This window comes from Schleiferilactobacillus harbinensis (assembly GCF_008694105.1).
In the GTDB taxonomy this organism is placed as follows: domain Bacteria; phylum Bacillota; class Bacilli; order Lactobacillales; family Lactobacillaceae; genus Schleiferilactobacillus; species Schleiferilactobacillus harbinensis.
In genome coordinates this window covers 855705-1317077 of the sequence record NZ_CP041364.1, presented here as the reverse complement: position 1 = coordinate 1317077, position 461373 = coordinate 855705, and the positions used below count along the sequence as shown (strand labels likewise).

The window sequence follows — 461373 nt, the reverse complement described above, 5'->3', positions numbered from 1 at the left end:
GAAAACGATATATGAAAACACCGATTTGTAAGGCTTTTTTCCAAGTTACTCCCGGCATATGCAAAATGCGAACGGTTACTTAGAAGACATAGTGGGACAACCAGCGGCCTATCACAATCGTGTTGTTGGTCATTCTACAACTTTTCTGGAACCATTGTCCCGCACCACGGGTTATGGTATTCTTATCGTAAATAAAGCAAAACGTTGAGGCGCCTATTAGGACTGTTCCAGAGACGTGACGGCAGGTGCAAGTCACGACAGTCAATTTCCAGCGCTGAGTTGTCGGCGAATAACCGACCGGATACTGCCCGATACCGCAGCCACGAGTGCACGCGAAAGCGTGAAGTTGGGTGGTACCGCGAAAGACCGATTTCGTCCCTAAGTTTTTAGGACGAAGTCGGTCTTTTTCTTTTGCTTCATTAACTACGAGGAGGAAACTTACATGCTGGATATGAAATTGATCCGGGAGAAGCCGGATTGGATCAAGGAACGCCTAGGCACCCGGGGCATCAAACCGGAAGAAATTGACGATCTCTTGAAGCTGGACAAGCAGCGGCGGGAGAAGATCACGGCGACTGAAGAACTCAAGGCCAAACGCAACAAGGTTTCTGATGAAATTGCTGCGACGAAGCGGGCCAAGGGCGATGCAAGTGCTGAAATTAAGGCCATGCGGGAAGTAGGCGGCCAGATCAAGCAGCTGGACAAAGAACTGGCCGATTTGGAAGACAAAGTAACCTATATTCTGGTGCGGCTGCCAAACATCCCGAAAGAAGACGTGCCGATTGGTCCCAATGAGGACTATAACAAAGAAGTCCGCAAGTGGGGCGCACTGCCCACCTGGGACTTTACGCCCAAAGCCCACTGGGATATCGGGGAAGACCTTGGTATTCTGGACTTTGATCGTGCTGCCAAGGTTACCGGCGCACGTTTTGTCTACTATAAAGGATTGGGATCTCGGCTGGAACGCGCCATTTACAACTTCATGCTGGACGAACACCAAAAGGAAGGGTACCAAGAAATCATTCCGCCGTACCTGGTCAACAAAGAGTCCATGTTCGGCACTGGCCAATTTCCTAAGTTCACCCAGGACGTGTACACGATCATTGATGAAGACGAACCGTTGACCTTGATCCCGACCGCCGAAGTACCGCTGGCCAACTACTATCGCAGCGAGATCCTGGACGAGAAGCAATTACCCGTTTACTTCACCGCGCTGACGCCGTGCTTTCGGTCCGAGGCCGGCTCTGCCGGCCGGGACACCCGGGGATTGATCCGGATGCACCAGTTCAACAAGGTAGAAATGGTCAAGTACGTGAAGCCGGAAGAATCTTGGAACGAGTTGGAGAAGCTGACCAACGATGCCGAAGAAATTCTGCAAAAATTGAAACTGCCGTACCATGTTGTTGCACTATCCACGGGTGATGCCAGTTTCACCTCTGCGAAGACTTACGATTTGGAAGTTTGGATTCCTGCTCAGGATACGTATCGGGAGATTTCCAGCTGCTCCAACTGTACAGACTTCCAGGCACGCCGTGCCCAAATCCGGTATCGGGATACGGCCGGCAAAGTACATCTGGTTAACACCCTGAACGGTTCCGGTTTGGCCGTTGGTCGGACTGTTGCTGCCATTTTGGAAAACTACCAGAACGAAGACGGCAGCGTCACTATTCCTGATGTGCTGGTTCCTTACATGCACGGGATCACCAAGATCACTAAAGAAAATGCATCCGGCTTAAATTAATGTGTTTTTCGGTTATTTCCGAATGATTGACGCCGTATTAGTCAAAACGAGTTGCTTGTTTACAGAATAAGTAACTCTTTTTTACATTCTGTTCGGGTATGAGTTCGGGAAAATCAGCGTATAATTCATTGAAAACAGCATAGGGACGCCATTTTGGCCGTTGACACTGCGGAACCAGCCTGCTATATTATTAAGTGCGCTACGGTGCGTGATCAACAGTGAGTCAAGCAATTGAAATTCAATGTTGACACGGGCTTGAGCGTATGATATATTATCAAAGTTGCGTTTTTACGAAAGCAACAGCAACGCAGGCCTTTGAAAACTGAACAAAGTTTTGACGAACGGATCACATATCTTCCTTCGGGAAGATAAGCAATCCCGCAAATGTATCGGTACTCAGCTTCGGCTGAGGCAACATTTGCGAATGTCAATTTCGCAAGCAAGTAAATTTATTGAGCCGCAAACTTTTAAATGAGAGTTTGATCCTGGCTCAGGACGAACGCTGGCGGCGTGCCTAATACATGCAAGTCGAACGAGGTTTGGTCAGTTTGCGGTGGTGCTTGCATCACCAATTACCGATCAAACCGAGTGGCGGACGGGTGAGTAACACGTGGGTAACCTGCCCTTCAGCAGGGGATAACATTTGGAAACAGATGCTAATACCGTATAACCACGGAGACCGCATGGTCTCCGGGTAAAAGATGGCGCAAGCTATCACTGAAGGATGGACCCGCGGCGTATTAGCCAGTTGGTGGGGTAACGGCCTACCAAAGCGATGATACGTAGCCGACCTGAGAGGGTAATCGGCCACATTGGGACTGAGACACGGCCCAAACTCCTACGGGAGGCAGCAGTAGGGAATCTTCCACAATGGACGCAAGTCTGATGGAGCAACGCCGCGTGAGTGAAGAAGGCTTTCGGGTCGTAAAACTCTGTTATTGAAGAAGAACGTGTGTGACAGTAACTGGTCATGCAGTGACGGTATTCAATCAGAAAGTCACGGCTAACTACGTGCCAGCAGCCGCGGTAATACGTAGGTGGCAAGCGTTGTCCGGATTTATTGGGCGTAAAGCGAGTGCAGGCGGTCTTTTAAGTCTGATGTGAAAGCCTTCGGCTTAACCGAAGAAGGGCATCGGAAACTGGGAGACTTGAGTGCAGAAGAGGAGAGTGGAACTCCATGTGTAGCGGTGAAATGCGTAGATATATGGAAGAACACCAGTGGCGAAGGCGGCTCTCTGGTCTGTAACTGACGCTGAGGCTCGAAAGCGTGGGTAGCAAACAGGATTAGATACCCTGGTAGTCCACGCCGTAAACGATGAATACTAAGTGTTGGAGGGTTTCCGCCCTTCAGTGCTGCAGCTAACGCATTAAGTATTCCGCCTGGGGAGTACGACCGCAAGGTTGAAACTCAAAGGAATTGACGGGGGCCCGCACAAGCGGTGGAGCATGTGGTTTAATTCGAAGCAACGCGAAGAACCTTACCAGGTCTTGACATCTTCTGCCAGGCTGAGAGATCAGCTGTTCCCTTCGGGGACAGAATGACAGGTGGTGCATGGTTGTCGTCAGCTCGTGTCGTGAGATGTTGGGTTAAGTCCCACAACGAGCGCAACCCTTATGATCAGTTGCCAGCATTCAGTTGGGCACTCTGGTCAGACTGCCGGTGACAAACCGGAGGAAGGCGGGGATGACGTCAAATCATCATGCCCCTTATGACCTGGGCTACACACGTGCTACAATGGGTGGTACAACGAGCAGCGAGACCGCGAGGTCAAGCGAATCTCTAAAAACCATCCTCAGTTCGGATTGCAGGCTGCAACTCGCCTGCATGAAGCTGGAATCGCTAGTAATCGCGGATCAGCACGCCGCGGTGAATACGTTCCCGGGCCTTGTACACACCGCCCGTCACACCATGAGAGTTTGTAACACCCAAAGCCGGTGAGACAACCGCAAGGAGTCAGCCGTCTAAGGTGGGACAAATGATTAGGGTGAAGTCGTAACAAGGTAGCCGTAGGAGAACCTGCGGCTGGATCACCTCCTTTCTAAGGAAAAAGTCCTGTGACCCCCCGGTCACAGGCAACGGAAACCGATACAGTCAAAACTTTGTTCAGTTTTGAGAGGCCTGCCTCTCAAACAGTCAGTGCACGCAGAGGATCATTTTAATTGATGATTCGGCGCACTATCGGGGGTTTAGCTCAGATGGGAGAGCGCCTGCTTTGCACGCAGGAGGTCATCGGTTCGATCCCGTTAACCTCCATTGGCCGTCAGGCCAATGATTGACTAAATTTGTTCTTTGAAAACTGGATATCATGAAGTGAAGGCCAGCTCGTCAGAGCTGGCCACACCGAGAAACACCACTGTGATTTTTTTGAGTTCAGGCGGACTAAGTCCGTCGAATCAAGCGCTGTTTACAGCGTTTCACTTAGGTTAAGTGAAGAAGGGCGCACGGCGGATGCCTTGGCACTAGGAGCCGATGAAGGACGGGACAAACACCGATATGCTTCGGGGAGCTGCACGTAAGCTTTGATCCGAAGATTTCCGAATGGGGGAACTCAGCCATCTGAGAAGGTGGTTGATCAGTCGTGAATACATAGCGGCTGATCGGCAGACGTGGTGAACTGAAACATCTCAGTAGCCACAGGAAGAGAAAGAAATTTCGATTTCCCAAGTAGCGGCGAGCGAACAGGAAAGAGCCCAAACCAGCGTGCTTGCATGCTGGGGTTGTAGGACCGATGTAGTGAGTGATAAAAGAAGGAATTAGGCGAACGGCCTGGGAAGGCCGGCCAGAGCGGGTGACAGCCCCGTAGCCGAAAGTTGCTTCTCTCCAATCGGGATCCTGAGTACGGCGGAACACGTGAAATTCCGTCGGAATCTGGGAGGACCATCTCCCAAGGCTAAATACTCCCTAGTGACCGATAGCGAACCAGTACCGTGAGGGAAAGGTGAAAAGCACCCCGGAAGGGGAGTGAAACAGTACCTGAAACCGTGTGCCTACAAGTAGTCAAAGCCCGTTAATGGGTAATGGCGTGCCTTTTGTAGAATGAACCGGCGAGTTACGTTAGCTAGCGAGGTTAAGGCAGAAAAGCCGGAGCCGGAGCGAAAGCGAGTCTGAATAGGGCGAGTGAGTTAGCTGATGTAGACCCGAAACCAAGTGACCTACCCATGACCAGGTTGAAGGTGCGGTAAAACGCACTGGAGGACCGAACCCACTTATGTTGAAAAATGAGGGGATGAGTTGTGGGTAGCGGTGAAATTCCAATCGAACTTGGAGATAGCTGGTTCTCTCCGAAATAGCTTTAGGGCTAGCCTCGGAAAAGCGGATACTGGAGGTAGAGCACTGTTTGGATGATGGTCCCGTCTCGGGATACTGAATGCAGATAAACTCCGAATGCCAGATATTTGTTTCCGGGAGTCAGACTGCGAGTGATAAGATCCGTAGTCGAAAGGGGAACAGCCCAGATCACCAGTTAAGGTCCCTAAATCCATGCTAAGTGGAAAAGGATGTGAAGTTGCACAGACAACTAGGATGTTGGCTCAGAAGCAGCCACCATTTAAAGAGTGCGTAATAGCTCACTAGTCGAGTGACTCTGCGCCGAAAATGTACCGGGGCTAAGCATGGTACCGAAACTGTGGGTGCGACCGCAAGGTCGTGCGATAGGAGAGCGTTCTAAGGGCGGTGAAGGCAGACTGTGAAGACTGCTGGAGCGCTTAGAAGTGAGAATGCCGGCATGAGTAACGAAAAGGCAGGTGAGAATCCTGCCCGCCGCAAGACTAAGGTTTCCTGGGGAAGGTTCGTCCGCCCAGGGTTAGTCGGGACCTAAGATGAGGCCGAAAGGCGTAATCGATGGCCAACAGGTGGAGATTCCTGTACCGATCTATTATGTTTGAGCGAAGGAAGGACGCAGGAGGCTAAGGTGAGCACGCAGCTGGAAAAGTGTGTCCAAGCACTGAGTCTGGGAGCGAGTCAAATGCTTGTTCCTAAGGACAAGGTGTGATGGGGAGCGAAATTAAGTAGCGAAGCACCTGATGTCACACTGCCGAGAAAAGTTTCTAGTGAGTAACAGATCGCCCGTACCGCAAACCGACACAGGTAGTCGAGGAGAGTATCCTCAGGCGCGCGAGAGAACCCTCGTTAAGGAACTCGGCAAAATAACCCCGTAACTTCGGAAGAAGGGGTGCTGACCGGAAGGTCAGCCGCAGTGAATAGGCCCAAACAACTGTTTATCAAAAACACAGGTCTCTGCTAAATCGAAAGATGACGTATAGGGGCTGACACCTGCCCGGTGCTGGAAGGTTAAGAGGATCTGTTAGCGTAAGCGAAGCAGAGAATTGAAGCCCCAGTAAACGGCGGCCGTAACTATAACGGTCCTAAGGTAGCGAAATTCCTTGTCGGGTAAGTTCCGACCCGCACGAAAGGTGTAATGATTTGGGCACTGTCTCAACGAGGGACTCGGTGAAATTATATTACCCGTGAAGATGCGGGTTACCCGCGACAGGACGGAAAGACCCCATGGAGCTTTACTGTAGCTTGATATTGAGTGTCTGTACCGCATGTACAGGATAGGTAGGAGCCGTAGAAACCGGGACGCTAGTCTCGGTGGAGGCATTGGTGGGATACTACCCTTGCAGTGCGGCCACTCTAACCCGCGCCACTCAGCGTGGCGGGAGACAGTGTCAGGCAGGCAGTTTGACTGGGGCGGTCGCCTCCTAAAGTGTAACGGAGGCGCCCAAAGGTTCCCTCAGAATGGTTGGAAATCATTCACAGAGTGTAAAGGCATAAGGGAGCTTGACTGCGAGACAGACAGGTCGAGCAGGGACGAAAGTCGGGCTTAGTGATCCGGTGGTTCTGTATGGAAAGGCCATCGCTCAACGGACAAAAGCTACCCTGGGGATAACAGGCTTATCTCCCCCAAGAGTCCACATCGACGGGGAGGTTTGGCACCTCGATGTCGGCTCATCGCATCCTGGGGCTGAAGTTGGTCCCAAGGGTTGGGCTGTTCGCCCATTAAAGCGGTACGCGAGCTGGGTTCAGAACGTCGTGAGACAGTTCGGTCCCTATCCGTCGCGGGCGTAGGAAATTTGAGAAGAGCTGCCCTTAGTACGAGAGGACCGGGGTGGACATACCGCTGGTGTACCAGTTGTGCCGCCAGGCGCAGAGCTGGGTAGCTATGTATGGCAGGGATAAGCGCTGAAAGCATCTAAGTGTGAAGCCCCCTTCGAGATGAGATTTCCCATTCCTTTAAGGAAGTAAGACCCCTGAGAGATGATCAGGTAGATAGGCTGGGAGTAGTAGCCCCGTGAGGGGTGGAGCGGACCAGTACTAATCGGTCGAGGACTTAACCAAGAGCGTACCGGAAGGTACGCACCTCAAAGAGTCACATTGGTGATTCGAAGAAAGAACTTCATGATATCCAGTTTTGAGAGAACAAACTCTCAAATTTAAGTACAGTGGCGATAGCGAGAAGGAACTACCTGTTCCCATGCCGAACACAGAAGTCAAGCTTCTCAGCGCCGATAGTAGTTGGTGGGAAACTGCCTGCGAGGGTAGGACGCTGCTGTTCTTATTTTTTTATTCCGGTTTAGCTCAGTTGGTAGAGCGCTTGACTGTTAATCAAGATGTCGTCAGTTCGAGTCTGACAACCGGAGTTTTCGGAGCTAAGCCCACAAAACTTCATTGTCGGCCCGTTGGTCAAGTGGTTAAGACACCGCCCTTTCACGGCGGTAACATGGGTTCAAATCCCGTACGGGTCATTGTCCGCAGTGTGTGTTGGACAGTTTGCCGACTTAGCTCAGCTGGTAGAGCATCGGTATCGTAAACCGAGGGTCAGGTGTTCGAATCACCTAGTCGGCACTCGTCAGCGTCTCATCAGAAGTCTTTCTTCTGATGAGACGCTTTTTTTGTTGAGTCAGACCATTCCAATTTTTGTCAGTGATGGCCGTCATTGTGAGATTTTCAGGGGTACTCACGGGCAGACCGATGTGCTACACTGGCGATGTAGTATATTTTTGAAAGGTAGATGTCTCGTGTCTGAACAATCGAGTGCGCCGAGGGATCCGAAAGCAAAAAGTGACGATTTAGCCTTCCTGACTCCTGGCGAAGTCTTTGATCGCGTAGACTCCAAACCACAAGGCTTAACTTCAGCAGAAGCAGCCAAGCGGCAGGAGAAATACGGAAAGAATCAAATTGAAACAAAGGAAGGCGAGCCGATCTGGCTGAAGTTCATCAAGAACTTTGTCAGTACCATGGCGATTTTGCTGTGGTTCGGCGGCGCCGTGGCGTTCTTCTCAGGTACGCCGCAGTTGGGGATTGCCATCTGGCTCGTCAACGTGATTAACGGCCTATTCAGCTTCTTCCAGGAGAGTAAGGCCAGCAAAGCGACCGATGCCTTAAAGAAGATGCTGCCGACGTATTCCCGGGTCATCCGGGATGGGACGGAACAGCAGATCAACGCTGTGGACCTGGTCCCTGGCGATATCATGCTCGTCGAAGAAGGGGATAAGATCTCGGCGGATGCGCGCCTGCTGGAAATGACCGATCTACAGGTCAATCAGTCGGCACTAACCGGTGAATCCAATCCGGTGCGGAAGAGTCCTGATCAAATCGTCGATCATGATTTGTCCCGTTTTGAGTTGAAAAACATGATTTTTGCCGGCACCACGGTATCCAGTGGTAATGGTAAAGCAGTAGTTTCAGCCATTGCCATGCAGACTGAGTTCGGTAAAATCGCCGACTTGACCCAAGGGATGAAGGAGGAGAAGAGTCCGCTGGAGAAAGAGCTGGATAAGCTCACCCAGCAGATTTCTTTTATCGCGATTGGGATTGGACTGGCGTTCTTCGCTGGCGCGCTGTTTTTTGTGCAGCAGCCCTTTGCGCAAGCCTTTATTTTCTCTCTGGGTATAATCGTCGCCTTCATTCCAGAAGGCCTGCTGCCGACTGTGACGCTGTCTTTGGCGGTGGCGGTCCAACGAATGGCCAAGGAACATGCGCTGATGAAGTCGCTGAACTCAGTGGAAACACTGGGTTCGACCTCCGTCATTTGTTCGGATAAAACCGGGACGCTGACTCAGAACGAGATGACCGTCAACCACGTGTGGCTGCCGGGCGGCGAGTATCTGGTCAATGGTCAGGGTTATTCACCCGATGGGGACGTCACCCTCAACGGGAAAACCGTGACTTTCCGGGATTCTAGTGATTTGGAATTAACCTTGTCCGGGGCAACACTGTGCTCTAACGCACGAATTTTGCCGCCGGATGATGAACATCCGCGATATACCGTCTTAGGTGATCCCACCGAAGCCTGTTTAGGGGTGGCGGCGGAAAAAGCCAAGATTGATATCAAGCAATTATTACAAGATAATCCCCGTTTACGGGAGCTGCCTTTTGATTCCAACCGGAAGCGGATGACAACGGTCAATAGCCTGCAGCGACCAATTGACGGAAACAAACGGATCGCTTTTGTTAAGGGCGCGCCGAAGGAAACGTCCGAGTTATGTACGACGACTCGGGAAAATGGCAAGATTCGGCCGTTGACAGACGATGATCGGCAGAAGATCATGGCGGCTAATGACCAGTATGCCCGCAATGGTTTACGGGTACTGGCGGTGGCTTATCGGCCGCTGGATCATGATGACAGTATTCCTAAGTCCATGACGAAGTACACCCCGGAGATCATTGAAAAAGACATGGTCTTCCTAGGGTTGGTTGTTATGGCTGACCCGCCGCGGGTGGAAGTCGCGGCCGCTGTGGAAAAATGTTACGAAGCCAATATCCGGATCATCATGATCACGGGGGATTATGGCCTGACCGCTGAGAGTATTGCAAAGCGGATCGGAATTGTTCGCGGTGACCATCCCCGGGTCGTTACCGGGTTTGAATTGGGCAAGATGTCCGACGATGACCTGAAGACTGCTTTAAAGGATGAAATTATCTTCGCCCGGGTAGCTCCAGAACAGAAGTACCGGGTCGTTACCAATTTACAAGAGATGGGTAAAGTCGTAGCTGTGACCGGCGATGGCGTTAATGATGCGCCGGCATTGAAGAAAGCCGACATCGGGGTCGCTATGGGGATCACGGGGACTGACGTGGCCAAGGAAGCCGCCGATATGATTTTGACCGACGATAACTTTGCCTCCATTGTTCATGCCGTTGAAGAAGGCCGGGCGGTCTTTGACAACATTCGGAAGTTCTTGACGTACATTTTCAGCTCCAATATGGCAGAAGCCGTACCATCGGCTTTCTTCCTGTTCTCCAGAGGGTTGATTGCGCTGCCGTTGACTGTCATGCAGATCCTATCCATCGATTTAGGGACAGATATGATGCCGGCCTTGGGTTTAGGGACTGAATTGCCTGAGCCGGGGATCATGCAGCGGCCGCCGCGAAAACACGGCGAGAGTTTGCTGACTAGAGGGATCGTCGTTAAGGCTTTCTTCTGGTATGGCGCGCTGGAAGCTATTTTAGCGATGATCGCGTATTTCTATGCCAACTGGAACCATACGGGCTTCATGGGCCCACTCGCCAGTTCTGGTATGATCTACAAGCAAGCAACCACCATGACGCTGGGTGCGATCAACTTCAGTCAGATTGGGAATGCCTTGAACTGCCGGACCAATCGGGAATCAGTCTTTAAGGTCGGGTTATTCAAGAATAAGCTGGTCAACATCGGGATTATTTTCGAGATCTGCTTGTTCGCCGTTCTTTCTTATACGCCGTTCCTGCAAGGGCTGTTCCATACCGCGCCGCTGGCGCCGACGGACTGGATTTTCCTGATTTGCTGCCCATTCATCATTGTTGGGATCGAAGAGGCACGGAAGGCTTGGTTACGGCACCGGGATAATCGTTCTAAAGGCACCTTAGAGGGGGAGAAAGCATGAAAATCATTATTGTAGGATGCGGCCGCCTGGGTTCAGGGTTGGCCACAACGTTGGCTGATGATGGCAACACCATCACGGTCATCTGTGACGACGAGAAGAAATTCAAGCGGCTGCCGCCGGACTTCAAGGGCACAAAGATCCTCGGTGTTGAGTTCGACAAGGGTAATTTGGAAAAAGCCGGTATCGAGCGGGCGGATAGTTTGATTTCCTGTACCGAGAGTGACGATATTAACGCCTTGGTAGCCCGAATCGCGCGGAATTATTACCGGGTGCCGCGGGTGATTGCTCGGTTGTACGATCAGCGGAAAGTGGATCTGTACAATGCCTTGGGCATTCAGATCATCGCGACCACGCGCTGGGGCATTGCTCGGGCCAAGGAGCTGCTGACGTTCTCTCATCTGGAAAATGTCATGAGCATCGGGAACACGCCGGTGGAAATTGTGCGGATCACGGTGTCTGGCATGATGGCCGGCAATTCGATTCGGGATCTGTTCCCGGTCACCGATGTCCAGCCGATTGCAATCTCCCGGGGCAACCAGTCGTTCATTCCCACGCGCACCACGACTCTGGAGGCCGGCGACATTCTCTATTTGTCGGCCCTGGATGATACGCTGCAGCAAGTGAAACGGACACTGGACCTGTAAGGAGGGAGCGAGACTATGCGTACAATTATTGTTGGCGGCGGCCAAGTCGGTTCTTACGTCGCCCGGATCTTGATCGATGCCGGCCGGGACGTCCGGGTCGTGGAGTATCGGGAAAAGCCTTTGGCGGGGTTAAAGAATGAATTGCCGCCGGAAGTCATCGTTAATGGCGACGGCGCGGATCCCAAGGTATTGGAGCAAGCTGGGATCAACGATGCCGACGTCGTGGCCGCGGTTACTGGGGCGGACGAGATCAATCTGGTGACGGCGACGATCGCCAAGTTCGAGTTTGGCGTTGACAAAGTCATCGCCCGGATCAACAACCCAAAGAATACCTGGCTCTTCACCGAAGAAATGGGAGTCGATGTCCGGGTTTCCCAGGCTTACTTGATTGCCAATGTCATCACGGATCAAATCGACTTCCGCAACTTGACGACGTTAATGCGGCTGAATCGCGGCAACAATGCCATTGTCCAAGTCACGGTGGGCGATGGTGCCCAAGCAGATGGCAAGCCTTTGCGGGAAATCAAGTTCCCAGAAGGCACAGTCGTCATCAATGTCCGCCGCGGCGAGGCCAATCTGGTCGCTGGGGCTGATACGGTGATTACCAAGGGTGATTCAGTCCTGGTGTATACCCGGACCGTGAATGAAGAAGAAATCAACACCATCTTCCGGTAAACAAGAAAGCGGGTGGTCCCCATGCGGGTCGCATTCAGTACGGATCTGCATTTTGATGTGAACCATCTCACGGCGAGCGACTACTTTCAAGCCCAGAAGGATTATCTCGAACAGCAGAATATCAGCGTTTATGTGCTGGGCGGGGATACGTTCAACGATTTTCAGGCAACGGTCCGTTACGTGGATGCCCTGCAGGCGTTTTTAGGGAACACGGTTCAATTGTATTTTCTTGCCGGCAACCACGATATGGTGAAGGGTGTGACGTATGCTGAATTGGAGTTTTTTGACCATCCGGCGTATCTGCACCACCGGGTGGTGTCCCTTCCCGGTACGGACTATGCTCTGGTGGGAAATAACGGGTGGTACGACTACACGCTGGCGCCCGCCGGGCAGGGTAAGACTGCCGAGGATTATTTTCGTTGGAAGAAAGCCTTCTGGATCGATTCCGCAATTGACTCGCCTCTGAGTGACACGGAGCGGATGGACCGGGTGTTAAAGCAGGTGCAAGCGGATTTGGCGACTGTCGCTGCGCAGCGGCAGCGCGCTTTGTTTGTTACCCATTTTGTCCCGCGCCAGGACTTTCTGATCTATGCGGGTGACCGGCCCTATTGGAACATGGCGACTGCGCTGATGGGCAGCAGCCGGCTAGGCGGCTTGCTGGCGGCATCGCCGGTGGTGGATACGGTGGTTTTTGGCCATCTGCATCACCGGGACGCACCGCTGCTGGCCGCTGGGCAAGTGTATCTGCATACGCCTTTGGGTTACGGTTTGAAGCGGGCCTGGGAGTGGCAAAGTACTGATTTTATGACGGAATGGCGCAACACACTGATGATTCGGGAAATTCCGGAGAAATAGCGTTGTTCCCCTTGCATCGAGTTTCATTTTTCGGTATTATATTTATCGTTGATTGTGCGTGAGCGCGTCAACGGTATGGAGGAGTAGCGAAGAGGCTAAACGCGGCGGACTGTAAATCCGCTCCTTCGGGTTCAAAGGTTCGAATCCTTTCTCCTCCATTTCATTGGGATATAGCCAAGCGGTAAGGCAACGGGTTTTGATCCCGTCATGCGCTGGTTCGAATCCAGCTATCCCAATAGAAAGCAGAGAGCGCAGGCTAGTGGTTAATACCCCTGGGCTAATCAATACCAGCTGATAAATCCTGTACTTAGGATTTATCAGCTGGTATTTTTAGATCACGGGGGTTTGCCAGCCGGAGCTCGTTTAATAGCGAGGGACTCTCGTTGACTCCTTACCAGTTGGCGGTATACTGACCACAAATACAGAGAGAAGGCAGCACAATGCCAACGAAACAACGATTTGTGGTCACCGCCCTGATCTGTTTTGGTATGGCCACCATCATGAGTTTGATCGGTAACCTGCTGGCGACTGGCTGGCGAGCGGTCACTTTCCAGAATTGGCTGATTTGGTGGCTGCCGACGGTCTTGGCGGCTTTTCTCTATAATTGGTTCGTGGCCTATCGCATCACTGAATATTTTATTCGCCGGGCCACGCGCCGCTTGACCGATCCGGCAGCGATCGCCGCGCGCACGCTTGGGGTCCGGGGACGGGTGATGCTGGTGGTTATGTGTCTGAGCATGTCAACTTACGGCCTTTTCATTGGCGGGGCATTTCTGCATATTGATTGGGAAATCCTCTTGTGGGTCTGGGTGCGCAGTCTGATCATTGCATTCATCATTCGTGGTCTGATTGTAAAACCAGCAGCCTTTTTCCTCACCCGCAAGATTCTCTCGACTGTTTGATCGGAACGCTCGCCTTCACTGGCGGGCGTTTTTTTCGGTCAACCTGGACCAATAATGATAGAATGGAAACATATCAGAGAAATGGAGTGGTGCATGTGGCTGAACCTGTTCAAACAAAAGACTTATTTGCCATCAAGACCCTATCCCAACCGAGTATGGCGGGCCAGACGGTTTTCTTCCTGGAAAATCGGGTGGATGAAGAGACCAATACGTATATTGCCGAATTGAAGGGGCTGGATCTGCGGACCCGGCGGCAGGTGCGGTATGGGTTGCCGAATCAAAGTATCCGCCAGTATGCCCTGGCGCCGGATGGCAGTGCGTTGTTGTACTTAGCGCAGGATGCTAAGAAGCACGTTCAGATCTATATTCAGCCGCTTACCGGTGGGTCGCCGTATGCTTTGACGGCGTTGCCTGACGGTGTAGATAGTGCCCAGTGGCGTGCAGATAGTGCAGGCGTGTATTTCACGAACACGAGTTATCCGCAAAAGAAGGCGACCAAGCTGCCCCAGCCGAAGGTAATTACCCGGCTGCCGTTCCAAATGAATGGTGAGGGTGTGCTGCGGGAAGACGGCACCCATCATTTGCAATATTTGGCGATCACCGGCAAGATGCCTAAAGAATTGTTGAGCCGGCCGGATGATTTCGGTTTGGATGCCGTGGATCCGTCTGGCCGTTTCCTGGCCTTGAGCGCTAGCCCAGATCCATTCAACCCGAAGGATTTCCGCACGGGAACCTATTTATTCGAAATTGCGACCCGGAATTTGACCTGGATCACTGAATCTCAGGAACATGGTGAATTTATCGGTGCCGCGTTCAGTGAAGATGGCACCGGCTTGCTGCTGTGGGGTACGGACAACCATGCACCCAATGTGGCGGAACACCATATTTGGTACTACGACATTGAGGAGCAAAAGCTCACTGATACCGCAGTGAACCATCACTTGGAAGAGGGGCCGGGCGAAATTGTGGCGGATACCCAGCAAAAATTATCCGAGCGCATGGCCCAATATATCACCGCTGATTACTTCTTAACGCCTGGCTTCAGCCATGGGCGGATCGCATTGTATGAAGCGTCCACGGATGGTGAACTGCGGGAAGCTGTTGGCGGTGACCGGCATGTGACGGATTACTTTGTCGGGCCGGACCAGCATACGGTCGTTTTTACTTATTCAGATATTGAAACGCCCAGTGTTTTGGCGGTTTATGACTTAATTAGCGAGGACGAAAAAGATCTGTACAACCCGAATACCAGTTGGGAAAATCACCATACGATCAGCGGCGCGGAGGCTTTTACCTTTAAGTCTGACGATGATCTAACTGTTGAAGGCTGGTACATGAAGCCGGTAGGGCAGGCGGCCGAAAAGAAGCACCCGGCGATCCTTTACATCCATGGCGGCCCTTTAGCGGCCTTTGGCTACACCTTCTTCCATGAGATGCAAGTCTTGACCAGTGCCGGCTATGGCGTCATTTTAATCAATCCCCGGGGCAGTCTCAGCTATGGCGAAGACTTCGCAGCCGGTGTTATCGGCGCTTATGGCCAGGGCGATTACGCTGACTTGATGAATGGTTTGGATGATGTCTTGAAACGGGACAAACAGATCGATCCCAAGAAGCTGTATGTTTGCGGCGGCAGTTACGGCGGGTTCATGACTAACTGGGTCGAGACCCATACTGACCGCTTCGCTGCGGCGGTGACGATGCGTTCCATCGCCAACTGGGTGAGCATGTACGGCAACAGCGATATTGGCTACTTCTTCAACGCTTGGGAATTGCAGGGCGAATGGAATGCGCCGATTGACCCGAAGAAGTACTGGGCTTTCTCCCCGTTGGCTTATGTCGACAAGGCTAAGACACCGATCCTGATCCTGCACAGTGAAGAAGATCATCGCTGCCCAATCGGTCAGGGTGAAGAATTTTACACTAGCCTCAAACTGCACGATGTGGAGACGGAATTCGTGCGCTATCCGGGATCGAATCATGAACTCTCCCGGTCCGGCTTCCCCAATCTGCGGATCGACCGGATGACACGAATCATGGATTGGTTTGGCAAGCATTAATTAGAAAGTGGGAAATTCAGTGGTAAAAATTGGTTTCATCGGCAGTGGCCATATGGCAACTGCTGAAATTGCCGGGACATTGCACGCAGGGGCTGCGGCAAGCGACCTGTATGTCACTAGTCACAACGCCGCCCATTATGAGCAGGTCGCTCAGCAGTACGGCATTCAGGGTGTCGCCACCAACGACGCGGTGGTGCAGGCAGCGGATATCGTCGTGCTGGCCACGCCGCCGGCCACGGCGAAACCCATCCTCAACAGTTTGGCCGGGCATTGGCGGGCCGGCCAGATTCTGGTCTCTGTCGTGGGCAGTGTCACAGTTGCCGAGTTGGTGGACGCCGCCCAGACGCCGACGCTGCCCATTGTTCGGCTGTTGCCCAACGTGAACGTGGCTACCGGCAGCGGGATGACTGCCTACGCGGTGAGCGACTCGGTGGGCCAAGCCGATCTGACAGCGGTCTTAGCTTGGCAAAAGGGACTCGGTGAGATGATGCTGCTGGCCGAAAATCTGTTTGGCGCGTTCGTCGGCCTAGCGGGGTCATCACCGGCCTTCATCTTTGTGGCCATTGACATGATGGCCCGGCTGGGAGTGCAGTATGGCATCCCCATGACCGACGCACGCAAGATTGCCGCCCAGGCTTTTAAGGGCAGCGCGGATCAGGTCCTGACAACAGGGGCTAACCCCTGGGATCTGGCGGACAGTGTTTCTTCTCCTGGCGGCAGCACCGTCCGCGGCATGGTGGCCTTACAGTCCAGCGGCTTTTTCGCCGGCTTCACCGATGCCGTGACCGCCACGATCGAGAAAGACAGCAAGAAAGACTAGTGTGTTTGCTTGTCTTTTTGGTCTATACCAGTTAAGATGAGAAAGAACGACAAACCACCATTATTAATCCATAAAAGGGGAAATTCTTGATGTCTGCAAAAGTTTTGAAACATGCTGTGATCTACACGGGCGACGAGGTCATTCCAGACGGCTACGTTCGTTTCGACGACCATATCCTGGCGGTCGGCCCCGTTGACGACTACCATGCCCAAGCAGGGGATGAGCTCGAAGACGTTGCCGGCCAGACCTTGGTGCCCGGCTTCATTGACGTCCACAGCCATGGCGGCTATGGTTTCGATGCCATGGATGGTGACCCGGACCAAATCAGCACGATGGCGACTAAGATGATGCGGAATGAAGGCGTCACCACCTTGTTTGCCACAACGATGACCCAATCCACAGCTAACATTGACCATGCCATGCAAGGCGTGGCCCAAGCGGCCGAGAAGAATCCAATCATTCAGGGTGTTCACTTGGAAGGCCCATTCATTTCACCCACCTTCAAGGGCGCCCAGCCTGAGCAGTACATCAAAGATCCGGATGTTAAGCTGCTCGCCCAATGGAACGAATTATCCGGCAACCGGGTTAAGCTGATCACTTACGCACCGGAAGATCCGGGGTCCCAGGCATTTGAAGATTATTGCCTGAGCCATGGCATCGTCCCCTCCGTCGGCCATAGTAATGCGACCCGGGAACAGATGCTGCACAGCAAGGCGACCCATGTGACCCATTTGTATAATGCCCAGCGGGAATTCAAGCACCGCGAACCCGGGGTTACCGGCCATGCCATGCTGGAAGACAACATGTACGCGGAATTGATCTGCGATGGTTTCCACATCGTCCCGGACATGATTCGGCTGGCAGTGGAACAAAAGGGCGTCCACCGCATCGAATTGGTAACTGATTCTATGCGGGCTAAAGGGATGCCTGAGGGCGAAAGCGAACTGGGCGGTCAAAAAGTCTTTGTTAAAGACAAACAAGCGAGACTTAGCGACGGCACTTTGGCCGGGAGCGTGTTACAATTTAAAGATGCATTTGTCAATATCATGAAGTTCACGGGCGTCTCCCTGGCCGATGCGGTCCAGATGGCGAGTGTCAATCAGGCAACTGAATTTGGTCTCGACAGCAAAGGAACGATCACCCCGGGCAAGGATGCCGATATGAACTTATTTGACCGGACATTAACATTACAAAAAACATTTAGCTACGGCCGTGAATTCGCGCCGGAGAATAGTTAAGTAGGGGAGATCAACATATGGAATCACCGGTTTATATTCAGATCCACAATCAACTGAAACGGGACGTCGAAGCAGGCAAGTGGAAGGTCGGCGACCGGATTCCCGCTGAACGGGAATTGGCGTTGCAGTTTGACGTCAGCCGGATGACGCTGCGTCAGGCCATCCAGACTTTGGTTGATGAGGGGATCCTTGAGCGGCGCGTGGGCTCTGGCACATACGTCGCCAACCAGAAAGTCCAGGAAGTGGCTTCTGGTGTGACCAGTTTCACCGATATCATGAAACGGCAAGGCAAGAAGCCGTCCAGCAAAACGATTTCTTACCACTTTGCGACCCCGTCCCTGAGTGAGATTGAGAAATTGCACTTGGCGGGCGATGCTCCGGAAGTGTTGCGGATGGAACGGATTCGGTATGCCGATGGTGTGCCGATCAGTTTCGAAGTCGCGTCGATTCCGGCTGACATTGTTCAAGGATTAACCAAAGCGGAGGTCACCGATTCGTTCTATCACGCCCTGGAGACCAAGGGCGGGTATGAATTGGGCGGCGCCCAGCAGACGGTTTCTGCTGAGACGGCGTCTGAGCGGATTTCCGAGTACTTGGACATCAAGCGCGGCGAGGCCATCCTGAAGATGCGCCAGATCACCTTCCTGCAAGACGGCCGGCCGTTTGAATATGTCCGGACGCAGTATGCGGGTGAACGGTTCGAGTTCTATTTGGAACGATAAGCTTAAGATTGAAGGACTGGCTGTGGGCTGGTCCTTTTTAATTTGACGGCGGCCAGCGTTGTTTGCTACCATTAACAGTGTAGAAACCGATTGCATTGTGTCGAATCCTTTAGGAGGAGATTTTAATGACTGGACAAGATAAGGGTGACCCTGCCCCGCCGCCGACCCGCTATCAACGGTGGCTGACGGTGTGCATTATCGCCGGCGTCCTGATTGGTCTGTCCATGGGTATCGTCTTGCACGATGTGTTCATGGGCTTGCTGATTGGGGCTACGGTGGGCTGCGGCGGCGGCATGGCCGTTGCCGAGTGTGTCCGGGCCAAGCCCAAACGTCACCAGGCTTAATTAGAAACGCGCCGCAGATAGATGTCTGCGGCGCGTTTGTGTCTGCATGTGGTAGAATAATACCATTATTGGATTAAGAGAGGGCGAGCACTATGACGACCGTAATTACCTACGGCACGTTCGATCTGTTGCACTGGGGCCACATCCGGCTGTTGGAGCGGGCGGCGGCCTTCGGCGATCAACTGATCGTGGGATTATCCACCGATGAGTTCAACGCTGTGAAGCATAAGGAAGCCTACCACAGCTATGAGCACCGGAAGTACATTCTGGAGGCGATCCGTTACGTGGACAAAGTGATTCCCGAGACGGATTGGGATCAAAAGATTCGTGACGTCCAGAAATACCATGCTGACGTCTTCGTCATGGGGGATGACTGGGCGGGCAAGTTTGATTTTCTGAAACCTTACTGCAAAGTGATCTACTTGCCTCGGACCAAGGGTATTTCCACCACAAAGATCAAGACCGATCTGAGTGAAGAAGAACAGGAAGCTATTGTAAAAAACGAGAATGAGGACTAATTAATTTGGATACCATGTATCATTACCCCGATGACAGTTTGGCTCTGCACACCGACCTGTACGAGATCAACATGATGTTGACGTACTGGGAAAAGGGCATTGACCAGCGTCACGCCATCTTTGAGTTGTATTATCGCAAGAACCCGTTTGGCAGCGGCTATGCCGTGTTTGCCGGGTTGGAACGCAGTGTCAATTACTTGAACGCGCTGCATTTCAGCGACAGCGATATTGCCTATCTGCGGAAAGTCGAAGACTATCCGGAGGCATTTTTGACGTACTTGCAGCAGATGGATTTAAAACTGACGATTCGGGCGCCCCGGGAAGGGGAAGTTGTCTTTGCGGACGAACCGCTGTTCCAAGTCGAAGGTCCTTTGGCCCAATGTCAGTTGGTGGAAACAGCGCTGCTGAATATTGTCAATTACCAGACGCTGGTCGCTACGAAAGCCTCTCGGATCAGGTCGGCGGTGGGCGATGACCCGTTACTGGAGTTCGGCTCCCGCCGGGCGCAGGAACTGGATGCGGCCATTTGGGGCGCCCGGGCGGCATATGTCGCCGGATTCGACGCCACCAGCAATGTCCGGGCGGGCAAGCTGTTTGATATTCCCATTAGCGGCACCCATGCCCATTCGCTGGTCCAGACGTACCGTAATGATTACCAAGCGTTCAAGGCGTATGCTGAGACCCACCGGGACTGCGTCTTCTTAGTGGATACCTACGATACGCTGCGCAGCGGTGTTCCCAGTGCGATTCGGGTGGCCCAGGAAATGGGCGACAAGATCAATTTTCAAGGCGTACGGATCGATTCGGGGGACATGGCTTACATTTCTAAACGGGTGCGTCAGCAACTGGACGATGCCGGCTTTCCCAACGCCAAAATTTATGCCAGCAACGATTTAGATGAGTATACGATCCTTAACTTGAAAATGCAGGACGCCAAGATCGACGTCTGGGGTGTGGGCACCAAACTGATCACAGCGTATGATCAACCCGCGCTGGGCGCCGTGTACAAACTGGTGTCGATTCAGGATGCCGCTGGGGTGATGCAGGATACGATCAAGCTGTCCAGTAATGCTGAGAAAGTGTCCACGCCGGGCAAGAAGCAGGTCTGGCGGATCACCAATGATGATAAAGATGCGAAGTCGGAGGGGGATTATATTACCTTGTTCCAAGAGGATCCCCGTCAACTCGATCAGCTCTACATGTTCCATCCGCAGTATACTTATATCAATAAGACGGTGAAAAATTTCACCGCCCGGCCGCTGCTCCACGAGATCTACCACGCCGGCAATCAAGTGTACCAGCTGCCGCCGTTGAATGAAGTGCGGTCCTATGCGACTAAGCAGTTGGCGGCGCTGTGGCCGGAATACCGGCGACATTTGAACCCCCAGCAGTATCCGGTGGATCTGTCGCAGCGGCTGTGGGATCACAAGATGAATTACATCCACGCCGTCCGTGACGCGGTGAAGAATATGGCTAACCAAGAGGAGTGATGTGTCATGCGTCCATTACAAAAAGAAATTATTGCTTATGAACATACCCTGCCGACAATTGATCCGGAAAAAGAAATTCGCCGGTCGGTGGACTTTCTGAAAACTTACTTAAAGCGCAACCCTGGCTTAAAGACGTATGTACTGGGCATTTCCGGCGGGCAAGATTCCACCTTGGCCGGGACGTTGACTGAGATGGCGGTGCGCGAGCTGCGGGCGGAAACCAAGGACGACAGCTACCAGTTTATCGCGGTGCGGCTGCCCTACGGTGAACAGGCTGATGAACAGGATGCCATGGCGGCGATCCAGTTTATGCAGGCTGATGAGACGGTCCGGGTGAATATTAAGCCAGCGGTGGACGCGTTAACGGCCGCGGTCGCGCAAAACGATCTGACTATTTCGGACTTCAACAAGGGCAATATTAAAGCCCGGGTGCGAATGACCGCCCAATACGCCATTGCCGGTGCGCGCCAAGGCATCGTCGTGGGTACGGACCATGCCGCGGAAAACATCACCGGCTTCTATACCAAATATGGTGATGGGGCGGCGGATGTGACCCCGCTGTTCCGGCTGGATAAGCGGCAGGGCAAGCAATTACTGGAAGCCTTGGGAGCACCTGCTCACCTGTATACAAAGGCCCCGACAGCCGATCTGGAAGACAACAAACCGGGGCTCCCGGATGAGAAGGCCCTGGGCGTGCGGTATAGCGACATTGACGACTATTTGGAAGGCCGCGATGTGTCTGACAGAGCCGCTGAACGGATCGAGAATTGGTGGCGCAAGACGGAACACAAGCGCCGCCTCCCATACACTGTGTTTGATTTTACAAACTAATGGTTGCCACAGTGGGACGGTTTCGGTATACTGAATTTAGCAATAAGGGAGTAACAAACGGCCAAGCCGCCGTGACATGATCGTCAGCAAGATATTAATCCGGTCATGTCTGAAACTGTGAGACTTATGTGCGAGGAATTCCCGCGCGTAAGTCTCTCTTTTTTTCAGCGCGGGTGGCAAACAAATTGAGGAGGAATATAGTCCATGGCAGAACCTGAAGCAAAGAAACAGCAGCTTCAAGAACAGTTTTATAACCAGTCCATCGACACGGTCCGCGAAGAGCTGGATACGTCGCTGGATGGGTTGACCCCCCAGGATGCGGACAAGCGGTTCGCGGAATACGGGGCCAACGCTCTGGCCGAGGGCAAGCGTAAATCGAACCTGATGCGGTTTATTGACCAATTCAAAGATTTCATGATCATTGTCCTGCTGGTCGCCGCGCTGGTGTCCGGGTTCGTCGGTCACGAATGGGCCGATGCGGCCATTATTCTGGCCGTGGTCCTGATCAACGCCATTATGGGGGTCATCCAGGAGTCGAAGGCCGAAGAAGCCATTGATGCGTTGCGGGAAATGTCTACGCCGGACGCCCATGTGCGCCGGGGCGGCCAAGTGCTGACGATTAAATCGGAGCAATTGGTGCCCGGCGACGTGGTCTTGCTGGAGGCTGGGGATATTGTCCCGGCGGATCTGCGGCTGACCGATAGTGCTTCCTTGAAAATCGAAGAATCCGCGCTGACCGGGGAATCTGTCCCGGTCGACAAGGACGTCGCGACCCTTGAAGGTGACGACATCGGCATTGGCGATCGGACCAACATGGCCTTCATGAACGCCAACGTGACCTATGGCCGCGGCGAGGGGATCGTCGTCGGCACCGGGATGAACACTGAAGTCGGCCGGATCGCCGGCATGATCAACAGTGCCGAAGAAACGACGACCCCGCTGCAAACCAACCTGAACCAACTCGGGAAGATTTTGACGGTCTTGATTTTGGTCATTGCCGCCGTGATGTTCCTGGTCGGCTACTTCCTCCATGGTGAGGCCCCGCTGGATATGCTGCTGATATCCATTTCCTTGGCTGTAGCGGCGATTCCGGAAGGGCTGCCAGCCATCGTGACGATCATTTTGGCCTTGGGGACTCAGAAGATGGCCAAGCGGAATGCATTGGTGCGTAAACTGCCGGCCGTGGAAACCTTAGGCAGTACCGATATTATCGCCTCTGATAAAACCGGGACGCTGACCCAAAACAAGATGACCGTGGAACAAATGTATTACTGGGGCAAGCTGCACCCGGCCAGTGAAGACATTCCGCTGGATGATGACGCCTTGCTGATGATGAATCTGGCAAACGATACGAAGATTCAGGGCGACGGCAAGATGTTGGGCGATCCCACTGAAACAGCGCTGGTGCAGTTTGGTCTGGATAAAGGCTTCGATGTCCGCGAGCAGCTTAAGCGCTGGCCTCGGGTGGGTGAAGTGCCGTTTGATTCCGACCGGAAACTGATGTCCACCGTGCATCAGCTGCCCGATGGCCGTTTCCTCGTGGCCGTCAAAGGCGCCCCAGACCAATTGCTGGAACGGGCGACTCAAGTGGAATTGGGTAAAGATGACATTCAACCGCTGGATGACACCCGCAAGCAAGCTATTTTGGATCAAAATATGGATTTGGCCAAACAAGCCATGCGGGTCTTGGGAATGGCTTATAAGTTCGTGGATGCGCTGCCCGATCCCTTAGATTCCGATACCGTCGAAAACGATCTGATCTTTGCCGGGTTAGTCGGTATGATCGATCCGGAACGGCCGGAAGCGGCGCAGGCTGTTGCCGAAGCGAAGAGTGCCGGCATTCGGCCAATCATGATCACTGGGGATCACCAGGTGACCGCTGAAGCTATTGCCGGTCGGCTGGGGATCATTACCCCCGGCGACGACGCGGCCGTGCTCACCGGTGCCCAATTGGACGACATGAGCGATCAGGATTTTGAAAAGAACGTGAGCAAGTATTCTGTTTATGCCCGGGTATCGCCGGAACATAAAGTGCGCATCGTGAAAGCTTGGCAAAAGAAGGGCAAAGTCGTCGCCATGACCGGCGACGGTGTCAACGATGCGCCAGCGCTGAAGTCCGCGGATATCGGGATCGGTATGGGAATCACTGGGACGGAAGTCTCAAAAGGGGCCTCCGATATGGTCTTGGCCGATGATAACTTTGCGACGATCGTGGTCGCTGTCGAAGAAGGCCGGAAGGTCTTTGCCAATATTCAAAAGGCGATCCAGTACCTGCTGTCTGCCAACTTGGGCGAGGTCTTGACGTTGTTCATCATGACCATGATGGGCTGGGACGTCCTGAAACCCGTCCAGCTTCTGTGGATCAACTTGGTTACCGATACTTTCCCGGCGATCGCGTTGGGCGTTGAACCGACGGAACCAGGCATCATGAAGCGCAAACCCCGGGGCCGAAACTCCAATTTCTTCTCCGGCGGTGTCGCCAGTTCCGTGATTTACCAAGGGATCCTGGAAGGGGCATTGACCTTAGGGGTATACCTCTTCGGTATTCTGCACCCCGTGCACACCAGCCAGGGCGACATCCATGCCGATGCCTTGACCATGGCTTACGCGACATTGGCGCTGATTCAACTGTTCCACGCCTTCAACGTGAAGTCGATTCACCAGTCCCTGTTCACGGTCGGATTTTTCCGCAACAAGGCCTTCAACTGGGCTATCTTGGTCTCCACTCTGCTGGTCGGGGTGACGATCGTCGTGCCCGGCTTCAACGGCTTGTTCCACGTCCGCGAACTGGATCTCTATCAATGGTTGACAGTTCTCTCTGCGGGTGTTCTGATGTTAGTGATCGTTGAAATCATTAAGTTCGTGCAACGCCGCATGGGCAAGGAATAACGAAGGAGTGCGACACTTTGGTTAAAGCACAGCAAAAGTACCTGTATTACGCAAAGACCATCAATGATGTGATGGATGGCATCACATCGATCCAAGAAAAGATGGATCCGGATTATCAATTGGTGAGAAATGCAATCGATGAGAACGCCGTCGACAAAATCGCCGAGGAGAAGTATTTCAGCATCATCGAGAACTTCACCAAAGGGACTAACGGCTATCGCGACCTGCAGGCGCAGTTAGAAAAGAGTGCGGTCCCGGCGCGGCTGATGGGCAACCATCACCTGCTGCTGGGCGCGTTCAAGGCCTTTGTCGCCGGCTGCCAAGCAATGATCGACAGCATGCATGACGACCGGACAGTGGACGTGGCGGCTTTTCGCGCTGCTGAAGCCGCCCAGGATAAGGCCACGGACGACATCGGCAAGTACCTTGGCCGAGTGGATCAGCTGGTCTAAAAAAAGTTAATCAGTATGCTTGACTTAGACGTTTCGCCATGGCATACTCAGAAACATAAGAAAACGGAAAGAGAGTGGCCCGCATGATTAATGCCCACGTTCAACAATTCGTAAGTCAATCTTGGCAAAGCCAGCATTGATAGGACGCACGCACTGATACGTCCTGTCGGAGATACAGGACGTATCTATGCTGGGCTGCTTTCTGATGCCGCATGGATGCGCAACACACATCGATGCGGCTTTTTATTTTCTCCGGGGACCCTTAAACGGCGAAGTCGCATCCACGCGGCTTCGCCGTTTTATATTGAGGAGGATTGTTATGAAACGCATGATTGCCATGATCAGTGCGCTGATCGTATTTCTTGGGGCGGCTTTCTTCATGACCCAGAAACCGACGGTGAGCAAAGCAAAGATTCCCACCGTGGGGATTCTGCAGCTGATGAGCCATCCAGCTCTGGACCAAATTCATAAAGGTATTATTGCCGGGTTGAAGGATGAGGGCTACATCCAGGGGAAAAACCTGAAGGTGGTCTTCCGCAACGCGGAGAACGACCAAAGCAACTTGAAGACGATGAGCCAGACCTTGGTGGAACGGGCCAACAGCGACGTCGTGGTCGGCATCGCCACCCCCAGTGCCCAGGCGCTAGCGAATACCACGACGAAGACGCCGATCGTGCTGGGCGCCGTCACCGATCCGGTGGGGTCGAAGCTGGTGAAAAGCGAGACCCATCCCGGGGGCAACATTACCGGTGTGTCGGACCCCGCGCCGGTGGCCAAGCAGTTGGCCTTGATCCATCAACTGATGCCGGAGTTGAAATCGATTGGGGTCATTTCGACTCTCAGCGACGATTCCGCTCAGGCGGATGTCCGCCGCTTCGACCAAGCCGTGAAGCCGTTCGTTAAAAAATACGGCTGGTCGGTGAAGAAATACAACGTCAGCTCCACCAATGATGTGAACCAGGTGGCACAAACAATGGCCAATAATGTCCAGGCCGTGTGGGTCCCGACGGATAACACACTGGCCAGCGCGATGCAGACGCTGGTGAATGTCACGAACACCAAGAATATCCCGATTTTCCCCACCGTGGACACCATGGTTAAGGATGGCGGGGTGGCGACGATGTCGCTGAGCCAATTCGACTTAGGCGAACGGGCGGGCAAGATGGCCGGCAAGCTGCTCAAAGGCGAGATCAAGACGGCCACGACGCCGATTGATTCCCACCCCCGGAGCGACTTGGTGATCAATGTTAAACAGGCTGAGAAAATCGGCTTGAAGATTCCGGATAAGCTTTTACAGCAGGCAGAAAAGCAAGGGGAGGTCATTAAATGAGTATCATCGTATCGGCCATTGGCCAAGGGTTGTTATGGGGCATTCTCGGCATCGGGTTGTTTCTGACTTTCCGAGTGCTGGACTTCCCGGATATGACCGTCGAAGGCAGTTTCCCGCTGGGGGCGGCGGTGAGCGTGGCTGCCATCACCCACGGGGTAAGTCCCCTGTTGAGTTTGGTGCTGGCCTTTGGTGCCGGCATGCTGGCCGGATTAGCCACCGGCTCGCTGTATACGAAGGGGAAGGTGCCGGTGCTGTTGGCGGGAATTTTAGTGATGACCGCTCTGTATTCCATCAACCAGCACATTCTGGGACGGGCGAACTTGTCGCTGCTGAATCAGCCGAATTTGTTCAAAAATAAATTTTTGGCCTCCCTGCCGCCGTATTTTGACAGTATCTTCGTTGGTATCGGGGCAATCATCATCATCGCGATTCTGCTGATGTGGTTCCTGCAAACCAACCTCGGTCAGGCATTCATTGCCACCGGTGATAACGAGATCATGGCCCAGTCTTTAGGTGTCCATACTGACGCCATGAAGAACATGGGCTTGATGGTGGCCAACGGGCTGGTCGGCCTGAGCGGCGCGTTGATTGCCCAGAACAACGGTTATGCCGATGTGAACCAGGGCATTGGGGTCATCGTCATCGGCTTGGCAGCAATCATCATTGGCGAAGTTGTTTTTGGCGAATTGACCCTGAATCAGCGGCTGGTGGCAACGGCCTTGGGCTCCATCCTGTACCGCTTCGTCCTGCTGATCGTGCTGGGCTTGGGCTTTGGTGATGAGGACTTGAAGCTGATCTCTGCAGTCGTGCTGGCCGTTATGCTGATGGTCCCGACGGTGGAAAGCCGCTTCCGCTTGAAGCGGGCGCTGCGCAAGGGGATTGAGAGTCAACCGGCAAAGGAGGCGGATGGCCATGAGTGACGCAGCAGTTGTACTAAAAGATGTGAGTGTAACGGTGCACCAGCAGAATCAAACCAAGACGATCCTGGATGATGTGGATTTAACCATTGCCCCAGGGGATTTCGTCACCGTGCTGGGCACGAATGGGGCGGGCAAGTCGACGCTGTTCAACGCGATTGCCGGCAACCTAGCCGCCAGCGGTCAAGTGACATTGGCGGGGCAAAACGTGACCAGTTTGAACGCGATTCAGCGGGCCAAATATATTGCCCGGGTCTTCCAGGATCCTAAACTCGGCACCGCCGGTCGGATGACGGTGGCGGAGAATCTGGTCCTGGCCCAGCATCGCGGGGAACGGCGGACACTGCGCGGCCGCCGGTTGGAAGCCGCCCGCCCGCAGTTGCAAGCCGAAGCGGCGCAATTCAGCAATGGGTTGGACCAGCTGCTTGATTCGCCCACGGAGACATTATCCGGCGGTCAGCGCCAGTCCTTGAGTCTGTTGATGGCGGTGCAAAAAGATCCAGCCCTGCTTTTGCTGGATGAACATACGGCAGCCCTGGATCCTCATACGAGCGCGCAACTAATGGCGCTGACGGACCGGGTGATCAAGGAACGGCACTTGACGGCGTTGATGATCACCCACCGGATGGACGACGCGCTGAAGTATGGCAATCGGCTGATCGTGTTGGAGAACGGCCGGTTGAAAGCGGACTATAATGTCGCCGCTAAGGCCAAGCTGAAGCGGGAAGACTTGTTAGAGTTCTTTGATTAGCGCGAGCACATCAGTATTTCCTGGGAAATAAAAGGAGACAGCCCCGTTTGTACAGGGACTGCCTCTTTGCATGGGCCGTGCTGATCATTCGTAACGCAGCGCTTCGATCGGATTGAGTTTGGCCGCTTTTCTGGCTGGATAGAGACCAAAGAAGACGCCGACGGCACTGGCAAAAAGAAGGACCAGGAGGATGGCTTGCCAAGTGATCCGGGCGGTGATGCCCAGGACGTTGGCGACAATTTCAGCCACCGCGATACCGAGGGTGAGGCCAATCAGGCCGCCAATCAAAGACAGAATGACGGCTTCCAGCAGGAACTGAATGAGAATGTCCCGGGTCGTCGCCCCCAGCGCTTTGCGGGTCCCAATCTCCCGAGTTCGTTCGGTGACGGAAACGAGCATGATATTCATGACCCCGATCCCGCCGACGATCAAAGCAATGGCGGCCACTGCCGCGATGAAGTTCACGAACAGACCGAGCACACTGTCCACCTGATCCAGGGCGGATAGGAAGTTCCGCGCGGTGTACAACTGCTCACCGACGACGTCGTGGCGGGTTTCTAATAAGCGCACCGTGCTTTGGGACACACTCGTGATGTCGTTGCGGGAACGGACTTTCATTGTGACATCAGTGATGCCGCCGGCGTTGATGCTCAGCAGCTTCATCGTTGAATAGGGAATCGCGACATAGACCGGAAAACTGCTCCGGCGAACAGCGCCTTGGTACTTATCTACCGTTCTCTGGGTCTCCCCGATGAGGCGCACGCTGATGCTGGTTGTGCGGCTGCGCAGCGTAATGGTTTGACCGACTACGTTGCGCTGATTCGGAAAGAGCTGCGCCGCACCGTCAGCAGAAATCACGGCCACTGGCGCTGATTCGGCATAGTCCGCCTGGGTGAAATACCGGCCGGCGGTGATCGTGCTGTCCATCATCGTGCTGGTGTATTGCAGATCCGGGGTTCCGCCAAAGATGATGGCCTGTTGGTCTTGCGTATTCGTCGCCGCAAAACCGGATAGCGTATAGTTAGGCGACACTGCAGTGACTCGGTCATCGGCCTGCTTGATGGCTTGCAGATCGGCGGCAGTGAGTTGAGCGTCGTTGCCGGCCTTGTTTGACACGCTGAGAGAGATCGTCGTCGCGCCTAAGTCGTTGAAGGTGCCGGTGATCTTCGTGGTCGCGCCGTTGCCGATCGCGAGAATCGCAATGACCGCAGCAATGCCGATGATGATGCCGAGCATCGTCAGAAAGGACCGCATTTTGTTGGCTGTAATGGCTTCAATGGCCATTTTGAAACTCTCAATCACTGTCATTCCGCAACACCTGCCTTGTGCGGCTGATCCAGGACTTGGTCAGTTTGAATGATGCCGTCTCGGAACGAAATGATTCGTTTCGTGTACTGGGCGATGTCCGGTTCATGGGTCACCATGACCACCGTGGTGCCCGCGGCATTCAGTTCTTGAAAGATGCGAATGATTTCCACACTGGTCTTGCTGTCCAGATTGCCCGTCGGTTCGTCGGCCATGATCACCGCGGGCCGGTTGACAATGGCCCGGGCGATGGCGACCCGCTGCATTTGGCCGCCGGAGATCTCGTTGGGCTGGTGATCCAGCCGATCCCCCAAGCCGACCTGGGTGAGGGCAGCGGCGGCCCGGTCCTGTCGTTCCCGCCGGCCAATGCCAGCGTAGACCATGGGCAGAGCAACATTTTCTAACAGCGTCATCCGCGGCATCAGATTGAAGGATTGGAAGACAAAGCCGATTTCTTTATTCCGGACATGGGCGCGCTCATTGTCGCTGAGGTGTGTCACATCGGTATCCCGCAATTGATACAGGCCGCTATCGAAGGTATCCAGCAGTCCCATAATGTTCATCATGGTCGACTTGCCGGAGCCGGACGGCCCCATGATGGCGAGAAATTCTCCGGCCTCGACCGTGAGATTGACGTCTTTCAGTACCACCAGATGCTCATCGCCCATGGTGTAGCTCTTAACGACGTGCTGCATCGTGATAAAACTCATTGGGTGGTCACCGCGCTTCCGTCGTGAAGCTGATTGCTGGGGGATAGGACCGCAGTTTCGCCAGGGTGCAAGCCCTTCGTGACCGCGATGCGGGTGGCCGATTGCAGACCGGTGGTGACGGCTGTGCGGCGCGCTTTACCTTTGACGATCCGATACACCAGCGGTTGGTTATTCCGATCATAGGTGATGGCCTCCTGAGGAATTGTGACGGCATTGTTGGCCTGATCCACGGTGATCGTCACGTCAATATCGAAGCCAGGGACGAGTCCTTGCGGTTGCCGGTCGAAAGCGACCTGAGCCCCGAGGGTCGGCGTGGACGCCCCCGTCGCACTGGTGGTGGTCGTCGCGGTGGGGTCCACTTCGGCAACATCTCCGGTATAGGTGTGATTCAGGTACGTCAGGTGCACCGCCTGCTGGACTTTAACTTGGGCCGCCTCCGATTTAGTCAGGTTGAGCTGGACCCGCAGATCGCTTAAGTCCGCTACTGTAATCGCGGCTTTGCCGGTGGCCTGAGCAGTATCGGCTTGACCGCTGGCAATGTTCACGGCGGTGACTGTCCCGCCAAAGGGCGCGGTGAGGTTCGTTGTCTGATTATACGTGGCCAAAATTTGCCCCGCGGAGACCTTATCGCCCACTTTAACATTGACTGCAGTGACCAAACCGCTGCCGGCGAGATTCGCTGTGCGGGTCGCTGTCACGGTGCCGGTAGTCGTGATCGTCGCCGTGATGTTTTGCTGTGTCACCCTGGCGGCCGTGACTTTCTGGGTGTTGTTCTGCCGGCCAGCCGCGATGACGCTCCAACCAATGAAGCCGACGATTGCCAAGAGGATGAGCCCAATAATAATGCGGTTCCATTTTTTCATAGGACCAAGCCTTCCTTCAGAGAACTTATTATCTCCAGTCTAAGCCAAGTCAGCGCAGTTGGCGACCGAAGTGCTTTCCATTGTCGTCTGAGCGGATATTTGGTACAATGAGCGTCAGTTTTTCAGAAAGCAGGCGACAATGTGGCCAGATTACCCCAGACAGATGCAGAATTGACAGCGCTGGTACGTTCCGTATCGACGGAGACCTTCCACCGGCCCTTTACGCATCAGGCGCTGTACAATCGGCGCTTACGGACGACCGGCGGCCGCTATCGGCTGCGGGACCACAACATCGAGATCAACCCCCAACTATTGCAATACTATGGCTTACCTGAATTGCTCGGCGTGATCAAACACGAGCTGTGCCATTACCATCTGCATTTGCTGCACGGCGGCTATCAGCACAAGGATGCCGACTTTAAGAAATTACTGGCGGCCACTGGCGGCAGCCGCTTCGCGCCGCCCATGCCGCCCCGGGAAGATAGGACAGTCAACTATCTTTACATCTGTCCCCAGTGCCAGGCCAAGTATCCCCGCCAACGCCGCATCGACACCCGCCGGTTCGTGTGCGGTCGCTGCCATCACCGCTTGGAATTAGTCGGCTTGGATGTGAAAATGAGCCAAATCAGCGCCTAACCGGCAAATAGGGCTTGAAACCGGCTTTACATCCATGCTAATATATTCAAGTAGGTTTTTGCGGGCGTGGCGGAATGGCAGACGCGCAAGATTAAGGATCTTGTGATCAATTTGATCATGGAAGTTCGAGTCTTCTCGCCCGCATCGTTTTCACAGGATTTCCAACAAATTGCACCCCGTTACATCGGTTGAATTACCGGTGTGGCGAGGTGTTTTTTTTGTTGTGTTATTGAGTTGTGGGCTAGTGTGCAGCAGTGGCGCCATGGAATATTAGAGAGTTCCATATTTGCGCTTCAAGCTTTTCGTCCTGTTAGATCAAACTACTTAAAATCCGGGACGCACACCGTAACGCTTTCCGCCGCGAGTTAAATACTCATAGATATTGGAGCGTTGCATCAGTTAGTGGTTGATAGTATACTCCATAAACTTATCCAGCGCTTCAGACAGTCCTTGGATATCGGAAAACGGTGTTGCATCCAGTGAATAGGCATATGACTCGATATCCCCTGTGTCCTCATGATGTTTATAGACATGTAAATCATTGACACCGACAACAGTACCGTCCAAATTGTGATGGCGTGATCCGTTGATGCATAAACGAATCAGGTGGAGATGGGTCTCACTGAATCGGAGATGAATACTGTACTTGGAGGCTCTCCGTCCTCGATAAGAATACAGGATATATTGAGCACCATTCAGCCTATCTTCAACATTTTCCTCGTTCTTGTATCGCCCGAGGATTGGAATCGCGAAATCAGGATTTTGGAGAAATTCCTTGATAGCTTGAATAAGGGCTGCCACATCCCGGTCGGATAATGATGTGAAAATCATGCACGTCTTCCCTCTGTTGATGGTGTTGTTCAGAATCTCTGGACATCGGACTAATCAGGAACCGATGCACGTTACTGTGTCGATGAAATAATTTTAACGGATGGGAGATCCTCGAACAAACGTTTTTGGCTAATAATCCATTTCAGTTTTCGCCTCATCTCGTTGGACTTGTGATAAATGTGGTCTTTTTGAAAACTGAGGAGTAGAAATAACAACTCAGAAAGCCTGATGTACTGGGAATCTTTGATCGGCCATTGACTAGTTTTGAAAATGCAACATCAGTTTTGCACCCGTTGCTGACGTATTGCCAGTCCCCCTTTCAGCCCGATATGCTGTTGTGTAGGGATACACATGCATTTCAGAAAGGAGGCCCACCATGAAGACCAGAAGAACGGCACTACTTAGTTGTTGGACAATTCTGCTGCTTCTTTTGGGCGGATTTTGGCAGGCCGGAACCGTCAAGGCGGAGGATCCCAGCCAGTGGCACCAATATACTTATGGCCCTCCCTTTTTTTCCAGCCCCTTTGTATCGGCAGATCGGATGAAACAAGTCGGCGATGAAGCCAACATCTTCTTATACAACGTCGTCCTCTCCGGTAACCACAGCGCCGATTCAGCAGATACCGAAGGCGCTTTGGCGATTCAAGGCAACAGTACGATTCCCGCCCTTGACCGCAACGGCGGGACGAGCAGTTTCAATTATGGCGGCTTCTTCGATGGCGGGGACCATGGTAATGGCGACGCCAATAGCCACCCGCTTACCGACCGTCATCGCATCACGCTCCTGCTTGGCGGTGAAATCCGCAAGTATTATCCCGCCGGGGCAGTGAATCCCGGACAGGCTCTGGTGAGCGGGCAGGGCACGAATAACAATAATTCAGGTTATTTCGTTGTCCGCAAGGAAGCCGTACAAGACAAGAATTCCTGGCTCCAAGACGCCAGCAATCCAGTGTACGCAAACGGCCGCGTGTACCATACGGATGATTTCACCAGCGGTAAGAACACGGTCAAGATGGATGACGTCTTTGCTCAAATTTTTGCCAGTCAGCGCCATGTGCAAAAGGAGCTGACGCAACTGGTTGGAGAAGAAAAGGGTGATCGATACTACGTAGATGGTGAGCCTTACACCGTCAGTTCCTATTGGGGCTGGCAGGCAAATGAATCCATTGACGTACCGGTTTATCACTCAAAAGAAGATGCCAGTACTTTAATCATCGAGATCCCAGCCAGACCAGGAACCGATACGGCCTACCTGCCGGGATTAAAAAATACGGCGCCGCCGATTCTAGATGCCAAAGTCAAACGAATCATTTTTACCACGAAACAGCCAAAAGTCATTGCAAACGATACGTCGTGCGGCGATAAAAGTCGCGAAGTCGCTAAAAAGTCAATCTATTGGTTGCCCGATGCCACCCAAGTGACCAATTACGGGAATCAGGACTGGAGCGCGCCAGACGTGCCGGAAATTAACAATGGTCCTGAAAACCGCTTTGATCAAGCTTATTTTAAAGATAAAAAGTGCTTTTCCACGGCATTGTCCGGCTCGCTGATTGCACCAATAGCGAAAGTGGTTTGGTCTGGTGCCCACATCAACGGGTATCTTTGGGCGAAAGACTTCCAACAAAGCGGTGGGGCAGAGGCACATAATTTCTACACACCGCCGCTGGAAGAATTAGTAGACTTCATGATCGGTGTCAACAAGCATAACGCCGATGATCATATTCCAGTGGCGAATGCGGAGTTCATTTTGTACCGGACTGCCGCCGGCAAGACCGAGTATTTGACCAAGGCCAGTCCGGAAACATGGTCCACTGAACGAGATCAAGCGATTAAGCTAACGACGAACAGCGATGGACAGATTCGGGTGCATCTTAAAGAACAAAAAGAAACCCAATATCGGTACTATTTTCACGAAACAAAGGCGCCGCCAGGCTTTCAACCGCCACCCGCGGATAACGCCCATGAAGTGTCACCCAATCAAGGCCAGACGATCGGTAACATTAGCGAAGTACCCAATATTCCGGTTCTGGAGCAGGAAGTGGGCTTCGACAAGACCAATCAATTTGGTTCGATATTGCCGGACATCAAGTTTACCCTGACGGCTGCCGATGGCAAAACATTTGAAGCGATGAGCGATAAAACCGGCTACGTTGAATTCAACGGCGTCACTCCAGGAGAATACAAACTCAAGGAGGAAACGAAGAATGCCATCGGTCCCATCGAATGGGCTGTGACCATCGTGATCGTAGACGGTAAGGCCGAGTTGCGGTTCAAGGATGGCGACAAAATTGACACTATTGTGAACCAGAAGCGGCTATCGTTAAGGCTCACCAAGGTGGATGAGAATGGTCAGATCTTACGCGGCGCTAAATTCAGGTTGCAAGGGCCTAATGGGTACGGTCAAACCCGACCGGAGGATGAGCAAGAAATTGGTATATTCCTGTGCAACGGCCTGGGACCGGGGGAATACACATTAACCGAGGTCGAAGCACCTGAAGGGTATGACAAGTTGGAGAAGCCCATCAAAATCGTCGTTTCAGACGATATGAAGACGATTACGGCTGATGGTAAGCTGCTCGGTCGCAACGGCTTGGTGTTCGGCGACAAAGTGCAGAACAAACCGGTCGGCGTATTACCGGCTACCGGTGGCTGGGGCATGCTGCCGTGGTACCTCACTGCGGGGACCATCGGCTTTGCCGCCATCAATGTGGGTGCCGGTTACTACGGCAAACAACGAAAGGGGGCGAGAGAAATGAGTAAGCAACGTTGGCTGCGTGCCGGGCTGCTTGGCCTGCTTTCGCTCATCATGTTGCTGATTGCCGGCGGAATGGTTCAGGCAGAAAGCTTGGATACGGAGATCGTGCTGCATAAACGGGTTTACCGAGATGTCCGGTCACCGGAGGACGTGTGGTATCCCAACGACGGGGTACTGATTGAAGATCCGAATCATAAATTACTGAGCAAGACTTCCGGACTGAACGGCGCGAATTTCTACGTCTATGATCTCTCTGCGGAATACCAGCGAATGAAGAAGGAATGGACACCCTCCGCCCACGGGGGGCAGACGTTCACTGATCAAGTCTTCATCGACTTGTATCGAGACAAGCCGCGCCGAGAAGCATTGACTTGGGCTGAACAGAACTTGAAACGGGTCGCCACCATTAAAACCCGGACTGATGATGCCCTGAATGAAGACGGCATCGCTCGGTTCACAGTACCCCGGCGTACGCCAGAAGGAAATAAAGCAGTATATCTGATTCTGGAAGACAAACTTGATCCGGCGATGGGTCTAAACATCGACATGACCAAAAAGACATCACCCATTGTGGTTATTCTGCCGATGATGCATCCCGTGGATGAAACCAAGCTGAATCCGATTCACCTCTATCCTAAAAACTCAGCTTACGTCCGGGACCCGTATTTCTTCAAGTTCGGCAAACAGGCGAATTGGTGGGGAAGTACGACTGGCGGGCGCAAAATTCGTCATGTACCAGCTGATCAATAATCAGAAACGTTATCTGCAATTGGAGGAAGAGAACGATTTAGGCAACAAATGGCTGACTAGTTCTGACCCGTTGCGGGATGACCGGGTAGATAAATTCACGTCAGACAAGGACGGACTCGTTAATATGGGTCAGCGCTTCCTGTCGGCGGGAACGTATTACTTTGAAGAAGTAGCGACTATCGACGGGTATGAACTTGATGCGTCTGCTAAGGGCATCAAAGTGGAGGTGCCCGAAGAATGGCGGGATGAGCAAGGCAATTTCTTGCCAGTTATGGTCAACGGTCAGCCACTTATGGAATTGGTTTCTGGTAAAGTACCGGAGGCTGCAATGCAACAAGCAACTCCCCGAGTGTACAACAATCAGACCGCAACACCGCCAACGACACCAGAAAAGCCCACGCCAGTGAGCACCACGCCGCCTAAGCAGGGCGGCTGGCTGCCGCAAACCGGGACGGTCAAAACCTTAATGGGCATATTCGGGTTCTTGCTGATTGCGGTCGTGGTGATTATCGGTTGGCGAACGCGCAAAACACCGGCCAAGTAATTTGTATCAATAATCAGGTCTTCCCACCGGAATACTGATAAATTGGCCGATTGAACAATTCAAATCAATGACCCGGTCCATGAAATTCCTGTTGTAACAGGCATTGTGAGGCTACACAGAATCGTCATTGAAAATAATTGGTGGGACTTTCATAAGTTGCTGGTCCCTGAAGCAACCCGCTACACTCAATATGTAGAGTAAATGAAGAAAAATACAAGGAGGCGTCAACAATGATACAACGACGATGGTTACGCTTGGTGATGATGATCGCGCTTGTTTTGCCCTTGCTGGGCGCAGCAGTCGGCGGTCTCAGCAAGGTTGCTTATGGGGCGGCAGAAGATACGAAAGTAGACTTCATTTTGCACAAGAAGGCATTCGACAAAATGCCTGAACTCATCGAAAATACTGGGGAAGAGATGCCTGAATTTGAACAGGCGACGCCACTGGATGGTGTTGAATTCACCGCTTATAACATTACAGACTGAAACTTGAAAGCCCGAAAGTGCACTGATGCCTTGGTAATTGTGAGATGGCGGCGGGAATGATCTTGTTTTTGTCAGATTCCCAATAGGTTGACAAGATTCTTCGGAAGAAAACTGACAAAATGGTCAACGATGTTATTTATTACTTCCTCTGCCGTGCCCACTAAAGTGGCTCCCAGTGTGGATAGTGCCTTCAGAAGCCATGCCAGTGCTTGCGTTACTGCAATGTCTGGCATGACTTCATTCATCTCGTAAAACAGATCGCCAAGTGTGCGTTCATCCTCGTTTAACCGCTGTTGCCACGCCAACAGGTCATACGTCATCATCACGACGGCCAAATGACCGCAAAGACCGTCATAGCTTTGAACCTGGGACTTGTCCAAACGTAGATACTGCTTGGCTACTTTGAAATAGCCTTCAATCTGCCACCGACGACCGTACATCTGGATAATTTCTTCAGGACGCAAATTAGTTTGGGTCGTAGCTAATACCAGATAACTACTGGCATTCTTCCGGTTAGTCACAAATACCAGCTTCAGTGGGTACGCTACTTGCGTCCCATCATCCAAGTTCACATAAGCTGTGACGATGGGGCTGTACTGATAATTGGTGTGCGTTTGCCGGCGTGAAGCGCAGAACCGTTCGTAGAGATCCTTGACGGAGTAAAGTCGGCCACGATAGCGGTAGTAGATCTTCTTCGTGCGCTTGATCATCCCGATACCGGCTAACCCCATTGTTTTCAAGGTATAGAACATCCGCGGTGAACTGAACCAACTGTCGAAAAGTACGTAGTGAGCCGGAATATGATTTGCCAGAGCCTGCGTTAGCAGTTCTACCGAGACGTCATTCATTTTGCCTTGGGCTTGAACACGGCGTTGACCAGCAATTGACCGGCCACTGGTAGTTTTAGCTGGGCTCCCCAGTCGCTGGGCAGCACTCTTAGAGGACATCAGCGCATAATCCACTGGTAACAGGGTGTTACCATCGCTCCAAGCCAAAGTGAGTGCCCGGAATCCGCGTTGATAGACATGATCGTCGTGGTTAAACACACGGGCAAGCAGTTCTGTCTTGGTGGAATAATCCCGTGCAAAAAGGGTATCATCCAGAATAAACGCGAATCGTCGGCGGGCATCAATGTATGGTCGTAGATGTTTAATAATCGCGGCCCCAACCAGACAAGTCAGTCGTTGCCAATTGATACGGCCATCGTTCAGATCATTACGGACCGTCCGAATCGTACAATCCGGATCGGGCATCGCTCGGTAAAGGGAACGGCCCAAAAACTTGGTTTGGATCAGCCATGCCAGCACCTTGGTCAGTGAAATTGATGAGCGTCTTCTAAAATTCGCCTTTTTTGTCAGCTTGCTCAAGCCCACGAGTGACGAAAAACGAAGAATGATGTTCTTAAGTCCCAATTCAGTCCGTGTATGTTCTATAATATTCATGGCGCGTCTCTCCTCTGTATCAGATTTTTGGTCGAATCAAGTATACAACGCAGGAGAGTCTGCGCTTATTTTTGTGCCAAAAAAGCCAGGAACCACGCATGTTTAACGTGATTTCCAGCTTTCAAGTTTCAGTTACAGACAAATTCCGTGAATTGCTGGTGGGCGGGCCCAATGAAGGCGAAACGATGAAGGCGTTCATCCAGCGGCAAATGGCAGCGTTTGTTGCTGCCAACCCGAACGATAGCAAGCTGACCAATCCGGTTGGCAAACAAACCACTGCGAATGGTGGTTTGGCGAAATTCGATGGATTACCGGCCTATCAAAACGGCAAGCACCAGGTGTATGTTTTCTATGAAACACAGAGTCCTGCCAACGTTAACGAGAAAGCAGCACCAATGGTTGTCGTGCTGCCAATCATGAAAGGCGAAACACCGCTCTCTCAGATCTATCTGTATCCCAAGAACGAAATTGGTGATTCTGGGTTCGACAAAGAAATGATTGACAGTGAAGGCAACCCGATTACTAATGGGCAAGATGTCGAGGTCGGTAAACAGGTTCAGTACTACTTGGAATTCACGATGCCGTACGATATCGGCGGGGTTTATGATATCGATGCCGGTAAGCGGACGACGTATGAAGCTTTCCGGTTTGCCGATAAGGTGAACAAGCCTGGTTTATCGTTCGTCAGTCTGGATAAAATTGTTGTTGATGATAAAGACCTGAAGGACAGCCTGGCAGACCACTACACATTTACTCCCCACAACGAATTGGGCAAGGAAACGACTGATGGCCTGGCCGGATTCGATCTCAATTTCAACTTCAGCAACACCGTCAACGATTTCAAGAGTCAAGCAGTTGCAACTGCGTTAAATCCGTATGCCAATAAGAAGGTTCGCATCTACTACACTCTACAAGTGAATCAGTACGCAACACCGGATATTGCTATGAAAAACGAGGCGGTCTGGACCTGGAACCGCAAAGGTAAGGAAAATTCTAAGACAGATGATGCGCCGCAATTGATCACTGGTGGTAAGAAGTTCCTGAAAACCAACGGTGCGACTGATGAAGCGTTGAAAAACGCTGAGTTCGTTATTACCAAGGGTACCGGAGATGACTTGCGTTATGCTCAATTCATGACAGGTACCGAGGCAGCCGATGTTCAAAGCACATACAATCCCGTCACCGCTAAGTACATCAAGTGGGTGACTGACAAAGAAACCGCCACTAAATTCGTTTCCAACGACGAAGGCAAAATCGAAGTCCACGGACTTGAATACGGCGACTACGAACTAGTGGAAACCAAGGCACCTGATGGCTTCATCTTGCCGACCAAGGGCGTGTCATTCAAGGTAGCTCTGAACACTTGGACCGCAACTGATCAGCTTACCACCATCAAGAACATCCCCGAAGGCGGTCTCCCGTCCACGGGCGGCCCCGGGATCATCTTATTCCTGCTGGCTGGGTTCCTGGTAATGAGCGGCGGCGCGGTCTGGTACAAGTTCGGCAAACGCGTGCCTGCATAATCAAATTGTAAATGACACTGGACAGGGACGATCTGCGGATCGCCCCTGATCGTTGTATTTCGGAGTGAAGGGAGAGAGACGCCATGCGGCGGCAAAAGAAGAAAAGTCACGGCTATACCGTGAGTATGCTGATTCTGGGATTAATGTTGCTGATGGCATCGGTTCTGTATCTTCCTCACTTGCGGCAAGTCCTTGGCGCTGGCACTCCAGATATCGCTCGTCCAGCCCAGAAAAATCAGGTCATCTTTCCCAAACTGAAATTGACCTTACCGTTATTTGACGCTATCACGGAGCAGACCCTGGCCAAGGGTGCAACCTTATGGCAGGGCCAATTTGACCAGCGGCCAGTAATCACTGCCCATAGTGGCATCACCAACCATCCAGGTTTTGATCGACTGGACACGTTGAAAAAGGGCGACCGTTTCGTTGTGTTTCACAATAGCACCCAATACACGTATACGGTGACGCAAAAGAAAACGGTTCGGCCGGCGGCAGTGGATAGTGTTAAACCAATAGCCGGCCAGTCACTGGCGACGCTGGTCACCTGCACGCCATACATGGTCAATAGCCATCGCCTGCTGGTCACCGGTCGGCGGGTGAAGTCTGCCACCAGTACTATGAGCGCGACCATCACCCAGATTCAGCGCCGGCAGGAGCAGCAGATTTGGAAAATGGCCTTGCTCGGCATCAGCGGTCTGCTTCTGTTTGCCGGATTCGCTGTCGGATTGACTTGGTACCACAAGCGAAGGACGGTGTGGGCATGAAGAAACAGCCGAAAAAATCTCGACGCGGGTTCGCCATTCTATTCCTAGTGATTGGTCTGCTGATTTTCACGTATCCGTTTTACGTCAATGCCTTGAACGGTTTCTTGGATCACTACCAGCAGGAACAGTATGTGCGAGAGGCTCAGGCTAACCAGAAACAGCAAGAGGCTGCAATGCGCCAGCACAACGCTAAAATTGCCAAAGAGGGCCTGCGGACCGGCGTAGATCCGTTTCGCGGCGAAGCCACGGATGAAAAGACCCGGGGGTATTTGGCTAAGCACTTCCTGGGCACAGTAACGATTCCCAAACTCAAGGTCTCAGTCAATCTGTTTGACCGGACTTCGGGCTGGCTGCTGGAGCGGGGCGCCAGTGTTGTCCCCGGGACGTCCCTGCCTAGCGGACAAAAAAATACCCATAGTATGATCTCGGCCCACAGCGGTCTGCCAGAGTGCAAATTGTTTACTGGCTTAGACCGGCTCAAGCGGGGCGATACGTTTCTTTTGACTATCGGCGGCCAAAAACGGGCATATCGGATCACTGGTCGGCAGGTCGTATTGCCCAACAAGCAGAATACCATTGCGTTGTCACCGAAAGAAGAGCGGGTGACGCTGATGACTTGTACCCCGTACATGGTGAATTCCCATCGGTTGTTGCTGACTGGGAGGCGGGTACCGCTCACGCCAGCCTTAAAAAAGGCGGCTACGGATGCTACCCAGTGGCAGTGGCTGGTGTGGGGCGGCTGGTTTGATTTTCTGCTCACGGTTGCCGCTGTTGCTTTAGCCGCCTGGCGCTGGCCGCGGCGCCGCAAGTTACGGACCAAGCAAGTTCCCACCCGTTGGCGGGGTAATTATGCTAAAGTAGAACCATCAAATGTTGCCGGAGGGTAAACGCCATGCGTAAATTTTCAACGTTCCAAATCACGTTGATGAGTCTGCTGATTGCGTTGTTAATTATTCAAACTTATGTGCCAATTACGATCTTTCCTGGAGCACCGACGATTACGGTGGGCCATATCATCGTGGCGATTGGGGCTATCCTGTTAGGTCCGGGCGGTGGGCTGCTGCTGGGCACTGTCTGGGGCGGGTTATCATTCATTCGTGCGCTGACCATGCCGCCATCACCGCTCTCGGTATTGCTCTTTACGAATCCGGTCATCGCATTCATTCCCCGGATGGTCGTGGGATGGACCGTTGGCTGGCTGTTTAAGCACTTGCGTCAGAAAATCAAGACGACCAGCCTCTTGGCAGGGGCAGTCGCTTTTGTCGGCACCTTCCTGAATACTGGGCTGGTGGTGCTTTTCACCTATCTCTTATTTGTGCGAGACCCGGCCGCGCTTTTGAAGGCGTTTGGTCAGGCCAGCAGTACCACAGGCTTGTTCTGGCTCATTGCCATCATGCTGGGAGCCAACTTCGTCACTGAGGCAATCACAGCAGTGATCATTACGCCGCTGGTGACCACGCCGACGCTGCACATCATTGATCGCCGGCACAGATAAACAAAGAGAGAATCCAGTGACTGAAGTGCCCCATAATTGTTAGACAGATACTCTAACGATTGTGGGGCATTTTTATGACCAAATATTCAAGTGAGTTCAAGGTACAGGTTGTCCAAGAGTATCTTTCTGGACGGGTTTCCTATCCAACCCTTTGCGCTAAATACAGTATCCCGTCAATGACCCCAATCCGGAGGTGGGTTAAGCAGGCTCAAGCTAATGGACTGGAGTCGCTTCAACGTAAACGTACCAAAGTCGCTTATTCATTGGAACAGAAACTGTCTGTGGTAGACTATTACCAAACTAGTGGTGAAGGTGTGGCATCGGTGGCTGCTCACTTTGGGATCAATGCCTCGCAGGTGGCTGTCTGGGCGAAGATCTTCAAGACTGAGGGAGTAGCGGGGTTACGTCCCAAACCGCGAGGAAGGCGGTCTACAGTGAAACACAAGAAACCTAAGCAAGCGAAGAAGCTGGAACTCAGTGAGAAGGAAGCCTACCAGCAAGAGATATTAAAACTGCGCGGTGAACTATACCATACAAGAATGGAACGTGACTTCTTAAAAAAATTAGGGGCCGTATCGAAGAACAATCTGCCGCCAAAAAAGCAGCAGTAGTTGACGCGTTACGGCACGACTATCCGCTCAAAGAATTATTGTTATTAACCCAATTACCCCGGGCTACCTTCTATGACCGCTTGCAGCGCAAGAATAAGCCAGATAAATATGCGGCCTTAAAGGCATTCATCAAGAAAACATTCCGTGACTCGTATGAAACCTACGGTTATCGCCGTATTCATATCATGGCCCGCAAGGCTGGTTTCAAGTGCTCCCCCAACACGGTGCTCCGGTTGATGGGGCAGCTCGGTCTCAGTGTGACGTTGTATTCACGCCATACCAGCAGTTATCACTCATACAAGGGGAAAGTAGGTACGGTGAATGATAATCTGCTGCACCAACGATTCGATGCTCAGGAACCATTCACGGTGCTGCATACTGATGTGACGCAAGTCAAACTGGTCGATCACAGTTGGGGGTATATTTCAGCGGTAATTGATGAAGCCAGTCGCGAAGTCATTACGATTATTGTGAGTAACTCTGCGAATAAAGGGCAGCTTCACTTGACCTTAGACGATCTGGCTAAGAAGCTGCCTGCCAATGTCACGCCAATCATGCACTCCGATCAAGGCTGGCAATACCAGACCCGTGAATACCAGTCTCGGGTACATGCTATGGGGATCGTTCCCAGCATGTCTCGTAAGGGTAACTGTCACGATAATGCGCCAATGGAAAGTTTCTTCAATCTGCTCAAGCGTGAACGGATCAATCGGCAACCCATCAAAGATCTTTCAGAGCTGAAACAAGTCGTGACTCACTACGTCACGTGGTTTAATCATGATCGCATCTCACTCAACAAAAACGGCCTGACTCCGATCGAATACCGGACTCAGGCCGTAGCGTAATTATTTTTCAAACTGTCTAACTTTTTTGTTGCACTTCAGACCTGAATTGGTCAATGGATTCTCTCTTTCTTTCACTCTAGTGTCATTTGCGAATTATCGCTGCTGCTCTTGGCAAGTGGCGTTCCGTTTGCGGCCTTGATCACGACAGGCGGCACAGCGACGCCGTATTGTTTGGCTACCCGCTGAACTTCAGTTAACGCTGATTCAGCATAGCTTGTTTTGTCCTGTGTATTTTGATCAGCAATAGCACTGCTGACGGTAATGATGACCTGCGCCACGCTGCCGTCTGCGCTTGCTGGGAAATCCATCGCGGTCACAGTACCGCCGGAAAGGGCGACCGCACGATGCAATGTATTGGCAAATTCTGCGCTGCCCCGCTTAAAGTCGGCGTGGCCGCTGGTTGCCTGCTGCTTGCCGCAGCCTGCGAAGACGATGCAGCTGACGACGAAGAAGAAGATGACGACGGGGCGCTCGACGACGAGGATGGGAAAGACGATGATGACGAACTGGACGGCGGCAAACTGTTGCCTGATTTACTGGCGGACGAGCGCGAATCGCGGTCGTTTTTAGACTCTGATTTAGCCCGCGAACAGGCATCCCGTCTGGCCCGGCTTAAGGCCAATGTTGAGGTGGTTTGGGCCGCTGAATCGCCAGCGGCCGTCATGATCACCCCAAGCAAGGCCAGCACCACAAACGAGCTGGCGAGGACGGTCGCCCCTTGGCACCAATGGATACGGCGCCGCAGCTGCTTTTGCCGGCGGCTCCAGCTGGCATCAATTCGCCGACTCGGTCGCCGCCGTTGCCGGGCGGTCACGATCCAAATCGTGACGATGGCCAATAGGGCAACTAATCCCCCAATAAAACAAATTAAAGCAATGAGTTTCAATTTGCTGCTCCCCCCTAGGCGAACAAATTTCTTATTTCAGTTCCTGCAGCAACTCGCGGCTTTGCTGCCGCGCCGTGGTGAGATTGGCCTGCATGATTTCCATTTGCTGGTACAGGGCACCGTAATATTGACTCAGGCGGCCCATTACAGTATCCAGCTCTTTTTCATCGGTCATATCTGCGGTATCTGCGTAGAATTTCTGCTCCGCCTTGGTAAATTCATCCATGAATTGGGTGAATGTATCATGGTCCAGGCCAATGATTTTTAGGCTTTGCACGAGATCTTGAATCTTTTCCGTCGGCAGGTTGGGCGATTTGGATTTGGCAAAGCTGCTCAAGGTGTTCTCGGCGTCGCTCAATTTCTTGTAGTCAGCTGTCAGTGTGGTCATGGCCGTGGTGCGCTTGGCAAAGTTGGCATACACGTCGCTTTGCTTATTTTGCAGTAAATTTTCGTTGGGCTTTTCCTTGTGCTCGGTGACATAGAGTGATTGGCTCTTTTCCAAACTATTGGTAATTGCTGTCAGCTCTTTGCCCTGATCCTGAATCGTGTTGGTCACTGTGGTGGCTGACGCCTGGATCTGTGCTTTATCTGTCAGCGGGCGCCGCTCGCACGCGCTGATCCCGCCAATGAGCAGAAGCAGCATACCAATTAACCCAATTCTTCCCAAATTCACATGGCGCATACGTGACCCTTCCTTCAATTCCCGTGTTACGTATATAATACCATATATGGTAGGAAGGACGATGGTCACAATGACAGAGGAACAACGCTCATGAGAATAGGAATGCGGACGATCAAAACGGCACTGACGGCTGGAATCGCGATGGCCATTGCCGCCGCGCTGCATTTGGATTATTGGTCCCTGGCCGGAATCGTCAGCATGCTGATGATTGCCACCACGACCCGGGCCACTGTGCGGCTGGCGCTTTTCCAAACCGTGGCGACGGTAGTCGGGTTGGTGCTGGCCTGGGGGCTTTTCACATGGATTCCCTACGCACCGCTGGCATTTGCCGTTTGGCTGCTCCTGTATATTGCCCTGTCGAACTTGGTCGACTTGCAGGATACCATGATTGGCAGTGCGGTATTTGTTTTACCGCTGCTAGTGGTCAAACCGATCACGGTGGCGATTTTGCTGAATCAATTATCCGTTTTGGTGATTGCCGCGTTGACCGGGCTTTTCTTCAATCTGTTCATGCCGAATTTGACCGATCAGATTTCTTTCCATGTTGAAGGGGTCGAAAAGGAGCTGATCACCGTGCTGCGGCTGCAAGGCACGCTGCTGATATCTGGAGAAACCAGCGTGGAAGCGCAGCATACTTTGTGGGGGCATTTGAGCAGCTTGAAGCAGGCCATCAATGAGGGGACCGCTTGGACAGCCCGGCATCAGGCCAATCAGCTTTTTGACGATAACGAGTACTATGCGGCATATTTTGAAATGCGCAACAATCAGTATGAGTTGTTGCGTCAAATGCAGTTGCTGTTGGATACGCGGTTGGCTGAAATGCCTCAGCACCAGCAAATGGGGCGGCTGCTGGTGGATTTGACCAAACGGGATCGCAAGAACAACCCGATTCCGCCGGTGCTGGCGGCAATCGAACGGCTGCAAGATGATCTGGCCGCGATGAGTTTGCCAGAAACGCGCAAGCAGTTTGCCCAACAAGCAGCCGCGACATCGTATTTGATTTTTTTGCGGCAAATGCTCCGCTTGAAAGACGCCTTCGATAAGATCGTGGCAAGCCAGAACAAATAAGACTTGGCAGCGCTATTTTTCATTACGATTTTGAGCGTTCTGACTTTACTTTCTCGCGCGGTGCATGGTATTATTATGATGTACTTTTTGAATGGTTACGGTTCGAATGTTTTCAAAAGACTTTCTTCCAGTACCAAACAAAAGATGCACAATTTTTTACCAATCAAGGAGGAAGTTCTCATGGAACATGGAACTGTCAAATGGTTTAACGCTGAAAAAGGTTATGGCTTTATCACTCGCGAAGATGGTAGCGATGTATTCGTTCACTTCTCCGCAATTCAAGGCGATGGCTACAAGACCCTCGAAGAGGGCCAAGGCGTAACTTTCGATGTTGAACAAAGCGACCGTGGACCTCAAGCTGTCAACGTTGTAAAAGACTAATTTTTGACACATGCTCAAAGAACGGAGGCGCTTCGGCGCCTCTTTTTTCGTGGAAAGGAAGCAGATCATGGGACTGGAGCGGATGACTGGCGATTGGCACCAGTACAAGGACTTGTTTTTGTTAGCTGATGAAGATGAGGCAATGCTGGCGCGCTATATTGAGCAAACAGAACGCTGGCTGTGGACGGTGGCCAATACAACCGTCGGCGCGGCCGCCGTACGGGTCGTGAATCCTTACGAGGGGGAGCTGATGGCGATCGCTGTCGCCCCGGCGTACCAACAGCAGGGGACGGGCAGTGCCTTTTTGCAGGCCCTCATCGCCGCTTATGCCCGCCGCGGCTGGTGGACACTGACCGTGGGCACTGGCGATACAGGACCGGCGCAGCTTCGTTTCTATCTTAAGAACGGCTTTCGCCCAGATCATATCCGCCCTTTTTTCTTCAGCCAATATGCAGCGCCAATCGAGGATCAATGGGGACCATTGCAGAACATGATCGTCTTTAAGCGGTTATTGAAGCCTTTGCCGCACTGGGTTGTGCCCACAACTGCCGCTATTTGGCAACCGCTGGCGGTCACTCAGCCGCTGGCGCCCTGGCCGGTGGCAACGGGTGATGGCACGATGGGGTGGTCGCTCGCGCCGGTGAAGCAGGCCCAAACATTGACGTTCGTCGGCGCGGCCTTTGATTTTGCGCTCAACCAATGGGCGGCCCTCTTGAATCCTCAGCCGCTGGCGGCGGATACTGATTTAGCTGCGCTTTGGCGGTATTGGCGCCGCGCCTATCCGGTGTATGTGGTACCGGCCAATTATTTCCGGGGAAATAAATAGCCCGTTATCAGCGAGACTGGCAACGAGCAGTCGTTATCCGGCTGACTATTTCAAGTCAGCCTTTTTGATTTTCGGCATCATCCAGGCCAGCACCAGGACTGCCAATACGGCTACCACCACAGCAATACCAAAGGCGGTGTGCAAGGCACTGAGGAAGACGCTGTCCTGACCAGCGGGATAAGTGGTGACCCGCTTTCCCAAATGGGCAGACATCACCCCGAAGAGGATACTGGTGGACGCAGCAGTGCCGGTCACCATGCCCAGGTTTCGCGCCAGCACATTGAAGCTCCCGGTGATTCCTAAATCTGTTTTCGGCACCACTGACATGACGATATCGCCCAATGGTGACTGGAACAATCCGGTTCCCATGCCCAGCAGCACGGTAGCCACCCCATAAAGTACGATGCCGCCGCTTAGCGGCAGGAAAAGATACAGGACGTCGGCCAAACCGATCAACGCAGCACCAATCAAACCGACCAGTGCAATGTTCATCCGGTCGGCCAGATAACCGCCCAAAGGCGCGAAGAACACCATGGTCAATGGATACAGTGTCAGCAGCGCGCCGGCCATGCCCGCGGGCAAACGCAGGGTATCTTCAAGATAGAAGGGCATTAAGACGGTCATGAAGAATTGGACGACAAACACCAAGTAGACCGCGCCAACGCCGCCGGAGAACAGGGCGTTTTTGAAGATCCGCAGCGGCAGGAGCGGTTAGTGCACGCGATTTTCAACGATAAAGAAGCCGATCAGCGCAACGATGGCAATCCCGAGCAAGCCCCAAATCAGCGGAGTGAAGCCCATTTGCTGGCTCATATTCAAGCCCCAGAAACCCGCGCCGATCGCTACGGCTTGGGTCAGGAAGCCGCCCCAGTCCACGCCGCCTTTCACCGGTGCCGGGCCGGCATGCATGAGACGCAAGGCGAAAATCAGGGCAATCACGCCAATTGGAATATTGATCCAGAAAATATACGGCCAGCTGCTCACGGCGAGAATCAAACCGCCTAGGCCGGGACCGGCGACGGCGCCCAGGGCGACAAATGTCCCAACGGTACCCATCGCCCGGCCTCGTTCCTTGATGGGAAATTCAGCGGTGACGATGCCGTAAGTGTTCGCCAAGGTCATGGCCCCGCCGACTGCTTGGACGAACCGGCCCAATAGCAGGAAATTAAAGCCTAGCGGCGTTCCGGACATGGCGGAGCCCAAAACAAAGACGAACGTCCCGAGTTTGAAGATCTTCTCCTTGCCCCACAGATCGCCCAGCTTGCCGAACAGCAGAAGCAGGGCACTCAATACAATGAGGTAGAGGGAGACGATCCATTCCATTTGACTCGCTGGTACATGCAGGTCCCGGGTCATGACGGGGATGGCAATATTGACGATCGATGAGTCCAAGTTCGACATGAACGCGAAGATTCCTAAGATAATGATCACTGCCCAGCGGTGCGGGTCCACCGTGGACTGAGTTGTCGTTTGCTGCATGAGAAATCATCCCCCCTGTAAATTGCCATCATCATGGACCGGAAATTCAGAAAAAGCATGCAAGTTGCTTACCGGCCGCCATGCAAAAAAGCCAGACCACAGTCTGACTTTTGGCGGTGCCAGGACATTCAATTATTGTTGAAACGCAGAATTATCGTAAGCGGTCGTTGAAATAGGTGTGAAGACAAAAATGGTGCAATCCTCTATCATGAAGATTGCACCATTGCTTTACCCGCTGTTATTCGTGACAGAACGCCTGCACCTTCGGCGCCCACGGCAAATAGTCCTGCAAGGCGACCATGTCGCCGGGAGCCGGCAAATTAGGCACTGTGTCGAATAGATAGTTGAAATATTTACTCGGATCGAGGTGATTAGCCCGTGCTGTCGTGAGCAGACTAAGAATGACCCCCGCAGCCGTCGCGCCGCGTTTGCTCTGCGAAAACAGCCAATTTTTACGACCGATGACCAGTTCTTTGACGGCGCGTTCGGCCCGGTTGTTCGATAGTTCAAGTCGGCCGTCCAACAGGACTGCCCGCAAGCCAGCCTCATGCTTCAACGCATAGGTGATGGCTTTGCCCACCTTGGATTTTGGCAGATAGCTGCCGTCCAACGAGACCAGCCAAGCGAAGAACGCATCCATGACAGGTTTGAGTCGTTGTTCGCGCTGGGTTTGACGTTCATCAGCCGACAAGTCTTGCCATTTCTTTTCCCATTGGAAGAGATCATTGCAATACTGGCGGCCCGTTGGGGCCAGCCCCTTGTCTCCGGCGGTCACGGCTTCGTCAAACTTACGACGCACGTGAGCCCAGCAGAAGACATTGGTGACCCCAAGCAAATTAGGGTAAACGGCGTAGGCATCACTTTGCAGGTAGCCTTCGTAGCCGGCCAGGAACCGGGCAGCTTCCTCGTAACCGCGGCTATTACCGTGCTCATACATGACGATCTGGTGGGCGCTGTGCTTGCTGGACGTGTAGACCCAGTAATAGGTCTGCGCCTTCTTTAGATCCAACACCCGGTAGGGCGTTTCGTCCGCATGGATAACGTCTTGAGTCAGCAGATCTCGGTGCATCAGCTTGTATAGGGACTCCAGGTAGCCTTCTGACGCCTTGATGTGCCAGTTGGCAATTGATTGCCGGGTGAAATCGACCCCGCGACTGTGCCACAAGCGTTCTTGCCGGTTGTCCGGAATCTTGTAGGCAAACTTAGCCATGATGGATTCGGTCAAGACGCTTGAAGAAGCTGGACTATGCGGTATGGCTGGGCGAGGCACATCGGACTTCTTAAGGAACTGGTTGCCGCGCTGATTCAAGCAGCCGTTAGGACACGCGTAGGTGTGCCGATAGACGATTGTGTGCAGGAGCTGTGCCGGAATCAAGGTTGCTTCTTCGCGTACTTTCGACCGGCCGATATCCTGCATCTCTTCACCACAGACCGGGCACTTGCGCTCCTCACCTTCGAGCAGGCAATCCTGCTCGTCCAGCGGCAGCTTGTTCAAGTCGGTGCTCTTGGTCCGTGTCGCTTTCTTGAGCTTCTTCTTGGCGACCTTGCGGTCATCACCGGTGAGCTTGTCGATGATGCTTTGTTCTTCACCGGTGATGATGTGCTCATTGAACAGGTTCGTCTGGCCATGCGGCAGGTTATCGCTTGATTCCCGGCGCCGACCGAACAACATGCGCTTCAAGACGGCGATCTGTTCCCGGAGGTCCTGATTTTCATTTATCGAATTCTGCAGTGCGGTGCGTAATTGTTCTGGCGAAGCGTCCACCAATCGCACTGCATCTTTTGTGTCTACCAATCGGTGTTCCTCCAATAAATATAATAAATGGATTATATCATGTTTTATACGGCGAAGGAAAGAGGAGATGCCAATAAATCATGGCTTCTCCTCCTCAATTAGTTGGTATATCCTGGCTTGAAATCATGAATGGTACTCCGTTCTTGAATACTTAGACCAGTAATCAATCGCTTCAGCTGGTAATGACTGAGATGCTGCACCTCAGAGCGCGTTCGCGGCCACTGCAGGTGGCCGTTCTCGTACCGTTTGTAGTAAAGAACAAACCCACTGCGGTCCCAGTACAGAGCCTTGAACCGATCGCGCTGACTGCCGCAGAATAAGAACAGCGAGTGATCATAAGGCACTTCGTCTTCGCCGTACAGCTCCCGCAAGGAAGCGGCCAAACCGTCGATTCCTTTGCGCAGGTCCGTTTTTCCGCAAATGATATAGATGTTAAGCTCTTGGATATTGGGGAACATTGCCTGTCAACTCCTGGAGCACCACGTGCAGAATTGCCCGGTCAACACCGGTGTAAAACACGACCTCGGCGTCCTTGAGCTTCACTCGTGCCGCAACCTGCGGTTTGACCAGCGGCTTCGGCGACCGGTCGGTCACCTGGATCGGCACGATATCTTTGATTTGAACCATGAAAGGCCTCCTTGTTTACTTGATAAACCAAGTTTACAAGGAGGCCTGCACCGGGTCACGATACCTATGTCAACGACCGCTTACGAATTATCTTCAAATGGATACAGATAGCCCCATGACCGGCGCATCACGGTCATCGCGTCCATGACTTCCGTCGTCCATCGCCAATCATCCCGGTGGGCGCTGGGGTTTTGGCAGGCCTCCGCGAAATCGGCTAATTCATAGGCCATTGCCTTGTTAGTTTCCCCAGCGGTGATCGTAGTGGCTTTTCGGTTGATATCTGTGAACACGGCTGCCTGGGCCCGGGGATAATCCATGATCGTCAGCATGCCCTTGGTGGTGGCCACACTGATTTGCTTAGGCAGGCGGCCGTAGAAACTCAAGGATACGTTGGTCAGAATACCGTAATTATTGGTGAAGCTGGCCACAGACCGATCATCAACGCTGGTTGGGCCCATTTTCATGGTGGTATTCAACAGCTGAGGAGCGTCCGGCTGGAACATCCGCGCTGCACTTAGCGCATAGACGCCGATATCGAGTAAGGCCCCGCCGGCCAATTGCGGATCCAATAGCCGGGAATTGGGATCGGTATTCGAGTTATTGGAGCCAAACATCACATCGATCACCCGGATATCGCCAAAGACGTCGGCCTGTTGCATCGCCCGCAACTGGGCATACAGCGGCATGTGGTAAATCGTTTGGGCTTCCATCACAACTTTATTCTGTTTCTTAGCCAGGGCCGATACTTGGCGCAACTCGTGACTGCTCATCACGATCGCTTTTTCGGACAGAACATGTTTGCCGGCACGCAGCGCCGCCATGATTTCTGAAAAATGGAAGCGGTGGGGCGTCGCGATGTAGACAGCATCCACATCCGCATCGGCAATGGCGTCTTCGTAGCTGCCATAAGCATGCGGGATGTGATACTGATCAGCGAATTCCTGGGCTTTGGGCAGTGCGCGCGAAGCGGCCCCGTACAGGGTCGTTCCGGCCACATTAGCAGCATCCTGGGCAAAGGCATGGGCGATTCCGCCGAGCCCGAGGATCGCCACATTCAAATTGTTTGTCATTAATTTGCTCTCCTTTAAAGAAAATGCAATATTCTTCGGGTACACTGATACCTGTCCCTATCGTAACAAAAGCATCGGCCAAGGGAAACACATTCAAGGTGATCCTTGGTACAATTAAAGCAGTCAGGAAAGCGAGGTATTCAATTGGCCAAAGGCAGACGGCGCAAAAGTTATGGGCACCACAATACGGTTTCAGCGATCATCGTTTATACGTTACTCGCCCTGCTGCTCGTGGGCGGGGTGACCGTTGGCGGCGCGATGTGGTATGTACACCATACTGATGAAGAGCAGGCTGCCCAGGCCTCCGCGGCGAAGGCTGCTGAGGCGCGGCGCAAACAGGCCTTCATTGCGAAAGTGGCGCCCACTGCGCAGTCACTTTACAGTCAATATAAGATTTTTCCAAGCATTACGATTGCTCAAGCCATCCTTGAATCAGACTGGGGTGAAAGTTCGCTTTCTGCCGAATATAACAATCTTTTTGGCGTCAAAGGCACCAATCCCGCCAACACCAAGGAAATGACGACACAGGAGTACGTCAACGGTGAATGGCAGACGATCAAGGCGCGCTTTCGGGTCTATGCATCCTATGCCCAGTCGATCACCGATCATGCCCAGCTGTTTACCCGGGGCACGACCTGGAATGCGCAGCAGTACCAACGGGTCCTGGCTGCTCAGGATTACAAGACTCAGGCCAAGGCGCTGCAGGCAGACGGGTATGCCACTGATCCAGATTATGCCAGTAAGCTGATTGAAATCATTGCCACTTATGGGTTGACCAAATATGATCCGGCGGCGGCCGGTCAAACCAGTCAGGCGGGCGCTAGCAGCCGCTGACCGGTGGTATTTATAGGGCACTTTGTGGTAATGTATAAGTTAATTTAAAACACTATTTTTCAATAATTGTTCGCTTTTGCGGCATAATCACTGAATGGAGGATACAATATAATGAAGTTGTTGGAACAAAGGATTCGCGAAGATGGTCAGGTACTCCCTGGCGATGTACTGAAAGTCGACAGTTTTTTAAACCATCAGGTGGATCCAGAATTGATGGCTGAGGTTGGCAAAGAATTTCAGCGCCATTTCGCCGACCAGCCAGTCACCAAGATTCTCACCGTGGAATCCTCAGGGATCGCCCCGGCGGTATTCACCGGTTATGCCTTCAAGGTTCCAGTGGTTTTTGCCCGCAAGCATAAGTCGGTGACACTCAAGGAAGATATGTTCACGTCGGTCGTGTATTCTTACACGAAAAAGGTGAGCAACCATATCGCCATTGCCCGCAAATTTTTGAGCGCTGATGATAAGGTCTTGATCATTGATGATTTCTTAGCGAATGGTCAGGCTGTGGAAGGGTTGATCGATATCATTAACCAAGCCGGCGCGCAGCTGCTCGGCGTGGGCATTGTCATTGAAAAGACGTTCCAAAAGGGCCGCCAGTTGTTGGATAAGCGGGACATTCCAGTTTATTCACTCGCCCGGATCAAAGAATTCAAGGACGGTCAAGTGGTCTTCACAGAAGAACAGGAGAATCCCGATGGCGCAGAAGCCTAACGACATCGTTGAAGTATCTCAACCCCAAGCCGCTGTGCTTGGCATCCAGCATTTGTTGGCGATGTATTCCGGCTCAGTTCTCGTTCCGTTACTGATCGGCTCGGCCATGGGCTTTTCGGCCAAGCAGATGACCTATTTGGTCTCAATCGATATCTTCATGTGCGGCGTGGCAACGCTGCTGCAAGTGCATGCCAACCGCTTTTTCGGTATTGGTCTGCCGGTCATTCTCGGCTGTGCCATTCAGGCGGTGGAACCGTTGAAACTGATTGGCCAGCGCTTCACCATCGGGACTATGTACGGCTCAATAATTGCCGCCGGCTTGTTCGTGTTTTTGATTGCCGGGGCATTTGCCAAACTCAAGCGCCTGTTCCCGCCACTGGTCACAGGAACCGTGATTACCGTTATCGGTTTGTCTCTGATTCCCGTGGCCTTCCAAAACCTGGGCGGCGGTGATCTCAGTGCCAAGACCTTTGGTGACGCGAAAAACCTTACCCTGGGCTTTCTCACGGCCTTGATCATTCTGGCGATCAACGTCTGGGCCAAGGGCTTTCTGCACAGCATTGCGGTGCTGGTTGGGCTCGTCGTGGGCACCTTGGTGGCCGGTGCGCTGGGCATGGTGTCGTTGACGCCAGTGCTCACTGCGGACTGGTTCCATTTCCCGCAATTCAATTACTTTGAAACACCGCATTTTGAGTGGTCGTCCATCCTGACGATGATCCTGGTGTCGTTAGTCTCCATGGTGGAATCCACCGGCGTATACTTTGCACTGGGGGACATTACGGAACGTAAGATTCAAGCTGATGACTTGAAGAAGGGATACCGGGCCGAGGGTTTGGCCATTATTCTCGGTGGTTTGTTCAACACCTTCCCGTATACCGCCTTTTCTCAAAACGTTGGCCTGGTTCAGCTGTCGGGGATTAAGACCAAACGGCCGATCTATTGGGCGGCCGGTTTCCTGATCCTGCTGGGACTGCTGCCTAAGGTTGGCGCTCTGGCGACAATTATTCCCGCGCCGGTCCTGGGCGGCGCGATGATCGTCATGTTTGGGATGGTGGCCATGCAGGGGGTTCGAATGCTGCAGCAGGTTGATTTTACCCAAGATCACAACTTGCTGGTCGCCGCTGTTTCCATCGGATTAGGCCTGGGTGTGACCGTTACACCGACAATTTTCCAAGCGCTGCCGAAGACGTTACAATTACTCTTAGGCAATGGGATCGTCATCGCGACGATTTCGTCCGTTCTTCTGAACACGATTTTTCAGCATCAACGACATCCTGAACTGGCGGAGACCGCCGGCTTAAATGAAGATGCGGATGATGGGAAAGGACATGGAAACGCATGAGCTTTATTGCGCCAAACCAAACCATTGGCATCATTGGGGGCGGCATTGACAGTTACACCTTGACGCTGGCAGCGCGGCAGATGGGGCTGCACCCCGCAGTGCTCACCGCCACCGCGAACGATCCGGCCTTGGCCGCGGCTGACTTTGCACTATTTGGCGATTTGTCTAATCCGCTGCCTTTTTCCGACTTGGCCGATATGAGTCAGGTGATCGTTTATGCAGATGAAAACATCAACACTGATCTGCTCAAAGGGATCAGCGATCATGATCGCCTGCCTCAGGGCATTGATATTCTCAGCATTACCCAGGATCGCTATATGGAGAAGGTTTTCTTTGAAGATCAGAATCTGAATACCGCCCCTTACGCAATGGTGGTCAATTTGGATGATGTTCGGCGGGAAATTGAATCCATCGGGTACCCGGCGGTGTTGAAGCCGACCCAAAAGGGTTTGGGTCCTAAGAAACAGCGTATTCTGTACAACGAGAATGATTTGGAGGCGGCGGCCGATTACTTTGATGGTGCCACCGCGATCCTAGAATCTTGGGTACCCAAAGCCCGGGAATTATCCGTGTTGGCGGTCAAAACTGCAGACGGTGCAGTGACTGTGTATCCGACGATTGAAAACATGTACAGCCCTGCCCATCAATTGCAGGCTTCCATTATGCCAGCCCGCATCGATGCGGCGACCAACCACGAGATTCGTCGAATTGCCCGCTTGCTGGGGGACAAAGTACATTACGTGGGCGTCTTTGGCGTGACCTATTTTCTCACCGCGGCGGGCGTGCTCTATGTCGCCCGCTTATTTCCAGGTCCCCGGGGCAGCGCCAATGTTTTGGAATATACGACAGGATATTCGCCCTATGAATTGCATTTACGGGCGGTCTGCGACTGGTCGATCCCAGAACCCAAGTTGGATCGGGCCGGTGTCACGGTGACCATATCGCCCAACACCTTGGCGAAGGCCATTGAATTGATCCGTACGCAGCCAAACACGCACTTCAGCTTTTATCCCCAGCGCGGTGATCTGGCGCCGGATGCCCCGGTGGGCTTCGCGTCCTTTACCGCCTGGGAGTTGGAAAATGTAATTGCCCGAGTGGAAGCTTTGGGCATCTGGCACATTCAAGATAAGGAGAAGCCGACTACTGATGATTGATCGTTACGTACGCCCCGAAATGGGTCAAATCTGGACCGAAGATAACAAGTATGCCGCCTGGTTGAAAGTGGAGATTCTGGCCGTGCAGGCGTGGGCCAAGCTGGGCGAAATTCCCCAGGCAGAGGCTGATGCAGTGGCCAAGAATGCCCGAGTTGACGCCAAAGAAGTTGCCCGCTTAGAAGAAATCACCCGGCACGACGTGGTGGCCTTCACGCGCACAGTGTCCGAAAGCCTTGGCCCGGAAAAGAAATGGGTCCACTATGGCCTAACCTCTACGGATGTCGTGGACACGGCTTATGGCTATCTGATGAAACAGGCTAACGAGATCATTAAGGCCGACCTGCGTCATTTGCGGGATGTCGTGGCGGCTAAAGCCAAAGAATATAAGTATACCGTCATGATTGGCCGGACCCATGGGGTACACGCCGAACCCACGACGTTCGGTCTGGTACTAGCCAACTGGTACGCCGAAATCCAGCGGGATATCGAGCGTTTCGACCATGCCGCGGCAGGGGTCGAGGCTGGTAAGATCTCCGGTGCAGTCGGCACCTTTGCTAATACGCCGCCGGCGGTGGAGGAATACGTTACGAAGAATCTCGGCTTGCGTGCGCAGGACATTTCCACCCAAGTCCTGCCCCGGGATCTGCACGCCGAATACGTTGGCGTGATGGCGATTATTGCCACGTCCATCGAGCGGTTTGCCTTGGAAATCCGCCACTTGCAGCGGACTGAAGTGCGCGAGGTTGAAGAATTCTTCGCCGCGGGACAGAAGGGGTCTTCAGCCATGCCCCACAAGCGCAATCCCATTGGTTCTGAAAATGTCACTGGGCTGGCTCGGGTTATTCGCGGCCATGCACTGACCGCCCTAGAGGATGTGCCGTTATGGCATGAGCGGGATATTTCCCACTCTTCCGCTGAACGAATTATTTTACCGGATACCACCGAAGCGTTGGACTATATTCTTCACCGCTTTGCCAAGATCACGGAGACTTTGACCGTCTTCCCGGAAAAGATGAAAGCCGACATGAGTATTACCCACGGGCTGATCTATTCCCAACGTGTTCTGCTGGCCTTGATCGAAACCGGCATGAGCCGCGAGGCCGCTTACGACCTCGTCCAACCCAAGACTGCCCAAGCTTGGGACGAGCAGCGCTCCTTCCGCGGCTTGCTGGAAGCCGATCCGAAGATCACCGAACGGCTCAGCAAGAAAGATCTGGATGCCGCCTTTGATTACCACTGGCACCTGCGCCATGTGGACGACATCTTTGCCCGGTTGGGTTTGGACGATTGATTTAGCTGACGTATAATTGACATTTAAGATTGGCTGGGCTGGGACAAAAGTCAGAATTCTCGTATACTGTCGTGCCAATGCTCCGCAATCTCCGGCTGATTGGGGCTGGCGACACGCAGTTAGTGCGTCAGCTAGTGGTGACGGCGCTTTGAGCCCGCAAAAACCGCGGTCTCAAAGCCGCCGTGTGGTTTCCACCACTGAGCCCCATCAACCTCCGATTGCTGCGCATTGGCACTCGGTACGCTAGAATGACTTTTGGGCCCAGCCTTCGTTAACTCATCGACACAAACTTAGAAACAGACACGCAGAATAGGAGACTTAAATTTCATGGCCCAAGATTTACTGGCAAAATTAAATGACAAACAAACAGAGGCCGTGCAGCTCACGGAAGGACCTGTACTGATCATGGCCGGGGCCGGCTCTGGCAAGACCCGGGTCCTCACCCACCGGGTGGCCTACCTGATCAAAAATAAGGATGTCAAACCGTGGCATATTCTGGCCATCACGTTTACCAATAAAGCAGCCAAAGAAATGAAAGAACGGATTGCCCGCCTCCTGGGCGAAGAAGAAAATTCGGTGTGGGTTTCGACCTTCCACGCCCTGTGTGTCCGTATCCTCCGCCGGGAAGCCGATGCCATCGGCTATTCTCGTTCCTTCACCATCGCTGACAGCGGGGAACAGCTGACGATGGTCAAACGACTATTGCGGGAAGCTAATATCGACCCCAAGCAATACGACCCCAAGGCCCTGCTTGGGGCGATTTCGAATGCCAAAAACAATCTGGTCAATCCCCAAGATTATGAAAAGAGTGCGGTATCGCCTTTTGAAAAGGTCGCCGCACGGATCTATAAAAACTATCAGCAGCAGCTCCACCTCAATCAGGCCATGGATTTTGATGATCTGATCATGCAGACGATTCGGCTGTTCAAACTGAATCCGAATGTACTTGCCTATTACCAGGATAAATTCCAATATATCCACGTGGATGAATACCAGGATACTAACGAAGCCCAGTATCAGCTGGTGGCTTTGCTGGCTGCCAAATACCGCAACCTATGTGTTGTCGGCGATGCCGATCAGAGTATTTATGGCTGGCGGGGCGCCAACATGGAGAATATCCTAGATTTCGAGAAAGACTATCCCGATGCCAAAACGATCCTCCTGGAACAGAATTATCGGTCCACGAAGACCATTTTGCAGGCAGCCAACGCGGTCATCGGCAATAATACGAATCGCCGGCCCAAGGAATTGTGGACTGAAAACAACACCGGCGAACCAATCGAGTATTATCGCGGCCAAAGCGAAAAAGACGAGGCCTACTTTGTCATTCGAAAGATTCAGGAACTGATGGACTCTAGCCACTATCACTATGGCGATTTTGCTGTGCTCTACCGGACCAACGCCCAATCCCGGGTGCTGGAAGAAACCTTGCTGCAATCCAACATTCCCTATAAGATCGTGGGCGGCAATCGGTTCTATGACCGGAAAGAAATCCGGAATGTCCTGGCCTATATCCGCTTACTCGTGAATCCGGCAGATGATATGAGTTTGACGCGGATCATTAACGTGCCCAAGCGCGGCGTGGGTGCTGGTTCAGTGGATAAGTTGCGCCAATTTGCCGACGAACATGATATGACGATGCTGGAAGCGGCCCACTCGGTACAGTTGACGCCGATTGGCGGCCGGGCAGTGCATGGCATCGAACAGTTCACGCAATTTATGGATAAACTGGCAGCCATGAAGGGCGAGGCGACGGTGACTCAGATCGCCCAAGGCATTTTGGACGATTCCGGGTATACTAAAGAATTGGAAGCAGGGCACACCGATGAGGCCCAGAGTCGACTGGAAAACTTGCAGGAATTTATTTCCGTCACCAGCGAGTTCGACAATAATTATCAACCGGAGTCTGAGGATAGTGATATGCTGACGGACTTCGCGGCCAACGTGGCGCTGCTGTCAGATCAAGACGATATTGCGGAAGAAGAGACCCAGGTTACCTTGATGACGCTGCACGCGGCGAAGGGGTTGGAATTTCCGGTAGTTTTCATGATCGGTATGGAAGAAAATCTTTTCCCGCTGAGCCGAGCGGCCATGGATGAGAATGAGCTGGAAGAGGAACGGCGGCTTGCTTACGTGGGAATCACCCGCGCCCAGAAGCAGTTGTATTTGACCAATGCCTATTCTCGGATGCTTTATGGCCGAACCAGCAGCAATCCGCCGTCTCGGTTTATCACCGAGATTCCGGCGGAACTGATCAAGAGCGACAACATTTTGCAGGAAAGCCCGGCGCCCAAGAGCGACACCGAGCTGCCCTTTGCCCGGCGCCGGGATGAACGCGCTCAGGCGGCGACCTATGGTGCCTCGTCCTACACTTATAGCGGCCATCGGGACAAGGGCCAATTCAAGGTCACGAAAGTCGCCAGCCAGCAGCAGACCCCTGCCGCTCAAGTGCGCAATTGGGCAGTGGGCGACAAGGTCAGTCATAAGGCCTGGGGTATCGGCACCATAGTCGCTGTCGCTGGCAAGCAGGATGATTTAACATTAACTATTGCCTTCCCGGATGTCGGGATCAAGAAATTACTGGTGGCCTTTGCCCCCATTCAAAAAGTAGAAAAAGACTGATCGGAGAGGAGTATCGTCGATGACTTTACCTAAACCGTTAGACCAATATGATGAAACTAGTGCGGCGGCGGCATTGAAGAAACTGCGGGCCCAAGTCAATCAGTACCGGGAAGCTTATTACACCAAGGATCAGCCCTTGGTGGAAGACTACGTGTACGATACGGCATACAACGATTTGCAGGCTTTAGAGAAAAAGTTTCCTCAGCTGATCACGCCGGATTCTCCCACCCAATTGGTGGGAGATGAAACACTGCCCGGTTTTACCAAGGTCCGCCACGATATTCCCATGCTGTCCATGGGCGACGTCTTTTCTGTCGACGAACTCAAGACTTTCGATGATCGCCTGCAGGGCAGCGTCGGGTCAGCCGTGACCTATAATGCAGAATTAAAGATCGACGGGCTCGCTCTTTCCTTGGTGTATCAGGGCGGCAAACTGACCCAAGCGTCGACGCGCGGCGATGGGATCATCGGCGAAGATGTGACCGCTAATATCAAGACGATCAAGGCCGTACCGCGGACGCTGCCCCGGCCGATTGATGTAGAAGTCCGGGGCGAATGTTACATGCCCGTGTCGTCTTTTGCTAAGCTCAATGAAGACCGGGAACAGCGGGGCGAGGCAGTTTTTGCCAACCCCCGCAACGCTGCAGCAGGCTCTTTGCGTCAGCTCAATCCTCGGATCACCCGCGAGCGGGATTTATCCGTCTGGCTGTACACCATCGTTAATGCCCAGGACTATGGCATTACCACCCAGGCAGACGCGCTGCGGACTCTGAGCGAGTGGGGGTTCCCGGTGAATCCTAACAGTCGGGTCTGTCGTACCTTGACCGATGTGGACCATTACATCACGGATATGACGCCGCAGCGCCAGACATTGGATTACGGCATTGACGGGATCGTTTTGAAGGTGAATGATCTTGACTTGCAAGCACAACTGGGTAATACGGTGAAGGTCCCCCGGTGGGAAATTGCCTATAAGTTCCCACCAGAGATGGCCCGAACTATCGTGCGGGAGATCACTTGGACGGTGGGCCGTACCGGCGTGGTAACGCCCACTGCCGTGATGGATCCGGTGCAGCTGGCCGGGACCACGGTCAGCCGGGCGACGCTGCATAATGTGGATATGCTGAAAGAAAAGGATATCCGAATTGGGGATACCGTTGAGCTGTTCAAGGCTGGCGATATCATCCCCGAAGTCTCGCGCGTGGTGACCGAAAAACGGCCCGCGGACGCGGCGCCGTACCAGCCGCCGACGGCCTGTCCATCCTGCGGCCAGCCGCTGGTCCATTTAATGGATGAAGTGGCACTGCGCTGTGTGAATCCGAAATGTCCGGCCCAAATTACGGAGGGGCTGACCCACTTTGCCTCCCGAGATGCCATGGATATCACGGGGCTTGGGCCTAAAGTGGTGGCGCTGCTGTATTCTCACAAATTAGTCAGTGACATTGCTGATTTGTACCGGTTAACAGCAGCCGATCTGGCTGATCTGCCCGGTTTTAAGGAAAAGTCCATTAGCAATTTGTTAAATGCCATCGCTGGGAGTCGACAGAACTCTCTGGAACGGTTATTGTTTGGGTTAGGGATCGACCATGTGGGTGCCAAAGCCGCTCAGCTGATTGCCCAGGCCTTTGGTACCATGGATAAAATCATGGCGGCCAGTGCCGATGAGATTACGGCCATTAAAACAATTGGCCCGACGATCGGGCAAAGCATCACCGCTTTCGTCAGTAATCCGGGGGCGCAAAGCTTGATCAACGAGCTGGCAGCCGTCGGCGTGAATATGACTTATACCGGTCCGGCCGCTGAAGCGGAGGCTGCCGCCGACTCGCCGTTTAACGGTCAGACGGTGGTGATTACCGGTAAGTTCGCTGATTTCTCCCGCAAGGGCTTAACGGATCAGCTGACTGCTTTAGGCGCTCATGTGACCGGTTCGGTATCAAAGAAGACCACGATGGTCGTGGCCGGGGAGGACCCCGGCAGCAAAGCAGACAAGGCCCAGCAGTTAGGGGTCCAAATCATTGACGCCGATCAATTAGCAGCAATGTTAAAGGAAAGTCAAACAGAATAACGGAGTTGAAGGAAACTGATGTGGAAACGCATTCTGGCGCTGATCGCCATGGCTTTGTTACTGGTTCTTGGGGGATGCGGCAAACTTGCCTCCAGTTCAAGTACCAGTACCACGAGCACGACCAGCAATCGCAAAGTACAAACCACCGGCAACTATAGCAGTACCGAGTACAATAGTATCGTGACTGAGGGTCATTATAAGACGAGTGCCGCCCGCGGCGTCGCAGCCGATTATGCCAATAACAGCTTGGATGTAAAAGGCATGGAAACCGGTTTGCTGCAATTGTCCGAAGGAGTATTCTCACCAGATAAATATTCCTTCCAGGAGGGTCAATACTTGACCAGCAGCAATGTTCAAAACTGGCTGGGCCGGCAGTCCAAGAGCAACAGTACCGGGTTGAATCCGGCCAGCAACGGCTCGACGGATCCGGATAAACGGACTCCGGAATATTTGGGCACGATGTTGGAGCAGGACTTCGTCACCGGTTCAGGGTCGAAGACTACCCTGGGCGGGATCAGTATCGCCCTGGGGATGAATGCTGTTGATTATTATCAAAAAGAACAGTATGGCGCTACTTACCAGACAAAAATCAGCGCCGATCAGCAGGAGACCCAAGGCAAGAAGATTGCCCAGGAAGTTGTGACCCGCTTGCGGGCCAAAGAGGGCGTCGGCGATGTGCCCATCTTTGTGGCACTCTATTCCTTAGCTGAAAAGGACAGACTGGTCTCCGGATCGTTTTTTGCAAAAGCCACGGCGACGGGCAAGACCCTCGATAAGTGGGACAAGGTAAATCAACAATCCGGCGTACTGCCGACGGTAAATAACGCTAAAGCAATCAATAGCAATGATGCCACCGCCTTTTCCAATTTTCAGACGCAGGTTCAGAATTTCTTCCCGAATTTAGCTGGCGTTACCGCCACGGTCCATTATACCGACGGCAGTTTGACCCAGATGACGGTCAATATTCAGACGCAGTTTTATAGCCAAACGGAAATCATGAGTTTTACCAACTATGTTGCCTCCGTGGCCAACAAACTGCTCCCCAGCAACGCGCCAATTCAGATCATTGTTGCCAGCGTCAACACCACTCAGGCCATCATCAGCCGCAGTGCCAGCGACAAAGAATTTTCAATCAATATTTTGCAGAACTACTAACAGTACCGCCAAGGGCCATCCGCACGGGTTTGAAACAACTCACGCGATGGCTCTTTTCTGTGAAAAACCATTTGGCGTTATATGGTAGAATGAAACGTGAGAATTTGTAAAAGGGCTCTAGCGAAAACTTGAGTTTCAGTGTACCTAGGGCCAATGCGCAGCAAGCGGAGGCTGAGGGGGCTCAGCCATGGAAACAACACGGCGGCTTTGAGACCGCGGAGCGGGCTCAAAGCGCCGTCATGGCGTTCCAGCCCCCTCAGCCGGAGCTTGCGGAGCTTTGGCCCGGCCTACAGAGCGCAGTTTTCCCATCCCCAACAGAAAGGAATGACTGGCATGATCGATCGTGACCAAGTTGCGCACGTGGCAGGCCTTGCCAAGCTGCAGTTTACCGACGACCAATTGACCGCTTTCACCAAACAGATGGAAGACATCATCGCGATGGCGGACCAATTGGATGAGGTCGACGTGGGCGACACCACGCCCATGTACCAAGTAACCAATTTGAGCAATGTATTCCGGGAAGACAAACCGGAACACTGGCAGACCCGGGCCCAATTATTGCAAAACGTGCCCGAGAAGGAAGCCGGCTTAATCAAGGTACCGTCTATTTTAGATAACGGGGAGGGCGAAGCGTGAGTACGAATTACTTCGAAGAGGACATCACATCATTGCATGATGCCCTGGTCAATCAAAAGACCACTGCAGCCCAATTGACTGCCGATACGCTGGATCAGATCCAGACCAAAGATAAGCAAACGAAGGCGTTCATCACGGTTGCTGCGGATGAAGCCAAAAAACAGGCGGCCGCGGCTGATACCCAAGGGATCACGGCGGACCGTCAACTGGCTGGCATTCCTATCGCCATCAAGGACAATATCATTACCGACGGCATTTTGACCACTGCTGCCAGCAAGATCCTGACCGGTTTTATTCCCGTTTATGACGCCACCGTCACCAGCCGCTTGAAAGAGGCTGGTGCAGTCTTAGTGGGTAAAACCAACATGGATGAATTTGCCATGGGCTCCTCCACTGAAAATTCTTATTATGGCCCGACCCACAATGCCTGGGACTTAGATCGGGTACCCGGCGGGTCATCCGGCGGTTCAGCCGCGGCTGTCGCTGCTGGCGAAGTCGTTGCCGCTTTAGGTTCTGATACTGGCGGCTCCATTCGTCAGCCGGCCGCCTTCAACGGTATTTTCGGGATCAAGCCAACCTATGGCCGTGTTTCCCGCTGGGGGTTGATCGCCTTTGGCTCGTCTTTAGACCAAATCGGTGTGCTCAGCCGACGGGTCAAGGATTCCGCCATCGTGCTTCAGCAGATTGCTGGCCAGGATGAGAACGATGATACCAGCCTGCCAGCCCCCGTACCTGATTATTTGGCCGCCATGGACGGTAATATCAAGGGCTCGCGGATCGCGATTCCGGAAGAATACTTAGGCGAAGGCGTGGCCCAGGGGGTGCGCGACGCGATTGAAAAAGCGGTGGATACGCTGAAAAAGCTTGGCGCTACCGTGGATACGGTCAGCCTGCCCCACACGAAGTACGCTGTTCCCACGTATTATTTGATTGCTTCCTCCGAAGCCAGCTCCAACCTGCAACGGTTTGACGGCATTCGCTACGGCTTCCGGGCGAAAGATGTCAAGAATTTGGAAGACGTGTACGTGCGTACCCGCTCTGAAGGCTTTGGCGACGAAGTGAAGCGGCGGATCATGCTGGGGACTTTCTCCTTGTCCGCTGGGTTCTACGATGCGTACTTCAATAAGGCTGCGAAGGTTCGCCACTTGATTCAGGATGACTTCACTAAGGTCTTTGCGGATTATGATTTGATCGTCGGACCGACGACCCCGACGCCGGCATTCAAGATTGGCGAAAAGGTCAACGATCCGGTCACCATGTACATGAACGATATTTTGACGATCCCGGCGAACTTAGCTGGGATTCCGGCGGCCTCCGTACCCGCCGGCTTGGTTGACGGCATGCCGGTCGGCCTGCAATTGATGGCCAAGCCCATGGCGGAAGCCACCATCTTTAAAGTGGCAGACGCCTTTGAAGCGGCCACTCAGTTTTACACCCAGGTACCCACTGCGATGAAAGGGGAGAAGTAAGGATGAATTTTAAAACCACGATTGGTTTGGAAGTCCACGTTGAACTGAAGACAAAGACGAAGATGTTCTCCCCGTCCCCAGTGACTTACGGTGAGGCCCCCAACACGGCGGCTAACGTGATCGACTTCGGGTTCCCTGGCGTTTTGCCCCGGGTGAATAAGAATGCTTACCGCTTAGGTATCATGGTCGCGCTGGCTCTGCATGCCAAGGTGACCAACGAGACCCACTTTGATCGAAAGAACTATTTCTATCCCGATAACCCCAAGGCTTACCAGATCACCCAGCAGGAACGACCGCTGGGTACGAACGGCTGGGTGGAGATTGAGGTCAAGGGCAAGAAAAAGAAGATCGGCATCCACGAACTCCACGTGGAAGAAGATGCCGGGAAGAATACTCACGGTGCGTCCGGCTATTCTTACGTTGATTTGAACCGGCAGGGCACCCCGCTGGTGGAAATCGTCTCGGAACCGGATATTGCCTCGCCAGATGAAGCTTATGCTTACTTGGAACAATTGCGGCAAATCATTCTGTTCACCGGTGCCTCCGATGTGAAGATGGAGGAAGGGTCCATGCGGGTGGATACCAACATTTCTATTGCCCCGATTGGTTCCGACACGCTGGGCACCAAGGCCGAGCTGAAGAACTTGAACTCCTTTGCCCATGTACGGGACGGTTTGGCCTTTGAAGAAAAGCGTCAAGCCGAGGTACTCATGGCTGGCGGCGAAATTCGCCAGGAGACCCGCCGGTTCGATGAGCCCACCGGGACGACGATCTTGATGCGGGTCAAGGAAGGTTCCGACGACTATCGCTACTTCCCTGAACCGGATATTCCGCCGTTCCATATCAGTCAGGAATGGATCGACGAAATCGGCAGCGAAATTCCTGAGATGCCGAACAAACGGCGGGAGCGGTACGTCAACGACTACGGTTTGCCGGAATACGATGCCGGTGTTTTGACGGCGACCAAAGAAATGTCTGATTTCTTTGATGCGACGGTAAAAGCCGGTGCGCCCGCGAAACAAGCGGCCAACTGGCTGATGGGCAATGTGAATGCTTACTTGAACGAGCAGCAGGTGGATTTGTCAGCCACCAAGCTGACTCCTGACCACTTGGCCGGCATGATCAAGCTGGTCAGCGAAGGCACGATCAGTTCCAAGATTGCAAAGAAGGTCTTCCAAGAGATCATCACCAGTGATACGGATCCCCGCGCTTGGGTTGAGCAAAAAGGCTTGATCCAGCAATCTGACCCGGCAGTACTGACACCGATCATTGATAGTATTCTGGACAATAATGGTCAATCGATCGAAGACTTCAAGAACGGCAAGGACCGGGCGGTTGGCTTCTTAGTGGGGCAGATCATGAAGCAGACCCACGGTAAGGCCAATCCCCAGGTTGTGAACCAGATTCTCATGGCGGAATTGAAGAAACGGTAAGACAAATGGTTTTGGAAAAGGATTGAAGACGAATGGTAAAACGGGCACGGCTCCTCTATAACCCGGTTTCCGGGCATGAAATCATGGAACGCAATGTAGCCGGCGTCCTGGCTGTGCTGGAGGACGCGGGCTATGAAAGCAGCACCTTTCGCACCCGGCCGGAAGAGGGTTCCACGCAGGCTGAGGCCAAGCGGGCCGCGTTAGCCGGCTTCGATCTGCTGGTGGCCGCCGGCGGTGATGGCACGATCAATGAAGTGGTCAACGGTATTGCTGGACTGAAACACCGGCCGATGCTGGGAATCATTCCGGTGGGCACCACCAACGATTACGCCCGGGCGTTGAAGATTCCCCGGGAAGATCCGGTGGGGGCGGCTAAGATCATTGCCAAGGGCCAGCATATCGGTGTGGACATTGGCAAAGCCAACGACCAGTATTTCGTCAATATCGCCGGCGGCGGTAATATGATGGACCTGACCTATGAGGTACAGTCCGACGTCAAGTCGGCCTTGGGCTATTTGGCCTACCTGTTGAAAGGGGCCGAGATGCTCCCGCGGATGCGGCCGATTCAGATGCACTTAGCTTACGATGAGGGGACTTACGACGGGGAGGCGTCCATGTTCTTCCTCAGTCTGACCAACTCGGTCGGCGGGCTGGAACAAATTGCGCCGGACGCGGTCTTGGGCGACGGTCAATTTACGCTGATCATTGTCAAGACGGCCAACCTGGTGGAAATCGTCCAATTGCTGACGATGGTGCTGACCGGCGGCCGGCATGTGAATGATGATCGAATCATTTACACGCAGACTAAGCGCTTGGACGTGGCGGCTAAACACGGTGAGCAGTTGAAAGTTAATCTGGATGGCGAATACGGCGGCGATGCGCCGATGCATTTCGTCAACTTGAAGCAGCATATTCAGGCCTTTGCCAACGTGGCTGCGATTCCAGACGACGCCATCGCGGATCAAGATGAGGTCGTGAAGGGCAAACTGATTGCATCGGTTCATGCCCTCCACGATGCGCACCGGAATGATAGCGAGGACACAGCACATTAATTGATTTTAGTAGACAAGGCTAGGGTCCCAGGGGCTTTAGCCTTGTCGTGTCTATTGAAGAAAGGAACCAGTATGGCAAAATTCACAGTACCAGTACGCCAAGGCCAGGAACTGACGACCACCGTGCAGGATTTAACTTATGAAGGGATGGGGGTCGTTAAGGTCGATAATTACCCGTTGTTTGTCGACAATGCATTGCCCGGTGAGGAGGTGATCGTATTGGTTACCCGCACAAATAAACAATACGGCTTTGCTCGGGTGACCAAGCGGCTGACCACTAGTCCCAATCGGGTTGCCGGTGAATTCGCAGATTATTTGCAAACCGGCATTGCGCCGCTGGCCCACTTGAAATACTCTGCGCAGCTGCAATTCAAGCAAGATCAGGTCAAACACCTCTTTGCTGCCCAGCATCTCGATATTCCGGTGCTGCCTACACTCCCCAGTCCCCAGCAAACCGGATACCGGAACAAAGCCCAGATTCCGGTGCAAATGATCAACGGTACGCTGACGACCGGCTTTTTCCGCAAACGAAGCCATCATTTGGTCCCGTTGACAGATTTCTTCATTCAAGATCCGCGGATCGATGAGATCATCGTCACAGTTCGGGATATTCTTCGAGATCTGGACGTTACGGCGTATGATGAGCGCACTCGGCGCGGGCTGCTGCGGCATATTATGGTGCGGCGGGGGCATACGACCGGGGAAGTAATGATCGTCTTGGTGGTGACTCGGATCGTACCGATGTTGAAGCAAGCGGCGCAATTGATTGAAAAGGCCGTACCGGATCTGACTACGCTGGTGTGGAATGTGAATGCAGCCAATACCAATGTGATTTTGAGCGGCGACAATCAGATTATCAGCGGTCCCGGCTATATTGAAGATACCATTGGCGAACGGCGTTTCAAGATTTCGCCCCAGTCATTTTTCCAGATCAACGCTGCTCAAACGCCGCGGTTGTATGCAATTGCCCAAAAACTGGCGGAATTTACTGGGCACGAGACGGTGATCGATGCCTATGCCGGGATCGGGACCATTGGCCTAACGATTACCCCGCAAGTTGATCACGTGTACGGGATGGAAGTGGTCCCGGAGGCGGTGGCCGATGCGGAGGCCAACAAGGCACTGAATCGCATTGATAATGCCGACTATGTGGTGGGCACGGCGGAAGACGTCCTCCCCCGCTGGCAGCAGCAGGGGATCACCGCCGATGTGCTGATCGTGGACCCGCCCCGCAAAGGGTTGGCAGAATCCTTTATTGCGACGGTGGGTGCGATGAAGATTCCTCGGGTGATCTATGTCAGTTGCAATCCGGCAACGCTGGCTCGGGATTTGGTCCGCTTCCAAGCCTTAGGCTACCAAGCGACGAGTCCCACCCAGGTCGTCGATATGTTTCCCCAGACACCCCACATTGAGAGTGTCACCCGATTAGATTTGAGGTGAGTCCGTGCGTCGCCCTGATGCAATTTATACCAATACGTTTCGCCGGCATTGGGTCTGGTGGCTATTGCTGCTGGTCGCGGTGATCATCGCTGGGGTTTTGGCCTGGCGGTATTTTGCTCCCGTAGACCTGACCCGCGGCGAGTATCCCGTTAATGGGACTTTGGTCAGTCAAGAAGACGGAACGATTGATTTTCCGTCATTGAAAAAGGCTGGAGCCCGTTTTGCTTATATTCATGCCGCCCAGGGGGCCAGCTATCAAGACGACCGGGTCGGCGAGAATTTGGCCAGTGCCCAGGGCGCCCAGCTTGCCGTCGGGGTGGAGCATGCCTTAAGTTTTGACACGACGCCAGCAGCCCAAATGGCGAATTTGACCAAGGCTGTGGCGGGCAACTGGGGCAATCTGCCGGTGGCGGTCACTCTGAGTTTGTACGGTACTTATGAAAGTACGCCGCCAGACAGGGCGCGGGTCACCGCACTGCTGAACTCAATGCAGAGTTTGCTGCAAAAAAACGGACGATCCATGATCGTCCGTACCACAACTGAGTTAGCTGATCGTTACGCCCTGACTGGTCATTACGCACTCTGGTACAGCGACGCCCAAACCGCCGCGAAGACTGTGCTTTTTGTCCAGCGGGGCAAATTCCCCCATAATACTGCCTTACCCCTGGTGACTTTCAACGGTGATCGGACCCGCTGGCAACAACAATTCCATGTTACGCTGACGGCGCTGGCCCTTGCGGGTGCGCGGCCGTGATTGGATAATTCAGGTTGCTGGATTCGTCATAGACGGAAACCGGGCCGTGCTCGTTCGTATGCACGACCAATTGATAACCGAAATGATCGACAAAGGTCAGAGCGCTGCCATCTAAACCGGTAATATGGCCGGGCAGTTCTTGACCATCGATTTGAATGACGAGATCCGGGGTGATCTTCAGCAGGTGATTATGGTGGGTCTTGGTGTCCAAAAACGACCAGGTGCCGACAAAACGCTGTGAAAAGTCGGGTGCGGGTGCCTGCACTGTTTTAGCTTTCGGAACGATATGACGAGCAAAATGTTTAATGTTCGCCAATAAATGTAAAGACCGCATCATTCATCCTCCTTTGATTCACAATTATCATACCATGGATATGTTGCAGACGGCTTACATTTGTGTTAGCAGTCAAAAAAGAAAGGAATCGGATACAATGTTGAGAATCGCAACAATTGGTACGAGTATGATTACCAACGAATTTATTGCCGCTGTGAAAGAAAATCCCCAAACCGAAGTCGGCGCCATTTATTCGCGGAATGCGGATCGCGGGGCAGCGTTTGCGACGACCAATGGCCTGCCCAACGTGCCGGTTTATGATGATTTGGATACGCTGCTGGCCGATCCAACCATTGATTTAGTCTACATTGCTTCCCCTAACAACCTGCATTTTGATCAAACCAAAGCGGTGCTCTTGGCTGGTAAACACGTGATCACAGAAAAGCCGGCCTTTACCAACCCGGACCAGTTCGCTGTGATCGCCCGCTTATTGAATGCCCGCAATCACCAGTATTATTTTGAAGCAGCGCGGCATATTCATACGCCGAACTTCATTAAAATGCAGCATGCGCTGGCCGGACACACCGTGACCGGTGCGCTGCTCAGCTACGCGAAGTATTCCAGCCGCTATGATCAGGTCCTGGCCGGTGAAGAACCCAATATATTCAGTCCCCGCTTTGCTGGCGGCGCTCTCCAAGATTTAGGGGTGTATTTGGTCTACGCTGCAATTGCCTTGTTCGGCAAACCGCTGGCGGCCCATTATGAACCGCACATGCTGACCACTGGTGTCGATGGCGGCGGGGTGGGCACCTTGACCTATCCCAACTTCACCGTTGTGCTGCGTCCGGATAAGACTGTCCAAAGCCGAGTGCCGTCAGAGATCTATTTAGGCAAAGATACGGTATGGACCGACAATATTGCGGAATTGCAACAATTACGTTACTACCACGGCAGCGGGGAGCAGTTTGACGATCTTGCCACGACTCAGCCGGCCAATGGGATGAGCAGTGAATTAGCCCGATTCGTCGATATTATCCAGCAAAATGATCGGGCCGCCTTCGCGGAACTATTCCAGTTGTCTGCCCGGGTAAACGAAATCTTGTATGCACTGCGCCAGGATGCGGGCCTGCACTTTCCGGTCACGGTGGAGGCGGCAGCTGATGACGAATGAAGAAAAAGCGGCCCAACTGTGGCAGCAGACGGGCTTTGCCCAGCAGACGGTGATCCAGACCGCGGTGGCCGCACCGTTGCTGGCCGGTCAGTCCGTCGCTGGCGTGGCGCCGACTGGTTCCGGGAAGACTCTGGCCTATGGGATCCCGACACTGAGCCGGCTCACACCGGGGGCTGGGTTGCAGTTGGTGATCATTGTGCCCGCCCAGGAGCTGGCGATCCAGATTCGAGATGTGTTGACGCCTTTGGCTAAAACACTAGGCCTTGGGTTCCAAGGCTTGATTGGCAGTGCCAACCGGGAGCGGCAAATCAAACGTCTGCGCGAAAAGCCCGAAGCGGTGGTCGCCACCGTTGGCCGCTTCATCGATTTGCTGGAAGAGGGCAAACTGCGGCTGGATACCGTCAAAACCCTGATCGTCGATGAGTTCGATTCGTTTGAACCGGATGCGTTGGCGGATATTCTCAGCATTCGCCGGGGCGGTCTGCCGCAAACGGCGAATCTGGGTTTGTTCTCGGCTACTGACAGTCAGGCAATTTTAGGCGAATTCAAGGCAGCGTGGCCAGAGTTGACCTTAGTCGACGAAACCAAGACGGACAAGAGCCGAGGGCCGGTCAAACATTTACTGCTGGATCGGCAGATGACCGGCAAAATTCAAGTGTTGGAGCGCTTAGCCCGGGAAAAGCACCAGCGGATCTTTGTCTTTTTCAACCATAAGCACGTCCTGCAAAAAGTGGCTAGTCAGCTGCGCTACCAGCATGTGCCGGCCAGTATGCTGATCACCGATGGCCGGCAAGTCCAGCGGGCTGAAGCCTTGCAGGACTTCCGCAGCGGTAAAGTACCATTACTGCTGACCACCGATGTGGCCGCCCGGGGGTTGGATGTGGCTGATGTGACGGCAGTGGTCAATTTTGAGCTGCCGGATACCTTGACGACCTACATTCACCGCACTGGCCGTACCGGCCGGCAGGGGGCCCCAGGGACGATTTATAACCTGGGAAATGACCATGATCTGCGGGATCTGCGCCATTTGGTGGGGGACCGCATTGCCCTAGAAACTGAACCTGGGGAAACTAAGCCGACGGCAAAGCATCAGCCGGCAAATTCCGCAACAACCAGTGAGCCCCCCGCACCCTCTGCGCGCAAACCGCGAAAGAAGGCGCTCACCAGTGCTGAAGAGGAGGAAGCCAGTGCCAAAAAGCGGAAGAAGCGCAAGGAACGCTGGCGGAACAAAAAGAACGTGGGCAAGCACTGGTAATTGTTATTTTAAAAATAACAGCCCCCGGCTTCTCCAAAATCCCGGTCTGAACGCGTTTGCAGAGATGCAGACGCGTTTTTTACCGATAATTATGAATTCGTTTCCAAAAGGGCCCAAATAACTGTTATTATTGTTGCTGGACGTTTTTTCAATGTGTTATGCTAAAAACGTGGGAAACAGCATAGCACCAAAAATCATTTAAGAAAGCAGGTGGACACATTGGCAGATGAAGATAACGACAACATGGAAGCTGTCATGGGTCTTATTATTAACGGCGGCAACGCCAAGAGCAGCGCCATGGAGGCCATTATGGCTGCAAAGAAGAACGACTTTGAAACGGCGGATCAGAAGCTGAAGGATGCGGATAACGCGCTGACGGATGCACACAACGCCCAAACGGGGATGCTGACGCAGGAAGCGCAAGGCAACCACGTCAAGGTCACACTTTTGATGGTCCATGCCCAAGACCACATCATGAATGCCATTACTTTCCGGGACTTAGCCGGGGAAATCGTTGATTTGTACAAACGGTTAGCTAAGGAAGGCAAGTAAACACCGACCACCTGTGCCGGTCACCGGGCGGTGGCCGGCCTTGCTGTCCTCGGAACCGGGGTGAGGGCAGGTGGGTGAAAAATCGAGAGGAGAAACTTCATGAACGGATTAATACGCTGGTTGGAGAAGTACATCGTGCCAGTGGCGACCAAGATCGGCTCAATTCGCTGGCTGGTTGCTCTGCGGGATGCTTTTATCGCCACAATGCCGGCCACCATGGCCGGCTCCATCGCATTAATTTTAAACACGTTTGTGCGGGATATTCCGACACAAATGGGTTGGACCAAATTTGCTGAGTCCATGCAATGGCTGATCGGGATCAACGGCCAAGTTTGGACCGGTACCATCGCCGTGATCGGCTTGATCTTTGCGGCCACCTTCGGCTATCATATGGCCAAGCAGTACAACGTTGAGCCGCTGTCCGGCGGGATCGTGACCCTGGGTGCCTTCCTGATGGCCTTGACCCAAGCAGCTAATGTGACGACGGCATTACCGCGCGCCATCACGGGCGCGGCGGCTAAGACTTTGACGGAAGCCGGCGCGACGCTGACCACCGTTAAGGATGCCGCTACCGGCAAAATGGTGCATCATTTAGGCACCAGCGGCTGGGGTTTCTTCAATTTCAACGGCCAATTCGGTTCCCAAGGGCTGTTCACCGCCATGATCATTGGCGGCGTTGCCATTGCCATCTACATCTTCCTGATGAAGAAGAACATCACCATCAAGATGCCCGACGGTGTGCCGCCCGCGGTCACGCAAGCCTTCGCCGCGATCATTCCGGCGTCCGCGGCGTTCTATGTCGTCGGTATCTTCACTTGGGGCTTCACCAAGCTGACTAACCAAGCTTTCGTGGATTGGGTGGCCAAAGTGATTCAAGAACCGTTGCTGCATGCGTCTCAGGGGTATGGGATGGTTCTGCTGCTGACGGTTCTAGTCCAGATCTTTTGGTTCTTTGGAATCCACGGGACCAACGTGTTGGGCCCAATCCTGGATGCCATTTGGCTGACTGCCCAGTATCAGAACATCAATACCGCAGCGGCTAATCCAGGCGCTAAACTGCCGTTCCTTTGGACCCGGACATCCTTTGACCTGTATGCTTGGATGGGCGGTGCCGGCAGTACACTGATTCTTCTTATTGCGATTTTCATTTTCTCCAAACGGCCGGATGAACGCGCGGTGGCGAACTTGGCCATTGCCCCGGGGATCTTCAACATTAATGAACCGGTTATGTTCGGTCTGCCCATCGTGCTGAATGCCATCTACTTCATTCCGTTCGTGTTGGCCCCAACCGTCATGGTCTCCATCGCCTACTTCGCGGTGACCCACGGGTTGGTCGCCCCGATCAAGAACCAAGTGGTGTGGAATATTCCGCCGTTCTTCAACTCGTTCCTGGCCACGGCCGATTGGCGTGCGCCGGTATTGCAACTGATTAACTTCGCCGTGGGCTTCCTGATTTGGGCACCATTTGTTATCGCGTCCAATCGGATCAAGCCAGACGAGATTTCGTAAAGGAGTAATCAATTAATGATTTTCTTGAATGCACCGATCCAACAGGATAAGATTATTGCCTTGCTGGATGATCAAACTGTGAATGGGGTCCACTACAAGCTCACCAGTCACAATGGTATGAAACTGGTCTTCCAGACGGATGCTGACGACTTAGAGGCGGCGGCAGCCAATGCGAAGAAGGCAATCAAGGCCCAGCAGTGGGGCAGCGTGCTGTTCTTCCAGGCAGGCGTCGAGAAGTAATGCGCAAGCGCAGTCTGTTCGTCATGAGCTTGGGCTTGTTGATGATGGTGTTTAGTCCCTTCTACGGGAGTGCCACCCATCTCAATTATTGGTGGCTGGGCGGCGGGGCCTTCGTGCTCCTGATTGGGATCTATGACGCTGTCATGGGTTATCGCTTAGCCGCCAAGGGAAAGGAGCATTCGCAGAAACATGGAGATTAAACAAACACTGAATGTGCCGGCGAAGTATCTCTGGCACAAAATCATCGAGTCCGTTTTGTATGATGCCCGGCGACAGACTGGGAAACCGCTTCAGGAGACCCAATTGTCCGGTCTGAAGTACACTAAAACGTTCGCCAATCACCAGCAGGCCACGTTGCAGATCCTGACCCTGGAACCGAACCAGGAGTATGCTTACACGACCACCACGTCCCGTAATGCGTACACGGTACGCTACGCGCTCACAGCGGTGGATGCAGAGCACACAACTCTGGTCTATACTGAAAAGATCGATTCCAAGGGCGGTCTGCAACGGGCCAACGATATCTTGACCAGTTTCCTGCTGGGTTGGGGCCGTAAGCGCAACTTCAAGAAGATGCTGGCGAAAATGACCGAAGAGTACCATCAAGACGGTCAGGCCGCCAGCTGATCACACTTTACAACCTGCGTGTCGTTCTATATCATAGACTGAGTATGTGCTCTTAGCTCAGTCGGATAGAGCGGCGGTCTCCTAAACCGCAGGTCGAGAGTTCGAATCCCTCAGGGCACATTGAGATCAGGCCACCCGCGTTGGGTGGTCTTTTTTGTTGCCAACGGAACAGAGTGTTTTCTGCAAATTATCTGGCAGGCTGCACGATGTGACAGGAAATGGCCGTTGTTTGGGTTCTTTGAAAATGAAAACCAGTGTGTGATCATGGCTTTGATTGACTGATATTTCAATATTCTGCGGTTTCTTTTGTAATTATGTTATAGAAACAATAAGATATTACGTTGACGATTGATTTCCCACTATGGCAAGATATGGTTATCAACACAAACCATAGGAGGAACTCCAATGAAAAAGATCAAAATCGGCGATAATATCCACTGCCCGGCGACCGGCAACATGGAATGGCCTTTCACTGCGAAGGTGCTGAAACGGTACGAAAACAGCTATCTGGTGGCGATTATTGCCTTTGATCCCCGGGACCGCTGGAACGTTCAGGAATTGGTGGGCAAAACAGTGATTGCCAAGAAGGCCTGCAAGCGGTTAGAATATGATGCGGGCGCGCCTAAACAATATCTGTCGACAGGGTATTGAACTCCCCTGGAAAACATGATATAACATTGTCTTGTTGTCATTGTTAATGAAATCATAAAGCAGGTACCTAAGCATTGGGTGACTGCGGCTATTCGTACATAGGTCGAGAGATCGGCTAAGTGCTCTGGCTCGCCAGAGCGATGTTTCTTACAATTCTACTCGGGTGCCTTGCACCCATTAAGGGGGATCATCGTGATGTTGTTTGCTGGTCGCGTCCAAGATTACCAGGTAACGGGTTTGTTCCGTGATGGTGAGGGGCGTTCTGTCTGCGAAGAGCGGATTTGTCACAACATGTCCAAGAAGGAAGCCAAGATGGATATGCAGATGTACATTCTGCGAGCTTATTCGAATTCAATCGACCTGGATTGGCCGATCAAAATCAATTGCTCGCCAGTGACGAAAAGTCGCGTCGCGGAGTACTAAGCAAGTTTCCCGCTACCGCCAATCCGTTGCGCGGTGTTAGAATATAAATGCAGCGAAAAGGGGGTTGTTTAGCGAGATGGCCACAGTCGATGAAGTAGCCGTAGGCGATAAAGTGACTGTTCGAAAGAGTGCTGACGTACCAATGAGTTTCAAAGGGACCGTCATGAAGGTGTACACCAACTCAGCATTGGTGAGCATCGACTCTTATCAGGAAACGGATCAAAATATCGTTAGTGATTTGAAGGATAAGACGATTATCAACTTCAAGCACATTCGGGTCACCAAAGCGGCGGCTAAAGCCGCCAAGAAGCCAGCGGCAAAAGAGTCCGATGCCGCAGCAAAGAAGAACAGCAAGTAAGTTGAAAACATTTCTGAGCCGGATTTAAAATTGAAGTGCAACACCGATTGAGTTAGACCAATCGACCGGGTTGATTTAACAAAATAGGCCATGAAGACCTATCCTTGAAGCGACTAAACTACCAAGAAAGGTGACCTTCATGACCCACAATCAGTCTAACAGTCTCGGCTCGTACACTCAACTCACAGAGGGCGAGCGCGGAATAATTGATGCGCTTTGGCACTCCCATGAATATTCCATTCGCGATATTGCACACATCATCCATCATTCCCCTAGTACGGTAAGCCGTGAGCTTAAGCGCGGCCGAGTCCAGCAACGGGATTCGAATTATCATTACTACAAGGATTACTTCTTTGATGCTGCCCAACGACAACACGAAGAACGACAGACCCATTCCCACGCCAAGAGCATGTTGGAGAAGTGTACCTACTTCTTTAACTGGCTGACCGCTCAGATCAAGAAGCATGCGTATCGTGAACAAAGTATTGATGGGTACGTGCATCAGTTCCAGCAACTCTGGCCTAATCGTTCGTGTCCCTCAACGCCGACCGTGTATCGCTACATTGATGCCGGACTGTTGTCAGTGACCAACATGGATCTGCCTGAGAAGTTGCGGCGTCGCGAGAAAAGGCCAGGCCGTAGTCATGCGCGTAAGAATAAACGCATCGCTGGAACGTCCATCGACAAGCGGCCCAAACAAATCAATAACCGCTGGTTTGTTGGTGACTGGGAAGGCGACCTGGTGAAGGGGAAGCGTTCTGCCGACCAACCAGCATTACTCACCCTGACAGAACGTGTCACACGTTATGAGCTGATCTACAAGATCCCAAACTATCACGCCCGGACTTGCTTAGAGGCCATGCAATACGTTCTGAACACACATGATCCTTATCTATTCCACTCCATCACCTTCGACAACGGTTCTGAGTTCGCCCTCTTGGACCAACTCAGAGGAACAAAGATCTACTACTGCCATCCCTATACACCCAGTGAACGTGGCAGTAACGAGAATGCCAACGGCTTGATTCGAGAATTCATTCCAAAGGGTCAATCACTATGGGAAGTCTCTAAGGAGAAGATTCGTAAGATCCAAGATGTCTTAAACCACCGGTTAAGGAAGTGCCTTGGATACCGCAGCGCAATCGCGGCGCTCCAGGCCTCCCCCCTGGGCCTGGAGGAATCCCTGCCCACTACCTAAACCAATTCACATGGATGAGTCTTCACTGTTGCACTTAATTTGACAATTCGGGAAAACATTTCTGATCCGCTGATCAGAAATGAGGCCTTGACCTAGCGGCAGCGCCGCGGGTCAAGGCTTTTCTATTTTCCGAAAACGCGCTACACTAATTGTCATGGGGTGAAAAACACATGACAGTTTTTTTTCATAGTTTATCCGGTGTGATCGTTATTTTGGCCATGATCGTTCTGGCTTGGGCCTTGACTCGCAAGGGCTGGTTTAATGATGATTATGCCAAAGTAACTGCTCGGCTGGTCACGCAGGTGGCGCTGCCGGCGTATATGATCGTGACGATTTCCGGTCAATTTCATAAGCAGGAATTGCTGAATCTGCTCCCGGATTTGCGTTTCCCACTCATTTCCATGTTTATTTTGTTTGGCTTAAGCTTTCCGCTGGCTCACGTCTTTCGCGTGCAACCCCAGCACCATGGGCTGTGGCGGTCAATGTTTTTCAACTCCAACACGGTATTCATTGGATTGCCGATCAATATGGCGTTGTTCGGCAGCCGCTCGCTGCCAGAGGTGCTGGTGTACTACATGGCCAACACGTTTCTCTTCTGGACACTGGGCGTGTACTTGATCAAACGGGACGGCCTGGGCGGTGATGCCCACTTCTCCTTATGGGGCGCGCTGAAGAAGCTTTTCTCCCCGCCACTCTTAGGGTTCATTATTGGGGTCATTCTGGTGCTGCTGGAGTGGCATTTACCCCAATGGCTGATGAGCGACTTGAATTATGTTGGCGGGTTGACGATTCCATTGTCCATGTTCTTTATTGGCATGGCGTTGGGCCACTTCCACTTGTCCCAATTCCGCTTTACGTGGGATATGGTGGGCATCTTGGCCGGCCGCTTCATCTTTGCGCCGGCGCTGATGTTTGCGCTCTTGTGGCCAGTGAATGCACCGCTGCTGCTGAAGCAGGTGTTCGTTTTGCAATCGGCGATGCCGGTGATGACTAATGCCCCGGTGGTAGCGAAGCTCTATGGCGCAGATTCTGATTATGCTGCACTGATGGTGACGATGAGCACGCTGCTCAGTATGATCGTCATTCCGGTCTTAATGGTAATTGTTCAGCTGATGCACTGATTCCGAAATGGAGAGGAAGAAAACAATGGTCAAGTTAGTCCTGCTGCGCCATGGTCAAAGTGTGGCCAATCAACAGAACACGTATACGGGGTGGACCGATGTACCTTTGACTGCTAAGGGGCGGCGTCAAGCCGCCGAAGCAGGGAACAAATTGGCGGCATTGCATATTCCGTACACGGACGTGCACACTTCCATCCTGCAACGGGCCATTGTGACGGCTGATATTGTTATGGAAGAGATCGACCAGCTCTGGCTGCCCCTGCACAAGTCCTGGCGGCTCAATGAGCGCCATTATGGGGCTCTCCGAGGGATGAACAAGGATTACTCCCGGGAGCTGTTCGGCAAGGTCCAGGTGGCCAAATGGCGGCGGGGATACACGGATATTCCGCCGTTATTGACCAAGACCGAGAGCGACCGCCGTTATGCCCAGCTGCCAGCGAGTATCTTGACTCGCGGCGAGTCATTGGCGATGGCCTGGCAGCGAGTGGCGCCTTACTATGAAGACCAAGTCGTACCGCACTTGCGCCGGGGAGAAAACCAGCTCATCGTCGCCCATGGCAGCACGCTGCGGGCACTGATCAAGTATTTGGATCATATTAGTGACGCTGACGTCGACAAGGTTGAAGTGGGTAATGGCGTGCCAATCGTCTATACGCTGGATGATCAGCTGCATGTCGTGACGAAAAAAATGCTTTAATGTTTAATCGGACTGGGTTGCAGCCAGTCTTTTTTTAGTTGACTTGAAAGGGATTCCAAATGTGTCTGCTAACCAGTATACTGAAGCTATTAGAATGGAGGAGATAGCCATGATGTATACAGATATTTTATTTTTTATCAGCCTATTCGGCGGATTGATTCTGGCGGTTGCGGCGATTTTGGCTGTTATCCTGCTGCTGGTCTGGGTCTACCGTATTCTGGCTACCCTGAAGGATATTCGGCGTTTGCTGGCCGCGTCCCAGACCGATCAGCTCGCTGAACACCGCCAGGAATAGGGGAGTATACGCAAAAAAACACGTGCAGTAAGCTGGTTGGGGCGGTGCCCCGTCAAGTGGACAGCTCAAATATTAAAAGGTCGTTCTCGTGTTGTTCCCCAATTAGGGGCGAATTAGTTACTGATTTTGGCAGTCCGCAGGGGCTGCCATTTTTGATCCAAGAACTTTCCTAATCAAATGGTCCTTCTGGAATAGTTGGATACCGATTTAGTGCCATCTCATACGTTCCCATAGAGATGCGCTTGGCCTTGGCTATCACATTTTCTGTGTAGATTTGGAACCTTGTGCGGGTCGGCGTTACAACAAATACAAGGTCGACAATCGAATCGCTTTCTTCGTCGTAAAGAAGTGAATGATCGTAGACCTGGAAAACATCACCCGCGTCGAAAATAATCTCTTCTCGCGGTTCATCACGATAAATATCAAAACCAGTAATTTGGTCCCAGGCCTGGTAAAATTGTCCTTCTCGAATCATGGTTCTCCTCCTTATGCGTCCCTCAATACACGATCAAGCCGCTGTCTTAACGGCATGATTCCGGTATTCCACGGGGGTCATGCCATCGAGTGTTTCTTGGCGCCGATTGCAGTTGTACCACAACGCGTATTCTTCAATGAGCCGCATCATTTCTTCGTATGTGTTGGCGTGGAAGAAGGCAAAATACTCAGCCTTCGCATGACTCCAGAGACTCTCCATCGGGCCGTTGTCGCCAGGCGTTCCTGGCCGTGACATGCTATGAATGACGCCGGACCCGGCTAATTCCGTGTTGTAAAGCCGGGAAGTGTAACTGGAGCCCTGATCACTGTGCAGAAGCTTAGGCAGTACTTCTTCGGCTTCTACTGCCGCCCTGAACGTGTCGGTGACCAGCGTGGCAGTCTCAGTCGGTTCAACCTCCCAGGCTACGATACTATGGTCGTAGAGGTCCTTGATCGCGCTCAGACGCAAGCGGCACTCTGAATTGAAACCGTACGTCAACTCGCTGCAGTCCGTGACCCAAACCTCGTTTGGCCGGGTAGGATGAAAGGCATGACTGCCGTCTTGGTTAAGCAATTTATTGCCAAGAATGAATTCTTTCTTCTCCGCTACTCGATCATGCTTCTTCTGACGAATCGAACACTGGATACCGTTATCCCGCATCAATCGCCGGACCCGTTTAGGGTTCACGTGATGTTGCGTTTCCCGATTGATAATCATCGTTAATCGGCGCACGCCATAAATATAATGGTTGTCCGCTTCCTGTTCCTTGATAAGACGGACCAGCTCGTCGTTTACGATGTCTTGCTTCGTCGGTTTCCGGCGCAACCACTTGTAGTAAGCAGAGCGTGGAATATCGAATATTTGGCAACACACCGATACCGAGTGGTATCGCTTGGTGACCTGGTTTACTTCTTGGGTGAGTTCGTGAATGGCAATATATTGGTGCTGTCGGTGTCGTTGCCGGCACTCCTTCTCTCTACATCCTGCAATTTTTTTAATAGTGCGATTTTCGTCTCCAGATAATCAATCCGAGCCTTGCTCTCCTTGTTCTCGAGTTTTAAACGTTCATTCTCATCAAGGATACTTTCAGGCTTACGCTGGCCGCGACGATCAGTGAGACCCTCCTCGCCGCTCTCGCGGAACTTCTTTACCCATGAATAAACTTGGCCATACGAAACACCAAAGTGCTTAATGGCCCCTTGGTAGTCCATGTCATGTGCAATGGTCCACTGTGCAATTTCAATTCTCTCAACGTAAGTCGTTTTCCTGCCCTTGGTCATGAGTGCACTCCCTCTAGTGGTCTGTAGTAGTTGACCACTATTATACAGAGAAACCCATTGGTAAACGACTGCTGGATTGGAGATGTCGTACTTAGCACACAGCTTATAGTAGGACGTCCCACCCGCTAGGTATTCCTGAACAATCTGAAACTTGAGCTCGCTGGAATACGTCGTGCGCTTACGCTGTTGGCGTCGCGGTGCTCGTTCCTTAGGGACGAGTCCGGCTGCTCCCCATTGTTTATACTTCTGTACCCATTGACTCAATGCTTCCTTGCGCGGCCCTCCGGATCGCTGAACATCCATGAGTGACTGGCCAGACAGTACTCGATTAACGAACTCAATCTTGTCTTCCAAAGAGTAACGGATTCCCTTCCGCCGCATAAAAAAACTCCCTTCTGGGAGAACAGACCTTTGATTATTTGGTCTGTCCACCCTGAAGGGAGTGTACCCGGTTAGCCCGCCGCTCGTGTTTTTGTGTACCGGTTAATTCTCAGTTTCGTTATCCTCGATCTCATCGGAAGGCGCCGGTTTATGCCGCCGGCTTAGTTTCAACATCGAGTAGGAGATCTTCCCCAGAATCAACGGGACGTGCTCAGTCACGACGTCTGCGTACTCTAACCCGAACCAGCTCGCCGGGGTCACAGTGATTCGCTGAATCGCTAGACGGGCTTGGATGATCATCCGCTCCCAGTTCGGGATCTGGGTTTCCGGCGACATATCTTCCTGGATCAAAACGAAGGAGAAGTCACCCACGTTTCGATCCGGGATCGTCGTGTAGCGTTGCGGCTGGCGGGGCAGTTCTCCCCGGGCCATCATCTCATTGATGATTTGCCGCAGGAAGACGTTGACCCGTTGGGACATGCGGAAGCCTAAATACAGCTGCACGTTGACCATGAAGTCGGTCCCATACGTATCGGTCGTATATTCCGTGGTGTACGGTTCGTCGGTGACGTTCACCGTCACAAACCAGTAAACTTGCGCCCGTTTGGGCCGTTTATCCAGGATTGAGTAAAGAATATCCTTATTGACTCGATTGCCATCCTGCACCTTGGTCATGTACACCAGATTGGTGGTGAAGGAGGGGAAATTGTTGTCGTCCCGCAGACTGGCCAATTGGTTCTTATAGGCCAAAAGCGAAACGGTGTCTGACCGGAACGTATCCTGGTTCTTGATCTGATCGCCCCAGTACCAGATGAACATGATCGCCAGGAGAATGGCCGCGATCAGTGCGGTTACATACCCGCCATGGGCGAACTTCACAGCGCTGGAGATGAAGAAGATCACTTCGATACTGCCAAAGAATAAAAGCATCAATCCGGCCAGCCCCGCGTTGACCTTCCGGCTGCGCAGCCAAGTGAAAAGCAGGATCGTGGTCATCAGCATGGTGATCGTGATTGCTAGACCATAAGCCGCTTCCATGTGAGCCGATGTTTGGAAGTAGAAAACGATGGCAATACACACCGCCCACAGAGCCCAGTTGACGACTGGGATGTACAGCTGCCCCTTTTGGTTGGTCGGGTACGTGATATTCAACCGGGGCATGATCTTCAGCTTAATGGCCTCTGATACCAGCGTGTAACTACCGGAAATTAACGCCTGGGAGGCGATGATTGCGGCCATCGTGGCAATGAGAATACCGAAGAGCCGCAAGGAATCCGGCATCATTTCAAAGAAAGGGTTGAAGTCCGCCATTTTCTGGAAGACCTCCGACTGGTTGTGCTGATCGATCCAGACGGCCTGCCCCATGTAGTTCAAGACCAAGCAGAGATTGACGTAAGGCCAGGAGCCGTACACATTGCGCCGGCCGACATGGCCCATATCGGAGTACAAAGCTTCCGCCCCAGTGGTCGCCAGGAAGATACTGCCCAGGATGAAGATCCCGTTTTTGTTTTCCGGCGACACCAGCAGGTGAATCGCGTAGTAGGGATTTAAGGCCCGCAGAATGCTCAGGTCCTGCAAGGTGGCCAGCAGCCCCAGAACACCAATAAAGGTAAACCAGACGAACATGATCGGCCCGAAGGCTTTCCCAATCATCTGCGTCCCGAAACGTTGAATAATGAACAGGACGGACAAGATGATGATCGTAGTCAAAATGACCTGCCGCTGGTTGGAAATCCAGACCGTCGGACCGACGGCGATACCTTTGAGCCCTTCAATCGCGGTGGTCACGGTCACTGCTGGCGTCAGCATCCCATCAGCCAGCAGGGTGGCGCCGCCAACCATCGCCGGAATGATCAGCCACTTGGCCCGCCGGCGGACCAGCGTGTAGAGGGCGAAGATCCCGCCTTCACCATTGTTATCTGCACGCAAAGCAATGAGCACGTACTTCACGGTGGTGATCAAAAACAGGGTCCAGAAGACCAGCGACACACTGCCTACCACGAAGTCATCGGAGACATGCATGATGCCCCCGTTGCCTTCGATGATGGACTTCATGACATACAGCGGGGACGTCCCAATATCGCCGTAGACGACCCCTAAGGTGACCAGAAGCCCAGCCACGGATAGTCGGGTCAGGGACTTCTTATCTTTGACGCCGGCCAATTGTTTATTCACGATTGCACACCCCAATACTTTTTAAAGTTTCATTGAAGTCATTCTAACATAGCCAGCCAGTGGACAACAGTATTGAAAAAGGCGTCCTGCCGTGGCAGGACGCCTTATTACAGGATCAAATTAAAGAGCCAACGCACCCATCGGATCCCACGGTGCGAGAACCTTAGGCTGGTCAAACTCGGACTCGAAGGCTTGCTTCAGGTCAGCTGGCAGGAACTTCTTGTTGATGACAACTTGGTAAACGAATTGATCAAACCACTTGTCGCTCATCACGAAGTAGCCCTTTGTCCCAACCTTGTCGCCCCAAGAGTTTTCAACCTTCCACTTGGTCGGCTTGCCGTCCACCAGATCAACCCCGGTGAGGACCATGGCGTGGGTCATCAAGGACTCGCCGTAATCCAGGCGTTCCGCCTTGGTCATGGTCAGATCAACGTCGAAGAGGTCATCGACATGATAGAAGTCGGTGTCCATGATCCCCTTTTGCCGTTCAGAACTCTTGCCGACATCAGAACCGAACCAGACGGTCTCGCCGGCTTGCAATTGCTTGACGGCTAATTGCTTGAAGGTGTCGATGTCCAAGTTCAAGTGGCGTACTTGCCGGCCGCCCACGACGTTGCCCAGGAACTCAACGGTGTAGACGTGCTTGTACGGCTTATCGTCCGTCGGGGAGTTGATGATCGAAATGTAATCCGGCGTATTCCAACCGACATATTTGCGGAAGAAAGTTTGCGGGGTCAAATCGCGATCCCGGGTATAGTCCCCATCGTCGTTCTTGTATTCCCAGTCAAACTTTGTCGGCGGGTTGCCCAGGCTATAGACCAGAATGCGGTAAACTTCGGATAACATCTTGTCCTTAGCTTCACCGATCTGGGTATCATCGGCACCTTCCTTAACCAGCGTGCGCAGTTTAACAGCATCAGCCCGCAGCTTCAGGTTCAAGGTAGCGTTCAGCTCGTTAGACTTGGAGGAGTTGTATGTTTCAGGCATAACGCTTTGAGGTACGACGCCGTACTTCTCGATCAAGGCCATCAGCATATCCCATTGGCCGCCATCTTGTTGCGGCGTCGCCAACAGGAAGTCAACTTTCCGATCGCCCAAGGGCAGACCAGCGGTGTCAATAATGTTTTCGTAGAACCAGTTAGACTTTTCGAACTTATCCCAGAAGTTAGTGTAGTTTTGGGATAATTCGAAGCCCTTCAGTTTGTATTGGGCTTGAATCGGGTGACGCATCGTGTTCAAAGCCGCGAACATCCAGCAGCGGCCGGATTGTTTCTGGTTGGCAACAGAGCCGGTGTCGATTTCAACGGAGAAAACCGGATCCATTGCGACCTGGCTGGCCATATTTTCACTGGACGCCAGGATGCCGTTCTTCATAACGGTGTTTTGCAAAGCACTGGATTTCGGTGTCTTTGCGGTCGTTTCTTTGTACCCAGCGATGTCCTGGGCAGTAATTTCTTTTGCCAAAAAGGTGACCTCCTATAAACAAATATCGAATGTTCGCTGATGGGTTTCTCAGTTAATGAAGAAACCCGTCACGCTTGTTTCCATCTTACCCTGAAAGACAGGGCAGTACAACGGGTTAATCTAAGGCATCCCAGGCGGGTAATACATGCGCCTCGCCGTGCCACGCTTCGGTCTCGGCGGCGGTCATATATTTAGTGGGAATAACTGCCTCGTAGACGTAAGCATCGAACCAAGCGTCATCCATGGTAAAATAGCCTTTGTGACCGTTCTTATCGCCCCATGAATTTTCCACTTTCCACTTAGTCGGCTGACCACCAACGAGGTCAACGCCGGTCAGGGTCATGGCATGGGACACCATGCCTTGACCGGTATCCAGCCGCAGCGCCTTATCCCGGTTGACCTGAATGCCGAACAAGTTGTCCGTATCATACAGGTTGCCGTAAAGGGTGCCGGCGACGCGATCCATGTTCTCTGTCACGTCGCAGCCGAACCAAATTGGGGTATTGTCCTGGAGCAGCTGGACGCAGAGGGCCTTCAAGCGGTCTGGTGCCACGTTCAACAGGCGCATCGGCGTCCCACCGACTACGTTGCCCTGGGTATCCACGGTATACAACGTGTTGTAGCTTTTGTCGCTTTGGGGATCGCTGGCAAAGCAGACGTAATCGCCCAAATCCTGCTTGAATTCGTTTTTTAAGAATTCTTGCGGTGTGGTATGAATCGTGTGAAATTCCTGCTTGTCGTCCCGATATTGATATGTGAACTCTTTCGGCGGTTCACCGAAGGCGTAAGCGGTGATCCGGTAAACCTCAGCAAGAAATTCCTGCTTTTTGGCGTCCACGGCCGCAGCCTCAGCGTTCTCATGAATCATTTGGCGCAGGGCAATCGCGTCTTTACGCAGTTTGGTGTTCAAGACATTGGAATACTGTGTCGTTGCTTCGGAGCTGGTCGTTTCCGGCATGACGCTCTTGGGTACGACCCCGTATTTCTGGGTCAAAGCCACGGCATAAGACCATTGACCGCCATCATCGTCTGGTGCGGCCAAAAGCTTAGCGACTTTTCGGTCAGTCTTCGGCAGATCCGCGCTGGCAATGATTTGCTCATAGAACCAGTTGGCCTTTTCTAATCGATCGTAGAATGAGTCATAGTTCTGGGACAGTTCAAAGTCCTTGACCTGATGGGTCTTGGCGAACTCGTGGCGCAGCATGTTCAAAGCGGCGAATAGCCAGCAGCGGCCGGAATGATTCTGGTTGCTGACGGCACCGGTATCCACTTCGACGGAAAAGGTGGGATCCAGGGCCGATGTACTGGTATGATTATAGCTGGCAGCATAGATGCCATTTTTCTGCACCGCGCCGGCTAGGACGGCCGCCGCGGGCTGTGCCTGAGTTTCTTGGGCATAAGCAGCAATTTGCGCGGCGGTAATTACTTTCGACATTTAATCAGCTCCTCACACTAATAGAATTAGCTTAGTACAAACGAACAGGCGATGCAAGATACCGCCGGCAGAAAGAAGGATGAGCGTGGCAACTTTAGGGGATGTAGCCGCAAAAGCTCACGTGTCAAAAATGACCGTGTCCCGAGTGATCAATCACCCGGAAAAGGTAACCAAAGAGTTGCGGGATCTGGTTTACGCAGCGATGAGCGAATTGAATTATCAACCGAACTTCGCGGCTAAGGCGCTGGCCAATAATCGGACCCAGATCGTGAAACTCTTTATCTTAGAAAGAATGGACACCGTGGAACCGTACTATATGAATTTACTGGCGGGTTTAGCGGATGCTTTAGATGAAAAAAATTACGCGCTGCAATTGGTGACAACAAATAGTTTGGATGTCGGCAACTGTGACGGTTACGTTGTCACCGGCATGCGCAACAAGGATTACGGCTGGTTGGAAACTGTGGAGAAGCCCATCGTGCTATATGGGGAAAATCAAATGGGCTTCGATTATGTGGACACCGACAACATCTTGGGGACGCGCACCAGTACGAATTATGCATTTGCCTGCGGTTACACCACTGTGGTTTTCGTGGGCATCAATTTGCCTGATTCATTCGCCGAGTCTCGAGAAAAAGGGTATACCCTGGCGATGGCGGCCCATCATGCGCCGCCGAAAGTTTTTCGGATGGACAACCGCTCGCATATTTCAGACCAGGTGATCACTAAACACTTTGCCGAGTTTCCTCAAAACACTTGCTTTGTCTGCGCTTCTGATCGGTTGGCGATTGGTGTGGAGCGGGCTGTCCAGCGCCAGGGCGGGCAGATTCCGGACGATTATGGGGTGATCGGTTTTGATGGCGTCTTTTTAGACCGCATCGGCTCACCGCAGCTCACCACGATTCGCCAACCAGTTCAAAAGATGGGGTACGAAACCGGCCGGATGGTGCTCCATAAAATAGAAGAAAGCGGTGCCCCCCAGGGCCATGAGGTATTTGTCCCAACCTTAGTGCCCCGGGGTACGACTCGGCCGCCCCAGGAAGGGCAGCCGAAGTAGGCCGCAGCAGATTGAGACTTGGAGAAAGCGCCAAGTCTTTTTTTGTACCGTTGTCTTGTGTTACCGATAACATGTCCAGATACAATTGCCTTTGCATACGCTTTCGCTTAAGGTGAATGCAGTGAGTTGAGAGAGGAGCAAAAAGCTAATGGCAGCATGGTACGATAACGCGATCGTCTATCAAGTGTATCCAAAGAGTTTCAAGGACAGCAACGGCGATGGGATTGGTGATTTAGCGGGGATCACTCAGAAACTAGATTATTTCACCCAACTGGGTGTCAATACGCTTTGGTTGAATCCAATTTTTCAATCCCCCCAAGTCGATAACGGCTACGATGTGTCTGATTTTTATGCCATTGATCCGCAACTGGGGACGCTGGCGGATTTCAAAGCCTTGGTTGCCGCCGCCCACGCCCGCGGGTTGCGGATCGTGCTGGACATGGTCTTGAACCATACATCTGACCAGCACCCTTGGTTTCAAGGCGCATTGCAAGGTCCGGACAACCCCTATTACGATTACTACATCTGGGCGGATGGGCATGACGGTCAGAAACCCAACAATTGGGGTTCCTTTTTTGGCGGCAGTGTCTGGACACAGCACCCCACTGTCGCTGATCGCTATTATTTCCACTTATTTGAACGGCGGATGCCGGATCTGAATTGGCGCAATCCCCAGGTGCGGGCGGAAATGATCAAAGTAGCCAAATATTGGGCTGATCTGGGTATCGACGGCTTGCGCCTGGACGCTTTTATCCATTTGGCCAAAGCCGATCTGCATCAGAATTATCCCACTGACGGAGCGGCACCAGTGGTGGCAGAAGGCATGTTTGCCAATTTGCCGGCGGTGCAGCCCTACTTAGGGGAATTTGTTGCTGGGGTCAAAGCCGACCATCCCGACCTCTTCATTCTGGGGGAGGCAGCCAGCGCTACGGTGAATCTGGCGGCAGATTATACTCGGCCGAATGCCAACATGGCGGATGCGGTGATCTCGTTCCGCTATTTCCCCACGAAACCGCGATCGAAAAGGGATAAAGTGCCCATGGATTATCAGCCCCAGAGCTTAGATTGGCTGAGTTTTAAGCAAGTGATGACTGATTGGCAGCAAACCTTGCTGCCGCCGCGGCGCCTAACACTGTATTGGGGCAACCACGACATGGCCCGGCTGGCAACCCGGGTGGGCAGCCATCGCTATCCCCAGCGGTCGGCCAAATCGCTGGCCACCTTGATGTACTTACAGCGCGGGCTGCCAGTGCTGTATTACGGCGATGAACTGGGGTTGAGCAACGGCACGCTGGCCAGCTTGGCCGCGTTCGGCGACCCCACGGTGACGGCGTTTGCCGATGCGGCCAAGGCGGCGGGCTGGTCAGCGGAACGGATTTTAGAAAACGTGAATGCCACGCACAAATTGACGGCACGGGCCCCTTTGCCCTGGTCCGATGGGGTAGGGCACGGCTTTTCTACCGTTGCTCCGTGGCTGGCAGTGAATCAAAACGGTACGCCAGTCAGTCAGCAGATGGCGGATCCGGACAGCGTCTGGCATCACTATCAGCAGCTCTTTGCCTTGAAGCAGCAACCGCTGTTCACCAGCGGCGCTTGGCAATTGCAGAACTGGGCGCCGTGGCTGTACGCCTATACCCGCACCCTGGCCAACGAGACGGCATTGGTGCTGGTCAACACCACGGATACCAAACATACGGTGACCCTGCCCAGTGCTTGGGCCGGTGAGCCCAAACAGCAATTGACTGTTGGGACCGTTCAGCAGGCGGCCGATCAGCTGACACTGAGTCCCTGGAGCAGCACAATTTTGACGATCAAGCAGAAGGAGAACTAACTAATTATGGAAAAAGCAGCAATTTATCATCGCCCCGAGAGCGAATACGCCAGCCTGTACACCCCTGACGAACTGCGGCTGCGGCTGCGCACCAAGCGCGGTGACATCGCAGCAGTCGATTGCATCTGGGGGGATTCCTATGACCAGGTAGAACGAGATGGTGACTATGCGTGGTCCTATGACCGCACCCCGATGCGCATCATTGCCCAAACGGACGTATACGATTATTGGGGCGTCACCGTCAGCATTGCCACTAAACGAGTGCAATACGGGTTTGAATTGACTGATACCGCGAAAGAGCCGACCACGATCGGTTACGGCGATCGGGGTTTCTTCCCCGCCACCCCGGTGGGCATCAAACATGCGGCGATGTTCCGCCTGCCGTATTTCCACGACATTGACCGGATCAAAGTGCCGGAATGGGTCACCCACACCGTGTGGTATCAGATCTTCCCGGAACGCTTTGCCAACGGCGATCCCGGCAATGATCCGGCGGGGACGCTGCCTTGGGCCAGCAAGGAGCACCCAGGCCGTACGGACTACTATGGCGGCGACTTGCAGGGCGTCATCGATCACCTGGATTACTTAAAAGACCTGGGTATCAACGGCATTTATTTCTGCCCGATCTTCCGGGCCCACTCGAACCATAAGTACGACACGATCGATTATTTAGAAATTGATCCGGACTTTGGCGATAAAAATTTGTTCCGCGAGCTGGTCGATGAAGCCCACAAGCGGGGAATCAAAGTTATGCTGGATGCGGTGTTTAACCATATTGGCGACCAGTCTTACCAGTGGCAGGATGTCCTGTCCAAGGGTAAAAAATCCCGCTTCGCCAATTGGTTCCACGTTCATTCCTTCCCGGCCCGCTATGAAGCGACCGGCGATTTTGAAGAAGCCAAGAACATTACCTATGATACATTTGCCAATACGCCCCACATGCCGAAGCTGAACACCGCCAACCCAGAAGTGCAGGAGTATCTGCTCACCGTGGCCAAGTACTGGATCGAAAACTTCGATATTGATGCTTGGCGGTTGGATGTGGCCAACGAAGTGGATCATCATTTCTGGCGGAAATTTGCCGAGGTCTGCCACGCTGCTAAGCCGGACTTCTACATTCTTGGGGAGGTCTGGCATTCATCCCAGCCGTGGCTCCAGGGCGATCAATTTTCTGCTGTCATGAATTACGCGTACACCGCCCTGATCGAAGACGGGGTGGTAAAAAAAGATATTACGCCGACGACGATGGCCGACCTGTTGAATCAGCAGCAGATGCTTTACGCTGATCAGACCAGTGAAGTGATGTTCAATGTCTTGGATTCCCACGACACACCGCGGCTGCTCACTGTCTGCAAGGATGATGCTGATTTGATGCGGCAAACCGAAGCGTTTACCTATTTGCAAAAGGGGTCGCCCTGTGTTTACTACGGCGATGAAGTTGGGATTGACGGGCATGATGATCCGGACTGCCGCAAGTGCATGGTCTGGGATCCCACGAAGCAGGATCAAGAGATGCTGCACTTTTTCCAAAAGCTGATTGCCCTGCGTCAGAAATACGCGGACGTGATCAGCAAGGGGGACACTGACTGGCGGACAGTAGACGATATCACCGGTTTAGTGCACCTGGTACGCAAATACCATGGCACCCATGTCCACGGAGTGTTTAATTTGGGCGAGAAACCGGTCGCATTGAGACACACGCATAAGGATGAAATTGCGCTGAAGCAAGGGCTGGCCGACAAGCAATTAACCCCCAACGGTTTCCTGATTTATGTGAAAAAATAAGTAACTAGGGAGTGTCTGAAAATCCCGAAATCCTGTATACTTCTTGTTAAAAACAAAACGGAGTGTGTAGGATGGTTATACCCAAACGTTATGAAGTAACCGACGAACAGTGGGAACGGATCGCTGATCTGTTTCCAAAGCGGTCAACGCGCGGCCGACCGCCTAAGGTCGACAATCGTACTGCTTTTAACGCCACATTATGGCTTATTCGCAGCGGTGCAGCTTGGCGGGATTTGCCCGAGCGTTACGGCCCCTGGAAGACAATCTACAGTCGGTTCCGGTTGTGGGTTGACGCGGGCGTGTTTGAGCAGATCTTCAAAGCTGTATCTGCCGATGCGGACATGGAAAACGTGAGCTTAGACTCAACCAGCATCCGCGTTCATCAGAAAGCCAGCGGTGCGAAAAAAACGCGGTAAATGCCGATGTGAATCAGTACATTGGCCGGAGTCGCGGCGGCTTGACCACTAAGATTCACGCCATCGTCGATGGCCTTGGCAATCCTCTGAGCTTCTGCCTGAGCGGCGGCGAGGTACACGATAGTACAGTGGCTGCACCGTTGCTCGGTACTATTCCATTGAAGAGCGTCAATGTCCTGGCGGACAAGCGTACGGGACGCAGGCGCTACGAGACTTCATCACGTCTCAGGAGGGATACTACACAATCCCACCCAAAAGCAATGCAGTGAACCCCTGGCCGTGCGACTTCTATCTTTACAAGGAGCGACATCTAATCGAAGGCTTCTTCAACCAGATGAAGGAGTTCAGGCGTATAGCCACACGCTATGATAAGCTCGCGCATGTCTTTCTGGGCGCGGTTTACGTTGCAGCAATATGGGTATGGCTTAAGTAATTTTCAGACACACCCTAATATGTTAGCACTCGATTCAACCTTGATTGGCTGAGTCGGGTGCTTTTGTGATATATCTGGCCCGTTACTGCCATGGCGCCGTTCACGGCGTCCTTGAAGTGGGCCATCTTGTTACCGGTATCATTGGTAAACCGCTTGCAAGTGACCCGGCTGCTTGTGATAATAGATTCGTAATCAAGAAATGATTCAGTGTTTCAGAACTTCTGTTTTGCTAACCGCAGTATTGACCCAGTAAATGAAACTGCTTTCCGTACTGCGGTCCGCAAAGCACAAGATATTTTGGGCGACCGGCATTAGCCGGTCCCACAGGAGGAATTATCATGAAGTTATGGAAGAAAGTTGCAGTCGTCGGTACGACATTACTGGCAACCGTTGCTCTGGCTGCGTGTTCCGGTGGTTCCAATTCATCCAATACAGCATCCAGCAAATCCAGTGCAGATACAGTGAAGGGCAGTGTCAGTCTTTGGGTTGATACCACTCAGGTACCTTTTTATAAGACAATCGTTAAGAATTTCAACAAGAAGTATCCTGATGTCAAAGTTAAATTGACCCAAAGCCCTAACGGCTCGGCCAATGCCAAGACCGATGTCGGCAAGGATCCGGCCAAGGCCGCTGATGTCTTCGAAGTACCGAATGATCAGTTGGGCCAGTTGGCTGAATCCGGCTACATCAATCCGCTGTCTCCCGATGCTGTGAAGACAGTCAAAGCCAACAACACCGAAGTTTCTGTCACTGGTGTTACTTGGAAAGATAAAATGTATGCCTTCCCGTTCGCTGAACAAGCGCAGACAATTTATTACAACAAGTCCAAGTTAACTGCTGAAGATGTAAAGTCTTGGGATACACTGACTTCTAAAGGTGTGTTAGCCACCGACTTCTCTAACTCGTACAACTTCTATCCAATCATGTTCTCTGCGGGTACTGAATTGTTCGGTAAGGACGGCGAAACCTTGAAGGGCACCACCGCTAATACTGAACAAGGGGTCAATGCTTTGAAGTGGCTGGCTGCTCAAAAGAATAACAAAGGCGTTATGCAGACGTCTAATGCGTTGAACCAGCTTAAGTCCGGTCATGCCCAGGCCATTCTCGATGGCCCGTGGGATGCGGCTAATCTGAAGAAGATCCTGGGTGACAACTTTGCTGTTGCTCCGTATCCGACGGTCAAGATTGGCGGGGAAGAGAAGCAGATGCAAGCATTCCTGGGTATTGAAGCCTTCGCAGTGAACTCTCACACGGATGCTAAGAACCAGAAGGCTGCCGCTGCTTTGGCTGAATTCATTACAAATAAGGAATCACAACTGATTGTCTATGAAGAATCCGGTCAGATTCCGACAGACAAAGCGACTCAGGCCAGTGAAAAAGTAGCTAGCGATCCAGTTGCTAAGGCGGTCATGGTTATGTCTAAGCCTGGTTACTCCACGTTAATGCCGAAAATGCCGCAAATGGCTACCTTCTGGGATGCCGCGACACCGCTGATCAATGGTGCATACAACGGCTCCCTCAAGGAAAGCCAATACACGGCCAAGCTTGATGCGTTTGTCACACGGATTTCTAAAGCCAACTAATTTCGTTCTGAAAAAGGGGTGGGCAAGTGCCTCACCCTTTTTGTTTAAGCGTTATAAAAAGCCGATTGGCCATGATGGACTAAGCGGTGAAAGAAGGGGAAGCCTATGTTTAAGCGTAAAGATAGAAAACCGCCGAAAGCGACTTACCGAGAGGTCTGGAGCAAAGGCGGCTGGGCATCGAAGCTCTCGTTTTTCCTCATGGGAATCAGCAGCTTCAAAAATGGTCAGTGGGTCCGCGGGATTGCCTACTTAGGCATTCAAATTGCATTCTTTGGTTGGTTGATTTCTCAAGGGATCTCCGCCCTCAGCATGCTGAGCAATCTTGGGGCGATCAAGACCAAGCAGGTCGTTTTCGACAAACAGGAAGGCGTTTATATTACTAAACTGCCGGACAATTCAGTTACAATTCTGCTTTTCGGCGTATTAGCTGTCTTGCTTTTGGTGGGAATTATCTTCCTGTATGTCACCAATTTACGGGCAACGAAGAAGCTGTACATCGATAACCGTGATGGTGAGCACATTGAAACGAACATGGAGCAGTTGAAGTCCTTGTTTGATTCACGTTTGCATATCACGTTAATGACGATTCCAATTATTGGAATCTTGGCCTTCACGGTCTTACCGACGTTGTACATGATCTCCATGGCCTTCACCAACTATGATTCGAAACACTCGATCGGATTTTCCTGGACTGGCTTTGCCGCATTCAAGAATGTGTTGAGCGGCGATTTGGCCGGCACTTTCTTCCCGGTCTTAGGCTGGACCTTGATTTGGGCGATCTGTGCCACCGCCACTACCTTCTTCTTTGGAGTGCTGCTGGCGATGCTGATCGAATCTAAGGGGATTAAATTCAAAGGCGTTTGGCGCACGATCTTCGTTATTGTGTATGCCGTGCCGCAATTTGTTTCTTTGCTGTTGATGGCCCAGTTCTTGGATCCTCAGGGCCCGTTGAACAACATTTTGCTGAATTGGGGCTTGATCGCTCATCCCATCAACTTTATCGGGGCATCGGCCAATCCGCTGGTCGCTCGAATTACCGTTATCGTGGTCAACATGTGGATTGGGATTCCTGTCTCGATGCTGGTTTCGACAGCTATTATTCAGAACTTGCCGCAGGATCAGATTGAAGCGGCGCGAATTGATGGGGCTAATGCGTTTCAGGTATTCCGCTCCATCACGTTCCCGCAAATTTTGTTCGTTATGGCGCCATCCTTGATCCAGCAGTTTATCGGCAATATCAACAACTTCAACGTCATCTATCTGTTGACGGGCGGGTATCCGATGAACAACAACTACGTCGGGGCCGGCGATACGGACTTGCTGGTGACCTGGTTATACAACCTGGTCTTCGGGCAAACCCAACGGTACAATGCATCAGCAGTTTTGGGCATTTTGATCTTCATCTTAAGTGCTGTCTTCTCGCTGATCGCTTACCGGCGGACGAATGCATTTAAGGAGGGCTGATCACTATGAAATCATATAAATTACAACGGCGCCTATCCTTGACGTTCCGGTATCTCCTGTTGGTCTTTTTAGCCATCATTTGGCTCGTACCGATCGTTTGGATCATTCTCGCCAGTTTCTCGTATAACGACACCGGCTTTGTGTCGACCTTCTGGCCGGAACAATTCACCATGCAGAACTACATCGGTATTTTGAACAGTCAGCAATTCCCGTTCCTGGATTGGATGCGCAACACGTTTATCGTGGCGGTAATCTCCATGGTGCTGTCCACATTCGTCACGATTTCTGTGGCTTATGCGCTGTCTCGTCTGCGCTTCCGGTTCCGTAAGCCATTCTTGCAGATTGCTCTGGTCCTCGGCATGTTCCCAGGCTTCATGTCCATGATTGCTCTGTACTATATCTTGAAGAGCTTCAATATGTTAAATCTGGGCGGTTTGGTCTTGGTCTATGTCGGCGGTGCCGGTCTTGGGTTCTATATCGCCAAGGGGTTCTTCGATACGATCCCCCGGTCCATGGATGAAGCAGCCATCATTGATGGTGCCACTCGCTGGCAGGTCTTTATCCATATTGGCTTACCGATGTCTCGGCCGATGATCGTTTACACGGCGTTGATGGCGTTTATCGGACCGTGGATCGATTTCATCTTCTCCGGTATCATCCTGTCATCTTCCGGGAATGCTCGGACATATACGATTGCCTATGGGCTGTACAACATGCTCCACAGTACCAAGGGATCATCGACCACGTACTTCACCCAGTTTATCGCCGGGTGTGTAATCATCGCGATCCCGATTACGATCCTCTTTGTCATCATGCAGAAGTTCTACGTCAATGGGATCACTGCAGGGGCGGACAAAGGCTAACGAATTACTGCTTCACATCCAGGCTGCCTTTTGGTAAGACAAAGGGTAAAGACTGGATTATGAGGAGGATGTTCCCACGGATTTGCGCAACAGATTTCCGTTCAATTATTGGCTGACAAGTGTTCGGCCCAAGCAGATGTTTATTCACCGTCATGATCTCGGCTGGTGGAAAATGATTCTCACCTGGATCATTTTACTGGCGCTGATGATCATCCCGGTGCCTGTCTATTACGGGCGGCAGACTCAGGTCAATATGGATATTTTGTTGCCGAAAACCACGGAAGCCGTCAAGAAGCAGGCTGTGGATCAGGCTTTGACGATTGCTTTTGCGAATAAAACGACGACTCGGCGCGTGCTTTATCAGGATAGTCAAGTTATCATTGGGCAAAACCTGAGCAAAGTCCAGGCAAAATCGCGACCGGTCAGTATTACGGTGCAGCCCAAGAGCTTTTCACTGCTGGAGGACAAAGCGGCCTTTCAGGTACCGCGGCGAGCCAGTATTCCGTTCCAGTCGGCGAAACAGTACTTTAATCGCCGCGGAGAATAAGAATTTGGTGACCATGTACTTTGTCACTTTGTTCGGGGGCATCGCCTTTGTCACGGCCTTGCTATTGTGGCTCGGCCTTGCCTTCTTCATCTGGCTCACCCGGTTCAACCGGTCGACCAGTATCCAAAAATACAAAGAGAGCTTAAATCTCGTTTTGAACGCCATGGGCGGCGGTGCCGTGTTGGCCTGCCTCGTGGGGTTTGTGCATTTTGAATTCGGTTCTTTACTGGTGATTTTGTCTTTCTGGACGGTCATCATGATCAGTATTATGTTTTGGCAAACCCGTCTGAATGACGGTTATGTTGCCACGGGAAGGATGCAAACGTATGACTAAACGATTATTCGACATCGATCCCTGGCTGATTCGTACCCACAAGTTAGCCACGGACGATATGCGGCTTCAGGAAAGCTTGACCGCCATCGGCAATGGCTACATGGGGTTACGCGGTAACTTCGAGGAGGGTTACTCCGGCGACAGCCTGCGGGGGACGTATTACGGTGGGGTCTGGTTCCCAGACAAGACCCGGGTCGGCTGGTGGAAAATTGGGTACCCTGAGTATTTCGGCAAGGCCATCAATGGTCCTGATTTCATCAGTATGCCGCTGACGATCAACAACGTGCCGATTGATCTGGCGCAGACACCTTGTCACGATTTTTACTTGAGCCTGGATATGCACAACGCGGTACTGCACCGTGAGTTCGTGGTGGATCTGCCGGACACTCAAGTCCAGTTGAGTTTTGACCGGTTCATGAGCAACGACGTGAAGCAGGCGGCCGTCATCCGCATGACGGCGACGACCCTTCAGGGCAATGCTGATATCCGCGTGGAATCGCAGTTGAACAGCAATGTCCACAATGAAGACAGTAATTATGAAGAGATGTTCTGGGAAGAGCTGGACCGCCATGCGGACAGCAACGGGACCAGCCATCTGATGGTGATCACCAAACCTAACCCATACGATGTACCCCGTTTCAGTCTGACGCTGAGTATGACCAATGTGCTGACCAGTCCGGCCTCAGCCACGCGCACAGCCGAGGACAGCAGTCTGCTCGTGCAGGAAGACTTGGCGTGGCATTTAGCCGAAGGGGAGAGCAGTACCCTGACAAAGTATGTCACCGTGGTGACTTCCCGGGATGTGCCCACCGACCGGCAAGTTGCCGCCGGTGAGGAACTGATGCAGCAAGTGGTTAAAAAAGGCTACGATGCGTTGCTGGATGCTCAAAATAAGATTTGGCAAGAGCGCTGGAACATGGCCGACGTGGTCATTGCCGGTGACGATGTCGCCCAGCAGGGGATTCGGTTCAACCTGGTTCAATTATTCATGACCTATTACGGCGATGATGCCCGGTTGAACATCGGACCCAAGGGCTTCACTGGTGAAAAGTACGGCGGTGCGACGTATTGGGACACGGAAGCGTATATCGTGCCGATGTATCTGTCGGTGACACCGCCTAAGGTCGTGCGTCAACTGCTGGAGTATCGGTACAATCAGCTTTCAGGCGCTTATCACAATGCCCAGCAGCAGGGGCTCAAGGGCGCGTTGTTCCCAATGGTTACTTTCAACGGTATCGAATCTCACAATGAGTGGGAAATCACCTTTGAAGAAATTCACCGTAACGGGGCCATTGCCCATGCCATTGCGCAATACACAGAGTACACCGGGGATCACAGTTATGTGGATGACCACGGCATTGAAGTGCTGGTTGGGATCGCCCGGTTCTGGGCGGATCGGGTGCATTTCTCCAAGCGTCAGGGCAAGTACATGATCCATGGCGTAACGGGACCAAATGAATACGAGAACAACGTCAATAACAATTGGTATACCAATACGATGGCCACCTGGACGCTGCGTTACACGCTGAAGATGCTGCCGGAGGCTAAGACATCTCAATTGGCCAAGCTGCAAGTGAGCGACGAAGAAAAGGCACATTGGCAGGATATCATCGACCGGATGTATTATCCGGAGGATGCGAAACTGGGGATCTTTGTCCAGAATGATACATTCCTGGATAAGGACGTCCGTCCAGCGAGCAGCATTCCAGCGGATCAGCGGCCGATCAATCAGCACTGGTCCTGGGACCGGATCCTGCGCAGTCCGTTCATTAAGCAGGCGGATGTGTTGCAGGGTATCTACTTCCTGAACGATGAATTTACGATGCAGCAAAAGGAGCGTAACTTTGATTTCTATGAGCCGCTGACGGTTCACGAATCTTCTCTGTCGCCGAGTATCCACGCTATTTTGGCCGCGGAACTGGGCAAGGAGGATAAGGCCGTGGAATTGTATCAGCGGACGGCCCGGCTGGATCTGGACAATTACAACAACGATACCGACGACGGTTTGCATATCACGTCCATGAGCGGCAGCTGGCTGGCTATTGTTCAAGGTTTCGCCGGTATGCGCCAACACGCGGACAAGCTGTCATTCAAGCCTTTCTTACCCAAAAATTGGGAGAAGTACGCCTTCGCCATCAATTATCGGGACCGGATCATTCGGGTCAGCGTGAATGCCGCTGGCTGCACGCTGCAATTGCTGAAGGGTGCGCCGCTGACGGTATGGTTGTATGACAAGCCCACCGAACTATCGGCCACAGTCCATGAGTGATGCGGTACAATAGATAGAAAGCAGTAGTAAGAAAGGGACGTGACTTGATGATTAAAGGGTTTGTATTTGATTTGGACGGCGTGATTACGGATACCGCGAAGTACCATTATGCGGCTTGGAAACAAGTGGCCCACGATGAACTGGGGATTGATATCAATCCCACAGTGAATGAAGGACTGAAGGGTGTTTCCCGGATGGATTCCTTGAACGTGATTCTGAAGTTCGGCGGCAAGGAAAATGCTTATACCGATACAGAGAAGCTGGAATATGCCACTGAGAAGAATGACTTATATAAGTCATTGATCAAACAGATGACGCCAGCAGATATTCTGCCGGGCATCAGCAACTTCTTAAAGGCAATCACCAAGGCGGGCTATCCGATGTCATTGGCGTCGGCGTCCCGGAATGCCCCGTATATCATTGATCGCTTGGGTTTGGCCGAATATTTTTCAGCCATTGTTGATCCGGCGACCCTGACCAAGGGCAAGCCGGATCCAGAGATCTTTGAAAAAGCGGCTGATTTGATCCATACCCCGTATGCCAATACGGTTGGCTTGGAAGATGCTGTCGCTGGGATCGAAGGTATTCAGGCCGCTGGTATGTTTGCCGTTGGTGTGGGCAAACCAGAGGTTCTGGGCAAAGCAGATTTGCTCTTCCCGGATACCGCCCACTTGGATTTGGCAAAGATTGAGGCCGCCTTTACGAGTCAGCGCGGCTGATTTGTAGAAACGTTTACAGCTTGACTACTTAGAGCAGACTGATATATCGGTCTGCTTTTTTCTTTAGGCCCTTTAAACTGCCGGACCAATGATGTAGGATTGTGTAATTATAACGTAAAAGGGGTAGACGGCAGCATGCATGATTTGACCCGGGGACCAATTCTCAAACAGATTATCTGGTTCACGATTCCCTTGTTGATTGGGAATGTTTTTCAACAAATGTATACGGTGATCGATACGCTGATCGTGGGCCGGACAATTGGTGTGCAAGCTTTGGCGGCTGTGGGGTCCACCGGGAGTTTGTTCATGCTGATCATTGGCTTTGCCCAGTCCAACACGGCCGGGTTGGCCATCGTTACGGCGCAGCGTTATGGTTCACGGGATTTGCAAGGTGTGAAGAAATCCTTTGCGGCCAGTATTGTGATTTCTCTCGTGATCTCCGCTGTGTTGACCGCGCTGAGTTTGACTTTCACGATGCCGCTGCTGCGGCTGATGCAGACGCCGGAAGACATTATTCACGATGCAGCCAGTTTTATCTCAGTCCTGTTTGGCGGGATTGTAATCGCTGTATTTTACAATTTGTTTGCCAATATGCTGCGCGCGCTGGGCGATTCCCGGACGCCGCTGATTTTCCTGATTCTAGCCTGTATCGTGAACATTGGCTTGGATTTTTGGTTCATCCTCGGGTTCCACATGGGGGTCGCCGGGGCGGGGTACGCGTCTTTGACCGCTCAGGGGTTATCGGCGGTCTTAAGCGGCCTCTATATTTGGCGGCGGGTACCGGTCCTTGTCTTGCGGCGTAAGGATTTTCGCGGTCTGACCAAACAAATTTTTCCGCATATTCGTATTGGTTTGCCCATGGGTTTCCAGGCATCGATCATCTCGATTGGTTCCCTGATCATCCAGATCATGCTGAATACGCTGGGGTCCCAGTCCGTGGCGGCGTACACTGCAGCGGCCCGGATCGATGGTCTGGCGACCATGCCGGCGATGTCCTTTGGCATCACAATGGCGACCTTTGCCGCTCAGAATTTAGGGGCTCGGCACTATGATCGGATTCGCCAGGGTGTGAAGAAGGCGTTGATCACTTCGGTGACAGTCTCCATTGTTTTAGGGACCAGTATCATTTTGCTTGGCCGTCCCTTGGTGAATATGTTTGTGGGTAATCATCAGCCGCATATCACTAGCATGGCGCAAATTTATTTCCATTTTAATGCCAGTATGTACTTTCTTTTAGCGATTCTCTTCATCGTACGGTATACCTTGCAGGGCTTGGGCCAAAGCATGGTGCCGACGATTGCTGGGGTGATGGAGCTCGTGATGCGGACCTTTGCCGGCTTGATTCTTGTCCATCTTTTTGGATTTGCTGGTGCCTCCGCGGCGAATCCGCTGGCCTGGCTCGGATCGTTGATCGTGCTGATCAGTTCCTACGTGCAGACGATGCGCAAACTGAAAAGTTTGGCCATCAATCAGCCGGTGGCCGAGACGCCGCTGCCCTTGGGCCGTGGCCAGCACCCCTTAGAACAGCATCATCAGTCATAAATTGGGCTGATGCGATCCTTCGAGTAATTTTTTTACTCGGAGGATTTTTTTTCGCATTTTTTCGCTGGTTCACGTACTTAATAGGTGCAGGGGGGTGGACACATAATGGATGTAACCAAGCAGCTCATGGCGCCTGCCATTACGGCTCGCGTGTCGGACATCTATTTACGACCGGACCGCAACGGCTATGCCGTGATCTGGCGGCGGGTCAGTGGTCTGGAGACGGTCGCGGCATTGTCGTTGGCAGAAGGCCAGCAGGTAATCAATGCACTGAAGTATTTGGCACAGTTGGATGTCAGTGAGACCCGCCGGCCCCAATCAGGGATGTGGCGTTACGGCCCACAGCTCAATGTCCGCGTGGCGACGGTGGGAGATTATCTGGAACGGGAAAGCAGTGTGCTGCGGATTCTTTATCCGCTGACCAAAGAACCGCATTTGTTTTTTCCGAACCAGTTTGCCCTGCTCTGTGATTTAGCTCGGCAGCGAGGCTTGATCGCGTTTGCCGGGCCGATGGGTTCGGGAAAAACAACCTTGATGTACCAGGTGGCGGCGCAACTTGCCCGGCAGCAAGTCGTAATGGCAATTGAAGATCCAGTGGAAATTGCCCATCCCGGGATCAAACAGGTGCAGGTGAACGATACGGCGGGTATGACCTATCCCGTGTTGTTGAAGGCTGCCCTGCGCGAACGGCCGGATGTGCTGATCATCGGCGAAGTCCGGGACGCGCCCACTGCAAAACTGGCCTTCGAAGCCGCTCTCAGCGGCCATTCGGTCTTTACGACGATCCACGCGCGGACCACTGGCGGGATCATTGGGCGCATGCTGCAAATGGGTCTGCCGGCCGAGGTGCTGCGCAACAGTCTGACCGGGTTAGTGTATCAGCGCCTGCTGCCAGGGCAGAATGGGCCGACGCAGTTATTGTGCGACACGGCGTCCCAAACAGCCCTGGCTCAACTGATCGAACAGCCCCAGCAATGTTTCATTGCCTGGCAGCAGGCTCTGCGGACCCTCTACGGAGACGGGCAAATCTCGCGGGAAACGGCGGTGCAGTTTCAATATGGGTAAACAACCGGCGAAGATCAAGTATCAGGAAGAAACGTTCTTCATCGTCCAGGTAGGTAAAATGCTACAGCACGGTCTGTCCCTACCGGTGGCCATCGATTATATCGCCCGCACCCGGCCGACCTTGCGTACCGCCGCTCGCCGGTTGGGTCATTTGCTGCAGTCTGGCTGCAGTCTGGCTGCAGGCATGCGTCAGGTGGGCTTCTCGGCGCCGTTATGCGATCAGGTCGCCATGGCCCAGGCCCATGGCCGGCTGAGCCATTTCTTGATGCGGGTGGGCCGCTTCCAGCAAGGCCAGCGCCAACGGATGCAAAAGCTGCAAAAGGCCTGTGTCTACCCCATGTTTCTGCTGGGCTTTGTAGGCGTGATTCTCTTACTGGTCCGCCTGGTGATTCGGCCGCAATTTGCAGCGCTGGGGATGACCGGGGAAACTGGCTTTAGCCGCTGGCTGACGACTGGTTTTGGGGTGCTGGTGCTAGTTGGCTGTCTGCTCGGGTGGTCCGGCTATCGTTGCTGGCACGCGCCGATGACTGGTCAGCGAGTTGCCCGCATTTTCCACTGGCCCGTGGTCGGCAGCACGCTGCGCTGCTATATTTATCACACGCTGCTCTATGACTTGAGTATGCTGCTGGGCAACGGTTGGACGATGAAGGAAATCATTGCGCTGCAGAGTGCCTTCGGTGAAGGCTCGCTGGTTGCTGCGCTGCTCAAAGATATGGAGACGGAGTTTCGTACCGGTACGGGCTTTGTGACCATTGTCGACCGCCTGGTTTATTTTCCCAGCGAAGTCGCCAGCCTCCTGGCCCAGGGCAGCAGTGCCCAAGAACTAGCGGGGGAGCTGGAGGTTTTGGCCGACCAGTACTACGAGCAGATGCTGACCCGCATTGATAAGCTGATTACGCGGATTCAACCAGCCTGCTTTTTGCTGGTGGCGTTGTCGGTGCTGTGCATTTACGGTGAGCTGCTGCTGCCGATTTATGGGTAGATGCAGATTTTGAATTAATTAAACGAAGAAAATGGAGGAATTATCATGATGACATTGGTTAAGAAGCAATGGATGGCGAAGCGGAAGGAACGGAAGGGTTTCACGCTTTTGGAAATGCTTTTGGTGGTTTTCATTATTGCAGCGTTGTTGCTTTTGGTGCTGCCGAACCTGATCAATCAGCAGGACAAGGTGACGGCACAGACGGATCAGGCATTTATCACGACTGTTCAGAATCAGGTAACGTTGTACAGCTCTGATAACAACGGAAAAAAACCGCAAAGTTTCTCTGATCTTGAGGGGAAAAACGGAGCAGTAGGCTACCTGTCAACGGAGCAGCTAGATAAAGCAAAACAAAAGCTTATTCTGAAAGATGGTATCGTTTCAATGCAATCGAGTGGGACAGGGGATGGAAAGGGATAGGAAGGCGTTTACGCTTGCCGAGTCACTGATTGTTGTCGGTTGTATCTGTCTCCTTGCCCTAATGGCAGTTCCGCAACTGACAATATTAGGCAATCAAATGACGACCCGCGCAGTTCTTGACCGTTTCAAAGCAATGTACGAGAAATACGAGAACCGGGCGCGGTTAACTCGGCAAGCATACAGGATTGTCAGAAAAGAGAATACAGATGGCAGTGTCTCCTTGTGTGAGTCAAATGATTGCATGATGTTGCCAAAAACAATGACAGTGTCAGTGAATGGCGGTATACCGTGGATTACAGAAAAAAACATTGTACCGTGTACTTGGACATTTATCGACAAAACTGCCAAGGAAGAGTACAGCGTGACAGTCCAATTGGGATGGGGGCGATTATTTGAGAAAAAGGAAAAGTGGGTTTCTCCTCGCTGAGCGATAACGGCACTCTTCGTGTTGACAGCAGTGGTCATCTTGTATATGACAACCACGACCCATATCAACAGTCAGTTGCACCACGACAGCCAGCAAGCAGCACTAAATGCAGCGCTGCTCGCCGCCATTCGGCACGGAGGACACGAGCCCGTGACTTTGCGCCAGGACGGTCAAATTTTTTAGCTCAGCTCGAACCGACTGGGGTGACCGGCAAAGGTCCAGATATCCGGGGCCACTGGTCATGGTGAGGCGGCAGGGGTTTACCTTAATGGAAACACTCGTCAGCCTACTGATTGTTTTGGCCTTTTGCGAGTTGGCAACACTGGTAGTGCACCACACGTTGACCAGCAAAGATACCTAGGGATTGGGCGCTGATCAGTTCAGTTGGTATCTCGCTACCTCGCAATTGACTGAGTACCTATACGACAAAACAGTCATCTCCGTGACGGATCACACTGCCTATCTCGCAACGAAGAACCAGACTCAGCCTACAGCACTGTTGGAGTTTTACCAACCAGAAAAGCCGGTCAATCAGCCGTTTATGATTTGGATGCGGCGGCTCAATGGTCAGGGTTCAGGAGGTCATGCCCCAATTATTACGGGTATCCTGAGCAAAGGCACTTTCTCATTAATTAATGATCGCATTCTGCGGTTGACGGTGCGGTTGCGGTCCCGGACAGAGAAGAAAGGAGTCATCTATGAAGTTGACCTGCCGATTGCTGGTCCAGCGCCGCCAAGCCATGATCCTCCCGACCGCGTTGGTTCTCACCGCACTGTTGCTGAGCCTGTTTGCAATGACTGTCAGCCAGGGGTTGAACCGCGCCCAAGCGTGGCATGAGCTGATTCAAAAGCAGCAGTTGGAATCGGCATTTCTCATTGCTAAAAGAAATGTGGCTAACGGCGTATACGATGGGATGATTTCTTTTGGTCGTGGACAGCGGGCCGAGTGGTTTTGGCGGCATGATCAGCCAGAAAAGCAACGGCAAATTACCGTGACGTTATATCCTAGTGGTGTTAAGCAGCATCACACCTTGGATAAAATCTATTGATTACCGTTTCCATTCCCAATAAGCCGGCATCTCACAAGTAAAATACCAGTTGGTCAAATGCATGGATAATGTTACAATTATTCGTGTATTTTTGTTTTTTGGAAGGAGATCAAATTGGCAGAGGCAGACACAGTACAACAGGTTTTTGCACCTTTGGACGAGGCGATCACGACCCTCAGCGATGACTTGCGGGTCTCTTATTGGGCGGCGCTGCCAGAAGAGTTGGCGAACCTTAATAATAACGAGATTCACGTGGAAAATGGGGCGCCGACTGCAGCCGCCATTGCCCAATTAACTGCACTGGGGGACCGGTTCAAGGCAGCTAAAGCAGCAGTGGGGTTGACGGCAACGCAAACAGCGATCCAATTAACGATCGTCAAGGGAATGCGGGAAGCAAAGATTGACGCCAATTTGATGATTACACCAGAGGCGATCGGCACTCTGGTGGCGACCGTTGCGGACGTGATTTTGGCTGGTGCGCCCAGCACCACGATCTTGGACCCCAGTGTCGGCACCGGCAATCTGCTGCTCACCGTAATGCGGCAGCTGCCGCTGGCCGGGGACGCCCACCGGCACGGCTATGGGGTGGACAACAATGAAGACTTGCTGGCCGTGGCCGATGCCTTTGCGCGGCAATTGAACGAGTCAGTGGAATGGTTCCACCAAGATGGTATTGCGCCATTAGTCGTTCCGCCGGTCGACATGGTCGTCAACGAGCCGCCAGTGGGTTATTATCCATTGGACGACGTCGCAAAAGACTTTGCCACCCGAGCTGAAGAGGGCCATTCCTTTGCCCACCACTTGTTTATCGAACAAGGCATGCATTACGTTCAGGATGGCGGTTTCGGTTTCTTCATTATTCCCACGGCGCTATTTAATTCGAAGGAAGCCAGGGGCTTGACCGCTTGGATGGCCCAGCAGACGTACATTCAAGCGCTGCTGGAATTACCCAAGGGCTTGTTCCAGGATGAGAACGTGGCAAAATCGATCCTTGTGCTGCAAAAACACGGCGGCGCCGCTCAGCAGGCAAAACAGATCCTGCTGGCAGGGATCCCTAATCCGGACGACCACCGGGGCATTGCGGAATTCTTCCAAAACGTACGCGATTGGCGCAAAGATAACATCAAGACCAATCATTAATCTTACCCAAGTAAGCGATTTTAGCGTATGCTGGAATCAGCTCATGACGAAAGCAGGTTAAACATCAATGAAAATTTTGGCGGTGAACACGGGCAGCTCAACTTTAAAGTGGAAGCTGTATGATATGCCCGCAGAGCATGTGATTGCGGAAGGTATGCTGGACCGGATGGGTCTGGGCGACTCGGTTTTTACAGTAAAATTCAATGGCGAAAAAACCAAAGAAGTGGGCGACATCAAGAACGCTGAAGAGGCGGTCAAAAAATTGATGGCTACGCTGATCGATCGCAAAATTATCGGCAGCTTTGACGAAATTCAAGGCATCGGTCATCGGATCGTTGCTGGGGGCGAAACATTTGAGCATTCGGCGCTGATGACACCGGAGAATATCCAAAAGGTCAAGGATTTGGCGGATTTTGCGCCGCTGCATAACCCGGCTGAAGCCGGCGGCATTGAGGCGTTTGCCAAGCTGCTGCCGAATGTGCCCCAGGTGGGCGTGTTTGACACGGCGTTCCATTCCACCATGCCCCAGGAGAATTACCTGTATAGTATTCCCATGGAATACTACCGCAAATACGGTGCCCGCAAGTATGGCGCCCACGGGACCAGTCATCGGTACGTTTCTGCGCGGGCAGCTGAACTGCTCCATGCAGATTTGAAGTCGCTGAAGATGATCACGCTGCACATGGGCAGCGGGGTTTCGGTCACCGCCATTAAAGATGGTAAGTCTCTGGATACGTCCATGGGCTTCACGCCGCTGGCCGGGGTAACGATGTCCACTCGCTCGGGCGATATTGATGCGTCCCTGGTCGCTTATCTGATGGGCAAATTGAATATCACGGATCCTAACCAGATGGTGGATATTTTGAACACGAAGTCTGGTATTCTCGGGCTTTCTGAACTGTCTCCGGATATGCGCCAACTGGAACAAACCATCGATACCCGGCCGCAATCCAAGCTGGCCATTGATATCTTTGTCAACCGAATCATTAAGTACATCGGGTCTTACACCGCCATCATGGGCGGCCTGGATGTTCTGGTCTTCACCGCCGGCATTGGCGAAGGCGATATCAAGATGCGGGCGCGGATCGTCAACAAGCTCAATTATATGGGTGCGAAGATTGATCCGAAACGTAATGACGTCATAGCCAAGGAACGCTTGATTTCCACTGATGATTCCAAGGTCAAGGTCATGCTGGTCCCGACCAACGAAGAATTAATGATTGCCCGGGATACTGTCCGCGTGGCCCACTTGGATTAATTGCTCAAACCCTTTTGGAACCCTGAGAAGAAGGCATCTAAGCCTTTTTCGAAGGGTTTCTGTTTTAGAAAGCGAGGTGCCGCCATGACTTTGTTATATTGTGTGATCGTGGTCGCTTTGACCATCGTGGTCGTCATCGAACGACGGGCTCTGCGCATTAAAGCAAAACACCGCTGGTGGTTTACAATACTCTTGTGGGTGGTGGCCTTGGTCATGCTGGTGGTGCCGTTTTGGCAGCATACCAGTCAGGAATATCTGATCAGCGGATTGTTTGTCGCCGCCGTGCTGATTCTTTTGACCCTCTGGCGCCAGGGCTTGGCCGACTTTGCCGTGATCAACGGTATGCTGGCGACCCGGGCTTATAGCGGACTGACCGGTTATCTGCTGGTACCGGAAAAAGACACGGTCGCTGCAACGTTTTACGGCGGCAGCGTGCGGGTCACTACATTGCATTTGCTGGCAACCGCTGACCAAATCACAGCGCTGCTCAGCACCCAGGCACCGCAAATCAAACGGTTGACTAAAGCACCGGAAAACCAGTGACTTGCAGCAAACCCACGTTCTCTATACAATAGTAAGTGACTACTTTAGATAGAGGTGATGCGTGATGGCAAGACATCGCCGGCGATTACAGCATGTGGGCCAGATCGTATCCGCTGATCGCATGCGCCAGTACGTGGCCCATGCGCAGTTGGAAGATCTGCAGTTTGTCCAGCAGCTGATCGATGAACGGACGGAAGAAATTTTGGCTGAGCAGGGCGCGGGTGAATTCCCCGCCTTTGCCCGGCTGGCCCAGAAGCGGCAGGACCAACTGGTCGTGCTGCAGCGGCTCATTGATCACGAGCAGGGGCGGGGCTATTACCAAAAACATGCCACAGCCCCCAGCTTTTTCCACGATTACTTACGGGATTATCCCACTGATGCGATTTTTGATGCGACCCATGAGTTGTGGGATATTGACGACGCCCTGCGCCGGATGCAGGCGGCTATCGGCCCCATCATTCAATGGCAGCGGCGGATCCGCAAGGCCGGGTTCACCATTAACCAAACACGCCATTCCCAGCGCAGCCTGAGCGTGTATCTCTATTTGCCGATCCATCAGGCCGAGGCATTTGCGATTGTTTTTGGGCAAAACTTCGATGTTCCACGGTTTCTGGACATGGTGGCGCATCGGCCGACGGATCCAGAGTTCAGCGTGCGGCTGTCAGACCACGTGACCGGCTTGTACTATAATCAAAGAGAAGGGGCTCAGCGGCGATACCGCGAGGCCGATATCAATCTATACGTATAGATAGAAAAAGAGGTTGAACATGACTGAAAAACGGGCATTATTCATCATTTTTGGCGGGTCAGGCGACTTGGCCCAGCGTAAGCTTTATCCAGCGCTGTACGGTCTGTATTATCAGGGCCGGCTGGCTAAGCATTTCGCCGTGATCGGTACCGCGCGGCGCCCCTGGACCGACGACCATTACCACGACATCATTAAGCAGTCGCTGGTGGGAGCGCCGGGGTCAGCGCATCAAAAGACTGAATTTGCGGAGCATTTCTACTATCAGTCCCACGATGTGACCGACGCTGCCCATTATGTCACGTTGCGGGATTTGGCGGAAAAGCTGGACAAGCAATATGCCTTAGACGGTAATCGGGTCTTTTACATGGCGATGGCCCCGCGGTTCTTCGCGACCATTGCGGAACATGTCAAATCCGAGCAGCTGCTGTCTGCCAAAGGGTTCAATCGCTTGATCGTGGAGAAGCCTTTCGGTCGGGACTTTGCAACCGCCAAGCAATTGAACGATGATATTTCCCAAGCTTTTTCCGAGGAACAAATTTATCGGATCGATCACTACTTGGGTAAAGAAATGGTGCAGGACATCATGCCGTTGCGCTTTGCCAATCCACTGCTGGGCCATGCTTGGTCCAAGGACTTCATCGATAATATTCAAATCACTTTGGCCGAAGATATTGGTGTCGAAGAGCGTGCCGGGTATTATGAGACCGCCGGTGCCCTGCGGGATATGGTCCAGAACCATATTTTCCAAATCATTGCCATGCTGACGATGGAGAAACCGGCGAGATATGATGCGGCATCGATTCACGCAGCGAAGCGCGCGGTATTGTCTGCCATCAAACCGTATACGCCGACCCAAGTGCACGACGAATTTGTCCGCGGCCAATATCTTGGCGGGGATGATATCGGGCTGTCATACCGGGAAGAAGACAATATCGCGTCCGATTCCACAGTGGAGACTTACGTGGCCGGCCGGGTGGATATTGACAATGACCGTTGGCGCGGAGTGCCAATTTATATCCGCACCGGCAAGCGGCTGAAGGCCAAGCAATCGCGGATCGACATTGTTTTTAAGCCGACCAGCGACAATATTTTGCCGACAGTCAATGATACTCATGTCGCGCCGAACGTTTTGACGCTGATCATTGAACCGGAGACCGGGATGCACCTGACTTTGAACGGTAAAGAGATCGGCACCAGCGATGCCGTGAGTCCGTTCACCCTGGACCATGCGTTGGATCAGGACGAATTAGCCAAAGCACCGGAAGCCTATCAGCGGTTAATGTTGAACATCCTGGACGGCAATAAGCTCACCTTCACCCACTGGGCGGAATTGGCGGCCAGCTGGCACTTCATTGATGCCATTCGGACTGTTTGGGACAATGACAAAGCAGACGGCTTAGCCTTTTACAACAGCGGGACCATGGGGCCGCAACAAGCAGATGATCTGCTGGCCCGGGATCACCGACAGTGGATCTGGCAGGGCGACACGACGAAATAGGATCAAAACGCGAGGTGCACTCCACGGGGTGGCCCCGCGTTTTTTCCGCTGCTAGCGAGAAAGGAGAGCAGCCATGCTAGGCCGATTACCGATTATTCAACACAACGACCGCCGCATCATTCACCTCGACATGGATGCCTTCTATGCTTCGGTGGAGGAACGGGAGCATCCTGAATTTGTCGGCCGGCCGCTGGTGATCGCGCGCAACCCCAGGGAAACCCACGGCAAGGGAGTGGTCACCACCGCCAACTATGTCGCCCGGTCTTTCGGCGTTCACTCGGCGATGCCGGCCAATCAGGCGGCTCAGCTCCTAGCCGGGGAGCCGGTCATTTGGCAGCCGCCTAATTTTCCGTTATACCGCAGTGTGTCTGCTCAGGTGCACCAAATCATGCATCGGGTCACCCCCTTCATCGAACCCTTGGCCTTGGATGAGGCGTATTTGGACGTGGGCGCCCGGTTCCCGGAATGGTCACAGACGGTGCGAGCGGCGGCCTATCTGCAACGCACGATTCGCCAGGAGACTCGGCTGACCTGTTCGGTGGGAATTTCGTATAATAAGTATTTGGCCAAACTGGCGTCAGACTTTAATAAGCCTTTCGGCCGTACGATCATCACGCCGGCGGCGGCTCCGGTATTTCTGGACCGCCTGCCGATTCGCAAGTTTCAGGGGGTCGGGGAGAAGACGGCACCGCGTTTGTTGGCGATGGGCATTGCCACCGGAGCGGAGCTGCGCCAGCTGACGCTGACCCAACTCACCGATGCTTTTGGTAAATTCGGTTATATGTTGTATCGCCGCATTCGCGGTGTTGACGACCGGCCGGTGGCCTATGCCCGGGAACGCAAGTCGATTGGCAAGGAGCGCACCTTTGCACCTTTTCTGACCTCGGATGAAGCCAGCACGCGCCGGATCACGACGTTGGCTCAGGAAGTGGCGGCATTGCTGCAAAGCAAGCAGCGCAAGGGCAGCACGGTGACGTTAAAGATGCGGGACGGGGAGTTTAATACAGAAACCAAGCGGGTGACGCTGAAGGAACCGACCCAGGATGCCCAGCTGATTACCAGCGTTGCCCTGCAACTCTGGCAAAAATATGGCGCTGCCATCCTGGCTAATGGTGTTCGCTTGCTGGGCGTCACGGTCTCCAGTCTCGTGCCGGTGACCATGGAGAACCTCACCCTGCCCGTGTTTGACTAGCACCTATGGTATACTGATTCTCAGAAATGGATGGGGTGGCAGTGGCAACAAAACACGAAAAAATTATCCAATATATCGCGGATACTGATATTGGCCAAAAAATATCGGTACGCAGCGTGGCTCGCCAGATGGGGGTCTCCGAGGGAACGGCTTACCGGGCAATCAAGTCAGCAGAAACCGAGGGGCTGGTCGCGACGGTGCCCCGAGTCGGGACGATTCGCGTGGAAAAAACCATTCGCGGGGACATCAAGAACCTGACCTTCGGCGATATTTTGCGGATCATTGACGGCACGCTGTTTGGCGGGGAAACTGGGCTGCAGCATCGGCTGGACCGCTTCGTGATTGGGGCAATGACCACCGATGCGATGCGCGATTATATCACCCCAGGGGCGATGCTCATCGTCGGTAACCGAGAGGACGCGCAGCTGATGGCCCTGGGCAACGGGGCCGGGGTCTTGATCACTGGCGGGTTCACCGCCAGTCCGGCGGTGGTCGCCGCCGCTGACAAGGCGGCGCTGCCCTTGATCGGCTCAAACTACGACAGTTTCACAGTGGCCACGATCATCAATCGGGCGATTTCTGATCAGCAAATTAAGAAAGAAATCGTCACGGTGGCCGATGCCTATGTGCCCATCGCCCAGACTGCTTATCTCCGGCAAGACGAGACGGTGTCCCGCTATCGCCAGCTGGCCAAGGCCGTGAAGCATTCCCGCTTCCCGGTGGTTGCTCGCGACATGCGGGTGGTCGGGGTGATTACCGCGAAAGATCTGCTCACGGCGTCGGCGGAAACCACGCTGGACCGAGTGATGACTAAGAATCCGGTCACGGTGCGCAAAGAAATGAGCGTTGCTTCGGTTTCCCACTTGATGGCCTGGAACAGCATTGAAATGATTCCTGTGGTAGACGCGGAGTTTCGACTCTTGGGGATTGTCACCCGGACGGATGTCATGCGCAATCTGCCCACCCCGGGTCACCAGAGCGAGGGCAGCGACACGTTTTTTGATGCGATCCACACGAGTTTGCGGACCAACGAAGACAATCGCCGCTGGCAGACGATCGTTACTCCCCAGATGACCAACTCACTGGGGACCATCGCGGTTGGCGTCTTGTCCGAAATGATCACGGATGTCGCCCAGGATTTCTTAAAACATAATTATCAAAAACGATCGCTGATCGAACAGATCACGGTCAATTATTTAAAATTGATTCAATTGGAACATCGCGTCCAAATCGTGCCGGAATTACTGGATCTGGGCCGGCGCTCGGCCAAGCTGGAAATTACTGTGAGCGCGGAACACGTGCTCAGTGCCAAGGCGTTCGTGGTGTGTCAAATACTGGAGGAAGAATAAATGGCTGTTAATGAAGCAAGATTGACGGAAATTATCAAGACGATCCAAGCGTACGATACGATCATCATCCATCGCCACGAGCATCCGGACCCCGACGCGATCGGGTCCCAGGGCGGTCTGGCGGAGATGCTGAAGCTGTCCTTCCCAGAAAAAAAAGTCTATGCCGTGGGTGCGGATATTGGCAATCTGGGCTGGCTGAACACGATGGATACGGTGGCCGACGACGTGTATCAAAACGCTCTGGTGATCGTGACTGACACTGCTAATACCCCCCGAATCTGCGATCAGCGCTTCAGCACTGGGAAAGCCTTGATTAAGATCGATCACCATCCCAATGATGATCCTTACGGGGATATCACTTATGTGGACGTTGATGCGTCCAGCTGTTCGGAAATCATTGTGGATTTGTTCCACGCCGGCCACGGTCAGCTCAAGTTGAACGGCGCCGCTGCCCGGCTGCTCTACGCCGGTATCGTCGGCGATACCGGCCGCTTCTTATATCCGGCAACCACGAGCAAGACATTCCGAGCGGTCAGTGAACTCGTGACCTATGACTTTTCCCCGGCAGATGTTTCCCAGCGGATGAACGAAATTAATTTAGGCCAGGCCAGACTGCAGAGCTATGTGTTCAACCATTTGCAGGTGGATGACCACGGGGCGGCCTGGGTGATCATTCCCCAGGCGGCGTTAAAGGAATTGGGTATCAGCAATGATGATGCCTCGGCCGCCGTCTCCACCCCTGGCCGCCTGCGGGACGTCAAGGCGTGGTTGGAGTTCGTGGAAAACCCCGCTGGACCCTATCGCGTACATTTGCGTTCTAAAGGACCGGTGATCAATGAATTGGCTAAAGCCCACGACGGCGGCGGCCATCCGCTGGCCAGCGGGGCCAAGGCCAAAGACCAGGCAGAAATCGACACCATGATTCAGCAGTTGCAGACCCTCGTGGCCGCTTGGCACGACTAAGCGCTCGAGTCTGGAGAGGAGTTTTCACTAGATGAGCACATTCGCTCAATATAATTTCCCTGATTTCTTAAATCAGGCACTGACCGCGATTCACTTCACCACGCCGACGGAAGCCCAAGAGGCACTTTTACCGCCCATCCTGGCGGGCAAGGATGTCGTGGGTCAAGCAGAGACCGGCAGCGGCAAGACCCATGCTTTCCTGTTACCGATTCTGGCTGGTATTCAAACGGCGGAACACACCGTTCAGGCGGTCATCACCGCCCCGAGTCGGGAATTGGCGGAGCAGTTGAAGGACGCAGCGGAACAACTCGTCAGCCGCCAGGAGCCCCAAACCCGAATTTTGCTCGCTGTGGGCGGTACCGATAAGGAGCGGCTGGTGGAGAAAATCGAACACCGCCAGCCCCAGCTGGTTATCGGGACCCCCGGCCGGTTGGCGGATCTCGTGACCAGTCATGTGCTGCAGGTGCAGACCACGCGGTATTTTGTTGTCGATGAGGCCGACATGTCTCTGGACATGGGCTTTTTGACCGATGTCGACCATATCGCCTCGGCGATGCCGACCAAATTACAGATGCTGGTTTTCTCGGCGACGATCCCAGAAAAGCTGCAGCCGTTTTTGCGCAAGTACATGCACAGTCCGGAAATGGTGCGGGTGGCTTTAAAGTCAGTGATTTCCCCAACCATCAAGAATATCCTGCTGGCCACCAAGGGCCGGGATCACAACCGGATCATCAATACCTTATTGCACATCGGCCAACCGTTTTTGGCGCTGGTTTTTGCCAACACGAAAGAGCGGGTCGATGAACTCTATGATTATCTGCAAAAACAGGGATTGAAAGTCGCTAAGATCCATGGGGATATTCCCCCGCGGGAACGACGGCGGACAATGAAGGAAGTCCGCGACTTGCAGTATCAGTATGTTGTCGCCACTGATTTGGCGGCCCGGGGAATCGATGTTCCGGGCGTATCGCTGGTGATCAACGATGACTTCCCCAAGGACCCGGAATTCTTTATCCATCGCGTGGGCCGGACCGGCCGAAACGGCTTGGCCGGTACCGCCATTTCTCTTTATGATCCGGAGCAGGAACAGCAAGTGGCCCAAATCGAAGGCTTAGGCATCAGTTTTGTACCGGAAGAATTGAAAGACGGCGAACTGGTGGCGGCTAATGACCGCAACCGCCGCCGGGATCGGCAGGGTGTTGCCCAGGCCATTGACCCCAGTATCAAGGGCATGGTGGCCAAGGAAAAGAAGAAGCGCATGCCCGGATATAAGAATAAGATCCGCAAGGCAATCAAAGTGGATGCCCGGCGGAAACGGAAGATCGCACGAAGGGAGCAGCGGCGCAAATGATGAATCCTCAGCAGTTGAATCGGCCGACCTGGGAGCAGTTAACGGGGGAACAACAGCATTTGCTGTTTACTCAAATCCTGCGGTACTTCGTCAATCCGCTGCTGCCCACGACTGAAATAGCGCCGGTGCGCATCACCGTTCAGGGGAAAAACTTTGCCTCCCAAACGGTGATGATTGCCGGCCAGCGTTACATCTTTGTGCCTGGTCAGCTCCAGGCTCAGCTAGGCTATCAGGTGACCGGTCGAGAAGTGCTGACGCCCCAGCTATGGGATGACGGCAATGCAGTCTTGGAACATCCGGATTTACCGGCCATGGCGTTGACCACCAATGGCCAGCGGGAGCGGTATTTGACTGATTTTACCACCGCTCCGCGGACAGCGGACATTCCGCCGCTGCTCGTGGCTCAGCAGCCTTTGCCCATTGATCAGCGCAGTGTCGGGCTTTACACGCCTGGGACTGATGATTTTTCAGGGGATGTCGTGACGTTTAAGAAGATCCGCCAAACTGTGGGCAGCCAGTTGCGCCAAGCACCCCGGGCGATCGTCACCCCGGAAATGAGTATTTATTTCGTGCCCACCGCCGTGCTGGGTGAATATCAGCTGCGCGTCGCGGAGGCACTGCCGCCCATGGTTTTGACCCAGACCTTGGCGCGTCAGGGATTTTCTGTCTTGGCCCCAGATGAGTACGAATACGTGGTCAGCGGCGGTCAAACAACGCTGTTCCCATGGGGCGCTCAGGGGCTGACCGACCTGCCGCCGGTGATTCCCAACCGCTTCGGCATTCGCTTCAGTGCACGTCAATACACAGCGGAGATGACCACGGATCCGCTGACCTGGCGAGGCGGTTGGCCAGTCTCTGGCGGGCAGAAAAAAGTGGAAGCACAACTGCCGTTTTCGGCCTTCTATGACAGCGGCCGGCTGCCCGGTTTTGGCGATCTGCCTTTGCCCCAGCAAGTCTATCATCAGGTGATCCGGGTCTCGTTTGACGACGATGACCGGTAGCTTTACCACTTTTTTACAAAAATCAGTCGTCAACGTGACAAAAAAGGAGTATCGTACTCTGTGAAATCGAAGGTTGCTGATTTTTCAAGGCTATGGTCATTTCTAAGAGGAGTTATTTCTTTATGCAAACATTGATTTTTGGTCACCGCGGTTATCCCGCCCGCTTCGCAGAAAACAGTCTTCAGGGCTTCCAGTATGTCTGTGCCCACCACATTGACGGTATTGAAACCGATGTACAGCGGACTAGTGACGGCCATTTAGTCATTATCCATGATGAAACTATCGATCGCACGACCGATGGCAGCGGCTATGTGAAAGACATGACCTTGGCTGAGCTGCAGTCGTGGCATCAAGCTAACGGGGAATCGATTCCTACCTTGGCTCAGTTTCTGGATGCGCTGGGCAATTGGCACGGCCAAATCAACATTGAATTTAAGACCGGCAAAGTTCGCTACCCGGGCATTGAAGCCGAGACTCAGCGGGCAGTCGCGGCAGCTGGGCGGACCGACGAGGTCGTCTACTCGTCGTTTAACCCGGATAGTTTAGTCGCGCTGCACGAAATCGCCCCTGAACAACCTGTGGCACTGCTGGCCAAAGAAGCGACCCCGGAGAAAGTCGCACCGGTTCAAAATATTTTATCGGCCTTGCATTTGGAAAAGATGGAAACGCCCAGCCAGCTGCCGGAACGGATCTGGACTGTCAACGATCCGTGGCAGATGCGGGCGCTGTTCCGGGCGCCAAAAGTCGTCGCCATCATCACCGATAAGTTTGAGGAAGCGCAAGACGTCCGCCAGCTGCAAACCAGCAAGCAGACGGCATAACGGCGTTGCACGGGGCTTTTTCTCGTGGTATACTCAAATTTGTTTGGGACATGCAGACCGTGTCCCGCTGCTGCAGAGAAGCCCCGGCTGGTGCGAGGGGTGCCGCGGAACGGTCTGTGCTACCCGCTGATCGTCACCGATCACTAATTTAATCAATCAAAGTGGTAATGATAAACATCATTGCAATCAAGGTGGTACCGCGTGCAAGCGCCCTTGAATGCGATGATGTTTTTTTACCGGCAAGAAAGAGGCAGTCAACTGATGAAAGAAATGAGCAGTGCCCAAGTACGGCAAACGTTCCTGGACTTTTGGCAATCCAAGGGGCACGACGTAGAGCCCTCTGCGTCGCTGATCCCGAAGGACGACCCGACGCTATTATGGATCAATTCCGGGGTCGCCACGTTGAAGAAGTATTTCGACGGGACCGTGATCCCGAAGAATCCGCGAATTACCAACGCCCAGAAGAGTATCCGCACGAATGATATTGAGAATGTTGGGAAAACCGCCCGGCACCAGACATTCTTTGAAATGCTGGGAAACTTCTCCGTCGGCGATTATTTCAAAAAAGAAGTCATTCCCTGGGCTTGGGAACTGCTGACGGATCCGAAATGGTTTGGCTTTGAACCGGACCGGCTGTACATGACGGTGTACCCGAAGGACACAGAAACTTACAAATTATGGCAGGAGGCCGGCGTCAAGAAAGATCATTTGGTTTTGGCCGAAGATAACTTCTGGGATATCGGCGGCGGCCCCAGCGGTCCGGACTCCGAGATTTTCTACGATCGCGGTCAGCACTACAACAATGTCGCGGAAGACGATCCAGAAAATTATCCCGGTGGTGAGAACGAACGCTATTTGGAGATTTGGAACATTGTCTTTTCTGAATTCAACCATCTGCCCGATGGCCGCTATGTTGAACAGCCCCATAAAAACATCGATACCGGCATGGGTCTGGAACGGGTCGTATCGATTTTCCAGGATGCGCCGACAAACTTCGAGACGGATCTGTTCATGCCGATGATCCGTGAGGCGGAAACGCTCAGCGGTAAAAAGTACGGCGTGGACAACAAACACGACGTCAGCTTCAAAATCATCGCGGATCACGCCCGGGCAGTCACCTTTGCCATCGGCGATGGCGCGATGCCATCCAATGAAGGCCGCGGCTATGTATTGCGCCGGTTGATTCGCCGGGCTGTCTTGAACGGCAAGAAACTGGGCATCGACAAGCCGTTCCTGTACCAGCTGGTGCCGGTCGTGGGCGAGATCATGAAGAGCTACTATCCGGAGCCTCTGGCCCAAAAGGACTTCATCGCCCACATCATCAAGGGTGAAGAGGAGCGGTTCCAGGCGACGCTGAATGACGGCTTAGATATTCTGGACGGCCGCATTGCGGACCTGCAAAAGGCTGGTGAAAAAGTCTTCCCCGGCGCCGATGCCTTCAAGCTGTTTGATACCTATGGCTTCCCAGTGGAACTGACTGTGGAGTCCGCGGCGGATGAAGGCCTGTCCGTGGACATGAAAGGCTTTAAGGCCGCCATGCAGGCCCAGAAGGATCGGGCTCGCTCGGCGCGGAAAGACGTTAATTCCATGGGTTCCCAGAACAAGCTCTTGATGGATATTAAGGACGAGAGCAAGTTCACCGGGTACGATGAATTGACGACCACTGGCGCCACACTGACTCACCTGATTGTCAAGACGACTGATGGCGATCAGTCAATCGACAAGGAAGTCGACGCCGTCACCAGCGGCAAAGCCGAACTGTTATTCGATAAGACCCCGTTCTACGCCGAAATGGGCGGCCAAGTGGCCGATCACGGGACCATTGAAGACACGGATGGCAACGCAGTGGCCAAGGTCACTGATGTACAGCACGCGCCGAATGGTCAAAACATTCACTTCGTTGACGTTTTGGGCAATCTTGAAGCACACCAGACGTATACGCTGAAAGTAAATCGGACGTTCCGCTTGGCGGTGCGCAAGAACCATACGGCGACCCATTTGCTGGACCAAGCGTTGCGGGAAGTTCTGGGGGCCCACACGCATCAAGCAGGATCCCTAGTGGAACCCGATTACCTGCGCTTTGATTTCAATCATCAAGGCCAAGTCACCCCGGCAGAATTGCAGCAGCTGGAAGATACAGTGAACGCCAAGATTTATGCTGAAATTCCGGTCAAGACGACAGTCACGGACCTGGCCACTGCCCAGAAGATGGGCGCCATTGCGCTGTTCACCGATAAATACGGTGACCGGGTACGGGTCGTGAATATCGGCGACTGGTCGATTGAATTGTGCGGCGGCACGCATGTCAAGAATACTGCCGAGATCGGCTTGTTCAAGATCACGTCTGAATCTGCAATTGGGGCCGGTGTACGGCGGATCGAAGCAGTCACGTCGAAAGCCGCCGTGGCTTACGTCGATCAGCAGATGCAGCTCCTGAATCAGACGGCTCAAATCGTCAAGGCCAATCAAGTCCAGGATACCCCGGAACGGGTTAGTCAGTTGCAAAAGGACTTGAAGCGCACCGACAAAGAGCTGACGGCGCTCCAGGCGAAGATGGCAGCAGCGCAGGCCAATTCTGTCTTCGACAATGCCGAAACCATCAATGGTCTGCAAGTGATTACGGCCCAAGTGAAGGTTGACGGCATGAATGCGCTGCGGCAAATGGTGGATCAGTGGAAGAGCAAGGATGCGTCCGATGTTCTGGTCCTGGCGACCGCTGCGAACGGCAAAGCCAACTTGATTGCCGCCGCCAATGACAAAGCCCAAAAGCAGGGCGTTAAAGCTGGCAATTTGATCAAAGCCATTGCGCCGATCGTTGGCGGTGGCGGCGGTGGCCGATCGGACATGGCCCAAGCCGGCGGCAAACAACCAGAAAAAATTAATGAGGCGTTAACCGCTGTCAAAGCGGCATTAGGCCAGGCTTGATGATTTAGGCCAGTGCCTGAAGGTTGTGTTTTCATGCTCAATTCGTTAGAATAGTTGGTGATTTATGATTGGGTTTAGCCCGGTCTAGGTTTTCGAAAAGAGGGGTGCCTTATGAGTTCACTCGATAAAACAATGCATTTTAGTTTCGCGGAGGATCAAAGCAAGAATGTCCGGGAAACCTTGCAAACCGTTTACAAAGCGCTGGAAGAAAAGGGATACAACCCGATCAATCAGATCGTGGGTTATTTACTTTCCGGCGACCCGGCGTACATTCCCCGTTATAACGATGCACGGACGCTCATTGGCAAACATGAGCGCGACGAAATCATCGAAGAACTGGTACGCACGTATCTCCATCAAGAGCTGAAGTAATGCGCTTGATGGGTTTAGACGTGGGATCAAAGACTGTCGGCGTCGCCGTCAGCGATCCCTTGGGCTGGACGGCTCAGGGAGTCGAAATTATTCCCATTGACGAGCATCAGCATCAGTTCGGGCTGGACCGGGTGGCCGAACTGGTCGATCAGTACGAAGTCACCGGGTTTGTTCTGGGCTTTCCGAAAAACATGAACAATTCCATCGGTGAACGGGCCAAGAAGTCCAAAGCATATGGCCAGTATTTGACCGATCGGTTTCATTTGCCCGTCGATTTTATTGACGAGCGCCTGACTACGGTCGAAGCCAACCGGATGCTGATTGAAGGTGCAGATGCATCCCGGAAGAAACGCAAGCAGGTAGTCGATAAAGTCGCAGCAGTTCTGATCTTACAGAACTACTTGGATGCCGGCGGCAAGTTGACCAAGTCGGTACAGTAGAGGAGTACACCATGGCAGATAAAAACCACATTCACAATGGCGATAGTTTCGCTGATGACCAACGGCAAATCACGTTAGTCGACGATCAAGGGAACGAAGAGTTATTTGAAGTCTTGTTCACCTTTGATTCTGAAGATTACGGCAAGTCTTACGTCTTGCTTTATCCGGCGGGAGCCAAGGCCGATGAAGAGATCGAGATTCAGGCGTTCTCTTTCACTCCGGACGAGGATGGCTATGCTACTGCGGGTGATCTGTACCCAATAGAGAATGACGCCGAGTGGGACATGGTCGAAGAAGTGCTGAATACCTTCATGGCCGACAACGAGGACGATGAAGACGACGAATAACCGGCACGGCCAACGATCAGTTGGCTAAGAGACGGTAAGGGATCGCGTGGACTGGGGGCAGCAGCTGCCTGGTTCACGCGATTTCTTTCGCTGATACCGCAGTTATGGTAAACTGGTGTCTAATGTGATTGATAAATTGGAGGTTTCCCTGTGGCTGACGATAAGCGACGCTACAAAGCAACGATTGGCAAAAAGACGTATACGATCGTCGGTCCCGGCAGCGACGAGTTCATGGCGACCGTAACGGCAGTCCTGAATACCCAGCTGGACCAGATCAAGTCTCTGGCGCCGCAGTTGACGGAAACGGACGCGGCCATTTTATTGGCTTTTAATACGATTTCAGATTCCATCAAATTGAAGGAAGAGGTCAAAGCACTGCAGGCCCGCTTGGCGGACCCCGACAGCAGCGCGGCGCACCCCCAAGACCAGGAGTAGTGGCTGTTTTCATGTTGAGTTTGGTAGTTATCTTGATCCTGTTATACGGCATCTATGGCGGTGCTCGGCGCGGTATTTACCTGCAAGGAATGTATACGGTGGGTTATTTTATTGCGCTGATCGCGGCCCTTTTGGGATACCGGGCACTCGGTCCCCATCTTGATTTATGGGTGCCGTATCCGTCCGCTAGTATGAACAGTTTCTTTGCTTTCTTCACCACAACCAGCGGTTTGGATTTGGATCAGCCTTATTACAACGCCTGTGCTTTTCTGCTGATTTTCGTGATTGGTTGGCTGATCGTGCATATTGTGATGCTTTGGTTCACGCCAATGCAATTTATGCCGGTCACCGATGCCTTGAACAGTGTTGGCGGGATGCTGCTGGGTTTTATTTGCCAATACATGGCCGTGTTTATGGCCATTTATTTTGTCGCGCTGATTCCCATCGACGGGATGCAGCATGCATTGGCGAATTCCTGGATGGCGCGCATGATGATGGCCACGCCCGGTCTGTCCCAGGTGTTTTTGCACTGGTGGGTGCTGAGCGTTTAGATTAATTAATTGTATCGAGAAGAAGGACTGCGACCAGAATTCGATGTCTGACGAACCGAGGGCCAATGCTCCGCAAGCTGCGGCGGAGCATTGGCCCGGCGCATCAGAGACCGCTTCTATTTCAGTCCCTTCATGGAAAAAACACACTATAGAAAGTGGGTAATGCTATGCATACCAGAGTGTTAGCAACTCTGGATTATCCTGAGGTCCTGCATCAGTTGGCCAGCTATACCGTCAGCGATGCCGGTAAGTGGCTGGCTTTGGCACTGACCCCCGATGATACTGCCGGTGCCGTGCAAGAGAATATTGACCGGACCGCGGACGCCATGGCCCTCCACCGCCTCAAGGGCGGGTATCCCATCACTAAAACGGTGGACATTACCCCGCACTTGAAGCGGCTGCAGATCGGCGCCACCTTAAGCGGCAGCGAACTGGCTCAAATTGGCCGGGTGCTGGCGGTGGCTGCCTCGATTAAAAATTTCTTCAGTGATTTTGCTGATGATCAGGATCAGATGCTGCGCGCCTTGCCGGATCTGGTGGACCAGTTAGTGGATCTGCCGGCTGTGACCCGGGCTTTGAATCGGGCTTTGGACGAAGACGGCACGGTATTGGATACTGCCAGCAGCAAGCTGCAGGGCATCCGCACGGGCATGCGGCAAACTGAGGGCGCGGTGCGCACTCGATTGGAACAATACACCCGGGGCAAAGAAGCCCAGTACCTGACTGACGCAATCATTACGCTGCGGGATGATCGTTATGTGATCCCGGTCAAGGCTGAGTATAAGAATCGGTTTGGCGGGATCGTCCACGACCAAAGCGCCAGCGGTCAAACCTTTTACATTGAGCCGCAAGCTGTATTGGAAATGAACAACCGCCTGCGCCAGCTGCAAATTGACGAGAAGCGGGAGATTGAGCGGATTTTGGCTGAATTGGCTGAGCTGGTCGCACCGTATACCAACGAGTTGAAGGCTAACGCGGACATTCTGGCTGAGCTGGATCTGGTGAATGCGAAGGCCCAGTACGCTCGGGCAATCAATGCCACTGAACCGATTATCGATGCGGACCGATACGTGGATCTGATCCAAGCCCGCCATCCGCTGATTGATCCTAAGAAAGTCGTCCCCAATGATATCTATTTGGGCAAAGACTTCCATACGATCGTGGTCACCGGACCCAACACGGGTGGTAAAACGATTACGCTGAAGACCTTGGGGCTGCTGGAACTGATGGCGCAATCAGGGATGTTTATTCCTGCTAACGAAGACAGCCATGTGGCGATTTATGATGAGATTTTGGCCGATATAGGTGACGAGCAGTCCATCGAACAAAGCCTATCGACTTTTTCTGGGCACATGAAAAATATCATCAGCATTCTGCACGTGGCGACTAAGCGCAGTCTGGTGCTCTTCGACGAACTCGGTGCCGGTACCGATCCCCAGGAAGGGGCCAGTTTGGCCATTGCCGTCTTGGATTATTTAGGAGCCATGGGGCCGGACGTCGTCGCGACGACCCACTATCCGGAATTGAAGGTTTATGGTTATAATACGCCGCAGACGATCAACGCCAGTATGGAGTTTGACATCACCACCTTGCAGCCGACTTACCGTCTGCTGATCGGCACCCCGGGCCGGTCCAATGCCTTTGACATTGCTGCCCGGCTGGGCTTGAATCAGGAGATCGTGGATCGGGCCAAGCAGCTGCTGGATGGTGAAAGTCAAAACCTGAATGAAATGATCGGCGATCTGGAAAATCAGCGGAAAGCCGCGGAGACCGAGTATCATGAACTGCGGCATCAACTAGATGAAGCCACGACGCTGCACGAACAGCTGAACACGGCCTTTGAAGAATTTCTCAAAGACAAGGACACCCAGCTGCAAAAGGCCCAGCAGCAGGCAGATAAGCTGGTGGATAAGGCACAAGCCAAGGCGGACAAGATCATCGCGGATTTGCGGCAGGCACAGCTCACCGGCAGCGGCAGCAGTGTCAAGGAAGACAAGCTGATTGCGGCGCGCACCGCGCTGAAAGACTTGCACAGCACACCGTCAGCCAAGAACAATCGGGTCCTGCGGCGGGAGAAAAAGAAGCAAACGCTGCGGCCCGGCGATGACGTCCAAGTAGCCAGTTACGGAACGGTCGGCACCTTGCTCAGCAAGTCTGATGATACCCACTGGGAAGTGCAGCTGGGTATTTTGAAAATGAAGGTACCCACCGATGAATTGACCAAGGTCGAGGCGCCGGAGGACAAAGAGCCAAAGCGGCATATCGTCAACGTCAGCAATCGCGGTCCGGCTATTTCGCCCACCTTGGATTTGCGGGGCAAACGATATGAAGAAGCCATGCATGATCTGGATCAATACATGGATGAGGCGCTGCTGGCCAATTATCCAACGGTGACGATCATCCACGGTAAAGGCACCGGCGCCATCCGCAATGGGGTCCAGGAGTACCTGAAACAGCATCGTCAGATCAAGAGTTACAAGTATGCGCCGCCGGAAGCCGGCGGGGATGGGGCGACGATCGTCGTCTTCAAGTAAATTGCCTGTCACTTATTTTTTATAAGTATTGAAATTGGCGCACATATTTGCTAAACTTATGTAAGCAAAGAAAGGGAGTGCACACCTTGGTCAAAGCTGTTACAGATAAGACATTTGCCCAAGAGACCGATCACGGCGTTGTCCTGACCGATTTCTGGGCCACGTGGTGCGGCCCGTGCCGCATGCAGTCACCGGTTATCGACAAACTAGCCGATGAGCAGCCAGATGTTAAGTTTACGAAAATGGACGTGGATGAAAACCCGGATACCCCGAAGCAATTCGGTATCATGGCCATCCCGACTTTGATTGTTAAAAAAGACGGGAAGGTCGTTGAACAGCTCGTTGGTTACCAATCCAAAGAGCAATTGACCGCCACGCTCGCTAAATATACTGACTAAAACAGGTCAACCGGCCGGTTATCGCGAAGATAACCGGCTTTTTTTTCGGCCATTGCATTTTCTTAAGCATTCTTTCGTCCTGTAACACTCCTGAAATGTTATGGTATAAGTAGGTTTGCAAGGCATCTAACAACATTGTTAGACATTGTCTCAGTCGTCTGACTGGTATTTGCTGAAAACGAACTTTATAATTAAGGTAGTATCGTTTGAAAAGGTAGGGGATTAGGATGAAAGCACAGTGGCTTGCCCTATGGCACCGGCCCGTGTTCCAATTCGTCGTCAAGACTGTCTTTTACTTCATCATCATTCTGGTGCTGACGTATTTGTACAGCTACAGCGGCGTGAACAACAGCAAGTTTATTTACAATGAATTCTGACACGAGCGAGGGGGAAAAGAAGCAGCGATTGCTTCGCAGCCATGATAGATAACATCATTTCTCAAATTGACAAAATTGCGGAGGAGCATCCGGACCGGCTCAGTTACACGTATGAAGACCATACGTATACCTTCGGCGAGTTAGTCGCGGCCGCCGACCGGATTGCTCACTTCCTGCAAGCGCAGCACTTGCCGGAGAAGGCCCCCGTCATTGTTTATGGCGAGCAGACCTTCGCCATGGTGGCCACCTTCCTGGGGGCCGTTAAGGCGGGCCATGGGTACATCCCCATTGATACCCATTCACCCAATGAACGGATCCAGCAGATTCATGACGTGGCCCAGCCGGCAGCTATTCTAGCGACAGAGCACTTACCGGTCAGCTTCTCTGATTTGCCGATCTATGGACCGGAACAAATGGCGACCGTGCGTCAGCATGGTGCGACTGACTATGACCACGGGGTGTCCGTCCGCGGTGATGAGACATTTTACATCATCTTCACTTCGGGCACGACCGGGGTACCCAAGGGCGTTCAGATCAGCCACAACAACCTGTTGAGCTACGTTAACTGGGCGATCAGCGACTTTTCGCTGCCCGCAGGTGTCCGCTGTTTAGCTCAAGCACCGTATTCCTTTGACCTCTCGGTGATGGATCTTTATCCCAGCTGGGTCTTAGGCGGGAATCTGGTGGCGCTGCCCAAGCGGACCACGGATAATTTCATGCTGCTGTTCAAGGCTTTGCCGGAACTGCACATAGAAGAATGGGTATCGACCCCGTCCTTCATTGAGATTTGTCTGCTGGATCCGAATTTCAAGGCAGAAAACTACCCAGATCTGAAGTATTTCTTGTTCTGCGGCGAAGAGTTGACGGTGAAGACGGCCAATACTTTGATTGACCGTTTCCCAGACGCAAAGATTTTCAATACTTATGGCCCGACGGAAACGACCGTCGCTGTAACTGCTGTGGAAATCACGAAAGCAATCACCGCGAAATACGATCGTCTGCCTATCGGTTATGCCAAGGAAGACACCGTTATGTACGCTATTGACCAAAAGGGTCACCGCGTTGCCCCCGGTCAGCTTGGCGAATTGATTATTGAAGGGCCCAGCGTGTCCAAGGGGTATCTCAATAATCCCGAAAAGACGAAGGCCGCTTTCTTCCAGGATGGTCCCCACCGCGCCTATCGTTCTGGGGACCTGGGCTTCGTGGATGCGGACGGCCTGATCTTCTATCGCGGGCGGACCGATTTCCAGGTGAAGCTGCACGGTTTCCGGATCGAGCTGGAGGATGTCGACCATGCGTTAGACGCCCTGGCTCCGGTGAAACAGGCCAGTGTCGTACCCAAGTACAACAGTCAGCACAAAGTAACCCAGCTGGTAGCGTTCGTGGTCCCGAAGAAACAGCCGCTGGATGAGGGGGCCTATGTGGCCGATTTGAAGAAGCAGCTGACACAGACGGCAATGAGCTACATGATTCCCCAACGGATTGATTTAAAGAGCAGTTTGCCGCTCACGGTCAACGGTAAGATTGACCGCAAAGCATTGATTGCCGAGGTCAATCCTTCATGATCAATTTACAGCCATACGAAAATCCGGGTTACTTCGTTCTGCTGGTGATCGCACTCTTACCAGCGATCATCGTTCGCTTAAACGGGGCCCGGTCGCACTGGTACGAGACGCTGGTTTCCTTTGTTTTCCTGTTTTTGATGTTTGACGGGCGCAAATGGACCCAGGGTGTCGCCCTGATCGGCTACACCATATGGCAATACGCTATTGTCGCCTTGTATATCCGGTACCGCACGAAAAAGGATTCGCCGAATAAATTCAGCGTATTCTTCTGGTCAGTGGTTCTAGCCATCGTACCCTTGACCGTCGTTAAGTTCACACCGCTGTTTGATCATGGTCAGTCAAGTATTATCGGCTTTCTGGGGATCTCTTACCTGACCTTCAAGACCGTGGGTATGATCATGGAAACCCGGGATGGTTTCATCAAAGATTTCCATCCGGTTAAATTCTTGCAGTTCCTGCTGTTCATGCCGACCATTTCGTCGGGGCCGATTGACCGGTATCGCCGGTTTGAAAAGGACTACGACCGGGTTTTGACCCGGGAAAAGTACCTGGACTTGCTGGGCAAGGGTGTGGATCGCTTATTCCTTGGCTTCTTCTACAAATTCATCATGGGCTACATCTTCGGCACGATGCTGCTGCCGAACCTGGAGCGGCAGGCGATGCAGGCCCGGGGCGGTTTTCTTGACTTGTCCTGGCCGCTGGTCGGGGTCATGTACTGCTACAGTATGTACTTGTTCTTCGACTTTGCCGGCTACAGTCTGTTCGCTGTCGGGATCTCCAACATGATGGGGGTCGAGACACCGATGAACTTCAACTATCCTTGGATTTCGCATAATATCAAGGATTTCTGGAATCGGTGGCATATGACACTGTCCTTCTGGTTCCGGGACTACATCTACATGCGGTTCGTGTTCTTCATTATGAAGCACAAATGGATCAAGAACCGAGTGACCATCGCCAATCTCGGGTATCTGCTGCTGTTCATGATCATGGGCGTGTGGCATGGCGAGACTTGGTACTACATTGTGTATGGTCTGTTCCACGCCACGGTGATGATCTTGACCGATGCCTGGATTCGCTTCAAACGCAAGCATAAGGATGCGTTCCCGAGCAATCACTTTACTAAGGCCATCGCCATTTTACTGACGTTCAACACAATTTGTTTCAGTTTCCTGATTTTCTCCGGGTTCCTTGACCGGCTTTGGTTCAGATAATTAATTTTTTGGAGGGGTTCATTATGGCAGTTAAAGACACAGTATTAAATATTTTGAGCGATTTAACCGGTTCTGACGAGGTTAAAGAGGATTTGGACAAGAACTTGTTCACATCCGGTCTGTTGGATTCCATGGGTACGGTGCAGTTGTTATTGGAATTACAGTCGCAGCTGGACGTCAACGTGCCGGTTTCTGAATTTGACCGTACGCAATGGGATACGCCGAATAAGATCATTGCGAAAGTCGAGCAGATGCAGCAACAATGAAATTAGCCAAACGGTTATGGCTGATCTTCGGGCCCATTCTCATCGCGATGCTCGGCGTCGTCGTGTTGCTGTTTTGGCCCGGCAACTATGGTCAGTCGCGCCAGGACAACGTGGAAAAGGCTGCTGTCTCACTGTCGCCCAATATTTTTAAGGGCAACTTATTAAAGAGTGCGGCGTTTGACCAAAACTACGTGCCCTTCATCGGGTCCTCCGAACTATCGCGGATGGATCCGTTCCACCCCTCCGTCCTGGCGACAAAATATCGGCGCAATTACCGGCCGTTCCTACTCGGATCCGCTGGTACCCAGTCGCTGACTCATTTCTTCTCCTTGCAAACTGTGGGGAAAGAATTAACTGGTAAAAAAGTTGTCGTCATCATCTCACCCCAATGGTTCGTTTGGAATGGGATCCAACGCAACATGTTCAGCTATTACTACTCCAACTTGCAAACCAATAACTTCCTGGAAAAGGCGAAAGCCAACGATCCAATGGCGGAATATGCCGCCACCCGGCTGCTGCAACTGCCGTCTGGATCTTCCAACCCGACTCTGACGGAAGCCATTATTCGAGTCAAGGCCGGCGTGCCGCTGACCAATTGGCAGAAGACTTACCTGCGGTTGTCAGAGCGGCTGTACGATCACGAAGACAGTCTGTTCAGCCAGCTGTTCCTGCGGGACAACCGGGGGACGATCGCGAAGGGCGAAGAAACATTGCCGTCTCAATACGACCCCTGGGTGTTAGACGATCTGGCGACCCAAATGGGGAAGGGCGAAACGACCAACAACCAGTTTGGCATCCAGAACAAGTTCTATGATCAGCGGGTCCGGCCGGTGGTCGGCAAACTCAAGGATTCTCAGATTGAGTTTGACTATGACTACGGTCCAGAGTTTTCTGATTTTCAACTGCTGCTGGATTTCTTCAGTCGGCATAAAATCACACCCATGTTCGTGATCCCGCCGGTGAATGATAAGTGGGCGAAGTACACGGGCTTAAGTCAGGAAATGCTGGACTTATTCGATCGAAAGATTCAGTATCAGTTGCGCACCCAGGGCTTTAACCACATCGAAGACCTCATTGATCAGGGCAATCAGCCTTACTTCATGCAGGATACGATTCACTTAGGCTGGCGCGGCTGGCTGGCAGTGGATGACGCGGTGCGGCCGTTCTTGGAGAATCAGCAGCCGACTCCTAAGTACAAGATCAATAAGAGTTTTTACACCAAAACGTGGCAGAAGAAAGAGCCGCGGGATATTCCGGATATGCGCGCCGGTAAATGACGCAACAATAAAACCACCGCAAGTCTTGATCAACAAGAGTTGCGGTGGTTTTTCTAATGCCTTTAATTGTTCTGGAACGTAAGCGGTCGTTGAAATAGGTGTGAAGACAAAAATGGTGCAATCCTCTATCATGAAGATTGCACCATTGCTTTACCCGCTGTTATTCGTGACAGAACGCCTGCACCTTCGGCGCCCACGGCAAATAGTCCTGCAAGGCGACCATGTCGCCGGGAGCCGGCAAATTAGGCACTGTGTCGAATAGATAGTTGAAATATTTACTCGGATCGAGGTGATTAGCCCGTGCTGTCGTGAGCAGACTAAGAATGACCCCCGCAGCCGTCGCGCCGCGTTTGCTCTGCGAAAACAGCCAATTTTTACGACCGATGACCAGTTCTTTGACGGCGCGTTCGGCCCGGTTGTTCGATAGTTCAAGTCGGCCGTCCAACAGGACTGCCCGCAAGCCAGCCTCATGCTTCAACGCATAGGTGATGGCTTTGCCCACCTTGGATTTTGGCAGATAGCTGCCGTCCAACGAGACCAGCCAAGCGAAGAACGCATCCATGACAGGTTTGAGTCGTTGTTCGCGCTGGGTTTGACGTTCATCAGCCGACAAGTCTTGCCATTTCTTTTCCCATTGGAAGAGATCATTGCAATACTGGCGGCCCGTTGGGGCCAGCCCCTTGTCTCCGGCGGTCACGGCTTCGTCAAACTTACGACGCACGTGAGCCCAGCAGAAGACATTGGTGACCCCAAGCAAATTAGGGTAAACGGCGTAGGCATCACTTTGCAGGTAGCCTTCGTAGCCGGCCAGGAACCGGGCAGCTTCCTCGTAACCGCGGCTATTACCGTGCTCATACATGACGATCTGGTGGGCGCTGTGCTTGCTGGACGTGTAGACCCAGTAATAGGTCTGCGCCTTCTTTAGATCCAACACCCGGTAGGGCGTTTCGTCCGCATGGATAACGTCTTGAGTCAGCAGATCTCGGTGCATCAGCTTGTATAGGGACTCCAGGTAGCCTTCTGACGCCTTGATGTGCCAGTTGGCAATTGATTGCCGGGTGAAATCGACCCCGCGACTGTGCCACAAGCGTTCTTGCCGGTTGTCCGGAATCTTGTAGGCAAACTTAGCCATGATGGATTCGGTCAAGACGCTTGAAGAAGCTGGACTATGCGGTATGGCTGGGCGAGGCACATCGGACTTCTTAAGGAACTGGTTGCCGCGCTGATTCAAGCAGCCGTTAGGACACGCGTAGGTGTGCCGATAGACGATTGTGTGCAGGAGCTGTGCCGGAATCAAGGTTGCTTCTTCGCGTACTTTCGACCGGCCGATATCCTGCATCTCTTCACCACAGACCGGGCACTTGCGCTCCTCACCTTCGAGCAGGCAATCCTGCTCGTCCAGCGGCAGCTTGTTCAAGTCGGTGCTCTTGGTCCGTGTCGCTTTCTTGAGCTTCTTCTTGGCGACCTTGCGGTCATCACCGGTGAGCTTGTCGATGATGCTTTGTTCTTCACCGGTGATGATGTGCTCATTGAACAGGTTCGTCTGGCCATGCGGCAGGTTATCGCTTGATTCCCGGCGCCGACCGAACAACATGCGCTTCAAGACGGCGATCTGTTCCCGGAGGTCCTGATTTTCATTTATCGAATTCTGCAGTGCGGTGCGTAATTGTTCTGGCGAAGCGTCCACCAATCGCACTGCATCTTTTGTGTCTACCAATCGGTGTTCCTCCAATAAATATAATAAATGGATTATATCATGTTTTATACGGCGAAGGAAAGAGGAGATGCCAATAAATCATGGCTTCTCCTCCTCAATTAGTTGGTATATCCTGGCTTGAAATCATGAATGGTACTCCGTTCTTGAATACTTAGACCAGTAATCAATCGCTTCAGCTGGTAATGACTGAGATGCTGCACCTCAGAGCGCGTTCGCGGCCACTGCAGGTGGCCGTTCTCGTACCGTTTGTAGTAAAGAACAAACCCACTGCGGTCCCAGTACAGAGCCTTGAACCGATCGCGCTGACTGCCGCAGAATAAGAACAGCGAGTGATCATAAGGCACTTCGTCTTCGCCGTACAGCTCCCGCAAGGAAGCGGCCAAACCGTCGATTCCTTTGCGCAGGTCCGTTTTTCCGCAAATGATATAGATGTTAAGCTCTTGGATATTGGGGAACATTGCCTGTCAACTCCTGGAGCACCACGTGCAGAATTGCCCGGTCAACACCGGTGTAAAACACGACCTCGGCGTCCTTGAGCTTCACTCGTGCCGCAACCTGCGGTTTGACCAGCGGCTTCGGCGACCGGTCGGTCACCTGGATCGGCACGATATCTTTGATTTGAACCATGAAAGGCCTCCTTGTTTACTTGATAAACCAAGTTTACAAGGAGGCCTGCACCGGGTCACGATACCTATGTCAACGACCGCTTACTCTGGAACACGGAATTATTCAACGGATACAGAGGCGGTGGTGACTCCATAAGAAGGAATCGAGGCATTCGGCCAAGCTAAGTCGATTTGATACGGGTTGCTGGCTACGAACGTACCAGTATCGTTCACTGTCCGGTGCAGCACGGTGCCATCCGCCAAGGTGATCTTCAAGCGGGTACCCTTGGGATAGATCGACAGGTTGGCCGCCACGCCGTTATAGCCCATGCTGGAGCCTAGAACAGCCGGATCGTAGAAGGAAACCTTCACGGTACTGCTGGCAGCCTGCTGCGTGTTGGCACTATAAGCGGTGGCTGTACTCTGTTGCACCTGAGTCGCCTGCTGCTGACTTTGCTGGGTCGTTGCAGCTGTCGTTGCTGTCTGTTGTGCCGGGGCGGCCGTCTGCTGACCGTTAGCCGGCGTCACGTAGCTGCTGGGTACCCAACCGCTGGCGACGTGGTACCAAGTTAGATTGCTCTGCTGAGCTGTTTCAGTATACGAAACCGTTTGGCCGGCACCTAAGTACGAGGATACCTTACCGCTGTTTGGCGCGGTCCACACGGTGGTGGCCCCGCCCTGATAAGTAACTTTCACAGAACCAGCCGTTGCACTAGCTGTCGATGTTTGCGCCGCTGTGGTGTTGTCACTCGTTTTCATATAAAGACTCGGGACCCATTCATTAGTGCCGACTTCGTACCACGTCGTGCCATTGATGGTTTGGGTACTCTGAATTGTGACTTGCTGACCAGCGGTCAAATAGCGTGCGGGACGATTGAATGACGGAGACTGCCAAACGGTCGTGGCGCCCTCCGTATATGTTGTTGTACCAACCGTGGCGGCTTGCGCCTGACCGTGACCAAGAGCTAACGTGCCAGCCAGAGCGGCGGCGCTTAAACCAAGACTGAACAGTGCTTTACTATGAGACATACATACATTCCTCTCTGTCTTAAGACATTCAGCAATTTGATTGCCATATCGTATTCTTCGATGAACAACAACCTGCGTCACAGGCTACAAATAATAATAACATGTTTGATGTATTTGCCAAGAGGGTAGAACTTGATTTCAATTATCTAGGTGCTCAATCGGTTGGTACGCAAGGGATAGGCGATATATTAACGTTGCATGACCAACGTTACGAAGAAGTTACGAGCATGACATAGTCGTCAATGGGATAAAAAAACCGCCAGACATCAGTGTCTGATACCTGGCGGCGAAGGGTTACGATTGGGGCTGGTCGGCGCTGGTTTGCAGCGGCGTGATTGGTTCGGCGTGGGTTTGTTCAGTCGCAGTCAGAGTTTCCTTAGCATCTTGATGCAGACTGATCAGGACCTGGCCTTTTTGAATACTGTAAGTGGCTTCCGTGAAGACACCCGTCAGCATTTGCCATTCTTGGGCGAGCCAGCCGGTTTCTAACGCAAAACTAGGAGTCGCTGCCTGGGCGAGACGGCCCGTGACCACGGGTCCGGTGAGTGTCCCAGTGATGCTGGCCCGCCGGTCATGGGTAATGGTTAAGGTCCCGAAGTCAGCCTGGGCGGCAATGACGGGCAGCTGATCTTCGTTGCTCACCGGGAGCTGCCGGGCGATTTGTTTACCCAGCCAGTACTCTAAATTCGTGTGGTCCCGACCCAAGGCAATGGGCAGGGCGACATCCCGCAACAGCGCAACGCTGAAGCGGCTTTGGTGCAATTGATCGTACAAAGAATTGGTCATCCGAATTTGCCTCCATCTCGCAGAGTATTATACCGAACTTTGCTCGGCGAGAAAAGTGTGCAACCGGTATCAATCACTTTCTGATGTCCTGAAGAGTGTGTAAGATTTGGGAAAGCCAGGTCTGGAAAAATATGAAGAATCCGCTAGGGAACGGGTGCAGACCACTCGGGTGCATCAGGGGCATGGTATAATAAAGACTCGAGAAAGGACTGATAGTGTGCGTTCAGATCCACGACCGATTGGCTTTATGGATTCCGGCGTGGGCGGTCTCACCGTCATCAAGGAATTCGTGCGGCAATTACCTAATGAAAATTATATCTTTATCGGCGACCAGGCCCGCATGCCTTACGGTCCCCGGCCGGCGAAACAAATTCAGGATTTTTCTTGGCAGTTGACTAAATTTTTATTGCAGTTCGACGTCAAAATGGTTGTTTTTGCCTGTAATACCGCGACGGCTGAGGCCCTGCCAGTGATCAAGCCGGCGCTGAATGTGCCCTTAGTCGGCGTGATTCCCCCGGGTGTGCGCGCCGCGATCCGGTCGACCCGCAACGGTCATATCGGAGTGATCGGCACGGCCGGTACGGTACGCTCTCATGCCTATGACCGGGCGATCCATGCCCAGGCGCCGCAGGTGCACGTGACGACGATGGCTTGCCCCAAGTTTGTCCCGGTGGTGGAAAGCAACCAATATCGTTCCCCGGTCGCGAAAAAAATCGTAGCCGAAACGCTCGGTCAATTGCCCGACAAGGACATTGATACTTTGGTTCTTGGCTGCACCCATTATCCCTTGCTGCGGCCGCTGATTCAGAACTTCATGGGGCCGGACGTGACCCTGATCGATTCGGGGGCGGAAACAGTGAGTGAAATTTCGGCTCTGTTGGATTACTTTGACATCCGCAATTTGGATCACACTGTATCCGCAGCACCCAAACTGTTTACCACCGGTTCGCCAGATATGTTTAAAGATATTGCGGAAGACTGGCTGGGGATGACGGCGCTGCCCGTGGCCCACGTCGCCGTAGAAGACTTGCCGGCCGTTCCGGCAGCGAAAGAAGGGATCGAATGACCATGCCGAAGATGTTGGTGGTCGCCACCAAAAATCCGGGCAAAGCCCGAGAGTTTGCCAAAATGTTTGCTCAGGCGGGCATGACCATTAAAACGTTGCTGGATTATCCAGATGCCCGCCAAGTGAATGAAACTGGGCGTTCCTTTAAAGAGAATGCCCAGTTAAAAGCGGATCATTTTGCCCATGAATTGCAGCTGCCCGTGGCGGCTGATGATTCCGGCTTGATGATCGACGCGCTGCACGGAATGCCCGGGATTCGGTCGGCCCGCTATGCTGGTGATCATAACGATGCCGCCAATAACGCTAAGGTGCTTGTGGAAATGGGCGGGCTGCCCCGCGACCAGCGGGGGGCCACATTCCATTCCACGTTGGTTCTGGCTTGGCCGGATCGGCCGACTGCCGATTTGATCGTCTCTGGCGAGGTGCGCGGTGAGATTTTGACCGTGCCCCAGGGCGATAACGACTTTGGCTACGATCCGTTGTTTTATTTCCCACCGCTGGGCAAGACCTTCGCCGAGATGACCCCGGAAGAAAAGAACGGCGCCAGCCACCGGGGCATTGCCATGCGCCGTTTAGAGCAGCAATGGCCGACCTGGTGGGCGGCCCAAGAGGAGGATCAGGCATGAAAGCACTCGTCGTGTCAGACACCCACGGGGACCGCAATATTTTGGAGACGATCCTTGCCCAATTTGAAACTACCGTGGACGCCTTCTTTTACTGCGGTGATTCAGAACTGACTGCCGATGATCCGATTTGGCAGAAGATGTACGCCGTCCGCGGCAACATGGATTTTGATGCCGGCTTTCCCATGGCCCGAGTGGAAAAAGTCAAAGGGATTACGGTGTATGAGACTCATGGCCACCGGCTAGGCGTTTCCATGGGCACCGCTCGGTTGGAGGAGCGGGCCCATGCAGTGAATGCAGATTGTGCCTTTTATGGACATACCCATACCCTCGAAGCGCATATGGCCGACGGGATGCTGGTACTTAATCCGGGGTCGATTTCTCAACCGCGCAGCTATCAGCAATATGGCGGGACGTGTGCCGTGGTGACGATCAATGCCACCACCGCGGATGTAGTCTTCTACGACCATCAGTTGACGCCTATCCCCAAGCTGCACCAAACGTTCCAACGATGATGCGAAAGGAGTTCCAAACAGCATGATCATTCCTGAGTTACAACGTTTCCTTTTACAAAATAGTGAACATTATTTGATTCCGGCGGATGTGGTCGCTAATGTCAATATGGATAACCGGTTAGGCCATGCTTTTTTGGTCCTGACGAAAGTCCGCTACGCCAAGATCCCGGTGCTGGATAATGAGAGCCACTTCATCGGTTTTATTTCGTTAGCGATGATCACCGATAAAATGCTGGCGCTGGACCATGTGTCGTTAGAGCCCCTGGATCACTTGAAAGTGGCGGACGTGGTCGAACGGCCGGATTCCGACAGCATCGTCAGTGATTTGGTGGATATTGAAAAGATTCTCCACCTGCTGGTCGACAATCCTTTTTTGCCGGTGGTGGACGACGATGGGATCTTCGTCGGGATCATTACCCGGCGGGAGTATATGAAGAGCTTCAATGAGCTGGTGCATAATCTGAATAAAGAATACGATCTGGTGCCGATTCAGCAACCGGTGTCCAGCGCGATGAAAGGACCGAAGTAGCATGACGTTAGAAGTTTCCACTGGTGCGGTGGTGTATCGCCGGGTCAATGGTGAGTTGCAGTACTTATTGGAAGAAAGTGCCACGAGTCATTTTTGGGGGTTCCCCAAAGGCCACGTCGAAGGCGACGAAACTGATGAACAAGCGGCAGAGCGGGAGATCCGGGAAGAAACCGGGCTGCACGTGCACGTGGATACGGCTGATTTTAAGCAGGTCGACGAGTATCTGCTGCCGAATGGGAACCAGAAGCGGACGATTATTTACTTGGCCGAAGTTCAGGGTGATCCGGCGATCACGCGGCAGGCGAGTGAGATCAGTCATATTGATTGGTTTAACTATGAGGATGCGCACATGACGCTGACGTATGAGTCGTTGAAGGTGATTTTGGAAAAGGCGAATGAGTATCTGTTGAAACAGTGAGTTGCGTAGACTGATATTGGTCCGTTGTACGCCGTGCCAATGCTCCGCAAGCTGCGGCAAAATGGGCTGGAACGCTGTGACGGCGGTTTGAGCCAGCAAAGTGCGCTGTCTCAAACACGCCTAACCGCATATAATCTCGCCAAGTGCGGGCGAGATTATTGCGGTTCCCACAGCTGAGCCCATTTTGCCTCCGCTTGCTACGCATTGACACTATATCTGCAGGAAAATCATTATCGATTGCTAAACAAAAAACGCAGCCCATGTCTTCTTTTGAGAAGGTTAGGCTGCGTTTTTTTCGTACTGATTTTCTGCGAGTTTATAAAGCGCGGACTTCTTCTTCCACGACTTTCTCCTCCGGTTTGTCGAAGAATAGAGCGGAAATCACACCCAATACCGTCAGGACGACGGCGCCGATGACTTGGATGGTCAGTTGGCTGGCGGCCATGGTGGCGAATGGGGGGAGGACGCCGGTTTGGAGGAGGATGGCGATGGCGGCGATGACGACGCCCAGGACGGCGTAGTAGACCTGGGCGGGGAAGTGTTTGAGCAGCCATTCCATCAGTTTGGCAATCAGGATGAGACCGACGACGGCACCGATCATGAAGGGCAGCAGCACCAGGAGGCTCGTGCCGATCATCCCCCAGGCCCGGCCGTTGCCCCGGAGGAGCAGGGCCGCGGCATCAGTGAGCTGACTGACGGCGTAGTAGACGGTGCCGTACTGGTTGATCACCATCAGCATGACGGACCCGGAGATCCCGGGAATGGCCATCAAGGATACGGAGAAGAGCCCAGCAAACAGCAGCAGGCCGGCATCGGCCATGCTGGTCACTTGCCGAATCGCCACGCTGGTCGTACTGGTGGTGTCACCCAATTGGGCCAGCAGCCAGATAATGATAAAGCCGCCGACACTCAGCAGCAAGTAAAGGGGATTGAACCGGATCTGACGCATTTTCTTCAGGACAAAGGGAATCACGCCCAAGACCAAACCCGTGAAGAAGGCGTAAGCCAAAATGGGGAAGGCCTCGGTTAAGTAGAGGACCAGTTTGGTGGAGGCGAGAATACCCAGCACGACGCCCACGGCCACTGGTCCGAGGAACCGGGAATGGCGGCGGATGTCGCTGCGGAAATGGTTGACGCTATTCAGCAACGGTTCATAAATTCCTACCACGACGGCAAAGATGGATCCAGAGAGGCCAGGAACGACAAGGGCAATGCCGATGAGGAAGCCTTTGATCATATTCATGAGCATAAAATATCATGTTCTCCTTTAAACAAGCGTTGTATATCCATCATAGCAGAGCCTTGTGCAAACTGATACTAAGATTTGGTTAGGTTCAGCGTGCTGGTGGGCAGATCAATGCCCGCTTCGTGAATGGCTTGCAGGTAAGCAGACAGAAACGCATTTTGCACCGTGACCTGGGCCCCGTTTTTGACCTTCATCTGGACTTGCAGGGCTAAGTCCCCCTTGCCCAAGTCGGTGATACCCAAATCGTGGGGACCGTCGGTGATATCCGGATAATTCGGTACCAGTTTTTTATTCACCGCGGCGATGATGTCCTGAACTTGGTCAATGGGGGTCGCTGGAAAGACATGGACACTGATCAAAACCCGCATATCGCCCCGAGATTTATTCGCCACGATGGAAATATTCCGGTTCGGAATGAAGTTCAACGTGCCGTCGAAGCTGGTGACTTGGGTGGTCCGAATGCCGATGGCGGTCACGGTGCCAGTGATTTCGCCAATTTGAACGACATCGCCAACATCGAATTGTCTTTCTAATAGGATGAAGAACCCGGTGACGACATCACTGACGAAGCCTTGAGCCCCCAGCCCTAACGCCAGGGAAATCACCCCAGCACCAGCGATCAGTGTACCGACTGGAACGCCGAGCGCTGACAGAATCGCATAGAAATATAAAAACCATAGGGCATAATTCGTGCCATTGGTGACTAAGGTATCCATAGTGGCGACGCGGGCCACTGCATACTTGCCCTTCTGTCTATACCGGCGAAAGAGATGGTGCAATGCCACTCGCGCCACTTTCCGCAGAATAATGAAGAGGATGGTGTAAAACAGGATGGTCAGGGTTTTTTGAGCGAGTACCGCCAGAACATTTTGCCAGCGAAATTTGGCTAAAAAGGCCTCCCAAGTGTCTAAGGTGTCACTCGTCCCACTGTTTGCGGCTAAAAACACATGGCCGCCCCCTTTCAAAAAGTCTGCTATTAGTTTACCACGAGCGCCGTTATTAATTGAAGGCGCCCTCTATTGATGGTATTCTGGAATGAGTAAGTTAGTTAGCGAACGGATGGTGAATGATATGTCAGGTGGTGAAATTGCAGCGTTGATTGCGGCCATTGCTTTTCTTCTCTTGGTCGTGTTCCTGATCTCAACGCTGCTGAAGGTCAATAAGGCATTGGCCAGTGTTAACGAAACGGTGGCCCAAACGACTAAGACGCTGGATGTGGTCACCGGCGACGTGGACGTCTTGACCCAACAGGTGGAGGCGCTGCTCGTGAAGTCCAACACCTTGCTGGATGACGTGAATGGTAAGGTGGCCGACACAGATCCTTTGTTCAAGGCCATTGGTGAGCTGGGAGAAACGGTTTCAGATCTGAATTCCAGCTCCCGGCACTTGGTGGCTAGTGTCAAACGCGGCGGCAAGCGTACCGCAGAGGTCGGTATAGCCGGCAGAGCGATGCGGTTGTTCCGGCGTAAATAATCATCGATAATTTAGGAAGGAAGTTAGCGTTATGGCGAAAAAAGGGCATTTCTTAATTGGTTTCGTGATTGGCGGGGCAGTGGCATTCGCTGCCGCGACGTTGCTGGCTCCGAAGACTGGTGCACAGTTGACTGATAAGTTGAAGAAAAAGAGTGCAGGCGGCAAAGATCGGGCGATGGATTATTATCGTTATGCTACCGATTTGGGCGATTCCCTGCGGGATCAAGCGGGTGACAAGATCGAAGATTTGAAAGCGACCTTGGCTGATCTTACCGGCAGCATCAATGCCAAGCACGAAGAGGCCATGAAGCCGGACCGGGACGCTTTTGATGCCGCCACCGATGCATTAGGCGATGACTTAGGACAGGCGGAAGACAACGCCGACGATGAAGACTTTGATGATATTGTCATCGACGGCAAGTCAGCCTTCGAAGCGGCCAAGGAAAGTGCCGACGCGGATCAATCCCAGACCGCGACTGATACGAATCCGCAAGCCGTTGATCCGGCCCCAGCGGCTGAACCCGCCCAACCCGCGGCTCCAGCCAGCGCCGTCCAGACTCCCGAAACGCCGCAGGCACCAACAGATTCAGCCGACCAACAATAATTAAGTGAGTCCAAACAAAAAACAGTCCCCATGGGGCTGCTTTTTGTTTGGAGCTGGGATGGAACTAAAAAGTATAAGGCGTGCTAGTGCCAATGCGTAGCAAGCGGAGGCGGATGGGGCTCAGCCATGGAAACCACACGGCGGCTTTGCCGCCGATGTGGTTAGGCGATTTTGAGACTGCGCAGCAGGCTCAAAACGCCGTCATGGCGTTCCAGCCCCATCCGCCGCAGCTTGCGGAGCATTGGCACGGCGTACAAAGAGCGGACCTTGACCCGATTTCAGTTAGCTGCGTACCGGAATCACTTGCAGCTGCTTATCCGTATGGGTAAACGGTACACCGCCAGTCTCAGTAACGTGGACACAATCTTCGATCCGCACGCCAGCGACTCCTGGAATATAGATTCCTGGTTCAATGGAGAAGCACATGCCGGGTTGCAGGACCATCTCATTGCCCGCCATGATCGATGGGAATTCATGGGTGGAGGTCCCAATACCGTGACCCAAGCGGTGGATGAAATACTCCCCATAACCGGCCTTAGTGATAATATCTCGGGCAATCTTATCCAGCTCTGCCGCGGTCAAGCCCGGTTTCACTGCATCCATGGCAGTTAATTGCGCTTCCAAGCAGACGTCAAAGATTTCTTTCTGCTTGGCTGTCGGTTCGCCATAGGCTACCGTGCGGCTGGCATCGCTCATGTATCCCTGGTGATTGGTGCCTAGGTCGAACAGCACCAGTTCGTTGGGTGCGACCTGGGCAGCGGTTGGTTCACCGTGGGGGTCAGCAGCGTTGACACCCGCCTGGACGATGGTGTCGAAGCTCATGTGCATCACACCCTGCTTCATCATCGCATAGTTGATTTCGGCCACCACGCCTTGTTCTGTAATACCGGTGCGCAGCGCGTCGAAGCCGACCCGGAAGCATTCATCCGCTTCACGGCCGGCGGCTTCCATGAGCGCAATTTCTGCCGGCGACTTGATCAGCTTGAGCTGTTCAATGAACCGGGAGGCATCAGCGGGGAAGACCGCGTCTGGAAATTCGCGCTGGATAGCTTCATATCGACCGAAGGGCAGCACGTCCTTCTCAATCGCCCAAGCGTGATTTGTCCGGCTGCGTTCTTTAATATGGGCAGCAATCAGGGCAAACGGATCTTCCTGGTCCAGATACCCGTAAACATCCCCAGTCCAGCCTGCTTTCTTGACTGCTTCCACGGACAGTGCTGGCGTAAACAGGAATGGTGCAGCATCTGGAAAGACGAACAATGCCAAAACCCTTTCCTCCGGTTCACTGTAAAAACCCGTGAAATAGTTGATATCCGTAGGGTCGCTGATGTAGGCGGCATCCACGTGCTGCTCAGTGATCCAGTGCTGAAGTTGCTCTAAGTGACTCATACCCGACACTTCCTTTGTTAGATTAATGCCAGTATAGCATAGGGCCTGGTGGGCCGGGTTGGGGCGGTTACAGAAAATGAGCAGTAAATGAATCGGAGAGATTTCATGAAAATTTCAATAAAACGCTTGCATTTGCCGCCAGCGTCTGGTATTGTTTTACTGTTGAATTGAAAACGAATCTTAAATGTGAGGTAAATGTGTATGGATAAACAGACTATTACAATTTATGATGTCGCACGGGAAGCTAACGTCTCCATGGCGACTGTTTCCCGGGTCGTCAATGGCAACCCCAATGTCAAGCCCGCCACGCGCCAGAAGGTTTTGAAGGTCATCGAGAGACTAGATTATCGGCCTAACGCTGTGGCTCGTGGATTAGCGAGCAAGAAGACCACCACGGTCGGCGTTGTGATCCCCGATATCACGAACATTTACTTCTCCACCTTGGCCCGCGGGATCGATGACGTGGCGACGATGTACAAGTACAACATCATTTTGGCTAACTCTGATGAGAACAGTCAGAAAGAAGTCAGCACGTTGGATAACTTGTTTGCCAAGCAGGTGGATGGTCTGATCTACATGGGCCATAACATTTCCGACGCGGTGCGGGCAGAATTCAGCCGGGCCAAGACGCCCATCGTGCTGGCCGGCTCGGTTGATCCTGACGAGCAGGTCGCTAGTGTCAATATCGATTACAAAGCGGCGGTGAAAGATGCCGTGGCACTGCTCTTGCAAAAGGGCGCGAAGAAAGTTGCGTTTATCTCCAGCGCGATGAATGAACCGATCAACGGCGAGTATCGCTTGGCTGGCTACAATGAAGCATTAGCGGAGGCCAAGATTCCCTATGATGGCAATCTGGTCTTCGAAACGGATTATAATTTCCGCGCGGGTGCCGCATTGTGGGATAAGTTGCAGGCCGTTGGCGCCGACGCCGCCTATGTCGCTGATGACGAGTTATCCGTCGGTGTGCTGGATGGTGCCTTGGATCACGGCGTGAAAGTGCCGGATGATTTCCAAATCATCACCAGCAACAACACCTTCCTGACCGAGATCACCCGGCCGCAATTGAGCTCCATTTCCCAACCACTGTACGATATCGGTGCTGTGGCCATGCGTTTGCTGACCAAGATGATGAACAAGGAAGCTGTGACGGACAAGACCGTGCTGCTGCCGTTCACCATTGCCGAACGCAACTCAACCAAGAAGTAGAGCAGTAGAAGGGAGCTTTCCCCATGTGGCTATGGTCAGTGATCATTGGGGTGATTCTCTTTGTCGTCCTCTTGATCTTTGAGTTCATTTACTTGAGCAATCACTTCAAGGCTAAACGGGCCAAGCAGGACATGGCCAAACACCGTTTTGACCATGCGTGGCTGGGCCGCAGCGGAACTGGGTACATTGGGGTCGCCGGCCAGGAATTGGTTGTTTATAAGACCCCCCAGCGCCAAACCAAGTTTGCCTTGGGCAAACTTTTTGTGTTTACCCAAAAGACGCGGGTGGATTTCAACACCACCTATGGACCGTTGACGGCCCAGCAGCAGTTGTGGGGCGTGATCCTCACGAAAGCAGACTTTGCTGACTTCACCCACTGGCTGACCGACCATGGGATCCTGGTCACCCCGCTGACGAAGCTGATGGCGGATGTTCAGGCCGTGATTCGCGAAAAGGGTACCAGTACCCGGGATCAAGGATCAGTCAAATAAGTGTTCGCCTGAATTGTCAGGATTATTCACATGGCAGATACCAAGCAATTGGCATCTGCCATTTTTGTGTTCGAGGCCGATTTAATAACATTGTAAGCCCTTATCCCGAAAACAAATTTAGACAGCGGATTCATATATATTAGTCTTTTATTGTTAATTACTTGACAAAAACAGACTGGTAAATTTACAATGACAATGTGGTTGGTACCAGTGAACCAGTGAGGTGATAGGCGCATGGCTAAGTATGAACAACCACTGCACGAGCAGCTCGTCGATCTCTTGCGCGAGAAAATTACCCACGGATTGCAGCCCCATGATCGGCTGCCGTCGGAGCGGGAACTCAGTAAGCAGTATCAAGTCAGTCGCAACACAGTTCGGATGGCGTTGGATGAGTTGGAAATGATGGGGTATATTTACCGCCAGCACGGCCGCGGTACGTTTGTCGCTAACCGGTTGGCCAATCCCACCGACTTAACCACGACGTACAGTTTTTCGGATCAGATGCGGGCCATGGGGCGAGTGCCCCATACCGATATTGTGTATCTGAAATTAATGGAAGCACCCAAGTTTTTGGTTGAAAAAATGCATGTGCCATTGGGTGCACCAGTGTACAAGCTGAAACGGATCCGTTGGGCAGATGACGTGGCGATGATGGTTGAACGAACATTCCTGCCAGCCGCAGTTTTTCCCCAACTGACCACTGCCCGGTTGACCAACCACTCGTTGTATCACTTGATGCAAACGGATTACAATGTGGCGATTCAGCGGGCAAACGAGGCGTTTTACGCTGGTATTATCAGCGCTAAGGATGCGCATCGATTGGGTGTGCCCAGTGGTTCGCCGGGACTCAACGTTCAGCGGACCACGTATGATACCCAGGATCGGGTGGTGGAATACACCTTAAGCGTGTCCCGGGGCGATCAGTTCGTTTATCAAGTGCATCATGTGAATCCCGGGATTGCCGTTCGGCACCCGGCGATCAATGACTAACAGAATGGGGTGTTCAGTGTTGATTGGTATTATTATTACCGGCCACGGTCACTTTGCCAGCGGTATTGTCAGTACGATCAAGCTGCTCAGCGGCAGCCAACAGAAATTGACGGCCGTTGATTTTACCGAGGGCATGACCGCAGAAGAATTACAGACACACTTAACCAAAGCAGTCAAGGATTTAGGCGATGTGTCCGGGGTCGCGTTCTTTACCGACATTCCCGGCGGCACACCGTTTAATCAGGCGGTTTTGTATCACACACAGCACAAGGAAACGACCGTCATGGCTGGTACCAATGTGTCCATGGTCATGGAAGTTTTGTTCCAGCGGGAGCTGTCCGTCGGCCAATTCACCACGGTGGCACTTCAAGCCGGCAAGGCCGGAGTTGTGGCCTATAAGAGTCGGCCGCGGCAGGCGGCAGCAGACGATGAAGACGGTATTTAGCTTTTTAAAAGAGGAGATTAATGGACTATGTTTGAGAAATCCACAGCAGAATTAACGAAGATGGGTGCCCAGATTACCACGAAGGAAATCAAGCAGCAGCCTGATTTGTGGGAAGAGGCATGGTCGAATTACGAGACAATGACGCCGGAAATCAAGGCGTACCTGGATCGGATCAAAGCCGAAAATCCAACGGGTGTGCGGGTGATTTTCACTGGCGCTGGCACTTCGGCTTACGTTGGCGACACGATCACCCCGTATTTGAACCGGACCGGTGATCGGGCCCACTTCCAATTTCAAGCAATTGCCACGACAGATTTAGTTTCTGCCCCGTATGACTACTTCGAAGCGGATATGCCTACTGTGCTGGTGAGCTTCGCCCGGTCTGGAAATTCCCCGGAGAGTGTCAAGACCGTCGAATTAGCTGAGCAGCTGGTCAAGACGCTGTATCAAATTACGATCACGTGTGCACCGGAGGGCCATTTAGCGCAACGGGCTGAGGGCGAGAAAAACAACCTGGTGCTGCTCCAGCCAGCTGGTGCTAACGATCAAGGTTTTGCCATGACCGGCAGCTTCAGCTGCATGGCTCTCACCGCCGTACTGGTCTTTGATACTCACAGCAGCGAGGCCGAAAAAGGCCAATATGTCAAGACGATCGCGGCCATGGGCCGAGAAGTCGTGGCTCGGGAGAGCAAACTGCAAAGCTATGTGGACGAAGACTTTGACCGAATCACCTACTTGGGGTCCGGCAGTCTGGGCGGTTTGACCCGGGAAGCACAGCTCAAGATTTTGGAGCTGACGGCGGGCAAGATCGCCACTGTCTTTGATACATCCATGGGCTTCCGCCATGGTCCCAAGAGTTTCGTCAACGACCGTTCGCTGGTCTTCGATTTTCTGAGCAACAACACCTATACCCGGGATTACGATATTGATGTGTTGGAGGAAATCAACGGGGACCATATCGCGAAGCGGGTCGTCGGTATTGGGACTGATCACGGCCGCCAGTTCAGCGGCGAAAACTTCTTCTTCGCCAAGGGCACCCCAAATCTGCCGGAAGCCTATCAAGCGCTGCCGGACGTCATGGCCGCGCAAACGATTGCTCTGCTGAGTTCCATTAAGGTCGGCAATACACCGGACACACCGTCTCCCACCGGTACGGTGAATCGGGTCGTCAAAGGCGTTATTCTGCATGATTATCACGCATAGCATTTAATCTAGGAGGTCTTTTCTATGGCAACACCCAATATTCTTGTAACCCGGATCGACAACCGCTTGGTTCATGGTCAAGTCGGAATGACTTGGGTCAACACCATCGGCGCCAACCTGGTCGTCGTCGCCAATGATGATGTCGCGAAGGACGACGTCCAGCAGAACCTGATGACGATGGTGGTGCCGGATACGGTGGGGATGCGTTTCTTCAGTATCGACAAGACCATCAAAGTCATTGGCCATGCGGCCCCGAGTCAAAAAATCTTACTCGTTGTTCGTACCCCCCAAGATGCGCTGCGGCTCATCAAAGGCGGGGTTCCCATTAAGAAGCTGAACATCGGCAATTTGCACTTTGCGGAAGGGAAGAAACAGCTGTCACCGACGATTTCCGTTACGGAAGACGATATTGCAACATTTAAGGAGCTGCACGATCTGGGCATTGAGCTCTCCGTGCAGGGCATTCCGAACGAGAAAGAAACGGATATGATGGATTTGCTTGCAAAGGCGTAAAACACTGGTGTGAAGTGATTACCGCCGCGGCGGAACTTGGTTTGGGGAGTCTTCTTGGAATCCCCGCCGCGGCGCTGCCATGATCACGTCGGAGCCGGATTATTTCAGTAGTGGGGCCGGCTCTGGCAGACTCTCTCAATAGAGGAGGAAGAAAAGTATGCATGACGTCACAATTTGGCAGGCGTTGTTAGTTGGTTTATGGGCGGGGATCGCCGCTATCGACCAATTCAACGGCCTGACGCATATTCACCGGCCCATCGTGACCGGTGCCGTCATCGGTATTATTTTAGGGCAGCCGACCACCGGGATCATTACCGGTGGTACCCTGGAACTGGTTTGGGCTGGCATGGTGCCTCTGGCTGGGGCGCAACCGCCTAACGTCGTTATCGGCGGGGTCATCGGGACGCTGTTCGCCATTCTGTCTGGGTTAAGTCCCACGACAGCCGTCGGCGTGGCTGTACCGTTCTCCGTCGCAGTGCAAGCGCTGATCACCTTGCTGTTCACCGGGATGGCGCCTGTGGCCCATGCCATGGATGTGGCCGGGTTGAACGGCGACACGAAGCGGTTGGATTGGATGGCCTGGATCGAACCGGCAATCCTGTTTGTTGGGTTCTTCATTATGGGCTTCCTGCCGGCATTGTTCGGTCAAAACGTGATTACGCCAGTAGTCAAGTCAATTCCGCGCTGGATTCTCGGCGGGTTCCAAGCCGCCGGCGGTATTATGCCCGCCGTTGGGTTTGGGATGCTGCTGAAGATCATGTGGAAGATCGAGTATGCACCGTTCTTTGTGGCTGGTTTCATTGCCGCGGCGTATCTGCACATGGAGATTTTACCGATCGCGCTGCTGGCTGCGGCCTTCGCGGCTTACGACTACTTCGCTAATCAGAACCGCAAGAGTTCTGGTGGCGGTGGCGGTCAGACAGTACCGGCTGGGCCCACCACTGACGATGATGAGGAGGATTACAGCAATGGCATCTGAAGAAAAAACATTTAAGGATGTAGAACAGACCCAGATTCCTGATACCTACCAAGACCCCACGGTCCGCAAGGTTATCACGGAAAAGGATCTGCACAAGATGGTATGGCGTTCTCTGATGCTCCAGTCATCCTTCAACTATGAACGGATGCAGGGCGGCGGCTGGACGTACAGCTTGATTCCTGGGTTGAAGAAGATCCATACCAACCAGAAGGACCTGGGCTACTCGTTACTGGATAACCTGCAATTCTACAACACCCACCCCTTCTTGGTGACCTTCATTCAAGGGATCATCATCGCCATGGAAGAAAACAAGGAAAACCGGTCCACCATCCGGGGCATCAAGGTCGCCTTGATGGGTCCTCTGGGCGGTATCGGGGATGCCCTGTTCTGGTTGACGCTGCTGCCGATCACCGGTGGTATTGGCGTATCGCTGTCTGAACAAGGCAACATCTTCGGCCCTATCCTGTTCTTGATTCTGTTCAACGCAGTCCACTTTTTCCTGCTGTTCTGGCTGATGGATTATGGGTACAATACTGGGACTCGGGCCATCGCCACAATGCGGGAGAAGACCCAGGAAATCTCTCGTGCAGCAACTATGATCGGATTGGCTGTAGTCGGCGGGTTAACCGCTAGCTATGTCAAGTTCGCCTTCACTGGGACGAACAATGTTGTTGCCATCGGGAAGATGAAGATGAACATCCAGACCGGGATCATCGACAAGATCATGCCGGCCTTGATGCCAGTGGCTTACGTCTTCTTCTGCTACTGGATGCTGAAGAAAGGGCGTTCACCGCTGACGCTGATTGGTATTACCTTGCTGATTGGATTAGTTGGTGCCGCCGTCGGTCTGTTCGCATGGCCGGCAGTGATCAAGTAATTAGGTATTTGCGGCGGCAGCCCCGCCGCAGTACATACATTTTCGAGGAGGAATCATTCGATGAGTTATTACATTCACGCGGCAAAGTTTTTCTTACCGTCAAACGCTGAAAACGGCGGCTATTTGGAAGTCACCGACGAGGGTAATTTTGGCCAGTATTTTCCAGAAAACCAGAAACCGACCGGTAAGATCGTCGAAAAGGCCGGGCAATGGATCGCCCCGGGACTGGTTGACACTCACATTCATGGTCTTTTAGGCCACGATGTAATGGACAACAACTGGGCCGGCATTCAGGACATGAGTCAAGGTTTATTGAAAGCCGGGGTGACGAGCTGGCTGCCTACGACGCTGACGGGATCCTTTGACCAATTAAACGCGGTATGTGAGACCATCGGAAACCACGCTGGGGAAGAGAAGGGTGCCAAGATTCAAGGCATCTACTTTGAAGGCCCGTTCTTCACGGTGAAACATAAAGGGGCCCAGAATCCGAAGTACTTCACGGATCCGAGCTACAATAAGTACGAAAAATGGCAATCTTCCGCTAAGGGATTGCTGAAGAAGATTGCCATTGCACCGGAACGGGACGGTGCCGTGGAATTTACCCGCCGGGTCAGCCAAGATGGCACCGTGGTCGCCTTAGGTCACAGCGACGCGACCTTTGAACAGGCACAAGCCTGTGTCGAAGCTGGCGCCACCGTCTTCACCCATACCTTCAACGGTATGAGCGGATTGAACCACCGGGCACCCGGCATGGTCGGGGCGGCGATGTTCTTGCAGCGGGTCGATGATGAACTGATCTGCGACGGCCACCACATTCGGCCGGAAGTGGCTAATATTTTGATTCGGGAAAAGGGGCCGGAACATGTCGCCCTGATCACCGACTGCATGCGCGCTGGCATGATGCCCGATGGCGACTATGTCTTAGGCGAGTTCCCCGTTTACGTCAGGGACGGCATGGCGCGCTTAAAGGACGGCGACAGTTTAGCTGGTTCCATTCTGAAGCTGAATGAAGCCATCAAGAACGTCGTTGACTGGAACTGCGTGACCCCCCAAGACGCCGTCTTGATGGGCAGCTACGTCCCGGCGAAGTCCAGCGGCATCGCCGACCAATGCAGTCAGATCCTCCCAGGCCGCGCCGCCGACTACATCGTGTTGAACGATGACATGTCGTTAGCTGAGACGTATCTGGATGGTCAGGAACGGTATAACGCCGCTGAGTAACTGGTTCGGGTAATATAAAGAGCGATTCGTACTTCGATTTTGGAAGCGCGAATCGCTCTTTGTTTGAAGCTTAGAACCGGTATTTTTTCATTTTCATTTTTCATTGTTGGGGTATCTAGTGCCAATGCGTAGCAAGCGGAGGTTGAGGGGGCTCAGCGCCGTCACCACTAGCTACGCCTTGTAAGAGGTCGTTAAACGGGCGTATATGAAAAAGTGGCGCAACCCTCTAACATAAGGATTGCGCCACTGCTGTACTCGAATTATTTATTCGTGGCAGATCTCCTGCACTTTCGGTGACCAGGGTAAATAGTCCTGTAGGACCGTCAAGTCCCCGGGCACCGGCAAATTAGGTAATGCCGCAAACAAATAGTTCAAGTATTGACGAAGGTCGAGGTGATTTATCTCTGCAGTTTTGAGCACACTTAATAAGATGCCCGTCGCTACGGCGCCGCGTTTGCTCTGTGAGAAGAGCCAATTTTTGCGGCCCATCACCAGCTCTTTGACGGCTCGTTCGGCCCGGTTATTGGATAACTCCAACCGGCCGTCTTGGAGAACCGCCCGTAATCCTACTTCATGGCCCAGTGCGTATTCAACTGCGCGACCAAGTTTGGATTTCGGTAAGTAACTGTCACCCAATTCAAACAACCATTTGAAGAAGGCATCCATCTGCGGCTGGAGGTGTTCTTTACGCTGCGCAAGTCGCTCAGTTGCGGGCAGGCCACGCCATCCCTGTTCCAAGTGGAACATCTCATTACAGTATTGCCGACCAATGGGTGCCAATCCGGTATCACCACCGGTAACCGCTTCGTCGAACTTCCGCCGGACGTGCGCCCAGCAATAAACATTGGTCAGATCCGGCAACCGGGGATACACAGCATAGCCATCGGTCTGCAGGTATTTCGTATATCCCTTAAGGAAGCGCTCAGCTTCGCCGTACCCGCGGGTGTCGCCGTGGTCATACAGGATAATTTGATGCTCCGCAAACTTGCCTGAGGTGTAAACCCAGTAATAGGTCTTGGCCTTCTTGATGGCGAGCACCCGGTAGGGCGTCTCATCGGCGTGAATGATATCCTGGGCCAGCAGTTCTTGATGCATCAAATTGTAGAGCGGCCGCAGATATTCTTCGGCTGCCTTGATAGGCCAACCAGACAGGGCTTGCCGGGTAAAATCTGCGCCACGATTATGCCAGAGCTTTTCTTGCCGGTAATCCGGCACTTTATAGATAAATTTGGTCAAGATTGATTCGGTCACGACCGCATTTGAAGCCATACTGTGGGAGATCACGGGCTTCGGTACGTCTGCTTTCTTGGTGATTACCTTACCGTGGTCTTGTAAACACTGCTCGTTAGTGCAGACGTAAGTGTGCTGGTAAACAGTGGTGGCCAACAACTTAACGGGGACAAAGTCGACCTCTTTACGTACGGCTGTCCGCCCAATATCGGCCATCATCTTCCCACATCCTGGGCAAATCTGATCTTCAGTGTCTAAAGTATAGTCGCGAGTGTTTTGTGGTAATTGACTCAGGTCCATCGATTTTCGGTGAACCACTTTCTTAGGGCGTTTCTTGACTGGCTCGTCTTCGCCACTCGCCTTGGCGACCGCTGCTTGTTCTTCCTGGGTGAGCACGTGTTCGTTGAAGAGGTTGGTTTGCCCATCTGGCAAATTTTGGCTGGATTCGCGGCGACGACCATAGAGAACACGTTTCAATACGGCCAGCTGCTCCTGCATCTGTTGGTTTTCGTGGAGTAAATTTTGGACGATAGTCCGTAATTGCTCGGGGGTGGCATCTGCGAGTGCAATGCTATTTTTTGGGTCGACCAATGTGTGGCCCTCCTGAATTATTGATTATTGGATTATATCATTTATAGATCATAAAAAGGAAGAGGTAATACCAAATTTCATTTGGCATCCTCTTCCACATTTAATTGGTATATCCGACCCTGCGGTCATGAATGGTACGCCTCTCAATAATACTTAGACCAGTGATCAATCGTTTTAACTGGTAATGGCTTAGTCGTTGTACGTCGGACCGGTTGCGGGGCCATTGCAGGTGGCCGTTCTCGAACCGCTTGTAATAGAGGACGAAGCCGCTGCGATCCCAGTAAAGGGCCTTGAACCGGTCCCGCTGACTGCCGCAAAATAGGAATAGTGAGTGGTCGTACGGGACTTCGTTCTCACCATAGAGTTCCCGCAGTGAGGCAGCTAAACCGTCAATTCCTTTGCGGAGGTCAGTCTTGCCACAGATGATGTAGATGTTAAGTTCTTGGATATTGGGGAACATTACCAGTCAACTCCTGTAAGACGATGTGCCGAGTGCTCCGATCAGCACCATTATAAAAAATCACTTCGGCATCTTTGAGCTTGATTCGAGCAGCTATCTGGGGCTTCCCACCAGTGCTGGGTGTCCGATCTGTCATTTGAACCGGCACAATATCTTTAATTTGAACCATAAAAAGCCTCCTTGTGCACTTGATGACTCAAGCATACAAGGAGGCTACGGCGCGAACCATATACCCGTTTAACGACCGCTTACTACGCCTTCGGCTTCGCACTTGTTGCGCGTCGCCAGCCCCCTCAGCCGGAGCTTGCGGAGCATTGGCACGGCAGGAGAAGGGTATCTCGTTTCCGGCCCGCACAAAAAGAGCAGCGTCATCATTGAGATACGCTGCTCTTTCTTCACTTACTGTCCAGCATTACCCTGACCCTGGCCGCCGGTCTGCCCAGTGTTTCCACCAGTCGTCCCGCCGCCCTGGCCCGTATTGCCCTCATTTTGACCCGTATTGGTGCCACCCTGGCCCGTGTTCTCACCCTGACTGGTATTCGTACCGCCTTGACCGGTACCACCCTGACCAGTACCTTGATCCGGATTGGTCGTTGTCCCGCTGCCGGTATTGCCCTGGCCGGTCTGACCGGTTTGTCCGCTCTGACCCGTATTTTCACCCTGACCAGCATTCGTCCCGGCCTGACCAGTATTGGCGCCGGTGCCTTGGCCCGTGCTGCCCTGCCAGGCGCTGCCCGCATTACTGCTGGTTTCGCTCCCGCTTTCATCCGTGGCGTCGTAATCGCTGACGTCGCCGACTTTGTCATTGGGATCGCGGATCGTTTTACCTGTGTACTTCGTGACTGTGCCATAACCGTTCTTTGCCCCGAAGAAGTTTGCCCAGAAGAGATTGTAATTTTTAGTGGTCCCGCCGATACCGAATTCAAAGCGGGTACTGCTTGGGGTAAAGTCGTTGAATAGGCTGGTCGTACGGGTACCGGTGACGTCAGTAGATTTACCTTTATAGGTAATCGTGCCTGCTGGCAGGCCAGTTTTCTCCAACACACTGATTGATTTAACGGTGTCTGGCCGAGAGAAGGTCTTGTTCAACTGGAAGGCCTCGGGATCAACCTTGTAAACCTCATTGGCCACCCGGGCCCAGAGTGCCTGGTTGATATTCGTGCCGGCATCCGTCAGATTGTAAGCATGTCCCCAGAAGTTGTCATAACCAATCCAAGAAGCCATGGTGATGCCCGGTGTGGAACCGACGAACCACACATCTTTATTATCATTGGACGTCCCGGTTTTCCCGTAGAGCGAATCGGTGTCGAAGTTCAACTGATAACTGAGTGATGCGGCTGTGCCTTCCGTGATCACGTTCCGCAGCATGTCACGCATAATGTAAGCCGTTGCCGCGGAGAAGGGCTGCGTTTTTTCACTCTTATGCTGATAAATGACCTCGCCAGAAGGGGCTACGATTTTATCAATCACATAAGAATCAGTGTATTGGCCTTGGTTAGCAAAAGTCGAAAACGCACTGGCTTCTTGTTGAACACTGATCCCGTTATCGGTTCCGCCTAGGGCAATGCCGAGCCGGGAAAGTTCCGTGCTGCTCAAGGAAATGCCCATCTTGTCCATGTATGTCTTCGGATTGGTCTTCGTCCGCAGTTCCTTATACAGATTCACCGCCGGAATGTTGTAGGACTTGGCCAAAGCTTCCTTGGCGCTGATGAACCGGTTCTGGATCGTGGAACCATAGTCGGAAGGGGAATAGCCGTTATAATTGACCTCGAAGTCCGCAATTTGCGACTCGGTACCGATCAGCTTTTGATCCACTGCCGGTCCGTAGACCAGATAGGGCTTGATCGACGACCCCGGCGACCGGTATGTGTAAAACGCGTGGTTGCTTTGGTTCTGATCATAATCCCGGCCGCCAATGAAGCCGAGGACAGCGCCGGTTTGGTTGTTCAGCAGGATCATCCCATTTTGGACGGGTTCAGTGACTGTTTCTTCTTTACCAGTCTCTTGGTTCAGTACGGTATAGGTATGAGTCGTGCCCAAATAATCACCGTAGGATTGAATGGCATTCTGCATTGCTCCGTAAACTGACTTGTTGATCGTGGAGTGGATCTGATAGTTCTTGGTCGTCAGCAGGGTCAAGGCCCGTTGCCGGTATTCACCGTACAGTGCCTTGTTGGCCCGAACTTTCGTCCAGTTTTGATGGTCGCTCTTCGCCAAGTATTCGGCTAAATAGTAAGTGGCCTGATCAGAAAGCAGATCATACATATAGCCGAGCTTCTCATCTGTCCGTTCTGAAGTGCCCTGGGGGAGCAGTTCTTTTTTCAGATCCTCTTTGCGGGCCGTTTGATATTGCTGCTCAGTGAGCACGCCCGCCCGATACATCCGGAAAAGAACAGTGTTTTTACGGTCAAACCCATCACTTAAGTTTTTGCGCAGCGCCCCAGTTTGCGTATAGGGTGTGTAAATTGACGGACTCTGGGGCATTCCGGCAATGTAAGCCGCTTGAGCGATACTCAAATTATTCGCATGCTTGCCAAACAAGCCCATGGCTGCTTCTTCAACGCCGGCAATATTTTCGCCTTTGTTATTACGCCCAAAGGTGGCCGCGTTCAAATAAGCTTGTAAAATTTGATCCTTACTGAAGAATTTGTCGATTCGGGTGGCCAGTAATATCTCGCTGGCCTTCCGCTTGAAGGTCGTTTCTGAGGAAAGCAGCTGCATTTTGACCAGCTGCTGGGTCAGAGTCGACCCCCCGGTTTGACCGCCGATGCCGGTGATATCACCGGCAGCTGCCCGAATCAAAGCCTTCGGGACCACACCGGAATGGACATAAAAGTTCTCGTCTTCGGTCGCCACGATGGCCTTTTTCAGCCAGGGGGAAATCTCGCTGGACTTAACCGGCGTTCGGCGCAGGTCTGTATTGAAGTTCATCATCTTCACGTTGTTCGCGTAGTAGAGCAGTGAAGATTGTTCAGTCGTATTGATTTGCTTGGCCAACGCTGTCTGGGTCGGCACTTTGACGGTCTGCACGAGCGCGCCAAAGTAACCCAGGCCAATGCCCAAAGCCAGACCCGCTGCTACCACGAGCACTGCGATTACCCGGAGCAGAACCAGGCGCAGCGTAGCCATGACCACATTAAACCAAAAAGAAATGGTCTTCCAGGCCATCGCCCAGCGTGCTGACGTATGGGTGCGCAACCACGCGGCAAAGGGGGTATCGCGGCCGTCCACGACGGTCTCCTCAGCTGCCTGCCGGGTTTGCTGCCAAGTGTTAAACCGGCGACTCATACCGGAGCGTAGTTGGTCCCACCACTGTCGAATTCGATTCAAAAAATTGCACCACCTTAAAAAGTTACACGACAGCATTATACCGTAACCGTTTGGACAAGAAAAACACAACCACGTTACAAACGCGTTAAGACGCGCTTCAACTGCACGTGGTTGTGTCCAAAAATAACTATTGGGCTAGGCGATAAATGGCATCTGCATAAATGGCCGTCGCCAACCATAATTCAGCTAAGGGCATGTACTCATTCGCCTGATGCATGACGCTCTCGGTATCGGGGAGCTCCGCCCCGAAAGCCACGCCCCGGGGAATGATGCGGCCATAGGTGCCGCCGCCGATAATTTGTTCATGTCCCGGCTGACCGGTATGGTCGGTATAGACCTGTAACAATGTCTGGACCAGCGGGTCGTCGCCGCTGACATAATGGGGTACTTCTGGATCGCCGACAATCGTGCTGGTGACGACATCAGCCCCAATCGTATCGACAATCTGCTGATTCATCCGCTTGTCCGTGGTGCCCTGGGGATAGCGTACATTAACGGTGACCATTGCTTCCTGTTTGGCCGCGTCGAATAAAAACAAATCGGCACTGGCACTCAGGTCGCCCATCAATGTGTCATGGTGCGCGATGCCCAGCTTGGTCCCATCGAAATCGTTGGCCAGGTAATCGGCAATGACTTTGACATAAGCGGCCCCCCGGCCGGCCAAGGGTTGGCTGTTTAAGAATTGGGCCAAGTAGACCGCCGCATTGATGCCTTGATCGGGAGTCGAGGCGTGGGCGACTTTACCGGTTACGGTCAGCGTAAGCTGGTTATCGCCGGTGCCAGTAATGGTCCCGTCGACCGGGTGTGAGGCAAGGAAAGAATCGAAATGCTGCTGCAATTCACCTGGATTGGCGCCGCTGACGACAGCTTGGGCGCGGCCAGGAACCATATTCGTGCGCAGACCGGCTTGGAAGGATGCCAGCGTATAGTCGCCGTGTTGGGGCGTCTTAGGCGGCAGCACAGTAATAGTGAAGTCTGCGATCCCTTTTTCACCATTAATGATGGGGAATTCAGCGTCGGGAGAGAAACCGAAGTCTGGTGCCGGTTCAGTTTCCATATACCGGTGAATACCGACCCATTCGCTTTCTTCGTCGGTACCAAAGATGTAGTGAATCTGTTTGTGCACCGGCAGGCCGAGTTCTTTGACGATTTTCAAACCGTAATACGCTGCAATGGCCGGTCCTTTATCGTCCGCGGTGCCTCGGGCGTAGATGCGGCCGTCTTTGATCACGGGTTGATACGGATCAGTAGCCCAGTCATCCCCAGCGGGGACGACGTCCAGATGGCCAAAGATGCCGAGAATCTCATTGCCGCTGCCGTAAGCGATGCGGCCGGCGACGTTATCCACATTTTTTGTCGTGAAACCGTCCCGTCGGCCAATCGTCAGCATCGCATCTAATGCTTTGGCCGGACCTGGACCCAGCGGCTTATCCGGTGTTTTATGGGCGGTGTCCCGCTCTGATTTAATCTTCAATAAAGTTTGCAAGTCGGCCAGAATAGCGTCTTGGCGCTTCGTAACCTCTGCTTGCCAATCAATTTTTGACATAGACTGCACTCCTCACATAATTGAATATAAATTAGTTTTTTTCAGACGCATGGGCCAGGATCTGGGAGAAAATCGTGATGACGTGGTCATCGGCCAAAGAATAATACACTTCTTTGCCCTCTTTTCGGCTTTTAACCAGCTTAGCCTGTTTAAGTAAACGTAATTGATGAGAAACAGAGGACTGGGACATCTCCAAAATATCCGCGATGTCGTAAACCCGCAATTCAGATTCATAGAGGGCAAAAAGGATCTTGGCCCGGGTCCCATCGGAAAACATTTTGAGCATCCCGGTCATGGCCGCAATCGTGTCCTCCGCTGGGAGCTTATCCTTGACTTCAGCGACAAGCCCAATGTGATCAATTTGACTTGGATCTTCCATAGACATCACAGTCACTCCTTTTTCGCCGTATTCCTGGCGGCGAGGTAAGTTAAATATTGGGGATTCCACGCGGCTAAGCGGCTCGCGGAGCTGGCGGGTTTCGCCGGCTTGATCATCTGACTGCCGGGGACCAGCGCGTTCAGATCCAACAGGGCAATGCGATCTTTTGCCGGTTCCTGGAAAAACGTATCCAGCGGTCCGGCCAGTTGAGTGGGGGCGGCCGCCGGCAGATGCAGCAGCAGTTTTGCTGTATTCACCCAACCAGCCGCTGTTTTCACCCATGTGCTGCTGTTGACGACTTTAATGGCTTGGATTCGGTATTGCTTGTGCGGCTGCAAAGTACCGGTTACTGCCTGCGGATGGGTGGGCGACGTGTATGCGGAACTTGCGGCGACCGTGGCACGCAATTGGACCCGGGCACCAACATAGGGGACCAGGGTCGGACAGAGCGTCTCAGGATTCACGTAATCGGCATCAACGAATGTATTCGCGCCGATTTGGTAATAGGCGCGGCCTTCCATGGCCACGTATTGGCTGGCGTGGTAAGCCACACCAGGCTTCGCCAGTGTTTGATTTTGCACCCGCAGGTAGGGATTCTCATAGGTTGTGAGCGGTTTGTCGCTGACCACTGCCACGTCTTGATCCGTGCTGCGCACACTGGACTTGCCCTTGAGGACCTGATACTCATGGCCGACTTCCGGGTAGTTGGTGACGACGCCATCAATGGGCAGGTTGACGACGGAATTCCATTGCTGCTGTTTCTCTGTCATTTCATCCCAGACAAAGACTTTCTGGCCGATGTAGTGGAGCTGTTTGACCAGATCTGGGGTAGTGATCTCAGACGAAATATTGACGCCTGTGGTTACGGTAAACCGTTCAAAATTTAACCGGCCCAATGATCCGGCAATGAAAATCCGGGGAATGCTGGGCATCAGCTTTTTCATTTCTTCTAGGCTTTCGAATGAAAAGCTGTGGACCATCACCCGATTTTCCATATGGTATTGCTTGATCAAAGCGACCAGCAGCGCCTCCATGTTTTTCGGATTGCCTTTAGCCGTCTTTTTGGTTTCTACCAGAAACTTGGCGTTAGGGTTGTTTTGGTAATGGGCAAACACTTCCCCTAAACTATGAATTGGTTCACCATTGGCTTGATGCAGTTTTTGCAAAGCGGCGAATGGCTGCTGCGAGACAATGGCGTGGGTATTGGTGACCCGGTAAAGATCCCGGTCATGACTGACGACCAGCACGTTGTCTTGACTGACATGGACATCCAATTCGACGTAATTGGCGCCGTGATTGAAGGCTGAGTCAAAACTTTGGAAGGTTTCTTCCGGGGCATTCAAGGGATCGCCTCGGTGGCCGACCACTAAAAAACCAGCGCTGATCAGGTAAATCCCCAATAACAGCGCAGCGATGGACATTTTTTTGACCATCCCGCTGTCTCCTTTCTTCGCGAATTGCTGTCATTTAGTGTATCATAAATTGACGAATAGGGCGGAACAGCGCGCCTAGAATGGAGTTGAAGGCATTGAATTACGATACATGGGTGTTCGCGGAAAGATTTGTCAACACCTGGCTGCCGGCGGGTCTGGTGGGCGGTCTGCTGCTGTTTACCGGCGGCCTGCTGGCGTATTTCCACAAGGGGCGGGCCCGCCCGTGGGGCATCGGTGCCGCCATTTTGGGTCTGCTTACCGTGGGGGTATCCTTTATTTTTCTCTACCAGCCGTCAACCCAGGCTTATATGAAAGATTTTGGCCACGTGACGCCCCGCGCCCGAGTGGAAGATCCGACATTTTTTGGCTATCAGGCCACCAGCGGCGCATTGACCGGCATTTATGCGATGGTCCGCAACGACGATGATATGCGCCAACTGCCCATGTACAGCCGGCATGCGGTGAGCCAGAAGGTGCGCTATGCAGGGGATGCCGATGGCAGTTATTATTTCTATATCGGCGACATTTATTCACCCATCAACTATATTGGCCCGGTAGAAAAACGTAATGTGGCGGCGCCGTATTTGCGGGGGTATCGGTATACGCTGAAGGATGATCAGTACAAGACGATTGGCTTTATTAATCCGGTTAATGCCACGACCATGGCTTTGGTAATTCCGAATTCATTGAAACACCGCCCGCCGACGAATGACGTACTGCAAAATGCTAAGCGGTTAGCCAAACTCGACACGGGTTGGACAACGGAGGAAAAATGATGGATGTTTTTGACCCATTGCCGGACCAGTGGCACAGCGTGGATCAGCAACTGATGTTTGCACTCACTGTGCCGGTCGAAGCTGATTTGTTTTATCCTCAATGGCGGGACCCGGCCGTGGCGCATCAATTGGGCATGACCCCGCCGGCCAATGTGAACGATGTGCGGACCATGTTGGCGTACTATATCGGCAATGCCCAGACTGGCAGTGCTGCCCGGTATACGGTGCGGCACGGGCAGACCGTGATCGGCATTTGCGGCTTCAACGATATTGACCGGGCAGATTCCCGGGTTGAAATTGGCTACGAGATCTTGCCAGCCTATCAGCATCGCGGGTGGGGCAGTGCGCTGGTGGCAGCGATGGTTGATCAAGCTTGGCAGTACCTGGATTTGAACCGTGTCGGGGCGGGCGTGCTGCCGGCCAACACGGCTTCTTTAGCGGTCCTGCGGCATAATGGATTCACAACGGAGGGTACGCTGCGTCAGTTTACCCGCATCGGCGATACCGTGTATGATCTCGTCATGTGCAGCAAAGTGCGTGCACTGGATAAGTAGAAAGCAGGGATAATGTGCCAGATAAAGCAATGACCCGTTACCAAACCCTGGATCTGATTGAACAGATCACCCGGTTGGACGGGTCTCAGTATTTTGAAGTGAGTGATATGTTCATGAATGGCCGTGCGGAACTGGCCGCTATTCGCGGGATGATCAAAGAAGTGCGCATCGTCCAGTTGAATATCGCCCATACCAAGGCCGTGCAAGCCTATGAGAAATATATCAACGAGACGTACGAAATGCCGCCGGAAAACTTTACCAAATGGGTGGAGTGGGATAAACCGGCCGGGCCGATCCACGATGCCTACGAGGAAATTCTCAAGACCAACCACGTGGGCTGAGATTACGCGTTGTCATCCAGGGCAGTCAGCTTTTCTGCCCACTCATTTTCCGCGTGGTGCCGTTTAGTCTCCAATGCAGTGAGCTGTGCTTGCAGCTCCTGCATTTTTTTGTAGTCTTGCAAGACATCCGGGGCGGCCATGGCCTCTTGTACCTCGGTTTCCTGGTGGCTGAGATGGTCGATTTCTTTTTCCAGCTGGGCAACTTCTCGCTCCAGCCGTCGTTGTTCCCGTTGCGCCGCTTTGGTTTCTTCGAAGGATTGCTGCGTTTCGCTCTTGTCCGGGGCGGTCGGCTGATCCGTTTGTTGGGCGTTCTCCGCTGCCAAAGCATCTTCCTCCGCTTTTTTGGCCAGGTAATAGTCGTAATTACCGAGATAATGAGTCGATCCCGCGGGGGTGATGACATAAGTGTGGTTAGCCAATGCGTTAATGAAATACCGGTCATGGGAAACAAACAGAATCGTGCCGGCGAAGTCTTGCAAGGCATTTTCCAACACTTCTTTGGATTCAATATCCAAGTGGTTGGTCGGCTCATCCAGGATCAGGAAATTGTCGTGGTCCAGCGCCAATTTGACCAAGCTGAGCCGGGCTTTTTCGCCCCCGGAAAGATCAGCGACATATTTCAATACATCATCACCCCGAAAGAGAAAACTGCCCAGAATTGAGCGTACATCTTTTTCCGGCATGGTGGGGTGGTCGTCCCAGACCTCATTCAAGACGGTCTTCTCGGCATGCAGAATCATTTGCTCCTGATCGTAGTAGCCAACCGTCACACCGGTACCGAAGAGCACCTCGCCCTTCAGAAAGGGAATTTTTCCTAGAATACTTTTGAGCAGGGTGGACTTGCCGACACCGTTGGCCCCGATAATGCCCACTCGGTCGCCCTTGTCCACATTGACATTGATCGGGCCAGCCATGGGGTGGGCGGCGTCATAGCCCACTGTGGCGTCCTTGACGCGGAGGACGTCATTGCCGCTGGTCCGGTCCGGGGTAAATTGGAAATGGATCGTTTTCTCTTCACCCACAGGTTTGGGCAGCCGCACCATTTTTTCTAATTTTTTTCGCCGCGACTGGGCCATTTTGGTCGTGGAGGCTCGGACGATGTTCTTTTGAATGTAGTCTTCCAACTTGGCAATCTCTGCCTGCTGGTGCTCATAGGCCTTCCAGGCCTGTTCCGACCGGGCTTCCCGTTCGACTAAGTATTTGGAATAGTTGCCGGTGTAGGTGGTGGTTCCGTCAGCGCGTAATTCGACGATTTGGGTAGTCAGTTTATCCAGGAAATACTGATCATGAGAGACCAGAAGCAGCGCGCCGGGATAGTTGCGCAAATATCCTTCCAGCCAAGTTAAGGTATCAATATCCAGATGGTTGGTCGGCTCGTCCAGAATCAACAGCTGACGCTTTTCCAGCAATAGTTTAGCTAGCGCCAACCGGGATTTTTCGCCCCCCGAAAGAGTGGCGATGGGCTTGTCCCAAACGTCGCTGCCGAATTTGAAGCCGGTCAAGACCGAGCGGATTTCAGCTTCGTAACCGTAGCCATTCTTCTCAGTAAACGTGTGGCTCAACTGATCGTAAGCGGACAACAAGTCATGGTTGGTCGGATCAGCACCCATTTGATGTTCTAATGAATGGATTTGCGCCGCCATTTTTTGCAGGTCGCTGAACACCGTCAGCATTTCGGCATAAATCGTTCGGTTCGTATCGAGGCCGGAATCCTGCGCCAGATACCCCCAAGTCAAGTCATTGGCGAAGCTGATCTGCCCGCCGTCAGCGGCTTCGTCGCCGATGATTGTCTTGATTAAAGTGGACTTGCCGACACCATTGGGCCCGACTAAGCCGATTCGGTCGTGATCTTGAACGATCAAGTTGGCGTTGGTAAACACCGGTACGGCGTTAAATTCTTTAGTAATATGCTGCGCTTGTAAAAGGATCACGAGTTAAAAACACCTTTCTAAGTAACGTTCATTTTTAATTTGCGAGAACGGTTTATTTTCACTAACCATTCTACTGGATAACGATGGGCACAACAATGGACACTTTGTCTTGTGATTTGTTTGCTTTTTGTGCAAATTACAAGTATCATTAGCGTACGAAATGAAGGTTAGTCGTGGGAATTGCACTTTTCCCACCAAAACACGAACATTCATTATCCAATGACGATGTTTTTCGCCATTAGAACCGAGCGGCAGCATCTGTGAACAGGTGCGCACTCAATTATTAAGGAGGGCCTTTTATGGCAGATTTCAAAATTCCTAAGGCAACTGCCAAACGTCTACCGTTATACTATCGCTATCTCAACTTTTTACATAACGCCGGCAAAGAGAAAGTGAGTTCCACTGAATTGTCCGAAGCGGTGAAAGTTGACTCAGCGACCATTCGCCGAGATTTTTCCTATTTTGGCGCATTGGGCAAACGGGGCTACGGCTATGATGTCGATTCGTTGCTGGCATTCTTTGCTAAGACATTGAATCAGGATCATCTGACCAATGTCGCTTTGATTGGTGTGGGCAATTTAGGCCACGCTTTACTTAATTATAACTTCCGGCAGACTAATTCCGTGCGTATCTCCGCCGCTTTCGATGTCAATCCGGATATCACCGGTACGATTCAAAGCGGGGTACCGATTTATCCTATGGATGAACTTGAGACCCAGTTGAAAGATCAGCAGATCGACATCGTGATCTTGACCGTACCTACCCAGGCCGCCCAAGATATTACCGACCGCCTGACCAAAGCCGGTGTCCACGGCATCCTCAACTTCACCCCGTTGCGGATTTCCGTACCTGACACCGTCCGCGTTCAAAACGTCGATTTGGTTAATGAATTACAAACCCTGATTTACTTCATTGACCACTATTCCAACCGGCCGAAAGAAGAAGCGAAGCAGTAATATTAAACGAGATTTTTAGCGTATAGAGATCGGGATCACACTGTCAGGCTTTGGTGTACTTAGGGCCAATGCGCAGCTTGCGGAGCATTGGCCTGGCAGCAGCACACTGAGGAATCAGCCGAGTCCCGGTCTTTTTTTTTACCCATAAATTAGCACTCCACCCCTCAGTCTGCAAATTTTTACAGAAAAGTGGTTGCATTCCCCCTGGGAAATGATATTATAGAACATGTGATTAGCACTTGATGCAAGTGAGTGCTAAACCTGCACTAACAAGTGACAACAACTGTTTTTAGGAGGGATTCTTCGTGTTAAAACCATTAGGTGATCGGGTCATCGTTAAGGTCCAAGAAGAAGAAGAGCAAACCGTTGGCGGCATCGTGCTGGCCAGCAATGCTAAGGAAAAGCCGCAAACCGGTGAAATCGTCGCCGTCGGCGAAGGCGCCCTGAATGATAAGGGCGACCGCATCAAGCCTAGCGTCGCCAAGGGTGATAAGGTCCTGTTCGACAAGTACGCAGGATCCGAAGTACGTTACGACGATCAAAAGTATTTGGTTTTGCATGAAAAAGACATCATGGCGATCGTGGAATAACCTTCTGCATTGTTGTGATCAACGAACGTAAAAACACAATTCTATTTATGAGGTGAAAGTTCGAATGGCAAAAGAAATCAAGTTCTCTGAAGATGCACGCGCCGCAATGCTACGGGGTGTCGACAAATTAGCTGACACCGTCAAGACGACTCTTGGACCCAAGGGCCGCAATGTTGTTCTCGAAAAATCCTATGGTTCACCGGAAATCACTAATGATGGGGTGACCATCGCCAAGGATATCGAACTCCCAGACCATTATGAAAACATGGGGGCTAAGCTGGTTTCGGAAGTTGCTTCCAAGACTAACGATATCGCTGGTGACGGCACCACGACGGCCACGGTTTTGGCACAAGCCATTGTCCGTGAAGGGATGAAGAACGTGACCGCCGGTGCTAACCCGGTTGGTATCCGCACAGGGATCGAACAGGCGACGAAGGCTGCTGTTGATGCGTTGCATAAGAATTCCCACAAGGTCGAGACCAAAGAACAAATCGCATCTGTTGGGGCCGTTTCTTCCTCCAGTGAAGAAATTGGCAAGCTGATCGCTGACGCCATGGATAAAGTGGGTCACGATGGCACGATCACGATCGAGGAGTCCAAGGGTATTGAAACGGACTTAAAGGTCGTTGAAGGGATGCAGTTTGATCGCGGCTATCTGTCCCAATACATGGTAACCGATAACGACAAGATGGAAGCTGACTTGGATAATCCATATATTTTGATTACCGACAAGAAGATTTCCAACATTCAAGACATTCTGCCGTTATTGCAACAAATCGTTCAACAGGGCAAGGCGTTGCTGATCATTGCCGACGATGTTGAAGGTGAAGCATTACCGACCTTGGTATTGAACAAGATTCGGGGCACGTTCAATGTTGTTGCCGTTAAGGCTCCTGGCTTTGGCGATCGGCGCAAGGAACAATTACAAGATATTGCCGTATTGACTGGCGGCACTGTCATTTCTTCTGATCTGGGTCTGGAACTCAAGGACACGACCATTGACCAATTGGGTCAAGCAGGCAAGGTGACAGTTACCAAGGATGACACGACTATCGTTGAAGGTGCTGGCGACAAGGATGCAATCGAAGAACGGGTCGGCCAAATCAAGAAGCAAATTGACGATACGACATCTGACTTCGACCGCGAGAAGCTGCAAGAACGTCTGGCTAAGCTGGCTGGCGGGGTAGCTGTGATCAACGTTGGTGCTGCGACTGAAACTGAATTGAAGGAACGCAAGTATCGGATCGAAGATGCCTTGAACGCCACTCGCGCAGCCGTTGAAGAAGGCTACGTCGCTGGTGGCGGTACGGCACTGGTCAACGTTATTCCGGCCGTTGCTGCGCTGAAGGAAAAGGGCGACGTCCAAACCGGGATCAACATCGTTCTGCGCGCTCTGGAGGAACCGGTTCGCCAGATTGCCAAGAACGCCGGCAAGGAAGGCTCTGTCATTGTAGAACGCCTGAAGGGCGAGAAGCCTGAGTTCGGTTACAACGCACGTGACGACAAGTGGGAAAACATGGTCGAGGCTGGCATCATTGACCCGACTAAGGTCACTCGCTCTGCGTTGCAAAACGCCGCTTCTGTTGCCGCTTTGCTGTTGACGACTGAAGCTGTGGTCAGCGACATTCCGGAACCGAAGAGTGATAACCCGGCTGCCGGTGCCGGTGCCGGCGCACCTGGTATGGGCGGTATGATGTAATTAACCGCTTAGCGGATTAATACTTCAAACAACGGAGCAGAAAGCTGATTTGGTCAGTTTTCTGCTCCGTTTGCATTCAGTAATGGCTCGTTTTCAGAAACTATACCGTTCGGCGCAAATTCGACAACTTAAATTTGCAAATGTTGCCCGCTCGGCAAAAATAACCCATGCTATTCTGTCAATGTAGGGCTGGCGAGACTAGGGATTTGCAACACGGGATATCTTTGCAGAGTTAACCATAGGACGCACCAAGGCACCATCAACATAGATCCAGCCCACGTGATGAACGGACGGACCAGGCAGCGGATTTTCACGGCCTGGTCCGTTTTGGTGTTTCTTTCGTAAACGGACAACTCTAGCGGCAACTGCCTCCGCTAAACGGGCTCCGGCCGACAGCGGCTAGGGCATAAGGACCAGGAAGCATAAAACCTAAGTGCGGGTTTTCTGCTTCCTGGTCCTTATGCCTACGCTGCTAACCGTCGGCCTGCGCCCTCTCTGGCACTTTTTTGTGCTATCATATACGGTACATTGTAACGAATCGGAGAAGCAAAAAAGGAGTTTTGTAATGGCTAATCATTCCAAAGAAACGCCGATGATGCAGCAATACTTCGCCATTAAGGATCAGTACCCCGATGCTTTCCTGTTTTATCGAATCGGGGATTTTTATGAACTGTTTTATGATGACGCCATCAAAGGATCGCAGATGCTGGAGCTGACGCTCACCTCACGTAATAAGAGCGTGACCGACCCGGTACCGATGTGCGGGGTGCCGCACCATGCGGTGCAAAGTTACATCGATATTCTGGTGGACAAGGGTTACAAGGTGGCTATTTGCGAGCAAATGGAAGATCCTCGGTTAGCCAAGGGCATGGTGAAACGTGCTGTGATTCAGCTGGTGACGCCGGGGACACAAATGCCGGATAGTCCCGGCAAACGCCAAGACAATAACTTTTTAACGGCCGTGGACGAACTGGGCGGGCAATATCACTTTGCCTATACCGACCTTTCTACCGGGGAAGTGTGGGTGACGACGCTGGCCAGCACCGATGATGTCCGCAACGAAATGCTGGCGTTACAAACCAAAGAAGTTGTGGTACCGCCGGACTTGCCGGATGATCTGGCGCAGGCGCTCAAACCGCTGAATATTTTACAATCGGCTCAGGATTTGCCAGAAAACACTGCCGAAGTCAGTTATGTCCGGCAAGATGCCGCCAACGCGGGACAAAAACAGGTGCTGGCCCGGCTGGTAGGATATTTGCTGGCGACCCAGAAGCGGGCCTTGGCCCATTTACAGAAGGCTACTGTCTATGCCCCCAGTCAGTTCCTGCAAATGGATCATGATGCCCAAGTGAACTTGGAGCTCACTTCAGCGCGCCGAGACGGCAAGAAACGCGGCTCGCTGCTTTGGGTGATGGACGAGACCCGTACGGCCATGGGCGGCCGGTTGTTAAAGCAGTGGCTGGAACGGCCGCTGCTGTCGGCCAAGACGATCAAAGCCCGGCAAGATAAAGTTGCCGCTTTAGTGGATGATTACTTTCAGCGGAGCAGTTTGCAGGATCAGCTGACCAAGGTCTATGACTTGGAACGACTAGCCGGCCGGATTGCTTTAGGCAGCGCCAACGGCCGGGATCTGCTGCAACTGAAGGCGTCCTTGGAACAAGTGCCGGAAATCATGGCCACGTTGCAGCAGCTGCACAGTGACAGTTTTACCAGCTTTGTCAAAGCCATGGATCCCGTGCCGGAAGTTGCCGAGTTGATTGGCCGGGCCATTGTGGATGATCCGCCGATCTCTGTCACAGAGGGCAACGTTATTCGGGATGGCTACAACGATCAACTGGATCAATACCGGGATACGATGCACCATTCGAAGCGCTGGATCGCCAATTTGGAGGCTCAGGAACGCAAAGTCACCGGCATTCACAATCTGAAGATTGGCTATAACAAAGTCTTTGGTTACTATATCGAAATCACCCGAGCTAATCTGGATAAGGTGCCGGCTGGCCGGTACGAGCGGAAACAAACGCTGACCAACGCTGAGCGGTTCATTACCCCAGACTTGAAGGATCAGGAACGCTTGGTGTTAGAGGCCGAGGAGCACTCCACCGCCTTAGAGTACACCCTGTTCACAACGGTCCGGGGAGAAATTCAGAAAGAAATTCCGCGCATTCAGCAGCTGGCTGCGCAGTTGGCCGCGCTGGATGTGCTTCAAGGGTTCGCGGTGATTGCGGAACAGTACCATTATGTCCGGCCGGCGTTTGTCGAACATCAACAGGACCTGCACATCGTTAACGGCCGCCATCCCGTGGTTGAAAAGGTGCTCGGTCCGAACCAGTATGTACCGAACTCCGTGACGATGAATCAAGACACCGACGTGCTGTTAATCACCGGGCCGAACATGTCCGGTAAATCGACGTATATGCGCCAGTTAGCCCTGTCCGTGATCATGGCCCAAGTGGGCAGTTATGTGCCGGCTGAGCAGGCTCAGATGCCCTTATTCGACCATATTTTCACCCGGATTGGTGCCGCGGATGATTTGCTGTCGGGGAATAGTACCTTTATGGTGGAAATGATGGAGGCCAACGATGCCTTGATCCACGCGACGCCCCGGAGCCTGATCCTGTTCGACGAAATCGGCCGAGGCACGGCCACCTATGATGGCATGGCTTTGGCCCAAGCGATTATTGAATATATTCATAATCGGGTGCACGCCAAGACACTGTTTTCTACCCATTATCATGAATTGACCCAACTGGCCGATACGCTGCCCAAGCTGAAGAATGTCCATGTCGGGGCAGCGGAAGAAAATGGTCAGCTGGTGTTCCTGCACAAAGTTGAACCCGGGCCGGCGGACAAGTCCTATGGGATTCATGTCGCCAAATTAGCGGGACTGCCCAATGCTGTTTTGCAGCGCGCAGACGTGATCTTGCAGCAGCTGGAGGGCAAGAAGCGGGTCGTACCGACGCCGCCGGAGCCGGCCGCCGAAACTAAGCCGGCACCGGCGGCTGCACCAGCCGTCGCCGAAGCCGGCGGTGATCAGCAACTCGCCTTGTTCCAGCCGCAAACCGTGGCCCTTACGGATTCGACAGAACAATTTATTGTGGATGCGCTGAAGGATCTCGACATTGGCCACCTCACCCCGATTCAGTTAATGAATCAGGTCGATGCTTGGCAGCAGAAATTGCGCCGAGAGGCGAAGAAGAAGACCGCTGCCGCTGAAAAATAAGTCTTTATTGAAAGGAGAATCGCTTGATGGGAAAAATTCATGAATTGTCCGCTCAGGTCAGCAATCAAATTGCGGCCGGGGAAGTAATCGAACGCCCAGCCTCAGTCGTCAAGGAATTAGTGGAAAACGCCCTGGATGCCCATGCTACCCAGGTGCGGATTCGAGTCAAAGACGGCGGCATGAGCCTGATTACCGTCAGCGATAATGGCGACGGCATCGCCAGCGACGATATTCCGCTGGCCTTTGCCCGCCATGCTACTAGTAAGATCATGACCGGCGCGGATTTGTTTAAAATCGGTACCCTGGGCTTCCGCGGTGAAGCTTTGGCCTCCATCGGTGCCGTCGCGAAGGTCACCATGACCACCAGCACCCAAAATGGGTTGGGGGACACTGCAGTCGTTGAAGGCGGCGATCTGGTCAAACAAGAGAAGTCCAGCCAGCCTAAGGGGACGACCCTGACCGTGCGGGACTTATTTTACAATACGCCAGCCCGGTTGAAGTACATGAAATCGGTCCAGACGGAACTGTCGCATATCGCGGATATCGTGGATCGGATTGCCCTGGGGCATCCCGATGTGGCCTTCACTCTGGTGAATGATACGAAGACGATGTTTGCCACTGTCGGCAACAAGGATTGGCGCCAGACCATTGCCTCGATTTACGGCAACTCGGTTGCCCAGGCGCTGCTGCCGATCAAGGGCGACACCCTGGACTATCGGGTCCAGGGCTACATTGCTAAACCGGAAGTGACCCGGGCGTCGCGAAATTTCATTTCACTCTTGATCAACGGCCGCTACATTAAGAATTATGCGCTGAATAAAGCCTTGATCGAAGGGTATGGCACGAAACTGATGGTGGGCCGCTATCCGGTCGCCGTCATTGCCGTGCACATGGATCCGCTGCTGGTGGACGTCAACGTTCATCCCACCAAGCAGGAAGTGCGGTTAAGCAAAGAAAACGAGCTGACCAGTCTGATTACCAAACTGGTCGGCGCCGAGCTGGGCCAGCAGCGGTTGGTACCCAACGCGCTGGATAATCTGTATTCCCACAGTCGGCCAGCCACGCCCCAGATGCAGCAGTGGGCAGATTTGGCCAGCCAGCTGGACACTATCAGCAGTCAAGATCAGCCCCAGACTAGTCAGCCAACGAATCAAGCGGCACAGCCCGCCGTCCCAGTGGTTGCCGAGGCAGCGGCCCATGTCGCCGCGAACGGACGCTTTATTGCGCCCAATGCCCTCCATCCCGAGGATGCCGGCACCGATGCCCAGGTATTGGCTGCTTGGGACGCCCGGGTGGCCGCCGATGCACCTGCGTTAGCCTTTTCGGCCCAGTCCCAACCGCAAACCGTGGAACAAACTGCCCTGGTGGACGATACCAACACCCCAGCCAAGCGTTTTCCGCAGCTGCATTATCTCGCCCAAGTACATCGTACCTATCTGCTGGCCGAGGGGGAGGACGGCTTTTATATTCTGGACCAGCACGCCGCCCAGGAACGGGTCAACTATGAATACTATCGAGAAAAAGTCGGCCATCTTCAACCCGATCAGCAAACCCTGCTGGTTCCGCTGATTCTCGACTATTCTGCGGCTGATTATTTGGAGATCAGTCAGCACTTGCCGGAACTAGCCAAGGTAGGCATTGAACTGGAACCGTTCGGCGACAATTCGTTCATCGTGCATTCTCACCCCGCCTGGTTTGCCGACAAGGATGTCGAGGCCATGATCCGTGAAATGGTGGATTATTTCTTAACCGACCATACCCTCAGTGTTGCCAAATTCTTGAATAAGGCCACCGCCCTGATCGCCTGCAAGGCGTCGATCAAGGCCGGGATGGATATCAGTCGGCAAGAGGCTCAGCGGCTGCTGGATGATCTGCGGGAGTGCGAAAACCCCTTTAATTGCCCCCATGGCCGCCCGACGATGACCCATTACAGCGACCGGGACTTGGAGCGGATGTTCAAACGGATTCAAGATTCACATCAAGGGTGGACCGGCGCGTAACGCACACACGTTTGTGTTAGAATGAGATAATAAGAGAGAAAAGGGGCGACCAGCGTGTATGAATTTCTAACTGGGACCATCGCCGCGATCCACACCGATTACATCGTGGTGGCCGTCCAAGGTATCGGCTACAAAGTGATCGTGCCAAATCCCTATCGGTTCGCGGTGGGAGCGAAAGATGTCACTGTCTATGTGGATCAAATCATCCGAGATAACATCGGTATCACGTTGTACGGTTTTGCCGATCTGGATGAAAAGGTGATGTTCCAGCATTTGATCAGTGTCACTGGCATTGGCCCGAAGTCAGCCTTGGCCATCTTGGCCACCGGCGACGCGGCGGCGTTAGTCCAGGCCATTCAGGAAAATGACCTGAAGTATTTGACTAAATTTCCGGGAATCGGCAAGAAATCGGCGCAGCAGATCATTTTGCAACTGGCCGACCGTTTGACGCCCACCGGCAAACCGGCGCTGACGGTGAAGACCGTGGCCGACCCGGCCGCCGTTAATGACTCGCCCGCCTTGCGCGATGCCTTGGCCGCCTTGCGCACGCTGGGTTACAGCGATAAAGATGTGGTGCGTATCGCCAAAGCCTTGCGGCAGGAAGAAGCACACTCAACGGACGATTATATTCGACTCGGTCTCAAATTATTGACCCAGCCCTAATCAAGCAGAGAGGAGAGCGGCAGCTTGGCAGAATCAGAACGGATCGTCGATGCGGACGCCAATAATAACGAAGATCGCGCCGACATGACGCTGCGGCCAACGCGGCTGGCCGATTATATTGGTCAAAATGCGTTGAAACACCAATTGACCGTCTTTATTCAGGCGGCCCGGTCCCGGGAAGAGTCCTTGGACCATGTATTGCTGTATGGCCCGCCCGGCCTGGGCAAGACAACGCTAGCGGCGATCATCGCCAATGAAATGGGCGTACACTTGCGCCAAACCAGCGGACCGGCCATCGAGAAGAGCGGCGATCTAGTGGCCCAGCTCAATGAGCTGCAGCCAGGGGACGTCCTGTTTATTGATGAAATCCACCGGCTGCCCAAACCAGTGGAAGAAGTCCTGTATTCAGCGATGGAAGATTTCTATATCGATATTATCGTTGGTGAAGGTCCGGCCGCTCATCCCATTCATTTTACGCTGCCGCCGTTTACCCTGGTGGGGGCGACCACCCGCGCCGGTCTATTATCGGCGCCGTTGCGGGACCGCTTTGGCATTAGCATGCACATGGCATACTACAGTACGGATGAACTGACTGAGATTGTGGATCGCTCGGCCCAGATTTTTGGACTGGCCATCGACGAGCAGGGCGCGGGGGAGATTGCCCGCCGGTCCCGGGGCACCCCCCGGATCGCCAATCGGCTGCTGCGCCGGGTGCGGGACTTTGCGACTGTCAATGGGGATGGTAAAATTACCCAGGCGATCGCGGCATCTGCGCTGACCCAGCTGCAAGTTGACGATATGGGCTTGGATAACCTCGACCGGAAGATCCTGCACCTGATGATCGACCATTATGCTGGCGGCCCCGTGGGCTTAAAAACCATTGCAGCCAACGTCGGCGAAGAGGAACAGACCGTCGCCGAAATGTATGAACCATTCTTAATGCAGCGGGGGTTATTGATGCGCACCCCCCGCGGACGGGTCGTCACCCCGTTGGCGTACCATCATTTGGGCTTGACACCCCCGACACATAAAACGGATTTGGAAGTGTAATTTTGCTCACAACGGAAGATTTTGACTATGATTTACCCCAAGAATTGATTGCTCAGACCCCGCTCCCTGAACGGGATGCGTCCCGGATGCTGGTGCTCGATACGGCCACCGGCGAAACAACGGACAAGCATTTCTACGATATTCTCGATTATGTCCATCCCGGCGATGCGGTGGTGATGAACGATACCCGGGTCATGCCGGCCCGATTATACGGCATCAAGCCGGAAACTGGCGGCCATGTGGAAGTGCTGCTGCTGAACAATACCCGCGGTGATGACTGGGAAGTGCTGATGAAGCCGGCGAAACGGATTCATGTCGGTACTCAGATCGACTTTGGCGACGGCCTGCTCAAGGCGACGGTTACGGAAGAACGGGACGAAGGCGTGCGCATGATCCGCTTCCAGTACGATGGGATTTTCATGGAGATCCTGGACAAGCTGGGTGAAACTCCGCTGCCGCCTTACATCAAGGCTAAGTTGGACGATCCGGAGATGTATCAGACGGTGTATGCCAAGGAGATCGGATCGGCAGCAGCGCCCACTGCCGGACTGCACTGGACTAAGGAATTGCTGCAGAAAGTCCAAGACAAGGGCGTCAAGCTGGTTTACTTGACCCTGCATATTGGGTTGGGCACTTTCCGGCCAGTCCTAGAAGAAAACGTCGAGGACCACAAGATGCACTCCGAGTTCTATCGGCTGACCCCGGAAGCGGCTCAGGCTTTGAACGACGTCCGGGCCAATGGCGGGCGGATCATTGCCACTGGCACCACCGTGATTCGGACGCTGGAATCTATTGGCACGAAGTTCAACGGTGCGATCAAGGCGGACTCCGGCTGGACAGACATCTTCATTAAGCCGGGCTACCAGTGGAAAATCGTGGATGCCTTCATCACTAACTTCCATCTGCCCAAGTCCACACTGGTCATGCTGGTCGCTTCGTTTACCGGCCGGCACATGATCCTCAATGCATACCAGCATGCTGTTGCAGAGAAATACCGCTTCTTCAGTTTCGGCGACGCGATGTTTATCTACAATAGTCAAAATCCGCACCCGCAACCGTTGAAAGAAAACGATTAATCCGGAGCAATGCAAAAAAGCCACCGCTGATCAATTGATCAGCGGTGGCTTTCAATATGGGACAGTTTTTAAAAAATAGAATTCGGAATAAATGCAGCGAAACCCCGAAGGATTGGCTTCAGGGTCTCACACGTGTGACGGAGTCCACTCAGGGGCACCTCTAGCTGGCGGTGCACTGCTCATCGCTATCGGCGGCCGAGAGTTTCTTCTTAGAGACGCAAATCCGGCCATTGGCATTGTTGACCAGCCATTGGTCCGCCACCGACATGATGACAGATTGCTCTAAGACGACCTCAACCTTCCCAGGCAGCTTGGAAAAACGGTGGTCCTCCATGGTATAACTCGAGGCAATCACGGATTGCCCGACTTCAAGGTCTTTCATAAACCTTCCCCTCCTTGTCAAGCCGTCTGCGTGGTACCATCCCCCCGGATGATACCGGCGGCTTAAAGGCACCCCTGCAACAGAGGTTGGAACATATCATAGGAAAAGTGGGGCATAAAGTCAATGCCTCCAGGCCACTTTGCTCAATTTTTACAAAAAAGGGACCGATAACAGACATACCAGTTACCGACAGAGCAGGATTCTTTCCCTTTATCGGATCTTCTGATAAGATGGGAGGGCGTTTTGTCGAACGAGAGTCATGACCAGAATAGGAGAAAAGAAATATGACAGCACCAGTACGCTATCGCTTAATCAAAACCGAAAAACACACCGGCGCCCGGCTGGGTGAATTGATCACGCCCCATGGCACCTTCCCCACGCCCATGTTCATGCCAGTGGGCACCCAGGCGTCCGTCAAGCTGATGAGTCCAGAAGAGCTGAAAGAAATGGGGGCTGGGGTCATTTTATCCAATACCTACCACCTGTGGCTGCGGCCGGGTCCGGAAATCGTTAAAGAGGCGGGCGGACTGCACAAGTTTATGAACTGGGATCAGGGGATCTTAACTGATTCCGGCGGTTTCCAAGTCTTTTCTCTGGCGGAAAACCGGGATATCACCGAAGAAGGGGTCCATTTCCGCAGCCATTTATCCGGCGAGAAAATGTTTCTTTCCCCAGAAAAAGCGATTCAAATCGAAAATGACCTGGGGCCGGATATTATGATGTCCTTGGATGAATGTCCGCCGTTCTTTGAGAGTTACGAGTACGTCCGGGATTCTGTGGCCCGAACCAGCCGCTGGGCGGAGCGGGGGCTCAAAGCGCACCGTAATCCGGACACCCAGGGCCTGTTCGGGATCGTCCAGGGCGCCGGCTTCCAGGATCTGCGGGAGCAAAGTGCTAAGGATTTGGTCAGTCTGGACTTTCCGGGTTATTCCATCGGCGGGTTGTCCGTCGGCGAATCCAAGGCCGAAATGAACCACGTCTTAGACTTCACAACCCCGCTGCTGCCGGAGAACAAACCTCGCTATTTGATGGGTGTCGGTAGTCCAGATGCCTTGATTGACGGCGTGATCCGGGGGATCGACATGTTTGACTGTGTCCTGCCGACTCGGATCGCCCGCAACGGCACCGTGATGACCCATCATGGCCGTCTGATCGTCAAGAATGCGAAATACGCCCATGACTTCACTCCCCTGGATCCCGATTGCGATTGTTACACCTGTACCCACTACAGCCGGGCCTATATTCGTCATTTGATCAAAGCCGACGAAACCTTCGGCCTGCGGTTGACCACGTATCATAATTTATACTTCCTTATCCATCTTATGGCCGATGTGCGTCAAGCCATTATGGATGATAATTTAATTGAGTTCCGGCAGAATTTATTCGACGAGTACGGGTATTCCGACGCCACGACGAAAAACTTCTAACGGAAGCGGGCGCCCGGCGCCAAATTATGATACAGTGTTAAACGAAAACAACTGAAGGAGTGTACACTAATTTGACTATTTTTACAGCAAACATTGCAGCTGGTACCTCGGCTGGCACTGGTTTCGGCGGTATGGGTATGATCGTGATGATGGTGATCCTGTTAGGGGTCATGTACTTCACCATGATGCGGCCGCAAAAGAAACAACAGCAGAAGCGCCAGGAAATGCTCAACGAGATGAAGAAGGGCGACCGGATCGTCACCATCGGCGGCCTGCATGGCGTGATCGATACCATCAACAAGACCGACAAGACGGTCGTTATTGACAGTGATGGCATCTATTTGACCTTTAACCTTGGTGCGATTCGCACGGTTCTGCCGGCAGCCACTGCCACAGCGGATGAGAATCAAGCAACGAGTGCTAACGACGCCAGTGCCACGACGCCTGACACGCCCAACGATGCCGCCGCAGACGACAAGTCCAGCGACGACTCCAAAGACGCTCAATAATTTTGATTCTGATCACCGGCTTGTCAGGCTGGTGGTCTTTTTGTTTGGCGCCAATCGCGCCGGCACGGTATAATAGACCTGTTGATAGAACAGTGATAAGGGAAGTAGGTGGTCTCAATGACTGATCCTGTATTCTTTAATCCCGGCGGTCAGAATGTACCCATGGCCCCGTACTACCAATACAGTCCGTACCATAATCCATGGATCATGCAAACCGAGGATTTGGCCAATACCCAATTGGTCGTGTACGTCCAACCGGATGGCCGATTGAAATTTGTTTTCCAAGCCATTCACCCGGAAACTGATACAGCAGAAAATACAACCCAGCAGTTGCAGGGTTGATGATTTGGGACTGAGACAACATCGTTCGCCAGTGTACCTCGTGCCAGCGGAGTTAGTCGTCTCAGTCCCTTTTCCTGTGGACAGGATTTTTCGACAAAACGTCAAAGATACCGTTCTTAGTCACTTTTGATAACCGACTCTTGCAAATTCTGGTAAGCATCAATGGACATTTCTCGGTATTCTATCAATGTACAGTCGTTCATCGCCGGGGGAGCCAACGAGAGCGTCGTACCTGAAAAAAGATTGGTTTGCGGTAAAGGGAGTACTGGGGAGATTTGAACGCGTGTCACTTGCCATATTTTATGAACCAACAACATGATTGAGGGAAAAAGCAGCACTGCTCAGAGATGAGCGGTGCTGTTTTTTTCTGCGCAAACCTTGATGTACCGCGGTTTTTGATATCGCTACCAGAAGTGAGACAATTCCCGTGAAATAAATCACAGAAAGTGCTTTACAAATTACTTCGCATCCGGTATATTATTACTTGTGAAGAGGATAACAGAAATCAGAAACCTTACGGAGGTATAACAATGCTCGAGACTGTCAAAAAGAACCAACCCACGAAAGAAGCGACTCCAACTGTTGATCAGATGATCAATTCTTTGGTCGACGATGCACAAAAAGCGCTTAAAATCATGGAAGGCTTCGATCAAGAAAAGATCGATCACATTGTTCATGAAATGGCAATTGCCGGGTTGAACGCCCACATGCGTTTGGCCAAGATGGCGGTGGAAGAGACCGGCCGTGGTGTTTACGAAGACAAGGCGGTCAAGAACATGTTTGCCACCGAAGAAATCTGGCATGCCATCAAGGATGACAAGACGGTGGGCGTCATTGAAGATGATCAGCAGCACCAGATTATGTACATTGCTGAACCCGTCGGTGTCATTGCTGGGGTAACCCCGGTAACCAACCCGACCTCCACGACGATGTTCAAGTCCCTGATCAGTATCAAGACCCGCAACCCGATCATCTTCGCTTTCCACCCGAAGGCCCAGAAGTGTTCAGCGGAATCTCTGGAAGTTATCAAGAAAGCGGCCATCGCTGCTGGCTTGCCGGCGGGGGCATTGAGCTATGTGCCGATCCCCAGTATCGAAGCCACTAAGACATTGATGAATCACCCGGGCGTGGCGACGGTCCTCGCGACTGGCGGCCCCGGCATGGTCAAGTCTGCATATTCCACCGGTAAGCCCGCCCTCGGCGTTGGTGCCGGGAACGTACCGGCTTATATCGAAAAGACAGCCAATATTCGCCAAGCCGTTAACGACATCGTGTTGTCCAAGTCCTTCGATAACGGCATGATCTGTGCATCTGAACAGGCAGCCATCGTTGACGCGGAAATCTATGACGAAGTCAAAGCAGAATTCATTCGTCAAGGTGCCTATGTTTTGAAGAAAGACGAAGTGCCTAAGCTGAGCAAAACGGTGATTTCTGAAGAACGCCACGCTGTTAACCCGGACGTCGTTGGTAAATCCGCCAACACCATTGCCGAATGGGCTGGGCTCAAAGTGCCCAAGGGCACGCCGGTATTGGTTGCCGAAATCAACGGTGTCGGTGACGAATTCCCGCTGAGCCGGGAAAAATTATCTCCGGTATTGGCTTTGATCAAGGCCAATGGCCACGAAGACGGCTTCAAGAAGGCCGAAGAAATGCTGGAACTCGGTGGGATGGGGCACTCCGCTTGTATCCATACCGATGATGAAGACCTGGTTGTCCAATACGGATTGCGCATGAAGGCTTGCCGAATCCTCGTGAACTCCCCGAGTTCCGTCGGCGGTATCGGTGACCTGTACAACAACATGATTCCGTCTCTGACGCTGGGCTGCGGCTCCTACGGGATGAACTCCGTTTCCCACAACGTCGGCACCATTGACTTGTTGAACATCAAGACAGTTGCCAAGCGCCGGAACAATCTGCAATGGGTGAAGCTTCCGCCTAAGATCTATTTCGAAAAAAACTCCGTGAACTACCTGGAGAAAATGCAGCACATCTCTCGGGTATTCATCGTTGCGGACCACGGGATGGAAAAGCTGGGCTACGTTAAGATCGTCGAAGACGTACTGAAGCTGCGCAAGAACCCCGTTCAATTCCAGACTTTCTTGGATGTTGAACCGGATCCGTCCAGTGACACGGTCTTTCACGGCCAAGCTGCAATGAACGACTTCAAGCCGGATACCGTCATTGCCATCGGCGGCGGTTCCGTCATGGACGCGGCCAAGGGAATGTGGATGTTCTACCAAGCTCCGGATTCTTCCTTCTTCCGCGCCAAGCAGAAGTTCTTGGATATTCGTAAGCGGACCTACAAGTTCCCGAAGCTGGATGATGTGAAGCTGATCTGTATCCCGACAACTTCTGGGACTGGTTCTGAAGTCACTCCGTTCGCCGTCATCACCGATAGCGAAACCGGCGTGAAGTACCCGCTGGCCGACTATGCGCTGACCCCGAATGTGGCGATCGTTGATTCTCGCTTCATCGAAACGGTGCCGAAGACTGTTGTGGCTGACTCTGGCCTGGACGTTTTGTGCCACTCGATTGAAAGTTATGTATCGACCATGGCTTCGCACTATACCCGCGGACTGAGTTTGCAAGCGGCGAAGATCGTCTTTGATAACTTGAAGAAGAGTTATGACGGCGACCAAGAAGCGAAGAGTGCCATGCATGATGCTTCGACCATGGCCGGGATGGCCTTTGCCAACGCCTTGTTGGGCATCAACCACTCCATTGCCCACAAACTGGGCGGCGAGTACCACCTGCCCCACGGCCGGGTGATTGCAATCACAATGCCCCATGTCATTCGTTACAATGCGAAGATGCCTGAAAAGCGGGCCGTATGGGCGAAGTACAACTACTTCCGGGCGGACGAAGATTACGCAGAAATTGCTCGGTACTTGGGTATCCGCGGCAATAGCACCGAAGAACTGGTCAACAATCTGGCCGATGCCATCGTGAAGTTGGCTGAGAGTGTTGGCGTGAAGATGTCCTTGAAGGATCAGGGCATCAGCAAGAAGGCGGTAGACGATGCAGCGGATCGGTTAGCCGAACTGGCTTACGAAGATAACTGCACGATCACCAACCCGAAGGAACCGTTGATTGCGGATATGGCGCAAATCATCCGGGACGAATGGGCTGGCCCGAAGTCTACTTTCTAAGCAAGACCACCAATAGACACCTGGGGACGTGAAATCTGACAGTCTCCCGGTCCCCGGTGGGTGATGTATCCTTCCTCCTAATATAAAAACAAACAGCGCCGCTGGACTTGATGGGTCCGGCGGCGCTGTTTGTGTGGAGAAAGGTCGTTGCAGACTGCCGTGCCAATGCTCCGCAATCTCCGGCTGAGGGGGCTGGAACGCCATGACGGCGCTTGGAACCCGCTACGCGGTCTCCAAGTCGCCTAACCACATCGGCGGCAAAGCCGCCGTGTGGTTTCCATGGCTGAGCCCCCTCAGCCTCCGATTGCTACGCATTGGCACTCGCTTTCTCGAGACTGGAGGGCCGCCCCGCTTAGTGCAGGAAAAGAAAAAAACCGCCAACTGGCGGCTTGCGGAATCTGACGATTACAACGTGGAATGATAAACGAACGCGCCGTCGAGGCCGAAGTTGCGTTGGTCGGCGACGGTGCCGGGTTTGAGGTCGCTTTCGGCCATGCGCATCATTTCCATGTGGGCGTCGAGGTCGTCGACATGATGGAGAAGCATGGCTTCGGGAGTGGCAGGTTTGATGGCGGCGCCGTATTCGAGTTTGCCGTGGTGCGAGAGGACGAGGTGGCGCAGGTTGAGAATATGTTCGTCGTTAAGACTGGCGGCGTAGTTCAAGTGCAATGTATTGCGGGCGTAGTCCACGATCATGCCGTCGATGATAGCGACGTGTTCCAGCAGGTTGGCCTGCTTGGTTGCTGTGTGGTCGGTGGCGTTCGTGTAGCAGAAGGCTTTGCCCAAATCGTGGAGCAAAATACCAGCGTAGAGCAGGGACTGGTTGATGGTCTTGGCATAAATCGTGTGGGTCAAAATTCCCTCGGCTTCATAAGCCATGGACAGGGTGTGGGTATATAGTCCGCCGATGAAGGCGTGGTGCATCCGAATCGCGGCCGGCATTTCGCTCAATTTATCGATGATGGCATCGTCTGTGTCGTTGTATAACGTGCGCACCAGATGCTGATAAATCGGGTCGGTGATCTTCATCAGGAAATGGTTGAAGCCTTCCTTCAATTGGGCATTGTCCCAATAACTTGCCGGCAGCAAGTCCCGCAATTGCAGAGTCGGATTAATAGAGAAAGAATCCAGAACGAATTGCAGCTTGCCGTTGTAATCAGAGCGCGTTGCCGTAAAATCAATGGCTTTGTTGTTGTAGGTCATGATTGAGTCCGGCTGAATCTCCCAGATTTTCACCGGCACTGTTTCGTCGTGGTTGGTGAGATTGGCGTCGGCGTATTGCGAGCCGTTCTTGGCCGCCTTGACGGTAATTCCTTGGATGATGGCCTGGCCGGCAAACGGTCGCCCATTCTTGACTTCTTTGAACATATGGCGCCTGCTTTCGTTTTCTTTTATTGTACCGTTTATTGGCGGAATCACAAAGGGTTCAGGCGACCGCTCAGAAGCGTAGGGATAAGGACGGCAAGGCACAAACCCCGGTTTTGGGTTTTTGCCTTGCCGTCCTTATCCCCTAGCTTCTGGTCGCCTGCGCCCGTTTAGAGAAGGCTGCCTTCTTTTGTCGGCTGTAACCCGTTTACGTGCAGGGAGAAAGAATTTGCGTGATACGTGAACCTTTTGCCGGGTGGCGCGGATAATAGGGTGTGAGGGGAGGCGATGGCCATGGCAATCGATCCGGTAATGGCCGAGGAGTTCGCGACCACATATGGCGCGGCATTGTATGGTTTTTGCCGTAAGTTGGCGTTCACCCGCCAGGATGCAGATGATCTGTACCAACAAACATTTCTACGGCTGCTGGCGATGCCAGCACGCGTTGACCTGAACGATAACCCCCGGGGTTTCCTGATGGCCATCGCCGCCCGCATCTGGGCTGATGAACGGCGCAAATATGCCCGGCGGGAGCGGATTGCGCCAATACATCCGGGGTGGGACGTGGAGACGGTGGCTGGGGCGGATACCGGTGGTGGTCAGCTCACTCAGCAGGAGCTGCAGGCCGACGTGCAGGCAGCGGTCAATCAGCTCGCAGACAGCTTGCGGGTCCCGGTACTTTTGTATTACATGGGCGACCTGTCCATCGCCGAAATTGCATCCGAGCTGCATATTCCGGCTGGCACAGTGAAGCGCCGCTTGTTTCAAGCGCGGCAATTATTACGGCAAGAAATGGAGGCTAACGGCTATGGCGAAGCATAACAACGATTTTGATCAAACCCTGCGCACTGCGCTGCACCATGAGGAGGAACCGCCAGCGGCTTTGCAGCAGGCTGTCTTGCAACAAATCCGCCAGCATCAGCCGCAGCCTGTTGAACGACAGATTCCAGCATTGTTGATCGCAGTGCTGGGGGCGATGCAGATGATTTCCATGGTGGCTATGGTCATCTTTTTTCTCCCGTCGACGCCTGTCTTCGAGTGGGCCGCTCGTAACTTAGTTGGTCTGGCCGGACTAATGATCATCGCTGGTTTTGTGCTGGCTTTTTGGCTGAAACGCAAACAGAAGGAAGGAGTACCGTCATGATGAGTTATAACTTGTACTGGGGCTTGCCCATGGTCATGATCGTCATTTTTGTTTTGCTGCTGCTGAGCACTGTACTGTTGGGCATTTGGACATACAAAGATGCCCGGACACGCAGTCTGGATGCCGGCATGTGGACAGTGGTCGTGGTGCTGATTCCCAATTTGATTGGCCTGCTCCTGTACTTCTTAATTGGCCGGCGTCATACCCAGGTCACTTGTCCCCATTGCGGGGCGAAGACCGATGCCAGCCAGCCGTATTGCAGTCACTGCGGCCAGTTGCTGGGCGATGCCGCCAAGACCAGCTTCACACCGACCAGCAAGGCCCCGCTGATAGGTGCGATCGTCGCAATCGTTCTGGTCTTTCTCGGTATGCTGGGCATGTTCGGCAGTTTAGCCTTTTCCCATGCGATTGGGTCGGCGTCCTTGGTGCCCACCCAAACGGTGAAGAATGAAGGAAGCTGGAAATTCGATGCTGATCCGTTTAATGGTGAACGAACCCAAACAATCACGGTGAAGAAAGGCGCCGATAAAGTATTCACCGTCGATCGCCAGCTCACCAGCGGTAAAGTGCAGGTCGGGGTGTCCGTCGATAAAGATACCCCCGGCCGGCTGATCGACGTGCAAGATGGCGAACCCTATGATTTTAGCCAGTGGACACAGGGAGATTCGATTATCGTGCATCTTTATGGGACCGATGCGAAAGGTAAAATATCCGTCACTTGGCAGGGCCAGTGAGCCGACCAAAAAACGATCATGCCGATTTTTGCCGGCATGATCGTTTTTTGGTCGGCATCATCTAAAAATCTCGCCCAACAGGACGATCACCGCAATGCCCAGCATCATGACACCTAACGCTTTCAGCAACCACCGTGTCGCACCGGCAAAGAGATCGTCCCGGTACCGCCAGGCCAGGTAAATCGATCCGCCCAGTAGTAAAAGGGACACAGTGGTTTCTAAGGCTTCATTGCGCAAGACTAACAACCCTAACGTTGTGCGCTGCGGATAAATCATGTTGAACGCCATGAATAGAAGCAGAAATGGAAAAGACAAACTGCCGATGCCAAACTTGTGATTAGTCATGGTAAAGACCCCCTCGCACTATTGAACGGTGTACGACGGTTATCGGTTGCGACTGAATAACAAGGCGCGGGCCAGGGATACAAACCGTGTGTATCCGATTACATTGTAATTGAAAATACGCATTTTTCCCAGTAATTGGTATTGTGTGTCATCAAGAGGATGGAACGCAATCATTTCCCACCAATTAAATACTGGTCGGTTGTATAATGAAAGCGATAACGATGGTGCTTTGCATAGAAAGTTTCGAGGAGGTTTGCGCAATGCTGGATATTTTTTTCCAATGGTTTGATTTCGTTTTCGATTGGCTGTCCGGCTTATCGTGGGGAACTAAATTGGATCGGACAAAAGCACGAGTCTGGTTCAAAGCCAAAGCACAGGCAGGCGAAGCGCGGCGTAAAAAAACAAGAGATTGATCAAGAATTAATCATTGTGCGTTGAACCACAATCCGGTATAATTTCATTGGAACCGTTTTCTTAATGTTGACGAACGTATCGATGCAACGTTGCTCAGGGGGAAGGCGACCTTGATGACAGAAAACGTGAAGGCCAAGAAAACACACTATGTCTGGCTAGGACTGGCCGGTTTTGCGACATATGTTGTCCTTGCCGGCATTTGGCCGGCAAGCCAGCAGTTTGCAAACAATGTCGTGAAAGTGGTGCTTGATTTCTTTTATAGCCTCTAGGCTGGCTGTGGAAATACAGCAAAAGGACGGGAACCAGAATCTGCAATGGATTCTGGTTCCCGTCCTTTATTGTCATCACGTATAATTATTAGAACACGTCACCATTAAAAATCGAGTTCTTCACAACAACATAGTCCACTTTCCGCAGGGATTCCAAATCCCGGCCGCCAGCGTAAGAGATACTGGATTGCAGGTCTTCCTGCATTTCCTTCAACGTATCAGAAATCTTACCCTTAACGGGAACCAGCATCTTCTTGCCCTCCACGTTATGGTGGGAACCAGTCTGGAACTCAGACGCTGAGCCATAGTATTCCTGGAACTGTTCGCCGTCGACGGTCACCTTTTGGCCCGGTGTTTCTTCATGGCCGGCAAAGAGGGAACCGATCATGCACATCGTGGCGCCGAAACGGATGGACTTGGCAATGTCGCCGTTGTGGCGGATGCCGCCATCAGCGATGATCGGTTTGCGCGCCGCTTTAGCACACCACTGCACAGCCGCCAGCTGCCAGCCGCCGGTACCAAAGCCGGTCTTCAGCTTAGTGATGCAGACCTTGCCTGGTCCGATGCCGACCTTTGTGGCGTCAGCGCCGGCGTTTTCCAACTCCCGGACGGCTTCTGGTGTGCCGACGTTGCCGGCAATAACGAAGGATTGCGGCAAGTACTTCTTAATTTGATGAATCATGTCGATCACGACTTGGGAATGGCCGTGGGCAATGTCGATGGTGATGTATTCAGGAACCAGTTCTTTAGCCGCCAATTCTTCAATAAAATCGAATTCACTGTCTTTCACGCCGACGGAGATGGAGGCGTATAAGTCGTGATCGTGCATGTTGGCTACGAAATCGGCCCGGGTCTCCGGCTGGAACCGGTGCATGATGTAGAAGTAGCCATTATTGGCTAACCACATCGCCAGGGGGTCATCAATAATGGTTTGCATGTTAGCGGGGACCACCGGAATCTTGAAACTGCGGCCGCCAAGGGTGACGGATGTGTCACATTCCTTACGGCTCTTCACGATACACTTGTTGGGAATTAATTGGATATCTTCGTAATCAAATACGTTCATTGTACTATTCCTCCAAATCCGAACATTAATCGGAACGGTAACTTCTATCAATATGCCTCTGGTACTATAACGAACGGAAGAGAGAAAGTCAACTGTAAAAGTTCGAATATTGTTCGTGTTTTAGGTAAACGATGGGTAAAGAAAATGCCCGCCAGCGGGAAAGCGTTGGCGGGCATGTATTGGGTATCATTGACATAAAAAGGTGATCGTTTTACCTTGCCGTGAAATCATGCCGGCAGTGGTCATGATCTTCAACTGTCGAGACATGGTTTCCGGCGTCGTACCTAAATAGTTGGCTAGCTCTTTCCAAGCGAAGGGAATCGTCACGGTATCGGTGCCAGCCTCCGTGCGCAGATCCTGCAGATAAGCCTGGATCCGGTCGGGGACGGATTCATCCGCCAGATAACCGGTTTGCTGCTCGGCCCGCTGGATCTTTTTGGCGGTGGCGGTGAGCAGGGCCACGCTTAAGCGAGGATGGTCCAGCAGCAGCCGGGTGAAGTCGCTGCGATCAATGAAGCAGACCGTGCTCGCCTGCAAGGCTTCCGTGTAGGCATTGGGATTTGGCGCGCCGAGCAGCGCTTGTTCGCCGACGTAACCGCCCGGTTGGGTGATCGACAGCAATTGTTCTTTGCCGCTGGCAGAAAGCTGGTAGGTCTTCAACAATCCATGGGCGACCACGACTAACCCCTCTCCGTCGCCGGGACGGGTGATCTGTTCGCCTTTTTGCAACTGCCGATCCTGGGTGAGGGCGTCAATCTCGTCTTTCGCCGGTTGCGACAGTTCCGCAAACAGCGGTACCAGGCGGGTACAGTGGTGTAATACGGTTGCCATGGGCGGTCAGTCCTTTCTTACTTAGTCATCATCATCGTCTTCGGCCAATAGTGGGCGGCCAGCGGTCAAGGGTCGGCCCAGGCGATCCTGCAATTGGCGCAGACTGTGCTGATACCATCCTAACAGATGCGTCAACTCCAGAGCCAGGGGCCGCTTTTCTTCCTGTTCTGCCAGGGCAATGGCCCGGGTGATGAACATCATGCTGGTGTCCAGGTCTTCAACCACAAGTGCCATCATCTGGTCGGCGGTGGCGTACTTGATTCGCGGGTCTTCCTTCAGCATGGTGTACTGGGTGAATTCGGCGGTCGTTGTGGGAATGTTTTCCCCTTCGTCGAGCAGGGCAGAAATCAAACGGTCCCGTTGGCGGGTCAGGTCCTTGGTGAACTGCCAGAGCAGCTTCTCGTCGGCAGCCTGGGCAGCGCCGGTCAGCGTCCAGCGCATTTGCTGGATCTTTGTGGTGAGAACGACGTTGTTGGCAATAATGTGGCCGCACATGGCGCCGGCTGTGGGGACGTGGTGATCGTGATCAACTTGTTTTTGTTCCGCCGCATAGGCGGTCTCAATTTCAGCAGTGGTCATGGGTTAAGCCTCCTGTTTCTTGATTGCGGCGACGGAGTAACCCAGCTTGGTCACCGCGTCAGCCAGGATTTGCGCGTCAGTTTGGGCCGGGTCAATGACGGCCTTCAGTTTACTGGCGTTGAATAAGACTTTGGCGCTTTGCACGCCGTTAATTTGGTGCATGGCTCCTTCAATTTTTTGCAGGCAGCTGGGGCAGGTAATGCCGCCGAGTTTGATCGTTACTTTTTGCATTGTTGAATTTTCCTTTCCTAATGGCTTTCATGGTTATTATCCGGCACAACGGCGTTAGAAAAATTGACCGGCGTCAAGTTTGCTGCTTTTTTCTGAGGAATGCGGCGCAGCCGCAGTGCGTTGGCGATCACCAGCAAGATACTGGCCTCATGAACCAGCATGCCGCTGCCCATGGTCACCAAACCGGCAATCAAGCCTAGCAGAAGCAGAGCAACGGTGCCCACAGCCAGGGCAATGTTCTCTGTGACATTGCGGGTCATCCGGCGAGCCAGCGTGAAAAGCCGATTCAAGGCGGGCAGGGCATTATTCATCAGAATAACGTCTGCGGTGTCCATGGCCACGTCCGTGCCGCTGCCCATGGCAATACCGACATCGGCTTGGGCCAGAGAGGGGCTGTCGTTGATCCCGTCCCCGACAAAGGCAACATGCTGACTGTGAGCTTGCAGCTGCTTGATGTAGGCGGCTTTATCCGCCGGCAGCAGGCCGCCTTTGGCTTCGTCCAGACCAATCTGATTACCAATTCGTTGGGCGGCCGCTGGTGTGTCTCCGGAGAGCATGATGAGGTGCTGGATACCTTGTTTTCTTAATGCCGCCATGGTTTCCCGAGCTTGCGGTCGGACGGGGTCGGTGATGGCAAATCGGGCAATCAAGTCCGTACCAGCCGCAACATAAACCAGAGAAGCAGTGGACGCGGGTAATGCCGGTAGGCTGACCCCCCGGCTGGTCATGAGCTGGGCATTGCCGATAGCCAGTGTACTGACGGTCAAGCCTTGACCAGCCACCACCTGCGGTGCTTCGGAAGCTGCCGCATCAGCAGCGGCGTCATGTTGGTCGGCGTAAGCAATGAGCGCTTGGCCCAGGGGATGGCTGCTTTGTTTCTCAGCGGCAGCAATGTGCCCCAGCCATTGCTTTCTGTCTGCCGGGTCAACGAACCAATCAACATGTTGCACACTGGTCCGACCTGCGGTGAGCGTTCCAGTTTTGTCGAACACCAGCGTATCGATTTGATTCAGCGCGCTGGCCACGTCGCCGCCTTTCAGCAGCAAGCCTTGTTTGGCCCCGGTACCAATTCCGACAACGTTGGTCACCGGTGCGCCGATCACCAAGGCCCCGGGGCAGCCGAGCACCAAAATTGTGATGGCCAAGCGGGTGTCCCGAGTAATCAAACCTACCGTCAGAGAAATCAGCAGGACCAGCGGCGTATACCACTTAGCGAACCGCTGAATGAACGACGCCACTGGTGATTGCGCATCCTGCGCGTCTTCGACGAGCTCAATGATTTGGCCATAGACTGTGTCATCGCCGACTTGACTGACCTGCACTTGGAGACTGCCATTGGTTACTGTGCTGCCGGAATAGACCGGATCACCGGCAGTTTTCCGTCGCTCCTCCGGTTCACCGGTGATCCGGGATTCATCCAGCAGCCCCGTGCCGCCGATTACTTGCCCGTCCACTGGGGCGGTGGTCCCTGGGGCCAGCTGAATTGTGTCGCCAACAGCCAAATTCGTCACGGCAGTATCTATTTGACTGCCGTCAGCATTGATTTTCTTCACTGTGGCCGGCAGCGCCGTGGCCAAGTCCTCAATCGCGCTGCGGGTCTTGGCCAATGATTTGCTTTCCAGCCAATCCCCGAAGAGAAAGAGAAAAGTGACGATGGCCCCTTCGTTATACTCACCGATGATCAGCGCGCCGACCACGGCGATAGTCACCAAGAGCTCAATGCTGATCACCTTTACCCGCAACGCCGCCAATGCGTTCCAGGCAATCGGCGCGCCTGCTAACAGTGTGCCAAGAATCAATAGTATGGCCCCCACCGGGCCCGCCAACCACTGACTCGCTGCCAAGCCCAATACCGTTGCCCCGCCACCGGCCACCATGAGCTGATATTTATGTTGTTGAACAAACATCTTTATCCCTGCTTTCGTTTTACTGATTGACTACAGTTTACGGGGGAAAAGGAAAAGAATAATTGACGGGGATCAAGATTGGAATTAATTGGGAATAATCATTGATGCACAGGGGAAGTAGTGCCAATGCGGAGCACTTGGCACGGCAATCAACGCCCCTCCAATCCACCCCGGTAGCTTTCAATACGGCTTTCCATTATAATGTAAAGATAGAAAACGCAAGGAAGGGACGCACGTTCATGGGCTTTTGGCCAACCTGGAAAGTATCATCAATCTTCGCTGTCACCCCAGCACAACTCCAAGCTCGGGGGAAAAAGTATGTCCTCACAGACCTGGACAACACTCTGATTCCCTGGAACCAGAAGGACGCCCTCGACCAAGTTCGGACATGGGCCAGCACGCTGGCCAAGCAAGGGATCCAGGTGATCGTCGTGTCCAACAACAACCACCATCGCGTCGCTGAAGCCTTGGCCGACTTGCCGATTCAGTTTGTCGCCCGGGCGCTTAAACCGTTACCGGTGGGCATCAAACGCGCTCTGAAAGAATTCCGCATTGATGCGTCAGAGGCGGTGATGGTTGGCGATCAATTCTTCACCGATGTTCTCGCCGGGTCGCTGGCGGGCGTGGACACGATCCTGGTTGCTCCCCTTGTTGACACTGACGGCTGGAATACGCGCATTAACCGCCTTCTAGAGAAGCCCTTGCGCCACTTGATCCGGGTCCACGATTGGACAAAACCGTGGAGCAGCGAAAATCATGAGAAGTTTAGATAACCCCCAACTATTAAGGAGACAATTATCACGACAGAAGACCTGTATTGCATCGGCTGCGGTGCAAAATTACAAACGACCGACCCGGCACTCGCCGGCTATATTCCGGCGAGTGCCCTGACCAAACAGCTGGCAGACGGTGGCGACAAACTGTATTGCCAACGCTGCTTCCGGCTGCGCCATTACAATGAAATCACCGATGTGCCGGTAGAGGCTAACACATTTACTCAGTTGTTGAATGCGCTGGGTGCTGTGGACGCGCTGATCGTCAATGTGGTGGATGTATTTGACTTCACCGGCAGTGTCATTCCGGGTTTGCACCGCTTCGTCGGCCATAACCCGGTCATTTTGGTCGGCAATAAAGCTGACGTTTTGCCCCATTCGGTGAAGCGCCGCCGGGTGACCGACTGGCTGCGCCGTCAGGCCCATGCAGTGGGTTTGCGGCCCGAAGCCATTCAACTGGTCAGTGCCGCCAAGGGCTGGCAGATTCCGGAATTGCTGGAATTAATTGAAAAGAAACGGCGGGGCCGGGACGTGTATTTCGTCGGCACGACGAACACCGGCAAGTCTACGCTGATCAATGCGATCATTAAGGAGACCGCCGGCATTCAAGATTTAGTCACCACATCCCGCTTCCCGGGGACAACGCTGGATCGGATCGAAATTCCGCTGGATGACGGTCAAAAGCTGATCGACACCCCAGGGATCATTCAAACTCAGCAGATCGCCCATATTTTATCCGCCAAGGATTTGAAACTGGTGGCGCCGCAAAAAGAAATGCGCCCGCGGGTTTTCCAACTTCAATCTGGTCAGACACTCTTTTTAGCCGGCTTAGCCCGGATCGACTTTGTTTCTGGTGCAGCCGGCAGCTTCACGGTTTATGTGGACAATGACCTGTTGGTGCATCGGACCAAGCTGATCAATGCGGATGCCTTTTGGGACAAACACCGCGGCGAGCTGCTGGCGCCGCCCAGCACTGCGGAACTGGCTGATTTTCCGGACATGCACCACGAAGAATTTACGACGCCGGATCGGTCGGATATCGTTATTGCCGGCCTGGGTTGGGTCAACGTGCCCGGCCGCGTCGTCGTGGATGTGTATACACCCCAGGGCATCGGGGTCGGCGTGCGGCCTTCTTTGATCGGCAACAACTAACGGAGGAATTTCTAATATGGCATTAACTGGTAAACAAAAGCATTACTTACGTTCCAAGGGGCAAACGATGAAGCCCTTGTTTCGAGTGGGCAAAAACGCCATCACTCCAGAATTCATCGCTCAAGTTGACGAGGCCCTCGCCAAGCGGGAACTGATCAAAGTCTCTCTGCTGCCAGCGGCCGAAGTATCTCTGGACGAAGCGCTGACGTCTCTGACCAACGCGCTGCCCAGCATTATGGTGGCCCAGACCATCGGCAAGACCGCGCTGCTCTATCGGCCGGCAGAAAAGGAGAAGAACCAGCACATCTCCGCGGAAGTCAAGGCCCTGGGGCGGTCCTAATGGGGAAGAAAGTACTCAGCGCCGCGCCGACGACGCACACGGCCACTCGGGTCGTGTCGGTCCAGGCGCCGGTGATTGCCACGGAAATCAAGCGGGTACTAGTCCAAAGCATCCGCGGCCACCAGATTGGTATTCTCGGCGGCACGTTCAATCCGCCGCATTTGGGCCATTTGCTGATTGCGGAGGGGGTCGTAAACGCTCTACACTTAGATCGGGTATTGTTTATTCCAGATGCCCAGCCCCCGCATATTCAAGGTAAAAACACGATTCCGGCGAAGGATCGGGTCGCCATGGTGAAAGAAGCCATCGCTGACAATCCCCATTTCTGCTTAGATGAACTGGAAGTACGGCGGGGCGGCAAGTCATTTACAATTGATACGATCAAAGAATTGAAACGGCGCGATCCGCTGGCCCAGTATTACTTCATCATTGGCGCGGACATGGTCAACGATTTGCCTAATTGGCATGAAATCGATAAACTGGTCCAGATCGTCACCTTCGTGGCCGTTCGCCGGCCCGGCGTAACGATCCACAGCAAGTACCCGGTAATTTGGGTGGATGTGCCCCAAGTGGCCATTTCGTCCAGCGGTATTCGCGATCGGGTGGCTAAAGGCGAGTCGATCCGCTACCTGGTCCCGGATGGCGTTGCCGCTTATATTAAGGAGCACAAGTTATATGAAAAACAACACGCTTGAGCCCATCGTGCCCTATGATTGGGACGAGCTAGAGAAACGGGTGGCCGCCCGCATGACGGCCAAGCGCTTCGCCCATTGTCAGCGGACCAGCGTCGAAGCGGTCAAGCTGGCTGAGCAATACGGCGGGGACGTTCAACGGGCGAAAGTTGGCGGTCTGGTTCATGATTACGCTAAGCAGATCCCCGATGCCGATTTTATTCAGGCGATTCATGACCACCATCTGCCGGCGGCGTTGCTGGATTACGGCAATGCCATTTGGCACGGTATCGTGGGGATCTATTTCATCGAAGATGAATTGGCTATCCACGACCCGGCGATTTTGCAAGCCGTTGAGGAACACACCACTGGCGCTCCGGAGATGCCATTGTTGGCCCAAATCGTTTACATGGCTGACTTCATTGAGCCCGGCCGCCATTTCCCCGGGGTGGATGACGCCCGCGCCGTCACGGCCAAGAGCTTGCAAGCCGGCGTGTTGTTTCAGCTGAGTCATGAACTGAAGTACCTCGTAGAAAAACAAGAGCCGATTTATCCGCTCACATTCACCAGTTATAATGCCTGGGTGCGCCGTATCGGCCACCCGGCGGACAATTAAAGGAGTAGTGAATAACTTTTTGACAAGTGCAGAAAAGTTACAAGTCGCTGTAGAAGCGGCCGATAAGAAGCATGCCGAAGAGATCGTCGCATTGAATATGGAAGAAGTCAGCCTGTTGGCGGATTATTTCGTCATTATGCACGGCAATTCTGAACGTCAAGTCCAGGCCATCGTTGAGGGCATCATTGAGGCGGAAGAGGCTGCTGGGGTGACCGTTCAAAGCGTTGAGGGCAAGAAAGATTCCCGCTGGATGCTGATCGATCTGGGTGACGTGGTCGTTCATGTGTTTACCAAGGAAGAACGGGCATTTTATAATTTGGAGAAGCTGTGGTCTGACGCCCCGCTGGTGGATGTACACCAATGGATCACCGCGTAGATTACAGCATCTTCGCCCAGGTCTATGACCGCCTGATGGATAAGGATATGTATCCCCGGTGGCAGCACTACGTCCAAAGCAGCATGCCCGTTGGGATGACGGGAACACTGCTGGATTTAGGGTGCGGCAGCGGGGATTTTGCCGTCCAAATGGCTCAGGCCGGCTGGACGGTCACTGGTCTTGATCTATCGCCGGAGATGCTGACTCTGGCCGAAGCGCGGGCTGAACAAGCGGGTGTGGACGTGACCTGGGTTCAGGGCGATATGCGCCGCTTGGCCGGTCTGGGGACATTTGATGCGGTGACTAGTTTCGATGATAGTTTGTGCTATCTGCCGGATCTCACCGCGGTTCAGGAAACTTTGCTGGCCGCCGCCGGGGTTTTGGTCCCTGGCGGGTACTTCTTCTGCGACGTACATTCGCTTCACCAGACCGACGACGTTTTTCCGGGCTTCATGTACAACGATATTACCGAAGACAGTGCCTTTCTTTGGACCACCTATGCCGGCGAGCTGCCCCACAGCGTGGAGCATGAATTGACTTTCTTCACTTATGATGAAGAAATTGATGGATACACCCGGGCGATGGAAATTCAGCATGAGCGGACGTACCCATTAGCGGATTATCAGCGGGGGTTGACCCAAGCGGGACTTATCGATGTACAAGCGACGGCTGACTTTGGCACGGCCCCAGTGACTGCGGATACGACCCGCTGGTTCTTGCAAGGGATCCGACCGCATGCTTAATGCAGTAGGCGTGATTGCGGAGTACAATCCTTTTCATAACGGCCACCGCTACCAATTAGCAGAAGCTCGCCGGTTGAGCGGAGCGGATGTGACTGTGGTCGCCATGAGTGGGAATTATGTGCAGCGCGGCGAACCGGCGTTGTTTGATAAGTGGATCCGAGCCCAAGCCGCGGTGGCTAACGGTGCCGATTTGGTGGTGGAATTGCCGCTGAGCACGGCGGTTCAGCCTGCAGACCGCTTTGCGCAAGGGGGCGTCCAGGCGCTGGCCGCGTTACAATGCCAGGCATTAGCCTTTGGCACTGAGCAGCCGGACTTGGATTACGCTGATTTGGGCCGGCAAATTGCCGATTTGCCGGCCCATCCGGCGGGTTTTGTTGATTATTCCCAGACTTACGCCACCCAGCTCAATACGTTCTATCAAGAAACGCTGCACGTTACCTTGGATGACCCTAACGTTATTTTGGCGTTAGGCTACGCATCAGCCAATGCTCAGCTGGCCCAGCCGCTCGCGTTGATTCCGGTGCCGCGGGTGGCCGTGGCTCACGATGCCGTTCAGACGCGCCAGCAGTTTGCCAGTGCCAGCTGGTTGCGGGATCATCCAGCGGCCATGGCTGACTTTGTTCCAGCGGCGGCCTGGCCGCTGTACCAGACAGCCCAGTGCAGCCGGTGGGCTGACTTTTGGCCCTATTTGCATTATCGGTTATTGACGATGTCCCCTGTTGAATTGCGGGAAATCTATCAGATGACCGAGGGCTTGGAGTACCGTTTCATTCAACAGAACCGTCAGGCGGCCAGTCTGACTGATCTGTTGAAGCGGGTGAAGACTAAGCGCTTTACGTACAGCCGGTTGAGCCGGGTTGCGCTGTATACGCTGCTGGCTTTGCACACTGATGCCATGACGCAGGTCGCGGTGCCGCTGCGCATTCTGGGCTTTACTTCAGCAGGGCAGAGGTACTTGAAGCAGATCCGCAAAGCCAGTGGGGATACGCTTTTAACCCGGGTCAATGCCCAGAGCGGGGCGGACACGGCACCTTATGGCTTGACGGTTCAGGCTGACCGTGTGTATACATTAGTTAACGGGACTGAGCAGAATTTTGGTCGGGCCCCCATTCGGAGAGAGAAAGGATGATTTATTATTAGCATGTTACAGTGGACCGAGGCCGACTTGCGCAAGCAGGGCAATCGGGAAATTCAATTTGACCGGGATGTTCCGCTAATGCCGGAAATTGCTGAACGGTTTGAAGACATTAGCGATGCCTCAATTTATCACGTGCAAGGCACGATCAAGGCAGATGGCGCCGGCTGGTTAGCAACCGCGCACGCTACTGGGGAAGTGACGGCCCATTCCACCCGTTCCCTCGCTCCAGTACGGGTCGCCCAAGATTTTACCTTTACCGAGTTATGGATTCCTCAGGAACAATGGGGCAGTGAACCAGCAGAGAAGCTGATGGATACCCACCAAGCGCTGACCATCCCCATGGCCCATGATATGATCGACATCTACGGCGCCGTCAGCGATCACGTTGTTCTGGAACTGCCGTCACAGATTCTCACTGACGAAGAGGCCAAACAGGATGTGATGCCTGCCGGACAGGATTGGCATGTTATTTCTGAAGCCGAATACGAAGCGCAGAAGAAGGCGGACGCCAAGCCGAATCCAGAGTTGGCCAAATTAAAGAGCCTGCTCCAAGATCAAGAAAAAGACGATAAAGACGATACCGATCAGCATAAAGACTGAGATTGGCGGAGTTTTCTGTTAAGATGTAAGTGAAACTGAAAACTGGAGGTATGGTAATGGATAAACCACAAATTGGGGTCATTGGCATGGCCGTCATGGGTAAGAATTTGGCTTTGAATATTGAGAGCCGCGGCTATACAGTCGCTATCTTCAATCGGACCGGGTCGAAGACCAAGGCCGTCGCTGAGGAACATAGCGACAAAAAGCTGGTACCCAGTTATACACTCGAAGATTTCGTGAATTCATTGGAAAAGCCGCGCCGGATCGTGATGATGATCAAGGCCGGCAAACCGACCGACATGGTTATCGGCGAACTGCTGCCGTTGCTGGACAAGGGCGATGTCCTGATTGATGGGGGCAATACCTTCTTCGAAGACACGATGCGCCGGAACGCGGAACTGGATAAATCCGGGATCAACTTTATCGGCATGGGTGTTTCCGGCGGCGAGCTGGGGGCCTTGGAAGGTCCTTCCTTGATGCCGGGCGGCCAAAAGGAAGCCTATGATTTAGTTGAACCGATCTTGACTAAGATTTCCGCTAAGGCTAAAGATGGCGCTCCCTGTGTGACCTATATTGGACCCAATGGTGCCGGCCACTACGTGAAGATGGTCCACAACGGAATTGAATACGGCGACATGGAATTGATCGCCGAGAGTTACAACTTGCTTCGGAACCTGTTGGGTGAAACCCCGGAGAAGCTGGCTGATACCTTTGCTGAATGGAACAAAGGCGAATTGTCCAGCTACTTAATTGAGATCACGGCGGATATTTTGACCCGTAAAGATGATCTTGGTACCGGTAAGCCGATTGTCGACGTGATCTTAGACGCTGCCGGCAACAAGGGGACGGGCAAGTGGTCTTCTCAGAATGCTTTGGAACTTGGCCAGCCGCAAACGCTGATTACCGAGTCCGTGTATGCCCGTTATATTTCGGCCTTGAAGGATGAGCGGGTTGCTGCCAGCAAAGTCTTACCGGTCCACACTGGCAAGGCAGACATTGGCGACAAGGACAAGCTGATCGAAAAGATTCGGGAAGCTTTGTATTTTGCTAAGATTATGAGTTATGCGCAGGGCTTCGCCCAGATGAACGCGGCCTCTAAGCAATATGATTGGCACTTGAATTTTGGTGAGATCGCCAAGATTTGGCGCGCTGGTTGTATCATCCGGGCGCAATTCCTGCAAGAGATCACCAGCGCTTACGATCGCGATCCAGAGTTGGGCAACCTGTTGCTGGATAAGTATTTCCAAGATATTGCGGACAAGTATCAGCAGAGTGTCCGGGACGTCGTTTCCCTGGCCGTTCAAGCTGGGATCCCGACGCCTGCATTCTCTGCCGCCATCAACTACTACGATTCTTATCGCAGTGCTGTATTGCCGGCCAACTTGATCCAGGCTCAACGGGATTACTTTGGGGCGCACACCTATCTGCGCAACGACCGCGAAGGCGTGTTCCACTACACTTGGTATAAGGAACAATAATCAGTATCCATTACGGATAGAATTATTGGAACAGGGGCGCACGCCCCTGTTTTTTCTGCTGTCAATCTGTGGTAAGATTAAAACAAATCTGCTCATGAATGATAAATTTTCCCTTTATTACATGTGAATCATTTGGCAAGAATAGGAGTGGCTACGGCACAATGCAAAGTATATTGATTATTGAAGACGAAAAGAATTTGGCCCGTTTCGTCGAACTCGAATTGCAACACGAGGGCTATAAGACAGAGGTCCACAACAATGGCCGGACTGGGTTGGAGGCAGCACTGAAGCACGATTGGGACGCAATCCTGCTGGATCTCATGCTGCCCGAACTGAACGGTTTGGAAGTCTGCCGGCGGGTGCGCCAGCAGAAGAATACGCCGATCATCATGATGACCGCGCGGGACTCGGTCATTGACCGAGTATCTGGGCTGGATCACGGGGCCGATGACTATATCGTTAAGCCGTTCGCCATTGAAGAACTGCTGGCCCGCTTACGGGCGCTGTTGCGGCGGATCGACATTGAGAACGCTCATTCTAAGAATAAGCAGCACACCATCACGTATCGGGATCTGACCATTGAGAAGGAGAACCGAATCGTCCGCCGGGGCGACGAAGTCATCGAATTGACCAAGCGGGAATATGAATTGCTCTTGGCCCTGGTAGAGAACATCAATGTTGTCCTGTCGCGGGATGTGCTGCTGCGCAAAGTTTGGGGTTACGATTCCAGTGCGGAAACTAATGTTGTCGATGTCTATATCCGGTATCTGCGAAACAAGATCGACGTACCCGATAAGGCCAGCTATATCCAAACCGTCCGCGGCACCGGGTACGTGATGCGTTCCTAATGTCTGCTTATGGATAGAGCCGAACAGAAAACAACCAAGCCGCACCGGATAGACTGGCGTCTCTCCCTGCGGACGAAGTGGACGCTGATCGTGGCTGGCACGATGGTCCTGTTCTTTGCCATCTTTGCCGGCGTGCTCTATCAGTCGGTGGCGCAAATTTTGCTGTCCCGGGAACAGGGATCCGTGCAAGATACCTTGACGGCGGTGGAACAACGCTTGGCCCCGTTAAAGGGTGAAGTGACCATGAATAGCGTGAATCCGCTGCTTAATCCCAATTACATTAATGCGGATACGGATAGTTTGCCCATTCCCAAGCAGCAGACTAATTTCTTCTCAGACTCTCTCATTGCAAAGCTGTCGCGGGAAGATATCACCGTGTCTGTCTACGATCTCCATGGCGGATTGGTCTTCACGACCCGCTCGCCGGAGGCCAAATATACCAGCCGCACGGCCGAAGGGTTTCAGTATACCCGATCAGATGGCGGTAAGCATCTGATCGCCACCCGGCAGGTGCACTCGGCCACCACCAATGACCATATTGGGACGGCGATCGTCTATGACCGAATGGATACATTTAATGCCAGTATGCAGCGGCTGCTTTGGCAAATTGTCCTCATCGGGATCTTAGTTTTTGTTTTGATCGTGATCGTTGCCCTCGTTTTGATGAATAAGCTGATCAAGCCGATTCGCCAAATGACGGAAACCATGACGGTGGTCCACGATGACCCGAATACCGATGTCCGGGTGCCGGCGCTAAAGGGTAATGACGAGCTCAGCCAATTGGTGGGCGAATTCAACGGGATGCTGGATACGATACAACGCTATATCAAACAGCAGCAACGGTTTGTCCAGGATGTGTCCCATGAATTACGCACCCCCGTGGCGGTGCTGGAGGGTCATTTGCAACTGCTTAACCGCTGGGGCAAAGACGACCCCCAGGTGTTGTCTGAATCTCTGGGCGCATCGCTGCAGGAGCTGGATCGAATGAAGCATTTGATTCAAGAAATGCTGGATTTGACCCGAGCCGACAATGCGGCCACGACTTATCCCAATGCCGTGACGCTGGTGTTGCCGGTATTGAAGACGGTCTACAACAATACGGTTATGCTCCATGGCGACTTCCAGATTGAAAAAGACTTCGATTTGGCGCCCGATACTGCCATTCAGATGTATCGCAACCACTTCGAACAAGTCCTGATCATTCTGCTGGACAACGCGATGAAGTATTCCCGCAACCGGAAAGAAATCCACTTGAGCGCTGCCACCGATCAATCGACGGTATCGATCGTCGTCCAAGATTTCGGCCGAGGCATTGCGCCCAAAGACTTGCCCCAGATTTTCAACCGCTTCTACCGGGCCGATGAAGCCCGGTCGGACATGGATGTGTCCGGGAATGGTCTGGGCTTATCCATTGCCCACCGGCTGGTTACGGAATACGGCGGCGATATCACCGTTGAATCCGTGGTTGACCACGGGTCCGTCTTCCGCATCGACTTGCCGCTGTACAAGGGCGAGCTGCCGCCGGAAGAGGCCGCGGAGGCGAAGGATGACCATGACGACGATGATGAGCTGCCGCCGGGGATTATTAAAATGTCGTAGCAGGAACAGCCTTACTGGATTATCAGTAGGGCTGTTTTATTATTTAGGAAGTGGACGTCAGTTCCAGCGTTCCGAGTGCCAATGCGTAGCAAGCGGAGGCAAAATGGGCTCAGCCATGGGAACGGCAATAATCTCGCCCGCACTTGGCGAGATTATATGCCGTTAGGCGACTTTGAGACCGCGTAGCGGGCTCAAAGCGCCGTCATGGCGTTCCAGCCCATTTTGCCGGAGCTTGCGTAGCTTGGCACGGCGTACGAAGCACGATCTCTCAGTTTGAGATCCACCAGACGTGAAAAACGCTCGCCATCGCTTGGATGACGAGCGTTTTTATCAGAGAAATCAAAAATTACGCGGCCGTTGCTGTTTCCCAGCATTGCGTTCCCGGTTGCGTTCGTGGATCGCAGTGAGGGCGGGATCGGCGGCGGCACCGCCGGCTTCCGTTGAAGCGGCGGGGGTACCAAACATATCCTCCGTCACGACCTGCACGACTGGGCTTTCTTTCAACTCCCGAGCAGCGCGGGCTTTCATGCGCGGTTGGATGATCCAGGTGGTGATTGCTTGCTGGAAGACCATGACCAGGTTGGTGGCTAACATGTAAAGACCCAAACCTGCTGGCAGGAAGAGGGTGAACATGATGGTCATCAAAGGCGCCAGAAACAGAGTAGTCATCATGGTTTTCTTCTGGGCTTCCGGCACGCCGATCAGCATCATGCCAGATTGGGCAGCGGCGACGATCGTCGCCAAAATGGCGATGAGATAGTTACGCTGGCCCAGGTTGATCCCAAAGAAAGTGGCTTGGGCAATTTGCGGAGTGAATTGAATAGATTGATACAACGCCCACAGAATCGGCAGCTGAATCAGCATGGGTAAACAGCCGATGCCGCCCAGCATGGAAACATTGTTTTTCTTGAACAATTCCATTTGCTTTACGGATAACTGCTGTTTCTGTTCCATAGTCAGGTCATCCCGCTTCTGGAACTTCTGCAGTAATTGCAGTTGAGGCTGAATAGCGGCCATTTTTTCCTGCTGATAGGTCGTCTTGCTTTGCTGATGGAGCATTAACGGCATAATGATCAAACGAATGATCACGGTCAAAATCAGGATGCCCCAGCCATAGGCGTTGGGGCCGCTGATCATTTTAGCGCACCAGGCCATGAAGTGGCGCAGCGGAATCGCTAAGTATTGATAAGTCCAGCCCATTGGTCCGCTGGTGGGCGGTTTCATAGTCGTCATGTTCTGCGGGGCACAGCCGCCCAGAACGACCAGAAGCACGGCCAAGCTGGCCAGGATCAGGGCATAACGCATGTATTTCTTTTTCAACACAACATACCTTCCGTTCTCTTTTAGTCAATAGCCCTAATCTTAAAGTAAACGCAAGGCATTGGCAATACGACCAAAGGCCGGAAAATCAGCCAGTAACTTTGAAACCGCGGTAACTGGGCAGGGGAGAGAGCTCTTTTTCGTCCACCCGGTCCACTTTGCCGCTGGGGGTGGGAGAGGCCTTGATCGCCCCAATAAATTTATCTAATGGTTCCTCTTCGCCAGCGGCTTCGATGTAGACGGACCCGTCGAATTCATTTTTCACGAAACCGGTGACGCCGAGCTGATCCGCCACCATCTTGGTTAACCAGCGGAAACCGACGCCTTGGACCCGACCGAAAACATGTAAACTGACTGCGCGCATAAAGTCACCCTCCAAAATTTAACAATGCTGTACATTCCCATTTTACTATGCCGCCACCCGGTTGCATAATGGGGAATAGACTCAAGAGAAGAGGAATCGTATTGGAATATATTGAATCCGTCCACAATGACCAGATCAAAACGGCCATTAAGCTGCAAACCAAGAAATACCAAACCAAGAGCGGCAACTACTTTTTAGAAGGGCCGCACTTAATTGAAGAAGCGGTCAAAGCTGGTGTGGCACTGAAACAGCTGTTCATCACCGAGAATCATCAAGATGACCACATTGTGAAACAGTTCTATGATCAAAGTATCATGATCAGCGACCAGGTGGCCAACCACTTGGCCGCCACTGAAACTAATCAGGGGATGTTTGCCATCGCTCCCATTCCCGACGTCAGCCTGCCCGCGCAATTGACCGGCGGCTGGCTGCTCTTAGATGCTGTGCAGGATCCGGGTAATGTCGGTACAATGATTCGAACCGCCGATGCAGCCGGTTTTGCTGGGGTGATCATCGGGGTCGGGACGGCATGGCCGTTTAATCCCAAAGTTGTCCGGGCGATGCAGGGCAGTCAATTCCATCTGCGGCTGGTCCAAGCCCCCATGGCGGATGCGATCAAGCAATTGCAGGCTGAACAGGCACCGGTTTACGGTACATTGGTCAATGATGCGGCCGTTGACTACCGGACGATCCAGCCAACAGCAACGTTTGGCCTGATCATTGGGAACGAGGGGGCCGGGATGGATCCGGCGTTAAGCAGTCAAACGACTGCCAACTTAGTCATTCCGATTCCGGGCCATGCCGAATCGCTGAATGCGGCCATCGCTGCTGGTATTCTGATGTTCCACTTCGTTGCCTAAGGAATTATTAAATTTTGCGCGTTACCGGTTCCATTACCGCACCGGTGGGGCGCTTTTGTTTTGGAAACATGCTATAATGCTCGGTGAGAATTAAAAACTCTAGAGGAGTGACTGTTATATTGTCTAAGCTTCCTTGGCAAGAAAACGAAGAGTACCGCAGCTATGTGGATGATCTCCTGGCTACCCCCCAAGTCCAAAAACTCGCTGAGTATACGCAGCACCACTACACAGATCGCTTGCAGCATTCGATCACCGTTTCCTATGATAGTTATTTGTTGGGTAAAAAATTACATTTGAATTGCCGGGCGCTGGCCCGCGCCGGTCTGCTCCACGATATGTTCTATTACGACTGGCGCAATACGAAATTTGACTTAGGCACCCACGCCTATATCCATCCGCGCATCGCCGTGCACAACGCTGAGAAGATCACCCCGTTGTCTGATATGGAACGGGATATCATCCTCAAGCACATGTTCGGCGCCACGGCCGCTTTGCCGCGCTATAAAGAAAGCTGGGTCGTTTCCCTCGTGGACGACTACGCAGCGGTCAAAGAATTCAGCAAGCCCACTGCCCGGCGGCAATGGCGCGAACTGAAGAAACGCTTGATTTCGACCTTTTAATTGATAGAGGAAAGCGTGCCCAGATGTTTCCTTGCATCTGACGCGCTTTTTCTATATACTTACCCTTAGTAAGTAAACGGGGTGACATAATATGGAAAGTGAAAAAACGGTCGTGGCCGTTGAACCGTGCAGTGACGCAGGTTTGTGTCCTAAATTTGCCAAGATTTTCAGTATTCTTGGTAAAAAATGGAATGGCTTGATTATTGAGGCATTGCTCAAGAACGGGAATCAACGGTTCAAAGAATTAGCGGCAATGGTGCCGACTTGCTCTGACCGGGTCTTGGTCGAGCGGCTGCGGGAATTGGAAACCGAGGGCTTCGTGGAACGGGTCACGTATCCCCATTCCGTGTTGATCGAATACCGGTTGACTGACCGCGGGGCTTCCCTGCAGCCGGTGATGGGGGCCATCCACGAATGGGCGGACCAATGGATCACATCGGAAGAATGCCAATAGTCCCTTGCATTTTCTGCAAAAGCTCTCTATGATGAAGCATAGATAAAGAAACGACCTTGATGAAGACCAAGTGTCGAATCAGCCCAGAGAGGCGGCCGCTTGCTGTAAGGCTGCCAACGATTCGGCCTTTTCCCTTCGGAGTCGGCACTGCGAAACGGCGAGTTAGTCAACTCAGTAACGGTGTCCGGTCTATGACCGTTATCCAGATCAAGTGTTATTTAGTATTGGCTAAATAAAATTAGGGTGGTACCGCGGATCTCGTCCCTTGAGGATGAGGTCCTTTTTTTGTGCCGCTCAATCAATAAAGCGAGGTAGACACATGGCTTTACAAGATGAATTGACCAAGATCCAGACAGATACCTTGGCCCAGATTGCTGCTGTTCAGGACTTGAGTGGCTTGAACGATATTCGGGTCCAGGTATTAGGGAAGAAGGGCGCGCTCACGGGCGTTCTGCGGGGGATGAAGGACTTGACCCCCGAAGAACGGCCCAAGGTGGGCAGTTTTGCCAACACCGTGCGGGATGCGCTGACCACGGCCATTGAAGACCGCCATGCGGCGTTAGCGGCCGCGGCGCTGCAGGCCAAGCTGGCGAAAGAGACCATTGACGTGACCTTGCCCGGCCGACCCATTCACCGGGGTACAGAACATGTCCTGGATCAGGTGATGGACGAAGTGGAACAGCTCTTCATGGGAATGGGCTATCAAGTCGTTGACGGTCCAGAAGTCGAGACCGAACATTACAATTTTGAAATGCTGAATGTCCCCAAGGACCACCCGGCCCGGGATATGCAGGATACGTTCTATATCACGCCGGATGTGCTGCTGCGTTCGCAAACCAGTCCAGTGCAGGCGCGAACGCTGGAGAAGCACGACTTTTCTAAAGGACCGTTGAAGATGATCTCCCCGGGCCGGGTTTATCGGCGGGATACTGACGATGCCACCCATTCCCACCAGTTCCACCAAGTGGAAGGCTTGGTCATCGACAAACATATCACCATGGCCGACTTAAAGGGAACGCTGGAAGTCTTGGCCAAGCACATCTTTGGGGCGGACCGCAAGATTCGGCTGCGTCCCAGCTATTTCCCGTTCACCGAACCCTCCGTGGAGATCGATGTTTCCTGGGGGCAGACGGCGGGCAGCGATGACGTCACCAGCAAGGACAACGGCTGGGTCGAAGTGCTGGGCGCCGGCATGGTTCACCCGAATGTCTTGAAGAGTGCCGGGGTGGATGCTGATGTTTACGGCGGCTTCGCCTTCGGCTTAGGCCCAGACCGGTTCGCGATGCTGAAATACGGCATTGAAGACATCCGGAATTTCTACCTTAATGATCAGCGGTTCTTAACACAATTCGAGCAGGAGGACTAAAACGTGCTAGTTTCTTATAAATGGTTAAATGATTATCTGCCGGTCACTGAAGATCCCATCAAATTGGCCGACCAAATCTCCCGGACAGGGATCGAAACGGAAGAAGTTTTCCTGCGCGAAAAGGGCATGAAAAAAATCGTGGTGGGTCACGTCTTAGAAAGTGTCCCGCACCCGAATTCCGACCACCTGCATATTTGTCAGGTGGATGTGGGCGATACGGAACCCTATCAAATCGTCTGCGGCGCGCCTAATGTGGCCGCTGGGCAATATGTCATCGTGGCCCTGCCGGGTTCCTGGATCGCCGGCCACACGAAGATCAAGAAGAGTAAGATGCGCGGCGAAGTCTCCATGGGGATGATTTGCGCCTTGCAGGAAATCGGCTTCCCAGAAGCAGTTGTCCCCAAGGCTTACGCCAATGGGATTTATGTCTTCAATGAGCCTCACACGCCGGGGGAATCCGTCTTTCCGCTGCTGGGGATGGATGATCCTGTCCTGAATCTGGATATCACGCCCAACCGCGCCGATACTTTAGGCATGCATGGGTCTGCCTGGGAAATTGGGGCCATGCTCAACGAGAAACCGCATTTCAAGGAACCGCATGCGGTCGAAAATGGTGATGAGATCACCACGCTGCTCAAAGCAGCAGTGCCGGACCAAGCGGACGCGCCGAGTTATCATTTGCGCCTCGTCCAAAACGTCCAGGTCAAGGAAAGTCCCCAATGGCTGCAGGTTCGGTTATGGAATGCCGGTATTCGGCCGATCAACAACATCGTGGATATCACTAACTACGTGATGCTGGAATACGGCCAGCCGCTGCATGCCTTTGACTATGATAAGCTGGCCCGCAAAGAAATTGTCGTTCGCCATGCTCGGCAGGGTGAACAGCTGACAACTTTGGACGGCAATGACCACGACTTGGTACCGGATGATATCGTGATCACGGACGGGGAAACCCCCATCGCCCTGGCGGGAGTCATGGGCGGATTGAGTACAGAAGTCACTGAAGGCACCCATACGGTGGTCTTCGAAGCCGCTGTTTTCCCGCCGACGCCGATTCGCAAGACGGCCCAACGGTATAACCTGCGGTCCGAGGCGTCCAGCCGGTTTGAAAAAGGCACGAATCATGCGGATGTGTTGCCAGCACTAACGCATGCCGCCCAATTGGCAGAGGAAATTGCAGACGCCAAGACGGCAAAAGGAATTTTGTCGCCTACCGCCATGCAAGTATTGCCCGTTATCGTAGATATTTCAATTGATCGCATCAACCATGTGCTGGGGACGCAACTGTCCGTGGATATGGTGAGAGACATCTTCGATCGGCTGGGCTTCGATGTTCAGGAAGCAGATGGTTTATTCACCGTCAGTGTACCGCCTCGCCGCTGGGATATCAGTATTGAGGCCGACTTGATTGAAGAAGTCGCCCGGCTTTACGGCTATGACAACCTGCCCAGCACTTTGCCAGAAGCAACGACCACTGTCGCTAAGTTCACTCCCATTCAGCAGTTGATCCGTTACAGCAAGCGGACCTTGCTGGCGGCCGGCTTGAACCAGGCCATCAGTTATGCGTTGGTCAATGAGCATGAAGTCACGCAGTATGTCCAGACCAATAGCGTTCCGACTCAGATTGATTGGCCGATGACTAAAGATCACGTGGCCCTGCGCCAAAGCTTGATTCCTGGCTTAATGGATGATCTGGCATACAACATTGCCCACAGCGTGAAAAATGTCGCGCTGTTCGAGCAAGGGCGGGTCTTCTTGAAGGACGATGCCGCCACAGTCCGGCCTAATGAAGTGGAGTACTTGGCTGGGCTCGTATCTGGCGATTGGCAGAGCCGTGCTTGGGATACCGCCACCCAACCCGCTGACTTCTATTTAGTCAAAGGGATGGTCGATGAGCTGCTGGCGCCGTTGCGGTTGAGCGCTGCAGTGCGGTACGTGGCCACGGATCGCCATCCGGAGATGCACCCGGGGCGCACGGCAGACATTTTCTTAGGCGATGCTCTGCTGGGTTTCGTCGGGGAAGTGCACCCCGCCCAGACGGCTGCTATCCATGCGGCGGATACTTTCATTTTCCAACTGAATCTGGATCTGCTGCTGAATGCGGCGAAGACGCCGCTGCAGGCGGTACCGGCACCGAAATATCCAGCTGTAACCCGGGATATTGCCTTGCAATTGCCGGAGGACGTGACCAACGCTCAAGTACTGGCCATCATCCACGACCAAGCGGGCGCGTTCTTAGAGGATGTCCAACTGTTTGACGTCTACAAGGGCGACAAGCTGCCCGCCGGGACCCAGTCGCTGGCTTATACGTTAACATTCCGTAACCCAGAAGGTACATTGACGGAAGAACAGGTCAACGCCGCCTTCAAACAGGTCAGCGATGCGCTGGTGAGCGACTTGCATGCTGAGATCCGGTAGCCAAGCGGCCGTTGGTTTTGTATAATGGCTTACAGTGATTATCGAGATTAGGTAGGGGGTCCACCGCAGTTGAAGTCAGAGCAAACGCCCAAGAAACACGATGCGGGCAAAGAAGGGTCGCCGGCCCCGTTAGACGCGGCTGAACAAGCGAGTCAACGGGAGACCAATCGCCAGCAGGAACAACGCGTGGCCAATAAGATCGTGGTCTGGATCGTCAGTATCCTGGCCGTTTTAGCAGTCGCTATCGGTATTTTGGGCTATCGTTATGTGCATACCAGCTTGCAGCCGTATAATACGGCGGACACGAAGACAGTGGCGGTGAAGATTCCCATTGGTTCGTCCAACAAGGAAATTGCCGTTCAATTGGAGAAGCACAAAGTGATCCGCAGTGCCACGGTGTTCAATTATTACGTGAAGACCCATAACTACGCGGACTTCACTGCCGGCTGGCATTCCTTCAAACCATCTATGACCTTGGACCAAGTCGTTGCCCAATTGCAGAAAGAGGGCTTGGCTGCGGAACCCAAGGACCGGATCGGCCGGATCTTGGTCAAAGAAGGGGTGACGGTGGAAGACATCGCCGATTCCCTGGCCAGTCAAACGAAGAAAAACAAGAAGTGGGATAAAGCGTCCTTCCTCAAACTGATGAAGGATGACACGTTCCTGAACACGCTGTACAAGAAGTATCCAAAACTCTTGAGTTCAGCCCAGACTGCTAAGAATGTCCGCTATCATTTAGAGGGGTATTTAGCGCCTGCGACCTACGACATCTATAAAGACACCAGTCTGAAGGATTTCGTGACGATGATGGTCCACAAGTCCCAAGAGGAACTTTCCCCGCTTTACAAATCAATTGCTGCCAAGAATCTGACTGTCCAACAGACACTCACTCTGGCTTCATTGGTAGAGCGGGAGGGGGTCAAGACCGAGGACCGGCAAAAGATCGCGGGCGTCTTCTTCAACCGGTTAGCGGTGAATATGCCATTGCAGTCTGATATCTCCGTGATGTATGCGTTGAATGTGCATAAGACACACTTGACGAACAAAGATACCAGTGTGGATTCACCCTACAACTTGTATATCAATAAAGGTTACGGGCCCGGGCCATTCAACAACCCCAGTTTGAATGCCGTCCAAGCGGTTTTGGCGCCGAAGGATCGGGATCAAAACTATTTGTACTTCCAGGCAGATCTGAAAACCGGGAAGATTTACTATTCCCAGACGTATGAACAGCACACAAGTACAACACAGGATTTGGGGCAGTAATGATGATTGATTTAGGCAGTGAACACGGCACCGCCGGTAAGAAACGACCCATCGTGATCGGTGTGACCGGCGGTTCCGGCAGCGGCAAAACCACGGTTAGTCGGGCTATCTTTGATGAGTTCGCCGGCCATTCGTTATTGATGCTGCAGGAGGATTCCTACTACAAGGCATCCGCCGCACCATTCTCAGAACGGAAGAAAATTAATTACGATCATCCGTTGGCTTTCGATACCGACTTGCTGATCGACCAGATCAAACAGCTGTTGCGGTATGAGCCAATCGAGAAACCAGTATACGATTACAAAGATCATAACCGGTCTAAGCAAGTCGTCCGTCAGGAACCCAAAGACGTGATTATCCTGGAGGGGATTTTGATCCTTTACGATCCGCGCTTGCGGGATTTAATGGACATCAAAGTTTATGTGGACACCGACGACGACATTCGGTTGATTCGCCGGATGAAGCGGGACATGCACGAACGGGGCCGGTCGCTGGATAATATTATCAATCAATATTTGGCCACCGTGCGGCCGATGTATCACCAATTTGTTGAGCCGACCAAACGTTATGCGGACATCATCATTCCAGAGGGCGGTCAGAATCAAGTGGCGATCGATTTGCTTGTCACTAAAATTCGTGACATTTTTGCGAGACAATCTGGCTAAGATTCTGTATAATGTCCTCTTGGACTGTCAAAGTTCAACGATCAAAAGAAGCAAGTAACGAATTATTTAGAGGTGTAAGGCATGGCAAATAAAACATACCCGATGACAGCAGAGGGTAAGAAAAAGCTGGAAGATGAATTGGAACAATTGAAGACCGTCAAACGGCCCGAAGTTATCCAGCGCATCAAGGTCGCCCGCGGTTTCGGCGATTTATCCGAGAATTCGGAATATGAATCAGCGAAGGACGAGCAAAGTGTTGTTGAATCACGCATTTCTCAAATCGAGGAAATGCTGCACTTTGCCCAAGTTGTGGACGTCAACTCCGTGGATGCTAATGAGGTATCTGTCGGTAAGACAGTCACTTTCCTGGAAGACGGGGAAGATGAACCGGAAACTTACCAAATCGTCGGCGCAGCCGAAGCAGATCCATTTGCTGGTAAGATTTCCAACGACTCACCGATCGCCAAGGCCCTGATTGGTCGCCATAAGGGCGATCATGTGGCGATCAAGACGCCCGGTGGTGAAATGGACGTCGCGATTCAGACGGTTAAATAAACTAGACCCAACGAGAAATGACCTCATGCGAGGTCGTTTTTTGTTATGCGGTGAAATGTGTGAACTACCGGCGCCAGTGGGAACCGAAAATTCAGCCTAAAGTCGCATCGCAATATGGCCCAGTGACGGGTCTGAAGGGCAGTTAAGTACGGTATACTATTAACAGAATAAGTTAGAGTATTTTGTCTCGGCGTGTCTAGTGCCAATGCGCAGCAAGCGGAGGCTGAGGGGGCTCAGCCATGGAAACAACACGGCGGCTTTGCCGCCGATGTTGTTAGGCGATTTTGAGACGGCGGTTTTTGCCGGCTCAAAACGCTGTCATGGCTAGCTACGCCTTTGGCTTCGCACTAGCTGCGCGTCGCCAGCCCCCTCAGCCGGAGCTTGCGGAGCATTGGCACGGCAGGCAACGAACACTCTAACCCCACAGAAAGAAGGAAGACCCGTGCGCTTTTTATGGTGCTTAATCGCGATCATCGAGACCGCCAGTATTGCTTTCCTCGGCTGGCAAATCGTCACTGACCCCATGGCCTTGATTCTTGTCGTCGTCGGGACCCTCTTACTTGTCGGCGGCCATCACCGCCAAAGCCCCCGCGAAGGCAGCCGCATCTTCGGCATGATCTTCATCGCCATCGGGATCACCATGAACAGCGCTTTTTGGGCCTTCTTCGTGATCACCCTCCTGGCCATTATGCTGCTCCTGACTACGATGGGCGGCGGGTTGCACAAATGGGTGCCTTGGCGACGGAAACAGTACGTCCACTTCAAAACGACGGCACCCAGCGGCACGCCGCCGCCCATGCGAAAGTCGCCCTGGTTTGGCGGCACGACGATCGGTGAGACTACTTTTCCATGGGACGATATCAATTTTGTTTCCCTTTACGGCGACACGATCGTTGATTTAGGTAACACCCTGCTCCCGGAAGATCAGGATAATTTCATCATGATTCGCAAGGGCTTTGGCCGGACGCGGATCCTCGTTCCAGTCGGGGTGGCCATTGAATTAGATCACAGCGTTGTCTTCGGTACCGTCCAATTTCTTGATGAGACTTACCACCTCCAGAACGAACGGCTGCAGCTGCACCATCAGGATGCGGATGGCAAGCAGCGAACGATCAAAATTGTCACCAGCACCTTAGTTGGTGATCTGGAGGTGCGGTACGTATGAGTCGGTTACAGAAAGTTGTGTTAGCCATCGCGTCGACGCTTCTGACCTTTGCCTTGGTCACCGGGGTCTTGGCTTATAGCGCCTACCGCGTCGGCCAATGGCCTTTAGTGGAACGCGAATTGACCCAGCCTTTCCTTGGGGTACCCTTGGTGCTGGGTTTTTTTGCTGTGGCGCTGGTCTTAGGGCTGGCCCTCACGACGCTGACTTCGCTGGTCGTCCGCCGCAACCTGCGCCACACGGATACTGCGTTGGATGCCTTACTGGCTGATCAGTACGATGATACCGCTTTTGCCCCGCCTGCCACGTTCATGACGTCCACCAATGTCGCCGTCGTCGAAAAACTGCGCCGCTTGCGGGATAAACTCCAAACACTGCAGGCCAATATTCAAACGATGGCCGATCAGCCAATCATTATGGGCAACCAGACCAAGGAAGAAATCCTCCAGGATGAACGGCATCGCTTGGCCCGTGAGCTCCATGATTCCGTCAGCCAGCAACTGTTTGCGGCCACGATGATGCTTTCGGCGCTGAATGCCACCGCAGCCAAGGAGGATTTGCCGGAAACGCTGACCAAACAAATTGTCACCATCGAAAAGGTAATCAACGAAGCCCAATCCGAAATGCGGGCGCTGCTGTTGCATCTGCGGCCCATCAATTTGGAAGGCAAGAGCTTGCAGGCAGGGATCATTTCGCTCTTGAACGAATTGAAGACGAAGGTGCAAATCAAGATCACCGCCGACATCGCGCCGCTAAGCCTGCCCAGTGCCATTGAGGATAACCTGTTCCGCATCGTCCAGGAGTTGCTGTCCAACACCTTGCGCCATGCCAAGGCGACGACGGTTGAAGTATACTTAAAGCAGATTGGCCAGACTGTATTGTTGAAAGTCGTGGATAACGGTGTCGGGTTCGAGCAGAAGACCGCCCAGGCCGCCGGCAGTTATGGCCTGCAAAACATCAGCGAACGAACGAAGAGTATGGGCGGCAGCTTGCATATTGTCAGCTTCCCCCAGCAGGGAACCAGTGTGGAAGTGCGGGTGCCCATCGTAAAGGAGGATCGGAATGATTGCTGATTAAAGGATCAAATGTAAGCATCGATAATCAAGGGCCATCAAGATCATGGGCGTTTTTTATCACGTAATACAGCTTCTCTGGATGAATCTTGATTCGAAGCAGCTGAGCACGGAAGGAGACAAACACACATTCGATTCGGTATCCTTGAAATATAAGGAGGTGAATCGAATGCCAATCAAAACACACAAGATACGGATCTATCCCAACGCCGAGATGGCCACGGTCATCATTGAGCTGATGGACTACAACCGCTTTTGCTGGAACAAAGGTTTGGCCGCATGGAATGACATGTATGACGCATCATTAACCATGGCGAACAAGAAACTGCGTCCCAGTGAGTACAAAGTCCGCGACGAGCTGGTGAAAAACAAAACCGACTGGCAGCATCAGTTTTCAGCCCGAGTGCTCCAAACTGCTGTCCATCGGCTGCATCAAGCCTGGCAGAATTTCTTCAATCCCGCTATGCCGGACGCTCACAAGCCTAAATTCCATCATAAGCGGGATCCTAAACAAAGCTTTACGACGGACCGGGCGGTCATTACCGGCAAGTACCTGACCTTGGATCGGCCGCATGCGGCCAGCCATCGTTTCAGCGCCATCAAAATGGCGGAGACTTTACGTTTTACTGGCGAGATCAAAACCGTGACGATAACCAAGCGCGGAAAAAAGTTCTACGCCAGTGTCAACGTATTGATTGAAGATACTCCACGACCGGCTTTTTATGACTGCTGGGACATCGTCGGCATTGATGTGAACGTGGGCCATATCCGCTGGAACGGCGGGGACGTCAACACCTTCACACCACGCATGGCAGCGTTGCATCAACGGATCAAGTATTACCAAAAATGCCTGAACCGGAAACGGCGGAGAAATCCGGGCGACTACCGGTCCAAGACCTATCAGCGGATTAAAGCGAAGATGAACCGCGCCTATGAGCAGGTGCACGCCTTGCAGGATGACCTGATTCACAAATTCAGCCACAAGATTATCAATAATTATCCCGTGCCTTGTTTAGAGGATCTGGATGTCCACGGGATGATGATGGACGATAAAAAGGTCAAAGGCCTTCAGCGCGGTCTCTTTCGCCGCTTACGCACGGCAATCGAGTACAAGGCGGCCTGGCACCATCGTCATCTGGTGATCGCCAATCGTTTCTTCCCGTCAACGCAGCGCTGTTCAAACTGCGGCTATATCAAGAAAGAAGAAAGCTATGGCGGCAAGATGACCCTCCAAGGCGACAGCATTTACCACCAGCATGACGTGTACCGCTGTTACGAGTGCGGTCTCATCATTGACCGAGACGATAACGCTGTGCAAAATTTGATTCAATATGCGGCGGGGCTTACGCCGGAATGGGAAACCGTTCAGAGATGATTTCTAGTCGGCACTGTTATGCGCCATACTCGTCTGATCCCAATCAGACGGGGGTGCCGGCAATTACGAAATTGACTAAACACACTGTACTCTTAATGGTCTAAATCTAAAGTGCCACCATAGATCAGATGCGTATACATTTGAGTACATTTTAGAAAGCAGACGAGTGAAGATGATTAAAGTATTGATCGTGGATGATCACGAAATGGTCCGTCTGGGCATCAGCACCTACTTGGGAGTACAGGATGATATTGAAGTCGTAGGTCAGGCCGTGGATGGGGTCGAAGGAGTTAAAATGGCCCTGGAACTGCATCCGGATGTGATCCTGATGGATGTCGTGATGCCCAACATGGATGGCATCGAAGCCACAAAAAAGATCCTCGCCCAGTGGCCCAAGGCGAAGATCATTATTTTGACGAGTTTCATTGATGATGAGAAAGTCTACCCGGCCATCGAAGCCGGCGCGGCCAGTTACATCTTGAAGACGTCCACGGCCGAGGAAATTGCATCGGCCATTCGGCAAACTGCCCAGGGCGAATCGGTGTTGGAGCCGGAAGTGACCAACAAGATGATGCACCGCATGGCCCATGCTGGCGAGAAGCCCCTGTATGAGGATCTGACCAATCGGGAGATGGAAGTTTTGACCCTCATCGCCCAGGGCCGCTCAAATCAGGAGATCGCGGATGAATTGTTTATTACGCTGAAAACGGTGAAAACCCATGTATCCAATATCTTAGCGAAGCTGCAAGTGGAGGACCGGACCCAGGCAGCAATTTACGCTTTGCGCCACCACTTGGTCGATGACGGCGATAGCGCCACGGGTGATCCGGCTGACCAATAATGCTTTCGATCAAAGAACACCACTAGCCCCCATAGGAGCAATGCCAGGAGCGAGCCGGTCACACCGACCCGCCAGCCGGGTGCCACGTAACGGATTTGAACCGTGTGGCGCCCGGTTTTTTTCGGGGTAAAGGCGACGAATGTATTCATCAATTGCTTGGTCTTCTGCGGCTGGCCGTCTACCAGAACTTGCCACCCAGGACTGGCCGGAATCGAGGTATACACCGTGGGGGCGGTCTTCGTGGTGGTGACCGTGGCGGTGATGGCGTCCTGTTTGAAATTGGTTATCTCGCCGGCCTGGTTCTGCAACTGCTGATCCATTTTTTCAAATTCAGCCAGATCGAAGCGGTAAAAAGCCAGTCCGTCCATGCTGACGGAGTCGTTATTACTGAATGTGAAGCTGAGGGTCACCCGGCGCCCAGCATGGTGCGCCGCTAGATTGAAAGCGACGGGAGACCGGAAAGAGTCGTACTGTTTCACTTCACGACCGTTGACCCGGATCGTCATGTCCTTAATGGGCATATTGTTGCCGAAAGTCACGTAATACGGATCGTTGCTGCTGGCGATAAAGGAATAGGTGACCGTCGCCGGCTTTAACTTATTACTCCGGTAAAATGTGCCGCTGATCGTCTCGTTGTCATCTTTTTTGATGTTGCTGGTGGTAATGGTCGGGTGCAAAAGGGGAATGAACAGACTGTGCCAATCCTGGCTCCCAGTGAGTTCATTCATCAAGGCTTCTTGTTCGGACAATGGATAGTTCGGCAGCCGGACATGCTTCAGGGCGCGGTCAGAGCCGGCGTACACTAACGACAAGGCGTAGGGATTGCGATAGGTGGCGGTCATCGTTTGCGTCGCTACGTGGTCGTAGAAGGCCAGATCCGGGCGGTACGCATTGGGAAACATCATCGGGTGGCCGGCCAGGTCATGACTGTCCAATACGCTATAGCTCTTGGTGTCTTGCAAATAATAGCGCATATCTAATACCGCGTCAGTAATCAAGGTCCCATTGGTGTACGAAATCTGACCATCGCCAGCCGGCAAACCTAACCGGTCGTATAGATTGGGCTGACGCGGTTCCATCATCGAGTTGAAGTGAGACCCGCCGAAGAAGTCTGTCTGCATCGCATCGTCTTTGGTGCGTTCAAAAGTCTTGCCGATCCGGTAGAACGGTTCAGGCGACGTCTTTTGAATTTTAGATACCGCCGCTTGCAAATTATTGGTGTAGTTGGCGTAGTCGCTTTGGCTGATGTAGCTGAGCTGATTCAGGCTGAGCACCCCGTTGGTCAGCATTTCTAAGGTCACGCAAAGCAGGAGAGCTAGCGGCCACCAGTGCCAGCCGCGGTCGTGCAGGGCGACTAAGCAGACAGCGGCCACGGCAAAGGCGCCGGTGAACAGAATCGCTGGCCAATGGATAAATTCCAGCTTGGGCAGCTGCCAAGCACTGTAACCGACGATCACGATGCCAGGAATCAGCAGCAGCCAGCCTTGCCAAGCCCGGAATTGGGGCAGCAGCGGCCAGACTCTGGCTGTGAGCAGAATACCCCACAGGCTGACGACGAAGCTGAAACGGTACGGATACCATACCGGAAACTGGAAACCATGCCACAATAAATCAAAAGGCTGAAAGAATAAACTGGCCAGCAAAAAGAGGGAGATAATCCCGGCGACGATCTTTTCCTGCCATGGTACCCAGCGGTTGAAGAAGTACAAGATCACCCCCAGCAAAACAATCATGCCGGTATAAATGTTGGCCTGGCCCGAGGACATTTGATCAAAAGAATAGGCCCCAGAGACCATTTTAGGCAGCAGCTTGAGCGGGTTATATTCGATCGTCCAATCAATTGCTTTGACGGTATAGGTACCCTTGGAATCGCTGAGGGCAAACAGGGTCGGTAAGAGGATAAAGAGGCTCAAGCCCGCGCCCAGCAAAGACGTCCAGGCAAACCGCACGCCTTGGCGGAACCATGTCCGCAAATTAGCCGCAAACTGGCTTTGATACCAGACCCAGTACAGTACCAGGAATAAGGCAATCATGTAACCTATGTAATAGTTGACGATGAAAGTGACCGCCAGCAGCAGCGGATAGGCCCAGATTCGCCGAGCGGTCCGCTGCCATTCCAGGGTGACCAGTAAGAGGGGTAATAAATAAACACCATCCAGCCACATGACATTGTAGTGGTTGACGATCAGGTACGCGCACAAGCCGTAACTAACAGCTAAAGCGGCCTGAACCGCTGGGGCCAGATGCCGTTCCGGCTGGCGCAAATACACACACGCAAACAGCCCGGCTAAGCCGAGTTTTAAGGCCATTAACAGCCAGATGCCCACGGATAGACTGGTGCCTGGGAATAGGAAGAGCAGGAAATTCAAGGGACTCAGCAAGTAGTAGGCAAACGTACCGATCATTTCGCCGCCGAGGCCCTTGCTGAAGGAGTAGAAAAACGTTTCTGGATGGGCCAGTAAAGTTTTCTTAAAATAGGCAAAGAAATCGATATACTGCTGGCCCAGGTCCACAGTCATGACGCTTTGGTTGCCCAACGGCCAGACCCGCTGGACTGCAAAGTAACCAATAATGAACAAAAAAGGGACCGCAAAGCTCCAGACGAGCGGCCAGCGCGGGCTGGTGCGGTGGTGCCGAGACGAATAACGCAACGTTTTGCCAACTCCTCTGTTTTTTAATCGTATATCCTATTCTACAATATCGTTAAGCGTGTGGTAAGGCGGTAGAGGGGCCGCCGCTTTTTTGCTACAATATGGTATCGAACACAAATAAGAAATCGGGGTCGAGTGAACGTGCATTCTCCAAATCAGCAAACACCGCAACGTAAAAAATCGAAAATTCCCTTTCGCCTGAATTTTCTCCTGCTTTTGGTCTTCCTGTTATTTGCGGCCTTAATGGCGCAACTGGCTTATTTGCAGGTGGTCAACGGGGATATGTTCCAGGCCGAAGTGGAGCGGACAGACAGCTCAGTCGTCACGAAGGACGTGGCCCGGGGCCAGATTTATGATTCCCAAGGGCGCCTCTTGGTGGGTAACGAGCCGGAAAGTGCGATCACGTATACCAAGAACGTGTCCGTGACCGCCGATAAGATCCGCAAAGTGGCTGACAGTCTCGCCAAATTAATCACCATGCCCAGCGGCACCAAGCTGACGCCGCGGGAAAAGGTGGATTATTATTTGGCGGATAAGAATAATCTCAAGGCCGCTGACAATGAGCTGACCAAAGATCAGAAGGAAACGCCAAGTGGGGATGCCCGGTCAGCCACTGTTCAGTATCAATATGAAGTGGCCAATACCATGAAGAAAAATATTACTTTAACGCCTCAAGAGACCAGCGCTGCTGAAATTTATGCGCGAATGGCCGGGGCATACCAGCTGTCTACCGTGATGATCAAGAACCGGGACGTGAGCGCCGCGGAAGTGGCTAAAGTATCTGAGCATTTGACCGAAATTCCCGGCGTCAGCGTTGGTACCGATTGGGAACGCTCCTATCCTAACGGTGATTCCATGCGCAGCGTGATCGGCTCTGTTTCCTCGGAACAGCAGGGTCTGCCTGAGGATGAAGTCAATACACTCCTGGCCCAGGGCTATTCTCGGAATGATCGGGTCGGTACGAGTTATTTGGAAAAGGCCTACGAACCAGTGCTGAAGGGCACCAAGTCCCGTACCCAGGTCGATGTCCACGCCAACAATCTGGTCACCGACGCGACTACTCTGTATGGGGGCAAACCTGGCGATAATTTAAATTTAACGATTAATAGTCAATACCAGAGTATTGTCGAAAAAGTTTTGAAACAGCAGTTCGACCGGGCCAAGAGTGCCGGCGACGCCACATATTCAGACGGGGCCTATGCGATTGCAATGAACCCGAAGACCGGCGCCATCTTGGCCATGGCCGGCGTGCAGAACGATCCGAAGACTAAAAAAGAATCGGATGATGCCCTGGGCACCATCAATCGCAACTTCGTCATGGGGTCGGCCGTCAAAGGGGCCACCGTGCTTGGCGCGCTGATGGATGGGGTAATCACTCCCAGCAGCAATACCCAAGTGGATGATCCCATCTACTTGCCGGCGACACCGGTGAAGAAATCCGTTTATCCGGCTGGTACGTATTCATCGCTGAATGCGGTCCAGGCGTTGGAAGTTTCCTCCAACATTTACATGATGAATTTGGCTCTGAAGATGGGTAAAGCGGCATACGTGCCCCATACCTTGATCAATTTCAAGGACAATATCTTCACCATTATGCGCCGGTATTTCGCAATGTTTGGGCTCGGCACCAAGACTGGGATCGACTTGCCAGGTGAAATCGGAGCTTATCTGGGCCCAACCACCAATGAAGAGGGCATTCTGAATTCTGGGAAAGCGTTGGACCTTTCTTACGGGAACTATGATCAATACACATTAGTTCAGATGGTTCAATACATCAGCACGATTGCCAACGGCGGTTACCGGATGAAACCCTATCTGGTTCAGTCCATCCAAGAAAATGGCACCCAGGGTCAAAAGGGCGCCATCGTGGACACTACCCAGCCAACCATTTTGAACCGGGTACCGTTCACCCAGGATGAGCTGGATGTCGTCAAGCAGGGGATGTACAACGTCGTCCACGGTTCCATGGCCTGGGGTACAGCCCATCCATTGAAGGATATCAAACCAGCGATGTCGGCGAAGACCGGTACTGCCCAGTCCTTCTACATTGATCCGGACAACCCGACGACGAATCCGCCAGAAACCACCAACTCCAGCTTCGTCGGTTTCGCGCCCTCCAGCGACCCGCAGATTGCGATCGCCATCGTCTTCCCGAATTTGGACGTCGATTCCGAGGGTAACTATAACCAGGAAGTGGCCCGAACGATGATTGAACAATACTATAAGCTGAACAACATTAAGTGAGGCCCGCCATGACATTAACGAAAAAAGCGTTCCGCCAGCTGCAAATTCCCCGAATGGTCGAATTTGCCAAGACGCCGGCGTTTAAAAGGGAGAGCCAGCAGTTGCAAGGTGATTTACTGGCTTGGCTGGCTACCCATCCCCAAGGCAGCGTCGGCTTGACCATGGCCGGCGGTATTGAGGTACCGACGGCGCCGATCATTGATCAATTGCTGGCCGCTGGGCGCCCAGTGTTATTGCCTAAGACATTTCCAGATCGGTCCATGCATTTTGTGCCGTATCATGGCGGCGCTGACGAATTGGCCCGGACGGATTACGGTATCCTAGAACCGGTGGCTGATGCCGATGTGGTGCCGGCCATTGTGGTCGTGCCAGGAGTCGCTTTTGTTCGGGGCAGCCATGCCCGGGTCGGTTTCGGTGCCGGCTATTACGACCGGTATCTCGCCCGCCACGCCGCGGCTATCCAGCATACGATCACGCTGGCGACCACGGTGATGCTGTTCAATGCGCCCACTTGGCGCGTCGCCGAACATGATGTGCCGGTGGGCACGCTCCTAGAAGGGAAGAGAATTAATGAACAATAGCCGGATTCGCTGGTACATGACCCGCCTCAAACTGATGCCGTTCGTCACTTACGGTTTACTGATTGCCACCGTGTTGATGTATTTAGCCGAAATACTGCTGGGCGGTTCCGATAATTCCGCTGTTTTGCTCCAAGTCGGCGCCAACGTCGGCCAGCTGGTGGCCCAGGGCGAATGGTGGCGGCTGATCACCGCGATGTTTATCCACATCGGCCTGCTGCATATCGCCACCAACGGTGTCATGATCTATGCCGTGGGCACCCAGATCGAGGGTTTATTCGGCCATTGGCGGATGCTGGTCATTTACTTTGTCAGCGGCATCGTGGGTAATTTGACCTCGTTTGCCTTTGGCAGTATGAACAGCATCTCCGCAGGGGCATCCACTGCCCTGTTCGGCTTGTTTGGCGCTTTCCTGTTCCTGGGCGTCGGCTACCGGCAGGAACCGTATTTTCAAATGGCAGCCCGGCAATTTTTGACGTTGATCCTGATCAATTTAGTATTGGATCTGTTTATGCCGTCGATCGATATCTTTGGCCATATCGGCGGCGCCCTAGGCGGCTTTCTCATTGCCATGGTCTTGGCTTTGCCGGCCCGCTTCGGGAAACTGCCGGTATGGCAGCGGATCGCGGGCACGGTGGTCCTGCTGGCCGCAGCAGGTGTCTTAGGTTATTTGGGGATGGTCCGCTATGCCGGGTGATCATCCCATGCGCACGCTTTATGACGTGCAGCAGCTATTGGAACGCTTTGGCATCTTAGTCCATTTGGGGAAACGGCTGTGGGATATCGAGTTGATGACAATTGAGCTTGAACACGTATACACAGCCGGGCTCTTAGATGCTAAGATATATGTGAAAGCCCGGGCGGTGTTGCACCGTGAACGGGAGTATGAGTTGCGCATGCAACAAAAAAATCATGAAAGCAGTGGAAAACAGCATGACAGATAAAAAACTGATCGGGGTCGACCTCGGCGGTACCACGACCAAATTCGGCATTCTTACGCCGCAGGGGGAAGTGCAGCAACGGTGGAGTATTGAAACCGACATCTTGGAGGATGGCAGTCATATTATCCCCAACATTATCGATTCTATTCAGCACCACTTGAAACTGTACGATATGCCTGCTGACCAGTTTGCAGGAATCGGCATGGGGTCGCCCGGCTCAGTTGATTTAGCAGCGGGGACAGTCAGCGGCGCATTCAATTTGAATTGGGAAGGCACCGTTTACCCTAAACGGGACATTGAGGCGGCGACGAATATTCCCTTCTATATTGATAACGATGCCAACGTGGCAGCCATGGGCGAACGCTGGCAGGGTGCCGGCGACAATGATCCCAACGTGACTTTCGTTACTCTGGGTACCGGGGTTGGCGGCGGCATCATCGCTGACGGCAGACTGCTCCATGGCGTAGCGGGATCCGCTGGCGAGTTGGGCCACATTACCGTTCAGCCTGGCGGTTATCTGTGCACCTGCGGCAAGCGCGGCTGCTTAGAGCAATATGCCTCGGCCACCGGCGTGGTCCATATTGCTCGGGATATGGCCGAAGAATATGCCGGTGATGCGAAACTGAAATTCATGCTGGATGATGGTGAAGATATTACCTCAAAGATCGTCTTCGACTTGGCCAAAGAGGGTGACCCCTTGGCACTGAAGGTCGTGGATAAGGTCAGCTTCTATTTGGGCTTGGCTCTGGCTAACGTCGGCAATATGCTGAATCCGAAGTATATCGTCATTGGCGGCGGTGTCAGCGCGGCCGGCGACTTCCTGCTGGAACGGGTGCAACGAAATTTCGAAGAAAATACCTTCCCGAATGTTCGCCAGACCACGTCTTTGCGGTTGGCCACGTTAGGCAACGAAGCCGGTATCGTCGGCGCGGCTTCCCTGGTCTTGGCCGACCACGCACAAACAGAAGAATAGAGGAATGCAGGTAATGGTGTTAGCAAGTTCATTTAATCAAGGTATTTGGATCCTGAACGGGTTCCTTCTGCTGATTGTATTGTATATGATCGGTTCGCCGACATATTACTGGTGGCGCGGCCGGCAGTTGAAGGGTGCGTTGACCGAAGAAGAGTTTGAAAAGGGTCGTACCCGGGCTCAGATTATCGATCTGCGGGAGCGTAAGACGTTCGATACGAAGCATATTTTGGGTGCCCGCAGTATGCCGATGGCGTCGTTAAAGCAGGACATGGGATCACTGCGTAAAGATTTACCGGTTTATGTTTATGAGAGCGGCACGAATCTGGCCATTCGGGCGGCTCTGCAGCTGAAAAAAGCCGGTTTTACCGAAGTTCGCTGGCTCAAGGGCGGCTTCCGGGAATGGCATGGTAAGACGAAGGGTAAAGCTGTTGCCTAGAAAAAAGGCAATGATATTGTTCGCAGCTTGGGCACGGCGCAGCAACGACTGATCCTGCTTACCAAGCCTACAAAAATAGCGTTGACGAATTCGTTCCAACTCGTCAACGCTATTTGTTTACCGTGAATTATCCCTGATGAGCCTGATGGGCCTTACGGTTGGCCCGTTTACGATTATCTTCGATCCGGCTGACTTCGGCGTCGCTGGGTTCGACGACTTGTTTCTTAAAGGCATAAACACTGCCAGCAACGGCGCCTGCAGTAGCGAGAACGCCAAACAGGAAACCGCGCCCAAATTTAGACTTTGCCATAAACAATCCCTCCAAATCTTGTTGGTCTACTTCATTATTGCGTATTTGGCCCGGAAGTGCAAAGGATTTAGCGTTTTCTTCCCACCTTTTCTGGGTTCCATACGGTACAGTATAATTATAATCAGACTATTCAAGAAAGCGTGACAAAATCACATGGATAAAGTCATCATGATCGTCGGCCCCACCGCAGTGGGAAAATCAGCACTGGGCATTGACTTGGCCAAACAATTCAATGGCGAAATTATTTCCGGAGATTCGATGCAGATTTTTCGTCATCTCGATATCGGCACCGCAAAAGTTCTGCCTGAGGAAATGCAGGGAGTTCCCCACCACTTGCTGAACATCCGCAATCCGGATGAAAAATTCTCCGCCCATGATTTTCAACAGGCTGCCGGCAATTTGGTGCGGGAAATTACTGCCCGCGGTCATGTACCGATCATTGTCGGCGGTACCGGCTTCTATTTACGGATGTTTTTGCTAGGGTGGCAATTAGGCACGGAGCGGCAGTCAAATCACATTACTGATGGACTCAGTGATGAAGCAGCCTGGCAGAAACTCAATATCGCTGACCCCGCCGCCGCGGCTAAAATTCCGGTCGCGAATCGCCGCCGGGTTGAACGCGCCCTCGCGGTCATTGCTGAAACGGGTCAGCTATTTTCGGACCAAGGGGATGATTTGACGCCGGCCTATGATGCCTGTGTAATCGGCTTGAATACCGAACGACAGCAGCTTTATGCCCGGATCAATGCCCGGGTGGACCAGATGATTGCCCAGGGTTTAGAAAAAGAAGCCCGCTGGCTGTACGCCCAAGGCGGTGCGGATTGGCCAGCCGGGAAGGGCATCGGTTACCGGGAATGGTGGCCGTACTTCGCCGGTCAGGCCAGCTTACCGGCCACGGTCGACCGCATCAAGGCTGATTCCCGGCATTACGCTAAGCGGCAGCTGACGTATTTCCGTCACCAGCTCCCGGTACATTGGTTCAACTTGCTGGAAAACCCCGCGGAAGAAAATAAAATCAAGCTGCTGATCGCGAGTTTTTTAACGCGGTGACATATTGGTCTGGACCATGTAAAGAAAATTCAAAAAAGTTGTCAATTATGTTAGGAAACCTGACATATGCCGTTGACAGCTTTTTTTATTGCCGCGTATACTGTAACCATTCAAGGAGGTGCGGGTATGCGTGAGACAGAAGTCCGGCGGTCGACCCCGGTGTTATCAATTGGTACGGCGTGTACGATCACTGGTCTGACGGCTCGCCAAATTCGCTATTATGAGTCCCAGGGCTTATTGAAGCCCCATCGGACGGCTGGCGGTCAGCGGCAATTCTCCATGAATGATGTGGATGTGCTGTTGGCGATCAAGGACGATTTGGCCGCAGGGTATACCCTCGGTCAAGTGAAGGAGCGCCGGGCGAGCGAACGGAATAATAATCTTTCCGATGAAAAAGCCCGGGTGCTGCTGCGCGACGAGATGTTGCGGACAGCCGGTTTCTTGAATGATACAGAATTTCCTCGTAATTAACTTTTAAGAATGGAGTGGGTTTGATGGCGCGTGCACAAATTACGGCAGACAAGATTCGGGAAGCCGTACAGGAACAAAATGTTCAATTTCTGCGATTAATGTTTACGGATATCAACGGCATTATCAAGAACGTGGAGGTACCTGTCGATCAGTTGGAGAAGGTATTGGCCAACAAAATTATGTTTGATGGATCGTCCATTGACGGCTTTGTCCGGATTGAGGAAAGCGACATGCTGCTGTACCCCGATTTGAATACGTGGCTGGTCTTTCCGTGGGGATCCGAACACGGCAAAGTTGCCCGCTTGATTTGTGACGTACACAATCCGGATGGCACACCGTTTGCGGGGGACCCTCGCAACAATTTGAAGCGGGTATTGGCCGAAGCTCGGGAGGCCGGCTACACCACCTTCAATATCGGACCAGAACCGGAATTCTTCCTCTTCAAATTGGATGAGGAGGATCGGCCGACTTTGGAACTGAACGACAAGGGCGGCTATTTCGACTTTGCCCCCGTCGATCTGGGTGAAAACACCCGGCGGGACATTGTTTTGGAGTTGGAAAAGATGGGCTTTGAAGTCGAAGCCAGCCACCATGAAGTCGCTCCTGGGCAGCACGAAATTGACTTCAAGTACGCTGATGCCGTAACTGCCGCCGATAACATCCAGACGTTCAAATTGGTCGTCAAGACGATTGCGCGCCAACATGGTTTGCACGCCACGTTCATGCCCAAGCCTTTGGCCGGCATCAACGGCAGCGGCATGCATATCAACATGTCCTTGTTCAAGGGCGACAATAATGCTTTCTTTGATCCGGATACGGACGACCAATTATCGGCCGAATCCCGCCACTTCCTGGCTGGTTTGCTGACGCACGCGCGGGCACTGACCGCCGTTAATAATCCGACTGTCAATTCCTATAAGCGATTGGTGCCGGGCTATGAAGCGCCTGTTTATGTCGCTTGGTCCGGCCGCAACCGCAGTCCGCTGATTCGGGTACCCCAATCCCGCGGTTTATCGACGCGGTTAGAAATGCGCAGTGTTGATCCGACCGCTAATCCTTATCTGGCTATTGGCGCGATCTTGGCGGCCGGCATGGACGGCTTGAACAACAAGCTGACCCCGGCAGCACCAGTGCACCGCAACATTTACCGGATGACTCCTGAGGAACGCAAAGCCAATCACATCACCGACCTGCCCTCCACGCTGCACAATGCGTTGAAGGCGTTGGCGGCGGATGAAGTAGTCATTGACGCCTTGGGACCGCACCTGTACCAGAGTTTCGTTGATTCTAAGCGCATGGAGTGGGATGGCTACCGCCAGTCCGTCTCCAAGTGGGAACGGGACCAATATCTGGAGCTGTATTAAGCACCGCCTGCTCGATTGTGAGCACAGCCTAATTCAATAATCTGTTAAATAACACCGTCTTTGTGATATTCCATCTCAGCACGAAGCGGTGTTATTTGTTTCTCTAGGAATGACTGACACCGGTTACAATGCGAACATTACACTAAATTGTAATCTGCATCGTTGTTGTTTGTGTAATTCCGGCATGGTATTATTAACTCATCAAGGGCGAAAGAAGCCCACCGAGGAGGAACTGTTTTGAAAATCAGTCACAAGATTGGCTTGGTTGCGTCAATTGCGGTTATGGGGTTAGCCCTGGTCGCTTGCGGCGGCAAGAGCAACAGCGGCAGTGCCACGAAGACCGTCAAGTATTCTGCAGCATTGGTTACCGATGGCGGCGGGGTGGACGACAAGTCATTCAACCAAAGCGGTTGGGAAGGTCTGGAAGCATGGGGCAAGAAGAACGGCTTGAAGAAGGGTGTCGGCGGTTATAACTACGCCCAATCCAACTCCGATGCGGACTTCACCCCGAACATCAACAAGTTGATTCAGGCAAAGTATGCGACGATTTTTGGGATCGGCTATAAGTTGGAGAGTGCGATCAAGAACGCTGCAAAGGCGAACCCGAAGACTAACTTCGTCATCATTGACGATGTGATCGATGCCAAGAACGTGGCCAGTGTCACGTTTAAGGATAACGAAGGGGCATTTCTGGCCGGTGTCGCCGCAGCCGAGACGACCAAGACTAAGAAGGTCGGCTTCATCGGCGGCATGCACGGGGCAGTCATTGACCGCTTTGAAGCCGGCTTCCGCCAAGGGGTCGCCGCTGTCGACAAAAACATCAGTGTCGATGTGAAGTATGCCAACGACTTCAGCAAGCCGGATGTTGGCCAAGCGTTAGCCAACGCCATGTTCAACAACGACGAAGACGTGATTTACCAAGCTGCCGGCGGTACCGGGATGGGTGTCTTCTCTGCTGCCAAGAACCAAATCAAGAAGAAGAAGGTTTGGGTCATCGGCGTCGATCGGGACCAGACTCCTGAAGGTAAGTACAGCGGCGGCAACCTGACGCTGACTTCCACCGTTAAGGGCGTGGATATTGCGGTTGAGAAGCTGGCCGACGATGCCAAAGACGGCAAGTTCCCTGGCGGCAAGACGACCGTTTATGGTTTGAAGGAAAAAGGGGTTAAACTGGCGCGCGGCAACATGAGCGCGGCTGCTTGGAAAGCCGTTCAGGATTACCAGCAGCAGATCATCGACGGCAAGATCAAAGTCGCTGAGAAGCCCTCACAACTGAAGAAGTAATTGTCTGACATTTGAGACACGGTTAGGGCAGCAGCGTATGCTTCTGCCCTAATTTTTCTATATCGACAGGCAAATAGAAAGGAATCGCACATGTCATCTTCTGAAATTGCCATTGAAGTGCGGGACCTGACCAAACGTTTCGGGGATTTTGTGGCTAATGACCACATTTCGATCCAGATCCGCAACGGTGAGGTCCATGGCTTGCTGGGCGAGAATGGAGCCGGCAAGACAACCATGATGAACATGCTCTCCGGAATCTTGCAGCCGACCAGCGGTGAAATTCTAGTTCATGGGAAACCGGTCCATTTGGCCTCGGCGAAGGACGCCACGGAACTCGGGATTGGGATGGTCCACCAGCACTTCATGCTGGTAGAGAACTTCACCGTGTTGGAAAACATCATGCTGGGTGTGGAGGAAACGAAAGGTGTCGGGATCCTGAACCGGCACGATGCCAAGGCCAAGGTTGTGGCACTGTCCAAGCAGTATGGATTGGATGTGGATCCGGATGCTAAAGTTGCGGACATTTCGGTCGGAATGCAGCAACGGGCAGAAATTTTGAAAGTGTTGTACCGTAATGCCGATATCTTGATTTTTGATGAACCCACGGCCGTTTTAACCCCGCAAGAAATCAAGGAATTGCTGGATATTTTTCGTCGGCTGGCCTCAGAGGGCAAAGCCGTTATCCTGATTTCTCACAAATTGAATGAGCTGCAGGCCGTGGCGGATATCACCACGATTATTCGCCGGGGCAAAGTGATCGATACAGTGGATACGAAGACCACTTCTACAGAAAAACTGGCTGAGCTGATGGTTGGCCGGCACGTCACTTTCCAACGGGAACGCGTACCGATGCCAGTTGGTCCAGAAATTTTAAAGATTGAAGACTTGCAAGTCATCGATAAGCAGAAGGTCACTCGGGTCCACGATTTTGATCTGACCATCCACGGCGGCGAAATCGTCGGGTTGGCGGGAATTGACGGGAACGGCCAAAGTGAACTCGTCCGGGCAATCACGGGCTTAATGCCTACGGCGGGCGGCCATGTCATTATTGGCGGCCAAGACCGCACCGGGGCCACGCCGCGGCAAGTGACCCAATCCGGGGTTGGCCATATTCCAGAAGACCGGCAGCGCTATGGCTTGATCCTGCCCATGAGCCTCGTGGACAATATGTCGCTGCAAGTCTACACGCTGGCCCCGTATTCTCACCATGGGGTATTGAATCCCAAGGCGATGATCACGAATACTGAACAGCTCCTAGAACAATACGACGTCCGGCACAGCACGATTGAAGAACCGGCAGGGTCGCTTTCCGGCGGGAATCAGCAGAAGTTGATCATCGCCCGGGAATTGAGTCGGGAACCGCAACTATTGATTGCAGTCAATCCCACCAGGGGCCTGGACGTCGGCGCGATCGAGTTCATTCATTCGCAGTTGCTGGCTGCCCGAGCGGCGGGCCACGCGATTCTGTTGATTTCTTACGAACTGGATGAAATTCGCCAACTGGCCGATCGCGTTGCGGTTATTCACAGCGGCACGATCGTTGGTCAAGCGAAGACCAGTGCTTTGAGTGAAAATGAAATTGGTTTGTTGATGGCCGGCGAAACGGTGCCGGGGAAGGAGGAAATGCTCAATGCGCATTAAAAATCTTCGGTTGGGCAACCTCTGGATCTCGGTAACTTCCGTTATCCTGGGGATGGTGGTCGGTGCGATCATCATGATCCTGTCCGGCTTTAATCCGATTGAAAACTATATCAGTTTATTCACTGGTGCGCTGGGAAGCCCCAATGCAATCGGTGAGGTGTTGCGGGAAGCCACACCGCTGATTCTGACCGGGCTGGGCTTTGCCGTCGCGAACTCGGCCGGTTTCTTCAACATTGGTTTGGCCGGTCAGGCCCTGGCCGGCTGGCTGGCGTCGGTGTCTTTTGCGTTGGCCTTTCCCCATGCACCCGGCTTCTTGCTGCTGCCCGGGGCAATTCTGGCCGGTGCAGTCGCCGGTGCCCTATGGTCCGGGATCGCCGGCTTCCTGCGGGCGTATTTCGGCGCCAGCGAAGTAATCACCACCATCATGCTGAACTACATTGCCCTGTATGCGACGAATGCCGTTGTCAAGGGCATGCTGGCTAAGGGGGACGGCGACTATTCGCCGACGATCCCTGTGCAGGCGCGGTTACGGACACCATTTTTGGAAAAAATCACGCAAAATTCCACCTTCCACTGGGGTATCTTGATTGCCCTGGTCGCGGTCATCGTGGTTTGGTGGCTGATGAAGAAAACGACCCTGGGTTTTGAGATTCGGGCCGTGGGGATGAACGAAGACGCGTCCCGCTATGCCGGGATGTCCACGAAGAAGACGATTATTTCTGCTATGCTGATTTCTGGGGCGCTCGCCGGTCTCGGCGGGGCCATGGAAGGACTGGGTAATTTTCAAAATATCATTGTCAACACGGCCTTGCCCAGTATTGGCTTCGACGGAATGTCCGTATCGCTGTTAGCGACCGGGTCGCCGGTGGGGATCATCCTCGCCGCGCTGCTCTTCGGAATCTTGAAGATTGGCGGATTGAACATTTCCATTGCCTCCACGACGCCGCCAGAAATCGTCGATATCGTAATTGCCGCTGTCATTTTCTTCGTCGGTGCTAACTATGTCATTCGCTATCTGAGCGTTAAATTGCGCAAGCATCCCAAAAAGCAACCGCCGGTGGCCAGCAGCAGTGAACCGCAGGCCGCGGTGGCTGAACGGGCCGCGCAGGCTGAAGAGGAAGGGGAGGACGCCAAATGAATATCATGACGTTATTGCTGACGGTGGTTTCCACCACCCTGGTTTATTCCGCCCCGATGATTTTTACTTCAATCGGCGGCACGTTTTCTGAGCGCAGCGGGATCGTCAACGTCGGGCTGGAGGGTATCATGGTGATGGGCGCATTCTCGAGTGTCGTCTTCAACCTGTTCACTGCCCATATCTTCCACGGCGCCACCCCCTGGCTGGGATTGTTAGTCGGCGGATTAGTCGGTGTGCTGTTTTCCCTGATGCATGCCGTCGCGACGATCAACTGGCGCACTGACCATATCATTTCTGGGACGGTATTGAATTTGATGGCGCCGGCGCTGGGGGTTTATCTGACTAAGCTGATTTTTGCCGGCAAAGGGCAAACCGATATTATTCAGCAGCCGCTGGCTAATGTGACCATGCCAGGATTGTCCAATATTCCAGTGATTGGACCGATTTTCTTCCGTAATACGTCATTGGTGGCGTATTTTGGGATTTTCGTTGCTATCTTCTCCTGGTGGGTCCTGAAATACACGCGGTTCGGGTTGCGTTTGCGGTCTGTCGGCGAACACCCTGAAGCGGCAGATTCCGTCGGTATTTCCGTTTACAAATACCGATACATGGGGGTCATGCTGTCTGGTCTATTGGGCGGTATCGGCGGCGCCATTATGGCGGAGAGTATTACCTTGAACTTTTCTGTTTCCACGATTGTGGGCCAGGGCTTCATGTCGCTGGCAGCGATGATTTTTGGGAAATGGAATCCAATTGGGGCAATGGGCGCGGCCATTTTCTTTGGCTTTGCTCAGTCACTGGCCATTATTGGTAAATATATTCCAGTCATCGCGAATGTGCCCAATGTCTGGTTCACACTGGCTCCGTATTTGATCACCATTATCGTGCTGGTCGCCTTCATTGGGAAGTCCCAGGCACCGGCGGCAGATGGGTCTACATTCGTCAAATCAAGGTAAGGTAAGCAAGTGCTTAAAGCGCCGGTCATCGGCGCTTTTTTGGTGTGTTGGCGCGGTGTGTAGCGTATACTAAAACTATATGGGAGGGATTGGTATGCAAATTGATCGCGCTTCACTGAAGTACACAGTGAAAGAACGGATGCGTGGACACTATGGCACATTGTTTGGAATCACACTCTTACCGCTGATTATTTTGGCGGTGATTTTGATGATCGTTCAATTCGTGGTGGCGTACGAAATAACTGGGTCACGTATTCTATCTTTTAACTTCGTCAGTGTCTCGGGTCCGTCAGGGCAGACAAACTTGTTCCTGTCGGGCCGCTGGTGGTCTGTGGTGTTATCAGATTTAGTGGCCACGAGTGCGTCGCTGGGACTGCTCAGCTGGTGGCGCTATCCGGATTCAAAACAATCCATTGCCAGCCGCGCCGTGGCCGGCTTTTCACCCCGGTATTTTCCCGGTTTGATTCTGATTTTCCTGATCACCGAGGTCTTGCTCAACATCCCAATGAACTTAGGCGACACTGGTCTCTGGTGGTCGTTGGCCAAACTGGTTTGGTTCGTGGTTTACATTGTGATTCAGTTGGGTATCGCTCCGGTCTTCTTTGTCTACATGGATTTGTGCGATGCCGGTCAAGGCGGCATAGCCAGTATTGGCCGGGCGTTTCAGCTGAGTTGGCAGCTGATGGCCGGCTTCAAGGGCGCTTATTTCGTCCTGTGGCTTTCCCTCCTTGGGTGGCTCTTACTGTGTGCCTTGGTGTTTCCGCTCCTATGGGTCGTGCCTTATATGCAGACCATTTTTGTTGCTTACTATGAGGCGCTGCGGCAAGTGAAACCAGACCTGATTCCGACTGTCGCGTAGTAAAAAGGAGCCATCCGCTCACAATTTGGATGGCTCCTTTAATTTGACTTGAATTACCGGCGGTACGGCACTTCCACTCGGCTGGCATTGAGATCCAGTTCATAGGTGGCGGCGGTGCTGGGCCGTACGGTCATGCCCATGTCGGTGGCATAGACCATGATGCCCAGCTGGTGGCCGGCGAGGATATGGTGTTCAGTCGGTTGCAGCGCAAAGTGCAGGGTGACGAACTGGCCCGGGGTGAGGGCGTCGTTTTGCCACGGGGTGTGGCGGTTTTGCAGGTTCATGTGGCCCTTCGCAATTTGGTGGAATTCACTGGGGGTCTTCTCCAACTGGAATTCCTTCACATCGTCCACCGCCCAGCCGTAACCGAGTTGCTGGCCCTTGGCTTGGAGAACAGACGGATCAGCCTTCAGCCGTTTCTCCTGGCCGTAATCGATGGCCATGCAGCTGATTTGGCCGGCAGCTTGGTTCACGGCTACTTGCAGGGTGACCGTGATCGTTCCGTCAATGTAGGCGTCTTTGGTGAATTCCGGGGTGAGGAACAGCTTGCGGGTGTGTTCGTAGACACTGGTCTGGCGGCTCATCAGCAATGATTCCCAATGGTGAGCATTCTGGTCACTGGCCAGGAACAGTGGGGTGCCGTCATCCTGGAAGGAGACGATTTCCTCATTCTTCGGCGGCTGCTCTTGCAGGCCATCACTAGACATAAAGTATTGCGTGCGCGGCGTCGTGGGCTCACTCCAATCAGTGTAATGGTGCCACGTTTCCGGGACGGCGTTGTCTTGGACAGTGACGTTAGGCAAGACGGCCGGAGCATCGTTGGCAACATCCAGCAGCTCGTAGCAGAACCATAGATTCATCATATCGGTGAAATCGATGGACTGGATGTTATTCATGTAGATATGCTTACCCTGGTGCAGGAAGATTTTCTTGTTGATCGGCAAGTCCCGCAACTTATTCCACAGCTGTTCGACGTTGCGCGGTTTGACGTTCCAGTCATTCAATCCGTGGACGCTGACAAAGTCGATCTTGATCTGGTCCGCGTGCTTTCGGTAATTACGGGCATCCCAGAACGTATTGTAATTGCCAGTTTCCCGGTCCTGACCGGCCTTCAAATCGGCCATCATTTTGTCATACACCGGCTTGATGCGCTGGAAATCGGCGGCGTCTTTGCGCCGGGAGAAGGTATCCAGGGCCAGCACGTCGGTGTCTTCGCCTTGGCAGTCCACCGGAGCAATGACCAAGCCGTTTTCTCGATAGTAATCATACCAGCTGGAAATGGCGGCTTCAGACACAACCGTCTTCAAGCCGGCCACACCGGTGGTCGCCGCGGCCACGGCCAAAGTGCCGAGGTAAGACTTCCCGGTCATGGCCACGTTGCCGGTACACCACCACGCCTTGATGGTCACGCCGTCGGTGCGGTTGGTAAAGGCAATGCGATCGCCGTGCAGCCATTGAATGATCGCAATAGTCGATTCGGTTTCTTCCGGACCGCCAGTGGTGCGGATGCCATCAGAACCGCGGGTGCCGATTCCGCCGGCATACACCGTGGCAAAGCCCCGGGCGAGAAAATAATCGTTCAATGAGTAGATACCGGGATCCACCGGCTTTTCGGTGGTGCTTTTGGTTTCACCCGTGACGGTGTGGCCATCTGGGATCAGCGGCTGCGCATGATGGTAAGCAATGTCGCCATATTGGGTCTCATTGGGTACCTTCGGCGTTAAGTCCTTATTCACATCGTAGCTCACCGGGGCCATGTCGTTGGTGCCGCGGAAATAAGGATTGGCCGTGTATAGGACGGGGACTGCCAAGCCTTGATCAGTTTCAGCCGGGCGGAAAATCGTGGTTTGCAGCAAATCACGCTGGCCGTCTTGATCGGTGTCCAAGTCACTTTCGACATAAACGACTTCGCGAATGATCTTGGTGGTGTCAAAAACAGCCTGACTCTTCCCGTTGAAGAACACGAAATGCGGCTGTTCGCTGGCGGTAAAGAACCCGTTGAAATAGCCGCGGCTCGTCAGTAAGTCTAAGAAGTTTTGACCATTTTTGCCCCGGGTTGCCAGCAATAAGTAAAAGGCCGCCACCAGGTCCTGACCCTGCAGAGGGTCAGCAGTCACCGTAGGCAGTTGCCACCTGGCCATGGCCTGCAAAGCGTCCAGATCCGGAAAATCGTCAGCGACAATGAAGTCCAGCAGCTGCAACGCGGCGGTGTAGAATTCTGCCCGGGTGATACTGTCGGGCTTTTTGGCCAACAATTGGGCCAGACTGGTGTCCTGGTTGACCAAGATGCGCTCTTCCCGATCAGTGATTTCACTGGCCGTGGCGACTTCTGGGAAGCAGCGGGCAAATAAGATACTTAACAGGTCAGCCGGGGGTGTGTTCTCCCAGTCTCCGGGGAGAAAATGAATCTGTTTCAGTTCGGCCACCTGAGTGGCAAAATCCGGGTCAAGCCGGCCAAATTGGTTAAACTTCATACAATTGCGCTCCTTTGTTGTCGGTGCACGGTTACCGCCTGCGGATCCGCGTTGACAAGTATTCTCTGTTTTCGCTACAATAGGCGAGTTGTTGCGATAGTGGCTCAGTTGGATAGAGCAACGGTCTTCTAAACCGTAGGTCGTGGGTTCGAACCCCACCTATCGCATTGGTGCAGCCTGGCCGCCTCGGTCAGGCTTTTTCTGTGCTCGCCAGTCGTCACCCAGTGATTTCATACGTCTTCGTCCCCAACGGTCGACCGGTATCCCGGTCGATGAATTGCAAGCGGATCGGATCTTTATCCACGAAAGTATACACCATCGCACCGCTCATCTTCTTAGTGGGCGCGAGCGGCGTCTGGCTAGCCTTGACTTGCTTGCCCAGGTCGCCCTGCGCGTCCTTGTCCGTCAACGTTGCTTCGGTCAGTGGGGTAATGTCGCTCTTTTTGGCGTTTGCCTGACCCTGGCGAAGAATCGCATATTGGCGCCAGATGGCCGCCGGGGTGATCAAAGTCGAGCCGTCATTAGCCAACTCATATTGAATGAATAATGCCGGATGGTTGGTCTTGTCTGTGACAATCTTCGCCCCAGTCAGCCGCAGAGTCAGCGTGGGGGTTGTGTAGATATCATTGGTGAAACGGCTGGTAAGCGGCGGGGTGGCTGATGCCACGGAGTCAGCAGACGTGACGGACCGTTTTTTCGCGGCCCGGCGGCTGGAGTGGCGCGCAGCAATGTTGTGGTCCGGCGCCTTCTTGGCGCTGGGCGCCGGTTCAGCAGGCTGACTGAACAGCCAAACGACACCGCCGCCAAGCACCAGCAAAAGCAGGGCAGTAATCACTAACGCCCACCAATAGCGCAGCCGCCGCGTCGGCCGTTGTCTCTTCTCACGCATCACGTGCATCCCCCCCTCGCATCTCCATAATTGTATGATACGGACCGCCACAAACCAAGGGGCAAGCCCTGTTTTTCTTGAAATCTGCTATACTGAAGGTCCTTGGCAGGGGCTGGTTGGTCAATTCACCAACCATTTCAGGGCGTCGGTACGCGATATTGCGGCCGGCGCCTTTTCCAATTTCAAAAAATACGGTAAAATGATAAATGGTGATAAAAATGCAGAAGAAAACAATCAAAAAATTATTGAAGAAGCAAGACACAAAGAACGAGTACTTTTATATTCAGTTCTCTGATGGGCGTACCTTGGAAGTGCCGGTGCGCGTGACCAGCGGCGATATGACCGCCCACGATGATCTGGTGCGCCGGATCGCCCACAAGGAAGGCACCATGACGGCCGACAACGGCCAAGTTTTCGATTTTAAAAAGATCATTCATTATGACATCGAAAACACTCGCCGGACCGGCTTCGGCCCGCAACCGCAATAAGCAGTCCAAATGGCGGCCCACCGCCATTTTTTTGGAATCAGCAAGCAACCGCTATCACTTTTATTTGAAAGGAGCCGCGCATCATGGGATTATTTTTCAATCGGCATAAAAAAGAAGAGACACCTGCTGGCGAGAAGAAGCCTAAGGGATTAAGGGAAGACCACGGGTTGTATTACGCTCAGGGCGGTACCAAGCCCATCTGTACTTACTGTTACCGGACGAAGCATGAGACCTATGAGCTGGATGGGCCGGACTTCATTGGTTTGTACACCTGCCCAAATTGCGGCCGGCAATTCCAGCGCCGCCCGGACGAACCCTTTGCTAAAGAGGCTAAGGCAGAAGAAAAAGATTGACACGTCCTCTGGGGTTTGCTATGCTACTCCTGTTGTATTTGTGGACACTTCCACAGCTGCAACCGCTCAGGAAGAGGTCTGAAGTGCCTCACGGCCACCCCGACTGGCGAGTCTAAGAATATAGGAGGTGTAACAAAACATGTACGCAATTATTGAAACTGGCGGCAAGCAGTACAAGGTCGAAAAAGACGGTGCTGTCTATGTCGAAAAGCTGGACGTCGAAGCTGGCGCCGAAGTCACGTTTGACCACGTGATCATGGTTGGTGGCGACACCACCAAGATTGGTGCGCCGTACGTTGATGGTGCTTCTGTCACTGGTAAAGTGGAGAAGCAGGGTAAGGAAAAGAAGGTTGTTACCTACAAGTACAAGCCCAAGAAGCACAGCCATCAAAAGAAGGGCCATCGTCAACCGTATACGAAGGTCGTTATCGACGCAATCAATGCCTAATTTGAATTGAATTCATTAGCGAGGTGCAGTGATGATTAAAGCTGATTTCTATCGCGATACTGACGGCAACATTACCCGCTTCACCATTACCGGCCATGCCGGTTCTGGACCTTATGGCTATGATATCGTGTGCGCAGCGGTTTCCGCTGTGGCCATCGGTACCGTGAACGGCATCGAGGGACTCGCCGGCATCATGCCGGCAGTTGAAACTGATGATGATCAAGGCGGGTTGCTGACCGCCGCTTTACCCTCGGTAATGATTCAAGAAAAACTGACAATTGCTCAGATCTTACTTGAAAATCTTCTGTTGGAACTGCAAAGTATTCGTGCAGAATACGGCCAATTCTTGCAGGTAAAAACGAATCAAGACGCGCAATCCTCGACGGTTGCGTAACATCTACTTTTCGGAGGTGAATCCCATGCTGAAAATGAATCTGCAACTCTTCGCCCACCATAAGGGGGGCGGCTCCACGGCCAACGGTCGTGATTCTGCTGGTCGTCGTCTTGGCGCGAAGCGGGCAGACGGTCAATTCGTGACTGCCGGCTCCATTCTTTATCGCCAACGCGGTACCCACATTCATCCCGGCACCAACGTCAAAATCGGCGGCGATGACACACTCTTCGCTGTTGCTGACGGCGTGGTTAAGTTTGAACGGTTGGGCAAAGACCGTAAGAAGGTTTCTGTTTATCCGGTTGCTGCTGCAGCTGAATAACCGTACGAACACGCTTTAGCCGCTTCGGGGACCAACCGGAGCGGTTTTTTTATTGAGAGAGCGGAGGCCTACGCTTCTGTCGGCCGGAGCTCGTTTAAGGGGTAGCATAGCGCTTCGCCAGCCCTCTCAGCCGGAGCTTGCGCAGCTTTGGCACGGCCGAAGGACACAAACGTTTCAAGTCCGAGCGGTGGCGCCTTGACCCCACTTTTGATAAGATAGTAGTGACATTTAACGCGTACCATTATTGGAGGAATAAAATGATTTCCGTTAACGAATTTAAGAACGGCCTGACGATCCTTGTCGATGGCGAATTATGGCGAGTCGTGGAGTTCCAGCATGTGAAGCCCGGCAAAGGCAGTGCCTTTGTCCGCTCCAAGCTGAAGAACTTGCGTACTGGCGCCGTCCAAGAAAAAACTTTCCGAGCCACTGAAAAAGTTGAACCGGCCCAAATCAGTACCAAGGCGATGCAGTATCTGTATCAAGACGGTGATAATTACGTCTTTATGGATACCAGCACCTATGAACAGCTTGAACTGCCTGGCAGCGAGATCAAGGATGAATTGAACTACCTGAAGGAAAACATGACGGTCAACATCATCATGTACGGCAGCGAAACGCTGGGTGTTGATTTGCCTAACACGGTTGATCTGAAGGTTACTGCCACCGAACCCAGTGTCCGGGGCAATACGGCCAATGGCGGATCCAAACCGGCGACAATGGAAACTGGGTTAGTCGTTCAAGTACCGTTCTTCATCAGCGAAGGTGACGTGTTGACGATCAACACCACTGATGGCACTTATATTTCTCGGGCCAACGGTTAATTAACTAATTGGCTTATGTGATTGGAGGTTTGCATGATGGCAGAAGATAAACGCATCGTTTTGGCGGCAGAACCGGATCATTCCGGTGATATCGAGATCACTCCGGAAGTGTTGGCCGTGGTCTTAGGCATCGCCGCGCAACAAGTGGATGGCGTATATGCCATGCGCGGTTCCCTGGCGAACAACATTTCGTCGCTGTTGGGCAAGGACAGCCATGGTCAAGGGGTGAAATTGACTACTCTGGATGATGGCCGGCTCAGTGCGGATATTTATGTCTACCTGCGCTACGGCGTCTCGGTACCAAAAGTCGCCTTGGCCTTGCAGAAGAGCCTGCGGGAACAATTGCTGTTCATGACGGATCTGCAATTGGCGGAAGTCAACGTCCATGTGGACGGTCTGGTTCCCGAGAAACAAGCCAAGCAGGATCCGGCCGATTTGTTCAGCGATGACAATGAAGACTCTGCTGATCCGGCTGCGGCCAAAGAGGCGGGGGTCAAGCATGATTGATCGGCACCAAACGCGCCGGCTGGCTTTCCAGACGTTATTTAATGTGATGTTTGGGGAAGACCAGACCGACCCGGCGACGGTCTATCCGACGGTGTTTGAGTTGAATCACATCACTGCAGACGACGTACCGCCGTATTTGAACACCCTGGTTCAGGGCGTGCTGGCTCAGCAGGACGAGTTGGATGCGACTATCCAGCCGCTGTTGCGGACTAACTGGAAGCTGTCCCGGCTGGAACGGGCGACGCTGGTTTTGTTGCGGCTGGGTACTTACGAGCTGCAATTTGAGCCCGATTTGCCAACCAGTGTCATTTTGAATGAAATGATTGAATTGGCCAAAGAATTCGGCGGCAATGATGCCCCCCAATTCGTCAATGGTCTCCTGGCCACAGTCGCCAAGCATCGCGATTCTGCTGCCCAGGCATAGGTTAAGCGGCACTGTACGCAGCGCATCCGCACCCAAGGCTCAGCCTTGACCGCGGGTTCGAGGCCGTATGGTGCTTTTTTAGAAAGTGGGGCGTGCGCATGAGCACAGTTGTAGACGGCCGAGCATTGGCCGCAAAATTATTGAATGAATTACAGGATCAGATCGGCAATCTCACCGCTCAGGGCGTCGTGCCCACACTGCGGATCGTCCAAGTCGGTGATGATCCGGCCAGCACGATTTACATCCGGAACAAGAAGCGCAAAGGGGCCAGCTTGGGTATTGATGTGCAGGTCGTCAAACTGCCCGAAACCGTGACCCAAACGGCGCTGTTGCACCAGATTGAAACATTGAATGTCAATCCTGAAGTGGATGCGATTCTGGTGCAAATGCCCTTGCCGGTCCAGATCGACGCTGCGGCAGTGGTTGCGGCCATTGATCTGGCTAAGGATGCGGATGGTTTTACACCGGCCAACTTTGGCCGGTTATGGTCCGGCGATGAAGGCCCCGTTCCGGCCACTCCGGCGGGGGTCATGGCCATCTTACAGCAGTATCACGTGCCGCTGCGCGGGCAGCATGCCGTGGTCATCGGTCGTTCCCGGATTGTCGGCCGGCCCATGGCGGCGATGCTGCTGCAAGCAGATGCCACGGTTACTGTGGCGCATTCCCATACCCGCAATCTAGCAGAGCTGACCCGGACTGCTGATATTATTGTGGTCGCGGTGGGCATTCCCCATTTTCTCACAGCGGACATGGTCAAGCCTGGCGCGGCAATCATTGACGTCGGTATCAACCGTACGGCTGAGGGCAAGGTGACGGGGGACGTGGATTTTGCCGCCGTCGAACCGCTAGCCGGGGTCATTACGCCGGTTCCCCGGGGAGTCGGGCCGATGACAGTGGCCGAATTAATGATCCAAACCGTTGCGTTGACGAAAGCCCGGGTGGCCCATGACTGAAACGGGGCGGCCCGAGTACTTAACGGTCAGCGCGCTGACGGAATATATTAAACGCAAATTTGATGCGGATCCGTATCTTGGCCGGATTTATGTGACCGGTGAAGTCTCCAACTATCGTCCGCGCGGCGGCAATCAATATTTCAGCTTGAAAGATGATAAAGCCAAGATCAACGCGATGATGTTTGCCCGAGATTTCGCCAAGGTCGCTTTCCCGGTGGCTGAAGGGATGCAGGTGGCCGCCATTGGCCGGGTGTCCCTCTATCCGCCCAGCGGCGAGTATCAATTGTATGTGGATGAATTGCAGCCCGCTGGTGTCGGTGATTTATATGTCCGCTTTGAAGCTTTGAAGAAAAAGCTGCAGACAGAAGGGCTATTTGCCCGGCCCAAACGCCCGCTGCCTAGTTTTCCTCGGCGGATCGGCGTGATTACGAGTCCGTCCGGCGCGGTGATTCGAGATATTCTGACCACTGCGGCGCGACGCGACCCGCTGGCCCAAATCGTGCTGTTTCCGGCGGTTGTCCAGGGGGATGCTGCTGCCAGCAGTTTGGTCCAGCAACTCCGCCAAGCTTATATTCATCCCAATTTGGATGTTTTGATTATTGGCCGGGGCGGCGGATCAATCGAAGATCTGTGGCCCTTTAATGAAGAGAGTGTCGCCCGCACGATGGCCGAAAGCCCGTTGCCGCTGATTTCTTCCGTCGGTCATGAAACGGACACCACGATTGCCGATATGGTAGCCGATGTTCGGGCAGCGACGCCCACCGCGGCGGCCGAATTGGCCACGCCCAACGTGACCGATTTGGTGTTGCGGATCCGTCAAGCGGCCAACACCTTGCAGGCCACCATGCAGCGTCGCCTGACCGACACCCGCGGCCGTGTCCAGCAATTGGTGACTGCACCGGTTTTGCGGCAGCCCGAGCGGCTGTATGCCTTACAAACGCAACATTTGGATAATCTGCAGCAGCGGCTGATCGGTACGACTCAGAATCGGCTGCGGCAGGCCGAAGGCACACTGGCGGCAGCTAATCAGCGGTTATGGCGGCAAACGCCTCAGAATCGCGTCGCCTTGGCGCATCAGCAAGCAGCCAGCGACACCCAGCGGCTGCTGGCTGCGCAAAAAGCCTTGCTCCAACAGCACCGGCAAACACTGCGCAACGGCGAGCATGCGCTAGATCTGCTCAGTCCGTTGCGGGTGCTGGACCGCGGCTACACGTATGTCACTGCCGCCGACGGCACCGTCATTCAGCAAGTGAGCGGCGTGCGGCCGCCCCAGGACGTCGTGCTGCACTTTGCGGACGGCACGGCGACCGCCCAAATCACAGCAACGAAGAAAGGACAGCCCAATGGCAACGAAAACAAGTAAAAAAGAGCCCAGCTTTGAAGAAAACATGGCCGCTTTGCAGGCCATCGTGAACCGCTTAGAGAGCGGCGATGTACCGCTGGAAGAAGCGCTGACTCAATTTGAACAGGGCATCAAGCTTAGCCGGTCGCTCGAAAAAACACTGACCCAAGCGGAACAAGCGATGGCGAAAATCGTGACTGCTAATGGTCAAGAAAAGCCGTTGACGCAGGAAGGGCAGGATGCTGATGGCAGCGACGCCAAAAACAGTGCTGAACAATAATTGGGCAGCCGCCACGCAAACCTTCACGGCTGTTTTGAATCCTTTTTTGACGGCCCAAGTTGATGCGGACGTCGCCCAGCAGCCCCTCCATGATGCCATGGCCTACACTTTGGCCAGCGGCGGTAAGCGCCTGCGGCCGGTATTGGCCTTCGTCATCAGTCAATTGGGGAGCGCTGCTTTGTCGGCCCAGGACTTTTTGTTCCCGGCCGGAGCGATCGAACTGATTCAAACGTATTCGCTGATTCACGATGATCTCCCGGCAATGGATAACGACGATCTGCGCCGGGGCAAACCAAGCAATCATATTCAATTCGGCGAAGCCCAGGCGATTTTAGCCGGGGATGGTCTGCTGACGCTGGCCTTTTCCTGGTTAGCGCGGGCGCCGTTCAACACCGCGGTTCGGATTGCTATGGTTCAAGCGCTGGCCGATGCCGCCGGCCCAGCCGGCATGGTCGCTGGTCAGTCCCAAGACATGGCCGATACGGGGGAGGACATCACCGATACGGCCCTGCACCAGCTGGTGGCGAACAAAACCGCCCAGCTCATCACCGGGGCCGCCGAAATTGGCGCGCTTGCCGGGCAGCTGACGGTGTCCCAGCGCGCCGCAGTCCGTGACTTTGCCTGGGCGCTGGGGCAAGCCTTCCAGATTCGCGATGATATTTTGGACGTGATCGAAACCACGGCCGAGCTAGGCAAGACGGCGGGGAAAGATGCAGCGGAGCATAAAAATACCTATGTTAGTTTTTATGGCCTGGCCGGTGCGCGCCAGCAGCTGCAGGCGGCCTTAACGGCAGCCCGGGCCGCCTGGACCCCAGCCGTCTTAGCATCATTGGGTTTTGCTGCAATGCCAGCTGTATTGGCAGATTTGATCCAGCAATTAGAGGAGTGAGTCGATGAGTACCAAAGAACGGGTGGATGTCCTGGCAGTCAGTCAAGGCCTTTTTGCCTCGCGAGAACAGGCCAAGCGGGCAATCATGGCGGGGGAAATCTATACCCAAGACATGGAGCGCCTGGATAAAGCCGGCGTGAAGATTCCAGCTGATACCGAACTGGTCCACAAAGGGCACAAATTGCCCTACGTGAGCCGCGGCGGTTTGAAATTGGCTAAGGCCAAAGACGTCTTCCACCTGAACTTCCAGGACGCCACGGTCCTAGATATTGGCGCATCCACTGGCGGGTTTACCGATGTCGCGCTGCAAAACGGCGCGAAGCTGGTGTACGCCCTGGATGTCGGCTACAACCAACTGGCTTACAAACTGCGGGAAGACCCCCGGGTGGACGTCATGGAACGGGTCAATTTCCGCTACAGTGTTCCCGGCGATTTCACCCATGGTCAGCCGGACATTGCGGTGACCGACGTATCGTTTATCTCGCTGCGTTTGATCCTGCCGCCGCTGCAACCGATCCTGAAGCCCCACGGCCAGGCGGTGGTTTTGGTCAAACCGCAGTTTGAGGCCGGGCGGGAACATGTCGGCAAGGGCGGTATCGTCCGCGATCCAGCGGTTCATCGGCAGGTTTTGCAGACGATTACCCAGTCGGCGGCGGCCGATGGCTATCGGCTCACAGGCTTAGACTTTTCGCCCATCACTGGGGGCAGTGGGAATATTGAATTTCTGCTGGCCTTACAAAATGAAGGCACTCCTCAGCCGCTTTTGCCCCAAGAGACGATCGATGAGGTCGTAGCGCGGGCGTGGGCCACGCTGAAACATTCAGGAGGCGGGCACCATGGCCACGACTGAGCGGCGGGCAGTGATTCGCCAGCTGGTCAGCAGTCGGCCGGTAGGTACCCAGGAAGAGCTGCTGGCGCTGCTGCAAAAGCGGCATCTCGCCACGACTCAGGCCACGCTGTCCCGGGATCTCACCGCGATCGGCGCATTCAAGGAACGGGACGAAGAAGGGCGGCTGCGCTACGTTCTCCCCGACCCGCTGCCGGCGGTGGCCGAGCAGCGGCTTCAGCGGGCTTTGCGGGCTAGTCAGAGTCAATTTGACCGGCAAGATCGGCTATTGGCTATTCACACTCAGCCCGGGGCGGCGCAAGTCGTAGCCGCGACGCTGCGTCTGCTGCCCCTGCGGGAAGTGTTCATTGTCTTGGGCGATGACGCCGGCGTTTTGCTGGTTTGCCGCAGCGAGCGCGGCGCCCAGAGCACGCTGCAATGGCTGCGCGCTCTGCGGGATGATCGGGTGTTTTCTTCTTAACCGGTAATTTGGTATAATGCATATAACGAACATACGTTTATTGCATCGTATTGAAGAAAGGTGACAGCTCATGTTACAGGAACTCGCGATTCATGATTTTGCGATCATCGAGCAGCTTTCTGTCGATTTCAGCACCGGTATGACGGTGCTCACCGGGGAAACCGGCGCGGGCAAATCGATCATCATTGACGCCGTGGGCATCCTGGTCGGCGGCCGGGGGTCCGCGGATTTCATTCGCACCGGCACCAAGAAAGCGACAGTGGAAGGCATGTTCAGCATTCCCGCCGGGGCCTTGACCCAAAATTTACTGCAGCATTACGGTGTGGGCAGCGACGACGATCAGGACACGGTGGTCCTGCAGCGGGAGCTGTTCACCAGCGGCCGCAATGTCTGCCGGATCAACGGCCACCTGGTCAACACCAGTACACTGAAGGCCGTGGGTGAGACCTTGGTGGATATTCACGGGCAAAATGAGCATCAGGAATTGATGCACCCCGAGAAGCATCTGAGTTTGCTGGATCAGTATGCTGCCGATCAGATCAAACCATTATTAGCCGCTTATCAACAGCGCTACGCTGACTGGAAAGACTTGGCTGGCCGGGTCAAAGAACGGGTGGCCAATGAACGGGAATGGGCCCAGCGCTTGGATATGCTGCAATATCAAGCCAAGGAGATCAATGATGCCCATTTGCAGCCCACTGAAGAAGACGATTTGACCAGTGAGCGGGATCGCTTGAACCATTTCCAACAGATTCAAGATGCCCTGCAGACCGGTTACGGCGTTTTGAATGGTGATGACGACGAGGCCGGGGTGATCGATCGGCTGGCCGAAGCCATGGCCGCTTTGCAGAACATTGCCCACTTGGACGCGGATTACGAAAACATGGCAGAGTCTCTCGGCAACGCGTATTACGCACTGCAGGATGTGGGCAGTGATCTGAGCCACCAAATGGACGGCTTGGAGTATGATCCCGCGCGTCTGGAGCAGGTCGAGGATCGACTGGCCACCATTACCCAGCTGGAACATAAATACGGTGCCACTGTGCCGGATGTCATTGCTTTTGGTCAAAAGGTCAACGACGAACTAGACGAAATGAATGACACCCAAGGCTCCAGCGATGAGCTGAAAGTGAAGCTGGCTAAAGCGCAAACTGAGGCCCTGGCGGCAGCCAAAAAGCTGTCTGCTACCCGGGTTGCCGCGGCTAAGCAGTTAAGCAAGGATATTCACCAGCAATTGGCCGATCTGTATATGGCCAAGGCCGTCTTTGACGTCCATTTCACGGTCCATGAAGACCAGCTTGGCCCCACTGGGATCGATTCCGTTGAGTTTTACATCCAGACTAACCCCGGGGAAAAACTGCGCCCCTTAGCGCGTACCGCTTCCGGCGGCGAGTTATCGCGGATCATGCTCGCCCTGAAGACGATTTTCTCCCAGGCGGACGGTGTCACCAGCATCATCTTCGACGAAGTCGATACCGGCGTGTCTGGCCGGGTGGCCCAGGCGATTGCTGAAAAAATCAGCCGTATCAGCCGCCATTCCCAAGTCCTCTGCATCACCCACCTGCCCCAAGTCGCCGCCATGGCTGACCATCAAGTCCATATCGCCAAGACTGTCAAGAGCGGCCGGACCATGACCCGCCTGACCCCGCTCACCGGCACCGGCCGTGTTGAAGAACTCGCCCGCATGCTCGCCGGCACGACGATCACTAAGCTGACGAAGGAGCACGCCCAGGAGTTGCTGCGGCTGGCGATTCAAGATAAGGATGCCCAGGCTAAAGAGCAGACGGCATAAATATTGTTACTATGTGGCTGAGCATACAAAAGAGGGCTTGGAAAACCAAATTTCCAAGTCCTCGGACACCTAGTGCCATTGCGAAGCTTTGGCACGGCAGTAAAAAACATTTTAACTTTTTCACGAGTAGTTTGCGTAATATAAGTTTAGTCCGCCTCAGCAACACTTGCTGCACCCGCAACCCGTTGCAGACTATAAACTTCACTCGGCGCAAACACCCGATACAACCGATGATCGTCACTTACAAACAGCCATTTCTCCCCAAACGGCCGCACGTACCCGCGCGCCTGCAGCAGTGTCGGCGGCGCATCGAACGTGATCGTCACGTGGTAATGCCGCTCATGGCTCTGCGTCAAAAATAGGGTGGTTTGAGCCGCCGGCATCTGTGCCGGCAAACCGGCGGGCAAGTCGAACCACCGCTGCACGGAGCTAGCGACTTGGGACTTCAGGGTCGTCATCATTGATTGTTTTCTTTCCATTATGTACTGCGCCTCCCGAACGAACGTTTGTCATTTCATCTCTAAGTATACGAACGACCGTTCTAAAATGCAACCATATTTTCGCCTCCTTGGGTGATTGTAATATTTGAAAGGAGTTTTTTCATGGCCCGAAAAAACACAGACCCCATTCAATTCAAAGTCGAAGAAACCATCGGTGTGCTCAGCACTAGCGCCAATGGGTGGCAAAAAGAACTGAACCTAGTTTCCTGGAATGATGCGCCGCCTAAGTTTGACATCCGCAGCTGGTCACCGGATCATACCAAGATGGGTAAGGGGATCACGTTGACCAATGAGGAAATGGCCGCCTTGAAGGAAACGATTCAGCAAGCCGGTTTGTAAGCAACTTGAAAAAAGCCCCGTTTTAGTCCAAAATAGTCATTAAAAATCAAGAGGAGATTTTAACTGGATGTCAGACCGTGGGATGTTAATCGTTTTGTCCGGTCCGTCCGGCGTCGGTAAGGGTACCGTACGCCAGGCGATGCTGGCCGATTCGTTCAAGGACTTCAAGTATTCCGTGTCCATGACCACCCGCCAACCCCGGCCGGGGGAAGTGGATGGCGTGGATTACTACTTCCGCACCAAAGAACAATTTCAGCAGCATATTGCCGATGGGGAAATGCTCGAATGGGCTCGATATGTTAATAACTACTACGGCACACCGTTAGGCCCGGTGAACGCCACCCTGGATGCTGGCCAAGATGTCCTATTGGAGATTGAAGTGAACGGGGCCATGCAGGTCCGGGAAAAATGTCCCGATGGCGTCTTTATTTTTCTCACCCCGCCGGATCTCCAGGAACTTAAACAGCGCATCGAGAAGCGCGGTACCGATGATGCCGCCACGATTTTGAAGCGGATGGAGAAGGCCCGCAACGAGATCAAGATGATGGAAAACTATGATTATGCCGTCGTCAATGATAAAGTGAACTTAGCCGTGAAGCGGATCGAGTCGATCATTACCAGTGAGCACAACCGCGTGCCCCGGGTGATTGATCGGTACCGTAAGATGATTGGAGTGAACAATTAATGATTAGTTATCCGTCGATTGATGACTTGCTGAAGCGCTATGATTCCCGTTACTCCTTGGCAGTCCTGGCTGCTAAGCGCGCCCATGAATTAGAGAAGGGCGAGCCGAAGATGCTGGCCAGTTACGAATCTCCGAAGTCAGTGGGCCAAGCCTTGGAAGAAATTGCCAAGGGTAAGGTAATTATTGACCCGGATTCTGTTTTACTGGAACAAGAAGCCGAGAAGAAACTGAAGAAGCAAGAAGAAGACTAATTTTCAGAAACGGAGGGGACCTTGTCGGTAATGCGCAAGGCCCCTTTTTTTCTGATTAGGAGAAAGGAAGCTGGATATGGCGGCCAATCATATTGCGTTGTACGTCACCGGCGGCATTGCCGCTTATAAAGCAGCCTCATTAGTGCGTTTATTTGTGAAAGCCGGCCACACCGTGCGGGTCGTGATGACCCAGCACGCGACAGAATTTATCACCCCCCTGACCATGGCCACGCTCAGTCAGCAGTCGGTGGCACTAGATAATTTTGCCCCACCGAAGCCTGGCGAAGTCAGCCACATTGCGCTGGCCGATTGGACCGATGTGGCGGTGGCGTACCCGGCTACGGCGAATTTCATTGCTAAAATTGCCCAAGGTTTCGCCGATGACATGGCCAGCACCACCTGGCTGGCGACGACCGCGCCGAAAATCATCTTTCCGGCAATGAACAGCCATATGCTGCATCAGCCGGCCACCCAACGCAATTTGGATCAATTAAGCACCGATGGGGTGGCCGTCGCCCCCACTGGCAGCGGTTTTCTCGCTGAAGGGTACGCGGGTGACGGCCGGCTGCTGGAACCCAGCGAGGCTCAGGGCTTCACGGATTACGTGGTCAGTCGGCGTCAAGGGCTGCTCCAGGACCAGCACGTACTGATCACCGCGGGCGGGACGAAAGAGGCCATCGATCCGGTGCGCAATCTGACCAACCGCTCCAGCGGCAAGATGGGTTATGCTCTGGCGCAAGCCGCGCTAGCCGCCGGCGCCAACGTGACGCTGATCAGCACCACGGGCCAGCAGCCGCCCTTCGGCATCACGTATATTCCTGTCCAAGATGCCCGCCAAATGCAGGCCGCACTGACAGAACGATACGCCGCCAGCGACATTGTGATCATGGCTGCCGCTGTCGCCGATTGGCGGCCAACCAGCGTCGCCCAAGAGAAGGTCAAGAAACAGCCGGGACAAACGACTTGGCACTTGGATCTGGTGCGCAATCCGGACATTATTGCCGGTTTAGGCGCGCAGAAATCGCATCAGTTCCTCGTCGGTTTCGCGGCGGAGACCCAGGACTTGATCGCCAATGCGGAGAAAAAAATGGCCGCCAAGCACGTCGATATGCTGGTGGCCAATGATGTCAGCAAAGCCGGCGTGGGCTTCGGGGCCGACGACAATGCCGTTGTCCTTTTACGCCCGGGCACGCCGCCGCAGTACATTGCCAAGGCGCCCAAGCGCGAGATCGCGACCCAAATCGTGACCGCCATCGGCCGCTTTCTCCAAGCCAATTATTAAGCAATTAATTATCAATGAAAGGTGGGGAAACAGATGACCCAAGTGGCTCAAGTCGTGGTGGATGTTGCCACCCGGCAGACTGATCAGCCGTATGATTATGCCATTCCAGATGATCTCGTCAGTGTTGTAACGCCTGGCATGCGGGTCGTCGTTCCCTTTGGCCGGCGGCGCTTGCAAGGGTTTGTCGTCGGCATACAAGATCATGCGGCGTTCGATGGCAAACTCAAACCGATCCAGCAAGTGATGGACCTGGAACCAGCATTGGATCATGAGCTGCTGGCCCTGTCCAAATGGGTAGCCAACACTACCTTTGCCTTCTGGATCACGACAATGCAAACCATGCTGCCCGCAGCGATGCGGGCTAAGTATGCTCGGCTGTTAGTGCGCACGGACCAATTTCCCGCTGACGATGCTTGGGGCCGGCAACTGTTTGGCCGTTCCCAGACCATCCCGTATCCCGAAGACCTCACCGCCGCGCAAACCAAGCAGTTGCGCCAGTGGGCGGATCAGGATGCGGTCCGCGTGGAATACAAGGTCAAAAATCAGGCTCGCGCCAAGACCCGCAAGGGCGTACACGCGCCCACAGCGGCGGTATTAGCTCAGGTGACGGTGCCCAACCGGGCCAAAGCCCAGCAGAAACTGCTCACAGGTCTCCAGCAGGCACCATTTGCCGGGACCCTGACCTATGCTCAGGCGGCACAGCATTACGATGTGTCGGAAGCGACGATCCACACCGCTGAAGAGGCCGGCTGGCTGCAGCCGGCCACCTTGACGATTCGGCGCAATCCCTTAGATGCACAAACCGAGCGGGATGCGCCGAAATCCTTGACTCCGGATCAGACCGCCGCCACGGATCAATTTGTGACCGCGGTGACCAACAAACAGGCGCATACTTTCTTATTGGAAGGAGTCACCGGATCCGGGAAAACCGAGGTTTATTTGCAAACGATCCAGGCCGCTTTGGATCAGGGCCGCACAGCCCTGATGCTGGTGCCGGAAATTGCCCTGACGCCCCAGATGGTCCATCGGGTCTATGCGCGTTTCGGTACGGCAGTCGCTGTCCTGCACAGTGGTTTGTCAGACGGCGAGAAATATGATGAATGGCGGCGAATCCAGCACCAGCAGGCTAAAATCGTTGTCGGCGCCCGCTCGGCGGTGTTCGCGCCGTTAACTAATATTGGCGTGATCATCATTGATGAAGAGCATGAATCGTCTTATAAACAGGATGATTCACCCCGGTATCACGCCCGCAACGTCGCTTTGCACCGAGCGAAGACGTTTCATTGTCCAGTGATCCTGGGCAGTGCCACCCCGTCTTTGGAATCCCGGGCACGGGCCGAGAAGGGCGTGTATACCCTCGTGCGCCTGCCGGAGCGAATCAATGAGCGGCCCTTGCCGCCCGTGCACATCATCGATATGCGTCAGGCCGGCGGCGCGCGGGTCACGCCGGATTTTTCACCGGAATTATTATCCGCTCTGGAGAATACGCTGGCGAAGCATGAGCAGAGTGTCTTGATGCTCAATCGCCGCGGTTATTCAGCCCAGGCGATGTGCCGCAACTGCGGCTGGATCGCTAAATGCCCCAACTGCGACATCTCGCTGACCGTCCATTTGGCGGCGCACAAACTGGTCTGCCATTATTGCGGTCACGAAGCACCGATTCCCACCCGCTGCCCGGTCTGCCACAGCGACAAGATTCGCTTCTTTGGCACCGGAACGGAAAAAATCGAAGACCAGCTGCAAAAACTTCTGCCCACCGCTCGAATTCTGCGGATGGACGCGGATTCCACCCGGAAGAAGGGGGGGCATGCCCGGATTCTGAAGGCCTTTGGCAGTGGTCAAGCCGATATTCTGCTCGGTACCCAAATGATAGCCAAGGGGTTGGACTTCCCCACTGTGACGCTCGTCGGGGTGATCAACGCGGATACTGCCTTGGGCATGCCGGACTTTCGCGCCAGTGAGCGCACTTTCCAGCTGCTCACCCAAGTGGCCGGCCGGGCCGGCCGGGGGGACAAACCGGGTGCCGTGATCATTCAGACGTACAACCCGGATCATTATGCGATTCAATTGGCCTCCCACCAAGATTATGAAAGCTTCTTCCGGCGGGAAATGGTCGTTCGCCATCAAGGCAAATATCCGCCGTATTACTATACGGTGCTCTTGACCATTTCAGCGCCCGGCGAATCGGTGGCCGCTCAAGAGGCCTACCGGATCGCCGGCGACTTGAAGCCGCTGCTGTCCAAAACGGCCATCGTACTGGGGCCGACACCGCGGAGTATTACTCGGGTGAACAACCGGTATTATTACCAGATCTTAGTGAAGTTCAAAAAGGAACCGGCACTGGGGCGGGGATTGCATAACCTGCTGACCAACTCCCAGAGCCTGGCAAAGAATCACGTTCAAGTGGCCATCGACTTTGAACCGCAGCAAATTATGTAAGCCAGTTAAGCAAAGAAACGAGGAAACGAATCAATGACATCAATCGTATTCATGGGTACGCCAGATTTTTCAGTGCCAGTTCTGCAAGGGTTAGTGGACGCGGGCTATACCGTCAGCGCCGTCGTGACCCAACCGGATAAAGCGGTCGGCCGCAAACACCGGCTGCAAGCTTCCCCAGTGAAGCAATTAGCCACCCGGCTCGGCCTGCCGGTTCTGCAGCCGACGAAACTCAGCGGCAGTTCAGAAATGGCCAAGCTGATTGAGCTGCAGCCGGATCTGCTGGTCACCGCCGCCTTTGGTCAATTTCTGCCCACTAAGCTGCTGAATGCCGCCAAAATTGCGGCCGTTAACGTCCACGGCAGCTTACTGCCCAAGTACCGCGGCGGCGCGCCGATCCAGCGGGCCATCATGCACGGCGAACGGGAGACTGGGATCACGGTCATGTATATGGCTAAAAAAATGGATGCCGGCGACATGATCGCTCAAAGCGCGATTCCTATTGAAGCCGATGATGATGCTGGGACCCTGTTCCAAAAGCTGGCCATTGTTGGTCGGGACTTGCTGCTGGCGCAATTGCCGGCAATTATTCACGGGACCGCTAAGCGGATCCCTCAGGACGAGAGTCAAGTGACGTTTGCTTATAATATCAAACCCGAAGAAGAGCAGTTGGACTTTAATCAATCAGCCATTGCCTTGGAACGTCAGATTCGTGCGTTGAAACCGGACCCTGGGGCTTATTTGCGCCATGCTGGGGAACGGATCAAGATTTGGCGGGCACTGGTCCGGGAAGATACGGGCAATCATACGCCGGGCACGATCATCGCCCGAGGCAAGCATGAACTGGCCATCGCCACCGGCACCGGTGCGCTGGCGCTCACCGAATTACAGCCAGCTGGCAAGGCGGCAATGCCAATCACGAGTTACTTAAACGGTGCCGGTCAGCATCTGCAAGTCGGCGATCAATTTGTGGAAGTCAGCGAGGCCGCTCATGAGCAGAATTAATCCCGCTCGCAATCTCGCGGTGAATGTCTTGACGGCCGTGATGACTAAGGGTGCTTATGCCAATATTGAGTTGGACGCTGCCCTGCGGCAAACCCCGCTGACCAGTGTCGATACGGGCCTCGCCACCACCATGGTCTATGGTGTGCTGCAGCATTGGCTCACGCTGGACTGGCAGTTGGCCCCATTCATTAAAGGAAAGAAATTAGAGCCTTGGGTGCATACCCTGCTGATCACGGCGCTGTATCAAATGGCTTACTTAGACCGCGTGCCGGATCGGGCAGTATTTTTCGATAGTACTGAGATTGCTAAGAAGCGGGGAAATCCCGGTTTGGCTAAACTGGTCACCGGTGTGCTGCGCCATGTCCAACGCGCTGGGTGGCGGGATCCGCAAACCATCAGCGATCCGGTCGAGCGGTTAAGCATCCAAGAAAGTCTGCCGATCTGGCTGGTCCAGCAGCTCACGGCGATTTATGGTCCTGAGAAAACAACGGCCATTGCCCAAAGCGTCAATACGCTGCCCCGGCCGACGTTACGGGTCAATACCCCGGCTTACACTGTCGCGCAAGTCCAAGCCCAACTGGCCAAAGACCACATTGAAACGATGCCCAGCCAGATCAGTGCGGTCGGCTTAATTGCCGAGGGCGGTCATCTGGCGGCGACACCCGCCTTTAAGGCCGGCGCTTTCACCATCCAGGATGAAAGTTCTATGTTGGTGGCCCCCACACTCACTCCCCAGCCCAGCGACCGCATCCTTGACGCCTGTGCTGCCCCTGGCGGCAAGACGACCCATCTTGCCAGTTACGGCGCTCAGGTCACGGCCCTGGACATCCATGCGAACAAAGTGCGGCTGATCGAGCAAAATGCCCAGCGTCTGCACTTGACGGATCACATCCACGCCGAAGCTTTGGACGCCCGGGATGCGGCTGCCCATTTTGGTCCGGACCAGTTTGATAAAATCTTAGTGGACGCTCCTTGTTCCGGCCTCGGATTACTGCGCAGAAAGCCGGAAATCCGGTATACTAAGAGGGCAGACGATATTGCCCACTTGCCCGCGATCCAGCTGGCCATTCTGGCGGCCGTGGCCCCGACGCTGAAAACCGGCGGCGCACTGGTCTACAGTACCTGCACAATTTTACCGGCGGAGAACCAAGAGGTCGTGGATGCCTTTCTCAAAACGCATCCCGACTTCATCCAGGTGCAAACGCCGCTGCCGGCGGGGCTCAAAGCTACGGCAACGATGCCGGCACTGCAATTGACGCCGGATGATTGCGGCAGTGACGGGTTTTATATCGCTAAATTAGTGAAAAAAGGGTAACACACAGAGAGGTGCAACATGGAATACGCCTATCAATCCGATGTCGGCAGGCGCCGGGAGGACAACCAAGACTTTGCCGGCGTTTTCAAGAACGAAGCCGGGGCGCTCTTTGCGGTCGTCGCGGACGGCATGGGCGGCCATCAAGGCGGCGACGTGGCCAGTGAAATGGCTGTGTCCCACCTGGGTCACGACTTTTCCCAAACCGACATGCACTCCGTGGAGGATGCCGTCAAATGGCTGATCTACGATTTGCAGCGGGAAAACGATAAAATTTTGGCGGTGTCCGATCACTACGCAGATTTGCGCGGGATGGGCACCACCTTTGTGGCGGTCATTGTGGTCGGCCACCAATACATCGTCGCTAATATCGGCGACTCCCGCTGCTATCGCTACAGCCACGGTAAGCTGGAACAGCTGACGGAAGATCATTCGCTGGTGAATGAACTGCTCAAACACGGTGAGATTTCACCAGAGGAAGCCAAGCACCATCCCCAGAAGAATGTGATCACCCGCACCCTGGGGGTTTCCAGCGATGCCGATGCCGATGTGACCATTTTTGACTTCGGGCCGGACGATTATTTGCTGCTGTGCAGCGACGGGCTGACTAACATGGTCTCCACCGATGAGATCAAGGAAGCCTTAGCCGGTCCCGGGACGCTTGATGACAAATGTGCCCAGCTGATTGGCTGGGCCAATGACGCTGGCGGTCTGGATAATATTACCGTGCTGATTTTGCATCGCCAGGGGGGTGTCCGCCATGATGGAAAATAATTACCTGCTGGCTGATCGGTATCGCATCAAGCATCTGTTGGGCGAAGGCGGCATGGCTAACGTCTATTTAGCTCACGATGAAATTCTGGACCGGGATGTGGCAGTCAAAGTGCTGCGCCTGGATCTGCGCAACGACCAAGAGACCCAGCGCCGCTTCCAGCGAGAGGCTAAGGCGACGAGTGAACTCAACCATCCGAACATCGTCTCGATTTTGGACGTCGGTGAAGAAGAGGGCATGCAGTACATCGTTATGGAGTACGTGAAGGGCGAAGACTTGAAGAAATATATCGTCAAGCACTTCCCCATCCCGTACCAGCGCGTGGTAGACATGATGGAACAAATCCTGTCCGCCGTTGCCCATGCCCACGCCCACGGCATCATTCACCGGGACCTGAAGCCGCAGAATATTCTGGTGGACGAGCAAGGTAACGTGAAAATCACCGATTTCGGCATTGCCGTCATTTTGTCGGATAATTCCATTACTCAGACTAATTCACTGCTCGGTTCGGTGCATTATCTATCGCCGGAACAAGCCCGGGGCCACATGGCGACCAAGCAGTCGGACATTTATTCCTTAGGGATTATTTTGTATGAAATGCTCACCGGCTCGGTCCCGTTTGAGGGCGAGTCTGCCGTATCCATTGCAATCAAACATTTCCAAAATGAAATGCCCGCTGTTCGCGATTTTGATCCGCGCGTGCCCCAGGCACTGGAGAATGTCATTTTAAAAGCGACTGCCAAGGATCCTTCGCAGCGTTACGCCACAGTGGTGGACATGGCGACCGATTTGAAGACGTCGTTGTCCCCTAAGCGGGCGGGCGAACCGAAGTGGGCGCCGGACAACAGCAAGGATTTGGAAGAAACAAAAGTTTTGCCTGCCATTGCCGCGGCAGCAGAACTCGCCAAACCGACCCAGGCCGAAGCCGCCACGGACACCCCAGAGCCAGCGGAGAAAGCCGCCGACACCGAACCGCAGCCGGCGAAAAAGGCCAAGAAAAAGAAGCCCTGGTGGCTGTGGGCCGGTCTGGCGGCCGGGGCCATCGTCATTATCGTCGTGGCGGCTCTTTTCCTGACCGCAAAGAAGGACGTGAAGGTGCCGGACCTGGCCGGTTTGACCCAGCAGCAAGCTGAGACGACCCTGCAAAACGCTGACCTGGATATTGGAACGATCGAGAAAGAGTATTCCAATACCGTTGATAAGGGCGATGTGATCCGCTCCATTCCCGCCCGCAATCAGGTGATCAAACAGGGCAATACGGTCAATCTGATCGTTTCCCGGGGCAAGAAGGGCTATAAGCTGGGGAATTATGTCGGTGACAGCTATGACACAGTCGCCGCTGCGCTGCGCAAAGAGAAGATCGATGTGAAGCGGGAATATGCCAACTCCGCCGATGTGGCGCCAGGTGAGATTATGCGCCAGTCGCCCAAGGCGGGCAAAACAGTGATTCCTGGCAGCGACACAGTCACCCTGACCGTTTCCCGGGGTAAGAAGCAGATCGTTTTGCGGGATCTGTCCAACTACACCAAGAAGAGCGTTCAGGATTATGCGGATGAAAACGGTCTGAACGTCACGTTCCGTCAGGCCTATTCAAACACCGTCAGCGCCGGGCTGGTTATGAGTCAGGATCCAGCCGCGGGGACAGATGTCACGGCGGATACCAACGTTGTCGTAACCCTATCCCAAGGCACCCAGCCAACGAAGACGACGAATTTCACGAAGACGGTGCAGATTCCTTATCTGGCGCCAGCGGCCAGCAGCAGTTCAGCGGACAGTTCGGATGAAAGCAGCACAACCAGCAGCTCATCCAGCAGTACCAGTGAACCGGTGCCCAACGACATCGTGATCTATATTCAAGATAAGTCCCATAGTTTGAGCACAGTCTACCGGGAGTTCAAAATCACCAAAGACACCCCGGTGGAGCTGCCGTTCACGGTGGATTCGGGCCAAACCGCCCATTATCGGATCACCCGGGATGGCACGACGATTGCAGATGAGCAGGCAAGTCCGAATGGCAACTAATGATAAAGAACTGACCGGCCGCATCAGCCAATCTCTCAGCGGCTACTACGATATCGTTGCCCTGGACGGCAAGACCTATCGCACCCGGGCGCGGGGGAATCTGCGCCATACCAAGCAAAAGCCGGTGGTGGGGGATAAAGTCGCCTTCACTGTCGGCGACGATGCCGACCACCTGGGCTACTTGCTGCGGATCCTCCCTCGGCAAAACGTCTTGCAGCGGCCGCCAGTGGCCAATGTGGATCTCGCGGTGGTCGTCACCGCCGTCAAGGAACCGGACCTTCAGCTGAATTTGCTGGATCGCCAGCTCCTGAGTTTAGCCCAGCAGGACATCCAACCCATCATTTATTTAGCGAAAACCGACCTGCTGACTGGTGACGAATGGGCTGCCCTGCAACCGATCATCGCGGGGTATGAGGCGATCGGCTACCCGGTGATCGCTCCCGAGCAGTCCTTCGCGCCCACCGCCTTAGCGGCCCTGCAGGGTCACTTCGCAGATAAGCTGGTCGTCGTTACCGGGCAAACCGGGGCCGGAAAGTCCACCCTCCTGAACCACTTGGCACCGACCCTGGCTTTGGCCACCAATGAAATTTCCAGTGCCCTGAATCGGGGCAAACACACCACTCGCCGGGTCAATCTTTATCCCTTGGCTGGCGGTCTGGTGGCCGATACCCCCGGGTTCTCTGCAGTGGATCTGGATACGATCGATAAGTATCAGCTGCCCCAACTCTTTCCGGAGTTTGCGGCGCTAGCCGATCAGTGCCGGTTCCGCGGCTGTCTGCATCTCCAAGAACCCGGTTGTGCGGTGAAGGCCGCTGTGGCGGCCGGGACGATCATGGCCAGTCGTTATGCCGATTATGAACAATTTCAAGCCGAAGCGGCCGCGCGCAAGCCGCGCTATTGATATTAAAGAAAGCTGGTAAACAAGTATGACGTTACGCATTGCTCCGTCGATCCTCAGTGCTGATTTTGCCAATTTAGCGACGGATGTCGCGAAGATCGAAGATGTCGGTGATTTAATCCACATCGATGTCATGGACGGCCATTTTGTGCCGAACCTAGCCTTTGGCCCGCAAGTTGTGGCTGCTCTGCGGCCGCTGACGAAGCTGCCCTTGGAAGTACATTTGATGGTTGAAAAGCCGGAAAACTTCGTTGATGAATTCATTAAAGCCGGGGCCGACACGATCCTGGTCCACGCGGAAAGCACCCCCCACCTGTACCGGGTGATCCAACTGATCAAAGAGGCGGGGGTCAAAGCCGGCGTCGTCGTCAATCCGGGGACGCCCATCGAGTCCGTTTCGCCGATTCTCCATCTCGTCGACGAGGTACTGGTCATGACGGTGAACCCTGGCTTCGGCGGGCAGAAATTTTTGCCGGATATGCTGCGCAAAGTGACCCATGTGGCCCAATTGCGGGATACCACGGCGAACGCGGACTACACCATCGAAGTGGACGGCGGGGTCAATGCGGACACAATCGGCGACTGTGCCAATGCCGGTGCGGATACTTTCGTGGCTGGTTCCTTTGTATTTGATAATGCCGACCCGGCAGGCCAGGTGCGCCGGCTGCGGGGGCTGATTGAATGAAACACGTTGGGTTAATGTTAGGCGGGCCAGAAGATCTATGGCCGGACCAATTAGTCAGCGATATTGATGCGCCCATCACCGATTGGGTGGGCGTTGACCGGGGCAGTCTGCGCTTGCTGCAGCAGGACGTCGTGCCCGTGATGGCCATTGGCGATTATGACTCCATGGTCCCCGCGGAACGCCACCGAGTGGAGCACGCCGTCAAAGACATGCGCTATTCAGTGCCGGAGAAAGACGACACCGACTCCGAACTGGCGTTGCAGGCGGCCTTCGAAGACCTGCGGGCCGATGAAGTGTCGATTTTTGGGGCCACTGGCGGGCGGCTGGACCATTTGCTGGTCAATCTGTGGCTGATGGCGGAACCGCGGTTTAAGGAATATGCCCCGCATGTCGCTATTGTGGACCGGCAAAACCTGATCCGCTTCTTCCTGCCGCCTGCCCAGCTGGTTTTCCCTCGAACAGAATACAAGTATGTCGGGTTCGTCAACCTCACACCGGTCACGGATTTCACGATCCGCAACGCCAAGTATCCGTTAGCCCCGTTTGCCAGCGACTACCCGGTCTCCTGGGCGAGCAATGAATTTCTCGGCGACCAGCCGATTCAAATCACCTTCAGCAAGGGGATTATCGCCGCAATTTACAGTAAAGACTAAAAAAATCCCAGCCGATCAGCAACTGGGGCGGTGCCCCGTCAAGTGGACAGCTCAAATATTAAAAGGTCGTTCTCGTGTTGTTCCCCAATTAGGGGCGAATTAGTTACTGATTTTGGCAGTCCGCAGGGGCTGCCATTTTTGATCCAAGAACTTTCCTAATCAAATGGTCCTTCTGGAATAGTTGGATACCGATTTAGTGCCATCTCATACGTTCCCATAGAGATGCGCTTGGCCTTGGCTATCACATTTTCTGTGTAGATTTGGAACCTTGTGCGGGTCGGCGTTACAACAAATACAAGGTCGACAATCGAATCGCTTTCTTCGTCGTAAAGAAGTGAATGATCGTAGACCTGGAAAACATCACCCGCGTCGAAAATAATCTCTTCTCGCGGTTCATCACGATAAATATCAAAACCAGTAATTTGGTCCCAGGCCTGGTAAAATTGTCCTTCTCGAATCATGGTTCTCCTCCTTATGCGTCCCTCAATACACGATCAAGCCGCTGTCTTAACGGCATGATTCCGGTATTCCACGGGGGTCATGCCATCGAGTGTTTCTTGGCGCCGATTGCAGTTGTACCACAACGCGTATTCTTCAATGAGCCGCATCATTTCTTCGTATGTGTTGGCGTGGAAGAAGGCAAAATACTCAGCCTTCGCATGACTCCAGAGACTCTCCATCGGGCCGTTGTCGCCAGGCGTTCCTGGCCGTGACATGCTATGAATGACGCCGGACCCGGCTAATTCCGTGTTGTAAAGCCGGGAAGTGTAACTGGAGCCCTGATCACTGTGCAGAAGCTTAGGCAGTACTTCTTCGGCTTCTACTGCCGCCCTGAACGTGTCGGTGACCAGCGTGGCAGTCTCAGTCGGTTCAACCTCCCAGGCTACGATACTATGGTCGTAGAGGTCCTTGATCGCGCTCAGACGCAAGCGGCACTCTGAATTGAAACCGTACGTCAACTCGCTGCAGTCCGTGACCCAAACCTCGTTTGGCCGGGTAGGATGAAAGGCATGGCTGCCGTCTTGGTTAAGCAATTTATTGCCAAGAATGAATTCTTTCTTCTCCGCTACTCGATCATGCTTCTTCTGACGAATCGAACACTGGATACCGTTATCCCGCATCAATCGCCGGACCCGTTTAGGGTTCACGTGATGTTGCGTTTCCCGATTGATAATCATCGTTAATCGGCGCACGCCATAAATATAATGGTTGTCCGCTTCCTGTTCCTTGATAAGACGGACCAGCTCGTCGTTTACGATGTCTTGCTTCGTCGGTTTCCGGCGCAACCACTTGTAGTAAGCAGAGCGTGGAATATCGAATATTTGGCAACACACCGATACCGAGTGGTATCGCTTGGTGACCTGGTTTACTTCTTGGGTGAGTTCGTGAATGGCAATATATTGGTGCTGTCGGTGTCGTTGCCGGCACTCCTTCTCTCTACATCCTGCAATTTTTTTAATAGTGCGATTTTCGTCTCCAGATAATCAATCCGAGCCTTGCTCTCCTTGTTCTCGAGTTTTAAACGTTCATTCTCATCAAGGATACTTTCAGGCTTACGCTGGCCGCGACGATCAGTGAGACCCTCCTCGCCGCTCTCGCGGAACTTCTTTACCCATGAATAAACTTGGCCATACGAAACACCAAAGTGCTTAATGGCCCCTTGGTAGTCCATGTCATGTGCAATGGTCCACTGTGCAATTTCAATTCTCTCAACGTAAGTCGTTTTCCTGCCCTTGGTCATGGGTGCACTCCCTCTAGTGGTCTGTAGTAGTTGACCACTATTATACAGAGAAACCCATTGGTAAACGACTGCTGGATTGGAGATGTCGTACTTAGCACACAGCTTATAGTAGGACGTCCCACCCGCTAGGTATTCCTGAACAATCTGAAACTTGAGCTCGCTGGAATACGTCGTGCGCTTACGCTGTTGGCGTCGCGGTGCTCGTTCCTTAGGGACGAGTCCGGCTGCTCCCCATTGTTTATACTTCTGTACCCATTGACTCAATGCTTCCTTGCGCGGCCCTCCGGATCGCTGAACATCCATGAGTGACTGGCCAGACAGTACTCGATTAACGAACTCAATCTTGTCTTCCAAAGAGTAACGGATTCCCTTCCGCCGCATAAAAAAACTCCCTTCTGGGAGAACAGACCTTTGATTATTTGGTCTGTCCACCCTGAAGGGAGTGTACCCACTGCTGAAAAGCTGGGATTTTAATCGATTGTGGTGTTCGCGAACACAATAATCTAACAGAACTAAACGCGAGTAACCTTACCGGACTTCAATGCCCGTGCAGATACCCAGACACGCTTCGGCTTGCCGTCAACTAGAATACGGACCTTATGCAGGTTCGGCTTCCAGGAACGACGAGCGGAGTTCAGCGCGTGGGACCGCTTGTTACCAAATTCTGTCTTGCGGCCTGTAATAAAATCCTTTGCCAAAACGATTCCCTCCTTTAACGCCCAATGGGCCAAAATTACTTATCTAAGTTACCATACGCCCCCCACCAATGCAAGTGCCTTTCAAGTATTTTCCCTTGACAAGTGTAAGATAATAACAGAAAGAGGGTATTAACTTGGCCGCATTATTCATTTGGGCAACCCTCATCACCAGTGCCCTCATCGCCGGTCGTCCCAACCACTATCGCACTTTGGCCAGCACCTTCTTCATCCTTGCCTTGCTGGCGTATTTGCATATCATGAACCACCTGTCGCTGCTTGATTGGCCCCTGTGGCTTTTCACTATTCTGGCCATCGTGTTACTGATGATTCAACATTGGTTCACAGATAAACGGAATAATAGGGATAACAGGTAAGGACGATTTTTCTCAAGTTATAGGGAGCCATGTCGTGCCGCCATCGGAGCAGTCACCTTTCTGCCGGCCTCGACAACCACCAAAACCCCCATCTGTGGTATGATTGTTAAAGAAATATTGAGTAAAGGAGGCCCCCACATGGCCGTCAAAATTGAGACCAAATACGGCACCATCGCCATCGCTAACACCGTCATCGCCACCGTCGTCGGCGGCGGCGCCACCGATGTCTACGGCATCGTCGGCATGGCATCCAAACAAATCTTCCGGGACAACTTTAATGAGATCCTGAACCGAGACAACTATTCCCGCGGCGTGGTCGTCCGCCAAGACGATGACGGTGTCACCGTCGACGTCTTCATCATCGTCGGGTATGGCTTAAAAATTTCCGAAGTTTGCCGCAACGTCCAAGATAAAGTAAAATACAATCTCGAATCGATGTTGGGGATCACTGCCCAAGCAGTGAATGTAATCGTCCAGGGCGTCCGCGTCCTGGGGGACGACGCTTAAATAAAACCCGTGTCTTCGAGGAGGAATACGCAGTGGCAGTAACAGAAATCACCGTGGACAAGCTGACCGATATGGTACGGGTCGCCGCCCACCGGCTGAGTAAAAACGTAGAATTTGTCAATTCATTGAATGTTTTCCCCGTGCCTGACGGGGATACCGGCACCAACATGAGCCTAACGCTGGCCAGCGGTGTGAAAAACGTCAACAATGCCAACGCCGCAACCGTCGGCGACATGACGAAGGCCTTGGCCAAGGGCACCCTCATGGGCGCTCGGGGCAATTCCGGGGTCATTTCGTCCCAGCTCTTCCGCGGCTTTGCGAAAGCAACGGAAGGCAAAAAAGTGCTGACCGCCCAAGATCTGGCCGACGCATTGACCGGCGGGGTACAGACGGCTTACAAGGCGGTCATGAAGCCTGTGGAAGGGACCATTCTCACCGTCGCCCGCGAAGCCGCCAAGGCAGGTAATAAGGCGGCTCAAAACAATGACGACGCCACCGTTGTCATGCAGGCGGTCGTCACCGGCGCCAAGCGCGCCCTGGCCGCGACTCCGAGTTTGCTGCCGATTTTGAAAGAAGTCGGCGTCGTCGATTCCGGCGGCCAGGGACTCGTCTTCATTTACGAAGGCTTCCTGGAAGCTTTGGACGGTCACGTGTCCAGTGATGAATACGTGCCGGACGATGAAGAAATGGACGAAATGGTCAACGCAGTCCACCATCAGGCGATTCAGGGCCAATTAGCCACGTCTGACATCAAGTATGGCTACTGTACTGAAATGATGGTGGAACTCAATCAGCACCCAGAAAAGGGCCATGAGTTCGATTACGATACATTCCGCAACTACTTGAACGACTTGGGCGATTCATTGCTGGTCGTGGCCGATGACGAAGTGGTCAAAGTCCACGTCCACACCGAACACCCGGGCAAAGTTTATCGCTACGGCGCCCAGTTCGGCACCTTGGATAAGATCAAGATCGACAACATGCGGGCCCAGCACGACGATATCGTGGAACGCCAGGCGAAAGAAGCCGAAAAGCCCCAGGCTGCTGCGAAGTTCGGCGTCGTCGCCGTCGCTTCCGGGCACGGCGTCGCTGAATTGTATCGCTCTCTGGGCGTTACGGAGATCCTCGAAGGCGGGCAGACCATGAATCCGTCCACCGAAGACATTCTCGCCGCCATCAAGCGGGCCAACGCCAAGAACGTGATCGTTCTGCCGAACAACGGCAACATCTTCTTAGCGGCTAAGCAAGCTGCGGAAAACGCCAAGAATCACGTTCAGGTCGTCCCGACCAAGAGCATTCAGCAGGGGATGACGGCGATGCTGTCGTTCAATCCGGATGAAACATTGACCACCAATGTATCAGAAATGACGGATTCCTTGGATACCGTTGCCAGCGGTGAACTGACCATCGCGACTCGGGACACGTCGATCAACGGCATGACCATCAAGAAAGATGATTTCATCGGTATCGTCGATGGGGACATTGTGGTCAATGGCACAGATCGCGTTGAGGTGATGACTGAGATGATCACCAAGATGCTCAGTGAGGACAGTGAGATCATCACGATCCTCTACGGCACCGACGGCACGAAGGAAGAAGCCCAGCAAGTCGCTGACGCTGTCACCGCCGAGAATGACGATCTGGAAGTCGAGATCCACGAAGGCGACCAGCCAGTTTATGCGTATTTGGTTTCCGTTGAATAACTGTTTTTCCTTGGCCTGACGAGAACCGACTCTTGGTTTTCGCCGGGCTTTTTTTGCAAGGATAGAAAGGAGGCCGCGCGTGGCCAGTTTGGCAGATCCAGTGACCGCCCTCAGCGGAGTGGGCGAGAAGCGAGTCAGTGCCCTGCACCAGCTCGGTATCGACACGGTGGGCGACTTACTGTTCTATTTTCCGTTCCGTTATGAAGATATCCGCACCCGTTCCTGGCAAGAATTGGGCGACGGGGAGAAAGTCACCCTGAAAGGCACCGTCATTGCGCCGCCGGTCGTCTCCCGCTTCGGACGCAACCGCAACCGGCTCAATATTCGCCTGCTGGTGGAAGATTTGCCGATTGTGGTGACATTTTTTAACCAGCCCTGGCTGAAGGACAAAATCGCTGAAAACAGCGAAGCGGCCGTTTTCGGTATCTGGAATGCAAAACGGCACAGCCTGACCGGGCAGCGCTTGATTGCCCAGGCCGAAGCTGGTGATGCCGGGATGAGCCCCATCTACTCGGTGAATAAGCATATTCGCCAGCGGACGCTGGTGGATCTGATCCACCAAGCGTATGAGAAATATCAGCCGCTGCTCACTGATGTGGTGCCTGAACCGCTGCGCCAGCACTATAAGCTGGAACCAACGGCCCAGATCGTTCACGATATGCATTTTCCCAAGAACAGTGAGGATGCCCGCTCTGCTCGACGCTCGGCGGCCTTTCGGGAGCTTTTTCTCTTTGAATGCCGCATGCAGTCGCTGCGGGCGGAAAATAACAAACATGACGCGGGGCTAGTGCTGAATTACGATCTCACTGCCATGCGCGAGTTTATCCAGACCCTGCCCTTCGAATTGACCAATGCCCAAAAACGGGTGGTCAACGAGATCGTCGCCGACATGAAGCGGCCGCGGCACATGAACCGGCTGCTCCAGGGGGACGTGGGCAGCGGGAAAACGATCGTGGCGGTGCTGGCTATTTTCGCCGCCGTCACTGCCGGCTATCAGGCCGCCCTGATGGTGCCCACCGAAATTCTGGCAGAGCAGCATTACCAAAAAATTGCCCGGCTCCTCGCCCCCATGCACGTCTCGGTGGGCCTGCTTGCCGGTTCTTTGGCCGGTACTGCCCGGGCTAAAACCCTGCACGATATCGCCACCGGCCGCCTGAATGTGATCATCGGGACCCATGCGTTAATTCAAGATGCGGTAAAATTTGCTAAACTAGGGTTGGCCGTGATTGATGAGCAGCACCGATTCGGGGTAAATCAGCGCCGGGAATTGCGGCGCAAGGGGCTGTCCCCGGATGTCTTGATGATGACGGCGACCCCGATCCCCCGGACCCTGGCAATCACGACTTACGGTGAGATGGACGTTTCCACCATTGACGAACTGCCGGCCGGCCGGCATCCGATTGAAACGGTTTGGCTGAAAAGCAACCAAACCGGACCAGTCTATGCCCGCTTGCGGGCGGAGCTGGCCGCCGGCGCTCAGGCCTACATTGTCACGCCGCTCATTGCAGAATCTGAAGCGATCGATCTGCGCAACGCTGAAGATCTCTATGAGCGAATGACCAAGGCGCTGCCCCAGTACCATGTAGCGCTGCTCCATGGTCAGCTGAAGAACCAGGATAAAAATGCGATCATGACGGCCTTCAGCCACAATGAGATCCAGGTCCTGGTGGCCACCACTGTGGTCGAAGTCGGCATGGACGTGCCCAACGCCAACCTGATGATCATCTTCGACGCAGATCGTTTCGGGCTCTCCCAACTGCACCAGCTGCGCGGCCGGGTGGGGCGCGGCGGGCGGCAGGCGTTTTGTTACCTGATCGCCGATCCAAAGAACCAGGTGGCTATTTCCCGGATGGAAGCAATGGTCAAAACGACCAACGGCTTTGTTCTGGCGGAGAAGGACTTGCAGTTGCGCGGTCCCGGGGACGTCTTCGGAGATGAGCAGTCCGGCTTGCCCCATTTCAACATCGCCGACCCGGTCGGGGATTCAGCGATGCTGGAAGTGGCCCATGCCACCGCGGGCCAGATCTTCAAAGAAGACCCAGCCTTGCACGCCCCGGACCATCAGGGAATCGCCGCCTATCTGGCGGAACTGAAGCGCCGGAATCAATATTTCGATTAATTATTGGAGGAAATCACTGAATGAAAACAATCGCTGTGGATGCCATGGGCGGGGATAATGCCCCGCAGGCGATCGTCGCTGGTATCGAACAGGCGCGGGATGACTTCGCGGACCTGCAATTCCAGTTATACGGCAATGAGGCTCAACTCAAGGAATTGGTAAAAAATACGGAGCGGATCACCATCGTGCCGACGACGGAAGTCGTCACCGGCGAGGATGAACCGACCCGGGCGATTCGCCGGAAAAAGGATTCGAGCCTGGTCCGTGCGGCCCTCGCCGCCAAGAACGGCGACGCCGATGCCTTTTATTCCGCGGGTAATACCGGGGCCGTTTTGACCGCCGGTGTATTGCTGGTCGGCCGAATCAAGGGCATTGAACGGCCGGGACTGATCACCATTTTCCCGACGGTGAATAAGGATCAGCATTTCTTAATGCTCGATGTCGGGGCCAATGCGGAAAGCAAACCCAGCTATCTGCACCAATTCGCACTGATGGGCCAGTTTTATGCCCATGACGTGCTGGGGCTGGAACAGCCCCGGGTCGGGCTGCTGAACAATGGCACCGAGGCCGACAAGGGCGACAGCCTGCACAAGACGGTCCACGAGCTGCTGGCCAACGATCCGGATATCAACTTCGTCGGCAACGTTGAGGCGTCTAATTTGTTCAACGCCCCGGCCGACGTCGTCGTCACCGACGGCTTCACCGGCAATGCGACGCTGAAAGCGATGGAAGGGACCGCTGGCACTGTGATGCACCTATTGAAGCAGAATCTGCTGAACAACGGCTTGCTGCCGAAACTCGGTGCTGCGATGGCTAAGCCGGCCTTCAAGGCCTTGGCCGAGATGTTTGACGCCGACCGGGCCGGCGGAGCCGCACTGATTGGCGTCAAAGCCCCCGTCGTTAAGAGTCATGGCAACTCCGACGCCCACACCGTGTATTTCGTACAAAAGCAGTTGCGGGCGATGCTGAACGCTGGCACGGTGCAAAATGTGATCCAATATTTCTCGACCCATCACGCAGAACCCGCGGCCTCAGAAGCCGTCAAGGAGGAAACCAAGTAATGTCAGAACAAGAGATTTTTGATAAGATTCAAGCTTTAATTGCCGATCGCTTTGAAATTGACCCGGCTAAGATTACGAACGCCACCAACTTCAAACAAGATTTATCAGCCGATTCCTTAGACTTGGTGGAATTCGTCCTGACTTTGGAGGATACCTTTGGCGGTGAGATCTCCGACGAAGACGCGGACAAGCTGAATACTGTGGGCGATGTAGTGCAGTACATCGCTGCACAACAGAAGTAAGCGGTCATCATTTTTCATTTATGGCGAATCAGTGTCCAAAAAATGATTTTTCAAAGCACAGTGTCTTGCAATAGAGTCGGTCTACCGATATAATTGAAGCATTGTAAACCATTCTCATGGCTTTCTCATCATCGCTGATGACCGCTATGCGAGCGTTACTGTTAGGAGGAATGGATTTGGATACATCCGACGAATTATTACTTGATATCCAACATCTGCATACAGCTTTTCGGGTTCACGATCATTTCTATGATGCCGTTGATGACATTTCATTGACTTTGCATAAGAACGAGATTCTGGCATTAGTTGGTGAATCCGGTTCGGGGAAGAGCACCTTAGCGACCAGTATTATTGGCCTGCACAATCCGCGAAACACTAAAGTGACCGGCGATATTATGTACAATGAACTGAATCTGGTTGGCTTGAACGAGGCACTATTCAACCGGATTCGGGGTAATGATATTGGCATGATCTTTCAGGACCCGTTATCAGCGTTAAATCCATTGATGCGGATTGGTGAACAGATTGCGGAGTCATTGGTGTACCATACAAAACTCAATGAAAAAGAACGGGAAGCTCGCGTGCTTCAGCTGTTGGAACAAGTCGGCATTCCCGATCCGCCGTTAACTGCCCACCAATATCCTCACGAGTTATCCGGCGGGATGCGTCAGCGGGTCATGATTGCCATTGCCATAGCCTGCAAGCCGCCAATTATTATTGCGGATGAGCCGACAACGGCCCTGGATGTCACGATTCAAGCCCAGATTTTGGATCTATTGGAAGACATCCAAAAGGAAATTGGTTCTGGCATTCTTCTCATTACCCATGATTTAGGCGTCGTAGCGGAAACGGCGGATACTGTTGCCGTCATGTATTCTGGTCAAATTGTTGAGCAGGGTAGTGTGTATCAGGTCTTTGAACACCCGTTACATCCGTATACCCGGTCGCTGTTACGGTCCATGCCCCAAGCAGATTCAGACGACGAGGAATTGCACGTGATTCAAGGTACCGTTCCATCTCTCGTGAACATGCAACGGACAGGCGACCGCTTTGCGCCGCGGATCCCCTGGATGCCGGCATCTTCCCATGAGGAACACCCCGTTTTGCACGAAGTTGAACCCGGTCATCTTGTACGCTGTACCTGCTACAAAACATTCTATTTCCCAGATGAAAAAGAAGCTGCTGCAGCCGGTGCACCTCAAAATGCTAATGAAGGAGAGTAGCGTGTATGTCATTAATTGAGATCAAAGACCTCAACATCCATTATCCGATCCGCTCCGGCTTCTTCAACCGAATCACGGATTATGTTTATGCCGTTGATGGAATCAACTTCGATATCGAAGAAGGCGAGACATATGGCCTGATTGGTGAATCCGGATCCGGCAAGTCGACGACTGGTAAGGCCATTGTTGGGCTAGAAAAAGTTACTTCGGGTCAAATTTTGTATAACGGTCAAGACGTGACTAACCGGCATGAGCGTAAGAAAATCAAGTATAACAAAGATGTCCAGATGATTTTTCAAGATTCAATGTCAAGTCTTAATCCGCGGAAACGGATCGAGGATATCATTGCCGAACCAATTCGCAACTTTGAAAGTATGACCGATACCGAAGAACGAGATCGGGTCAAGGAATTGCTGGATATCGTCGGCATGCCGTCCGATTCAATCTACAAGTATCCCCATGAATTCTCAGGTGGTCAGCGGCAACGGATCGGGGTCGCTCGGGCAGTGGCAACACATCCGAAGCTGATCGTAGCGGACGAGCCTGTTTCAGCCTTGGATTTATCCGTTCAAGCTCAAGTGTTGAACTTTATGAAGCAAATTCAGAAGGAATTCAACATTTCTTACCTATTCATTTCTCATGATCTGGGCGTGGTTAAACACATGTGTCGGAACTTAGCCATTATGCACCGCGGTCGGTTGGTAGAAGTTGGTACGCGGGAGGACATTTATAATAATCCGCAGCATATCTATACCAAGCGTTTACTGGCGGCAATTCCTAAAGTCAATCCATCCGGCCGAGAAGCCGATAAGGCGCATCGGCGTGAAGTGGAGAGGGAATTCCAAGACCACCAAGATAAATGGTACGACAAAGATGGCAAGGTCTTTCCACTGCAGCAGATTACCGCGACCCATTCCGTGGCTTTACCCCCGGATGAGGTAACGCAGATCAAGTCGGAGGTGGGTTAGCACATGTGGAAGACAATCTTGCGGCGGGTAATTTTGATGATCCCGCAAATCATTATCTTAAGTTTGTTCATTTTCTTGTTAGCTAAAATGATGCCTGGGGATCCGTTTACTGGTCTGATCACGCCGAATACGTCGCCAAGCCAAATTGCCAAGTTGCGGCAAGAGGCCGGACTGAATAATCCATGGTACGTACAGTATGTTTCTTGGGTTGGCAGAGCGTTTCATGGCGATTTTGGGATGTCTTATGCGATGCAGCGGCCAGTAACGGAGATTATTGGTGAACGGGCAGTCAACACTCTTTATCTGGCAATCCTCTCCGTGATTATTACTTACGTCATCGCTATTCCGTTTGGCGTTTGGGCCGGCCGTTATGAGGGAACATGGATCGATACGTCCATTCAATTTTACAATTTCATTTCAATGTCCACGCCCTCTTTCGTCGTTTATTTGCTGGCTATTGCTGCCTTTGGGTTTGGACTTAAATGGTTCCCCACAAGTGGATCCGTGTCAGTTAGTGCAAGCGGCTTTTTCGGCATAATTGCCAGTCGAATATACCACATCATTCTTCCGTCAATATTAATCGGAATATTGACTAATGCTAGTACTGTGCAATATTTGCGGTCAGGAATTGTAGACAATAAACTCGAAGATTACGTCAAAACAGCGCGTTCAAAAGGTGTACCGGAACGGGTAGTTTTCAATAGACATATTCTGCGTAACTCGCTGTTACCAATTGCGGCTTTCTTCGGTAACGTAATTACCGGTCTGCTGGGCGGGGCCATCTTTGCTGAGACTATTTTCTCCTATCCAGGGATGGGCAAGCTATTCATTGATTCAGTGAATGGTCGTGACTATTCAGTAATGACTGCGCTCGTTCTGCTCTATGGTATCTTGACGTTGTTGGGCAACTTGCTCTCAGATATTATCATGAGTATTGTTGATCCCCGAATTCGTATTGACTAGGAGGAATAGAAATGGCGGATACGAAAAAAAAGCAACAGACCGACGCCAAGGGGAATCCTATTGTTTCAGCACCCCCTAGTGGTTTACGGGTTATCTTGCGTGAATTTACCCATGACAAAGCCGCGATGGCTGCCTTTATCATCATGATGGTGATCATCCTTGGCGCAGTAATTGGCAGTTTCTTTGTACCCTCATCCCGGTATACAGATGTGAACATTTTGCAGCAATGGGCTAAGCCGGGAACAAATGGTTATCTTCTTGGCGGTGATGATGGTGGTCGTGACGTATTGTCATCACTGATCGTGGGGATGCGTAATTCAATTGCCATTGGCTGGTGTGTTGCGATTTTGATTGAAATTATTGGCATCACCGTTGGTTTACTGTCAGGTTATTTTGGCGGTTGGGTCGACAATATACTGATGCGAATTACCGACTTCTTCATGATTTTGCCCGCATTGATGATCCAGATCGTGGTCATTACTATTGTGTCGCGGTTCAATATTTGGGTGTTGATCATCATGATTACTGCTCTCGGTTGGATGTCCACTGCCCGACTTTACCGTGCTGCTGTGTTAAGTCAGGCTAAGCGTGATTATGTGCTGGCGTCAAAAACATCAGGGTCCAATAGTTTCAGAATCATGTTTCTGGAAGTTCTACCCAACATCAGTTCACTCTTGCTTGTCGATACAACTCTGAGTTTTGCTACCAGTGTCGGCATCGAGACAGGGTTAACCTACCTTGGCTTTGGCCTGCCAGACACAACACCAAGTATCGGCCGACTGATTTCTTATGCTTCTGATCCTGTGTCCATGCAACAGTACCCATGGAGCTGGCTCCCGGCGACACTGATGCTGATTGTATTGTCACTTTCAGTAAACTATGTCGGTAAAGCATTGCAAAGAGCCGCGGATTCTCGGCAGCGTTTAGGTTAGTCTTTCCACAGCGCCATTGATTGCTTCAAAAATTAATTATTGGGTGTTGTAAATGAGAGATTGCCATGCTATTATGAAACCAACGTTGATATTCCGCTGAGGTTACGGATGTTAAACGGGATTCTGTTAAATGCCATTTCTTTTATGGAATGGCCGAGGAGGAAATATAGATGAAGAAAGCAACAATCGCCGGGCTGGTGACGTTGGCTTCTGTTCTCGCTGTTACGTTAACAGCTTGTGGCAACAGTAGTTCAAGCTCCAGCTCAAGCAGCAGCAGTTCAACGTCAATTAAGAAGTTGTCATTCCCCGATACAGTGAAGAATGATAAGACGGCAATTAGTGGCGGCTCCTTGACTATGGGACTAATCACAGATACGCCATTTAAGGGTATTTTTAACGAGGAACTGTCCGACGATAACAATGATTCGACTGTTATGCAATTTGGTTCTGAAAGCTTGTTCAAGACAGACAGCGACTACAAGTTTGTTGATGGCGGTGCTGCAAATCTGAAGCTGGACCAAAAGGCAAAGACAGCCACCATCACGATCAATCCCAACGTCAAGTGGTCTGATGGTCAGCCTTTGACTGCTGACGACATCGTTTATGCCTACAAGATTATTGCGAACCCAGCGACTAAGTCATCCCGTTATACTGACAGTTTGGCTAACATTGTTGGGATGGCCGAATACAATGCTGGTAAGGCTAACGAAATCTCCGGTATTCAAACTCCGGATGGTGGTACTGGTAAAACTGTAATTCTCCACTTCAAGCAGATGAAGCCGGGCATGATTAAGTCTGGGAACGGTTATATTTGGGAAAGTGCAGCGCCGTATCACTATCTTAAGGATGTACCATTCAAGAGCTTAGTCTCTTCGGACAAGATTCGTAAGACACCACTGTTCTTTGGCCCCTATCAGTTGAGCAAATTGGTTGCAGGTCAGTCTGCAGTTTGGGTACCGAACAAGTACTATTATGGTGCTAAGCCTAAGCTTTCTAAGATTACTATTTCAACTGTTACGCCAAGCACAGCCGCACAGGCAATCAAGTCGAAATCCTATGATATTTTAGGCGTTCAGAACGCTCAATATGCAAGTGTTAAGAACACCAAGGGCGTTCAATTCATTGGTCAGATTCCTTTATCATACAGCTACCTTGGATTCAAGGTTGGTAAGTTTGAAAAGGGTAAGAACGTTGAGGATCCTAATGCAAAAATGAACAATGTTAAACTTCGTCAAGCCATTGCCTATGCAATGAATATTGACCAAGTACAACAGAAGTTCACTGGCGGTTTGACTTTCCGCATCCCAACATTGATTCCGGCACAATTTGGCGACTACTTTGATAAATCTGCTAAGGGCTTCCCGTATAACATTGCTAAGGCCAACAAGTTGTTAGATGAAGCTGGTTATAAGAAGGGAAAAGATGGTTACCGGACTGATCCTAAGGGTAAGAAGTTAACAATTCACTTGGCTATGATGTCTGGTAACGTTAACGCTGCAGCTATTTCTAAGAACTATATCCAACAGTGGAAATCCATTGGTTTACGGGTAGAGTTAACTTCCGGCAAGTTGCTTGAATTCAACTCCTTCTATGACAAGGTTCAAAATGACTCTAAGGACATTGACATGTTCATGGGTGCTTGGAGCTTAAGCTCTGAGCCTTCTCCTAACGATTTGTATTCAGCCGGTGCACCGTTCAACTTCACTCGGATGAATACCACCGAACAAAGCAAGCTGCTGGCCGATATCGATTCTGCGGCTTCGTTCAACGAACAACATCGTATTGCTGCCTTCAAGAAATGGCAAGAATACATGAACAAGGAAGCTTACGTAGTACCGATGACGAACAGTTGGAGCGTTACTGCGGTTAATGACCGTGTTAAGGGTTACACTCTCAAAGTCGGTGGTCCTAACGTTTGGGCTGACGTTGCTGTAACTTCTAAGTAATCTGTCTTTTAATCACTGATTAGCACGTGTCTCATATGAGGCATGTGCTTTTTTGTTGCCACAATCTGAGCAAATTGCTGTGTAAGCGGTCGTTGAAATGTAAGCGGTCGTTAAACGGGTATATGGTTCGCGCCGTAACCTCCTTGTATGCTTGAGTCATCAAGTACACAGTAAGAGGTCGTTAAACAGGCGTATATGAAAAAGTGGCGCAACCCTCTAACATAAGGATTGCGCCACTGCTGTACTCGAATTATTTATTCGTGGCAGATCTCCTGCACTTTCGGTGACCAGGGTAAATAGTCCTGTAGGACCGTCAAGTCCCCGGGCACCGGCAAATTAGGTAATGCCGCAAACAAATAGTTCAAGTATTGACGAAGGTCGAGGTGATTTATCTCTGCAGTTTTGAGCACACTTAATAAGATGCCCGTCGCTACGGCGCCGCATTTGCTCTGTGAGAAGAGCCAATTTTTACGACCGATGACCAGTTCTTTGACGGCGCGTTCGGCCCGGTTGTTCGATAGTTCAAGTCGGCCGTCCAACAGGACTGCCCGCAAGCCAGCCTCATGCTTCAACGCATAGGTGATGGCTTTGCCCACCTTGGATTTTGGCAGATAGCTGCCGTCCAACGAGACCAGCCAAGCGAAGAACGCATCCATGACAGGTTTGAGTCGTTGTTCGCGCTGGGTTTGACGTTCATCAGCCGACAAGTCTTGCCATTTCTTTTCCCATTGGAAGAGATCATTGCAATACTGGCGGCCCGTTGGGGCCAGCCCCTTGTCTCCGGCGGTCACGGCTTCGTCAAACTTACGACGCACGTGAGCCCAGCAGAAGACATTGGTGACCCCAAGCAAATTAGGGTAAACGGCGTAGGCATCACTTTGCAGGTAGCCTTCGTAGCCGGCCAGGAACCGGGCAGCTTCCTCGTAACCGCGGCTATTACCGTGCTCATACATGACGATCTGGTGGGCGCTGTGCTTGCTGGACGTGTAGACCCAGTAATAGGTCTGCGCCTTCTTTAGATCCAACACCCGGTAGGGCGTTTCGTCCGCATGGATAACGTCTTGAGCCAGCAGATCTCGGTGCATCAGCTTGTATAGGGACTCCAGGTAGCCTTCTGACGCCTTGATGTGCCAGTTGGCAATTGATTGCCGGGTGAAATCGACCCCGCGACTGTGCCACAAGCGTTCTTGCCGGTTGTCCGGAATCTTGTAGGCAAACTTAGCCATGATGGATTCGGTCAAGACGCTTGAAGAAGCTGGACTATGCGGTATGGCTGGGCGAGGCACATCGGACTTCTTAAGGAACTGGTTGCCGCGCTGATTCAAGCAGCCGTTAGGACACGCGTAGGTGTGCCGATAGACGATTGTGTGCAGGAGCTGTGCCGGAATCAAGGTTGCTTCTTCGCGTACTTTCGACCGGCCGATATCCTGCATCTCTTCACCACAGACCGGGCACTTGCGCTCCTCACCTTCGAGCAGGCAATCCTGCTCGTCCAGCGGCAGCTTGTTCAAGTCGGTGCTCTTGGTCCGTGTCGCTTTCTTGAGCTTCTTCTTGGCGACCTTGCGGTCATCACCGGTGAGCTTGTCGATGATGATTTGTTCTTCACCGGTGATGATGTGCTCATTGAACAGGTTCGTCTGGCCATCCGGCAGGTTATCGCTTGATTCCCGGCGCCGACCGAACAACATGCGCTTCAAGACGGCGATCTGTTCCCGGAGGTCCTGATTTTCATTTATCGAATTCTGCAGTGCGGTGCGTAATTGTTCTGGCGAAGCGTCCACCAATCGCACTGCATCTTTTGTGTCTACCAATCGGTGTTCATCCAATAAATATAATAAATGGATTATATCATGTTTTATACGGCGAAGGAAAGAGGAGATGCCAATAAATTATGGCTTCTCCTCCTCAATTAGTTGGTATATCCTGGCTTGAAATCATGAATGGTACGCCGCTCTTGAATACTTAGACCAGTAATCAATCGCTTCAGCTGGTAATGACTGAGATGCTGCACCTCAGAGCGCGTTCGCGGCCACTGCAGGTGGCCGTTCTCGTACCGTTTGTAGTAAAGAACAAACCCACTGCGGTCCCAGTACAGAGCCTTGAACCGATCGCGCTGACTGCCGCAGAATAAGAACAGCGAGTGATCATAAGGCACTTCGTCTTCGCCGTACAGCTCCCGCAAGGAAGCGGCCAAACCGTCGATTCCTTTGCGCAGGTCCGTTTTTCCGCAAATGATATAGATGTTAAGCTCTTGGATATTGGGGAACATTGCCTGTCAACTCCTGGAGCACCACGTGCAGAATTGCCCGGTCAACACCGGTGTAAAACACGACCTCGGCGTCCTTGAGCTTCACTCGTGCTGCAACCTGCGGTTTGACCAGCGGCTTCGGCGACCGGTCGGTCACCTGGATCGGCACGATATCTTTGATTTGAACCATGAAAGGCCTCCTTGTTTACTTGATAAACCAAGTTTACAAGGAGGCCTGCACCGGGTCACGATACCTATGTCAACGACCGCTTACAAAGTGCTATAGTTGCGTCAAGTTAAATTGGTATGTGTATTAGAAAGAAGTTCTAAGGAGGAGAGCATCATGCAACAGGCGCAGGTTTCTAAACACCGTTGGATTGTTGGACTGCAGTTTTTTTCAATCGTTTGGTTTGTTGCCTATCTGGGCATCATGCTATTTTATCCGTCACTTGGGCCGACTGTCACTAGACTTTTGGACCGGGCGGCCACTGCCGTGTTGGTGTGGGTTGGAATCGTTGGTTTCCCAGCGTGCTCCGTTGGGTGTTTGTTTATCTTAGCCAGAATACCAAACGCGGGCATGTGTTATGGACGTTTTTCGTTAATTTGGCGCTGTGGATCGGATTGGCCACGATACTGTGTACTTTGATTTGGGGCGGCCACTGGATTGATGTTATTAATTTGAACACACCAGCACCTGTCCCTGATGTACCTTTCGGATAATATTGTGGTCGGGAAAGTGATCCTATAAGGGGACCTTTTCATCGGGGGGACGGCTATGGCTTTTGAAAGGCATTTGTTGAAGGTATCGCGTGCAACAGAGAAAGACCTGCTTGCCGCTGAACGAAAACTAACTGGCCATCATCGTTCAGATGGTACGACCACCAAGAGTGTGCGGGGTACTCTCCCGGGCAAGCAGACACCCATCTCTACAAAGACTAAGGGAATTTTAACTGCTCGTATCTGGGATGAACGGATGTTAAGGATTGAGGCCGTGTTTGTTGGCGGTTATTTTCTGTTGATGATTATTTGGCCACCGGCCCTTGGCTTCTTGCCCCTGGTGCTGGTTACGATTGGTCTTGTGTGGCTCATTGCAGAGATCCTAAGTCGGGTGTTACCGGGCACTGCCTTTGGCGTATGGTGTGCACACAGCGTGCTCCAGTCAGTGCAATGGTTCAAGGCGGTACCGCCGTGGGCGACTTTGGGATACCTGGGTCTAGCCCTGCTGGCTTGGGCAGCGCTGGCGTTGCTTACTGGCAAAACCAATAATTTCCAGACGACAAGCCCTTATCGCTTGGGTACAATGGTGCCATTGGTTGGGCCGTTATTATTTCCAGCGGGCAGAGAATTAGCAACTGTGGCCGAATTCTTCTTCGGAATTTTGACATTGGGAACCTATTCAGAACATTTCTTGGGCCATCGACGGTTTTTCTTGATCGTAGGTGGCACTTATACGATCATTCAATACATTAGCGTGGCTAATCATTTTCAATACGTTATGCTTCAATGGATGATCTTGGTCCTGGTGGGCATTTCAATCGTTGGCGTGTGGCAAGGCCGATCCTGTCCGGCCTGGCTGCAGGCCAGCGCGTCTGTTATTGGTTATTCGTGGGTAGTGCGATCGTTGCCGCTGGATACTGATGCACAGATTGATTTTGTGACTTGGCTCAGTTTAGCGATGATCCTCGCTGGCGGTATCGCTGCTTTTGCAGTCATGCGAAAGCAGCGGCAACTTCGCCGTGTTGCTTTGAAGAAGTTACCGTCTGTTCCATGGGTGACAATCGGCTTGGACGTTGTCCTCATTGCTTTTTTTGTCATCGAAGTAATCGTTAGTGGGGGCTTAGATCAGTCCAACATGGTGAACCGTGAGGCACTCGCATCGCTGGGATTACCCAATGAGATTGACTCAGTTGGCTCAGCCGTGAGGCAGATGTTAATTTATTCGTTTCTACAACAAAGTATCGGCCATCTTGTTGGAAACTTGATTGGGGTTGCCATTAGTGGACTCGTTGTTGAGCGATTTTTCGGACATGGCCGGGCATTGTTTGCTATCCTACTCGGTGGATTTGGTGCGTCTTTGATCCGGTCAATCGTGACCTTGACATGCAGTGAAGGGGTGTCTCTCTCATTCAGCGTGGGTATCGGTGCCTCCGGGATGGGCTACGCAATACTGGGGACCGGATTAATATCAACGGTTTTCGCCAAGAATATTGCGACAGGGACCAAAGCCATATTTTACTTTCTCGTGTTTCGTAACATTCCATACGCAATATCGGCAGTGATCACTGGTGGGTTGATCAATCCGACGGCGGACGTAGGGGATGATGTCCACGTTTACGGTTTACTTATTGGTTTGGTTGTTGGCGTATTCTTTTTACTCTGGCATCGATTTGTGGTACGTCGGCCATTGCCAGGTTTGAATACAGACTAAATTTAGACCCTGGTCTAGTTACCAGGGCCTTTTTGTGTCCTCTCAGTCCTCCGCCCCTGTTTTTCCGCTCCCCGTTCCCTTATAATGGAAACATTGAAAATTAATGATGATAATAGGAGGAATAGACGAATGGTCGATGCAGCATTTGTTTCTGAGTTGCGCGACCGGTACGGGATCGAGTTCAAGAACTTGCGTCTGTTGGATGAGGCTTTCACCCACTCGTCGTATGCGAATGAGCATCCTGAACTGGGGTTGCGGGATAATGAGCGACTGGAATTTTTAGGTGACGCGGTCATGGAATTGACAGTGTCGGAGTATTTGTACAAGCGTTATCCGGATTGGCCGGAGGGTGAGCTGACGCGGTTGCGGGCGGCGAGTGTGTGCACGCGGAGTTTTTCGATGTTTTCTCGGGAAGCCCATTTTGACAAGTATATTCGTCTTGGTAAAGGAGAAGAGCAGTCTGGTGCCCGCAAACGGCACACGTTGCAGGAAGATACCTTTGAAGCCTTCAACGGTGCGCTTTATCTTGACCAAGGCAAAGATGCGGTCGTGAAGTTCTTGGAGCAGATCATGTTTCCGAAGATTGCGGCGGGGGAATTTTCCGCGGCAAGCGATCACAAGACGTTTTTACAGGAGTACCTGCAAAAGAATGGCCCAGTGGCGATTCAGTATCGTTTACTCGATGAAGAAGGCCCGGCCCATGAGCGCAAGTTTGCGGTGGCCGTGACCGTGGATGGTCAGGAACTGGCTCGGGGCGAAGGCCGTAGTAAAAAGGCGGCTGAGCAGGACGCGGCCAAGAGGGCTTTGACGCTGTTGAAGGCGCAGGCTAAGCAGGCACAGTAGTTTTATTTTAGAAGGGAATGCGCACGAGCATGGGTTTAACGCGCCTACAACTGAAGGGATTCAAATCCTTTGCGGATACGACCACCATCGAATTTTCGCCGGGTATCACGGGGATCGTCGGGCCCAATGGGTCCGGTAAGAGCAACCTTTCTGAATCCATGCGCTGGGTCATGGGCGAGCAGTCGGCCAAGGGTCTGCGGGGCAATCAGATGGCGGATGTGATTTTTGCCGGAACGGAATTGCGCCCGGCCGTCAACATGGCGGAAGTGACGATGGTCTTCGACAACCATGATCATGCCTTGAAGTCCAATTTGCCCCAACTGGTGGTCAAACGGTCGCTGTATGTGGACGGCACCAGTGAATATGCCATCAATGGCAAGGTTTGCCGGCTGAAAGATATTACTGATCTGTTCATGGATTCGGGGCTGGGCAAAGGCTCTTTTGCGATCATCGGCCAGGGACGGGTGGATGAAATTCTAAACTCGAAGCCGGAGACTCGGCGGGATCTGATTGAAGAGGTTGCCGGAGTTTATAAGTATAAAGTCCAGAAGAAACAGGCTGAGGGCCAACTGGCCACGACCATGGACAACTTGAACCGGGTCTTCGATATTACCCACGAGATCAAGGAGCAGCTGGCGCCGCTGGCCGAGCAGGCGTCCATCGCCCGGGATTACCAGAATCAAAAGAGCGAATATGACAAGCTGAACAAATTTGTCCTGGCTGGTGAAATCACGACGCTGACCCAGCAGCAGGCGGCCCAAGCTGACCACTTGGCTGAATTGAAAGGGACCCAAGCTAAGCTGGAGGCGGCTATCAAGGCCGGTCAGGCTGATTTGGCGACCAATCAAAACGAAGTCGCCACGCTGGATGAGCGCTTGACGGCTGCCCAAGAAGACTTGTTGGCCAACAGCAAACAATTGGAGCAGAAAAACGGTCAGTTGAAGCTTGCCCAGCAGCAATCCGATTACGCGGCGTCGACCCGGGCGGAGAAGCAAGAGGCACTGGCCCAGGCTAAAGCTGAGCTGGCAGCGGTGACGAAGACGCTGGCTACCCAGCAGGCGGAATTGGCCAAGCAGACCGCGGCGCTGGCTGAAAACCAGACTGCTCAAGACCGGTTGGCCAACGGCGACGATGCCGGCAAGGACAAACTGCAGCAGCAGCTAACGGACTTGCGCGCCCAAACGGTGGACGCACTGCAGCAGCAAGCAACTGTCCGTAACGCGCTTGGTGAGATCAAGAAGCAGCTGGCTCGGCTGGGGGAAGATACCCCGCTGGAAGCTGTGGCCACTGCAGTACCGGCAGCGTTGGCCAAAAGCGATCAAGATTTATCTGCCGCCAAGCAGGCTTTGGCTGTTGCGGAGGAAACATTGGCGGGCACCGAGCATAACCACCAAATCGGTCAAGAGCGATTGGATGCGCGGCAAAAGCAATGGTATGCTGCGCTGGAGATTTATCAACAAGCCAAGGCCCGTTTGGGGTCTTTGCAGGAGATCAACGAAGACTATGGCGGGTTCTACGCCGGCGCCAAGGCGGTGCTGCAAAACAAAGCGCATCTGGCCAGTATTCACGGCGCAGTAGCCGAACTGATCAAAGTACCGGCCGATTACACGACCGCCATCGAAATGGCTGCCGGCGGGGCGTTGCAAAATATCGTGGTCGACACGGAGCGCAGTGCCACCCAAGCCATCAATTATCTCAAACAAGCCCATGCCGGTCGGGCGACGTTCTTGCCCATGAATGTGATTCAGCCGCGCCGGATCCCCGCCAATGTGCTGGCCACTGTGCAGACGATGCCTGGGTTTATCGGGGTCGCCAGCAGTTTGGTGGATACGCTGGACCGCTACCGCAATATTATTGATAATCTGCTGGGCCAGCTGCTGATCGCCCAAGATTTGGATACAGCCGTGGCGATTGCCCGGGCCAGTCAGCACCGGTACCGCATCGTCACGCTGGCCGGCGACCTGATCAACCCCGGCGGCTCGATGAGCGGCGGGGCCAACAAGCGCAACCAAAGCGGTGTCTTGGCCCGGCGGGCGGAAACAGACAAGCTGGCCGATCAGGTCAAACAAATGTCCGCGGAACTGGATAAGCGGCAGAGTGCCATTAAGGAATTACAGACCAAACTGGCGGGGTTGAGCGACGACCGGACAGCCCAGCAGGCTCAGGTGAGTCAGCTTCGGACAACACTGGCTGAGCAGCAGGAGGAGAACCACCGGCTGCATGAACAGGATGCCCTGGCAGCGCAGCAGCGCAGCCTGCTGGCGAAACAGCAGGACAGACAAGCGCAGCAGCGCCAGGAGCTGACGAGCGAGCAGCAGGACCGGGAAACTGAATTGGCGCGGGTTACCGATCAGCTGGCGGCACTCAAGCAGCAGACCGCCGCGGTGACTGATCAGATCAACGCGGCCGAACTGTCTCAATCCGAGAAATCAGAGCGGCTCAGCACTCTGCGGGACACGGAAATGCAGCTGAGCCAGACCAAGGCCCGGCTGGACACGCAGGTGGCCACGGCCCAGGAACGACAAGCTGGACTGATCGCTCAGGTGCAGCAATTGACGGATTTCTTAACTGCTAAGGATGCGCCGACGAGCCATATCGATACGGCCGCGCTGCAGGCGGATATCACCGACCTGACGGGTGCGATCGATCACTATTCACAACAGATCAAGACCTGGCAGCAGGATAAGGCCAAAGCGGCCGGTGCGGTCAGTGCCGCTCAAGCCCAAGTGGATCGGGACCAGGAATTGCGTCACCAGACTCTGGCGGAGCAAGAAGACGTCGCCGTGGCAGTGGACCGGTTGAAAAACCAGACCAACACCCGTCTGGCATCGCTCAGTGAAGATTACTCGTTGAGCTACGAAGCGGTCCAGGCTGATTTGCCAGCGGATTTCGAATTGCCGGCAACGCAGAAGCGGGTGAAACTGCTGAAACGGGGCATTGATGAGTTAGGCCCAGTGAACCTGAATGCCATTGCCGACCAGGAACGGCTGCAAAAGCGGGCCGATTTCTTACAGCAGCAGCAAGATGATTTGCTCGCCGCCAAGAAACAGCTGGAAACCACGATGGACGAAATGGATAGTGCCGTAGCAGATCGCTTCCTGGCGACCTTCCAAGCGGTAGCCAAGGCCTTTGCCCGCATTTTCCCGATCATGTTCGGCGGCGGTGCGGCCGAGTTAACATTGACCTTGCCCGATGACTTGCTGCACACTGGGGTAGACATCACGGCCCAGCCGCCGGGTAAAAAATTGCAGCAGCTGTCTCTGCTCAGCGGCGGGGAACGGGCGCTGACTGCCATCACTTTGTTGTTTGCCATTCTGCAAGTGCGGCCGGCACCGTTTTGTGTGCTGGATGAAGTGGAAGCGTCTCTGGACGATGCCAATATCGACCGGTTTGCCCACTTCCTGCAGCAGTATCAGAAGCATACGCAATTTATCGTCATTACCCACCGGCGGGGCACCATGGTTGCCGCGGATCGTCTTTACGGCGTTACGATGCAGGAGTCGGGGGTCTCGAAGATGGTGTCTGTATCATTGAAGGAATTCGCTAATTCATAAAGGAGTTGTTTGTGAGCATGGGACTTTTTGATCGCCTGCGCAAGGCCTTTGGCGGCCACGAATCGGAAGAAGAAAAGGCATCGGCGGCCGCGTCGGCGAGTGCCGAAAATACTGAGAGTGCAGCCGAAAGCAGCGCCTCAGCGGCTGCCAGTATCAGTGCGGCCAGTACGGCGGCTGAATCAAGCACCGACGCATCGGCTTCAACCGTTGCGTCGGCCGCGGCGAGTGTTTCAGCAGCGCCGGAATCAATGGCTGAATCATTGTCTGCGGCCCCAGAGTCGGCAGAAACTTCAGCCAGTGCGGCGGTGCCCGAGGCGGCTTCTGCTGAAGCAGAAACGGATGAGGCGCCGGCTACTGAAGAGGATACTCTAGAACGGTACGACAAAGGTCTGGCCAAATCCCGGACCTCTTTTGGCGACCGCTTGAACCACTTTCTGGCCCGCTTCCGTTCCGTGGACGATGCCTTCTTCGATGATCTGGAAGAGACCCTGATCGAAGCGGATGTTGGCTTTGAAACCGCCATGCAGATCACTGATGAACTGCGGGACGAGGTCAAGCTGCGCAACGTGAAGAAGAAGTCCGATGTGGCCCAGGCTATCGTGGAAAAAATGGTTGATCTATACGGCGATGCGGGCCAGGGTGAAGACAATAGTCTGCACTTTGCCACCGACGGGACGCCGACGGTCTTTCTCTTCGTCGGGGTCAATGGCGCCGGCAAGACGACGACCATCGGCAAGCTCGCTCACCGTTTCCAGGAGGCGGGCAAGCACGTGATTCTGGCCGCTGGAGATACCTTCCGGGCCGGGGCCACAGAACAGCTGGTGGAATGGGGCCGCCGCGTTCACGTACCGGTGGTGACCGGTCCCGCGGAAAGCGATCCGGCCGCGGTCGTCTATGATGCGGTGCACCAGGCCAAGGAGCACCAGGCCGATATCGTCCTGGTGGATACGGCCGGCCGATTGCAGAACAAGGTTAATTTAATGAACGAATTGGCTAAAATCAAACGGATCATTACCCGGGAATTGCCAGAGGCCCCGCAAGAGGTCTTGCTGGTGCTGGATGCCACCACTGGGCAAAACGCCTTGAATCAAGCCAAGGAATTCACCAAGACGACTGCCGTCACGGGAATCGTGCTGACCAAACTGGACGGCTCCGCCAAGGGCGGCATCGTCTTAGCCATCCGCAACGAACTGCATCTGCCGGTGAAACTGGTCGGTTTGGGCGAAAAGATGGGCGACTTAGCCGACTTTGACCCGAATAAATTTGTTTACGGCCTGTTCAAGGAACTGATCGTCCAATGACGGAAGCCCATGATGACGCGGAGCTGATCAAAACGCTCCGGATGAATGAATTGTTTGATTTTTACGGGGACCTCTTGACGGCGAAACAGCGCCGCTACATCGAGCTGTATTACGCCGACGACCTGTCCCTGGGGGAGATTGCTGAGGAATTTTCGGTTTCTCGTCAAGCCGTGTATGATAATATCAGGCGGACTGGCAAGCTCCTGGAAGAATATGAAGCCAAGCTGCATCTGCTGGCCCAATATACCGGGTTGGATGACGCGGCGACGGCCTTGCAGCAGTATGCGGCGGTTCATTACCCGACCGATACACAGCTCCAAACGCTGGTGACTGCGCTGCAGCAGCACCTGGCCCGTTAAACGAGAAAGGAACGATTTCATTGGCCTTTGAAGGATTAACTGAACGACTCCAAAATGCTTTCAGCAAATTACGACGAAAGGGGAAAATCACCGAGAGCGACGTCCGCGATATGATGCGGGAAGTGCGGCTGGCGTTACTGGAAGCCGACGTTAACTTCACCGTCGTCAAGGACTTCGTGAACACGGTGCGTCAACGCGCCTTGGGCGCTGACGTCCTCGATTCCCTGACGCCCACGCAGCAAGTCTTGAAGATTGTTAACGAGGAACTGACGAAAGTCATGGGGGACACCGCGGTCCCGCTGAATAAGTCACCCCATATCCCCACGATCATCATGATGGTCGGGCTCCAGGGGGCTGGTAAAACAACCACCGCTGGCAAGTTAGCGCTGAAGCTGAAGAACGAAGAACATGCTCGCCCGCTGATGATTGCAGCGGATATTTATCGGCCGGCCGCTGTCGATCAGCTGGTCACGCTGGGTAAACAGATCGATGTGCCGGTCTTTGAACAAGGCACCGACCACGATCCGGTGGATATTGTCAAAGCCGGCTTGGATCAAGCGGCGCTGCAAAAGAACGACTACGTCCTGATCGATACCGCCGGCCGATTGCAGATCGATGAGCAGTTGATGGACGAACTGGGACGGATCAAAGCGTTGGCCCACCCTGACGAAATTCTGCTGGTGGTCGATGCCATGACGGGGCAAAACGCAACCGAGCTGGCCAAAGGGTTCAATGACCAATTGGACATTACCGGCGTTGTCCTGACCAAGCTGGATGGCGATACTCGGGGCGGGGCAGCGCTGTCGATTCGCGCTGTCACCGGCAAACCGATCAAGTTCACGGGGCAGGGTGAAAAGCTGGAAGATCTGGATGTCTTCTATCCCGACCGGATGGCCAACCGTATTCTTGGCATGGGCGACATGATGACCCTGATCGAGAAAGCCCAAAAGGACTATGATGCCAACCAGGCTGAAAAAATGGCCGAAAAGATGCGGGAAAACACCTTTGACTTCAATGATTTCCTGGATCAGATGGGCCAGATTCAGAATATGGGTCCCGTTCAGGACTTAATGAAGATGATTCCTGGTCTGGCCAATAATCCAGCTGCTCAGAACTTGAATATCGGCGATAAGGACATTGACCACCTGAAGGCCATTGTCTATTCCATGACGCCCCAAGAGCGGGAGCAGCCGGAATTGCTGAACCCGTCCCGGCGTCGCCGGATCGCAGCCGGCAGCGGCCGCAGCGTTCAAGAAGTGAACCGGATGATCAAGCAGTTCAACATGTCCAAGGAAATGATGCAGAAGATGTCCAAGGGCAACATGAGCGGCATGGAGGGCATGTTCGGCGGCGGCGTGCAAGGCAAGCTGGGCCAAATGGCCATGCGCTCCATGGCCCGCAAGACGAAGAAGAACAAGAAGAAGCGGCTGAAGAACGTGAAGCGGTTTAAGACGCATAAATAGGCAGATTTCTACCCTGTCAAGAAAAACCTCTTTACAGCCCGTCGTTTTCTTGATATAGTATTCCCTGTTAATAACTCAAGGAGGTGGATTCATTGTCCGTTAAAATTCGTTTGACGCGCATGGGTTCGAAACGTAAGCCATTTTACCGTTTAGTCGTTGCTGATTCACGTTCACCGCGGGACGGCCGCTTCATCGAAGAAGTTGGTTACTACAACCCGTTGACTGAACCGAAGACCCTGAAGATCGAAGAAGACAAGATCATGGACTGGCTGCAAAAGGGTGCGCAACCCTCTGACACCGTTCGTAACTTGTTATCGACTCAAGGCGTCATGAAGAAGTACCACGAAGCCCGTTTCGCTAAGAAGTAAGGCGTATGGTAGATATCGAACATTTGATTCGTTCTCTGGTGACCCCTTTGGTCAATGAACCGGACGCGATTCAGATCAACCGCCGGGAGACCGAGAGCTTCATGGAATTCGATTTACGAGTGGCCGACGCCGATGTCGGTCGCGTAATCGGCAAACAAGGCCGCATTGCGCAAGCTATTCGCACGATCGTTTATTCCGTCCGCAGCCCTTACGACAAGCGGGTCCGGTTGAACATTGTCGATCAGAATTCATAATATGGAGCGGGTTGCCCAAGCGGCTGCCCGTTTTTTTGAATATTAAGGAGGAGCGGAATGATTGCTGATTAAAGGATCAAATGTAAGCATCGATAATCAAGGGCCATCAAGATCCTGGGCGTTTTTTATCACGTAATACAGCTTCTCTGGATGAATCTTGATTCGAAGCAGCCGAGCACGGAAGGAGACAAACACACATTCGATTCGGTATCCTTGAAATATAAGGTGGTGAATCGAATGCCAATCAAAACACACAAGATACGGATCTATCCCAACGCCGAGATGACTACGGTCATTGCCGAGTTGATGGACTACAACCGCTTTTGCTGGAACAAAGGCTTGGAGGCATGGAATGACATGTACAACGCTTCATTAGCCATGAAGGACAAGAAGCGGCGTCCCAGCGAATACAAAGTTCGAGACGAGCTGGTGAAAAACAAAACCGACTGGCAGTATCAATTTTCAGCCCGGGTGCTTCAAACCGCTGTCCATCGGCTGCATCAAGCTTGGCAGAATTTCTTCAATCCCGCTATGCCGGACGCTCACAAGCCTAAGTTCCATCATAAGTGGAATCCCAAGCAAAGCTTTACGACGGATCGGGCGGTTATTACCGGCAAGTTTCTAACTCTGGATCGGCCGCACGCAGCCAGCCATCGGTTCGGCGCTATCAAAATGGCGGAGACTTTACGTTTTACTGGCGAGATCAAAACCGTGACGATAACCAAGCGCGGAAAAAAGTTCTACGCCAGTGTCAATGTATTGGTTGAAGATACTCCACGACCGGCTTTCTACGACTGCTGGGACATCGTCGGTATTGATGTGAACGTAGGCCACATTCGCTGGAACGGCGGGGATATCAATACCTTCACCCCGCGGATGGCGGCGCTGCATCAACGCATCAAGTATTACCAAAAGTATCTGAACAGGAAGCGGCGGAGAAACCCTGGTGATTACCGATCCAAGACCTATCAGCAGATCACAGCGAAGATGAACCGCGCCTATGAACAGGTGCACGCCTTGCAGGACGATCTGATCCATAACTTCAGCCACATGATCATCAAGAATTATCCCGTTCCTTGTTTGGAGGACTTGGATGTCCACGGGATGATGATGGACGATAAAAAGGTCAAAGGCCTTCAGCGCGGGCTCTTTCGCCGCTTACGCACAGCAATCGAGTACAAGGCGGCTTGGCATCATCGTCATTTGGTGATCGCCAATCGTTTCTTCCCGTCGACCCAGCGCTGTTCAAACTGCGGCTGCATCAAAACCAAGGAAAGCTATGGCGGTAAGATGACGCTCCAAGGCGACAGCATTTATCACCAGCATGACGTATATCGCTGTTACGAGTGCGGTCTTGTCATTGACCGAGACGATAACGCTGTGCAAAACTTGATTCAGTATGCGGCGGGGCTTACGCCGGAATGGGAAACCGTTCAGAGATGATTTCTAGTCAGCATTGTGTGCTCCATACTCGTCTGACCCAATCAGACGGGGGTGCCGGCAATTACGAAATTGACTAAACACACTGTACTCTTGATGATCTAAATCTAAAGTGCCACCATAGATCAGATGTGTATACATTTGAGTACGTTTTAGAAAGCAGAGAAAAATGACGCAATTATTCCGGGTCGGCGAAATCGTCAATACCCAGGGCATCAAAGGCGAAGTCCGGGTCCTAACCGTGACCGACTTTCCCGAGGAACGGTTCCAACCTGGCAGCCAGCTGGTTGTCGGCCAGTCCGCTGCGACAGCCGCCACACCGGTCACTGTTGAAAGTGCGCGGCCGCATAAGCAGTTCATGCTGTTGAAATTTGTCGGCATCGATTCGATCAATGACGCCGAACCGCTAAAGAAGCAAACACTCTTTGTTTCTGACGCTGAACAGGGTGACTTAGCTGAAGGTGAATTCTATTACCGGCAGATCATCGGGTTAACCGTCCTTGAAGAAGAGACCGGCGAAGAGCTGGGCACCGTGCGCGAGATCCTCTCCCCAGGGGCTAACGACGTATGGGTGGTGGCTAAACCTGGGACACCGGACCTGTTGCTTCCCTACATCCCCCAAGTCGTGCATCGCGTTGATTTGGCTGCGGGTAAAGTGTACGTCGAGTTAATGGAAGGGATGCGGTAAGATGCGCGTTGATGTGTTGACCCTGTTTCCGGATATGTTCGCCACCTTGCATCAGTCCCTATTGGGCAAAGCCCTGGAGAAGGAATTGTGGCAGCTGAACGTCGTAAACTTTCGCGACTACACCCACGATAAACACCAGCACGTGGATGATACGCCCTATGGCGGCGGGGCCGGCATGCTGCTGAAGCCGGAACCGATTTATGAGGCCATGGATGCCCTGCCCAAGCTGCCCAAGCGCCGGGTGATCCTGCTGGATCCAGCCGGGCGGCAGTTTAACCAGACGGTGGCCGATGAGTGGTCCCAAAGCGAGCAGCTCGTCTTTATCTGCGGTCACTACGAGGGCTATGATGAACGCATCCACGCGCTGGTCACCGAGGAGGCCTCGCTGGGCGACTTTGTCATCACCGGCGGGGAACTGGCCGCCATGACCATGATTGACGCCACCGTGCGCCTGCTGCCTGGTGTGCTGGGCAATGAAGATTCACCGATCACCGATTCCTTTGCGACGGGTTTGTTGGAATATCCCCAATACACCCGCCCGCCGGAATATCGGGGGATGAAGGTGCCGGAGGTACTGATGAATGGCGACCACGGCAAGATTGGGCGCTGGCGGTATAAAGAGGCGTTGCGCCGCACTCTGGAACGCCGGCCGGATTTGTTGCAGGACTATCCGCTGGATAAGATGGGGCGCGAGCTGTTGCGGGAGATTAAGGAAGAAGAAAATACGCACGAGGTTGGCGACCAATAATGCGTTTTCATTGACGCTGCTGGTAGCGTTGCCGCATAATTTGAATGTCTAAAATGATAGTCGATACTGGTTTGTCGGACGTTAGCAACGGCAGAGAGCAGGTTGATCCAATGAAAAGCAATAAGGTGCAGCAGCTTGTGTTGGGTATCTTTTTCGTCGTCTTTGGGCTGTATTACGTCATCATGCCCGCATTTGAACCGTTTCTTGCAGCCCACTATCAAATTGGCCTGGGCGTGAGTTTTCTCCTCATGCAGTTCAGCACGCTGGTCGTCGTACTCATGCTGATGGCGCGGCTCGTCATTGTCCGAGTTGTTTATGGTACTTTTGAGCTCCGGAAACACTGGTTTTACTGGGCTCCTTTGCTGCTTTTGGGTGTTGGCCTGGTAGTTAACTTGATTTGGCGAGGCAGTACTGCTCTATCGGTCGGCGTACCGCTCATGATGTTGGTTCTGGGAAGCATGATGATTATCTGCGTGCTTCAAGCACGTCCTCACAGCAGTGCGCTGGTTCATTATTCCGCGTTGGTAAGGTGACGATTTTGATGCAATTCAAATGCCGGATTTAAAATTGAAGTGCAACACCGATTGAGTTAGACCAATCGACCGGGTTGATTTAACAAAATAGGCCATGAAGACCTATCCTTGAAGCGACTAAACTACCAAGAAAGGTGACCTTCATGACCCACAATCAGTCTAACAGTCTCGGCTCGTACACTCAACTCACAGAGGGCGAGCGCGGAATAATTGATGCGCTTTGGCACTCCCATGAATATTCCATTCGCGATATTGCACACATCATCCATCATTCCCCTAGTACGGTAAGCCGTGAGCTTAAGCGCGGCCGAGTCCAGCAACGGGATTCGAATTATCATTACTACAAGGATTACTTCTTTGATGCTGCCCAACGACAACACGAAGAACGACAGACCCATTCCCACGCCAAGAGCATGTTGGAGAAGTGTACCTACTTCTTTAACTGGCTGACCGCTCAGATCAAGAAGCATGCGTATCGTGAACAAAGTATTGATGGGTACGTGCATCAGTTCCAGCAACTCTGGCCTAATCGTTCGTGCCCCTCAACGCCGACCGTGTATCGCTACATTGATGCCGGACTGTTGTCAGTGACCAACATGGATCTGCCTGAGAAGTTGCGGCGTCGCGAGAAAAGGCCAGGCCGTAGTCATGCGCGTAAGAATAAACGCATCGCTGGAACGTCCATCGACAAGCGGCCCAAACAAATCAATAACCGCTGGTTTGTTGGTGACTGGGAAGGCGACCTGGTGAAGGGGAAGCGTTCTGCCGACCAACCAGCATTACTCACCCTGACAGAACGTGTCACACGTTATGAGCTGATCTACAAGATCCCAAACTATCACGCCCGGACTTGCTTAGAGGCCATGCAATACGTTCTGAACACACATGATCCTTATCTATTCCACTCCATCACCTTCGACAACGGTTCTGAGTTCGCCCTCTTGGACCAACTCAGAGGAACAAAGATCTACTACTGCCATCCCTATACACCCAGTGAACGTGGCAGTAACGAGAATGCCAACGGCTTGATTCGAGAATTCATTCCAAAGGGTCAATCACTATGGGAAGTCTCTAAGGAGAAGATTCGTAAGATCCAAGATGTCTTAAACCACCGGTTAAGGAAGTGCCTTGGATACCGCAGCGCAATCGCGGCGCTCCAGGCCTCCCCCCTGGGCCTGGAGGAATCCCTGCCCACTACCTAAACCAATTCACATGGATGAGTCTTCACTGTTGCACTTAATTTGACAATTCGGGGATGCAATTCAAATCGGTATTTCAGAAGCTGTCGTTTGCCGCAATCTTTGCGGTGGCTTTTGCTTTGGTCATCCTGGGCTTGAATTCACCGAGAAATTGGGGCATCTACATCGTGCTGATTATCTTTTTGCTCGGGGTACTGGCCCGGTTTCTTAATCATTGGGACAGTAAACGACAGAATACAGACAAGTAGTGGCACGGGCAATTGCTAATGGGCAGTTGCTTTTTTTGTGTGATAATCTTGTCACATCCCTTGACTCTATCTTTCAGTGATGCATATTCTAAACAGTAGAAGAAAAATGGTCTGGGGGTGTTTCGACCTTATCAAAGGGTAGTGGTTCCAACGAAAAAGCATTTAGTCGTTATTGGTATTCTAGAAGTTTTGCACGGTGTCGGGTTTACTCTGTCGCCATTGCTTTCCTATGACGGTGGTCGTTTCTCCTTTGACCTGGCCATATTTCTTACCGGGGCGGCATTGAATTGGGGACTGCTCATTTATAATGTAGTGGCCGTTTTTCTGGATCGCAAACATGCTGGTCTGTATGCCATTTTCCCAGTTACCTGGATTCTCATGATGGTGGCCGAGATGATGTTGTATAACAATCGTGTGTTGGTGCCGCTGTTTACTTACGGGTATCCGATTTTTACAATTCTCCTCGGTGTTTCCATAATTATTATCTGGCGTCGGGGAGCACATAAAGTCATGGCTCCCGCGCGTTAGATTGTTTTGGGGAAAGGAAATGTCAATGAACAAGCAGATGCGGATCGTGGGTATTCTTGAACTGATTTTCAGTATTGCTTTCGTGCTGCTGATTCCTGCCCAACACGGCAGCAGCACGGTGTTTATCTTGAGCTTGTTGATCGGCGGGGCGCTGCTGGTCATTTTGCCGATCGCGACGATTATCGCCGCGGTCCGCGACCGCACTCATGCAGGCATTTATCTGATTTTTCCGATTTTGTTAGCCGTTATTCTATTGCTTCATGGTGCGTTGGAAACTGAGTTCGAGATGGTCTTGGACTATGGCTTGCCAGTAGTGGCGGCGGTTCTGGGCGCAACAATGATTTTTCTTAGCCAACGGGAGAAGAAGGGCACACCGGCGGAAAATGTGGCCCGCTATTATCGGTTGCTGCCGATCGTGGGCATTGTCACCAGCGTGGTTTTGATTGCACTGGTGCGTCTGGTCAATGGTTATGTATCCTGGCTGGGATATCTTTACTGCTTGCTGCCGATCGTTGTTTACTCCGGGTTATCTCTGGTACATCGGTGGCAGCACACGCCTAATCAATAGGCGCTGAAGCGTTTCCATTGACGATTTGTCCTGGCGCACCGTATACTTTTCTTGAGTGTGGGACTTTTTGATAACTGCTGGCTTGGTAGCCGCTGGTAAGCGGCAGGAAGCGTATCTGTGATGCAGAAAAACAAAATTCGGCTGTTGGTCATGGGTATTTTGTACGCCGTCTATGGTGCGTTCTACACACTCAACGCGGCGTTCCCCTTCATCAGCGTACCCATCAGCACAAGCAACACAAAAAGTGCGCAACGCGACCTTTTGATTATTCTTCTGATTGGTTTGATTATTGGCCTGCTCTTGATTGCGGTGTTCATTACCAGTTTCGTTTTTGGCATTTACGACCGGCGCAACCGATGGCTGTATTGGGTACCATTGATTGTGCTGGCGGTTGTTGGGATCGTCACGATAAAATGGCCGCTGCCACCCGCGTTCCAGTCCGAATACTTGGGAACGGTGCCGATTCTGCTCTTGGGCGTTTGGATGATTCTGTGCGCGGTCCAGAACAAGGTCAGTCCGGACTCAGTCAGCGACCAACCTGGACCCCGTGTGGTTGGTCGCTGACTGAGTAGAGGGAAAGCATGGTCGCCCTGATTCGCGGTGTTTACGGCTACTAATATTCATTGCTGTTGTGTTCGCTATTATTGGGCGTGAACCAAAACTCAAATTACAAATGTACCTAGTGCCAATACGTAGCAACCGGAGGCAAAATGGGCTCAGTGGTGGAAACCACACAGCGGCTTTGCCGCTGATGTGGTTAGGCGACTTTGAGACCGCGGCTTTTGCGGGCTCAAAGCGCCGTCACCACGTTCCAGCCCAATTTTGCCGGAGGTTGCGGAGCATTGGCACGGCGTTTTTGGAGGACTTTTGTTCCATGCCCCTGAGCTGCTTGTGCTCAGCGGGTTGCGCGACTTGCTTCATTGGTAACTGCATTGCGCCCACCCCGAATCTATGCTATAGTTTTAACCTGTGATTGTGTGTCACAACAGCAACGATATTCCGCTGCGAGGGATCAGGCGCATGAATACCGGAATAAGGAGAAATTTTGATGAATCCATTAATTCAATCAATTACGCAAAAACAATTGCGCGATGACATTCCCGACTTTCGTGCCGGTGATACGGTGCGGGTCCACGCCCAAATCGTCGAAGGTACGCGGGAACGTATCCAGCTTTTCGAAGGCGTCGTAATCAAGCGCCGGGGCACTGGCATCAGTGCTTCCTACACGGTTCGTAAGATCAGCAGCGGTGTTGGTGTAGAGCGGACATTCCCGCTGCACTCTCCCCGTGTTGCGAAGATCGAAGTCATTCGCCACGGCCGTGTCCGTCGGGCGAAGCTGTACTACCTGCGTGCACTGCGGGGCAAGGCTGCTCGGATTACCGAGAAGCCGCGCGTCTAATTCACGCCGTACAAACGCGTTTTGCTTCCGAATTGATGGGGAGCAGGACGCGTTTGTTTTTTTTATGGAAGATAAAAGAAAGCAGGGAACTCATGGCCCAACGATTTGTATATGTTGTCTATTACGCTGATACGGCGAAAAAAGAGCCAGTATTCCGTTTGCTCCGAGTCTTTTCGACCCCGGAACGGGCGGCGGGTTTCGTGGCGATTCTCGAACGGGCACCGTACGCAGAAATGCCGGTGCCGGAGGGCCGCTACGCCGTTAAACGGGTCCGCATGAATTAAAAAAGCCGCTAGCACCGGGGGTGCTAACAGCCAACAGACTCATCGATTTAATAAACGTGTTCGCGATACAGACTAACGACTTTGCCGAGGATCGTCACTTCTTGCAAAATGATCGGCGCAAAAGTGTCGTTCTCCGGTTGGAGACGGAAGTGATCCTTCTCCCGGTAGAACCGTTTGCAGGTTGCCTCATTTTCTTCGGTCATGGCAATGACGATGTCGCCGTTATCCGCGTATTGCTGGCGGCGAACAACGACTTTGTCGCCGCTGAGGATGCCGGCATTGATCATACTTTCGCCGCGAATCTGCAGCATGAACAAATCGCCATCGTTTTGCAGATCAGGCGGTACCGGAAAGAACTCGGTGGCCTCTTGGACGGCCAAAATCGGTTCGCCGGCCGTTACAGTACCCAACAAGGGGATTCGATCCCGGGTCGCACCCAATTCGTCCAGTCCGTCCTCAGTGATCTCAATTGCCCGCGGTTTAGTCGGGTCGCGATTGATCATGCCTTTGCGTTCCAGCCGGTCCAAGTGACCATGCACTGTGGACGTGGAAGACAAGTCAACCGCCGCCCCAATTTCCCGGACCGTCGGCGGATACCCGCGGTCCTTCACCATGTCATAAATGTACTGCAGAATTTCTGCTTGTTTCTCTCCTAATTTGGCCATAACGCCACCTCATCTATTCGTGTTACCCCAAGTATACCAAGACTGGAGAAGGTTTTCAAACAAGCGTTCGTGAGAACATACGCCATTTTTTGTTTTCAGAAATTAATCGGCGTGGTACCATCAAAGTAAGCACGATTTCCAGAAAGGACGATCTCTTATGGCAGAACAAACTGAAGAAGAAAAGCGCTTGGCGCGCATTAACGAACTGGCCCACAAAGCAAAAAAGGAAGGCTTGACCGTCGATGAAGAGCGGGAACAGCACGAACTGCGGGAAGCCTACCTGGCCAACTTCCGCGCCGGCTTCCGCCAGACCATTGAGCACTTGAAAGTGATCGATGAAGAGGGCAACGAAGTGACCCCAGATAAGCTCAAGCGGGTCCAGCGTGAAAAGGGTATCCGGAAGGATTAAAAAAAGCTCACCGGCTATTTTAATTTACCAGAAACTTGTGTAGACTATTAAGGTATTGGAAAAAGCGAGGTGTACATCATGATGCCCATGTGGTTGGCAGTGTTGTTGATTATTCTAGGAGTTGTCGGCGGAGCCGTCCTAGGATTCTTCGGCGCGCGGCGGTATATGAAAAATTATTTCCGAGATAATCCCCCCATCAACGAAGATATGCTTCGTTCGATGATGATGCAAATGGGTCAGAAACCATCTGAGAAGAAACTCAATCAGATGATGGCCTCCATGCGTCAACAGGAAGGCAAGAAATAACCAACTTCTGGCCGCCTGTTTCTAGGCGGCTACTATCGCGGGACAAAGACTGCGGCCATTTTTTGGCTGCGGACTTTGTCCCGTTCTGTCCATTCTAAGAAAACAGTAAACGAACGGAGGTGTCCCAGTGGGCATATTTAAAAAGCTGGGCTGGTATTTTAAGCAGGAGCGGAAGCGATATCTGATCGGGGTCTTAGCCTTGGTGGGGACCGCCCTGGTGAACCTGGTGCCGCCCCGGGTGATTGGGATTCTGGCCGATCTTTTCGACCAGGGCCACATCACCGGCAACGCGACATGGTGGTGGATCGGCTTGTTATTAGCCGCCGGTATTTTCCAGTACCTCTTCCGCTTTGCTTGGCGGAATATGATTTGGGGCGGCGCAGCGACCCTGGAAAAACAGTTGCGGTCTCGGCTATTCTGGCACTTCATGCAGATGGACGATACCTTCTTCCAACGTCACCGGACCGGGGACTTGATGGCCCATGCCACCAACGACTTGAATGCCATTCAAAACGTTGCGGGGGCGGGCATCTTAACGTTCGCCGACTCAATCATCACTGGCGGGTCGACCCTGATTGCGATGATGATCTTCGTCGACTGGCGGCTGACTTTAGTGGCAATTATTCCGCTGCCGTTGTTGGCGGTCACCGCGCGGCGGTTGGGTATGAAGCTGCACGCGGCGTTCTCTGAATCTCAGGCGGCGTTTTCGCGATTGAACGATAAAACCCAGGAATCCGTCTCAGGGATTAAAGTCATCAAAACGTTTGGCCAAGATCAAGAGGACGTCGCCGACTTTAATAAAATCGTCGACCGCACAATTCTCATTAACAAGCGCGTGAATCGGCTCGATTCACTGTTTGATCCCGTGACGAGTCTGATCATTGGCGCCACTTATGTGATTGCTATCATTTATGGCGGGACCATGGTTAATGCCGGTACCATTACCATTGGCTCGCTGATTTCTTTCGTCGCTTACGTCAATGCCTTGATTTGGCCGATGTTCGCTATTGGCCGGTTATTCAACGTGATTGAACGGGGCAATGCCAGTTACGATCGGGTGCAGGAACTGCTTCAGGAAAAGTCGGAAGTCGTCGACAAACCGAATGCCATTACGAAACTGCACCATACCAACATTGATTACGCCCTGGATCAATTTACGTATCCCGGCGCGCACAAGGTCACCTTGCAGGATATTCGCTTCAATCTGCCAGAAGGCCGCCAGTTAGGCATCGTCGGCCGGGTTGGTGCCGGCAAGACGACCATCATCAAACTGCTGTTGCGGGAATTTGACCAATACACCGGCGTGATCAAGATCGGCGGCCGGGATATCCGGGATTACACGCTTGCGGCGTTACATAATGCCATCGGCTATGTCCCTCAGGACAACTACTTGTTCTCCACGGATATCCGGAATAACATTCGTTTCTCGGCTTATGAGAAGGACCAGCCGGCCGTGGAGGCGGCGGCCAAGACCAGTGCCATCCATGACGACATTCTCCAATTTGCTGACCAGTACGATACGCTGGTGGGTGAAAAAGGGGTATCACTGTCCGGCGGCCAAAAGCAGCGGCTTTCCATTGCTCGGGCGGTCATCGCTGAACCAGATATTTTGATCATGGACGATGCCCTGTCGGCGGTGGATGCCAAGACTGAAGAACAGATTTTATCCGGTCTGCAAGAGGATCGAGCCAATAAGACGACGATCATCGTCGCCCAGCGGCTCAGTTCGGTCATGCATGCCGACGAGATCTTAGTCCTTGATGATGGTCGAATCACTGAACGCGGGACCCACGACCAGTTGCTGGCCGATCACGGCTGGTATGCCGAAATGTGGGCAGAACAGCAGCTCACCCAATCAATGGAAAGGAGTGACGCGTAATGGCCGCAAAGAATCCTTACGAATCTGCTTGGAATCAGCATATTCCGGTCAAAGAACAGATGAAACTTACTGGCCGGCTGATGAGTTTTGCGAAGTACTACAAAAAGCAATTCATCAGCGCCATCATCCTGTCCTTTGCTCTGGCCATTATCAACATCTGGCTGCCTCGGGTCATTCAGGAATTCATGAATGGCGCGCTGGCCAAACATAACGCGACCACGGCTACGATCCTTGGCGCCGGGTTGGTTTATGCCCTGGGCACGATCGTGAAGGCCATTGTCCAATTCGGCAGCAACTTCACCTTTTCCATGGGGGCTGAACGGGCGATGGAAGACGTGCGTCGGCAATTATTCGCCAAGCTGCACACCCTGGGCATGCGCTATTTCGATTTGACTCCGGCCGGTTCCGTGGTCTCCCGGGTCACTAACGATACCATGACACTCACCGATTTTTGGAACGTGTTTATGTCCCTGCTGGTGGGAATCTTCTCCATCGGTACAGCGCTGGTGGCGATGTATATCAATAACCCAACGGCGGCTTGGATCGTTGCAGCGTTCATTCCCATCCTGCTGCTGGCGACCTGGTTTTATAACCGATACAGTTCAAAGGTGTATCGCCATATGCGGGCGAAGCTGTCCGAGCTGAACGCCAAGCTGAACGAGTCCATCGAAGGGGTCTCGATCATCCAAAACTTCGAGCAGCAGAAGCGGGTCGACAGTGAATTTGAGGACGTGAACAAAGATTACTTGGATTCCCGCCGGGCTATGATCAAGACTAACTCGCTCCTGCTGTCCTCTTTTCTGAATCTGATCTACGTCTTTGCCTTGACGGCCGTGCTGATTCATTTCGGGATCATGGCGGAGACGGCAGTGGTCGCGGCAGGGACTGTGTATGTCTTCTCCAGTTACATTCAGAGTTTCTTCAATCCGCTGGGCAACCTGATGGATCAGTTGCAGTTCTTCCAGGATGGCGTCGTGGCTGGCAGTCGGATATTTCGGATTCTCGATAATAAAGAATTGGCGCCGCAGCAAAACCCTGGTGCGGATGCCGTCGTCCAAGAAGGCAAAGTAGAATTTCGCCACGTGTCCTTCTCCTATGACGGTGAAAACGAAGTGCTCCACGACATCAACTTTGTCGTGAAGCCGGGTGAAACCATCGGCCTGGTGGGCCACACCGGGTCCGGCAAGAGCTCGATCATCAACGTTATGATGCGTTTCTATGAGTTCTACCAGGGCCAGATCCTGATTGACGATCGGGATATTCGCGATTATCCGATTGAGGAACTCCGCCGCAAATTAGGTCTGGTACTTCAGGATTCCTTCCTGTTCTACGGGGACATTGCCTTCAACATTCGCTTGTTCAACGACAAGATTTCAGATGATGAAGTGAAGAAAGCCGCTGAATTCGTTCAGGCTGACTCGTTCATCGAAAAATTGCCGAACACCTATCACGCTCGGGTAATCGAGGGTGGGGCGCAATTCTCCAGCGGCCAGCGGCAATTGATCTCTTTTGCGCGTACTGTGGCAGCGGACCCGAAGATCCTGGTGTTGGATGAGGCGACTGCCAATATCGACACCGAGACGGAAACGTTGATCCAAGACGGCCTGCGCAAGCTGCGGCAGGGCCGTACGACCATTGCCATTGCCCACCGGCTCTCCACGATTCGCGATGCCAGCCAAATTTTAGTGCTGGATAAGGGACGGATCGTTGAAGCAGGGACGCACGACGAATTGTTGGCCCAAAAGGGTAAATATTACAATATGTACCAATTGCAAATGGGGAAGGGCGATCTTTCCCAGGATTAAGAAAGAGCGGGTTGCTGGCCCGCTTTTTTGGTGTCCTCTGTTTTTTCTGGCCTGTATGTCAGCATCTCTAACATAAAATATAGACAATCTAACGTCCCCGCCATTATACTGGTTCTTATGTTATTCAATTAAGAAAGTGGGTGCGCCCATGCAGCGCAAATCCTTTGTCACAGGATTATTTGTCATCTTAGCGGGTCTTTTCCTCACGTTGTGGTCGGCTAAACCGGCGCAGGCGGCGGAGAAGCACTATACGATTGGGACGGACGTTACATATGCCCCCTTCGAATTTGCTAATGAAAAGAACCAATACGTCGGTATCGACATTGATCTCATGAATGCGATCGCGAAGACGGAAGGGTTCACGGTGACCATCAAACCCGTGGGCTTCAACGCTGCCGTACAGGCGTTGGAGGCGGGCCAAATTGATGGGGTGATCGCCGGCATGTCGATTACGCCGGAACGGCAAGAAAAGTTCTTGATGAGCAAACCCTATTACAATGTGGGCGTCGTGATGGCGGTTAAACAGGGGAGTAAGATCAAGAGCCTGAAACAGTTGAAAGGGCAGCGAGTAGCCATCAAGACGGGCACCGCTGCCGCCAACTATGCCCTGAGCGTCAAGGATAAGTACGGCTTTACCACCGTCACCTTCGATGATTCCAACAACATGTACCAAGACGTGACGACGGGTAATTCAGTGGCCTGTTTCGAAGATTCCCCAGTCATGCAATATGCCATCAATACCGGTTTGAAGCTGAGCATCGTCACTAAACCAGCAAACCCTACTGGGTACGGCTTTGCCACCAATAAGAAGAATACTGAATTGATGGCCCAGTTCAATGCAGGCCTGAAGAAACTGAAGGCGAACGGCCAATATACCAAGATTTTGCAAAAATACTTAGGGACCGGCTCTAAAAAGTCCCAAGCGGCGGCTAATAAAAAGACCCAGGAAACTGACCGGTCCTTCTTCGGCTTGCTGAAAGCCAACTGGGGCACATTGATGGGCGGGCTGCAAGAAACCCTGCTGGTAACTGTGGTGGCCATCATCTTTGCCACCATCGTCGGCATTCTCGTTGGTTTGCTGGGCGTTTTACCCAATGCCTTTGCCCGGGGCATTTCAATTACCTTTATCTATATTTTCCGCGGTTTGCCGCTACTGGTGCTGGCCCTGTTCATTTACACAGGCGTCCCCAGCTTGATTGGCGCCAAGGTGCCGGCCTTCCTTGCCGGGATCATTACGCTGACCTTGAATGAAGGGGCATATACCGCCGCCTTCGTGAAGGGCGGCATTGAAGCCGTGGATGTAGGTCAAATGGAAGCGGCCCGTTCCCTGGGGCTGCCCTCGGCAAGGCCCTGCGCAAAGTCATTTTGCCGCAGGGTATCCGGATCATGGTGCCCAGTTTCATCAACCAGTTCATCATCACCTTAAAGGATACGTCGATTCTGTCGATCATCGGTATCCTGGAATTGACCCAAACCGGGAAAATTATCATCGCCCGGAATATGGAGGGCTTCAAAATCTGGACGATGGTCGCCTTGATTTATCTCGTTATCATTACGCTCCTCACTTGGCTGTCTAAGTGGGTGCAGAAGAAGGTGCAAGCATAATGGCAGAAGAAAATACCGATCGCGTGCAAATGCAGGATGTCTATAAAGACTACGGTACGAACCACGTCATTAAAGACGTCAACCTGAATGTCAAGAATAACGAAGTCGTCGTGCTCATTGGTCCCTCCGGCGCCGGGAAGAGTACGGTGCTGCGCATGATCAATGGCTTGGAAACCACGACGAAGGGACACATCCTGATCGATGGCGCTGACATCAGCCAGCCCCATGTGGACATCAACCGTATTCGGGAGAAAATCGGCATGGTGTTCCAGCACTTCAATCTCTTTCCCCACATGACGGTCCTGGAAAACGTGATTTTAGCCCCGGTGGAGTTGAAGAAGGCCGATAAAGCCACTGCCACCGCGGAAGCCCGCAAGTTTCTGGAAACCGTCGGCCTAACCGAAAAAGCCGACGCCATGCCTGCTTCTCTTTCCGGTGGCCAGCAGCAGCGCGTCGCCATCGCTCGCGCGCTGGCCATGCACCCCGATATCATGCTCTTCGACGAACCGACCAGCGCCCTTGACCCCGAAATGGTCGGCGACGTCCTCCAAGTCATGCGCCAACTCGCCCAACAAGGCATGACCATGGTCATCGTCACCCACGAAATGGGCTTCGCCAAAGAAGTCGCCGACCGCGTCGTCTTCTTCGATGGTGGACAAATCCTGGAACAAGGCACCCCGACTGAGATCTTCGACCATCCTAAAGAAGAACGGACCCAGTCATTCTTAAATAAGGTGTTACAAGCGTGACCAAGTCCGCTGGATGCGGATAATGCCTGAATTACAGTGTATCTAGTGCCATTGCGTAGCAAGCGGAGGCAAAATGGGCTCAGTGGTGTAACCACACGGCGGCTTGCCGCCGATGTGGTTAGGCGTGTTTGAGACCGCGGTTTTCGCGGGCTCAAACCGCCGTCACCACGTTCCAGCCCATTTTGCCGGAGCTTGCGAAGCTTTGGCACGGCAATCAAAGAAAGGCCAAGATTCCCAACCGAGAATCCTGGCCTTTTCAAATACGTTCGTTTAAAGTTTTCCTTCCTCGTGCTCCAACTCTGCCTTCCTCGTATCGGGCACATACACAAAGTCCGGGTTGATCCGTTGATCAATTGCATGCCACGCCGCCCGCATCTCAGCGTCGATCCCAGCAATCGCCGCATCATCCAGCCGTCCCTTCCGGGAAACCGTGATCGGATCACCAAACCCAATAATCATCTTCTGCCGCTTCAACAAATTCATGAACGTCAACGGCCCCTGATACACCACCGGCACCAGCTGCACCCCGGCCAATCGGGCAATCAGCGCCGCGCCGCCCTTGATGTCGTTGGAATACCGCGTCCCCGTAGGAAAGATGATTACGGACAAATTATTCTTCCGCAAATTATTGATCGGCGTCTTTACCGCGCTGGGCCCTGGGTGGGCGCGGTCCACCGGAAAGGCATGCGCGTTGCGCAAGATCCAGCGAATGATCGGATTGTGAAACAACTCCGCCTTCGCCATGAAAGAGAATTCCATGGGACTGCCCGCCACTGCGAATAACACTGGTTCCCACCAGGTGCGATGGGGGGCAACGAGAATATAGGGTGTTTTCGGTACCTTTTCCTTATCCAAAACCACCATGTGACCATTTAATACGAAAATGACAAACCGGATAATGACCCGGAAGATGCGGTAGAGCATCGCGTATCCCGCTTTCTTATCGTGGATTCGTGCTAAAATAGCACGGTTGATTGTTAAAGAACCAATTCAACCCCAAATTATAGCAGAAAGGCGGTGGCCACGGTATGACTGATCGCTTATTACCCGGAGAACGGATCGATCAGCTGAATAGCGGCGGTATCGAAATTATTCAGAATCAGTCAGTCTTTGCGTTCTCCTTGGACGCCATGCTGCTGGCGGCTTTTGCCCAGGTGCCGCCCACTGGTCGGATCGTCGATTTAGGCGCGGGCAACGGCGCCGTCGGGTTATTTGTGGCGCGGCGGACCCAGGCCCGGATCGATTTGGTCGAAATCCAGCCCCTGCTGGCGGATATGGCCCGCCGCTCCGCGGCACTCAATGGCTTGGCCGACCAAATCACGGTGCATACCATGCCCATGCAGCAGGCCCCGGGGGTGATTGCCAGGGACAGTGTCGACGCTGTCTTAACGAACCCGCCGTATTTTAAGAATGTTCCCACCAGCAAGCGCAACCCGAACCCGCATCTGGCAATGGCGCGTCATGAAGTGGCGGTTTCTTTGGCTGAAGTGGCTGCGGTAAGTGCAGCGTTGTTGAAATTCGGCGGCAAACTTTTCATGGTCCATCGGCCGGAGCGGCTGGACGAGATCCTGCCGGCGTTGACGGCGCACGGCTTGGCGCCTAAACGGGTACGGTTCATTTTTCCGAAACCGAATAAGGAAGCGAATATGGTGCTGATCGAAGCGATTCGCGGCGGGAAGCCTAATGGTGTGCGCATTGTCCCGTCATTGATCGTCCACGACACAGCGGGGAATTATACCCCGGAGGTGGCCAATGCCCTCCGGAACGACTGAGTTGTACTGGTTCTACGTCTTGTTGTGCGCTGATGGGTCGTTTTACGGCGGCTTCACGACTGACCCGGTGCGCCGGGAAGCGGAACATAATGCCGGTACGGGGGCCAAATACACCCGCACCCGCCGGCCGGTTCATCGAATCTACCAAACTTCATTCAGCAGCAAACACGATGCCTTGAGTGCGGAGGCCAAGTTCAAGCGTTTGACCCGCCGGCAAAAGGAGCACTTTTTGACCATTCGCGGCGTGGTTTGGTGAGCGGCTTGCACCCAGCGGTCGGGTTCTGTATAATGGTCTAGTATTTCAAAAGTACACATGCATATTGACCGGTTGCGGCAGTGCACAGTTGTGTCCGCACCGGAGTGACGTATGCAGAGGAAAAAACTATTGGAGGTATTTTTACATGGCAGTATTATCAATGAAGCAATTGCTTGAAGCCGGTGTGCACTTTGGTCACCAAACCCGCCGCTGGAACCCGAAGATGAAGAAGTATATCTTCACTGAACGGAATGGTATCTATATTATTGACCTGCAAAAGACGGTCAAGATGGTCGACACGGCGTACAACTTCGTCAAGGACGAAGCAAGCAAGGGTGCGGTCTTCCTGTTTGTCGGTACCAAGAAGCAGGCCCAAGATTCCATTGAAGAAGAAGCAACCCGTGCTGGTCAATATTACGTTAACCACCGTTGGTTGGGTGGTACTTTGACAAACTGGGAGACTATCCAAACCCGGATCAAGCGTCTGAAGGACTTGAAGAAGATGGCCGAAGACGGCACTTTCGACGTCCTCCCGAAGAAGGAAGTTTCCTTGCTGAACAAGGAACAACAGAAGTTGGAACGGTTCTTGGGCGGTATCGAAGATATGCCTCATTTACCGGACGTGATGTTCATCGTTGATCCTCGTAAGGAAGACATCGCTGTTCACGAAGCCAACAAGCTGCACATTCCCATCGTGGCCATGGTCGACACGAACACGGATCCGGATCCTATTGATGTGATTATCCCGTCAAACGATGACGCGATTCGTGCGGTTCGTCTGATCACTTCCAAGATGGCTGACGCCATTGTTGAAGGCCGTCAAGGCGAAGACAATGCTGACGCTGACCAACAACAACCGGTTCAACCCGCTGCTGCTGAGGGTGACCAACCGGCTAAGGATTCCATGGAAGATATCGTGGAAGCTGTTGAAGGCGACAATAGCGACGCTGCCGACAGTGCCAGTGATTCCGCTAATAACTAATATGTAACCCCTGAAGTGGCCTGGCCCAGCAGCAATCCTGCGGAGCGGCCACTTTTTTCAGCTTTTTAGAAATTTATTTATAGGAGGACTACATTCATGGCAGTTTCGATTCAACAAATCAAAGAGTTACGGGAAAAGACCGGCGTCGGCATGATGGACGCTAAGAAGGCTTTGGTTGCTACTGATGGCGACATGGACAAAGCCGTTGATGTATTGCGCGAAAAGGGCATTGCTAAGGCCGAAAAGAAGAGCGACCGCGTCGCTGCTGAAGGCTTGGCGCATATTTCAGTTGCCGGCAATACGGCAGCAGTCATTGAAGTCAATTCGGAAACCGACTTTGTTTCCGCCAATGACAAATTCCAGAATCTGGTTAAGGGGATTGCTGACGCAATTGTCGCTGGCAAACCGGCCGATATGGATGCTGCCTTGGCCTTGAAGATGGGCGACGACACGATCAAGGCGGCCATTACGGAATTGACCGCCGTTATCGGCGAAAAGATTTCCCTGCGCCGCTTCCAAGTCGTCGAAAAGACGGACAGCCAAAACTTCGGTGCTTACCTGCACAATGGCGGCCAAATCGCCGCATTGACCGTGCTGGAAGGCGCTGACGAAGAGACAGCGCGGGACGTGGCCATGCACGTGGCGGCCATCAATCCGAAGTACTTGGATCAAAATGCCGTTCCGGCTGATGTCTTGGCACACGAAAAGGCTGTCTTGACTGAGGAAACAAAGAACGAGGGCAAGCCCGAAAAGATTATCCCGAAGATCGTTGAGGGTCGGATGCGCAAATATCTGTCCGAAATTGCTTTGGCTGATCAAGAATTCGTTAAGGATCCGGATCAGACCGTGGCTAAGTATGTCGCCAGCAAGGGCGGCAAGCTGGTTTCCTTTGTCCGTTATGAAGTCGGCGAAGGGATCGAGAAGAAGGAAGAAAACTTCGTTGACGAAGTGATGTCCCAAATCAAGGGCTAAACTCCTTGCTGAAGAGGCCGCAGACCTACGGGTGTGCGGCTTTTTCTATGCCCGAAAGACTGGCGGCTATTCGCCCAAACGCGTCAAGTATGGTAAACTATTGAACAGCAAACTAACGGAGGAATGGTAATGAGTGGGATCAAATATAAGCGCATCGTTTTAAAAGTCAGTGGTGAAGCTCTCGCCGGTAAAGAGGGTTTCGGCATCACGCCGCCAGTCATTGACCGAATCGCTAAACAGATCAAAGCAGTCCACGAATTAGGCGTCCAAGTGGCAGTCGTCTGCGGCGGCGGCAATATTTGGCGGGGCGAAACCGGTGCTGAATTAGGTATGGAACGGGCCCAAGCAGATTACATGGGCATGCTGGCCACGGTCATGAATGCCTTGGCCCTGCAAGACAGTCTGGAACACATGGATGTGCCGACGCGGGTGCAAACGTCTATCGAAATGCGCCAGATCGCTGAACCCTATATTCGTCGTCGGGCCATGCGCCATCTGGAAAAGGGCCGCGTGGTGATTTTCGCCGGCGGCACGGGGAACCCGTACTTCTCCACGGATACCACTGCGGCCTTGCGCGCCGCCGAAATCGGCGCCGATGTGATCTTAATGGCCAAAAACAACGTGGACGGCGTTTACTCCGCCGATCCGAATAAAGATCCCAATGCGGTCAAATATGATGAATTGACCCAACTCGATATCATCGCTAAGGGCTTGAAGGTGATGGATGCCACCGCCAGCTCGTTATCGATGGACAATGATATTCCTCTCGTCGTCTTCAACATGAATAAGCCGGACAACATCGTCCGGGTGATCGAGGGCGAAAACATCGGGACGACGATTAAAGCCGAAGCCGATGAAGAAAAGAAAGGAGCACATTAATCATGGCAGAAGAAGCATTATTAAAGCAGGCAAAAGAGGACATGAAAAAAGCCCAAGACGCGCTGCGCCGGGACTTGGCGGATATCCGGGCCGGTCGGGCCAACGCCGGGCTGCTCAACCGGATCAACGTCAACTATTACGGGGCACCGACGCCGTTGAACCAAATGGCGGCCATCAATATTCCGGAACCCCGGGTACTGATGATCACGCCGTACGACAAGTCCTCACTGAACGATATTGAGAAGGCCATCTTAGCCTCTGATTTGGGTTTGAACCCGGCCAATGACGGCAACGTCATTCGCTTGGTCATTCCCCAATTGACCGGTGAACGCCGCCAGGAGCTGGCTAAGGAAGTCGGCAAGGATGCTGAGAACGCCAAGATCGCTGTCCGCAATGTCCGTCGCGACGCGATGGAAGAATTGAAGAAAGCGGCGAAGAAGGGCGACATCAGTGAAGATGCCCAACATGATTTGGAAAACCAAGTCCAGAAGCTGACCGATGATGCCGTCAAGGGTATCGATAGCATCGCCAAGGATAAGGAAGACGAGATCACCGAAGTCTAACAACCGTTAGGCCCGTCCACCCAGGTATTTGGTGACGGGTTCTTTTCTTCGTGTAAAGGAGTCAGTTATGGCAAGCACCGAAACAGCACCGCTGCCCCAGCATGTTGCCATCATTATGGACGGCAATGGCCGGTGGGCCAAGGCCCGCCATCTGCCCCGGGTTGCTGGGCACAAAGAAGGCATGGATAACGTCAAGCGGATCGCCATTGCAGCCAGTCACATGGGCATCAAGGTCCTCACGGTTTACGCCTTCTCCACTGAGAATTGGCGCCGGCCCACTGAGGAAGTGAATTACCTCATGGGCTTGCCAGTCAAGTTCTTCAATCACTACATGCCCGACCTGATGGCAGAAAATGTCCGGGTCGAAGTAATGGGTTATTTGGATGAACTGCCGGCGGCCACCCGCCAAGTGACTTTGGATGCCATGGCCCAGACGAAAAACAACACCGGCATGATTTTGAATTTCGCGTTCAACTACGGTTCGCGCCGGGAGATCACTACCGCGGTGCAGCAGTTGGCGGCGCAGGCGGCAGCCGGTGCAGTCAAGCCGGCGGACATCACAGAAGCAATGGTCAGTGACCATCTCTTCACCGCCCAATTAGGCGCCCTGGCTGATCCGGACCTCTTGATTCGGACTAGCGGGGAGGAGCGGCTGTCGAACTTTTTGCTTTGGCAGGTGGCCTATTCAGAATTTGTCTTCACCGATGTTCATTGGCCGGACTTTACCAGCAATGATTTAGCCGCGGCGGTGGCCACGTACCAGCACCGGCAGCGGCGTTATGGCGGCTTGAAGACCAGTAAGTAGGAGGAAATTGGGATGCGGCAACGGGTAATCACAGCAATATGGGCATTGGCAATATTTTTGCCCACGATTTATTTTGGCAGTTGGGCCATTGAGGTCCTGGCGATTCTTTTGGGCCTGATCGGCCTGTCGGAGTTCTTCTTGATGCGCAAACGCATCGTGGTTTCGCCGGACTTCATCATCGCCGGTTTCGGGATCGTGGTCATGATCTTGCCCGCCGGCTTCTATGGCTGGCTCAAGGGCTGGCTGCCCAACAACGTGTCCCACTGGTTCAATATCACGGAGTTTCTGATGATGCTGTTCATGTTAATGCTGGTGATCACTGTCACCAGCAAGAATCGCATCAACATTGAAGATATTGCCATTTCCACCCTGGCCATGGCTTATCTGGGCGGCGGTTTCGGCGCCCTCGTCATGGTCCGGAACCAGGGCAGCTTCATGAAGCTCTTGTTCGTCCTGCTGATCGTCTGGGTCACCGATTCCGGCGCCTATCTGATCGGCCGCAAGCTGGGCAAACATAAGCTGACGCCGATTTCGCCGAACAAGACTTGGGAAGGCTCCATCGGCGGCACGGTCAGCGCCGTGATCATCGGCACACTTTACTGCTTGGCGGTGCCTGAAGTTCAGGTTTACGCTCTGTGGCGGATGATTCTGATCATTTTGATTCTGTCCATCGTTGGCCAATTTGGCGACTTGGTGGAATCGGCGTACAAACGCTATTTCGGTGTCAAGGACTCGGGCAAGATTCTACCCGGTCATGGCGGAATTCTTGACCGCTTCGATTCGTTGCTGTTCGTTTTGCCGTTAGTCCAAATTTTCGGCTTAATTTAAAGGAGCTAACCAAATGAAGGGTATTATCGCATTCATCCTGGTCTTTGGGATCATCGTGCTGGTCCATGAATTTGGCCATTACTTCTTCGCCAAGTGGGCGGGGATCCTGGTCCGGGAATTCTCCATCGGTATGGGGCCCAAGCTGTTCTGGCATCGGTCCCACGGCACGACGTATACGATTCGAATCTTACCCTTAGGCGGGTACGTCCGCATGGCCGGCGCGGCCGATGATGAGGACGAAATTGAACCAGGCACGATGGCCACCTTGGTGCTGAACGATGCCGGCGTGGTCACCTCGATCAATACCAGTGACAAGGTGACTAATGTCAACGGTGTGCCGCTGCAAGTGTCCAAGAGTGATTTGGAAAAAGAACTCTGGGTTGAAGGTTACGAAAACGGTGATGAATCGGTGGTCAAACGCTACCCGGTGGATCACGACGCGACGATCATCGAGCACGACGGTACTGAAGTACAGATCGCCCCGCTGGACGTGCAGTTCCAGTCGGCCAGTTTGGGCCGCCGGATGCTGACAAACTTTGGCGGGCCGTTGAATAATTTCTTGCTGGGAATCATCACGTTTATTATCATCGCTTTCGTCAACGGCGGGGCACCGAATAATAGTCAGACGATGATTGCCCAGATTGAGCCTGGTATGCCCGCCGCTCAGGCCGGCTTCAAGGCCAAGGACCTGGTCCAAACGGTGGATGGCCAGCGGGTAGGGGATATTACGGATTTTTCTAAACACCTGCAAAACAAGGCTGGCAAAACGGTGAAGATCCAGGTGCTGCGCAACGGCCAAACGAAAACACTGACGGTTAAACCGGTCGCGCGTACCGTGGATAAGAAACAAGTGACTCAGATCGGGGTGGCGGTCACCGGCGGTTTAGATACCTCGTTCACGGCCAAACTAAAATACGGCTTCACGGAGACGTGGTATATCATTACCCACATTCTCCAGATCCTGGGTTCATTCTTCACCGGCGGCTTCAGCCTGAACAAGCTGGGCGGCCCGGTGGCGATCTACCAAGCGTCCAGTCAGGCGGCCAGCTTCGGCTGGCTCTCCGTGGTGACGATGATGGCCAGTCTGTCGGTGAACCTGGGCTTGATGAACCTGCTGCCGATTCCGGCGCTGGACGGCGGCAAGCTGCTGCTGAATGTCGTCGAGGCCGTGCGGGGCGAACCGATTTCTGAAGAAAAAGAAGGCGTGATCACCTTGATCGGCTTCGGGTTGCTGCTCCTGTTGATGATTGCAGTCACCTGGAACGATTTCCAACGGTTATTCACGCACTGAGTCCGGGACGGATTCAGAGGAAAGGAAGAATCTTGTTGTGCGTCAATCCAAAATGTTAATTCCGACCATGAAAGAAACTCCGTCTGATGCAGAGGCCATCAGTCATCAGCTGATGCTGCGCGGCGGTATGATCAAGCAGGAAGCTGCTGGGGTGTACGTCTATTTACCCTTGGCTTGGCGGGTCTTGCAAAAAATCCAGCACATTATTCGCGAAGAAATGACGACGATAGATGGGGTGGAAATGCTGCTGCCCACGCTGATCCCCGCTGAATTGTGGAAAGAATCCGGCCGTTACAGTACCTATGGGCCAAACCTTTACCAGCTGAAAGATCGCCACGATCGCACGCTGCTCCTGGGCCCGACCCATGAGGAAACGATGACGGATATTATCCGCAGCAGCGTGAAATCATACAAGAAACTGCCGCTGCTGTTATACCAAATTCAGACGAAGTATCGGGATGAGGATCGGCCGCGCAACGGTCTGCTCCGGGGCCGGGAGTTCATTATGCAGGACGCGTATTCTTTCACCGTGGATAACGATGACTTGGACACGATTTTCAACCATGTGGAAAGTGCCTATGTTAATGTCTTCAACCGGGTCGGTTTGAACTACCGGGTGATCATCGGTGATGCCGGCGCTATGGGCGGCCGGGATTCCAAGGAATTTTCCGCCATTGCCCCGATCGGTGAAGATACCATCGCTTATTCTGACGGCAGCGACTACGCCGCGAATTTGGAAATGGCCACTAGTCAATTGCCGGCCGTACAGAATCACGAAGATCCCCAGGCGTTGCAAAAAATCGCGACGCCCGGTGCGCAATCGGTGGAGGAAGTTGCCGACTTCCTGCATGTGGATACGGACCAGATCATGAAGTCCATTCTGTTCATCGCCGACGAGAAGCCGGTACTGGCCTTGATCCAAGGAACCCATGAGATCAACGATGTCAAGCTGAAGAACTTCCTGGATGCCGCTGAGCTGCGGCTCGCCTCGGATGACGAAGTGCAACAGTATCTCCATGCTCCGGAAGGTTCTTTAGGACCCGTTGGGATCGACCAGGATATTCGTATTGTCGCCGATTTGACCATTAAGAACATGGTCAACGCTTTTGTGGGCGCGGATGAAGAAGGCTACCATTTTGCCAACGCCAACGTGGATCGGGATTACAAGCCGGACGACTACGCGGACATTCGCGTCGCCCAGGCTGGTGAAACATCACCCGACGGTGAGGGCAAGTTGAAGTTCACGAAGGGCATCGAGATTGGCCATATTTTCAAGCTCGGCACCCGCTACTCTAAGATCATGAATGCCACGGTTTTGGATGAAAACGGCCGCTCAGTACCCGTTGTGATGGGCAGTTACGGCATCGGCGTATCCCGCCTGCTGTCGGCCATTGTCGAGCAGCACAACGATGAACACGGCATCATTTGGCCTAAGGCGATCGCGCCATTTGACATTCACGTCGTACCCGTTAATATGAAGAACGACGACCAACGGCAATTAGCCGACGAGATCGACGCCGCTTTAACGAAGGACGGCTATGAAGTCTTGCTGGACGACCGTAACGAGCGGGCCGGCATCAAGTTCGCCGACGCTGATTTGATCGGTATTCCGATCCGGATCACGGTGGGCAAGAAGGCTGCCGACGGTATCGTCGAGGTCCATTTACGGGCCACCGGCGACAATATTGAAGTGAAGAAAGAAGAACTGAGCAACGTCCTGCCGATCTTGCGGGCGAAGTTGGACGGTCAGTCTGCTGAATAAGTTGTTTTTGGTTTACCGAATTTAAGAAAGGGTTGAGTCCATTTGGCATTGTCACCTGAAGAAATGTTGACCCAACTCCTCGACCAGATCCACTTTGCGGTCTCCGCCGATGGCGGGGACCGTTTTGCTGGCGGCGCCGTGGAGAAGGTCATTGTGCATGAACAGACCAAACAGTGGGAATTCGTGCTGCGTTTGCCCCAAATCCTGCCATTCTCTGTGTATAGTGTCTTCCTCGCTGATCTGACCAAAGCGTTTGCGGATATCGCGTCCGTGGCGGTTCGGCTGCACGTGGCCCAACCCGAATTTGACGACCATTTGCTGGCTGATTATTGGCCATACGTGGTGAAAACCTGTGCCGCCTCGTCCCCTGCCCTGGCCCAAGTGAATGCCCCGCAAATGCAGGGCGACCGGGTGGCGATCAGTGTCGACAACGAAGTAGTTAAAAATTATGTCGTGGAAAACGCACTGAGCTGTGTTGAAGAAGCCTATGCCCGGTTGGGCTTCCCGGATTTCCATATCCACGTCTACGTTGATGAGTCTGCGACCCAAGAAAAAATCGACGCCATGCGCCAGCAGCAGGAGCAGCAAAACCAAGAGCTGGCGACGCAAGCTCTGCTGAAGGCCCAGGAAAAGGCCGCAGCCGGGCCGGCTGGTAACGGCAGTGGGGCCCCCAGCGGCGATGGTGTCCACATCGGTAAGCCGATTCCCGCCGACGCGCCGATTCGCCAGATGGCGGATATCACCGAACCAGACCGGTCCCTGGTGGTTCAGGGAAAAATTTTCTCCAGTGAAGTTCGGGATCTGCGCAGCGGCAAACAAATGCTGCTGTTTGAAATCACTGATTACACCTCTTCCTTCAAGGTCAAGGCCTTTTCCCGGGAAACCGGCACCGATCCGAATTTTGCGCAAGTGGCTGTTGGCCAATGGGTGAAAGTCCGCGGACCGGTGGAAGAGGATAAATATTCCCAAGAATTGACCATCAGTGCCTACGATGTTCAGACGGTGGCCCACGCGGCGCGGCAAGATACCGCTGCGGGGGATAAACGTATCGAACTCCATCTGCACACCACGATGTCCCAGATGGACGCTACTAATTCTCCCACCGATTACGTCAACCAAGCGGCGCAGTGGGGCATGCCGGCGATTGCCGTTACTGATCACGCCGTCGCCCAGGCATTCCCGGAAGCCCACTCGGCGGGCTTGAAGAATAAGATTAAAGTCATGTACGGGGTGGAAATCAACCTGGTAGATGATGCCACGCCAATCGCCTACAATTTGCGCGATCAACCGCTTACCGGTGATGAAGAATATGTTGTATTCGATATTGAAACCACCGGGTTATCCGCACCCACCGACCGGATCATTGAAATTGGCGCGGTGAAGATGAAGAACAACAAGGTGTTGGCGAAATTCGATGAATTCATCAACCCCGGCTTTCCGTTAAGTGCGACGACGATCAATTTGACCACGATCACCGACGAGATGGTCCAAAGCGGCGGGTCTGAGGAAGAAATCATCAAAAAGTTCACCGACTTTGTGGGTGACGCGATTGTCGTCGGCCACAATGTCACCTTCGATATCGGCTTCATCAACGTCGCCCGCAAGCGCTTAGGCTGGCCGGCGGTACCCAATCCCATCGTCGACACACTGATCATGTCCCGCACCCTGCATCCAGAACGGGGCCGGCACACCCTGGACAGCCTGTCGCGGGTGTATAAGATCACTTTGACCCAGCACCACCGGGCCTCTGACGATTCGGAAGCGACCGGCTATTTGTATTTTGCTTTGCTGAAAGAAATGATGGCCCGCTTCAATACCGCCAATGTCAATCAGCTGAATGATCACGCGGGTGAAAAAGAGGCCTGGAAGACCGGCCGGCCCAGCCACGCTATTTTGATTGCGAAAACCCAAGCCGGCTTGAAGAATCTGTTCAAGATCGTGTCCTTCTCTTTGACGGATTATTTCCACCGGGTGGCCCGCGTCCCCCGCAGTATGCTCAACAAGTACCGGGAAGGAATCATTGTCGGCAGCGGCTGTGCAGACGGCGAAGTGTTCACCGCCATGATGCAAAAGGGGTATGAAGATGCCCGCAAATTGGCCGAGTATTACGATTATCTAGAAGTCCAGCCCCATGCAGCTTACCAGCCGCTGATCGCCACGGAATTGATCAAGGACAACGACCAGCTGGAAGACTTGCTGAAGAACATGGTGAAACTCGGCAAAGAATTGGACAAACCGGTGGTGGCCACCGGTGATGTGCATTTCATGAACCCGGAAGACGCCATCTACCGGGAGATTTTGCAGCGGTCGATGAAGATCAACGCCCACCGCAAGCTGTATTTCCCGGATCTGCACTTCCGGACTACGGATGAAATGCTGACAGACTTTGCTTTTCTGGGCGAGGAAACAGCTCATCAGGTCGTCGTTGATAACACCCATACGGTGGCCGATTGGGTCGCTGACGACATTACCCCGGTGAAGGACAAGCTGTATACGCCGCATATGCCCGGCGCGGAAGAAGATATCCGCCGACTGACCATGACCCAGGCTAAAGAATGGTACGGCGATCCGCTGCCGGATATTGTCCAGGCCCGCTTGGATAAGGAACTTAAGAGTATCATCGGCAACGGCTTCTCGGTCATCTACCTGATTGCCCAGAAACTGGTGCACAAGTCCAATAAGGACGGGTACTTGGTTGGTTCCCGGGGCAGTGTTGGCTCCTCCCTAGTCGCGACCATGACCGGGATCACCGAAGTCAATCCGCTGCCGCCCCATTATCGCTGTCCGCACTGCCACTACTCAGAATTCTTCGATAAGGGGGAAGTCGGCTCCGGGTTTGACTTGCCGGATAAGAAATGCCCCAAGTGCGGCACGGAATTAATCAAAGAGGGCCAGGATATTCCCTTCGAAACTTTCTTAGGGTTCAAAGGGGACAAGGTACCCGATATCGATCTGAACTTCTCCGGGGACTATCAGCCCATCGCCCATAACTACACCAAGGTGCTGTTCGGCGAAGACTACGTGTACCGGGCCGGAACCATCGGCACGGTGGCGGAGAAGACCGCCTACGGCTATGTCCTGCATTACCAGGAAGTCACGGAACAAAAGATCCGCGGCGCCGAGATCGATCGGTTGGCAGCGGGCTGTACCGGGGTCAAACGGACCACCGGCCAGCATCCGGCGGGGATCATCGTTGTGCCGGACGACATGGACATCTACGATTTCACCCCGATCCAGTACCCCGCAGATGATACAGACGCTGCTTGGAAGACGACCCACTTTGATTTCCACTCCATCCACGATAATATCTTGAAGCTGGATATTCTGGGCCACGATGACCCGACCATGATCCGGACCTTGCAGGATCTTTCGGGGGTCGACCCGAAGACAATTCCTTACGACGATCCAGGTGTGATGGGCCTGTTTTCCGGTACTGAACCGCTGGGCGTCACGGAGGACCAGATTCAATCAAAGACCGGTACCTTGGGGATTCCCGAATTTGGAACCCGCTTCGTTCGGGGAATGCTGGAAGAAACCCATCCGACGACCTTTGCTGAATTACTTCAGATTTCTGGTCTGTCCCACGGGACCGATGTCTGGCTGGGCAACGCCGAGGAGTTGATCCAAAAGGGCGTCGTCAAGCTGAAGGATGTCATCGGCTGCCGGGATAACATCATGATGGACTTGATTCACTGGGGCCTGGATTCCCAGTTGGCCTTCCAGATCATGGAGCACGTCCGGAAGGGCCGGGGGATCCCCGACGAGTGGCAGGATAAGATGCGGGAGAATAAGAACATTCCTTCCTGGTACATTGATTCCTGTTTGAAGATCAAGTACATGTTCCCCAAGGCCCACGCCACTGCCTATATTGAAATGGCGCTGCGGATCGCCTGGTTCAAAGTGTACTATCCGTTGGCATACTATTGTGCCTACTTCTCCGTGCGGGCCGACGACTATGATCTGGTTGCCATGACCCACGGCAAGCAGACCATTAAAGAAGCGATGCAGACAATCAACGACAAGGGCAATGACGCGACTGCCAAGGAAAAGGGCCTGCTGACGGTGCTGGAGATTGCCAACGAGTGCTGGGAGCGGGGCATCCGCATCCAGATGGTGGACATCAATCAGTCTGAAGCCCAAGAGTTTAAGATTGTCGATGATCACACACTGCTGGCCCCGTTCAACGCGATCCCCTCCCTTGGGGACCGGGTGGCCAAGAATATTGTCGCTGCCCGGGCAGAAAAACCGTTCCTGTCGAAAGAAGATATTTCCGTTCGCGGCGGGGTTTCCAAAACGATAATGGAATATCTGGACAAGAATGGCGTCGTCAACGACTTCCCAGACGAAAATCAGCTGTCTCTGTTCTAATGGTCGAGCCGTTGAAAAGAGCGGCAAAGTTGCTTTGGGAACGGAAATATGCTATATTCTTCATAGGATTTCCAATACTTCGAGTAGAAGTGAGCAGCGATGCTCACTTTTTTTTGGAGTTAGATGTCGAAAATGAGGATGGTGACATCCTTAGAAAGGGGTGCTGTTGTGGCCAAACAATCAATTGTGGATACCGTGACGCCGCTGGTGCGGCCAATCGTTGAAGCGGCCGGCTTGCAGCTGGTCGACGTGGAGTACGTGAAGGAAGGCAGAAGCTGGTACCTCAGGGTTTACGTGGATAAGCAGGGCGGCATTGATGTGGAAGAAATCGCTAAGGTTTCGGACCCCATCAGTACCGCGATGGATACCATCGATCCTGATCCGTTCCCAGAGAAATATATCCTGGAGGTCTCTTCGCCCGGTGCGGAGCGGCCATTGAAAACAGATGCTGATTTAGAAAAGGCTGTCGGGGAGTATATCCATATCTCCCTGTACCAACCGGTGGACGGTCAAAAGGTATTCGAAGGCACATTGCAGACGCTGACGGCGACGGAATTGACCTTGGTGATCAAGGATAAGACCCGCCGCATCCCGCGCACTTTTGCCCGGGACGCCATCGCCCACGCCCGCTTAGCCATTGAATTTTGAGGAAAGGAAACAAGTATTATGAGTGCTGAAATGCTCACTGCGTTAGATGAGTTGGAGCGTCAAAAAGGCGTTAAAAAGGAGGTCGTGATCGATGCGATCTCCGCGGCCCTGGTTTCGGCTTACAAGCGTAATTACGGTCAGGCCCAAAATGTAGAAGTGGACTTTGACAATAAAACCGGTGAATTCCACGTCTATGCCGTCAAGGAAGTCGTAGACACCGTCTTTGATTCCCGGTTGGAAGTAGCCTTAAAAGATGCCATTGCCATCAATAAGGCTTACGAAGTGGGGGACCACATCCGCTTTGAAGTGACCCCGGAACACTTTGGCCGCTTAGCCGCCCAAACCGCTAAGCAAGTCATCATGCAGCGGATCCGCGAAGCTGAACGCTCCATCGTGTATGACGAATACAGTCAATACGAAAACGAGATCATGTCCGGCGTCGTAGAACGCCGTGATAACCGCTTTGTCTACGTCGATTTGGGCCGCATCGAAGCCGTGCTGAGCAAGCAGGACCAGATGCCCAACGAAAGCTACAACGCCCACGACCGGATCAAGGTTTATGTATCGAAAGTCGAAAACAGTCCCAAGGGCCCGCAAGTGTTTGTTTCCCGGACCAATCCCGATTTTGTCAAACGGCTATTTGAACAAGAAGTCCCAGAGATTTACGATGGCACTGTAGAGGTCGCGGGTATCGCTCGGGAAGCCGGCGATCGGACCAAGATCGCGGTCAAGTCCAACGATCCCCACATTGATCCCGTTGGTACCTGTGTCGGACCCAAGGGTCAGCGGGTTCAGGCAGTCGTCAATGAACTGCACGGCGAGAACATGGACATCATTCAATATGAAGATGATCCCGCTGAATACATTGCTAACGCCCTGAATCCGGCGGAAGTCATCGCGGTGCAATTTGCTGATGACGACGAGCGCAACTGCACGGTCATCGTGCCCGATGAGCAGCTTTCTCTGGCCATCGGCAAGCGCGGCCAGAATGCCCGCTTGGCCGCTCGGCTGACGGGTTACCGTATCGACATCAAGCCGGAATCCGAAGTGGAGTTCGTGGACGACGACGGCGACGTTGAAGACCCAGATACGCCACAGACTAATGGTGATGAGAAATAATGGCCAAAGCAAAGAAACAAAAGAAAGTACGGAAGATCCCGATGCGTAAGGATCTGCTCAGTAATGAGATGAAACCGAAGAAGGAAATGGTGCGCATCGTCCGCGATCCGGAAGGCACCATCAGCATTGACCCCACGGGCAAAAAATCCGGCCGCGGGGCCTATGTTGCCCTTGATCCAGCAGCCATTGCCGCGGCCCAGAAAAATCGGGTCGTAGAGAAGGCACTGGCAGGTAACGTCACGGATACTTTCTACGATGAATTATACGCATACGTCGATCACCGCAAGGCACGGGTCGAATTGTTCGGTCCCGACGCATGACGCCAATGAATACCCAGAAATTAATGAATCTGATCGGTCTCGCCCAGCGCGCTTCCCGGCTCATTGTCGGTGAAACCCAAGTCTTGACGGTTGTCCGCAGCCAGCAAGCGAAGCTTGTTATTCTGGCAGCAGACGCCGGCGCAGCCACTGCGAAACGGATCACGGATAAGTGTGCCTTCTACCAGATTCCCCTCACGCAGGCTCTCACCAGCACTGAATTGACCACCGCCCTCGGGCGGCCGCGAAAAATCGTGGCGGTCATGGATGCCGGGTTTGCCCGCAGCATGGAGGCCCTTATGTAACTGAAATAGAGGAGTGTGAAGATATGGGGAAAAAGCGTGTCTACGAATTCGCCAAAGAAATTAAAGTACCCAGTAAACAAGTCGTTGAAGCGGCCGAAAAGGCCGGTTTGACCATCAATAATCACATGGCGATGATTGATGATGCCGGACAAAGTAAAGTCCGGCAGGTCTTGCAGCAGAGTACAAGTCAATCAGCCCCGCAGGCTGACAACAAAGTACAGCAAGCAAGTCAACCAAAATCACAGAGCAAGGATCAGAAGGACACCCATACAGGCAAGACAAAAATTCTCGTATCGGCTATCCGGCGACCTAAGAGCAAACCGAATGCGGCCCACGCCAGTGTCCATGGCGTGAAGACCACCACCGGTGTGCCTCGGGAAGACCGGCACACTTCTTCTACGCGGCGGGAGCAACCCCGTCGGCAGCCTGCCGTTAATGCGGCGCCCGCGAAGCCTCAAGAAACACCGCGGCCCGTCGCCAAGCAGGATCAGCCGACTGCCAATACAGCCCGTCCCACTCAGTCAACTCACAGACAGGAGCCTAAACCTACGGTAACCACTACCCAAGCAAAGCCTAATAATAATAATCAGCAGCATGCCGCTGCGACCAATCAGCGTACGGCGAGTCCCGCCCGGAACCAGAACCAAAACACTGGCCGCAGCCAGAGCCAAGGACAAAACCGGACCCAGGGTCAGAATCGTCCTCAGGGTCAAAGCCAAAGCAATCGCAGTCAGAACCAAGGCCAGAACCGGAATCAGGGCCAAAGCCAAGGACAAAACCGCGGTCAGCAGACCCAGTCACGGCCGAATCAAGGCCAAGGGCAAAGCCAGAATCGCAGCCAAGGCCAAGGGCAAAATCGGAACCAAGCGCAAAACCGCAACACCAGCAGTAATCAAAGCCGCAGTCAATCCACGACCGCGACGACGGATAACAGCCGGCGGACGCGCAACCAAGGCGGCAACAGCAATTACCGCGGCGGCAGCAATACCGGCAATAGCCGTTTCAATGATAACCGCGGCGGTAACAGCAATCGCCGCAATCGCCGGAACAAGAAGGGGCGCCGTTACAATAACGAACCGCGCAAGGTCATGCCGGCCCGCAAGGATCGGCCGTTACCTGAGACTCTGGTGTATACCGAAGGCATGAACGCTCAAGAATTGGGCAAGGTATTGCACCGGGAACCGGCAGAAATCGTTAAGAAGCTCTTCATGCTCGGCGTGATGGTCAACCAGAACCAATCTTTGGATGACGATACCATCGAGTTGCTGGCCGCCGATTACGGCATCAACGCCCAAAAGAAGGTTGAACAAGATATTTCTGATCTGGACGCCCTCTTTGAAAAAGAACAAAAGAACACCGATCACTTAGTTGCCCGGCCGCCTGTTGTCACTATCATGGGGCACGTTGACCATGGTAAGACAACTTTGCTGGACAAATTGCGCCATACCCACGTCACCGAGGGCGAAGCCGGCGGGATCACCCAACATATTGGGGCCTACCAAACGAAGCTTGATGGCCGGGTAATCACGTTCCTGGATACGCCGGGACACGCAGCCTTCACCGAAATGCGGGCCCGCGGCGCGGATGTCACAGATATTATCGTTCTAGTCGTGGCCGCCGATGACGGCGTCATGCCCCAGACGATTGAGGCCATCAACCACGCTAAGGCGGCACATGCGCCCATGATCGTGGCCGTGAACAAGATCGACAAGCCAGGGGCTAACCCGAACCACGTCATGGAACAACTGACCGAATACGGGTTGATTCCGGAAGACTGGGGCGGCGACACGATCTTCGTCCAAATTTCGGCCAAATACGGCAAGAACTTGGATGAATTGCTGGAAATGATTCTGCTCCAAGCCGACGTCATGGAATTGAAGGCTAATCCGGATCAGCCCGCTGTAGGGACCGTCTTGGAAGCCAAGTTGGATAAGGGCCGCGGCCCTGTTGCTTCCTTGCTGGTACAGCAGGGAACGCTGAAAGTCGGCGATCCCATCGTCGTTGGCGATACCTTCGGCCGGGTCCGGGTTATGACCAATGACCGCGGGCGCCGGATCAAGGAGGCCAAACCGGCTGAACCGGTGGAAATCACCGGATTGAATGACGTGCCCAACGCCGCTGATCATTTCGTTGTCTTCTCTGATGAAAAGACGGCCCGGGCTGTTGGTGAAGAACGCTCGAAGAATGCTCAAGCCGAAGAGCGGGCACACAGCACCCACGTGACTCTGGATAATCTGTTCGAAACCATGAAGGAAGAACAGATGAAGGAAGTCGACGTCATTATCAAGGCCGACGTCCAAGGTTCTGTTCAAGCTTTGGCCGATTCATTACAGAAGATTGACGTCCAAGGCGTGCGAGTGAACATTATTCACCAGGCCGTCGGAGCGATCAACGAAAGTGATGTCACCTTAGCCGCAGCGTCCAACGCGATCATCATCGGCTTCAACGTGCGCCCGACGCCGCAGGCCCGAGCCCAAGCCGATACCGACGATGTGGATATCCGGCTGCACCGGGTCATCTACCAAGCCATTGACGAAGTCGAATCCGCCATGAAGGGTAAGCTGGAACCGGAATACAAGGAGAAGGTCACCGGGAACTTACAAGTCCGGGAAATCTACAATGTGTCCAAGATTGGCACGATTGCCGGGTGCTTGGTCACTGACGGCTTGATTACCCGTGATTCCGGCGTCCGCTTGATCCGGGACGGCATCGTTATTCACGAAGGTAAGCTGGCTTCCCTGAAGCGCTTCAAGGATGACGTGAAGGAAGTCCGCCAAGGCTTCGATTGTGGTTTGACGATTGATGGGTACAACGACATCCACGTGGACGACCAGATCGAAGCCTACGTGATGGAAGAAGTACCGGTCAAATAATAGGGGGAGTTAGCCTATGAAACATCGTATTGGCCGAGTTGAATCAGAAATCCAGCGTGAAGTCACCGACATCCTGCTCAAGCGGGTCCGCGATCCGCGGGTTGAAGGAGTGACGATCACCGGTGTGGAGGTCACTCAGGATCTGCAATACTGCAAGATCTATTACAGCATTCTGTCCGATCTAGCGTCGGCGGCGGAAAAGGCCCAAGCCGGGCTGGATAAAGCCACCCCGCTGATTCGCCGGGAGTTGGGCCATCGCCTGACGACATACAAGATCCCTGAATTATCGTTCCATCAGGATCCGTCTGTCCGGTATGGTGAACACATCGATAAGCTGATTCGCCAATTGCATGTGCAGGATAATGATGAAAGCTAAGCATTAACTGAAGCGGTGTCTGACCATTCGCAGGAATGGGCGGGCACCGCTTTTTTGCATTTCAGGTACGGAATTAGGGATTTCGTGACGCGCAGCCGCTACGGGCGAACTTCTGTAAGCGGTCGTTAAACGGGTATATGGTTCGCGCCGTAGCCTCCTTGTATGCTTGAGTCATCAAGTGCACAAGGAGGCTTTTTATGGTTCAAATTAAAGATATTGTGCCGGTTCAAATGACAGATCGGACACCCAGCACTGGTGGGAAGCCCCAGATAGCTGCTCGAATCAAGCTCAAAGATGCCGAAGTGATTTTTTATAATGGTGCTGATCGGAGCACTCGGCACATCGTCTTACAGGAGTTGACTGGTAATGTTCCCCAATATCCAAGAACTTAACATCTACATCATCTGTGGCAAGACTGACCTCCGCAAAGGAATTGACGGTTTAGCTGCCTCACTGCGGGAACTCTATGGTGAGAACGAAGTCCCGTACGACCACTCACTATTCCTATTTTGCGGCAGTCAGCGGGACCGGTTCAAGGCCCTTTACTGGGATCGCAGCGGCTTCGTCCTCTATTACAAGCGGTTCGAGAACGGCCACCTGCAATGGCCCCGCAACCGGTCCGACGTACAACGACTAAGCCATTACCAGTTAAAACGATTGATCACTGGTCTAAGTATTATTGAGAGGCGTACCATTCATGACCGCAGGGTCGGATATACCAATTAAATGTGGAAGAGGATGCCAAATGAAATTTGGTATTACCTCTTCCTTTTTATGATCTATAAATGATATAATCCAATAATCAATAATTCAGGAGGGCCACACATTGGTCGACCCAAAAAATAGCATTGCACTCGCAGATGCCACCCCCGAGCAATTACGGACTATCGTCCAAAATTTACTCCACGAAAACCAACAGATGCAGGAGCAGCTGGCCGTATTGAAACGTGTTCTCTATGGTCGTCGCCGCGAATCCAGCCAAAATTTGCCAGATGGGCAAACCAACCTCTTCAACGAACACGTGCTCACCCAGGAAGAACAAGCAGCGGTCGCCAAGGCGAGTGGCGAAGACGAGCCAGTCAAGAAACGCCCTAAGAAAGTGGTTCACCGAAAATCGATGGACCTGAGTCAATTACCACAAAACACTCGCGACTATACTTTAGACACTGAAGATCAGATTTGCCCAGGATGTGGGAAGATGATGGCCGATATTGGGCGGACAGCCGTACGTAAAGAGGTCGACTTTGTCCCCGTTAAGTTGTTGGCCACCACTGTTTACCAGCACACTTACGTCTGCACTAACGAGCAGTGTTTACAAGACCACGGTAAGGTAATCACCAAGAAAGCAGACGTACCGAAGCCCGTGATCTCCCACAGTATGGCTTCAAATGCGGTCGTGACCGAATCAATCTTGACCAAATTTATCTATAAAGTGCCGGATTACCGGCAAGAAAAGCTCTGGCATAATCGTGGCGCAGATTTTACCCGGCAAGCCCTGTCTGGTTGGCCTATCAAGGCAGCCGAAGAATATCTGCGGCCGCTCTACAATTTGATGCATCAAGAACTGCTGGCCCAGGATATCATTCACGCCGATGAGACGCCCTACCGGGTGCTCGCCATCAAGAAGGCCAAGACCTATTACTGGGTTTACACCTCAGGCAAGTTTGCGGAGCATCAAATTATCCTGTATGACCACGGCGACACCCGCGGGTACGGCGAAGCTGAGCGCTTCCTTAAGGGATATACGAAATACCTGCAGACCGATGGCTATGCTGTGTATCCCCGGTTGCCGGATCTGACCAATGTTTATTGCTGGGCGCACGTCCGGCGGAAGTTCGACGAAGCGGTTACCGGTGGTGATACCGGATTGGCACCCATTGGTCGGCAATACTGTAATGAGATGTTCCACTTGGAACAGGGATGGCGTGGCCTGCCCGCAACTGAGCGACTTGCGCAGCGTAAAGAACACCTCCAGCCGCAGATGGATGCCTTCTTCAAATGGTTGTTTGAATTGGGTGACAGTTACTTACCGAAATCCAAACTTGGTCGCGCAGTTGAATACGCACTGGGCCATGAAGTAGGATTACGGGCGGTTCTCCAAGACGGCCGGTTGGAGTTATCCAATAACCGGGCCGAACGAGCCGTCAAAGAGCTGGTGATGGGCCGCAAAAATTGGCTCTTCTCACAGAGCAAACGCGGCGCCGTAGCGACGGGCATCTTATTAAGTGTGCTCAAAACTGCAGAGATAAATCACCTCGACCTTCGTCAATACTTGAACTATTTGTTTGCGGCATTACCTAATTTGCCGGTGCCCGGGGACTTGACGGTCCTACAGGACTATTTACCCTGGTCACCGAAAGTGCAGGAGATCTGCCACGAATAAATAATTCGAGTACAGCAGTGGCGCAATCCTTATGTTAGAGGGTTGCGCCACTTTTTCATATACGCCCGTTTAACGACCTCTTACGAACTTCTGGGGGTATGCTGGGGACAGTTAGAAAACAGGGTGGCTTTGGAGAGGTGAGCATGATGATTAAAAAAATGACAGATAAGCACTATTCAATCTGGGAAAACCTGCGCTGGTTCAATGTTCAGCGCCGGGGTATCGCCGACCATTTAAGATGGTGGCTGCCGAGTATTCTCGTGATTCAATTGGGCATCACTCTGGTGAGCGCGGCTGTCCCGGCCCTGCTTGTCCGGTTGCTGGGCCAGCACACGGGGTTGCCGCTGGTCGCGCTCTTGATGATCGGGATCGGCTTAGGGCTGGGATGTTTGCAATTCAGCCAAGCCGTCTTAGATACTTTCATGCGGATGGCCAGCAGCGCGGTGCGCAACGAAATGTTTGCCACGGATGGCGGCGACTACTTGCACATTCCCTATGTGGCTGCCGCCGACGCCCAAGTGCGGGCCAAGCGAGCAGAGAGTATGAATTATGGTTATGGTGGTGATGAGTCAGGAGTGGGGGTATTCTATAATACCCTTGTTCATACCGTGCAAAATGCTCTGATGATCCTGGTTGATGCCGTAATCCTGGGACAGGCGTCGTGGTGGATCGCAGGCGTAATTATCGCCACGACACTCCTCGCCTTCTATCCCCAACAATCTTTCCAACGGTTCCGCCGGCAGCAGCAGAAGGTCATGGAAGATCGGTGGACCCCCGGTAAATATATTCAACGTTCCAGTTTTCAAGAAGAGAATGGGAAGGATATCCGGCTGTATCACATGGCGGGGTGGTATCAGGGCAAGTACGATCAATTTGTGGCGGCCACCAACCAGACCCAAACCAAGATTGAACGCCGCCAGTTCTGGGTCAGCAGCGGGTCGGCCTTGTTAACCTTGATTCGAAATACCGTGGGCTACGGTGTCTTACTCCTGCTCATGGTCAATAAACAGGTGAGTATCAGCCAATTCACTTTTTATTTCACCTTGTTGAGTACCGTCGGCATGACTGTCGAAGCCGTTCTGACTCAGTATGGCCTCCTCAAGGGGGCCAATACGGATGTCAACACCGGACGCCGCTTTCTGGATTGGGCCGAGGCAGTCATCCAAGATATGCCCCAGGGCAAAACCGTCCCGCATTTCGATGCGCGCAAGCCGCTCACGGTGGTGTTTGACCACGTCAGTTTCACTTACCCGGACGGTACCGCCCCCGTCCTCAATGATATTTCCTTCACGCTGCATGCCGGTGAGCGTATTGCCCTCGTCGGCCTGAACGGGGCCGGTAAAACAACGATCACCATGTTGATGATGGGGTTGTTAACGCCTAACAGCGGGACCATCACGATCAATGACATTAATATCCAGGATATTCCGCCGGCCACGCTGCGCAGCTATTTCGCGCCGGTTTTCCAAGAAAGCACCGTATTTGCCGGCAGCGTCGGCTATAACGTTGCAATGACGCGGGACTACGATGAACAACGGGTCCGAAATGCCTTGGCGGAAGCGGGCTTAACTGCGGATATCGACAAATTAGCACATGGTCTCCAGACAGAATTGACGAATTACATTCAGGACGATGGCGTGACGTTATCCGGCGGGCAGACCCAAAAATTAATGATTGCCCGGGCATTGTACCGGGATGCGCCGATCCTGTTACTCGATGAGCCCACTGCCGCGCTGGATGCGTTGGCGGAAAGTGCGTTATATCAAAATTATCAGAAAATGGCAGCAGGCAAGACCAGCCTGTTCATTTCGCACCGGTTGGCGTCCACCCGGTTCTCAGATCGCATTCTGTTCTTACAACAGGGGCAAATTGCCGCCAGTGGGACCCATGAAGAATTGCTGGCCCACTGCCCGGCGTACGCAGCGTTATACCGCACCCAGAGTCAATATTATACTGAGAAACAAACTGGTCAGGAGGCGGTCCAAGATGCCTAAGAAAAAGCAAGCGCCAGAGGCTAATCATCATTCTTACCGTGAATATCTTCATTATGCCAACGTGCTGCGGCCGCATTCCGTTGCGGTCCAAGCCGCGTTGGCCGTGGTCACCCTGCTCCAAGGATACGCCGCCGTCACCTTCTTAGGGGTGCTGGTCACGCAACTGACCGTGCCCAACGTGACGATGGCGCAACTATGGCCGATGACGGCGGCCTTCCTGGGCACCATCTTCGTCCTTGCAATCATCGGCTATCGGTTGACGATGCATGCCAACGTGAATGCCTGGGGCTCTTGGTTCGGCATGCAAGCCATGACCAACAAGAAGATGCTGACAGTGACCTATCCCACGTTCATTGATCCAAAATTCCGGGATGAGTATGCGGCAGCTAACACCAGCATTATGTTTTCTGGCGGTTTCGGCCGGTTTGTCACCCAAGTCGTCAATAGTGTGTGCGGTCTGATTGCGGCGGTTGTTCTTTCTGGTGCGTCACTCGTTGCGTTGTTTACTGCCCGCAGCCAAGAAACAACCGCCTTGGCCCGATTTTCTAATTCACCGTGGCTGTTGGTGCTCATGCTAGTAATTATTGCGATTCCAGTGGTCATGGCCTTTCCTTTGGCTAAATTGAGCGGCAAATACATGCGGAAGTTCTATAACTTCAACGTGCAGTTTAACCGGATGGGAGCGTACTACATCCAAACCGTGTTTGACGATTATGTCATCGGCAAAGTGATTCGAATTTTTGACCCCCACGATCACTTGCTGCACTATTTTGCCAAAGAAAATCGAACTCAAATCATTGAAGACAACAAAATGCTGACTCAGGCCACTGCCGCCCGCAGTCTCAATAATATTGTACTGAGCGTTATTATCGGAATGCTTTACGTGGTCGTCGGCATCAAAGGCTTGGCCGGGGCAATATCGATTGGGGCCGTGATTGCCTATGTGGGTTATCTGCAACAGGTGATCGGTGCACTCACCACAATGATGGATACGATTGGCACGAGTGCGTCTATCTTGAAGGGCTTGGATCAATTCATTGATTTCATTGAATATCCAGATGCGCCCGCCAAGGGGAGGCTGCCGATCGAAAAACGGTTGGATAATAACTATGAGATCAAAGTAGACGATGTGAGCTATCGCTATCCGGGCACTCAGGAGTGGGCATTGCGCCACGTGACCCTGCAATTCAAAGTCGGCCAACGGTTAGCGCTGGTTGGCCCAAACGGTAGTGGCAAGACGACGCTCATTAAGCTCCTGACCCGCTTGGCAGAACCAACAGAAGGCCGAATTCTGTTGAACGGCATCGATATCCAGAAATACGACATTCACGAATATCAGCAGATTTTCGCCGTGGTGTTCCAGGATTACCGGTTGTTTGCCTTCTCAGTCGCTGATAATGTCGCGGTGAATACCCATAAGGATCCTGAGCGCATTCAGCGGGCATTGACCTTGGCCGGAGTGTGGGACAAAGTAGACAGAATGCCGAAAAAGACAGAAACCAGCCTCACCAAGAATATTGATCCCGCGGGGGTGGACATCTCCGGTGGGGAAGCACAGAAAATTGCCATTGCCCGGGCCTGGTACAAAGATGCGCCATTCATCATTCTCGACGAACCGACTGCCGCTCTGGACCCGGTCTCGGAATATGAAATTTACCAGAAGTTTGATGACCTGATGGAGAAGAAAACGGCGATCTACGTTTCCCACCGCATGAGTTCGACCCGTTTCAGTCAGCGCATTGTCGTTTTGGACCACGGCCAGATTGTGGAGGATGGGACCCACGCGGCGTTGATGCAGGCGCAGGGGTTGTATTACCGGCTCTTTGAAGCTTAGGCGCAATACTACACGGCCGACAAAATTAAAGCCGAACGCAAAAACGCCGATGCCGCGTACGCCATCGACTAGCCAAATAATTTATATGAGTCGCTGTCAGTCCGTGCTGGCGGCGGCTTTTTGACTTATTGTGGGTAAGGGCAGGGCGATCTCAGTTACGAACACGCCCTCTTCATATTGCCGGTTGATCATCCCGTTATATTTCTCGACCAGCGCGTTGATCCGGCGAATGCCGAGGCCCCGTTTGTCGTTCTTCGTCGATGCATAATCGTAGTTGATATATTGATCCGCCGGTCGGGTATTGGTCACAGAAATATAGAGCTGTTGCTTCATAATCGCAATGTAGACCCGCAGGAAGCGGTCGTCCGTTGCCGGCTGGGCTTCGATGGCCTTCAGGGCGTTGTCCAAAATGTTGCCAAGAATCACCACCAAATCAACATCCTTAATGAGCGGTTGCGGGCCGACAAAGGCTTTCACATTCATCGGGATCTGCTGGTTCTTGGCCATGGTTAATTTGGCGTTCAGGACCGCGTCCAGCATCGGGTTGCCGGAGCGGACGATTTGTTCGATATCACCCAGGGAAGTCTCCAATTCGCTTAAATAATGCTGCGCTTGGGACACGTCGCCGTCGTGGAGATAGACTTTCAGCGATTGCAAATGATCGTGGTAATCGTGGCGCCAGCCGCGAATCTGCGCATAGAGATCGTTGACTTCTTTAATGTAGTTGGCCATGATGCCATCCAGTGATTGGGCATAGACCATGTCGGTTTGCTGGAACAAATAAGTGAGCAGGCCGGTCACCAATTTCACGGTAAGCAGCCACAGCCCAAGAAGCAAGAAGCGCGCTGGTGTGTCTGAAATGAAAAAGAGGACGGCAAAAATCGCACCGGTGCCGCTCAGCAGCAGCCACAGCGGGCGAAAGGTTTGTCCCCCGGCAATATGCACGGTGCAGGCGCTGATGACAATGGTGAATAGGCCAGCGGCACTCTTCGGCAGCGACAACCAAATCGGGGCCAGCGCCGCGAGTACCAGTAAACCGCCCAACACCATATCCGGCCAGCGGGCATGGAGCGGATCGCGGCCCAGCCAAGCATAGAGCCCCAGAATCAGCAGCGCGGCGAGAATGCCGCCCCAGGGGATAATGAAGGGCAGTGTAGCGATGGGGATCAGGGCCAGCCCCGACCACCACGGTTTCTTTTCCGGGTGCGCACTCAGCCAAAGCAGACCGCCTAAGGTGAAGAATAGGGTGCACCATAACAGTTGCCCGATCATTGCCGCGCCAACTTTCTGAACCGCTCCCAGAAGGCCTGCTTGATCGCTTGCGTCCGGTTCCGGGCGAGGGGTACGGCGACCCCGTTGGCCAAAGTGACCGTGTCTTTGCCAATGGTGCGGATGTGGTCAATGTTCACCAAAGCCGACCGGTGGGTCAGAATGAAGCGATTGTCCAACTGGGTGCGAATATTCTGAAGGCTGTCTTTGAAGGCGTCTTGACGTTCCTGGGTGATGACCGTCAAATAGTGACCATCCACGGTGAAGGCCATGATGTCATACAGGTAAACTTGGGTCGATCCGTCGGCCAGGGGCAGGATAATGAATGGCGGCCGCTCGGTAGCGGCGGCCCGATCAAGCAGTTTGGTCAGTTTCTCCGGGGTGATCGGCTTCAAAATGTAATCTAAGGCGTTCACATCGTAGCCGTCAAAGACGTAGTCATCATAATTGGACAAGAAAGCCAGGGGCATTTTTGCATCCTGCGCTCGAATCTTTTTGGCCACTGCCATTCCGTCCATACCAGGCAGTTTGATGTCCAGCAGAATCAAATCAAAGTGGGGATGATCCGGCCAGGCAAACAGGAACTGCTCGCCTGACGCGAAGACCGTCCAAGTTAAATTGCGGTGTAAGCTAGCCAACATATCCGTGAGGGTCTGCTGCATCGTTGGATTATCTTCCACAATGGCAATTTCCATGAGCGTGCACCTTCTTTTTCATTTTCCTTATTCAGTGTACCTTAAATCAAATTGACTTTCGATTGGCGTTGGTGCTGACATTGAACTCTTTTGTTCCTGCCACCGTTCTGCTGTAAACTAGAGGCTACATACTTGAATCGAATTATTGGAGGAATTGTTGTGATCAACGGCTTTATCCCCTTGCATAAGGAAGCAGGGATGACGAGTTTTGATTGTGTGGCAGCGGTGCGCAAGCTCGCCCACCAGAAGCGGGTGGGGCATGGGGGCACCCTGGATCCGGATGTGGATGGGGTGCTGCCGATTTGTTTAGGGGTCGCCACGAAGCTGGTGGATCGGCTGCAAACCATGCCCAAGACGTACACTGGTGAAATCACTCTGGGCTTCGCGACGGATACCGAGGATCTGAGTGGAAAAGAAATTGACCGCCAACGGCTGACGGTGCCGTTTACCGCACTGGCCATTGATCAGGCGATGGCCTCTTTTCAGGGCGCTTACGATCAAACCCCGCCGTTATATTCTGCTGTGCGGGTCAATGGCAAACATCTCTATGAATACGCCCGGGCTGGCGAGACGGTGGCCCGGCCGACGCGGACGGTGCATGTGTATCATTTCGACCGCACGAGCGCCCCTGTCTTTAATGAAGAAACCGGGGAGCAGACTTTTTCATTCACAGCACAAGTCGCGAAGGGGACATATATCCGGACACTGGCCTCCGATTTGGGCCAGCGGCTGGGCGTGCCGGCGGTGATGAGTCAATTGACTCGTCAGGCCAGCGGCGGCTTTCAATTGGCCGAAAGCGTCACATTGGCCGACTTGGCGGCCGCACCCTTGACCGATTTTGTGCGGCCGATCCAGGCGGTGTTTGCGGATATGCCGATTGAAGACTTGACCCCGGCGGCCTGGACCCGGGTCCAGCATGGCAATTACTTGCGCTTAACCCGTCCTGCGACCGATGGCAATGAGCTGTTTCTTCGGTATGGTGGGGACATTCAGGCGATTTACCGCTACGAGACCCAGACCGGCACCTGGCGGGCGGCCCAAATGCTGCTGCATGAAACAACGGGAAAGGAGGCGGAGTGAGTATGGAAGTCATTTCCTTAGCCAGCCCAGTGCCGGATACGGCGGCATACACCACGCCGCGGGTGCTCGTGTTAGGCTTCTTTGACGGCGTCCACCGCGGCCACCAAGCGGTGATCGCCAAGGGGCGGGCGATTGCGGACCAGCACGGCTGGCCGCTGAGCGTGCTCACTTTTGCGGATCATCCGGCGGTGATTTACCGCGGGGCAGACCGGGCGACTTTTGAATACTTATCACCCATCACTGAAAAGACGGCTTTAATGGCCCGCTTCGGCGTGGATCAGCTTTTTGTGATCCAGACGGATACCAGCTTCAGGCAGGTGACGTCGCAACAATTTATTGACCGGTACGTGGTCGGGCTTGATGCTCAGATCGTCGTGGCCGGCTTCGATTACACCTTCGGCCCCCGGGACGTGGCCAACATGCAGACGATCGATCAGTTTGCCCAGGGCCGCTTCCAAGCAGTGGCCGTACCGCCTGTGGCCTTCAATGACATCAAAGTTGGCTCGACGGAAATTCGTGAACTGCTCATCGCCGGTAGGGTGGATCAGGCCAACGACCTGCTGGGCTGGACCTATTGCAACACGGGTACCGTAGTGCATGGGTTGCAGCGGGGGCGGGAGTTGGGCTACCCGACGGCCAACCTGGCTGTCACACCCAACGAAGTCGTCCCCGGTATCGGCATCTATGCCACTCGCTTTTTTGTCCGCGGCCAGTGGTACCCCAGCATGACCTCCATCGGCCACAACGTGACATTTGAACCGAATCAGCTCCTCACGGTGGAAAGCAACCTGCTGGACTTCAACGGCGATATCTACGGTGAACCGGCCAAAATCGTCTGGGATCACTACCTGCGCGGCGAGGTGAAATTCTCCTCCGCCCAGGGTCTGATTGACCAGCTAGCCCAAGATGCCGCCCACACACGACAGTATTATGCAGAAAGGACCCAACCCTAATGGCGGCTGCGTACATCCACATCCCGTTTTGTGAACATATTTGCTACTATTGCAATTTCAATAAGGTTTTCATCCAGGGCCAGCCGGTGGATGACTATATCACGCGGTTGCTAGAAGAAATTAAGATGGTGCTGGCTGAATACCCGGATGAATCGATCGAGACCGTCTATATCGGCGGCGGGACACCGAGTGCGTTGTCTCCGGAACAGATGGACCGGCTGCTCAGCGGGGTCAACGACCTGCTGCCGCTGCCGGCCGGCGGCGAATTCACCATTGAATGCAATCCCAACAACTTGCTGACCATGGATCTCCTGCACGTGTTCAAAGACCACGGGGTCAATCGCTTGAGTGTCGGTGTCCAGTCGTTTGACGACGCGGTGTTGAAGAAAATCGGCCGCACCCATCGGGCCAAGGACGTGTACACCGCCTTCAAAAATGCCCGGGCGGCCGGCTTTGACAACATGTCCATGGACCTGATCTACCGTTTGCCGGGGCAGACCTATGATGATTTTGCCGATAGCTTGCGCCAAGCGGTGTCCCTGGATCTGCCCCACTATGCGACATATTCCCTGATCCTGGAGCAGCGAACCGTATTCTATAACCTGATGCGTGCGGGCAAACTCCACCTGCCCAGCGATGACACGGAGGCTGACGAGTATGAACTGGCCATGGATTATTTCGCCGATCACGGGCTTCACCAATACGAAATCAGCAACTTTGCAAAGCCCGGGTACGAATCGGTGCACAACAAGAAGTATTGGCAGAATGAAGACTACTTTGGCTTCGGCGCCGGCGCCTGGGGCTACCTGGATCGGGATCGCTACCATAATTTCGGCCCGATTCAGCAATATCTGAACCCGTTACGGGCGGGCAAGGTGCCGGTGTTTGCCCGCCAATTGGTTTCTCCCGAGGAACAAATGGAAGAGCAGATGTTTCTTGGGCTGCGCTTGAATGCCGGGGTGGACCGCCAGCGTTTTGCCCAGCGCTTCAAGATGACCATCGAGGACGTGTACGGGCAAACGGTGCCGGAACTGGTCGCCCAGGGATTGGTCACCGATGATGGCCGCCATGTCGCGCTGACCCAGCGGGGCCGCTTCATCGGCAACGACGTGTTTGAAAAATTCTTGCTGGATGATGCCGATTAGCACCCGCACCGAAAACCTGCTAAAAATATCGCTGAGCCATTGACTTCAAAGCGCTTGGTTGGTATATTATGTAGTGTATTAGCACTCAACATCATTAAGTGCTAAAAAAGAGGTGGTAGCGATGCTGACCAAACGTGAGATGTTGGTGTTAAAGGAGATTATTCGGCACTATAACGAGAGCGGCCAACCGGTGGGTTCTAAGACCATCATGGGTTCGCTCCCGATGAAGGTCTCCAGTGCCACGATTCGCAACGACATGGCGGCGCTGGAATCGGCGGGCTTGATCGAGAAGACCCATTCGTCCTCCGGCCGGGTGCCGTCCGATACCGGCTATCGGTATTACTTGGACCATCTATTGCAGCCGACGATGGTGGATTCCGATGATTTGAATATGATTCAGACCATTTTCCGTCAGAAGTTCTATCAAGGCGATGAATTGGTGGCCCAGTCGGCGAAGATCCTTTCTGAACTGACTCACTATACAGCGATCACGCTGGGGCCGGAAGTGGGCGTCATGCGCCTGGAAGGCTTCCAATTGATGCCGCTGGGTAATCGCCGGGTCTTGGCCTTGCTGATTACCACCTCCGGGCAGGTCGTCAATAAGACGTTCGTGATCCCGGATACCGTCACTGGTGAACAGCTGGAGGCGGTGATGCGGGTGATCAATGATCAGCTGGTGGGCAAGCCCATTGCGACGGTCATGAACCAGCTGGACAGTCATTTGATCCCGCTGATCAGTCAGTATATTCACTCGCCGGATTTCTTTCTGGATGTGGTCCATGGGATTCTCAGCGAAGCCAGTGCAGACCGCTTCCATATCAGCGGCAAGATGAATATTCTGGATTACGCCCACATGGACGATGTGAATCAGCTGAAGTCGCTGTATCATCTGATCGATACAGATGATCAACTCGCGGCGCTCCTGGGGCTGAACGATCCCGATGACGACACCAAGCCGCCCACTGAGCACGGGGTGACCGTGCGCTTGGGTCATGAGTTCCCGAACCAATTGCTGGCCAACATGTCGTTGATTCGGGCTACGTACCACGCTGGCGAGTATGGGGATGGCATGATTGCGATCCTCGGTCCGTCCAGCATGCCGTATTCCCGAGTGATCGGGCTGCTGGATTTATTCCGGGATGAACTGGCCCGGCGCATTGCCGATTACTATCGGGATCACGGATAATTAACGAAGGGGTTTTGCAGATTGGCTAAGGAAAGAGAACACGAGACAAAGAAGAAGGAAGATTTTCCTTCTGAAGATCACGTGCAAGAAAAAGATACCGCGGCTCAAATCCACGCCCATGTCCAAACTGGCCGGAAGAAACAGCCGGAATCCACTGAGGACAAGGTATTGGATGAAACCAAGGCAGACCTGGATGATTTGATCAAGGGCCCGTCGACCGCCGCGTTGGAAAAAGAAAATAAAGAGTTAAAAGACAAAGTGGCCCAACTGGAAGATAAATACTTGCGGGCTGAAGCAGAGATGCGCAATATGGGCAATCGCCAGAAGAAAGAAATCGACGGGATGATTAAGTACGACGGCCAAAGATTAGCCAAGTCGATCCTGCCGGTGGCCGATAATCTGGAACGGGCCTTGGCCGCTGAAGTCAATGCGGACGGCATGGCCCAGCTGCACAAGGGTGTGGAAATGACCCATGAACACTTGATCCACTCCTTGGCCGAGAATCACATTACGGAGATCGCGGCGGCGGGTGAAAAATTTGACCCGACCAAGCACCAAGCGGTTTCCACTGCACCGGCCGACAAGGATCATCCAGCCGACACGGTCGTGCAAGTGCTGCAAAAGGGCTACATGCTGCGGGATCGCGTCCTGCGGCCCGCGATGGTCGTTGTCGCTCAGTAATACGCGTGAATTGAATAAAAATTTGAATTGTATATTGTTAAAAGTGAGGTAATTTGAGTATGGCAAAAGTCATTGGTATCGACTTAGGCACCACCAACTCCGCAGTCGCTGTTTTGGAAGGCGGCAAGCCAAAAATCATCGCTAACCCAGAAGGCAACCGGACCACACCGTCCGTTGTCGCCTTCAAGGATGGCGAGATCCAAGTCGGGGAAGTCGCAAAGCGGCAAGCAATCACGAACCCGGACACAATTTCTTCGATCAAGCGCCACATGGGTGATCCGAATTACACCGTTAAAGTCGGCGATAAGACGTATAAACCCCAAGAAATCTCTGCGATGATCCTGCAATACATCAAGAACTTCGCCCAAGATTACTTAGGTGAAGAAGTGAAGGATGCTGTGATTACCGTGCCGGCATACTTCAATGATGCCCAACGGCAGGCCACCAAGGATGCCGGGACGATTGCCGGGTTGAAAGTCGATCGGATCATCAACGAACCGACCGCTTCCGCTTTGGCTTATGGGGTCGACAAGGACGAGAAGAAAGACGAGAAGATTCTGGTCTATGATCTGGGCGGCGGTACGTTCGATGTCTCCATCCTGGAATTAGGCGACGGTGTCTTCCAAGTCCTGTCCACGAACGGTGATACCCACTTGGGCGGCGATGACTTTGACCGGCGCATCATGGACTGGCTGGTCAAGGACTTCAAGGCTGAGAACGGCGTTGACCTGAGCAAAGATAAGATGGCTTTGCAGCGGTTAAAGGACGCGGCTGAAAAGGCGAAGAAGGATCTGTCTGGCGTTACCAGCACCTCCATTTCTCTGCCGTTCATTTCCGCCGGCCCCAACGGCCCGCTGCACTTGGAGAAGCAATTGACCCGGGCGAAGTTCGATGAATTGACTTCGGATTTGGTTGAAAAGACAAAGATCCCGATGGACAATGCCTTGCGCGATGCCAAGTTGACTTATGACGATATTGATAAGGTGATCTTGAACGGCGGCTCCACTCGGACACCGGCCGTGCAAGATGCTGTCAAGAAGTGGTCTGGTAAGGAACCTGACCACTCCATCAACCCGGACGAAGCCGTTGCTCTGGGCGCCGCCATCCAAGGCGGGGTCATCACGGGTGATGTCCACGATGTTGTCCTGCTGGATGTTACGCCGCTGTCCTTGGGTATTGAAACCATGGGCGGCGTGTTCACGAAGCTGATCGACCGCAATACGACGATTCCGACATCCAAGTCGCAAACGTTCTCCACAGCCGCGGACAATCAACCGGCTGTTGATATTCACGTACTGCAAGGTGAACGGCCCATGGCGGCGGACGACAAGACCCTCGGCCGCTTCCAGTTGGCGGACATTCCGCCGGCACCCCGCGGCATTCCGCAGATTCAAGTGACGTTCGATATTGATAAGAACGGCATTGTGAACGTGTCGGCCAAGGATCTGGGCACTGGCAAGTCCCAGAAGATCACCATCCAGAGTTCGTCAGGTCTGTCTGATGAAGAAATCAAGAAGATGATGGCTGAAGCCAAAGAGAACGAAGACGCCGATAAGAAGCGGAAGGAAGAGGCTGACCTGAAGAACGATGTCGATCAGCTGATCTTCCAGACCGATAAGACGTTGAAGGAACTCAAGGGCAAGGTTTCTGACGACGAAATCAAGAAGGCCCAAGATGCCGAAGATGCGTTGAAGAAAGCGCAGCAAGCCAACGACTTAGAGGACATGAAGACGAAGCGGGACGACTTGAACAAGATCGTGCAAGACCTGACCGTGAAGCTGTATCAACAAGCCCAGCAAGAACAGCAAAAGTCTGGTGCTGCTGATGGTTCTGGCTCCGCTGACGGCAATCAAGACGGCGGCGACAAGGGCAAGGACGGCGGCAACGGTGATACGGTTGACGGCGACTTCTCCGAAGTCCACAACGACGACAAGTAATCTGAATTAAACAACTGACACATGCAAAGGCTTGCCTGCGGGCAGGCTTTTGTTGTTTTAGCACCTATGGTATATTAGTGACAGTCTGTATTAAATTTGCACGATATCAAGGAGGACGCCAGATGGCGAAACGTGACTACTATGAAGTGTTAGGAGTCAGCCGAGACGCAAGCGATGACGACATCAAACATGCTTATCGCGAATTGTCGAAAAAGTGGCACCCCGACGTTAACAAAGCCCCGGATGCGGAACAGAAATTCAAGGAAATCAACGAAGCCTATGAGGTCTTAAGCGATCCGCAAAAGCGGGCCCAATATGATCAGTACGGACAAGCCGGCATGAATGGGGCCGGTGCCGGGGCTGGCGGTTTTGGCAACGCTGGCGGGTTCGGCGGCTTTGGCAATGCTGGCGGAGCCGGTGGTTTTGGCGGTTTCGACGACATCTTCTCCCAGTTCTTCGGCGGCGGCGCGACCACGCAAAATGCGATGGCACCCCGGCAAGGACAAGATTTGCAGTATCGGATGGATCTAAGTTTCAAAGACGCCATCTTTGGTACGGATACGGAGATCCAATATGACCGCACCGCGACCTGTCAGACCTGTCATGGGTCGGGCGCCGCACCGGGAACGAGTCCGGTCACCTGCCATAAGTGCCATGGGTCAGGCTACATTGAAATTCAACGCCAGACCCCGATCGGCATTATGCGCACCCGGGAAGTCTGCGATGTCTGCCACGGCACTGGTAAGGAAATCAAAGACAAGTGCCCGACGTGCCACGGCAGCGGCCATGTCCAAGAGAAGCACACGCTGAAAGTTAAGGTCCCGGCGGGGGTCGATGATGGCCAGCAGATGCGTCTGGACGGTCAGGGCGATGCTGGTGAAAACGGTGGCCCCTATGGCGACTTGTACGTGGTTTTCCGTGTGCAGCCGTCGAAGGAGTTTGAACGAGACGGCTTTGAAATCTATGTCACCGTACCCATCACCTTTGCCCAAGCGGCATTGGGTGACGAGATCAACGTGGACACCGTCCATGGTCCGGTAACGCTGAAGGTGCCAGCCGGCACCCAATCCGGTACTAACTTCCGCCTGCGCGGCAAGGGCGTGCCCAAGTTGCAGGGCAGCGGTAATGGCGACGAGCACGTGCGCGTGCAAGTGATTACGCCGAAAAACATGAACCCCAAGCAGCGCGAGGCGCTGGAAGCCTTCTCTGCTGCCGGGGGGGATAAGATCAAACCGCAGGAAAAGAATTTGTTTGAAAAGATGCGGGATAAACTGCGCGGCGAAGAGTAGCCACGAGCAGTCTGGGGCGCGGAACCCGTTTACACCCCGTCGTGGCGACAGCATATAACCAAGCTCTCTGACTTTTTAGTCAGAGGGCTTTTTATTTTCTGAAAATGGTTGTATAATACGTTAGCATCCTAACGATATGGAGGAAGAAAGATGACACCAGAAATCGGACGGTTATTGAAGATTGCCAGTAATCGGTTATCTTGGGGGCTGGATCAGTATGCCCGACAGCATGGTTTGACGGGGACCCAGATGTCTTTTCTGGATTTTTTGTACCGCCGAACCACTGCCGGTCAGGTCGTCCTGCAACGGGACATTGAACAGGAGTTTCAGATCAAACGCTCCACCGCCACACAGGTTTTGCAAACTATGGAGACCAAGGGATTGATTACGCGCCAGAATGCGGCCCAAGACGCCCGGCAAAAGGAAGTGCGGCTGACCGCCGCTGCCCAGGAGCAGGTCCAGCTGGTGCGGGACTATATCGAAGCATCGGATACAAAAATTACCGCTGGCTATTCTGCCGCCGAAGTCAGGGTAATTACCCATTTTCTGCAACACATTGCTGAATTGAATAAGGAGGAAAATTTTGACTGAAACAAAAAATGACCGGATTCCCGGCTACGTGCTGGGAGCGATTGTTGCTACCGGGGTGATGTCCTTGTGTGGTACGATCGTGGAGACGGCGATGAACATTACATTCCCGACGCTGATGCGCCAATTTGGCATTGGCACCAGCACTGTCCAATGGATGACGACACTGTACCTGCTGGTGGTCGCCATCATGTGCCGTTATCAGCCTATCTGAAGCGCCGCTTCACGACGAAGGCGCTGTTTATCATCGCCAACAGCCTGTTCATCATCGGCGTGCTGACGGATGCGCTGGCGCCGTCCTTCGCGGTATTATTATTAGGGCGGGGGATTCAAGGCCTTGGGACCGGGATCGCGCTGCCGTTGATGTTCAACATCATCATCGATCAGGTGCCGATGGCTAAGTTGGGCTTGATGATGGGGGTCGGCACCCTGATTACTGCCGTTGGTCCAGCCATCGGGCCCACCTTTGGCGGGTTCGTTGTCGATACTTTGGGCTGGCGCTACATCTTCGTGTTCTTGCTGCCGCTATTGATTGCGTCGCTGATCTTGGGCATCATGACGATTCGCCAAAAGCATCCCACTCAAGCGGCCAGCCTGGATTGGCTCAGTGTGTTGTTTTTAGCTGTGGCCTTTGTGGCCATGATTCTGGGCTTCTCCAATCTCGGCAGCCGGGCTTTCTTAAGCTTGACCGTTGGCGGCATGCTCCTTCTGGCGGTGGTGGCCTTTATTCTTCTGGGTTGGCGGTCGCGGCAAGTGACACCGATCATCAATTTTTCGGTGTTAAAAAACAGCGGTTTTTCTTCCCTGACCTTCGCCTTGTTTGCCTTCCAGATTGCGACCATCGGCTTATCCTTCATCCTGCCGAATTATATTCAACTGGTGAACGGCGCCAGCGCTAACTTGGCTGGTCTGCTGGTCCTGCCCGGTGCCTTGCTGGGCGCGGCGATGTCACCCTTTGGCGGGCGAATCTACGATAATTGGGGGGCCAAGCCGCCACTACTGCTGGGAATCATTCTGGCCCTTGGGGCGAACGTGACCTTGATGGTCTTTGCTCAGAGTCTGAGTAATTGGGCGATTGCCGTTCTGTATACGGTCTATATGCTGAGCCTGGGCTTGTCCTTTGGTAATCTGATGACGGAAGGGCTGTCTTATCTAAGCGGACTGACAAAGAGCGACGGCAATGCAATCATGACCACGGTCCAGCAGATATCCGGCGCAATCGGCACGGCCATTGTCGCCGCCATCGTTGCTCTGGGTCAGGCGGCACCCCATGTTTCCCGAGCAGTTGGGACCGCCAATGGTGCCCAGCATGCCTTGCTGTTTGTCGTCGTCTTGCTCTTGATTGCTCTGATTTTATTAGTCAGAGTATTGTTTTTCAGAAAAGAAGCGAAAGGATGATTTGATGGAAATTATTGTGATTGGAGCTACTGGTATGGCCGGGTCGGCAATCGTTCAAGAAGCAATTAAACGGGGCCACACGGTCACGGGCATCGCCCGGTCGGCCAAGGAGCTGGCGCAATTAGCGGCGGCCAACCCAGATTTAAAGACGGTGGCCGCGGATGTCTTCGCTTTACCAGAAACGACTTTTGCCGGGGCAGATGTCATCGTGGATGCTTTCGCGACTGATCCAGCCCATGCATACCGGCATGTTGATTTGGCAACCCGCCTCGTGGCGATGTTCCGGGAAACGACTAAGCCGCGACTGGTCTTCATTCTCGGCGCCGGATCGCTCCAAACTGGCACTGACCGGCACTTGTTGGTCGAAGACTTGCGCAAACTCCCGCAAAGCGAGTCTTTCATCGCGATTCCTGGAAATCAGTATATTGAACTGCAATTCTTAGAGACCGTTACTAATGTGGACTGGGTCGGTATTTCCCCCAGTCAGACATTCAATGCCGGACCTGCCACTGAGGCCCTTCTGGGTACGGATACCCTGCTGCATAATGCGGCTGGCAAGTCAGAAACAACCAGTGGGACAATGGCCGTCACGGTTTTGAATGAAATTGAAAAACCGGCTCACCGCAATACCCGGTTCACGGTAGCCAACCAATAATTCAGCCGAGACATAATTGTTGCATCCGGTTCGGTTTGCAGTGATAATGTAGCCACCGGTTTGGCAGTATAGAATAAATTGCCCCTCACCATTCTTTGAAGTGAGGGGATTGTTTATGATCAAACATTGGTCACGATTAGATTTTGGTGCACTGGTGATTTACCTGCTGGTGGTAATTGGCGGCCCGATTGCGATTTTAGCAAGTATCGCCGATTCTTTTGCACCGTTCATTCAGCACTTCGGCTGGTTCCTGTTTCTGTTAGTGATCAGCATCAGTACCTGGGTCTTGCTGCTCACGATGTATTACATCTTTCTGACGATTTTCGGTTTCGGCCGTGCCCGGCGGGATTACCCGACGGCGATGCCCCGGAGCCGTTTTCTTGTTTTGATCCCGGCGCACAACGAAGAGGCGGTTCTGGGCGCGACTCTGGCCAATCTGAAACAAATCGATTATCCCCGGGCATTGTACCGCATCGTGGTAATCAGCGATCAATCCACCGACGAAACCGCGGCCATCGCCCGCCAATTTGGGGCTCAGGTGATTGATACCAATCGCCGTCTTTTCCGGCGGGTCGGGGTCGGCAAGCCGGCCGCCTTGCAATATGGACTGGATACCTTAGCAAATACTGGCCAGCTGCGGGCAGCGGATTATGTGCTGGTGCTCGATGCGGACAATTTCGCCGATCCGTCAATCTTACGGGAACTGAACAGCCAGTTTCTGGCAAAGCCGTATACGGCTATTCAGGCTTATCTGGACAGCAAGAACGATGATCGGCTGTTATCCTTGGGTTACGCGATGAGTTATTGGACCATGAATCGCTTCTTTCAATTGAGCAAGTATCGGCTGGGGCTTGATAACAGTATCGGCGGCACCGGTTTTGCGGTCAATGTGGACTGGTTGGTGGCCCATGACGGCTTCCAGTCCCGCAGTTTAACCGAGGATCTGGAGATGGAGATCCGTATCGTGGAAAGCGGCGGCAGCGTTGGCTGGAATCACTGGACGCGGATTTATGACGAAAAGCCGGAACATCTGCGGGCCAGCATGGTCCAACGTTACCGCTGGAGCCGCGGCCATTGGTACACTGCCTTCCATAATGTCGGGCCGCTGCTGGCCCATTTCTTTAAGTCAGGGGACGTGCGCTATCTTGATCAGATTAATTATCTGTTCTCCATGCGGCAAAACATCCAGTATCTCTTGGCCTTGATCTTTGCCCTTGGGTCGGGGATCAGTTGGGTCGTTCCGCAAGGCGGGGCATATCCGATGTGGCTGGCAGATGTGGAACGCAGTTACTTCGTGCCGATGACACTGATCAATTGGGCGATCCTTCTGGAGGGATTTCTACCGATGATTGCGGGATACTGGTACGATGCCCCCCATCGGTTGGCTCAGCTGCCCAAGGCGTTGGTGGCGTTCTATTGGTTCTCGCTGACTTATTTGGCTGATCAACTCGTCGGGTTGGCGACCTTCCCCAATCAACAGACCTGGAGCCATACCCGGCATGCACTGACCACGCCTCATCGGCACTGAACCTATGGTATAATGGGCCATACTGAAACTAACGGAAAGTAGGCTCAAGATGGATCAGCAGCAAATGATCGACCGGCAAAAACACATTCGGAATTTTTCCATCGTGGCCCATATTGACCACGGCAAGTCCACCATTGCAGATCGTATCCTCGAACTCACCCATACGGTGGCCGAACGGGATATGACCAACCAATTGCTGGACACGATGCCCTTGGAACGCGAACGGGGCATTACCATCAAGTTGAACGCAGTTGAATTGCACTACCACGCCAAAGATGGCGAGACGTATATTTTCCACCTGATCGACACGCCGGGACACGTGGACTTCTCCTATGAAGTCTCCCGCTCCCTGGCCGCCTGTGAAGGGGCGATTCTGGTCGTGGATGCGGCCCAGGGCGTCCAGGCGCAGACATTGGCCAACGTTTATCTGGCTCTGGACAATGACCTGGAGATCATTCCGGTGATTAATAAGATCGACCTGCCCAGTGCTCAGCCGGACGTGGTGAAGCAGGAAATTGAAGACATGATCGGCATCGATGCCTCCAATGCCGTGCTCGCCAGCGCTAAAGAGGGCGTTGGGATTCCCGAACTGTTGGAACGGATCGTCCATGATGTGCCCGCGCCAACAGGCGACGTAGAGGCCCCCTTGAAGGCGTTGATTTTTGACTCCAAATACGACAACTATCGCGGCGCAGTGCTCAGTGTCCGTTTATTTGATGGCACCGTTAAAGTTGGCGACCAAATCGAATTGATGAGCACCGGCAAAACATACGAAGTGACTGAAGTCGGCGTGATGTCTCCGGATGCCCAGCCCCGGGAAATGCTGATGGCGGGAGATGTCGGCTATTTAGCGGCATCAATTAAGACCGTTCAAGACACCCGGGTCGGTGATACGGTGACGTCCGCCGTCCATCCGGTTGCCAAGCCTTTGCAGGGTTACCGCCAGATTCAGCCGATGGTGTATTCTGGGATGTATCCGGTGGAGAATGCCAAGTACGGCGAATTGCGGGAGGCCTTGGAGAAACTTCAGCTGAACGATGCTGCTTTGGAATTCACCCCTGAAACTTCTCAAGCGCTGGGCTTTGGTTTCCGTTGCGGTTTCCTCGGTTTGCTGCATATGGACGTGGTCCAGGAACGGCTGGAACGGGAGTATGATCTGGATTTGATCATGACTGCCCCAAGTGTGGACTACCACGTCATCACCACCGATGGCGACACCCACGTGGTGGACAATCCGGCGGATATGCCGGATCCCACTACGATCAAGGAGATTCAAGAACCCTATGTGAAGGCCGAGATCATGGTGCTCAGCGACTATATCGGGGCGGTCATGGAATTGTGCCAGCGCAAGCGGGGCGAGTATGTGACGATGAATTACCTGGATAAATACCGGGTGAGCATTGTGTACGAGATGCCCTTGTCTGAAATCATTTACGATTTCTTTGACGAACTGAAGTCCAGTACGAAGGGCTATGCTTCCCTGGATTATGATTTGATCGGCTATCGCGCCAGTGATCTGGTGAAGATGGATATTCTGATCAACGGCGAACCCGTCGATGCTCTGAGCTTCATCGTGCACAAAGATTTCGCCTATCAGCGCGGTCGGGATATTACCGCCCAGCTGAAGACGACCATTCCTCGGCAACAGTTCGAGATTCCCATCCAAGCGGCCATCGGCAATAAGATTATCGCCCGGACGACTGTGAAGGCGTATCGGAAGAACGTGCTGGCCAAGTGTTACGGCGGCGATATCACGCGGAAGCGGAAGCTGCTGGAGAAACAGAAGGCTGGGAAGAAGCGGATGAAGGCCGTGGGAAATGTCGAAATTCCGCAAGAAGCATTCATGGCGGTGTTGAAGACCAACGAAGACGAGACGCACGACAGATAGGCTGGGAGCTGAGCTGATGGCCGAACACAAACAACGCACGTATCACATTCTCGCTGCCCTCTATATTGCGGCTTTTTTCGGCTTTGGTTTCTTTTTTGTGGCTTATGCCATGTATCGTCACCCTTGGTTTAATTTGCTCGCAATCGTTATCCTGGGCGGAGTTCGCTTTGTCATCTGGCTGATCCATGACCCACCGCGCGAGCGCAGTGGGAAACTGCCGGGATTCTGGAAATAGCATGTTAAAAACAGGTATGCCGCGGCTTCAATTGAAGCTGCGGCATACCTGTTTTGGTTTTCTTACATAAAAATGACTTTATACAATCCAACAGCGGTAATCCCAGCCAGAAACGGTGCAACCACCGGAATCCATGCATACTCCCATTGGGAGTCGCCCTTGTTTTTCAACGGAAACAACGCATGAACTAACCGCGGGCCCAAATCCCGGGCCGGGTTCAAGGCCGGGCCGGTCGGGCCGCCCAGGGAAGCGACGAGCGTACCGACTAAGAAACCCAAGGCCAGATGGGCCGTGCCTAAATTATTATGGAAAAACGGGGCGCGGGTAATGCCCAAAGCAGAAAAGAACAGAATAAATGAACCGATAAATTCATTGATGAACCCATTCAAATGACTGCCAGTAGCATCAATCGTGGAAAACGTGCCAAGAATCTTGTTTGACTCCGTAGTCAAGTCATAGTGGGGCTTGTAAGCGGCAATGACCACCAGTTGGCCAGCAATGGCCCCGAGCATTTGGGCCGCAATATACGGGGCCACTTCAGCCCAAGGAAAAAGCCCGGCGGTGGCCAGCCCAATGGTGAACGCCGGATTGATGTGGTTGCCTGAGATGCTCCCGAAGAGCAGGGCAGGAATCATCACCCCGGCCCCGTAGCCGACGGCAATCAGCATCCAATCGGATCCATTGCCCTTGGTGCCCTTGAGGTCGACGTTGGCAACAGCCCCGTTACCGAGAATGATCATAATGGCAGTACCAATAAACTCTGCGGCGAGCCGCGCGATGAGTGAAAAATCCATTTACTTTTCCAGCTTTCCTGAATAATGGCAAAACAAAATGTGTTGGCGACCGGGAACGCTGAAGGAAGCACAACACACGTGATGAAATAATTACTCCGCCGAGGTGTATCCGGCACGCTCGGCGGTTTGACTATCGGTGAAATTGACCCGGGCATCAGCCGGCACATCACTGGGTACGGCGTTAGCCGGATAGTACGTATGATTACTGGAGTCTCCGACCACGGCTGAGGCCGAAGAGGCGGATGACTGACTACTGGCAGCTGCCTCAGAGGATGACTGTGCTGAGGCGGCCGCCTGAGACGCTGAAGCAGCACTGGCGGACTGGGCCGCTTTGCGAGCTGATGATGCTGAGCGCGATGCCGCCGCGGCGCTGGCCCGGGACGCCTCCTGGGCGGACGATGCTGACCGGGCGGCATCGTCTGATTGGGAAGCGGCCGATTCTGAGGCTGCCCGACTGCTTTGACTGGCCGCTTGCGCGTCCGCTCGGCTGCTGGCCTGCGCCGCTGAACTGGAGCGGGCACTGGCAGCTTGTTCCGCCGCCATTTTTTCCGCGGCCGATTGACTGCGGTCCCCGCTGACGACTGCACCAAGACCCGTGAAGGTGAGCAGGGTGACCAGTAAGCCAACCCCTAAAACGAGGGCCGGGTGCTGCAGTTGCCGGTGGCGTATTGCCGCGATGATCAGCCAGAATAAACCGATCACCGCCATCGTCAGCCCAACGACCATCAAGCCAATCATTACCGTACTCATCTGCACCCGCTTCCTTTCTCCCTCTATTATACGGGATTGCCCCGCCTTAAGGCAGAAAAAAAGGCCGGTCGGCGGTCACCAACTGGCCTGAAAAGGAATTACTTTGTAATATCGATACTTTCTTCACCAATGACCTTGCCGAAGGCGCCATTACGCGCTGTCAGTGTCACTGCTGTCTTGTTATCCCGCAGGGTGAAGTTCATCGCTGCTTCAGCGGACTTACCTTTTTTCACTGGCGTACCAGAAACGGTTAGGAACTTATCAGCCGGCACACCATTAGGATCCAGCGTGTTCTTGCCCTGGGTGACCGTCAAGGTGTCATTAAATGCAGTATCTGGAGTGATATTATCGCTGCTGCTATTCTTCAGCGTGTAGTACAGAGCAACGACAGCATGGTCTGTATCGTTGCCTTTACTGTGTGCCTTCAGCACCTTCGCCTGATCAATTTTCACCGTATACCCGCTGCGCTTGACCGTATCATTTTTGAAACCCGACGTGACAGTGATATTGCTGGCACCGCTCTGGGTCGTACCTGAGCTGCACGCGCCTAACGCCGCCGCGCTGAGTAAGGTGATACCAATCAATGCTAATTTCTTCATGAACCAAATCGCTCCTTGTGTCGTTAAGATTAAAAGCCAACTTTACTAGTTTACTGGTCCGGACCACTTTGCACAAGGGGTTTTTCAACCACGTAAAAAGCCGCCGCGGAGAAGGCGGCGACTCATGATACTGGTTAGTGCGGGGTGGATTCCCGGATGATCAGGTGGGTAGCCATGGTGATCTTCTGGGCCAATTCCGGCACTGCATTTTCAATCAACTGACTCAGGCGATAAAAGGCCTGATGGCCCATTGCTTCGGTGTCCACGTGGACTGTGGTCAGCGGCGGCTCCAGATACTTGGCGATGGAAATGTCGTTGAACCCGATCAGCGCGACCCGGTCTGGGACGGCGATATCGGCCCGGCGCAGCGATTTCAGAGCGCCAATCGCCAGGGCATCGCTGGTGGCGAAGAAGGCCTGGGGGAGATGGTCATCCAGTTTGGCTAACGCTTCGTCCATCATCGCCTCGCCGGAGGTTGGATTGAACGCGCCCTCAAAGACCCAATCAGGGTTGAACAGATCTAAGCGTTTCAATGCGGTGGTGAAGACGTGGGGGCGGGGATCGGGCCATTCATTGCCCTCACTGGTTTTCTCTACCCCGCGCAGCATGCCGATGCGTTCAATGTGGTGACTGATGAAGAAATCCACCACCTGATTGACAGCGTTAGTGAAGTCAGAGACAACACAGTTGATGTCCCGCTCCAGCACGTCGTCGTCAATGATCACCAGGGGCAGGCGGTAGGCCTTCAGCTCTTTCAGCTGATGATCGCCGAACTTGCCGATGGCAACGATGCCGGCGACATTCTTCAGTTCGCTGGCGCCAAAGGAATGGAATAGGCGGATGACCGAATATCCTTGCTCCGCCGCCGCTTCTTCGACGCCCATCCGAATCGACAGGTAGTACAGGTCGCTTAATTCGTCGGCTTCATCGACCCATTGGACAATAGCGATGCGTTTTTGCTGCGGCTGCTTCCGGTGCGCTTTCGAGTACTGCAACTCATTAGCCACTTGGAAGATTTTTCGGCGGGTCTCCTCGGTAACGTTCAATGATTGATCGTAATTCAGCACCCGCGATACCGTGGCACTGGAGACACCGGCCCGATCCGCAATATCTTTGATCGTGGCCATGGTTGTCACTCCATTCTAGTTAGCTTCTGTGACGTGTGTGATAAATTTGTGGAACCCAACCTGGCCGGCGGCGTCCCGTTTGTAGACGCCAGCATCCATCAGCACCCGTAGGAAGACGCGCCCCACCGCCTGGCGGACGATATCTTCAACGGAGGCGGCAGAAATGCGCCCGGCATTATCCTTGGCCAGTTGTTCGGCCCAGGGCCGGTGATACTCTTTCATGGCATTCTTCTGGCCCAGCAGGAATTTCTCCACTTCGGCCAATTCACTATTGAGCCGGGCCGGTAAGACGGCCAAGCCCATCACTTCGATCAAGCCGATATTTTCTTTCTTGATGTGCTGCACGTCCTGATGCGGGTGGAAAATGCCGTCCGGATACTGGACGGAGGTCTGATTGTCTCGCAGCACCAGATCCAGCTGATAGCCGCCGTCCGCGGTGCGGGACGCGATCGGTGTCACCGTATGATGCTGGACACCCTCGGTATAGGCCCGAATATCTAGCCCCTCATCGGAATAGTTCTGCCAAGCGGCGCGAATTTCTTCGGCAGCTGGAATCAATGCCTCAGCGGTTTGTGCGGTCAGGCGAATGTCCGACATCGGCCAGTGGGCGATACCCGCGGTCACGTTCGGGTGGGCCGGCCAGGCAAAGGTGCTGTCCAGCGGCGCCACGGTCATCGGGAAGATGTGCCGCCCACCCTGGTAATGCTCGTGGCTCAGCATTGAGCCGCCGACGATGGGCAGGTCGGCGTTGCTGCCGACGAAGTAGTGGGGCCATACCGTGACGATATGCAGCAGATTTACAAACGTCTGCCGGTTAATGTGCATCGGTTCATGGATCGTATCCAAGAAGATGCTGTGCTCATTAAAGTAGGCGTAAGGGGAATACTGGAACCCCCAGTGGTGGCCGTTGATATCGAAGCGAATGATCCGGTGGTTGCTGCGGGCAGGGAAGTCCAGCCGGCCCTTATAGCCTTCATTTTGTAAGCAGAGCTGGCATTGGGGGTAATTGTTGGTGTTTTTCTGCTGCGCCGCGGCCGCAATGGCCTTGGGGTCCTTTTCCGGCTTGGACAAATTAATGGTGATTTCCAATTTGCCGTAATCCGTAGGCGTCAGATAACGAATGTTCTTCGCGATCCGGCGGGTTTGAATGTAGTCGTTGGCCTCGGATAAGTGATGAAAATAGTTGGTGGCGGCTTCGGGGGAGTCGCGATACTGTTTCCAGAACTCACGATTCACTATGCCCGGAGTGGGGGTGTAGAGATCCATCAGCTGGTCGCCAAGGATATCCCGGTCCGGTTGGGAATCATCAATGAGGCCAGTGGTCACGGCGTGATCGACTAATTCATTTTTCAAGTCAATTACATTCGTCGTTACGGTGGTCAGCGGCAGCGCGTCATCACCCACGAGGGCCAGAATCCGATTGCTCAGGTAAACATCATCGACGGCTTCATATTCCGGATTGGCGGCGATGATTGCGTTCACGAATGCCGCCACAAGTGCGGTCTTTGCCATAATGTCCGTCTCTTCTTTCTGTCTCAGGGATTAGCGCCGGTCGTTATAGCCGTTGGGATGAGTCTGATCCCAGTGCCACGCCGTGGCAATGATCTTTTCCATGTCATCATATTGCGGCTCCCAGCCCAGTATCTTCTTGGCCTTTTCACTGGAAGCGACCAGGGTCGCCGGATCACCTGGCCGGCGCGGACCAACTTCGGCCGGAATCGGCTTGCCGGTGGCTTTACGCGCAGCGTCAACGATTTCCTTGTTCGAAAAGCCGTGGGAAGACCCCAGGTTGAAGGCGGTGGAGTCATTGCCTTGCTTCAAGTATTCCATCGCTAAGATATGGGCATCGGCGAGGTCCATCACGTGGACGTAATCTCGAACGTTGGTGCCGTCTTTGGTGGGATAGTCGCCGCCAAAGATGGTCAGCTTATCCCGTTGGCCCTTGGCCACTTGCAGAATGATGGGAATCAGGTGGGTTTCCGGATGGTGGTCTTCACCGATAGAACCGTCATCCTTGGCCCCAGCCACATTGAAGTAGCGCAGCGCGACGAACTTGATGCCGTAAGCCACATCGGCCCAGTGGATGATTTTTTCCATGGCCAGCTTGCTTTCGCCGTATGGGTTGGTGGGAATCTGCGGATCGGTTTCCTTGATCGGCACTTGCTTAGGTTCACCGTAAGTGGCCGCGGTGGAGGAGAAGACGATGCGTTTCACGCCGGCATCGCGCATGACTTCCAAGAGGGCGGTCATGCCGTAGGTGTTGTTATCAAAGTACTTTAATGGATCGCTCATGGACTCGGGCACAATGGAGAAGGCCGCGAAGTGGATCACGGTGTCAATGTTCTCTTTGTCGAAGACTTCGCGCATGAAGAGCTTGTCCCGCACATCGCCTTGATAGAAACGCGCTTTGGCGTTGATCGCCTTTTCGTGGCCGGTGATTAAATTATCGACCACGGCCACGTCGTACCCTTTGTCCACCAAGCGGTCTACCGTATGGGACCCAATGTAGCCAGCGCCGCCTAATACTAATACTGTCATTAAAATACCTCCATTGATCTGTGCTGTGTGTGTTGTTGTGTTGTGGAAAATCGTGTTGCGGAGTTACCTGCTGTTACAGTTCAACCCGGTGCGGGCCGTCGGAAATTTCGGCGACATAGAAGTCGGCCGCATAACCGATCTTCTCTTTGTAGGTGTCGCCAACGGCTTTTTCGAAGGCCGGGATCGCATCGTCATGCACTAAAGCAATGGCGCAGCCGCCAAAACCAGCGCCAGTCATCCGCGCGCCGATCACGCCAGACTGCTGCCAAGCGGTATGGACCAGGGTATCCAGTTCTATACCAGTCACCTCATAATCATGTTCCAAGGAGACATGGGAGGCGTTGACCAACCGGCCGAATTGGGCTAAGTCGTTGTTTTGCAGGGCATCAACAGCCTCCATGGTCCGTTGGTTTTCAACCACCGCGTGCCGCGCCCGCTTGATCAGTGTGCCGTCGTTGATCAGGTAGGTGTATTCGTCGAACTCTTCCAAGGACAGGGCACCGAGACTCTTCACGTCGTCGCCCTTTTGAATCAAGGCCAGGGCCTTTTCACATTCAGCTCGGCGTTCGTTGTACTTGGAATCGGACAATTGCCGCCGCTTGTTGGTGTTCATGATGATGATCTTGGCATCGCCTAAGTTTAATTTTTGATAGGCATATTCCATGGTATTTGTATCCAATAGAATGGCGTGGTCTTTGCGGCCCATGGCAATGGCAAATTGATCCATGATGCCGGAATTAACACCGATGAATTGATTCTCCACCCGTTGGCCCAGTTTAGCCATGTCCACCGGAGACATCGTAATCTGGAACTGGTCAGCCAATAAATTAGCCGTTACGAGTTCCAGTGCACTGGAGGAGGACAAACCCGCACCGTTGGGCAAGTTGCCCCAGAAGAAGATGTCGAGCCCGTGATCAATGGTTCCGGATTCCGCCATAAATTTCGTGGTGCCGACAACGAAGTTGGCCCAATCGTAACCTGCTTTGTTTTCTAACTCGTCCAAGGGAACAGAAATGATCCCCTTGTCCGCAAAGTTGGCGGAATACAGCCGAAATTCGTGATCGGTCCGGGGCGCGACAACGGCGTATGTGCCTAAGCTAATGGCACAGGGGAAAACGTGCCCGCCGTTGTAATCCGTATGCTCGCCGATTAAGTTGATCCGCCCGGGTGCGAAGTACATCGCCTTTGCGGGGGTATTAAACTGTTGTTGGAATTGTTCCAGCAATTCTGAATGATTCATTGTGGACACCTCTTTCTTTATTCTGCAAATGTAGTATACCATGGATTTAGTAAATTTTACTAAATATCTTTTACTGAATATTTGCTGACAGGTCGGGAACCTTATTGGGTCGGCGTTGGTGGCGCTTTAGAAAATTTTAATGAGAGCGGTTGCAGTAGTTGACACGCCCACTGGCCGGCTTTGGGCACAAAGATTGACGGCGGCCCGGCAATTCGCTAGCATATGGTTGTATACAACAGGACGAAAGGAGCGCGGCCCCGGGGATGAAAAAAGCAGGCAGGCTCGTACTGCGTATTTTTTTAGGTTTGGTCTTTGCTATTGGTTTGGTGCTTATTTTTAATGAACCAATCAAGAACTGGTTGGTCAGTACGATGTCCGAGCGGCAGATGAACGTCAGCCGCCAGCAGATCCAGCAAAATGAATTGGCCAAGGGCGAATTCAATTTTTCCAAAGTCAAAAGCATCAATACCCAACAAGTCGTTCAGGCGGCGGTGAAAAGCGATGCCAGTGTGATCGGCAAGCTGGCCATTCCGGCTGTGGGCATGCACCTGCCCATCGTCAAAGGCCTCAGCGACACGGCGCTGTCCACCGGCGGCGGCACGATGAAACCCGATCAAGTGATGGGGCAGGGGAATTACGCCCTGGCCGGGCACTACATGACCAACAAGGGCATTTTGTTTTCTCCTTTAGAAAGTACCCAACTGGGTCAGCGCATCTATCTGACCGATTTGGAACATGTTTATACCTATGAGATCACCTGGAAGAAAATCGTGGACCCCACGGCGGTCTATCTGATCAATGACGTTGCGGGGACGGCCATGGTCACGCTGATCACCTGTGCGGACGGCGGCGTGAACCGCTGGGCGGTGCGCGGACATTTGATCAATACGACGGTGGCTAACAAGCAAACGTTGGCGGTCTTTGCACCGTAGCCTCGCTATCCCTCGTTTCTTGAGGGATTTTTGTTTGCCCGCAATTTTGCTATAATGGAAGCCTTGGTTACGAACGAAAATGGAGGTCGCGAATTGAATCGTTTTACGTGGACGGCACCGCACCCAATCACTCAAGAAGATCAAACTCTGGCCGCAGCCATCAGCCAACCGGTGACTGTGGCTCATTTATTGCGCACTCGGGGCCTCACGACGGCAGAAGCGGCCAAGCATTTCCTCGCGCCGCAATTGACCGATCTGCACGACCCGTTTGCTCTGCATGATATGACCAAGGCCTGCGACCGAATCAAACAGGCCATTACGGCAGGGGAAAAGATCACGATTTACGGCGACTATGACGCCGATGGCATCACCAGCACCGCAATCATGCAGGAGACGCTGGATAATCTTGGGGCGGATGTGCATTTCTATATTCCGAATCGCTTCACCGACGGGTACGGACCTAATCTGGCGGTTTATAAGTATCTGGTCGAAACCGGAACGCAGCTGATTATCACTGTGGATAATGGCGTGACCGGTCACGATGAAGTGGCTTACTGTAATGATCATAATGTTGACGTGATCATCACAGACCACCATGAATTGCCGGAAACTTTGCCGGAAGCGACAGCAATCGTTCATGCCCGCTATCCGGACAGCACGTATCCCTTTGGTCAGCTCAGTGGGGCTGGTGTGGCCTTTAAAGTGGCTAGTGCGCTGATGGATACTGTGCCGGTTGACCTGCTGGATCTGGCGGCGATTGGGACGATTGCCGACGTTATGCCCCTGGTGGACGAAAACCGGGTGATTGCCACCTACGGCTTGCAACAGCTGCAAAAGACCGATCGCTTGGGCTTACAGGCGCTGTATCAAGTCGCCCAAATCGCGCCGGAAACCATCGACGAGGAAACGGTCGGCTTTGCTTTGGCGCCGCGCCTCAATGCGCTAGGCCGGGTGGATGATGGGACAGTGGGCGTGACGCTGCTGACCACCTTCGATCCCGACGAAGCCGCCCAGTTGGCGCAACAGGTGGATGACACGAACAGCACCCGTAAAACATGGGTGAAGCAAATGGCCGATACCGCGCTGCGCCAAGCGCAAGACGCGGATCACGCGGCCCGGCGGACTTTGGTCATCACCGGAGAAGGGTGGCACGAAGGGGTGTTGGGTATCGTCGCCAACCATGTCGCGGAAGCGACGGGTAAGCCGACCATTGTGCTCAGTCGCGAGAAGCCCACGGATGATTACAAGGGTTCCGGTCGTACCGCCGGCGACTACAACTTGTTCGCAGCACTGAATCCCCAGCGGGACGCCTGTGTCGCTTTCGGCGGCCATGCGGCGGCAGTCGGGCTGACGGTGAGTGCGGCTAATGTCCCGGCCCTCGCCCAGGCGATGGAGGATGCCGCAGTGGCCCAAGACTTCAAGCCTGGGGCCAAACCGGCCCAGACGGCCGATCTCAGTGTAGCGGTGGATGAGCTGACCATGACCTTTTATGATCAGCTGGCGGTTTTGGCCCCCTTCGGTAATACCAATCCGCGGCCGATTCTGGCGGTAGTGCCAGACTTGATTCGGGGGGTCCAAACCATGGGTCAAACCAAGGATCACCTGCGCTGCCAAATCGTGGGCACCAAACAGAGTGTCAATACAGTGGGCTTCAATTTGGCCGCTATGGGTCCCAGTCTGGTGGGCGCAGATGACGTTACCCTGTACGGAACGCTCCAGCAGAACACCTGGAACGGTAAAACGACCGTGCAGTTTCAACTGCTGGATGTGGTCACGGCCACACCCTTGCTGAACGATTGGCGCTCCAGTACACTGCAACGTTCTCAATTTTCTCTTGATGCCGCCTATGTCTTTTTCCAAAAGGCCTACGCCAAGCGACTGTCTAATTACCTCCAAGACCAACCCCGAATAATGTTTGACGACCCGCAGATCAGACAGTACACTAAGCTAGTGCTGGTGGACGCGCCCACGGATCTCGCCCAGCTGCAAACCCTGGGGCAAAACGTCACCCCCGAACAGGTCTGGGTCATTTTCTATGCGTCCCAAGCTCGGCGGGATGAAGCTTTGCCCGGAAAGAAAGTCTTCGGGCAGGTTTTCAACCTCTTCAAAGCCAAGCAGCGGGTCGCTCCCAAAGACTTGCCGGCCCTGGCCGCACAAGTTCGACTGGATGTGCCCAGTCTCCGCTTCATTATTCAGGTATTCTTCGATTTGGGCTTTCTGGCCATGGCGGGCGATATGATTGCTTTCCAAGCCGACCTGACGCCCCAAGCGCTCACCGCCGCGCCCCATTACCAAGCCCGGGTCCAGCAAATCCAATTTGCGCAGACTCTGCAAACCGGTTCTTGGGCCAAGGTGCGCGCGTTGCTCAGTGACCAATTTCATTAAACAAAGGTAGGAGAAAACATGTCGATCAATTTTAAAGACTACGTGGCCAATGTGCAGGACTTCCCGGAACCAGGGATTATTTTTCGGGACATTTCCCCGTTAATGGAAGATGGCCGGGCTTATGCCGCCGCTACAAACGCCATCGTGGATTATGCGCGGGCGAAAAATGTGGAAATGGTCTGCGGCCCGGAAGCCCGTGGCTTCATTGTCGGCTGTCCGGTGGCATATAAGCTGGGAGTCGGTTTTGCCCCGGCTCGGAAAAAGGGCAAGCTGCCTCAACCGACAGTATCGGTGACTTACGATTTGGAATACGGCCAGGCATCGTTATATATGCACAAGGACGCCGTCAAGCCCGGCCAGCGGGTGCTGGTCGTGGACGATTTGATGGCCACCGGCGGTACATTGGCTGCGACAATCAAACTGGTGGAAGAGCTGGGCGGCATCGTTGTCGGCACCGCCTTCTTGATCGAGCTGACGGACCTGCATGGCCGGGACAAGATCAAAGGGTACGATATGTTCACTTTAATGCAGTATTAAAATGGACAAGGACGCATGTTTTTGGTAAGATAGTATGCGTTCTGGAGAGTTGGCAGAGTGGTAATGCACCGGACTCGAAATCCGGCGAACCGGCTAATACCGGCGCGCAGGTTCAAATCCTGTACTCTCCTCTCACAACCCGCTAAGCTGGATGATCTCCGCTTAGCGGGTTTTATTTTTGGCTTTGTGTCATAATCAACAGGGAGGTGTTAGCGATGGTCTATTTACACGAGTACGTACTCGATCCGACGTGGATCAATCCCGCGCAGATCGAGTTTATCGAACAATCAACCGAGGATGTCCACGTCTGGATCGCTCGGATGGTGTCGGGTAAGATGGTTAAGGTGTCCGAAGCAGAATTGGCCCACATTACGGGGCAAAATGCGGCCGAGTAACCGTTTTTATACGCAAAAAAATAATGCCGTCCCCGGGCCGAATCAGGTATACTTATTGCAGGGAGTGAGTATCGATGCGATTTTCTTGGCGTAAAGCACCGGCGTTGTATGGTCTGGTTTTTCTCTTTGCCTTTGCCGTTGAAGCGGTCATGATTTTCTTGATCAACATGTCTGTTTTCAGTTGGCAGGAATTCATTGCCACGTATTGGGCATTGGCGGCGAAGACGTTTTTCATCGGGATCATCGGCGGTTTATTACATATCCTGTCGTACCTGATTTCCTTACCATACCCCTGGGTTTTGGCTGGAAATCTAGTGGGGCTGGCTGGGTATATTGTGATGTTCATTCTGCCTAACCTGTTCTGGCTGGGGTTGATTCTTCTGGTCATTTCAATTCGGCTGATCATGCACAATAGTCCGCATCACACCCCCGCGATTCATCAAGCCGGACCGATGGGGCGCGAAGGCAATGCGTAATGTAGCGGTGATCGTCCTGATCGCGGCCGTTATCATCCTGATTGCCGGACCAATCGTGGCCTGGTGGGTCACCCGGGACAAAAACAGAAAATAAACGAATGGCCTCTGCCCAAACTGCGGGCGGAGGCCATTTTCTTATCTATTTCACTTTGCCGGTGGTGAGAAATTCATACAAGTAGCGGTTCACCAGCGGATTGTGTTCATGGAGCTGGCTGTGCTGAGCCTTGCTATTCTTGATCACGCGCTCCGTATAGCTGACTGCTCGACCGCGGACAATGTAACCCAGTGCACGGGCGGATACTACCGGCACCCGACTGTCCGTGCCGTGACCCAAATCGCCATATAGATTCAGGACGGCCGCGGTGGTGGGGAAGTGCTGCCGGTTCGCCACCAAGGGGGCGTACCTGGGTGAAATGTAGCTGGGCTTGCCGTCTTTGCCAATCGTGGCCGTGGCGGCCTGCTGATCTATGCCGGGGAAGCCATTGAAGGGGCCGGCGATGGTAATCAGCCGGTGTAAATCCGGTTGGGCAGCGGTTCGGTCGGTCACTGCCCAAGTGGCCCAAGCCACCGAACCGGCTGAGTGGCCCACCGCGTTGAACGCTTTAATACCATATGTTTTCTTCAGCTGAGTCAGGATCGGCACCAGTGCTTGCGCGTCTGGCCGGCCGGTCGCGAAAACCACGGCAATCAGCGGATATTTGACGCCCACAGACCAGTGTCCGCTGGTCCGCACATGGCCGGATGCATCGACATCAAAACGCAGCACTTGCTGGAATCCTGGGTGCTGACTTAAATCGTCAATCATATCTTTTTCCGAGCCGTAACCGCCGCCAAAGCCGTGGACGAACAAGGTCGGGGTATGATAATGCCCCACGTCTGCCGGTGTCGCCCGGGGGCGAGCCGCCTGAGCCTGGTACCAGAAAAAAAGACCGCCGCCGCCTATCAGGACGACCGCGACCAGAATAAACCAAAGCCATTTTTTATTTTTCATCCTGGATATCCTCCATATATGCGCGTTACACCGTCAGGTTCAAGGATGATTGTAACATGCGCCGGGATAAGCGGTATAGGATAACGCCTGTGATGGGAATCATCACGCCGAAGAGCGCTAAGATGGCCCAATTGGTGATGGACATCTTCTCTAGAATATAAAAAACTGCCTTGTGACTGAACATGATGATCATGGACTGCTTACCCAGCCACTGCAGCTGATGAGACAGGTTCGTTTCCCCCAGCTGATAGGCAATGCCGATGACCACCAGGACAAAAAGAATAGGGACCGTCGCAGCGAATAGGCCGTCGGTGACATTGTGCGACTTCATGTAAACGACCTGATCGATTTTATCCGCGTATTGCGCCCAAGCAAAGCCGGCCGCGCCGAGCAGTGAGGCGCCCAACCAAACGGGCGAGGCGACGATGCGTTTCAGCAACGGAAACAGGCGGTACCCGACATACATGTAAAACATGGCCATCAAGGTCACGTCAGCGTTCCCCGGGAGCGGAAAGCCAAAAAGCTGCTGCGCGTTATCGTAGCTGGTGCCCATGATGAAGAGGGCAATGACCACAAGCCACTGCAGCCACTGCGGTTTGACGTAACTGATCAGCGCCACCACGCCGATTTGGGCCAATAAGTAAACCGTCACGAACCAGAAGGCGCTGGTGTAGCCATTCAGGACGGTGCCACCATAGAGCAGCCGGCGGAAGTAATCCAGTGAATAGGCGACAGTCCGATGCTCCGTAAAGTAATTGATGGTAATGATGATTGCCCCGGCGACTAAGTAATCCCGATACAGGGGCCAGACTTTTCGCTGAAAGAAGCGGCGAACGGCTTGCCAAGTGTGGGGGAGGGGTTTTAAAAAGAAACCGCCGATGAAGAAAAAGAGGGGCATGTGCCACCAGTAGGTCACTTCGTATAGGGTGTCCTTATGGGGATAGGCATGACCAAGCACAACGGCCAAAATACCGATTGCTTTGGCAATATCCACCCAGGCGATCCGGGCCTTTTTGACTGGCGCGGCCGCGCTGTTTATCTGCGCTGGTGCTTCTGTTTGATTCATCGCATTAATCAACTCCACTATGTACATTACCGAAAAAATGTGAATTTTCTCGGGCGCTTTTGTGCTGATTTCCTAACTTATAGCGTATGCAATCACTCTAGACCAGTGCAACCGCGCTAGTTTAAGTCTCCCTGCACCGCGCGCCCCGCAGTTACGCCAAAGTGGGAAAAAGAAGACAAAAAAATCGCGGTTTTGAAGAAAATAGAAAAACGCGCCGCAGCCGTAAGGGCGTTGGGCGCGTCTATCTAAACCACGATCATTGTTCAGTTGCTTCTTGTTTGAAATATTTAACCTCGTTCACTTTGCTGGCATCAATGCCGTACAATAGCGACGTGTCATCAAAGAAAATGAATCGTTTGGCGTGTTCTACGCTTTGAAACTCAGTGACGGGCTTCTTTTCGGTGACCGTTGTCGTGGTGACAACGACCTGCGTTACGTCCTGAACCTTATGTTCACCCTTGTTGGTGGTCAATACGACTGTATACATTACATCACCCCGCTAGCGAACATTATAACACATTTTTTACCAAATTGTTAGGGGCACGTAACAATTCCCACGATAACAAGAATGGAAACGGTTGTTATTGTATTTCTGAGGGCAGAATAATTGTTTGACTTTGACCGTCATCATAGGCGACGACCGTCTTCGGCAATTGGCTGGCATACGCGTAGGGCGTATCAAAGCCCATCGTTACATCTGTACCGTCCTCAGAAAACGTGATCGTTAATTTACCAGACCGATTGCTGAAGGCAAAGTTCAACACATTTTCTAAGGGCAAAACGCCCTGTAAGTAGTCGTCAATGATATGCCATATTTCATCAATAATTGTCCCGGGGACCGCGGAAACCACCCCAAAGGTCGCATACCGCGACCGATTTGTACTAAACATGCGGGTCATCCTCTCTTTCACGCAATGCTTCATTACTAATATTCTGGACTAGCCCCCTGTAAAATGCAACGAAGACGCCTATCGGCTTTACTCATCGGCCTCGCCAATATCGGCAAAATGACCGGCCACAAAGTTGACTAGGACGGTCGGATCGATGCCCACCGAGCGGCCAACTTTGCCGGCGCTGACAATGATTTGCGGTTGATCTTGGGCCACCTCATCGATGTAGATCGGGTAATTATGAGTTTCATGAATACCGATGGGCGTGTTGGCGCCATGCTCATAGCCAGTAGTCTTCTCCAGATCTTTCAGCGGCAGCAGTTCAACTTTCTTGTTGCCGGATACTTTGGCAATTTTCTTCAAACTGACCCGCCGATCCAAGGGGACGACACCGACTACCGGGCCGGTTTTATTACCCGCAAAAACAATCGTTTTGTAGACCAGATGCGGATCAACACCGGCTTCCTGAGTGTCCAGCTGCTGGACATCACCCGCGGTATGGGTCGGAAAAGTGAAAGGCACATAACTGATTTTGGCCTTGTCCAACATTTTTTCGACGAGCGTTTTCATTTCGCCATGTTTCTTCTTACTCACATAGATCTTCCTTTCCCGTGAAGCGGCACAGTTTTACAAGCGGGGCAATGCTGATATAATGGTGCTCGAAACAGGTGAGGACATGCGATGGTTTAAGTTTCACAAAAAAGATGCAACTGATGACGTGGCCGCCCACGACTTCAGCAGTTTGATGCACCAAGTCCGGGAAGATCCCGGTCATCTGCAAGAGGTGCAAAAAGCATTCGCCCGCTTGCAGAAAAACTACACCGGCAAGTCCAAAGCCGGGGACCAAAAGTTAGACAAAAAATAAGGAGCTGCCTGATTGATTAGGCAGCTCCATTTTGTTCTTCGACATCAGGCCTGAAGATTAAACGCGATTAGGCATTTAACTCCAGAGCTGATGTCTTAAGACTACTTCCGTTAGTCAAAAGACATCACCTCCTTTGTTCGATTGAATAGTAACACCGAAAGGATAGAGGTGTCAACTCAGAGGGCTCAGGAGAGGGCGAAGGCGACCGCTCAGAAGCGTAGGGATAAGGACGGCAAGGCACAAACCCCGGTTTTGGGTTTTTGCCTTGCCGTCCCTATCTCCTAGCTTCTGGTTGCCTGAGCCCGTTTACGCGAGGAAAACTGGGACAGAAAACCCGCACTTAGGTTTACTGTCCCTTGCCCCTTCTGCCCTAGTTTTTGCCGGCCTGAGCCCGTTTTAGGGATGGCCGCATCAGCCCGTTCATGTGGGAAACACTGTTGTGGGATGTGGGAAACACTATGAAACACGATTAAAGAAATGGGGGAATGGTACTGATATGTATTCACTGGCGAGCCCCCGTGGGTGAATACACGTGAGGGTTACATGGCGACGCCGTTGACGTTTTGCAGAGCATGGTCGATCCGGTCTCGGATGCAGGTCATTTCATTGAATGCATCCTGCAGGGTCGCTTGGCAGCACGAATTCTGTCCCCAGTTGATGGCTTGCTGGGCAGTACACACTTGATTGTAAAAATGACGCAGTTCACCGGTGAGAACTTGATGGAATTGCTGAAATTCCGGCGGTGCGGCAGTCTGGCCAATACAGTCCAAGAAGCGGCTGAACTGTTGGCAGTTGCGCTCCCAATACCGGGCTAAGTCTTGCAGATTCTCGGATGCCAGACAACGGCCCCGAACGATCTTCAACACGGTCCGTTTGTATTCGCCGAACACGTCATCGAACATGGTGAAGCGGGCGAGAATCCGGTTCAGAACAATGGTGTAGGCCTTCTCGTAAGGAGCGGGCGTAATGATATTGCGCATGATAGTCACCTTTTTCTTTGTCATATACAGGATAACAGCCAACAGGGCAGCAGCTGGTACCGCTTGCCTAAAAATAGAATACCATCTATAAAACTAATGGTCAACATAAGTTTTACCTTATTATATAAAAAACACTTGTTTTTTTAAGTTCCCTTCGGTGACTGCAGCCTTTCTTGCCCGTCGCCGTTGTTTGGCCGGCGCCAGCTGTGCCATAATGGAAGAAAAGGGAGGCGCTGATCATGGTCACATGGCATATGTTTATCATTAAAGGGGCATTTGCCCCGGGCCGGGTATTGGCTTTCTTGCAGCACATCCACGACTCCCGCCAGTTGCTGGGAATGCATGTCAACACACTGCACGTGGATGACGATAGTCCGGATATGACCAGCGTGACATTGGTCTTCACACCGCCGTTTGCTATTTCAGCGGGGCAGATGCGCCAATTGGTGCGAACGGTGTATGCCGTGATCAAACTCGGAGAACGGCCGAAGTTAAAGCAGATGGCGCCGTTGCTGGTCACCGACGAGCAGCAGCTGGGTATTGAGCTCCAAGCCTATCCGATGCAGATTTATGACGTGACCTTAGGCTTGCCGACGATCACGGCCGCCTCCGGCCGCCAATGAGAAAGGAAGCAGATTTAGTGCAATGGTTTAGAATCACGGTGGAAACAACGACCGCCGCAGTGGCCGCGGTGAGTGAAATTCTCACGGCGGCCGGCGCCAATGGCGTGCAGGTCGCTGATGCGGCGGATCCGGAGCATATTCAAGCCCGGACGGCCGACGAAGTCTTTGATTGGCGAACCATTCCCCATCGCCAGGCAGGGGCTGCTGTCACAGCGTATTATCCGGTGGATGATCAGGATGCTGCTCGGCTTGCCCAAATTCAAAGCCGGGTGGCTGCACTGCCCCAAGCCGGATTCACGGCCGCTGCGGCGGGTCCGGTACGTACGAAGATCATCGCAGATGAGGACTGGAGTACCAACTGGCGCCAATACTATCGGCCGGTACGGATCAGCCGCTTTTTAACGGTCGTTCCCGCATGGTCCGACTACCAGCCAGCTAACGATCAGGAACAGATTATCCGGATGGATCCAGGGGAAGCCTTCGGCACCGGCACCCATCCCACTACTCAGCTCAGCCTCGCGTTATTAGAAATGATCATGCGGGGCGGTGAAAGCCTGATCGATGTGGGCACTGGCGCTGGTATCCTCAGTATTGCGGCCACTCTGTTTGGGGCGGCCGGCATCTTGGCCACCGACATTGATGACCAAGCATTGAACGTGGCCCGCCGCAATATCAAACTTAACCCGCAAGCCCGCAATATCCGTCTCGAACCGGCTAATCTGTTGGCTGATGTCACCGAGCGGGCCGACATCATCATGGCCAACATTTTGGCTGAAGTCCTCCTGCCATTGATTCCACAATTACCAGATCATTTGCGGCCCCAGGGCACGGTAATCCTGTCTGGCATCTACCGGGATAAAACAGCGGCGATCACGGCAGCCTTAGCCCAGCATGGCCTGGTTCCCATTTATACCCTGACGAACGGCGAATGGGCGGCCATTGCCGCCAAGCGGCAAACCGAAGTGGGATAGCGGTCCGGCGGCTTTTCTAGGACTGGGCTTTATGCTATGATGTTGGCATGTTAAAAGTAAATTGGATGGATGATTGAATTTTGGAATCGATAAAAACAATGTGGGCGCGGCCATGGTGCCGCTACCTGGTCGTCGTGATCGGCATTTTCGGTCTCTTGCCGCTGCTGTTCTCTTTGATTGGGATTCCCGTAGTTCAGCGGGTGCTTTGGCTCTTTATGATCCTCAATGGACTGGGCAGTTTTTTAGGCGGCATCTGGCTGCGCCGGTCGCGTACTAGCGGCTGGTGGCTTTTACTCCCGGCAGCGATTTTTGCTCTGCTGGTCCTGTGGCGTTACGCAGACTATAATTACTGGTTTTGTGCCTTGTATTTATGTCTGGGCTACATTGGTTTTGGCTGGGGCAGTACGATTAAAAAGTTTTAGTTTCAGCAAGTTGTTATTCTTTAATTTTTCTGGCAAAATAGAGGGAGGCAAAGGCACGCGTCTGAGGATGGGTGTCTTTCTTCACATTTTGTACAATTTGGTGTTGAGTTGGCTGCTGCCAGTTGGCCGGCCGATTCAGAGAGGGGTCGAACGCTATGCCCAAAGAACGTGAATTTACCGCCGATGATGTTTTTGCCATTTGTCACGAATACATGAATGACGACCATCTGGCCTTAGTTAAAAAAGCTTATGAGTTCGCTGCTTACGTCCACAAGGACCAGCGGCGTCAATCCGGTGAACCCTACATTATGCATCCGATTCAGGTCGCCGGTATTCTCGCAGAATTGAAGATGGATCCAGAAACTGTGGCCTCCGGCTTTCTTCACGATGTCGTAGAAGACACCAACGTCACCCTGGGCGACGTGGAAGAAGTGTTCGGCCACGATGTCGCGGTAATCGTTGATGGGGTCACCAAGCTGGGGAAAATCAAGTACCTCTCTCACCAGGAACAATTGGCAGAGAACCACCGCAAGATGCTGTTGGCGATGGCCAAGGACTTACGGGTGATCATGGTTAAGCTGGCGGACCGGCTGCACAACATGCGTACCTTGCAGCATTTGCGTCCGGATAAACAGCGGCGGATCGCCAATGAAACTTTGGAGATTTACGCGCCGCTGGCCGATCGGTTGGGCATCAGCCGGGTCAAGTGGGAACTGGAAGATCTATCCCTCCATTATTTGAATCCCCAGCAGTACTACCGCATCGTGCACCTGATGAATTCGAAGCGGGGCGAGCGGGAAAAGTACATTCAAAACGCCATTGTGGAGATCAAGAAGACGATCGCCGATCTGAATCTGCACTACGAGATTTATGGGCGGCCGAAGCACATCTATTCCATTTATAAGAAGATGCGCGATCAGCATAAACAGTTTGATGAACTCTACGATCTGCTGGCAATTCGGGTGATCGTACCGTCCATCAAAGATTGCTATGCCGTTTTAGGTGCGATCCACTCCAAGTGGAAGCCGATGCCCGGGCGATTCAAGGATTACATTGCCCTGCCTAAGGCCAATGGCTATCAATCCCTCCACACCACGGTGATCGGGCCTCAGGGCAAGCCGCTGGAGGTCCAGATTCGGACTGAAGAAATGCACCATGTGGCTGAATACGGGGTCGCTGCCCACTGGGCATACAAAGAGGGCGACAAGAGTCCGGTCCATCTGGATCGTAACGGTCAAAAACTGGATATTTTCCGAGAAATTCTGGAGATCCAGGATGAGACCCATGGCGCTGCCGATTTCATGGAGAGCGTCAAGGGAGATATTTTCTCCGACCGAGTCTATGTCTTCACTCCCCGGGGGGATGTCTACGAGCTGCCTAAAGGCAGTGTGCCGTTGGATTTTGCCTATCAGGTCCACTCCGAAGTCGGCAACCATTCGATTGGCGCCAAGGTCAACGGCAAGATCGTACCGCTGAATTATCAATTGAAGAACGGCGATATCGTAGAAATGCTCACGGCGACTAATGCCAAACCCAGCCAAGACTGGGTAAACATGGTGCAAACTTCCCGGGCCCGCAACAAGATTCGCCGATTCTTCAAGCAGCAGGATAAGGAAGAAAACATCGAGAAGGGCCATGACCTTTTGGAGAAGCAGCTGCTGGATGGCGGCTATGCCCCGAAGGACTATTTGGAAAACCGCCAGTTGTTAAGCGAGATGCTGGATAAATTCAATTTCGGGACTGAAGACGAACTCTTCGCGGCAGTGGGGTACGGCGAATTATCCCCGCTCATCGTGACTAATCGGTTCACCGAAAAGACCCGGAAAGCCAAGGAAGAGGCAGCCCAAAAGGAACGCGAGAAGCAGATCATGGAGACCAACCCGCGGGTGACGACGATTACCAAGGATACGCCGGCCCGGGGAACCATGAAGGTCAAGCATGAAAATGGCGTGGTCATCCAAGGCGTCGATAACCTTCTGATTCATCTCGCCAAATGCTGCAATCCGGTGCCTGGGGATGAAATTGTCGGCTATGTCACCAAGGGCCGCGGTGTCACCATCCACCGGGCAGACTGCCCCAATGTCCAATCCGCCCGGAGCATTCCTGGCCGGCTGATTGACGTGGAGTGGGAAGATGTGTCGGATCCCTCCATGTCTTACAATGCGGATCTGGAAATCTACGGCTACAATCGCAACGGTCTGCTCAACGATGTCCTGCAAGTGCTCAATACCCAGACCAAGAATCTGAACAATATCAATGGCCGGGTCGATCATAACAAAATGGCGGATATCCATGTGACGGTCGGCGTGAGCAACGCTGCCCATTTGGACCGCATGATCAGCAGTATCAAGAATATTCCGGACGTGTATGAAGTGAAACGCGCCCAAGGTTAAAGGTTAGAGGAGGAAAAATCGTGCGTATTGTCGTGCAGCGGGTCAGCGCTGCGTCTGTCGTGATCGACGGCCAAACCGTCGGAGCGATTCAGCGGGGCTTCATGATTTTAGTCGGTGTGGGTGCCGAGGATAGCCAAGCCGATGTTGACTATCTCGTGCATAAAGTGGCCAAATTGCGCGTGTTCAGCGATCCCGCCGGCAAAATGAACTTGGATCTGGCTGCGGTGAATGGCGCCGTGCTTTCAATATCCCAATTCACCTTATATGCAGATACCGCCCATGGCAATCGCCCGGGCTTTTCAGCCGCTGCCCCGCCGGCGCTGGGTGAGCAGCTGTACAATGCTTTTAACACCGGTTTGCGGAACGCTGGGATCCACGTTGAAACCGGTGAGTTTGGCGCCGACATGGCAGTCCATTTAATCAATGATGGGCCCGTGACGATCATCTATGACACTGAAAAAGAAGGACGGTAATGATGGCAGACTTTCATTTTATCAACGCAATTTGGGATTTCGACGGCACCTTATTTAACACCTATCCAGGCTTGCTGAAGGCTCTGAGCAAAACGCTCAGCGAGTTTTCACAACCGATTCCGGATGATGAATTGTACAAGGAAATCAAGAAGACATCGATTCGCCACGTCTTAGAAACGGTTTCGGCTAAAAACAGCTTGGATTTGCAAGCGATGGAAGACCGGATGCATGCGCTGGAAATTCAGTATCAGCCGGAATCTCCGGAAATCTATCCCCACGCTCGGGAAATCTTGCAGTTGATCAGTGATCGCGGCGCCAATTTCCTGTGGACCCACCGGGATCGCTCAGCGCTGTCCTTCTTGACCACTGAAGGGATGTCCGAACTGTTCACTGGTATCGTCACGGCCAGCGACCGCTTCCCACGGAAACCGGATCCCACGGCCATCAATGCGCTAGTCGAGCATTACGGATTAGATCCGCAAGTGACCGTCATGATCGGCGACCGGGCGATCGATGTGGAAGCGGGCCAAAAGGCCGGCGTGCATACCATTTTCTTTGATGTCGATGGATTCGGCGATACCGCCGGTGCCGACGCGGTGGTGAAGGATCTGGCCGATATTCAGCCGTACTTCTTGACCCAGGGCAATGATGATGATGAGAATGCGTACTGAGTAAGAAAACCGTCGTTGACTGCCGTGCCAATGCTCCGCAAGCTGCGGCAAAATGGGCTGGAACGCTGTGACGGCGGTTTGAGCCAGCAAAGTACGCTGTCTCAAACACGCCTAACCGCATATAATCTCGCCAAGTGCGGGAGAGATTATTGCGGTTCCCACAGCTGAGCCCATTTTGCCTTCGCTTGCTACGCATTGGCACTAGATGGCGCAAATAAAGTTACATTCATTATGTCAAAAAAAGAACCTGTACGGGGAAAATCCGGGCAGGTTCTTTTACGTTATTCTTACTGGAAATACTTCAACAACCCCTGCGTAATCGCATTAGCCGCTTGCTGCTGGTAATTAGCTGACTTGATTTCCTTGTAGTCAGTATCGTTATTAATATAACCCAGCTCCAGCAGAACAGCGGGTTCGTCGTTGTCCCGCAGAACCTCGAAGTTACCGTAAGAAACACCTTTATTCGTCAAGGGTAAGGCTTGTCCAAGGGCAGTGGAGAGGGACTTAGCGAGGCCAAGGTCCTTCTTTGGGTTGTAATAATAAGTCGTGAAACCGCTGGCCTGGTTGGCAGTGGGGGCGGAATCGAAGTGGATGCTGATGTAGGCGTCCACCCCGTCCTTATTAGCCATGTCCGCCCGCGGGCCCAGATCAACAAAGGTATCGCTGGTTCGGGTCATAATGACTTTGGCGCCGGCAGCGCGCAAAGCCGCTGCCACCAATTTGGCGGTTTCAAGCGTATACGTTTTTTCAAAACTCGTGCCGTTATTGGCAATAGCCCCGGAGTCCGAGCCGCCGTGGCCAGGATCGAGCATGATCGTCGCTTCTGACAGCTTGGTGGGAATAGTCTTGGCCGCGGTGTCATTGGCCGACAAACTCACCAGCCAACTGGCAACGTAGCCCTTTTGCCCGCTCTTCGTCTGCACATAGTACCATTGCCCCGTCGTTTCGAGGTAGGTGAGGGTCGTATTCGCTGACAGCGCGGTCACCGCAGAGGCCTCATCGCTGGGACTGGATCGCAAGTAAGCCGTTTGCTTCGTCGTCACGGTCTTGATCGCGGCTTGGGACACTTGTGCATTGCTGCCGTCGTTGGTCTGCACGGTGCTGGCTGTCTCATTGGTCAGCTTGATCGTATCGTTGCGCATCCAGCCGACGGAATTATTGACCAGCACTTGGCTCCAGCCATTGGCTTGATAAAGGACAGTGACTTTCTCGCCGCTTTTCGCTGTGCCCAGCACCTGGGCGGCAGTATTCGCCGACTGGCGAATGTTGGCCTCATTCACCGTGACTAAGCCGACGCGATTGGTCGCTTGAGATACTTCAGTATTATCCACCAGCCAGCTGGCGAGCCAGCCGATCCGATTGTTGTCTAGGCGGATCTGATACCAGTCGTTGCGCTGATCGAGGATCGTGTATTTCTGGCCGCCAGAAACTTGAGCCATCACATTATAGGAAAGGCCAGGACCTTGGCGGACGTTCAAGACGCTGGCTCGGACGGTGATCATATTATAGTTCGCGAGTGCCGTGGTAAACCCGAAGGCCAGGACAGCGACCAGCGTGACTAATACGAGCAGCGGATAGCGCCGCAGGAATTGTTTACAACGGGTGAAAAAGGCTGCCATCCGGCCACCTGCTTTCTAAACATAGAATACACCGGCACGCCACGTGTCAAAGTGCTGTATTCATTATAGCAAATTGACCGCCGGCCGGGTGGAAAAACTTGGCAGACAACATGTTAGCGATTACAATTAGCGTATGTGTATTGACATTCCAAAGAAACTTTCATACGCTTATTCTGATATATGAAAAGCATTCACGGAGACACAGGATAGGTCAGGAATTCCAGAGAGAGTCCATTTGCTGAAAGGGCTCATGACTGAAAAGACAGTCTTCGTTGCCGGGGCGTTACGCCCCCGTCCGCATGAACGTTACTCATAGACACAAAAAAGGTGGTACCGCGCACAAAGCGCCCTTGTCTTAGACGAGGGCGCTTTGTGTGCTTTTAGAAAGGAAGATTCGCGTGAAGTACCAAAAGCCGAAAGGCACCGCAGACATTTTACCCCAGGAAGCACAACTCTGGGATGAAGTCGAAGCGAAGAGCCGGGAAGTATTCCGGCGTTACCGCTACGGTGAGATTCGTGTGCCATTATTTGAAAGTTATGATCTGTACGCTCGTTCTTCAGGCGACACCAGTGATATTGTCACGAAGGAAATGTACGATTTCAATGATAAAGGCGGGCGTCATATGGCGTTGCGGCCGGAAGGCACCGCCGGTGTTGTCCGGGCTTACGTAGAGAACAAACTTTATGGCCCAGAATTTCCAAAACCGTACCGGGTCTACTACATGGGCCCAATGTTCCGGTATGAACGGCCCCAATCCGGCCGGCAGCGGGAGTTCCATCAGATTGGCGTTGAAGCCTTTGGCAGCGATTCGCCTTTGCTGGATGCGGAAACGATCCAGCTAGGGGTCGATTTGCTGCATAGCGTTGGTGTCCATGATCTGCGACTAGCCATCAACACCCTGGGCGATCCGGAAACCCGTCAGGCCTATCATCAGGCTTTAGTCGATTATTTCACGCCGCACAAAGCTGAACTCAGCGAAGATTCCCAGATTCGACTGGCCAAGAATCCGTTGCGCATCCTGGACAGCAAGGATCCTCAGGATAAGCCATTGGTGGCCGATGCCCCCTCTATTCTGGACTATCTGACTCCGGCGGCCCAAGCCCATTTTTCTGTAGTCAAAGAATCTTTGGATAAGTTGGGTATTGCGTATGTTGTGGATCCCACGATGGTCCGCGGGTTGGATTATTATAACCATACGATTTTTGAAATTATGACAACATCCCCCGCGTTTGGCAACAAAGAACTGACTGTTTTGGCCGGCGGCCGCTATGACGGCCTGGTCGAACAGGTCGGCGGGCCGGCTTTGCCGGGAGTCGGCTTCGGGCTAGGGACGGAACGGCTGATGCTGCTGGTTCAGCACAACCGGCCGGCGGAAGAAGCGGCGCCTTTGAACGTGTATATTGCATCTTTATCTGAACCGGCCGGTGCTGAGGCCTTGGTCTTAGCCCATGCGATTCGGGAAGCGGGCTACACCGTGGATATGGATTTCTTGAATCGGAAAGCCAAGAGCCAATTCAAGACGGCCAATCGGGAGAATGCGCAGCTGGTCATCACCCTTGGGGAAGATGAACTGGCTCACAGTGCCGCCAGCATTAAACAGATGGCCACTGGTCAACAGATTCAAGTGCCGTTTGCGGAAGTCACCACAGAGTTTCACAAGATTTATCAGCAGTTAGTGGAAGAGGGAAAATAGGATGAAACGTACGAATTATGCAGGATTGATCGATGAACAGTATATCGGCCAGGAAGTCGACTTGGCCGGTTGGGTGGCCAAGCGCCGGGACTTGGGTAACTTGGTCTTTGTGGATTTGCGGGACCGGGAAGGGATTTTGCAACTGGTCTTTAGTCAAGAATTCGGCCCGGACGCGTTAGCCCTTGCTGAACAAATGCGCTCCGAGTATGTCATTCGGGTCCACGGCAAGGTCGTCGCCCGGGATGCCCAAGCGGTGAACAACAAGATGCGTACGGGCAAAGTGGAAGTGGAGATCACGGAAGCTGAGATTTTGAACAAGTCAAAGACACCGCCATTTGACATCGTTGACGGCGTTGATGCCACGGAAGATACCAAACTGAAGTACCGTTATTTGGATCTGCGCCGGCCGGAAATGCAGCGCGGTTTGCGCACCCGGGCCCAAATCGTGAAGTCTGTCCACCATTATTTGGACGACCACGACTTTATTGAAATGGAAACCCCGGATTTGACCAAGTCCACGCCAGAAGGGGCTCGGGACTATATCGTGCCCTCCCGGGTCTATCCGGGCAGTTTCTACGCGCTGCCCCAGTCCCCGCAACTGTTCAAACAATTGCTAATGGGTGCAGGCTTCGATAAGTATTATCAGTTGGCCCGCTGTTTCCGGGATGAAGACTTGCGGGGTGATCGGCAGCCGGAATTCACTCAGATCGATATTGAAACCAGCTTCTTAGATCAAAAACAGATTCAGGATATTACCGAAGGTGTCATTGCCCAAGTCATGCACGATGAAAAGGGGATCGACGTTAAATTGCCGTTCCGCCGAATCACTTGGCAAGATGCCCAGGATCGGTTCGGTTCCGACAAGCCGGATGTTCGCTTCGGCATGGAATTAACGGATCTGTCTGACCTGTTCAAGGACTCCCCCTTCAAGGTCTTTTCCGGTGCCGTTGCTGATGGCGGCCAGGTTAAGGCGATCTGCGTCCCGGGAGCCGCGGCCAAGTATTCCCGGAAGCATATTGACGAACAACAGGAATATATCAAGCGCTTTGGCGCTAAGGGCTTAGCTTGGGTTAAAGTGACCGCAGACGGGTTCACTGGTCCCGTCGCGAAGTTTTTAGGCGACCAAACTGCTGAATTGACCAAGCGGCTGGAGGCCCACGACGGCGACCTGATCCTGTTTGTGGCGGCTAGTCGGAAAGTTGTCGCTGATTCTTTAGGCTATCTGCGGACGCATTTTGCCAAGGAAATGGATATGATTCCGGAAGACGAATACGCCTTCCTGTGGGTCGTTGATTGGCCATTGTTTGAATACGACGAAGGGGCCAAGCGCTGGGTACCGGCCCACCACCCGTTCACGATGCCCAACGAAGAAGATATCCACTTGCTGGATACCGATCCGTATAAGGCTCACGCTCAAAGTTACGATATCGTCCTGAACGGATACGAATTAGGCGGCGGTTCCATCCGTATCCACAACGAAGATATTCAATGGAAGATGCTCAAAGCCTTGGGCTTCACTAAGGAACGGGCCTATGCCCAATTCGGCTTCCTGCTGGATGCCATGCAATACGGGTTCCCGCCTATGGGCGGCTTAGCCATTGGCCTGGATCGCTTCGCCATGCTGCTGTCGCACCGGGACAACATTCGGGACGTCATCGCTTTCCCGAAGAACTCCAAGGCCACTGACCCGATGACCAGTGCGCCTCAGCCAGTCACCGCCGAACAACTGGATGAGCTGGGCGTTGAGGTCGAAGCCAAATATCGTAAGTAGGGAACAAATTAATTGTGCAAAACTAATGACAGCCACCCCGAAAATGCGTATAATCAGCATCAGAGAGGTGGGATTCCATGGCAGAGTCAAAAGAGCAGGATTTAAAGGCAAAACTGTCACCCTTAGCCTATGAAGTGACCCAGCATGCGGCCACTGAACGGCCGTTTTCCGGTCAATACGATGATTTCTACGAGCCGGGGATTTATGTGGATGTGGTCAGCGGCGAGCCGCTTTTCTCTTCGCTGGATAAATACGACGCTGGTTGCGGCTGGCCGTCTTTTTCCAAGCCCATCGAGAAATTACACACTCATATGGATACCAGTCACGGAATGACCCGCACCGAAGTCCGCAGCCAGAATGCCGGCTCGCACTTGGGCCACGTCTTCACCGACGGGCCCCAAGATCAGGGCGGATTGCGCTACTGCATTAACTCAGCGGCGCTGCGCTTCATTCCCGCGACCGATTTAACCAAGGCCGGATACGGGCAGTATGCCCCGTTATTTGAAAAGAAGGGATAGTGCACATGGCAGAAGAAACTGCAATTTTTGCTGGCGGCTGTTTTTGGTGCATGGTCCAGCCGTTTGATCAATATCCTGGGGTGCGGTCCGTGGTGTCCGGTTACACCGGCGGCCACGTGGCTAATCCCACTTACGCCCAGGTCTCTTCCGGCACCACTGGCCACACTGAGGCGGTCGAGATCACTTTCGATCCCGCAGTGCTGAGTTATCAGCAATTGGTCGATATTTATTGGCAGGTGGCCGATCCCACCGACGCCATGGGCCAATTCCAGGACCGGGGCAACAACTACCGGCCGGTGATTTTCGTTAATTCGCCGGCCCAGCGGGCGGTCGCAGAGGCATCGAAAAAGGCTTTGGCAGCGAGCGGCAAGTTTTCTAAACCGATCGTGACTAAGATCGAAGATGCGCAACCGTTTTATCCGGCTGAAGGGTACCATCAGGATTTCTATAAGAAAAATCCGGAGCGGTACGCCATGGAAGAAGCCGGCGGCCGAGCAGCCTACCAGAAAAAATATTGGGACCGCGGATAACCGTTGATCCCTTGCAGGACCGGCATATGCCGGTCCTGTTTTTCTTGTCCAATATGTTACAATAGTGTCACTAATCGCACCACGGAAAAGGGACGAGAAAGAATCAATGGATAGTATCGAAAAAGTAAGCCGGCGGTACCGGAACTTCACGCGGGTATCCGCCGCCCTGTTGTACGCCGTGGCGGTCTCCATGGCGTTGAACTTCTTCTGGGAACCCGGAGGGATTTACGCCTCCGGTGTGACCGGGTTTGCTCAGCTGATGAGTACGGTCTTGGCCCGGATGGGGATCACCTTCCTGGGTACCCCGTTTTGGCTCGTGGCTTTGAACCTGCCCTTATTTATTCTGGCCTGGCGCAAAATCGGTCATCATTTTACCTGGTTCACCATTCTGGCTGTTGTGCTGTCATCATTGTTACTGCATTTTTCACCCATTCGGAAACTCACCGTGGACCCGATTTTATGTGCTATTTTTGGGGCATTATTCAATGGCGCTGGGACCGGCTTTGCGCTGCGCAGCGGTATTTCTACAGGTGGATTGGACATTTTAGGCATCGTGCTGCGGAAAAAGACCGGCAAATCCGTTGGCTCGATCAATATCGCGTTCAACGCCTTGATCGTTTTGCTGTCCGGCTTTATCTACAGCTGGCCCCACGCGCTATACAGTGCCCTGGGAATTTTTATCAACGGCCGGGTGATCGATATGATCTATACTCAGGATCAGCGGTTACAGGTCATTATCGTGACGAACCATCCCCGCACCGTGATTGCCGGCATCCAGGAACAGATGCGGCGGGGGATCACGATCATGCATGATGCCGAGGGCGCCTATCGCCATGAAGAAAAGACGGTGCTGCTCACTGTCATTTCGCAATACGAACTGCGTGATCTCACGGACGTGATGCACGAAAGCGATGCCCACGCCTTCGTGTCAGTGACGCCGACTGTCCGTATACTGGGCCATTACTATGAACCAAAGAGGGAGTGAGTTGTTTGCTGCATGATCATCTTGGGGCCCATGTGCCCCTGAAGGGTAAAACCATGTTTGCCGGGTCCGTCCAAACGGCACTCGACTATCACGCCGACGCGTTAATGGTGTTCACCGGTGCGCCGCAAAATACGCGGCGCAAACCGATCGATGCATTTGAGATTGCCCAAGCCCAGACGCTGCTGGCCAGTCACGGCATTGACGATGTCGTGGTGCACGCGCCCTACATCGTGAATTTGGGAAATACGGCGAAACCGGAAAATTATACGTTTGGGGTCCAGTTTCTCAGGGAGGAAGTGGCCCGAGCCGACGCCTTGGGGGCGACCCAAATCGCGCTCCATCCCGGCGCCCATTTGAAGGACACACCGGAAAATGCCATTAAGCAGATCATTAAAGGCTTGAACGAAGTGATCAGTCCGACTCAGCATGCCCACATTGCCATTGAAACGATGGCGGGGAAGGGCACTGAAGTCGGCATTACCTTTGAACAACTGGCCGATATCATCGCCGGTATTCAAAACAATGACAAGGTCAGTGTCACCTTCGATACCTGCCACACCAGCGATGCCGGATACGATATCGCCCACGATTTTGATGGGGTGCTGAACCAGTTCGACCACATTATTGGCCTGGATAAGCTGCAGATGATTCATCTGAACGATTCAAAGAATCCCCAAGGCAGCCATAAGGACCGCCATGCGAACATCGGCTTCGGGACGATTGGCTTCGATGCGCTCCATTACGTCTATGCCCACCCGCAGTTAAAGGACGTGCCGAAGATCATGGAGACGCCCTTTGTCGGTCCGGATAAGAAACACCAATTCCCACCGTACGCTTTCGAGATTCAGATGCTGCGCAGCGGTCAATTTGACCCGGATTTACTTGAGAAGATTCAGGAACACGAAGGAAAATTACCAGAAGCGTAGCAAAAAGACGAGTCCCGCCACGGGACTCGTCTTTTCTATCGACCAATCAGTTATTTCTTGGTTAAATTGGGTTGGTAATCATCCAACCCCAGGTGTTCCAGAATCAGTGCGGCAGTTTCCTCAATTGACTTGTGGGCAACGTTGATCACCATGCAATCCAGCTTGGTGTAGAGATCTTGAGCGAATTTCAATTCATTCTTGATTTCGTCCACATTGGAATATGTTGTGTCTGGATTCAAACCATAGGCAATCATGCGCTCCCGGCGAATATTGTTCAAGACTTCGACATCGTTGGTCAGCCCAATGATTTTCTTTCGATCGACCTTCCACAGTTCCTCAGGGATGTGGGCCTGGGGCACCAGCGGCAGGTTGGCCACCTTCAAGTTTTTACCGGCCAGGAACAGGGACAGCGGCGTCTTGGAGGTCCGTGACGGGCCGAGAAGAACAACGTCGGCCTCCAAAAACCCCTTGGGATCCTTGCCATCGTCATACAGCACGGCGAATTCCATCGCTGAGATCCGATCGAAGTACTTTTCATTCAAATGGTGAATAGCACCAGCTTCGTGGGTCGGTTCTTCGCCGGTGGTTTTGGTGATTTCATCAATCAACGAACTAAGCAGATCGAAATCCACCACGTGGTGGATCAGGCAGGCTTGATGCACTTGCTTAGCCAAGCCCTTAGTCACCAGCGTGTGGATCACAATACCGCCGTCTTGGCTGGCTTTCTTCACAACTTCGTCAATTTGTTTCTCCGTGTGCATAAACGGATACCGGATGTACGTCGTCTCCACGTGGGGGAACTGGGCCATCACGGCCTGAGCGAGTTTGAAGGCGGTTTCCCCAACAGAATCAGACAGGACATACAGGTTGAGCTTTTTTGCTTCGGTCATATCGATGCTCCGCTTCTCTCATTTTTCTCTATGATACCATAATTCCCGTCGCACCGGGAAACAGTGAGCAAATCTGGGCGGCCGAAAAATCACGAGTCAGAATCTTTTCCACAAATATGCCAAGATTAATTGCGCTCTAAAATAATGTTCTGTATAATGAAAAGGAATTGTTTGTCACATGTACATCTGGCGACAGTTACACTCATCGCGGAGGGAGGGATGTCAAATGGCAAAGACAGTCGTTCGCAAAAACGAATCTCTCGATGATGCACTGCGGCGGTTCAAGCGTTCCGTATCTAAGAGCGGTACTTTACGTGAATACCGGAAACGCGAGTTCTACGAAAAACCGAGTGTGAAACGGAAGTTAAAATCCGAGGAAGCGAGAAAGCGTAAGAAGTTCTAATTGATTGGAGCGCAAAAATGAGCTTGTTAGATTCGCTAAATGCCGACATGATTACGGCGATGAAGGCTAAGGATAAAACCACGCTGAGCGTCGTTCGTATGATCAAAGCTGCTTTGCAAAATGAACAGATCAAGGTCGGTCGCGACCTGACTGCTCAAGAGGAACTCGGGGTTGTTAACCGAGAACTGAAACAACGTAAGGAGTCGCTTGAGGACTTTGAAAAAGCCCATCGAGACGATTTGGTCACCGGGGTTAAAGCCGAGATCGCCATCGTCGAGAAATATCTGCCCGCGCAGATGGATGACGCCCAGATTAAGCAGACCGTTCAAGAAACGATCACTGAAGTGGGCGCCTCGGGCAAGTCTGATTTCGGCAAAGTGATGAAGGCGCTCATGCCCAAGGTCAAAGGTAAGGCCGATGGGGCGAAAGTGAACGCCATGGTCAAGGAATTGCTGGGCTAGCTCCGGCCGCTCTGTCGACCTGACGTCTGCTCCAACAGTAACCAACCAAATGGACGGCGGATTTTCCGCTGGCTTTGAATAACGCAAATCTCCGCGAAAAAAACGAGCCAGGTCATTTTTGATGATCTGGTTCTTTTATTGCGTTTTTTGACGGCTTGTGGCAGAATACCAACAAGCGACAAAATAACGGGTGACAGTGAGCATCCATTTTGCTGACAACGGAGTACCCTCCTGGGGATTTCGCAGACAGCGTTATGCTTATGCCCCCCGATCTATGGAGGAATACACAATGGCAGAGTTGACCACAACGATCGGCGGCTTTCATTTTAACAATACAATCATGAACGGAGCGGGTGTTTGGTGTTACGACCGGAAGGAATTGTCCGCGGTCGATACCTCAGCAGCCGCTACTTTTGTGACTAAAACGGCCACTTTGGCCCCCCGGGCAGGGAACCCCAAGCCTCGCATGGCGGCGACCGACCTGGGCTCGATCAATTCCATGGGCTTGCCCAACAAAGGGTTGGACTACTACTTGCAGGTTGTTGAAGAATTCCATCAGGCTAATCCGGAAAAACCGTATTTTCTGTCAACGACCGGTACCAGCCCCGACGATTTCGGCAAGATCTTTACCAAGATCGCCGCAAGCAATTTCAGCGGGTTAGTGGAATTAAACTTGTCTTGCCCCAACGTCGTGGGCAAACCGCAGATTGCCTATGACTTTGCCGCGGTAGAACGGATCTTGACCCAAGTGACCGGCATTTATCATGGTCCGCTGGGCGTGAAATTACCGCCGTATTTCGATCTGGTGCACTTCCAGCAGATTGCTGATGTGCTGAATCAATTTCCGCTGACCTTCGTCAACACCATCAACAGCGTTGGTAATGGTCTGGTGATTCAAGACGAAACCGCCGCGATTGCGCCTAAGGGCGGACTGGGCGGCATCGGCGGCGGCTACATCAAGCCGATGGCCTTAGCCAACGTCCGCGTCTTGCGCCAGCTCCTGAAGCACGAAATCAACATTATCGGTACCGGCGGTGTCGAAACCGGCCGGGATGTTTTCGAACTGATCCTGTGCGGGGCCGACATGGTCGGCGTTGCAACCCAGCTGGGCAAGGAAGGACCGAAAGTGTTTGCCCGCTTAACGGAGGAACTGACCGCCATCATGGATGCCAAAGGATACAAGCGGCTGAGCGATTTCCGCGGGAAATTGCAGGTGCCGGAAGCGCGGGAAGTGGCGGTGCACTAAGGAATTTGGTCGTGATAAGCAGGATTTACATGTCACAGAGAAACTAGTGCCATGGCTGATCCCCCATCCGCCGGAGATTGCGCAGCTTTGGCACGGCAGTGCTGGAACGAACAAGGCTGCCTCCGCGTAAACGGGCTCAGGCCGACAGAAGCTAGGCAATAAGGCAGGAACGACAAAAACCCAAAACCGGGGTTTGTGCCGTTCCTGCCTTATTGCTACGCTTCTGACCGTCGGCCTTCGCCCTCTTGCCATCTGTGCTAAAATACAATTAGACTAACTAACCCAGAAAGTAGTGAGAATTTGGCAGAAGCCACGCGTATTGAAGAAACCTACCATCTCAGCGATCCGGCCATGGCTGTCACTTTGATGGGCGTCAATGATGAATACTTACAACTCTTGGCCGAAGGACTCAATGTGTCCATTACCGCTCGGGATGTGGAGATCCATATCACCGGCGAACCGGACGATGTGCACTTAACCGAACAGGTATTAAATGCCCTCACTGACGTTATCGGATCCGGCATCCGGATCGGATCCACCGATGTCATGAGTGCCATTAAGATGGCCGAGCGGGGGACGCTGGAGTATTTCACTGATCTTTACAAGGAAACGATTATCCGTGACGCTAAGGGCCGTAACATTCGCGTTAAGACCTTTGGCCAGCGGCAATATGTGCAAACGATCCGCCACAATGACATCACCTTCGGCATCGGCCCCGCCGGTACCGGGAAAACATATCTGGCCGTTGCCTTGGCGGTGGCGGCGCTGAAGAGCGGCGATGTGGAACGCCTGATTCTCACTCGGCCAGCAGTCGAAGCCGGGGAGTCGCTGGGCTTTTTACCCGGCGATTTGAAGGAAAAAGTCGATCCCTATTTGCGGCCGATTTATGATGCTCTGTATCAAATCATGGGCACTGATCAAACGAACCGGATGATCGATCGCGGCGTGATCGAAATTGCGCCGCTGGCTTATATGCGCGGCCGGACTTTAGACCAAGCTTTCATCATTATGGATGAAGCCCAAAACGCAACGCGGGCGCAGATGAAGATGTTGTTGACGCGGCTAGGATTCGATTCGAAGATGGTCGTGGACGGCGATATCACCCAGATCGATTTACCTTCAAACAGTGCCAGTGGGCTGATGTCGGCGGAAAAAATTCTCCATGATATTCCCCATATCGGCTTTGTCCACTTCAATAGTGCGGACGTGGTGCGGCACCCGGTAGTCGCCCGGATCATTGATGCCTATGCCGCCTACGAAATGCCCCAACATCCTCAAGAGAACGGAGAACCTAAGCAGTGAATTTAGACGTATATGACGACGATCACCTGTTAGACTCAGATTCCTTAGCCATGGTCAAAGACTTGGTGGAATTTGCCGGGAAGCAGCTGCACCTTAAAGAAGATACCGAGATGTCCATCACCTTCGTGACGAAGGAGCGCATTCGGGAAATCAATAATCAATACCGTAACGTGGATCGGGCTACTGACGTGATCAGTTTTGCGATCGAAGACGGCGACGACGATAGCGAGTTTGGCGAACCGCTCGAGGCGTTAGCTGATCTGCCCCGCAACATTGGAGACTTGTTCATATCACCGGCCATTGCCCAGGAACAAGCGGAGCGATATGGTCATTCGTTTGCCCGCGAGCTCGGATATACTACTGTTCACGGCTTCTTGCACTTAAATGGCTATGACCATATCAAGAAGGCGGACGAAGCAGTGATGATCCCGCTGCAAGAGAGGATTCTAGAAGCCTATGGCCTCACCCGCTAAGCAAACTGATAAAAACCATACCTTCTTGCAAGCCCTGCGCCATGCCTGGGCGGGTGTCCGGGTGGCGCTGCACGAGGAACGCAATCTGCGCCGAGACGCAGTAGCTGCCATTGTCGTGATCGGCGCGGCGGCTATTTTGCGTGCCCGCTGGAATGATTGGCTCTGGCTGCTGGCTGCGATTTGGTTAGTGATTTTTGCCGAATTGGGCAATACGCTAATGGAAGATATGGTGGACTTTGTGACCAAAGGGGCTTATTCGCCTCAGGCCAAGAAGATCAAAGATTTATCCGCCGGCATTGTATTGCTGACGGCTTTTTTTGCCGTGCTTGTGGGGGCCTTGGTCTTTATCCCGCTGGTGTGGGCGTATTTCCGCTGAGGAGGAGAATTGATGGTTTCAGAAAAAGAATTGATCAAGGCGGCGCAGATCGCCCGGGAACAAGCCTATGTCCCGTATTCCCACTTTGCAGTGGGCGCAGCGCTCCTGACCCAGACCGGCCAGATCTATACTGGTTGCAACATTGAGAATTCCAGTTTCAGCCTGACCAATTGTGCCGAACGCACGGCGATGTTCAAGGCGATCAGTGCCGGTGAGCGGGACTTTGCCAATTTAACGGTGATTGCTGACACTGCGGACCCGGTCTCACCTTGCGGTGCGTGCCGTCAGGTGCTGGCGGAGTTTTGTGCGCCGGACATGCCCGTTATTTTGACCAACTTGCACGGCACGGTGCAGCATACCACCGTCGCTGAACTTTTACCGTATGCCTTTAAGGGAGAGCAGATGTCTGATGGACAATAAAGAAAAGCAATTTGTATCCGGGTTTGTCGCCATTGTCGGCCGGCCCAACGTGGGTAAATCCACGCTGATGAACCGGTTGGTGGGTGAAAAAGTGGCGATCATGTCCGATAAGGCCCAGACGACCCGCAATAAGATTCAGGGAATCTACACGACGGATCAGGCTCAAATTGTTTTCGTCGATACTCCCGGGATCCACAAGCCCAAGAACAAACTGGACGATTATATGGATGCCGCCGCAGAATCAACGTTTTCTGAAGTGGATGCCATCCTCTTCATGGTGGCCGCAGACGACAAAATCGGTCCTGGCGATCGGTACATCATGGATTTGTTGGAGAAGACTAAGACACCGGTGTATTTGCTGGTCAACAAAATTGATCTGGTCCACCCCGACACGCTGCCGGAGATCGTTGCCAACTACACGGATACACTGCACTTTGCTGAAGTCTATCCGATTTCGGCGACCCAAGGAAACAACGTAGCCGATATGCTTGCGGGGTTAGAAAGCCATCTGAAACCGGGTCCGCAATACTATCCAGAAGATCAGATCACTGATCATCCCGAGTATTTCGTCGTTGCCGAATTGATTCGAGAGCAAGTGCTGCATCTGACGCGGCAGGAGATTCCCCATGCGGTCGCTGTGTTGGTGGACTCGATGAATACCCGGATCGAGGGCAAACTGCAAGTCCACGCCACGATCTATGTGGAGCGGGATTCCCAGAAGGGGATCGTCATCGGCGCCGGTGGTAAGATGTTGAAACAGATTGGAATCAACGGCCGGCGGGAGATCGAAGGCCTGTTGGGCGAGAAAATCAATTTGAAGCTGTGGGTCAAGGTACAGCGCAACTGGCGGGATGACCCGAAGTTTCTCAACCAGTCTGGTTACAACATCAAACGACTGGACTAGTTGATGGCTGAAGCAGCCGTTGATTTCACCGGCATCGTGGTCTCCCGCCAGGACTATCGCGAACATGATGCCCTAGTCCGCTTTTTAACCCAGCAATATGGGTTCAAGACGTTTATCGCGCGCGGATTGAAGCGCCCTAAGGCGAAACTGGCCGGGGTGACTTTACCCTTTACGCTGGGCGATTACGTTGGCGTGGTGCGCGCCCAGGGGTTGTCCCAGTTGCGGACAGCCAAGGGAACGCACCTTTTTCGCCAACCAATGGCGGATATCGTCATTAATGCTTATGCCACTTATATTTTTGATCTGATCCGCATGGCGTTTCCGGAGGGGCAGGCCATCCCGAAATGGTACGATATCGGCAAAAACGTCCTGCTCGGTTTAGACCGCGGTTTGGATGCTGGTATTCTGGCGAATATCGTCGAGATTCAGCTCCTGCCCGCCTTCGGGGTCGCGCCGCAGCTGCGCGTCTGTGCAATTTGCGGGCGAGACGACCGGCCCATGGATTATTCAGAAAGTGCCGGTGGGTTGATCTGCAGCCGGCATTGGGCCCAGGATCCCCATCGGTTCCATGCCAGTGCGAAGACCATTTACTACATGCGCCGCTTTTCGGTGGTGAATATTGGGCAGATCCAATCGATCAAGGTGAACAATACCACGAAGGCAGAACTGCGTACCATCATTGACCGAATTTATAGCGACACGGTGGGGGCGTATCCCCGGTCTAAACGGTTTATTGATTCGCTGGAGCAGTGGAACGAGGATTTCAAACCGTTACCGCCCCGAAATGCAGCGCCAAACGACCAGAGGAGTGACGATCATGACGATTAACCAGAAAGTTGGATATCCAATCATTCTCCATCCTGAAACAGAGGGCGGCTATTCTGTCGAAATTCCCGACATCAATGGCGGTTCTTGGACTCAGGGCGATTCTATTGAAGAAGCAATCGAAATGGGTAAAGACCTTATTGGCACAATGCTTCTAGACGAAACAGCACTGCCGGCATCAACCCCGTTGAATCAATTAGCGATTCCCGCCAAGTCTTTTGCCGTACTGATTACTGTTGATTTGACCGCCTATCGCCAGACCCATGCCGCCGTTTAAGATCACTTTCAGAAACCATCTTGTCTCCCGCCGTCTTTTAGCGTATGATGTCTATGAATCATTCGTGAGGAACGGGTAAAGCGCGGTCAAGTCAGCGAGAGCGGGAGAGTGCAAGCCGCTCACGACCAGCGCACGGCACCCGGGAGCGAAGAACAAACGAAGCGCACAGGGCGCAGTCCTGTGAAGTAGGGTGGAACCGCGGTTAGAAGCCGTCCCTACACTACCATTTGGCGTAGTGTAGGGACGGTTTTTGTGTCCCCCGCGAGGCCGGAAGAGGAGAATTACATGGCTAAGAAGTTGGACATTCAAGATATGATCTCGACCTTACAGCACTTCTGGGCGAGCAAGGGCTGTATGTTAATGGAAGCCTACGACGTAGAGAAGGGCGCGGGTACCATGAGCCCCTATACGTTCCTGCGTGCCGTGGGTCCCGAACCGTGGAACGCGGCATACGTGGAACCGTCCCGGCGGCCGGCAGACGGCCGGTATGGTGAAAACCCGAACCGGTTGTACCAGCACCACCAGTTTCAGGTGGTCATGAAGCCTTCTCCCAAAGAAATTCAGGAATATTATCTGGATTCTCTGCGGGCGCTGGGCATCGAACCTTTGGAACACGATATCCGGTTTGTTGAAGACAACTGGGAGAACCCGTCCATGGGCTGTGCCGGAGTTGGCTGGGAAGTCTGGCTGGACGGCATGGAAGTGTCCCAATTTACGTATTTCCAAGTGGTCGGCGGCCTGAATGTTTCCCCCGTCACCAGTGAGCTGACCTATGGGATCGAACGGCTGGCGTCCTATATTCAAGACGTGAATTCCGTTTTCGATCTGGAATGGGGCGACGGTGTCCTGTACGGTGACATTTTTAAGGAACCGGAGTACGAACATTCCAAGTATGCCTTTGAAGAAAGCGACCAGGACATGCTGCTGAAGTTCTTCAATGATTATGAAAAGGAAGCCCACCGCCTGATCAAGCTGGGTTTGGTCCACCCCGCGTATGACTATATTCTCAAATGTTCCCACACGTTCAATCTGCTGGACGCCCGGGGCGCGGTCTCGGTAACCGAACGCGCCGGCTATTTAGCCCGGATCCGCAAGATGGCGCACTTAGTTGCTAAAGCGTTTGTGGCCGAACGGGAGAAGCGCGGGTTCCCGCTGTTGAAGCATGCTCAGGAAAATGCCGCAAAGGAGGCCGAATAAGATGACGACACATAATTACTTACTCGAAATTGGTTTAGAGGATATGCCGGCCCACGTGGTGGTCCCTAGTGTTCGCCAACTCCACGACCGCATGGCCGCTTTTCTGAAGGACAATCGCTTAGCCTTTGCCGACATTAAAGAGTATGCCACCCCGCGGCGTTTAGCTTTATTGGTCAGCGGTTTGGCAGACAAGCAGACTGACGAGAGTACGGAAAACCGCGGCCCGGCGATGAAGATCGCCAAGGACGCCGACGGCAACTGGACCAAGGCGGCCCAAGGCTTTGCCCGTGGTCAAGGCGGTACTGTGGATGACCTGGAAGAACGCGACGTTAAAGGTACGCCTTACGTTTTCTACCAGAAAAACATCATTGGTCAGCCGGTTGCAGATGTTCTGCCCAAGGTCACGGAGATCATTGAAGCTATGACTTTCCCGACGCGGATGCACTGGAGCCACTATGACTTCGAATATATCCGGCCGATCCACTGGTTCGTTTCGCTGCTGGATGACAAGATAGTGCCATTCAAGATCCTCGACGTTGAGGCCGGCCGCACCACCCAGGGACACCGATTCCTGGGTCACGCGGTGGACCTGCAAACCGCTACGGACTATGAAGACGCCTTGGCCGACCAATTTGTCATTGTTGACGAGCAGAAGCGCGGCGACGTGATCAAAGCCCAGGTGAAGCAGATCGCCGACGAACACGGCTGGCGCATTGTACTGAACCGGGACTTGTTTGAAGAAGTCACCAACCTGGTAGAATATCCCACGGCCTTTGCCGGTCAATTCGACAAGAAGTATCTGGAATTGCCCGATGCCGTCTTAATCACTTCCATGCGCGACAATCAGCGGTATTTCTACGTCACCGATCATGATGGTCAACTTCTGCCGGATTTTGTCGCCGTTCGCAACGGCAACCGGGAATACCTGGAGAATGTCGTCAAGGGGAACGAAAAGGTCCTTGTCGCCCGGTTGGAAGACGCGGTATTCTTCTATGAAGAGGACCAGCAGCATAGTATTGCCGATTACGTGGAGAAACTGAAGACGGTCATGTTCCACGACAAGATCGGCTCGATGTATGAAAAGATGCAGCGGGTCGCCGGCATTGCCCGTTATTTGGGCAAGCGATTCGACTTGAGCGAAGCAGAACTTGCCGATTTGGACCGGGCCGCCCACATCTACAAATTCGACCTGGTCACCAGCATGGTCGGTGAATTTCCTGAATTGCAGGGCACGATGGGGGAGATTTACGCTAACCTGGCCGGTGAAAAAGAAGATGTTGCCAAGGCCATCCGGGAACACTACATGCCCACGTCGGCCGATGGCAAATTGCCAGCGTCTAAGATTGGCAGTGTGCTAGCGATTGCCGATAAGATGGATACGATCATGACCTTCTTTGGCGCCGGAATGGTGCCCAGCGGGTCCAATGATCCCTATGCACTGCGCCGGCAAGCCTATGGCATCATTCGCATCCTGCAGGACCACAAGTGGCACTTCCCGCTGCTTCGGATCCAAGCCGCGATCGTCAGCCAGTTCCAAGAAAAGAATCAAGTGCCGCATCTGCACCTGGACAAGATTAAAGGCCTGAACGACTTCTTTGTCGATCGGGTGAAGCAGTTCTTCAGTACGAAAGATACGCGGCACGATATCGTCGATGCCGTTACGGCCAATCAAGATGTCGATCCCGAGGATATGTTCGCGGCCGCCAATGTACTCACCGATCAGGTCGACAAAGAGTCCTTCAAGCCGACTGTGGAAGCCTTGACGCGGGTGTTACACTTGGCCCGGAAGTCCAAAGACGCCGGTGCCCAAGTCGACCCGAGTCTGTTCCAGAACCCTTCCGAACAAAAACTGCATGATGCGGTGGAGACGTTACAAGCCGATGCGCCGCAATTATCAATCGCGGAATTGTATCAGCGCTTGCAAGATCTGCGGCCGATCATCAACGAGTACTTTGAAGAGAACATGGTCATGGACAAGGATCCCAAGATTCGGGATAACCGCCTGCACCAGCTCGCCCAAATTCGGGACATCGCCAAGTTCTTTGGTAATTTGGATGGTTTGATTGTAAAATAGATATAACGCTTTTTCCGAGCGGACTGGGACAAGACTCAATTTTCAAACGTACGGCGTGCCAATGCTCCGCAAGCTGCGGCAAAATTGGCACGCCGTACGAAGAAAGAGTCTCGTCCCGGTCCCTTTTCTCACTGATCCAAACAGAAAGGAGTCCGCCCATGGCCCAAAGAATACCGGAAGACGTCATTGAAGGTATCCGCCAGAAGGCCAATATCCTCGATATCGTTGGCCAATATGTCCAGTTGCGCAAGCAAGGCCGCAATTACTTCGGCCTCTGTCCGTTCCATGAAGAGAAGACCCCGTCATTCTCTGTCGCTCCGGACAAACAGATCTTCCACTGTTTCAGTTGCGGCCGGGGCGGTAATGTCTTCAAGTTCATCATGGACATTGAAGACCTGTCGTTCCCAGAGTCGGTGGCGAAAGTCGCCGAGATGATTGGTGAAAAACTGCCGGATGAATACGTAGGGCCGGCGACACCCGCGGATCCGGAAATTTCTCAGTTGCGCCAGATGCACACCCAGGCGGCGGCTTTTTATCACCATATTCTGGTCAATACCCAGGTGGGTGAAACGGCCCTGGCGTATCTGCACCAGCGGGGGATGGCCGATGATTTGATCGAGACGTTCAATATCGGCTTTGCCCCGGATACCGGTGACGTGCTGTGGCAGTATTTGCACGAGCATTATGATGACGATCTGCTGCGGACATCGGGTCTGTTCACTGAGCAGGATGATGGCCATTTGCGAGATCGGTTCTATAATCGAGTGATGTTCCCGGTGCGGGATCAGGGCGGCCAGGTGGTGGCCTTTTCTGGGCGGATTCTGACCAAGGCCGACAATGCCCCGAAATACTTGAACAGTCCGGAAACAAAACTGTTTGCGAAGCGGCAGGTGCTGTTCAATCTGGATCAGGCCAAGACCAAGATTCGGGATGACCACCGAGCGATTCTTTTTGAAGGATTCATGGATGTGATTTCGGCTTACAGTGCCGGGGTAACAAATGGCGTGGCCTCCATGGGGACCAGCCTCACGGATCAGCAGATTTACGACCTGCGGCGGTTAACGGACAGTCTCGTAATTTGTTACGATGGCGACGCCCCGGGAATTGCGGCGGCCAAACGGGCAATGGGACTTTTGGGCGGCGACCAAGGTTTTAACGTCAGCGCCGTCGTCCTCCCCGATGGTATGGATCCGGATGAATTTGTGCAAAAGCGGGGCGCAGAGGCCTTTCAAAAACAGATCACGGAACATCGGTTGACGCCGACCGGCTTCGGTTTACGGGAGCTGGCCAGCCGCAGTGACTTGACTGGGGACGCCGCTCGGGCGGATTACACCGATGCCGCCTTGACGATCATTGCCCAGGACCCGTCGCCGGTGGAACGAGACGTGCATCTGCGCGGTTTGAGCAAACAGCTGGGAGTTGATTTAGGGGCGCTCCAGGCGTCCTTAATTCAAATTCAAACGGAGCTGCCCAAACAGCGGCCGCGCCAAACAGAACGACGCCAATCCGCCCCCATGGATTATGGTCCGCTGCCGCCGCCCCCGGCGATGCCCGAGCAGCCGCGGCTGTCGCTGGTGGAGCGGACAGAACAGGACCTGCTGGCATTGATGATGGCCCATCCGGAAGTGGTGGACCTAGTCCAGGGCAAGTCGGATGGCACTTTTGAATTCGTGGATGTCAATTATCAGACGCTGTACTTGCTGTGGCAGGATTACTTGGCATCAGGTCATTCAGCCGGCGACGTGGCCGGCTTCAACGACTTCGTTCCAGATGCGGAAAACGCGCTGCTCACGCAAATTGAGATGCGCGACTTGCCCACTGATTATTCGGAAGAACAGGTGACGGACTATTTGCACATCCTGTCCCGCCACCCGTTGCAGACTGAGCTGCATACTTTGCAGCAGCAGCTGCACAAAGCCCATGATAACGGCGACGGCGAACGTGAATTAGCAGTCGCTATGCAGATCATTCAGTTGCAGCAGCAATTGAAGGGGAGACCAGGACCGGTTTCCTGACCCAATTGTGCCGCCGACTTGCATCGGTGGCACAATTGGTGTATATTATATATGTGTATTTTTACGCCCATTTTTATTGAGGGGGATTGCTTGATGGCTAAAGAAACCAATACGGTATCCAAGAAAGACTTGACCAAGGCCGTGACTGCCTTAGTTAAGGAGTACCGACCCAAGAAGCAAATCACAAATGAAGAACTCGTTGAAAGAATTGTGAAACCCTTCAAACTCGAGTCCAACGACATTGATGATGTGATGCAGAAGGTCGAAGACAACGGCATCAGCATCGTTGACGAGAACGGCGAACCAGCTGAACGGAGCCTGAAGAAAGAAAAGGCTGTTTCGAAGAAGGAATTGCGTGATTTGTCCGCGCCCACTGGCGTGAAGATCAACGATCCTGTACGCATGTATCTGAAGGAAATCGGCCGGGTGCCGCTGTTAACTGCGGACGAAGAAGTCGAATTAGCCCTGAAGATCGAACAGGGCGATGAAGAAGCCAAGCAGCGGTTAGCAGAAGCCAACTTACGCTTGGTGGTTTCCATTGCCAAGCGTTACGTCGGCCGGGGCATGCAGTTCCTGGACCTGATCCAGGAGGGGAACATGGGCTTAATGAAGGCCGTCGAGAAATTCGACTACCGCAAAGGGTTCAAGTTCTCCACTTACGCCACGTGGTGGATTCGCCAGGCGATTACCCGGGCGATTGCCGACCAGGCGCGGACCATTCGGATCCCAGTCCACATGGTTGAAACCATCAATAAACTGATTCGGATCCAGCGGCAGCTGCTGCAAGATCTAGGCCGGGAACCAACACCGGAAGAAATCGGTGCCGAGATGGATCTGCCTACGGAGAAGGTGCGGGAAATCTTGAAGATTGCCCAAGAACCAGTTTCTCTGGAGACACCCATCGGCGAAGAGGATGATTCCCACTTAGGGGACTTCATCGAGGACCACGACGCCACCAGTCCGGAAGAGCATGCGTCTAACGAACTGCTCAAGGAACAGTTGGAGAGCGTTCTGGACACGCTGACTGATCGGGAAGAAAACGTTCTGCGGTTGCGCTTCGGCTTGGATGATGGTCGGACCCGCACTCTGGAGGAAGTCGGCAAAGTATTCGGCGTCACCAGAGAACGAATTCGCCAAATCGAGGCCAAGGCCCTGCGCAAGCTGCGCCACCCATCTCGCTCGAAACAATTGAAGGATTTCTTGGATTAAACCAAGCGGAAAGAGCAGGGCCGGCAGGCGTTGCTCTTTCCTTTTTCTTTACCGTCATCAGCCCGAGTTTTGGTACAATATAATTAACATGTGACATTGGGGGCGGCATGATGATGGTGAAAGAAGACTTGCAGACAGTGACGGAGACTGCTCAGACTCTGGGTATCTCGGCTGACCGGTTACGCCGGCTATCCGCAGCCATGGAAGAAAATGGGGCAGCCTTCCCCCGCAATAACCGGCGCGGCCGGCTTTACTCGGCAACGGCGATTCAACAGCTTACCGCCATCACCCAGCGGGTAAGCACTGAACATTTGTCCATCCAGGCGGCGGTACGCGCGGTGCTGGCACCAGTGAATCGTGCCGCCGAGCCCGCCGCCGATTTGGCCGTGACCGTCCAGAATCAGCAGGAAGAAATCAACCAGCTGCGCCAGCTCGTCTCCACAGTGATTGAGCAAAATACGCGAATCCTGGAAATGCTGCATCAGGTGGATCCGAATTTGGCCGATCAGGTCAAAGCGGTGGAGAAGCGTGACGTCACGACTCGGCCAACTGAAATTAGTGCCGCCCCGCCTGCATCTGCCAAACCGCGGACGCACACCTATTTGGATCCCCACGCCGCGGAAGTCGCCGTGGAACACAATGATCGGCCCAAGACCTTAGCGGACATGCAGCTGCCGGCGGATGACCATCCAAAGCGTTCTTGGTGGGAACGCTTTCGACGCTAACCACTGTACCTTTTTGGTAATGATGCTATAATATTGTCAAAGGCATGAGAGAAAATGGAGTGATTTTTATGGATAGTGACAATCCTGGACCGTTACCGGACCCGGCGCATCGCTGGGCATTGATGGCGGTATTGTATGCACTGTTGAGTCTTGTGGGGATCGGCGCCCTGTTTTATGATGCGTTGGTCCAAAAGGACGGCGTGGACGGTTTGATCGTCGTCGGCACCGTGGTTGCGCTGACGGCAGCGCTGGGAAACTGGCAGCTTTACCGGCGGACCCACCGGACGCGTGCTGCTCACCATATTTTGCTGTGATTTTTCTTATTTTATTGCCCGCGGCCGGTTGCCGCGGGCTTTTTTTGGTATACTGAGTATACTATTTGTATCAAGAGAAAGTGGAGGCCTTTTTTGTGACGCAAGACAAACACACCGCAACGTTATTGTCCGATCGGCTCGCGGTCGTGGCTCAATTTATCCCCCAAGATGCCGTCGTGGCAGATATCGGGACCGATCATGCCTACTTGCCGATTTATCTCATCCATGAAGGGGTGTCTCCCCGCGTTGTCGCCAGCGATGTTGGGGCCGGCCCGGTAGCCAGTGCCACCCGCAATGTGACTGAAGCCCAAGTGACCAGCCAAGTCAGTGTCCGCCAAGGCGACGGACTCAGCACGCTGACGGCGGATGACGGCATCACCTGTGTTGTCATTGCCGGTATGGGCGGGGCGCTGATCACCGATATTTTGGAGGCTGGCCAGTCTGACTTGCAGCACACCGAACGGTTGATTTTGCAGCCGAATATCGGCAGTGACCGGGTGCGCACCTGGTTGGTGCAGCACCGGTACAGCATCAATGCGGAACGGATCATCGACGAAGATCACCATATTTATGAAATTATTGTCGCCGACCCGGTCCAAGAAGCTGTGACGCTGGCGCCAGCTGATATTTTAATGGGACCGCATCTGCGTCAGGAAAAGAGCGAAGTCTGGCGCCGTTATTGGCAGGATCGCCACGACCACAACCAAGAATTATTAGCCGATCTGCGACAGGCCCAAACGGATCAATCGGAAAAGGCTGATCAAGTGAAAGAAGAACAGCAAATGATTGAGAAGGAGTTAGCCTAATGACCACTGTCCAAGATATTATCAATCGCAGCGACCGCTTTGCACCGCGGTATTTACGGGAAGGGAATGACCCCACCGGATTTCAGCTGGGGGATCGGCAAGCCGTCGTGCACCGCGTACTCGTCACCCTGGATGTCCGGCCGGAAGTGGTGGATTACGCAATTGCCCAAAATATTGATTTAATTTGGGCCCACCACCCGATGATCTTCCGCCCAGCGCGCAATCTGGACTTGGCTGATCCGCAGAATCGAATGTATGCCAGTTTGCTGACCCACGGCATCAGCGTATTTGCCGCCCATACCAACTTGGATAAAGCAGTGGGGGGCATGAACGATTGGCTGGCAGCGGCCATTGGCTTGCAGGATGTGCAGCCGTTTGCCCGGAGCAACGATGATCCGCTGGAAAAATTGATCGTCTTCACCCCAGCGGACAACGCCGACGTGATGCGCCATGCGCTGGCGGCGGCCGGCGCCGGTCAGATCGGCGATTACAGCGGGGCGTCCTTTACCAATGACGGCGAAGGCCGCTTCACGCCTGAAGCGGGTGCTCATCCGGCGATTGGCGCGGTCGCCAAACCGGAAGTCGTGCATGAAAGCCGCGTCGAAGTAATTTTCCCCCATTCGCTGCGGGCTGATGTTTTGCTGGCCATGCATGAAGTCCACCCCTATGAAGAACCCGCTTATGATATCTTCACTGAAGCTTATCCGGCGCAGCATATCGGGATCGGCCGAATCGGCACACTGCCCCAGGCGCTGACTGTTCGCGATTTGGCAGACCATATTAAACAGGTCTTCGCTTTGCAGGGTCTGCGCGTGGTGGCTAAAGATCTGCAAAGATCCGTCCGTCGGGTGGCAGTCGTTGGCGGTGACGGCGGTAAATTCTTCCATCAGGCCCAAGCGGCTGGTGCTGAAGCCTTTGTGACCGGGGATGTGTATTACCATACCGGCCACGACATGCTAGCGGCGGATTTGCCGGTGATCGATCCTGGTCACCACATTGAAAGTATCGTCATTCCCCAGATGAGCGAAAAACTCGCCGCTTGGGCGGATGAGAACCACTGGGACATCACGGTGATGCCATCACCGCTGTCCACCGACCCCTTTACATTTCTCTAATTCCATTAATTCAGAAAGCAGGTTGCTACTTATGGCAGACACCAAGTATCCCACTTTAATTCCCCGTTTTTTACGTTACGTCAAGATCAATACTCGTTCTGATGAGAAATCAACGACTATCCCGAGTGCAGAGCGGGAAGTTAAATTCCTGCACCAACTGGTTGATGAATTAAAAGAAATTGGGTTATCCGATGCCCGGTATAACGATGCCAACGGATACGTCACGGCAACAATTCCCGTACGTCACGGCAACAATTCCCGGCAATGCGGACCACCAGGTGCCGACCATCGGCTTTTTGGCCCACGTGGACACGGCGGATTTTAATGCGGAAGGCGTCAAACCGCAGATCGTCGAAAACTATGACGGCCATTCCGTAATCAAGTTGGACGCTGCCGGAGAATATACGCTGGATCCGAAAGATTTCCCGGCTTTAAAGAATTACGCAGGCCATACGTTGATTACCACTGACGGCACGACTTTGCTGGGGTCAGACGACAAGTCCGGCGTCGCTGAGATCTTCAGCCTGGCCGAGTATTTACTGGCTCATCGGGAGATCAAACACGGCGATATCCGCATCGGTTTCGGTCCGGACGAAGAAATCGGCACCGGTGCCGATCATTTCGACGTCAAGGATTTTGCGGCCGACTTTGCTTACACCGTTGACGGCGGGCCATTGGGCGAGATGGAATATGAAACCTTCTCCGCCGCCTCGCTGCACGTAGCGATCAAGGGCAAGAATGTTCATCCTTCCACGGCCTACCACACGATGATCAACGCCATTCAATTGGGCATCGATTTTCAAAATAATTTACCCCAAGATGAAGTACCCGAAGAAACCCGGGGCCGCGCCGGCTTCTTCCATCTGCTATCCTTCGAGGGGACTCCGGATCACGCCGAACTGGATTACATCATCCGTGACTTCGAACGGGCCGGCCTGGAAGAGCGCAAGCAAAAGGCCCAGGCCATCGCTGACAAGCTGAATGCCCGCTTGGATGAACCCCGGGTGACTGTGACAATGCACGACCAATATTACAATATGATCGACGTCATGAAGGACCACATGGACGTGGTCCGCTTGGCGGAACAGGCGATGCACAATCTGGACATCACCCCGGATGAAACTCCTGTCCGCGGCGGCACCGACGGGTCCAAGCTGTCCTTCATGGGCCTGCCGACTCCGAACTTGTTCGCCGGCGGCGAGAATATGCACGGCCGCTTCGAGTTTGTTTCTGAACAAACGATGGCTAAAGCCGTGGATGTCTTGTTAGAAATTGTTCAACTGAACGCCGCTAAATAATTAGTGAAACACTCGGCACGCAACGGCCACGCTGCGTGCCTTTTTTGACCCGCGGAAGAAACCAAATTTCGCCCTCGAAAATAATCCTTGTTATCCGTTGAATTTGTATTTCTATCCTGTATAATTTGAGTTGTAAGGGGTTGCAATAATAAAAAATAGACCAGCTCTCCTGAACTGGTCTATACTGTGAAAACAAGGGCGCCAATTAATTACAAATATTCTTCAGTGCGCACCTTAATTAACAAAGGGGAGAAGGTGGGTTGACTCTTGATCCGCTGTTTGGCAATATCGGCTGCGGCTTCCGCGTCCGCGGCATCCGTGGTGAAGTACAGTTCTATACCTTTCTTCTTTTCAAACTTAAAAGATGGATCGGACTGGGCTTCTAAAAAGTCGATAATCTGCTGCTGCATCAAGGGACTGAGCACAATAATCATCACGGGTAGCTCCTTTCATGTAGTGAATACGTTCACTACAACATAGTGTAGCATGTTCTTCAGGGGAAAATCATGACTAGAAGGGGTGTTTTCTGATGGATCACATCACTAAGTTTGTCGAAGAGAAAATTGCACCGCCGTTAATTAAGTTCTCCCAATACCGCTATATTCAAGTGATTCAGCGGACTGGGCTGGGGATCATGAGCCTCTTGATCATCGGCTCCATCTTTACGCTATTATCCGCCTTCCCAGTCCCGGCGTACCAAAACTTCATCGGCGGGTTCAAAACGACGCTGGCCTCGGCCGCCGGGGTCGGCACCGCCTTTATCGCCCTCTATACCGTCATCACCACCTCATATGCGCTGGTGGAATGGTATAACAAAAACAAGGGGGAAAAAGACGGATATTATTCAGCCGATGATTCTGGCCGTTGCATCGTATCTGTTGATCAACCCGGTTCAAACAGTGAATACCCTGGTTAAGGGCAGCAAGACGCCGGTGCCGTTTGCCGGTTTACCAGTCACTTATATGGGCGCGATCGGCGTCTTTTCTGCCATCATGGTCGGGATCCTCAGCGTCGAAATGTACCGTTTCTTCATTCGCCGGCACTGGACAATCAAACTGCCGGAAAATGTGCCGCCCATGGTCTCCAGTTCCTTCAGTGCCTTGATTCCAGCCTCCTGTGTGATCATTATCTGGTGGCTGTTCCGCTTCGTCTTGAATCTGGATCTGCCGAAACTGATCTCGGATATCTTCCAACCGCTGGTCGTTGTCGGGGATACGCCTTGGGCCGTTCTGGTGGCCACGTTCCTGAACCGGATTCTGTGGTCCGTCGGGATCCACGGTGGGAATATCGTCAGCGGTGTGGCCGGCACGTTCTGGACCCAAATGTTCACCGCCAACCAGACCGCGTTCCAAGCTGGTAAGGCACTGCCTTACACCTTCACCAGCGTCTTAATGGATAACTACATCTGGACCGGTGTCTTCCCGCTGGCTGTCGTCCTGCTCACCTGCAAGTCGCAACGGTTGAAAAAAATGGGCTGGCTGGCCTTGCCAGCGGCGATTTTCAACATCGGTGAACCGCTGATTTTCGGACTGCCCATCATGCTCAATCCGTTGATGATGATTCCGTTTATTCTGTCTTCCTTCATCGTCGCCATTGTGGCCGTGATCATGGTGCCGCTGCACTGGCTGCCCATCCCAGTGCTGACGATCCCGTGGATCACCCCGGCACCCATCAAAGCCTTTCTTTCCACGAACGGCAGTTGGGCGGCCGTGGCCTTCGTTGTCGTCGGCTGGCTGTTCTCCATGGCCGTATTCTATCCCTTTGTGAAAGCGATGGACAACGCGGAATTGAAGGGCGAGCTGCTGGACGACGATACGGATAAAGTGGCAACAACCAAGTAAGGTCATGTTCGGGGCAGGCAGAAATGCCTGCTCCTTTTTGTTCAAGGAGGAAATATCGTGATGGAAAAGAAAGAAATTGGCCGCCATGTGCTGGCCGGTTTGCCTGGACTAACAGTGGACGACCACACCCGGCAGCTCATTCAAGAGTGGCATATTGCCGGCGTGGTACTGTTTGCCCGAAATTTCAAGGACGCCGCGCAATTCCAAGCGTTGACCACTGAATTGCAGCTCATTGCGCAAGCGGCTGGCTATACCCAACCATTGCTCATTGCGCTGGACCAAGAAAATGGTGTGATTCGTCGTATCAACCGGGATGCCAGCCTGTTTCCCGGTGCGATGACCATTGCGGCCACCGGTGAACCGGCCAATGCTTATCGGATGTATCGCGCATCCGCGTTAGAATTACGGGCCCTGGGGGTCAACTGGAATCTGGCCCCGGATGCGGATGTGAATACCAACCCGGCCAATCCGGTGATCGGGGTCCGCTCTTTCGGCGCCGATCCCCACCGAGTCGCCGCCTATGTCCAACAAGCGGTCCGGGGCATCCAATCGGCGGGGATGCTGGCGACTTTGAAACATTTCCCAGGGCATGGGGATACAAGTGTCGATTCCCATCTTGGCTTGCCCGTCGTCGATAAGTCCTTGGCTGAATTGCTGGCCACGGAGCTGGTGCCGTTCCGAGCGGCCAGCAAGAAGTCGGCCAGCATCATGCTGGCCCATATTCTGCTGCCCCAATTAGGGAATGACCGATTACCGGCCAGCCTGTCGCCAATCGTGATTCAAGATGTGCTGCGGCGGCAGCTCGGATATCGCGGCGTAATCGTCACTGATGATTTAGAAATGCAGGGCGTCCAATCCGTCATGGCACCCCCCGCAGCCGCTTACCAGGCCTTGCACGCCGGGGCAGACCTGGTCATGATCAGTCATACAGCGGCCTTGCAGACGGCGACGCTGGAGTATCTGGCTGCGCACCAAGCCGAGCTGTCCTTGGACGCCAGTGCAGACCGCATCGCAACTATGATCCAAACTATTGGTGAGCCGCCAGCCATTTCCTTGACCACATTGCGCCAGCGGCACAGGGAGGCCATCCATGACGTGTACCGTCAGGCGGTCACCGTTGGGCAGGAAGCAGCACCAGCAGTAGTGTCAACGCTCCGCACCGCTCAGCATATCGTCCTGGTCACCAACCAAATTACTGAATCAAAAGTGGTCGATTTCACCCAGCGGCCGAATCTGCGCGGCACATTCCAGGCAGTTTTCCCCAAAGTTGACGAGTATCAGCTGGTACCAGGGGACACAGAGAAAATTTTAGCCGCCGCCAATGCCGCCGATGCCGTTTTTCTCCTCACCCAAAACATTCAAAATAGCAATAACGATATGGTCCGCTGGGCAAAACAACTGCCGGCCGCTGCCGGCCGAAAAACGATTGGCATCAGCGTACGCAATCCTTACGACCAAGTGCATATGCCCCGGTTAGCCGGATATTACGCGCTCTACGAACCCGCTCCGATTGAAATCGCGGTCCTGCTCAGCCACTGGTTCACCGGCCAACCCTTGCCGGGTCAATTACCCGTGACCCTCGCGCCGTGATAAACTGAAGACATGCTTAATCACTGAACGTAGAGAGGAACATCGTCTTTGCAGTATTTAACAGCCGGGGAATCCCACGGACCAATGCTCACCGGTATTCTTACCGGCATGCCGGCCAATGTCGCACTGAATATTTCTGCCATCAATCAGCAATTAGCCTTACGCCAAAACGGCTACGGCCGGGGCGGGCGGATGAAAATTGAACAGGATACCGTCACAATCACCGCCGGGATGCGTGCTGGGAGAACCACCGGCAGCCCCTTAGCACTGCTCATCAAAAACCGGGACTATGCCCATTGGCAAAAAATCATGGGCGCAACTGCTGACAATCCCAATCAGTTGCGGGTCGTGACCCGACCGCGGCCGGGGCATGCCGATCTAGTAGGCGGTCTGAAGTATGATCAACAGGATCTGCGCAATATCTTAGAACGTGCCAGTGCCCGCAGCACAGCGATGATCGTGGCGTTGGGCAGTATTGCCGGACAATTGCTGGCTCAGCTGGGAATTCACGCGGTCGGGTACGTCACTGGATTAGGCGGCCAGACTCTCGCAGATACGGAATGGCCAACAAACATGGCGACACTGCGCGCGGTTGTGGAGAGCAACGATATGCGGCTGCCGGATACCAGCCAAGTGGCGGCGTTCCATGGGGCTGTGGACGCGGCTAAAGCAGCCCACCATACGATTGGCGGGCAGATCACGGTCCAAGTGGCCGGATTGATCCCCGGTATTGGATCAATGCAGAATTGGCGGGAACGGCTGGATGGCCGCTTGGCCGGAGCGATCGTCAGCATCCCCGCCATCAAGGCGGTGAGTTTCGGCGACGGCCCAGCCTTAGGCGAGATGGCCGGCAATGCCGCCCAGGATGATATCACCTGGACCCCGCAAGGCGGCTACACGCGGGCATCCAATCATCTCGGCGGCTTTGAAGGCGGTATGACCAGCGGCCAGCCGCTGCTGATTCACGCCACGATGAAGCCGATTCCCACCCAGCCGCGGGGCTTGCCGACAGTGGATATTGCGACCCATGAAACCGCCCAAGCCGTTAATGAACGGGCGGATGTAACGGCCGTGCCGGCGGCGAGTTTGGTCGCCCAGGCGATGGTTCAGCTGACGTTAGCCCAAGAAATCACCGCGCAATTCAGCAGTGCCACATTGGCCGATTTGCGCTCTAGTTATCAGCAGTTTGCCCAGCGTATGCAGGATCGGAGGAATGACTAATGGATCATACAATACAAGGATCACTGCGGCTGCCGGGGGATAAAAGTATTGCCCACCGGGCGCTGATGATCGGCGCCATCGCCCAGGGCGATACGACCATTGACCACCTGCCGGATGGCGGCGATGTGGAAACGACCATCGATGTACTGGCGGCACTGGGGGTAACCAGTGAACGCAGCGGCCAGCACATTACTGTCCACGGGTTAGGGGGCTTTCACTGGCAGACTCCAGCCAATGCCCTAGCGATGAACAATTCGGGGACAACGACCCGGCTGATGCTCGGGTTGTTGGCCTGCCCGCCAGCGCCGCTGCTGCTCACAGGGGACGCTTCCTTGAGCCAGCGGCCCATGGCCCGGATCACCGACCCGTTGCGCTTGATGGGGGCCCAAATGGCCACCACTGAGGGGCATTTGCCTATTCGCATTCATCCCGTGCGGACGTTGCACGGAGCCGATATCCAATTAACAGTTGCCAGTGCCCAAGTAAAATCCGGCATCCTATTCGCAGGTCTTCAGGCCACCGGCGATACCACCGTTACGGGCCCGGTGCATACCCGGGATCACACGGAACGGCTGCTGCAAAAGGCGGGCGCCGATATTTCACGGACAGGCCTCACGGTACACATCAAACCGTTGCAGGCCCCCTTGCAGCCATTGCAGATTGATCTGGCCAGTGATTTCTCCACGGCGGCGTTCTGGATCGTCTTGGCGACATTGCTGTCAGATAGTCAACTGCAATTGCCCGGGCTCTCCTTGAATCCCACTCGAACGACGCTGCTCGATATTTTGGCGCGCATGAATGGCGACTTTCAAGTGGTTGATTTTCCCCAAGCCGCTGCGGCTGAACCAATGGGGACATTGCAGGTCAACAGTGCCAAGCTGACCAGCACCACCGTTGATGCGGCAGAAAGTGCCCGGGCCATTGATGAATTGCCTTTATTGGCCCTGGCCGCGACCCAAGCAGCGGGCCGCACGGTGATCCATCATATTGACGAATTGGCCGTGAAAGAATCAGACCGGCGGGCGGCCACCGAAAGCATTTTGCGCTCATGCGGCGCGACCATTGACCGTCAGGGGGACAGTTGGGTCGTCCCGGGTCCGGTGGCCCTGCACGCACCCGACCAATGGCCGGACTTGCCGGCGGATCACCGGATGGCGATGCTGCAAATTGCCGCTGCTCTGGTGGCAGGCGCACCGGTGCCAACCACCGTGCCGCCTGTTGTCGCCGTCTCCTATCCTGAATTGACCTATGACCTGACGAAGCTGGTGACCTCGAGATGATGCAGCAGCTGGTTCTGATCGGCTTCATGGGCGCGGGAAAAACAACGCTCAGTCAAGCGCTGAGGGCGGCCACCGGATGGCCGGTGTATGACACCGATGACTTGGTTGTGACCGCCGCCCACCGCTCAATCAATACGATTTTTGCCCAAGAAGGGGAGACTGGTTTCCGCCAACGGGAACATGCTGCCCTGGAAACCGCTTTGACCCATACCCCGGGCATCATTGCCACCGGCGGCGGGATCATTACCCAAGCCGCTAATCGGGCCTTGCTGGCCGCATTAGACATTCCCGTCGTGCTGCTCACCGTGACCCCGGCAGAAATTAATCGCCGCCTAGCCGGCACCACCGACCGGCCGCTATTCAAAAAAGATTGGCCGGACCTATTGCAGGACCGTCAGCCATGGTATGAAGCCAGTGCCAACCGCATTCTGCCGACAACCGGTCGACAAGTTGCCGATTTGGTCAATGAGCTTCAACACTTGTTAGTTGAGGAGGGCGCGGCGAATGACTGAGCAACCCCAATTTCGAATCACCCCCGTAGACGGCCATAATCTGTGGCCGGTCCTCAAATTGAAAGTCGCCCCGGAACAAACTCAGTTTATTGAGACCAACGCGCAATCCTTAGCGGAAGCTGGATTCGATAAACGCTTCGATTGGCACCCCTATGCATTGATGGTGGCTGACACCGTCGTCGGCTTCGCCATGATTGGCGCGCTCAATACTGAGGAGCGATACATTTGGCTGGATCGGCTCATGCTTGATGCACAGTATCAGCATCACGGGTGGGGCGGAACGTTTTTAGAACTGTTGAAGGCCTTTATTATGACCAACTGGCCTGTCGATACAATTGTTTTGAGTTACGAACGTGAGAATACGGAGGCCGAACGATTCTATTTTCAGCATGGCTTCCGCGATCTGCACCGAGTGGACGATAATAACGGGGAGAAAATGGCGGTTTTTGGCAAATAAATAGAGCTTCCAATTGGGAGGCTCTATTTCTCTCTTAAATGGCAACCATGGTCGGCTGATGCTGAGTATACGTCGCGATCTGGTCCACATGGTGGTCCTGCAGCAATGCCACCGCCTCCGCAAAATGGTTGCGGTAGCTTTCTTTTTCATGAGCATCGCTGCCGATTGTGAATAACCGGCCCCCGGCGGCCTGATACCAGGGAATGACCAGGTCATAGAGGGCCGCATTGTGCCATTTGAACATTGATTTGGTGTTCACTTCAAAGGCCAAACCGTTTTGCGCGATCAGCGCAAAGATCTGATCCAGCACTGGCTTCGCCCAGGCTGTCAGTTGCGCCGGCGTTACATCCACGATCCGCAGCCCATAGTCAAAGTGGGCGAATACATCGGCGTCGTGGAAATCCTGCAGTCCGGCCAGCATCCGCTGGTAATACGTGAGTACGTGGGCGTGTAAAGGAATCGTTTGAAAATACGCGTCCTGAAAATCATGCTGGCCGTCATGGTGAAAACTCAGCAAGGTCAGATCGAAGGGGTGGGCAGCCAAATACGCCCGCAACTGATTGACGGCGGGCGCGTAATATCCCGCCTCGATGCCGAGTAACAAGCGGTTGGGGAATTCCCGGCTTAGTTTCTGCTGCGTTGCCCGCATGGCCGCATAGTCCGGGATATCATCCCGGCCGCCGTCGTCCGGATTGGCGAACTCTAAGTGTTCCGTCGTAATGACCGGCCCCGCAGTTTGCGCCAAATAGTCCCGCAACTGGGCCTCAGAATCAAAAGAATACTGGGTATGCATGTGCTGATCGTAAAGCGGCATGGGAAAAACTCCTTTGCATTAATCGTCTCTTTCGCTACTATAGCACAGCGGAAGACCGTTTGGCGGCGGTTTCGTCACAAAATCGTCGCACTTTTGTAACCCAACACCAGCCCCCATGCGTTGACAATCCTGCGAGCAGGGCCTAGTATAAATGGCGGTAAGTTGTTAACTAGGGATCTTAGGAAAGGCAGGTGGGTTAAATGTCTGAGTCACACAAATCATCAGCGAGTGGCGATGACCCTGCAAGTAGGCAGGGCTCAAAGAGCCAGTCTAGATACGCATTAGCCCACCTTATGTTCAACTGAGGAGTTGTTTGTTTGACTGAACAAAAAGTTGAACGTGCCGTTCGCTGTCTGGTAGATCAAAAGCCTTTTGACTTAGCAGACGGTGTGTTCCTAGGAGACTTGGAAGGTCCTCTCAGGGCGTTGATTCGTCGGGACTTCCCAAAGGCGACAAACCAAGACTTTATTTGTAGTGAGCATTTGGTCCATTATCGGTTACTGAAAATGGATCAGATGATTGCGAAGGACTATGATCAAAACCACAAGCTGAATAAGAAGTTGACCCGGGTTATGCAACGGGATACTTACAATGTGGTGGATGTCCGTGAGCAATTGGAAGACTCGCTTACATTTGGTCAGCGTGTTGCGGATGCTGTTGCGCACTTCGGGGGCAGTTGGCCGTTTATCATCACCTTCGTGTCCATCATGGTCGTGTGGATTCTTGTGAACGGATTGCATCTGTTCGGTGTCCATTTTGATTCGTTTCCGTTCATCCTGCTCAACCTGTTCTTGAGTATGGTGGCCGCGATTCAAGCACCATTGATCATGATGAGCCAGAATCGGTCCGGTGAATATGACCGCATGGAATCACGCAACGATTACCATGTGAATCTGAAGTCAGAAGAAGAAATTCGGATGCTTCACTCCAAGATCGATCACATTATTCAAGAAGATACACCCAATCAAATGCAAATTGCGAAAATTCAAATGCAGATGCTGGGTTCCATCGAGTCCCAAGTCGCTGAACTGCGCCGGTTGCAAACCGAGCTGGAAGCGACTGCGCGGGCGGATATGCCGGTGGATCCAGAATCTGGGAACCAAGGACATAAGTAAGCTAATGCGGGCATTCAGTGTCATGCACTATTGATCGAGGACTTGACCGAGCAGGTTGAGGCCTCGTTTTTTGTGAGAGGGCGCAGGCCGACGGTTAGCGGCGTAGGCATAAGGACCAGGATGCAGAAAACCCGCACTTAGGTTTTCTGCATCCTGGTCCTTATGCCCTAGCCGCTGTCGGCCGGAGCCCGTTTAGGGGAGGCTGCCAATTCGCACACTAATCAGTGCAAGATCATTTTTGTGCACAAAAATACCAGGCCAATCACTCAGCCTGGTCCTATTTTTTTACAAATTCGGATCAACTTGAAACCGCAGCGGCGATACCTTGGTCGCCTCAGTAATCAGCTCGGCAATCAATTGATCCGTTGCCTCCCGGGCAATCTGGGCAGCTTCATTGCTTGCTGTCGTCACCAGAGCCCGCACGTCGGCAGCTTCTGCAAGCTGTTGATCTGTCGCGGCAATCAGCCCAAGGTGCTTGGCCAGCAGTGTGTCCTGCAAGTCGCCAATAGCTTTCTTATGGCGGCCAAAATCGCGGTCGGCGAGGATGCCCAGCAACTTATAGCGCCAGTACGCTGAATCAGCACTGTAGGGCAGGGCGCCCTTTTGATAGTCGGTCGGTGTGTCGGTGATGCCAGCGTAGAAGGGGACATAGATACTTTCAGCGGCGACACCCATCGCCAACCAATGAATTCCGGCAATGCCGTTGTCTACGTTGGGCCGCAACTGCAGCAGATGCGACTCTTGGGTGTTGGCCAGGCTGATGGGCCGGTACTTGTGGGCATCCGAACTCTTTGTGGCCGGGTCATAAGGCGTCTGCTCGTAGTGGTTGGCCAGGACGCGCATCGCATCGTCGATTTGGATTGGCCGATCTGGGCGGCGCAGGAAAGGCAAATTGGTTTGACCGAATTGGGCGCCAGCACTTGGTGTCAGCAATTGCTGGCCGGCAACGACCCGGGGCCAGTTATAAACGGCATCAGCCGCATTATTGGTGCCGAAAATGTCCCGGAAGATGAAGGGGGTGTTTTCACGCCACAAGTGATGGTCAGCGGCAAATTGAGCGATGCCATCAGACACAATGAAGTTATCCGTATCGGCAAAGTCAATGGCTTCAATACTGAGTTCATTAGCGACCACCGCATACGCATCGTCGGGAATGCGCTGGGCGACCCAATGATGACCAGAGCCGGTTTCCAAATACCAAGCTTCCTGCTGATCAGCGAAGAGAATCCCGTTGCTTTCACTGGTACCGTATTGGCTGACGATTTGGCCCAGGCGCGTGACACCTTCCCGGGCGGAATGAATGTAGGGCAGAACCACGGTGATCATGGCTTCCTCACCAATACCCTTGGGGTTCAGCGGGTCATAGGCCAGCACCCGGGGATTGGCATAGGCACTTTCGGTCGCACTCATGGCGACGCCGTAACCGTTGATCCCATCTTCGGCAAAGACGCCGTATTCCGCTGTCCATTCCGGCGTTGCCGTGTAGCGGACCCCGGGTTCGGTTAATTTGATGGTGAAGCCGGTATCCTTGGACGTGAAGGTGTAGGGCATGGGCGCCGCCATTTGCCGAAAATGCTTGGGCCAGGCCGGTTTGCTGTCTTCGTTGCGGCCGATGATTACGGACCCGTCGGCGCTGGCATTTTTACCCACCAGAATACTGGTGCAGGCTCGCCATAATTGATTTTCTTTTGTTGTCATTATATTCAATCACTCCTTGTGCTTGACGTATACGCACCATTATAATTGTCCCATCCCAAAGAAAGAAGGAGAGACCATGCCCTTAGTGCATATCGACCTGCTTGCTGGCCGGTCAGAAGACCAGCTGCATCAACTGGTCAAAGACGTGACCGCAGCCATCGTGAAGAACACCGGCGCACCGGCTGAACATGTCCACATCGTCCTGAACGAAATGGCGAATAATCGTTATTCCGTCGGCGGCGTGATGAAAGACGAAGACCAGTAACTGGCACTGAAAGAAAATGCCCAGCCCGGGCAATAATTCCTGGGTTAGGCATTTTTTTGAGCCAGCAAAGCATCCACATGCAGGTGCAGGTAGTCGGCTAAATAATTCGCCATGCCGTCTTCCTCATTGGTCAATGGGGTCACATCGTTGGCCACGGCCTTCACGGCGTCCGTGCCATTCGCCATGGCGACACCCCAGCCGGCATGGCGCAGCATGTCCAGGTCATTAAACTGATCCCCAAAGGCCATGATATCTTCATGGGGAATGTGGTACCGTTCTGCTAAATAGTTGATGCCCGTGGTCTTTTCCACACCAGCATGGATGATTTCCAGTACGCTGAGATCCCGGTTCTCCGGGCCGCCCCAGGTATTGACGTTCACACTGGGAAAATCGGCCATGATCTCGGCGGCCATATCAACCCCCGCCTGCGTGGGAATGACGACCATCAATGAGGTGGGTGCAGCCGGCAGGGAAGCCGCCGACAATGGCCGGCTTTCGGCCACCGAGATCGGCATACTGTCCAGCAAGGAGGGATCATCCGTATCCACCAGCATCATGTTCTTGCCTTCAGCCGCGACCAGTCCGATGTGATACCGGTCGCGCATGGCGAGAATTTCTCCCACCGCCTGTTGGGGCAGGCGCCGCTCGTATTCGCCCGCCCAGTGCTGATGAGGAATGTGGACCAAGGCGCCATTGAAGTTGATCATCGGGGTACTGAGACCCAACGCATCGTAATATTGGACACTCACGGCGTTAGGCCGGCCGGTGGCAATGGTCACGATATGGCCGGCGGCATCCGCCGCTTGCAGCACTTGCCGCGTGCGCTCACTAATCTGGGACGCTTCGTTCAGGGTCGTTCCATCCAGGTCTAGCGCAATCAATTTTCTTGACAACATCAACCACCGCTTTCTTTTTGGTATATTTAGCTAAACATTCTACCAGTCCGTGAGACCGTTGTCACGTTATCGGCTTATGAAATTTGGTTTCAGAAATTTTCAATAATTGTTTCAAAAGGATTGAGAACGGTTGCATCACCTGGCATAATAGAGGTATCAACCTAAGGGGGGAATGGCCGATGGCGGCGAATATGTTGCTGGCGATCCAAGAACGGCTGCCCGATTTCAGCGGGACCGAACGTGCAGTGGGGAAGTATGTGCTGGCCCATCCAGAAAAGGTATTGCAAATGAACACCAAGGCCCTGGCCCAAGCGGCCGGCGCCAGTCCGGCCACCGTGGTCCGTTTTGCCCGGCGGATGGGGACCGCAGGATATGCTGATTTTAAAATTCAATTATCCGCCGAACAGCACACCGATCCGTTGCTGCTGCAAGAGATCACGCCCCATGAGGATCTGGCTATGATGAAGGATAAGCTGTCATTACGGATTCGCCAGACGCTCACGGATACCAACCAATCGCTGGCCAATGACCAAGTGGACGCGGCTGTCGCCCAATTGGCCGCTAGTCAAAGCATGAGTGTCTACGGGATTGGGGCATCGCTGTTGGCAGCGACAGACTTTGTGCAGAAGTTTTCCCGGCTGGGCCTGGCCCCTTTTCTGGGGCGGGATATTGATGAAGTGATCGCCCATCTCGTGAACCAACCGGCGCCGGGCGTCGTTGTGCTGATTTCCAACAGTGGGGAAAATCCCAACGTGGTGACGATTGCTAAAAGTGTGCCGGCAGGGCTGACCACGATCGTCTTGACTAAAGCCCCCAAGAGTACGCTGGCGAAAATGGCAGACATCGTGCTGGTCACGCAGCCCACCTCGATTACCGGGCAAATGCGCACCGCCGCCACCACCAGTTTAATGGCCCAGCTCTACGCCATTGATTTAGTGTATTACCGGTATTTCCAGCGGCGCTACAAAGACCACGTCCAGCGCATTCAAACCTCGTTTGAGACGCTGCACCGGGTCCAGCCCCGCCGGCATTGAATTGAATGAGAAAGGAAGACCTTAATGCTTGGTATTTCTGCGTATCCGAAAGATATTGATCCTGATTATTTAAAGCAGGCGGCGGCCGCGGGTGTCCGTGAGGTATTCACCTCGCTGCAAATCCCTGAAGACACCCCGACGGAATTCACCCAGGGACTGCGCACATTGCAGCAGGCCGTCCATGCCCTGGACCTCAACGTCATCGTGGATATTTCCCCGGCCACGTTCAAAAAGCTGGGGCTGGCTGACAATGATTTCAATGGCATTTACGCTCAGGGTTTCCATTCCCTGCGGCTGGATTACGGCTTTGATGACCCGGCCCTGATCCGCAAATTGCAAAAGCACTTCACGGTAGTGCTCAACGCCTCCATCGTGCAAGTTGATTTTCTCAACGCCTTGCAAGTCGAGGGAGTAGACCTGCGCAAGCTGGTCGTCGCCCATAATTTCTATCCGAAACCGGACACAGGGCTGACAGCGGCATATTTTGCGGAAAAGAACAAGCTGTTCCAAGAGTGGGAAATTCCATTGCTGGCCTTCATCCCCGGCGATGGTTTGAAGCGGTATCCGGTCTATGCTGGGGTACCCACATTGGAACATCAGCGGGGCTTCAACTCTTACGCGGCATACTTAGAAATGGCCCTGCGTTATGGCGTCGAGTGGATCTACGTGGGGGACAGCCAGTTAACCGCTCAAAGCCTGGCATGGATCCAACGGTTCAGCCAAGACGGCGTGATCACCTTGCCGGTGGCGGGGACGACCCAGCTGCCCAGCGACCCGCTGAAGGTTCGGCGGGAAGTGAGTCCGGGAATGGTCCGGATCCAAACACCGCGCCAGGCGACCCCGGTTGGCCCAGTGTTAGATCGGCCAGCGGGGACTGTCACGATTGAGAACGATCTGGCAGGCCGGTACCACGGCGAAATTGACATTGCCAAAACAGACCTGCCGTTTTCGCCCACCAGCAATTACTTGGGGACGATCCCGGCACCTTTCTTACCGTTGTTGCCGCTGCTTGACGGGCAGCACCCGGTGCAATTCACCGCTTTGTGATTGGTCGTACACAATACTAGGCAAATCCGGCCGAAGCGGCTATACTGACAATAGTTAAGAACGGAGGGATGCACGATGGCAGAAGAGAAACCGAACAAGGATACGGAAGCATTAGACGACCGAATCCTCACTGCACTGGAGGACGTCATCGATCCGGAATTGGGGATCGATATCGTCAATCTGGGATTGATCTACCACGTGGACGTGGACGACGACAACAACTGCGAAATTCAGATGACCCTGACGACCATGGGCTGTCCGTTGTCGGACATGCTCTACGACGCAATCGTGGACACGGTGGAGAAGAAGGTGCCGGAAGTGAAGGACGTGGACGTGCAATTAGTTTGGTATCCGCAATGGACTCCGGAACTCATGAGCCGTTACGCCCGAATCGCTTTGGGTATTAGTCAGTAATTTTTAAACACCAAGGGCACCGCGAAATGCGGTGCTTTTTTCTTTACTGAATACTATTCATAATTTTATGTATATTACTAAATTTATAAATTGTACAACCGCAACATCTGCGTTAAAGTGCATATATTAACATTTAACGCGGAGGTTGGTTATGATGAGTTTGAAGAAATGGGTTGTCCTGAGTGCGGCGGGGAGTGCGCTGCTCTTGGCTGGGTGCCAGAATGCCAAAGCCGATAACACCAATGCCGCCGGGGCAACGTGGTCCCGGATGGAAAAGGACAATATCACGAGTATGGATCCATCCAAGGCAGTGGATGGGATTTCGGCCCAGGCGATTACGGATACGATGGAGGGATTGTATCGCTACGGCGGGACGGATCTGCAACCGGGCCTGGCCAAAAGTATTGTCAAGCCGACGCATCAGGGTACCGTTTATACCTTCAAACTGCGTTCCGCAAAGTGGAGCAACGGTGATCCAGTGACCGCCCAGGACTTCGTTTACGGCTGGCGGCGAACGATCGATCCGAAAACGAAGTCTCAATACACTTATTTGTACACGGGAATCAAGAATGCGGATGCCATTATGGCCGGCAAGAAAAAGCCGGCGACGCTGGGTGTGAAGGCCCTGGATCAGCACACTTTTCAAGTGACATTGGACCATCCGATTCCGTATTTCAATACCATGCTGGCCAGTTTCTTCTTCTATCCAGAAAACGCGAAAGTAATCGCCAAATATGGCAAACAGTATGGGACAAAAGCCAGCACTCTCGTCAGCAACGGCCCCTACATTCTGAAGAACTGGAACGGCTCCAGTACCAGCTGGCAGGAAGTTAAGAATCCCACTTACTGGAACGCTAAAAAAGTGCACATCAAACAGATCAATGTAACGGCGATCAAGGATGCATCCACGGCGATGAATCTCTTCCAATCCGGCAAACTGGATGACGCCATTATTTCCGGCGATCAAGCCGCCCAGGCAAAGGCAATGCCGGATTACAAAGGGCTGAAACAGACCGCGACCACGTATCTCCAACTGAACGAAAAGACCGAACCGGCCTTCAAGAACACCAAGGTCCGCCAAGCCATTTCTCATGCCCTGGACCGAGACGAATTTATTAAGAAAGTCCTGCAAAACGGTTCAGTTGCCGCCACCGGCTTTACACCAATCGGTTTGGCCAAGGACCCGACCACTGGCAAGGACTTCAATCAAGAAGCCGCGGCCACCACAGAACAGTACTCGACCTACGATACAGCGTTGGCGAAGAAATTGTGGACTGACGGGTTAGCCGAAACCGGCAAAAAGAGTATTACCACTGCATTACTGGTGGGAGACGGCACCAGTGATAAAAAGACGGCCGAGTATATCCAAAATGCGCTGGAAACAGCGCTGCCCGGGATGCATGTCAACGTCAGCGCAGTGCCCGCCAAGACCAAGCAGGACCGGGAATTTTCCGGCGATTTCGGTATGGATCTAAGCGGCTGGATCGCAGATTTCCCAGATCCCATCACTTTTTTGGATTGTATGACCAGTGACAACACGTATAACCAGGGGAAATGGAACAATGCGCAATACGACAAACTAATCAAAGAAAGCAAGACCACGTACGCAACCCAACCGGCGAAGCGGTGGCAGGTCTTGCTCCAAGCGCAGAAGCTGTTGACTCAGGAACAGGGGATGATTCCGTTGTATCAGACGGTGGAGGCCCATCTGGTGAACAAGAAGATTTCTGGGATGACCTATGGACCGACGAATTACTATAATTTTGTCGGGGCGAAGATCAAATAGTCCTCGAGTCATTTCACATCGAAAGAATTCGTTTTCATGATACACTCTTTGTGAGAAGCAGCCTTTGCGTGGAGTTGAGTAAGCAGTATGCGGGGGTGGCAACATGAAAATGAAAAAATTGCTGCTGACAGTGGCGGCGGTAGTGTTCTCTGGATTAGTCGCAACCGCCTGCCAACCGGGCAATCCAGACACATCTTCGGCCAATATCAGTGCCACCGTTTTTAGCGGGGTTCTGACCACAATCGCCGGCCAGAATGGCCATGGCACTGCCGGCATTGACGAGCAGCGTCTGTATCGCAACATTGCTGAATTATCGGCGAAGAAGCAAGGTTTAGCAAAAACCGTGTTGACCGACGTGATCAACCACAGCGGGTCAGTCATTCGCGGCGGATTAAAAATCGCAGACTATCGGCCAACTAAATCACTCACCAAGGCGCAACGCGACGCCTTATCCAGAGTAAACCGAGAAATCAAAAGTATCCGGATAACCGAAAGTTTGACGACAAAGACGGGCAAGCGGGTTAAAAACGGTGCCCTGCACAATGGCGACAAATATGTCGTGACGGTCAAGAATACCTATTCGCAGGGAGCGTTTAAAGAAGCGGCGCAACATGTTGTCGTGAGTCGTTTAACCCGTTAGACTGGCGCTATTAAAAAAAACTGGAACTGAAGCCATTCGACTTCCGTTCCAGTTTTTTTATTGATCTAATCCCTCTCAGTACAGGTTACGTTTACTGGTGTGCCGCCACGAAGGCCGCCATCCGCTTCACGGCTTCTTTGATCAAGTCGAGGCTGGTGGCGTAAGAAATCCGCACATAACCTTCACCGCCGGGACCAAAAGTAGCCCCAGGAATCACCGCCACTTTGGCCTCATGCGCCAGCGCCCGGGCGAAGTCCCAGCTGCTGGTGCCGAACTGCTTGGGCAGTTTTGCGAAGACGTAGAATGCGCCGTCGGGTTTGGCGACGGAGAAGCCCATTTTCTCCAACGCCGGCACGAGGTAATCCCGCCGTTCAATATAGGCTTGGCGCATCGGTTCCGCGTCGTTTTGGCCATTCTTGAAGGCCTCCTCTGCGGCCACTTGCGCGTTGGTGGTCGCCGACGTGATCATGAACTGGTGGACCTTGCCGATTTGGGCCATGACGTCCGCGGGACCGGCAATCAAACCGATCCGCCAGCCGGTCATCGCGTGGGACTTAGACACCCCGTTCAGAACAATCGTCTGTTCAGGCAAAATCTCGCCCATGGACACGTGCTGGCCGGAATAAGTCAGTTCAGAATAGATTTCGTCGCTGATCACAAAGATATCTTTGCCCCGCACGACGTCAGCAATTTTCTCCAAGTCTTCGCGGCTGTACGTCACGCCAGTGGGATTAGTCGGGAAGTTGAGCACGATGGCCTTGACGCTGTCAGCATGGGCGTCAATGGCAGCGGCTAACTTTTCTGGATGCAGAATAAAGCCGTCTTCGGCGGTATTGACGAAAACCGGTTCGCCGCCGTTGAGCATCGTGATGGGGATGTACAGCGGGAAAATCGGAGTCGGGATGATCACGCTGTCCCCAGGATTCAAGATCGACGTTAACGTCGCAAACACGCCCTCGGTGACGCCGGCAGTAATTTGCAGCTGGGTCGCCGGGTCGTAGCGGGTGTGGTATTTATTGTAGAGAAAATCACTCGCTGCTTGGCGCAAACCGGGCAGGCCGGCAGAGGCGGTGTAGTGGCTGTCATTTTGCTGAATGGCGCCAATGGCTGCCAATTTGACGTGGTCTGGGGTATTGAAGTCCGGTTCGCCCAGAGTCAATTTAATGATATCGGGAATTTGGCTGATATCGTGGTTGAAAGCCAAAATATCACTGGGCTTCAGTGCGCCCAGCTCTTTTTTCATATGGTCGATTAATGCCATGCGGGTCACTCCATTCTTGTTACTCCCCATTTTGGCCTACGAACCGTGACGGGTCAAGGACAACAGGTGCTTTACTGGGCCTTCGTGTTTATAGTCTGCAATATTGTCTTGCACTTAATACTGTGTGTCGTATAATATAGTCAAGTCAACAGTAAGAAAAAGGAGGACTCGCCGATGGGGATGCAGATCAGTGCGGAATTACTGGACGGTATCGTTCTCGCCGTGGTACAGCAGGCCGATACTTACGGCTACGCCTTGACCCAGCAGATTCAAGAGACGATTGATATCTCGCCGTCCACGCTTTATCCCGTCCTGCGCCGTTTGAAGGCCCAAGGAGCGCTGAGCACCTATGATAAGCCGTTTGGCGGTCGGAACCGGCGGTATTACCAGCTAACCCCTTTGGGTGCCCAAATCCTGCGGGATACAGAAAAAAATTGGCGGACACATAAAGCGCAAATTGATTATTTCTTAACTAAATTGGAGCCAAAGGAGGGTGCCCAATGACCATTGCAGACTATTTCGCCGAATTGACCCGGCTGCTGGCCCCATTGACAGCGGATGAGCGGACGGAAGCCATCGAGTATTTTCAAGATTATGTCGCGGATGCACAGTTTTCCGATGGTGCAGCTGTGACAGCTGAACTGGGCAGTCCCCGGCAGCTGGCGCTCAAGATTTTAGCCGACTATTCCATTAAAAGCAGTGCCGCCACGTCAGCGGATGGTGAAAAAGTATCTCCTCGGGCTAACGCCCGGCAAATTTGGACGATCGTCCTCGCCATTCTTTCGGCACCGATGGCGATTCCCGTCGCGATCATGATTTTTGCCCTGATGATCGCGCTGCTGCTCATCGTCAGCGCCCTGTCCGCCGCTTTGCTCATCGTCCTGGCTGGACTCTGCTGGCGATTCCCGTCGCGATCATGATTTTTGCCCTGATGATCGCGCTGCTGCTCATCGTCAGCGCCCTGTCCGCCGCTTTGCTCATCGTCCTGGCTGGACTCTGCCTGACTGGTCTGTTTGTCAGCGGGTTTGCCCTGTGGAGCGGTATTTGGTTAGTGTTCAGCGATCCGATGATCGGTATTTCTTATCTCGGTTTGGGGCTGGCCGCCGGCGGGGCCGGAGTCATCTTGATCCCGGTATTGAAATGGGCGGCCCAAGGCCTGGCCAGCGTCTGGGCGGCGTTCTTCCGCTGGCTGTATCGTAAGGTGCGCAGACAACGTCAGGAGGCGATTTAGTGATGTGGAAAAGGCTTTTGCAAATAGGCACCGGCATGCTGTTTATTGGTTTAGCATTATTGGCCATTGGCGGCTTAAACCACGGGTTTCAACCAGTGGCTATCGTATCTGGGCGGCCAATGGTGTCCCGAGTGACGACTAAAACGACCAATTTGGCACCATTCACCACAATCACTGCCAAAACTGATAATCTGGATGTTGTCGTTAAAAGCGGTTCGCACTACCAAGTTAAAGTCACAATGCTGACGGGAACGGGTATCACCAGCCGGGTACGCGCTGGCGTGCTCACGCTAGCCCAAACCGGCGGGGCAGATCTGGGCATGCTGTTGGGACATACCCCCACACCGCGAATCACCATCACCGTACCAAAAAATAAAAAGATACAAACCGCTAAGATCCGCACCGAGGATGGGGCATTACGGTATACCGTCCCGCAAACTGGCCGCTTGCGATTGGCATCTGCCAGCGGCAATATCACTGTTAGCAGCGCCCAAGCGGACCAGACCGAGATTCGGACAGTGTCCGGCGATATTCGGCTGACCAAAACTCAGCTGCACCAACCGCAAGTCACCGCCCAAGACGGGACCATTACCGTCACGCAGGGAACAATTCGCGACGGTCGGTTCCAACTCAGCAGCGATGATTTCATCCTGCGCAACAGTAAGCTCCTCGGTACGACCCGCGTGCGCAATGCATCTGGTGAAAATCGCGTGATCGGCGCCGCTACCGCCCAAGGGTACCGCCTGCAGACCCGCTATGGTGAGAATACGCTATTTACCCGGACCACCGAGAAGCAAATCGTCACGCACAATTGGTCCGCCGCCAACCGGATTGAATTGATCACGCAAAGCGGCGACAACCGAGTCACGGCGCGCTAAAAAATGGAAAGCAGGTAACTATCATGGAATTAACGATTGATCACGTCACCATGCAATTCAAAAATAAGCTGGCCCTGAATGACGTCAGTTGTACCCTGACCAGCGGCCAGTTAGTTGGTTTGATCGGCCCCAATGGGGCTGGCAAATCGACGCTGATGAAAATTCTCGCGACCTTGCAGCATCCCACCAGCGGGAGCGTTCGCTTAGACGGGGTGGATATTCGTAAGCATCCGCACGTTATGAAACACGTGCTGGGGTATATGCCCCAGCAGGTGCCGATCATTCCCCAGCTCAGTGCAGTGGAATATCTGCGCTATATCGCGGCGATTAAGGGTTTACCCCGCGTGTAGGCCAACGACCAGATCAAATCCCTATTGGTGCGGACGCATCTAGCGGACGCTGCCAGCCGCCGGCTAGGAGACTTCTCCGGTGGGATGCAGCAGCGCGTCGGCCTGGCCGCGGCATTGTTGGGTGATCCGCAAGTAATCATCGTGGATGAACCGTCGTCGGGGCTGGACCCCATTGAGCGGATCATGATGCGCAACTTATTGAGTGAATTGGCCGAAAGCCGCATCGTGCTGCTGTCCACGCATATTGTTTCCGATATTGAAGCCGTGGCGAACCGGCTCTTATTACTTAAAGATGGCCAGCTGCTGTTCCAAGGCTCCGCGCCGCAGCTGATCAAAGCCGCAACCGGCCATGTCTGGGAGTATGTCCTGCCCCAAGGCGAACATCCCCAGGCCAGTCAAGCAGTGAGCGAAATGCGCCAAGCCGCCGACGGGATCCATATCCGCTTGGTGGCGCCCAGCGCCCCGACCAAGACCGCCGTCACCGTGACGCCGACCCTGGAAGACGCCACGCTGAGCGCACTGGAAGGGCGGTGAGACCATGTTGACGATGATGGTCACTTCCTTTAAAGAACGGGCCCGGCGGTCGTCATTCTGGCTGTTGATGGGCGTTGTCGTTGTCCTGGCCGTGTTAGCCACGCCGCGCTCTGACACCGCCATGAAAGTAATGGTCTTGGCGCCCAAGATCTATCGGCAAGCTGATAATCCAACTTGGCTGCCGGTGTGTGCCGCCTCGATCTTTGGTACTTTCCTGCCGCTCTTTGGTTTTGGGGTAGTCGCTAATGCCCTGCAAACGGATCGGGAGCAGGGGCTGTGGCCGTGGGTCGAAACCACTCGGTTTGCTCGCTTGCGCTATGGCTTTGCCCATTGTGGAGCGAATTGCCTGATCCTGCTCACGATGCTGCTGCTCACGATCTTGGCGACCGGCGCGATGATGGTACTGCGTTTCCCAGGGCAGGGAATGCCCGCGGCAACTTTCATCTCACCGTTTTTGGTGCTGATTCCCAGCATTATCTTGCTGGCTGCATTGGCGCTGCTGGGCGAAAGTGTCACCGCCAAACGGCACAACGGTTTGATTGCGGTATATATGTTTAGCTTATTTTATGTCTTTGCCTTGCAACTGACCGACCCCACCAATTTTTGGAATCTCCTATTGAATCTGAGCGGTAATAATTACGTCCAAGACGTGATCGATCAATCCAGCATCCAAGCAACCGGCCGTCCGATCACCAGTATGCAGCTGCTGAGCAACTATGGCGGCACGCAGGGAACCCATACGTTGATCATGACGGGCGTGCACTGGACCCGCGCCATGCTGCTGATGATGTTGGGCGAAATTATGGTCGCGCTGGCGATCGCTGGTGTTGCGGCGCTCTTGATGCATCGGGCGCGCAGCTGGCGTAAAGTACGCCCAGAGCCGACCGCAGCCACTACGCCAAAAACCGCGCCAGTGCCGTATTCGCCAGTGGCCGAGACACATTTTTCTTGGCTGGCGGTGCTCCGCGGCGAAGCCCGCTGTCAGTGGCAGGATCGCTCGCGGCTCTATCGCTGGGCCTTGCTTGCCGGCTGGCTGGTGATCTGGGTCATGCCGGAAACTGCCCGCCAGCAAGCCGGTCTGCCGATTTTATGGCTCTTCAGCCTGCCTTGGCTCAGTGATCTGGGCACGGCGCCGAAACGCTGGACCGCCTGGCTGCCCACCATGCCCCACGCACCCCAGCGGCAAAAGTTCGCCGAACTGATTGTTGGGGCGGCGACGGCGGTGCTGTTAATGCTGCCGTTCCTGGTCCACGCCGGCGCCGCCGTACCGCAGCTCCTGCTGTTCGCCCTGGCCAATGCCGTCTTCGCCCAAGGCTTGGCCAGTCTATTGAACAATGGCCGGCTATTCACCATGCTGCTGGCCGTGTTCTGGTTCCTCTATCTCAATGGCATCCCGGGCATGATCAGCTTCAACCGCTTCTCCCTGGTCGAGTCCGCGGCCTATCTGCTGGTGATTGCAGTCAGCCTATGCTTAACATTCGCGGCCGGGTATCGCCGCCGGCTCAGTGCCGCTAATTAAGTCCCAATATGACTGGTCGGCTGACTTAATCGGCTCTGCCGGTAAACCGATGGGGCAAGACCGGTTTGCGCCTTGAAAACCCGAGAAAAATAAGCCGTGGTATGAAAGCCGCTGACCCGCGCCACCTCGGCAATCGACCAGTCTGTCGTAAACAAGATTTCCTCACTGCGGGAAATACGAAACGTCGTGATGTAATCGGTGATCGTCAGCCCAGTGAACTGTTTGAAAATCGTCGAAAGATACGACCGATTGACGTTTAACTGGCGGGCGAGGGCGGCGGCACTCAGCCGCTCGGCGTAATTGCGTTCGATCAGGGCAACGGCCTTAGTCACATGCGCCCAAGCAGTGGATGAAAAACCGGTTACTCCCGGATCATACTCTGCGGGTTGGCCAGGGTGGTGCACTTGCGCCAACAGAGCGAATATGGTCAGTACCGTGCTCAAGCCGCGCAGATTTTGGACCGTCGTCGGGCGGTAAGTCGTCCGCAGGGTCTGAAGCCGTTTCAAAATTTGGTGCATCGCTGGTGCGGGAATCGTCATCACCGGAAACGGGAAACGAAATCCCAGCTCTTGGACAATTTTGGCACCAAAAGACCCCGTAAACGCCAGCCAATCGTAAGTCCAGGGATCGTGATGGTCGGCTTGGTAAGTGACTAATTCATCCGGCCGCACCAAAAATGCCTGGCCAGCATGAAGATAAAATGTACGGCCGCGGATGGTCAACTGTCCGCGGCCTTTTTCGATAAAATGCAATAGAAAATGGGGCCGCGCGCCGGGTCCGTACCTGTGGTCCGGGTAACAAAGCGCCCGACCGGTGAATAACAAATCAAGATCCTGGTCATGAAGACCAGTCATCCGAATCAAAGTTTCTTGCTGCATCGGTTATCCTTTCGTGATATGTCAGTAATCCAACCATAGTACAAATTTCCCCAAATTGCGACCATTTTCAATCACCCGCGGCACTGCTACCATAGAGACTGAAAGCGGTACGAATACCGCAGTTAAGGCAGAGGAGGAATACGCAATGGCAACCGTTCAACAATTGCACAGTACGTTGCAGCAGCATTTAACAATTCCAATTCATCGAGGTGAATATTGGTATGGCGGGTGCGTCATGGATGGACCGGTTTATCCGTTCACCCAGGGGAGCGACTACCAGTTAGACATGATTCACCTGAATACGCCGAACCAAGTGGCGCCAGCATTCATTTCTACGGCAGGCCGGGCGCTTTGGAGCGCGCAGCCATTTAATCTTCAGGTCAAGGGCAATGATCTGGAAATCGCCGGGCGCTCAACGCTCTATCTTGATGAATCCGGCCATAATTTAAAGGACGCGCAGCAGATCTTGGCCCAGCAGACCTTTACCCTAGGTAAAATGCCGCCGGCTGAGTTCTTCAAGCTGGCCCAATGGAACGACTGGATCGAATTGATGTACAAGCAAAACCAAGCCGATGTGCTGAAGTACGCCCACGGTATTGTGGATCACGGTTTTGCCCCGGGCATCATTATGATCGACGACCTCTGGGCGGAATATTACGGCCGTTGGGAATTTTCCATCCGCAAGTTCCCGGATGCCAAGGGCATGGTCCAAGAGCTCCACGACATGGGCTTCAAAGTCATGGTCTGGACTTGCCCGTTCGTGACGCCGGACACGCCGGAATACCACGACTTACGGGATCAGCACATGCTGATCGAAAAGGCCGATGGGACCCCGGTCATCCGCGAATGGTGGAACGGCTACGGCGCACTGCTGGATTTATCGAACGCCAAGACGTATGCCTGGTATAAAGATGCCCTGACCAAATTGCAGGCCGAGACCGGGGTCGACGGCTTCAAATTCGATGCCGGCGATGCCAAATTCTACGACGATGACGACCGGTCCGTCATGCAGCTGAGCAAGACCGAGCAGACCCAGCTCTGGGGCGAATTCGGCCTGGAATTCCCGTATAACGAATACCGGGTCAACTTCAAGAACCAAGGCGCGCCGCTGGTCAATCGCTTGCAAGACAAGTCCTTTGAGTGGGGCGTCAACGGATTGTCGGAATTGATCCCGGATACGCTCACCCAGGGGCTGCTGGGGTATTACTATAACTGTCCCGACATGATTGGCGGGGGTGAATACACCAGTTTCTTGGGTAAGAAGGGGCATCTGGACCAAGAATTGATCGTTCGTTCGGCCCAATGTGCCGCCTTAATGGCCATGATGCAGTTCTCCGTTGCTCCATGGCGGGTGCTGGACAAGGAACACTTGGATCTCTGCATCCAAGCCGCCAAGTTGCACCACGACTATGCCGATTATATTATTGCGTTGGCGCAAAACGCCGCCAAGACCGGGGAACCGATCACCCGGCCGATGGCTTATGAGTATCCTGAAACACCGTTGGCCTTTGCCAAGACCCAGTTCATGCTGGGGGCCAAGCTGTTGGTAGCGCCAGTGCTGGAGAAGGGGGCCGCCCACAAGACGATTTACTTCCCCGCCGGCAAGTGGCAATCCATTCATGATACCCACGATGTCGTCACTGGCGGCGGCGAAAAAGATGTGCCTGTTGATTTGAGCACGCTGCCTGCTTATCAGAAAATTGATTAATATTAAGAAAGAAGAGACACTTATGGCTGCACAAACACAACCGAAAAAGAATGGACTATTGCTCCAATCCGCACTCCTGTCCATTTCGCTGGTTTTGACGAGTGCGTATGCCATTTCGGCCACTTTGCCGGCAATGCAAAAGGCAATGCCCGGGCAATCCTTGGCCTCATTGGAATCGTTGGCCACGGTGCCGACGTTCTCCGTCACGGTGATGGTCCTGCTCAGCAGCTGGATCGCCCGCAAACTCGGAGCGAAGAACACTGTGGCGTTAGGTCTGCTGCTGGTAGGGGTCGCCGGGATCGTCCCGGCATTCACCACCAATTATCCAACAATTTTAGTTTCCCGGATCTTGCTGGGCGCCGGCTTCGGGGTGTTCAACTCCCTGGCCGTATCCTTGCTCTCTGTGTTCTTTAGCGGGGAGAAAAAGGCCCAGTCCATTGGTTTTCAAAGCGCGTTTCAATCCATTGGCAACGCAGCGATGACCTTTGTTGCCGGGTGGCTGCTGACGATCAATTGGCACCTGTCTTATCTGGTGTACTTGATTGCCTTCCCGATTTTGATCCTATTCTGGTTCTTCGTACCGCAGGTCAAATCGATGGAAAGTACCGATCAGACCGGTCACAAAGTTCAGCAGCATATTAATCTGAAAGTCGTTGGTTTGGCCTTAACGATGTTAGCCTTTATCTGTATTCAGGCTGGCTTCAATGTGCGTATTCCGACCATTGTCGTGGATGCCGGCTACGGTACCGCCACCGGCGTCAGCACTTGGCTGAGTGTGACGACCCTGATGGGCATGCTGGTTGGCTTCAGCTTCGGTATGCTGCACAAGGCAATCCACCAATACGTCTTCATGATCGGCGCCGCCTGCATGGCCTTAGGCAATCTGCTGGCCGCGTATTCCAGCAACTTGTGGCTGACCGGGATCGGCACGGTGCTCGTCGTCGGTATCGGCCCGACACTGCTGGGCTCCTACGCCTTCAACCGCGGCACTGAAGTCGTGGAAGCCGGTTCAGCAACATTGGCGACCTCGATCCTGCTGGTCGGCTGCAACGTCGGCGGCTTCTGTGCGCCGTACGTGATGTCCGCCATTGAAGGGCTGGTCCACAGCAGTACCAATGTGCTGATCGTTTTTGGTCTGTTTTCCTTGGCCATGACCGTCATCTTAGGCGTCGCGGGCATGCGGCTGCACAGTGCTGCCCACGCCGCGCCAGCGCAGTGACCAGCATCTGGCAATAACAAATGAGGCCGCCGACATGTTCTGCCATGTCAGCGGCCTTTTTAGTATCCCATTGTTAACCGACGAACGGCCGCCCCTGGGCCAGCCACAAACCAAATATCCCAACAACCAAGCAGCAGCCGAAGACGACCCACAGCAGCGTGTTGTTCAGTTTGTGCTGCTGCTTCCGCGCAAAAGCAATTTCGATAAACGCGATAAAGCCCAGCGCCAGCAGCACTTTGATCACGCTGCCCACAGGATTATATTGCCAGACCCGCAGCAGCAGAACGATGCCGCTGATAATTGAAATCAAATAAAGCACCCGGGCAGTCATGGCCCAGGTTGTCACGTTAGCTGACCGGCGCAATAAGCCGATGGCCACCACCACCGCTAAGACGATCCAAGCAATTAAGTGAACCCATAACCATACCATATGTAAACCACTCCTTTTACGGTTAGTATACGCTTTTTACAAATATTCCAACATTCTTATTTCTTCCCACGACCCAAAGCGGTATGATAAATGTATCTTGCGTATTTCCTGGGGAGGAAAAGAACATATGACAATGAAAAAAATCACGACTGTTGCTGCCTTGGCGCTCAGTCTTTGCTTAAGCACCAGTGTCCTGACACCCATCGCGGCGGTTAACGCAGCCGACGCGCCGACCAGTCAACAGGTCGTGCCGAAAAACGGCGTCGCTACCATTCACAACGCGGGCACAGAGGGTGCGCCGGTGATGGCCCTGAGCAACAGCAGCATGAATCCCGCCGGCCATAGTTTGGCCAACAACACTCAGTGGCAGATCTTCGGTACCATTGATCTGAATGGGACGAGCTACACCAACGTCGGCGGCAACCAGTGGGTCAACAGCATGTATGTGGCCGATGCCGCGGATACCCCGGCAATGACGCCGGCATCCTTCGTTGGCCGAATCAATTACGTGCCGGGTTACGGCGTCCGGTTGTTCCAGATTAACGGCAGCACGGTGACCAACACTGGCCGTTATTTGCAGCACGGGACCACGTGGAAAGTCTCGGGGACCATCACCATCAATGGCCGCGGTTACACTAATCTGGGCGGCAACCAATGGGTCGAATCCCAATACATCGTGAATGCGGCAGACAGCAGCGCAACCGATGACAGCACCCTGCCCAATGGTACTTTTGCGGTTATTTCCTATGCAAAAGGCTACGGGATCGCCGTATGGCAGCAGAACAGCAACGGTACATTTTCTGTCGCCAACCACGCGCCGCTGACCAACGGCACGCGCTGGGCTGTACATAAAAAGACCACGGCCAACGGCAGAACCTATTACAACCTTGGCGGCAATCAGTGGATTCAAGCTGACTACGCGGTCGTCGGCCGGGCCACCGGCGATGCCTTGACCTTGGATGTTCCGTACGTCAGCCAATATAATCCTGTCTTCGCGCCGTGGGGCTGTGCAGCCACCGCCATGAGCATGCTGCTGGGTTACGACGGCGTCACGATCGACAAGAGTTTCCTGACTTACGCCCAAGATCATCTGCCCATGTATCCCGGCAATCCCGGCGGCCAGAAGGGGAATGTATACACCGGCGCAGGCTTCGGCTGGGTCATCGGACCCAATGCGCTGACCGACTACGCCCACAATTGGGATAAGAAAGTCGTCAACGTTTCCGGCGCATCCACCGAAACCATCAAACAGCTGGTCCTCACCGGCCATCCCGTTTTGTATTACGGCTGGTCTTCCTACCAAAACCTCAAGGCCGACACCAACCGCAACCACTGCAAGGTGATCTTAGGTTACAAGGATGGCCAATTCCTCGTCCACGACCCGCTGTACAGCAACAGCAGCAAAACAGCCGGTCAAGGCGGCACCAAGGAACTCGGCTACAACAACGGCTACGACCAAGGCGCCATCTACTGGTCCACAATGAGCAAGTTTAACGCCGAATACAACGGCCAGGCGCTGTCTGTGAATCGATAATTCTTTGCACTAACTAGAAGTTGAGACAAGGGTACTTTCAGGCCTGTCGTCTCAACTTCTTTTTTGCGCTCAGTTGACCCAACATTGACAACCCTTTCTCCCGCCTGTATCGTGTAATTGTTATCAAATAGATAGAAAAGGGTGCCCATTTTGAAAAATCTGAAAGCATGTACCTCCATCCTCGTGGGTAAAAAAGCCTCCCTCGACGGGTCAACGATGATTGCCCGCAACGACGATACTTTCTTGCCCCTGACCCCGCAACGGTTCTACATGGAACCGGCCGTCCATGACCAGCCAGGCCGCGTCTTGAAGTCCTGGCTCAACGACTTCCAAGCCGAACTGCCCGCTGACAGTTACCGCTACAACGCCGTACCCAATGTTGACTACAAGCATAAGGGCTACTACGACGAAAGCGGCATCAATGAGAAGAACGTTGCCATGAGCTGTACTGAGAGTACCTATGGCAACGAACGCAGCTTGGCCTACGATCCGTTGAACACGAAGGACGGGTTGGACGAAGACTGCATGCAGACCATGGTCCTGCCGTACATCGACTCTGCCCGTCACGGGGTTAAGTACCTCGGCCAGCTGATTGCCAAGTTCGGCTCCGCTGCCGGCAACTCCGTACTGTTCTCCGACCACGATGAAGTCTGGTACATGGAAATCGTCACCGGCCACCACTGGGTCGCGCAGCGCATTCCCGATGACTGCTACGCCGTCGCTGCCAACGAAGTCGCGATCCAAGATGTGGACTTCAGCAAGACCGACGACTTCATGTGGTCCGACGGGATTCAGGACTTTGTTGAAAAGTACCACCTGAATCCAGATTTCAACCGTTGGAATTTCCGCCACATCTTCGGGACCTTCGACGAAAAAGATCGTCATTATAACACCCCGCGGGTATGGTACATCGAGAGCCGGTTGAATCCGGAATTGGAACAGGATCCCGAAAGTGGGGAACTGCCCTTTATTCTGAAGCCGGCGAAGAAAATCTCCACCGACGATATCGAATACCTGCTGGGTTCCCACTACAATGAGACCCCGTTTGATCCGTTTGGTCACGGCAGTGAGGCCGACCGCCTGCGTTACCGGCCAGTGGGCTTGAACCGTACCCAGAATTCCCACATTTTGCAGCTGCGCAACGACGTGCCGGAAGCGTACAGCGCGATCATGCACATTTGCGAAGGCTATCCGACGTTCGCGCCGTACGTGCCGTTTTACACCAACGCCAACGATACCGATCCCAGCTGGTCCCACACCCCGATGACCCACGACTACGAGAGCGCTTATTGGCTCTACAAGTCGTTGTCCTTCCTGGTGGATAGTGAATACAGCAAGTTCGTCCAAAAGGACCGGGATTACTTGAAAGAGGGCCGCCGCCACAAGCGCGAGCTGATCGCCGAAATCGACGCCCAAGCCGCGGACATCAAAGATCCGGCCGATCTGACCGAATTTTTGACCCGCCAGAACTACAAGATCGTGGCCGATTACCGGGACAAGGCCAAGGACCTGATGAGCGATTTGATCATGGACGGCATCAATTTGTCCAAGCTGACGTTCAATATGGATAAGAATCTTTAATTTCTAGGACCAAAAAAGAAGGACCGCAACGCTCTTGGCGTTGTGATCCTTCTTTTTTGCTGCGTCCAACCGTGTCCATAAGGGACAGGCGGGCGTGAGGGGAGCAATTAGTTGCTGTTCATGAATTCCCGTAATTTCTTTTCTTCATCCGCTGTGGGCGTTGCTTCACCGGACTTGAACTCGTGGATCTTTTCAACGGAAAAGTGGCTGGAAAACGCCATTTCCCCGTCTGTCATATCATGCGTTTTCTGGAAACGGATGATTTGTTCTGCAAATTTTGATAACGCCATGTTTGTGGGCCCTCCTCAACATTTCATAATTTAAGCATAGCGAATTGACCGCGATTCGTCAAAGTTTTCAACGCCTGCTATACTGTTGTATGAGAGGAGTGTTGGCCATGGCAGATAACACTTTAGCCGCGTTTCCGCAAGGAGAATTTGCCGCTTTTTCCACCGCGAAGATGTCCCATTTCTTACCGTATCGCCAGGGAATGGACCAGAAGACGATTGAACAGTTCTTCGGTCCGGACTTGGGCACGAAGGCAGATTATGACTCCACCCATCTGGTCGTCTTCGACCACGGGCGGATGCTCAAGGTGGATCCCGGCGAAATCGTTGCCAAGTTTCCAAATGGTAAATACAAAGTGATCACGATTGATTATTACAATAAAAATTTTAACGAGCCCATCGTCGTTGACGACGATCCCGGGGTCGACAGAAAGCAGGATGTTACCCAGTGAGTAAAGAAGAATCCATCGCGCTGATTCGCGATCTCAGCAACGCCAATGGTGTTTCCGGTTTTGAAGACGATGTCGTCCAAATTGCCAAGGATTATATCAATCCCTTTGCCCAGGTCACTGAAGACCATATGCGCAATTTGCGCATTGCCCGCAACGGCAATACGCAGATCAAGCCCCAATTGCAATTGGATGCCCACAGCGATGAAGTGGGGTATATGATCCAAGCCATCAAGCCCAACGGTACGATGCGCTTCGTCACTGTCGGGGGCCAGGCGGCCGTCACCTTGCCGGCGCACAAAGTCCGCATTCGCAATAACGCCGGCGATTGGCTGCCTGGGATCATTACCAGCACGCCGCCGCACTTCATGACTGCGGCAGAGCGCCAGACTTTACCGCCGGTAAGTGCCTTGACCATTGATGTCGGCGCCACCAGTGCCGCTGAAGTCCGGGAAAAATTCGGCATTGATGTCGGTGCACCGGCTGTACCGGCGGTCAACTGCGAATATATTCCCCAATCTGACGTCTTATTAGGTAAGGCCTTCGATAATCGGATCGGCACCGCGCTTCTGCTGGAAACGATCAAGGAACTGGCTGACCAGGACTTGGCAGTTGATGTTGTTGGGTCGCTTTCCAGTCAAGAAGAAGTCGGCGAACGCGGCGCGACCGTCATGGTCCGCAAGATCAAGCCGGATCTGGCCATCGTCTTTGAAGGCGCACCGGCCGATGACACGGTCATGCCGGATTATATGATCCAATCCGGCCTCCACCGCGGTCCGATGCTGCGGGATTTCGACTCATCGATCATCGCCAACCCCCGCTTCCAGAAGCTGGCCATTGATACCGCTAAAGAAAACCACATTAAATACCAGCGCTCCGTTCGTTCCGGCGGCGGCAACGACGGCGCCGTGATCAACCTCTACGGCGGCGCGGCCACCATCGTAATCAGCGTCCCAGTCCGCTTCGCCCACACGGCGTATTGCTACATCGCCTATGACGACTTCGCAGCGGCGAAGGAATTGGCGGTTACATTGATCAAGAAGCTGACACCGACAGTTATCGATCAGTTCTAATTTACAGGTTTTTCAGATTTTGTGTTTCCAATCGGACTGAGTGCCAAGTGCGTAGCAAGCGGAGGCAAAATGGGCTCAGTTGTGGAAACAACACGGCGGCTTTGCCGCCGATGTTGTTAGGCGACTTTGAGACCGCGCAGCGGGCTCAAAGCGCCGTCACAGCGTTCCAGCCCATTTTGCCGCAGCTTGCGGAGCACTTGGCACGGCGTATCAAAGAGGACCTTTTTTTCCAAATTCACATTAAAAGCAGCTCATCATCACGATGGGCCGCTTTGTTGTCGCTATTCGTATTTAAAATACCTTCATCTGGTTCAACGGCCAGTACCGTAACTTGACGACCCCGACGATCGCGGATTTTTTTATATACCCGATCCGTCGACTGTCTTTCGACACATTCCGGTGATCCCCCATGACGAAGTAACTGTCCTTCGGGACCTTGCTGCCCATACCCAGAGATTGCAGCGTGAAATCTTCCGTATACAACGTCCCGCTGGGCAGCTCCGACTCATATTCCTTCAAGAAAGGCTGGGCGTATTTCTTGCCATTGATGTACATCACATCATTCTTTGATTGCAGCGTATCACCCGGCATCCCGATGACCCGTTTGATGTATAACGCCCCCGGTTCATCCGGTGCCTTCAAAATCACGATGTCGCCACGATCGATCTTGTCGTGCCGCAGCGCAATGATTCGGTCATTCGACTCAAAGGTGGGCTGCATGGACGGTCCGGATACTTGATCGTTGGCTAATACAAAGGTGAAAAGCAGCACCACAATACCAACGAATACTACAGTCAGACCAATCGTTTGCACCAGCCAGTGGCCAAAACTTTCTTCCTCTTCCTGATGCTCTGTCTGCTTCGAATCCTTCAACCTGTCCACATCCTATTTTCGTAAAGTCTTTATCATTCTAACGCATTCAGCCCGTCTTGGCGAGGGAATTATGCGTCGGCCTGGGCTGCAGCCCGCCATTGCTGCCATTGGTCTGCGTCTAAAGCCGGCAATGTTAACGGTTGAGTCCGGCGTAATTTACGAAATACTTTAGGCAGCGGCAGGGCGATGATGGTGCTGAGAATCTGACTCGCCGTCAGGGCATCGTGGGGATGTTCCCGATTTGTCACGGCGGACAGCAGCACATCGGCCGTCAGATACGGTTGGAAATTCGCCAGCACGACGGCCTGCGCCATTTTTTCGGCCGTTGCCAGCGAAAGCGCCGCATCGGCCCCTAGGGTATAGTTCTGGGTCACTTGTACGTGGCGGATCCACTGTTCAACGACCGCCGGATCGATCCGCGGATCGGCTAACTGTGTATGCCACGGATAACCATTGATACGGCCCCATTCAAGGGCTTGGGACAAGGCCGGGCTGCCCTTCGTGGTGACAAAGGTCAAAGCATTGGGGCGGCCCTGAGCCTGCCAGATATAGGCCAGCAGGGTATAAATACCCAGGGCCGTCAGCGAGTCGCTGGCGGGGTCGGCGATTCCAGTGGCATCCACGTCCGCCCCCGGTGCCCAAACTTGGTGCTGGGCGTCTTGCTGGATGGCCAGCAAGCGCTGGGCCAAAGCGTCCCCGGTCCGCAGAGTCCGTACTGCCGCTGGCGTCTTTAACCGCTGGGCAACATTCAGAATTGCGGCAGCTTCCCACCAATCAGTGCCTTCAGTGAACCAGGGGCCCTCTGTGGTTGGATACCAAAGGGTACTGAAATCTGCTCCGTTCAAAGTGTCCCCATTAAATAATTCCCATACTGGGATTTCCCCCACTGTGGTCCCAACGCGCAGGGGCGGGGGAGCGATCAAGTCGCCCGTCCCTGGGAACCAGGCCGCTTGGCAGGTCTTAACGAAATCCGCCCAACTGATGTCCGCGGCCATGGCCGGCAGCAAAATTGAACCAGGGACGATGGACTGCGTGGCGACGGCTTTTTCTGGATTCGCACCATCATGGGTGACGGTGTTTTCCTGCTTCCATTCGATTGACATGTAGATCCTTCTTTCTTCCTTATAACGCTTACTCTACCAGTTTAACGCACTTGCCTTTAGCTGGCGACTTTGCGCGGGCGGTTGCTTCGCTTATAATGGAGGACATGATGATTGGAGAAACGTATTGGTACCGGCTGGCGGCCCTGGTGGATCGCTTTAGCGCGGCCGCACCCGGCTTGCGCGGGCGCTGCCAGCGCATGCAGCAATTTGCGGCGGCCCTCGCCCAGCGGCAGCTGCCGCCTCAGGGATTGCCCGATTTGACTTTAAGCGCAGGCGAAATTGCGGCATTGCTCGTTGCTTTTCCTAATGAGACCGGGGCGATCCGCACTTTGGACCGGTTGTTTAATGAATTTCGCCACGTGATCCAGCGCCAGTTCGGCGTTTGGGCGATGCTTACTGCGCCCTTTGCGGACACTCTGGCGGCCGCTTGGCAGGGGCGGCGGGTCGTGGAACTCATGGCAGGCAACGGTATGCTGTCGGCGGGTTTGGCCCAGCGGGGCGTGACGATGACCGCCGCTGACGACCGCTCCTGGGTAGCGGCGAACGGCACCGGGCAAGATCCCTGGTATCCGATTCAGGACCTGCCGGCTACCCAAGCCGTGGCGGCGACGCTGGCCCAGACGGACGCTTATGTGTGGGCCTGGAGCCCGGACGGGGTGCCGGTGGACTGGGCTGTACTGCAGCAATTACGGGCCGCCCAGTTTGCCGGCGATCTGCTGGTCATCGGCGAATTTCGCGGGGTCACTGATTCCCAGGAATTTTGGGATCACGCCCACCTGCACACTACCCCATTGACGCGGGCACTCAACCGCCAGCTGCATCAATTTGATTTAATCAACGAACGGGCTTTTTTAATCAGTTAACGAAATGAGGTCTTGAAGATCAAACAGAAACTCGTGCTCCTGCTGGGCAATTTCTTGGCGTTCTTTCTGATCGTCTGGGCGTTCAGCATCGGCGACCAGCAAACTTATCAGGATCGGCTGAACCGCAACGGACTGTCCGCCGCGTCGCTGCGCGTGCACACAAAAAGCCGGGAGACAGTGCCGACCTTGCTGACGAAGTTAAGTCAGAGCGGCCTGACCAATTATCAAGTCCAGATTGCTGACCCGCTGCGCAAAAACGTCACCTACGTTTATGGGGCCGGGGACTATACCCAGCTGCCCATCAGTTCCGGCCGCATGCTGACCGATTCAGACTTCACCGCGCCTGTGCCTTTCGTGGTGGTGGGCGACACCGTGACCCAGCGCTTGTATCAACCGGCGACCCAGAAATATTATTATAATGGCCATCAGTACTTAAGCGTCGTGGGCACCGTGGGGGCCGCCCAGAAGGCGGACATCAATGACCATGTTTTCATCTCGCTGTCCACCGCCCAATCGGCGTTAAAGAAAGCCCTGCGCCACTACACGATCTACATCGACGGTACTTTGGCCACGACGAAGCAGAAAACCGCGAAAAAACTGTTTGCCGCGACCCGGTTGACGAAAGCGAAGTATGCCCTGGTCTCGACCGCCCAGGGTGACGTTAATCCGCTGGTCTGGACCATCTTGATTCTCGCCAGTGCGCTGCTGCTCGTACTCTTGCTGGCGCGGTATTATATCCAGCTGCAGCGCCAGCAATTGAACGGCAGCCGATTGGATCATCTGCTTTACCGCCACCTGCAATACGGCTACATTCGCCAATATTTCCTGTATGCGCTGGTGGGGATCGGCGGCGGCTATTTTCTGGGCTCGTCGCTGCTGTATTTACTGAGTTATCAGCAAATATTTTTGACCGTCGCTCTGTACGGCCTGCTCCAAGCCGTACTGGTCGTTGCGGGCATCATGCGTACCAAACAGCGCCATGTGTTGACTGAAGCAGAAGAAGATGAGGAAGAAGAGGCAGAAGATAATGAGTAACCTACCGGCCGGTTTTGCAGAGAAATACCGCCGCTTGCTGGGACCGGAAGCAGACGCCTTTTTAGCCAGCTTTGACCAGCCAGCGGAGAAAGGCTTCCGCCTAAACCCGTTGCACGGCAGTGATGTGCCGACGCCAGCGGCAACGGATCAAGTACCGTGGAATCCGCTGGGCTATTACGGCAGTGTAGGCGGCAGCGACCGCGCCTTTTGGACAGGCGCCGTCTATTCCCAGGAACCCAGCGCCATGGCGGTGGCCCCGCAGCTCCAAGCCAAGCCCGGCGAACGGGTCTTGGACCTGGCCGCTGCCCCAGGGGGAAAAACCACCGATCTGATTGGGCAGATGCAGGATACCGGCTTGCTCGTCAGCAACGATATCGACCGCAGCCGGGCCAAGATTCTGAGTGAAAATGTGGAACGCTGGGGCGCCGCCCACACCGTGGTGACCAGTGCGCCGCCGGCAAAATTGATGGCGGCCTTTCCCCATTTCTTCGACCGGATCCTCCTCGACGCCCCTTGTTCTGGGGAAGGGATGTTCCGTAAAGACCCGGCGGCCATGGGTTATTGGCATCCGGACTACCCCGCTGAATGTGCGGCCCGGCAGCAGGACATACTAAAAAACACCATCCCCATGCTGGCGGATGATGCTGAATTGGTTTATTCCACGTGTACGTTCAGTCCGGAAGAAGACGAAGAGATCATTGCTTGGCTGCTCGCCACCTATCCTGGACTCAGTGTGGTGCCAATCCCGCTGGTGGGCGGGATGACTGGCGGCCGGCCGGATTGGGCCGACGGTAATCCCAGTTTGCAGGGCTGCGCACGGCTGTTTCCGCAGCTGGTCCGCGGCGAAGGGCATTTTGTGGCCCATCTCCATTACCATAACCCCGCGGCAGCGCCAGTCGTGACGGCTGCGCATAAGAAACGCCGGACCGCGGCCACCGGGATCCGACCGCTGACCCGAGCGGAAAACGACTTATTTACCACGTTTTGGCGGGCCACCATGGTGGCCGCCGTGCCTGCCGGCGTGGCGATGTTCGGTCAGCAGATCGTGGCCCTGCCCCCAGCCTTCCCAGATCGGGCAGCGGGGCTGACCATTCTTCGACCGGGCTTGATCATCGCCGATGTGAAACGCGACCGGCTGGTACCCAACCACGCCCTGGCGATGGCCTTGCCGGCGAGCGCCTGGCGCTATCAGGAAGCTTTGACTGACGCCGCCGCGGCCCGCTATCGCCACGGCGAAACCGTACCGACAGAAACGCCGGGCCGGCAGTGGGGCGTATTGACCACCCATGGCGTCGGTTTCGCCGTCGGTCATTTTGTGAACGGCACGGTGAAAAATTTCTATCCGAAAGGGTTGCGAATTTAAGGCAGCGATAAGCGACGCTGCTGTGCGTAACTGAGCAGCGGCTCATCATACCAGATGGGCTGCTTTTTTAATGCTGATAAATTGGCCGCGTTGACTAAAGCCATCAGTTGCGGAAGCTGGGCGAGCCAAGTCCGCAGCTGTTCCTCCGCTGCTTCCGGCCCCTGGTCCAGCAGCGTCCGCAGCAGCCAGCCGGCCACACCGACCCCGCTGGCGCCTAAGCGCAGGGCCGTTAATACCTGTAAGGGATCCGAGATACCGCCAGACGCCAACACCGTCCCGGGGAAGTCTTGGCTTTCCAGCAAACTCTGGGCAGTGGTTAACCCCCAATCGGCTAAATAGGCGAAATCGCGACCGGGGCGGCGGGCATTTTCAATCTCGGCAAAATTGGTCCCGCCGCGGCCGCTGATATCCGCCGTGGTGATACCGATTCTGGGCAATGCGGCTAACGTATCTCGGCTCATACCAAAACCGACTTCCTTGACCACAATGGGGACAGAAACCGCCGCCGCGATGGCTTGGATATGGGCGCGCCAATTCGGCACCACCTGACCCTCAGGCATGATCGTTTCCTGCACCGTGTTCAGATGGATCTGCAGCGCATCGGCGCCGATGAGCGCAATGGCTTGCTCAGCATCGGCAACGGTCTTATCCGCGCCAATATTGGCCATGAGAAAGCCGTCCGGATTGTTTTCCCGAGCAATCGTGAAGGTCTCCGCCAGCGCCGGGACTTTCAGCGCCGCCGATAACGACCCCACCGCCATGGGCAGGTGCAGCCGGGCGGCAATCGTGGCCAACTGGCCGTTGACCACTTTTGCCCGGGCTGAGCCGCCGGTCATGGCGTTGATGTACAGCGGGGTGGGGAAGTGCTGACCGAGAAAGGACGTGCTCAAATCGACCTGATCAGCGGCCACCGTCGGCAGACTTTGATGGACAAAATGGATTTGATCCAGCTCGTTGCCCGTCCCTGTAAAGCGTGTGGCCAGCGCCATGTGTTCATCCTTACGGCGGGAATAGGGGTTATTCGGATAGGGATGTTTATTCGTCGGCATTACGCATCGACCTCCTTGCCCGCAGGATAATAACTGATTCCCGGCCCGGCCTGGGTCACGACGACCTGGGCAGTGGGAAAGTGAGCCGCCAGCCAGTGCTGCACCGCCGCGACGTGGCGCGTACGGGTCAAGAGCTTCACATTCGGCCCGGCATCCACGGTGGCATAGACCGGCACTCCCTGGCTTTGCCGCCAGACTTGAATCCCCTGGACCAACGCCAGTGTAGCGGGCAGAAAATAGGTGAAGGGCGGATCCGCCGCCCAAGTTGCCGCATGCATCGCCAAGGCGTTACCCTCCGCAATTTGACCAACTTGGGCGAAATCGCCCGCGGTCAGCGCGGGCAGAAGCCGGTGCAGATCCGCCGCCGCCCGCTGAGTCCATGCCGAAAAATAACTCGATGTCGCGGCGGTGCGGGCCATGCCGGCGGTACTGCCGATTGCCTTGGGCTGATCAGAAAACACAACGGCCACGACCCGGATATCGGCCAGCAGGGCCGGGGCCGCCGGTACCGGTGCGGCGTAAGACGTCGCATCGTTATGCCCGGCAAACCAGCGGACGAAGCCCCCGTCAATGGAGCGGGTCGCTGAACCGGACCCGAGGCGGGCCAGCCGGCTCAATGCCGGATGATCCAGGGTCAACCCAGCAGCCTGAGCCGCGGCGGCGGCCAGTGCTGCCATCCCGGAAGCAGAACTGGCCAACCCGGCGGCGGTGGGCACATGATTGCGGCTGGTCACCACGGCCGGGGCCGTAATGCCGGCTAATTGCCGTACCTGATCCAACACGCGGGTCACTTTTGCCAGCGGCTGGCCAGTGATGGGCCGCTGATCCAGTGCGAATTGATCGGTGGCGATACTGTCCGTAAAGCGCACCAGGGTGTCCGTATAAAAATCAGCCAGCGTTAACGAGAGCGAGTCGTTGGCCGGCAGCATCAGCTGCGCGTCTTTTTTGCCCCAGTATTTAATCAAGGCAATATTGGTATGGGCGCGGGCCCATTGCGGTGCGGTCATGACTGCACCTCCGAATCCAGCGGATCGATCCAGGTCGCCGGCGCCCCCGCCTGCTGCAAAGCAGCGGCGACGTGGTCAGCGTGGGGCAAATCCGAGCACAGGGCAATGAGACAGCCGCCCCGACCGCCGCCGGTGAGCTTAGCGCCCAAGGCGCCGGCCTGGCGGGCAGCAGCAATCAGTTGGTCCAAGAGCGGGTCGCTGACCGTCAAGCCCTGCAGTAAGGCTTGGTCCCGATCCAGCAGCCGGCCCAGCGCGGCCAGGTCGTTTTGGTGAATTGCCGCACGGCCTTGGGCGGCAATCTGGCCTAACTCAGCGATTGCTGCGTTGGTCTGGCTGGGCCGCGTTTGGCGCAATTTTCTCACTGCTGCCACCGCTGGGCCGGTTTCACCCAGCTTGCCGGAATCTGCAATCACCAAGACGCCGCGCAGCGGGTCGGGCAAAGCAATCACCGGCTGGTCTTTGATAAACCAGATAGGAACAGCACTGGCCACCGTCGCGGCATCGATACCGCTGGGGGTGCCGTGGATAATATCCTCCGAAACGGCGGCCCACTTTTGCAAATCCGCGTCCGTCAGCGGTTGCTGGGCATAATCAAAGAAGGCCCGCACTAAAGCAACCGCGGTGGCGGCACTGGAGCCCATGCCCCGGGCGGTCGGCACCTGGGAGTCGATCGTTACCCGCAGCGGCTCGGCAATCCGCAAATGCTCGGCCAGCGTCCGCCAGAGCGCCAAGGGCCCATGTAAATTGCTTGGGGCCGAGGACAGCGGTCCAGTGAAAAAGGACGTGGTCAGCCAATCCGGTTCGCCAGTGGGCTGAGCGGCCACCGTAATCCGGCAGGGGACCGCCTTCAAAGGCAAACAAATCGCCGGCTCGCCGTAAACCACGGAATGATCACCGATCAAAATAATTTTGGCATGGCTGGTGCCAATTCCCGTATGCATAGAAACACCTCATTCATCTATCGAAAAATCGTCCTTCCTATTGTGCTATGGATATCCAGGGAACGCAACTGAACATGCACAAACATATATTTGCCCCCGCCTCTCGGCTGTGCGAAAATATAGAAGACAAAACACTCGGAGGTGCACGCACGATGCAGAAACCAACGAATTCCCCGCGGGTCACGCTGCTGCTGGGGACCGCGACCCAAGACAGCCAGCATGAGCTGGTGACCGATATGGCCCGCCATGCCGCAGATTGGGCGGCCACCGGCCAGGCGGGCCAAATTTTTTATCTCGTGCCCAATCATATCGCCTATGAAATGGAGCGGGTCACTTATCAGGCCTTGAGCCGGGAACCGCCCTTCAATGGGGAGCACGTTCACGCCTTTCAAAACATTCAAGTACTGACCGTGAATCGGCTGATCTGGTATTTTTTGCAGACGGATCCGCAGTTCTCTCGGCTGACGGCCACCGATACAGCGCAGACGATGATTTTGACCAAAGTCTTGCTGCAATGCGGCGATGATCTGCAGCTTTTCCGGGGCGAAACGCGCAATCCGGGCTTTCTGGAACAGCTGCGCGTCCAGTTGGGCGAGCTGGCTGATGCCGGGATCGATGCGGCCATTCTCGACTCATTGACCGGCAGCGGCGGCAGCCAGGAATTTCAAGCGAAGATGCACGACTTAACGATTATTTTGCGCGCCTACCAAGAGGAGCTGGGGCGCTATTTTGTCACGTCTGACGAGATGACCCAGTACGCCATGACTCAATTCGCCGCGCACCCGGAATGGCTGGCCAATACGCAACTGTATATCAATGGGTTTGACCATCTAGACGGGCAAACCTTGGCGTTGCTCGGCACATTGATTCCGCAATGCCAGCACACCACGATTGCCCTGGTGGGGGATCAATATGACGGCGACACGGAAGAAATGCCCGCCGGACCGGGGAGCACGCCATTTTTCACGCCGAGTACCCAGCTGCGCCATCAGGTGCAGCATTTGACCCAAAGCGTGACGGGAATCCCTGCTCAAGTGCGGTATACCCGCACGCCCAGCGCCCATCAACCCGCCTTGGTCACGCTGGCCCATTACTGGATCAGCAATGCTCGGGGACAAACGGCGCCAACGCCGCCAACAGCCACGGCTGCGGTCCGGCTATGGCAGGCCGCCAACCGGCAAGACGAACTCACCGCGGTCGCGGCGGAGATCCATCGCCTCGTGGCCAGTGGCGATTACCGGTACGGCGATATCCGGATCTTGACACCAGACTTGGAGAAATACGAAACCATCATTGCGCCGACTTTCCACCAAGCGGCTGTACCGTATTTCTACGACCGGGCATTGGCGATGACCAATCATCCGCTGGTCCAGCTAATCAGTGCGCTGGGGGAGCTGCTCAACGATAATGTGACCTATGCCAATCTATTCAGCCTATTGCGGACCGAACTGCTTCTGCCCGCGGCTTTGGCCGCTGAGGCCCAGCATGAAAACGCGGCGGGGCAAACCACGCCAGCGTATTTACGGGTGTTCCGGGACCAAGTAGACGCGGCCGAAAATTATTGTCTGGCCCATGGCTTGCGCGGCTCGCAGTTCAGTGCCGAGGCGCCCTGGCAAGAGCTGACCCATACGCCGACGGACGAGGATGACGCCGCTGAGGTGCAGACCCAATTATCCGCTGGCGAACCGATCCATGTCTTCTTGCGGCAAGAATTGCTGCCATTTATTGCGGCCCTGAAAGAAGCGCCAGACGGTCAGCACGCGATGACCGCGTTGTATCAATTTCTGACTGCCCACGGCCTGATCACCCAACTCGCGTTCTTCCGCAACACCACGTTGGCGGCAGGGGATCCGGTTGGCGCCAGCCGGCCGCGGCAGGCGTTTGCCCAATTCACCCGGCTGCTGGATGAATACGTGGAAATCTTGGGCAGCGAGCCCTTTGTCCCGGATACCTTTGTGGCCATTTTTACTGCCGGCTTCACGGCCGCCAGTTATGCCCAGATCCCCGCGGTGCTGGACACGGTCCAGATTGCCGATACTGGAATCACTGTGCCGGCGCCGGCGAAAATCACCTTCGTTATCGGCGGCACAGCGAATGCGCTGCCGGCCCCGGTAGAATCCACCACGCTGCTGAACGACAGTGACCGCGCGGCCATCATCGCCGGCCAGCAGGCCTTGATTGCTGCTCAGCCGGATAGCGGAGCAGTTTATCCGACGTTATCCCGCGGAACCGACGATGTATTAGCCGCGGCGGAATATATGGCCTACAAATCGTTCTTCAGCGCCACCGACCGGCTGTATCTAACGTATCCGCAGCTGCAATCGGAGACCAGTCAGCGGATATCGCCTTATTTTGCACGCATTCAAAACTATCTCGGCTTAACGCCGCGCACCGTTGATTTCTCTGGGACTGCCTTAGCCGCCTCAGCTGCCCAGCCGCAAATCACCGCCTGGCTGGCAACGCCGGCGCTGGCTGGCAGCTGGACCGTGAAGGGGCTGCGGGAAAAGCAGAGCGACCCTTATTGGCAAGTCGTCGCCCAGCATCTGCGCCGGCAGGGGACACCAACCGTTCAACAGCACTACCAGTTTATTTTATCCGCTCTGCATTACCAAAACACCGTCGGCCAGCTGGATCCGGCGATCGTGCGGGATCTTTACGGCAAACGGCTGAACGTGTCTGTATCCCGGCTGGAACAGTATTATCAAAACCCGTACGAGTATTTTCTCCATTACGGCCTTGGCGTGACGGAACGGCCGACCTATGACCTGACCCCCGCCGAAACCGGCAGCTACTATCATTGGGTCCTGGACCATCTGGTCAAGCGGCTCCAAACCCAAGCCCAGGACATCACGGATTTGAGTCAGCAGGAGCTGCACAGCATTGTGGATGACATTGCCGGCAAAGCAGTGCATGAGCCGCTCTTCGCTATCTTGAACGGCTCCGGGCGGATGAAGTTCCTGCGCCAGCTGCTGGAACGCACCTTGACGTATATGGCCTGGCTGCTGCAGCAGCAGGCTGCCCGGTCGGCTCTGCGGCCCTTAGCGACCGAAGTCCAATTCGGTCAAGTCGGGCAGCCGGACAGTTTGCCAGCGCTGACCTATCCTTTAGGGGCTGATCAATCGGTGCGGATTCGGGGCAAGATCGACCGCATTGACGGCTTCCGCGGCCCCAACGGCGAAGATTTCTTGACCGTGGTTGATTATAAATCCTCCGAGCATCAATTCGACTACGGCCAAGCCTTGACCGGTCTTTCATTGCAACTGCAAACCTACCTCCAAGCACTGCTCAATGCCCTGGGTCAGGTCCCGAATTTAGCGCTGCCCAGTACCGCCACCGTGGCCGGCGGCTTCTATCTGCATATTAACGAACCGCTGCTGCCGATGAAGGATGCCTTGAAGTGGCAGGACAGCGATCCGGCGCTATTCACTCAGCAAATGCTGAAGCAGAATCAGTTCAAAGGAATCGTCCTGGCTGATGATACATTCCTAGAAAAGGCAGATACCAGTCCGGACCGCAACGTAGTCCTGGCCGGCAGCCGGGTGACCAAGAAGAATGGCTATACCAACAGCAATGCATTAAGTGCCGATCAGCTGGCCACGATTCTGGCCTACAATGCGGCGATGATCCAGGCGGCTGCCAAAAATATTTTAGGCGGAAAAATCGATCTGCAGCCCGCACGATTCCCCAACGGTGAATCTGTGCTGCGTTTTTCTCCCTATACCAATATTATGTACTTCGACCATATGCTGCCGGAAAATAAGTATCGGGAAATTATTACGCAGGATAAACAAGGTGCGCTGCAACGGATGAGCGAGTTGTTAAGAAAGGAGCGGGATCATGAGTAAGACACAGTTCACAGCCAGCCAGCAGGCAGCGATCGACCACGCCGGCCACAACATTCTTGTCTCGGCCAGCGCTGGGTCAGGAAAGACCACCGTCCTGGTGGAACGGGTGATTCAAAAACTTTTGCGGGGCGGAGATATTGACCATTTGCTGATCGTCACCTTTACCCAGGCCGCAGCGGCCGAAATGCGCGACCGGATTCGGGCAGCACTGACCAAAGCGGTGGGCAACGACGCTTATGCTGCGCAGCGCAAGCATCTCCGGCATCAGCTGGCGGTCTTGGGGTCCGCGGATATCGCCACCTTGGATGCCTTTTGTGCCCGGGTCGTGCGCCGCTTTTATTACGTGATCGATTTTGACCCGGCTGTGCGCACCCTGGGGGACGATAATGAACGGCTGCTGCTGTGGCAGCAAGTTTGGGAACGGGTGCGGGACCGCTATTACGACGCCGGGGACGCAGACTTTCTGCGCTTAGTGGGAAACTTTACCACCGGCCGCTCAGACGACGGCCTCACCGACTTGGTCATGCGGTTGTACACCAAAGCCATGGCCAGCCCGGACCCCGCCGGCTGGATCCACCGCTTAGCCCGGCTTTATGATTTTCCGCTGACCACAGCCGGCTTCAACCAGTCATTACTGCTGGCCGAAAACCAGCCGGATAATTTGCGCGCCCACGTGACGCAGCTCTACAGCGATTTGCTGACCGCTTACCGCCAACAATTAGCGGCCATTGCCGATATACCAGATCTGGCCAAACTGCGTACCTATGGGGCTAAGCAAATCACACCGTTAACCGCCCAATTAACCGTCCTGCAGCATGGCGATTGGGACGCCATGCGCCATGCCCTGCAAGCGGCCAGTGACGCCATCGGTGCCCGGTTCCCCGCGATTTCAAAAAAAACCGCGGAGGAATCGAGTCTGGCACTCAAAGATCAAGTCAGTGCGGCCCGGGATGATTTGAAGAAGGCGATTGCGGAACTGCAAGCCGGGCCATTCCTCTTGAGTGCTGCCGATTGGCTGCCGATCATGGGTCAGGCGCAGGCGATGGCCCGGAAGCTGACCGACGTGCTGCTGGCCTTCGGTGAAGAATTAACCAAAACCAAAAAGCGGCGGGGGATCGCTGAATTTGCGGATATTGAATTGGCGGCGCTGCAGATTCTCCAGACCACCACCCAAACCGATATCCAGCCCAAACTGTTTTATACCGAAAAATACACCGAGATCATGGTGGACGAATACCAGGATACCAACCCGCTGCAAGAAGCCATTTTAACCACCATTGCCGCCCCCGACCCGGGCAATATGTTCATGGTCGGCGACATCAAGCAATCGATCTATGGCTTCCGCCAAGCGGACCCGTCGCTGTTTGCCCATAAATACACGGCCTACGGCGATGATACCAATGACAGTGAACGAATCGTGCTGGCAGAGAACTTCCGCTCCACCGAAGCCGTGGATAACATGGTCAACTACCTCTTCCAGCAATTGATGGACCCGGCGGTGGGCGACGTCGCGTACGACGCCAATGCCCGGCTGCAATACGGCGCGACGTATTATCCAGCCGCGGCGGCCCAGACCACACAGGTCCTGCTGGTCACCGATCAGCCCGTCACCGACGATGATCCAGACGCAATTCCGCTTACCGGTATCACTGCCCAGGCCGCGGTGGTGGGGGACAAGATCAACGCCCTCATTGCCGCTGGCACACCGGTGTTCGATAAGACCACCCAGGGTACCCGACCGCTGCGTTATGCCGATATTGCTTTGATCGTGCCCACCCGAGGGGACAATCTGGATATTTTGGACACCCTCAGTGATCACGGTGTGCCTGTCGTCATGAGCGATGCCAAGGAATACTTCCAAGCCACGGAAATCACCGTGATGCTCAATTATCTGAGCCTCATTGATAATCCTCGGCAGGATATCCCGCTGGTCGGTTTACTGCGCTCGCCCATTGTGGGGCTGACCAGTAATGAACTGGCCCGAATCCGTATCCACCACCCCCAAGGGCCGTATTATGCCGCGTGGCAGGCCTATGTCGCCGACCAGACGCTGACCACACCGCTTCACGACCAGATGACGGCCCTTGCGGCCCAACTGGACCGGTACCGCACCCTGAGCAAGCAGGTGCGCATTGCCGATTTGATTTGGCAGATCTACGCTGATACCGGCTTCCTCGATTATGCCGGGGGAATGCCCTCAGGGAAACAGCGTCAAGCCAATCTGCACGCGCTGTATGAACGCGCCAATGATTACGAAAATAACGGCTTCAAAGGAATTTTCAACTTCATTCGGTTCATTCACCAAGTGCAGGAAAACGACCAGGATCTGGCTATTTCCCCAGTTACCAGCAGTGACGATAATGCCGTCACCGTGATGACCATCCACGGCAGCAAGGGCTTGGAATATCCCGTAGTGTTTCTGCTCAATGCGCAGCACAATTTCAACCGGATGGATGAACGGGCCCCAGCCATTGCTCTGAACCAGGGCGGGGTAGGGCTGAAGGTCAACGACTTTGCGGCCCATATTGCCTATACCACTCCGCAGCATTACTACGCCAAGCAAATGATCCACGGAGTCGGCCAATCCGAAGAATTGCGCAAACTTTACGTTGCCTTGACCCGGGCGCGTCAGGCCCTGTACGTGGTGGGGTCAATCAAAGAGGACCCGGCAGCGCTGGTGAAGAAATGGGGCGCGGCGGTACAGCCGGAAACGACGCTGCTGTCCACGACCAAGAGAACCGGCGCGGCCAGCTTTCTCGATCTGATGATGCCTGCTTTGCTGCGGCTGCCCGCGGTCAATGACACCTTGGCTGCTGACGGAGCCATTACCCCCGATCCGCAGTTGGGCACCCCGGCGATCACCGTTGCGCTCGCTGCCCCCCAAGCGGCTGGCCAACGGGTGCAGGCGGCCCCGCAGCAACTCATCGTGCGGCCGGAAGATTACCCAGAATTGCAGCAGCAAGCTGCCCGCTGGCAGCAGCCCTACCGCTTTGCTCAGGCCACCCGCACGGCGGCATTCCAGACGGTCACGGAAATCAAGCGGGCCCAAGACGACCCGGTGCTCACTGACACCCGCTTGACCACCACCGAAGCCAGCGGTTATACCCAGTCGCCAGCCTTCCGGTACGTGAAAGACGACGAGTTCACGCCGCCGGCCTTTCTCACCGATCAGGAGGCACCCTTAGCCACAGCGGTGGGGACGGCCACCCACTTGGTGTTCCAAGAACTGGACCTCAGTCAAGGCCAAGTGACCGTCGCCGCCGTCAGCCAATTGATCGCCGACCTCACCACGGCCAAGCAAATCGACCCGCGGGCGGCGAAACAAATCAGCGCCGCCGGGGTGGCCGCTTTCTACGCGACGGAACTAGGCGCGCTGCTCCTCGCTCATCCCCAGGCGGTTCACCGGGAGATGCCGTTTGCGCTCTTGCTGCCGCCCAGCGAGGTCTTCCAAGCGGCCGGCCCGGCTCAGGCTTTCCCAGCCGATGCCAACATTCTGATCCATGGTATTATAGACGGGTATATCGCATTGCCTGACCAGGTCATCCTGTTCGACTACAAGACGGATCACGTCCAAGGCCGGCAGGATCCAGTGGGGTATTTGCAAGATCAATATCGGTTGCAGCTGCAGTACTACGGAGCGGCCCTGGGGTCGATCCTGCACCAGCCTGTAACTGCCCAGTACCTGTATTCAGTTGCCTTGCAGCAATTGATCCCGGTACCGGTAAGAAAGGAAGAATGACCCATGCGGCAAGGCCAACTCTATGCCGTGGTGGATCTGGAAACCACGGGCACAGATTACGCCAGCGGGGACCGGATCATCCAATTCGGCTGTGCGCTGGTGAAAAACGGGAAGATCGTGGATACGATCGCCCAAAACATCAATCCCCATCAGGCCTTGCTGCCGGCGATTCGGAATCTGACCGGGATTCGCGACAAAGAACTGGCCAGTGCGCCAGATTTCCAAGAGATCGGTCCGACGCTCCATGGCTTGCTGGACGGGGCTGTCTTTGTGGCCCACAACGTCAATTTTGATTTGCCCTTTATCAACGCGGAATTTGCCGGTCTGGACTTGCCGCCCATTGGTGAAAAAGCATTGGATACAGTGCAGCTCGCCCAAATCCTGCTGCCTTTTGCCCCGAGTTATAAATTGTCCGATCTGACTAAGCTGTTAAGCATTGAGCACGACGATCCCCACCAGGCCGACAGTGACGCCATCGCCACGGCCCACCTGTTTTTGCTGCTGGATGAACGGCTGCGGGCCCTGCCGGCAGTGACTCGCCAGCGCTTGGCGGCGATGGGCCAGGGGCTGCTGCGGCAAACCGGGGATTATTTGGCCCTGATGGCGAAGGCCGGTGATACGGCGGCGCACGCGGCTGGTTACACGATTACCAATGGGTTGGCACTGCGTCGCGAGCAGGAAGCTGCGCCGGCGGCCCCGACCCATGTCGCGTATCCCAGCGGCAAAGCGGCCATGACCCAGCTGCTCAAACCGCGCTTTACCGTCCGGGCCCGGCAGGTCAAAATGATGGATGCCGTCTATCGTCATGCTCAGCACGGCCAGACGCCGCTGCTCATTGAGGCCGCGACCGGCAGCGGCAAGTCGCTGGGTTATTTGCTGCCGCTGCTGATCCACCAGCAGGACAGTCAGCAGCAGATCATCGTCACTACTTCCACGCTGGCCCTCCAGGATCAGCTGGCGCAGCAGACCCTCCCGGCGATTGCCGCCATCATGCACACCCAGTTGCGGGTCGAGATCGTCAAGTCAGATACCCATTACATTGACCTTGGCCAATACTACGGACTGCTGGATCGGCGAGATTTGAATACTGGCGAGCAGCTGTTGATGATGAAAATCCTCGTCTGGCTGACCCAAACCACCACTGGCGATTTGCAGGAGCTGCAGCTGACGACCTATCGCTCACCACTGTTCACCGCCATCGTCAGCGGTCAAGAAAGCCCGGCCGATTCCCCCTGGGTCAGGGTCGACTTTCTGCGCCGGGCCCACGCCCGCCAGGATGCGGCCCAGGTGCTGATCACCAATCATGCCTACTTCACCCGGCACTACGATGAAGCGCCGTTTGCGCGCAATGCGTTAGTGGTGGTCGATGAAGCCCAGCACGTCGCCGACAGCGCCGTAGACGCCTTGATGGCCAAGGGTAATTTGCCCCGCATGCTGCGGTCGCTGCACCAGATCAAAGGGGCGATCGATGGCGTGATTCGCCAGGAACAGTGGAGTAACGGCGAATTATTCCGCTATCAGGTCGTCTCCGTGGGCAACGCTGTTGACTTGCTCACCAGCCGCTTCAATGAACTCCAGGATTTCCTATATGCCCAAGTCATTCAGGGCAATATCGTGCGCAGTGAACGCAATCAGCCGATTCAGCGGCTCTGGCAGCCGGATGCGGTGGCCTGGCAGACACTGACCCGGTATCTGACGCAGATCGACGATACGCTGCTCCAACTCTTCACGGCGCTGACCCAGCTGCAGCGTTATATCACCAATCAGGCGGAACACTGGTCCCAACGGGTCACCGCCATGGCGGCCACCATCAGCGCCGCGGCAGAAGACCTGCGGCCCTTAACCGATGACCTGGATCAGCTTAGCCGGATCCAGATGGCCAGCCATCCCAGTGCCGGGTTTGTGATCCAAATGCGTAATTACGGCGATCTGCGCTCTGTCTCGCTCCATTGGGCACAAGTCGATATCCGGGCGTTATGGGCGGCCGTCACCCGTCGTTTTGCGCCGTTTATTTACGTTGGCGCCACGCTGCGGGTCATGGACAACTGGCAGCCGTTTTGCCAACCGTTGGGCATCACCGACGCCATTAAGATGGTGCTCCCTAACGGCTTCGCCTACAAACGGCTGGGCCGGGTCTTCATTACCCCGGATGCACCGGACATCAAAGAGACGCCGCCCGCCGAGTACGCCCATTATGTGGCTGGCATGATCGAGCAATTGAGCCGGGCAAACCATCAGCGCATCCTCGTCCTATTCAATTCCCTGAGTCTGATCCAACAGGTTTTCGATGAGATGTCCGAACTCAGTCTGATCGGTCAGCGGGAATTGCTGGCCCAGGGCGTAACCGGTTCGGTGGAAAAAGTGATGAAACGGTTCAAACTGGCCGACGGCGCGATTTTGCTGGGTGCCGCTACCTTCTGGGAGGGCATTGATCTGCCTAACGACACCCTCCAAATTTTGGTCGTTACCCGGCTGCCTTTTGAGCCGCCGACCCGGCCGCTGACTCAGTTGCGGGCTAATTTCATCACGGCTCAGGGGGGCAACCCGTTCTATCAGGACGCCTTGCCCCGAGCCACCCAGCGGCTCACCCAAGCCTTTGGCCGGCTGTTTCGCTCCAGCCAAGACCATGGGGTGCTGATCATCTTGGACCGGCGCATCATGGCCGAATCCTGGGGGCACCAGATGCTCCACGATTTACCCCGGACAGTGCCTAAGGTGCAGCTGCCCAGTGCCGAAATTGCCCAAGCTACCGCGGACTTTCTCGCCGGCATTCCCGTAAAAAAGGTAAAGACGTAATTCCGCGCCCCACGCCCGGGCAATAATTGTTATAATGGACGCCAGATGCAATTTAAAGAAGGGGGATTCCCGTGCGTTCCAGTTGGCAAAAATGGGCCTATTGGGGCACGATGCTGATCATCGTCGCCACCATTCTCAGTATCTATTTCGTCGCCACCGCGCCCCGGCGCAATGCTGAAAACCAGGCTCGGGCCGTCGCTGAGCGGGTGGCCGGGGTCACTGAGCCGCAAGTGTTTTACTTATTCAACCGCAATGAAACGGACTACACCATTGGCGGCAAACAAAAGTCCGGCCGGCGGGTGTTTGTGATCATTAACGCCAAGTCCGGCAAGACCCGGACCCTCGCCGCCAGCGGCGGGCTGAGTGCCAGTGCGGCCACAGCCCAGGCCCGGGCGGCTAATAACCAAGCGCCGGCCACCAAGGTCGCTCTGGGGCTCTACAAAGGGACCCCCGCCTGGGAGGTCACATTGCGCCAACGAAACGGCAGTTATCGGTATGTCCTGCTGAACTTCAAGACCGGGGAGACGGTCAAGGCATCATGAATTTATTGTTAATTATTTTTGGGAGGTTACCAAATGTCTGAACCAGAACACATCAGTATTATCGATTCGCCGGACCACGTCGGCGAAACCGTCCGCATCGGCGCATGGCTGACCGATAAACGCTCCAGCGGGAAGATTTCTTTCCTACAGCTCCGGGATGGCACCGCCTTTTTCCAAGGCGTCGTCGTGAAGAACGCCGTGTCCGAAGAAGTCTGGAACTTGGCCAAGGAAATGCACCAGGAGGCCAGCTTCTGGGTCACCGGTGAGATCCACGAAGACAAGCGATCCCACTTCGGCTATGAAATCGAGATCAGCAACATCGAAATGGTCGGCGAATCGGAAGGCTATCCGATCACCCCCAAGGAACACGGAATCGAATTCCTGCTGGATCACCGCCATCTGTGGCTGCGCTCCCGCCGGCCGTTTGCCATCATGCATATCCGGAACGAAATGATCCGGGCCACCTATGAATTCTTCAATAAAGAGGGCTTCATCAAGATGGACCCGCCGGAAATCACTGATGCCGCACCGGAGGGCACGACGGAACTGTTCCACATCGATTATTTCGATAATGATGCCTATCTGTCCCAGTCCGGCCAGCTGTATATGGAAGCCGGGGCAATGGCTTACGATAAGGTCTTCTCCTTTGGCCCGACGTTCCGGGCTGAAAAATCCAAGACCCGCCGCCATCTGACTGAATTCTGGATGATCGAACCAGAAATGGCTTTTATGCATCAGGAAGAAAGCCTGGCCATTCAGGAACGCTACATTGCTTTCCTCGTGCAAGGGGTGCTGGACAAATGTCAGTACGACTTGAAGCTCCTGGACCGGGATCCGAAGATTCTGGAACGCTACACGAAGACACCGTACCCGCGGATCACCTACGATAAGGCGATTGAAATGCTGCAAGCGGGCGGCTTCAAAACGCAATGGGGGGATGACTTCGGTTCGCCGGAAGAGACCTACCTGTCCGATCAATTCGAGCAACCGGTCTTTGTGTTGAACTATCCCAAGAGCATCAAGCCCTTCTACATGAAGAGCCACCCGACGCGGGATGATGTTTATATCTGTGCCGACTTGCTGGCGCCGGAAGGCTATGGCGAGATTATCGGCGGCAGTGAACGGGAGACCGATTATGAGACGCTGAAGCAGAGCATCATCAAAGCGGGGCTGAGCGTGAATGAGTATGAATGGTACTTGGATCTGCGCAAGTTCGGCAGTGTGCCGCACAGCGGATTTGGTTTGGGCTTGGAACGGGCGATTACTTGGATCTGTCATTTGGACCACTTGCGGGAGGCAATTCCGTTCCCGCGGATGATCAACCGGTTGAAGCCGTAATATGAGGTGTTGAGAAAGGGTTGGTCGTTGCGGCCGGCCTTTTTTCTCGCGCTGGGAGCGTGCTCTTTGCCTGCCGTGCCAAGTGCTTCGCAGGCTTCGGCAAAATGGGCTGGAACGTGGTGACGGCGCTTGGTACGTTGGAGACTAAGACATGTATCACACAGACAGAAAACCGGTAACCCATTCTCACTCTTAGAAAGGATAATCTATCGTGGATTTTTGGCAAGATTTGGTGCAAGCGCCGTTGATTACGGTTTCTGATCTGGTATTGCAGCATTATCGTGCGGTCGGGATGTCGAATCGGCAGCTGATCGTGTATTTGCAAATGCTGAGTTTTGCGGCCCATGGGGAACAGTTTCCGCCGGTGGCGGAGATTGCGCAGCGGACGGGGCTGGCAGAAGATGCGATCTATACTGCGCTCCACGAGATGCTGGATGCGGGCTTCATTGATTTGCGGTCACAGGAAAATGCCGCGCGTAAGCGGGTAGACTGGTACGATTTGACGCCGCTCTATGCCCGCTTGCAGGAAAAGCTCGCCCAGCCGGTCGCGGGGGCCGTGCCGGAGGACGCCGGCGCGCCGGCACAGGCCCCGCTCACCCGACAGCGGTTATTTGACGAAATCGAAGTGGAGTTTGGCCGGCCGTTATCGCCGATCGAACAGGAAACCATCGGCGCCTGGCTGGACCAGGATCATTACGCCCCTGAGCTGGTTTCTCTGGCGCTGCGGGAAGCGGTGCTTAATCAAGCCTATTCGCTGAAATACATGGACCGGATCCTGTTGAACTGGGAGAAGCGCAACATTCGCACCAAAGCGGATGTGGAGCGGGAACGAGCCAACCGGAACCGGTTTTAGAAAGGAACAAGCCAAATGACAGAGTTATGGTCAGATGATCGTTTGCGCTGGGGCATGCACGAACTATTCAAACTGATTCCCAATGCCCTGGGTGCGCTGCACGCTGAATCGCCATACCAATTATTGATTGCGGTGATCTTGAGTGCCCAAACCACCGACGCGGCGGTCAATAAGGTAACGCCGGCGTTGTTCGCGGCCTATCCGACGCCAGCCGCCCTGGCCGCCGCCAAACCTGCTGATATTGAGCAGTTCATTCATACGATCGGCCTGTTTCACACGAAGGCTAAACACATTCAGGAAACTGCTCAGCAGCTGGTGACAAACTTCAACAGTACCGTTCCGCACACCCATCCAGAATTGGAAAGTCTGCCTGGGGTCGGGCGCAAGACCGCCAACGTGGTCTTGGGCGATGCCTTCGGAGTACCCAGCTTTGCCGTGGACACCCACGTTACCCGGATCTCCAAGCGGCTGCCTGCGGTGTCAGATAAGGCCAGCGTACGCGACATCGAGCGGCGCTGGACAACGGCCTTGCCTGAAACAGAGTGGGTACAAGGGCACCACACGCTGATTCTTTTCGGCCGGCGATACTGCATGGCCCGGAACCCGCGGTGTGCAGAGTGTCCGTTGGCGCCATATTGTGCCACAGGGAAGCCGCGACTGAGCCAATAAAGCACCTGCATTAATCACAAAGAATATTGTCAACAAGTAAATCGCACTCCCGTTATTCTTCGTTATTTATCGAGCTTTAGCAAGGCCGCAAATCCCACATATGGATTTGCGGCCTTGCTCTATTTGTGGGATCTTCAGCCGGATGGTACATCCTTATTTTAAGTGGTCAGTGCATTGCCGACATAGGTTTGCTGTTATTCAAAGCAAAATGACGTGCACGTCATTTCTGGTGAACAGTTGAAAGCAAACGGCGAGTGTTGTACGCTAATTATGTGAAGTTCCTGTTATACAATTTCCTGACAGAAACAGTCAAGATAGTACGCGGAAACAGTTGTACATATACCAAAGCTGTGATATATCAGCGAAACAAGCACGAATATTGACGTGTTTGACATATAATGCTCGGCAACGTCCATTGGCGGGCCGAGCAGGGGGTTGGGGATAATGAAATTTACGACACTTATTAAGACGTCGATATGGGGTATCCTTGTCTTTTTTTTATTTCTTTTGAATGCACCGACCGCAACTGCCGCCAGCAGTCTCAGCAGTAGTAGCGCGTCGGCGTTAAGTCAGGGCTTATTTCCCGTACAATCGACCAAGACGCCGTCAATTGCAAATACCATCTCGTCGTTAATTACAGCCACAGCAGCGCAGTTAACCACTGAGAATGCCCCCGCCCCTGAAGACGCCTCCACTGACTGGTGGGATATTTCAACAGACGGGACGCTCACCATTCACAGCGGCCACACACTGAGCTTTACCGATACACACGGTGCGCAATGGCAGACTTGGCCATGGACTGACCAAGCCAGTACAATCAAAAAAGCAGTGATTGAACCTGGGGTGTCGGCAGAACAGACACTGGGGTTCTTGTTTGCCGGGTGCACTAACCTGACCGACGTCGAGGGATTAAGTAACATTAAAGTTAATACCGTTACCACACCCGGGCATCCTGCTGTTAATACATTGGCGATGATGTTTCAAAACTGCAAGTCATTAACCACGATTAATTTAGAGGGATTGGATACTAGCTCAGTGACGAGCATGGATTCCATGTTTTCGGGTTGCAGCGCTTTAACCAACTTAAACCTCACCAAGCTCGATACCAGCAGTGCGACTTATATGGGAAATATGTTTGATGGTTGCAGCGCTTTAACCAACTTAAACGTCAGCAACTTCGATACCAGCAGTGTGACTTATATGGGGTACATGTTTTCTGGATGTGGTGCATTAACCAGTCTGGATCTGGGTTCATTCAATACGAGTCATGTGACCAACATGTTTCATATGTTCGATAGCTGCAGTAAGTTAACCAGTTTGGACCTTAGTACATTCGATGCTCATCAGGTGACGAACACAGATGAAATGTTTAGGTATTGTTCAGCGTTGAAGCAGCTGACGTTCGGAAAAGAGTTTGTGACGAGTCGGGTGACCAACATGTTTTGTATGTTTCTCGGTTGCAGCTCGCTTCCGTCCCTTGATTTGAGCACTTTTAACACGAGTCAAGTCATTAATATGCAGCAAATGTTTAATAGCTGTAATTCACTTGTTCAGCTTGATTTAAGCAGTTTCGATACGCATAACGTAACCGATATGGGTTTTATGTTCAATGGCTGTAGTAAATTGGCCAAGCTCAATGTAACCAGTTTTGATACCAGCAAAGTATCCTCTATGCAGTTTCTGTTTAACGCATGCAGTAGTCTAACTAACTTGGACGTTAGAAATTTCGATACGAGCAACGTCACTGATATGCATTTTATGTTTGCCTCTGACTCCAATCTAAGCGCACTTGATCTGACTAGCTTCAACACTAGCAAAGTCACGAGCATGTCTTGGATGTTTCACGGGGACAGCGCGCTCCAGACGCTGAACTTAACGCCGAGTAAATTTAACACCGGCCAAGTGACTACGATGAACTCGATGTTCTGGGCCTGTAATAGTTTGACTGCGGTGGACGTGAGTCAGTTTGATACCAGCAGTGTGGTCGACATGGCCGGTATGTTTGGCGGATGCAATCAAGTCCGAACCCTGGCCGTGAGCAATTTCAATACCAGTTTGGTCACCAATATGAGTCAGATGTTCTACGCTTGTTCGGCGTTGACGCAGCTTGATCTGCATAACTTTGACACCCGCAAAGTGACCGACATGTTCGATATGATGCGCGATTGCACATCACTAACCCAGGCAAATGTTACCGGCTTTAATACCAGTGCCGTCACACGCATCAGCGGCTTCTTCATGAACGATCGAAAACTCCTGACTGCGGATCTGAGCAGCTTTGATGTCCGGACCCTCAGCAACCATGATGTGGGTGATATGTTTGCCAATTGTACGAGTTTATGGAAAGTATCAGTCGGCGATAAGGCCCAGTTAGGTCAAGGAAATAATGGCAATCTGCCGCCGCATAGTGCTGGGGCAATCGCTCAGAACAGCCCGGATCCATATACCGCAGGCGCCGGCTGGCAGGAACTCGGGACAGCCGCTAATCCGCTAGAGGCCAATGGACCTCAGTTCAGTACATCGGGTAATTCGGTTACTCCTGGCACCTTAATGTACCTGTTAAGCCAGCCCAGAGCGGGAACAGTTAATCCGGCCACGGGTAAAGCTGTGTGGACCTATGTTTGGCAGCCCCAGCGCTGGTGGAACATCACTGGCGACACCTTGAATATTGGGACGCAGCCCCATGCGTTGAATCTCACCAATGATAAGTATTCGACCAACAATAGCTGGCCCTGGTCCAGCCAAGCGGATGCCACCGGTGTGAAGCACATTAATCTGGCGGCTACTGGTTTAAGCGCCGAAGGATCGATCAGCGGGTTGTTTAAAGGACTGAGCAATGTCACTGACATTGCCAATTTGCCTGATTTGGATGCCAGTAAAGCGACTGATACCAGTGATATGTTCAATGGGTGTGCCGCATTGACCAGTTTGGATTTAAGTACTCTGGATACCCGGCAGGTCACCACCGAAACTGGGATGTTTACCGGGACAACGCACCTTTGGCAATTGAAGCTGGGGCCCAATTTCAAGACTACCACTGAAAATCTTGGTTTAGGCGGACCAGTCGCCGGCACCGTGATCAGCAGTACCGATGCGGCTGGCCAGGCCCATTCGTACACGATCCAGGCCACGGACACCGCGTGGCAGGAGCTGGGCTCACTTGGGACTTTGCTATCGCCGGCAGGTGACACATACACGCCAACTGATCTGATGAAATTGTACAATGACGGCACGCGCCCGACGACGGTCCAGACTTATGTTTGGCAGCAGACCGGCGCCGGGACGATCGGGTTATCCATGACGGGCAGTTTCGATTACGGTAAACATTTCCAGCCGATATTCGGTGCGTTGGACTTGCATAATCTGCAGCCGTTCGCATTAACTGTGACGGATACTCGGGCAGACCGCGCCCAGATGCAGTGGCACGTGGACGCTACCGGCTCTGACTTTGTCAGCGATGACGATCCCAGTGTCAAGGTGTCGCCCAATCCCTGGCGTTTCAACGCGGGCAATGGGGTACTGCAACCGATGTCAACGCCAATTACGATTTGGCAAAACACCAGTACCAGTACCGATACGACCTATCCTAAAAATTGGGACACCAATCCTTTTGAGCTGGACTTCCCGGTGGGGAGTGTCCCGCAGATCGGCAAGTACCATGCTACGATTACCTTTACTTTGGCTAACGGCTTATCCTAAGGTTAACGGCGGCCAAACTGGCCGTCGGCGCTGGGAGAAGAAGCTGATTTCCTAGCCAATCGGGCGGGGGTATTAATCACAAAGAATATTGTCAACAAGAAAATCGTATGCTTACGACTTTCTGTTATTTATTGTGCCCTAGAGGGGCCGCCAATCTCAGATGCGAGATTGGCGGCCTCTCTATATTTTGTGGGATTTTTAAAGCTTGATAGATACAAACCATTCCGGTTGTAAACGCTATATCTATATAAGTTTATCGTTATTCAAAGAGCAATGACGTACACGTCATTTTCGTATACTGGTTGAAAGCAATTTGCTGGTGTTGTACGCTAACTGTGTGAAGCTTTTGTTATGTAATTAGCGTAGCAGAAACAGTTAAACCGATTGATGGTGCCTACTATAGGTATACCAAATCGTGATATATCAGTAAATAACCAGTGTAATTGAAACACTTGACATATTTGGCCTGGCGATATCCGCGGGGGAACTGGGCAAGGGAGTCTGGGATAATGAAGTCTTTAACAAACATACGGACATTGATTTGGGGCATCTTTGTCTTTTTTTAATTCTTGTAGCCAATGCGCCGATCGTGTCTGCCAGCAGCAGTATCAGTAGCAACACTCCGCCGTTACTGGATCAGGGCGTATTGCCCACGCAATCCACCCAGACACCGTCAATCGCCGACACTATTTCGAAATTAATTACCACCACACCAACACCGGCAACAATCAGAGCAGAGAAAGCGAACAGGGATGACAACAGCGATGATAACAGTTGGTGGAACATCTCCGCAGATGGCACATTGACCATTGGTGGCAACCACAACTTGAGTGAAGGAGATACAATAACAGGTAACTGGGAATATTGGCCATGGTACAGTCAAAGCGACGCAATCAAAAAAGTCGTTATTGAACCCGGCGTGACTGCCACCCAAACACTTGGGTTCCTATTTGAGAACTGCACCCAGCTGACCGAGGTTGATGGATTAGGCAACATCAAAGTCAAAACGGATAATATTAACACTGCCGCGGTCAATACCATGTACGGTATGTTTCTCAATTGCAGTTCACTAAAAACCGTTGATTTTACAGGGCTGGCGACAAGTAGTGTGGCAAATTTTGGAAGCATGTTTTCTGGTTGCAGTTCACTAACTAGTCTGGACCTTAGCTCATTGAACACAAGCAGCGCCACGAATATGGCCTCCATGTTTTCTGGTTGCAGTGCTCTAACTAGCCTGAACCTCAGTATGTTCGATACCAGCAATGTCACGAGTATGGCCTCCATGTTTTCTGGTTGCAGTGCTCTAACTAGCCTGAACCTCAGTATGTTCGATACCAGCAATGTCACGACGATGGAGTCCATGTTTAATCAATGCAGCGCGTTAACTGCTTTGGATCTCAGCTCGTTTGATGTTCGCCAAGTGACCACAATGTATACGATGTTCAGGAACTGCTATAGCTTGAAGCAGCTAACATTGAGTAAAAAGTTCGTGACGAGCAGCGTGACGACTATGTTTTGCATGTTTCTTAACTGCGGATCACTTACCCAGCTTGATTTAAGCAGTTTCGATAATAGCAAAGTTACAAGTATGCAATCCATGTTCAGTGGCGGCTCCGGCCTTACTCAACTTGATTTCAGTCATTTTAATACGCCCAGTGTGACTGACATGTCTTTCATGTTTAATGGCTGCAGCGGATTAACTAAGCTGGATTTGACAAACTTTAAGACAAGCAGGGTAACAAACATGGCTTCCATGTTTTACCAGTGTAAGGCCTTATCGAATTTAGATATTGTCAATTTCGATACCAGCAACGTCACTGATATGAGTTATATGTTTAGCCAGTGTACGAGTCTGACCGCATTGGATTTAACCAGTTTCAATCCCGTCAAGGTCACCACGATGTATCGAATGTTTTGGCTATCCAACCAACTCCAGACAATTAACTTAACCCCCAGTCTGTTTAACACGGGTAATGTCACCAACATGGAGAGTGTATTCGATACTTGCACGGCCTTGAAATCTGTTGATGTGAGCCATTTTGATACTGGTAAGGTCACCACTATGAGCAGCATGTTCAACGGATGCAGTAATTTAACAGCGTTGGACGTGAGCAAGTTCAATACCAGCAATGTCACCACAATGACTCATATGTTTAGTGGTTGCAGCAGTTTGACCACACTGGATTTTAGCCATTTTAATACTGCAAAGGTGAAAACAATGAATGTGATGTTCAGTGCCTGTCTTAAGCTGACTGCACTTGATCTGAGCAGCTTTGACACAAGTCAGGTGACGGATATTAGCTGGATGTTTTATAATTGTCCGGCACTGACTAAGCTGAATGTAAGCAGCTTTAATACGAGTAAAGTAAATTCGATGTGGCTTACTTTCGCCGCTTGCTCTTCATTGACGAAGCTTGACGTCAGCAATTTCGATACAAGCGCCTGTCAGAACTTTACACAAATGTTTACCAGCGATAGCAAGCTAACAACACTAGACTTGAGTCATTTTGATACAAGGAAGGCCACAGGTGCTGGCAATATGGGCGGCGGTGCGCTTTCAGGCTGCAACAGCTTATGGCGCCTGTCGGTGGGCGATAAAACAACGCTGCTTAGTTCGAACGGCTTGCCGAATCACGCTGCCGGAGCAATCGCGCAAAACGATCCGACCTATAAAGCAAACGCGAGCTGGCAGGAGCTGGGTGTCGCCACGAATCCGCTTGAAGCAGCGGGTGCTCAGTTCAGCAATTCCACTGCCTTATCGGCTGAATTGGCGACGCCGCGGGCTGGCACAGTCAATCCCACCACGGGCAAAGCGGTTTGGACCTATGTTTGGCAGCCGCAGCGCTGGTGGAACATCACTGGCGATACTCTGAATATCGGTACCGAGCCCCACACGCTGAACTTCGCGGCCGATAAATATTCGACGGATACTTGGCCGTGGTATAGTCAGCGCAGTGCGATCAAGCATGTGGTGCTCGCCACCAGCGGGTTGAGTGCATCGGCTTCACTCCCCGGACTGTTCAGCGGACTGAGCAACGCCGTTGATATCACGAACCTGAAACAGCTCGATATGAGCCAGACGACTGACATCAGCAATTTGTTCAATGGGTGTGCGGCCTTGACCCGGTTGGATTTAAGCGCCATTGATACCCGGCAGGCCACGACTGAAACCGGGATGTTTAGCGGGACGACGCACCTGTGGCAGCTGGTTTTGGGACCGAATTTCAAGACGACCAGCGACGATCTTGGATTAGGCGGACCAGTCGCCGGCACTGTGATCAGCAGCACCGATGCGGATGGCAAAGTCCAGTCCTACACGGTCCAAGCCACGGATACTGTGTGGCAGGAATTGGGTTCTTTGGGGACTTTGCTGTCGCCGACCGGGACCACCTATACACCGGCCAATCTGATGAAACTGTACAATGACGGCACGCGGCCAACGACGACTCAGACCTACGTCTGGCAGCAGACCGGCGCCGGGACGATCGGTCTGTCCATGACCGGGAGTTTCGATTACGGCAAGCATTTCCAGCCGGTATTTGGCGCGCTGAATCTGCAAAATTTGCAGCCGTTCGCACTCACCGTGACGGATACTCGGGCAGACCGCGCCCAGATGCCGTGGCACGTGGATGCTACCGGTTCTGATTTTGTTAGCGATGACGATGCCAGTGTGAAGGTGTCGCCCAATCCCTGGCGGTTCAATGCGGGCAGCGGGACACTGCAAACCATGTCGGCACCAATTACGATTTGGCAGAACACCAGCACCGGTACCGATACGACCTATCCTAAAAGTTGGGACACCAATCCTTTTGAGCTGGACTTCCCGGCAGGCAGTGTGCCGCAGATCGGCAAGTACCATGCAACGATTACGTTCACGCTGGGCGATGGCTTGTAGACCGGGGCCGGCATAGAAAATCATGGCCACGAGAGGGCGTTCTTGCTCATGACAGCGGGAACGCCTTTTTGGTACGTCCACTACGAAGCTTAGCGGCATCGTCATTTTCAATGCTGCGATCAAGGGCGCCAGCTGGCACTAAACGGCAGAATAGTATCATCGGGTGAACCAGAACCAATTTATGAGTTCATCGTCAATAGGTTATTGAAATACAGCACTGTAATTAAATAGCCAACTCATTCAATGGGTTGACTATTTAATATACCAATCATTGTGACAAATATTTCTTTTGAATCTTAGATCCTTATGTTTGATTATTCTCACGCCACATGCAATAATCGGCGCTACAGTATGAATGACACTTTTTGTGACAATGCAATAGCCATAGCACATAATAAACCGATGAATCGTTCGGAATTTTATGAATGCGCATACAACACCATGGATATTGCGTCTTGCCGCCATTTGACCTGAAGCGTCAATCATACGAAACCATGCACCAAAGCCGCGGAATATCGGTTATTAAATATAGTTTGCTGAAACTTGAAAGCTGGAAATCACGTTAAACATGCGTGGTTCCTGGCTTTTTTGGCACAAAAATAAGCGCAGACTCTCCTGCGTTGTATACTTGATTCGACCAAAAATCTGATACAGAGGAGAGACGCGCCATGAATATTATAGAACATACACGGACTGAATTGGGACTTAAGAACATCATTCTTCGTTTTTCGTCACTCGTGGGCTTGAGCAAGCTGACAAAAAAGGCGAATTTTAGAAGACGCTCATCAATTTCACTGACCAAGGTGCTGGCATGGCTGATCCAAACCAAGTTTTTGGGCCGTTCCCTTTACCGAGCGATGCCCGATCCGGATTGTACGATTCGGACGGTCCGTAATGATCTGAACGATGGCCGTATCAATTGGCAACGACTGACTTGTCTGGTTGGGGCCGCGATTATTAAACATCTACGACCATACATTGATGCCCGCCGACGATTCGCGTTTATTCTGGATGATACCCTTTTTGCACGGGATTATTCCACCAAGACAGAACTGCTTGCCCGTGTGTTTAACCACGACGATCATGTCTATCAACGCGGATTCCGGGCACTCACTTTGGCTTGGAGCGATGGTAACACCCTGTTACCAGTGGATTATGCGCTGATGTCCTCTAAGAGTGCTGCCCAGCGACTGGGGAGCCCAGCTAAAACTACCAGTGGCCGGTCAATTGCTGGTCAACGCCGTGTTCAAGCCCAAGGCAAAATGAATGACGTCTCGGTAGAACTGCTAACGCAGGCTCTGGCAAATCATATTCCGGCTCACTACGTACTTTTCGACAGTTGGTTCAGTTCACCGCGGATGTTCTATACCTTGAAAACAATGGGGTTAGCCGGTATCGGGATGATCAAGCGCACGAAGAAGATCTACTACCGCTATCGTGGCCGACTTTACTCCGTCAAGGATCTCTACGAACGGTTCTGCGCTTCACGCCGGCAAACGCACACCAATTATCAGTACAGCCCCATCGTCACAGCTTATGTGAACTTGGATGATGGGACGCAAGTAGCGTACCCACTGAAGCTGGTATTTGTGACTAACCGGAAGAATGCCAGTAGTTATCTGGTATTAGCTACGACCCAAACTAATTTGCGTCCTGAAGAAATTATCCAGATGTACGGTCGTCGGTGGCAGATTGAAGGCTATTTCAAAGTAGCCAAGCAGTATCTACGTTTGGACAAGTCCCAGGTTCAAAGCTATGACGGTCTTTGCGGTCATTTGGCCGTCGTGATGATGACGTATGACCTGTTGGCGTGGCAACAGCGGTTAAACGAGGATGAACGCACACTTGGCGATCTGTTTTACGAGATGAATGAAGTCATGCCAGACATTGCAGTAACGCAAGCACTGGCATGGCTTCTGAAGGCACTATCCACACTGGGAGCCACTTTAGTGGGCACGGCAGAGGAAGTAATAAATAACATCGTTGACCATTTTGTCAGTTTTCTTCCGAAGAATCTTGTCAACCTATTGGGAATCTGACAAAAACAAGATCATTCCCGCCGCCATCTCACAATTACCAAGGCATCAGTGCACTTTCGGGCTTTCAAGTTTCAGATATAGTTTGCCTAAAACGGTCCAGGGGGACCCTGGCAAGGGGAGTTGGGGAATATTGCATTTCGGAACAAGATTTATCGGCCTATTAAGTTGGAGGTTGAGAATGATTGTCGATTAGACCATCAAATGTAACCAACGATAATCAAAGACCATCATGAGCCTAGCTCGTTTTGTATCAGATCCCACCTCTTTTCTGACTGATTCTTGATACCAATTGGTGAGCACAAAAGACGACAAACGTACATTCGATTCAGTATCCTTGGATTATGAGGAGGTGAATCGAATGCCAATCAAAACTCACAAAATCCGGCTTTACCCCAACGCCGAGATGGTCGCGGTCATCACTGAACTGATGGATTACAACCGTTTCTGCTGGAACAAAGGGCTAGAGGCTTGGAACACCATGTACACTGAATCGCTGCTCATGAAGAACAAGAAACTGCGCCCCAGTGGACGTAAAGTGCGCAACGAACTGGTGAAGAGCAAAGCCGACTGGCAACATCAGTTGTCCTCTCGTGTGCTCCAAACTGCGGTTCATCGGCTGCAACAAGCCTGGAAAAATTTCTTCAATCCCAAAATGCCGGATGCGCACAAACCCAAATTTCACAGCAAGCGGGATCCTAAACAAAGCTTTACAACCGATCGGGGGACAGTAAGCGGCAAGTTTCTGACTCTGGATCAACCGCATGAGACGACTCACCGCTTCACCAAGATCAAGATGGCCGAGACTCTGCGGTTTACTGGCGAGATCAAAACCGTGACGATAACCAAGCGCGGTAACAAGTTCTATGCCAGTATCACTGTTTCAGTTGAGGACCTGCCCCGGCCGGTCTTTACCAACAGTTGGGACATCGTCGCGGTCGACGTGAACGTGGGCCACTTTAGTTGGAATGGCGGCGAAGTGAACACCTTCACCCCCAGGATGGCGGCCCTGCACCAGCGGATCAAAGTTTACCAAAAGCAGCTGAATCGGAAGCGGCGGGATAATCCTCATCACTTCCGGTCCAAGAATTATCAACGGTTGAAGGCTAAACTGAACCGTACTTATGAGCAGGTCTACGCTTTACAGGATGACTTGATTCATCAGTTCAGCCATCAAATCATCCGGGATTACGCCTCTCCTTGTTTGGAGGATCTCAACGTTCGGGCCATGATGATGGATAAGAAAAAGGTCAAAAGTCTGCAGCGCAGTCTTTTCCGCCGGTTCCGCACAGCGGTCGAATACAAAGCAGCTTGGCATCATCGCCGTCTAGTGCTCGCGGACCGTTTCTATCCGTCGACCCAGCGTTGCTCCAACTGCGGTTATGTCAAAACCGCAGAAAGCTACGGCGGCAAGATGACCCTCCAAGGCGACAGCATTTATCACCAGCATGACGTGTATCGCTGTTATGAATGCGGTCTGGTCATCAACCGGGATGAAAATGCGGTCCAGAATTTAATTGCATACGCGGCGGGGCTTCCGCCAGAATGGGCAACCATTCAGAGATGATTTTCCAGTCGGTCACTGTCCCAGCTGGCTTGTTCAGCTGGGGGAATATCGGTTATGACGAAATCGATTAAACACTGTCCTCTTCATGGTCTAAATCTGAAGCAACACTATAGACCAGATGTGTATGCATTTGAGGACATTTTAGAAAGCAGTCTCCTCGTCTTTCTATCGGTCATTTTTTTAAAAGCAGCGGTCGTTTATGCTGATAATGATTTTGGCAAGCCGGCTGCGCCGCTGTTTAACCAAGACCCAGCCGTATTGCCGGCACCGCGTACACTGCCGCTCGGGATGACGATCTCGCAGCAGATTGCTGCAACGCCGATGCAGCCAGCCGTCAGACCAGTACTGCTGGCTGATGCCGCCGATACGAGCTGGTGGAATATCTCGGCGGACGGGACATTGACGATTGGCGGCAGCCATAATTTGAGCGAACTGGATACCCAAACGCCCAATTGGCAGCAATGGCCTTGGTACAGTCAACGGACAGCGATTAAGAAAGTCGTTATTGAACCGGGCGTGACCGCTACCCAAACCCTTGGCTTCTTGTTTGAAGGCTGTACTCAGCTGACTGATGTTCAAGGATTAGGCAATATTAAAGTCAAAACCGACAATTGGAACACTGCGGCAGTCAACACCATGTATGGTATGTTTCTCAATTGCAGCGCCTTGAAGTCGATTGATTTAACCGGTCTGGTGACGACCAGTGTGACTAATTTTGGGCATATGTTTGCTGGGTGCAGTGCGTTAACTAGTTTAGATCTCAGCACTTTCAACACCAGCAGTGCAATTGATATGTCGTCCATGTTTTCAGAATGCAGCGCGTTAACCAAGCTCAACGTAGGATCTTTCGATACGGGCCAAGTGAGGAACATGGATTCAATGTTTAATCAGTGCACCGTGTTAACCAATCTAGACCTCAGCGCCTTCGATGTTCGTCAGGTGACCACAATGGCGACGATGTTTAGATATTGCAAGGCCTTGAAGCAGCTGACATTGAGCGGCAAGTTCGTAACCAGCAATGTGACCACCATGTTTGGTATGTTCCTCGGTTGCCAAGCACTGACGCAGCTGGATTTAAGCAGTTTCGATACGAGCAAAGTCACCAGCATGCAGCAAATGTTCAATACCTGTTCCAGTCTGACTGCACTTGATCTCAGCAGCTTCAATACGAGCAATGTCACGGACATGGCCTATATGTTCAATGCCTGCAACGGACTAACCCAGCTCAACATCAGCAGTTTCCGTACCGGCAAAGTGAAATATATGCAGTTCATGTTTTACGTTTGCAGCAGCTTGCCCAACCTAGATGTGACCAATTTCGACACCAGTAACGTCCTTGATATGAGTTATATGTTCGCTTCGGATCTCAAACTCAACGCACTGGATCTGACCAGCTTTGACACCAGCAAGGTCACGACCATGTACTGGCTGTTTTATGGCGACAGCGGGCTGAAAGCCATTACTTTCACCCCGACCAAGTTCAATACCGGCAATGTGACGAATATGGTCGGTATGTTTGGCGGATGCAGCAGTTTAACTGCTCTGGACGTGAGCCACTTTGATACGGCGAAAACGAAGGCCATGAACCAGATGTTTTGGAACTGTGCCAAGCTGACGACCCTTGATCTGAGTCATTTCAATACCAGCCAAGTGACCGATATGAGCTGGATGTTTTACCAATGCGCATCGCTCACGAAGCTTGATTTACGCAGCTTTGACACGCGTAAAGTCGGTACGATGTGGATCATGTTTGCCGCCTGTCCGGCACTGACCAGCCTCGACGTCAGCAGTTTTAATACGAGTGCCTGCCGAAGTTTTGCCAGCATGTTCATTGGCGACAGCAAGCTGACAACATTGGATTTGAGCGGCTTTGATACGCGCAACTATGATCAAAGTGTCCTGGGTAATTTAGGCAAAGATGCCTTCAACGGATGTACCAGTTTATGGCGCCTGTCAGTTGGTGATAAAACAACGCTGGTTAATAGCAGTCTGCCGGGGCATACCGTAGGCGCCATCACTCAGAATGATCCGACGTACAAAGCGGCCGCGGGCTGGCAAGAGCTGGGCGTAGCTGCCGATCCCCTTGAGGCCGCCGGTGCTCAGTTCAGTAATTCCACCGCTCTGGCGACCGAGCTGGCCACGGCCCGGGTGGGCACAGTCAACCCCGCCACCGGCAAGCCGGTTTGGACTTACGTTTGGCAACCGCAGCGGTGGTGGACCATTAATGGCGACACATTGACGATCAATGCCCATACCTTAAATTTTGCGACGGATAAATACTCGACCGAGACCTGGCCGTGGTATAGCCAGCGCAGTGCGATCAAACATGTTGTGCTGGCCACCAGCGGATTGAATGCGCAGGGGGCAGTCAACGGACTGTTCAAAGGGCTAAGCAAGACTGTTGACATTGCCAATCTGAAGCAGCTCGACCTGAGCCGGGCCACCGACATCAGTGATATGTTCAATGGCTGTGCCGCATTGACTAATCTTGATCTGAGTACTCTGGATACGCGGCAGGTGACCAACGAAACCGGCATGTTCACTGGGACCACGACTCTTTGGCTCCTGGTTCTAGGGCCGAACTTCAAGACGACCACCGATGTCCTCGGGCTGGGCGGACCAGTGCCAAACACCGTCATTACCCGGACCGACACTGCCAGTCAAGCCCATTCGTATATCGTTCAGTCCACGGACACCGCCTGGCAGGCACTGGGAACCACCGGAACTATTCTTGCCCCCGCGGGTACCACGTATACGCCTGCAGATCTCATCAAACTGTACAATAACAGCACCCGGCCGACAACCATTCAGACTTATGTGTGGCAACAGACCAGCTCTGGTACGATTGCCCTGACAATCAGCGGCAGTTTCGATTACGGCAAGCATTTTCAACCGCAATTCAGCGGGTTGAACGCAAAAAATGCCGAACCGTTTACGATCAATGTGACTGACTCCCGCGCAGATCGAGCCAATATGCCATGGCATATTGATGTCCTTGGTTCTGATTTTGTCAGCGACGATGACGCACAGGTCAAAGTCTCGACCAATCCCTGGCGCTTCAACTCAGGCAGTGGGGCGATGCAATCGATCGCGACGCCGTACACGATCTGGCAAAACACCAGCAATGGGACGGATACGGCATATATCAAGACTTGGGCAGCGAATCCCTTTGAATTGGATTTCGCGCCTGGGAGTGTACCGATTATTGGTAAGTATCATGCCACGGTTACTTTTACGTTGACTAACGGGCTGTAAAATACACATTAGGCAATATCTGCTCTCTGATGGGCAAACAGAACTCAAATTGTTGGTGATTCTGTCTGTCCATCAGTTTTTGTGCAAAAATGCTGATTAATAATTTCTGACTGATTGTTTTTGAATCTTTATGAAGAAAGATGATTGATCTCTCTGACGAGTTACCAATTATCTTGAAGAACTTCTGCGAAATAATGAAAGACGTTACACTAGACGTGGTTCATTGTTAAAAATAGAAGGATGGCAGCAGATGCGATACTGAGAGGAGACAATATATGAATTCCAAGAAGACAAAGTGGTACGAAGACAGCCGGTTTGGCATGTTCATCCACTGGGGGCTCTATTCGTTAATCGGTGTGGACGAGTGGATCAAGAGCATCAACCATATGTCCGATGAAGATTATGACCGCCTGGTCGGCAAATTTACGGCAGATCAATTCGATGCCGATGAATGGGCTGCCGCAGCTAAGCAGGCCGGGATGAAATACGCCGTATTCACAGCAAAGCATCACGACGGCTTCTGTATGTACGACAGCCAACTGACCGACTACAAGTCCACCAATTCGCCGGCGGGACGCGATTTTGTCCGTGAGTTCCTTGATGCCTTCCGAAAAGCGGGGATCAAAGTTGGCCTGTATTACTCCCTGTTGGATTGGCATCACCCAGACTATCCGCATTATGGCGATATCAACCATCCGCAACGGAATAATCCAGCAGCCAAGGGGGTCGAACGGGACTTTCAACGCTATCTGGACTACATGCACGGCCAAATCAAAGAGCTGCTGACCAATTACGGCCAACTGGATATCATGTGGTTTGACTTTTCTTATCCTAAAATGGCCGGTGAGACGTGGCAGCCGCAGAAGATTATGGATATGATTCATCAGTATCAGCCGCAAATGCTGATCGACAATCGGATGGAGGGGAGCGGGGCGAATTATGGTACGATTTTGTCGGCCCATCCCTCGAATTATGCCGGTGACTTCGCTTCACCAGAGCAAATGATCCCGCCTAAGCCGATCGTTAACGAACTGGGTGAACCGGTACCCTGGGAAGCCTGCATCACCATGAACAAGCATTGGGGCTACAATGCGACCGATGACCAGTTCAAATCAACATCGCTAATCATTCATACCCTTGTGGAGTGTGTCAGCAAGGGCGGCAATTTGATCCTGAATGTTGGACCGACGCCGCTGGGCACATTCAGTGCGCCGACCAAAAAGCTGCTCGCTGAAATCGGCGAATGGATGGCCGTCAACGGTGAGAGTGTCTACGGCTGTACCACTGCGGAATTAGCAAAACCTGAGTGGGGGCGGTATACCCAGAAGGGCAATACGCTTTACGCCCACATTCAGGAGGAATCAATCAGCGCATTCCCGATTGCGGTGCCCAAGGAGCGGATCAAACAAATGACGCTGCTGATTGATGGAATTGAAGTCAAAGCAACCGATTACTGGACATTATCTGCGTTCAAAGAGTATAGTTACATTTTCTTGCATCAAGACGTCACGATTGGGTATCCGTTGCCGGATCCAAAGGACACGGTGGTCCGTATTGAGCTGACGTAGCAATTCAATCGTAAAAATCAGGTCAGTCCACTAGAGGATTCGACCTGATTTTTGATTCGGCACAAAAAAGCCTCGTCAAGGTGGTTTATGTCTTGGCGGGGCTGATGGTTGGTTGCGAATAGTCTGCCGGAGTGGGACAGACGGAAAATAGGAGACTGTTGGCGAGGGGCCAACGATTTGCTTGACTTGACGATCTTGGGGGAGGGCGAAGGGATGGGAGATATCCAGAAAAATTACTTCGTAATGTGCTTGAAGG

General features: G+C 53.4%; 437 protein-coding genes, 10 tRNA genes, 3 rRNA genes, 8 pseudogenes and 1 other annotated feature (1 of these 459 cut by a window edge). Of the genes and pseudogenes, 366 read left to right on the top strand and 92 right to left on the bottom strand.

Annotated elements, in window-relative coordinates; all coding sequences use genetic code 11:
- Positions 1 to 442 precede the first annotated feature (442 nt).
- The 28 genes from serS to FMM01_RS06655 all read left to right on the top strand — a co-directional run bounded on the left by serS (position 443) and on the right by FMM01_RS06655 (position 28044).
- Positions 443 to 1741, top strand: coding sequence for a serine--tRNA ligase (gene serS / locus FMM01_RS06790; protein ID WP_150391992.1), 1299 nt, complete (start codon positions 443 to 445; stop codon positions 1739 to 1741).
- Between the two features lie 467 nt (positions 1742 to 2208).
- A 16S ribosomal RNA gene (locus tag FMM01_RS06785) occupies positions 2209 to 3780 on the top strand.
- A gap of 142 nt (positions 3781 to 3922) precedes the next feature.
- Positions 3923 to 3995, top strand: a tRNA-Ala gene (locus FMM01_RS06780).
- Positions 3996 to 4163: 168 nt separating this feature from the next.
- Positions 4164 to 7082 (top strand): 23S ribosomal RNA (locus tag FMM01_RS06775).
- A 100-nt stretch (positions 7083 to 7182) separates the two neighbouring features.
- Positions 7183 to 7299 (top strand): 5S ribosomal RNA (gene rrf / locus FMM01_RS06770).
- The 16S, 23S and 5S rRNA genes sit together here with 4 tRNA genes alongside, the layout of an rRNA operon.
- 12 nt (positions 7300 to 7311) lie before the next feature.
- Positions 7312 to 7384 (top strand) — tRNA-Asn (locus FMM01_RS06765).
- Between the two features lie 33 nt (positions 7385 to 7417).
- Positions 7418 to 7489: transfer RNA gene (locus FMM01_RS06760), tRNA-Glu, on the top strand.
- Between the two features lie 27 nt (positions 7490 to 7516).
- A tRNA-Thr gene (locus FMM01_RS06755) sits at positions 7517 to 7589 on the top strand.
- 173 nt (positions 7590 to 7762) lie between these two features.
- Positions 7763 to 10609, top strand: coding sequence for a cation-translocating P-type ATPase (locus FMM01_RS06750; RefSeq protein ID WP_419555018.1), 2847 nt, complete (start codon positions 7763 to 7765; stop codon positions 10607 to 10609).
- Complete coding sequence (locus FMM01_RS06745; RefSeq protein ID WP_063516259.1) at positions 10606 to 11253, top strand: potassium channel family protein; 648 nt, start codon at positions 10606 to 10608, stop codon at positions 11251 to 11253. The genes FMM01_RS06750 and FMM01_RS06745 overlap by 4 nt, the downstream gene beginning before the upstream one ends.
- A gap of 15 nt (positions 11254 to 11268) precedes the next feature.
- Positions 11269 to 11928: a potassium channel family protein gene (locus FMM01_RS06740; RefSeq protein WP_027829095.1), complete on the top strand. Its 660-nt coding sequence runs from the start codon at positions 11269 to 11271 to the stop codon at positions 11926 to 11928.
- 21 nt (positions 11929 to 11949) lie between these two features.
- On the top strand, positions 11950 to 12783 hold the full coding sequence (locus tag FMM01_RS06735) for a metallophosphoesterase (protein ID WP_150391991.1): 834 nt from the start codon (positions 11950 to 11952) through the stop codon (positions 12781 to 12783).
- 77 nt (positions 12784 to 12860) lie between these two features.
- Positions 12861 to 12941, top strand: a tRNA-Tyr gene (locus FMM01_RS06730).
- A 6-nt stretch (positions 12942 to 12947) separates the two neighbouring features.
- Positions 12948 to 13019, top strand: a tRNA-Gln gene (locus FMM01_RS06725).
- 204 nt (positions 13020 to 13223) lie between these two features.
- Complete coding sequence (locus FMM01_RS06720; RefSeq protein WP_150391990.1) at positions 13224 to 13685, top strand: DUF2798 domain-containing protein; 462 nt, start codon at positions 13224 to 13226, stop codon at positions 13683 to 13685.
- 95 nt (positions 13686 to 13780) lie between these two features.
- The gene (locus FMM01_RS16430) at positions 13781 to 15742 is read left to right on the top strand and encodes a S9 family peptidase (protein ID WP_223850011.1); all 1962 of its coding nucleotides are present in this window, start codon (positions 13781 to 13783) and stop codon (positions 15740 to 15742) included.
- Positions 15743 to 15749: 7 nt separating this feature from the next.
- Entirely contained in the window at positions 15750 to 16562 is an 813-nt protein-coding gene (proC, locus tag FMM01_RS06710; protein WP_336495157.1) for a pyrroline-5-carboxylate reductase, read from the top strand.
- An 89-nt stretch (positions 16563 to 16651) separates the two neighbouring features.
- On the top strand, positions 16652 to 17800 hold the full coding sequence (gene nagA, locus FMM01_RS06705) for an N-acetylglucosamine-6-phosphate deacetylase (RefSeq protein WP_146994599.1): 1149 nt from the start codon (positions 16652 to 16654) through the stop codon (positions 17798 to 17800).
- A gap of 17 nt (positions 17801 to 17817) precedes the next feature.
- Positions 17818 to 18522 carry a GntR family transcriptional regulator gene (locus tag FMM01_RS06700; RefSeq protein ID WP_027829101.1) on the top strand — a complete coding sequence of 235 codons (705 nt, stop codon included), beginning with the start codon at positions 17818 to 17820 and terminating at the stop codon, positions 18520 to 18522.
- Between the two features lie 125 nt (positions 18523 to 18647).
- Entirely contained in the window at positions 18648 to 18866 is a 219-nt protein-coding gene (locus FMM01_RS06695) for a hypothetical protein (RefSeq protein WP_063516264.1), read from the top strand.
- A gap of 92 nt (positions 18867 to 18958) precedes the next feature.
- Entirely contained in the window at positions 18959 to 19384 is a 426-nt protein-coding gene (gene tagD, locus FMM01_RS06690; protein WP_051225392.1) for a glycerol-3-phosphate cytidylyltransferase, read from the top strand.
- Between the two features lie 14 nt (positions 19385 to 19398).
- A complete protein-coding gene (locus FMM01_RS06685) occupies positions 19399 to 20874 on the top strand; it encodes a nicotinate phosphoribosyltransferase (RefSeq protein ID WP_150393244.1) in 1476 nt (491 codons plus the stop codon).
- Positions 20875 to 20880: 6 nt separating this feature from the next.
- The gene (gene nadE / locus FMM01_RS06680; protein ID WP_150391988.1) at positions 20881 to 21705 is read left to right on the top strand and encodes an ammonia-dependent NAD(+) synthetase; all 825 of its coding nucleotides are present in this window, start codon (positions 20881 to 20883) and stop codon (positions 21703 to 21705) included.
- Between the two features lie 204 nt (positions 21706 to 21909).
- Positions 21910 to 24594: a calcium-translocating P-type ATPase, PMCA-type gene (locus FMM01_RS06675; protein WP_150391987.1), complete on the top strand. Its 2685-nt coding sequence runs from the start codon at positions 21910 to 21912 to the stop codon at positions 24592 to 24594.
- Between the two features lie 17 nt (positions 24595 to 24611).
- On the top strand, positions 24612 to 25046 hold the full coding sequence (locus FMM01_RS06670) for a hypothetical protein (RefSeq protein WP_150391986.1): 435 nt from the start codon (positions 24612 to 24614) through the stop codon (positions 25044 to 25046).
- 319 nt (positions 25047 to 25365) lie between these two features.
- The gene (trpX, locus tag FMM01_RS06665; protein WP_146994591.1) at positions 25366 to 26376 is read left to right on the top strand and encodes a tryptophan ABC transporter substrate-binding protein; all 1011 of its coding nucleotides are present in this window, start codon (positions 25366 to 25368) and stop codon (positions 26374 to 26376) included.
- Positions 26373 to 27296, top strand: a complete 924-nt coding sequence (locus tag FMM01_RS06660; protein WP_150391985.1) for an ABC transporter permease — start codon at positions 26373 to 26375, stop codon at positions 27294 to 27296. The genes trpX and FMM01_RS06660 overlap by 4 nt, the downstream gene beginning before the upstream one ends.
- Complete coding sequence (locus FMM01_RS06655; protein ID WP_150391984.1) at positions 27289 to 28044, top strand: ABC transporter ATP-binding protein; 756 nt, start codon at positions 27289 to 27291, stop codon at positions 28042 to 28044. Before FMM01_RS06660 ends, FMM01_RS06655 begins: the two co-directional genes overlap by 8 nt.
- An 84-nt stretch (positions 28045 to 28128) precedes the next feature.
- On the opposite strand, the gene FMM01_RS06650 is transcribed toward FMM01_RS06655, so the two are convergent.
- From FMM01_RS06650 to FMM01_RS06640, 3 genes are read right to left on the bottom strand one after another with little or no spacing between them, the layout of a single operon-like run.
- The gene (locus FMM01_RS06650) at positions 28129 to 29352 is read right to left on the bottom strand and encodes an ABC transporter permease (RefSeq protein WP_150391983.1); all 1224 of its coding nucleotides are present in this window, start codon (positions 29350 to 29352) and stop codon (positions 28129 to 28131) included.
- Positions 29349 to 30059: an ABC transporter ATP-binding protein gene (locus FMM01_RS06645; RefSeq protein WP_150391982.1), complete on the bottom strand. Its 711-nt coding sequence runs from the start codon at positions 30057 to 30059 to the stop codon at positions 29349 to 29351. The genes FMM01_RS06650 and FMM01_RS06645 overlap by 4 nt, the downstream gene beginning before the upstream one ends.
- On the bottom strand, positions 30056 to 30922 hold the full coding sequence (locus tag FMM01_RS06640; protein ID WP_150391981.1) for an efflux RND transporter periplasmic adaptor subunit: 867 nt from the start codon (positions 30920 to 30922) through the stop codon (positions 30056 to 30058). Before FMM01_RS06640 ends, FMM01_RS06645 begins: the two co-directional genes overlap by 4 nt.
- Before the next feature lie 141 nt (positions 30923 to 31063).
- Here FMM01_RS06640 and FMM01_RS06635 point away from each other — a divergent pair, with 141 nt between their 5' ends.
- Positions 31064 to 31558: a SprT family protein gene (locus FMM01_RS06635; RefSeq protein WP_190973475.1), complete on the top strand. Its 495-nt coding sequence runs from the start codon at positions 31064 to 31066 to the stop codon at positions 31556 to 31558.
- A gap of 60 nt (positions 31559 to 31618) precedes the next feature.
- A tRNA-Leu gene (locus tag FMM01_RS06630) sits at positions 31619 to 31702 on the top strand.
- Positions 31703 to 31957: 255 nt separating this feature from the next.
- On the opposite strand, the gene FMM01_RS06625 is transcribed toward FMM01_RS06630, so the two are convergent.
- On the bottom strand, positions 31958 to 32389 hold the full coding sequence (locus FMM01_RS06625; RefSeq protein ID WP_146994577.1) for a DUF6978 family protein: 432 nt from the start codon (positions 32387 to 32389) through the stop codon (positions 31958 to 31960).
- A gap of 376 nt (positions 32390 to 32765) precedes the next feature.
- On the opposite strand from FMM01_RS06625, the gene FMM01_RS06620 reads away from it, so the two are divergent.
- From FMM01_RS06620 to FMM01_RS06610, 3 genes are all read left to right on the top strand, one after another.
- Positions 32766 to 35894, top strand: a complete 3129-nt coding sequence (locus tag FMM01_RS06620; RefSeq protein WP_150391980.1) for a pilin N-terminal domain-containing protein — start codon at positions 32766 to 32768, stop codon at positions 35892 to 35894.
- Positions 35875 to 36438, top strand: coding sequence for a SpaA isopeptide-forming pilin-related protein (locus FMM01_RS06615; protein WP_150391979.1), 564 nt, complete (start codon positions 35875 to 35877; stop codon positions 36436 to 36438). Before FMM01_RS06620 ends, FMM01_RS06615 begins: the two co-directional genes overlap by 20 nt.
- Before the next feature lie 230 nt (positions 36439 to 36668).
- Positions 36669 to 36923 carry a pilin N-terminal domain-containing protein gene (locus tag FMM01_RS06610; protein ID WP_150391978.1) on the top strand — a complete coding sequence of 85 codons (255 nt, stop codon included), beginning with the start codon at positions 36669 to 36671 and terminating at the stop codon, positions 36921 to 36923.
- 71 nt (positions 36924 to 36994) lie between these two features.
- Here FMM01_RS06610 and FMM01_RS06605 read toward each other — a convergent pair whose 3' ends face one another.
- On the bottom strand, positions 36995 to 38365 hold the full coding sequence (locus tag FMM01_RS06605) for an IS4 family transposase (RefSeq protein ID WP_150391763.1): 1371 nt from the start codon (positions 38363 to 38365) through the stop codon (positions 36995 to 36997).
- Between the two features lie 98 nt (positions 38366 to 38463).
- On the opposite strand from FMM01_RS06605, the gene FMM01_RS06600 reads away from it, so the two are divergent.
- From FMM01_RS06600 to FMM01_RS06575, 6 genes are all read left to right on the top strand, one after another.
- Positions 38464 to 39888 carry a SpaH/EbpB family LPXTG-anchored major pilin gene (locus FMM01_RS06600; RefSeq protein WP_150391977.1) on the top strand — a complete coding sequence of 475 codons (1425 nt, stop codon included), beginning with the start codon at positions 38464 to 38466 and terminating at the stop codon, positions 39886 to 39888.
- Between the two features lie 83 nt (positions 39889 to 39971).
- Positions 39972 to 40652, top strand: a complete 681-nt coding sequence (locus FMM01_RS06595) for a class C sortase (protein ID WP_150391976.1) — start codon at positions 39972 to 39974, stop codon at positions 40650 to 40652.
- A complete protein-coding gene (locus FMM01_RS06590) occupies positions 40649 to 41539 on the top strand; it encodes a class C sortase (RefSeq protein ID WP_150391975.1) in 891 nt (296 codons plus the stop codon). The genes FMM01_RS06595 and FMM01_RS06590 overlap by 4 nt, the downstream gene beginning before the upstream one ends.
- A 5-nt stretch (positions 41540 to 41544) precedes the next feature.
- A complete protein-coding gene (locus FMM01_RS06585) occupies positions 41545 to 42147 on the top strand; it encodes an ECF transporter S component (protein WP_150391974.1) in 603 nt (200 codons plus the stop codon).
- 74 nt (positions 42148 to 42221) lie between these two features.
- Positions 42222 to 42758 (top strand): helix-turn-helix domain-containing protein, encoded by a 537-nt coding sequence (locus FMM01_RS06580; protein WP_150391973.1) that lies wholly within the window; start codon positions 42222 to 42224, stop codon positions 42756 to 42758.
- Positions 42710 to 43603: an IS3 family transposase gene (locus tag FMM01_RS06575; protein WP_150391972.1), complete on the top strand. Its 894-nt coding sequence runs from the start codon at positions 42710 to 42712 to the stop codon at positions 43601 to 43603. Before FMM01_RS06580 ends, FMM01_RS06575 begins: the two co-directional genes overlap by 49 nt.
- 71 nt (positions 43604 to 43674) lie before the next feature.
- Here the strand turns inward: FMM01_RS06575 and FMM01_RS06570 are convergent, their stop codons facing one another.
- Genes FMM01_RS06570 through FMM01_RS06560 form a run of 3 tightly spaced genes read right to left on the bottom strand, consistent with a single transcriptional unit; the run spans position 43675 to position 45171 of the window.
- A complete protein-coding gene (locus FMM01_RS06570) occupies positions 43675 to 43911 on the bottom strand; it encodes a hypothetical protein (RefSeq protein WP_150391971.1) in 237 nt (78 codons plus the stop codon).
- Positions 43912 to 43916: 5 nt separating this feature from the next.
- On the bottom strand, positions 43917 to 44489 hold the full coding sequence (locus FMM01_RS06565; protein ID WP_150391970.1) for a hypothetical protein: 573 nt from the start codon (positions 44487 to 44489) through the stop codon (positions 43917 to 43919).
- A 31-nt stretch (positions 44490 to 44520) separates the two neighbouring features.
- A complete protein-coding gene (locus tag FMM01_RS06560; RefSeq protein WP_190973474.1) occupies positions 44521 to 45171 on the bottom strand; it encodes a hypothetical protein in 651 nt (216 codons plus the stop codon).
- 102 nt (positions 45172 to 45273) lie between these two features.
- Here FMM01_RS06560 and FMM01_RS06555 point away from each other — a divergent pair, with 102 nt between their 5' ends.
- From FMM01_RS06555 to FMM01_RS06545, 3 genes are all read left to right on the top strand, one after another.
- Positions 45274 to 46239: an aromatic acid exporter family protein gene (locus tag FMM01_RS06555; RefSeq protein WP_051225352.1), complete on the top strand. Its 966-nt coding sequence runs from the start codon at positions 45274 to 45276 to the stop codon at positions 46237 to 46239.
- Between the two features lie 180 nt (positions 46240 to 46419).
- A complete protein-coding gene (locus FMM01_RS06550; RefSeq protein ID WP_027828904.1) occupies positions 46420 to 46620 on the top strand; it encodes a cold-shock protein in 201 nt (66 codons plus the stop codon).
- Between the two features lie 67 nt (positions 46621 to 46687).
- Positions 46688 to 47446 (top strand): GNAT family N-acetyltransferase, encoded by a 759-nt coding sequence (locus FMM01_RS06545; protein WP_190973473.1) that lies wholly within the window; start codon positions 46688 to 46690, stop codon positions 47444 to 47446.
- 45 nt (positions 47447 to 47491) lie between these two features.
- On the opposite strand, the pseudogene FMM01_RS06540 reads toward FMM01_RS06545, so the two are convergent.
- The 5 genes and pseudogenes from FMM01_RS06540 to FMM01_RS06520 form a co-directional block, all read right to left on the bottom strand.
- A pseudogene (locus FMM01_RS06540) lies at positions 47492 to 48925 on the bottom strand (MFS transporter).
- A 238-nt stretch (positions 48926 to 49163) separates the two neighbouring features.
- Positions 49164 to 50720 carry an IS66 family transposase gene (tnpC, locus tag FMM01_RS06535; RefSeq protein ID WP_150391428.1) on the bottom strand — a complete coding sequence of 519 codons (1557 nt, stop codon included), beginning with the start codon at positions 50718 to 50720 and terminating at the stop codon, positions 49164 to 49166.
- Positions 50721 to 50818: 98 nt separating this feature from the next.
- The gene (tnpB, locus tag FMM01_RS06530; RefSeq protein WP_150391429.1) at positions 50819 to 51178 is read right to left on the bottom strand and encodes an IS66 family insertion sequence element accessory protein TnpB; all 360 of its coding nucleotides are present in this window, start codon (positions 51176 to 51178) and stop codon (positions 50819 to 50821) included.
- Positions 51153 to 51347, bottom strand: coding sequence for a hypothetical protein (locus FMM01_RS06525; RefSeq protein WP_027827606.1), 195 nt, complete (start codon positions 51345 to 51347; stop codon positions 51153 to 51155). The genes tnpB (FMM01_RS06530) and FMM01_RS06525 overlap by 26 nt, the downstream gene beginning before the upstream one ends.
- Positions 51348 to 51427: 80 nt before the next feature.
- A complete protein-coding gene (locus FMM01_RS06520; protein WP_150391967.1) occupies positions 51428 to 52417 on the bottom strand; it encodes a Gfo/Idh/MocA family protein in 990 nt (329 codons plus the stop codon).
- 144 nt (positions 52418 to 52561) lie between these two features.
- On the opposite strand from FMM01_RS06520, the gene FMM01_RS06515 reads away from it, so the two are divergent.
- The 14 genes from FMM01_RS06515 to FMM01_RS06445 all read left to right on the top strand — a co-directional run bounded on the left by FMM01_RS06515 (position 52562) and on the right by FMM01_RS06445 (position 70378).
- The gene (locus FMM01_RS06515) at positions 52562 to 53251 is read left to right on the top strand and encodes a glycoside hydrolase family 73 protein (protein ID WP_223850009.1); all 690 of its coding nucleotides are present in this window, start codon (positions 52562 to 52564) and stop codon (positions 53249 to 53251) included.
- A 111-nt stretch (positions 53252 to 53362) separates the two neighbouring features.
- Entirely contained in the window at positions 53363 to 53965 is a 603-nt protein-coding gene (locus FMM01_RS06510) for a xanthine phosphoribosyltransferase (protein ID WP_063516160.1), read from the top strand.
- Positions 53949 to 55307 (top strand): nucleobase:cation symporter-2 family protein, encoded by a 1359-nt coding sequence (locus FMM01_RS06505; RefSeq protein ID WP_150391966.1) that lies wholly within the window; start codon positions 53949 to 53951, stop codon positions 55305 to 55307. Before FMM01_RS06510 ends, FMM01_RS06505 begins: the two co-directional genes overlap by 17 nt.
- Entirely contained in the window at positions 55304 to 56461 is a 1158-nt protein-coding gene (locus FMM01_RS06500; RefSeq protein WP_051225355.1) for an ATP-grasp domain-containing protein, read from the top strand. Before FMM01_RS06505 ends, FMM01_RS06500 begins: the two co-directional genes overlap by 4 nt.
- Positions 56454 to 57752, top strand: a complete 1299-nt coding sequence (purB, locus tag FMM01_RS06495; RefSeq protein WP_150391965.1) for an adenylosuccinate lyase — start codon at positions 56454 to 56456, stop codon at positions 57750 to 57752. The genes FMM01_RS06500 and purB overlap by 8 nt, the downstream gene beginning before the upstream one ends.
- Before the next feature lie 327 nt (positions 57753 to 58079).
- Positions 58080 to 60374: a DNA helicase PcrA gene (pcrA, locus tag FMM01_RS06490; protein WP_150391964.1), complete on the top strand. Its 2295-nt coding sequence runs from the start codon at positions 58080 to 58082 to the stop codon at positions 60372 to 60374.
- Between the two features lie 19 nt (positions 60375 to 60393).
- Positions 60394 to 62439 (top strand): NAD-dependent DNA ligase LigA, encoded by a 2046-nt coding sequence (ligA, locus tag FMM01_RS06485; protein WP_063516165.1) that lies wholly within the window; start codon positions 60394 to 60396, stop codon positions 62437 to 62439.
- 18 nt (positions 62440 to 62457) lie between these two features.
- Positions 62458 to 63594 (top strand): CamS family sex pheromone protein, encoded by a 1137-nt coding sequence (locus FMM01_RS06480; RefSeq protein ID WP_150391963.1) that lies wholly within the window; start codon positions 62458 to 62460, stop codon positions 63592 to 63594.
- Between the two features lie 333 nt (positions 63595 to 63927).
- Positions 63928 to 64230 carry an Asp-tRNA(Asn)/Glu-tRNA(Gln) amidotransferase subunit GatC gene (gene gatC, locus FMM01_RS06470; RefSeq protein ID WP_223850008.1) on the top strand — a complete coding sequence of 101 codons (303 nt, stop codon included), beginning with the start codon at positions 63928 to 63930 and terminating at the stop codon, positions 64228 to 64230.
- Entirely contained in the window at positions 64227 to 65699 is a 1473-nt protein-coding gene (gatA, locus tag FMM01_RS06465; RefSeq protein WP_150391961.1) for an Asp-tRNA(Asn)/Glu-tRNA(Gln) amidotransferase subunit GatA, read from the top strand. Before gatC ends, gatA begins: the two co-directional genes overlap by 4 nt.
- Before the next feature lie 2 nt (positions 65700 to 65701).
- Positions 65702 to 67132, top strand: a complete 1431-nt coding sequence (gatB, locus tag FMM01_RS06460) for an Asp-tRNA(Asn)/Glu-tRNA(Gln) amidotransferase subunit GatB (protein WP_150391960.1) — start codon at positions 65702 to 65704, stop codon at positions 67130 to 67132.
- A 32-nt stretch (positions 67133 to 67164) separates the two neighbouring features.
- Positions 67165 to 68184 (top strand): diacylglycerol kinase, encoded by a 1020-nt coding sequence (locus FMM01_RS06455; RefSeq protein WP_150391959.1) that lies wholly within the window; start codon positions 67165 to 67167, stop codon positions 68182 to 68184.
- 72 nt (positions 68185 to 68256) lie between these two features.
- Positions 68257 to 69624: a 23S rRNA (uracil(1939)-C(5))-methyltransferase RlmD gene (gene rlmD / locus FMM01_RS06450; RefSeq protein WP_150391958.1), complete on the top strand. Its 1368-nt coding sequence runs from the start codon at positions 68257 to 68259 to the stop codon at positions 69622 to 69624.
- Between the two features lie 4 nt (positions 69625 to 69628).
- On the top strand, positions 69629 to 70378 hold the full coding sequence (locus FMM01_RS06445) for a GH25 family lysozyme (RefSeq protein ID WP_150391957.1): 750 nt from the start codon (positions 69629 to 69631) through the stop codon (positions 70376 to 70378).
- Here the strand turns inward: FMM01_RS06445 and FMM01_RS06440 are convergent.
- Entirely contained in the window at positions 70338 to 70712 is a 375-nt protein-coding gene (locus FMM01_RS06440) for a DUF4828 domain-containing protein (protein ID WP_051225357.1), read from the bottom strand. The genes FMM01_RS06445 and FMM01_RS06440 overlap by 41 nt on opposite strands.
- 97 nt (positions 70713 to 70809) lie before the next feature.
- On the opposite strand from FMM01_RS06440, the gene FMM01_RS06435 reads away from it, so the two are divergent.
- From FMM01_RS06435 to FMM01_RS06365, 15 genes are all read left to right on the top strand, one after another.
- The gene (locus tag FMM01_RS06435) at positions 70810 to 71823 is read left to right on the top strand and encodes a Gfo/Idh/MocA family protein (protein ID WP_190973472.1); all 1014 of its coding nucleotides are present in this window, start codon (positions 70810 to 70812) and stop codon (positions 71821 to 71823) included.
- Positions 71813 to 73078, top strand: coding sequence for a DEAD/DEAH box helicase (locus tag FMM01_RS06430; protein ID WP_190973471.1), 1266 nt, complete (start codon positions 71813 to 71815; stop codon positions 73076 to 73078). Before FMM01_RS06435 ends, FMM01_RS06430 begins: the two co-directional genes overlap by 11 nt.
- Before the next feature lie 243 nt (positions 73079 to 73321).
- The gene (locus FMM01_RS06425; protein WP_063515804.1) at positions 73322 to 73630 is read left to right on the top strand and encodes a PTS lactose/cellobiose transporter subunit IIA; all 309 of its coding nucleotides are present in this window, start codon (positions 73322 to 73324) and stop codon (positions 73628 to 73630) included.
- 99 nt (positions 73631 to 73729) lie between these two features.
- Positions 73730 to 75139: a PTS sugar transporter subunit IIC gene (locus FMM01_RS06420; RefSeq protein WP_146994429.1), complete on the top strand. Its 1410-nt coding sequence runs from the start codon at positions 73730 to 73732 to the stop codon at positions 75137 to 75139.
- Between the two features lie 15 nt (positions 75140 to 75154).
- Positions 75155 to 75379, top strand: a complete 225-nt coding sequence (locus FMM01_RS06415) for a hypothetical protein (RefSeq protein ID WP_027828920.1) — start codon at positions 75155 to 75157, stop codon at positions 75377 to 75379.
- Positions 75379 to 75579: a hypothetical protein gene (locus FMM01_RS06410; RefSeq protein ID WP_063515796.1), complete on the top strand. Its 201-nt coding sequence runs from the start codon at positions 75379 to 75381 to the stop codon at positions 75577 to 75579. Before FMM01_RS06415 ends, FMM01_RS06410 begins: the two co-directional genes overlap by 1 nt.
- On the top strand, positions 75569 to 76006 hold the full coding sequence (locus tag FMM01_RS06405; protein WP_150391954.1) for a DUF3284 domain-containing protein: 438 nt from the start codon (positions 75569 to 75571) through the stop codon (positions 76004 to 76006). The genes FMM01_RS06410 and FMM01_RS06405 overlap by 11 nt, the downstream gene beginning before the upstream one ends.
- A 46-nt stretch (positions 76007 to 76052) precedes the next feature.
- A tRNA-Arg gene (locus FMM01_RS06400) sits at positions 76053 to 76126 on the top strand.
- Between the two features lie 285 nt (positions 76127 to 76411).
- Complete coding sequence (locus FMM01_RS06395) at positions 76412 to 76657, top strand: hypothetical protein (protein ID WP_150391953.1); 246 nt, start codon at positions 76412 to 76414, stop codon at positions 76655 to 76657.
- 195 nt (positions 76658 to 76852) lie between these two features.
- Positions 76853 to 77080, top strand: coding sequence for a hypothetical protein (locus FMM01_RS06390; RefSeq protein WP_150391952.1), 228 nt, complete (start codon positions 76853 to 76855; stop codon positions 77078 to 77080).
- A 76-nt stretch (positions 77081 to 77156) separates the two neighbouring features.
- The gene (locus FMM01_RS06385; protein ID WP_146994431.1) at positions 77157 to 77438 is read left to right on the top strand and encodes a DUF2187 domain-containing protein; all 282 of its coding nucleotides are present in this window, start codon (positions 77157 to 77159) and stop codon (positions 77436 to 77438) included.
- A 139-nt stretch (positions 77439 to 77577) separates the two neighbouring features.
- On the top strand, positions 77578 to 78636 hold the full coding sequence (locus FMM01_RS06380) for an IS30 family transposase (protein ID WP_056989697.1): 1059 nt from the start codon (positions 77578 to 77580) through the stop codon (positions 78634 to 78636).
- Positions 78637 to 78806: 170 nt separating this feature from the next.
- Positions 78807 to 79757: an AEC family transporter gene (locus FMM01_RS06375; RefSeq protein WP_150391951.1), complete on the top strand. Its 951-nt coding sequence runs from the start codon at positions 78807 to 78809 to the stop codon at positions 79755 to 79757.
- Positions 79758 to 79782: 25 nt separating this feature from the next.
- Positions 79783 to 80454: a 2,3-bisphosphoglycerate-dependent phosphoglycerate mutase gene (locus FMM01_RS06370; RefSeq protein WP_150391950.1), complete on the top strand. Its 672-nt coding sequence runs from the start codon at positions 79783 to 79785 to the stop codon at positions 80452 to 80454.
- A gap of 109 nt (positions 80455 to 80563) precedes the next feature.
- Positions 80564 to 80749 (top strand): hypothetical protein, encoded by a 186-nt coding sequence (locus tag FMM01_RS06365; RefSeq protein ID WP_146994434.1) that lies wholly within the window; start codon positions 80564 to 80566, stop codon positions 80747 to 80749.
- Positions 80750 to 80918: 169 nt separating this feature from the next.
- Here FMM01_RS06365 and FMM01_RS06360 read toward each other — a convergent pair whose 3' ends face one another.
- From FMM01_RS06360 to FMM01_RS06335, 6 genes are all read right to left on the bottom strand, one after another.
- On the bottom strand, positions 80919 to 81224 hold the full coding sequence (locus FMM01_RS06360) for a hypothetical protein (RefSeq protein ID WP_056990078.1): 306 nt from the start codon (positions 81222 to 81224) through the stop codon (positions 80919 to 80921).
- A gap of 33 nt (positions 81225 to 81257) precedes the next feature.
- Positions 81258 to 82097: an IS3 family transposase gene (locus FMM01_RS06355; protein WP_063516983.1), complete on the bottom strand. Its 840-nt coding sequence runs from the start codon at positions 82095 to 82097 to the stop codon at positions 81258 to 81260.
- Positions 82098 to 82129: 32 nt separating this feature from the next.
- Positions 82130 to 82885, bottom strand: a complete 756-nt coding sequence (locus tag FMM01_RS06350; protein ID WP_150391623.1) for a helix-turn-helix domain-containing protein — start codon at positions 82883 to 82885, stop codon at positions 82130 to 82132.
- Between the two features lie 102 nt (positions 82886 to 82987).
- Positions 82988 to 85060 (bottom strand): KUP/HAK/KT family potassium transporter, encoded by a 2073-nt coding sequence (locus FMM01_RS06345; RefSeq protein ID WP_371859372.1) that lies wholly within the window; start codon positions 85058 to 85060, stop codon positions 82988 to 82990.
- A 120-nt stretch (positions 85061 to 85180) separates the two neighbouring features.
- Entirely contained in the window at positions 85181 to 86524 is a 1344-nt protein-coding gene (locus FMM01_RS06340; RefSeq protein WP_027828217.1) for a C1 family peptidase, read from the bottom strand.
- Between the two features lie 115 nt (positions 86525 to 86639).
- Positions 86640 to 87959: a C1 family peptidase gene (locus tag FMM01_RS06335; protein ID WP_150391949.1), complete on the bottom strand. Its 1320-nt coding sequence runs from the start codon at positions 87957 to 87959 to the stop codon at positions 86640 to 86642.
- Positions 87960 to 88044: 85 nt separating this feature from the next.
- Here FMM01_RS06335 and FMM01_RS06330 point away from each other — a divergent pair, with 85 nt between their 5' ends.
- The 42 genes and pseudogenes from FMM01_RS06330 (at position 88045) to dltD (ending at position 131310) form a co-directional block, all read left to right on the top strand.
- Complete coding sequence (locus tag FMM01_RS06330) at positions 88045 to 89016, top strand: LacI family DNA-binding transcriptional regulator (protein ID WP_150391948.1); 972 nt, start codon at positions 88045 to 88047, stop codon at positions 89014 to 89016.
- 148 nt (positions 89017 to 89164) lie between these two features.
- Positions 89165 to 90847: a glycoside hydrolase family 13 protein gene (locus FMM01_RS06325; RefSeq protein ID WP_146994085.1), complete on the top strand. Its 1683-nt coding sequence runs from the start codon at positions 89165 to 89167 to the stop codon at positions 90845 to 90847.
- A 6-nt stretch (positions 90848 to 90853) separates the two neighbouring features.
- Positions 90854 to 92632, top strand: a complete 1779-nt coding sequence (locus FMM01_RS06320) for a glycoside hydrolase family 13 protein (RefSeq protein ID WP_150391947.1) — start codon at positions 90854 to 90856, stop codon at positions 92630 to 92632.
- 71 nt (positions 92633 to 92703) lie between these two features.
- Positions 92704 to 93481, top strand: a pseudogene (locus FMM01_RS06315) (IS5 family transposase).
- Between the two features lie 338 nt (positions 93482 to 93819).
- Entirely contained in the window at positions 93820 to 95064 is a 1245-nt protein-coding gene (locus tag FMM01_RS06310; protein WP_150391946.1) for an extracellular solute-binding protein, read from the top strand.
- A gap of 105 nt (positions 95065 to 95169) precedes the next feature.
- Positions 95170 to 96528, top strand: coding sequence for a carbohydrate ABC transporter permease (locus tag FMM01_RS06305; protein WP_146994088.1), 1359 nt, complete (start codon positions 95170 to 95172; stop codon positions 96526 to 96528).
- Between the two features lie 5 nt (positions 96529 to 96533).
- Entirely contained in the window at positions 96534 to 97391 is an 858-nt protein-coding gene (locus FMM01_RS06300; protein ID WP_027828210.1) for a sugar ABC transporter permease, read from the top strand.
- Between the two features lie 82 nt (positions 97392 to 97473).
- On the top strand, positions 97474 to 97938 hold the full coding sequence (locus tag FMM01_RS06295; RefSeq protein WP_150391945.1) for a hypothetical protein: 465 nt from the start codon (positions 97474 to 97476) through the stop codon (positions 97936 to 97938).
- A 13-nt stretch (positions 97939 to 97951) separates the two neighbouring features.
- Complete coding sequence (locus tag FMM01_RS06290; protein WP_150391944.1) at positions 97952 to 98272, top strand: hypothetical protein; 321 nt, start codon at positions 97952 to 97954, stop codon at positions 98270 to 98272.
- Positions 98265 to 100541, top strand: coding sequence for a glycoside hydrolase family 65 protein (locus tag FMM01_RS06285; RefSeq protein ID WP_150391943.1), 2277 nt, complete (start codon positions 98265 to 98267; stop codon positions 100539 to 100541). Before FMM01_RS06290 ends, FMM01_RS06285 begins: the two co-directional genes overlap by 8 nt.
- A gap of 47 nt (positions 100542 to 100588) precedes the next feature.
- Positions 100589 to 101260 (top strand): beta-phosphoglucomutase, encoded by a 672-nt coding sequence (pgmB, locus tag FMM01_RS06280; RefSeq protein WP_063515783.1) that lies wholly within the window; start codon positions 100589 to 100591, stop codon positions 101258 to 101260.
- A gap of 135 nt (positions 101261 to 101395) precedes the next feature.
- Positions 101396 to 102802: an MATE family efflux transporter gene (locus FMM01_RS06275; protein ID WP_150391942.1), complete on the top strand. Its 1407-nt coding sequence runs from the start codon at positions 101396 to 101398 to the stop codon at positions 102800 to 102802.
- 105 nt (positions 102803 to 102907) lie between these two features.
- Positions 102908 to 103867: an ATPase, T2SS/T4P/T4SS family gene (locus FMM01_RS06270; RefSeq protein WP_150391941.1), complete on the top strand. Its 960-nt coding sequence runs from the start codon at positions 102908 to 102910 to the stop codon at positions 103865 to 103867.
- A complete protein-coding gene (locus tag FMM01_RS06265) occupies positions 103860 to 104849 on the top strand; it encodes a type II secretion system F family protein (protein ID WP_150391940.1) in 990 nt (329 codons plus the stop codon). Before FMM01_RS06270 ends, FMM01_RS06265 begins: the two co-directional genes overlap by 8 nt.
- 45 nt (positions 104850 to 104894) lie before the next feature.
- Entirely contained in the window at positions 104895 to 105269 is a 375-nt protein-coding gene (gene comGC / locus FMM01_RS06260; RefSeq protein ID WP_150391939.1) for a competence type IV pilus major pilin ComGC, read from the top strand.
- 466 nt (positions 105270 to 105735) lie between these two features.
- Positions 105736 to 105879, top strand: a complete 144-nt coding sequence (locus tag FMM01_RS16200) for a hypothetical protein (protein WP_190973470.1) — start codon at positions 105736 to 105738, stop codon at positions 105877 to 105879.
- Positions 105880 to 105937: 58 nt separating this feature from the next.
- Positions 105938 to 106057, top strand: coding sequence for a prepilin-type N-terminal cleavage/methylation domain-containing protein (locus FMM01_RS16740; protein ID WP_150391938.1), 120 nt, complete (start codon positions 105938 to 105940; stop codon positions 106055 to 106057).
- Positions 106058 to 106394: 337 nt separating this feature from the next.
- A complete protein-coding gene (locus tag FMM01_RS06250; RefSeq protein WP_150391937.1) occupies positions 106395 to 106745 on the top strand; it encodes a hypothetical protein in 351 nt (116 codons plus the stop codon).
- 114 nt (positions 106746 to 106859) lie between these two features.
- Entirely contained in the window at positions 106860 to 107885 is a 1026-nt protein-coding gene (locus FMM01_RS06245) for a class I SAM-dependent methyltransferase (RefSeq protein ID WP_150391936.1), read from the top strand.
- 67 nt (positions 107886 to 107952) lie between these two features.
- Entirely contained in the window at positions 107953 to 109143 is a 1191-nt protein-coding gene (locus FMM01_RS06240) for an acetate/propionate family kinase (protein WP_150391935.1), read from the top strand.
- 84 nt (positions 109144 to 109227) lie between these two features.
- Complete coding sequence (locus FMM01_RS06235; protein WP_150391934.1) at positions 109228 to 109686, top strand: hypothetical protein; 459 nt, start codon at positions 109228 to 109230, stop codon at positions 109684 to 109686.
- A 64-nt stretch (positions 109687 to 109750) separates the two neighbouring features.
- On the top strand, positions 109751 to 110434 hold the full coding sequence (locus FMM01_RS06230; protein WP_150391933.1) for a hypothetical protein: 684 nt from the start codon (positions 109751 to 109753) through the stop codon (positions 110432 to 110434).
- Positions 110435 to 110453: 19 nt separating this feature from the next.
- Positions 110454 to 111932, top strand: coding sequence for a glucose-6-phosphate dehydrogenase (gene zwf / locus FMM01_RS06225; protein ID WP_150391932.1), 1479 nt, complete (start codon positions 110454 to 110456; stop codon positions 111930 to 111932).
- A 73-nt stretch (positions 111933 to 112005) separates the two neighbouring features.
- Positions 112006 to 113124 carry a DNA polymerase IV gene (dinB, locus tag FMM01_RS06220; RefSeq protein ID WP_150391931.1) on the top strand — a complete coding sequence of 373 codons (1119 nt, stop codon included), beginning with the start codon at positions 112006 to 112008 and terminating at the stop codon, positions 113122 to 113124.
- Positions 113125 to 113165: 41 nt separating this feature from the next.
- Positions 113166 to 114473: a DRTGG domain-containing protein gene (locus FMM01_RS06215; protein ID WP_063515801.1), complete on the top strand. Its 1308-nt coding sequence runs from the start codon at positions 113166 to 113168 to the stop codon at positions 114471 to 114473.
- The gene (locus FMM01_RS06210) at positions 114474 to 115436 is read left to right on the top strand and encodes a DHH family phosphoesterase (protein ID WP_150391930.1); all 963 of its coding nucleotides are present in this window, start codon (positions 114474 to 114476) and stop codon (positions 115434 to 115436) included.
- A 31-nt stretch (positions 115437 to 115467) separates the two neighbouring features.
- Entirely contained in the window at positions 115468 to 116787 is a 1320-nt protein-coding gene (locus tag FMM01_RS06205; RefSeq protein ID WP_150391929.1) for a DEAD/DEAH box helicase, read from the top strand.
- Positions 116784 to 117788 carry a hypothetical protein gene (locus FMM01_RS06200; protein WP_150391928.1) on the top strand — a complete coding sequence of 335 codons (1005 nt, stop codon included), beginning with the start codon at positions 116784 to 116786 and terminating at the stop codon, positions 117786 to 117788. Before FMM01_RS06205 ends, FMM01_RS06200 begins: the two co-directional genes overlap by 4 nt.
- Before the next feature lie 122 nt (positions 117789 to 117910).
- Positions 117911 to 118609 (top strand): glycerophosphodiester phosphodiesterase, encoded by a 699-nt coding sequence (locus FMM01_RS06195; RefSeq protein ID WP_146994107.1) that lies wholly within the window; start codon positions 117911 to 117913, stop codon positions 118607 to 118609.
- A 261-nt stretch (positions 118610 to 118870) separates the two neighbouring features.
- On the top strand, positions 118871 to 121534 hold the full coding sequence (alaS, locus tag FMM01_RS06190) for an alanine--tRNA ligase (RefSeq protein WP_150391927.1): 2664 nt from the start codon (positions 118871 to 118873) through the stop codon (positions 121532 to 121534).
- Positions 121535 to 121645: 111 nt separating this feature from the next.
- The gene (locus tag FMM01_RS06185; protein ID WP_027828187.1) at positions 121646 to 121906 is read left to right on the top strand and encodes an IreB family regulatory phosphoprotein; all 261 of its coding nucleotides are present in this window, start codon (positions 121646 to 121648) and stop codon (positions 121904 to 121906) included.
- Positions 121906 to 122346 (top strand): Holliday junction resolvase RuvX, encoded by a 441-nt coding sequence (gene ruvX / locus FMM01_RS06180; protein ID WP_063516902.1) that lies wholly within the window; start codon positions 121906 to 121908, stop codon positions 122344 to 122346. The genes FMM01_RS06185 and ruvX overlap by 1 nt, the downstream gene beginning before the upstream one ends.
- Before the next feature lie 11 nt (positions 122347 to 122357).
- On the top strand, positions 122358 to 122693 hold the full coding sequence (locus tag FMM01_RS06175; protein ID WP_150391926.1) for a DUF1292 domain-containing protein: 336 nt from the start codon (positions 122358 to 122360) through the stop codon (positions 122691 to 122693).
- 150 nt (positions 122694 to 122843) lie between these two features.
- A complete protein-coding gene (locus tag FMM01_RS06170; protein ID WP_027828184.1) occupies positions 122844 to 123128 on the top strand; it encodes a cell division protein ZapA in 285 nt (94 codons plus the stop codon).
- 11 nt (positions 123129 to 123139) lie between these two features.
- Positions 123140 to 123679: a CvpA family protein gene (locus FMM01_RS06165; protein ID WP_150391925.1), complete on the top strand. Its 540-nt coding sequence runs from the start codon at positions 123140 to 123142 to the stop codon at positions 123677 to 123679.
- A gap of 167 nt (positions 123680 to 123846) precedes the next feature.
- A complete protein-coding gene (locus FMM01_RS06160; protein WP_150391924.1) occupies positions 123847 to 126213 on the top strand; it encodes an endonuclease MutS2 in 2367 nt (788 codons plus the stop codon).
- An 86-nt stretch (positions 126214 to 126299) separates the two neighbouring features.
- A complete protein-coding gene (gene trxA, locus FMM01_RS06155) occupies positions 126300 to 126611 on the top strand; it encodes a thioredoxin (protein WP_027828181.1) in 312 nt (103 codons plus the stop codon).
- A gap of 227 nt (positions 126612 to 126838) precedes the next feature.
- Positions 126839 to 126988 carry a teichoic acid D-Ala incorporation-associated protein DltX gene (locus tag FMM01_RS06150; RefSeq protein ID WP_063515765.1) on the top strand — a complete coding sequence of 50 codons (150 nt, stop codon included), beginning with the start codon at positions 126839 to 126841 and terminating at the stop codon, positions 126986 to 126988.
- Between the two features lie 41 nt (positions 126989 to 127029).
- Positions 127030 to 128553, top strand: a complete 1524-nt coding sequence (dltA, locus tag FMM01_RS06145) for a D-alanine--poly(phosphoribitol) ligase subunit DltA (protein ID WP_150391923.1) — start codon at positions 127030 to 127032, stop codon at positions 128551 to 128553.
- The gene (dltB, locus tag FMM01_RS06140) at positions 128550 to 129767 is read left to right on the top strand and encodes a D-alanyl-lipoteichoic acid biosynthesis protein DltB (protein ID WP_027828179.1); all 1218 of its coding nucleotides are present in this window, start codon (positions 128550 to 128552) and stop codon (positions 129765 to 129767) included. Before dltA ends, dltB begins: the two co-directional genes overlap by 4 nt.
- Positions 129768 to 129790: 23 nt before the next feature.
- Positions 129791 to 130033 (top strand): D-alanine--poly(phosphoribitol) ligase subunit DltC, encoded by a 243-nt coding sequence (dltC, locus tag FMM01_RS06135; protein WP_150391922.1) that lies wholly within the window; start codon positions 129791 to 129793, stop codon positions 130031 to 130033.
- Positions 130030 to 131310: a D-alanyl-lipoteichoic acid biosynthesis protein DltD gene (gene dltD, locus FMM01_RS06130; RefSeq protein ID WP_150391921.1), complete on the top strand. Its 1281-nt coding sequence runs from the start codon at positions 130030 to 130032 to the stop codon at positions 131308 to 131310. Before dltC ends, dltD begins: the two co-directional genes overlap by 4 nt.
- Positions 131311 to 131470: 160 nt before the next feature.
- Here the strand turns inward: dltD and tnpC (FMM01_RS06125) are convergent, their stop codons facing one another.
- The 5 genes from tnpC (FMM01_RS06125) to FMM01_RS06105 all read right to left on the bottom strand — a co-directional run bounded on the left by tnpC (FMM01_RS06125) (position 131471) and on the right by FMM01_RS06105 (position 135447).
- A complete protein-coding gene (gene tnpC, locus FMM01_RS06125; protein ID WP_150391428.1) occupies positions 131471 to 133027 on the bottom strand; it encodes an IS66 family transposase in 1557 nt (518 codons plus the stop codon).
- Positions 133028 to 133125: 98 nt separating this feature from the next.
- Positions 133126 to 133485 carry an IS66 family insertion sequence element accessory protein TnpB gene (tnpB, locus tag FMM01_RS06120; protein ID WP_150391429.1) on the bottom strand — a complete coding sequence of 120 codons (360 nt, stop codon included), beginning with the start codon at positions 133483 to 133485 and terminating at the stop codon, positions 133126 to 133128.
- A complete protein-coding gene (locus FMM01_RS06115) occupies positions 133460 to 133654 on the bottom strand; it encodes a hypothetical protein (RefSeq protein WP_027827606.1) in 195 nt (64 codons plus the stop codon). The genes tnpB (FMM01_RS06120) and FMM01_RS06115 overlap by 26 nt, the downstream gene beginning before the upstream one ends.
- Positions 133655 to 133752: 98 nt before the next feature.
- Complete coding sequence (locus FMM01_RS06110; protein ID WP_150391920.1) at positions 133753 to 134661, bottom strand: SLAP domain-containing protein; 909 nt, start codon at positions 134659 to 134661, stop codon at positions 133753 to 133755.
- Between the two features lie 294 nt (positions 134662 to 134955).
- Positions 134956 to 135447 carry a DUF2507 domain-containing protein gene (locus FMM01_RS06105; RefSeq protein ID WP_051225215.1) on the bottom strand — a complete coding sequence of 164 codons (492 nt, stop codon included), beginning with the start codon at positions 135445 to 135447 and terminating at the stop codon, positions 134956 to 134958.
- A gap of 247 nt (positions 135448 to 135694) precedes the next feature.
- Between FMM01_RS06105 and racE the strand changes: the two genes are divergently transcribed.
- The 5 genes from racE to FMM01_RS06080 are packed head-to-tail and all read left to right on the top strand — an operon-like array spanning position 135695 to position 138598.
- Positions 135695 to 136513 (top strand): glutamate racemase, encoded by an 819-nt coding sequence (gene racE / locus FMM01_RS06100; protein WP_051225219.1) that lies wholly within the window; start codon positions 135695 to 135697, stop codon positions 136511 to 136513.
- Positions 136510 to 137139 carry an XTP/dITP diphosphatase gene (locus FMM01_RS06095; RefSeq protein WP_150391919.1) on the top strand — a complete coding sequence of 210 codons (630 nt, stop codon included), beginning with the start codon at positions 136510 to 136512 and terminating at the stop codon, positions 137137 to 137139. Before racE ends, FMM01_RS06095 begins: the two co-directional genes overlap by 4 nt.
- Complete coding sequence (locus FMM01_RS06090) at positions 137136 to 137651, top strand: metallophosphoesterase (RefSeq protein ID WP_150391918.1); 516 nt, start codon at positions 137136 to 137138, stop codon at positions 137649 to 137651. Before FMM01_RS06095 ends, FMM01_RS06090 begins: the two co-directional genes overlap by 4 nt.
- A gap of 22 nt (positions 137652 to 137673) precedes the next feature.
- On the top strand, positions 137674 to 138180 hold the full coding sequence (cbpB, locus tag FMM01_RS06085) for a cyclic-di-AMP-binding protein CbpB (protein ID WP_027828174.1): 507 nt from the start codon (positions 137674 to 137676) through the stop codon (positions 138178 to 138180).
- A 1-nt stretch (position 138181) separates the two neighbouring features.
- Positions 138182 to 138598: a bis(5'-nucleosyl)-tetraphosphatase gene (locus tag FMM01_RS06080; RefSeq protein ID WP_150391917.1), complete on the top strand. Its 417-nt coding sequence runs from the start codon at positions 138182 to 138184 to the stop codon at positions 138596 to 138598.
- Positions 138599 to 138914: 316 nt separating this feature from the next.
- Here the strand turns inward: FMM01_RS06080 and FMM01_RS06075 are convergent, their stop codons facing one another.
- Both FMM01_RS06075 and FMM01_RS06070 read right to left on the bottom strand, forming a co-directional pair.
- On the bottom strand, positions 138915 to 139847 hold the full coding sequence (locus tag FMM01_RS06075) for a DUF368 domain-containing protein (RefSeq protein ID WP_150391916.1): 933 nt from the start codon (positions 139845 to 139847) through the stop codon (positions 138915 to 138917).
- 68 nt (positions 139848 to 139915) lie between these two features.
- A complete protein-coding gene (locus FMM01_RS06070; RefSeq protein WP_150391915.1) occupies positions 139916 to 140791 on the bottom strand; it encodes a mechanosensitive ion channel family protein in 876 nt (291 codons plus the stop codon).
- 124 nt (positions 140792 to 140915) lie between these two features.
- On the opposite strand from FMM01_RS06070, the gene FMM01_RS06065 reads away from it, so the two are divergent.
- Positions 140916 to 141317 (top strand): DUF948 domain-containing protein, encoded by a 402-nt coding sequence (locus FMM01_RS06065; protein WP_063515761.1) that lies wholly within the window; start codon positions 140916 to 140918, stop codon positions 141315 to 141317.
- A 31-nt stretch (positions 141318 to 141348) separates the two neighbouring features.
- Positions 141349 to 141921, top strand: coding sequence for a YtxH domain-containing protein (locus tag FMM01_RS06060; protein WP_146995359.1), 573 nt, complete (start codon positions 141349 to 141351; stop codon positions 141919 to 141921).
- Positions 141922 to 142203: 282 nt separating this feature from the next.
- Here FMM01_RS06060 and FMM01_RS06050 read toward each other — a convergent pair whose 3' ends face one another.
- Positions 142204 to 143310, bottom strand: a complete 1107-nt coding sequence (locus FMM01_RS06050) for a M24 family metallopeptidase (RefSeq protein WP_027828169.1) — start codon at positions 143308 to 143310, stop codon at positions 142204 to 142206.
- 201 nt (positions 143311 to 143511) lie between these two features.
- On the opposite strand from FMM01_RS06050, the gene ccpA reads away from it, so the two are divergent.
- From ccpA to nagA (FMM01_RS06005), 9 genes are all read left to right on the top strand, one after another.
- Positions 143512 to 144516, top strand: a complete 1005-nt coding sequence (gene ccpA, locus FMM01_RS06045; protein ID WP_150391913.1) for a catabolite control protein A — start codon at positions 143512 to 143514, stop codon at positions 144514 to 144516.
- Positions 144517 to 144539: 23 nt separating this feature from the next.
- Entirely contained in the window at positions 144540 to 145007 is a 468-nt protein-coding gene (locus FMM01_RS06040) for a hypothetical protein (RefSeq protein WP_150391912.1), read from the top strand.
- 234 nt (positions 145008 to 145241) lie between these two features.
- The gene (locus FMM01_RS06035; RefSeq protein ID WP_051225213.1) at positions 145242 to 145997 is read left to right on the top strand and encodes a GntR family transcriptional regulator; all 756 of its coding nucleotides are present in this window, start codon (positions 145242 to 145244) and stop codon (positions 145995 to 145997) included.
- Between the two features lie 16 nt (positions 145998 to 146013).
- Positions 146014 to 146442, top strand: a complete 429-nt coding sequence (gene agaF, locus FMM01_RS06030; protein WP_162921608.1) for a PTS galactosamine/N-acetylgalactosamine transporter subunit IIA — start codon at positions 146014 to 146016, stop codon at positions 146440 to 146442.
- A 27-nt stretch (positions 146443 to 146469) separates the two neighbouring features.
- On the top strand, positions 146470 to 147645 hold the full coding sequence (locus tag FMM01_RS06025; protein WP_150391911.1) for an SIS domain-containing protein: 1176 nt from the start codon (positions 146470 to 146472) through the stop codon (positions 147643 to 147645).
- Between the two features lie 24 nt (positions 147646 to 147669).
- Complete coding sequence (gene agaV, locus FMM01_RS06020; protein ID WP_146995365.1) at positions 147670 to 148158, top strand: PTS N-acetylgalactosamine transporter subunit IIB; 489 nt, start codon at positions 147670 to 147672, stop codon at positions 148156 to 148158.
- A 157-nt stretch (positions 148159 to 148315) separates the two neighbouring features.
- Positions 148316 to 149137 (top strand): PTS sugar transporter subunit IIC, encoded by an 822-nt coding sequence (locus FMM01_RS06015; protein ID WP_027828163.1) that lies wholly within the window; start codon positions 148316 to 148318, stop codon positions 149135 to 149137.
- On the top strand, positions 149127 to 150014 hold the full coding sequence (locus FMM01_RS06010; RefSeq protein ID WP_035440059.1) for a PTS system mannose/fructose/sorbose family transporter subunit IID: 888 nt from the start codon (positions 149127 to 149129) through the stop codon (positions 150012 to 150014). The genes FMM01_RS06015 and FMM01_RS06010 overlap by 11 nt, the downstream gene beginning before the upstream one ends.
- 60 nt (positions 150015 to 150074) lie before the next feature.
- Positions 150075 to 151235 carry an N-acetylglucosamine-6-phosphate deacetylase gene (gene nagA / locus FMM01_RS06005; protein WP_150391910.1) on the top strand — a complete coding sequence of 387 codons (1161 nt, stop codon included), beginning with the start codon at positions 150075 to 150077 and terminating at the stop codon, positions 151233 to 151235.
- 264 nt (positions 151236 to 151499) lie between these two features.
- Here nagA (FMM01_RS06005) and tnpC (FMM01_RS06000) read toward each other — a convergent pair whose 3' ends face one another.
- From tnpC (FMM01_RS06000) to FMM01_RS05970, 7 genes are all read right to left on the bottom strand, one after another.
- Positions 151500 to 153056 carry an IS66 family transposase gene (tnpC, locus tag FMM01_RS06000; RefSeq protein WP_150391513.1) on the bottom strand — a complete coding sequence of 519 codons (1557 nt, stop codon included), beginning with the start codon at positions 153054 to 153056 and terminating at the stop codon, positions 151500 to 151502.
- Positions 153057 to 153156: 100 nt separating this feature from the next.
- On the bottom strand, positions 153157 to 153516 hold the full coding sequence (tnpB, locus tag FMM01_RS05995) for an IS66 family insertion sequence element accessory protein TnpB (protein WP_057824131.1): 360 nt from the start codon (positions 153514 to 153516) through the stop codon (positions 153157 to 153159).
- Positions 153491 to 153685 (bottom strand): hypothetical protein, encoded by a 195-nt coding sequence (locus tag FMM01_RS05990; protein WP_150391512.1) that lies wholly within the window; start codon positions 153683 to 153685, stop codon positions 153491 to 153493. The genes tnpB (FMM01_RS05995) and FMM01_RS05990 overlap by 26 nt, the downstream gene beginning before the upstream one ends.
- Positions 153686 to 153915: 230 nt before the next feature.
- Positions 153916 to 156846 (bottom strand): transglycosylase domain-containing protein, encoded by a 2931-nt coding sequence (locus FMM01_RS05985; RefSeq protein ID WP_190973468.1) that lies wholly within the window; start codon positions 156844 to 156846, stop codon positions 153916 to 153918.
- Between the two features lie 127 nt (positions 156847 to 156973).
- A complete protein-coding gene (gene pepV, locus FMM01_RS05980; protein ID WP_150391908.1) occupies positions 156974 to 158392 on the bottom strand; it encodes a dipeptidase PepV in 1419 nt (472 codons plus the stop codon).
- Positions 158393 to 158423: 31 nt separating this feature from the next.
- Positions 158424 to 158771: an ArsR/SmtB family transcription factor gene (locus FMM01_RS05975; RefSeq protein WP_121499962.1), complete on the bottom strand. Its 348-nt coding sequence runs from the start codon at positions 158769 to 158771 to the stop codon at positions 158424 to 158426.
- A gap of 11 nt (positions 158772 to 158782) precedes the next feature.
- Complete coding sequence (locus tag FMM01_RS05970) at positions 158783 to 160204, bottom strand: glycerophosphodiester phosphodiesterase (RefSeq protein ID WP_051225414.1); 1422 nt, start codon at positions 160202 to 160204, stop codon at positions 158783 to 158785.
- Positions 160205 to 160299: 95 nt separating this feature from the next.
- On the opposite strand from FMM01_RS05970, the gene FMM01_RS05965 reads away from it, so the two are divergent.
- The 3 genes from FMM01_RS05965 to FMM01_RS05955 are packed head-to-tail and all read left to right on the top strand — an operon-like array spanning position 160300 to position 161875.
- Positions 160300 to 160980, top strand: coding sequence for a hypothetical protein (locus FMM01_RS05965; protein WP_150391907.1), 681 nt, complete (start codon positions 160300 to 160302; stop codon positions 160978 to 160980).
- The gene (locus FMM01_RS05960) at positions 160980 to 161534 is read left to right on the top strand and encodes a GNAT family N-acetyltransferase (RefSeq protein ID WP_190973467.1); all 555 of its coding nucleotides are present in this window, start codon (positions 160980 to 160982) and stop codon (positions 161532 to 161534) included. Before FMM01_RS05965 ends, FMM01_RS05960 begins: the two co-directional genes overlap by 1 nt.
- A 29-nt stretch (positions 161535 to 161563) precedes the next feature.
- Positions 161564 to 161875, top strand: coding sequence for a hypothetical protein (locus FMM01_RS05955; protein WP_027829199.1), 312 nt, complete (start codon positions 161564 to 161566; stop codon positions 161873 to 161875).
- Positions 161876 to 161877: 2 nt separating this feature from the next.
- Here the strand turns inward: FMM01_RS05955 and FMM01_RS05950 are convergent, their stop codons facing one another.
- Positions 161878 to 163806: an ABC transporter ATP-binding protein gene (locus FMM01_RS05950; protein ID WP_063516322.1), complete on the bottom strand. Its 1929-nt coding sequence runs from the start codon at positions 163804 to 163806 to the stop codon at positions 161878 to 161880.
- A gap of 299 nt (positions 163807 to 164105) precedes the next feature.
- Between FMM01_RS05950 and FMM01_RS05945 the strand changes: the two genes are divergently transcribed.
- From FMM01_RS05945 to queA, 8 genes are all read left to right on the top strand, one after another.
- Positions 164106 to 164762, top strand: coding sequence for a redox-sensing transcriptional repressor Rex (locus FMM01_RS05945; protein ID WP_027829201.1), 657 nt, complete (start codon positions 164106 to 164108; stop codon positions 164760 to 164762).
- A 305-nt stretch (positions 164763 to 165067) separates the two neighbouring features.
- Positions 165068 to 165352, top strand: coding sequence for a co-chaperone GroES (groES, locus tag FMM01_RS05940; protein WP_027829202.1), 285 nt, complete (start codon positions 165068 to 165070; stop codon positions 165350 to 165352).
- Between the two features lie 64 nt (positions 165353 to 165416).
- Positions 165417 to 167051: a chaperonin GroEL gene (gene groL / locus FMM01_RS05935; protein ID WP_027829203.1), complete on the top strand. Its 1635-nt coding sequence runs from the start codon at positions 165417 to 165419 to the stop codon at positions 167049 to 167051.
- Positions 167052 to 167616: 565 nt separating this feature from the next.
- The gene (mutS, locus tag FMM01_RS05930) at positions 167617 to 170274 is read left to right on the top strand and encodes a DNA mismatch repair protein MutS (protein WP_150391905.1); all 2658 of its coding nucleotides are present in this window, start codon (positions 167617 to 167619) and stop codon (positions 170272 to 170274) included.
- Between the two features lie 26 nt (positions 170275 to 170300).
- Positions 170301 to 172274 (top strand): DNA mismatch repair endonuclease MutL, encoded by a 1974-nt coding sequence (mutL, locus tag FMM01_RS05925; protein WP_150391904.1) that lies wholly within the window; start codon positions 170301 to 170303, stop codon positions 172272 to 172274.
- 54 nt (positions 172275 to 172328) lie between these two features.
- Positions 172329 to 172937, top strand: a complete 609-nt coding sequence (gene ruvA / locus FMM01_RS05920) for a Holliday junction branch migration protein RuvA (protein WP_150391903.1) — start codon at positions 172329 to 172331, stop codon at positions 172935 to 172937.
- A 24-nt stretch (positions 172938 to 172961) separates the two neighbouring features.
- Positions 172962 to 173987, top strand: a complete 1026-nt coding sequence (ruvB, locus tag FMM01_RS05915; RefSeq protein ID WP_063516831.1) for a Holliday junction branch migration DNA helicase RuvB — start codon at positions 172962 to 172964, stop codon at positions 173985 to 173987.
- On the top strand, positions 173987 to 175063 hold the full coding sequence (queA, locus tag FMM01_RS05910; RefSeq protein ID WP_051225418.1) for a tRNA preQ1(34) S-adenosylmethionine ribosyltransferase-isomerase QueA: 1077 nt from the start codon (positions 173987 to 173989) through the stop codon (positions 175061 to 175063). Before ruvB ends, queA begins: the two co-directional genes overlap by 1 nt.
- A 160-nt stretch (positions 175064 to 175223) precedes the next feature.
- On the opposite strand, the gene FMM01_RS05905 is transcribed toward queA, so the two are convergent.
- On the bottom strand, positions 175224 to 175445 hold the full coding sequence (locus FMM01_RS05905) for a hypothetical protein (protein ID WP_027828497.1): 222 nt from the start codon (positions 175443 to 175445) through the stop codon (positions 175224 to 175226).
- Positions 175446 to 175729: 284 nt separating this feature from the next.
- On the opposite strand from FMM01_RS05905, the gene tgt reads away from it, so the two are divergent.
- From tgt to adhE, 4 genes are all read left to right on the top strand, one after another.
- Positions 175730 to 176872: a tRNA guanosine(34) transglycosylase Tgt gene (gene tgt, locus FMM01_RS05900; RefSeq protein WP_146994297.1), complete on the top strand. Its 1143-nt coding sequence runs from the start codon at positions 175730 to 175732 to the stop codon at positions 176870 to 176872.
- A 131-nt stretch (positions 176873 to 177003) separates the two neighbouring features.
- Positions 177004 to 177381, top strand: coding sequence for a preprotein translocase subunit YajC (yajC, locus tag FMM01_RS05895; RefSeq protein WP_035440312.1), 378 nt, complete (start codon positions 177004 to 177006; stop codon positions 177379 to 177381).
- Positions 177382 to 177498: 117 nt separating this feature from the next.
- Positions 177499 to 177723 carry a hypothetical protein gene (locus tag FMM01_RS05890; RefSeq protein ID WP_027828494.1) on the top strand — a complete coding sequence of 75 codons (225 nt, stop codon included), beginning with the start codon at positions 177499 to 177501 and terminating at the stop codon, positions 177721 to 177723.
- 530 nt (positions 177724 to 178253) lie between these two features.
- A complete protein-coding gene (gene adhE / locus FMM01_RS05885; protein ID WP_027828493.1) occupies positions 178254 to 180872 on the top strand; it encodes a bifunctional acetaldehyde-CoA/alcohol dehydrogenase in 2619 nt (872 codons plus the stop codon).
- Between the two features lie 405 nt (positions 180873 to 181277).
- Here adhE and FMM01_RS05880 read toward each other — a convergent pair whose 3' ends face one another.
- On the bottom strand, positions 181278 to 182240 hold the full coding sequence (locus tag FMM01_RS05880; protein WP_150391902.1) for an HD domain-containing protein: 963 nt from the start codon (positions 182238 to 182240) through the stop codon (positions 181278 to 181280).
- Between the two features lie 291 nt (positions 182241 to 182531).
- Between FMM01_RS05880 and FMM01_RS05875 the strand changes: the two genes are divergently transcribed.
- The 3 genes from FMM01_RS05875 to FMM01_RS05865 are packed head-to-tail and all read left to right on the top strand — an operon-like array spanning position 182532 to position 184115.
- Positions 182532 to 183059, top strand: a complete 528-nt coding sequence (locus FMM01_RS05875) for an RNA polymerase sigma factor (protein ID WP_190973466.1) — start codon at positions 182532 to 182534, stop codon at positions 183057 to 183059.
- Positions 183046 to 183381, top strand: a complete 336-nt coding sequence (locus FMM01_RS05870) for a hypothetical protein (RefSeq protein WP_150391900.1) — start codon at positions 183046 to 183048, stop codon at positions 183379 to 183381. Before FMM01_RS05875 ends, FMM01_RS05870 begins: the two co-directional genes overlap by 14 nt.
- Positions 183378 to 184115, top strand: coding sequence for a zinc-ribbon domain-containing protein (locus FMM01_RS05865; protein WP_150391899.1), 738 nt, complete (start codon positions 183378 to 183380; stop codon positions 184113 to 184115). The genes FMM01_RS05870 and FMM01_RS05865 overlap by 4 nt, the downstream gene beginning before the upstream one ends.
- Positions 184116 to 184172: 57 nt before the next feature.
- Here FMM01_RS05865 and FMM01_RS05860 read toward each other — a convergent pair whose 3' ends face one another.
- A complete protein-coding gene (locus FMM01_RS05860; protein ID WP_150391898.1) occupies positions 184173 to 184460 on the bottom strand; it encodes a hypothetical protein in 288 nt (95 codons plus the stop codon).
- A gap of 260 nt (positions 184461 to 184720) precedes the next feature.
- On the opposite strand from FMM01_RS05860, the gene FMM01_RS16195 reads away from it, so the two are divergent.
- Positions 184721 to 184873, top strand: a complete 153-nt coding sequence (locus FMM01_RS16195) for a hypothetical protein (RefSeq protein ID WP_190973465.1) — start codon at positions 184721 to 184723, stop codon at positions 184871 to 184873.
- Between the two features lie 111 nt (positions 184874 to 184984).
- Positions 184985 to 185143: a hypothetical protein gene (locus FMM01_RS16190; RefSeq protein ID WP_190973464.1), complete on the top strand. Its 159-nt coding sequence runs from the start codon at positions 184985 to 184987 to the stop codon at positions 185141 to 185143.
- An 88-nt stretch (positions 185144 to 185231) separates the two neighbouring features.
- On the opposite strand, the gene FMM01_RS05855 is transcribed toward FMM01_RS16190, so the two are convergent.
- The 5 genes from FMM01_RS05855 to FMM01_RS05835 form a co-directional block, all read right to left on the bottom strand.
- A complete protein-coding gene (locus FMM01_RS05855; RefSeq protein WP_146994290.1) occupies positions 185232 to 186209 on the bottom strand; it encodes a GMP reductase in 978 nt (325 codons plus the stop codon).
- A 186-nt stretch (positions 186210 to 186395) separates the two neighbouring features.
- Positions 186396 to 187040: a Crp/Fnr family transcriptional regulator gene (locus FMM01_RS05850; RefSeq protein ID WP_150391897.1), complete on the bottom strand. Its 645-nt coding sequence runs from the start codon at positions 187038 to 187040 to the stop codon at positions 186396 to 186398.
- A gap of 21 nt (positions 187041 to 187061) precedes the next feature.
- Positions 187062 to 187619, bottom strand: coding sequence for a ferritin family protein (locus FMM01_RS05845; RefSeq protein ID WP_150391896.1), 558 nt, complete (start codon positions 187617 to 187619; stop codon positions 187062 to 187064).
- A gap of 3 nt (positions 187620 to 187622) precedes the next feature.
- Positions 187623 to 187850: a heavy-metal-associated domain-containing protein gene (locus FMM01_RS05840; protein WP_027828483.1), complete on the bottom strand. Its 228-nt coding sequence runs from the start codon at positions 187848 to 187850 to the stop codon at positions 187623 to 187625.
- A 17-nt stretch (positions 187851 to 187867) separates the two neighbouring features.
- Complete coding sequence (locus tag FMM01_RS05835; protein ID WP_150391895.1) at positions 187868 to 189757, bottom strand: heavy metal translocating P-type ATPase; 1890 nt, start codon at positions 189755 to 189757, stop codon at positions 187868 to 187870.
- A 239-nt stretch (positions 189758 to 189996) separates the two neighbouring features.
- Between FMM01_RS05835 and FMM01_RS05830 the strand changes: the two genes are divergently transcribed.
- The 12 genes from FMM01_RS05830 to FMM01_RS05775 all read left to right on the top strand — a co-directional run bounded on the left by FMM01_RS05830 (position 189997) and on the right by FMM01_RS05775 (position 200091).
- Positions 189997 to 190530 carry a YqeG family HAD IIIA-type phosphatase gene (locus FMM01_RS05830; RefSeq protein ID WP_027828481.1) on the top strand — a complete coding sequence of 178 codons (534 nt, stop codon included), beginning with the start codon at positions 189997 to 189999 and terminating at the stop codon, positions 190528 to 190530.
- Between the two features lie 21 nt (positions 190531 to 190551).
- A complete protein-coding gene (yqeH, locus tag FMM01_RS05825) occupies positions 190552 to 191682 on the top strand; it encodes a ribosome biogenesis GTPase YqeH (RefSeq protein WP_150391894.1) in 1131 nt (376 codons plus the stop codon).
- Between the two features lie 16 nt (positions 191683 to 191698).
- Positions 191699 to 192022: a YhbY family RNA-binding protein gene (locus FMM01_RS05820; RefSeq protein ID WP_146994285.1), complete on the top strand. Its 324-nt coding sequence runs from the start codon at positions 191699 to 191701 to the stop codon at positions 192020 to 192022.
- Complete coding sequence (locus tag FMM01_RS05815) at positions 192022 to 192717, top strand: nicotinate-nucleotide adenylyltransferase (protein WP_051225279.1); 696 nt, start codon at positions 192022 to 192024, stop codon at positions 192715 to 192717. The genes FMM01_RS05820 and FMM01_RS05815 overlap by 1 nt, the downstream gene beginning before the upstream one ends.
- Positions 192698 to 193309 carry a bis(5'-nucleosyl)-tetraphosphatase (symmetrical) YqeK gene (yqeK, locus tag FMM01_RS05810; protein ID WP_150391893.1) on the top strand — a complete coding sequence of 204 codons (612 nt, stop codon included), beginning with the start codon at positions 192698 to 192700 and terminating at the stop codon, positions 193307 to 193309. The genes FMM01_RS05815 and yqeK overlap by 20 nt, the downstream gene beginning before the upstream one ends.
- Positions 193310 to 193328: 19 nt before the next feature.
- Complete coding sequence (gene rsfS / locus FMM01_RS05805; protein ID WP_027828476.1) at positions 193329 to 193685, top strand: ribosome silencing factor; 357 nt, start codon at positions 193329 to 193331, stop codon at positions 193683 to 193685.
- Positions 193670 to 194428, top strand: coding sequence for a class I SAM-dependent DNA methyltransferase (locus FMM01_RS05800; protein WP_150391892.1), 759 nt, complete (start codon positions 193670 to 193672; stop codon positions 194426 to 194428). Before rsfS ends, FMM01_RS05800 begins: the two co-directional genes overlap by 16 nt.
- A complete protein-coding gene (locus FMM01_RS05795; protein WP_150391891.1) occupies positions 194421 to 195557 on the top strand; it encodes a nucleotidyltransferase in 1137 nt (378 codons plus the stop codon). Before FMM01_RS05800 ends, FMM01_RS05795 begins: the two co-directional genes overlap by 8 nt.
- 12 nt (positions 195558 to 195569) lie before the next feature.
- On the top strand, positions 195570 to 196166 hold the full coding sequence (locus FMM01_RS05790) for a DUF177 domain-containing protein (RefSeq protein WP_150391890.1): 597 nt from the start codon (positions 195570 to 195572) through the stop codon (positions 196164 to 196166).
- Between the two features lie 56 nt (positions 196167 to 196222).
- A complete protein-coding gene (gene gndA / locus FMM01_RS05785; RefSeq protein WP_027828472.1) occupies positions 196223 to 197644 on the top strand; it encodes an NADP-dependent phosphogluconate dehydrogenase in 1422 nt (473 codons plus the stop codon).
- 161 nt (positions 197645 to 197805) lie between these two features.
- Positions 197806 to 198492 carry a response regulator transcription factor gene (locus FMM01_RS05780; RefSeq protein ID WP_027828471.1) on the top strand — a complete coding sequence of 229 codons (687 nt, stop codon included), beginning with the start codon at positions 197806 to 197808 and terminating at the stop codon, positions 198490 to 198492.
- Positions 198493 to 198501: 9 nt separating this feature from the next.
- Positions 198502 to 200091, top strand: a complete 1590-nt coding sequence (locus tag FMM01_RS05775) for a HAMP domain-containing sensor histidine kinase (RefSeq protein ID WP_081674772.1) — start codon at positions 198502 to 198504, stop codon at positions 200089 to 200091.
- 339 nt (positions 200092 to 200430) lie between these two features.
- On the opposite strand, the gene yidC is transcribed toward FMM01_RS05775, so the two are convergent.
- Together yidC and FMM01_RS05765 are read right to left on the bottom strand one after the other, a co-directional pair.
- Complete coding sequence (yidC, locus tag FMM01_RS05770; RefSeq protein WP_150391889.1) at positions 200431 to 201414, bottom strand: membrane protein insertase YidC; 984 nt, start codon at positions 201412 to 201414, stop codon at positions 200431 to 200433.
- A gap of 85 nt (positions 201415 to 201499) precedes the next feature.
- Positions 201500 to 201775, bottom strand: a complete 276-nt coding sequence (locus tag FMM01_RS05765; protein WP_035440274.1) for an acylphosphatase — start codon at positions 201773 to 201775, stop codon at positions 201500 to 201502.
- A 101-nt stretch (positions 201776 to 201876) separates the two neighbouring features.
- On the opposite strand from FMM01_RS05765, the gene FMM01_RS05760 reads away from it, so the two are divergent.
- The 12 genes from FMM01_RS05760 (at position 201877) to FMM01_RS05705 (ending at position 214430) form a co-directional block, all read left to right on the top strand.
- On the top strand, positions 201877 to 202635 hold the full coding sequence (locus FMM01_RS05760) for a TrmH family RNA methyltransferase (protein ID WP_150391888.1): 759 nt from the start codon (positions 201877 to 201879) through the stop codon (positions 202633 to 202635).
- Between the two features lie 116 nt (positions 202636 to 202751).
- Positions 202752 to 203255 carry an HD domain-containing protein gene (locus FMM01_RS05755; RefSeq protein WP_027828468.1) on the top strand — a complete coding sequence of 168 codons (504 nt, stop codon included), beginning with the start codon at positions 202752 to 202754 and terminating at the stop codon, positions 203253 to 203255.
- Between the two features lie 91 nt (positions 203256 to 203346).
- Entirely contained in the window at positions 203347 to 203709 is a 363-nt protein-coding gene (locus FMM01_RS05750) for a winged helix-turn-helix transcriptional regulator (RefSeq protein WP_150391887.1), read from the top strand.
- A 319-nt stretch (positions 203710 to 204028) separates the two neighbouring features.
- Entirely contained in the window at positions 204029 to 205075 is a 1047-nt protein-coding gene (pheS, locus tag FMM01_RS05745) for a phenylalanine--tRNA ligase subunit alpha (RefSeq protein ID WP_063515929.1), read from the top strand.
- 3 nt (positions 205076 to 205078) lie between these two features.
- Complete coding sequence (pheT, locus tag FMM01_RS05740; RefSeq protein WP_150391886.1) at positions 205079 to 207493, top strand: phenylalanine--tRNA ligase subunit beta; 2415 nt, start codon at positions 205079 to 205081, stop codon at positions 207491 to 207493.
- A 186-nt stretch (positions 207494 to 207679) separates the two neighbouring features.
- Positions 207680 to 208759 carry an endolytic transglycosylase MltG gene (mltG, locus tag FMM01_RS05735; RefSeq protein WP_027828464.1) on the top strand — a complete coding sequence of 360 codons (1080 nt, stop codon included), beginning with the start codon at positions 207680 to 207682 and terminating at the stop codon, positions 208757 to 208759.
- Positions 208760 to 208761: 2 nt separating this feature from the next.
- On the top strand, positions 208762 to 209424 hold the full coding sequence (udk, locus tag FMM01_RS05730; RefSeq protein ID WP_051225283.1) for a uridine kinase: 663 nt from the start codon (positions 208762 to 208764) through the stop codon (positions 209422 to 209424).
- 81 nt (positions 209425 to 209505) lie between these two features.
- Complete coding sequence (greA, locus tag FMM01_RS05725) at positions 209506 to 209979, top strand: transcription elongation factor GreA (RefSeq protein ID WP_027828462.1); 474 nt, start codon at positions 209506 to 209508, stop codon at positions 209977 to 209979.
- Between the two features lie 442 nt (positions 209980 to 210421).
- Complete coding sequence (liaF, locus tag FMM01_RS05720; protein WP_063515927.1) at positions 210422 to 211144, top strand: cell wall-active antibiotics response protein LiaF; 723 nt, start codon at positions 210422 to 210424, stop codon at positions 211142 to 211144.
- A complete protein-coding gene (locus FMM01_RS05715) occupies positions 211141 to 212214 on the top strand; it encodes a sensor histidine kinase (RefSeq protein WP_150391885.1) in 1074 nt (357 codons plus the stop codon). Before liaF ends, FMM01_RS05715 begins: the two co-directional genes overlap by 4 nt.
- 169 nt (positions 212215 to 212383) lie before the next feature.
- Positions 212384 to 213589, top strand: a complete 1206-nt coding sequence (locus tag FMM01_RS05710; RefSeq protein WP_190973463.1) for an RNA-guided endonuclease InsQ/TnpB family protein — start codon at positions 212384 to 212386, stop codon at positions 213587 to 213589.
- Between the two features lie 172 nt (positions 213590 to 213761).
- The gene (locus FMM01_RS05705) at positions 213762 to 214430 is read left to right on the top strand and encodes a response regulator (RefSeq protein WP_027828459.1); all 669 of its coding nucleotides are present in this window, start codon (positions 213762 to 213764) and stop codon (positions 214428 to 214430) included.
- Here the strand turns inward: FMM01_RS05705 and FMM01_RS05700 are convergent.
- Positions 214364 to 217081: a YfhO family protein gene (locus FMM01_RS05700; protein WP_190973462.1), complete on the bottom strand. Its 2718-nt coding sequence runs from the start codon at positions 217079 to 217081 to the stop codon at positions 214364 to 214366. The genes FMM01_RS05705 and FMM01_RS05700 overlap by 67 nt on opposite strands.
- Before the next feature lie 135 nt (positions 217082 to 217216).
- Between FMM01_RS05700 and FMM01_RS05695 the strand changes: the two genes are divergently transcribed.
- From FMM01_RS05695 to FMM01_RS05670, 6 genes are read left to right on the top strand one after another with little or no spacing between them, the layout of a single operon-like run.
- Complete coding sequence (locus FMM01_RS05695; protein WP_027828458.1) at positions 217217 to 219325, top strand: peptidoglycan D,D-transpeptidase FtsI family protein; 2109 nt, start codon at positions 217217 to 217219, stop codon at positions 219323 to 219325.
- Positions 219326 to 219333: 8 nt separating this feature from the next.
- Positions 219334 to 219906 carry a 5-formyltetrahydrofolate cyclo-ligase gene (locus FMM01_RS05690; RefSeq protein WP_150391882.1) on the top strand — a complete coding sequence of 191 codons (573 nt, stop codon included), beginning with the start codon at positions 219334 to 219336 and terminating at the stop codon, positions 219904 to 219906.
- The gene (locus FMM01_RS05685; protein ID WP_027828456.1) at positions 219896 to 220600 is read left to right on the top strand and encodes a rhomboid family intramembrane serine protease; all 705 of its coding nucleotides are present in this window, start codon (positions 219896 to 219898) and stop codon (positions 220598 to 220600) included. The genes FMM01_RS05690 and FMM01_RS05685 overlap by 11 nt, the downstream gene beginning before the upstream one ends.
- Positions 220590 to 220847, top strand: coding sequence for a YqgQ family protein (locus tag FMM01_RS05680; RefSeq protein ID WP_223850006.1), 258 nt, complete (start codon positions 220590 to 220592; stop codon positions 220845 to 220847). The genes FMM01_RS05685 and FMM01_RS05680 overlap by 11 nt, the downstream gene beginning before the upstream one ends.
- Positions 220837 to 221817 (top strand): ROK family glucokinase, encoded by a 981-nt coding sequence (locus FMM01_RS05675; protein WP_146995130.1) that lies wholly within the window; start codon positions 220837 to 220839, stop codon positions 221815 to 221817. The genes FMM01_RS05680 and FMM01_RS05675 overlap by 11 nt, the downstream gene beginning before the upstream one ends.
- A 13-nt stretch (positions 221818 to 221830) precedes the next feature.
- A complete protein-coding gene (locus tag FMM01_RS05670; protein WP_035440291.1) occupies positions 221831 to 222253 on the top strand; it encodes a rhodanese-like domain-containing protein in 423 nt (140 codons plus the stop codon).
- 127 nt (positions 222254 to 222380) lie between these two features.
- Here the strand turns inward: FMM01_RS05670 and FMM01_RS05665 are convergent, their stop codons facing one another.
- Positions 222381 to 222563, bottom strand: coding sequence for a DUF3042 family protein (locus FMM01_RS05665; protein ID WP_027828452.1), 183 nt, complete (start codon positions 222561 to 222563; stop codon positions 222381 to 222383).
- 153 nt (positions 222564 to 222716) lie between these two features.
- On the opposite strand from FMM01_RS05665, the gene miaA reads away from it, so the two are divergent.
- The 8 genes from miaA (at position 222717) to FMM01_RS05625 (ending at position 231326) form a co-directional block, all read left to right on the top strand.
- Positions 222717 to 223613, top strand: a complete 897-nt coding sequence (gene miaA / locus FMM01_RS05660; protein ID WP_150391881.1) for a tRNA (adenosine(37)-N6)-dimethylallyltransferase MiaA — start codon at positions 222717 to 222719, stop codon at positions 223611 to 223613.
- Between the two features lie 126 nt (positions 223614 to 223739).
- Positions 223740 to 224084 carry a MerR family transcriptional regulator gene (locus FMM01_RS05655; RefSeq protein WP_027828449.1) on the top strand — a complete coding sequence of 115 codons (345 nt, stop codon included), beginning with the start codon at positions 223740 to 223742 and terminating at the stop codon, positions 224082 to 224084.
- 23 nt (positions 224085 to 224107) lie between these two features.
- Positions 224108 to 225448, top strand: a complete 1341-nt coding sequence (gene glnA, locus FMM01_RS05650; RefSeq protein ID WP_027828448.1) for a type I glutamate--ammonia ligase — start codon at positions 224108 to 224110, stop codon at positions 225446 to 225448.
- Between the two features lie 237 nt (positions 225449 to 225685).
- Positions 225686 to 226732, top strand: coding sequence for a BMP family lipoprotein (locus tag FMM01_RS05645; protein ID WP_027829571.1), 1047 nt, complete (start codon positions 225686 to 225688; stop codon positions 226730 to 226732).
- 90 nt (positions 226733 to 226822) lie between these two features.
- A complete protein-coding gene (locus FMM01_RS05640; RefSeq protein WP_150391880.1) occupies positions 226823 to 228373 on the top strand; it encodes an ABC transporter ATP-binding protein in 1551 nt (516 codons plus the stop codon).
- On the top strand, positions 228363 to 229511 hold the full coding sequence (locus tag FMM01_RS05635; RefSeq protein WP_051225473.1) for an ABC transporter permease: 1149 nt from the start codon (positions 228363 to 228365) through the stop codon (positions 229509 to 229511). Before FMM01_RS05640 ends, FMM01_RS05635 begins: the two co-directional genes overlap by 11 nt.
- Positions 229508 to 230467, top strand: coding sequence for an ABC transporter permease (locus FMM01_RS05630; protein WP_027829569.1), 960 nt, complete (start codon positions 229508 to 229510; stop codon positions 230465 to 230467). The genes FMM01_RS05635 and FMM01_RS05630 overlap by 4 nt, the downstream gene beginning before the upstream one ends.
- A gap of 94 nt (positions 230468 to 230561) precedes the next feature.
- Complete coding sequence (locus tag FMM01_RS05625; RefSeq protein ID WP_190973461.1) at positions 230562 to 231326, top strand: DUF975 family protein; 765 nt, start codon at positions 230562 to 230564, stop codon at positions 231324 to 231326.
- A 53-nt stretch (positions 231327 to 231379) separates the two neighbouring features.
- On the opposite strand, the gene FMM01_RS05620 is transcribed toward FMM01_RS05625, so the two are convergent.
- Positions 231380 to 233800 carry a Xaa-Pro dipeptidyl-peptidase gene (locus tag FMM01_RS05620; RefSeq protein ID WP_150391878.1) on the bottom strand — a complete coding sequence of 807 codons (2421 nt, stop codon included), beginning with the start codon at positions 233798 to 233800 and terminating at the stop codon, positions 231380 to 231382.
- Positions 233801 to 233893: 93 nt separating this feature from the next.
- Between FMM01_RS05620 and FMM01_RS05615 the strand changes: the two genes are divergently transcribed.
- Positions 233894 to 233967 (top strand) — tRNA-Arg (locus tag FMM01_RS05615).
- Between the two features lie 50 nt (positions 233968 to 234017).
- On the opposite strand, the gene FMM01_RS05610 is transcribed toward FMM01_RS05615, so the two are convergent.
- Positions 234018 to 234689: a DUF5067 domain-containing protein gene (locus FMM01_RS05610; RefSeq protein WP_190973460.1), complete on the bottom strand. Its 672-nt coding sequence runs from the start codon at positions 234687 to 234689 to the stop codon at positions 234018 to 234020.
- 218 nt (positions 234690 to 234907) lie between these two features.
- Here FMM01_RS05610 and FMM01_RS05605 point away from each other — a divergent pair, with 218 nt between their 5' ends.
- The 15 genes from FMM01_RS05605 to recN all read left to right on the top strand — a co-directional run bounded on the left by FMM01_RS05605 (position 234908) and on the right by recN (position 245006).
- A complete protein-coding gene (locus FMM01_RS05605) occupies positions 234908 to 235177 on the top strand; it encodes a hypothetical protein (RefSeq protein WP_027828643.1) in 270 nt (89 codons plus the stop codon).
- Between the two features lie 83 nt (positions 235178 to 235260).
- Positions 235261 to 235530 (top strand): hypothetical protein, encoded by a 270-nt coding sequence (locus FMM01_RS05600; protein ID WP_150391876.1) that lies wholly within the window; start codon positions 235261 to 235263, stop codon positions 235528 to 235530.
- Between the two features lie 50 nt (positions 235531 to 235580).
- Positions 235581 to 235654: a sequence feature (ribosomal protein L21 leader region), on the top strand.
- A 15-nt stretch (positions 235655 to 235669) separates the two neighbouring features.
- Positions 235670 to 235978: a 50S ribosomal protein L21 gene (gene rplU, locus FMM01_RS05595; RefSeq protein WP_027828645.1), complete on the top strand. Its 309-nt coding sequence runs from the start codon at positions 235670 to 235672 to the stop codon at positions 235976 to 235978.
- Positions 235979 to 236009: 31 nt separating this feature from the next.
- Positions 236010 to 236372, top strand: a complete 363-nt coding sequence (locus FMM01_RS05590) for a ribosomal-processing cysteine protease Prp (protein ID WP_027828646.1) — start codon at positions 236010 to 236012, stop codon at positions 236370 to 236372.
- A gap of 25 nt (positions 236373 to 236397) precedes the next feature.
- Positions 236398 to 236691 (top strand): 50S ribosomal protein L27, encoded by a 294-nt coding sequence (rpmA, locus tag FMM01_RS05585; protein ID WP_027828647.1) that lies wholly within the window; start codon positions 236398 to 236400, stop codon positions 236689 to 236691.
- Between the two features lie 257 nt (positions 236692 to 236948).
- Positions 236949 to 237512, top strand: coding sequence for an elongation factor P (efp, locus tag FMM01_RS05580; protein WP_027828648.1), 564 nt, complete (start codon positions 236949 to 236951; stop codon positions 237510 to 237512).
- Between the two features lie 36 nt (positions 237513 to 237548).
- Positions 237549 to 238019, top strand: coding sequence for an Asp23/Gls24 family envelope stress response protein (locus FMM01_RS05575; protein ID WP_027828649.1), 471 nt, complete (start codon positions 237549 to 237551; stop codon positions 238017 to 238019).
- Positions 238012 to 238443, top strand: a complete 432-nt coding sequence (nusB, locus tag FMM01_RS05570) for a transcription antitermination factor NusB (protein WP_027828650.1) — start codon at positions 238012 to 238014, stop codon at positions 238441 to 238443. The genes FMM01_RS05575 and nusB overlap by 8 nt, the downstream gene beginning before the upstream one ends.
- Before the next feature lie 98 nt (positions 238444 to 238541).
- Positions 238542 to 239396 carry a bifunctional 5,10-methylenetetrahydrofolate dehydrogenase/5,10-methenyltetrahydrofolate cyclohydrolase gene (locus tag FMM01_RS05565; protein ID WP_150391875.1) on the top strand — a complete coding sequence of 285 codons (855 nt, stop codon included), beginning with the start codon at positions 238542 to 238544 and terminating at the stop codon, positions 239394 to 239396.
- Positions 239389 to 240759, top strand: coding sequence for an exodeoxyribonuclease VII large subunit (xseA, locus tag FMM01_RS05560; RefSeq protein ID WP_150391874.1), 1371 nt, complete (start codon positions 239389 to 239391; stop codon positions 240757 to 240759). The genes FMM01_RS05565 and xseA overlap by 8 nt, the downstream gene beginning before the upstream one ends.
- Complete coding sequence (locus FMM01_RS05555) at positions 240740 to 241018, top strand: exodeoxyribonuclease VII small subunit (RefSeq protein ID WP_027828653.1); 279 nt, start codon at positions 240740 to 240742, stop codon at positions 241016 to 241018. Before xseA ends, FMM01_RS05555 begins: the two co-directional genes overlap by 20 nt.
- Entirely contained in the window at positions 240984 to 241907 is a 924-nt protein-coding gene (locus tag FMM01_RS05550; protein ID WP_150391873.1) for a polyprenyl synthetase family protein, read from the top strand. The genes FMM01_RS05555 and FMM01_RS05550 overlap by 35 nt, the downstream gene beginning before the upstream one ends.
- Positions 241908 to 241911: 4 nt before the next feature.
- Positions 241912 to 242757, top strand: coding sequence for a TlyA family RNA methyltransferase (locus tag FMM01_RS05545; protein ID WP_150391872.1), 846 nt, complete (start codon positions 241912 to 241914; stop codon positions 242755 to 242757).
- Positions 242744 to 243214, top strand: a complete 471-nt coding sequence (locus tag FMM01_RS05540) for an arginine repressor (protein WP_150391871.1) — start codon at positions 242744 to 242746, stop codon at positions 243212 to 243214. The genes FMM01_RS05545 and FMM01_RS05540 overlap by 14 nt, the downstream gene beginning before the upstream one ends.
- Before the next feature lie 70 nt (positions 243215 to 243284).
- A complete protein-coding gene (recN, locus tag FMM01_RS05535; RefSeq protein WP_150391870.1) occupies positions 243285 to 245006 on the top strand; it encodes a DNA repair protein RecN in 1722 nt (573 codons plus the stop codon).
- A gap of 146 nt (positions 245007 to 245152) precedes the next feature.
- Here the strand turns inward: recN and FMM01_RS05530 are convergent, their stop codons facing one another.
- On the bottom strand, positions 245153 to 245485 hold the full coding sequence (locus tag FMM01_RS05530) for a hypothetical protein (protein WP_150391869.1): 333 nt from the start codon (positions 245483 to 245485) through the stop codon (positions 245153 to 245155).
- A 123-nt stretch (positions 245486 to 245608) separates the two neighbouring features.
- On the opposite strand from FMM01_RS05530, the gene FMM01_RS05525 reads away from it, so the two are divergent.
- The 12 genes from FMM01_RS05525 (at position 245609) to FMM01_RS05470 (ending at position 257846) form a co-directional block, all read left to right on the top strand.
- On the top strand, positions 245609 to 245845 hold the full coding sequence (locus FMM01_RS05525; protein ID WP_027828657.1) for a YdbC family protein: 237 nt from the start codon (positions 245609 to 245611) through the stop codon (positions 245843 to 245845).
- Between the two features lie 67 nt (positions 245846 to 245912).
- On the top strand, positions 245913 to 246530 hold the full coding sequence (gene gmk, locus FMM01_RS05520) for a guanylate kinase (protein ID WP_146994395.1): 618 nt from the start codon (positions 245913 to 245915) through the stop codon (positions 246528 to 246530).
- Complete coding sequence (rpoZ, locus tag FMM01_RS05515; protein ID WP_146994394.1) at positions 246530 to 246781, top strand: DNA-directed RNA polymerase subunit omega; 252 nt, start codon at positions 246530 to 246532, stop codon at positions 246779 to 246781. The genes gmk and rpoZ overlap by 1 nt, the downstream gene beginning before the upstream one ends.
- A gap of 76 nt (positions 246782 to 246857) precedes the next feature.
- Positions 246858 to 248063 carry a bifunctional phosphopantothenoylcysteine decarboxylase/phosphopantothenate--cysteine ligase CoaBC gene (gene coaBC, locus FMM01_RS05510; RefSeq protein WP_146994393.1) on the top strand — a complete coding sequence of 402 codons (1206 nt, stop codon included), beginning with the start codon at positions 246858 to 246860 and terminating at the stop codon, positions 248061 to 248063.
- 33 nt (positions 248064 to 248096) lie between these two features.
- Positions 248097 to 250502, top strand: a complete 2406-nt coding sequence (gene priA, locus FMM01_RS05505) for a primosomal protein N' (protein ID WP_150391868.1) — start codon at positions 248097 to 248099, stop codon at positions 250500 to 250502.
- A 33-nt stretch (positions 250503 to 250535) separates the two neighbouring features.
- Positions 250536 to 251504 (top strand): methionyl-tRNA formyltransferase, encoded by a 969-nt coding sequence (gene fmt / locus FMM01_RS05500; RefSeq protein WP_150391867.1) that lies wholly within the window; start codon positions 250536 to 250538, stop codon positions 251502 to 251504.
- On the top strand, positions 251491 to 252819 hold the full coding sequence (gene rsmB, locus FMM01_RS05495) for a 16S rRNA (cytosine(967)-C(5))-methyltransferase RsmB (RefSeq protein WP_150391866.1): 1329 nt from the start codon (positions 251491 to 251493) through the stop codon (positions 252817 to 252819). The genes fmt and rsmB overlap by 14 nt, the downstream gene beginning before the upstream one ends.
- A gap of 18 nt (positions 252820 to 252837) precedes the next feature.
- On the top strand, positions 252838 to 253590 hold the full coding sequence (locus FMM01_RS05490; protein WP_027828664.1) for a Stp1/IreP family PP2C-type Ser/Thr phosphatase: 753 nt from the start codon (positions 252838 to 252840) through the stop codon (positions 253588 to 253590).
- Entirely contained in the window at positions 253577 to 255610 is a 2034-nt protein-coding gene (gene pknB, locus FMM01_RS05485; protein ID WP_150391865.1) for a Stk1 family PASTA domain-containing Ser/Thr kinase, read from the top strand. The genes FMM01_RS05490 and pknB overlap by 14 nt, the downstream gene beginning before the upstream one ends.
- Complete coding sequence (gene rsgA, locus FMM01_RS05480; RefSeq protein WP_035440445.1) at positions 255600 to 256511, top strand: ribosome small subunit-dependent GTPase A; 912 nt, start codon at positions 255600 to 255602, stop codon at positions 256509 to 256511. Before pknB ends, rsgA begins: the two co-directional genes overlap by 11 nt.
- A 25-nt stretch (positions 256512 to 256536) precedes the next feature.
- Entirely contained in the window at positions 256537 to 257193 is a 657-nt protein-coding gene (rpe, locus tag FMM01_RS05475; RefSeq protein ID WP_146994387.1) for a ribulose-phosphate 3-epimerase, read from the top strand.
- A complete protein-coding gene (locus tag FMM01_RS05470) occupies positions 257190 to 257846 on the top strand; it encodes a thiamine diphosphokinase (RefSeq protein ID WP_027828668.1) in 657 nt (218 codons plus the stop codon). The genes rpe and FMM01_RS05470 overlap by 4 nt, the downstream gene beginning before the upstream one ends.
- A 155-nt stretch (positions 257847 to 258001) precedes the next feature.
- Here FMM01_RS05470 and FMM01_RS05465 read toward each other — a convergent pair whose 3' ends face one another.
- From FMM01_RS05465 to rpmB, 4 genes are all read right to left on the bottom strand, one after another.
- Positions 258002 to 258307, bottom strand: coding sequence for a hypothetical protein (locus tag FMM01_RS05465; RefSeq protein ID WP_056990078.1), 306 nt, complete (start codon positions 258305 to 258307; stop codon positions 258002 to 258004).
- A gap of 33 nt (positions 258308 to 258340) precedes the next feature.
- The gene (locus FMM01_RS05460; RefSeq protein WP_063516983.1) at positions 258341 to 259180 is read right to left on the bottom strand and encodes an IS3 family transposase; all 840 of its coding nucleotides are present in this window, start codon (positions 259178 to 259180) and stop codon (positions 258341 to 258343) included.
- A gap of 32 nt (positions 259181 to 259212) precedes the next feature.
- Entirely contained in the window at positions 259213 to 259968 is a 756-nt protein-coding gene (locus FMM01_RS05455) for a helix-turn-helix domain-containing protein (RefSeq protein WP_150391864.1), read from the bottom strand.
- Between the two features lie 131 nt (positions 259969 to 260099).
- Positions 260100 to 260285 carry a 50S ribosomal protein L28 gene (gene rpmB, locus FMM01_RS05450; protein ID WP_027828669.1) on the bottom strand — a complete coding sequence of 62 codons (186 nt, stop codon included), beginning with the start codon at positions 260283 to 260285 and terminating at the stop codon, positions 260100 to 260102.
- A 134-nt stretch (positions 260286 to 260419) separates the two neighbouring features.
- Between rpmB and FMM01_RS05445 the strand changes: the two genes are divergently transcribed.
- From FMM01_RS05445 to FMM01_RS05395, 11 genes are all read left to right on the top strand, one after another.
- Complete coding sequence (locus tag FMM01_RS05445; RefSeq protein WP_146994385.1) at positions 260420 to 260659, top strand: hypothetical protein; 240 nt, start codon at positions 260420 to 260422, stop codon at positions 260657 to 260659.
- A gap of 138 nt (positions 260660 to 260797) precedes the next feature.
- Entirely contained in the window at positions 260798 to 261166 is a 369-nt protein-coding gene (locus FMM01_RS05440; RefSeq protein WP_027828671.1) for an Asp23/Gls24 family envelope stress response protein, read from the top strand.
- Between the two features lie 32 nt (positions 261167 to 261198).
- Positions 261199 to 262869 carry a DAK2 domain-containing protein gene (locus tag FMM01_RS05435; RefSeq protein WP_027828672.1) on the top strand — a complete coding sequence of 557 codons (1671 nt, stop codon included), beginning with the start codon at positions 261199 to 261201 and terminating at the stop codon, positions 262867 to 262869.
- Positions 262870 to 262948: 79 nt separating this feature from the next.
- On the top strand, positions 262949 to 264988 hold the full coding sequence (gene recG / locus FMM01_RS05430) for an ATP-dependent DNA helicase RecG (RefSeq protein ID WP_150391863.1): 2040 nt from the start codon (positions 262949 to 262951) through the stop codon (positions 264986 to 264988).
- 20 nt (positions 264989 to 265008) lie between these two features.
- Positions 265009 to 266049 carry a phosphate acyltransferase PlsX gene (plsX, locus tag FMM01_RS05425; RefSeq protein ID WP_150391862.1) on the top strand — a complete coding sequence of 347 codons (1041 nt, stop codon included), beginning with the start codon at positions 265009 to 265011 and terminating at the stop codon, positions 266047 to 266049.
- Positions 266049 to 266291 carry an acyl carrier protein gene (gene acpP, locus FMM01_RS05420; protein WP_027828675.1) on the top strand — a complete coding sequence of 81 codons (243 nt, stop codon included), beginning with the start codon at positions 266049 to 266051 and terminating at the stop codon, positions 266289 to 266291. The genes plsX and acpP overlap by 1 nt, the downstream gene beginning before the upstream one ends.
- Before the next feature lie 176 nt (positions 266292 to 266467).
- Positions 266468 to 267514 carry an ABC transporter ATP-binding protein gene (locus FMM01_RS05415; RefSeq protein WP_035440450.1) on the top strand — a complete coding sequence of 349 codons (1047 nt, stop codon included), beginning with the start codon at positions 266468 to 266470 and terminating at the stop codon, positions 267512 to 267514.
- A gap of 5 nt (positions 267515 to 267519) precedes the next feature.
- On the top strand, positions 267520 to 268482 hold the full coding sequence (locus tag FMM01_RS05410; protein WP_027828676.1) for an ATP-binding cassette domain-containing protein: 963 nt from the start codon (positions 267520 to 267522) through the stop codon (positions 268480 to 268482).
- Positions 268483 to 268485: 3 nt separating this feature from the next.
- Positions 268486 to 269445 carry an oligopeptide ABC transporter permease gene (gene opp4B / locus FMM01_RS05405; protein ID WP_027828677.1) on the top strand — a complete coding sequence of 320 codons (960 nt, stop codon included), beginning with the start codon at positions 268486 to 268488 and terminating at the stop codon, positions 269443 to 269445.
- Positions 269446 to 269456: 11 nt separating this feature from the next.
- Complete coding sequence (locus tag FMM01_RS05400; protein ID WP_027828678.1) at positions 269457 to 270377, top strand: ABC transporter permease; 921 nt, start codon at positions 269457 to 269459, stop codon at positions 270375 to 270377.
- Positions 270378 to 270547: 170 nt separating this feature from the next.
- Entirely contained in the window at positions 270548 to 272323 is a 1776-nt protein-coding gene (locus FMM01_RS05395; protein ID WP_150391861.1) for an oligopeptide ABC transporter substrate-binding protein, read from the top strand.
- 254 nt (positions 272324 to 272577) lie between these two features.
- Here FMM01_RS05395 and tnpC (FMM01_RS05390) read toward each other — a convergent pair whose 3' ends face one another.
- From tnpC (FMM01_RS05390) to FMM01_RS05380, 3 genes are all read right to left on the bottom strand, one after another.
- Entirely contained in the window at positions 272578 to 274134 is a 1557-nt protein-coding gene (gene tnpC / locus FMM01_RS05390; RefSeq protein WP_150391860.1) for an IS66 family transposase, read from the bottom strand.
- Positions 274135 to 274232: 98 nt separating this feature from the next.
- A complete protein-coding gene (gene tnpB / locus FMM01_RS05385) occupies positions 274233 to 274592 on the bottom strand; it encodes an IS66 family insertion sequence element accessory protein TnpB (RefSeq protein ID WP_146995656.1) in 360 nt (119 codons plus the stop codon).
- Entirely contained in the window at positions 274567 to 274761 is a 195-nt protein-coding gene (locus tag FMM01_RS05380; protein ID WP_027827606.1) for a hypothetical protein, read from the bottom strand. The genes tnpB (FMM01_RS05385) and FMM01_RS05380 overlap by 26 nt, the downstream gene beginning before the upstream one ends.
- Positions 274762 to 275346: 585 nt before the next feature.
- Here FMM01_RS05380 and FMM01_RS05375 point away from each other — a divergent pair.
- From FMM01_RS05375 to FMM01_RS05280, 19 genes are all read left to right on the top strand, one after another.
- Positions 275347 to 276999: a rhomboid family intramembrane serine protease gene (locus FMM01_RS05375; protein ID WP_150391859.1), complete on the top strand. Its 1653-nt coding sequence runs from the start codon at positions 275347 to 275349 to the stop codon at positions 276997 to 276999.
- Between the two features lie 129 nt (positions 277000 to 277128).
- Positions 277129 to 277842 carry a ribonuclease III gene (gene rnc / locus FMM01_RS05370; protein WP_027827678.1) on the top strand — a complete coding sequence of 238 codons (714 nt, stop codon included), beginning with the start codon at positions 277129 to 277131 and terminating at the stop codon, positions 277840 to 277842.
- Between the two features lie 29 nt (positions 277843 to 277871).
- Positions 277872 to 281396, top strand: coding sequence for a chromosome segregation protein SMC (gene smc / locus FMM01_RS05365; RefSeq protein WP_190973459.1), 3525 nt, complete (start codon positions 277872 to 277874; stop codon positions 281394 to 281396).
- Positions 281397 to 281413: 17 nt separating this feature from the next.
- Positions 281414 to 282697, top strand: a complete 1284-nt coding sequence (gene ftsY, locus FMM01_RS05360) for a signal recognition particle-docking protein FtsY (RefSeq protein ID WP_150391857.1) — start codon at positions 281414 to 281416, stop codon at positions 282695 to 282697.
- Positions 282694 to 283056: a putative DNA-binding protein gene (locus FMM01_RS05355; RefSeq protein WP_063515417.1), complete on the top strand. Its 363-nt coding sequence runs from the start codon at positions 282694 to 282696 to the stop codon at positions 283054 to 283056. The genes ftsY and FMM01_RS05355 overlap by 4 nt, the downstream gene beginning before the upstream one ends.
- 20 nt (positions 283057 to 283076) lie before the next feature.
- On the top strand, positions 283077 to 284519 hold the full coding sequence (gene ffh, locus FMM01_RS05350; protein WP_150391856.1) for a signal recognition particle protein: 1443 nt from the start codon (positions 283077 to 283079) through the stop codon (positions 284517 to 284519).
- A gap of 92 nt (positions 284520 to 284611) precedes the next feature.
- A complete protein-coding gene (gene rpsP / locus FMM01_RS05345; protein ID WP_027827683.1) occupies positions 284612 to 284887 on the top strand; it encodes a 30S ribosomal protein S16 in 276 nt (91 codons plus the stop codon).
- A 5-nt stretch (positions 284888 to 284892) separates the two neighbouring features.
- On the top strand, positions 284893 to 285141 hold the full coding sequence (locus tag FMM01_RS05340; protein ID WP_027827684.1) for a KH domain-containing protein: 249 nt from the start codon (positions 284893 to 284895) through the stop codon (positions 285139 to 285141).
- Positions 285142 to 285378: 237 nt separating this feature from the next.
- Positions 285379 to 286584 carry an RNA-guided endonuclease InsQ/TnpB family protein gene (locus tag FMM01_RS05335; protein WP_190973458.1) on the top strand — a complete coding sequence of 402 codons (1206 nt, stop codon included), beginning with the start codon at positions 285379 to 285381 and terminating at the stop codon, positions 286582 to 286584.
- A gap of 166 nt (positions 286585 to 286750) precedes the next feature.
- Positions 286751 to 287269 carry a ribosome maturation factor RimM gene (rimM, locus tag FMM01_RS05330; RefSeq protein WP_150391854.1) on the top strand — a complete coding sequence of 173 codons (519 nt, stop codon included), beginning with the start codon at positions 286751 to 286753 and terminating at the stop codon, positions 287267 to 287269.
- 1 nt (position 287270) lies between these two features.
- Positions 287271 to 288017, top strand: a complete 747-nt coding sequence (gene trmD / locus FMM01_RS05325; protein WP_150391853.1) for a tRNA (guanosine(37)-N1)-methyltransferase TrmD — start codon at positions 287271 to 287273, stop codon at positions 288015 to 288017.
- A gap of 110 nt (positions 288018 to 288127) precedes the next feature.
- Positions 288128 to 288550 (top strand): hypothetical protein, encoded by a 423-nt coding sequence (locus FMM01_RS05320; protein WP_150391852.1) that lies wholly within the window; start codon positions 288128 to 288130, stop codon positions 288548 to 288550.
- A 143-nt stretch (positions 288551 to 288693) separates the two neighbouring features.
- Positions 288694 to 289752 carry an IS30 family transposase gene (locus FMM01_RS05315; RefSeq protein ID WP_056989697.1) on the top strand — a complete coding sequence of 353 codons (1059 nt, stop codon included), beginning with the start codon at positions 288694 to 288696 and terminating at the stop codon, positions 289750 to 289752.
- 53 nt (positions 289753 to 289805) lie between these two features.
- Positions 289806 to 289997, top strand: coding sequence for a hypothetical protein (locus FMM01_RS05310; RefSeq protein ID WP_150391851.1), 192 nt, complete (start codon positions 289806 to 289808; stop codon positions 289995 to 289997).
- A gap of 141 nt (positions 289998 to 290138) precedes the next feature.
- Positions 290139 to 290525, top strand: a complete 387-nt coding sequence (locus FMM01_RS05305; RefSeq protein WP_150391850.1) for a hypothetical protein — start codon at positions 290139 to 290141, stop codon at positions 290523 to 290525.
- A gap of 25 nt (positions 290526 to 290550) precedes the next feature.
- Complete coding sequence (locus FMM01_RS05300; RefSeq protein ID WP_150391849.1) at positions 290551 to 291093, top strand: hypothetical protein; 543 nt, start codon at positions 290551 to 290553, stop codon at positions 291091 to 291093.
- A 120-nt stretch (positions 291094 to 291213) separates the two neighbouring features.
- Positions 291214 to 291657: a hypothetical protein gene (locus FMM01_RS05295; protein WP_150391848.1), complete on the top strand. Its 444-nt coding sequence runs from the start codon at positions 291214 to 291216 to the stop codon at positions 291655 to 291657.
- Positions 291658 to 292141: 484 nt separating this feature from the next.
- On the top strand, positions 292142 to 292492 hold the full coding sequence (rplS, locus tag FMM01_RS05285; RefSeq protein WP_027827691.1) for a 50S ribosomal protein L19: 351 nt from the start codon (positions 292142 to 292144) through the stop codon (positions 292490 to 292492).
- Positions 292493 to 292584: 92 nt separating this feature from the next.
- Complete coding sequence (locus FMM01_RS05280; protein WP_027827692.1) at positions 292585 to 292776, top strand: hypothetical protein; 192 nt, start codon at positions 292585 to 292587, stop codon at positions 292774 to 292776.
- 47 nt (positions 292777 to 292823) lie between these two features.
- Here the strand turns inward: FMM01_RS05280 and lexA are convergent, their stop codons facing one another.
- The gene (lexA, locus tag FMM01_RS05275) at positions 292824 to 293441 is read right to left on the bottom strand and encodes a transcriptional repressor LexA (RefSeq protein WP_027827693.1); all 618 of its coding nucleotides are present in this window, start codon (positions 293439 to 293441) and stop codon (positions 292824 to 292826) included.
- 157 nt (positions 293442 to 293598) lie between these two features.
- Between lexA and FMM01_RS05270 the strand changes: the two genes are divergently transcribed.
- From FMM01_RS05270 to FMM01_RS05245, 6 genes and pseudogenes are all read left to right on the top strand, one after another.
- Complete coding sequence (locus FMM01_RS05270) at positions 293599 to 293850, top strand: DUF896 domain-containing protein (protein ID WP_150391846.1); 252 nt, start codon at positions 293599 to 293601, stop codon at positions 293848 to 293850.
- 81 nt (positions 293851 to 293931) lie between these two features.
- Positions 293932 to 294156 (top strand): YneF family protein, encoded by a 225-nt coding sequence (locus FMM01_RS05265; RefSeq protein WP_150393241.1) that lies wholly within the window; start codon positions 293932 to 293934, stop codon positions 294154 to 294156.
- 127 nt (positions 294157 to 294283) lie between these two features.
- Positions 294284 to 296035, top strand: a complete 1752-nt coding sequence (locus FMM01_RS05260) for an ABC transporter ATP-binding protein (protein WP_150391845.1) — start codon at positions 294284 to 294286, stop codon at positions 296033 to 296035.
- Complete coding sequence (locus tag FMM01_RS05255) at positions 296035 to 297840, top strand: ABC transporter ATP-binding protein (RefSeq protein WP_150391844.1); 1806 nt, start codon at positions 296035 to 296037, stop codon at positions 297838 to 297840. Before FMM01_RS05260 ends, FMM01_RS05255 begins: the two co-directional genes overlap by 1 nt.
- A gap of 148 nt (positions 297841 to 297988) precedes the next feature.
- Positions 297989 to 299445 (top strand): annotated as a pseudogene (locus FMM01_RS05250) (amino acid ABC transporter substrate-binding protein/permease).
- Positions 299445 to 300194 carry an amino acid ABC transporter ATP-binding protein gene (locus FMM01_RS05245; protein ID WP_063515426.1) on the top strand — a complete coding sequence of 250 codons (750 nt, stop codon included), beginning with the start codon at positions 299445 to 299447 and terminating at the stop codon, positions 300192 to 300194. Before FMM01_RS05250 ends, FMM01_RS05245 begins: the two are co-directional and overlap by 1 nt.
- A gap of 270 nt (positions 300195 to 300464) precedes the next feature.
- On the opposite strand, the gene FMM01_RS05240 is transcribed toward FMM01_RS05245, so the two are convergent.
- Entirely contained in the window at positions 300465 to 301118 is a 654-nt protein-coding gene (locus FMM01_RS05240) for a lysophospholipid acyltransferase family protein (protein ID WP_150391843.1), read from the bottom strand.
- A 104-nt stretch (positions 301119 to 301222) separates the two neighbouring features.
- Here FMM01_RS05240 and FMM01_RS05235 point away from each other — a divergent pair, with 104 nt between their 5' ends.
- From FMM01_RS05235 to FMM01_RS05130, 22 genes and pseudogenes are all read left to right on the top strand, one after another.
- Positions 301223 to 301966 carry a tRNA1(Val) (adenine(37)-N6)-methyltransferase gene (locus tag FMM01_RS05235; RefSeq protein ID WP_150391842.1) on the top strand — a complete coding sequence of 248 codons (744 nt, stop codon included), beginning with the start codon at positions 301223 to 301225 and terminating at the stop codon, positions 301964 to 301966.
- Positions 301947 to 302222 carry a GIY-YIG nuclease family protein gene (locus tag FMM01_RS05230; RefSeq protein WP_150391841.1) on the top strand — a complete coding sequence of 92 codons (276 nt, stop codon included), beginning with the start codon at positions 301947 to 301949 and terminating at the stop codon, positions 302220 to 302222. The genes FMM01_RS05235 and FMM01_RS05230 overlap by 20 nt, the downstream gene beginning before the upstream one ends.
- Before the next feature lie 145 nt (positions 302223 to 302367).
- Positions 302368 to 303204, top strand: a complete 837-nt coding sequence (rpsB, locus tag FMM01_RS05225; RefSeq protein ID WP_150391840.1) for a 30S ribosomal protein S2 — start codon at positions 302368 to 302370, stop codon at positions 303202 to 303204.
- Positions 303205 to 303300: 96 nt separating this feature from the next.
- Entirely contained in the window at positions 303301 to 304176 is an 876-nt protein-coding gene (gene tsf, locus FMM01_RS05220) for a translation elongation factor Ts (protein ID WP_027827704.1), read from the top strand.
- 129 nt (positions 304177 to 304305) lie between these two features.
- Positions 304306 to 305055: a UMP kinase gene (gene pyrH, locus FMM01_RS05215; RefSeq protein WP_027827705.1), complete on the top strand. Its 750-nt coding sequence runs from the start codon at positions 304306 to 304308 to the stop codon at positions 305053 to 305055.
- A gap of 2 nt (positions 305056 to 305057) precedes the next feature.
- A complete protein-coding gene (gene frr / locus FMM01_RS05210; protein WP_027827706.1) occupies positions 305058 to 305618 on the top strand; it encodes a ribosome recycling factor in 561 nt (186 codons plus the stop codon).
- 67 nt (positions 305619 to 305685) lie between these two features.
- Entirely contained in the window at positions 305686 to 306423 is a 738-nt protein-coding gene (locus FMM01_RS05205; protein WP_150391839.1) for an isoprenyl transferase, read from the top strand.
- A 12-nt stretch (positions 306424 to 306435) separates the two neighbouring features.
- Positions 306436 to 307251, top strand: coding sequence for a phosphatidate cytidylyltransferase (locus FMM01_RS05200; protein ID WP_150391838.1), 816 nt, complete (start codon positions 306436 to 306438; stop codon positions 307249 to 307251).
- A gap of 13 nt (positions 307252 to 307264) precedes the next feature.
- Positions 307265 to 308542 (top strand): RIP metalloprotease RseP, encoded by a 1278-nt coding sequence (gene rseP / locus FMM01_RS05195; protein WP_150391837.1) that lies wholly within the window; start codon positions 307265 to 307267, stop codon positions 308540 to 308542.
- Positions 308543 to 308579: 37 nt separating this feature from the next.
- Positions 308580 to 310304 (top strand): proline--tRNA ligase, encoded by a 1725-nt coding sequence (locus FMM01_RS05190; protein ID WP_027827710.1) that lies wholly within the window; start codon positions 308580 to 308582, stop codon positions 310302 to 310304.
- A 42-nt stretch (positions 310305 to 310346) separates the two neighbouring features.
- A complete protein-coding gene (locus tag FMM01_RS05185) occupies positions 310347 to 314672 on the top strand; it encodes a PolC-type DNA polymerase III (protein ID WP_150391836.1) in 4326 nt (1441 codons plus the stop codon).
- 168 nt (positions 314673 to 314840) lie between these two features.
- A complete protein-coding gene (gene rimP, locus FMM01_RS05180; protein ID WP_027827712.1) occupies positions 314841 to 315320 on the top strand; it encodes a ribosome maturation factor RimP in 480 nt (159 codons plus the stop codon).
- A gap of 18 nt (positions 315321 to 315338) precedes the next feature.
- A pseudogene (gene nusA, locus FMM01_RS05175) lies at positions 315339 to 316388 on the top strand (transcription termination factor NusA); the annotation flags it as partial.
- A gap of 50 nt (positions 316389 to 316438) precedes the next feature.
- Complete coding sequence (rnpM, locus tag FMM01_RS05170) at positions 316439 to 316759, top strand: RNase P modulator RnpM (protein WP_027827713.1); 321 nt, start codon at positions 316439 to 316441, stop codon at positions 316757 to 316759.
- 5 nt (positions 316760 to 316764) lie between these two features.
- Positions 316765 to 317061: a YlxQ-related RNA-binding protein gene (locus FMM01_RS05165; protein WP_027827714.1), complete on the top strand. Its 297-nt coding sequence runs from the start codon at positions 316765 to 316767 to the stop codon at positions 317059 to 317061.
- 23 nt (positions 317062 to 317084) lie between these two features.
- Complete coding sequence (infB, locus tag FMM01_RS05160; RefSeq protein ID WP_150391835.1) at positions 317085 to 319934, top strand: translation initiation factor IF-2; 2850 nt, start codon at positions 317085 to 317087, stop codon at positions 319932 to 319934.
- Between the two features lie 16 nt (positions 319935 to 319950).
- Positions 319951 to 320310, top strand: coding sequence for a 30S ribosome-binding factor RbfA (gene rbfA, locus FMM01_RS05155; protein WP_027827716.1), 360 nt, complete (start codon positions 319951 to 319953; stop codon positions 320308 to 320310).
- 197 nt (positions 320311 to 320507) lie between these two features.
- Positions 320508 to 320702: a hypothetical protein gene (locus FMM01_RS05150; protein WP_150391512.1), complete on the top strand. Its 195-nt coding sequence runs from the start codon at positions 320508 to 320510 to the stop codon at positions 320700 to 320702.
- Positions 320677 to 321036 carry an IS66 family insertion sequence element accessory protein TnpB gene (gene tnpB / locus FMM01_RS05145; protein WP_057824131.1) on the top strand — a complete coding sequence of 120 codons (360 nt, stop codon included), beginning with the start codon at positions 320677 to 320679 and terminating at the stop codon, positions 321034 to 321036. Before FMM01_RS05150 ends, tnpB (FMM01_RS05145) begins: the two co-directional genes overlap by 26 nt.
- A 100-nt stretch (positions 321037 to 321136) precedes the next feature.
- On the top strand, positions 321137 to 322693 hold the full coding sequence (gene tnpC, locus FMM01_RS05140) for an IS66 family transposase (protein WP_150391513.1): 1557 nt from the start codon (positions 321137 to 321139) through the stop codon (positions 322691 to 322693).
- Between the two features lie 143 nt (positions 322694 to 322836).
- Positions 322837 to 324687, top strand: a complete 1851-nt coding sequence (locus FMM01_RS05135) for an ABC transporter ATP-binding protein (protein WP_190973457.1) — start codon at positions 322837 to 322839, stop codon at positions 324685 to 324687.
- A pseudogene (locus FMM01_RS05130) lies at positions 324680 to 326518 on the top strand (ABC transporter ATP-binding protein); the annotation flags it as partial. The gene FMM01_RS05135 and the pseudogene FMM01_RS05130, both read left to right, overlap by 8 nt.
- A 99-nt stretch (positions 326519 to 326617) precedes the next feature.
- On the opposite strand, the gene FMM01_RS05125 reads toward FMM01_RS05130, so the two are convergent.
- Both FMM01_RS05125 and FMM01_RS05120 read right to left on the bottom strand, forming a co-directional pair.
- Positions 326618 to 327793 carry a sensor histidine kinase gene (locus FMM01_RS05125; RefSeq protein ID WP_419555014.1) on the bottom strand — a complete coding sequence of 392 codons (1176 nt, stop codon included), beginning with the start codon at positions 327791 to 327793 and terminating at the stop codon, positions 326618 to 326620.
- On the bottom strand, positions 327790 to 328485 hold the full coding sequence (locus tag FMM01_RS05120) for a LytR/AlgR family response regulator transcription factor (RefSeq protein WP_150391833.1): 696 nt from the start codon (positions 328483 to 328485) through the stop codon (positions 327790 to 327792). The genes FMM01_RS05125 and FMM01_RS05120 overlap by 4 nt, the downstream gene beginning before the upstream one ends.
- A 162-nt stretch (positions 328486 to 328647) precedes the next feature.
- Between FMM01_RS05120 and truB the strand changes: the two genes are divergently transcribed.
- From truB to FMM01_RS05055, 13 genes and pseudogenes are all read left to right on the top strand, one after another.
- The gene (gene truB / locus FMM01_RS05115; protein ID WP_150393238.1) at positions 328648 to 329565 is read left to right on the top strand and encodes a tRNA pseudouridine(55) synthase TruB; all 918 of its coding nucleotides are present in this window, start codon (positions 328648 to 328650) and stop codon (positions 329563 to 329565) included.
- Between the two features lie 2 nt (positions 329566 to 329567).
- The gene (gene ribF, locus FMM01_RS05110) at positions 329568 to 330518 is read left to right on the top strand and encodes a riboflavin biosynthesis protein RibF (RefSeq protein ID WP_150391832.1); all 951 of its coding nucleotides are present in this window, start codon (positions 329568 to 329570) and stop codon (positions 330516 to 330518) included.
- On the top strand, positions 330518 to 331663 hold the full coding sequence (gene hemW / locus FMM01_RS05105; RefSeq protein WP_150391831.1) for a radical SAM family heme chaperone HemW: 1146 nt from the start codon (positions 330518 to 330520) through the stop codon (positions 331661 to 331663). Before ribF ends, hemW begins: the two co-directional genes overlap by 1 nt.
- A gap of 121 nt (positions 331664 to 331784) precedes the next feature.
- Complete coding sequence (gene hrcA, locus FMM01_RS05100; RefSeq protein ID WP_146993785.1) at positions 331785 to 332849, top strand: heat-inducible transcriptional repressor HrcA; 1065 nt, start codon at positions 331785 to 331787, stop codon at positions 332847 to 332849.
- Positions 332850 to 332870: 21 nt separating this feature from the next.
- Positions 332871 to 333530, top strand: a complete 660-nt coding sequence (gene grpE, locus FMM01_RS05095; RefSeq protein ID WP_146993786.1) for a nucleotide exchange factor GrpE — start codon at positions 332871 to 332873, stop codon at positions 333528 to 333530.
- 59 nt (positions 333531 to 333589) lie between these two features.
- Complete coding sequence (gene dnaK / locus FMM01_RS05090; RefSeq protein ID WP_063515446.1) at positions 333590 to 335467, top strand: molecular chaperone DnaK; 1878 nt, start codon at positions 333590 to 333592, stop codon at positions 335465 to 335467.
- Positions 335468 to 335589: 122 nt separating this feature from the next.
- Complete coding sequence (gene dnaJ / locus FMM01_RS05085) at positions 335590 to 336756, top strand: molecular chaperone DnaJ (RefSeq protein ID WP_150391830.1); 1167 nt, start codon at positions 335590 to 335592, stop codon at positions 336754 to 336756.
- 150 nt (positions 336757 to 336906) lie between these two features.
- On the top strand, positions 336907 to 337347 hold the full coding sequence (locus FMM01_RS05080) for a MarR family winged helix-turn-helix transcriptional regulator (protein ID WP_150391829.1): 441 nt from the start codon (positions 336907 to 336909) through the stop codon (positions 337345 to 337347).
- A 58-nt stretch (positions 337348 to 337405) separates the two neighbouring features.
- A pseudogene (locus tag FMM01_RS05075) lies at positions 337406 to 338742 on the top strand (MFS transporter).
- Positions 338743 to 338746: 4 nt separating this feature from the next.
- Positions 338747 to 339397, top strand: coding sequence for an NAD(P)-dependent oxidoreductase (locus FMM01_RS05070; RefSeq protein WP_063515450.1), 651 nt, complete (start codon positions 338747 to 338749; stop codon positions 339395 to 339397).
- A gap of 115 nt (positions 339398 to 339512) precedes the next feature.
- Positions 339513 to 340925, top strand: a complete 1413-nt coding sequence (locus FMM01_RS05065; RefSeq protein ID WP_150391828.1) for a glycosyltransferase family 2 protein — start codon at positions 339513 to 339515, stop codon at positions 340923 to 340925.
- 49 nt (positions 340926 to 340974) lie between these two features.
- Positions 340975 to 342813: a translation elongation factor 4 gene (lepA, locus tag FMM01_RS05060; protein WP_027827732.1), complete on the top strand. Its 1839-nt coding sequence runs from the start codon at positions 340975 to 340977 to the stop codon at positions 342811 to 342813.
- Positions 342814 to 342829: 16 nt separating this feature from the next.
- Positions 342830 to 343048 (top strand): hypothetical protein, encoded by a 219-nt coding sequence (locus FMM01_RS05055; protein ID WP_150391827.1) that lies wholly within the window; start codon positions 342830 to 342832, stop codon positions 343046 to 343048.
- Positions 343049 to 343110: 62 nt separating this feature from the next.
- Here the strand turns inward: FMM01_RS05055 and FMM01_RS05050 are convergent, their stop codons facing one another.
- The 7 genes from FMM01_RS05050 to FMM01_RS05020 form a co-directional block, all read right to left on the bottom strand.
- Positions 343111 to 343842, bottom strand: a complete 732-nt coding sequence (locus FMM01_RS05050; protein WP_027827734.1) for an MIP/aquaporin family protein — start codon at positions 343840 to 343842, stop codon at positions 343111 to 343113.
- Between the two features lie 90 nt (positions 343843 to 343932).
- On the bottom strand, positions 343933 to 344592 hold the full coding sequence (locus tag FMM01_RS05045; RefSeq protein ID WP_150391826.1) for a hypothetical protein: 660 nt from the start codon (positions 344590 to 344592) through the stop codon (positions 343933 to 343935).
- Positions 344593 to 344690: 98 nt separating this feature from the next.
- Positions 344691 to 345191: a DUF5067 domain-containing protein gene (locus FMM01_RS05040; protein ID WP_150391825.1), complete on the bottom strand. Its 501-nt coding sequence runs from the start codon at positions 345189 to 345191 to the stop codon at positions 344691 to 344693.
- A gap of 134 nt (positions 345192 to 345325) precedes the next feature.
- The gene (locus FMM01_RS05035; protein ID WP_150391824.1) at positions 345326 to 346318 is read right to left on the bottom strand and encodes a LacI family DNA-binding transcriptional regulator; all 993 of its coding nucleotides are present in this window, start codon (positions 346316 to 346318) and stop codon (positions 345326 to 345328) included.
- A 15-nt stretch (positions 346319 to 346333) separates the two neighbouring features.
- A complete protein-coding gene (galT, locus tag FMM01_RS05030; protein ID WP_150391823.1) occupies positions 346334 to 347830 on the bottom strand; it encodes a UDP-glucose--hexose-1-phosphate uridylyltransferase in 1497 nt (498 codons plus the stop codon).
- A 30-nt stretch (positions 347831 to 347860) separates the two neighbouring features.
- The gene (galE, locus tag FMM01_RS05025) at positions 347861 to 348856 is read right to left on the bottom strand and encodes a UDP-glucose 4-epimerase GalE (protein WP_063515456.1); all 996 of its coding nucleotides are present in this window, start codon (positions 348854 to 348856) and stop codon (positions 347861 to 347863) included.
- A 73-nt stretch (positions 348857 to 348929) separates the two neighbouring features.
- Positions 348930 to 350096 carry a galactokinase gene (locus FMM01_RS05020; protein WP_150391822.1) on the bottom strand — a complete coding sequence of 389 codons (1167 nt, stop codon included), beginning with the start codon at positions 350094 to 350096 and terminating at the stop codon, positions 348930 to 348932.
- Between the two features lie 263 nt (positions 350097 to 350359).
- Between FMM01_RS05020 and FMM01_RS05015 the strand changes: the two genes are divergently transcribed.
- From FMM01_RS05015 to FMM01_RS04990, 6 genes are all read left to right on the top strand, one after another.
- The gene (locus tag FMM01_RS05015; protein ID WP_150391821.1) at positions 350360 to 351028 is read left to right on the top strand and encodes a class A sortase; all 669 of its coding nucleotides are present in this window, start codon (positions 350360 to 350362) and stop codon (positions 351026 to 351028) included.
- 93 nt (positions 351029 to 351121) lie between these two features.
- Positions 351122 to 353413, top strand: coding sequence for a single-stranded-DNA-specific exonuclease RecJ (gene recJ / locus FMM01_RS05010; RefSeq protein WP_190973456.1), 2292 nt, complete (start codon positions 351122 to 351124; stop codon positions 353411 to 353413).
- 18 nt (positions 353414 to 353431) lie between these two features.
- A complete protein-coding gene (locus tag FMM01_RS05005) occupies positions 353432 to 353950 on the top strand; it encodes an adenine phosphoribosyltransferase (RefSeq protein ID WP_027827743.1) in 519 nt (172 codons plus the stop codon).
- 43 nt (positions 353951 to 353993) lie between these two features.
- Positions 353994 to 354081 (top strand) — tRNA-Ser (locus FMM01_RS05000).
- An 84-nt stretch (positions 354082 to 354165) separates the two neighbouring features.
- Positions 354166 to 354345 carry a hypothetical protein gene (locus tag FMM01_RS04995; RefSeq protein WP_027828062.1) on the top strand — a complete coding sequence of 60 codons (180 nt, stop codon included), beginning with the start codon at positions 354166 to 354168 and terminating at the stop codon, positions 354343 to 354345.
- 74 nt (positions 354346 to 354419) lie between these two features.
- Positions 354420 to 354821: a hypothetical protein gene (locus FMM01_RS04990; RefSeq protein WP_063515460.1), complete on the top strand. Its 402-nt coding sequence runs from the start codon at positions 354420 to 354422 to the stop codon at positions 354819 to 354821.
- Positions 354822 to 354960: 139 nt separating this feature from the next.
- Here FMM01_RS04990 and FMM01_RS04985 read toward each other — a convergent pair whose 3' ends face one another.
- The 5 genes from FMM01_RS04985 to ybaK form a co-directional block, all read right to left on the bottom strand.
- On the bottom strand, positions 354961 to 355812 hold the full coding sequence (locus FMM01_RS04985) for an alpha/beta hydrolase (RefSeq protein ID WP_150391819.1): 852 nt from the start codon (positions 355810 to 355812) through the stop codon (positions 354961 to 354963).
- A gap of 25 nt (positions 355813 to 355837) precedes the next feature.
- Positions 355838 to 356878 (bottom strand): acyltransferase family protein, encoded by a 1041-nt coding sequence (locus FMM01_RS04980; RefSeq protein WP_186810113.1) that lies wholly within the window; start codon positions 356876 to 356878, stop codon positions 355838 to 355840.
- 256 nt (positions 356879 to 357134) lie between these two features.
- A complete protein-coding gene (locus tag FMM01_RS04975; RefSeq protein WP_027828059.1) occupies positions 357135 to 357365 on the bottom strand; it encodes a hypothetical protein in 231 nt (76 codons plus the stop codon).
- 94 nt (positions 357366 to 357459) lie between these two features.
- Entirely contained in the window at positions 357460 to 357768 is a 309-nt protein-coding gene (locus FMM01_RS04970; RefSeq protein WP_081674695.1) for a DUF960 domain-containing protein, read from the bottom strand.
- Positions 357769 to 357855: 87 nt separating this feature from the next.
- A complete protein-coding gene (gene ybaK, locus FMM01_RS04965) occupies positions 357856 to 358338 on the bottom strand; it encodes a Cys-tRNA(Pro) deacylase (RefSeq protein WP_035439997.1) in 483 nt (160 codons plus the stop codon).
- A 106-nt stretch (positions 358339 to 358444) separates the two neighbouring features.
- Between ybaK and FMM01_RS04960 the strand changes: the two genes are divergently transcribed.
- Positions 358445 to 358633 carry a hypothetical protein gene (locus FMM01_RS04960; protein ID WP_146993800.1) on the top strand — a complete coding sequence of 63 codons (189 nt, stop codon included), beginning with the start codon at positions 358445 to 358447 and terminating at the stop codon, positions 358631 to 358633.
- A 539-nt stretch (positions 358634 to 359172) separates the two neighbouring features.
- Here the strand turns inward: FMM01_RS04960 and FMM01_RS04955 are convergent.
- Positions 359173 to 359613 (bottom strand): hypothetical protein, encoded by a 441-nt coding sequence (locus FMM01_RS04955; RefSeq protein ID WP_146993801.1) that lies wholly within the window; start codon positions 359611 to 359613, stop codon positions 359173 to 359175.
- A 239-nt stretch (positions 359614 to 359852) separates the two neighbouring features.
- Between FMM01_RS04955 and FMM01_RS04950 the strand changes: the two genes are divergently transcribed.
- The 6 genes from FMM01_RS04950 to FMM01_RS04925 all read left to right on the top strand — a co-directional run bounded on the left by FMM01_RS04950 (position 359853) and on the right by FMM01_RS04925 (position 365166).
- Complete coding sequence (locus tag FMM01_RS04950) at positions 359853 to 360236, top strand: hypothetical protein (RefSeq protein WP_063515464.1); 384 nt, start codon at positions 359853 to 359855, stop codon at positions 360234 to 360236.
- Between the two features lie 17 nt (positions 360237 to 360253).
- Positions 360254 to 361207 carry a 50S ribosomal protein L11 methyltransferase gene (prmA, locus tag FMM01_RS04945; RefSeq protein ID WP_190973455.1) on the top strand — a complete coding sequence of 318 codons (954 nt, stop codon included), beginning with the start codon at positions 360254 to 360256 and terminating at the stop codon, positions 361205 to 361207.
- An 80-nt stretch (positions 361208 to 361287) separates the two neighbouring features.
- Positions 361288 to 361629 (top strand): hypothetical protein, encoded by a 342-nt coding sequence (locus tag FMM01_RS04940; RefSeq protein WP_150391817.1) that lies wholly within the window; start codon positions 361288 to 361290, stop codon positions 361627 to 361629.
- Positions 361630 to 361784: 155 nt separating this feature from the next.
- Positions 361785 to 364022, top strand: a complete 2238-nt coding sequence (locus FMM01_RS04935) for a RelA/SpoT family protein (protein WP_150391816.1) — start codon at positions 361785 to 361787, stop codon at positions 364020 to 364022.
- Between the two features lie 20 nt (positions 364023 to 364042).
- On the top strand, positions 364043 to 364495 hold the full coding sequence (dtd, locus tag FMM01_RS04930; protein WP_027828052.1) for a D-aminoacyl-tRNA deacylase: 453 nt from the start codon (positions 364043 to 364045) through the stop codon (positions 364493 to 364495).
- Complete coding sequence (locus FMM01_RS04925; protein WP_150391815.1) at positions 364495 to 365166, top strand: HAD-IA family hydrolase; 672 nt, start codon at positions 364495 to 364497, stop codon at positions 365164 to 365166. Before dtd ends, FMM01_RS04925 begins: the two co-directional genes overlap by 1 nt.
- Before the next feature lie 287 nt (positions 365167 to 365453).
- Here the strand turns inward: FMM01_RS04925 and FMM01_RS04920 are convergent, their stop codons facing one another.
- Positions 365454 to 366785 (bottom strand): N-acetylmuramoyl-L-alanine amidase family protein, encoded by a 1332-nt coding sequence (locus FMM01_RS04920; RefSeq protein WP_150391814.1) that lies wholly within the window; start codon positions 366783 to 366785, stop codon positions 365454 to 365456.
- A 398-nt stretch (positions 366786 to 367183) separates the two neighbouring features.
- Here FMM01_RS04920 and hisS point away from each other — a divergent pair, with 398 nt between their 5' ends.
- The 6 genes from hisS (at position 367184) to FMM01_RS04890 (ending at position 373209) form a co-directional block, all read left to right on the top strand.
- Entirely contained in the window at positions 367184 to 368479 is a 1296-nt protein-coding gene (gene hisS, locus FMM01_RS04915) for a histidine--tRNA ligase (protein WP_027828050.1), read from the top strand.
- A gap of 1 nt (position 368480) precedes the next feature.
- Positions 368481 to 370250 carry an aspartate--tRNA ligase gene (gene aspS, locus FMM01_RS04910; RefSeq protein ID WP_027828049.1) on the top strand — a complete coding sequence of 590 codons (1770 nt, stop codon included), beginning with the start codon at positions 368481 to 368483 and terminating at the stop codon, positions 370248 to 370250.
- A 77-nt stretch (positions 370251 to 370327) separates the two neighbouring features.
- On the top strand, positions 370328 to 370768 hold the full coding sequence (gene msrB / locus FMM01_RS04905) for a peptide-methionine (R)-S-oxide reductase MsrB (protein ID WP_027828048.1): 441 nt from the start codon (positions 370328 to 370330) through the stop codon (positions 370766 to 370768).
- Between the two features lie 5 nt (positions 370769 to 370773).
- Positions 370774 to 371298: a peptide-methionine (S)-S-oxide reductase MsrA gene (gene msrA, locus FMM01_RS04900; protein ID WP_150391813.1), complete on the top strand. Its 525-nt coding sequence runs from the start codon at positions 370774 to 370776 to the stop codon at positions 371296 to 371298.
- A gap of 106 nt (positions 371299 to 371404) precedes the next feature.
- Positions 371405 to 372283 (top strand): YitT family protein, encoded by an 879-nt coding sequence (locus FMM01_RS04895; RefSeq protein WP_027828046.1) that lies wholly within the window; start codon positions 371405 to 371407, stop codon positions 372281 to 372283.
- A gap of 8 nt (positions 372284 to 372291) precedes the next feature.
- Positions 372292 to 373209: a deoxyribonuclease IV gene (locus tag FMM01_RS04890; protein WP_261765292.1), complete on the top strand. Its 918-nt coding sequence runs from the start codon at positions 372292 to 372294 to the stop codon at positions 373207 to 373209.
- A 50-nt stretch (positions 373210 to 373259) separates the two neighbouring features.
- Here the strand turns inward: FMM01_RS04890 and FMM01_RS04885 are convergent, their stop codons facing one another.
- On the bottom strand, positions 373260 to 374099 hold the full coding sequence (locus tag FMM01_RS04885) for a pyruvate, water dikinase regulatory protein (protein ID WP_027828044.1): 840 nt from the start codon (positions 374097 to 374099) through the stop codon (positions 373260 to 373262).
- A gap of 226 nt (positions 374100 to 374325) precedes the next feature.
- Here FMM01_RS04885 and rpsU point away from each other — a divergent pair, with 226 nt between their 5' ends.
- The 19 genes and pseudogenes from rpsU to pepT all read left to right on the top strand — a co-directional run bounded on the left by rpsU (position 374326) and on the right by pepT (position 391539).
- Positions 374326 to 374502 carry a 30S ribosomal protein S21 gene (gene rpsU, locus FMM01_RS04880; protein ID WP_022528361.1) on the top strand — a complete coding sequence of 59 codons (177 nt, stop codon included), beginning with the start codon at positions 374326 to 374328 and terminating at the stop codon, positions 374500 to 374502.
- A gap of 17 nt (positions 374503 to 374519) precedes the next feature.
- Positions 374520 to 374963: a GatB/YqeY domain-containing protein gene (locus FMM01_RS04875; RefSeq protein ID WP_027828043.1), complete on the top strand. Its 444-nt coding sequence runs from the start codon at positions 374520 to 374522 to the stop codon at positions 374961 to 374963.
- 289 nt (positions 374964 to 375252) lie between these two features.
- On the top strand, positions 375253 to 376209 hold the full coding sequence (locus FMM01_RS04870; RefSeq protein WP_150391812.1) for a dihydroorotate oxidase: 957 nt from the start codon (positions 375253 to 375255) through the stop codon (positions 376207 to 376209).
- A gap of 300 nt (positions 376210 to 376509) precedes the next feature.
- Positions 376510 to 377511 (top strand): PhoH family protein, encoded by a 1002-nt coding sequence (locus FMM01_RS04865; RefSeq protein WP_027828041.1) that lies wholly within the window; start codon positions 376510 to 376512, stop codon positions 377509 to 377511.
- Entirely contained in the window at positions 377508 to 377984 is a 477-nt protein-coding gene (gene ybeY, locus FMM01_RS04860; RefSeq protein ID WP_027828040.1) for an rRNA maturation RNase YbeY, read from the top strand. Before FMM01_RS04865 ends, ybeY begins: the two co-directional genes overlap by 4 nt.
- Positions 377968 to 378360: a diacylglycerol kinase family protein gene (locus FMM01_RS04855; protein WP_027828039.1), complete on the top strand. Its 393-nt coding sequence runs from the start codon at positions 377968 to 377970 to the stop codon at positions 378358 to 378360. The genes ybeY and FMM01_RS04855 overlap by 17 nt, the downstream gene beginning before the upstream one ends.
- Before the next feature lie 12 nt (positions 378361 to 378372).
- Positions 378373 to 378780 (top strand): cytidine deaminase, encoded by a 408-nt coding sequence (gene cdd, locus FMM01_RS04850; RefSeq protein WP_150391811.1) that lies wholly within the window; start codon positions 378373 to 378375, stop codon positions 378778 to 378780.
- A complete protein-coding gene (era, locus tag FMM01_RS04845) occupies positions 378770 to 379684 on the top strand; it encodes a GTPase Era (RefSeq protein WP_027828037.1) in 915 nt (304 codons plus the stop codon). The genes cdd and era overlap by 11 nt, the downstream gene beginning before the upstream one ends.
- Positions 379685 to 379687: 3 nt before the next feature.
- Positions 379688 to 380512, top strand: coding sequence for a DNA repair protein RecO (gene recO / locus FMM01_RS04840; protein ID WP_150391810.1), 825 nt, complete (start codon positions 379688 to 379690; stop codon positions 380510 to 380512).
- Positions 380502 to 380786 carry a type II toxin-antitoxin system HicB family antitoxin gene (locus FMM01_RS04835; RefSeq protein ID WP_027828035.1) on the top strand — a complete coding sequence of 95 codons (285 nt, stop codon included), beginning with the start codon at positions 380502 to 380504 and terminating at the stop codon, positions 380784 to 380786. Before recO ends, FMM01_RS04835 begins: the two co-directional genes overlap by 11 nt.
- 285 nt (positions 380787 to 381071) lie before the next feature.
- Complete coding sequence (gene glyQ, locus FMM01_RS04830; protein ID WP_146995113.1) at positions 381072 to 381983, top strand: glycine--tRNA ligase subunit alpha; 912 nt, start codon at positions 381072 to 381074, stop codon at positions 381981 to 381983.
- A 1-nt stretch (position 381984) separates the two neighbouring features.
- Complete coding sequence (gene glyS, locus FMM01_RS04825; protein ID WP_150391809.1) at positions 381985 to 384057, top strand: glycine--tRNA ligase subunit beta; 2073 nt, start codon at positions 381985 to 381987, stop codon at positions 384055 to 384057.
- Between the two features lie 158 nt (positions 384058 to 384215).
- Positions 384216 to 386072: a DNA primase gene (dnaG, locus tag FMM01_RS04820; RefSeq protein WP_150391808.1), complete on the top strand. Its 1857-nt coding sequence runs from the start codon at positions 384216 to 384218 to the stop codon at positions 386070 to 386072.
- Between the two features lie 93 nt (positions 386073 to 386165).
- Positions 386166 to 387281: an RNA polymerase sigma factor RpoD gene (gene rpoD, locus FMM01_RS04815; RefSeq protein WP_027828008.1), complete on the top strand. Its 1116-nt coding sequence runs from the start codon at positions 386166 to 386168 to the stop codon at positions 387279 to 387281.
- A 110-nt stretch (positions 387282 to 387391) separates the two neighbouring features.
- Complete coding sequence (locus FMM01_RS04810) at positions 387392 to 388006, top strand: hypothetical protein (protein ID WP_027828007.1); 615 nt, start codon at positions 387392 to 387394, stop codon at positions 388004 to 388006.
- 68 nt (positions 388007 to 388074) lie between these two features.
- Positions 388075 to 388320, top strand: coding sequence for a hypothetical protein (locus tag FMM01_RS04805; RefSeq protein WP_146995117.1), 246 nt, complete (start codon positions 388075 to 388077; stop codon positions 388318 to 388320).
- 95 nt (positions 388321 to 388415) lie between these two features.
- Positions 388416 to 389126, top strand: coding sequence for a tRNA (adenine(22)-N(1))-methyltransferase (locus FMM01_RS04800; protein ID WP_027828005.1), 711 nt, complete (start codon positions 388416 to 388418; stop codon positions 389124 to 389126).
- Positions 389126 to 390241, top strand: a complete 1116-nt coding sequence (locus FMM01_RS04795; protein ID WP_146995118.1) for a Nif3-like dinuclear metal center hexameric protein — start codon at positions 389126 to 389128, stop codon at positions 390239 to 390241. The genes FMM01_RS04800 and FMM01_RS04795 overlap by 1 nt, the downstream gene beginning before the upstream one ends.
- Before the next feature lie 31 nt (positions 390242 to 390272).
- Positions 390273 to 391539, top strand: a pseudogene (gene pepT / locus FMM01_RS04790) (peptidase T).
- 209 nt (positions 391540 to 391748) lie between these two features.
- Here pepT and FMM01_RS04785 read toward each other — a convergent pair.
- Positions 391749 to 391973, bottom strand: coding sequence for a hypothetical protein (locus tag FMM01_RS04785; RefSeq protein WP_027828002.1), 225 nt, complete (start codon positions 391971 to 391973; stop codon positions 391749 to 391751).
- A 95-nt stretch (positions 391974 to 392068) separates the two neighbouring features.
- On the opposite strand from FMM01_RS04785, the gene FMM01_RS16425 reads away from it, so the two are divergent.
- Genes FMM01_RS16425 through FMM01_RS04755 form a run of 7 tightly spaced genes read left to right on the top strand, consistent with a single transcriptional unit; the run spans position 392069 to position 398440 of the window.
- Positions 392069 to 392455: a PTS sugar transporter subunit IIC gene (locus tag FMM01_RS16425; protein WP_223850002.1), complete on the top strand. Its 387-nt coding sequence runs from the start codon at positions 392069 to 392071 to the stop codon at positions 392453 to 392455.
- Positions 392391 to 393380, top strand: a complete 990-nt coding sequence (locus FMM01_RS04780) for a PTS sugar transporter subunit IIC (protein ID WP_263405059.1) — start codon at positions 392391 to 392393, stop codon at positions 393378 to 393380. The genes FMM01_RS16425 and FMM01_RS04780 overlap by 65 nt, the downstream gene beginning before the upstream one ends.
- Before the next feature lie 60 nt (positions 393381 to 393440).
- Complete coding sequence (gene nagZ / locus FMM01_RS04775) at positions 393441 to 394970, top strand: beta-N-acetylhexosaminidase (protein ID WP_150391807.1); 1530 nt, start codon at positions 393441 to 393443, stop codon at positions 394968 to 394970.
- 48 nt (positions 394971 to 395018) lie between these two features.
- The gene (aroC, locus tag FMM01_RS04770) at positions 395019 to 396191 is read left to right on the top strand and encodes a chorismate synthase (RefSeq protein ID WP_150391806.1); all 1173 of its coding nucleotides are present in this window, start codon (positions 395019 to 395021) and stop codon (positions 396189 to 396191) included.
- On the top strand, positions 396191 to 397471 hold the full coding sequence (locus FMM01_RS04765) for a 3-phosphoshikimate 1-carboxyvinyltransferase (protein WP_146995122.1): 1281 nt from the start codon (positions 396191 to 396193) through the stop codon (positions 397469 to 397471). Before aroC ends, FMM01_RS04765 begins: the two co-directional genes overlap by 1 nt.
- Positions 397468 to 397983, top strand: a complete 516-nt coding sequence (locus FMM01_RS04760; protein ID WP_150391805.1) for a shikimate kinase — start codon at positions 397468 to 397470, stop codon at positions 397981 to 397983. The genes FMM01_RS04765 and FMM01_RS04760 overlap by 4 nt, the downstream gene beginning before the upstream one ends.
- The gene (locus tag FMM01_RS04755; protein WP_051225238.1) at positions 397976 to 398440 is read left to right on the top strand and encodes a GNAT family N-acetyltransferase; all 465 of its coding nucleotides are present in this window, start codon (positions 397976 to 397978) and stop codon (positions 398438 to 398440) included. Before FMM01_RS04760 ends, FMM01_RS04755 begins: the two co-directional genes overlap by 8 nt.
- A gap of 34 nt (positions 398441 to 398474) precedes the next feature.
- On the opposite strand, the gene FMM01_RS04750 is transcribed toward FMM01_RS04755, so the two are convergent.
- Entirely contained in the window at positions 398475 to 399254 is a 780-nt protein-coding gene (locus tag FMM01_RS04750; protein WP_150391804.1) for a PHP domain-containing protein, read from the bottom strand.
- 317 nt (positions 399255 to 399571) lie between these two features.
- Between FMM01_RS04750 and FMM01_RS04745 the strand changes: the two genes are divergently transcribed.
- Positions 399572 to 400369 (top strand): DUF1003 domain-containing protein, encoded by a 798-nt coding sequence (locus FMM01_RS04745; RefSeq protein ID WP_146995126.1) that lies wholly within the window; start codon positions 399572 to 399574, stop codon positions 400367 to 400369.
- A gap of 285 nt (positions 400370 to 400654) precedes the next feature.
- On the opposite strand, the gene FMM01_RS04740 is transcribed toward FMM01_RS04745, so the two are convergent.
- Positions 400655 to 402067: a C69 family dipeptidase gene (locus tag FMM01_RS04740; RefSeq protein WP_150391803.1), complete on the bottom strand. Its 1413-nt coding sequence runs from the start codon at positions 402065 to 402067 to the stop codon at positions 400655 to 400657.
- Positions 402068 to 402119: 52 nt separating this feature from the next.
- Here FMM01_RS04740 and FMM01_RS04735 point away from each other — a divergent pair, with 52 nt between their 5' ends.
- A complete protein-coding gene (locus FMM01_RS04735) occupies positions 402120 to 402332 on the top strand; it encodes a 2-hydroxymuconate tautomerase (protein WP_258457234.1) in 213 nt (70 codons plus the stop codon).
- Positions 402333 to 402376: 44 nt separating this feature from the next.
- Here the strand turns inward: FMM01_RS04735 and FMM01_RS04730 are convergent, their stop codons facing one another.
- Positions 402377 to 403228, bottom strand: a complete 852-nt coding sequence (locus FMM01_RS04730) for a Cof-type HAD-IIB family hydrolase (protein WP_051225236.1) — start codon at positions 403226 to 403228, stop codon at positions 402377 to 402379.
- Positions 403229 to 403407: 179 nt separating this feature from the next.
- Between FMM01_RS04730 and FMM01_RS04725 the strand changes: the two genes are divergently transcribed.
- The 5 genes from FMM01_RS04725 to FMM01_RS04705 all read left to right on the top strand — a co-directional run bounded on the left by FMM01_RS04725 (position 403408) and on the right by FMM01_RS04705 (position 408149).
- Positions 403408 to 404262 (top strand): MurR/RpiR family transcriptional regulator, encoded by an 855-nt coding sequence (locus FMM01_RS04725; protein WP_150391802.1) that lies wholly within the window; start codon positions 403408 to 403410, stop codon positions 404260 to 404262.
- A 24-nt stretch (positions 404263 to 404286) separates the two neighbouring features.
- Positions 404287 to 405309 carry a MupG family TIM beta-alpha barrel fold protein gene (locus tag FMM01_RS04720; RefSeq protein WP_150391801.1) on the top strand — a complete coding sequence of 341 codons (1023 nt, stop codon included), beginning with the start codon at positions 404287 to 404289 and terminating at the stop codon, positions 405307 to 405309.
- A 75-nt stretch (positions 405310 to 405384) separates the two neighbouring features.
- Positions 405385 to 405723 carry a metal-sulfur cluster assembly factor gene (locus tag FMM01_RS04715; RefSeq protein ID WP_150391800.1) on the top strand — a complete coding sequence of 113 codons (339 nt, stop codon included), beginning with the start codon at positions 405385 to 405387 and terminating at the stop codon, positions 405721 to 405723.
- Between the two features lie 154 nt (positions 405724 to 405877).
- A complete protein-coding gene (locus FMM01_RS04710; RefSeq protein WP_150391799.1) occupies positions 405878 to 407509 on the top strand; it encodes a peptide ABC transporter substrate-binding protein in 1632 nt (543 codons plus the stop codon).
- 103 nt (positions 407510 to 407612) lie between these two features.
- On the top strand, positions 407613 to 408149 hold the full coding sequence (locus FMM01_RS04705; protein ID WP_150391798.1) for a hypothetical protein: 537 nt from the start codon (positions 407613 to 407615) through the stop codon (positions 408147 to 408149).
- Between the two features lie 91 nt (positions 408150 to 408240).
- Here the strand turns inward: FMM01_RS04705 and FMM01_RS04700 are convergent, their stop codons facing one another.
- The gene (locus FMM01_RS04700) at positions 408241 to 409410 is read right to left on the bottom strand and encodes an aminotransferase class I/II-fold pyridoxal phosphate-dependent enzyme (protein ID WP_150391797.1); all 1170 of its coding nucleotides are present in this window, start codon (positions 409408 to 409410) and stop codon (positions 408241 to 408243) included.
- 174 nt (positions 409411 to 409584) lie between these two features.
- On the opposite strand from FMM01_RS04700, the gene FMM01_RS04695 reads away from it, so the two are divergent.
- The 6 genes and pseudogenes from FMM01_RS04695 (at position 409585) to FMM01_RS04670 (ending at position 413922) form a co-directional block, all read left to right on the top strand.
- Positions 409585 to 409914, top strand: coding sequence for a PadR family transcriptional regulator (locus FMM01_RS04695; RefSeq protein WP_027828287.1), 330 nt, complete (start codon positions 409585 to 409587; stop codon positions 409912 to 409914).
- Positions 409911 to 410330: a DUF1700 domain-containing protein gene (locus FMM01_RS04690; RefSeq protein WP_150391796.1), complete on the top strand. Its 420-nt coding sequence runs from the start codon at positions 409911 to 409913 to the stop codon at positions 410328 to 410330. Before FMM01_RS04695 ends, FMM01_RS04690 begins: the two co-directional genes overlap by 4 nt.
- Positions 410327 to 410641 carry a hypothetical protein gene (locus FMM01_RS04685; RefSeq protein WP_150391795.1) on the top strand — a complete coding sequence of 105 codons (315 nt, stop codon included), beginning with the start codon at positions 410327 to 410329 and terminating at the stop codon, positions 410639 to 410641. Before FMM01_RS04690 ends, FMM01_RS04685 begins: the two co-directional genes overlap by 4 nt.
- 2 nt (positions 410642 to 410643) lie before the next feature.
- Entirely contained in the window at positions 410644 to 411519 is an 876-nt protein-coding gene (locus FMM01_RS04680) for a DUF4097 family beta strand repeat-containing protein (protein ID WP_150391794.1), read from the top strand.
- Between the two features lie 23 nt (positions 411520 to 411542).
- Positions 411543 to 412403: pseudogene (locus FMM01_RS04675) on the top strand (ATP-binding cassette domain-containing protein).
- Between the two features lie 4 nt (positions 412404 to 412407).
- Complete coding sequence (locus tag FMM01_RS04670) at positions 412408 to 413922, top strand: hypothetical protein (protein ID WP_150391793.1); 1515 nt, start codon at positions 412408 to 412410, stop codon at positions 413920 to 413922.
- Here the strand turns inward: FMM01_RS04670 and FMM01_RS04665 are convergent.
- Positions 413919 to 414800, bottom strand: coding sequence for an AraC family transcriptional regulator (locus FMM01_RS04665; protein ID WP_150391792.1), 882 nt, complete (start codon positions 414798 to 414800; stop codon positions 413919 to 413921). The genes FMM01_RS04670 and FMM01_RS04665 overlap by 4 nt on opposite strands.
- A 145-nt stretch (positions 414801 to 414945) precedes the next feature.
- Here FMM01_RS04665 and FMM01_RS04660 point away from each other — a divergent pair, with 145 nt between their 5' ends.
- Positions 414946 to 416508, top strand: coding sequence for a glycoside hydrolase family 31 protein (locus FMM01_RS04660; protein WP_150391791.1), 1563 nt, complete (start codon positions 414946 to 414948; stop codon positions 416506 to 416508).
- Between the two features lie 22 nt (positions 416509 to 416530).
- Positions 416531 to 417727 carry an MFS transporter gene (locus FMM01_RS04655; protein ID WP_027828281.1) on the top strand — a complete coding sequence of 399 codons (1197 nt, stop codon included), beginning with the start codon at positions 416531 to 416533 and terminating at the stop codon, positions 417725 to 417727.
- Between the two features lie 73 nt (positions 417728 to 417800).
- On the opposite strand, the gene FMM01_RS04650 is transcribed toward FMM01_RS04655, so the two are convergent.
- On the bottom strand, positions 417801 to 418157 hold the full coding sequence (locus tag FMM01_RS04650) for a YisL family protein (RefSeq protein WP_027828280.1): 357 nt from the start codon (positions 418155 to 418157) through the stop codon (positions 417801 to 417803).
- Between the two features lie 127 nt (positions 418158 to 418284).
- On the opposite strand from FMM01_RS04650, the gene FMM01_RS04645 reads away from it, so the two are divergent.
- Together FMM01_RS04645 and FMM01_RS04640 are read left to right on the top strand one after the other, a co-directional pair.
- Entirely contained in the window at positions 418285 to 419691 is a 1407-nt protein-coding gene (locus FMM01_RS04645) for a C39 family peptidase (RefSeq protein WP_051225234.1), read from the top strand.
- 150 nt (positions 419692 to 419841) lie between these two features.
- Positions 419842 to 421272 (top strand): C69 family dipeptidase, encoded by a 1431-nt coding sequence (locus FMM01_RS04640; protein ID WP_150391790.1) that lies wholly within the window; start codon positions 419842 to 419844, stop codon positions 421270 to 421272.
- Between the two features lie 107 nt (positions 421273 to 421379).
- On the opposite strand, the gene FMM01_RS04635 is transcribed toward FMM01_RS04640, so the two are convergent.
- A complete protein-coding gene (locus tag FMM01_RS04635; RefSeq protein WP_027828278.1) occupies positions 421380 to 421562 on the bottom strand; it encodes an LBP_cg2779 family protein in 183 nt (60 codons plus the stop codon).
- A gap of 107 nt (positions 421563 to 421669) precedes the next feature.
- On the opposite strand from FMM01_RS04635, the gene FMM01_RS04630 reads away from it, so the two are divergent.
- Both FMM01_RS04630 and FMM01_RS04625 read left to right on the top strand, forming a co-directional pair.
- On the top strand, positions 421670 to 422011 hold the full coding sequence (locus FMM01_RS04630) for a hypothetical protein (protein WP_027828277.1): 342 nt from the start codon (positions 421670 to 421672) through the stop codon (positions 422009 to 422011).
- Positions 422008 to 423081, top strand: a complete 1074-nt coding sequence (locus FMM01_RS04625; protein WP_150391789.1) for a M42 family metallopeptidase — start codon at positions 422008 to 422010, stop codon at positions 423079 to 423081. The genes FMM01_RS04630 and FMM01_RS04625 overlap by 4 nt, the downstream gene beginning before the upstream one ends.
- Before the next feature lie 116 nt (positions 423082 to 423197).
- Here FMM01_RS04625 and FMM01_RS16620 read toward each other — a convergent pair whose 3' ends face one another.
- The 3 genes from FMM01_RS16620 to FMM01_RS04610 all read right to left on the bottom strand — a co-directional run bounded on the left by FMM01_RS16620 (position 423198) and on the right by FMM01_RS04610 (position 425057).
- The gene (locus FMM01_RS16620) at positions 423198 to 423320 is read right to left on the bottom strand and encodes a hypothetical protein (RefSeq protein WP_260302244.1); all 123 of its coding nucleotides are present in this window, start codon (positions 423318 to 423320) and stop codon (positions 423198 to 423200) included.
- Between the two features lie 52 nt (positions 423321 to 423372).
- Positions 423373 to 423954: a signal peptidase I gene (gene lepB, locus FMM01_RS04615; RefSeq protein ID WP_027828275.1), complete on the bottom strand. Its 582-nt coding sequence runs from the start codon at positions 423952 to 423954 to the stop codon at positions 423373 to 423375.
- A gap of 68 nt (positions 423955 to 424022) precedes the next feature.
- Entirely contained in the window at positions 424023 to 425057 is a 1035-nt protein-coding gene (locus FMM01_RS04610) for a hypothetical protein (RefSeq protein ID WP_027828274.1), read from the bottom strand.
- Positions 425058 to 425161: 104 nt separating this feature from the next.
- Between FMM01_RS04610 and FMM01_RS04605 the strand changes: the two genes are divergently transcribed.
- From FMM01_RS04605 to FMM01_RS04595, 3 genes are read left to right on the top strand one after another with little or no spacing between them, the layout of a single operon-like run.
- Entirely contained in the window at positions 425162 to 425920 is a 759-nt protein-coding gene (locus tag FMM01_RS04605) for a hypothetical protein (RefSeq protein WP_150391787.1), read from the top strand.
- A gap of 12 nt (positions 425921 to 425932) precedes the next feature.
- A complete protein-coding gene (locus tag FMM01_RS04600) occupies positions 425933 to 426955 on the top strand; it encodes an ABC transporter permease (RefSeq protein ID WP_063515827.1) in 1023 nt (340 codons plus the stop codon).
- On the top strand, positions 426948 to 428318 hold the full coding sequence (locus FMM01_RS04595; protein ID WP_150391786.1) for an RsmB/NOP family class I SAM-dependent RNA methyltransferase: 1371 nt from the start codon (positions 426948 to 426950) through the stop codon (positions 428316 to 428318). The genes FMM01_RS04600 and FMM01_RS04595 overlap by 8 nt, the downstream gene beginning before the upstream one ends.
- On the opposite strand, the gene fni is transcribed toward FMM01_RS04595, so the two are convergent.
- Genes fni through mvk form a run of 3 tightly spaced genes read right to left on the bottom strand, consistent with a single transcriptional unit; the run spans position 428315 to position 431315 of the window.
- On the bottom strand, positions 428315 to 429367 hold the full coding sequence (gene fni / locus FMM01_RS04590; RefSeq protein ID WP_150391785.1) for a type 2 isopentenyl-diphosphate Delta-isomerase: 1053 nt from the start codon (positions 429365 to 429367) through the stop codon (positions 428315 to 428317). The genes FMM01_RS04595 and fni overlap by 4 nt on opposite strands.
- On the bottom strand, positions 429367 to 430374 hold the full coding sequence (gene mvaD / locus FMM01_RS04585; RefSeq protein WP_150391784.1) for a diphosphomevalonate decarboxylase: 1008 nt from the start codon (positions 430372 to 430374) through the stop codon (positions 429367 to 429369). Before mvaD ends, fni begins: the two co-directional genes overlap by 1 nt.
- Positions 430371 to 431315 (bottom strand): mevalonate kinase, encoded by a 945-nt coding sequence (gene mvk, locus FMM01_RS04580; RefSeq protein WP_150391783.1) that lies wholly within the window; start codon positions 431313 to 431315, stop codon positions 430371 to 430373. Before mvk ends, mvaD begins: the two co-directional genes overlap by 4 nt.
- A gap of 152 nt (positions 431316 to 431467) precedes the next feature.
- Between mvk and FMM01_RS04575 the strand changes: the two genes are divergently transcribed.
- The 13 genes from FMM01_RS04575 to FMM01_RS04515 all read left to right on the top strand — a co-directional run bounded on the left by FMM01_RS04575 (position 431468) and on the right by FMM01_RS04515 (position 461117).
- Positions 431468 to 435160 carry a PD-(D/E)XK nuclease family protein gene (locus FMM01_RS04575; protein WP_190973454.1) on the top strand — a complete coding sequence of 1231 codons (3693 nt, stop codon included), beginning with the start codon at positions 431468 to 431470 and terminating at the stop codon, positions 435158 to 435160.
- Entirely contained in the window at positions 435153 to 438899 is a 3747-nt protein-coding gene (gene addA, locus FMM01_RS04570; protein WP_150391781.1) for a helicase-exonuclease AddAB subunit AddA, read from the top strand. Before FMM01_RS04575 ends, addA begins: the two co-directional genes overlap by 8 nt.
- Before the next feature lie 3 nt (positions 438900 to 438902).
- Entirely contained in the window at positions 438903 to 441695 is a 2793-nt protein-coding gene (locus FMM01_RS04565) for a helicase C-terminal domain-containing protein (protein WP_150391780.1), read from the top strand.
- Between the two features lie 71 nt (positions 441696 to 441766).
- Positions 441767 to 442237 carry a PepSY domain-containing protein gene (locus FMM01_RS04560; RefSeq protein ID WP_027828265.1) on the top strand — a complete coding sequence of 157 codons (471 nt, stop codon included), beginning with the start codon at positions 441767 to 441769 and terminating at the stop codon, positions 442235 to 442237.
- Between the two features lie 33 nt (positions 442238 to 442270).
- Positions 442271 to 443575: an asparagine--tRNA ligase gene (gene asnS / locus FMM01_RS04555; RefSeq protein WP_150391779.1), complete on the top strand. Its 1305-nt coding sequence runs from the start codon at positions 442271 to 442273 to the stop codon at positions 443573 to 443575.
- A gap of 211 nt (positions 443576 to 443786) precedes the next feature.
- Positions 443787 to 444428 carry a DnaD domain protein gene (locus FMM01_RS04550; RefSeq protein ID WP_150391778.1) on the top strand — a complete coding sequence of 214 codons (642 nt, stop codon included), beginning with the start codon at positions 443787 to 443789 and terminating at the stop codon, positions 444426 to 444428.
- Positions 444429 to 444443: 15 nt separating this feature from the next.
- Positions 444444 to 445097: an endonuclease III gene (gene nth, locus FMM01_RS04545; RefSeq protein ID WP_150391777.1), complete on the top strand. Its 654-nt coding sequence runs from the start codon at positions 444444 to 444446 to the stop codon at positions 445095 to 445097.
- Between the two features lie 444 nt (positions 445098 to 445541).
- Positions 445542 to 448796: a BspA family leucine-rich repeat surface protein gene (locus FMM01_RS04540; RefSeq protein WP_150391776.1), complete on the top strand. Its 3255-nt coding sequence runs from the start codon at positions 445542 to 445544 to the stop codon at positions 448794 to 448796.
- A 589-nt stretch (positions 448797 to 449385) separates the two neighbouring features.
- Positions 449386 to 452691 carry a BspA family leucine-rich repeat surface protein gene (locus FMM01_RS04535; protein WP_419555025.1) on the top strand — a complete coding sequence of 1102 codons (3306 nt, stop codon included), beginning with the start codon at positions 449386 to 449388 and terminating at the stop codon, positions 452689 to 452691.
- A gap of 668 nt (positions 452692 to 453359) precedes the next feature.
- The gene (locus FMM01_RS04530) at positions 453360 to 454730 is read left to right on the top strand and encodes an IS4 family transposase (RefSeq protein WP_150391763.1); all 1371 of its coding nucleotides are present in this window, start codon (positions 453360 to 453362) and stop codon (positions 454728 to 454730) included.
- 358 nt (positions 454731 to 455088) lie between these two features.
- Entirely contained in the window at positions 455089 to 456294 is a 1206-nt protein-coding gene (locus tag FMM01_RS04525) for an RNA-guided endonuclease InsQ/TnpB family protein (RefSeq protein ID WP_146993700.1), read from the top strand.
- Between the two features lie 54 nt (positions 456295 to 456348).
- Positions 456349 to 459549, top strand: a complete 3201-nt coding sequence (locus tag FMM01_RS04520; protein ID WP_150391774.1) for a BspA family leucine-rich repeat surface protein — start codon at positions 456349 to 456351, stop codon at positions 459547 to 459549.
- Positions 459550 to 459824: 275 nt separating this feature from the next.
- Positions 459825 to 461117, top strand: coding sequence for an alpha-L-fucosidase (locus tag FMM01_RS04515; protein ID WP_150391773.1), 1293 nt, complete (start codon positions 459825 to 459827; stop codon positions 461115 to 461117).
- Between the two features lie 233 nt (positions 461118 to 461350).
- On the opposite strand, the gene FMM01_RS04510 is transcribed toward FMM01_RS04515, so the two are convergent.
- On the bottom strand, positions 461351 to 461373 hold the 3' portion of the coding sequence (locus tag FMM01_RS04510) for a phosphoenolpyruvate hydrolase family protein (RefSeq protein WP_150391772.1). The gene runs 808 nt beyond the window's last position; only the last 23 of its 831 coding nucleotides appear in the window; its start codon lies off the right edge, out of view; it ends in the stop codon at positions 461351 to 461353.

Bases quoted from the DNA above. Each gene is read 5' to 3' on its own strand.
- FMM01_RS05795 (WP_150391891.1), top strand. From the start codon at position 194,421: ATGCTTAATGCAGTAGGCGTGATTGCGGAGTACAATCCTTTTCATAAC.
- FMM01_RS05630 (WP_027829569.1), top strand. From the start codon at position 229,508: ATGAATATCATGACGTTATTGCTGACGGTGGTTTCCACCACCCTGGTT.
- dltD (WP_150391921.1), top strand. From the start codon at position 130,030: ATGAAATTAGCCAAACGGTTATGGCTGATCTTCGGGCCCATTCTCATC.
- FMM01_RS06160 (WP_150391924.1), top strand. From the start codon at position 123,847: ATGCATACCAGAGTGTTAGCAACTCTGGATTATCCTGAGGTCCTGCAT.
- FMM01_RS05845 (WP_150391896.1), bottom strand. From the start codon at position 187,619: ATGACCACTGCTGAAATTGAGACCGCCTATGCGGCGGAACAAAAACAA.
- FMM01_RS05125 (WP_419555014.1), bottom strand. From the start codon at position 327,793: ATGATCGGGCAACTGTTATGGTGCACCCTATTCTTCACCTTAGGCGGT.
- yqeK (WP_150391893.1), top strand. From the start codon at position 192,698: ATGAAAAACAACACGCTTGAGCCCATCGTGCCCTATGATTGGGACGAG.
- FMM01_RS04925 (WP_150391815.1), top strand. From the start codon at position 364,495: ATGATGGCAGACTTTCATTTTATCAACGCAATTTGGGATTTCGACGGC.
- mvk (WP_150391783.1), bottom strand. From the start codon at position 431,315: ATGCATACGGGAATTGGCACCAGCCATGCCAAAATTATTTTGATCGGT.
- FMM01_RS06420 (WP_146994429.1), top strand. From the start codon at position 73,730: ATGAACGGATTAATACGCTGGTTGGAGAAGTACATCGTGCCAGTGGCG.
- FMM01_RS04645 (WP_051225234.1), top strand. From the start codon at position 418,285: ATGACAATGAAAAAAATCACGACTGTTGCTGCCTTGGCGCTCAGTCTT.
- FMM01_RS04635 (WP_027828278.1), bottom strand. From the start codon at position 421,562: ATGGCGTTATCAAAATTTGCAGAACAAATCATCCGTTTCCAGAAAACG.
- era (WP_027828037.1), top strand. From the start codon at position 378,770: ATGGACAATAAAGAAAAGCAATTTGTATCCGGGTTTGTCGCCATTGTC.
- FMM01_RS05625 (WP_190973461.1), top strand. From the start codon at position 230,562: ATGCAAATTGATCGCGCTTCACTGAAGTACACAGTGAAAGAACGGATG.
- FMM01_RS06290 (WP_150391944.1), top strand. From the start codon at position 97,952: ATGTACTTTGTCACTTTGTTCGGGGGCATCGCCTTTGTCACGGCCTTG.
- FMM01_RS04975 (WP_027828059.1), bottom strand. From the start codon at position 357,365: ATGTATACAGTCGTATTGACCACCAACAAGGGTGAACATAAGGTTCAG.
- FMM01_RS05800 (WP_150391892.1), top strand. From the start codon at position 193,670: ATGGATCACCGCGTAGATTACAGCATCTTCGCCCAGGTCTATGACCGC.
- tnpB (WP_057824131.1), bottom strand. From the start codon at position 153,516: ATGTTCCCCAATATCCAAGAACTTAACATCTACATCATCTGTGGCAAG.
- nagZ (WP_150391807.1), top strand. From the start codon at position 393,441: ATGGAAAAGAAAGAAATTGGCCGCCATGTGCTGGCCGGTTTGCCTGGA.
- FMM01_RS04540 (WP_150391776.1), top strand. From the start codon at position 445,542: ATGAAATTTACGACACTTATTAAGACGTCGATATGGGGTATCCTTGTC.
- FMM01_RS06650 (WP_150391983.1), bottom strand. From the start codon at position 29,352: ATGACAGTGATTGAGAGTTTCAAAATGGCCATTGAAGCCATTACAGCC.
- FMM01_RS06500 (WP_051225355.1), top strand. From the start codon at position 55,304: ATGAGCTTTATTGCGCCAAACCAAACCATTGGCATCATTGGGGGCGGC.
- FMM01_RS06440 (WP_051225357.1), bottom strand. From the start codon at position 70,712: ATGCGGTCTTTACATTTATTGGCGAACATTAAACATTTTGCTCGTCAT.
- FMM01_RS05830 (WP_027828481.1), top strand. From the start codon at position 189,997: ATGGGCTTTTGGCCAACCTGGAAAGTATCATCAATCTTCGCTGTCACC.
- FMM01_RS04525 (WP_146993700.1), top strand. From the start codon at position 455,089: ATGCCAATCAAAACTCACAAAATCCGGCTTTACCCCAACGCCGAGATG.
- gndA (WP_027828472.1), top strand. From the start codon at position 196,223: ATGGATAAACCACAAATTGGGGTCATTGGCATGGCCGTCATGGGTAAG.
- FMM01_RS06210 (WP_150391930.1), top strand. From the start codon at position 114,474: ATGGCTGTTAATGAAGCAAGATTGACGGAAATTATCAAGACGATCCAA.
- FMM01_RS06550 (WP_027828904.1), top strand. From the start codon at position 46,420: ATGGAACATGGAACTGTCAAATGGTTTAACGCTGAAAAAGGTTATGGC.
- greA (WP_027828462.1), top strand. From the start codon at position 209,506: ATGGCAAATAAAACATACCCGATGACAGCAGAGGGTAAGAAAAAGCTG.
- ybaK (WP_035439997.1), bottom strand. From the start codon at position 358,338: ATGAAAACGCTCGTCGAAAAAATGTTGGACAAGGCCAAAATCAGTTAT.
- FMM01_RS05680 (WP_223850006.1), top strand. From the start codon at position 220,590: ATGCCGGGTGATCATCCCATGCGCACGCTTTATGACGTGCAGCAGCTA.
- lexA (WP_027827693.1), bottom strand. From the start codon at position 293,441: ATGGCCAAATTAGGAGAGAAACAAGCAGAAATTCTGCAGTACATTTAT.
- FMM01_RS05955 (WP_027829199.1), top strand. From the start codon at position 161,564: ATGACCCGTTACCAAACCCTGGATCTGATTGAACAGATCACCCGGTTG.
- FMM01_RS04685 (WP_150391795.1), top strand. From the start codon at position 410,327: ATGATTTTTGCCCTGATGATCGCGCTGCTGCTCATCGTCAGCGCCCTG.
- priA (WP_150391868.1), top strand. From the start codon at position 248,097: ATGACCCAAGTGGCTCAAGTCGTGGTGGATGTTGCCACCCGGCAGACT.
- FMM01_RS05470 (WP_027828668.1), top strand. From the start codon at position 257,190: ATGAAACACGTTGGGTTAATGTTAGGCGGGCCAGAAGATCTATGGCCG.
- FMM01_RS05530 (WP_150391869.1), bottom strand. From the start codon at position 245,485: ATGGAAAGAAAACAATCAATGATGACGACCCTGAAGTCCCAAGTCGCT.
- FMM01_RS06305 (WP_146994088.1), top strand. From the start codon at position 95,170: ATGTTTAAGCGTAAAGATAGAAAACCGCCGAAAGCGACTTACCGAGAG.
- FMM01_RS05765 (WP_035440274.1), bottom strand. From the start codon at position 201,775: ATGCGCGCAGTCAGTTTACATGTTTTCGGTCGGGTCCAAGGCGTCGGT.
- FMM01_RS05255 (WP_150391844.1), top strand. From the start codon at position 296,035: ATGGCCGCAAAGAATCCTTACGAATCTGCTTGGAATCAGCATATTCCG.
- ligA (WP_063516165.1), top strand. From the start codon at position 60,394: ATGACTTTACCTAAACCGTTAGACCAATATGATGAAACTAGTGCGGCG.
- FMM01_RS05055 (WP_150391827.1), top strand. From the start codon at position 342,830: ATGGCCGAACACAAACAACGCACGTATCACATTCTCGCTGCCCTCTAT.
- FMM01_RS06230 (WP_150391933.1), top strand. From the start codon at position 109,751: ATGGCAAGACATCGCCGGCGATTACAGCATGTGGGCCAGATCGTATCC.
- FMM01_RS06555 (WP_051225352.1), top strand. From the start codon at position 45,274: ATGCGGACGATCAAAACGGCACTGACGGCTGGAATCGCGATGGCCATT.
- FMM01_RS06675 (WP_150391987.1), top strand. From the start codon at position 21,910: ATGGCAGAACCTGAAGCAAAGAAACAGCAGCTTCAAGAACAGTTTTAT.
- FMM01_RS06620 (WP_150391980.1), top strand. From the start codon at position 32,766: ATGAAGACCAGAAGAACGGCACTACTTAGTTGTTGGACAATTCTGCTG.
- FMM01_RS06090 (WP_150391918.1), top strand. From the start codon at position 137,136: ATGAAAGCACTCGTCGTGTCAGACACCCACGGGGACCGCAATATTTTG.
- glyS (WP_150391809.1), top strand. From the start codon at position 381,985: ATGACGACACATAATTACTTACTCGAAATTGGTTTAGAGGATATGCCG.
- FMM01_RS05035 (WP_150391824.1), bottom strand. From the start codon at position 346,318: ATGGCCACGATCAAAGATATTGCGGATCGGGCCGGTGTCTCCAGTGCC.
- FMM01_RS05205 (WP_150391839.1), top strand. From the start codon at position 305,686: ATGGCAAGCACCGAAACAGCACCGCTGCCCCAGCATGTTGCCATCATT.
- rnpM (WP_027827713.1), top strand. From the start codon at position 316,439: ATGGCCAAAGCAAAGAAACAAAAGAAAGTACGGAAGATCCCGATGCGT.
- FMM01_RS06265 (WP_150391940.1), top strand. From the start codon at position 103,860: ATGGGTAAACAACCGGCGAAGATCAAGTATCAGGAAGAAACGTTCTTC.
- serS (WP_150391992.1), top strand. From the start codon at position 443: ATGCTGGATATGAAATTGATCCGGGAGAAGCCGGATTGGATCAAGGAA.
- FMM01_RS05665 (WP_027828452.1), bottom strand. From the start codon at position 222,563: ATGGCAAAGTCTAAATTTGGGCGCGGTTTCCTGTTTGGCGTTCTCGCT.
- FMM01_RS06235 (WP_150391934.1), top strand. From the start codon at position 109,228: ATGACTTTGTTATATTGTGTGATCGTGGTCGCTTTGACCATCGTGGTC.
- agaV (WP_146995365.1), top strand. From the start codon at position 147,670: ATGGCAACACCCAATATTCTTGTAACCCGGATCGACAACCGCTTGGTT.
- FMM01_RS05440 (WP_027828671.1), top strand. From the start codon at position 260,798: ATGGCCGTCAAAATTGAGACCAAATACGGCACCATCGCCATCGCTAAC.
- FMM01_RS04680 (WP_150391794.1), top strand. From the start codon at position 410,644: ATGTGGAAAAGGCTTTTGCAAATAGGCACCGGCATGCTGTTTATTGGT.
- FMM01_RS06185 (WP_027828187.1), top strand. From the start codon at position 121,646: ATGAGTTCACTCGATAAAACAATGCATTTTAGTTTCGCGGAGGATCAA.
- coaBC (WP_146994393.1), top strand. From the start codon at position 246,858: ATGGCGGCCAATCATATTGCGTTGTACGTCACCGGCGGCATTGCCGCT.
- FMM01_RS04530 (WP_150391763.1), top strand. From the start codon at position 453,360: ATGAATATTATAGAACATACACGGACTGAATTGGGACTTAAGAACATC.
- addA (WP_150391781.1), top strand. From the start codon at position 435,153: ATGAGTAAGACACAGTTCACAGCCAGCCAGCAGGCAGCGATCGACCAC.
- FMM01_RS04990 (WP_063515460.1), top strand. From the start codon at position 354,420: ATGCGATTTTCTTGGCGTAAAGCACCGGCGTTGTATGGTCTGGTTTTT.
- FMM01_RS06285 (WP_150391943.1), top strand. From the start codon at position 98,265: ATGACTAAACGATTATTCGACATCGATCCCTGGCTGATTCGTACCCAC.
- FMM01_RS06105 (WP_051225215.1), bottom strand. From the start codon at position 135,447: ATGACCAATTCTTTGTACGATCAATTGCACCAAAGCCGCTTCAGCGTT.
- FMM01_RS05600 (WP_150391876.1), top strand. From the start codon at position 235,261: ATGGGATTATTTTTCAATCGGCATAAAAAAGAAGAGACACCTGCTGGC.
- FMM01_RS06640 (WP_150391981.1), bottom strand. From the start codon at position 30,922: ATGAAAAAATGGAACCGCATTATTATTGGGCTCATCCTCTTGGCAATC.
- FMM01_RS06580 (WP_150391973.1), top strand. From the start codon at position 42,222: ATGACCAAATATTCAAGTGAGTTCAAGGTACAGGTTGTCCAAGAGTAT.
- FMM01_RS05860 (WP_150391898.1), bottom strand. From the start codon at position 184,460: ATGACTAATCACAAGTTTGGCATCGGCAGTTTGTCTTTTCCATTTCTG.
- FMM01_RS04810 (WP_027828007.1), top strand. From the start codon at position 387,392: ATGATGGTGAAAGAAGACTTGCAGACAGTGACGGAGACTGCTCAGACT.
- FMM01_RS04690 (WP_150391796.1), top strand. From the start codon at position 409,911: ATGACCATTGCAGACTATTTCGCCGAATTGACCCGGCTGCTGGCCCCA.
- rimM (WP_150391854.1), top strand. From the start codon at position 286,751: ATGACGCAATTATTCCGGGTCGGCGAAATCGTCAATACCCAGGGCATC.
- FMM01_RS05675 (WP_146995130.1), top strand. From the start codon at position 220,837: ATGACAGATAAAAAACTGATCGGGGTCGACCTCGGCGGTACCACGACC.
- FMM01_RS05975 (WP_121499962.1), bottom strand. From the start codon at position 158,771: ATGGAAGATCCAAGTCAAATTGATCACATTGGGCTTGTCGCTGAAGTC.
- rsgA (WP_035440445.1), top strand. From the start codon at position 255,600: ATGGCAACTAATGATAAAGAACTGACCGGCCGCATCAGCCAATCTCTC.
- FMM01_RS16195 (WP_190973465.1), top strand. From the start codon at position 184,721: ATGCTGGATATTTTTTTCCAATGGTTTGATTTCGTTTTCGATTGGCTG.
- smc (WP_190973459.1), top strand. From the start codon at position 277,872: ATGGGTTTAACGCGCCTACAACTGAAGGGATTCAAATCCTTTGCGGAT.
- fni (WP_150391785.1), bottom strand. From the start codon at position 429,367: ATGCCGACGAATAAACATCCCTATCCGAATAACCCCTATTCCCGCCGT.
- FMM01_RS04670 (WP_150391793.1), top strand. From the start codon at position 412,408: ATGTTGACGATGATGGTCACTTCCTTTAAAGAACGGGCCCGGCGGTCG.
- gmk (WP_146994395.1), top strand. From the start codon at position 245,913: ATGTCAGACCGTGGGATGTTAATCGTTTTGTCCGGTCCGTCCGGCGTC.
- FMM01_RS05050 (WP_027827734.1), bottom strand. From the start codon at position 343,842: ATGGATTTTTCACTCATCGCGCGGCTCGCCGCAGAGTTTATTGGTACT.
- FMM01_RS05545 (WP_150391872.1), top strand. From the start codon at position 241,912: ATGAGTACCAAAGAACGGGTGGATGTCCTGGCAGTCAGTCAAGGCCTT.
- acpP (WP_027828675.1), top strand. From the start codon at position 266,049: ATGTCAGAACAAGAGATTTTTGATAAGATTCAAGCTTTAATTGCCGAT.
- ccpA (WP_150391913.1), top strand. From the start codon at position 143,512: ATGGATAAACAGACTATTACAATTTATGATGTCGCACGGGAAGCTAAC.
- FMM01_RS04760 (WP_150391805.1), top strand. From the start codon at position 397,468: ATGATGCAGCAGCTGGTTCTGATCGGCTTCATGGGCGCGGGAAAAACA.
- FMM01_RS06525 (WP_027827606.1), bottom strand. From the start codon at position 51,347: ATGGTTCAAATCAAAGATATCGTGCCGATCCAGGTGACCGACCGGTCG.
- FMM01_RS06270 (WP_150391941.1), top strand. From the start codon at position 102,908: ATGGATGTAACCAAGCAGCTCATGGCGCCTGCCATTACGGCTCGCGTG.
- FMM01_RS05335 (WP_190973458.1), top strand. From the start codon at position 285,379: ATGCCAATCAAAACACACAAGATACGGATCTATCCCAACGCCGAGATG.
- FMM01_RS05565 (WP_150391875.1), top strand. From the start codon at position 238,542: ATGAGCACAGTTGTAGACGGCCGAGCATTGGCCGCAAAATTATTGAAT.
- FMM01_RS06590 (WP_150391975.1), top strand. From the start codon at position 40,649: ATGAAGAAACAGCCGAAAAAATCTCGACGCGGGTTCGCCATTCTATTC.
- FMM01_RS04755 (WP_051225238.1), top strand. From the start codon at position 397,976: ATGACTGAGCAACCCCAATTTCGAATCACCCCCGTAGACGGCCATAAT.
- FMM01_RS04630 (WP_027828277.1), top strand. From the start codon at position 421,670: ATGGCAGATAACACTTTAGCCGCGTTTCCGCAAGGAGAATTTGCCGCT.
- FMM01_RS06360 (WP_056990078.1), bottom strand. From the start codon at position 81,224: ATGATTCGAGAAGGACAATTTTACCAGGCCTGGGACCAAATTACTGGT.
- FMM01_RS05525 (WP_027828657.1), top strand. From the start codon at position 245,609: ATGGCCCGAAAAAACACAGACCCCATTCAATTCAAAGTCGAAGAAACC.
- FMM01_RS05230 (WP_150391841.1), top strand. From the start codon at position 301,947: ATGCCCTCCGGAACGACTGAGTTGTACTGGTTCTACGTCTTGTTGTGC.
- FMM01_RS06685 (WP_150393244.1), top strand. From the start codon at position 19,399: ATGTATCATTACCCCGATGACAGTTTGGCTCTGCACACCGACCTGTAC.
- FMM01_RS06745 (WP_063516259.1), top strand. From the start codon at position 10,606: ATGAAAATCATTATTGTAGGATGCGGCCGCCTGGGTTCAGGGTTGGCC.
- FMM01_RS06560 (WP_190973474.1), bottom strand. From the start codon at position 45,171: ATGCGCCATGTGAATTTGGGAAGAATTGGGTTAATTGGTATGCTGCTT.
- FMM01_RS04565 (WP_150391780.1), top strand. From the start codon at position 438,903: ATGCGGCAAGGCCAACTCTATGCCGTGGTGGATCTGGAAACCACGGGC.
- FMM01_RS05575 (WP_027828649.1), top strand. From the start codon at position 237,549: ATGGCAGAAGATAAACGCATCGTTTTGGCGGCAGAACCGGATCATTCC.
- FMM01_RS04955 (WP_146993801.1), bottom strand. From the start codon at position 359,613: ATGCGCAATATCATTACGCCCGCTCCTTACGAGAAGGCCTACACCATT.
- FMM01_RS05070 (WP_063515450.1), top strand. From the start codon at position 338,747: ATGGAAATTATTGTGATTGGAGCTACTGGTATGGCCGGGTCGGCAATC.
- FMM01_RS06720 (WP_150391990.1), top strand. From the start codon at position 13,224: ATGCCAACGAAACAACGATTTGTGGTCACCGCCCTGATCTGTTTTGGT.
- FMM01_RS04595 (WP_150391786.1), top strand. From the start codon at position 426,948: ATGAGTAACCTACCGGCCGGTTTTGCAGAGAAATACCGCCGCTTGCTG.
- rnc (WP_027827678.1), top strand. From the start codon at position 277,129: ATGGTCGATGCAGCATTTGTTTCTGAGTTGCGCGACCGGTACGGGATC.
- FMM01_RS04920 (WP_150391814.1), bottom strand. From the start codon at position 366,785: ATGGCAGCCTTTTTCACCCGTTGTAAACAATTCCTGCGGCGCTATCCG.
- FMM01_RS05200 (WP_150391838.1), top strand. From the start codon at position 306,436: ATGCGGCAACGGGTAATCACAGCAATATGGGCATTGGCAATATTTTTG.
- FMM01_RS06370 (WP_150391950.1), top strand. From the start codon at position 79,783: ATGGTCAAGTTAGTCCTGCTGCGCCATGGTCAAAGTGTGGCCAATCAA.
- FMM01_RS06570 (WP_150391971.1), bottom strand. From the start codon at position 43,911: ATGGATTTCCCAGCAAGCGCAGACGGCAGCGTGGCGCAGGTCATCATT.
- FMM01_RS05235 (WP_150391842.1), top strand. From the start codon at position 301,223: ATGACTGATCGCTTATTACCCGGAGAACGGATCGATCAGCTGAATAGC.
- FMM01_RS06080 (WP_150391917.1), top strand. From the start codon at position 138,182: ATGACGTTAGAAGTTTCCACTGGTGCGGTGGTGTATCGCCGGGTCAAT.
- mutL (WP_150391904.1), top strand. From the start codon at position 170,301: ATGGGAAAAATTCATGAATTGTCCGCTCAGGTCAGCAATCAAATTGCG.
- FMM01_RS04720 (WP_150391801.1), top strand. From the start codon at position 404,287: ATGCTTGGTATTTCTGCGTATCCGAAAGATATTGATCCTGATTATTTA.
- FMM01_RS04795 (WP_146995118.1), top strand. From the start codon at position 389,126: ATGACCACTGTCCAAGATATTATCAATCGCAGCGACCGCTTTGCACCG.
- FMM01_RS06175 (WP_150391926.1), top strand. From the start codon at position 122,358: ATGGCAGATAAAAACCACATTCACAATGGCGATAGTTTCGCTGATGAC.
- FMM01_RS05970 (WP_051225414.1), bottom strand. From the start codon at position 160,204: ATGGTCAAAAAAATGTCCATCGCTGCGCTGTTATTGGGGATTTACCTG.
- FMM01_RS05465 (WP_056990078.1), bottom strand. From the start codon at position 258,307: ATGATTCGAGAAGGACAATTTTACCAGGCCTGGGACCAAATTACTGGT.
- gatC (WP_223850008.1), top strand. From the start codon at position 63,928: ATGATCGATCGTGACCAAGTTGCGCACGTGGCAGGCCTTGCCAAGCTG.
- FMM01_RS06195 (WP_146994107.1), top strand. From the start codon at position 117,911: ATGCAAACATTGATTTTTGGTCACCGCGGTTATCCCGCCCGCTTCGCA.
- FMM01_RS06075 (WP_150391916.1), bottom strand. From the start codon at position 139,847: ATGCTCATGAATATGATCAAAGGCTTCCTCATCGGCATTGCCCTTGTC.
- pheS (WP_063515929.1), top strand. From the start codon at position 204,029: ATGGCTTTACAAGATGAATTGACCAAGATCCAGACAGATACCTTGGCC.
- FMM01_RS06060 (WP_146995359.1), top strand. From the start codon at position 141,349: ATGGCGAAAAAAGGGCATTTCTTAATTGGTTTCGTGATTGGCGGGGCA.
- FMM01_RS06435 (WP_190973472.1), top strand. From the start codon at position 70,810: ATGTTGAGAATCGCAACAATTGGTACGAGTATGATTACCAACGAATTT.
- FMM01_RS06700 (WP_027829101.1), top strand. From the start codon at position 17,818: ATGGAATCACCGGTTTATATTCAGATCCACAATCAACTGAAACGGGAC.
- rpsB (WP_150391840.1), top strand. From the start codon at position 302,368: ATGGCAGTATTATCAATGAAGCAATTGCTTGAAGCCGGTGTGCACTTT.
- dltC (WP_150391922.1), top strand. From the start codon at position 129,791: ATGGCAGTTAAAGACACAGTATTAAATATTTTGAGCGATTTAACCGGT.
- FMM01_RS04725 (WP_150391802.1), top strand. From the start codon at position 403,408: ATGGCGGCGAATATGTTGCTGGCGATCCAAGAACGGCTGCCCGATTTC.
- FMM01_RS05990 (WP_150391512.1), bottom strand. From the start codon at position 153,685: ATGGTTCAAATTAAAGATATTGTGCCGGTTCAAATGACAGATCGGACA.
- FMM01_RS05905 (WP_027828497.1), bottom strand. From the start codon at position 175,445: ATGAAAGACCTTGAAGTCGGGCAATCCGTGATTGCCTCGAGTTATACC.
- FMM01_RS04520 (WP_150391774.1), top strand. From the start codon at position 456,349: ATGACGAAATCGATTAAACACTGTCCTCTTCATGGTCTAAATCTGAAG.
- FMM01_RS05020 (WP_150391822.1), bottom strand. From the start codon at position 350,096: ATGAATCATTCAGAATTGCTGGAACAATTCCAACAACAGTTTAATACC.
- FMM01_RS06150 (WP_063515765.1), top strand. From the start codon at position 126,839: ATGAAAGCACAGTGGCTTGCCCTATGGCACCGGCCCGTGTTCCAATTC.
- FMM01_RS06365 (WP_146994434.1), top strand. From the start codon at position 80,564: ATGATGTATACAGATATTTTATTTTTTATCAGCCTATTCGGCGGATTG.
- pepV (WP_150391908.1), bottom strand. From the start codon at position 158,392: ATGTCAAAAATTGATTGGCAAGCAGAGGTTACGAAGCGCCAAGACGCT.
- FMM01_RS05355 (WP_063515417.1), top strand. From the start codon at position 282,694: ATGACGGAAGCCCATGATGACGCGGAGCTGATCAAAACGCTCCGGATG.
- efp (WP_027828648.1), top strand. From the start codon at position 236,949: ATGATTTCCGTTAACGAATTTAAGAACGGCCTGACGATCCTTGTCGAT.
- FMM01_RS06520 (WP_150391967.1), bottom strand. From the start codon at position 52,417: ATGACAAACAATTTGAATGTGGCGATCCTCGGGCTCGGCGGAATCGCC.
- asnS (WP_150391779.1), top strand. From the start codon at position 442,271: ATGTCTGAACCAGAACACATCAGTATTATCGATTCGCCGGACCACGTC.
- FMM01_RS06425 (WP_063515804.1), top strand. From the start codon at position 73,322: ATGGAAGCTGTCATGGGTCTTATTATTAACGGCGGCAACGCCAAGAGC.
- FMM01_RS06455 (WP_150391959.1), top strand. From the start codon at position 67,165: ATGGTAAAACGGGCACGGCTCCTCTATAACCCGGTTTCCGGGCATGAA.
- recN (WP_150391870.1), top strand. From the start codon at position 243,285: ATGTTACAGGAACTCGCGATTCATGATTTTGCGATCATCGAGCAGCTT.
- FMM01_RS06250 (WP_150391937.1), top strand. From the start codon at position 106,395: ATGAAGTTGACCTGCCGATTGCTGGTCCAGCGCCGCCAAGCCATGATC.
- FMM01_RS04785 (WP_027828002.1), bottom strand. From the start codon at position 391,973: ATGATTATTGTGCTCAGTCCCTTGATGCAGCAGCAGATTATCGACTTT.
- FMM01_RS06095 (WP_150391919.1), top strand. From the start codon at position 136,510: ATGACCATGCCGAAGATGTTGGTGGTCGCCACCAAAAATCCGGGCAAA.
- FMM01_RS06065 (WP_063515761.1), top strand. From the start codon at position 140,916: ATGTCAGGTGGTGAAATTGCAGCGTTGATTGCGGCCATTGCTTTTCTT.
- FMM01_RS06740 (WP_027829095.1), top strand. From the start codon at position 11,269: ATGCGTACAATTATTGTTGGCGGCGGCCAAGTCGGTTCTTACGTCGCC.
- recO (WP_150391810.1), top strand. From the start codon at position 379,688: ATGGCTGAAGCAGCCGTTGATTTCACCGGCATCGTGGTCTCCCGCCAG.
- dinB (WP_150391931.1), top strand. From the start codon at position 112,006: ATGCTAGGCCGATTACCGATTATTCAACACAACGACCGCCGCATCATT.
- FMM01_RS04870 (WP_150391812.1), top strand. From the start codon at position 375,253: ATGGCAGAGTTGACCACAACGATCGGCGGCTTTCATTTTAACAATACA.
- FMM01_RS04700 (WP_150391797.1), bottom strand. From the start codon at position 409,410: ATGGCATTAATCGACCATATGAAAAAAGAGCTGGGCGCACTGAAGCCC.
- FMM01_RS05320 (WP_150391852.1), top strand. From the start codon at position 288,128: ATGAAAAGCAATAAGGTGCAGCAGCTTGTGTTGGGTATCTTTTTCGTC.
- FMM01_RS04740 (WP_150391803.1), bottom strand. From the start codon at position 402,067: ATGACAACAAAAGAAAATCAATTATGGCGAGCCTGCACCAGTATTCTG.
- FMM01_RS06390 (WP_150391952.1), top strand. From the start codon at position 76,853: ATGTTGTTTGCTGGTCGCGTCCAAGATTACCAGGTAACGGGTTTGTTC.
- mvaD (WP_150391784.1), bottom strand. From the start codon at position 430,374: ATGACCGCACCGCAATGGGCCCGCGCCCATACCAATATTGCCTTGATT.
- FMM01_RS06505 (WP_150391966.1), top strand. From the start codon at position 53,949: ATGGCGCAGAAGCCTAACGACATCGTTGAAGTATCTCAACCCCAAGCC.
- FMM01_RS05835 (WP_150391895.1), bottom strand. From the start codon at position 189,757: ATGTTTGTTCAACAACATAAATATCAGCTCATGGTGGCCGGTGGCGGG.
- FMM01_RS04665 (WP_150391792.1), bottom strand. From the start codon at position 414,800: ATGCAGCAAGAAACTTTGATTCGGATGACTGGTCTTCATGACCAGGAT.
- FMM01_RS06035 (WP_051225213.1), top strand. From the start codon at position 145,242: ATGGCTAAGTATGAACAACCACTGCACGAGCAGCTCGTCGATCTCTTG.
- FMM01_RS04660 (WP_150391791.1), top strand. From the start codon at position 414,946: ATGGCAACCGTTCAACAATTGCACAGTACGTTGCAGCAGCATTTAACA.
- FMM01_RS06430 (WP_190973471.1), top strand. From the start codon at position 71,813: ATGACGAATGAAGAAAAAGCGGCCCAACTGTGGCAGCAGACGGGCTTT.
- yajC (WP_035440312.1), top strand. From the start codon at position 177,004: ATGGGTATGATCGTGATGATGGTGATCCTGTTAGGGGTCATGTACTTC.
- FMM01_RS04575 (WP_190973454.1), top strand. From the start codon at position 431,468: ATGCAGAAACCAACGAATTCCCCGCGGGTCACGCTGCTGCTGGGGACC.
- FMM01_RS05380 (WP_027827606.1), bottom strand. From the start codon at position 274,761: ATGGTTCAAATCAAAGATATCGTGCCGATCCAGGTGACCGACCGGTCG.
- pknB (WP_150391865.1), top strand. From the start codon at position 253,577: ATGATGGAAAATAATTACCTGCTGGCTGATCGGTATCGCATCAAGCAT.
- tgt (WP_146994297.1), top strand. From the start codon at position 175,730: ATGACAGCACCAGTACGCTATCGCTTAATCAAAACCGAAAAACACACC.
- FMM01_RS05375 (WP_150391859.1), top strand. From the start codon at position 275,347: ATGGCTTTTGAAAGGCATTTGTTGAAGGTATCGCGTGCAACAGAGAAA.
- msrB (WP_027828048.1), top strand. From the start codon at position 370,328: ATGGCAGAGTCAAAAGAGCAGGATTTAAAGGCAAAACTGTCACCCTTA.
- adhE (WP_027828493.1), top strand. From the start codon at position 178,254: ATGCTCGAGACTGTCAAAAAGAACCAACCCACGAAAGAAGCGACTCCA.
- FMM01_RS06115 (WP_027827606.1), bottom strand. From the start codon at position 133,654: ATGGTTCAAATCAAAGATATCGTGCCGATCCAGGTGACCGACCGGTCG.
- tsf (WP_027827704.1), top strand. From the start codon at position 303,301: ATGGCAGTTTCGATTCAACAAATCAAAGAGTTACGGGAAAAGACCGGC.
- FMM01_RS05865 (WP_150391899.1), top strand. From the start codon at position 183,378: ATGATGAGTTATAACTTGTACTGGGGCTTGCCCATGGTCATGATCGTC.
- FMM01_RS06595 (WP_150391976.1), top strand. From the start codon at position 39,972: ATGCGGCGGCAAAAGAAGAAAAGTCACGGCTATACCGTGAGTATGCTG.
- FMM01_RS06655 (WP_150391984.1), top strand. From the start codon at position 27,289: ATGAGTGACGCAGCAGTTGTACTAAAAGATGTGAGTGTAACGGTGCAC.
- FMM01_RS04970 (WP_081674695.1), bottom strand. From the start codon at position 357,768: ATGTTTAGTACAAATCGGTCGCGGTATGCGACCTTTGGGGTGGTTTCC.
- tnpB (WP_150391429.1), bottom strand. From the start codon at position 133,485: ATGTTCCCCAATATCCAAGAGCTTAACATCTATATCATTTGCGGAAAA.
- FMM01_RS05750 (WP_150391887.1), top strand. From the start codon at position 203,347: ATGGAAAGTGAAAAAACGGTCGTGGCCGTTGAACCGTGCAGTGACGCA.
- FMM01_RS16740 (WP_150391938.1), top strand. From the start codon at position 105,938: ATGGTGAGGCGGCAGGGGTTTACCTTAATGGAAACACTCGTCAGCCTA.
- FMM01_RS05640 (WP_150391880.1), top strand. From the start codon at position 226,823: ATGTCATCTTCTGAAATTGCCATTGAAGTGCGGGACCTGACCAAACGT.
- FMM01_RS05490 (WP_027828664.1), top strand. From the start codon at position 252,838: ATGGAATACGCCTATCAATCCGATGTCGGCAGGCGCCGGGAGGACAAC.
- FMM01_RS06660 (WP_150391985.1), top strand. From the start codon at position 26,373: ATGAGTATCATCGTATCGGCCATTGGCCAAGGGTTGTTATGGGGCATT.
- FMM01_RS05165 (WP_027827714.1), top strand. From the start codon at position 316,765: ATGAATACCCAGAAATTAATGAATCTGATCGGTCTCGCCCAGCGCGCT.
- nagA (WP_150391910.1), top strand. From the start codon at position 150,075: ATGAGTTATTACATTCACGCGGCAAAGTTTTTCTTACCGTCAAACGCT.
- FMM01_RS05775 (WP_081674772.1), top strand. From the start codon at position 198,502: ATGGATAGAGCCGAACAGAAAACAACCAAGCCGCACCGGATAGACTGG.
- FMM01_RS06240 (WP_150391935.1), top strand. From the start codon at position 107,953: ATGAAAATTTTGGCGGTGAACACGGGCAGCTCAACTTTAAAGTGGAAG.
- groL (WP_027829203.1), top strand. From the start codon at position 165,417: ATGGCAAAAGAAATCAAGTTCTCTGAAGATGCACGCGCCGCAATGCTA.
- rpoD (WP_027828008.1), top strand. From the start codon at position 386,166: ATGGCTAAAGAAACCAATACGGTATCCAAGAAAGACTTGACCAAGGCC.
- FMM01_RS05670 (WP_035440291.1), top strand. From the start codon at position 221,831: ATGGTGTTAGCAAGTTCATTTAATCAAGGTATTTGGATCCTGAACGGG.
- FMM01_RS06695 (WP_063516264.1), top strand. From the start codon at position 18,648: ATGACTGGACAAGATAAGGGTGACCCTGCCCCGCCGCCGACCCGCTAT.
- FMM01_RS04705 (WP_150391798.1), top strand. From the start codon at position 407,613: ATGAAAATGAAAAAATTGCTGCTGACAGTGGCGGCGGTAGTGTTCTCT.
- FMM01_RS06510 (WP_063516160.1), top strand. From the start codon at position 53,363: ATGAAGTTGTTGGAACAAAGGATTCGCGAAGATGGTCAGGTACTCCCT.
- nadE (WP_150391988.1), top strand. From the start codon at position 20,881: ATGCGTCCATTACAAAAAGAAATTATTGCTTATGAACATACCCTGCCG.
- FMM01_RS04980 (WP_186810113.1), bottom strand. From the start codon at position 356,878: ATGAATCAAACAGAAGCACCAGCGCAGATAAACAGCGCGGCCGCGCCA.
- FMM01_RS04805 (WP_146995117.1), top strand. From the start codon at position 388,075: ATGGATAGTGACAATCCTGGACCGTTACCGGACCCGGCGCATCGCTGG.
- FMM01_RS05040 (WP_150391825.1), bottom strand. From the start codon at position 345,191: ATGAAGAAATTAGCATTGATTGGTATCACCTTACTCAGCGCGGCGGCG.
- galT (WP_150391823.1), bottom strand. From the start codon at position 347,830: ATGGCAAAGACCGCACTTGTGGCGGCATTCGTGAACGCAATCATCGCC.
- rpe (WP_146994387.1), top strand. From the start codon at position 256,537: ATGACGTTACGCATTGCTCCGTCGATCCTCAGTGCTGATTTTGCCAAT.
- FMM01_RS06545 (WP_190973473.1), top strand. From the start codon at position 46,688: ATGGGACTGGAGCGGATGACTGGCGATTGGCACCAGTACAAGGACTTG.
- FMM01_RS05590 (WP_027828646.1), top strand. From the start codon at position 236,010: ATGATTAAAGCTGATTTCTATCGCGATACTGACGGCAACATTACCCGC.
- FMM01_RS06015 (WP_027828163.1), top strand. From the start codon at position 148,316: ATGCATGACGTCACAATTTGGCAGGCGTTGTTAGTTGGTTTATGGGCG.
- racE (WP_051225219.1), top strand. From the start codon at position 135,695: ATGGATTCCGGCGTGGGCGGTCTCACCGTCATCAAGGAATTCGTGCGG.
- FMM01_RS05245 (WP_063515426.1), top strand. From the start codon at position 299,445: ATGGCAGAAGAAAATACCGATCGCGTGCAAATGCAGGATGTCTATAAA.
- hemW (WP_150391831.1), top strand. From the start codon at position 330,518: ATGGCGGCTGCGTACATCCACATCCCGTTTTGTGAACATATTTGCTAC.
- lepA (WP_027827732.1), top strand. From the start codon at position 340,975: ATGGATCAGCAGCAAATGATCGACCGGCAAAAACACATTCGGAATTTT.
- FMM01_RS05875 (WP_190973466.1), top strand. From the start codon at position 182,532: ATGGCAATCGATCCGGTAATGGCCGAGGAGTTCGCGACCACATATGGC.
- galE (WP_063515456.1), bottom strand. From the start codon at position 348,856: ATGACAGTATTAGTATTAGGCGGCGCTGGCTACATTGGGTCCCATACG.
- FMM01_RS05400 (WP_027828678.1), top strand. From the start codon at position 269,457: ATGGCGGATACGAAAAAAAAGCAACAGACCGACGCCAAGGGGAATCCT.
- FMM01_RS06610 (WP_150391978.1), top strand. From the start codon at position 36,669: ATGATACAACGACGATGGTTACGCTTGGTGATGATGATCGCGCTTGTT.
- FMM01_RS06380 (WP_056989697.1), top strand. From the start codon at position 77,578: ATGACCCACAATCAGTCTAACAGTCTCGGCTCGTACACTCAACTCACA.
- gatB (WP_150391960.1), top strand. From the start codon at position 65,702: ATGAATTTTAAAACCACGATTGGTTTGGAAGTCCACGTTGAACTGAAG.
- tnpB (WP_150391429.1), bottom strand. From the start codon at position 51,178: ATGTTCCCCAATATCCAAGAGCTTAACATCTATATCATTTGCGGAAAA.
- FMM01_RS04610 (WP_027828274.1), bottom strand. From the start codon at position 425,057: ATGTCAATCGAATGGAAGCAGGAAAACACCGTCACCCATGATGGTGCG.
- FMM01_RS04950 (WP_063515464.1), top strand. From the start codon at position 359,853: ATGGTCACATGGCATATGTTTATCATTAAAGGGGCATTTGCCCCGGGC.
- FMM01_RS04780 (WP_263405059.1), top strand. From the start codon at position 392,391: ATGATTCTGGCCGTTGCATCGTATCTGTTGATCAACCCGGTTCAAACA.
- FMM01_RS06625 (WP_146994577.1), bottom strand. From the start codon at position 32,389: ATGATTTTCACATCATTATCCGACCGGGATGTGGCAGCCCTTATTCAA.
- FMM01_RS04835 (WP_027828035.1), top strand. From the start codon at position 380,502: ATGACGATTAACCAGAAAGTTGGATATCCAATCATTCTCCATCCTGAA.
- FMM01_RS05820 (WP_146994285.1), top strand. From the start codon at position 191,699: ATGGCATTAACTGGTAAACAAAAGCATTACTTACGTTCCAAGGGGCAA.
- glnA (WP_027828448.1), top strand. From the start codon at position 224,108: ATGGCGCGTGCACAAATTACGGCAGACAAGATTCGGGAAGCCGTACAG.
- opp4B (WP_027828677.1), top strand. From the start codon at position 268,486: ATGTGGAAGACAATCTTGCGGCGGGTAATTTTGATGATCCCGCAAATC.
- FMM01_RS06405 (WP_150391954.1), top strand. From the start codon at position 75,569: ATGGAGATTAAACAAACACTGAATGTGCCGGCGAAGTATCTCTGGCAC.
- FMM01_RS05555 (WP_027828653.1), top strand. From the start codon at position 240,740: ATGGCAACGAAAACAAGTAAAAAAGAGCCCAGCTTTGAAGAAAACATG.
- alaS (WP_150391927.1), top strand. From the start codon at position 118,871: ATGAAAGAAATGAGCAGTGCCCAAGTACGGCAAACGTTCCTGGACTTT.
- rplU (WP_027828645.1), top strand. From the start codon at position 235,670: ATGTACGCAATTATTGAAACTGGCGGCAAGCAGTACAAGGTCGAAAAA.
- dnaG (WP_150391808.1), top strand. From the start codon at position 384,216: ATGGCCCAAAGAATACCGGAAGACGTCATTGAAGGTATCCGCCAGAAG.
- FMM01_RS05840 (WP_027828483.1), bottom strand. From the start codon at position 187,850: ATGCAAAAAGTAACGATCAAACTCGGCGGCATTACCTGCCCCAGCTGC.
- FMM01_RS05890 (WP_027828494.1), top strand. From the start codon at position 177,499: ATGACTGATCCTGTATTCTTTAATCCCGGCGGTCAGAATGTACCCATG.
- FMM01_RS05240 (WP_150391843.1), bottom strand. From the start codon at position 301,118: ATGCTCTACCGCATCTTCCGGGTCATTATCCGGTTTGTCATTTTCGTA.
- trpX (WP_146994591.1), top strand. From the start codon at position 25,366: ATGAAACGCATGATTGCCATGATCAGTGCGCTGATCGTATTTCTTGGG.
- FMM01_RS05005 (WP_027827743.1), top strand. From the start codon at position 353,432: ATGTCGATCAATTTTAAAGACTACGTGGCCAATGTGCAGGACTTCCCG.
- FMM01_RS06480 (WP_150391963.1), top strand. From the start codon at position 62,458: ATGTGGAAACGCATTCTGGCGCTGATCGCCATGGCTTTGTTACTGGTT.
- miaA (WP_150391881.1), top strand. From the start codon at position 222,717: ATGGATAAAGTCATCATGATCGTCGGCCCCACCGCAGTGGGAAAATCA.
- pgmB (WP_063515783.1), top strand. From the start codon at position 100,589: ATGATTAAAGGGTTTGTATTTGATTTGGACGGCGTGATTACGGATACC.
- FMM01_RS06600 (WP_150391977.1), top strand. From the start codon at position 38,464: ATGTTTAACGTGATTTCCAGCTTTCAAGTTTCAGTTACAGACAAATTC.
- FMM01_RS05815 (WP_051225279.1), top strand. From the start codon at position 192,022: ATGGGGAAGAAAGTACTCAGCGCCGCGCCGACGACGCACACGGCCACT.
- FMM01_RS04605 (WP_150391787.1), top strand. From the start codon at position 425,162: ATGATGATTGGAGAAACGTATTGGTACCGGCTGGCGGCCCTGGTGGAT.
- tnpB (WP_057824131.1), top strand. From the start codon at position 320,677: ATGTTCCCCAATATCCAAGAACTTAACATCTACATCATCTGTGGCAAG.
- FMM01_RS05685 (WP_027828456.1), top strand. From the start codon at position 219,896: ATGAACAATAGCCGGATTCGCTGGTACATGACCCGCCTCAAACTGATG.
- FMM01_RS06375 (WP_150391951.1), top strand. From the start codon at position 78,807: ATGACAGTTTTTTTTCATAGTTTATCCGGTGTGATCGTTATTTTGGCC.
- cdd (WP_150391811.1), top strand. From the start codon at position 378,373: ATGGTTTCAGAAAAAGAATTGATCAAGGCGGCGCAGATCGCCCGGGAA.
- pyrH (WP_027827705.1), top strand. From the start codon at position 304,306: ATGAGTGGGATCAAATATAAGCGCATCGTTTTAAAAGTCAGTGGTGAA.
- FMM01_RS04985 (WP_150391819.1), bottom strand. From the start codon at position 355,812: ATGAAAAATAAAAAATGGCTTTGGTTTATTCTGGTCGCGGTCGTCCTG.
- mutS (WP_150391905.1), top strand. From the start codon at position 167,617: ATGGCTAATCATTCCAAAGAAACGCCGATGATGCAGCAATACTTCGCC.
- FMM01_RS04655 (WP_027828281.1), top strand. From the start codon at position 416,531: ATGGCTGCACAAACACAACCGAAAAAGAATGGACTATTGCTCCAATCC.
- plsX (WP_150391862.1), top strand. From the start codon at position 265,009: ATGAAAACAATCGCTGTGGATGCCATGGGCGGGGATAATGCCCCGCAG.
- FMM01_RS05945 (WP_027829201.1), top strand. From the start codon at position 164,106: ATGGCAGATTTCAAAATTCCTAAGGCAACTGCCAAACGTCTACCGTTA.
- FMM01_RS05270 (WP_150391846.1), top strand. From the start codon at position 293,599: ATGGCAGAACAAACTGAAGAAGAAAAGCGCTTGGCGCGCATTAACGAA.
- ribF (WP_150391832.1), top strand. From the start codon at position 329,568: ATGGAAGTCATTTCCTTAGCCAGCCCAGTGCCGGATACGGCGGCATAC.
- FMM01_RS06200 (WP_150391928.1), top strand. From the start codon at position 116,784: ATGATGAATCCTCAGCAGTTGAATCGGCCGACCTGGGAGCAGTTAACG.
- FMM01_RS04730 (WP_051225236.1), bottom strand. From the start codon at position 403,228: ATGTTGTCAAGAAAATTGATTGCGCTAGACCTGGATGGAACGACCCTG.
- FMM01_RS06395 (WP_150391953.1), top strand. From the start codon at position 76,412: ATGAAAAAGATCAAAATCGGCGATAATATCCACTGCCCGGCGACCGGC.
- FMM01_RS05710 (WP_190973463.1), top strand. From the start codon at position 212,384: ATGCCAATCAAAACACACAAGATACGGATCTATCCCAACGCCGAGATG.
- FMM01_RS06040 (WP_150391912.1), top strand. From the start codon at position 144,540: ATGTGGCTATGGTCAGTGATCATTGGGGTGATTCTCTTTGTCGTCCTC.
- FMM01_RS04715 (WP_150391800.1), top strand. From the start codon at position 405,385: ATGGCAGAAGAGAAACCGAACAAGGATACGGAAGCATTAGACGACCGA.
- FMM01_RS06050 (WP_027828169.1), bottom strand. From the start codon at position 143,310: ATGAGTCACTTAGAGCAACTTCAGCACTGGATCACTGAGCAGCACGTG.
- aspS (WP_027828049.1), top strand. From the start codon at position 368,481: ATGAAACGTACGAATTATGCAGGATTGATCGATGAACAGTATATCGGC.
- xseA (WP_150391874.1), top strand. From the start codon at position 239,389: ATGACTGAAACGGGGCGGCCCGAGTACTTAACGGTCAGCGCGCTGACG.
- cbpB (WP_027828174.1), top strand. From the start codon at position 137,674: ATGATCATTCCTGAGTTACAACGTTTCCTTTTACAAAATAGTGAACAT.
- udk (WP_051225283.1), top strand. From the start codon at position 208,762: ATGATTGATTTAGGCAGTGAACACGGCACCGCCGGTAAGAAACGACCC.
- rbfA (WP_027827716.1), top strand. From the start codon at position 319,951: ATGAAACATCGTATTGGCCGAGTTGAATCAGAAATCCAGCGTGAAGTC.
- FMM01_RS06325 (WP_146994085.1), top strand. From the start codon at position 89,165: ATGGCAGCATGGTACGATAACGCGATCGTCTATCAAGTGTATCCAAAG.
- FMM01_RS05960 (WP_190973467.1), top strand. From the start codon at position 160,980: ATGGATGTTTTTGACCCATTGCCGGACCAGTGGCACAGCGTGGATCAG.
- FMM01_RS05635 (WP_051225473.1), top strand. From the start codon at position 228,363: ATGCGCATTAAAAATCTTCGGTTGGGCAACCTCTGGATCTCGGTAACT.
- dnaJ (WP_150391830.1), top strand. From the start codon at position 335,590: ATGGCGAAACGTGACTACTATGAAGTGTTAGGAGTCAGCCGAGACGCA.
- FMM01_RS04695 (WP_027828287.1), top strand. From the start codon at position 409,585: ATGGGGATGCAGATCAGTGCGGAATTACTGGACGGTATCGTTCTCGCC.
- FMM01_RS05065 (WP_150391828.1), top strand. From the start codon at position 339,513: ATGATCAAACATTGGTCACGATTAGATTTTGGTGCACTGGTGATTTAC.
- nth (WP_150391777.1), top strand. From the start codon at position 444,444: ATGACAGAGTTATGGTCAGATGATCGTTTGCGCTGGGGCATGCACGAA.
- FMM01_RS05310 (WP_150391851.1), top strand. From the start codon at position 289,806: ATGCAATTCAAATCGGTATTTCAGAAGCTGTCGTTTGCCGCAATCTTT.
- FMM01_RS05655 (WP_027828449.1), top strand. From the start codon at position 223,740: ATGCGTGAGACAGAAGTCCGGCGGTCGACCCCGGTGTTATCAATTGGT.
- FMM01_RS06025 (WP_150391911.1), top strand. From the start codon at position 146,470: ATGTTTGAGAAATCCACAGCAGAATTAACGAAGATGGGTGCCCAGATT.
- FMM01_RS05550 (WP_150391873.1), top strand. From the start codon at position 240,984: ATGGCAGCGACGCCAAAAACAGTGCTGAACAATAATTGGGCAGCCGCC.
- ftsY (WP_150391857.1), top strand. From the start codon at position 281,414: ATGGGACTTTTTGATCGCCTGCGCAAGGCCTTTGGCGGCCACGAATCG.
- FMM01_RS04855 (WP_027828039.1), top strand. From the start codon at position 377,968: ATGGCCTCACCCGCTAAGCAAACTGATAAAAACCATACCTTCTTGCAA.
- dltB (WP_027828179.1), top strand. From the start codon at position 128,550: ATGATCAATTTACAGCCATACGAAAATCCGGGTTACTTCGTTCTGCTG.
- FMM01_RS05080 (WP_150391829.1), top strand. From the start codon at position 336,907: ATGACACCAGAAATCGGACGGTTATTGAAGATTGCCAGTAATCGGTTA.
- tnpB (WP_146995656.1), bottom strand. From the start codon at position 274,592: ATGTTCCCCAATATCCAAGAGCTTAACATCTATATCATTTGCGGAAAA.
- FMM01_RS04750 (WP_150391804.1), bottom strand. From the start codon at position 399,254: ATGCCGCTTTACGATCAGCACATGCATACCCAGTATTCTTTTGATTCT.
- FMM01_RS05300 (WP_150391849.1), top strand. From the start codon at position 290,551: ATGAACAAGCAGATGCGGATCGTGGGTATTCTTGAACTGATTTTCAGT.
- FMM01_RS06605 (WP_150391763.1), bottom strand. From the start codon at position 38,365: ATGAATATTATAGAACATACACGGACTGAATTGGGACTTAAGAACATC.
- FMM01_RS05120 (WP_150391833.1), bottom strand. From the start codon at position 328,485: ATGGAAATTGCCATTGTGGAAGATAATCCAACGATGCAGCAGACCCTC.
- purB (WP_150391965.1), top strand. From the start codon at position 56,454: ATGATTGATCGTTACGTACGCCCCGAAATGGGTCAAATCTGGACCGAA.
- FMM01_RS05395 (WP_150391861.1), top strand. From the start codon at position 270,548: ATGAAGAAAGCAACAATCGCCGGGCTGGTGACGTTGGCTTCTGTTCTC.
- FMM01_RS06615 (WP_150391979.1), top strand. From the start codon at position 35,875: ATGTACCAGCTGATCAATAATCAGAAACGTTATCTGCAATTGGAGGAA.
- nagA (WP_146994599.1), top strand. From the start codon at position 16,652: ATGTCTGCAAAAGTTTTGAAACATGCTGTGATCTACACGGGCGACGAG.
- trmD (WP_150391853.1), top strand. From the start codon at position 287,271: ATGCGCGTTGATGTGTTGACCCTGTTTCCGGATATGTTCGCCACCTTG.
- FMM01_RS05605 (WP_027828643.1), top strand. From the start codon at position 234,908: ATGCAGAAGAAAACAATCAAAAAATTATTGAAGAAGCAAGACACAAAG.
- FMM01_RS04875 (WP_027828043.1), top strand. From the start codon at position 374,520: ATGAGCTTGTTAGATTCGCTAAATGCCGACATGATTACGGCGATGAAG.
- msrA (WP_150391813.1), top strand. From the start codon at position 370,774: ATGGCAGAAGAAACTGCAATTTTTGCTGGCGGCTGTTTTTGGTGCATG.
- FMM01_RS06300 (WP_027828210.1), top strand. From the start codon at position 96,534: ATGAAATCATATAAATTACAACGGCGCCTATCCTTGACGTTCCGGTAT.
- FMM01_RS06735 (WP_150391991.1), top strand. From the start codon at position 11,950: ATGCGGGTCGCATTCAGTACGGATCTGCATTTTGATGTGAACCATCTC.
- FMM01_RS06205 (WP_150391929.1), top strand. From the start codon at position 115,468: ATGAGCACATTCGCTCAATATAATTTCCCTGATTTCTTAAATCAGGCA.
- rplS (WP_027827691.1), top strand. From the start codon at position 292,142: ATGAATCCATTAATTCAATCAATTACGCAAAAACAATTGCGCGATGAC.
- dltA (WP_150391923.1), top strand. From the start codon at position 127,030: ATGATAGATAACATCATTTCTCAAATTGACAAAATTGCGGAGGAGCAT.
- FMM01_RS06415 (WP_027828920.1), top strand. From the start codon at position 75,155: ATGATTTTCTTGAATGCACCGATCCAACAGGATAAGATTATTGCCTTG.
- FMM01_RS04885 (WP_027828044.1), bottom strand. From the start codon at position 374,099: ATGACCGAAGCAAAAAAGCTCAACCTGTATGTCCTGTCTGATTCTGTT.
- ruvX (WP_063516902.1), top strand. From the start codon at position 121,906: ATGCGCTTGATGGGTTTAGACGTGGGATCAAAGACTGTCGGCGTCGCC.
- FMM01_RS04895 (WP_027828046.1), top strand. From the start codon at position 371,405: ATGGATAGTATCGAAAAAGTAAGCCGGCGGTACCGGAACTTCACGCGG.
- FMM01_RS05705 (WP_027828459.1), top strand. From the start codon at position 213,762: ATGATTAAAGTATTGATCGTGGATGATCACGAAATGGTCCGTCTGGGC.
- frr (WP_027827706.1), top strand. From the start codon at position 305,058: ATGGCAGAAGAAGCATTATTAAAGCAGGCAAAAGAGGACATGAAAAAA.
- FMM01_RS05790 (WP_150391890.1), top strand. From the start codon at position 195,570: ATGTTACAGTGGACCGAGGCCGACTTGCGCAAGCAGGGCAATCGGGAA.
- FMM01_RS06410 (WP_063515796.1), top strand. From the start codon at position 75,379: ATGCGCAAGCGCAGTCTGTTCGTCATGAGCTTGGGCTTGTTGATGATG.
- FMM01_RS04650 (WP_027828280.1), bottom strand. From the start codon at position 418,157: ATGGTATGGTTATGGGTTCACTTAATTGCTTGGATCGTCTTAGCGGTG.
- rsmB (WP_150391866.1), top strand. From the start codon at position 251,491: ATGAGCAGAATTAATCCCGCTCGCAATCTCGCGGTGAATGTCTTGACG.
- zwf (WP_150391932.1), top strand. From the start codon at position 110,454: ATGACTGAAAAACGGGCATTATTCATCATTTTTGGCGGGTCAGGCGAC.
- FMM01_RS05855 (WP_146994290.1), bottom strand. From the start codon at position 186,209: ATGAACGTATTTGATTACGAAGATATCCAATTAATTCCCAACAAGTGT.
- FMM01_RS06010 (WP_035440059.1), top strand. From the start codon at position 149,127: ATGGCATCTGAAGAAAAAACATTTAAGGATGTAGAACAGACCCAGATT.
- tagD (WP_051225392.1), top strand. From the start codon at position 18,959: ATGACGACCGTAATTACCTACGGCACGTTCGATCTGTTGCACTGGGGC.
- rpoZ (WP_146994394.1), top strand. From the start codon at position 246,530: ATGATTAGTTATCCGTCGATTGATGACTTGCTGAAGCGCTATGATTCC.
- FMM01_RS05850 (WP_150391897.1), bottom strand. From the start codon at position 187,040: ATGGCAACCGTATTACACCACTGTACCCGCCTGGTACCGCTGTTTGCG.
- rpmA (WP_027828647.1), top strand. From the start codon at position 236,398: ATGCTGAAAATGAATCTGCAACTCTTCGCCCACCATAAGGGGGGCGGC.
- hrcA (WP_146993785.1), top strand. From the start codon at position 331,785: ATGCTGACCAAACGTGAGATGTTGGTGTTAAAGGAGATTATTCGGCAC.
- FMM01_RS04765 (WP_146995122.1), top strand. From the start codon at position 396,191: ATGGATCATACAATACAAGGATCACTGCGGCTGCCGGGGGATAAAAGT.
- FMM01_RS06335 (WP_150391949.1), bottom strand. From the start codon at position 87,959: ATGTCGAAAGTAATTACCGCCGCGCAAATTGCTGCTTATGCCCAAGAA.
- FMM01_RS06165 (WP_150391925.1), top strand. From the start codon at position 123,140: ATGTTGAGTTTGGTAGTTATCTTGATCCTGTTATACGGCATCTATGGC.
- FMM01_RS05610 (WP_190973460.1), bottom strand. From the start codon at position 234,689: ATGCGTGAGAAGAGACAACGGCCGACGCGGCGGCTGCGCTATTGGTGG.
- rlmD (WP_150391958.1), top strand. From the start codon at position 68,257: ATGGCAAAATTCACAGTACCAGTACGCCAAGGCCAGGAACTGACGACC.
- nusB (WP_027828650.1), top strand. From the start codon at position 238,012: ATGATTGATCGGCACCAAACGCGCCGGCTGGCTTTCCAGACGTTATTT.
- glyQ (WP_146995113.1), top strand. From the start codon at position 381,072: ATGGCTAAGAAGTTGGACATTCAAGATATGATCTCGACCTTACAGCAC.
- FMM01_RS05410 (WP_027828676.1), top strand. From the start codon at position 267,520: ATGTCATTAATTGAGATCAAAGACCTCAACATCCATTATCCGATCCGC.
- FMM01_RS05715 (WP_150391885.1), top strand. From the start codon at position 211,141: ATGAGTCGGTTACAGAAAGTTGTGTTAGCCATCGCGTCGACGCTTCTG.
- FMM01_RS04515 (WP_150391773.1), top strand. From the start codon at position 459,825: ATGAATTCCAAGAAGACAAAGTGGTACGAAGACAGCCGGTTTGGCATG.
- FMM01_RS04995 (WP_027828062.1), top strand. From the start codon at position 354,166: ATGGTCTATTTACACGAGTACGTACTCGATCCGACGTGGATCAATCCC.
- FMM01_RS06310 (WP_150391946.1), top strand. From the start codon at position 93,820: ATGAAGTTATGGAAGAAAGTTGCAGTCGTCGGTACGACATTACTGGCA.
- FMM01_RS05265 (WP_150393241.1), top strand. From the start codon at position 293,932: ATGCCCATGTGGTTGGCAGTGTTGTTGATTATTCTAGGAGTTGTCGGC.
- FMM01_RS04960 (WP_146993800.1), top strand. From the start codon at position 358,445: ATGCGATGGTTTAAGTTTCACAAAAAAGATGCAACTGATGACGTGGCC.
- rpsU (WP_022528361.1), top strand. From the start codon at position 374,326: ATGGCAAAGACAGTCGTTCGCAAAAACGAATCTCTCGATGATGCACTG.
- FMM01_RS05135 (WP_190973457.1), top strand. From the start codon at position 322,837: ATGATGATTAAAAAAATGACAGATAAGCACTATTCAATCTGGGAAAAC.
- FMM01_RS04710 (WP_150391799.1), top strand. From the start codon at position 405,878: ATGAGTTTGAAGAAATGGGTTGTCCTGAGTGCGGCGGGGAGTGCGCTG.
- FMM01_RS06350 (WP_150391623.1), bottom strand. From the start codon at position 82,885: ATGCGGCGGAAGGGAATCCGTTACTCTTTGGAAGACAAGATTGAGTTC.
- comGC (WP_150391939.1), top strand. From the start codon at position 104,895: ATGATGACATTGGTTAAGAAGCAATGGATGGCGAAGCGGAAGGAACGG.
- FMM01_RS04935 (WP_150391816.1), top strand. From the start codon at position 361,785: ATGCCCAAAGAACGTGAATTTACCGCCGATGATGTTTTTGCCATTTGT.
- pcrA (WP_150391964.1), top strand. From the start codon at position 58,080: ATGGCCCAAGATTTACTGGCAAAATTAAATGACAAACAAACAGAGGCC.
- fmt (WP_150391867.1), top strand. From the start codon at position 250,536: ATGACATCAATCGTATTCATGGGTACGCCAGATTTTTCAGTGCCAGTT.
- dnaK (WP_063515446.1), top strand. From the start codon at position 333,590: ATGGCAAAAGTCATTGGTATCGACTTAGGCACCACCAACTCCGCAGTC.
- FMM01_RS05880 (WP_150391902.1), bottom strand. From the start codon at position 182,240: ATGTTCAAAGAAGTCAAGAATGGGCGACCGTTTGCCGGCCAGGCCATC.
- rseP (WP_150391837.1), top strand. From the start codon at position 307,265: ATGAAGGGTATTATCGCATTCATCCTGGTCTTTGGGATCATCGTGCTG.
- FMM01_RS06585 (WP_150391974.1), top strand. From the start codon at position 41,545: ATGCGTAAATTTTCAACGTTCCAAATCACGTTGATGAGTCTGCTGATT.
- FMM01_RS06320 (WP_150391947.1), top strand. From the start codon at position 90,854: ATGGAAAAAGCAGCAATTTATCATCGCCCCGAGAGCGAATACGCCAGC.
- FMM01_RS05150 (WP_150391512.1), top strand. From the start codon at position 320,508: ATGGTTCAAATTAAAGATATTGTGCCGGTTCAAATGACAGATCGGACA.
- FMM01_RS05015 (WP_150391821.1), top strand. From the start codon at position 350,360: ATGAAAAAAGCAGGCAGGCTCGTACTGCGTATTTTTTTAGGTTTGGTC.
- FMM01_RS05340 (WP_027827684.1), top strand. From the start codon at position 284,893: ATGGTAGATATCGAACATTTGATTCGTTCTCTGGTGACCCCTTTGGTC.
- infB (WP_150391835.1), top strand. From the start codon at position 317,085: ATGGGGAAAAAGCGTGTCTACGAATTCGCCAAAGAAATTAAAGTACCC.
- FMM01_RS16425 (WP_223850002.1), top strand. From the start codon at position 392,069: ATGGATCACATCACTAAGTTTGTCGAAGAGAAAATTGCACCGCCGTTA.
- FMM01_RS05045 (WP_150391826.1), bottom strand. From the start codon at position 344,592: ATGAGTACGGTAATGATTGGCTTGATGGTCGTTGGGCTGACGATGGCG.
- FMM01_RS06645 (WP_150391982.1), bottom strand. From the start codon at position 30,059: ATGAGTTTTATCACGATGCAGCACGTCGTTAAGAGCTACACCATGGGC.
- FMM01_RS06110 (WP_150391920.1), bottom strand. From the start codon at position 134,661: ATGTCTCATAGTAAAGCACTGTTCAGTCTTGGTTTAAGCGCCGCCGCT.
- FMM01_RS06385 (WP_146994431.1), top strand. From the start codon at position 77,157: ATGGCCACAGTCGATGAAGTAGCCGTAGGCGATAAAGTGACTGTTCGA.
- FMM01_RS05620 (WP_150391878.1), bottom strand. From the start codon at position 233,800: ATGAAGTTTAACCAATTTGGCCGGCTTGACCCGGATTTTGCCACTCAG.
- FMM01_RS05870 (WP_150391900.1), top strand. From the start codon at position 183,046: ATGGCGAAGCATAACAACGATTTTGATCAAACCCTGCGCACTGCGCTG.
- FMM01_RS05780 (WP_027828471.1), top strand. From the start codon at position 197,806: ATGCAAAGTATATTGATTATTGAAGACGAAAAGAATTTGGCCCGTTTC.
- FMM01_RS06275 (WP_150391942.1), top strand. From the start codon at position 101,396: ATGCATGATTTGACCCGGGGACCAATTCTCAAACAGATTATCTGGTTC.
- FMM01_RS05315 (WP_056989697.1), top strand. From the start codon at position 288,694: ATGACCCACAATCAGTCTAACAGTCTCGGCTCGTACACTCAACTCACA.
- FMM01_RS05690 (WP_150391882.1), top strand. From the start codon at position 219,334: ATGACATTAACGAAAAAAGCGTTCCGCCAGCTGCAAATTCCCCGAATG.
- FMM01_RS05540 (WP_150391871.1), top strand. From the start codon at position 242,744: ATGGCCACGACTGAGCGGCGGGCAGTGATTCGCCAGCTGGTCAGCAGT.
- FMM01_RS05280 (WP_027827692.1), top strand. From the start codon at position 292,585: ATGGCCCAACGATTTGTATATGTTGTCTATTACGCTGATACGGCGAAA.
- FMM01_RS05455 (WP_150391864.1), bottom strand. From the start codon at position 259,968: ATGCGGCGGAAGGGAATCCGTTACTCTTTGGAAGACAAGATTGAGTTC.
- FMM01_RS05295 (WP_150391848.1), top strand. From the start codon at position 291,214: ATGCAGAAAAACAAAATTCGGCTGTTGGTCATGGGTATTTTGTACGCC.